At 64.0% G+C, this 366,382-nt stretch carries 345 protein-coding genes and 1 pseudogene; 169 read left to right on the forward strand and 177 right to left on the reverse strand.

The window, feature by feature from the left end:
• A pseudogene (gene glmM, locus QM672_RS02105) lies at nt 1–329 on the forward strand (phosphoglucosamine mutase); the annotation flags it as partial.
• A gap of 133 nt (nt 330–462) precedes the next feature.
• On the opposite strand, the gene QM672_RS02110 reads toward glmM, so the two are convergent.
• From QM672_RS02110 to QM672_RS02175, 14 genes are all read right to left on the reverse strand, one after another.
• On the reverse strand, nt 463–909 hold the full coding sequence (locus tag QM672_RS02110; RefSeq protein WP_311944595.1) for an NUDIX hydrolase: 447 nt from the start codon (nt 907–909) through the stop codon (nt 463–465).
• 14 nt (nt 910–923) lie between these two features.
• The gene (locus tag QM672_RS02115; RefSeq protein WP_367626735.1) at nt 924–2,033 is read right to left on the reverse strand and encodes an aminotransferase class I/II-fold pyridoxal phosphate-dependent enzyme; all 1,110 of its coding nucleotides are present in this window, start codon (nt 2,031–2,033) and stop codon (nt 924–926) included.
• Between the two features lie 15 nt (nt 2,034–2,048).
• Nucleotides 2,049–3,314, reverse strand: a complete 1,266-nt coding sequence (locus QM672_RS02120; protein WP_415080485.1) for a cysteine desulfurase-like protein — start codon at nt 3,312–3,314, stop codon at nt 2,049–2,051.
• Nucleotides 3,315–3,333: 19 nt separating this feature from the next.
• Nucleotides 3,334–4,143 carry an inositol monophosphatase family protein gene (locus QM672_RS02125; RefSeq protein ID WP_415080486.1) on the reverse strand — a complete coding sequence of 270 codons (810 nt, stop codon included), beginning with the start codon at nt 4,141–4,143 and terminating at the stop codon, nt 3,334–3,336.
• Nucleotides 4,130–4,861 (reverse strand): ABC transporter permease, encoded by a 732-nt coding sequence (locus QM672_RS02130; RefSeq protein ID WP_415080487.1) that lies wholly within the window; start codon nt 4,859–4,861, stop codon nt 4,130–4,132. Before QM672_RS02130 ends, QM672_RS02125 begins: the two co-directional genes overlap by 14 nt.
• Nucleotides 4,858–5,556, reverse strand: coding sequence for an ABC transporter permease (locus QM672_RS02135; protein WP_415080488.1), 699 nt, complete (start codon nt 5,554–5,556; stop codon nt 4,858–4,860). Before QM672_RS02135 ends, QM672_RS02130 begins: the two co-directional genes overlap by 4 nt.
• A 216-nt stretch (nt 5,557–5,772) precedes the next feature.
• Complete coding sequence (locus tag QM672_RS02140; RefSeq protein WP_311944605.1) at nt 5,773–6,570, reverse strand: transporter substrate-binding domain-containing protein; 798 nt, start codon at nt 6,568–6,570, stop codon at nt 5,773–5,775.
• 40 nt (nt 6,571–6,610) lie between these two features.
• Nucleotides 6,611–7,381: an ABC transporter ATP-binding protein gene (locus QM672_RS02145; RefSeq protein ID WP_367626739.1), complete on the reverse strand. Its 771-nt coding sequence runs from the start codon at nt 7,379–7,381 to the stop codon at nt 6,611–6,613.
• A gap of 217 nt (nt 7,382–7,598) precedes the next feature.
• Nucleotides 7,599–9,074 carry a PLP-dependent aminotransferase family protein gene (locus tag QM672_RS02150; protein WP_415080489.1) on the reverse strand — a complete coding sequence of 492 codons (1,476 nt, stop codon included), beginning with the start codon at nt 9,072–9,074 and terminating at the stop codon, nt 7,599–7,601.
• 154 nt (nt 9,075–9,228) lie between these two features.
• Nucleotides 9,229–9,945, reverse strand: a complete 717-nt coding sequence (locus QM672_RS02155; protein ID WP_415080490.1) for an SDR family oxidoreductase — start codon at nt 9,943–9,945, stop codon at nt 9,229–9,231.
• A gap of 211 nt (nt 9,946–10,156) precedes the next feature.
• Nucleotides 10,157–11,575, reverse strand: coding sequence for a GH1 family beta-glucosidase (locus QM672_RS02160; protein WP_415080491.1), 1,419 nt, complete (start codon nt 11,573–11,575; stop codon nt 10,157–10,159).
• Nucleotides 11,556–13,211 carry an amino acid ABC transporter permease gene (locus QM672_RS02165; protein WP_415080492.1) on the reverse strand — a complete coding sequence of 552 codons (1,656 nt, stop codon included), beginning with the start codon at nt 13,209–13,211 and terminating at the stop codon, nt 11,556–11,558. Before QM672_RS02165 ends, QM672_RS02160 begins: the two co-directional genes overlap by 20 nt.
• Nucleotides 13,212–13,544: 333 nt before the next feature.
• Nucleotides 13,545–14,297, reverse strand: a complete 753-nt coding sequence (locus QM672_RS02170; RefSeq protein WP_367626744.1) for a transporter substrate-binding domain-containing protein — start codon at nt 14,295–14,297, stop codon at nt 13,545–13,547.
• Nucleotides 14,298–14,333: 36 nt separating this feature from the next.
• Nucleotides 14,334–15,401, reverse strand: coding sequence for a LacI family DNA-binding transcriptional regulator (locus QM672_RS02175; RefSeq protein ID WP_367626745.1), 1,068 nt, complete (start codon nt 15,399–15,401; stop codon nt 14,334–14,336).
• 219 nt (nt 15,402–15,620) lie between these two features.
• On the opposite strand from QM672_RS02175, the gene fghA reads away from it, so the two are divergent.
• Nucleotides 15,621–16,457: an S-formylglutathione hydrolase gene (gene fghA / locus QM672_RS02180; RefSeq protein WP_415080723.1), complete on the forward strand. Its 837-nt coding sequence runs from the start codon at nt 15,621–15,623 to the stop codon at nt 16,455–16,457.
• 65 nt (nt 16,458–16,522) lie between these two features.
• Here the strand turns inward: fghA and QM672_RS02185 are convergent, their stop codons facing one another.
• The 5 genes from QM672_RS02185 to QM672_RS02205 form a co-directional block, all read right to left on the reverse strand.
• Nucleotides 16,523–17,770, reverse strand: a complete 1,248-nt coding sequence (locus QM672_RS02185; RefSeq protein ID WP_311944620.1) for a cyanate transporter — start codon at nt 17,768–17,770, stop codon at nt 16,523–16,525.
• Nucleotides 17,771–17,787: 17 nt separating this feature from the next.
• Nucleotides 17,788–18,468 (reverse strand): ankyrin repeat domain-containing protein, encoded by a 681-nt coding sequence (locus QM672_RS02190; RefSeq protein WP_415080493.1) that lies wholly within the window; start codon nt 18,466–18,468, stop codon nt 17,788–17,790.
• A gap of 157 nt (nt 18,469–18,625) precedes the next feature.
• Nucleotides 18,626–19,603 carry an ABC transporter substrate-binding protein gene (locus tag QM672_RS02195; protein ID WP_415080725.1) on the reverse strand — a complete coding sequence of 326 codons (978 nt, stop codon included), beginning with the start codon at nt 19,601–19,603 and terminating at the stop codon, nt 18,626–18,628.
• Nucleotides 19,604–19,698: 95 nt separating this feature from the next.
• The gene (locus QM672_RS02200) at nt 19,699–20,565 is read right to left on the reverse strand and encodes an ABC transporter permease (protein WP_415080494.1); all 867 of its coding nucleotides are present in this window, start codon (nt 20,563–20,565) and stop codon (nt 19,699–19,701) included.
• A gap of 16 nt (nt 20,566–20,581) precedes the next feature.
• A complete protein-coding gene (locus tag QM672_RS02205) occupies nt 20,582–21,334 on the reverse strand; it encodes an ABC transporter ATP-binding protein (RefSeq protein WP_311944627.1) in 753 nt (250 codons plus the stop codon).
• A gap of 192 nt (nt 21,335–21,526) precedes the next feature.
• Between QM672_RS02205 and QM672_RS02210 the strand changes: the two genes are divergently transcribed.
• Entirely contained in the window at nt 21,527–22,192 is a 666-nt protein-coding gene (locus tag QM672_RS02210) for a response regulator (protein ID WP_367626748.1), read from the forward strand.
• Complete coding sequence (locus tag QM672_RS02215; protein WP_311944629.1) at nt 22,179–23,552, forward strand: sensor histidine kinase; 1,374 nt, start codon at nt 22,179–22,181, stop codon at nt 23,550–23,552. Before QM672_RS02210 ends, QM672_RS02215 begins: the two co-directional genes overlap by 14 nt.
• An 18-nt stretch (nt 23,553–23,570) precedes the next feature.
• On the opposite strand, the gene QM672_RS02220 is transcribed toward QM672_RS02215, so the two are convergent.
• On the reverse strand, nt 23,571–24,401 hold the full coding sequence (locus tag QM672_RS02220) for a helix-turn-helix transcriptional regulator (RefSeq protein WP_367626749.1): 831 nt from the start codon (nt 24,399–24,401) through the stop codon (nt 23,571–23,573).
• A gap of 161 nt (nt 24,402–24,562) precedes the next feature.
• Here QM672_RS02220 and QM672_RS02225 point away from each other — a divergent pair, with 161 nt between their 5' ends.
• The 4 genes from QM672_RS02225 (at nt 24,563) to QM672_RS02240 (ending at nt 29,211) form a co-directional block, all read left to right on the forward strand.
• The gene (locus QM672_RS02225; RefSeq protein ID WP_311944632.1) at nt 24,563–26,068 is read left to right on the forward strand and encodes an amino acid permease; all 1,506 of its coding nucleotides are present in this window, start codon (nt 24,563–24,565) and stop codon (nt 26,066–26,068) included.
• 82 nt (nt 26,069–26,150) lie between these two features.
• The gene (locus tag QM672_RS02230; protein ID WP_415080495.1) at nt 26,151–26,918 is read left to right on the forward strand and encodes an SDR family NAD(P)-dependent oxidoreductase; all 768 of its coding nucleotides are present in this window, start codon (nt 26,151–26,153) and stop codon (nt 26,916–26,918) included.
• A 60-nt stretch (nt 26,919–26,978) separates the two neighbouring features.
• Nucleotides 26,979–27,506: a nucleoside deaminase gene (locus tag QM672_RS02235; RefSeq protein ID WP_415080496.1), complete on the forward strand. Its 528-nt coding sequence runs from the start codon at nt 26,979–26,981 to the stop codon at nt 27,504–27,506.
• A gap of 274 nt (nt 27,507–27,780) precedes the next feature.
• Nucleotides 27,781–29,211, forward strand: a complete 1,431-nt coding sequence (locus QM672_RS02240; protein ID WP_394315270.1) for a diguanylate cyclase domain-containing protein — start codon at nt 27,781–27,783, stop codon at nt 29,209–29,211.
• A gap of 18 nt (nt 29,212–29,229) precedes the next feature.
• Here the strand turns inward: QM672_RS02240 and QM672_RS02245 are convergent, their stop codons facing one another.
• On the reverse strand, nt 29,230–29,925 hold the full coding sequence (locus tag QM672_RS02245) for a GntR family transcriptional regulator (protein WP_415080497.1): 696 nt from the start codon (nt 29,923–29,925) through the stop codon (nt 29,230–29,232).
• Nucleotides 29,926–30,039: 114 nt separating this feature from the next.
• Between QM672_RS02245 and QM672_RS02250 the strand changes: the two genes are divergently transcribed.
• From QM672_RS02250 to QM672_RS02260, 3 genes are all read left to right on the forward strand, one after another.
• Nucleotides 30,040–31,407, forward strand: coding sequence for a glutamine synthetase family protein (locus QM672_RS02250; RefSeq protein ID WP_311944683.1), 1,368 nt, complete (start codon nt 30,040–30,042; stop codon nt 31,405–31,407).
• Nucleotides 31,408–31,498: 91 nt separating this feature from the next.
• Complete coding sequence (locus tag QM672_RS02255) at nt 31,499–32,818, forward strand: NAD(P)/FAD-dependent oxidoreductase (protein ID WP_415080498.1); 1,320 nt, start codon at nt 31,499–31,501, stop codon at nt 32,816–32,818.
• 278 nt (nt 32,819–33,096) lie between these two features.
• Nucleotides 33,097–34,521 (forward strand): aldehyde dehydrogenase family protein, encoded by a 1,425-nt coding sequence (locus tag QM672_RS02260; RefSeq protein ID WP_415080499.1) that lies wholly within the window; start codon nt 33,097–33,099, stop codon nt 34,519–34,521.
• An 89-nt stretch (nt 34,522–34,610) separates the two neighbouring features.
• Here QM672_RS02260 and QM672_RS02265 read toward each other — a convergent pair whose 3' ends face one another.
• The gene (locus QM672_RS02265) at nt 34,611–36,110 is read right to left on the reverse strand and encodes a CoA-acylating methylmalonate-semialdehyde dehydrogenase (protein WP_311944641.1); all 1,500 of its coding nucleotides are present in this window, start codon (nt 36,108–36,110) and stop codon (nt 34,611–34,613) included.
• Between the two features lie 224 nt (nt 36,111–36,334).
• Between QM672_RS02265 and QM672_RS02270 the strand changes: the two genes are divergently transcribed.
• A complete protein-coding gene (locus QM672_RS02270) occupies nt 36,335–37,222 on the forward strand; it encodes a LysR family transcriptional regulator (RefSeq protein WP_311944643.1) in 888 nt (295 codons plus the stop codon).
• Nucleotides 37,223–37,323: 101 nt separating this feature from the next.
• Here the strand turns inward: QM672_RS02270 and QM672_RS02275 are convergent, their stop codons facing one another.
• Nucleotides 37,324–38,562 (reverse strand): MFS transporter, encoded by a 1,239-nt coding sequence (locus QM672_RS02275; protein ID WP_415080500.1) that lies wholly within the window; start codon nt 38,560–38,562, stop codon nt 37,324–37,326.
• A gap of 244 nt (nt 38,563–38,806) precedes the next feature.
• Between QM672_RS02275 and QM672_RS02280 the strand changes: the two genes are divergently transcribed.
• The 4 genes from QM672_RS02280 to QM672_RS02295 all read left to right on the forward strand — a co-directional run bounded on the left by QM672_RS02280 (nt 38,807) and on the right by QM672_RS02295 (nt 45,043).
• Nucleotides 38,807–40,018, forward strand: coding sequence for an alpha-hydroxy acid oxidase (locus tag QM672_RS02280; protein WP_415080501.1), 1,212 nt, complete (start codon nt 38,807–38,809; stop codon nt 40,016–40,018).
• A gap of 140 nt (nt 40,019–40,158) precedes the next feature.
• Entirely contained in the window at nt 40,159–42,498 is a 2,340-nt protein-coding gene (locus tag QM672_RS02285) for a heavy metal translocating P-type ATPase (protein ID WP_415080502.1), read from the forward strand.
• Nucleotides 42,499–42,513: 15 nt separating this feature from the next.
• Nucleotides 42,514–44,025, forward strand: coding sequence for a multicopper oxidase family protein (locus tag QM672_RS02290; protein WP_415080503.1), 1,512 nt, complete (start codon nt 42,514–42,516; stop codon nt 44,023–44,025).
• Nucleotides 44,026–44,314: 289 nt separating this feature from the next.
• Nucleotides 44,315–45,043 (forward strand): FecR domain-containing protein, encoded by a 729-nt coding sequence (locus tag QM672_RS02295; RefSeq protein ID WP_394311665.1) that lies wholly within the window; start codon nt 44,315–44,317, stop codon nt 45,041–45,043.
• 115 nt (nt 45,044–45,158) lie between these two features.
• Here QM672_RS02295 and QM672_RS02300 read toward each other — a convergent pair whose 3' ends face one another.
• The 3 genes from QM672_RS02300 to QM672_RS02310 all read right to left on the reverse strand — a co-directional run bounded on the left by QM672_RS02300 (nt 45,159) and on the right by QM672_RS02310 (nt 47,924).
• Nucleotides 45,159–46,031, reverse strand: a complete 873-nt coding sequence (locus QM672_RS02300) for an NAD(P)-dependent oxidoreductase (RefSeq protein ID WP_415080504.1) — start codon at nt 46,029–46,031, stop codon at nt 45,159–45,161.
• Nucleotides 46,032–46,072: 41 nt separating this feature from the next.
• On the reverse strand, nt 46,073–46,792 hold the full coding sequence (locus QM672_RS02305) for a histidine phosphatase family protein (RefSeq protein ID WP_415080505.1): 720 nt from the start codon (nt 46,790–46,792) through the stop codon (nt 46,073–46,075).
• A 91-nt stretch (nt 46,793–46,883) separates the two neighbouring features.
• A complete protein-coding gene (locus tag QM672_RS02310) occupies nt 46,884–47,924 on the reverse strand; it encodes an aldo/keto reductase (protein ID WP_415080506.1) in 1,041 nt (346 codons plus the stop codon).
• Nucleotides 47,925–48,111: 187 nt separating this feature from the next.
• On the opposite strand from QM672_RS02310, the gene QM672_RS02315 reads away from it, so the two are divergent.
• The 3 genes from QM672_RS02315 (at nt 48,112) to QM672_RS02325 (ending at nt 51,809) form a co-directional block, all read left to right on the forward strand.
• The gene (locus QM672_RS02315) at nt 48,112–49,035 is read left to right on the forward strand and encodes a LysR family transcriptional regulator (protein WP_311944655.1); all 924 of its coding nucleotides are present in this window, start codon (nt 48,112–48,114) and stop codon (nt 49,033–49,035) included.
• Between the two features lie 193 nt (nt 49,036–49,228).
• Nucleotides 49,229–50,038, forward strand: a complete 810-nt coding sequence (locus tag QM672_RS02320; protein WP_394311670.1) for an SDR family NAD(P)-dependent oxidoreductase — start codon at nt 49,229–49,231, stop codon at nt 50,036–50,038.
• A 103-nt stretch (nt 50,039–50,141) separates the two neighbouring features.
• On the forward strand, nt 50,142–51,809 hold the full coding sequence (locus tag QM672_RS02325; RefSeq protein ID WP_415080507.1) for an OFA family MFS transporter: 1,668 nt from the start codon (nt 50,142–50,144) through the stop codon (nt 51,807–51,809).
• A gap of 210 nt (nt 51,810–52,019) precedes the next feature.
• Here QM672_RS02325 and QM672_RS02330 read toward each other — a convergent pair whose 3' ends face one another.
• The gene (locus tag QM672_RS02330; protein WP_415080508.1) at nt 52,020–52,895 is read right to left on the reverse strand and encodes an aldo/keto reductase family oxidoreductase; all 876 of its coding nucleotides are present in this window, start codon (nt 52,893–52,895) and stop codon (nt 52,020–52,022) included.
• A 92-nt stretch (nt 52,896–52,987) separates the two neighbouring features.
• Here QM672_RS02330 and QM672_RS02335 point away from each other — a divergent pair, with 92 nt between their 5' ends.
• Nucleotides 52,988–53,926: a LysR family transcriptional regulator gene (locus QM672_RS02335; protein WP_415080509.1), complete on the forward strand. Its 939-nt coding sequence runs from the start codon at nt 52,988–52,990 to the stop codon at nt 53,924–53,926.
• Nucleotides 53,927–53,945: 19 nt separating this feature from the next.
• Here QM672_RS02335 and QM672_RS02340 read toward each other — a convergent pair whose 3' ends face one another.
• Nucleotides 53,946–54,527 (reverse strand): TetR/AcrR family transcriptional regulator, encoded by a 582-nt coding sequence (locus QM672_RS02340; RefSeq protein ID WP_415080510.1) that lies wholly within the window; start codon nt 54,525–54,527, stop codon nt 53,946–53,948.
• Nucleotides 54,528–54,760: 233 nt separating this feature from the next.
• Between QM672_RS02340 and QM672_RS02345 the strand changes: the two genes are divergently transcribed.
• Genes QM672_RS02345 through QM672_RS02355 form a run of 3 tightly spaced genes read left to right on the forward strand, consistent with a single transcriptional unit; the run spans nt 54,761 to nt 60,035 of the window.
• Nucleotides 54,761–55,885, forward strand: a complete 1,125-nt coding sequence (locus QM672_RS02345) for an efflux RND transporter periplasmic adaptor subunit (RefSeq protein WP_415080511.1) — start codon at nt 54,761–54,763, stop codon at nt 55,883–55,885.
• Nucleotides 55,882–56,985 carry an efflux RND transporter periplasmic adaptor subunit gene (locus tag QM672_RS02350; RefSeq protein WP_415080512.1) on the forward strand — a complete coding sequence of 368 codons (1,104 nt, stop codon included), beginning with the start codon at nt 55,882–55,884 and terminating at the stop codon, nt 56,983–56,985. The genes QM672_RS02345 and QM672_RS02350 overlap by 4 nt, the downstream gene beginning before the upstream one ends.
• Nucleotides 56,982–60,035 carry an efflux RND transporter permease subunit gene (locus QM672_RS02355; RefSeq protein ID WP_415080513.1) on the forward strand — a complete coding sequence of 1,018 codons (3,054 nt, stop codon included), beginning with the start codon at nt 56,982–56,984 and terminating at the stop codon, nt 60,033–60,035. Before QM672_RS02350 ends, QM672_RS02355 begins: the two co-directional genes overlap by 4 nt.
• Here QM672_RS02355 and QM672_RS02360 read toward each other — a convergent pair.
• Nucleotides 60,004–60,558, reverse strand: a complete 555-nt coding sequence (locus QM672_RS02360; protein WP_394311684.1) for a GNAT family N-acetyltransferase — start codon at nt 60,556–60,558, stop codon at nt 60,004–60,006. The two genes, QM672_RS02355 and QM672_RS02360, sit on opposite strands and share 32 nt — an antisense overlap.
• 385 nt (nt 60,559–60,943) lie before the next feature.
• Nucleotides 60,944–61,381: an Lrp/AsnC family transcriptional regulator gene (locus QM672_RS02365; RefSeq protein WP_068294636.1), complete on the reverse strand. Its 438-nt coding sequence runs from the start codon at nt 61,379–61,381 to the stop codon at nt 60,944–60,946.
• Nucleotides 61,382–61,506: 125 nt separating this feature from the next.
• Between QM672_RS02365 and rocF the strand changes: the two genes are divergently transcribed.
• Nucleotides 61,507–62,442, forward strand: a complete 936-nt coding sequence (gene rocF / locus QM672_RS02370; protein WP_311944667.1) for an arginase — start codon at nt 61,507–61,509, stop codon at nt 62,440–62,442.
• Nucleotides 62,443–62,562: 120 nt separating this feature from the next.
• Nucleotides 62,563–62,976, forward strand: a complete 414-nt coding sequence (locus QM672_RS02375) for an ACT domain-containing protein (protein WP_367626308.1) — start codon at nt 62,563–62,565, stop codon at nt 62,974–62,976.
• 28 nt (nt 62,977–63,004) lie between these two features.
• On the opposite strand, the gene QM672_RS02380 is transcribed toward QM672_RS02375, so the two are convergent.
• The 4 genes from QM672_RS02380 to QM672_RS02395 form a co-directional block, all read right to left on the reverse strand.
• Nucleotides 63,005–63,217, reverse strand: a complete 213-nt coding sequence (locus tag QM672_RS02380) for a hypothetical protein (protein WP_311944669.1) — start codon at nt 63,215–63,217, stop codon at nt 63,005–63,007.
• Nucleotides 63,218–63,268: 51 nt separating this feature from the next.
• Nucleotides 63,269–63,700, reverse strand: coding sequence for an SRPBCC family protein (locus QM672_RS02385; RefSeq protein ID WP_394311690.1), 432 nt, complete (start codon nt 63,698–63,700; stop codon nt 63,269–63,271).
• The gene (locus tag QM672_RS02390; protein ID WP_367626306.1) at nt 63,697–64,023 is read right to left on the reverse strand and encodes an ArsR/SmtB family transcription factor; all 327 of its coding nucleotides are present in this window, start codon (nt 64,021–64,023) and stop codon (nt 63,697–63,699) included. Before QM672_RS02390 ends, QM672_RS02385 begins: the two co-directional genes overlap by 4 nt.
• Before the next feature lie 252 nt (nt 64,024–64,275).
• Entirely contained in the window at nt 64,276–64,641 is a 366-nt protein-coding gene (locus QM672_RS02395; RefSeq protein WP_415080514.1) for a Rap1a/Tai family immunity protein, read from the reverse strand.
• A gap of 315 nt (nt 64,642–64,956) precedes the next feature.
• Between QM672_RS02395 and QM672_RS02400 the strand changes: the two genes are divergently transcribed.
• From QM672_RS02400 to QM672_RS02410, 3 genes are all read left to right on the forward strand, one after another.
• Nucleotides 64,957–66,273 carry a peptidase S41 gene (locus QM672_RS02400; protein ID WP_415080515.1) on the forward strand — a complete coding sequence of 439 codons (1,317 nt, stop codon included), beginning with the start codon at nt 64,957–64,959 and terminating at the stop codon, nt 66,271–66,273.
• Between the two features lie 121 nt (nt 66,274–66,394).
• Nucleotides 66,395–66,871 (forward strand): peptide-methionine (R)-S-oxide reductase MsrB, encoded by a 477-nt coding sequence (gene msrB / locus QM672_RS02405; protein ID WP_415080516.1) that lies wholly within the window; start codon nt 66,395–66,397, stop codon nt 66,869–66,871.
• Between the two features lie 104 nt (nt 66,872–66,975).
• Entirely contained in the window at nt 66,976–67,485 is a 510-nt protein-coding gene (locus QM672_RS02410) for a hypothetical protein (protein WP_311944676.1), read from the forward strand.
• Here QM672_RS02410 and QM672_RS02415 read toward each other — a convergent pair.
• Nucleotides 67,457–67,924, reverse strand: coding sequence for a helix-turn-helix domain-containing protein (locus QM672_RS02415; protein WP_311944677.1), 468 nt, complete (start codon nt 67,922–67,924; stop codon nt 67,457–67,459). The two genes, QM672_RS02410 and QM672_RS02415, sit on opposite strands and share 29 nt — an antisense overlap.
• Nucleotides 67,925–68,045: 121 nt before the next feature.
• Between QM672_RS02415 and QM672_RS02420 the strand changes: the two genes are divergently transcribed.
• The 14 genes from QM672_RS02420 to rnhA all read left to right on the forward strand — a co-directional run bounded on the left by QM672_RS02420 (nt 68,046) and on the right by rnhA (nt 82,632).
• Nucleotides 68,046–69,089, forward strand: coding sequence for an LLM class flavin-dependent oxidoreductase (locus QM672_RS02420; protein WP_415080517.1), 1,044 nt, complete (start codon nt 68,046–68,048; stop codon nt 69,087–69,089).
• Between the two features lie 100 nt (nt 69,090–69,189).
• Nucleotides 69,190–70,761, forward strand: a complete 1,572-nt coding sequence (locus QM672_RS02425) for an FGGY-family carbohydrate kinase (RefSeq protein ID WP_394311700.1) — start codon at nt 69,190–69,192, stop codon at nt 70,759–70,761.
• Nucleotides 70,762–70,901: 140 nt separating this feature from the next.
• A complete protein-coding gene (locus tag QM672_RS02430) occupies nt 70,902–71,921 on the forward strand; it encodes a substrate-binding domain-containing protein (RefSeq protein ID WP_415080518.1) in 1,020 nt (339 codons plus the stop codon).
• A 177-nt stretch (nt 71,922–72,098) separates the two neighbouring features.
• The gene (locus tag QM672_RS02435; RefSeq protein WP_068291578.1) at nt 72,099–73,085 is read left to right on the forward strand and encodes an ABC transporter permease; all 987 of its coding nucleotides are present in this window, start codon (nt 72,099–72,101) and stop codon (nt 73,083–73,085) included.
• The gene (locus tag QM672_RS02440) at nt 73,085–73,882 is read left to right on the forward strand and encodes an ATP-binding cassette domain-containing protein (RefSeq protein WP_311944682.1); all 798 of its coding nucleotides are present in this window, start codon (nt 73,085–73,087) and stop codon (nt 73,880–73,882) included. Before QM672_RS02435 ends, QM672_RS02440 begins: the two co-directional genes overlap by 1 nt.
• A gap of 585 nt (nt 73,883–74,467) precedes the next feature.
• Nucleotides 74,468–74,788 carry a hypothetical protein gene (locus QM672_RS02445; RefSeq protein WP_311941435.1) on the forward strand — a complete coding sequence of 107 codons (321 nt, stop codon included), beginning with the start codon at nt 74,468–74,470 and terminating at the stop codon, nt 74,786–74,788.
• A gap of 85 nt (nt 74,789–74,873) precedes the next feature.
• The gene (locus QM672_RS02450) at nt 74,874–76,625 is read left to right on the forward strand and encodes an ABC transporter permease (RefSeq protein WP_415080519.1); all 1,752 of its coding nucleotides are present in this window, start codon (nt 74,874–74,876) and stop codon (nt 76,623–76,625) included.
• 18 nt (nt 76,626–76,643) lie between these two features.
• The gene (locus QM672_RS02455; protein WP_415080520.1) at nt 76,644–77,978 is read left to right on the forward strand and encodes an AAA-associated domain-containing protein; all 1,335 of its coding nucleotides are present in this window, start codon (nt 76,644–76,646) and stop codon (nt 77,976–77,978) included.
• A 99-nt stretch (nt 77,979–78,077) separates the two neighbouring features.
• Nucleotides 78,078–78,347: a hypothetical protein gene (locus tag QM672_RS02460; protein WP_311941430.1), complete on the forward strand. Its 270-nt coding sequence runs from the start codon at nt 78,078–78,080 to the stop codon at nt 78,345–78,347.
• Between the two features lie 75 nt (nt 78,348–78,422).
• Nucleotides 78,423–79,493: a sensor histidine kinase gene (locus QM672_RS02465; protein WP_311941427.1), complete on the forward strand. Its 1,071-nt coding sequence runs from the start codon at nt 78,423–78,425 to the stop codon at nt 79,491–79,493.
• 4 nt (nt 79,494–79,497) lie between these two features.
• Nucleotides 79,498–80,133: a response regulator transcription factor gene (locus tag QM672_RS02470; RefSeq protein WP_415080521.1), complete on the forward strand. Its 636-nt coding sequence runs from the start codon at nt 79,498–79,500 to the stop codon at nt 80,131–80,133.
• Between the two features lie 62 nt (nt 80,134–80,195).
• On the forward strand, nt 80,196–81,185 hold the full coding sequence (gene ispH, locus QM672_RS02475) for a 4-hydroxy-3-methylbut-2-enyl diphosphate reductase (protein ID WP_367626325.1): 990 nt from the start codon (nt 80,196–80,198) through the stop codon (nt 81,183–81,185).
• The gene (locus QM672_RS02480) at nt 81,185–82,150 is read left to right on the forward strand and encodes a homoserine kinase (RefSeq protein WP_367626294.1); all 966 of its coding nucleotides are present in this window, start codon (nt 81,185–81,187) and stop codon (nt 82,148–82,150) included. The genes ispH and QM672_RS02480 overlap by 1 nt, the downstream gene beginning before the upstream one ends.
• Entirely contained in the window at nt 82,147–82,632 is a 486-nt protein-coding gene (gene rnhA / locus QM672_RS02485; RefSeq protein WP_311941419.1) for a ribonuclease HI, read from the forward strand. The genes QM672_RS02480 and rnhA overlap by 4 nt, the downstream gene beginning before the upstream one ends.
• 56 nt (nt 82,633–82,688) lie before the next feature.
• On the opposite strand, the gene QM672_RS02490 is transcribed toward rnhA, so the two are convergent.
• From QM672_RS02490 to QM672_RS02500, 3 genes are all read right to left on the reverse strand, one after another.
• Nucleotides 82,689–83,237 (reverse strand): YcxB family protein, encoded by a 549-nt coding sequence (locus tag QM672_RS02490; protein WP_415080522.1) that lies wholly within the window; start codon nt 83,235–83,237, stop codon nt 82,689–82,691.
• A 194-nt stretch (nt 83,238–83,431) separates the two neighbouring features.
• Complete coding sequence (locus QM672_RS02495; protein WP_311941411.1) at nt 83,432–83,914, reverse strand: peroxiredoxin; 483 nt, start codon at nt 83,912–83,914, stop codon at nt 83,432–83,434.
• Nucleotides 83,915–84,010: 96 nt separating this feature from the next.
• Nucleotides 84,011–84,850, reverse strand: a complete 840-nt coding sequence (locus QM672_RS02500) for a protein-disulfide reductase DsbD domain-containing protein (RefSeq protein ID WP_415080523.1) — start codon at nt 84,848–84,850, stop codon at nt 84,011–84,013.
• A 172-nt stretch (nt 84,851–85,022) separates the two neighbouring features.
• On the opposite strand from QM672_RS02500, the gene QM672_RS02505 reads away from it, so the two are divergent.
• Entirely contained in the window at nt 85,023–85,634 is a 612-nt protein-coding gene (locus tag QM672_RS02505) for a YqgE/AlgH family protein (RefSeq protein WP_105862609.1), read from the forward strand.
• A gap of 84 nt (nt 85,635–85,718) precedes the next feature.
• Here the strand turns inward: QM672_RS02505 and QM672_RS02510 are convergent, their stop codons facing one another.
• Complete coding sequence (locus tag QM672_RS02510) at nt 85,719–86,339, reverse strand: transposase (protein WP_367626290.1); 621 nt, start codon at nt 86,337–86,339, stop codon at nt 85,719–85,721.
• Nucleotides 86,340–86,406: 67 nt separating this feature from the next.
• A complete protein-coding gene (locus QM672_RS02515; protein WP_415080727.1) occupies nt 86,407–89,289 on the reverse strand; it encodes an EAL domain-containing protein in 2,883 nt (960 codons plus the stop codon).
• 391 nt (nt 89,290–89,680) lie between these two features.
• On the opposite strand from QM672_RS02515, the gene galU reads away from it, so the two are divergent.
• Nucleotides 89,681–90,556 carry a UTP--glucose-1-phosphate uridylyltransferase GalU gene (gene galU, locus QM672_RS02520; protein WP_367626289.1) on the forward strand — a complete coding sequence of 292 codons (876 nt, stop codon included), beginning with the start codon at nt 89,681–89,683 and terminating at the stop codon, nt 90,554–90,556.
• 88 nt (nt 90,557–90,644) lie between these two features.
• Here galU and QM672_RS02525 read toward each other — a convergent pair whose 3' ends face one another.
• The 12 genes from QM672_RS02525 to coxB form a co-directional block, all read right to left on the reverse strand.
• A complete protein-coding gene (locus QM672_RS02525) occupies nt 90,645–91,037 on the reverse strand; it encodes a cupin domain-containing protein (protein ID WP_415080524.1) in 393 nt (130 codons plus the stop codon).
• 88 nt (nt 91,038–91,125) lie between these two features.
• Nucleotides 91,126–91,713 (reverse strand): GNAT family N-acetyltransferase, encoded by a 588-nt coding sequence (locus tag QM672_RS02530; protein ID WP_311941391.1) that lies wholly within the window; start codon nt 91,711–91,713, stop codon nt 91,126–91,128.
• An 8-nt stretch (nt 91,714–91,721) separates the two neighbouring features.
• Complete coding sequence (locus QM672_RS02535) at nt 91,722–92,975, reverse strand: M16 family metallopeptidase (protein ID WP_415080526.1); 1,254 nt, start codon at nt 92,973–92,975, stop codon at nt 91,722–91,724.
• On the reverse strand, nt 92,972–94,384 hold the full coding sequence (thrC, locus tag QM672_RS02540) for a threonine synthase (RefSeq protein ID WP_415080527.1): 1,413 nt from the start codon (nt 94,382–94,384) through the stop codon (nt 92,972–92,974). The genes QM672_RS02535 and thrC overlap by 4 nt, the downstream gene beginning before the upstream one ends.
• A gap of 251 nt (nt 94,385–94,635) precedes the next feature.
• On the reverse strand, nt 94,636–95,391 hold the full coding sequence (locus QM672_RS02545) for an SURF1 family protein (RefSeq protein ID WP_415080528.1): 756 nt from the start codon (nt 95,389–95,391) through the stop codon (nt 94,636–94,638).
• Complete coding sequence (locus QM672_RS02550) at nt 95,388–95,765, reverse strand: DUF983 domain-containing protein (protein WP_415080529.1); 378 nt, start codon at nt 95,763–95,765, stop codon at nt 95,388–95,390. The genes QM672_RS02545 and QM672_RS02550 overlap by 4 nt, the downstream gene beginning before the upstream one ends.
• A gap of 64 nt (nt 95,766–95,829) precedes the next feature.
• On the reverse strand, nt 95,830–96,666 hold the full coding sequence (locus QM672_RS02555; protein WP_311945272.1) for a cytochrome c oxidase subunit 3: 837 nt from the start codon (nt 96,664–96,666) through the stop codon (nt 95,830–95,832).
• A gap of 31 nt (nt 96,667–96,697) precedes the next feature.
• Nucleotides 96,698–97,318, reverse strand: a complete 621-nt coding sequence (locus QM672_RS02560; protein WP_415080530.1) for a cytochrome c oxidase assembly protein — start codon at nt 97,316–97,318, stop codon at nt 96,698–96,700.
• 1 nt (nt 97,319) lies between these two features.
• Entirely contained in the window at nt 97,320–97,565 is a 246-nt protein-coding gene (locus QM672_RS02565) for a hypothetical protein (protein WP_415080531.1), read from the reverse strand.
• Entirely contained in the window at nt 97,562–98,485 is a 924-nt protein-coding gene (cyoE, locus tag QM672_RS02570; protein WP_371260366.1) for a heme o synthase, read from the reverse strand. Before cyoE ends, QM672_RS02565 begins: the two co-directional genes overlap by 4 nt.
• A 200-nt stretch (nt 98,486–98,685) precedes the next feature.
• Nucleotides 98,686–100,332, reverse strand: coding sequence for a cytochrome c oxidase subunit I (gene ctaD / locus QM672_RS02575; RefSeq protein ID WP_311943313.1), 1,647 nt, complete (start codon nt 100,330–100,332; stop codon nt 98,686–98,688).
• Nucleotides 100,333–100,365: 33 nt separating this feature from the next.
• Entirely contained in the window at nt 100,366–101,232 is an 867-nt protein-coding gene (gene coxB, locus QM672_RS02580) for a cytochrome c oxidase subunit II (RefSeq protein ID WP_415080532.1), read from the reverse strand.
• Nucleotides 101,233–101,598: 366 nt separating this feature from the next.
• Here coxB and QM672_RS02585 point away from each other — a divergent pair, with 366 nt between their 5' ends.
• Nucleotides 101,599–102,141, forward strand: coding sequence for an invasion associated locus B family protein (locus QM672_RS02585; protein ID WP_311943311.1), 543 nt, complete (start codon nt 101,599–101,601; stop codon nt 102,139–102,141).
• 86 nt (nt 102,142–102,227) lie between these two features.
• Here the strand turns inward: QM672_RS02585 and QM672_RS02590 are convergent, their stop codons facing one another.
• Complete coding sequence (locus QM672_RS02590) at nt 102,228–103,868, reverse strand: acyl-CoA dehydrogenase family protein (protein ID WP_311943309.1); 1,641 nt, start codon at nt 103,866–103,868, stop codon at nt 102,228–102,230.
• Nucleotides 103,869–104,069: 201 nt separating this feature from the next.
• Between QM672_RS02590 and QM672_RS02595 the strand changes: the two genes are divergently transcribed.
• Nucleotides 104,070–105,473, forward strand: a complete 1,404-nt coding sequence (locus tag QM672_RS02595) for an MATE family efflux transporter (protein ID WP_415080533.1) — start codon at nt 104,070–104,072, stop codon at nt 105,471–105,473.
• 131 nt (nt 105,474–105,604) lie between these two features.
• On the forward strand, nt 105,605–106,291 hold the full coding sequence (locus tag QM672_RS02600) for a DUF937 domain-containing protein (RefSeq protein ID WP_311943305.1): 687 nt from the start codon (nt 105,605–105,607) through the stop codon (nt 106,289–106,291).
• A gap of 105 nt (nt 106,292–106,396) precedes the next feature.
• Here the strand turns inward: QM672_RS02600 and QM672_RS02605 are convergent, their stop codons facing one another.
• Complete coding sequence (locus QM672_RS02605; RefSeq protein ID WP_415080534.1) at nt 106,397–106,705, reverse strand: DUF1127 domain-containing protein; 309 nt, start codon at nt 106,703–106,705, stop codon at nt 106,397–106,399.
• A gap of 204 nt (nt 106,706–106,909) precedes the next feature.
• Here QM672_RS02605 and QM672_RS02610 point away from each other — a divergent pair, with 204 nt between their 5' ends.
• Nucleotides 106,910–107,788: a LysR substrate-binding domain-containing protein gene (locus QM672_RS02610; protein WP_311943301.1), complete on the forward strand. Its 879-nt coding sequence runs from the start codon at nt 106,910–106,912 to the stop codon at nt 107,786–107,788.
• Between the two features lie 67 nt (nt 107,789–107,855).
• Here the strand turns inward: QM672_RS02610 and QM672_RS02615 are convergent, their stop codons facing one another.
• From QM672_RS02615 to QM672_RS02655, 9 genes are all read right to left on the reverse strand, one after another.
• Complete coding sequence (locus tag QM672_RS02615) at nt 107,856–108,560, reverse strand: slipin family protein (protein WP_415080535.1); 705 nt, start codon at nt 108,558–108,560, stop codon at nt 107,856–107,858.
• Between the two features lie 9 nt (nt 108,561–108,569).
• Entirely contained in the window at nt 108,570–108,713 is a 144-nt protein-coding gene (locus QM672_RS02620; protein ID WP_415080536.1) for a hypothetical protein, read from the reverse strand.
• A 220-nt stretch (nt 108,714–108,933) separates the two neighbouring features.
• Nucleotides 108,934–109,359 carry a hypothetical protein gene (locus QM672_RS02625; protein WP_415080537.1) on the reverse strand — a complete coding sequence of 142 codons (426 nt, stop codon included), beginning with the start codon at nt 109,357–109,359 and terminating at the stop codon, nt 108,934–108,936.
• A gap of 16 nt (nt 109,360–109,375) precedes the next feature.
• Nucleotides 109,376–110,923 carry a cytochrome c gene (locus QM672_RS02630; RefSeq protein ID WP_415080538.1) on the reverse strand — a complete coding sequence of 516 codons (1,548 nt, stop codon included), beginning with the start codon at nt 110,921–110,923 and terminating at the stop codon, nt 109,376–109,378.
• Between the two features lie 44 nt (nt 110,924–110,967).
• Complete coding sequence (locus QM672_RS02635; protein WP_415080539.1) at nt 110,968–112,404, reverse strand: NADH:flavin oxidoreductase; 1,437 nt, start codon at nt 112,402–112,404, stop codon at nt 110,968–110,970.
• Nucleotides 112,401–113,300: a hypothetical protein gene (locus QM672_RS02640; protein ID WP_415080540.1), complete on the reverse strand. Its 900-nt coding sequence runs from the start codon at nt 113,298–113,300 to the stop codon at nt 112,401–112,403. Before QM672_RS02640 ends, QM672_RS02635 begins: the two co-directional genes overlap by 4 nt.
• 1 nt (nt 113,301) lies before the next feature.
• Nucleotides 113,302–115,134: a peroxidase family protein gene (locus QM672_RS02645; protein WP_311943289.1), complete on the reverse strand. Its 1,833-nt coding sequence runs from the start codon at nt 115,132–115,134 to the stop codon at nt 113,302–113,304.
• 263 nt (nt 115,135–115,397) lie between these two features.
• Nucleotides 115,398–116,615, reverse strand: coding sequence for an ROK family protein (locus tag QM672_RS02650; RefSeq protein WP_415080541.1), 1,218 nt, complete (start codon nt 116,613–116,615; stop codon nt 115,398–115,400).
• 235 nt (nt 116,616–116,850) lie between these two features.
• Nucleotides 116,851–117,774, reverse strand: a complete 924-nt coding sequence (locus tag QM672_RS02655; protein WP_415080542.1) for a DMT family transporter — start codon at nt 117,772–117,774, stop codon at nt 116,851–116,853.
• Nucleotides 117,775–118,052: 278 nt separating this feature from the next.
• Here QM672_RS02655 and QM672_RS02660 point away from each other — a divergent pair, with 278 nt between their 5' ends.
• Complete coding sequence (locus QM672_RS02660) at nt 118,053–119,873, forward strand: aromatic amino acid ammonia-lyase (RefSeq protein ID WP_415080543.1); 1,821 nt, start codon at nt 118,053–118,055, stop codon at nt 119,871–119,873.
• Nucleotides 119,874–120,095: 222 nt separating this feature from the next.
• Here QM672_RS02660 and QM672_RS02665 read toward each other — a convergent pair whose 3' ends face one another.
• On the reverse strand, nt 120,096–121,466 hold the full coding sequence (locus QM672_RS02665; protein ID WP_415080544.1) for a glutamate--cysteine ligase: 1,371 nt from the start codon (nt 121,464–121,466) through the stop codon (nt 120,096–120,098).
• Between the two features lie 146 nt (nt 121,467–121,612).
• Complete coding sequence (locus QM672_RS02670) at nt 121,613–122,350, reverse strand: 16S rRNA (uracil(1498)-N(3))-methyltransferase (RefSeq protein ID WP_311943278.1); 738 nt, start codon at nt 122,348–122,350, stop codon at nt 121,613–121,615.
• Between the two features lie 222 nt (nt 122,351–122,572).
• On the opposite strand from QM672_RS02670, the gene QM672_RS02675 reads away from it, so the two are divergent.
• Nucleotides 122,573–123,040 (forward strand): hypothetical protein, encoded by a 468-nt coding sequence (locus tag QM672_RS02675; RefSeq protein WP_311943275.1) that lies wholly within the window; start codon nt 122,573–122,575, stop codon nt 123,038–123,040.
• Nucleotides 123,041–123,055: 15 nt separating this feature from the next.
• Complete coding sequence (ubiA, locus tag QM672_RS02680; RefSeq protein ID WP_415080545.1) at nt 123,056–124,018, forward strand: 4-hydroxybenzoate octaprenyltransferase; 963 nt, start codon at nt 123,056–123,058, stop codon at nt 124,016–124,018.
• A gap of 8 nt (nt 124,019–124,026) precedes the next feature.
• On the opposite strand, the gene QM672_RS02685 is transcribed toward ubiA, so the two are convergent.
• On the reverse strand, nt 124,027–124,926 hold the full coding sequence (locus QM672_RS02685) for a LysR family transcriptional regulator (RefSeq protein ID WP_415080546.1): 900 nt from the start codon (nt 124,924–124,926) through the stop codon (nt 124,027–124,029).
• A 103-nt stretch (nt 124,927–125,029) separates the two neighbouring features.
• Between QM672_RS02685 and QM672_RS02690 the strand changes: the two genes are divergently transcribed.
• Nucleotides 125,030–126,019, forward strand: a complete 990-nt coding sequence (locus tag QM672_RS02690) for a zinc-dependent alcohol dehydrogenase family protein (protein WP_415080547.1) — start codon at nt 125,030–125,032, stop codon at nt 126,017–126,019.
• Nucleotides 126,020–126,086: 67 nt separating this feature from the next.
• On the opposite strand, the gene QM672_RS02695 is transcribed toward QM672_RS02690, so the two are convergent.
• Together QM672_RS02695 and QM672_RS02700 are read right to left on the reverse strand one after the other, a co-directional pair.
• Nucleotides 126,087–126,458 (reverse strand): bleomycin resistance protein, encoded by a 372-nt coding sequence (locus tag QM672_RS02695; RefSeq protein ID WP_311943268.1) that lies wholly within the window; start codon nt 126,456–126,458, stop codon nt 126,087–126,089.
• The gene (locus QM672_RS02700; RefSeq protein WP_415080548.1) at nt 126,455–127,282 is read right to left on the reverse strand and encodes a ChuX/HutX family heme-like substrate-binding protein; all 828 of its coding nucleotides are present in this window, start codon (nt 127,280–127,282) and stop codon (nt 126,455–126,457) included. The genes QM672_RS02695 and QM672_RS02700 overlap by 4 nt, the downstream gene beginning before the upstream one ends.
• A gap of 315 nt (nt 127,283–127,597) precedes the next feature.
• Here QM672_RS02700 and QM672_RS02705 point away from each other — a divergent pair, with 315 nt between their 5' ends.
• From QM672_RS02705 to QM672_RS02745, 9 genes are all read left to right on the forward strand, one after another.
• The gene (locus tag QM672_RS02705) at nt 127,598–129,727 is read left to right on the forward strand and encodes a TonB-dependent hemoglobin/transferrin/lactoferrin family receptor (RefSeq protein WP_311943264.1); all 2,130 of its coding nucleotides are present in this window, start codon (nt 127,598–127,600) and stop codon (nt 129,725–129,727) included.
• A 10-nt stretch (nt 129,728–129,737) separates the two neighbouring features.
• Nucleotides 129,738–130,622, forward strand: coding sequence for a heme/hemin ABC transporter substrate-binding protein (locus tag QM672_RS02710; protein ID WP_311943262.1), 885 nt, complete (start codon nt 129,738–129,740; stop codon nt 130,620–130,622).
• 73 nt (nt 130,623–130,695) lie between these two features.
• Nucleotides 130,696–131,682, forward strand: coding sequence for an iron ABC transporter permease (locus tag QM672_RS02715; protein ID WP_311943261.1), 987 nt, complete (start codon nt 130,696–130,698; stop codon nt 131,680–131,682).
• Entirely contained in the window at nt 131,679–132,509 is an 831-nt protein-coding gene (locus QM672_RS02720; protein ID WP_311943259.1) for an ATP-binding cassette domain-containing protein, read from the forward strand. Before QM672_RS02715 ends, QM672_RS02720 begins: the two co-directional genes overlap by 4 nt.
• Nucleotides 132,506–132,937: a hypothetical protein gene (locus QM672_RS02725; RefSeq protein ID WP_415080549.1), complete on the forward strand. Its 432-nt coding sequence runs from the start codon at nt 132,506–132,508 to the stop codon at nt 132,935–132,937. Before QM672_RS02720 ends, QM672_RS02725 begins: the two co-directional genes overlap by 4 nt.
• A 67-nt stretch (nt 132,938–133,004) precedes the next feature.
• Nucleotides 133,005–133,673 carry a MotA/TolQ/ExbB proton channel family protein gene (locus tag QM672_RS02730; RefSeq protein ID WP_394311761.1) on the forward strand — a complete coding sequence of 223 codons (669 nt, stop codon included), beginning with the start codon at nt 133,005–133,007 and terminating at the stop codon, nt 133,671–133,673.
• Nucleotides 133,670–134,131 (forward strand): ExbD/TolR family protein, encoded by a 462-nt coding sequence (locus QM672_RS02735; RefSeq protein ID WP_367626265.1) that lies wholly within the window; start codon nt 133,670–133,672, stop codon nt 134,129–134,131. The genes QM672_RS02730 and QM672_RS02735 overlap by 4 nt, the downstream gene beginning before the upstream one ends.
• Nucleotides 134,128–135,108, forward strand: a complete 981-nt coding sequence (locus tag QM672_RS02740; RefSeq protein ID WP_415080550.1) for a TonB family protein — start codon at nt 134,128–134,130, stop codon at nt 135,106–135,108. Before QM672_RS02735 ends, QM672_RS02740 begins: the two co-directional genes overlap by 4 nt.
• Nucleotides 135,109–135,126: 18 nt before the next feature.
• A complete protein-coding gene (locus QM672_RS02745) occupies nt 135,127–135,462 on the forward strand; it encodes an antibiotic biosynthesis monooxygenase family protein (protein ID WP_149251786.1) in 336 nt (111 codons plus the stop codon).
• Between the two features lie 264 nt (nt 135,463–135,726).
• Here QM672_RS02745 and QM672_RS02750 read toward each other — a convergent pair whose 3' ends face one another.
• A complete protein-coding gene (locus QM672_RS02750; protein WP_394311767.1) occupies nt 135,727–136,569 on the reverse strand; it encodes a helix-turn-helix domain-containing protein in 843 nt (280 codons plus the stop codon).
• Entirely contained in the window at nt 136,566–136,931 is a 366-nt protein-coding gene (locus QM672_RS02755) for a nuclear transport factor 2 family protein (RefSeq protein WP_415080551.1), read from the reverse strand. The genes QM672_RS02750 and QM672_RS02755 overlap by 4 nt, the downstream gene beginning before the upstream one ends.
• A 338-nt stretch (nt 136,932–137,269) precedes the next feature.
• Here QM672_RS02755 and QM672_RS02760 point away from each other — a divergent pair, with 338 nt between their 5' ends.
• The 6 genes from QM672_RS02760 to lpxK all read left to right on the forward strand — a co-directional run bounded on the left by QM672_RS02760 (nt 137,270) and on the right by lpxK (nt 142,068).
• Complete coding sequence (locus QM672_RS02760; protein ID WP_311943243.1) at nt 137,270–137,788, forward strand: GNAT family N-acetyltransferase; 519 nt, start codon at nt 137,270–137,272, stop codon at nt 137,786–137,788.
• A 77-nt stretch (nt 137,789–137,865) separates the two neighbouring features.
• Nucleotides 137,866–138,684, forward strand: coding sequence for a 3'(2'),5'-bisphosphate nucleotidase CysQ (locus QM672_RS02765; protein WP_415080552.1), 819 nt, complete (start codon nt 137,866–137,868; stop codon nt 138,682–138,684).
• A 118-nt stretch (nt 138,685–138,802) separates the two neighbouring features.
• On the forward strand, nt 138,803–139,045 hold the full coding sequence (locus QM672_RS02770; protein WP_367626259.1) for a DUF4170 domain-containing protein: 243 nt from the start codon (nt 138,803–138,805) through the stop codon (nt 139,043–139,045).
• Between the two features lie 28 nt (nt 139,046–139,073).
• Nucleotides 139,074–139,778, forward strand: a complete 705-nt coding sequence (locus tag QM672_RS02775) for a lysophospholipid acyltransferase family protein (RefSeq protein WP_311943238.1) — start codon at nt 139,074–139,076, stop codon at nt 139,776–139,778.
• Complete coding sequence (locus tag QM672_RS02780) at nt 139,775–141,055, forward strand: 3-deoxy-D-manno-octulosonic acid transferase (protein ID WP_415080553.1); 1,281 nt, start codon at nt 139,775–139,777, stop codon at nt 141,053–141,055. Before QM672_RS02775 ends, QM672_RS02780 begins: the two co-directional genes overlap by 4 nt.
• A complete protein-coding gene (gene lpxK, locus QM672_RS02785; RefSeq protein ID WP_415080554.1) occupies nt 141,052–142,068 on the forward strand; it encodes a tetraacyldisaccharide 4'-kinase in 1,017 nt (338 codons plus the stop codon). Before QM672_RS02780 ends, lpxK begins: the two co-directional genes overlap by 4 nt.
• Nucleotides 142,069–142,161: 93 nt before the next feature.
• Here lpxK and QM672_RS02790 read toward each other — a convergent pair whose 3' ends face one another.
• Both QM672_RS02790 and xseA read right to left on the reverse strand, forming a co-directional pair.
• Nucleotides 142,162–142,383, reverse strand: a complete 222-nt coding sequence (locus QM672_RS02790; RefSeq protein ID WP_105862435.1) for a DUF2093 domain-containing protein — start codon at nt 142,381–142,383, stop codon at nt 142,162–142,164.
• A 54-nt stretch (nt 142,384–142,437) separates the two neighbouring features.
• Nucleotides 142,438–144,015 (reverse strand): exodeoxyribonuclease VII large subunit, encoded by a 1,578-nt coding sequence (gene xseA / locus QM672_RS02795; protein ID WP_311943234.1) that lies wholly within the window; start codon nt 144,013–144,015, stop codon nt 142,438–142,440.
• Between the two features lie 196 nt (nt 144,016–144,211).
• On the opposite strand from xseA, the gene QM672_RS02800 reads away from it, so the two are divergent.
• Together QM672_RS02800 and QM672_RS02805 are read left to right on the forward strand one after the other, a co-directional pair.
• Nucleotides 144,212–145,231, forward strand: a complete 1,020-nt coding sequence (locus QM672_RS02800) for a zinc-dependent alcohol dehydrogenase family protein (protein ID WP_311943232.1) — start codon at nt 144,212–144,214, stop codon at nt 145,229–145,231.
• 134 nt (nt 145,232–145,365) lie between these two features.
• Nucleotides 145,366–146,529: a winged helix-turn-helix domain-containing protein gene (locus tag QM672_RS02805; RefSeq protein WP_415080555.1), complete on the forward strand. Its 1,164-nt coding sequence runs from the start codon at nt 145,366–145,368 to the stop codon at nt 146,527–146,529.
• Nucleotides 146,530–146,799: 270 nt separating this feature from the next.
• Here QM672_RS02805 and QM672_RS02810 read toward each other — a convergent pair whose 3' ends face one another.
• A complete protein-coding gene (locus QM672_RS02810) occupies nt 146,800–148,794 on the reverse strand; it encodes a M1 family metallopeptidase (RefSeq protein WP_415080556.1) in 1,995 nt (664 codons plus the stop codon).
• 264 nt (nt 148,795–149,058) lie between these two features.
• On the opposite strand from QM672_RS02810, the gene QM672_RS02815 reads away from it, so the two are divergent.
• Both QM672_RS02815 and QM672_RS02820 read left to right on the forward strand, forming a co-directional pair.
• Complete coding sequence (locus QM672_RS02815; RefSeq protein WP_415080557.1) at nt 149,059–150,084, forward strand: GlxA family transcriptional regulator; 1,026 nt, start codon at nt 149,059–149,061, stop codon at nt 150,082–150,084.
• 27 nt (nt 150,085–150,111) lie between these two features.
• Nucleotides 150,112–150,798, forward strand: coding sequence for an REP-associated tyrosine transposase (locus QM672_RS02820; protein WP_415080558.1), 687 nt, complete (start codon nt 150,112–150,114; stop codon nt 150,796–150,798).
• 114 nt (nt 150,799–150,912) lie between these two features.
• On the opposite strand, the gene QM672_RS02825 is transcribed toward QM672_RS02820, so the two are convergent.
• Nucleotides 150,913–151,389, reverse strand: a complete 477-nt coding sequence (locus tag QM672_RS02825) for an Lrp/AsnC family transcriptional regulator (RefSeq protein ID WP_311943222.1) — start codon at nt 151,387–151,389, stop codon at nt 150,913–150,915.
• Between the two features lie 164 nt (nt 151,390–151,553).
• On the opposite strand from QM672_RS02825, the gene putA reads away from it, so the two are divergent.
• Entirely contained in the window at nt 151,554–155,264 is a 3,711-nt protein-coding gene (putA, locus tag QM672_RS02830; protein WP_415080559.1) for a trifunctional transcriptional regulator/proline dehydrogenase/L-glutamate gamma-semialdehyde dehydrogenase, read from the forward strand.
• Between the two features lie 251 nt (nt 155,265–155,515).
• Nucleotides 155,516–156,322: a hypothetical protein gene (locus QM672_RS02835; protein ID WP_311943218.1), complete on the forward strand. Its 807-nt coding sequence runs from the start codon at nt 155,516–155,518 to the stop codon at nt 156,320–156,322.
• Between the two features lie 165 nt (nt 156,323–156,487).
• Here the strand turns inward: QM672_RS02835 and zwf are convergent, their stop codons facing one another.
• Nucleotides 156,488–157,864: a glucose-6-phosphate dehydrogenase gene (gene zwf / locus QM672_RS02840; protein WP_311943216.1), complete on the reverse strand. Its 1,377-nt coding sequence runs from the start codon at nt 157,862–157,864 to the stop codon at nt 156,488–156,490.
• Nucleotides 157,865–158,007: 143 nt separating this feature from the next.
• Nucleotides 158,008–158,607 carry a GNAT family N-acetyltransferase gene (locus tag QM672_RS02845; RefSeq protein ID WP_311943214.1) on the reverse strand — a complete coding sequence of 200 codons (600 nt, stop codon included), beginning with the start codon at nt 158,605–158,607 and terminating at the stop codon, nt 158,008–158,010.
• A 221-nt stretch (nt 158,608–158,828) separates the two neighbouring features.
• On the opposite strand from QM672_RS02845, the gene QM672_RS02850 reads away from it, so the two are divergent.
• The 4 genes from QM672_RS02850 (at nt 158,829) to QM672_RS02865 (ending at nt 163,364) form a co-directional block, all read left to right on the forward strand.
• On the forward strand, nt 158,829–160,175 hold the full coding sequence (locus QM672_RS02850; protein WP_394311794.1) for an extracellular solute-binding protein: 1,347 nt from the start codon (nt 158,829–158,831) through the stop codon (nt 160,173–160,175).
• Between the two features lie 222 nt (nt 160,176–160,397).
• The gene (locus tag QM672_RS02855; protein WP_311943209.1) at nt 160,398–161,276 is read left to right on the forward strand and encodes a carbohydrate ABC transporter permease; all 879 of its coding nucleotides are present in this window, start codon (nt 160,398–160,400) and stop codon (nt 161,274–161,276) included.
• Complete coding sequence (locus QM672_RS02860; protein ID WP_367627052.1) at nt 161,276–162,109, forward strand: carbohydrate ABC transporter permease; 834 nt, start codon at nt 161,276–161,278, stop codon at nt 162,107–162,109. The genes QM672_RS02855 and QM672_RS02860 overlap by 1 nt, the downstream gene beginning before the upstream one ends.
• 103 nt (nt 162,110–162,212) lie before the next feature.
• Entirely contained in the window at nt 162,213–163,364 is a 1,152-nt protein-coding gene (locus QM672_RS02865) for a Gfo/Idh/MocA family protein (protein ID WP_367627053.1), read from the forward strand.
• Between the two features lie 4 nt (nt 163,365–163,368).
• Here QM672_RS02865 and QM672_RS02870 read toward each other — a convergent pair whose 3' ends face one another.
• From QM672_RS02870 to QM672_RS02880, 3 genes are read right to left on the reverse strand one after another with little or no spacing between them, the layout of a single operon-like run.
• Nucleotides 163,369–164,067, reverse strand: a complete 699-nt coding sequence (locus tag QM672_RS02870) for a TPM domain-containing protein (RefSeq protein ID WP_415080560.1) — start codon at nt 164,065–164,067, stop codon at nt 163,369–163,371.
• A 1-nt stretch (nt 164,068) separates the two neighbouring features.
• Nucleotides 164,069–164,950, reverse strand: a complete 882-nt coding sequence (locus QM672_RS02875) for a TPM domain-containing protein (RefSeq protein ID WP_415080561.1) — start codon at nt 164,948–164,950, stop codon at nt 164,069–164,071.
• Nucleotides 164,951–164,963: 13 nt separating this feature from the next.
• Nucleotides 164,964–165,566: a LemA family protein gene (locus QM672_RS02880; protein ID WP_209431827.1), complete on the reverse strand. Its 603-nt coding sequence runs from the start codon at nt 165,564–165,566 to the stop codon at nt 164,964–164,966.
• A 186-nt stretch (nt 165,567–165,752) separates the two neighbouring features.
• Here QM672_RS02880 and QM672_RS02885 point away from each other — a divergent pair, with 186 nt between their 5' ends.
• Nucleotides 165,753–166,913, forward strand: a complete 1,161-nt coding sequence (locus QM672_RS02885) for a S8 family peptidase (protein WP_415080562.1) — start codon at nt 165,753–165,755, stop codon at nt 166,911–166,913.
• A gap of 100 nt (nt 166,914–167,013) precedes the next feature.
• Here QM672_RS02885 and ppdK read toward each other — a convergent pair whose 3' ends face one another.
• Nucleotides 167,014–169,680 (reverse strand): pyruvate, phosphate dikinase, encoded by a 2,667-nt coding sequence (gene ppdK, locus QM672_RS02890; RefSeq protein WP_415080563.1) that lies wholly within the window; start codon nt 169,678–169,680, stop codon nt 167,014–167,016.
• Nucleotides 169,681–170,051: 371 nt separating this feature from the next.
• Here ppdK and QM672_RS02895 point away from each other — a divergent pair, with 371 nt between their 5' ends.
• The 3 genes from QM672_RS02895 (at nt 170,052) to QM672_RS02905 (ending at nt 173,528) form a co-directional block, all read left to right on the forward strand.
• The gene (locus QM672_RS02895; protein WP_367627058.1) at nt 170,052–171,038 is read left to right on the forward strand and encodes an MDR family oxidoreductase; all 987 of its coding nucleotides are present in this window, start codon (nt 170,052–170,054) and stop codon (nt 171,036–171,038) included.
• Between the two features lie 216 nt (nt 171,039–171,254).
• On the forward strand, nt 171,255–172,121 hold the full coding sequence (locus QM672_RS02900; protein ID WP_415080564.1) for an EamA family transporter: 867 nt from the start codon (nt 171,255–171,257) through the stop codon (nt 172,119–172,121).
• 222 nt (nt 172,122–172,343) lie between these two features.
• Nucleotides 172,344–173,528, forward strand: a complete 1,185-nt coding sequence (locus QM672_RS02905) for an MFS transporter (RefSeq protein WP_311943188.1) — start codon at nt 172,344–172,346, stop codon at nt 173,526–173,528.
• 40 nt (nt 173,529–173,568) lie between these two features.
• On the opposite strand, the gene QM672_RS02910 is transcribed toward QM672_RS02905, so the two are convergent.
• From QM672_RS02910 to QM672_RS02920, 3 genes are all read right to left on the reverse strand, one after another.
• Entirely contained in the window at nt 173,569–174,486 is a 918-nt protein-coding gene (locus tag QM672_RS02910) for a LysR family transcriptional regulator (RefSeq protein ID WP_415080565.1), read from the reverse strand.
• 366 nt (nt 174,487–174,852) lie between these two features.
• Entirely contained in the window at nt 174,853–176,958 is a 2,106-nt protein-coding gene (gene glyS, locus QM672_RS02915) for a glycine--tRNA ligase subunit beta (RefSeq protein WP_415080566.1), read from the reverse strand.
• Between the two features lie 74 nt (nt 176,959–177,032).
• A complete protein-coding gene (locus QM672_RS02920; protein ID WP_311943182.1) occupies nt 177,033–177,956 on the reverse strand; it encodes a glycine--tRNA ligase subunit alpha in 924 nt (307 codons plus the stop codon).
• Between the two features lie 324 nt (nt 177,957–178,280).
• On the opposite strand from QM672_RS02920, the gene QM672_RS02925 reads away from it, so the two are divergent.
• The gene (locus QM672_RS02925; protein ID WP_311943179.1) at nt 178,281–178,688 is read left to right on the forward strand and encodes a hypothetical protein; all 408 of its coding nucleotides are present in this window, start codon (nt 178,281–178,283) and stop codon (nt 178,686–178,688) included.
• 101 nt (nt 178,689–178,789) lie between these two features.
• Here the strand turns inward: QM672_RS02925 and QM672_RS02930 are convergent, their stop codons facing one another.
• Nucleotides 178,790–178,963: a hypothetical protein gene (locus QM672_RS02930; RefSeq protein WP_156771628.1), complete on the reverse strand. Its 174-nt coding sequence runs from the start codon at nt 178,961–178,963 to the stop codon at nt 178,790–178,792.
• Nucleotides 178,964–178,993: 30 nt separating this feature from the next.
• Nucleotides 178,994–179,896 (reverse strand): S49 family peptidase, encoded by a 903-nt coding sequence (locus tag QM672_RS02935; RefSeq protein ID WP_415080567.1) that lies wholly within the window; start codon nt 179,894–179,896, stop codon nt 178,994–178,996.
• Nucleotides 179,897–180,197: 301 nt separating this feature from the next.
• Here QM672_RS02935 and QM672_RS02940 point away from each other — a divergent pair, with 301 nt between their 5' ends.
• Nucleotides 180,198–180,512: a hypothetical protein gene (locus QM672_RS02940; protein WP_311943175.1), complete on the forward strand. Its 315-nt coding sequence runs from the start codon at nt 180,198–180,200 to the stop codon at nt 180,510–180,512.
• Between the two features lie 78 nt (nt 180,513–180,590).
• Here the strand turns inward: QM672_RS02940 and QM672_RS02945 are convergent, their stop codons facing one another.
• The 7 genes from QM672_RS02945 to QM672_RS02975 all read right to left on the reverse strand — a co-directional run bounded on the left by QM672_RS02945 (nt 180,591) and on the right by QM672_RS02975 (nt 188,542).
• Entirely contained in the window at nt 180,591–181,535 is a 945-nt protein-coding gene (locus QM672_RS02945) for an amino acid ABC transporter substrate-binding protein (protein WP_311943173.1), read from the reverse strand.
• Between the two features lie 203 nt (nt 181,536–181,738).
• On the reverse strand, nt 181,739–183,025 hold the full coding sequence (locus QM672_RS02950) for a dicarboxylate/amino acid:cation symporter (RefSeq protein ID WP_376717754.1): 1,287 nt from the start codon (nt 183,023–183,025) through the stop codon (nt 181,739–181,741).
• A 523-nt stretch (nt 183,026–183,548) separates the two neighbouring features.
• Nucleotides 183,549–184,310 (reverse strand): SDR family NAD(P)-dependent oxidoreductase, encoded by a 762-nt coding sequence (locus QM672_RS02955; RefSeq protein WP_415080730.1) that lies wholly within the window; start codon nt 184,308–184,310, stop codon nt 183,549–183,551.
• A gap of 35 nt (nt 184,311–184,345) precedes the next feature.
• The gene (locus QM672_RS02960; RefSeq protein WP_311943168.1) at nt 184,346–185,149 is read right to left on the reverse strand and encodes an ABC transporter permease; all 804 of its coding nucleotides are present in this window, start codon (nt 185,147–185,149) and stop codon (nt 184,346–184,348) included.
• On the reverse strand, nt 185,149–186,012 hold the full coding sequence (locus QM672_RS02965; protein WP_394311820.1) for an ABC transporter permease: 864 nt from the start codon (nt 186,010–186,012) through the stop codon (nt 185,149–185,151). The genes QM672_RS02960 and QM672_RS02965 overlap by 1 nt, the downstream gene beginning before the upstream one ends.
• Before the next feature lie 229 nt (nt 186,013–186,241).
• Nucleotides 186,242–187,405 carry a spermidine/putrescine ABC transporter substrate-binding protein gene (locus QM672_RS02970; protein ID WP_311943164.1) on the reverse strand — a complete coding sequence of 388 codons (1,164 nt, stop codon included), beginning with the start codon at nt 187,403–187,405 and terminating at the stop codon, nt 186,242–186,244.
• Nucleotides 187,406–187,453: 48 nt separating this feature from the next.
• Complete coding sequence (locus tag QM672_RS02975) at nt 187,454–188,542, reverse strand: ABC transporter ATP-binding protein (protein ID WP_311943162.1); 1,089 nt, start codon at nt 188,540–188,542, stop codon at nt 187,454–187,456.
• Between the two features lie 217 nt (nt 188,543–188,759).
• Between QM672_RS02975 and QM672_RS02980 the strand changes: the two genes are divergently transcribed.
• Nucleotides 188,760–189,518: a helix-turn-helix transcriptional regulator gene (locus QM672_RS02980; protein WP_367627065.1), complete on the forward strand. Its 759-nt coding sequence runs from the start codon at nt 188,760–188,762 to the stop codon at nt 189,516–189,518.
• Between the two features lie 164 nt (nt 189,519–189,682).
• Here QM672_RS02980 and QM672_RS02985 read toward each other — a convergent pair whose 3' ends face one another.
• Both QM672_RS02985 and QM672_RS02990 read right to left on the reverse strand, forming a co-directional pair.
• Nucleotides 189,683–190,459 carry a tRNA1(Val) (adenine(37)-N6)-methyltransferase gene (locus QM672_RS02985; protein WP_415080568.1) on the reverse strand — a complete coding sequence of 259 codons (777 nt, stop codon included), beginning with the start codon at nt 190,457–190,459 and terminating at the stop codon, nt 189,683–189,685.
• The gene (locus tag QM672_RS02990) at nt 190,456–190,680 is read right to left on the reverse strand and encodes a DUF2007 domain-containing protein (RefSeq protein ID WP_311943155.1); all 225 of its coding nucleotides are present in this window, start codon (nt 190,678–190,680) and stop codon (nt 190,456–190,458) included. Before QM672_RS02990 ends, QM672_RS02985 begins: the two co-directional genes overlap by 4 nt.
• Before the next feature lie 114 nt (nt 190,681–190,794).
• On the opposite strand from QM672_RS02990, the gene QM672_RS02995 reads away from it, so the two are divergent.
• Together QM672_RS02995 and QM672_RS03000 are read left to right on the forward strand one after the other, a co-directional pair.
• Nucleotides 190,795–191,811 carry a polyprenyl synthetase family protein gene (locus tag QM672_RS02995; protein WP_311943153.1) on the forward strand — a complete coding sequence of 339 codons (1,017 nt, stop codon included), beginning with the start codon at nt 190,795–190,797 and terminating at the stop codon, nt 191,809–191,811.
• 184 nt (nt 191,812–191,995) lie between these two features.
• Entirely contained in the window at nt 191,996–192,574 is a 579-nt protein-coding gene (locus tag QM672_RS03000; protein ID WP_311943150.1) for a DUF1993 domain-containing protein, read from the forward strand.
• Nucleotides 192,575–192,614: 40 nt separating this feature from the next.
• Here the strand turns inward: QM672_RS03000 and QM672_RS03005 are convergent, their stop codons facing one another.
• On the reverse strand, nt 192,615–193,097 hold the full coding sequence (locus QM672_RS03005; protein WP_367626634.1) for a MarR family winged helix-turn-helix transcriptional regulator: 483 nt from the start codon (nt 193,095–193,097) through the stop codon (nt 192,615–192,617).
• A gap of 107 nt (nt 193,098–193,204) precedes the next feature.
• On the opposite strand from QM672_RS03005, the gene QM672_RS03010 reads away from it, so the two are divergent.
• Nucleotides 193,205–193,618 carry a VOC family protein gene (locus QM672_RS03010; RefSeq protein ID WP_367626633.1) on the forward strand — a complete coding sequence of 138 codons (414 nt, stop codon included), beginning with the start codon at nt 193,205–193,207 and terminating at the stop codon, nt 193,616–193,618.
• A 72-nt stretch (nt 193,619–193,690) separates the two neighbouring features.
• On the opposite strand, the gene QM672_RS03015 is transcribed toward QM672_RS03010, so the two are convergent.
• Nucleotides 193,691–195,142, reverse strand: coding sequence for an MFS transporter (locus tag QM672_RS03015; RefSeq protein ID WP_415080569.1), 1,452 nt, complete (start codon nt 195,140–195,142; stop codon nt 193,691–193,693).
• A 140-nt stretch (nt 195,143–195,282) separates the two neighbouring features.
• Between QM672_RS03015 and QM672_RS03020 the strand changes: the two genes are divergently transcribed.
• Nucleotides 195,283–196,185, forward strand: a complete 903-nt coding sequence (locus tag QM672_RS03020; protein WP_367626631.1) for a LysR family transcriptional regulator — start codon at nt 195,283–195,285, stop codon at nt 196,183–196,185.
• Nucleotides 196,186–196,232: 47 nt separating this feature from the next.
• Here the strand turns inward: QM672_RS03020 and QM672_RS03025 are convergent, their stop codons facing one another.
• The 6 genes from QM672_RS03025 to hisD all read right to left on the reverse strand — a co-directional run bounded on the left by QM672_RS03025 (nt 196,233) and on the right by hisD (nt 202,954).
• Nucleotides 196,233–196,679 carry an NUDIX hydrolase gene (locus tag QM672_RS03025; RefSeq protein ID WP_311943140.1) on the reverse strand — a complete coding sequence of 149 codons (447 nt, stop codon included), beginning with the start codon at nt 196,677–196,679 and terminating at the stop codon, nt 196,233–196,235.
• Nucleotides 196,680–197,144: 465 nt separating this feature from the next.
• Nucleotides 197,145–197,972: an ABC transporter permease gene (locus QM672_RS03030; protein WP_415080570.1), complete on the reverse strand. Its 828-nt coding sequence runs from the start codon at nt 197,970–197,972 to the stop codon at nt 197,145–197,147.
• On the reverse strand, nt 197,969–199,144 hold the full coding sequence (locus tag QM672_RS03035; protein ID WP_415080571.1) for an ABC transporter permease: 1,176 nt from the start codon (nt 199,142–199,144) through the stop codon (nt 197,969–197,971). The genes QM672_RS03030 and QM672_RS03035 overlap by 4 nt, the downstream gene beginning before the upstream one ends.
• The gene (locus QM672_RS03040; RefSeq protein ID WP_415080572.1) at nt 199,141–200,205 is read right to left on the reverse strand and encodes an ABC transporter ATP-binding protein; all 1,065 of its coding nucleotides are present in this window, start codon (nt 200,203–200,205) and stop codon (nt 199,141–199,143) included. Before QM672_RS03040 ends, QM672_RS03035 begins: the two co-directional genes overlap by 4 nt.
• Before the next feature lie 229 nt (nt 200,206–200,434).
• The gene (locus tag QM672_RS03045) at nt 200,435–201,484 is read right to left on the reverse strand and encodes an ABC transporter substrate-binding protein (protein WP_149251732.1); all 1,050 of its coding nucleotides are present in this window, start codon (nt 201,482–201,484) and stop codon (nt 200,435–200,437) included.
• 168 nt (nt 201,485–201,652) lie between these two features.
• Nucleotides 201,653–202,954 (reverse strand): histidinol dehydrogenase, encoded by a 1,302-nt coding sequence (hisD, locus tag QM672_RS03050; protein WP_415080573.1) that lies wholly within the window; start codon nt 202,952–202,954, stop codon nt 201,653–201,655.
• 125 nt (nt 202,955–203,079) lie between these two features.
• Here hisD and QM672_RS03055 point away from each other — a divergent pair, with 125 nt between their 5' ends.
• The 5 genes from QM672_RS03055 (at nt 203,080) to QM672_RS03075 (ending at nt 209,527) form a co-directional block, all read left to right on the forward strand.
• Nucleotides 203,080–203,625, forward strand: a complete 546-nt coding sequence (locus QM672_RS03055) for a cupin domain-containing protein (protein ID WP_311943128.1) — start codon at nt 203,080–203,082, stop codon at nt 203,623–203,625.
• A gap of 358 nt (nt 203,626–203,983) precedes the next feature.
• Complete coding sequence (locus tag QM672_RS03060; RefSeq protein ID WP_415080574.1) at nt 203,984–205,051, forward strand: phosphotransferase; 1,068 nt, start codon at nt 203,984–203,986, stop codon at nt 205,049–205,051.
• Complete coding sequence (locus tag QM672_RS03065; protein ID WP_415080575.1) at nt 205,048–206,346, forward strand: aspartate aminotransferase family protein; 1,299 nt, start codon at nt 205,048–205,050, stop codon at nt 206,344–206,346. Before QM672_RS03060 ends, QM672_RS03065 begins: the two co-directional genes overlap by 4 nt.
• Before the next feature lie 480 nt (nt 206,347–206,826).
• Nucleotides 206,827–207,564 (forward strand): RNA polymerase sigma factor, encoded by a 738-nt coding sequence (locus QM672_RS03070; RefSeq protein WP_311942089.1) that lies wholly within the window; start codon nt 206,827–206,829, stop codon nt 207,562–207,564.
• Nucleotides 207,554–209,527 (forward strand): vWA domain-containing protein, encoded by a 1,974-nt coding sequence (locus tag QM672_RS03075; RefSeq protein WP_415080576.1) that lies wholly within the window; start codon nt 207,554–207,556, stop codon nt 209,525–209,527. Before QM672_RS03070 ends, QM672_RS03075 begins: the two co-directional genes overlap by 11 nt.
• Nucleotides 209,528–209,760: 233 nt before the next feature.
• Here QM672_RS03075 and QM672_RS03080 read toward each other — a convergent pair whose 3' ends face one another.
• The 11 genes from QM672_RS03080 to QM672_RS03130 all read right to left on the reverse strand — a co-directional run bounded on the left by QM672_RS03080 (nt 209,761) and on the right by QM672_RS03130 (nt 219,003).
• Nucleotides 209,761–210,261 (reverse strand): ATP F0F1 synthase subunit B, encoded by a 501-nt coding sequence (locus QM672_RS03080; protein ID WP_367626637.1) that lies wholly within the window; start codon nt 210,259–210,261, stop codon nt 209,761–209,763.
• Nucleotides 210,262–210,292: 31 nt separating this feature from the next.
• A complete protein-coding gene (locus tag QM672_RS03085; RefSeq protein WP_068291852.1) occupies nt 210,293–210,838 on the reverse strand; it encodes a F0F1 ATP synthase subunit B in 546 nt (181 codons plus the stop codon).
• Between the two features lie 159 nt (nt 210,839–210,997).
• Nucleotides 210,998–211,225: a F0F1 ATP synthase subunit C gene (locus tag QM672_RS03090; RefSeq protein WP_068291855.1), complete on the reverse strand. Its 228-nt coding sequence runs from the start codon at nt 211,223–211,225 to the stop codon at nt 210,998–211,000.
• A gap of 43 nt (nt 211,226–211,268) precedes the next feature.
• Nucleotides 211,269–212,003, reverse strand: coding sequence for a F0F1 ATP synthase subunit A (locus QM672_RS03095; protein WP_376717746.1), 735 nt, complete (start codon nt 212,001–212,003; stop codon nt 211,269–211,271).
• Between the two features lie 43 nt (nt 212,004–212,046).
• Nucleotides 212,047–212,415: an AtpZ/AtpI family protein gene (locus QM672_RS03100; RefSeq protein ID WP_311942103.1), complete on the reverse strand. Its 369-nt coding sequence runs from the start codon at nt 212,413–212,415 to the stop codon at nt 212,047–212,049.
• Nucleotides 212,416–212,707: 292 nt separating this feature from the next.
• Nucleotides 212,708–213,304: an ATP-dependent Clp protease proteolytic subunit gene (locus QM672_RS03105; protein WP_311942106.1), complete on the reverse strand. Its 597-nt coding sequence runs from the start codon at nt 213,302–213,304 to the stop codon at nt 212,708–212,710.
• 10 nt (nt 213,305–213,314) lie between these two features.
• Entirely contained in the window at nt 213,315–213,740 is a 426-nt protein-coding gene (locus QM672_RS03110) for an SRPBCC family protein (RefSeq protein WP_415080577.1), read from the reverse strand.
• Nucleotides 213,737–214,051: an ArsR/SmtB family transcription factor gene (locus QM672_RS03115; RefSeq protein WP_415080578.1), complete on the reverse strand. Its 315-nt coding sequence runs from the start codon at nt 214,049–214,051 to the stop codon at nt 213,737–213,739. Before QM672_RS03115 ends, QM672_RS03110 begins: the two co-directional genes overlap by 4 nt.
• A 158-nt stretch (nt 214,052–214,209) precedes the next feature.
• Nucleotides 214,210–217,668 (reverse strand): chromosome segregation SMC family protein, encoded by a 3,459-nt coding sequence (locus QM672_RS03120; protein WP_415080579.1) that lies wholly within the window; start codon nt 217,666–217,668, stop codon nt 214,210–214,212.
• 36 nt (nt 217,669–217,704) lie between these two features.
• Complete coding sequence (locus QM672_RS03125) at nt 217,705–218,367, reverse strand: DsbA family protein (RefSeq protein WP_311942118.1); 663 nt, start codon at nt 218,365–218,367, stop codon at nt 217,705–217,707.
• Between the two features lie 96 nt (nt 218,368–218,463).
• The gene (locus QM672_RS03130; protein WP_415080580.1) at nt 218,464–219,003 is read right to left on the reverse strand and encodes a DUF721 domain-containing protein; all 540 of its coding nucleotides are present in this window, start codon (nt 219,001–219,003) and stop codon (nt 218,464–218,466) included.
• Nucleotides 219,004–219,072: 69 nt separating this feature from the next.
• Between QM672_RS03130 and mutY the strand changes: the two genes are divergently transcribed.
• Nucleotides 219,073–220,152, forward strand: coding sequence for an A/G-specific adenine glycosylase (mutY, locus tag QM672_RS03135; protein ID WP_367626621.1), 1,080 nt, complete (start codon nt 219,073–219,075; stop codon nt 220,150–220,152).
• Nucleotides 220,153–220,203: 51 nt separating this feature from the next.
• On the opposite strand, the gene QM672_RS03140 is transcribed toward mutY, so the two are convergent.
• The gene (locus tag QM672_RS03140) at nt 220,204–220,881 is read right to left on the reverse strand and encodes an aspartate/glutamate racemase family protein (RefSeq protein WP_367626620.1); all 678 of its coding nucleotides are present in this window, start codon (nt 220,879–220,881) and stop codon (nt 220,204–220,206) included.
• A 2-nt stretch (nt 220,882–220,883) separates the two neighbouring features.
• Nucleotides 220,884–222,338, reverse strand: coding sequence for an MFS transporter (locus tag QM672_RS03145; protein ID WP_415080581.1), 1,455 nt, complete (start codon nt 222,336–222,338; stop codon nt 220,884–220,886).
• A 198-nt stretch (nt 222,339–222,536) separates the two neighbouring features.
• Here QM672_RS03145 and QM672_RS03150 point away from each other — a divergent pair, with 198 nt between their 5' ends.
• The 3 genes from QM672_RS03150 (at nt 222,537) to QM672_RS03160 (ending at nt 225,525) form a co-directional block, all read left to right on the forward strand.
• Entirely contained in the window at nt 222,537–223,379 is an 843-nt protein-coding gene (locus QM672_RS03150; RefSeq protein WP_367626636.1) for a MurR/RpiR family transcriptional regulator, read from the forward strand.
• Between the two features lie 305 nt (nt 223,380–223,684).
• Nucleotides 223,685–224,146: a DUF4126 family protein gene (locus tag QM672_RS03155; RefSeq protein ID WP_149251715.1), complete on the forward strand. Its 462-nt coding sequence runs from the start codon at nt 223,685–223,687 to the stop codon at nt 224,144–224,146.
• Nucleotides 224,143–225,525 carry an FAD-containing oxidoreductase gene (locus tag QM672_RS03160; protein ID WP_415080582.1) on the forward strand — a complete coding sequence of 461 codons (1,383 nt, stop codon included), beginning with the start codon at nt 224,143–224,145 and terminating at the stop codon, nt 225,523–225,525. Before QM672_RS03155 ends, QM672_RS03160 begins: the two co-directional genes overlap by 4 nt.
• Before the next feature lie 191 nt (nt 225,526–225,716).
• On the opposite strand, the gene QM672_RS03165 is transcribed toward QM672_RS03160, so the two are convergent.
• The gene (locus tag QM672_RS03165) at nt 225,717–226,604 is read right to left on the reverse strand and encodes a MurR/RpiR family transcriptional regulator (RefSeq protein ID WP_311942427.1); all 888 of its coding nucleotides are present in this window, start codon (nt 226,602–226,604) and stop codon (nt 225,717–225,719) included.
• A gap of 312 nt (nt 226,605–226,916) precedes the next feature.
• Between QM672_RS03165 and QM672_RS03170 the strand changes: the two genes are divergently transcribed.
• From QM672_RS03170 to QM672_RS03180, 3 genes are all read left to right on the forward strand, one after another.
• The gene (locus tag QM672_RS03170) at nt 226,917–227,735 is read left to right on the forward strand and encodes an ABC transporter ATP-binding protein (RefSeq protein WP_415080583.1); all 819 of its coding nucleotides are present in this window, start codon (nt 226,917–226,919) and stop codon (nt 227,733–227,735) included.
• Between the two features lie 10 nt (nt 227,736–227,745).
• Nucleotides 227,746–228,588 (forward strand): ABC transporter permease, encoded by an 843-nt coding sequence (locus QM672_RS03175; RefSeq protein WP_246683813.1) that lies wholly within the window; start codon nt 227,746–227,748, stop codon nt 228,586–228,588.
• A 120-nt stretch (nt 228,589–228,708) separates the two neighbouring features.
• Nucleotides 228,709–229,851, forward strand: coding sequence for an ABC transporter substrate-binding protein (locus tag QM672_RS03180; protein ID WP_415080733.1), 1,143 nt, complete (start codon nt 228,709–228,711; stop codon nt 229,849–229,851).
• An 818-nt stretch (nt 229,852–230,669) separates the two neighbouring features.
• Here QM672_RS03180 and QM672_RS03185 read toward each other — a convergent pair.
• Nucleotides 230,670–230,960, reverse strand: a complete 291-nt coding sequence (locus tag QM672_RS03185) for a hypothetical protein (protein ID WP_415080584.1) — start codon at nt 230,958–230,960, stop codon at nt 230,670–230,672.
• 543 nt (nt 230,961–231,503) lie between these two features.
• On the opposite strand from QM672_RS03185, the gene QM672_RS03190 reads away from it, so the two are divergent.
• Nucleotides 231,504–232,193, forward strand: coding sequence for a CatB-related O-acetyltransferase (locus QM672_RS03190; protein ID WP_415080585.1), 690 nt, complete (start codon nt 231,504–231,506; stop codon nt 232,191–232,193).
• Nucleotides 232,194–232,274: 81 nt separating this feature from the next.
• Here the strand turns inward: QM672_RS03190 and QM672_RS03195 are convergent, their stop codons facing one another.
• The 6 genes from QM672_RS03195 to QM672_RS03220 form a co-directional block, all read right to left on the reverse strand.
• On the reverse strand, nt 232,275–233,195 hold the full coding sequence (locus QM672_RS03195; RefSeq protein WP_415080586.1) for an NAD-dependent epimerase/dehydratase family protein: 921 nt from the start codon (nt 233,193–233,195) through the stop codon (nt 232,275–232,277).
• A gap of 23 nt (nt 233,196–233,218) precedes the next feature.
• Nucleotides 233,219–234,097 carry a glycosyltransferase family 2 protein gene (locus QM672_RS03200; RefSeq protein WP_415080587.1) on the reverse strand — a complete coding sequence of 293 codons (879 nt, stop codon included), beginning with the start codon at nt 234,095–234,097 and terminating at the stop codon, nt 233,219–233,221.
• Nucleotides 234,098–234,288: 191 nt separating this feature from the next.
• Nucleotides 234,289–234,963 (reverse strand): FkbM family methyltransferase, encoded by a 675-nt coding sequence (locus tag QM672_RS03205; RefSeq protein ID WP_415080588.1) that lies wholly within the window; start codon nt 234,961–234,963, stop codon nt 234,289–234,291.
• 29 nt (nt 234,964–234,992) lie between these two features.
• Nucleotides 234,993–236,018: a glycosyltransferase family 2 protein gene (locus QM672_RS03210; protein WP_415080589.1), complete on the reverse strand. Its 1,026-nt coding sequence runs from the start codon at nt 236,016–236,018 to the stop codon at nt 234,993–234,995.
• 270 nt (nt 236,019–236,288) lie between these two features.
• The gene (locus QM672_RS03215) at nt 236,289–237,005 is read right to left on the reverse strand and encodes a hypothetical protein (protein WP_415080590.1); all 717 of its coding nucleotides are present in this window, start codon (nt 237,003–237,005) and stop codon (nt 236,289–236,291) included.
• Nucleotides 237,006–237,278: 273 nt separating this feature from the next.
• Entirely contained in the window at nt 237,279–238,745 is a 1,467-nt protein-coding gene (locus QM672_RS03220) for an HlyD family type I secretion periplasmic adaptor subunit (RefSeq protein ID WP_415080591.1), read from the reverse strand.
• Between the two features lie 227 nt (nt 238,746–238,972).
• On the opposite strand from QM672_RS03220, the gene QM672_RS03225 reads away from it, so the two are divergent.
• Nucleotides 238,973–240,151, forward strand: coding sequence for an IS110 family transposase (locus QM672_RS03225; RefSeq protein WP_415080592.1), 1,179 nt, complete (start codon nt 238,973–238,975; stop codon nt 240,149–240,151).
• An 8-nt stretch (nt 240,152–240,159) separates the two neighbouring features.
• Here QM672_RS03225 and QM672_RS03230 read toward each other — a convergent pair whose 3' ends face one another.
• From QM672_RS03230 to QM672_RS03250, 5 genes are all read right to left on the reverse strand, one after another.
• On the reverse strand, nt 240,160–242,328 hold the full coding sequence (locus QM672_RS03230) for a type I secretion system permease/ATPase (RefSeq protein ID WP_415080593.1): 2,169 nt from the start codon (nt 242,326–242,328) through the stop codon (nt 240,160–240,162).
• 45 nt (nt 242,329–242,373) lie between these two features.
• The gene (locus QM672_RS03235) at nt 242,374–242,613 is read right to left on the reverse strand and encodes a hypothetical protein (RefSeq protein WP_415080594.1); all 240 of its coding nucleotides are present in this window, start codon (nt 242,611–242,613) and stop codon (nt 242,374–242,376) included.
• A gap of 272 nt (nt 242,614–242,885) precedes the next feature.
• Nucleotides 242,886–250,595, reverse strand: a complete 7,710-nt coding sequence (locus QM672_RS03240; RefSeq protein WP_415080595.1) for a hypothetical protein — start codon at nt 250,593–250,595, stop codon at nt 242,886–242,888.
• 1,521 nt (nt 250,596–252,116) lie between these two features.
• Nucleotides 252,117–252,335: a conjugal transfer protein TraD gene (locus QM672_RS03245; protein ID WP_415080596.1), complete on the reverse strand. Its 219-nt coding sequence runs from the start codon at nt 252,333–252,335 to the stop codon at nt 252,117–252,119.
• A 1-nt stretch (nt 252,336) separates the two neighbouring features.
• Nucleotides 252,337–252,663 carry a conjugal transfer protein TraD gene (locus QM672_RS03250; protein WP_415080735.1) on the reverse strand — a complete coding sequence of 109 codons (327 nt, stop codon included), beginning with the start codon at nt 252,661–252,663 and terminating at the stop codon, nt 252,337–252,339.
• 178 nt (nt 252,664–252,841) lie between these two features.
• Between QM672_RS03250 and traA the strand changes: the two genes are divergently transcribed.
• Together traA and QM672_RS03260 are read left to right on the forward strand one after the other, a co-directional pair.
• Nucleotides 252,842–255,925, forward strand: coding sequence for a Ti-type conjugative transfer relaxase TraA (gene traA / locus QM672_RS03255; RefSeq protein WP_415080597.1), 3,084 nt, complete (start codon nt 252,842–252,844; stop codon nt 255,923–255,925).
• Between the two features lie 129 nt (nt 255,926–256,054).
• On the forward strand, nt 256,055–256,264 hold the full coding sequence (locus QM672_RS03260; RefSeq protein ID WP_415080598.1) for a helix-turn-helix transcriptional regulator: 210 nt from the start codon (nt 256,055–256,057) through the stop codon (nt 256,262–256,264).
• A 126-nt stretch (nt 256,265–256,390) separates the two neighbouring features.
• Here QM672_RS03260 and QM672_RS03265 read toward each other — a convergent pair whose 3' ends face one another.
• Both QM672_RS03265 and QM672_RS03270 read right to left on the reverse strand, forming a co-directional pair.
• A complete protein-coding gene (locus tag QM672_RS03265; RefSeq protein ID WP_415080599.1) occupies nt 256,391–257,119 on the reverse strand; it encodes a hypothetical protein in 729 nt (242 codons plus the stop codon).
• 446 nt (nt 257,120–257,565) lie between these two features.
• Nucleotides 257,566–258,279: a hypothetical protein gene (locus QM672_RS03270; protein ID WP_415080600.1), complete on the reverse strand. Its 714-nt coding sequence runs from the start codon at nt 258,277–258,279 to the stop codon at nt 257,566–257,568.
• Nucleotides 258,280–258,415: 136 nt separating this feature from the next.
• Between QM672_RS03270 and QM672_RS03275 the strand changes: the two genes are divergently transcribed.
• The 5 genes from QM672_RS03275 to QM672_RS03295 all read left to right on the forward strand — a co-directional run bounded on the left by QM672_RS03275 (nt 258,416) and on the right by QM672_RS03295 (nt 264,071).
• The gene (locus QM672_RS03275; RefSeq protein WP_415080601.1) at nt 258,416–258,652 is read left to right on the forward strand and encodes a transcriptional regulator; all 237 of its coding nucleotides are present in this window, start codon (nt 258,416–258,418) and stop codon (nt 258,650–258,652) included.
• Between the two features lie 708 nt (nt 258,653–259,360).
• Entirely contained in the window at nt 259,361–259,600 is a 240-nt protein-coding gene (locus QM672_RS03280; RefSeq protein ID WP_415080602.1) for a hypothetical protein, read from the forward strand.
• An 11-nt stretch (nt 259,601–259,611) separates the two neighbouring features.
• A complete protein-coding gene (locus QM672_RS03285) occupies nt 259,612–261,300 on the forward strand; it encodes a recombinase family protein (protein WP_415080603.1) in 1,689 nt (562 codons plus the stop codon).
• Between the two features lie 189 nt (nt 261,301–261,489).
• A complete protein-coding gene (locus tag QM672_RS03290; protein WP_367626614.1) occupies nt 261,490–262,575 on the forward strand; it encodes a Gfo/Idh/MocA family protein in 1,086 nt (361 codons plus the stop codon).
• Nucleotides 262,576–262,640: 65 nt separating this feature from the next.
• Nucleotides 262,641–264,071 carry an amidase gene (locus QM672_RS03295; RefSeq protein ID WP_367626613.1) on the forward strand — a complete coding sequence of 477 codons (1,431 nt, stop codon included), beginning with the start codon at nt 262,641–262,643 and terminating at the stop codon, nt 264,069–264,071.
• A 146-nt stretch (nt 264,072–264,217) separates the two neighbouring features.
• On the opposite strand, the gene QM672_RS03300 is transcribed toward QM672_RS03295, so the two are convergent.
• On the reverse strand, nt 264,218–265,351 hold the full coding sequence (locus QM672_RS03300; protein WP_311942435.1) for a site-specific DNA-methyltransferase: 1,134 nt from the start codon (nt 265,349–265,351) through the stop codon (nt 264,218–264,220).
• A gap of 307 nt (nt 265,352–265,658) precedes the next feature.
• Between QM672_RS03300 and QM672_RS03305 the strand changes: the two genes are divergently transcribed.
• From QM672_RS03305 to QM672_RS03325, 5 genes are all read left to right on the forward strand, one after another.
• Nucleotides 265,659–266,639, forward strand: a complete 981-nt coding sequence (locus QM672_RS03305; protein ID WP_367626612.1) for an ABC transporter substrate-binding protein — start codon at nt 265,659–265,661, stop codon at nt 266,637–266,639.
• 353 nt (nt 266,640–266,992) lie between these two features.
• Nucleotides 266,993–268,564 (forward strand): sugar ABC transporter ATP-binding protein, encoded by a 1,572-nt coding sequence (locus tag QM672_RS03310; protein ID WP_415080604.1) that lies wholly within the window; start codon nt 266,993–266,995, stop codon nt 268,562–268,564.
• On the forward strand, nt 268,557–269,513 hold the full coding sequence (locus QM672_RS03315) for an ABC transporter permease (protein WP_415080605.1): 957 nt from the start codon (nt 268,557–268,559) through the stop codon (nt 269,511–269,513). The genes QM672_RS03310 and QM672_RS03315 overlap by 8 nt, the downstream gene beginning before the upstream one ends.
• Nucleotides 269,513–270,550 carry an ABC transporter permease gene (locus QM672_RS03320; RefSeq protein WP_415080606.1) on the forward strand — a complete coding sequence of 346 codons (1,038 nt, stop codon included), beginning with the start codon at nt 269,513–269,515 and terminating at the stop codon, nt 270,548–270,550. Before QM672_RS03315 ends, QM672_RS03320 begins: the two co-directional genes overlap by 1 nt.
• Before the next feature lie 9 nt (nt 270,551–270,559).
• Nucleotides 270,560–271,006, forward strand: coding sequence for an RbsD/FucU family protein (locus QM672_RS03325; protein WP_415080607.1), 447 nt, complete (start codon nt 270,560–270,562; stop codon nt 271,004–271,006).
• A 210-nt stretch (nt 271,007–271,216) separates the two neighbouring features.
• On the opposite strand, the gene QM672_RS03330 is transcribed toward QM672_RS03325, so the two are convergent.
• A complete protein-coding gene (locus QM672_RS03330) occupies nt 271,217–271,789 on the reverse strand; it encodes a ribonuclease HII (protein ID WP_068284723.1) in 573 nt (190 codons plus the stop codon).
• 186 nt (nt 271,790–271,975) lie between these two features.
• On the opposite strand from QM672_RS03330, the gene QM672_RS03335 reads away from it, so the two are divergent.
• Entirely contained in the window at nt 271,976–272,428 is a 453-nt protein-coding gene (locus QM672_RS03335; RefSeq protein WP_311942170.1) for a hypothetical protein, read from the forward strand.
• 58 nt (nt 272,429–272,486) lie between these two features.
• Here the strand turns inward: QM672_RS03335 and QM672_RS03340 are convergent, their stop codons facing one another.
• Nucleotides 272,487–273,611, reverse strand: coding sequence for a PA0069 family radical SAM protein (locus QM672_RS03340; protein ID WP_415080608.1), 1,125 nt, complete (start codon nt 273,609–273,611; stop codon nt 272,487–272,489).
• Between the two features lie 183 nt (nt 273,612–273,794).
• Here QM672_RS03340 and QM672_RS03345 point away from each other — a divergent pair, with 183 nt between their 5' ends.
• Nucleotides 273,795–274,310: a glycosyltransferase gene (locus QM672_RS03345; RefSeq protein WP_415080609.1), complete on the forward strand. Its 516-nt coding sequence runs from the start codon at nt 273,795–273,797 to the stop codon at nt 274,308–274,310.
• Nucleotides 274,311–274,408: 98 nt separating this feature from the next.
• Here QM672_RS03345 and QM672_RS03350 read toward each other — a convergent pair whose 3' ends face one another.
• From QM672_RS03350 to uxaC, 7 genes are all read right to left on the reverse strand, one after another.
• Entirely contained in the window at nt 274,409–275,488 is a 1,080-nt protein-coding gene (locus QM672_RS03350; RefSeq protein WP_415080610.1) for an ABC transporter ATP-binding protein, read from the reverse strand.
• Nucleotides 275,489–275,669: 181 nt separating this feature from the next.
• The gene (locus QM672_RS03355; RefSeq protein ID WP_415080612.1) at nt 275,670–276,737 is read right to left on the reverse strand and encodes a Gfo/Idh/MocA family protein; all 1,068 of its coding nucleotides are present in this window, start codon (nt 276,735–276,737) and stop codon (nt 275,670–275,672) included.
• Complete coding sequence (locus tag QM672_RS03360) at nt 276,737–277,747, reverse strand: Gfo/Idh/MocA family protein (RefSeq protein WP_415080614.1); 1,011 nt, start codon at nt 277,745–277,747, stop codon at nt 276,737–276,739. The genes QM672_RS03355 and QM672_RS03360 overlap by 1 nt, the downstream gene beginning before the upstream one ends.
• Before the next feature lie 120 nt (nt 277,748–277,867).
• Nucleotides 277,868–278,737, reverse strand: a complete 870-nt coding sequence (locus QM672_RS03365; RefSeq protein WP_415080616.1) for a carbohydrate ABC transporter permease — start codon at nt 278,735–278,737, stop codon at nt 277,868–277,870.
• Nucleotides 278,727–279,674 carry a carbohydrate ABC transporter permease gene (locus tag QM672_RS03370; protein WP_415080618.1) on the reverse strand — a complete coding sequence of 316 codons (948 nt, stop codon included), beginning with the start codon at nt 279,672–279,674 and terminating at the stop codon, nt 278,727–278,729. The genes QM672_RS03365 and QM672_RS03370 overlap by 11 nt, the downstream gene beginning before the upstream one ends.
• A 5-nt stretch (nt 279,675–279,679) precedes the next feature.
• Nucleotides 279,680–280,963 carry an ABC transporter substrate-binding protein gene (locus QM672_RS03375; RefSeq protein WP_415080620.1) on the reverse strand — a complete coding sequence of 428 codons (1,284 nt, stop codon included), beginning with the start codon at nt 280,961–280,963 and terminating at the stop codon, nt 279,680–279,682.
• A 128-nt stretch (nt 280,964–281,091) separates the two neighbouring features.
• Entirely contained in the window at nt 281,092–282,492 is a 1,401-nt protein-coding gene (uxaC, locus tag QM672_RS03380; RefSeq protein WP_415080622.1) for a glucuronate isomerase, read from the reverse strand.
• A 119-nt stretch (nt 282,493–282,611) separates the two neighbouring features.
• Between uxaC and QM672_RS03385 the strand changes: the two genes are divergently transcribed.
• Nucleotides 282,612–283,352 (forward strand): GntR family transcriptional regulator, encoded by a 741-nt coding sequence (locus QM672_RS03385; RefSeq protein WP_311942198.1) that lies wholly within the window; start codon nt 282,612–282,614, stop codon nt 283,350–283,352.
• Between the two features lie 70 nt (nt 283,353–283,422).
• Nucleotides 283,423–284,679 (forward strand): Gfo/Idh/MocA family protein, encoded by a 1,257-nt coding sequence (locus QM672_RS03390; RefSeq protein WP_376717749.1) that lies wholly within the window; start codon nt 283,423–283,425, stop codon nt 284,677–284,679.
• Nucleotides 284,680–284,968: 289 nt separating this feature from the next.
• Here the strand turns inward: QM672_RS03390 and QM672_RS03395 are convergent, their stop codons facing one another.
• Both QM672_RS03395 and QM672_RS03400 read right to left on the reverse strand, forming a co-directional pair.
• The gene (locus QM672_RS03395) at nt 284,969–285,871 is read right to left on the reverse strand and encodes a neutral zinc metallopeptidase (protein WP_367626599.1); all 903 of its coding nucleotides are present in this window, start codon (nt 285,869–285,871) and stop codon (nt 284,969–284,971) included.
• 237 nt (nt 285,872–286,108) lie between these two features.
• Complete coding sequence (locus tag QM672_RS03400; protein WP_415080625.1) at nt 286,109–286,945, reverse strand: uracil-DNA glycosylase family protein; 837 nt, start codon at nt 286,943–286,945, stop codon at nt 286,109–286,111.
• Nucleotides 286,946–287,091: 146 nt separating this feature from the next.
• Here QM672_RS03400 and QM672_RS03405 point away from each other — a divergent pair, with 146 nt between their 5' ends.
• From QM672_RS03405 to QM672_RS03415, 3 genes are all read left to right on the forward strand, one after another.
• Nucleotides 287,092–288,492, forward strand: coding sequence for a cell wall hydrolase (locus tag QM672_RS03405; RefSeq protein WP_311942210.1), 1,401 nt, complete (start codon nt 287,092–287,094; stop codon nt 288,490–288,492).
• 315 nt (nt 288,493–288,807) lie between these two features.
• The gene (locus QM672_RS03410; protein WP_415080627.1) at nt 288,808–291,588 is read left to right on the forward strand and encodes a DUF2339 domain-containing protein; all 2,781 of its coding nucleotides are present in this window, start codon (nt 288,808–288,810) and stop codon (nt 291,586–291,588) included.
• Between the two features lie 69 nt (nt 291,589–291,657).
• Nucleotides 291,658–292,131 (forward strand): hypothetical protein, encoded by a 474-nt coding sequence (locus QM672_RS03415; RefSeq protein WP_311942216.1) that lies wholly within the window; start codon nt 291,658–291,660, stop codon nt 292,129–292,131.
• A gap of 193 nt (nt 292,132–292,324) precedes the next feature.
• Here the strand turns inward: QM672_RS03415 and QM672_RS03420 are convergent, their stop codons facing one another.
• The 3 genes from QM672_RS03420 to QM672_RS03430 are packed head-to-tail and all read right to left on the reverse strand — an operon-like array spanning nt 292,325 to nt 294,068.
• The gene (locus tag QM672_RS03420; RefSeq protein ID WP_311942438.1) at nt 292,325–292,834 is read right to left on the reverse strand and encodes a tyrosine phosphatase family protein; all 510 of its coding nucleotides are present in this window, start codon (nt 292,832–292,834) and stop codon (nt 292,325–292,327) included.
• Nucleotides 292,835–292,839: 5 nt separating this feature from the next.
• Nucleotides 292,840–293,448, reverse strand: a complete 609-nt coding sequence (locus QM672_RS03425) for a hydrolase (protein WP_415080630.1) — start codon at nt 293,446–293,448, stop codon at nt 292,840–292,842.
• 2 nt (nt 293,449–293,450) lie between these two features.
• Nucleotides 293,451–294,068, reverse strand: a complete 618-nt coding sequence (locus QM672_RS03430) for a DNA-3-methyladenine glycosylase I (RefSeq protein WP_415080632.1) — start codon at nt 294,066–294,068, stop codon at nt 293,451–293,453.
• A gap of 179 nt (nt 294,069–294,247) precedes the next feature.
• Between QM672_RS03430 and QM672_RS03435 the strand changes: the two genes are divergently transcribed.
• A complete protein-coding gene (locus tag QM672_RS03435; RefSeq protein WP_415080634.1) occupies nt 294,248–295,258 on the forward strand; it encodes an LLM class flavin-dependent oxidoreductase in 1,011 nt (336 codons plus the stop codon).
• On the opposite strand, the gene QM672_RS03440 is transcribed toward QM672_RS03435, so the two are convergent.
• Nucleotides 295,240–295,830, reverse strand: coding sequence for a hypothetical protein (locus tag QM672_RS03440; RefSeq protein ID WP_367626595.1), 591 nt, complete (start codon nt 295,828–295,830; stop codon nt 295,240–295,242). The two genes, QM672_RS03435 and QM672_RS03440, sit on opposite strands and share 19 nt — an antisense overlap.
• 274 nt (nt 295,831–296,104) lie before the next feature.
• Between QM672_RS03440 and sigJ the strand changes: the two genes are divergently transcribed.
• Nucleotides 296,105–297,013, forward strand: coding sequence for an RNA polymerase sigma factor SigJ (gene sigJ, locus QM672_RS03445; protein WP_415080636.1), 909 nt, complete (start codon nt 296,105–296,107; stop codon nt 297,011–297,013).
• Nucleotides 297,010–297,603 carry a flavodoxin family protein gene (locus QM672_RS03450; protein ID WP_311942233.1) on the forward strand — a complete coding sequence of 198 codons (594 nt, stop codon included), beginning with the start codon at nt 297,010–297,012 and terminating at the stop codon, nt 297,601–297,603. Before sigJ ends, QM672_RS03450 begins: the two co-directional genes overlap by 4 nt.
• Before the next feature lie 14 nt (nt 297,604–297,617).
• On the opposite strand, the gene QM672_RS03455 is transcribed toward QM672_RS03450, so the two are convergent.
• On the reverse strand, nt 297,618–298,460 hold the full coding sequence (locus tag QM672_RS03455; RefSeq protein WP_311942236.1) for a folate-binding protein: 843 nt from the start codon (nt 298,458–298,460) through the stop codon (nt 297,618–297,620).
• A gap of 139 nt (nt 298,461–298,599) precedes the next feature.
• On the opposite strand from QM672_RS03455, the gene QM672_RS03460 reads away from it, so the two are divergent.
• The gene (locus QM672_RS03460) at nt 298,600–299,925 is read left to right on the forward strand and encodes a dihydroorotase (protein WP_415080639.1); all 1,326 of its coding nucleotides are present in this window, start codon (nt 298,600–298,602) and stop codon (nt 299,923–299,925) included.
• Nucleotides 299,926–300,047: 122 nt separating this feature from the next.
• Here the strand turns inward: QM672_RS03460 and QM672_RS03465 are convergent, their stop codons facing one another.
• Both QM672_RS03465 and QM672_RS03470 read right to left on the reverse strand, forming a co-directional pair.
• Nucleotides 300,048–301,418 (reverse strand): IS1182 family transposase, encoded by a 1,371-nt coding sequence (locus tag QM672_RS03465; protein ID WP_415080641.1) that lies wholly within the window; start codon nt 301,416–301,418, stop codon nt 300,048–300,050.
• Nucleotides 301,419–301,573: 155 nt separating this feature from the next.
• Nucleotides 301,574–303,112 (reverse strand): rhomboid family intramembrane serine protease, encoded by a 1,539-nt coding sequence (locus QM672_RS03470; protein ID WP_415080643.1) that lies wholly within the window; start codon nt 303,110–303,112, stop codon nt 301,574–301,576.
• A gap of 255 nt (nt 303,113–303,367) precedes the next feature.
• Between QM672_RS03470 and QM672_RS03475 the strand changes: the two genes are divergently transcribed.
• The 9 genes from QM672_RS03475 (at nt 303,368) to QM672_RS03515 (ending at nt 312,510) form a co-directional block, all read left to right on the forward strand.
• Nucleotides 303,368–303,616, forward strand: coding sequence for an exodeoxyribonuclease VII small subunit (locus QM672_RS03475; RefSeq protein ID WP_068284665.1), 249 nt, complete (start codon nt 303,368–303,370; stop codon nt 303,614–303,616).
• Between the two features lie 135 nt (nt 303,617–303,751).
• Nucleotides 303,752–305,671 (forward strand): 1-deoxy-D-xylulose-5-phosphate synthase, encoded by a 1,920-nt coding sequence (gene dxs, locus QM672_RS03480; protein WP_415080645.1) that lies wholly within the window; start codon nt 303,752–303,754, stop codon nt 305,669–305,671.
• The gene (locus tag QM672_RS03485) at nt 305,671–306,420 is read left to right on the forward strand and encodes a TlyA family RNA methyltransferase (RefSeq protein WP_367623408.1); all 750 of its coding nucleotides are present in this window, start codon (nt 305,671–305,673) and stop codon (nt 306,418–306,420) included. Before dxs ends, QM672_RS03485 begins: the two co-directional genes overlap by 1 nt.
• Before the next feature lie 73 nt (nt 306,421–306,493).
• The gene (locus tag QM672_RS03490; protein ID WP_415080648.1) at nt 306,494–307,720 is read left to right on the forward strand and encodes a class I SAM-dependent RNA methyltransferase; all 1,227 of its coding nucleotides are present in this window, start codon (nt 306,494–306,496) and stop codon (nt 307,718–307,720) included.
• A 108-nt stretch (nt 307,721–307,828) separates the two neighbouring features.
• Nucleotides 307,829–308,347, forward strand: a complete 519-nt coding sequence (locus QM672_RS03495; RefSeq protein ID WP_311942255.1) for a gluconokinase — start codon at nt 307,829–307,831, stop codon at nt 308,345–308,347.
• Between the two features lie 217 nt (nt 308,348–308,564).
• The gene (locus tag QM672_RS03500) at nt 308,565–309,983 is read left to right on the forward strand and encodes an FAD-binding oxidoreductase (protein WP_311942257.1); all 1,419 of its coding nucleotides are present in this window, start codon (nt 308,565–308,567) and stop codon (nt 309,981–309,983) included.
• A gap of 1 nt (nt 309,984) precedes the next feature.
• Entirely contained in the window at nt 309,985–310,590 is a 606-nt protein-coding gene (locus QM672_RS03505; protein WP_415080650.1) for an NAD(P)H-dependent oxidoreductase, read from the forward strand.
• Between the two features lie 14 nt (nt 310,591–310,604).
• Nucleotides 310,605–311,330 (forward strand): 3-keto-5-aminohexanoate cleavage protein, encoded by a 726-nt coding sequence (locus QM672_RS03510; RefSeq protein WP_415080652.1) that lies wholly within the window; start codon nt 310,605–310,607, stop codon nt 311,328–311,330.
• A 124-nt stretch (nt 311,331–311,454) separates the two neighbouring features.
• Entirely contained in the window at nt 311,455–312,510 is a 1,056-nt protein-coding gene (locus QM672_RS03515) for a D-alanyl-D-alanine carboxypeptidase family protein (protein WP_415080654.1), read from the forward strand.
• Nucleotides 312,511–312,521: 11 nt separating this feature from the next.
• Here the strand turns inward: QM672_RS03515 and QM672_RS03520 are convergent, their stop codons facing one another.
• Both QM672_RS03520 and QM672_RS03525 read right to left on the reverse strand, forming a co-directional pair.
• Complete coding sequence (locus QM672_RS03520; RefSeq protein WP_415080656.1) at nt 312,522–312,851, reverse strand: hypothetical protein; 330 nt, start codon at nt 312,849–312,851, stop codon at nt 312,522–312,524.
• A gap of 109 nt (nt 312,852–312,960) precedes the next feature.
• Nucleotides 312,961–313,590 carry an SOS response-associated peptidase gene (locus QM672_RS03525; RefSeq protein ID WP_415080658.1) on the reverse strand — a complete coding sequence of 210 codons (630 nt, stop codon included), beginning with the start codon at nt 313,588–313,590 and terminating at the stop codon, nt 312,961–312,963.
• On the opposite strand from QM672_RS03525, the gene QM672_RS03530 reads away from it, so the two are divergent.
• The 5 genes from QM672_RS03530 to QM672_RS03550 all read left to right on the forward strand — a co-directional run bounded on the left by QM672_RS03530 (nt 313,589) and on the right by QM672_RS03550 (nt 316,180).
• Nucleotides 313,589–314,074, forward strand: a complete 486-nt coding sequence (locus QM672_RS03530; RefSeq protein WP_415080660.1) for an NUDIX hydrolase — start codon at nt 313,589–313,591, stop codon at nt 314,072–314,074. The genes QM672_RS03525 and QM672_RS03530 overlap by 2 nt on opposite strands.
• On the forward strand, nt 314,071–314,496 hold the full coding sequence (locus tag QM672_RS03535) for a TIGR02301 family protein (RefSeq protein ID WP_311942275.1): 426 nt from the start codon (nt 314,071–314,073) through the stop codon (nt 314,494–314,496). The genes QM672_RS03530 and QM672_RS03535 overlap by 4 nt, the downstream gene beginning before the upstream one ends.
• A gap of 86 nt (nt 314,497–314,582) precedes the next feature.
• Nucleotides 314,583–314,843, forward strand: a complete 261-nt coding sequence (locus QM672_RS03540; RefSeq protein WP_068284643.1) for a hypothetical protein — start codon at nt 314,583–314,585, stop codon at nt 314,841–314,843.
• Between the two features lie 109 nt (nt 314,844–314,952).
• Nucleotides 314,953–315,591, forward strand: a complete 639-nt coding sequence (locus QM672_RS03545) for a hypothetical protein (protein WP_311942279.1) — start codon at nt 314,953–314,955, stop codon at nt 315,589–315,591.
• A 142-nt stretch (nt 315,592–315,733) separates the two neighbouring features.
• Complete coding sequence (locus QM672_RS03550; RefSeq protein ID WP_415080663.1) at nt 315,734–316,180, forward strand: hypothetical protein; 447 nt, start codon at nt 315,734–315,736, stop codon at nt 316,178–316,180.
• 50 nt (nt 316,181–316,230) lie between these two features.
• On the opposite strand, the gene QM672_RS03555 is transcribed toward QM672_RS03550, so the two are convergent.
• The 3 genes from QM672_RS03555 to QM672_RS03565 all read right to left on the reverse strand — a co-directional run bounded on the left by QM672_RS03555 (nt 316,231) and on the right by QM672_RS03565 (nt 319,930).
• Nucleotides 316,231–317,166, reverse strand: coding sequence for a histone deacetylase family protein (locus QM672_RS03555; protein WP_149251667.1), 936 nt, complete (start codon nt 317,164–317,166; stop codon nt 316,231–316,233).
• Between the two features lie 121 nt (nt 317,167–317,287).
• Nucleotides 317,288–318,151, reverse strand: coding sequence for an SDR family oxidoreductase (locus QM672_RS03560; protein WP_415080666.1), 864 nt, complete (start codon nt 318,149–318,151; stop codon nt 317,288–317,290).
• A gap of 12 nt (nt 318,152–318,163) precedes the next feature.
• Nucleotides 318,164–319,930, reverse strand: a complete 1,767-nt coding sequence (locus QM672_RS03565; protein WP_415080668.1) for an acyl-CoA dehydrogenase — start codon at nt 319,928–319,930, stop codon at nt 318,164–318,166.
• Nucleotides 319,931–320,037: 107 nt separating this feature from the next.
• Here QM672_RS03565 and QM672_RS03570 point away from each other — a divergent pair, with 107 nt between their 5' ends.
• Complete coding sequence (locus QM672_RS03570) at nt 320,038–321,009, forward strand: L-threonylcarbamoyladenylate synthase (protein WP_367623396.1); 972 nt, start codon at nt 320,038–320,040, stop codon at nt 321,007–321,009.
• A 458-nt stretch (nt 321,010–321,467) separates the two neighbouring features.
• The gene (locus tag QM672_RS03575) at nt 321,468–322,658 is read left to right on the forward strand and encodes a sulfotransferase domain-containing protein (protein WP_415080670.1); all 1,191 of its coding nucleotides are present in this window, start codon (nt 321,468–321,470) and stop codon (nt 322,656–322,658) included.
• 63 nt (nt 322,659–322,721) lie between these two features.
• On the opposite strand, the gene ald is transcribed toward QM672_RS03575, so the two are convergent.
• Nucleotides 322,722–323,840: an alanine dehydrogenase gene (gene ald, locus QM672_RS03580; protein WP_415080672.1), complete on the reverse strand. Its 1,119-nt coding sequence runs from the start codon at nt 323,838–323,840 to the stop codon at nt 322,722–322,724.
• A 160-nt stretch (nt 323,841–324,000) separates the two neighbouring features.
• Here ald and QM672_RS03585 point away from each other — a divergent pair, with 160 nt between their 5' ends.
• Nucleotides 324,001–324,474: an Lrp/AsnC family transcriptional regulator gene (locus QM672_RS03585; protein ID WP_068284623.1), complete on the forward strand. Its 474-nt coding sequence runs from the start codon at nt 324,001–324,003 to the stop codon at nt 324,472–324,474.
• A 15-nt stretch (nt 324,475–324,489) separates the two neighbouring features.
• Here the strand turns inward: QM672_RS03585 and ribB are convergent, their stop codons facing one another.
• From ribB to QM672_RS03615, 6 genes are all read right to left on the reverse strand, one after another.
• On the reverse strand, nt 324,490–325,785 hold the full coding sequence (gene ribB / locus QM672_RS03590) for a 3,4-dihydroxy-2-butanone-4-phosphate synthase (RefSeq protein ID WP_415080675.1): 1,296 nt from the start codon (nt 325,783–325,785) through the stop codon (nt 324,490–324,492).
• A gap of 80 nt (nt 325,786–325,865) precedes the next feature.
• Nucleotides 325,866–326,216 (reverse strand): hypothetical protein, encoded by a 351-nt coding sequence (locus QM672_RS03595; RefSeq protein WP_311942303.1) that lies wholly within the window; start codon nt 326,214–326,216, stop codon nt 325,866–325,868.
• Entirely contained in the window at nt 326,213–326,659 is a 447-nt protein-coding gene (locus QM672_RS03600; RefSeq protein ID WP_311942305.1) for a sigma factor-like helix-turn-helix DNA-binding protein, read from the reverse strand. Before QM672_RS03600 ends, QM672_RS03595 begins: the two co-directional genes overlap by 4 nt.
• 145 nt (nt 326,660–326,804) lie before the next feature.
• Complete coding sequence (locus QM672_RS03605; protein ID WP_367623394.1) at nt 326,805–327,785, reverse strand: nickel/cobalt transporter; 981 nt, start codon at nt 327,783–327,785, stop codon at nt 326,805–326,807.
• Nucleotides 327,782–328,429 carry a DUF1007 family protein gene (locus QM672_RS03610; protein ID WP_311942309.1) on the reverse strand — a complete coding sequence of 216 codons (648 nt, stop codon included), beginning with the start codon at nt 328,427–328,429 and terminating at the stop codon, nt 327,782–327,784. Before QM672_RS03610 ends, QM672_RS03605 begins: the two co-directional genes overlap by 4 nt.
• 318 nt (nt 328,430–328,747) lie before the next feature.
• Entirely contained in the window at nt 328,748–329,761 is a 1,014-nt protein-coding gene (locus tag QM672_RS03615) for a zinc-binding alcohol dehydrogenase family protein (RefSeq protein ID WP_415080678.1), read from the reverse strand.
• Between the two features lie 103 nt (nt 329,762–329,864).
• Here QM672_RS03615 and QM672_RS03620 point away from each other — a divergent pair, with 103 nt between their 5' ends.
• Nucleotides 329,865–330,239, forward strand: coding sequence for a winged helix-turn-helix transcriptional regulator (locus tag QM672_RS03620; protein ID WP_311942313.1), 375 nt, complete (start codon nt 329,865–329,867; stop codon nt 330,237–330,239).
• Nucleotides 330,240–330,263: 24 nt separating this feature from the next.
• Here the strand turns inward: QM672_RS03620 and QM672_RS03625 are convergent, their stop codons facing one another.
• The gene (locus QM672_RS03625; protein WP_415080680.1) at nt 330,264–330,968 is read right to left on the reverse strand and encodes a DUF1045 domain-containing protein; all 705 of its coding nucleotides are present in this window, start codon (nt 330,966–330,968) and stop codon (nt 330,264–330,266) included.
• Nucleotides 330,969–331,095: 127 nt separating this feature from the next.
• Nucleotides 331,096–332,682, reverse strand: a complete 1,587-nt coding sequence (locus QM672_RS03630; protein ID WP_415080682.1) for a gamma-glutamyltransferase family protein — start codon at nt 332,680–332,682, stop codon at nt 331,096–331,098.
• Between the two features lie 217 nt (nt 332,683–332,899).
• Here QM672_RS03630 and QM672_RS03635 point away from each other — a divergent pair, with 217 nt between their 5' ends.
• The gene (locus QM672_RS03635; protein ID WP_367623392.1) at nt 332,900–333,157 is read left to right on the forward strand and encodes a hypothetical protein; all 258 of its coding nucleotides are present in this window, start codon (nt 332,900–332,902) and stop codon (nt 333,155–333,157) included.
• A gap of 34 nt (nt 333,158–333,191) precedes the next feature.
• Complete coding sequence (locus tag QM672_RS03640) at nt 333,192–334,136, forward strand: alpha/beta hydrolase fold domain-containing protein (RefSeq protein WP_415080685.1); 945 nt, start codon at nt 333,192–333,194, stop codon at nt 334,134–334,136.
• Nucleotides 334,137–334,147: 11 nt separating this feature from the next.
• Here the strand turns inward: QM672_RS03640 and QM672_RS03645 are convergent, their stop codons facing one another.
• Together QM672_RS03645 and QM672_RS03650 are read right to left on the reverse strand one after the other, a co-directional pair.
• Entirely contained in the window at nt 334,148–335,494 is a 1,347-nt protein-coding gene (locus QM672_RS03645) for an MATE family efflux transporter (protein ID WP_415080687.1), read from the reverse strand.
• 74 nt (nt 335,495–335,568) lie between these two features.
• Nucleotides 335,569–335,994 (reverse strand): DUF1330 domain-containing protein, encoded by a 426-nt coding sequence (locus QM672_RS03650; RefSeq protein WP_311942327.1) that lies wholly within the window; start codon nt 335,992–335,994, stop codon nt 335,569–335,571.
• A gap of 203 nt (nt 335,995–336,197) precedes the next feature.
• On the opposite strand from QM672_RS03650, the gene QM672_RS03655 reads away from it, so the two are divergent.
• The gene (locus QM672_RS03655; RefSeq protein ID WP_311942329.1) at nt 336,198–336,533 is read left to right on the forward strand and encodes a GIY-YIG nuclease family protein; all 336 of its coding nucleotides are present in this window, start codon (nt 336,198–336,200) and stop codon (nt 336,531–336,533) included.
• A 194-nt stretch (nt 336,534–336,727) separates the two neighbouring features.
• Nucleotides 336,728–336,997 carry a hypothetical protein gene (locus tag QM672_RS03660; RefSeq protein WP_311942332.1) on the forward strand — a complete coding sequence of 90 codons (270 nt, stop codon included), beginning with the start codon at nt 336,728–336,730 and terminating at the stop codon, nt 336,995–336,997.
• A gap of 154 nt (nt 336,998–337,151) precedes the next feature.
• On the opposite strand, the gene QM672_RS03665 is transcribed toward QM672_RS03660, so the two are convergent.
• The gene (locus QM672_RS03665) at nt 337,152–338,852 is read right to left on the reverse strand and encodes a vWA domain-containing protein (RefSeq protein ID WP_415080690.1); all 1,701 of its coding nucleotides are present in this window, start codon (nt 338,850–338,852) and stop codon (nt 337,152–337,154) included.
• A gap of 366 nt (nt 338,853–339,218) precedes the next feature.
• Between QM672_RS03665 and QM672_RS03670 the strand changes: the two genes are divergently transcribed.
• From QM672_RS03670 to QM672_RS03685, 4 genes are all read left to right on the forward strand, one after another.
• A complete protein-coding gene (locus tag QM672_RS03670; RefSeq protein ID WP_311942338.1) occupies nt 339,219–339,521 on the forward strand; it encodes a hypothetical protein in 303 nt (100 codons plus the stop codon).
• Nucleotides 339,522–340,119: 598 nt separating this feature from the next.
• Nucleotides 340,120–340,707, forward strand: coding sequence for a L,D-transpeptidase (locus QM672_RS03675; RefSeq protein WP_311942341.1), 588 nt, complete (start codon nt 340,120–340,122; stop codon nt 340,705–340,707).
• A gap of 226 nt (nt 340,708–340,933) precedes the next feature.
• Nucleotides 340,934–341,809, forward strand: a complete 876-nt coding sequence (gene hchA, locus QM672_RS03680) for a glyoxalase III HchA (RefSeq protein WP_415080693.1) — start codon at nt 340,934–340,936, stop codon at nt 341,807–341,809.
• Nucleotides 341,810–341,847: 38 nt separating this feature from the next.
• Complete coding sequence (locus QM672_RS03685) at nt 341,848–342,552, forward strand: PA1136 family autoinducer-binding transcriptional regulator (RefSeq protein WP_415080695.1); 705 nt, start codon at nt 341,848–341,850, stop codon at nt 342,550–342,552.
• A gap of 116 nt (nt 342,553–342,668) precedes the next feature.
• On the opposite strand, the gene QM672_RS03690 is transcribed toward QM672_RS03685, so the two are convergent.
• The 3 genes from QM672_RS03690 to QM672_RS03700 all read right to left on the reverse strand — a co-directional run bounded on the left by QM672_RS03690 (nt 342,669) and on the right by QM672_RS03700 (nt 344,097).
• A complete protein-coding gene (locus QM672_RS03690) occupies nt 342,669–342,857 on the reverse strand; it encodes a hypothetical protein (protein WP_149251642.1) in 189 nt (62 codons plus the stop codon).
• Nucleotides 342,858–343,173: 316 nt separating this feature from the next.
• Entirely contained in the window at nt 343,174–343,392 is a 219-nt protein-coding gene (locus tag QM672_RS03695; RefSeq protein WP_068284582.1) for a hypothetical protein, read from the reverse strand.
• 204 nt (nt 343,393–343,596) lie between these two features.
• Entirely contained in the window at nt 343,597–344,097 is a 501-nt protein-coding gene (locus tag QM672_RS03700; RefSeq protein ID WP_311942356.1) for an RT0821/Lpp0805 family surface protein, read from the reverse strand.
• Nucleotides 344,098–344,118: 21 nt separating this feature from the next.
• Here QM672_RS03700 and pdxH point away from each other — a divergent pair, with 21 nt between their 5' ends.
• The 4 genes from pdxH (at nt 344,119) to QM672_RS03720 (ending at nt 347,429) form a co-directional block, all read left to right on the forward strand.
• Complete coding sequence (pdxH, locus tag QM672_RS03705) at nt 344,119–344,763, forward strand: pyridoxamine 5'-phosphate oxidase (protein ID WP_415080738.1); 645 nt, start codon at nt 344,119–344,121, stop codon at nt 344,761–344,763.
• 129 nt (nt 344,764–344,892) lie between these two features.
• Nucleotides 344,893–345,645, forward strand: coding sequence for an SDR family NAD(P)-dependent oxidoreductase (locus tag QM672_RS03710; protein WP_394311955.1), 753 nt, complete (start codon nt 344,893–344,895; stop codon nt 345,643–345,645).
• Nucleotides 345,646–345,793: 148 nt separating this feature from the next.
• Nucleotides 345,794–346,612, forward strand: coding sequence for an enoyl-ACP reductase FabI (gene fabI, locus QM672_RS03715; protein WP_068284574.1), 819 nt, complete (start codon nt 345,794–345,796; stop codon nt 346,610–346,612).
• A gap of 235 nt (nt 346,613–346,847) precedes the next feature.
• Complete coding sequence (locus tag QM672_RS03720) at nt 346,848–347,429, forward strand: histidine phosphatase family protein (RefSeq protein WP_311942366.1); 582 nt, start codon at nt 346,848–346,850, stop codon at nt 347,427–347,429.
• 123 nt (nt 347,430–347,552) lie between these two features.
• Here the strand turns inward: QM672_RS03720 and QM672_RS03725 are convergent, their stop codons facing one another.
• The gene (locus QM672_RS03725; protein WP_311942369.1) at nt 347,553–347,972 is read right to left on the reverse strand and encodes a hypothetical protein; all 420 of its coding nucleotides are present in this window, start codon (nt 347,970–347,972) and stop codon (nt 347,553–347,555) included.
• 169 nt (nt 347,973–348,141) lie between these two features.
• Here QM672_RS03725 and aroC point away from each other — a divergent pair, with 169 nt between their 5' ends.
• Nucleotides 348,142–349,257 (forward strand): chorismate synthase, encoded by a 1,116-nt coding sequence (aroC, locus tag QM672_RS03730; RefSeq protein WP_415080699.1) that lies wholly within the window; start codon nt 348,142–348,144, stop codon nt 349,255–349,257.
• A 32-nt stretch (nt 349,258–349,289) separates the two neighbouring features.
• On the opposite strand, the gene QM672_RS03735 is transcribed toward aroC, so the two are convergent.
• Nucleotides 349,290–350,219 carry a DnaJ C-terminal domain-containing protein gene (locus QM672_RS03735; protein ID WP_415080701.1) on the reverse strand — a complete coding sequence of 310 codons (930 nt, stop codon included), beginning with the start codon at nt 350,217–350,219 and terminating at the stop codon, nt 349,290–349,292.
• Nucleotides 350,220–350,502: 283 nt separating this feature from the next.
• On the opposite strand from QM672_RS03735, the gene QM672_RS03740 reads away from it, so the two are divergent.
• On the forward strand, nt 350,503–351,216 hold the full coding sequence (locus QM672_RS03740) for an HAD family hydrolase (protein ID WP_311942379.1): 714 nt from the start codon (nt 350,503–350,505) through the stop codon (nt 351,214–351,216).
• Complete coding sequence (locus QM672_RS03745; RefSeq protein WP_311942382.1) at nt 351,216–352,100, forward strand: DUF1499 domain-containing protein; 885 nt, start codon at nt 351,216–351,218, stop codon at nt 352,098–352,100. The genes QM672_RS03740 and QM672_RS03745 overlap by 1 nt, the downstream gene beginning before the upstream one ends.
• Here the strand turns inward: QM672_RS03745 and QM672_RS03750 are convergent.
• The gene (locus QM672_RS03750) at nt 352,085–352,993 is read right to left on the reverse strand and encodes an MBL fold metallo-hydrolase (protein WP_415080704.1); all 909 of its coding nucleotides are present in this window, start codon (nt 352,991–352,993) and stop codon (nt 352,085–352,087) included. The two genes, QM672_RS03745 and QM672_RS03750, sit on opposite strands and share 16 nt — an antisense overlap.
• A 162-nt stretch (nt 352,994–353,155) precedes the next feature.
• Between QM672_RS03750 and QM672_RS03755 the strand changes: the two genes are divergently transcribed.
• The 3 genes from QM672_RS03755 (at nt 353,156) to QM672_RS03765 (ending at nt 354,560) form a co-directional block, all read left to right on the forward strand.
• Entirely contained in the window at nt 353,156–353,368 is a 213-nt protein-coding gene (locus tag QM672_RS03755) for a cold-shock protein (protein WP_068284736.1), read from the forward strand.
• Nucleotides 353,369–353,458: 90 nt separating this feature from the next.
• Nucleotides 353,459–354,061: a glutathione S-transferase family protein gene (locus tag QM672_RS03760; RefSeq protein ID WP_311942446.1), complete on the forward strand. Its 603-nt coding sequence runs from the start codon at nt 353,459–353,461 to the stop codon at nt 354,059–354,061.
• Nucleotides 354,062–354,065: 4 nt separating this feature from the next.
• Nucleotides 354,066–354,560, forward strand: coding sequence for a GNAT family N-acetyltransferase (locus QM672_RS03765; RefSeq protein WP_415080706.1), 495 nt, complete (start codon nt 354,066–354,068; stop codon nt 354,558–354,560).
• A gap of 139 nt (nt 354,561–354,699) precedes the next feature.
• On the opposite strand, the gene QM672_RS03770 is transcribed toward QM672_RS03765, so the two are convergent.
• The gene (locus QM672_RS03770) at nt 354,700–355,395 is read right to left on the reverse strand and encodes a YafY family protein (protein WP_311942392.1); all 696 of its coding nucleotides are present in this window, start codon (nt 355,393–355,395) and stop codon (nt 354,700–354,702) included.
• Nucleotides 355,396–355,508: 113 nt separating this feature from the next.
• On the opposite strand from QM672_RS03770, the gene QM672_RS03775 reads away from it, so the two are divergent.
• The gene (locus QM672_RS03775; protein ID WP_311942395.1) at nt 355,509–356,405 is read left to right on the forward strand and encodes a DMT family transporter; all 897 of its coding nucleotides are present in this window, start codon (nt 355,509–355,511) and stop codon (nt 356,403–356,405) included.
• 66 nt (nt 356,406–356,471) lie between these two features.
• Here the strand turns inward: QM672_RS03775 and QM672_RS03780 are convergent, their stop codons facing one another.
• Entirely contained in the window at nt 356,472–357,107 is a 636-nt protein-coding gene (locus QM672_RS03780) for a porin family protein (RefSeq protein ID WP_311942398.1), read from the reverse strand.
• 277 nt (nt 357,108–357,384) lie between these two features.
• Complete coding sequence (locus QM672_RS03785) at nt 357,385–357,852, reverse strand: hypothetical protein (RefSeq protein WP_311942401.1); 468 nt, start codon at nt 357,850–357,852, stop codon at nt 357,385–357,387.
• A gap of 255 nt (nt 357,853–358,107) precedes the next feature.
• Here QM672_RS03785 and QM672_RS03790 point away from each other — a divergent pair, with 255 nt between their 5' ends.
• The 7 genes from QM672_RS03790 (at nt 358,108) to QM672_RS03820 (ending at nt 364,051) form a co-directional block, all read left to right on the forward strand.
• A complete protein-coding gene (locus QM672_RS03790; RefSeq protein ID WP_311942403.1) occupies nt 358,108–358,857 on the forward strand; it encodes an SDR family oxidoreductase in 750 nt (249 codons plus the stop codon).
• A gap of 102 nt (nt 358,858–358,959) precedes the next feature.
• Nucleotides 358,960–360,927: an excinuclease ABC subunit UvrC gene (gene uvrC, locus QM672_RS03795; protein WP_415080710.1), complete on the forward strand. Its 1,968-nt coding sequence runs from the start codon at nt 358,960–358,962 to the stop codon at nt 360,925–360,927.
• A gap of 41 nt (nt 360,928–360,968) precedes the next feature.
• A complete protein-coding gene (gene pgsA, locus QM672_RS03800) occupies nt 360,969–361,571 on the forward strand; it encodes a CDP-diacylglycerol--glycerol-3-phosphate 3-phosphatidyltransferase (protein ID WP_068284733.1) in 603 nt (200 codons plus the stop codon).
• A gap of 19 nt (nt 361,572–361,590) precedes the next feature.
• Nucleotides 361,591–361,842: a molybdopterin converting factor subunit 1 gene (moaD, locus tag QM672_RS03805; protein ID WP_311942409.1), complete on the forward strand. Its 252-nt coding sequence runs from the start codon at nt 361,591–361,593 to the stop codon at nt 361,840–361,842.
• A gap of 19 nt (nt 361,843–361,861) precedes the next feature.
• Nucleotides 361,862–362,323, forward strand: a complete 462-nt coding sequence (locus QM672_RS03810) for a molybdenum cofactor biosynthesis protein MoaE (RefSeq protein ID WP_415080713.1) — start codon at nt 361,862–361,864, stop codon at nt 362,321–362,323.
• 89 nt (nt 362,324–362,412) lie between these two features.
• A complete protein-coding gene (locus QM672_RS03815) occupies nt 362,413–363,561 on the forward strand; it encodes a hypothetical protein (protein ID WP_415080715.1) in 1,149 nt (382 codons plus the stop codon).
• 202 nt (nt 363,562–363,763) lie between these two features.
• Nucleotides 363,764–364,051, forward strand: coding sequence for a hypothetical protein (locus QM672_RS03820; protein ID WP_415080717.1), 288 nt, complete (start codon nt 363,764–363,766; stop codon nt 364,049–364,051).
• A gap of 114 nt (nt 364,052–364,165) precedes the next feature.
• Here the strand turns inward: QM672_RS03820 and QM672_RS03825 are convergent, their stop codons facing one another.
• Together QM672_RS03825 and ilvA are read right to left on the reverse strand one after the other, a co-directional pair.
• Nucleotides 364,166–364,345: a hypothetical protein gene (locus tag QM672_RS03825; protein ID WP_415080719.1), complete on the reverse strand. Its 180-nt coding sequence runs from the start codon at nt 364,343–364,345 to the stop codon at nt 364,166–364,168.
• Between the two features lie 241 nt (nt 364,346–364,586).
• Entirely contained in the window at nt 364,587–366,101 is a 1,515-nt protein-coding gene (gene ilvA / locus QM672_RS03830; protein ID WP_415080721.1) for a threonine ammonia-lyase, biosynthetic, read from the reverse strand.
• Between the last annotated feature and the right edge of the window lie 281 nt (nt 366,102–366,382).

Raw genomic sequence — 366,382 nt, forward strand, 5'->3', positions numbered from 1 at the left:
CCACCGGCGACGGCCTGGTCGCCGCCTTGCAGGTGCTGGCGGTGCTCAAGAAGGCCGATCGCCCGGTCAGCGAGGTCTGCCACCGCTTCGACCCGCTGCCGCAGATCCTCAAGAACGTGCGGATTCGTCGTCGCAAGGTGCTTGATGATCCCAAGGTCGCTGCCGTGATCGAGGGCGCGCGCAAGCAGCTCGGCGATGGCGGCCGCCTGGTCATCCGTCCCTCCGGTACCGAACCGGTCATTCGCGTCATGGCCGAGGCCGACGACCGTGCGAATGTCGAGACTGCCGTGGACGAGGTGATCGACGCCATCACCAAGGCCGCCGCCTGATTCTTTCGGGGGGCGGATCGGAAGATTCGCCCCCACGATTGCAATCAGGTCGCAGGGAGTGGCCATTAGACCTTGCGTCAACGCAAAGCTGGTTTGCTCGGCTGCGCAGGCACAGGGATGCTGGCTCGACCGTTCAGCGCGCGAATTTGCGTATGAGCGCGACCAGTTGGGGCTCGTCGATCAGCAGGGCGGCGTCCTCCGGTGAGAGCCATTTGCGCAAACGCTGGGTCTCCTCCGGCCAGCTTTCGAGTTCGTTTTCGACCTTCAGCGGATAGACGTCGACCTCCACCATGCCGAAATGGCTCTTGAAGCGCTTCCAATAGCGATATTGGCCGATCGGCTTGCGCTTGATCTTGCCGAGGATGCCGGCTTCCTCCAGAGCTTCGCGCTCGGCCCATTTCCAGGTCTTGGGGCCCTCGGCCCAGCCTTTGGGAATGATGAAGCGGCGGGTCTGACGCGAGGTGAGCACCAGCACCTCGATGCCGCCGCCCTTGCGCCGGCGAAAAGGCAGGGCGGCGACCTGCCGAAGCGGGGTGCCGCTTGTCAGCGCCTTTTGATTCTTGCCCCTCGGCTTCGCCATCGCCGCCCCCCCGCTCAGGCGCCGTGTTTGCGGATGGCGGCCGAGATCTGCGCCAGGCCCTGCTTCAGCTCGTCCTCGAGCGGATAGGCAAAGCCGATGCGCAGATGGTTGCGTGGCATTTCGAACCAGTGCCCGGGACCGACATAGGTGCCGAAGCTCTCCAGCAGATCCTTGTAGAAGGCGTCGAAGTCGAAGCCAGCCTGATGGCGGAAGCGAGGAAAGCAGACCACGCCGCCCTTGGGCCCCACCCATTGGAGCTTGGGGTCGCCCGCGATCCAGTCGCGCATGATGGCGAGGCGGTCGGCGATCAATCCGGCCTGTTCCTCGAGAAAAGGGCCGCGTTGTTCGAGCACGCTGCCGGCGATCCATTCGTCCACCACGCTGCCGCAGATGCCGATCTGTTCCTTGGCGGCGAGGAAGCGCTCCTGCAGCTCGGCGTCGCGCGTGATGATCCAGCCGACGCGGATGCCCGGCACGCCATAGGCCTTGGAGAGCGAGGAGACGCTGATGGCGGCCGGGCTCAGCGAGGCCGCCACCGGCAGGATCCCGCCATGGCTGAGGTCGCGATAGGTTTCGTCGACCAGCAGCTTGCAGCCGGCCTGCTCGACCAGGGCGATCAGCCCTTCGAGTTCGGCCCGGCCGAGCATGGTGCCGGTCGGATTATGCGGACAGGTCACGCTGACATAGCGGGTTTGCGGCTTGATCGCCTCGGCGACCTTGGCAAGGTCGAGCGCAAAGCCCTGGTCGAAATCGAGATCGACATAGGTGATCGCGCAGCCGATCGCACGGGGCGTCTCGATATTGGTGGCGTAATTGGGCCTGACCACGACGAGATGGTCGCTCGGCGACAGCAATGTCGTGGCGATGATGAACAGGGCGCCGGCCGCGCCCGCGGTGACGAGTACATCGTCGGGCGAGAGGCGTTCGGCCTGCGAGGCGATCAGGCGGCGCAGGCGCTCCTCACCGCGATGTTCGCCGTAGAACAGCGTGAGATCGGGAATATCGAGGCCGAAATCGGAGAGTTTCCTGTCGCGGACCGAGCTCTCTGAGAGGTTGTAGCGGATACGGTCATAGCCATACTCCTCCGGCGCCTCCTTCTCGATCACCATGCGGGCATATTTCATCGCTGTTTCTCCCGCTCAGGATTTCGCTGCGAAGCGGGTGAGTGCCTCGAGGGTGGCATCGACCTCGGCCATGCTGGTGTAGTGCGACAGGCCGAGACGAGCGACGCCGCCGCTCTCGCGCAGGCCGAGGGCACCCGACGCCTCATGCGCATAGAAATCGCCGGCCCAGCCGAAGATGTTCTGGGCAGCAAGGTGCTCCATGGTCGCCTGCGGTGTCCGGCTTTCCAGGCGGAAGCTGAAGGTCGGCACGCGCGCATCGAGCCGGTTGCGGCTGGCAATGCCGAAGAGCCTGAGCCCGGCGATGTCGGCGATGCCGGCCAGGAAGCGGTCCATCAGCCCGGCTTCATAGGCCGTGGCGGCCTGCAGCCCGGCCACGATGCGGCTGCGGAGCGGCTGGCTAGCCTCCACGCCGCCGAAAGCCTCGCCGAGCCAGGCCATATGCTCGATAGCGGCCTGCGTGCCGGCGAGTGCCTCGAAGGACGGCGTGCCCGGCGCAAGACGCCAGGGCATGTCGGTCGAGGCAGGACGGACCTTGAGGGGGACCAACCTGTCGCGCAGGTCGGCCCGGACATAGAGCACGCCGGCATGGGGGCCGAAGAACTTGTAGGCCGAGCAGGCGAGGAGGTCGCAGCCGATCGCCTTGACGTCGACCGGAATATGCGGGGTCGACTGCACCGCATCCACCATTGTCACCGCGCCCACCGCCTTGCCGGCGGCGACGATGCGGGCGACGTCATTGATGGTGCCGAACATGTTGCTGGCATGGTTGCAGGCCACCAGCCGGGTGCGTGGCCCGATCAGCCGGTCGAGCGCCTCATAGCGATATTCGTAGGTCTCCGGATCGAAATCGAGCCAGCGTACGGTGACGCCGCGTTCCTCGGCGGCGATCAGCCAGGGGCCGACATTGCCGTCATGGTCCATGCGAGTGAGGACGATCTCGTCGCCTTCCTGCCAGTCGCGCGCGATCATGCGCGAGAAATGGAAGAGCAGCGAGGTGCTGTTCAGCCCGTATACGATCTCGTCAGCCGCCGCGCCGAGCAGGGCTGCGGCTGCCTGATAGGCTCCGGCGAGGATATGATCGCTATCCTGCGAGGTGCGGAAGGGACCGCCTTCGTTGGCGCAGCTGTCGACCAGCACGCGCGTCATCGCCTCGACGACGCGACGCGGTACCTGCGAGCCACCGGGCGCGTCGAGATAGATGCGTGGCTTGCCGTCGTCGCGGAGTGAAAGCGCCGGGAAGGTCGCCCGAACGGCGTGGATATCCCAGGGACTTGTGGTCACGGTCAAATCCTTCCTGGCGTCAGCGGCTGGCGCGCAAAGCGGGAGCCCGCGTGGACAGGCAGGCGAGCACCTGCTCGTGCAAGGCCGGCGTGGCGCTGGCCGCAATGGCCTGGCGGCCGGAGCGGATGGTCAGTTCCTCACCCTGCCAGGTGCTGATGACGCCGCCGGCATTGCGGATGATCGGGACCAGCGCGCAATAGTCGAAGGCATCGAGCCCGCCATCGGTGCTGATGTCGAGCGCGCCATCGGCGACGCGGCCATAGGCATGGCAGCCGCCGCCATAGACGCACCAGCGTGTCTGGCTGCGCAGATCCTGGAACGCAGCCTGTTCGGCCGCGTCGAAGGGCTCGGGATTGCCATTGGCCAGGATCGCGTTTGCCAGTTCGGTGCAGGCGCGCGTGCGGATTGGCTTGCCGTTCAGCGTGCTGGGAATGCCGTCGGCGCCGATCCAACGTTCACGGGTGACGGGATTGTCGATCACGCCGAGCACCGGCACGCCGCGAAAAGCGAGGGCGACCAGGGTGCCGAAGGTCGGGATGCCGGTGATGAAGGCCTTGGTGCCGTCGATGGGGTCGATCACCCAGACCCATTCGGCATCGAGATCGGCCGGTTCGAATTCCTCGCCGAGAATGCCGTGTTGAGGGTATTGCTGCGCGATCCGGGCGCGCAGCGCGGTTTCGACCCGCCGATCGATCTCGGTGACGGGGCTGGCATCGTCCTTGGTAAGAAAATCGCGCTGATTGGCGAGGGCCTCGCGGATGATGGCGCCGCTGGCGTCGGCGAGGGTGCCGGCGAAGGTGGTGAAGGCTTCGAGATCAGGTCGCTGCATGGGAGCTTTCGGCAAGGTTGGGATGTGTCTGGACGAGGGGACGTCTATGCCGGCTCAGCCGATGCTCCAGGGCACGCAGGGCCGAGGTGAGGACATAGGTGATGACGAGGTAAATCAGCGCGGCGGTGATAAAGAGCTCATAGGGAGCGAAGGTGCGTGCCACGATGGTGTTGGCGACGCCGGTGAGCTCCATCACGGTGATGGTGCTGGCGAGCGAGGTCGACTTCAGCATGCTGACGACCTCGTTGCCATAGGCCGGCAAGGCCAGGCGGAAGGCATGGGGCAGGATGATGCTGCGATAGGCCAGCGCCGTCGACATACCGCAGGCCCGGGCTGCCTCGATCTCGCCCGCCGGCACGGCCTGGATGGCGCCGCGCAGGATATAGGCGGTATAGGCTGCGGTGTTCAGGCTGAAGGTGAGGATGGCGCAGACCGAGGCCTGGCGCAGATAGGGCCAAAGGGCGCTGTCGCGCACCACATCGAACTGGGCGAGGCCGTAATAGACCAGGAAGATCTGGACCAACAGCGGCGTGCCCCGGAAGAAATAGATGTAGCAATGCAGGATCAGGCGCACCACGCCATTGCCGTTGATGCGCAGGATTGCCACCGGAATGGCAATGAGCATGCCGCAGGCGAGCGAAGCGGCCAGGAGCTGCAACGTGATCGCCGTGCCTTTGAGCAAAGCGGGCAGGCTTTCGAGCATGAGGTCGAAGTTCATTGCGCGAGCTTCCTTTCGCCGCGCGCGGCCCAGCGCTCGAGGGCGTCCACCGCCGAGGTGTTGACGATCGTCAGGATGAGATAGGCGAAGGCGGCGATGACGTAGAAACGGAAGGGGTCCCCGGCCACCGAGGTCGCCATGGAGCTGACGCGCATGATCTCCTCCAGGCCAACGATCGAGATAAGCGAGGTGTCCTTGATCAGGGAGATCCAGTTGTTGCCGAGGCCCGGCAGGGCGTAGCGCCACATCAGGGGCAGGCGGATATGGATGAAGCTGGTCAGGGACGGCATGCCGAAGGCCTGGGCTGCCTCGACCTCGCCCTTGGGGATGGCGAGGAAGGCGCCGCGCAGCACCTCGGAGGCATAGCCGCCGAAGACCAGGCTGAGCGCGAAGACACCGGCCGGCAGCGCCGGGATCTCGACATAGGCGGCGTCGGGACGGATGGCCTTCATCAAGGCCGTCAGCGCAACGGTGCCGCCGAAATAGACGATCAGGATGATCAGGAGTTCGGGCGTGCCGCGCACGACCACGGCAAAGCCCCGGCCGAGGCCGCGCAGGAAGGCGTTGGAGGATAGTTGTGCCAGCGCCCCCAGCATGGCCCAGACGAAGCCGAGCAGCAGCGAGAGCACGGCGACCTCGATGGTCACCAGCAAGCCGAAGGCGATCTGCGTCCCCCAGCCCAAGAAGAAATCCATGGCCAACACGCTCCGACGGCGGGGTTGGAAGAGAAGCCAGCGCAGCTGACGGCGAGGCGTTTGCTTGTGGCTCGTGTCCCGTCATCCCCGGCGCCACCGGAGGTGGCGGGAAGGGGATCCAGGGGTCGTTGGTCGAGCCCTTCAGCCCCTGGATCCCCTTTCCCATGGCCTACGGCCATGCCGGGGATGACGGAACATATGCCTGCCAGCGCAGCCTTACTGGGTCGCCGCCGGCAGCACGCTGAACGACCAGTATTTGTCGTTGATGGCCTTGAAGGCCCCGTCGGCGAACATTGCCTTCAGGGCGCCGTCGACCTCGTCGCGCAGCTTGGCATCGTCCTTCCTCAGGCCGATGCCGACGCCGGGCCCGAAGAACTCCACGTCGTTGATCTCGGGGCCGACGAAGGCGTAGTCCTTGCCGCGCGGCTTATCGAGGAAGTCCTGGGCGAGCTTGATCGGCCCGGCAAACACCAGGTCGACGCGCTTGGAGGTGAGATCCAGCAACATGTTGTCGACGGTGTCGTAGAGCACGATGTCCGCGTCGGGGAACTTGTCGCGCATGTATTTCTCATAGGTCGAGGAGCGCTGGATGGCGATCGCCTTGCCCTTGATCCCATCCGGGTTGGCCTTGCCGTCCGCCGTCAGCGGGGCGAGGCTGGAGCCTTTGGCTGCGATGAAGCGGGCGGTGGAGGAGCGGTAGGGCAGGCTGAACTCGATGCTCTTCTTGCGCTCGGCGGTGATCGACATGCTGGCGGCCAGCAGGTCGAACTTGCCCGCCATCAGGGCTGGGATCAGCGAATCGAAGGGCTGGCACACGAAGCTGATGTCGGCGCCGATGCGCTTGCCGACTTCGCGGGCGACATCGACGTCGAAGCCCTGCAGGGTGCCGCTGGCATCCTTGAAGTTGAAGGGCGGGTAGGTGCATTCGCTGCCGACCCGAAGTTCCCGGGCCTGGGCCATGGTCGCCAGGCAGGCGAGGGCGCCGGCGGCCATGAGCATGGTGATCTTCTTCATGGAATTCCCCTCCATTGTTCTCGAAGTTCTGGATGTCTCGTCAGAGCACGCGCTGCAGAAATGCGCGGCAGCGCTCGGATTTCGGCGCACCGAACACCTCGGCCGGCGGGCCGCGCTCCTCGATCACGCCCTTGTGCAGGAAGACGACTTCGGCCGAGATCTCGCGGGCGAAGGCCATTTCATGGGTGACCACGATCATGGTACGGCCTTCCTCGGCCAAGGTGCGCATGACGCCGAGCACCTCGCCGACCAGTTCGGGATCGAGGGCCGAGGTCGGCTCGTCGAACAGCATCAGCCGCGGTTCCATGGCGAGGGCGCGCGCAATGGCGACGCGCTGCTGCTGGCCGCCGGAGATATGGGCCGGATAATGCGAGCGCTTCTCCCACAGGCCGACCTTGGCGAGATAGGCCTCGCCCCGCTCCAGAGCCTCGCGTTTGGACAGGCCGAGCACCTTGATCGGCGCGATGGTGACGTTCTCCAGCACCGTGAGCTGGCTCCAGAGATTGAAGTTCTGGAACACCATGCCCATGCGGCTGCGCAGGCGGTTGATCTGCCTGGCATTCAGCTTGGTGCGGTCGCCGCGCCGGTCGAGCGTGATCTCCTCGCCCTCCACGGCGATGGAGCCGGCGCTCGGGATTTCCAGGAGGTTCATGCAGCGCAGGAAGGTGCTCTTGCCCGAGCCGGAGGCACCGATCATCGAGATGACGTCATGCGTGCGGGCAGTGAGATCGACGCCGCTCAGCACCTCCAGCGTGCCGAAACTCTTGCGAATACCCGTCGCGCTGAGCACGACTTGTTCTTGATTCCCCATGGAATTTCCCGTGCTCCAGAACAGAACGCGTTCAAGTGCGAACGCTTGTTTGCTCTGGCTCTTTGGTTGGACGCGTCTTTGCGATTCTTGGTGACGCCTTCAAATCGCAAAACGCTATAGCGCGGTGGTGTTCGCACGAGAGTGGGCGACTTGCCGGCCGTGCCCAAGAGCCAATTTCCGGTGGCGATGCAGTCCAATTCCGCCGCGGGGCGCAGGCTCAGCCGAGCTCTTCGATGGTGCGGGCCAGGATTTCGGCATAGCGGCGAATGCGCTTGACCGGATTGTTGCCGAAGCCGAGCACGAAGCCATGCCGCTTCAGCGTGCTGCGGCAATAGCGCGAGAGGGGCGGGCAATCCATTTCGTGATCGAGCAGTCGCTTCGAGACGGCGCGATCGTCAAAGGGCCGGGGCGACCGGATGGTGAGATGGAGCCCCGCCTTGACGTCCGGAACGAGGAAGTCGCCGCCGAGATAGCTGCGCAGGCCGTCCGCGAGCGTCCCCGCTCTTTCGCGATAGATCGCCCGCATGCGCCGCAGATGCGAGGCCAGATGGCCCGAACGCATGAATTCGGCGACGAGAGCCTGATCCGGCAACGGCGCATAGAAGGAGAAGATGCGCTGGGCCAGCTTGAAGGCCTCGATCAGCTCCTGAGGGGCAACCAGATAGGCAAGCCTCAGGCCGGGTGCCAGCACCCGGTTGAAGGAGCTGGTATAGACCACGCGGCCGGAATTGCCGGCATGGAGCGGCGGGACGGGTGCGCCCGACCAGCGGATCTCGCTGTTGAAGTCATCCTCCAGGACCCAACCGTCTTCGGCCGCCGCCCAGTCGAGCAGGGCCTGGCGGCGAGCGGCGGACATGGTGCAGCCGAAGGGGAATTGTTCGACAGCCGAGACGATGGCAAGGCGTGCCGGTGACGCGGCATGGTCATGGGCTGCGATGTCGAAACCGTCGTCGTCGACGGGAACGGGCTCGACCCGCAGGCCGCAGGCCGTGAGGGTCGCCAGTTGGGTGACATGGCCGGGATCCTCCAGCAGCACGCGATCGCCCTGGTTCAGCAGCACGTGGGCGGTCATGGCGGCTGCCTGCACCGTGCTGGAGAAGATGATGACCTGCTCGGGGCGGCAGACGATGCCGCGTGTCTCCTCCAGATAGGCGGCGATCTGACGGCTAAGCGGCAGGGTGGCCCGGGCATAATCGTAGCCGGTGTGGGAGGCGGCATGGGCACGCCAGTGCTGCCCGGCAAGGCGGGCGAAAACCTCGTAGGGAAATTCGTTGAGAGCGGGAATGCCCGGGCTGAGGCCGAACCGCTCGATGCGCTCGGGCGGCACGTCGAGGGCGAGCAGGGCCTCGGCATGGATGGAGGGACGAGCAGGCCGCTCGTCGCCCCCCGGCATCGCGACGGGCGGACGTGGCAGGTGATCCTCCGGAAAGACCTGCTCCACGAAAGTGCCCGCGCCGAGCCGCTTCTGCAGATAGCCTTCCGTCGCCAGCTTCTCATAGGCGAGCACTACTGTGTTGCGGGAGATGGCGAGTTCATCCGACAGCATGCGGCTCGGCGGCAGCCGCGCGCCGCGCGGGATCCGTCCATCGGCGATCAGGCCGCGCAATTGGGCGAAGAGCTGCTGATAGAGGGGGATGGCGGAGCCACGCTCTAAGGCGATCAGGTTCCAGGCAGGATAGTTAAAGACTTCCATCGGCATCCCAGCGAGATGATCGTCCGGCCAGGTTGCATTGTTTCATAAAGGTGGCGGTGGACTGCCGTCGATATCAGGCCGTTCTGCTCCGCTATGCAAGTGATTACACACGTCCCGGCGACGTGGTTCATCCGATGAAAGACGGCTCGCCGTCCTACCAGGCGATGCTTTTTCCATCGAAAGCGCGGAAACTGCCGCTGTCGGCCAAGGCGGCCCGAGCGATCAGGTCGTGCAGGGCCGCAGCGCTGTTCGACACCGGGACTTCGGCCCCTGTGCCGCCCATATCGGTCCGCACCCAGCCGGGATGGAGCGCCAGCGCGGTGATCCGGTCGCTCCTGAGGTCGAGCGCGAGCTTGGCGGTTGCCATGTTGAGCGCCGCCTTGGAGCAGCGATAGGCATAGTCCCCATCGTCGTCGCCGATCATGCCTTCGGCGATCGAACCGGCGCGGCTCGAAATATTGGCGATGATCTTGCCGTGCCCGATGCGCAGATTGGGCAGCAGTGCCTGCGCGACAAGCAGGGGTGCGAGGGCATTGACGCGCATCACCTCGAGGAAGTCATCGGGATCGAGCGTGGCAAGGCCGCCGGTATCGCCGCGGATGGCGGCATTGTTGATCACCACGTCGAGCGGTATGCCGGCAAGGCCGGTAGCGAGTTCGGCGATCGAGGCCGGGCAGGCGACATCGACACGGCGCCATTCGAGCCTGTCTTCATTGGGGGGCAGCGTGTCGGCGCGGATGCAGGCGATCACCCGCCAGCCCGCCCCGGCATAGTGCCGAGCCAGGGCCAGGCCCAGGCCTCGCGAGGCGCCGGTGATCAGTAGCGTGCCGGGTGTCGATGCTCGTTCTGGTGTGTCGTTTGCGTTTCGCATCGAGCGATTTCAGGAAAGAGCGCGACCAGCCTTCTCCCCTTGCGGGAGAAGGTGGCCGAGCGTAGCGAGGTCGGATGAGGGGTGTCGGCGATTGCCCGGCAGATATTGTGCATCACCCCTCATCCGTCCCTTCGGGCCACCTTCTCCCGCAAGGGGAGAAGGCTGGTCGCGCCTCATTCGGCGAAGTCGAGACGCACGAATCCGACCATTCTTAAGCACGGGCAGTATTCCACACCGGCTTCGCAGCGCTTCGTGCCTCATTGGCGATCTGCGCGTAGACCTCACCCGAATATTTGATCCGCCGCTCCTGGGTTGCGAGATCGACATGGGTGATGCCGAAGGGGGTGGTGTAGCCATAGGCCCATTCGAAATTGTCCATCAGCGTCCAGGCGAAATAGCCCTCGACCGGCACGCCATCGGCGGCGGCCTTGGCCACCTGTTCGAGGTGGTCGACGTAGTAGAGCGCCCGCTGGTCGTCCCAGACGCGGCCGTCGGCGGTCACGGTCTCGGGTGCCGTCGCCACGCCGTTCTCGGAAATCAGGATGCGCCTGGGCTGGTAGTTGGCGTGGACGTAATGGAGGACGTCGTAGATGCAGCGCGGCCAGATCTCGTAGTCGACGGCGGAATAGACGCCCTCGGGCCGCACGCGCCTGTAGTTGAGCGGCGCGAGCTCGCCGCCCTCCGCGATCACCGAGCGGCGGTAAATGTTGACGCCGAGATAGTCGACCGGGGCGGCGATGATGGCATTGTCGCCGGGGCGGATGTCCGGCAGAAGCGGGCCGTAGAGCGCCAGCATGTCCTCGGGGTAGATGCCCTTGAACACGGCGTCGAGGAACCAGCGATTCTGGGCGCCGTCGAAACGCCGGGCGGCCGCGACATCGCGCGGGTCGGGGCTGGCCGGCTCGACCACGTTGAGGTCGAAGACGATGCCGACGGAGGCGTCGGGCACTTCGGCACGCACCGCCGGCACGGCAAGGCCATGGCCGAGCAAAGCGTGATGGCTGGCGGTCACGCCGCCCTTGGTGCCGTCATGAAGGCCCGGCGCGTCCTCGCCGGTGGCGTGGCCCGACCAGCAGAAGGTCCAGGGCTCGTTCAGCGTGGTCCATTGCTTGACGCGGTCGCCGAAGGCGCGGGCGATCATCGAGGCGTAGGTGGCGAAATGCTCGGCGGTCTCGCGGTTGTACCAGCCGCCGCGATCCTGCAGCATTTGCGGCAGGTCCCAGTGATAGAGGGTGAGGTAGGGCTCGATCCCGGCTTCCAGCAGACCGTCGATCAGCCGGTCGTAAAAGGCGATCCCCTTGGCGTTCGGCGTGCCCGTGCCCTCGGGCAGGACGCGCGTCCAGGCGATGGAGAAGCGATAGGCGTCGAGGCCAAGCCGCTTCATCACCGCGATGTCCTCGCGCCACAGATGATAGTGGTCGCAGGCGACCTCGCCGCTGCTGGCGTCGGTGATCACGCCGGGCTTGCGGCAGAAACGGTCCCAGATGCTCTCACTCTTGCCGTCGAGGTCGTGGGCGCCCTCGATCTGGTAGGCGGCCGTGGCGGCGCCGAAGACGAAGCCCTTGGGGAAGACGAGGCCGCGGGCACGGGCTTCGAGAGCCTTGCGGCTCTCAGCGATGCTTGATGTCATATTTTCTCTCGATGGTGTTGACCAGGCTCGCCGCGGCGAGGGTCAGGACGATGTAGAAGATGGCGGCGGAGTTGTAGGGCGCGAAGGGCAGGAAGCTCGCCGACTGGAACTCGCGCATGCGCTGGGTGATGTCGCGGATCGACAGGATGGAGAGCAGCGAGGTGTCCTTGAGGATGGCGATCAGCTCGTTGCCGAGCGGGGGAATGATGATGCGGAAGGCCTGCGGCAGCACCACCAGCCGCGCCGTCTTCCAGCGCGACAGGCCGATGCTGCGGGCCGCCTCGATCTGGCCCATCGGGATGGCGTTGATGCCGGAGCGGAAGATTTCCGCCAGATAGGCCGAATAGGCGAAGGCCATGGCGACGATGCCGCGCAGCAGATTGGGCGGGTCGAGCGCGCCCTGGGTGGCATCCTTGAGCGCGCCGCTGAGCGGCAGGCCGATATAGAGCACGATCACCAGCATCGGGATGCCGCGGATGGTGTCGACGATGAACTCCGAGCCGATGGCGAGCGGGTGGCGGAAATTGAGATGGCCGCCGAAGGTGAGCAGGCCGAGGATGATGGCGAGTACCGCGAAGGTGATGCCGGCCGAACGGTCACGGTCGTTCAGGAGCTCGGTCTGCCAGAGCACCGGCAGGCCGGCGGGTAAAGCTGCGGCCGGGATGAGCGCTGCCGACACGTCCTGTTTCCTGGCGATGGCGGCCAGGGCCTCGGGGGCGCCGGCGAAGCTGCGCACCGGCACCGGGGCGTTCGGCCCGCCGGGGAAGTCACCCTCGCGCACCGAGGCGATCAGGCTGGACGGCGTATTGCCGACGACCGCCACCTTGCCTTCGAGTGTGCCGGCCAGGACATAGCTGTCGCGCGGCTGCATCAGGAACCAACCCGCGGCCACGGCAAGCGCCAGAGTGAGGGCGACGAAGATCAGGCTGGCCCGCTCGCTGTAGCGCAATTGCAGCAGGCCGACCCAGACGAGGCCGAGCAGGGCGGCGAGGAGATAGGCGGCGACGGCGGCACGGATGGTGGTGGCGACGCCGGCCGCGAAGGCGACATGGGCGAAGAAGAACAGGCCGACGGCGCCGACGCCGTTGACGAGGCCGAGGATCCAGCGCCCGGCGCGCCGCAATGGTGTTTCGCGCTCCTCGCTCGGCCGCCCGCCCGCGAGGAACAGGCCGAGGCCGAGCAGCGTCAGGCCGAGATAGGCCGGCAGGAGCCAGGCTTCGACATGGCCCAGCATCAAATCGGCGTCCGGGGTAAGCTGCCGGGGCGTCACGCCCTTCACCACCAGGGCCGAGGTGAAGGGATCGACGGCGTTGGCCAGGACCGAGGCGAGATAGGGATGGCTGAAGCCGCCCACTGCGATCGCCAGCGCGGCCGTGAGATTGAGGCCAGCGGCGGTGAGGGCGAGCCGCGGCCGGTAGGCATGGGCCCGTGAGAAGAACAGCACGGCAAGGCCCATGGTGAAGGCGATGGCCAGGGCTGCGAAGCCCGGCACGAAGGCGGACGAACCGTTCTCGACGCCGAGGATCGCCCGCAACGAGCGCTGATAGTCGCGCGAGGTCGAGAACAGATAGATGATGAAGGGCAGGGCCGTCAGAATGATCAGATTGCTGGGGCGTATGCGTCTGAGAGTATCCATTCGGTCCTCACCCACCGGGGCGATCGTGGTTTCGATGATTCTTTGGGAGCGCGGACGAGGGTGCCTATGGGCGTTGGGAACAGGATTGGGCGAGATGACAGGCCCATCGTGGAAGCGTGACGCTTGTGCCCCCTCGCCCCGTTCTTACGGGGAGAGGATAGAGGTGAGGGGCTGCGCAAGTGTTTGTGAGGTCACACTGCCCCTCATCCTTACCTTCTCCCCGTAAGAACGGGCGAAGGGACGGCCGATGTCGCGCCCTTTTTCCTTATCCCAGTGCAACCGGTAGAAGGTCCGCGCTCCCAAGAGAACCCTATCGTCAGAGCGGTAGCGTCCCTACTTGGCGCCCCAATATTTGGCGATCAGCTTGTCGAGCGTGCCGTCGGCCTTGATCTGGCTGAGCCCCTCGTTGAAGGCCGCGACATTGTCGTCGCCCTTGCGGAAGACGAGGCCGAGCGGGTCGGATTCCAGGCCCTTGATGCCGACGACGAGATCGCCGGCGAATTCGCGGTCATAGGCCGGCGCGTTGGCGCCGTTGATGACGACGCCGTCGACATCCTTGTTCTTGAGGGCGATGACCGAGGCGCTGAAGCTGTCATAGGCCACGACATTGTCCTTGCCGACGATCTTCTCGGCGACCTGGGCATCGGTGGTGTTGGCCTGGGCCGAGAGCTTCTTGGCCTTGCCCTTGAAGCCGTCGAGCGAGATGTCCTGGTCGGCCACGCGCACCAGGATCGCCTGGCTGTTGACGATATAGGGATCGGAGAAATCCATCGCCTTCTTGCGTTCGTCGGTGATCGACACGCCCGAGGCGACCAGGTCGAAGCTGCCCTGGTCGAGGGCGGCGAAGATGCCGTCCCAGCCGGTGGTCACGAATTCGGCCTTGCAGTTGATCTTGGCGCAGATCGCATTGACCACGTCGACATCGAAGCCGACGATCTGGTTGGTGGCGGGATCGACGCTCTCCATCGGCGGCGAGGTGGTGTCGGAGCCGACCTTCAGGAGCTTGCCGCCGAGGTCGGCCGCCTGCGCCCCGCCGGCGAAGGCCGACAACAGCAGGGCAGCCGCGATCGCGTTCAGTTTTTTCATGGTTTCCTCCTCCATTGGTTTTGTTGGTTTTGTGGGTCAGCTCCCGCGGCCGCCGCGATCGTCCGGCTGGCGGACCACCAGCTCGGGCCTGAAAGTCTGCTTCAAGGCGAGAGGTGCGGCGCCGGCCATGCGCTCCAGCAGATATTGGCCGAGCAGCCGTCCGCAGATCTCGATGGGCTGGTAGAAGGTGGTCACGGGCGGCGTGAAATAGGCGCTGACATTGATGTCGTCATAGGCGATGACGTCGATGTCGGTGCCGACCCGGCGCCCGAGCCCGGCCAGGCCCGAGAGCACGCCGAGCGTGGTCGATTCGTTGACACAGACGAAGGCGGTCGGCGGGTCGGCGCGCCCGAGCAATTCGATCGCAGCCTTGCGGCCGAACGCCGTCGAAAGATCGCCCTCGACGATCAGATCCGCGGAAGCAGGCAGGCTCGCCTCGGCGAAGGCACGTGTGAAGCCGTCGATCCTGTCCATGGCGTAGGACAGGCGGGCTTGAGGATTGACCAGGGCGATGCGCCGGTGTCCACCGGCGATCAGCCTCGCCGTGGCGGCGTGAGAGGCCCATTCATTGTCGATGTCGACATAGGCATAGTCGAGCGTCTTCCGGCAGCGCCCGAGCGAGACGAAGGGAAAGTCACGGGCGACCAGGAGGTCGATGCGCGGGTCGTCGGCGAGAATCCCCGAGAAGATCAGGCCATCGGCGAGGCCCTGCTCGACGATGCGGCGGGCGACCTCGCAGCCATCGGCGGCATCGCGGATGACATGGACGGAGAGGCTGTAATCACTGCCTTCGAGGGCCTGGCTGATGCCGCTGAGGATCTGGGTATATTCGACGCCGTCCCACTCATAGTCGGGGGCGGCCGTCACCGGCATCAGTACGGCGGCCTGATAGGTCTTGCCGGTGCGCAGCGCCATGCCACGCGTATTGGCCTGGTAGCCGATCTCTTGCGCAGCCCTGAAAATGGCATCGCGCGTCTCGGGCGCGACCACGGCATGGCCGCGCAGCGCCTTCGAGATGGTGGCGATCGAATAGCCCGTCCTGTCAGCCAGCGTCTTGATGGTGGGCGGCGCGGGGCGCGGCGGTTGCGATGATTTTTCGGCCATCCTCCCCTCCAGATTTGACGATTGTTAGATTTTGATATCAGCCAATAAAAACGTTTTCAATAAAAATAAAAACGTTTTTATTTAAAGGTGTACACGCTGTGAGTGATCCACGCGGATGGCGCCGCGGCATTTAGCGCGGGGACTGCAACCGGTTCGAAACTCGACGGGCAAGGGACGAGGTGGCTATGGTCGGCTCGATTCTGAATGAAGGGCCTGTCGATGAAGACCATCTCCACCTCGCGATCCCATGGCGGGATCCAGGGCGTCTATTCCCATGCCCCGTCGAGCTGCGATTGCGAAATGACCTTCGCGGTCTTCGTGCCGCCCCAGGCCGCCGAGCGCGCCTGCCCGGTGCTCTGGTATCTGTCGGGCCTGACCTGCACGCATCAGAACGTGATGGACAAGGGCGAATATCGCCGCCTTGCCGCCGAGCTGGGCCTGATCGTGGTCTGCCCCGACACCAGCCCGCGCGGCGAAGGCGTGCCGGACGAGAAGGACAATTGGCAGTTCGGCTCCGGCGCCGGCTTCTATCTCGACGCCACGCAGGAGCCCTTTGCTCGCAATTACCGGATGTATTCCTATCTGACGCAGGAACTGCCGGCCCTGATCGGCGAGCATTTCCCGGCCGACATGGCGCGCCAGTCGATCTTCGGCCATTCGATGGGCGGCCATGGCGCGCTCACCATCGCGCTGAAGCATCCGCAGCGCTACAAGAGCTGCTCGGCCTTCGCACCGATCGTGCAGCCGAGCACGGCGGGCTGGTCCAGGCCGGCGCTGGAGAAGTATCTCGGCGCCGATGAAGCGACCTGGCGTCCCTATGACGCCACCGCGCTGATCGCCGACGGCCACCGTTTCGAGGCCTTCCTGGTCGACCAGGGCACGGCGGACGGCTTCCTCAAGGAAGGGCTGCGGCCCTGGCTCCTGGAAGAGGCCTGCAGCAAGGCCGGCATCGCGCTGACCCTGCGCATGCAGGAGGGTTACGACCACTCCTACAATTTCATCTCCACCTTCATGGACGATCATCTCGCCTGGCATGCCGAGCGGCTCGGCAAGTGAGGGACGGGGTGTAGCCAGCGCCATAGAACAGGCGCTTCCGTCATTCCTTTCGCAGTCGGGTGGCTTCAGCCGCCCGTCGACCGCAATGGATGGTCGGTGCCGATCCCAGGCCTATCATCCGCTCCCATGGCGGCAGCGTAGCCTGCCGGATCGAAACGCGTGGCGATGAGGGCGGCGATCGCCACCCAGGTGAGATGCATCAGCCACCCCTCGACGAAGCTGCCGCTCCAGCTGTGCAGAAAAGCCATAGCCAGGGGAGCGAGGCCGGCGATGAGGAAGCCTCCGCCCTGCATCAGGGCGGCGAGGGCGCCAGCTTCCTCGGGGCGCGGCAGATGGTCGAGTGCCGTCACCAGCGAAAGGGAGAAGCAACCGCCGAGCCCTGCGCCCCCCAGCGCGATCCAGAGCAAGGGCATGGTGCCGGGCAGGAAGGCAAGACCGCAGAAGCCTGCTGCCTGCATGGCGAGGGTGAGATAGAGCCAGGGACGCCGGTCGCGGCTGCGCGAGGCCAGGATCGGCAGAACCAGGGCGGCGACGGCCTGCGCCACGGCCATGATGGCGACCAGGCTACCGCTTTGCGCTATGCCCCAGCCGCGCCCCTGCATATAGGGGGCGAGCCAGGCAACCATGGAGGAATAGCCGCCATTGACCAGGCCGAAACAGGCCATCAACTGCCAGCTGCGCGGACGATGAAGCAGGCGCGACACCAGGGCCTTGTCGGGTCGGGCCGTCCTGCCATCCGCCAACACGCGCCAGGCCAAGAGCAGCGCTGCCGCCGTCGGCAACGCCAGCCACGCCAAGGCAAATCGCCAATCCTGTCCGCCATGGGCGAGGACCGGTGTCAGCTGGGCGCCCACGGCGCCGCCGCCCATGATCATCGCCGAATAGAGACCGGTGACGGCGGCCACCTTGTGCGGGAAGCCCTGCTTGATGATGCCCGGAAAGGCTGCCTGGATGAAGGCGACGCCCGCGCCGCACAGGGCCGCTGTCAGAATCAGGGAGAACCCGCCGGCAGACCAGAGCCTTAGCAGCGATCCCAGGAGGAGAAGGCAGAGCGCCCACAGCATGCCCCGTCTGGTGCCGATCCTGGCCTGCAGCCCGGGCACCAGGAAGGCGCCAAGACCCATCAGCAGCATGGGCAGCAGCGTGAGCATGGCGATGCCGCCATAGCCCAGGCCCGTATCGGCCTCGATGCGTGCGATCAGGGGACCCGGCCCGGTCAGGAAGGGACGCAGGTTGAGCCCGATCAGCACCACCAGGGACAGCAGGACCAAGGGCGAAGACGGGGCGGAGGATTGGGGGGGCGTTCGGGGCATGATCAATCAGGGGGCGATCAGCGCGCGCCGGCGGCTTCGAGCAACGAGGTGATCTCGCGATAGCGCCGCTGCCGGGCATGCTGCAACGGCGTGACGCCGTCCTTGTCGGCGAGATTGACGTTGGCTCCCGCGGCGATGAGAAGCCTCACGATCTCGACATGGCGCGGCCCGCCATCGCTGAGAATGATGGCTTCCAGCAGGGCGGTCCAGCCGAGCCTGTTGACGTGATCGACGTTCACGCCGGCCTCGATCAAAGCCCGTACCGTGTCGACATGCCCCCGTTCGGAGGCCGGGATCAGGGCGGTGCCGCCATAGCGATTGGTGCTCTTGAGATCGGCTCCATGGGACAGCGTCAGCCGCAGAATGTCGAGATATCCGCGTGCGCCGGCCAGCAGATAGGGGCTGTCCTCAATGGCGTCCTTGGCGTTGACGTCGGCACCGGCTTCGATGAGGTGGCGGGCGACCGCGACGTGATTGCCCTGGACCGCTGCCAGCAGGGCCGTGCGGCGGTTGCCGTCCCGCTCCTCCAGTGAAACGCCAGGAGCCAGGGCCTTGACCGCGGGCAGGTCACCACGTTCGGCCGCAGCGATGAGGGCGGATGGCGCGGCTTTTGCCGGGACGCCTTGCGATGCGATGGACATGAGAATGGTTCCCGCCACGATGATCAGGACATTGCGTTTGGACAAGGGTCTGCGCATAGCCGGCCTCCTACCGGGGCCATGCGTATCTCCCCGTCTGGTCATTTGGAAATTAAATGTCCCCATGGCGGCTATTTGAAATGCAAATGACAGACCTGGCATCAACCAGGCCTGTCATTTGTCGCCCGTACGAGTCACAAAGGCCGGCGGCTGGTCTTCAACTGCCGGAACGGCCGGCGAGCTGCGGCACGAACATGTCGCTCCACTGGGCGGGCTTGACCTTGATGGTACCGGCCCGGTGCATGAAGTCGGCGAACTGCATCACGCCCTGGGGCGTGGTGGAGAAGCGCGCATCCGGGTCCTCGAGCATCTGCTGGACCTCGGACACGTCGACCTTCACCTTCGAGCTCCGGGTGAAGATCTCCGCCGCCAGCTTCTTGTCCTTGGCGATCAACTGGTTGGCATCATCCATGGCATCGATGAAGGCCTGGGTCATCTTGGGATTGGCATCGACGAACTTCTTCGGCGCGAAGGTGACGTCGAGCGTGATGTTGCCCAGATAATCGACCGAGCTGAGCACACGGTGGATGCCCGGCGCCTTGGCCTCGATATATTGGAAGGGCGGCGAGGTGAAATGAGCCCGGATCTCCGTCTTGCCGCCGATCAGGGCGGTGACTGCCTCCGGATGTGGCAGGCTGACGGTGGCCGGATCGAGCTTGGCGTAGTTCTCCGGGCCGAACTCCTTGGCGGCGATCATCTGCAGAACCACGGCGGAGAGCGAGGTCTTGATGCCGGGCAGGGCGATCTTGTCCGCCGAGGTGAAGTCTTCCAGCTTCTTGATCTCCGGCTTGTTGGTGTTGAGCCAGAGCGAGGTCGAGCTCATGCCGGAGACGCCGACCACCTCGACATTCGGGATGCCCTTGGCTTTCGCCCACAAGGTGACGAAACCGGGCGCGCCGGTGCCGGCGAAGTCGAGCGTGCCTGCCATCATGGCGTCGTTGATGACATTGCCGCCGTCCAGCATCAGCCAGGTGACCTTGACGTCGCCGAGGCCGGCGGCCTTGGCGCGCTTTTCGAGCAATTGCTGGTCCTGCATCACGATCAGCGGCAGGTAGAGGATGCCGAAACCCTTGGAGATGCGGACCTCGCTCACCTCGGCTTGCGCACTGCCCGATGCCAGAGCCGGCGCGAGCATTGCAATGGCCAGGGCTGTCCTGAGCCAGCGTTTGAATGTCATGAAGAATCCTCCCTGATGGATGAGCCGTTCCGGCTTTGTCGGTTGGTGGTGGTTCAGTGCTGCATGCCCCAGCGCCGGATCGTCCTACGCTCGATGGCGGCGAAGATGACGTTCTCGACGAACAGGCCGATCAGGATCACGGTGAACAGGCCGGCGAAGACATTGGCCGTTTCGAGCTGGTTGCGGTTTTCGTAGATGAACCAGCCCAGTCCGCCGGAGCCGGAGGAGACGCCGAAGACGAGCTCGGCGGCAATCAGGGTGCGCCAGGCAAAGGCCCAGCCGACCTTGAGGCCGGTCAGGATGGCGGGGAAGGCGGCCGGGATCAGGATGAGACGCACCAGCCTCAGATTGCGCAGGCCATAATTGAGGCCGACCATGCGCAGCGTGTTGGAGACGGCGCGAAAGCCGGCATGGGTGTTGAGCGCGATGGCCCATAACACGGAGTGGACGAGCACGAAGATGATGCTGCCCGTGCCCAGGCCGAACCAGATCAGGGCCAGCGGCAGCAGCGCGATCGCGGGCAGCGGGTTGAACATGGAAGTCAGCGTTTCCAGAAGATCCGCCCCGATGCGCGAACCGATCGCCAGGGTGGTCAGCAGGGCGGCAAGTCCGATGCCGATGGCATAGCCGATGAGGAGCGTCTGCAGCGATACCAGCATGCGCTCGGGAATGATGCCGTTGGCGATATTGGCGAGGAAGGCCTGCGCCGTCTCGCCAAAGGTCGGAAACAGCAGGGGGTTGCCGAGCCAGCGCCCATAGGCTTCCCATGCTAGGGCCAGCACGGCGAGGATCAGGCCCTTGCGCACGAAGCCGAGCCGATAGAGCCGTTCGGCGATGCCGAGGGATTTGGCGACGACGGGAGCACTGCCCGAATGGACTTCCCGGATGATGTCGGGACGGAAGCTGAGAAGATCGGTCATGTCTGGGATCCCCGGCTCAATGCGCGGCAAAGAGCATGTCGTTGATGCGGGTTTCGAGCGCGGCCTGCGTGCCGGTACCCATCTCTTCGGGCGGCACGCTGTTGAGCTCGGCCTTGACCTCCCCGGGATGAGGCGAAAGCAGCAGGATGCGCGTGCCGATACGGATGGCTTCCTCGATGGAGTGGGTCACGAAAAGCACGGTGAAGCGGGTGTCGTCCCATAGCCGCAGCAATTCGTCCTGCATCTTGCGGCGCGTCAGGGCATCGAGGGCAGCAAAGGGCTCGTCCATCAGCAGCACGTCGGGCTCCATCGCCATGCCGCGGGCGATCGCCACGCGCTGCTTCATGCCGCCGGACAGCATATGCGGATAGGAATCGATGAACTTCGTCAGCCCGACCTTGTCGATATAGGAACGGGCGCGCTCGGCGGCCTCGGCAACCGGCACCCGCCGGCTCGACGTCAGGGCGAAGACGACGTTTTCGCGCACGGTCTTCCAGGGCAGGAGCTGGTCGAATTCCTGGAACACCATCATCCTGTCGGGACCGGGTTCGGTGACGTCGGTCCCTTTCAGGCTGATGCTGCCTTCGACGGGCGTCAGATAACCGCCGATCGCCTTGAGGATGGTGGATTTGCCGCAGCCTGACGGGCCCAGGAGCACGAAGCGGTCGGAGGGATAGACATCGAAGGAAACACGCCTGGTGGCGGTGACGAGGGCGTCCGGTGTCTTGTATTGCAGCGTCACGTCCTTCACCGACAAAAGTGGTGTCATGGCGCTGGGGCTCGGCGAAGCGGGCAAACTTTCCTCCCTTGGATGGCTTTCTTGCGCACTATTGGCGCTTGCGATAGGCCTAGCACTCGAAGCTGACTTGGAACTGACTCCAGGAAGACTTGGAACTGACTCCAGGAACCTGAATCTTGGAACCTGAATCTTGGGACCTGCCTCTGTCGCTGCGGAGCCGCCTTGCGCGTTTTGGTCGTCGAAGACACTGCCGATATTGCCGAGGCCGTGGTGGCGCGGCTGGAGGCGATGGGGCACGCCGTCGATTGGGAAGACAATGGCCGCACGGCCTCCGAGCTCTTGGAGGTCCAGGCCTATGACCTGGTGGTGCTCGACCTCAGCCTGCCGGGCGAGGACGGGCTCGAGCTCCTGAGGAAATTGCGGGCGCGGCGGGCCAAGATGCCGGTGCTGGTGATCACGGCCCGCTCGGCTGTCGATGCCCGGGTCGATACCCTGGATCTGGGTGCCGACGACTATCTGACCAAGCCCTTCGATTTTCGCGAGTTCGAGGCCAGGGCCCGCGCCTTGTTGCGCCGGAGCGCCGGCCTGCCCGACAATATGCTGCGCGTGGGCTCTCTCGCGATCGACCGGGCCGGGCGGGTCGCCAGCGTCGACGACAGGCCGCTCAACCTCACCCGGCGCGAATTGACGGTGCTTGAAATCCTGGCGATCCGGCCCGAGCGGATCGTGCCAAAGGAAGAACTCGTCGAACAGCTCTTCAATTTCGACCAGGATCCGAGCCCCAACGCGGTGGAGCAGTTCGTCGCCCGCCTGAGGCGCAAGCTGACGGGATCTCCGGTCGAGATCCAGACCCTGCGGGGATTGGGCTACCGGCTTGCAACGCGGTGATCTCCGCCTGTCGCTGCGCATCCGCATCATCGCCGTGCTTTCGGCGGTGTTGTCGGCGGGAGCCGTCGTGCTGGGGTTGGCCGCCTGGCAATATGCCTCGATCGCGGCCCAGCAGGCCTATGACCGGCTGCTGAGCGGGGCCACCATCCAGGTGGCCGAGAACGTCTATGTGCAGGGCGGGGTCGTGGCGCTCGATCCGCCGGTGGCGGCCTTTTCGACGCTCTCGGCCTATGACCTGGTCTACTACAAGGTCGTCGACCCGCGCGGCGTGATCGTGGCGGGTTACGAGGACCTGGCGTCGTCTGCCACCCCGGCTGCGATGCGCAGCGGCATCGTGCTGGAGGAGGGGCATTACCAGAACCAGTCGGTACGGATCGCCACCATCGCGCGCCGGATCGACGACAAGGACGCCGGACAGTGGGCCACGATCATCGTCGCACAGACTGTCAATGCCCGTACCGCTCTGGCACGTGACCTTACCCTGAAGGCGCTTGCCGTGATCGCAGCGATGAGCGTGCTGGCATTGCTGGCGGTAGGGTTCGCCGTTCGCTTCGGCCTGAAGCCGCTGGCTTTGATCGAACAGGAGATCGTGGAGAGGCGGCCCGACGATTTGCGTCCGATCCGGGCCGGGCGTCCCGCCGAGATCCGCAACCTCGTCCAGGCCATCGATGATTTCATGCGCCGGTTGTCCGAACGGATGGCGCTGATGCAGCGTTTCATCGCCGACGCGGCGCATCAGATCCGCACACCCCTGGCGGCGCTCGATGCTCAGGTCGAGCTGCTTTCGGGACCGCAGGATGCGAAGCGGCGGGCCGAACATTTGTCGCGCGTTCGAGAACGGACAACCGAGCTGGCCCGCCTGACCCGGCAGCTTCTCGACCACGCCATGGTCGTCCATCGCGCGGATGCGGCGCAGACCTCGCCGATCGATCTCAACGAACTCGCCAAGGCGACGCTTGCGAAATCCGTGCCCCTCTCACTGGCACGCGAGGTCGATATCGCCTTCGAACACGCTGTTCCGCCACCTGTCATCGAGGGCGATGCCATCAGCCTGCGCGAGGCGCTGGCCAATCTGATCGACAACGCCCTGGTCCATGGTGCGAGCAGTCGCCTCACCGTGGTGGTCGGCCAGGTGGGCGACCGGGCCTGGATCGAGGTGCGGGACGATGGCGAAGGCTTCCCTCAGGAAGAAGGGGGGAGCCTCGTCGCCCCCTTCCAGAAGGGTGAGCGATCCGCGGGGTCAGGGCTCGGTCTGGCGATTGCCGACGAGGTCGCACGCGCCCATGGCGGTGCCCTGGAATTCGCCGAGGAGGACGGGCTCACGGTGGTGCGCCTGTGCCTCTCGGTGTCGCGCAAATGACCGCAGGGCGGAGGCGGCCTATTTGTCCGCCAGCAGGTGGCGGATGAACTGGTTGAACAGCTCCGTTTGGCTGGAAATGCCGAGCTTGGCATAGATGTTCTTGCGGTGGATCTTGACCGTGCCCTCGGTAATGTCGAGCAGGCTGCCGATCGAGAGGCTGGAATGGCCGCGCAGCACCAGGCTGACGATGGTCTGCTCGCGCGGCGTCAGCAGCGCCGGCGCGAAGCTGAGAAAGGCCTGTTCGATGGCATGCTCGCGCGGAGCGGGTGCGGCTCCCGGGTCCCTTCCCTCTGCGAGGGCCTGCCACTGGCGACCCATGAGTGCGAGCACCATCGGCGCTGCCCGGGCGAGATCCGCCATTTCAGCGGTTGCGAACGGGGATGAACCGTTCTGGCGCAACAGCGAATAGGCGAGATAGAGATCCGGCCTGAGGGCGTGCAGGAAGACGATCTCCTCGGTGAGGGAGCCGCTTTCCATCGAGATGCAGGGGTGGACGTCCGGCGAATTGAAGTATTCGCCTTCGAAGAAATCATCCGGGGCGAGATCGTGCAGGCGATAGAGGCCTGACGGCGTGGTGTGCACGCAGGCGGTGTAGACGGCGTCGAGGAGATAGGTGCCGGCGAGATAATTGGCCATGATCTGCGAAGAAGACACCGCCTTCAGGCCGTCATGCAGCAGTGTCGGCCTGTCTTCGAGCGGATAGGCGAAGATGCAGCTCAGGTCGAAGGGAGCAATCTGCCCCAGGGCTGCGTCGAGGGCAGCTGCAAATTGCGGAGAACCCAGCAGGGCGACCAGGTCCGGCGTCGCATGATGCCAGCTGTCTGCGGCCGATCGTTCGCGGCTGTTCATGGCCGTCCCTTCATCCTCCGTTTCCTGCTTGCCTGTATGCCCGCTCCCGTCAGCGGCAGCCTCTATCTCTTTAGGGATATTTATCGCAACGCTGCTTTTCGGATCATCGGGATGTCGCAAAGAGGAGAATTTTACAAGCTCCTCGGCAAGAGGGGACTTCCATGACGATCGAGACGACCAGCCGCCCGACCGGCGGCGTAACCTATCAGAGTGTCGACGAGGCCTATTTCGAGCAACGCCAGCTCAAGCGCCATGCCGGACTGTTCACCCTGTGGATGATGGGCGTCGGCGCCGTCGTCGCCGGCGAATATTCGGGCTGGAACATCGGCCTTTCGCAAGGCGGCTTCGGCGGCATGCTGCTCGGCGCGCTGATCATCGGCTTCATGTATGTCTGCCTGTGCTCGTCGATCAGCGAGATGAGCGCGGCCCTGCCGCATACGGGCGGCGCCTATTCCTTCGCGCGCACCGCGCTCGGGCCCTGGGGCGGCTTCACCACGGGCCTGGCCGAGAACATCGAATTCGTGCTGGCCCCTGGCGCCAACATGTTCTTCATGGCCTCCTATCTCGCCGCCATTTTCGGCACGCCCGACAGCTGGCTGCCGCTGTGGTGGGTCGCCGGCTATATGGTGATGCTCGGCCTGTCCGTGCGTGGCCTGGAACTGTCGATGCGGGTGGTGGTCTGGATCACCGTCGCGGCCGTGCTGGTCCTGTTGTTCTTCTTCGTTGTGGCCCTTCCTCATGTGGATTTCGTCCGGCATGCGCTCAACATCGGCACGGACGGCAAGCTCGTGGCCGACGGCGCGGGCCCCTGGCTGCCCTTCGGCCTCACGGGCGTCATGCTGTCGCTGCCCTTCGGCGTCTACATGTTCCTGGCCGTCGAGCAATTGCCGCTCACCGCCGAGGAAGCCAAGAACCCCACGCGCGACATGCCGCGCGCCCTGATCCTGTCGATCCTGACGCTGATCGCGCTCGCCCTCGGCGTGCTGTTCTTCAGCGCCTCCATTCCGCCGGGCGCCCATGCCATGGGTTCGTCGGGTGAGCCGCTGCTCGATGGCTTCCGTACCATCTTCGGCGATGGCTGGGCCAAGCTGCTGGCGGGCGTGGCGGTGCTGGGGCTTGCCGCAAGCTTCTTCGCCGGCAGCTTCGCCTCGGGCCGCAACATCTATTCGCTGTCGCGCGCCGGCTATCTGCCGACCGTGCTGTCGGTGACCAATCCGCGCACCAAGACGCCGAACATCGCGTTGGCGACCGGCGCGGGCTTTGCCCTCATCGTGCTGCTGGCGATCTGGTTCCTGGGTGGCAAGGACAATGTTGCCTTCATGGCCGGCTTCCTGGTCAGCATGATCGTGTTCGCGGGTATGGTGTCCTACATCCTGCAGAGCATCGCCTTCCTGCGCCTGCGCCGGCTCTATCCCGATATCGCCAGGCCGTTCCGCAGCCCCTTCGGTGCCTTCGGGGCCTATGCCACCATCGGCATCTGCATCCTCACGCTCGGCTACCAGTTCTTCGATCCGCTCTATCGCTGGGCGGCGATCGCGGCGGCGGCCTGGTATCTGATCGGCCTCGGCTATTTCGGCTTCTACCGCCGCCATCGCCTGGTGCTGTCGCCGGAGGAGGAGTTCGCGGTGTCCGGCGGCACGCGCGGCCGCCCGCTCGGCGAGCATTGAGGCGCCGGCCGGAGCGAACGGATATCGGCCGGGTGTTCCGGTCGATTATGGATCGAATAGTCTAAATTTAAGCGAGGACATCATGGCCGCAAGGCTAGCAGGCAAGACCGCCATCATTTCGGGCGGGGCGACAGGCATGGGCGGGGCGGCTTCGAAGCTGTTCGCGGCCGAGGGGGCCAAGGTCGCCATCATCGACCGCAATGCCGCCGCGGCAGAGGAGACGGCGGCCGCAATCCGCGCGGCCGGAGGCGAGGCGGCGGCCTTCGTCGCCGACGTCTCGGAGGAGGCCGAAGTCGAGACGGCGGTCAGGGCGGTGCAGGAGTGCTTCGGTCCCGTCACCACCTTGTTCAATCATGCTGGCACCATCCTGATCAAACCCTTCCTCGAGATCTCGCTCACCGAGTGGGACTGGCTGCATGCGGTCAATGTCCGCTCGATGTTCCTGATGACCCGGGCGGTGCTGCCTCAGATGATCGCCCATGGCGGCGGTTCGATCGTCTGTACCTCCTCGATCTCTGCGGTGGCGGCGACGCCGATGGAAGTGCTCTACGACACCACCAAGGGCGCCTGCCACATGTTCGCCCGGGCCATCGCCGTGGAGTTCCGGGACCGCAACATCCGCTGCAATGCCGTCTGTCCGGGCTTCATCCGCACGCCGCATGGCCTGCGCGAGGTCGCCGAGCTGCAGGCACATGGCGTCGACGTCTCCGATGCCGCCATCGCGGCCCAGCAGGGGCGGATCGGCGAGCCCGAGGATGTCGCGCGGGCGGCGCTCTATCTCGCCAGCGACGAGTCGAGCTTCGTCAACGGCGCCCATCTGTTCGTGGACAACGGCTTCACCGCGATCTGAGCCTCTGCCTTCCGCTTTCCTCCGGCCGGCGAAGCACGATATCGTGGTGCCGGCCGGATCATGATGGGGGAGGGCGAGGTGAGCGCCAGCGACGAGACGCAAGCGGACGGCCTGTCCGCCCTGGACCTTGCGTTCCTGCGGCAGTCGATCGCCCTGTCCGACGAGTCCAGGCGGCGCGGCCGCCATCCCTTCGCCGCGCTGGTGGTCGACGGGAACGGCAATGTCGTCGCCTCGGCCGGCAACAATTCGATGCCGCCCGAGGGCGATCCGACCCAGCACGCCGAACTGGTGGCAGCCGCGGCGGCGGCCAAGGCGAGGACGCCGGAGGAACTCGCCGCCTCGACGCTCTACACCAGCGCCGAACCCTGCTGCATGTGCGCGGGCGCCGTCTATTGGACGGGCATCGGGCGGGTGGTCTATGCCCTCTCGGAACATCGCCTGCTCGAACTCACCGGCGCCCATCCCGAAAACCCCACCTTCTCGCTGCCCTGCCGCGAGGTTTTTGCGCGGGGACAGCGTCGGATCGACGTGGTCGGCCCCGCGCTGGAAGACGAGGCGGCCGTGCCTCACCTGGGTTTCTGGAGGTGAGGAGCGGGGGGCTTCGAGACATATGTCTGGCGTTGCTTTCCTACGACGATCATTGCCGCGCTCTGACGCCCATCTCGGCGAAATGCGCATAGCAGGGGGAGCAGCAGTCTTGCCTTGCTGCGCCATCCGGTATCTTGCAAGCTTCGAAGATCCAGCCGGTTGTGCAAGGCCTTGATTCGAAACGCGTCCGAAACCTCGAGGCGGTGAGAGCGAGTGCCTGACCGCGGGTGGCATGGCAGGATTTCTATCGAGCGTGTCAACAAAGAGCAGGGCGATGGTTCCAGACGATAGCGACAATATTTTCGATCTGGCACCCATGTCGCTCTGGCTGGAAGACTACACCACTCTGCGTGAGCAATTCGAGGCATGGCGCGCAGAGGGGGTGACGGATCTGCGAGCCTTTCTTTTGGCAGATCCCGCCAGGCTTGCGCATTGTTCGAGCCTCATTCATGTGCTCAAGGTCAACCGCAAGACCCTCTCGCTGTATGAAGCCGACAGTGTCGACCATCTCGTGGCCAATCTTGGCAGGGTGCTGCGTGACGACATGCTCGAGGCGCACATCGATGAGTTGAAGCAGCTTTGGGACGGCGCCACGGAGTTCCGCAGCAACACGGTCAACTATACGTTGGGCGGCAAGCGTCTCGACATTCAGCTGCGCGGCATCATCCTGCCAGGACATGAGCAGGTGTGGGACCGTGTGCTCCTGGCCATCGAGGACGTGACCGCCCTCGAGGATGCCCGCCGCCAGACGGCGAAACAGCAGCAATATGCTTCAGCCCTCTTCGAGCACTCGCCGGTTTCGCTCTGGGTCGAAGACTTCAGCCGCATCAAGCAGTTGATGGACGACCTGCGGGCGCGCGGCATCGTCGATTTTCGGGTTTTCACGGATGTTCACCCCGAATTCGTGCGCCAATGCATGAGCGAAATCCGGGTTCTCGACATCAACAAGGAGACACTGGCCCTCTTCCTTGCCGCCGACAAGCCGACACTCCTGCAAAACCTGCCGCGCGTGTTCCAATCCGATATGGAAGCCCATTTCCGCGAACAATTGATTGATTTGTGGAATGGCGTTTTCTTTCAGCGCCGGGAGGTGCTCAATCACGCACTCGATGGCACCGAACGCTATCTTCTCCTGCAATTGTCCCTTCTTCCGGGACATGAAGAGGACTGGTCGCAGGTGCAGGTCGCGCTGACCGACATTACGGCGCGCAAGAAGGCAGAAGCCTATCTCGAATATCTCGGCAAGCACGATGTCCTGACGAAATTGTTCAATCGCGCCTTCTATGTCGACGAGCTGAACCGGCTGGAGCGCAACAATTTTTCGCCCGTGTCGATCATCGCCATCGATCTCGATCGGCTCAAATCCGTGAACGACCAGTGGGGTCATGCGACCGGTGACGCCTTGTTGCGGCGCGTCGGCGAGATCTTGAACGAGGCCGTCAAAAAACCGGGGCACGCCGCTCGCATCGGCGGCGACGAGTTTGCCGTCGTCCTTCCCTATGTCGACGAGCGCGGTGCGACGGCCATGATGGAAAACATCGAGCGCCTCGTCGAGATCAACAATCAATATTATTCACAGATGGCCCTGAGCGTCTCGATGGGTGCTGCCACCAGCCAGGACGGAGAAAAGCTCGAATCCGTCGCCAGGCGAGCCGATCTCCTGATGTATGAGAACAAGCACCGGCATCATTCCGATCCAAGCTAGTGCATCGCCGGGCGTCCTTCAGGTCGCGGCCACGTCCAGCAGCGATGCGACGGCTGGGGCATCGAAGCCGCCGATGCCCTCGCCGATATCGGCGCCGACCGACTTGACCAGCGCCGCCGGGTCGCGTTGTCGCAAGGCCTGGATGATCTCCTGGTGGCGGTCGACCACGTAGAGTTCGGCGACATGTTCCATGGCGACGCCCTGGACCGGGCCGAGCTGCAGCCAGACGCTTTCGATCATCGGCAATACGATGCGATCGGGGCTGATGCTGTAGATGGTGCGGTGAAACTGCTGGTTGGCAAGCAGGGCACCGACCTTGTCCTGCCTGGCGATGGCCTGGTCGATGGCGAGATCCATCTCGACCAGCTGGTCGATCTGGCGCTCGGTAATATGCGCGACGGCCCGCCGCGCCGCATGCTGTTCCAGCACGACGCGCAGCGAGATCAACTCCTCGAAGAGCTCCGGCGTGACGGCCGGAACCTGGATCCGGCGATTTTCGAGCAGTTTGAGAGCGCCGATCGAGGTGAGCTGCCTGAGCGCCTCGCGCACGGGCGTGGAGCTGCTTTCGAGCGCGGCGGCGAGGCCGCGTATGGTCAGCGAGGTTCCGGGCCGGAAAGCTCCTACCATGATGGCCTGCCTGAGGCGCAGGAAGACATAATCATGCGTCGTCGTACCATCGACCCGGGCCAATGGCGGCAGTACCAACTTCTTCAATAATCTCGCCTCCCTGCGAACCTCACATATCTGCTTATCGCGAAGCCGGGCTTGATTCCAGTCGGATATGATGTCACATACTTAATAATGTGATCACAAAATGGAGCGCGCATGATGACGGCCGACAGCATCGATCGGGACACCCTGGCAGCTTTGCTGAAGGAAGACAGCCCGATCGAGAGCATCCAGGCCGTGGTCTGCGACCTCAACGGCATCATGCGCGGCAAGCGCGTACCGGTCAGCCAGGCCGAGAAGGTGCTGGGCGGCGGCATCCGCATGCCCTTGTCGATCGTCGGCGTCGACGTCTGGGGCGAGGACATCATCGACAGCGAGCATGTGTTCGCCTCGGGTGACATGGACGGCATCTGCGGGGCGACCGGACGCGGCATCCTGCCGGTGGCCTGGACCTCGCGGCCGAGCGCTCTGGTGCCGCTCTGGCTCTTCCTGGAGAGCGGCGAGCCCTTCCTCGCCGATCCGCGCCAGGCGCTCGCCGCCGTGGTGCGCGAATACCAGAAGCTCGGCCTGCGGCCGGTGGTGGCGACGGAGATGGAGTTCTATCTGATCGACCCGGAGCCCGACAGCGCCGTGCCGCCGATCTCGCCCTACACCGGCAAGCGGCTCGATTCGGACGCCATTCTCTCCATCGACGAACTTAACGATTTCGGCGAGTTCATCTCCGACGTCTATGCCGAATGCGAGCGCCAGAACGTGGCGGCGGATGCGGCGATCGCCGAGAACGGCATCGGCCAGTTCGAGATCAACCTCCTGCACAGCGACGATCCCCTCAAGGCGGCCGATGACGCCGTCTTCTTCAAGCGCATCGTCAAGGGTGTCGCGCGCAAGCACGGCCTTGCGGCCACCTTCATGGCCAAGCCTTACGGCACGCGCTCGGGCAATGGCATGCATGTGCATTTCAGCCTGCTCGATGCCGAAGGTCGCAACGTCTTCAACGACGGCAGTAAGGAAGGTTCGCCGATCCTGCGCCATGCCGTGGCCGGTTTGCTGCGCGGCATGGCCGAGACCACGCTGTTGTTCGCGCCGCATTTCAACTCCTATCGCCGCCTCAGGCCCGACACCCACGCTCCGACCACGATCGCCTGGGGCTATGAGAACCGCACCGCAGCCGTCCGTATTCCCGGCGGCAGCCCGGCTGCACGCCGTATCGAGCATCGGGTCGCCGGGGCGGATGCCAACCCCTATCTGGTGGTCGCGGCCATACTCGGCGCGGCCCTGATCGGCATCCGCAAGCAATGGACGCCGCCCGAGCCCATTATGGGGCGCGCCCATCTGCCGAGCGCATCGGCCAAGATCCCGTCCGAATGGGGACAGGCGGTCGATGCCTTCGAGGCCGGCGAGATCGCCGCCGAGATTTTCGACCCCGTGCTGCGCTCGATGCTGATCGCCTGCAAACGCCAGGAGATCGCCGGTTTCGCCGAACAGGTCACCGACTACGAATTCGCCGCCTATCTCGAAATCGTCTGAGCTGTCTTTCAATCCATCGCCTTCCGGCCGTGGCGCCGACCAGACCTCCGGTTTGGTGCGCGCGACGGCCGGTCCATGAGGTATGTCCGCCATGTCCACCGTCGAGTTCGCCACCGCCCATCCGCCATCATCCAGCGCCGGCCACGCGGCGACCTATTATGCCGCCACCGCCAAGGGCGCCTTCGAACGTCCCGTCCTCAACGAACATTTGACGGCCGATATCTGCGTGATCGGCGCCGGCTTTACCGGCATTTCCGCGGCACTGGAACTGGCCGAGCGCGGCTATAGCGTGGTCGTGCTGGAGGCCATGCGCATCGGCTTCGGCGCCTCCGGGCGCAATGGCGGCCAGATCGTCAACGGCTACAGCCGCGACCTCGATGTGATCGAGAAGCGCTATGGCGCCAAGGCGGCCAAGGCGCTCGGCGCCATGGCCGGCGAGGGCGCCGACATCATCCGCGGCCGCATCGCCCAATATGGCATCGATTGCGACCTCGTGCCCGGCGGCTTCTTCGCTGCCTTCACCGACAAGCAACTGCGCGAGCTCGACGAGCAGCAGCGCATCTGGGAGCGCCATGGCCATGGCGGCCTGGAGCGCATCGACAAGGCGGGCCTGTCCAAGATCGTCGCCTCGGAGCGCTATGTCGGCGGGCTGGTCGACCACAAGGGCGGCCATATCCATCCGCTCAGCCTGGTGCTGGGCGAAGCGGCGGCGGTCGAGCGGCATGGTGGACGGATCTTCGAGCGTTCGCCGGTGCTCTCGGTTGAGCAGGGGGCGAAACCGGTGGTGCGCACCCAGCACGGGGCGGTGACCTGCACCTATCTCCTTGTCTGCGGCAATGCCTATATCGGCGATCTTCTGCCCGACATCGGCGGCAAGATGATGCCGGTGTCCAGCCAGGTCATCGCCACCGAGCCGCTGGACGAGGCGGTAATCCGCGACCTGCTGCCGGCCAATTATTGCGTCGAGGACATGAACTATATCCTCGATTATTATCGCCGTACCGCCGACAACCGCCTGCTTTTCGGCGGCGGCATCGTCTATGGCGGCGGCGATCCCGCCAGCATCGAGGCCAAGATCCGGCCAAGCCTGGCCAGGACCTTCCCACAGCTCGCCAATATCCGCTTCGACTATGCCTGGAGCGGCAATTTCGCCTTGACCCTGACGCGCATCCCGCATGTCGGGCGGCTGTCGCCCTCGATCTATTTCTCGCATGGCGACAGCGGCCATGGTGTCACCACCACCCATCTTCTCGGCAAGATCCTGGGTGAGGCCGTCGCCGGCCAGGCCGAGCGCTTCGACGTCTGGAGCAGCCTGCCTTATTACCCCTTCCCGGGCGGCAAGACCTTCCGGGTGCCGCTGACCGTGCTCGGCGCCTGGTGGTATGGCTTGAGGGACAGGTTGGGTCTGTGACGGCAGACTCGGAAAGATGTTTCTTGTCATGCCCGGACTTGTCCCGGGCATCCAGAGATTGCCTTTCTCGGCGAGTATCTCCTGGATTGCCGGGTCGAAGCCCGGCAATGACAAAGGCAGGGATAGCTCGAATTCTGGTCACATGCTTTGGGACCTCAACCCGCTACCATCGCACCTGCGACATGATGGCTGTTCCAGTGGATCGGTGCGCTGGGGCAGTGTAAGTCCGACATATTCACGAGGGGCGGGAGACCGTCTCCGCAATCAGGGAGTGAGCGATGCTCGACAAGCGCAAGTTCTTCATCGACGGCAAGTGGGTGGATCCTGTCGTTCCCAACGATCTGCAGGTGCTGGATCCGGCCACCGAGCAGCCGGTCGCGGTGATCTCGATGGGCACGCCCGCCGATGTCGACAAGGCCGTCGCCGCCGCCAAGAAGGCCTTCGCCACCTATTCGCGCACCAGCGTCGAGGAGCGCCTGGCGCTGCTGGAAAAGCTGCTCGACGTCTACAAGCGCCGCTATGAGGAGATGGCCCAGACCATCACGCTCGAACTCGGTGCGCCGATCTCGATGAGCCGGGCCCAGCAGGCCGATGTCGGCGTCGGCCATCTGCAGGGCTTCATCGATGCGCTGCGTCATCTCAAGGCCCGCGATACCCTGCCCAATGGCGATGTGGTGCTGCGCGAGCCGATCGGTGTCTGCGGCCTGATCACCCCCTGGAACTGGCCGATCAACCAGATCGCGCTCAAGGTGGTGCCGGCGCTCGCCACCGGCAGCACCTGCGTGCTCAAGCCGAGCGAGTTCACCCCCCTCAACGCGCTGCTCTATGCCGAAATGGTCGAGGAAGCCGGATTCCCCGCCGGCGTGTTCAACCTGGTGAACGGCGATGGCCCCTCGGTCGGCGCTGCCCTCTCCAAGCACAAGGACATCGACATGATGTCCTTCACCGGCTCGACCCGCGCCGGCATCGCCGTCAGCAAGGATGCGGCCGAGACCGTCAAGCGCGTCACGCTGGAGCTCGGCGGCAAGTCGCCCAACATCATCTTCGAGGATGCCGACTTGGAGGATCGTGTCGCCGGCAGCGTGCTGGAATGCTTCAACAATTCCGGCCAGTCCTGCGATGCACCGACCCGCATGCTGGTGCAGCGTTCGGTCTATGACAAGGTCGTCGACATCGCAGAGCGCACCGGCAAGACGCAGGCCGTCGGCGATCCCAAGCAGGAAGGCGAGCATATCGGCCCGCTGGTCAGCGATATCCAGTTCGGCCGCGTGCAGGCTTTGATCGAGGCCGGCGTCGCCGAAGGCGCGCGCGTGCTGATCGGCGGTCCCGGCAAGCCGGAAGGCTATGAGAAGGGCTATTTCACCAAGCCCACCATCTTCGCCGATGTCGATCCCAACATGCGCATCGCCCGCGAGGAGATCTTCGGCCCGGTGCTGTCGATCATTCCCTTCGACACCGAGGAGCAGGCGATCGAGCTCGCCAACGACACCAATTACGGTCTTGCCGCCTATCTGCAGACCGGCGACGACAAGCGGGCCGAGCGGGTCGCGGCCAGGCTGCGCGCCGGCATGGTGCACATCAATGGCGGGCCGCATCGCTATGGCAGCCCGTTCGGCGGCTACAAGCAGTCCGGCAATGGCCGCGAGGGCGGCATCTTCGGCCTGGAGGATTTCCTCGAAGTGAAGACCGTGCATCGCCCCTGATGGGATTGTCAGAGGCGGGCTTCGGCCCGTAGCGCAACAAAACGCCGCCGGGATCGCTCTCCGGCGGCGTTCTTCGTTCGATGCGTCGATTACTTCATCGTCGGCATCACGAAGTCGGCCCCGGCGCGGATGCCGGTGGGCCAGCGGCTCGTGATGGTCTTGAGCTTGGTGTAGAACCGCACGCCCTCGGGGCCGTGCATGTGGTGGTCGCCGAACAGCGAGGCCTTCCAGCCGCCGAAGGAGTGGAACGCCATCGGCACCGGGATCGGCACGTTGATGCCGACCATACCGACCTGGATCTGGTGGGCGAATTCGCGGGCGGCGTCGCCGTCGCGGGTGAAGATCGCGGTGCCGTTGCCGAATTCATGCTCGTTGATCATGCGGGCGGCAGTGGCATAGTCGGGCGCGCGCGCCACCGCGAGCACCGGGCCGAAGATCTCTTCCTTGTAGATCGTCATGTCGGTGGTGACATGGTCGAAGATCGTGCCGCCGAGATAATAGCCGTTCTCGTAGCCCTGCATGCTGAAGCCGCGCCCGTCCACCACCAGCTTGGCGCCTTCGGCCACGCCGGTGTCGATATAGCCGCGCACCTTGTCGAGATGCTGCTTGGTCACCAGCGGTCCCATCTCGGCTTCCGGGTCGGTGCCGGGTCCGATCTTGAGGGCGCGCACCCGGGGTTCCAGCTTGGCGAGCAGCGCCTCGGCCGTGGCTTCGCCGATCGGCACCGCAACCGAGATCGCCATGCAGCGCTCGCCGGCCGAGCCATAGGCCGCGCCCATCAGGGCGTCGACGGCCTGGTCGATGTCGGCGTCGGGCATCACGATCATGTGGTTCTTGGCGCCGCCCAGCGCCTGGCAGCGCTTGCCGTTGTGCGAGGCGGTCTCGTAGATGTAGCGGGCGATCGGCGTGGAGCCGACGAAGCTGACGGCCGAAATATCGGGATCGGTGAGGATGGCGTCGACGGCCTCCTTGTCGCCATGGACCACGTTGAAGACGCCGTCCGGCAGGCCGGCTTCCTTGAGCCACTGCGCGAGCAGCAGCGAAGCGGAGGGATCGCGCTCGGAGGGCTTGAGGATGAAGCAGTTGCCGCAGGCCAGCGCCACCGGGAACATCCACATCGGCACCATGGCCGGGAAGTTGAATGGCGTGATGCCGGCGACCACGCCGAGTGGCTGGCGCAGGGAATGGCTATCGACGCGGGTGCCGACATTCTCCGTCACCTCGCCCTTGAGGAGCTGGGGCGCCGAGGTGGCGAATTCCACCACTTCCATGCCGCGCTGGATCTCGCCCTTGGCATCCGACAGCACCTTGCCATGCTCGGCCGTGATTACGGCGGCGAGTTCGTCGGTACGCTCCTCCAGGATGTGCAGGAACTTGTTGAGGATACGGGCGCGGCGCAGCGGCGTGGTGGCGGCCCAGCCGGGGGCGGCGGCCTTGGCGGCGGCAGAGGCCTCGCGCACTTCGGCGACGGAGGCGAGGGCGACCTCGGCCGCGGCTTCGCCGGTGGCGGGATTGTAGACCGCCGCCTTGCGGCCGCTGCGGCCGGCAACCAGCTTGCCGCCGATGAAATGGGAGATCTCGCGCGTCATCCTCTTCCTCCTGTCCTTCGCCTGCCGGTGGGCGGCGTTCGGCGAGATCTATGCAGTTGATCCGTTCGCACAGCAATGAGAGGGATTGCACTTCCGATGTGCAAAAATTAAAGTCATCAATAGACGATCTTCCCCGGGTGCACGGGCATCTTGCCCGTTCTTGGAAACGTGGCGGATGTCGGTCAGGCAGAACGGGCAAGATGCCCGTGCACCCGGAGTTCGCCATGAACTGGGACCACATCCGCATCTTTCTGGCGGTGGCGCGCAGCGGGCAATTGCTCGGCGCGGCGCGCCAGCTCGGGCTCAACCATGCCACCGTCGGCCGCCAGCTCACGGCGCTGGAGGAGACCTTCGGCGCCAGGCTCGTCGAACGCCAGACCCAGGGCTGCACGCTGACGGCGGCCGGCGAGGCCCTGCTCGTCGCGGCGGAGAAGGCCGAATCCGAATTCCTGCGCGTCGGCGCCCTGGTATCCGGCACCACGGCGGAGATCAGCGGCACGGTGCGTGTCGGCGCGCCGGACGGGCTCGGCAACTACTTCCTGTCGCACGAACTGGGCGCCCTGGCGGCCCGACACCCGGAACTGGTGGTGCAGCTGGTGCCGCTGCCGCGCACCTTCTCGCTGTCACGGCGCGAGGCCGACATCGTGGTGACGCTGGACCGCCCCGTGCAGGGGCGGCTGATGGTCAAGAAGCTGACCGACTATACGCTCAGCGTCTATGCCTCCCGGGGCTATCTCGAAGCGGCGCCCCCCATCGCCAGCGAGGAGGACCTTGCCGGCCATCTCTTCGTCACCCATGTCGACGACCTCGTCTACAGCCGGGCGCTGGATTATGCCGAGACGCTGGGCCGGCTGATGCGCCGGCGCTTCGAGTGCGGCAGCGTGGTCGCCCAGATGGAAGCTGTCAGGGCCGGCCACGGTATCGGCATCCTGCACGACTATGCGGCCCGGCAATATCCCGAGCTGATGCGCCTGCTACCGGGCAGGCGCTTCACCCGCAGCTATTGGCTGGTCTCCCATCCGGATACCCACAACACCCGCCGCGTCGCCGCTGTCGCCGACCACATCACCCTGCGGGTCCGAGCCGAACGGGCCCATTTCGCCCGGGATTGAGAAGATTTCCTGGGACCACCGGCATCTTGCCGGCTCTTGATTGCCCCACGCTCGCTGGATCGGAAGAGGCCGGCAGGATGCCGGTGGTCCCAGGGAAGCTTTCACGCTCGCACTGGAGTCGCCACGACTTGCGGCGTGTCGTTGATCGGGAAATGCAGCGCTGCCGCCATCAGGCTGGCAAGGGCGGTCGCCCACCACACCAGTGTGTAGGAGCCGGTGAGATCGAAAGTCAGGCCACCCAGCCAGGCGCCGAGAAACGAGCCGATCTGGTGGCTGAGAAAGCAGATGCCGAACAGGGTGCCGAGATGGCGCACGCCGAAGACCTTGGCGACGAGACCGCTGGTGAGGGGAACCGTGCCGAGCCAGGTCAGGCCCATCACGGCCGCAAACAGGGTGACGGAGCTGTCCGATTTCGGCGCCAGGAAGAAGGCGGCGATGGCGACGCCCCGGATCAGATAGAGCCAGCCGAGCACATGCTGCTGCCGGTAGCGCCCGCCGAGCCAGCCGCAGGCCCAGCTTCCCGCCATGTTGAACAGGCCGATCAAGGCGAGGGCCTTGGCCCCGGTGCCCGACGGCATGTGGCAGAGCGAAAGATAGCCCGGCAGATGGGTGGCGATGAAGGCGAGCTGGAAGCCGCAGGTGAAGAAGCCGAGAGTGAGAAGGCAATAGCCGCGATGGCCGAGAGCCTGTTCCAGCGCGGCTTTCAGCGGCAGGGCCGCCTCTTCCTTCTCGGCCGCGGCCAGCCTTGGTTGGCCATCCAGAAACAGGCCGAAAGGCGCCGCGGCCAGCATGACCAGCGCCAAGACGATGAGGGCGGTGGACAGGCCCGAATATTCCGAGACGATCTGGGCCAGGGGAACCATCGCGACCTGTCCGAACGAGCCGCCGGCGCTGGCAATGCCCATGGCCATGCTGCGTTTTTCGGGCGCGGTCTCGCGGCCGACCGCGGTCAGCACGACGCCGAAGGCCGTGCAGCTGATGCCGATGCCGACCAGCACGCCGAGACCGAGGACGAGCATGATCCCCGACGGCGCCATGGCGGCAATGCCGAGGCCGAGAGCGAAGGCAGCGGCTCCGAATGCCACCACGGGCGCTGCGCCATAGCGATCGGCCGCAGCCCCCGCAAAAGGTTGTGCTGCTCCCCAGACCAGATTGTGGATGGCGATGGCGAAAGCGATCAGGGTGACGGGAAGTCCCCGGTCAAGCGAGAAGGGCTCGACGAAAAGGCCGAAGGTCTGCCGGATGCCCATGGCCGCGCTCAGGATGACGGCGGCGGACAGAATGAGCAGGGTCTGGCGATTGAATGCGGGCCTGGCTTTGATCGGATCGGACAGCGCCATTTCCATCTCCTCGGGAGAGAGGCGATCGCATTCCTGACGCCGCCGCTTCATCCCGCTTCTTGGGGAATTCGATAGATGGCGGGGACGATTCACCCGAATGGCCGGCCTGTACACTCACTGTACGGTATACTTGACGCATCGGGCGATATGTCCTGCGGCCTTGATTGACGAAGCGGTCCTGCTTGCGCCAAGGGATAAGGGGCAACGACGCGCAAACCGGGTGGGCTGGAGAAGAGCAGGAAGAGTGCCGGACAATTCCAATTCCCGGACGGTTGTCACCGCCCGCCGCATCGAGGCGAACGTACCGCGGCCGCTGCGGCGCTTCCTGGCGCTTGCGGATTTCGAGCCGGCGGCCCGCCGTCATCTGCCGCGCCAGATCTATGGCTATTATGCCGGTGCTGCCGAGACGAATGCCGCGCATGCCGGCAACAGCCGGGCGCTGGCCGCCCTCGGGCTGGTGCCGCGCGTGCTCGTCGATACCAGGGCGCGTTCGACGCGCCATTCCCTGTTCGGCCAAGCCTATGCCCTGCCGGTCGGCATCGCCCCCATGGGGCTGTCGGGCCTCGCCACTTTCGAAGGAGACCTGGCGCTCGCCAGGGCCGCCGCAGCCGAGGATGCCCTGATGGTGGCCAGTGCCACTTCGCTGATCCCCTTGGAGAGGCTGGCCGAGGAGGGTGGGGCGCGCTGGTTCCAGACCTATCTGCCGGGCGAACCCGAACGCATCAGCCGCATGGTGGCACGCGTGGCGGCCGCAGGCTTTGAGACGCTGGTGCTCACCGCCGACGTGCCGGTGGCGGCCAATCGCGAGAACAATGCCCGTACCGGTTTCTCGACGCCCTTGAAACCGAGCCTGCGATTGTTCTGGGACGGCATCACCCATCCGTCCTGGTCGCTGGGGACCTTTGCCCGCACCCTGGCCGGCGGCATGCCGCGCTTCGAGAACATGGATGCCTTTCGCGGCCCGACCCTGCTGTCCCGCAATGCGGTGCGGGATATCGGCGCCCGTGACGGGCTCGACTGGAGCCATCTCGATTTCATCCGGCGGTCATGGCGCGGCAAGCTGGTAGTGAAGGGCATTCTCGCGCCCGAGGACGTCGCGACTGCGCGCGCGAGAGGCGTCGACGGCGTCTGGATCTCCAATCATGGCGGGCGCCAGCTCGATACGGCGGTCGCTCCGATGACGGTCCTGCGCGAGGCCGTTTCGGAGGCTGGCGAGATGGCGGTGCTGATCGATGGCGGCTTCCGCCGGGGCACGGATGTCCTCAAGGCGCTGGCGCTCGGGGCCGACTTCGTCTTCGTCGGGCGTCCTTTCCTGTTTGCCGCCGCCGTGGCCGGGGAAAGCGGAATCCGTCACGCTTTCGGCCTCCTGCAGGCGGAAATCGCCCGCAACATGGCCATGCTGGGCGTGAGCGGCCTCGACGAATTGCAACCGGTGCATGTGCGGGCGGTAGGCTGATCGCGGCGCATCACCGAAGCCGCAACAAATCGTCAGCTTTCCGAAAACTCTCTTGACCTTCCCATGATGTCAAGCCTTACGCCCTGTCCCGGAAGGCTGGGAGACCAGCGCGAATCGATTGAGAGGCATGGGACGGGCTGATGAACGACCATCACCATCATCACGGCCACCACCACGATCATGCCGGGGCACATTCCGGCGTGAAGGACCCGGTCTGCGGCATGGATGTCGATCCGGCGACCGCCAAGCATTCCATTCAGCATGAAGGGCACCCCTATTATTTCTGCTCGGCCGGCTGCAAGTCGAAATTCGAGGCGGAGCCGGGACGGTATCTCGGCGGGCGCAAGCCCGCGGTGTCCGCGCCTGAGGGCACGATCTACACCTGCCCGATGCATCCCGAGATCCGGCAGGAAGGACCGGGGTCCTGCCCGATCTGCGGCATGGCGCTCGAGCCGCTGCAGGTCACGGCCGAAGCCGGCCCCAATCCCGAGCTCGCCGAGATGACGCGCCGTTTCTGGGTCAGCCTGGTGCTGACCCTACCGGTCTTCATCCTGGAGATGGGGGCTCATCTCGTCCCGGCGCTGCATCATCTGGTGCCGCCGGCCCGATCAGCCTGGATCCAGCTCGTCCTGGCCAGCATCGTGGTGCTGTGGGGCGGCTGGCCTTTCTTCGTCCGCGGCTGGCAGTCCGTGCTGCGCCGCAGCCTCAACATGTTCACCCTGATCGCCATGGGCACCGGCATCGCCTGGGTCTACAGCCTGGTGGCGGTGCTCGCACCCGGCCTGTTCCCCGACGCCTTCCGTGGTGATGACGGCAGCGTGGCCGTCTATTTCGAGGCGGCCGCGGTGATCACCGTGTTGGTGCTGCTCGGCCAGGTGCTCGAACTCAGGGCCCGCGAACATACGTCGGGGGCGATCAGGGCCTTGCTCAACTTGGCTCCGAAGACGGCGACACGCATAGGGGAAGATGGTTCGGAGGAGGAGATCACGCTCGACAAGGTGGCGGTCGGCGACAGCCTGCGCATCCGTCCCGGCGAGAAGGTGCCGGTGGACGGCAGCGTGCTGGAGGGGCGCTCCTCACTCGACGAGGCGCTGGTGACCGGCGAATCCATGCCGGTGGCCAAGGCCGTCGGCGACAGCGTCATCGGCGGTACGCTCAACCAGACCGGCGCTTTGGTGATCCGCGCCGACAAGGTCGAGGGCGACACCATGCTGGCCCAGATCGTCCAGATGGTCTCGCAGGCGCAGCGCTCGCGGGCACCGATCCAGCGCCTGGCCGACCAGGTAGCCGGCTGGTTCGTGCCCCTGGTCATCCTGATCGCGGCGGTGGCCTTCATCGCCTGGGCGATCTTCGGGCCGGAGCCTCGCTTGGCCTATGGCCTTGTCGCCGCGGTCACCGTGCTGATCATCGCTTGCCCCTGTGCTCTCGGCCTGGCGACGCCGATGTCGATCATGGTCGGCGTCGGCAAGGGCGCGGGCCTCGGCGTGCTGGTCCGCAATGCCGAAGCGCTGGAGCGGCTGGAGAAGGTCGACACCCTGGCGGTCGACAAGACCGGCACGCTCACCGAAGGGCACCCGACCCTCACCGCCATCTGGCCCGCCGAAGGCTTTGGCGAGGACGACTTGCTGCGGCTGGCGGCCAGCGTGGAGCGGGCTTCCGAACATCCGCTGGCCCGGGCCGTGGTCGCGGCGGCGGAGGCGAAGGGCCTCGCCTTGTCTGCGGTTGTGGATTTCGACTCCCCCACGGGCAAGGGTGCGCGGGGGACCGTCGAGGGGCGGCTGGTTCTCCTCGGCAATGCGGCCTTCATGGCGCAGGAGGGCGTCGCGGTCGCCCTGGCTGCGGAAGCCGACCGGCTGCGCCAGGACGGGGCGACGGTGATCTTCGCCGCTGTCGACGGTCGCCTGGCCGGCCTGCTCGCCATTGCCGATCCGGTCAAGGAAACCACGCCGGCCGCCCTGGCGGCTTTGCGTGAAGAGGGCATCCATGTCGTGATGGTCACAGGGGACAACCGCGTTACCGCCGAGGCCATCGCCCGCCGGCTCGGCATCGATGCCGTCGAGGCCGAGGTCCTGCCCGAACGCAAGAGCGCGCTGGTCGAGGCCTTCAAGCGCGAGGGCAAGGTGGTGGCCATGGCCGGCGACGGCGTCAACGATGCGCCGGCCCTGGCGGCGGCCGATGTCGGCATCGCCATGGGCGCGGGCACGGATGTGGCGATCGAGAGCGCCGGGGTCACCCTGGTCAAGGGCGATCTCCTAGGCATCGTGCGGGCAAGGCGGTTATCGCAGGCCACCATGGCCAATATCCGCCAGAACCTCTTCCTCGCCTTCGTCTACAACGCCGCCGGTGTGCCCGTCGCGGCCGGGGTGCTCTACCCCGTCTTCGGCATCCTGCTGTCGCCCATCATCGCCGCGGCCGCCATGGCGCTCTCCTCCGTCAGCGTCATTGCCAATGCGTTGCGCCTGCGCACGCGCCAGCTTTGAGCAAGGATTATCGGTATGAACAGACGTGAATTTCTGCTCTCCGGCGTCGCCGCCCTGGTGATTTCAAGCCCTGCCGCGGCGCAAATGCAGGATCATTCCAAGCATGGCATGGATATGCCGGGCATGTCGCCAGGGGATGGCAAGACGGCGGTTCCCGCGGCCTTGCCTGTGTTGCCTGAAGGCGCCCCACTGCGCGACCTGCCCCGTCTCGCCAATCGGGCCAGCGGGCCTGGGCGTTTCGAGGCCGATCTCACGGCCAAGCCCGCCATCGCCCGCTTTGCCGAAGGGATCGAGACGCCCGTCCTCGCCTATGACGGCGAGACGCCCGGCCTCCTGATCGAAGTGACCGAGGGCGACAAGGTCGCCATCCGCTTCGCCAACCATATTCCGGGCGAAGAGACCACCATCCACTGGCACGGCATGCCGGTGCCGGCGGAGCAGGACGGCAATCCCATGGACCCGGTGGCCTCAGGCGCCGATCGGCTCTACGCCTTCGAGCTGCCGGAAGGCAGCGCCGGCAGCTACTGGTACCATCCCCATCCCCATGGCCGCACGGCCGAGCAGGTCTATCTCGGTCTCGCCGGGGCCTTTATCGTCAAGCCGCGCCAGGATCCCATCCCGGCCGCCTATGGCGATACGCCGCTGTTCTTTACCGATCTGAGGCTGGCAGCCGATGGCTCGATCCCCGCCAACACCATGGCGGACCTGATGAACGGGCGGGTGGGCGACCATGTCCTGGTCAACGGCCAGAAGAAGCCCGTCTTGACACTGCCTGCCGGCAGCCGGCGCCGCTTTCGCCTGTTCAACGCCAGCAATGGGCGCTTCCTGCGCCTGACCTTCGGCACGGCGCCGGTCACCCTGATCGGCAGTGACGGCGGCCTTCTCGAAGCGCCGGTGCCCGGGCTTCGGGTCATCGATCTCGCGCCCGCCGAACGGGCAGAGGTCGTCGTCGCCTTCGACGAGCCGGGGCAAGTAGTGCTGCGGACGGAGGATGTCGATCATGGCTGGATGGGGCCGGGACGTCCCGACACCGCTGCCGATCTGATGACCATCGAAGTTACGCAGGAACGGGCCGGGCCGGTCCCGCCTCTGCCCGCCAGGCTGCGCAGCATCGCCGATCTCGGCCCGCCCGTCGCTACGCGCCGCCTCGAATTCACCGAAACCATGTCGATGGGGGAGGGGGGCATGAAGATGGGCTTTCTTATCAACGGCGCCTCCTTCGACATGAACCGGGTCGATGTCGTCGCCAAGGCGGGGCAGACCGAATTGTGGGAGATCGCCAATCTGGCGGACATGGATCACCCCTTCCATCTTCACGGTACGCAGTTCCAGCCGGTGGAGACCGAGCGGGACGGCCGGGTGAGCAAGGCGCCCTATCGCGCCTGGAAGGATACGATCAATGTGGCGCGCGGCGAAACCGTGCGCCTGCTGGTGCGGCAGGAACAGCCGGGCCTGCGCATGTATCATTGCCATATCCTGGAACATGAGCAGCTGGGAATGATGGGCGTTGTCGAGGTGCGGGCCTGATCCTATCGCCCGCCTTGGCTGCAAAAGCCTAAGTCTTCTGCATGAGTTCGGGGGGCTTGTAGACGAAAGGGTTTCAGCTAGGATGAATGACTGGCCGCGGGTAAGGAACTCGAGGAACTTACTTTGCGGCCGGTACCGGAAGAAGCGTACACATCAAGAATAGAGCGGTATCATCGTCTGGGGACGTTCGTTGAAACGGACTGTCCCGGCAGGGAGGAGGCCGCCGGCTTGGCGGTGTCGGGTCCGGTTTTCCCCTGATCCACCACCCCCTCGTCTGGAAAGCCTCATCATGCCGATCCACCGCCGTTCACTCCTGGCTGGCCTGTTGCTTGCCGGAATACGGCCGGAGAGAGTCCTGGCTCGGGCAGCCGTGGAGGCGGGCTCGATCCTGGGCGCCAGCGGCGAAAGCACCGCGCAGGCCCGTGGCCGCACCCGTCTGCTCGCGGTCGGCGATCCCGTCTATCTCAACGATCTCCTGGCGACCGGCGAGAGCGCGCGGTTGTCGGCGCAGCTTGGCGAGGCCACCCGCTTGCTGCTGGGCGCCCGCACGAGGGTGCGCATCGATAAGTTCCTGATCGACCGGGGCGGCAAGCTGGTGCTCGAGCGCGGCGCCATTCTGTTCGACCGCCCGCATGATCGCCCGTCGGGGGAACTCGGCGTTACGACGCCGTTTGGCCTGATCGCCGCTCGCGGCACCCGGTTCTTCGCCGGGCCGAGCTGGGGCAAGTTCGGCGTCTATGTCGAGGATGGCATCGTCGACGTCGCTACCAGAGGGGGAACGGTGCGGCTCACCCCTGGTTTCGGCACCGAGCTTACCAGCATGCAGGTCCCGCCGGCCAGGCCCGCGGCCTGGAGCCGCCTGCGCATCGGCGAAGCCTGGGCCGCCGTGGTCGGGTCGCGCCACACTTTTGGTGGTGGTGACATCTCGCCTTCGGGTGGTGGGGACATGCCGTCGCCGGGCGGTGCCGGTAAGCCGTCGGATCACACATCGGGCGGCAGTCACCCCGCGCCGAAATAGTTCCGCCGCTTCACTGAAGCGGAACAGACCGGCGCGAGTGGTCGCGTGTTGGAGACGATCTGCTGGGCGACCGGCATCGATCATGGTAGCGCGGCGATGGGGCTTTCCGCCTTGTTCAGTGCGCGGTCCGAGCCTCGATGGCCCGGATGACCGCTGCCATGTCGGACGTACCGAGGCCGAGATCCTGTGTCTCGCCATAGAGGGTATGGCAGATGTCGAGCAGGGGTGAGGCAAGCCCAGCGCGGCGGGCTGCGTCGGCAACCAGGCGGTTGTTCTTCAACACATCGGCGATCGAGGCCTGGACCGCAAAATCACCCTCGACCAGTTTTTGCAGTTTGATGCGGGAGACCGGGCTCGCCATCGGGCCGGCATCGAGAATGGCCCGGAATTGCTGCATGTCGAGACCATGCTGCCCGGCAAAATGGGCGGCCTCGGCAAGGCCAGTCACCATGGTGATCAGGAACAGGTTGACGGCGAGTTTCATCGTCAAGGCGCCGGGAACGCTTCCGCAGTCGAAAGCCTGATGGCACATCGCAGCGATCAGGGGACGGATCTCGGCAAGCGCGCCCGCATCACCTGCCAGCATGGCCACGAGCTGTCCGGCTTCGGCCGGCTTGCGGGAGCCGGAAACCGCAGCTTCGACATAGTGGCCGCCGGCGGCGCGGATGTCCTGGTCGAGCCGGCGCGAATCTTCCGGCGAGATCGTGCCCATCTGCACGATGATATGGTCGGCGACCCGGTTTTCGAAATCCATCGAGCCGCGGCCGAGCACCGCATCGATCGCGGCCGTGTTCGCCAGCATCAGGATCACGATGTGCGCCGTGGCGAAGACCTCGCCGGGGCTGACGGCCACCGCGGCACCGGCAGCTTGCAAGCTGGCGTATTTGTCCGGGGAGCGGTTCCAGACCACCAGCGGCGTTCCCGCCTTTACGAGATTGAGCGCCATGGGTTCCCCCATGACGCCGAGACCGATGAAGCCGACAGGCATGATGACGCGTTTCTCGTCCTGAAATCTTCGGGGAAAGGATCCTATCCAGCGGTCCCGCGCCAATCTTGAACGATTGTGCGGGCTCGCAGTACGGGGCCACCCCGGTGCTCTGGGGCAGCGTGGCGGATGGATGAGCGTTGCTGCCTTCCCAGTGCCGGGGGAAGCTGATTCAGGACTCGATCCGCTTCCAACCCTGCAGCAGCCGTCGTGTCGCCACCTCGAAGCTGAAATAGTTGCCGCCGCCCGCCGCCCGCCGCCTGGTCGTGGCGGCGGTCGATCGGGGCGGACAGGAGGCGGCAGAGCAGGAGCGTGCCAACCCCGCCATGGGCGACGATGGCGATGTCGCCATGGCTGCGATCGGCCGCCAGGATGGCGTCGACGGCGGCGGCGATGCGGTTCTGGGCGTCGATGGCGCGCTCCCAGCCGCGAATGCTGAGCTCCGGATTGGCGAAGAAGGCGTCGGCGGTGGCCTCGAATTCGGGTGACGGCAGGAATCCGGTCGCCGAGCGGTCATTCTCATGCAGGGCCGGCACCACCTGTACGGGCAGACCGAGATGACCGGCCAGGATCTCGCCGCCGTCACGCGCCTTGCGTTCGTCACTGGAGTGGACGGCGGTAATGCGCGTGACGAAACCATGCCGGTTGAAGGCCTCGTGCCGGGCCCGGCCCCTGGCCGAGAGCCGCCATTGCGGCACTGGAATGGCCGGGTCGATCTCGACGTCCGCATGGGTGATGAAATGGGCGATCCTGGTGGCGGTCAAGCGTCGGTCTCCAGCGGTCGCGGCAACGAATCCTCGCGGTTCATCCCGTCCGAAGGGAAGGGCGATTGCCATCCCCTTCGGGCTGATCGCATCAGGCGCGGCCCTGGGGCTCGGGCAGCCGCATCGCCGCCTGGCGCTCGATCATCCAGCCGGGATATTCGCGGGGCAGGGCACTGACGGCATCGAGACGGGCGAGTTCGTCGGCGCTCAGCACCACATCGGTGGCGGCCAGGTTGTCGTCGAGCTGCTCGATGGACTTGGCGCCGATGATCACGGACATCACGAAAGGCCGATGCAGCACGAAGGCCAGCGCGATGCGGGCAACGGACACGTTGTGGGCCTGCGCGATCTCGCGCATCACATCGATGCAGGCGAAGGCTCGGTCCTTGTCGACGGGCGGAAAGTCGAAATTGGTCCGGCGCGCGCCGTCCGGGCCTTTGCCGTCGCGATCGATCTTGCCCGAGAGCAGGCCGCCGGCGAGCGGGCTCCACACCATCAGGCCGAGCTTTTCAGCCTCCAGCAGCGGCACGATCTCGCGTTCGAGGTCACGCCCGGCGACGGTGTAGTAGGCTTGCAGGGTGGAAGGCCGCGTCCAGCCATGCCGGTCGGCGAGGCCGAGGGCCTTCATGATCGTCCAGGCAGACCAGTTGGAGAGGCCGACATAGCGTATGTGCCCCTGCCTTACGAGATCGTCGAGGGCGCGCATGGTCTCCTCGATCGGCGTGAAGCGGTCGAGGCCATGGATCTGGTAGAGATCGATATAGTCGGTGCCGAGGCGTTTCAGGCTGGCCTTGACCGCATCCATGATGTGGCCGCGCGAGGCGCCCCTGTCGTTTGGCCCCGGGCCGACCGTGCCGAGCGCCTTGGTGGCGAGCACGATATCGGAGCGCTTGCGGCCGGAATTGACGATGGCGCGGCCGGTGATCTCCTCCGACAGGCCACCCGAATAGACATCGGCGGTGTCGATGAAATTGATGCCGGCATCGAGGGCGCGGGCGACGATGCCGTCGGCCAGGCTCTGGTCGAGCGTGCCGATCGTGTTCCAGAACTCGTTGCCGCCACCGAAGGTCATGGTGCCCAGGCAAAGCTCGGATACGAAGAGGCCGCTGCTGCCAAGTGTCTTGTAGCGCATGAGATGAAATCCATGAATCAAGGGGATGGAAGCTGCCGCTCTGGCGGCAGGCAAGGGGCGGGAGCCCGGCTCCCGGCCACGCTTCGAAGATAGACCCCTACCGGCGAGGCCATAAGCCGGCGCCGGCTCCACACGCTGTATAGCTGTGCTATACAGTCGAACCGTATTCCCTTCCAGCGACGCAGAGATGGCACGTAGCGACCCCTTCGACGGCTTGTCCGAATTCCTCGCCATCGTGCGCCGGGGTAGTTTCCGCGCGGCAGCCATCGAACTCGGCGTTACTGCCGGGGCGGTGAGCCAGGCGCTGCAGGGGCTGGAGCGCCGGCTCGGCCTGCCGCTCCTGCACCGCACCACGCGCAGCCTTGCCCTGACCGAGGAAGGCGAGCGCCTCCTGGCCCAGCTCGGGCCTGCGGCCGAGACCATCCTGGGCGCGCTGGACGATCTCGTGCAGTCGCGGGCCAAGCCCTCGGGCACGCTGCGCCTGCTGGTGCATCGCATGGCGCTGGTGCATGTCCTCGAACCGGTGCTGCCGCTGTTTCAGCAGCGTTGGCCGGAGGTGCATGTCGACGTGACAGTGGATTCCACCCATGCCGAGCTGGTCGAGGGTGGCTTCGATGCCGGCATTCGTGTTGGCGAGTTCATCGACAAGGACATGATCGCCGTGCGGGTGACGCCGCCCTTTCGCTGGATGGTGATGGCCTCCCCGGCCTATCTCGCCCGGCATGGCCGGCCGCAAGCGCCCGAAGACATCGCCCGGCACCAATGCCTGCGTTACCGGCGGCCGGATGTCGGCGATATCTATCGCTGGGAGTTCGAGCGGGACGGCCAGGCGCTCAGTATCGAGCCGCCCGGCGCCATCGTTGCCAATGATCCCTGGCTGCTGCGGACCCTGGCCGTACAAGGCATGGGGCTGCTCTATGGCTCGACCCTGCAAACGGCCGGTGAGCTCGCCCAGGGGCTGCTGGAAACGGTGCTGGAGGAATTTTCGCCGGCCGGCGACAGCCTTTTCGTCTATTTTCCCCGCACCAGCCGGAGCCAGCCCAAGCTGCGCGCCTTCGTAGAAGCCTGCGCCGAGCATCTGCGTCAATCCGGTGTTTCCGGCCTTCCGTAGCATCGGGTTTGGTGCCACAGATGAATGGTCGGACTTTTGAGTCGGCGTTGCATCGCCGCTTTGGGGAACGCGGCAATCCAAGAACGAGCAGGCTCGAACAAGAGGAACCTGCAAGATTTCAAATACTTGCAGGATTTCTCATTATTGCCCGTCCGCGGAGAACATTGAGAAATCCTGCTTAGGGGAAACGACCATGGGCGAACAGGGACATCCGGCGGAACAGGGCGGCGCGGTCAGCCTGACCGATTTTTACGGGCTGGAAGGCAAGGTCGCGGCCGTGACCGGCGGTGGCAGCGGCATCGGGCTGGCGGCGGCGCAGGCCCTGGCCGCGGCCGGGGCCGAGGTGGTCATTCTCGATCGGGCGCCGGTGGGCGAGGACGTGCTGGCAAGCGTCAGGGGCGCACACCGCGCCGAAGCGCTCGTCATGGACGTGACCGATGAGGCCGAGGTGACGGCGCGTTTCACTGAGATCGCCGCCCGCCACGGCCATATCGACATCCTCGTCAACAATGCCGGCCTCGCCATCCGCGATGCGGCCGTGGATCTCAGCCTGGAAGCGTGGGACAAGGTGGTGGCCGTCAACATGACCGGCGTCTTCCTGTGCGCGCGCACCGCGGCCCGCCATATGATCGCGGTCGGGCAGGGTGGGGCGATCATCAACACCGCCTCGATCATGGCCCTGTCGGGCGGCGGCGTCTATCCGAACATCTCCTACCAGACCACCAAGGGCGCCATCGTCAATCTCACCCGCGCCCTGGCGGTGGAATGGGCGCCGCATCGCATCCGTGTGAATGCGGTTGCTCCCACCTATGTTCGTACGCCCTTCATCGCGCCACTACTGGCCCAGCCCGAACTGATGCAGCGCATCGAGGCGATGACGCCGCTGCGCCGCATCGCCGAGCCGCATGAGGTCTCCCCGGCGATCCTCTTCCTCGCCGGTCCGGGCGCCGCCATGGTGACCGGCCATACGCTTCCGGTGGATGGAGGCTATCTGGCTCAGTAAAGCCGAGGCTCAGACGTTGCGTGATCCTCAGTTTCGTGGAAGTTTGCGCGCGAAGGCGGCGCTTTATCCGCGAAATTAAGAAGAAAATATTGAGGAAACACCAATGAATAGTAGCGCTTCTGCCGAGGCTGGGGATCTGGCGCCTGGTTTGTTGGATCGTGAACGCATCGTGGCGCGGCCGGGGTTCAATCGCTGGCTCGTACCCCCTGCGGCACTGGCCATCCATTTGTGCATCGGCATGGCCTACGGCTTCAGCGTCTTCTGGCTGCCTCTAGGACAGGCACTCGGCATCAGCAAGCCGGTGGCCTGTGCGGTCGATCCCGGTTTCTGGGGTGCTCTCGTCGGTCTGGGGCGGGCCCTGTTCACCACGAGTTGCGACTGGCGTGTCTCCGACCTCACCTTGACCTATACGCTCTTCTTCGTGCTGCTCGGCTCGGCCGCCGCCATCTGGGGCGGCTGGCTGGAGCGCGCCGGGCCGCGCAAGGCCGGTGTCGTGGCCGCCCTGTGCTGGTGCGGCGGACTGCTCATCTCGGCGGTCGGCGTCTATATCCACCAGCTCTGGCTGATCTGGCTGGGCTCGGGCGTGATCGGCGGCATCGGCCTGGGCCTCGGCTACATCTCTCCCGTCTCCACGCTGGTCAAATGGTTCCCGGACCGGCGCGGCATGGCCACCGGCATGGCGATCATGGGCTTCGGCGGCGGTGCGATGATCGGCTCCCCCCTGGCCGATATCCTGATGAATCATTTTAAGAGCGCGGACAGCGTCGGGGTCTGGCAGACCTTCGTGACATTGGCCGTGATCTATTTCGTCTTCATGATGGCGGGCGCCTTCGGCTATCGCGTGCCGCCGGCCGGCTGGCGCCCGGAAGGGTGGACGCCGCCCGAGAGCACCAAGGCGATGATCACCTCGGGCCATGTGCATCTGTCCAATGCCCACAAGACCCCGCAATTCTGGCTGATCTGGGCGGCGCTCTGCCTCAACGTCTCGGCCGGCATCGGCGTGCTCGGCATGGCCTCGCCGATGCTGCAGGAGATCTTTGCCGGCTCGCTGATCGGCAAGCCGGAGATCGCCTTCGGAGCGCTCGATGCGGGGCAGGCCAAATTGGTCGCCACCATCGCCGCGAGCTTCGTCGGCCTGCTCTCTCTGTTCAACATCTTCGGGCGTTTCTTCTGGGCCTCGCTGTCCGACAAGCTCGGCCGCAAGCTTACCTATGCCACCTTCTTCGGCCTCGGCATCGTGCTCTATGCCTCGGCACCCTGGGCTGCCCATGCCGGGCTGCTGGCGGTGTTCGTCGCCTTTTTCTGCGTGATCGTCTCGATGTATGGCGGCGGCTTTGCCACGGTTCCGGCCTATCTCGCGGACATGTTCGGCACCCAGTTCGTCGGTGCCATTCATGGCCGGCTGCTGACGGCGTGGTCGACGGCGGGGATCGTCGGGCCGGTGGTGATCAACTACATCCGTGACGCCCAGATCGCCGCTGGCGTGCCCCGGGCCCAGGTCTATGACCGCACCATGTACATCCTCGCCGGCATGCTCGCCGTCGGCTTCGTCATCAATCTCATGATCAAGCCGGTGGCGTCCCGCTGGTTCATGAGCGATGCCGAGGTCGCGGCCCTGCAAAAGCGCGGCGGGACGCAGGAAGAGAGATCCTCGGGCATCGGGCGGGGCGGGTTGAACGGGCCGGCTGCCCTGGCCTGGCTGGCCGTCGGCATTCCCATTCTCTGGGGCGTATGGATCACCTTCTCCAATGCGTTGAAGCTGTTCCACTAGAGCGAAATCCCCCCGTATCGAGAAAGAACGGGACGGAGAACCCAATGCAGTTCACTTAAGCGTTTCGAGGGGCTCGACCTTTGTCATTGCCGGGCTTGACCCGGCAATCCAGCTCCCCGACGGTTCGTCCGTGCGGCTTCTGGGTAGCCGGATCAAGGCCCGGCTATGACGAGACGGGGAACCGGTCTTCCGGTTGATTGCTTGCCCTCCTTAGGAACGGCTTGCCACAACGCGATCGAGAGCGGCGACCTCGTCTGCCGGCAGGTCGAGCTCTGCCGCTGCGAGGTTGGCGTGCAGATGCGCGACGGAAGACGTGCCTGGAATCAGCAGAATGTTGGGCCCGCGGCGATAGAGCCAGGCGAGCGCGACCTGCATGGGCGAGGCACCGAGGCGCCGGGCAACCTCCGACAGGGTCGAGGATTGCAGCGGCGTAAATCCGCCGAGCGGGAAATAGGGCACATAGGCGGTACCCTGGCGGGCGAGATCGTCGATCAGGGCGTCATCGGCCCGGTGGGCGAGATTATAGTGGTTCTGCACGCAGACGATCGGGCAGATGCGGCGTCCTTCGGCGATCTGCGTCGCGGTGACGTTGCTCAATCCGACATGCCGGATGAGGCCCTGCTCCCGAAGCTCGGCGAGAACGGTCAGCGGCGCTTCGATCGAACCCTCGGCCGGCCCGTGAACGTCGAACATGACGCGAAGATTGACGACGTCGAGGACATCAAGCCCGAGATTGCGCAGATTGTCGTGCACCGCCTGGGTGAGGGCCTCCTGCGAAAAGGCGGGAAGCCATGACGCGTCCTCGCCACGCCGGGCGCCCACCTTGGTGACGATGACGAGATCGTCGGCGTAGGGGTGCAAGGCCTCGCGGATCAGCCGGTTGGTGATGTGCGGGCCGTAGAAGTCGCTGGTATCGATATGGTTCACGCCGGATGCGACGGCTTCGCGTAGCACAGCCAGGGCCGCGTCCTGATCCTTGGGTGGACCGAACACGCCGGGACCGGCAAGCTGCATGGCGCCATAGCCGAGGCGCTTCACGGCACGGTCGCCGAGGTTGAAATTGGCGGACTGGTTGGTTGAGGTCATGGTCGATCTCCTGTTCGTCCGGTGTAGCTAGGGCCTGTCAATTGGCGCGACAATCGGCCATAATCCGGACAGGTTGTTCGGAGTTACGAACAGTGAAAGTCGATCTCAACGATCTCCATGCTTTCATGGCCGTCGCCCGGGCTGGGGGCTTCCGTGACGGCGCTCGTGCGAGCGGAGCCAGCCCGTCGGGCCTGAGCGAGGCGGTGAGCCGGCTGGAGACGAGGCTCGGCGTCAGGCTGCTGAACCGTACGACGCGCAGCGTCGCCGCCACCGAGGCGGGCGAGCGCCTGTTTGAGCGGCTTGGCCCGGTCATGAGCGAGATGGAGGCGGCGCTGGATGTCGTCAACGGTTTTCGCGACAGACCGGCGGGGACCCTCAGGCTCAATGTGCCCGTCAGCGCCGCCCGGCTGGTGCTGCCGGCGATCGTGCCCGGTTTCCTTGCCGCCTTTCCCGATATCCGGCTGGAGGTGATTGCCGAGGACAGCTTCGTCGATGTGCTGGCGGCGGGCTGCGATGCCGGCATCCGCTACGACGAGCGGCTGGAACAGGACATGATAGCCGTGCCCATCGGGCCGCGCATGCAGCGCTTTGCTGCTGGAGCGGCGCCCGCCTATCTCGATCGGCGGGGGCGGCCAGAGCACCCGCGCGATCTGCTTCACCATGCCTGCCTGCATGGCCGTTTCTCATCCGGGGCAATGCCGGCCTGGGAGTTCGAGCGCGACGGCGAGATCGTGACCGTCGACGCCACCGGGCCGCTCCTGGTGAGCGTCGGTACGGCGACGGATCTGGCGGTTGAGGCGGCAATTGCCGGCACGGGTATCATTTTTCTGTTCGAGGATTGGCTGCGCCCGTATTTTCAGAGCGGGGCTCTCGAACCTGTCCTTGAACCCTGGTGGCAACGCTTCTCCGGCCCTTTTCTATATTATCCCGGGCGACGTCTCGTTCCCGCACCGCTGCGGGCATTCATCGATTTCATCAAGACGTCCGGGCCACGCTCCCTGGCGGGCGCCGAGGACAGGCCTCTCCGGTGAGGGGAGTTGAGCAACGGCATCAGGCCCTCGCGGCAAAGGCGTCCAGTTTATCGAGCAGGGCGGCCAGTTCCTCGGCGCTCGGCTGGAAGGACTTCATGCCCATGCTGATGAGAATGCCATAGGAGGCGAACAGCACCAGGGTCGAGTCGATGCTGCCGGCCTTGTCATCCTTGCCCGCTCGCTCGACCAATGTGCTGAACATGGTGGCCAGCACGCCGGCCGCTTCCGGGATTTCGGCAGCAGTCACCAAGAACGCCGGCGACACACCGCCTTCCTCCAGGGCGACGCGACGGGCGAGCTGAGCCAGGGCCGAGGCGAAATTCACGGTCGCATCAGCGGTCTCGTCGATTTCCATCATCAGCGTTTCCATGTCCTGGCGCATGGCGGCGACGATCAAGGCGGTCTTGGTCGGGAAATGATGCAGCACGCCGCCCTTGCTGACGCCGGCCTCTGCCGCCACCAGATCGATGGTGAGGTTGTGAACGCCGATGCGTTCGATCACCGCGATGGTGGCGGTCAGGATTTGCCCGATGGTTTCCATGCTGCGCCGCTGCAACTTTCGCGCGCGCAGGGTCTGGGGTGGGGGAGCAGACTGGGGCATAATTCCTGAAAGGGTCTCCGTTCAATAAAAACCGTCTGGACGGTTTTGTTTTTAGTTGATATGGGAACGCTCGACAAGTGAAATGATCGTTCCCGACCGGGTGTCCCGGGAGGGGACCATGGCCTCTGGACGCCGCGGAGCGGGTGAGGACGATGCTACAATTGCAGGATCTCAGGCCTTCCCGTCGAAGCGGCTTCCTCGAACGACATTCGCATGAATCAGCGAGGACGACGATGATCTCAAACCTCGGCAATCCCGCATGGCCGCGCCGCGCCGTAAGGTTGCAGCGCGCCGTCCTGCTCGGAAGCCTGATTGCGATGACCTTGCCCGCCGCCGCCTGGAGCGGAGGGGCGCCGGCCCGCGTTGGCGTGGTGACCGCGCGGGTTGCCGATTACCGGCCGAGCGTCAGCCTGACCGGCGACGTGGAGGCCCAGGTGCAGAGCGACATATCGTTCCGCGTGAGCGGGCGCATCGTCGAAAGGCTGGTGGATGTCGGTGATCACGTCACGCCGGACCAGGTGCTGGCACGCGTCGACGGACAGGAGCAGCGCATCGCCCTCGACACCGCCAACGCCGCGCTCGCTTCAGCCCAGGCGCAGCTCCAGCAGAGCCAGGCTGCGTATCAGCGCCAGAAGACACTGATCACCTCGAATGCCACCTCGCAAAGCAGTCTCGACGCCGCGCAGGAGAATCTCAGCGTCGCCCAGGCTTCCGTGGCGGCCGCGACGGCACAGGTCGAGCAGGCCAAGGAACAGCTCGGCTATGCGGATCTGCGCGCCGGTGTCGCCGGCACGGTGACGACACGCAATGCCGAGGCGGGGCAGGTCGTCCAGGCCGGCCAGACCGTGGTCAGCATCGCTCAGGACGGACCGCGCGACGCGGTCTTCGACGTCTACGAGGCCCTGATCGACAAGCCGCCGGGTTCACCGGAGATCGGTATCACGCTGGTGGCGGATCCCAGCGTGAAGACGACCGGCCATGTGCGGGAGATCTCGCCCATCGTCGATGCCCGCAAGGGCACGATCCGGGTGAAGATCGGCCTCAAGGAAACGCCACCGGCCATGTCGCTCGGCACGGCCGTGCGCGGCGAGGCCAGCCTTGCTGCCCAGAAGCGTTTCGTGCTGCCGTCCTCGGCTCTGTTCGAGTGGCAGGGCAAACCGGCTGTCTGGACCGTCGCTGCCGACACCCATGCGGTCGAACCGCGGGTTGTCACGCTCGATCGTTACACCACGCAGGACATCGTGCTGTCGGCCGGACTCGAAGATGGCGAGAGCGTCGTCGTGCGCGGCGGTCAATTGCTGCGGCCCGGCCAGGTCGTCGAAGTCGTCGTCGAAACCGTCGAGGAGCAGGCGCGATGAGCTTTTCCCGTCTCATGCCGATGACCTCGGCGGCCCTAGTGGCCCTGGCCGGGGGTGCCCTGGTACTGGCTGGCGACGCCTTGGCGCAGGACCGCATCGCCCGGCCGGTGCTGACCTTCACGGTGCGCAGCATCGACACGGCCAGCTTCGGCCCCTTCGTCGGCAGCGTCGACGCCCGCTACCAGACCGATCTCGGCTTCCAGGTCGGCGGGCGTATCATCGCCCGCGAAGTGAATGTCGGCGACAGGGTCAAACAGGGTGACAGGCTGGCGGCCGTCGATGCCACGCTGCTGCGCCTCGCCGTGCAGTCGGCCGAGGCCGATCTCGCCAATGCCAAGGCCCAGCTCGCCAATGCCGTGCTGACCGAAAACCGCAGCCGCGCCTTGGTGGTCACCGAGACGGCTTCGCGCGCGCAGGTCGATACGGCCGTGGCCGCGCGGGAGACGGCGGACGCCAAGGTCTCCCAGGCCGAGGCCTCGCTGCGGCAGGCCCGCAACGTGCTCAGCTATGCCGAGCTCGTCGCTCCCTATGACGGCGTGATCACCGCCGTGAATTCCGACGTCGGCAAGGTGGTGTCGGCCGGTGACATCATCGTCACCCTGGCTCGGCCCGACGTGCGCGAGGCCGTGGTCGACGTGCCAGATTATCTGGCCGACGAACTCAAGGCCTATCCCCGCTTCGACGTCGTTCTGGCCGGCGAGCCCAGCATCCGCACCACGGCCACGCTGCGCCAGCTCGCGCCTGCCTCCGATGCGGTGACGCGCACGCGCCGGGCTCGCCTGGCCCTGCAGGATCCACCCAATGGCTTCCGGCTCGGCTCGACCATTTCCGTGTCCGCCACGCGAAAGGTCGCGCCCCATGTCGCCGTTCCCGTCTCGGCCTTGGCCGGACCGAGCGACAAGCCGTCCGTCTGGGTGGTGGATGCGGCCAAGGCCGTGGTCGTGGCCCGGCCGGTGACCCTGGTCTCCACCAAGGCCGGCTATGCCGTGGTTGATGGCCTCAAGGACGGGGACATCGTGGTGGAAGCCGGGGTTGGCAGCCTGCAACCCGGCCAGGCCGTCGATCTCCAGCGCAGCCAGACTCTCGAGGAACAGAAATGAGCGGCTTCAACCTGTCGGACTGGGCGCTCAAGCACCGCTCCTTCATCTGGTATCTGATGATCGCCTCGGTGATCGCCGGCGCTCTCTCCTATGTGAGGCTCGGCCGCGAGGAGGATCCGTCCTTCGACATCAAGACCATGGTCGTCCAGGTGAACTGGCCGGGCGCCACGCTCGACGAGACCCTCAACCAGGTCACCGACCGGGTCGAGAAGGAGCTCCAGCAGATCGGCGCGCTCGACTATACGCGCAGCTATACGCGGCCGGGCACGGCCACCATCATGGTCAACCTCAAGGACACCACCAACGGCCGGGCCCTGAGCGATGCCTTCTACCAGGTGCGCAAGCATGTGAACGACATCTGGTACACCCTGCCGAGCGGTGTGCAGGGGCCCTTCTTCAATGACGAGTTCGGCGACGTCTACGGCAATGTCTATGCCTTCACGGCCGACGGCATCGATTTCCGCCAGCTGCGCGACTATGTCGAGGAAGTACGCAATCGTGCGCTCGCCGTACCCAATGCCGGCAAGACCCAGATCCTCGGCGCCCAGGACGAGGTGATCTATCTCGATTTCGACACGGCGCGCCTTGCCAGCCTCGGGCTCGACCGCCAGGCGGTGATCGCCTCGCTGCAGGCGCAGAACTCCGTCTCGGCCGCCGGCGTGATCCAGGCCGGGCGAGATCGCGTCAGCGTGCGGGTCGATGGCGGCTTCAAGTCGGAACAGGACCTCAGGGCAATCAATCTGCGCGTCAATGACCGCTTCTTCCGGCTGAGCGATGTCGCCACCATCACGCGCGGCTATGTCGATCCGCCGACTTCGCTCTTCCGTTTCGACGGCAAGCCCGCCATCGGCCTGGCGGTCGCCATGGCGCCGAACGGCAACGTTCTCCAGTTTGGCGAGGACCTGAAGGAGGCCATGACCGAAGTCACCGGCACCCTGCCGATCGGCGTCGGCGTGCATCTGGTCTCCGACCAGCCGGCGGTGGTCGAGGAGGCGATTTCCGGCTTCACCCGCGCCCTGATGGAGGCGGTGATCATCGTGATGGCGGTGAGCTTCGTCAGCCTCGGCCTGCGTGCCGGGCTGGTGGTGGCGATCTCCATCCCGCTTGTGCTGGCCATCGTCTTCCTGGTGATGGAATATACCGGCATCTCCCTGCAGCGCATCTCGCTGGGCGCGCTGATCATCGCCCTCGGCCTGCTGGTCGACGACGCGATGATCACGGTGGAGATGATGATCAGCCGGCTGGAGGCGGGCGACAGCCTGGGCAGGGCAGCGACCTTCGCCTACACCTCGACGGCCTTTCCGATGCTGACGGGCACGCTGGTGACGGTGGCCGGCTTCATCCCGATCGGCCTCAATTCGAGTTCGGCGGGCCAATATACTTTCACCCTGTTCGTGGTGATCGCCGTCGCCCTGCTGGTATCCTGGATCGTCGCGGTGCTGTTCGCGCCCCTGCTGGGCGTGACCGTGCTGCCTGCGACCATGAAGAAGCATGACGAAAAGCCGAGCCGGCTGGCTTCCGCCTTCAAGAGCACGCTGCTCGCCGCCATGCGCTGGCGCTGGGCGACCATTGCCGTCTGCCTTGGCCTGCTCGCTGCCTCCGTGGTGGCCATGGGCCATGTCCAGCAGCAATTCTTCCCTTCGTCCGATCGGCCGGAACTGCTGGTCGACATGACGCTGCCGCAGAACAGCGCCATCGGTGAGACCAAGGTGCAGATGGACCGTTTCGAGCAGGCGTTCGTCGGGGATGACGACGTGGTGCGCTGGAGCTCCTATATCGGGCAGGGCGCCGTGCGCTTCTACTTGCCGCTCGACCAGCAGCTCTCCAACCCCTTCTTCGGCCAGGCCGTGGTGGTCACCAAGAATATCGAGGCCCGCAACCGCGTGCAGAAGAAGCTGGAGGCGCTGGCCCGCGACAAGTTCGTCGGCATCGACGTGCTCGTCCATCCGCTCGAGCTGGGTCCGCCGGTCGGCCGCCCCGTGCAGTATCGCGTCAGCGGCGCCGATCTCCAGAAGGTGCGCGAGCAGGCGATCAAGCTTGCCGGCATCATCGCTGCCGACCCCAATCTGGGCACGATCACCTTCGACTGGAACGAGCCGGCGCGCGTGCTCAAGGTCGAGGTCGACCAGAACAAGGCGCGCCTGCTCGGCGTCACCTCGCAGGATATCGCCTCCATCCTCGATGGCACGCTGGCGGGAACCGCCTTCACCCAGGTGCGTGACAACATCTATCTGGTCAACGTGGTCGGCCGTGCCACTGCGGATCAGCGCAACTCCGTGGAGACGCTGGAGAACCTGCAGATCCCGCTCTCGGGCGGGACAGTGGTGCCGCTGCGCGCGGTGGCGAATATCGGCTACGGCATGGAGCAGCCGATCGTCTGGCGCCGCTCGCGCCTGCCCACCATCACGGTGCAGGCCGCGCTGGTCGGCAATGTCCAGCCGGCGACGGTGGTCGACAGGCTGGCGCCGAAGGTGGCCGAATTCAAGGCCGGGCTGCCCGACCACTACAAGCTCGAAGTGGGTGGGGCGGTGGAGGAATCCGCCAAGGGCCAGGGGCCGATCATCGCCATCGTGCCGATCATGCTCCTGACCATGGTGACCATCCTGATGGTACAGCTCCAGAGCTTCCAGAAGCTGTTCCTGGTGATCAGCGTGGCGCCGCTCGGCCTGATCGGCGTGGTGCTCGGCCTCCTGCCCTTCAATCAGCCCATGGGCTTCGTCGCCATCCTCGGCATTCTCTCGCTGATCGGCATCATCATCCGCAACTCCGTGATCCTGGTGAAGCAGATCGAGGATCATGAGGAGGCGGGCATGGATCGCTGGACCGCCGTGGTGGACGCGACCGTCCACCGCATGCGTCCGATCATGCTGACGGCGGCCGCCGCCAGCCTCGGCATGATCCCGATCGCCCGCGAGGTGTTCTGGGGCCCGATGGCCTATGCCATGATCGGCGGCATCCTGGTGGCAACCGTACTGACGCTGCTGTTCCTGCCGGCCCTCTATGTGGCCTGGTACCGGATCAAGGAGCCGACGACACCGGCTGCCGCCTGACGAGCGCCTCCAGATCGTCCCAGGCATAGACGAGGTTGTGCGAGCGCCAGAGCGGGCCCGGATCGGTGTAGGATCCGGCCGGCCTGCCGCCTTGCGCCTCGTAGAAGGCAATCGCGGGTCCATTGCCGGCGACGACGCCGATGGCAGCGCTCCGGCGGCCCTGTTCGACCAGCCGCGCCGCCATCGTTTCGAGCAGGGCCCGTCCGATACCCCGGCGCTTATGCTGTGGATCGACATAGAGATGCTTGATCTCGCTGCGTCCGTCGAAGATCGCCTGCGAGGGCGTGCCGGCCGCGGCAAAGCCGACCAGCCCGGCCCCGCTTTCGGCCAGCAGCACGATCTGGTCGGCGGCAGGGGAGGACAGCCGCTTGTGCCAGCTTGCGAAGCGATGCTCCTCGTCCAGTGCGACGAAGGCCTTGGAAGGCGCCAGCGCATGATAGGTGTGGCGCCAGACCGCGACATGCAGGTCGGCCACCGCCTTGGCGTCGTCGAGACGGGCAGATCGGATGTTGACTGCGCTCATTCCATCGCTCCCAAAGCTGGCAGTTACCCGTTCCGGAAACACTCTTGGGGCATGAAACGCGGCTCAAGCGCCGACGTTCCAAGACCATACGCTGCAAACGCTTAGGCCAGCATCATTGCTGGCCGGTCCCGCCATGTAGATGGCCGGCGTGGATGAGCCGAGACCCTGATGATGGCAGGACCCGCGCTCCCTACTGAAACACGCATGGGGTCCCGATGGAAGGGTGCTGCTGGGCGCCGCATCCGTCCGGATGACGAGGATGCGGGAGCAGGAAACGGCGGCTCCTAGAGCAAAACGCGTTCAGGCGTGAACGCTTGTTTGCTCTAACTCCTTGTTCCGACGCGTCTTTGCGATTCTGGATGATTCCACCAAATCGCAAAACGCTTTAGAGTCTCGCCTGCGTGCTGCGCGGCGTGGCGAGCAGCAGGTGGGTTTCGGAAGCAGTAACGCCCTGGATCAGGCGGATGCGGCGCAGGACAGCGTCGAGATCGCTGAGATTAAGGGTGGCGAACTCCACCACGATGTCCCAGCGGCCATTGGTGGTGTGCACTGCGCTGACCTCGGGAAAGCCGCCGAGGACGTCGATGACCCGGTCCGCGGCCCGTCCTTCCACCTCGATCATCACGATGCCGCGCACCGGCATGGCGATCGCGTCGGCCTTGAGGATCACGGTGTAGCCGATGATGTCGCCCTGGGCTTCCATGCGCTCGATGCGTGCCCGCACCGTGGCGCGCGACAGGCCTAGCTCGCCGGCGAGATCGGAAATGCTGCGCCGGCCATTGTGGCGCAGCAGGGTGAGGAGCTGGCGGTCGATGTCATCCATGCGTTTGCCGAACTGATCATAAGTTTATAGCAATTCGATAAGGGATATTGAGCTCTTTGCCAAATTGCATCGTTCATACCGCCAAGCCTGGGCGATAGACTGCCGCCGGATTTCAAGAGGCTCGCATGACTTCGAAACATTGTATCTTGCTGGGTGTGCCGCTGCAGGAAGGCACGGGACGGCTTGGCTGCGATATGGGCCCCGGCGGCTTCCGGGCCGCAGGCCTGGCTGGCGCCTTGCAGGAACTCGGCCACAGCGTCGAGGATCGCGGCAACCTTGCTCCCGCACCCCAGCGCCCGCTCGGTCACCCCAACCAGGCCATAAAGCATCTGCCTGAAGTGGTGGCCTGGACCGAAGCCCTCGCCGAGGCTTCCTATCGTCTCGGTGCCGAGGGCATGCCGATCATCCTCGGCGGCGATCATGGCCTGGCTGCCGGCACGCTCAGTGGTTTCAGCCGGCGAGCCGCCGAAACGGGCCGGCCCTTCTTCGTGCTCTGGCTCGATGCCCATCCCGATTTTCACACGCTGGACTCGACGGTAAGTGGCAATCTGCATGGCTGCCCGGTGGCCTATGCCACCGGCCGGCCCGGCTTCGAGGGCTATTTCCCGCCGCTGGCCGCGCCAGTGAATCCCGAGAACATCTGCATGATCGGCATTCGCAGCGTCGATCCGGCCGAGCGCACGGCCCTGACCGCCGCAGGCGTCACCGTGCATGACATGCGCGCCATCGACGAGCATGGCGTCGGCCCGCTGCTGCAGGCCTTTCTCAAGCGCGTGGCGGAGGCGAACGGCGTGCTGCATGTCAGCCTCGACGTCGACTTCCTCGATCCCGGCATTGCGCCGGGCGTCGGCACCACGGTGCCGGGCGGTGCGACCTTCCGCGAGGCGCATCTGATCATGGAGATGCTGCATGACAGCGGCCTCGCCACCAGCCTCGATCTCGTCGAGCTCAACCCCTTCCTCGACGAGCGCGGCCGCACGGCCCTGCTCATGGTCGATCTCGTTGCCAGCCTGATGGGGCGGCGGGTGATGGATCGGCCGACGCGCGCGGGCACGGCCTAAACGGCCTAAACGGCCTAACCTGTCATTGCATCTGGGAAGCCAGACCTGCAATCGTGGCGTTGGGAAGAGGGATCTGCCGCCGCCATGTCAGCGCAGCGGCGGATGATCGGAGGAGGCGGCATGCCACAGAGCGTTCGTGACACCAGGGCCATGATTGCGGGCATGACGCCGCGCCTCAAGGAAGGGGCCTTCGTCTTCTGCACCACAACCTCGCCGGCCGTGATCGAGGCTGCTGCCGGGCAGGCGCTGTCCTTCTTCCGGGAAGAGGAAGGCGTCACCTTGATCCTGCCGGTGGAGGTTGCCGCCACCTTCGGCTTCGATACCGCCCTGGCGATGAAGCGCATCAAGTTGGAGGTCTTCTCCGCGCTAGACGGCGTCGGGCTGACGGCCGCCGTGGCGTCCGCCCTGGCGGCGGTTGGGATTCCCTGCAACATGGTCGCGGCCTTTCACCACGACCACGCCTTCGTTCCCGCCGGGATGGCCGAGCGCGCCGTCGCCGTCCTCGAGGCCGCACAGCGGCAGGCTGCAAGCTGAGGCGCCAGCTTATGCGCCGCCCAGGCGTTCAGTCCCGAACGCGCCTTGCTCTGTTGGCATAGGGCAGCACGAACATATAGAGGCCGCTGAACAGCAGCAGGAAGAGCGGCAGCAGGGGCGCATAGACCACCAAGGCCGGTGGTTCACCCAGTGCCATGGCAACGAAATTGGCAATCACGGTCACCGTGAAGGCGATGGACAGCCAGCGATGGGTCTGCCGGATCAGGGCGTTGAAGTTCAATGCAGCCTCCCTTGTGAGTATCGAGTCGTTATGCCGCAGTGGGGCCGGAGCTTAATTCAGCTCCGCCACGACCTTTTCCAGATTGGCGAGGAATTGCTGCCATCCGGCCTTGGCGCCGCCATAGGCCTGCCGCTGGGTCGGCCGGAAGCCTGCCTGCTCCATGCGCAGATGCGTGCCGGTGCTGCTGGGCGTGAGCGTGAAGGTCACCACGCTCTTCAGATCGTAGGCGGGATCCTCATGGCTGAAATTCCAGCTATAGGACAAGGTCCGGTGCGGCTCGACGGTGAGGACCTCGCAGTCGAGCACGCCGCCCCATTCGCCGCGCAGATTGAAGCGGTGGCCGACCACCGGATCGAAATCGTTCTTCATCAGCCACTCCTCGATCAGATGAGGCTGGGTGAGGGCGCGCCAGAGCTTTTCGGGCGGATGCCGAATCTCGCGTTCGACGACGACGGTACGGGTTTCGCTCTCGCTGTTGGTCATTGGTCCATCCTGTTCAGCAAATCTTCGAGATCGTCGAACCGGGCTTCCCAGAATTGCGTCATCTGGCTTGCCCAGTCGATCAGAGGGCCGAGGGCGCCGAGTTGTGCGCAATAATGGGTCTGCCGGCCCTCATGGCGGTCGCGGACCAGCCCGGCCTGTTTCAGCATGGCCAGATGCTTCGAGACAGCCGGCTGCGAGACCCGGGCATGGGTCGTGAGAGCCCCGACCGTCTGCTCTCCCTTGCGGCACAGGCGCTCGAAGATCGCTCGCCGGGTCGGATCGGCAAGCGTTCTGAACAGCAGGTCGGGGGAGAGGGGTGTCAAAATCAATAACTCCTAAGTTATGGGTTTGATCCATAGCTCAGTAGTTATGAATTTGTCAACTCTGCAGCAAAGGGCGCAACCGTCGTCAGTCCGCGACATGGCTCTAACGGGGTCACACAGGACATTATCCGGAAAAGCGGATCGGCTTTTCGCGAAGAAGATGCGGTCAAAACGGCGGGGAAGCGGGGAGTGCAGATTGCCGCTGCCGCCGGAGATGTCGCCCGGCGGTGCGCTATCCCGGCGCCGCAAGCGTCAGGAGCAGGGCCACTTCTCCTGCAGGGCCGTGGTGGCGAGGACCACGAAGGGCTCCTTGAGCCGGTCTGGATGGGCGTCGAGGAAGGCAGAGACGACGGTTGCCGTCTGCGCGACCGAGACGTCGACCGGCTTGCAGATACGGCTGTTCGACGTCAGCAGGCGGCCCATCGAGGCAAGATCCTCGATCTCGATCGCGCAACCCAGGGAAGGAAGTACGAGTTCACTCGGTGTCGGCCCGGTATTGGCCGCCAGGCTGCGGCAGGCGGCGCGATAATAGTCGCCGCTGTTCGGCAGGGTTTCGGCCGTTACGGGTATGCAAAAGCCGGTCAAGCAAAGGGCTGAAAGCAGGAATTTTCTCACCATGGGGAAATCCTCGATGTGCCAGCTTGTCCTGGCAAACTGGCATTTGCGGGGCGGCATGGTCAATCCGAACCCACCACGCGGTATGGTCTGGCCCGGCGCGTACCGTGGCAACTGCCGGCGCTGGGACACTCTTCACGGTGCGAAGATCGCAGAGATCATTCGCGAATTCCATAGTAAAACAATACAAAAGGAATTCCTCCGATCGTATAGACTTGTGTTCTCCGACCACGCACGCAAGTGCGCTTGTCCGCTGGGGAAGCCATGTTCATTTCAAGCACCAAACGATTTCTCGCCTTTTTGGTCGTGGCGACGCCTATGTTTGCGCCGATGGCGAGCCATGCCGGCGATATCGAGCTGCAGCCGCAGCAGTTGCGGGAAGATCTTGCCTTCCTGAAGGAGCGTTGGGCACCGCTCGACAAGAGTTTCAGCGACGAGCAGCGGCAGGCCTTCAACCGCCGGATCGAGGAAATCGCGGCCGCGGCTGACAAGCTCACGCCGGAAGATTTTGCCCTGGACGTCATGGGAGCTGTCGCACTTGCCGGCAATGGGCACACTAACGCCAATGTCGCTGCCTATCTCGGCGCTGACCTGCCAGTCCGCGCCTGGTGGTTCGCCGACGGGCTGTTCGTCGTCAAGACCCATCCGGCCTATGCCCATCTGCTCGGTGCCCGCATCGACAGGATCGGTGCGCTGCCGGCGGAGCAAGCCTTGCAGCAGGTCGAGCCTTACCTGGCCGGCGTGCGCCAGCGCAGGCGCTTCCTTGCTCCAGGCTACCTGGTCAATCCACGGATCCTGAAGAAGATCGGTGCGGCGGATAGCGCCTCCGCCATCCCCTTCACGGTGCGGTTGGCGGATGGCAGCACGCAAACGCCGCGCCTCGAACCCGTCGCGGCGGATCCGGGTGACGAGCGCAGATCCGGACTGAATCGGGGCTATTCCGTCCTGATCCCGGATCCGAGGGATCTGCCGGAGCGCTGGCCGCATATTCTCGATGGCAAGGGCGATCCTTCGCCGCTCTACAGCAAGCGTGGCGACGTCAAGGCCTTCATGATGACGCCTTCAAACAACACGCTCTATATCCGCAACGATACCGTCGCGAGCATCGACGATACGCCGCTCGTCCAGAAGCTCTCCGCCATCGTCAGGGACGAGATCCTCGCGCACAAACCCAAGCATGTCATCGTCGACCTGCGCCTGAACAATGGCGGCGATTTCTTCAATACGATCCTGTTCGCCCAGGCCCTGCCACGTCTCCTGCCCGAGGATGGGCATATATTCGTGCTGGTGAGCCGGGCGACCTTTTCCGCCGGCATCGTCACCGCTGCCATGATCAAGGGGGCCGGAGGCGACAAGGTGGTGTTCATCGGCGAGCCCATGGGCGATGCAGGCCAGTTCTGGGCTGAGGGCCGGAAGATGACGCTGCCCCATTCGAAGATCGCGGTGCGGTACAGCGACCAGTTCGAGGATTACGAGAAGGGGTGCACGGATACGCGCAATTGCTATTGGGCGACGGTGGCGTTCGGTCCGCGCGGCATCTCGCTGGCGCCCGACATTGCCGTCGACGTCACTTTTGCCGACTATGCCGCCGGGCGCGATCCCGTGCTCGCCAAGGCGCTCGAGCTCGCACGATGAGCCCTGGCGGTTTTCGGGCGATTGGCCGCGTCGGAGCGAGAAGCGGATCGGTAACAAGGCGGGCTCGGTTGTCGTAGGATGGAGGAGAGGCCAAGCCACCATCCTGCGAGGAGACCTGCCCATGCCGACACGCCGCGATTTCCTGGGCCTGGTCCTGCTGGGAGGTGCGAGCTTCGCCTTCGCGCAAGCGGCCGCGGCGGGGCCTGCTCGCCTCACGCTCAGCGAGGCGGAATGGCGCCGGCGTCTGACGCCAGCCCGGTTTGCCATTCTGCGGGGAGCCGGCACCGAACCGGCCTTCACCAGTTCTTTGCTGCATGAGCAGCGGGCGGGGCGCTTCACCTGCGCGGGCTGTGGCACGGCCCTGTTCTCCTCCCGGACCAAATATGACAGCGGCACAGGCTGGCCGAGCTTCTGGGCGCCGATCGGCCGGTCGGTGCGCACCAGCCGGGATGCCAGCCTCGGCATGATCAGGACGGCGGTTGCCTGCGCCCGTTGCGAGGGGCATCTCGGCCATGTCTTCGACGATGGCCCCAAGCCGACGGGGCAGCGCTACTGCATCAATGGATTGGCCCTGGCCTTCACGCCAGGCACGGCATGATAAAGGCCGTTTGAAGCACAGCCGTAATTTGTTCGTGAATTGTTCTTGTTTCCGGCGAGCGGCTGGGTATGATCAGGCATTCCTTCCTTCGGAGAGATTGCGCAATGCCCATCTTCAGCCGCGCTGGCCTGGCCCTGATCGCATTGATGGCCCTGCAAACCGGCCCTGTCCTGGCCGAGACGACGGCCTGCAAGCCGTTCAAATGGCCGCTGACGCGCGAGCAGGGCTGGTTCCAGGCTTCGCCGCCGACTTTGGCTTCGGGCGGGACACTGGCCAAGGTCGACGGGGCCGCCGACCTGCAGCTCAGCCCGGTGGCGGACCTCAAATTTCCCGTCACGACCGGGCGCAAGCCGGCGACAGGCACCTTTGGGGCGCTGCTGGCCCTGCCGCCGATCGAAAAGGCCGGCCTCTATCAGGTCACGCTCTCGGATGAGGGCTGGATCGATGTCGTCCAGGCCGGTGCAACGGTGAAATATTCGGCGGCGACCGGCCAGAAGGCCTGCGCCGGTTTGCGCAAAAGCGTGCGCTTCAACCTGGCGCCGGGGCCGGTTTCGCTACAGATCAGCGGCGTGAAGGCGCAGTCCATCAAGCTCGCCGTGGCGCCGGCCGAATAGAAGCCGACGCCTGCTGCCCATCCCGTATGGTCGCCCGCTGGACCGGACAGGTCCGGTCGAATGCCGACCGTGCCTCGAGGATGGCGGCGCGGTTGGCGAAGGCCCATTGGCCGAGGGCGTTCACCGGCATGCGCAGCGAATGGCCAAGTTCGGTGAGCTCATAGTCGACGCGCGGCGGAATGCTGGGCGTCACGCTGCGGCTGATGAGGCCGTCGCGTTCCAGCCCTCGCAGCGTGAGCGTCAGCATGCGCTGCGAGATGCCGTCGATCCGGCGCTTGATCTCGCTGAAACGCAAAGGCCCCTGGCTCAGTGCCATCACGATCAGGATGCTCCATTTGTCACCGATACGGGACAGGATCTCGGTGACCGGCCGGCAGCTCTCGGTCAGGTTGTCCTTGTCCTCGTTCAGGCCGGTTACACCCATGTCACCTACGGCCATGAATGTGCCTCCTTGTGCCTCACATGCCTGTACCATATTTAGCCTCAGTTACGTTTTGTAACCAGAAAATTTCAACCTGGAAAACTCCGGGGCGCTTCGTTCCCGGTGAGGCGCGACACCTATGGAACTCGGCCTGTACACCTTCGCGGAAACCACCGCGGATCCCGCCACCGGCACCGTCATCAGTGCTCAGGAGCGCATTGCCAATCTGATGGAGGAGGTCGAGCTTGCCGACCAGATCGGCCTCGACGTCTTCGGCATCGGCGAGCATCACCGTCCCGACTTCGCCGCTTCCACCCCTGCGGTACTGCTGGCGGCGGCGGCCATGCGCACCAAGCGCATCCGCCTTACCAGCGCCGTCACCGTGCTGAGTTCGGACGATCCGGTGCGCGTGTTCCAGGAATTCTCGACCGTGGATCTGTTGTCGGGCGGGCGGGCCGAGATCCTGGCGGGGCGGGGCTCCTTCATCGAGTCCTTCCCGCTGTTCGGCTACGACCTCAAGGATTACGACAGCCTGTTCGCCGAGAAGCTGGACCTGCTCTTGAAGATCCGCGAGCAGACCACGCTGAGCTGGCAGGGCGAGCATCGTGCGTCGCTCGATCGCCAGAGCATCTATCCGCGTCCGGTTCAGCAGCCTCTGCCGGTCTGGGTCGGCGTTGGCGGCAATCCCCAATCGGTGATCCGCGCCGGCACGCTCGGTCTGCCGATGGCGCTTGCCATCATCGGCGGGGAGCCGGCGCGCTTCAAGCCGCTGGTCGATCTCTATCGCGAGGCGGCGCGCCGGGCCGGGCATGATCCGGCCAGGCTTCCGGTCAGCATCAATTCGCATGGCTATATCGGCGAGGACGGCGACAGAGCGGCGGATGAGATCTTCCCCTATTATGTCGATGTCATGGGCCGCATCGGCCGCGAACGCGGCTGGCTGCCGCTGAGCCGGGCGCAGTTCGAAGCCTCACGCGCCCCGCAAGGGTCCGATTTCGTCGGCGATCCCAGTGCCGTGATCGACAAGATCCTGGCCGAGCATGAATTGTTCCGGCACCAGCGCTTCCTGATCAAGTTCTCCATGGGCAGTATTCCCCATGCCAAGATGATGAAATCGATCGAGCTCTTCGGCACCGTGGTTGCCCCGGCTGTCCGGAAGGCGCTGGCTCCCGTGCCGGCATGAGGCGGTATAAAGCAACACTTTTGCCTGAAAATAGACAAAAGTGTTGCTTTGCTGGCAATGGCGCCTAAGCTGAGCCTGCACAAGTGGGAAAGGCGCAGCCATGACACGTCGCTATCTGATCGGCCTCGACTATGGCACGGAATCGGCGCGTGGCGTGCTCGTCGATGTCGAGAGCGGCAAGCAGGTCGCCAGCCACGCGGTGCCCTATCGCCATGGCGTGATGACCCGCCTGCCCGAGGGACCGGCCTTGCCGCCGCTCTGGGCGCTCCAGAACGCCGACGATTATATCGAGGCGGCTCAGGCCATCCTGTCGGCCCTCGGCCGGGACAGGCAAGTTGAAGGCATCGGCCTCGGCTTCACCGCCAGTTCGCCGCTGCCGGCCACGGCGGAGGGCGTGCCGCTCTCGCGCCTCCACCCGCAGGAGCCGCACGCCTATGTGAAATTGTGGAAGCATGGCGCCGCCCAGGCGCAGGCCGAGGCCATTAATGCGCGGGGCGGGGCCTTCCTCGATAATTTCGGCGGCAAGCTCTCGGCCGAGTGGCTGTTGGCCAAGGCGGCGCAACTGGCGCAGGAGGCACCGCGACTGTGGCAGGAGACGGGGCGTTTCATCGAGGCGGGTGACTGGCTCGTCTGGCAATTGACCGGGCGTGAGACACGCAGCCTCGGCTTTGCCGCCTACAAGGCGCAATATGCCGATGGGGCGGGCTATCCCGATGGCATCGTCGAGGGTCTGGCCGACCGCCTGAGGCCGCCCCGGCGCGCCGGCAGCTCGGCGGGGGGCCTGTCGGCCGCCTGGCGTGAGCGTACCGGCATTCGCGGGCAGGCGGCCGTTGCCGTGGCGGTGATCGATTCCCATGTCGTGCTGCCGGCCGTCGGCGGCGTCAGCGATGGCTGCCTCGTCGGGGCTCTCGGCACCTCCGCCGTCTATCTGATGCTCGGCCGCGAATTCCGGCCCTTGCCCCAGGGCATCGAGGGCGTGGCGTTCGATGGCTCGATGCGTGACCTATGGTGCTATGAATCGGGCCAGGCCGGCTTTGGCGATACGCTCGCCTGGTTCGTCAAGACCTTCCCGCGCGCTGCGGATGCGGCTGAAAATTTCAGGCTCTACAATGAAGAGGCGGCTGGTCTTGCACCGGGCGCCAACCATCTCCTGGCACTCGACTGGTGGAGCGGCAACCGCGTGCCTCTGGCCGATTCCGGCCTGAGCGGCCTGCTCCTCGGCTTGACCACGGGCACGACGGCGGCCGGCATCTACAGGGCTCTGCTGGAGTCGCTCGCCTATGGTGCGCGCAGCATCCAGGATCTCTTCATCGCCGGAGGCTTTCCCATCGACCGCCTGATCCTGTCGAGCGGCCTTGCCCGTAACAATCCCCTGCTGGTGCAGATCATGGCCGATGTCTTCGCGCGCGCGGTCGAGGTGCCCGAAATCGACAATCCCACCGCGGTGGGTGCCGCCATCCATGGCGCCATCGCGGCCGGGGTCGTCGCCGATTATCCCGATGGCGGCGCGAGGTTCGGCGCCCGGGCGTTCAGGACCTATCGGCCGGACGCCCGGGCCGCATCCACCTATGCCGATCTCTATCGCAGCTACGCCGCCCTGGCAGGTGATGCTTCGCTGCGAACGGCCATGCATGCGCTCAACCGGATCGGTAATATCCAACAGCTCCCTTAGCGGCGCCGCCGTTATGCCTGAAAACAGGCAAAATATATTTGCAATCATTCAGCGATGATGCATTAATCCGCTTCCTGCGATGGAAAGGCCATCGTCGAGAAGAGAGCGCCAAGCTCCATTCAAAAATCTGGGAGGATTTCATGTCAGCGCTCCGCCTGAGCCGCATCTTCACGTCCACTGCCCTCGCCACCACGGCCGCCCTCGGCTTTGCCGTGTTTTCGTCCCTCGCCGTGGCCGACAAGGCCCAGGCGGCAGGCGAAGTGATCGTCGGCCTGGTCACCAAGACCGAGGTCAATCCCTATTTCGTCAAGCTGCGCCAGGCCGCCGAGGCCGAAGCCAAGAAGAAGGGCCTCAAGCTGATCGCCCGCTTCGGCAAGTTCGACGGCGACAATGAAGGCCAGGTCGCGGCGATCGAGGACCTGATCTCTGCCGGCGCCAAGGGCATCCTGGTGACGCCCAACAATTCGACCGGCATGCTCGGCATCATCAAGAAGGCACGCGACTCCGGCATCCTGGTGATCGCGCTCGACACGGCGACCGATCCGGCCGATGCGGTCGACGCTACCTACGCCACCGACAATTTCGAGGCCGGCGTCAAGCAGGGCACCTATGCCAAGAAGGCCATGGGCGACAAGAAGCCGGTGCTCGCCATGCTCGACGGCACGCCGGGCGGCACGGTCGATACCTTCCGCCACAACGGCTACCTGCAGGGCTTCGGCATCAAGGAGGGCGACTCGGTCATCGCCGGCTCCGCCATCACCAATGGCGCGCAGGACAAGGGCCAGACCGGCATGGAGAACCTCCTGTCGAAGAATGGCGACATCAATGTCGTCTACACCATCAACGAGCCGGCCGCGGCCGGCGGCTATGCGGCACTGAAATCCTTCGGCAAGGCCAAGGCGGTGATGCTGACCTCGATCGACGGCAGCTGCCAGGGCGTGAAGGACGTCAAGTCCGGCAAGGTCGCCGCCACCGTGATGCAGTTCCCTTACAAGATGGCAGTCGCCGGCGTCGATGCGGTCGCCGAATATGCCAAGACCGGCAAGAAGCCGACCGGCTTCATCAACACCGGCTCGGAGCTGATCACCGACAAGCCGATGGCGGGTCTCGACTCCAAGGACACCGCCTGGGGCCTCAAGAATTGCTGGGGCGGCGAATAAGCCCAACCCTACCCAAAACGTGATCGGAAAATCGCAGGAAGCTCGACTTTTTGTCATCACCGGGCTTGTCCCGGTGATCCGGAGAGCCACAATCTCGCTGGGTTGCGGTATCTGGATGCCCGGGACTAGCCCGGGCATGACAAAGGCCGAGCTTTTCTCGATATCGTCGAGGATCGTATGAGCACGACCACGGTTCCCGCACCTGAAGAGAAGCGCAGCCTGCTGGCGCGCATCTTCGCGGTGCCTTCGGCAGGGCCCTTCCTGGTATTGGCGCTGTTCTGCGTCATCTTTGCCAGCATCAACGAGCGTTTCCTTGCCCTGCAGAACATCTCGCTGATCCTGCAGCAGACCGTGGTGGTCGGCACGCTGGCGATCGGCCAGACCCTGATCATCCTGACCGCGGGCATCGACCTCGCCGTCGGGGCGATCTGCGTGCTCGGCACCATCATCGCCGGCAAGATGGCGGCACTCGGCTATGATCCCGTGCTGTCCATGGGCGTGGCGATCGTGCTCTGCACCCTGTCGGGCACCGTGGCCGGCGGCCTGATCAGCGGGCTGAAGCTGCCGCCCTTCATCGTCACGCTCGGCACGCTCGGCATCATCACGGCTGCCCTGCGCCTGATCTCCGCCGGCGGTGCCTTTCCGGTCGATGACGAATTCCTGAGCTGGACCGGCAATGGCGAACTCATCGGCGGCTTCGTGGTCACCTATGGCGTCCTCGCCATGCTGCTGCTCTATGCCTTGGTCTGGTATCTGCTGAACCAGACCAAATGGGGCCGTCACGTCTATGCCATCGGCAACAATCCCGAGGCGGCGCGGCTGGTCGGCATTCCCGTCAGGCGGCATCTGCTTTCGGTCTACGTGCTCGCCGGCCTGCTCTATGGCATCGCCGCCTGGCTGGCGCTCGGCCGCATTCCCAATGCCGATCCCAATTCGCTGCAGACGGCCAATCTCGACTCGATCACCGCCGTGGTGATCGGCGGTACCTCGCTGTTCGGCGGCCGCGGTGGCCTCGTCGGCACGCTGATCGGCGCGCTGATCGTGGGCGTGCTGCGCAACGGTCTGACGCTCGCCGGCATCGATCCGCTCTGGCAGGACTTGATCACGGGCATATTGGTGATCGTGGCGGTGGCCTTCGACCAGCTTTCGCGCGGGAGGCGCTGATGACCGCATCCGCTTCTTCCGAGGTCATCCTCGAGGCCCGCAACGTCATCAAGCGCTATGGCCATGTCACGGCGTTGGACGGGGTGGATTTCGAGCTGCGCAAAGGTGAGATTCTCGCTGTCGTTGGCGACAACGGCGCTGGCAAGAGCTCCCTGATCAAGGCACTGACCGGAGCCCTCAAGCCGGACAGCGGCGAAATCCTGCTCGATGGCCAGCCCGTGCATTTCAAGGGGCCGCTCGATGCCCGCCATCGCGGCATAGAGACCGTCTACCAGGATCTGGCGGTGGCACCCGCCCTCGACATTTCCTCGAACCTCTTCCTGGGGCGTGAATTGCGCATGCCCGGCGTGTTCGGGACAGTGTTTCGGCGCCTCGACAAGGCACGCATGCGCGAGGAAGCGCGCAAGGCCATGGCGGAACTGAAATTCCGGCTGCCGTCGATCCACAACGCGGTGGAGGCTCTCTCGGGCGGCCAGCGCCAGGGCGTGGCGGTGGCGAGAGCCGCCTTGTTCGCCAAGAAGCTGGCGATCATGGACGAGCCGACGGCGGCGCTCGGCGTGCGCGAGACCGGCCAGGTGCTGGAACTGATCCGCACCATCCGTGACCGTGGCCTGCCCGTCGTGCTGATCAGCCACAACATGCCCAATGTGTTCGAACTCGCCGACCGTATCCACATCATGCGACTGGGCCGCCGGGCCGCCGTGGTAAGTCCCAAGACCCATTCGATGGCCGACGTGGTGGCCATCATGACCGGCGCGGCCAAGGTCGAGGATTTCGAAAAGCGCGGTCAGGGGTGATGCCATCAAAGAGGTGCTTCCGGATCGTACGTCGTGGTCGGAACTTGTCGCCTGTCTTGGCCTGAGACGGGGCGGAGCGAGGAACGATTTGTCTTCTCCACTGCGCGGTTATCCGCTGCACACATCTCAGTATTGCCAGTACAAGGCGCCGGCATCCGTTCCCAACTTCGGGGACGGATGCCGGCGCCTTTTCTTACCAACGTGGCATGTGTGCCGGCGTGGATGAGACTATTGGATAAGCTGCCTGTCGAGCGTTGCCGCCCCGCCCAGTCAGCGCCGACGTCCCCATACCAAGGTATGGTCTTCACACACCAAGGCACGGTTGACCCCGCTTTGGGGCAATGACAGAAGGGCTCTGTATCCGCGGTGCCCGACACCTTGGATAACACCCGAACAATCAGCTGTGGAAGCACATGGACAACGATCGCAGTAGCCGTCCGGCTTCGGCTCCCAGCCGTCGCCGGAGGGGTGCGCCATCGATCTGGAACGCCGGCGGTCTCGCGCGCCGGGCTATGACCGGCCGGCCTTAAGTCCGCGCCGTCTTGCCTCGCGGGTCTGGCCAAAGGCGGCCCGACGAGGTGAAACATGAACAACGTCATTCCGTTCCGCGGCCGTGTCACGGCCGTCACGCCGCCTGTTCGCGGCGTCGTCATCCTTGCCTTCCGGGCCAAGGCCCGTACAACCGCGCCCGACGCATCGCTCACGCCATCGGATGCCTCTTTCCGGTCTGATCGGATGGAACGACAACCCGGCACGATCCGCGGTTGTCTCCGGGCAGCCTGGCACCTGAACCCGGACACGGGTCGGCTCGAATGCCGCTGGCGCCTGTCCGACGCCGGTGAAGAGACGGACGCTTTCTACCCCCCTTGTTCGAAATGCGCCGGAACGGCCGTCGGCTCGCGCTGAGTGTCTCTCGGTGCGGGCCCTGCAAGAGCTCGCCTTTTTCCCAGCATCCTGCCTTTTCCGACCTTGCCCTCCCACGAGGTTCGCCATGGTTTTCCTGCCCCATGACCGTTCCGGTCAGCGCTCCGTCGCGGCTTTCGCCCGCGGGCGCCTCCTGCCCAATCTCTACGATCTGATTGCCTGCGGGCTAGTGATCGCGCTCATTGCCCTGGTGCTGCATGGCGCTGTTGCGATGCGGACACCGCTCGACGCCCTCTCAGGGGCCCCGGTCTCGCTCGATCCGGCCCGCCTGCCGGAATATGCGCTTCGCACCACGCTGCGCATGTTTGCCGCCATCATCGCCTCGCTGGTCTTTACCTTCGTGGTGGCCACGCTCGCGGCCAAGAGCCGGCGGGCCGAGCTGATCATCATCCCGGCCCTCGACATCCTGCAGTCGGTTCCGGTGCTCGGCTTCCTGACCTTCACCGTCACCTTCTTCATGGGCCTGTTTCCCGGCAGCCAGCTCGGAGCGGAATGCGCCTCGATCTTCGCGATCTTCACCAGCCAGGCCTGGAACATGGCCTTTTCCTTCTACCAGTCCCTGCGCACGGTGCCTGGAGACCTGGACGAGGTCAGCCGCGGCTTCAGGCTGTCCGGCTGGCAGCGCTTCTGGCGCCTGGAGGCGCCGTTCGCGGCGCCGGGTCTGATCTGGAACACCATGATGTCCATGTCCGGCGGCTGGTTCTTCGTGGTCGCCTCCGAGGCGATCACGGTGGGCAATACCACCGTGCAGCTTCCCGGCATCGGCTCCTTCCTGGCGCTCGCCATCGACCAGAAGAACTTCGTCGCGGTCGGCTGGGCCGTGGCGGCGATGGGCATCCTGATCGTGCTCTACGATCAGCTCCTGTTCCGGCCGGTGGTCGCCTGGGCCGACAAGTTCCGCGTCGAGCAGACGGCCAGCCAGCAAAGGCCGCGCTCCTGGGTCTACGACCTCATCCGCCATACCAGGCTGATGAAGCGGCTGATCGCGCCGCTGGCCTGGATCTGGCAGCGCCTGATGCTGGTGCGCATCGGACGATCGGGCAAGGCATCCTTTCGGCCCGGACGGGCGACCTCGCCTTTGATCGATCGCCTCTGGCTTGGCCTGGTGCTCGCTGTCACGGCCTGGGGGATCTTCTTGGCGATCGCCTATATGCGCCAGAGCCTGTCCTGGAGCGACGCGTTCGAAGCGCTGGGCGGCGGCCTCGCGACGCTATTGCGCGTCATCGTCCTCATCGCGGTGGCAAGCCTGATCTGGGTGCCGATCGGCGTGCTGATCGGCCTGCGCCCGGCCCTGGCCGAGCGGGTTCAGCCCCTGGCCCAGTTTCTGGCCGCCTTCCCGGCGAACGTGCTGTTTCCCTTTGCCGTCATCGCCATCGTCGCGACGGGGGCAAGTCCCGACATCTGGCTGTCGCCCCTGATGGTGCTGGGGACGCAGTGGTACATCCTGTTCAACGTCATTGCCGGTGCCGGCGCCTTTCCCACCGATCTCAGGGAAGCGGCCTCGATCTACCAGATCCGGTCCTGGACCTGGTGGCGCCGGGTGATCCTGCCGGGGATCTTTCCCTATTACGTGACCGGCGCCCTCACGGCCTCGGGCGGCTCCTGGAACGCCAGCATCGTCGCCGAACTCGTGAGCTGGGGAAATACCAGGCTCGAGGCCCACGGCCTCGGCTCCTACATCGCCAGGGCGACGGAGGCGGGAGACTTTCCGCGCGTCGTGCTCGGCATCGCCGTGATGTCGCTCTTCGTCACCTTGTTCAACCGCCTGCTGTGGCGCCCGCTCTATGTGTTCGCGGAACGCCGCCTGCGCCTCGACTGATCGCCTGGAGATCTCGCCATGAACGCTCCCGTCACCATGAATGCCCCCGTCACCATCAAGGATGCCCCGCTGGTGTCCGTCCTCGGCGTGCGCCAGACCTATGACAAGGGTGGGTCGAGCCCGCTGGTCGTGCTCGACAGGGTCGATCTCACGCTGCGGGCCGGCGAAATCGTCGGCCTGCTCGGCCGCTCCGGCTCCGGCAAGTCGACTCTGCTCCGCGCGATCGCCGGCCTGATCCGGCCCAGCGAAGGCAGTGTCTCCTTCCAGGGCGAGCCCGTCAGCGGCACCCGCGGCGGCATTTCGCTGGTGTTCCAGAGCTTTGCCCTGTTTCCCTGGCTCACCGTGCAGCAGAATGTCGAGCTCGGGCTCGAGGCGCAGGGTGTCCTGCCGGCAGAACGCCGCAAGCGGGCCCTGGCCGCGATCGACCTCATCGGGCTCGACGGCTATGAGAACGCCTATCCCAAGGAACTGTCGGGCGGCATGCGCCAGCGCGTCGGCCTGGCCCGCGCTCTGGTGGTGCATCCCAAGCTCCTCTTGATGGATGAACCCTTCTCGGCCCTCGACGTGCTCACCGCCGAGACCCTGCGCACGGACCTGCTCGATCTGTGGTGCGAAGGCCGCATGCCGATCGAGGCGATCCTGATGGTCACCCACAATATCGAGGAGGCGGTGCTGATGTGCGACCGCATCCTGATCTTCGGCTCCAATCCGGGCCGGGTGATCGGAGAAGTCCGCGTCGACCTGCCACAGCCGCGCAACCGGCTCGATCCGGCCTTCCGGGCCCTGGTGGAGGACATCTACGCCCGCATGACCGCACGTCCTGGTTCGGCTCCGGCGCGGGACGGCCTCTTCCCCGGCACGGGCATCGCCATGGTGCTGCCCAAGGTTTCCTCCAACGAACTCGCCGGCCTGATCGAGGCGGTGGCGGCGGCTCCCTATCACGGCAAGGCCGACCTGCCGCCCTTGGCTGCCGGCCTGCATCTCGAGATCGACGAACTCTTCCCGGTAGCCGAGACCCTGCAGCTGCTGCGTTTTGCCGAGCTGGAGGGCGGCGACATCCGCCTTACCGCGGCGGGGAAGCGCTTCGCCGAAAGCGAGGTGGACGAGCGCAAACGCCAGTTTGCACAGCAATTGGCGACCTATGTGCCGCTGGCGGCCCATATTCGCCGCATCCTCGACGAAAGGCCGAGCCATCAGGCGCCGGCCCGCCGCTTTCGCGACGAGCTCGAGGACCACATGTCGGAGGACTATGCGGCCGGTACCGTGCGGTCCGTGATCAGCCTCGCCCGCTACGCCGAATATTTCGCCTATGACGAGGCGGCGGATCTCTTCACGCTGGAGAACCCGAGCTGAACGCCTCGAGCGCTTGGTGATCGTCGATATCGTGGTCGTGCTCCCGCCACCGGCGCCGGCGGGAGCCTTGCCATCCTTCATGGCGAAGGCAGGTGAAACATGCTCCGGGACAATCAAGAACTCGCGCGGACCATCATCGCGCTGCAGAAGGCGGGCGGCCGGGTCGAAAACAGGGCATCGTTGCTCGCCATCGGCCTCGTCCTGTCGGGCGCCGACGGCCTGTCCTGGCTCACGCGCCGCCTTTTCCTTCGCAGGCAATTGCTGCCGCCGGAGACGCAAGGCTTGCTTCGCATGGCCGCAGGCCTCAACAAGGTGGGCGTGGTGCTGTTGCGCCGACATCTGCGGCGGTATTCCCGCCATCGCGCCTGAGGGACGCGCTCGCAGGCTTGGCGTGGATGGCGGCAAGGATGTGGGACAGCCCTTCCATGACGGGGAACGCAGTTGGTGAAACGCGAACGCCTGGGATCGACCATCGACATGCCGCTGCTGTGGCTCGCCATGGCCGGGCTGGCCTTGCTCATTTTCGTGGCGGACACCGTCACCGATCTGGAAATCGCCGTTGCCGTGCTGCATGTCGTCGTGGTGCTGATCTCGGTGTGGACGGGGCGGCCGCGGACCGTGCTGATCGTCGGATTGGCCTGCAGCCTCCTGACCGTGCTCAGCTTCTTCATGACGGTGAGGGGCGATACCGAGGCGGGTATCGCCAACAGCTCCCTCAGCCTGGTGGCTATCGGCGCGACCACCTATCTTGCCATCCGGATCGAGCTTGCCGATCTCGCCGTGCGCCGTGCCGAGGCCGACCTTGCCCGTATCTCGCGCATCACCATGCTGGGCGAGCTCACCGCCTCCATTGCTCATGAGGTCAGTCAGCCCCTGGCCGCCATCGGTGCCAGCAGCAATGCCGCGCTGCGCTGGCTTTCCGCCTCGCCCCCCAATCAGGACGAGGCTCGGCATGCCCTCAATCGGATCGTGGAAGCCGCCGAACGGGCTGGCGAGGTGGTGGAGCGGGTGCGCCGCCTGGTACGCCGCGCCCCGCCCTCGCGCGAACCCGTCGACATGGTCGAAGTGATCGACGAGACATTGGCCCTGATGCGGGGCAAGCTGCGTGCGAATGCCATCCTGCTGCGGACCGAATTGCTGCATGGCCTGCTGCCGGTGATGGGCGATCGGGTTCAATTGCAGCAGGTCCTGCTCAACCTCGTCGCCAATGCCGTCGAGGCGGCGGTGGAAACGAAACAGGGAAACCGGGAGATAACGGTCAACACCTCAGCCGACGACAGGGAGGTCACCATTGCCGTCACCGATACCGGCCCTGGCCTGTCGCCACAGGCGATAGAGCATGTCTTCGATCCCTTTTTTACCACCAAGGAGGACGGTATGGGCATTGGATTGGCCATCAGCCGTTCCATCGTCGAGGCGCATGGCGGGAGTATAGAGGCCCGGGCCGCTATGCCGCACGGCAGCATTTTTCGCTTCACGCTGCCGCTGGCGCGAGAGCGCGGACGCAAGGATTAGACCCATGTCGGAAGAAATCGCGACCGTCTATGTGGTGGATGACGATCCCATGGTCAGGGATGGGCTGGACAGCTTGCTGAGATCGGTCGGCTATCGCGTCCGCTGCTTCGCCTCGCCCCGCGAGTTCATGCAGTGTCGGCGCTCGGAGGGAGCGTCCTGCCTGGTGCTCGACGTGCGCATGCCGGGACAGAGCGGGCTCGACTTCCAGACCGAACTGGCCGGCGCAGGAGATGCCATTCCGATCGTCTTCCTCACCGGTCATGGCGACGTGCCGATGTCGGTGCGGGCCATCAAGGCCGGAGCCATGGAATTCCTGCTCAAACCCTTCCGCGAGCAGGATCTTCTCGATGCCGTGGCGGCGTGCCTGGAAAAAAGCCGCGCGGAGAGTGTCGAGACGGCCCTGGGGGAGGATCTGCGCAACCGCTACGCCGCCCTGTCACCGCGCCAGCAGGAGGTGATGGCGCTGGTGGTGCAGGGGCTTCTCAACAAACAGACGGCCGCCGAACTGGAACTGAGCGAGATCACCGTGAAGATCCATCGCGGCCAGGTCATGCGCAAGATGCAGGCCAATACGCTGGCCGATCTCATCCGCATGGCGGACCGCCTCGGGCTGCCCGCCAAGCCGGCAGGGCGGGGATAGCGACGGCGATGTCGCCAAAGCGCTTGACGGGCCTTGCGGCTCAGCCCCATATCCGGGCCGAGATGATTGCTGAAAAACCCGCCCTCACCATTCTGCTCTGCTCGCCCCGCGGTTTCTGCGCCGGGGTGGTGCGGGCGATCGACGCCGTCGAGCAGGCCTTGAAGATCTATGGCCCGCCGGTCTATGTGCGCCATGAGATCGTGCACAACAAATATGTGGTCGAGAATCTCAAGTCGAAGGGCGCGATCTTCGTCGAGGAGCTCGACGAGGTGCCCGAGACGCGTGCGCCGGTGATCTTTTCGGCCCATGGCGTCGCCAAATCGGTGCCGTCAGCCGCCGCAAGCCGCAATCTGTTTGCCATCGACGCCACCTGCCCGCTGGTGACCAAGGTGCATCGCGAGGCCGAGATCCACCACAAGCGCGGGCGCGAGATCGTGCTGGTCGGGCATCGGGGTCATCCCGAGGTCATCGGCACGATGGGGCAGCTGCCGGACGGCGCCGTCAGCCTGATCGAGACGGTTGCCGATGTCGCGGCTTTCACGCCGTCCAATCCGGATGCGCTTGCCTATGTGACGCAAACCACGTTGTCGGTCGACGATACGCGCGACATCGTTGAGGCGCTGAAGGTCCGTTTCCCCTCGATCGTCGGGCCCCACAAGGAAGACATCTGCTACGCCACCACCAATCGCCAGGAAGCGGTCAAGGCGGTGGCGCCGCGGGTGGAGGCCTTCATCGTGGTCGGTGCGCCGAACTCCTCCAATTCGCAGCGCCTGCGCGAAGTGGCCGAGCGCTCGGGCTGCCTCATCTCGGAACTGGTGCAGCGCGCCTCCGATATCGACTGGAACCGGTTCGGTGCATTGAAGTCCCTGGGTGTCGCCGCCGGCGCCTCTGCACCGGAAATCCTGGTCGAGGAAATCCTCGACGCCTTTGCGGAGCGCTATGCCATCACCGTGGAGACGGTCTCGACCGCCGATGAAAGCGTGTTCTTCCCGCTGCCGAAGGATCTGAGGGAGAACGACATGCGCAAAATTGCAGAAGATGTTGCCCGCTGATGGCTGTTTACACCGAAGTCAATGACGAGGATCTCGCCTGTTTCGTCGCCGAATACGATATCGGTGGGGTACTGGCCTGCAAGGGCATCGCCGAGGGCGTCGAGAACACCAATTACATCCTGCGCACCGAAAAGGGCGCCTATATCCTCACCCTCTATGAAAAGCGGGTGAGGCGGGATGACCTGCCCTTCTTCATGGCCCTGATGGAGCATCTTTCCGCAAGCGGCGTGACCTGCCCGACCCCGATCCGGCGGCGGAACGGCAAGGTGCTGGGGGAACTCGCCGGGCGGCCTGCCGCGCTGATCAGCTTCCTGGAAGGCGTCTGGATCAAGAAACCGAATGTCGAGCATTGCGGTGCCGTCGGCCGCGCGCTCGCCGCCATGCACAATGCCACGCTGGGCTTTCCGATGGAGCGGCCCAACGCCTTGTCTCTCGCCGGCTGGGAGACGCTCTACAGTCAGGCGGATGGCCGGGCCGACAGCGTGCAGGCCGGGCTCGATGCCGCCATCGCCGAGGAACTCGCCTTTCATCGCGCCCATTGGCCGCAAGGCTTGCCGACGGGCGTCATCCACGCCGACCTCTTCCCCGACAATGTCTTCTTCCTGAACGGGCGGCTTTCGGGCCTGATCGACTTCTATTTCGCCTGCACCGACATTCTCGCCTATGACGTCGCGATCTGCCTGAATGCCTGGTGCTTCGAGCCCGACCACGCCTACAACGCCACCAAGGGCAGGGCGCTCCTGGCCGGCTATCGCGCCGTCAGGCCGCTCTCGGACGCCGAGATGGCAGCCATGCCGGTGCTGGCCCGGGGCTCGGCGCTGCGCTTCATGCTGACGCGCCTGGTCGACTGGCTCAACGTGCCGCCCGGCGCCCTGGTGAAGCCGAAGGATCCGCTGGAATATTGGAAGAAGCTGCGCTTCCACCAGCGCGTCGCCAGCCCGGCCGAATACGGGTTCGACCTATGACGGTCCAAGGGACGGCAAAGCGGGTGACGCTCTATACCGATGGCGCCTGCTCGGGCAATCCCGGCCCCGGCGGTTGGGGTGCCATCCTGATGTTCGGCGAGCATCGCAAGACCTTGTGCGGCGGTGCTCTGGAGACCACCAACAACCGCATGGAACTGCAGGCGGCGATCGAGGGGCTGGAAGCTTTGACGCGCGGCTGTGCTGTCGACCTGCATACGGACAGCCAATATGTCAAGAACGGCATCACCGGCTGGATCCATGGCTGGAAGCGCAATGGCTGGCGCACCGCCGACAAGAAGCCGGTGAAGAACGAGGACCTTTGGCGCCGCCTCGACGCGGCGCTGGAGCGCCATGACGTCGAGTTCCATTGGGTGAAGGGCCATGCCGGCCACCCGCTCAACGAGGAGGCCGACCGGCTGGCGCGCGAGGGCATGGCGCCCTATCAGCAGGAAAAGCGGGACAGGGCGGCGGCGCTGTCGTGAGATGCTGGGGACTACGTGCGCGCTCAAGACGCAAGGGTGTACCCGTTTTCCAAGCTCTATGGTCGCAGCCCTTGCCGATTTCCTAGGACATTAACAAGGCACTGACGAAAATCATTCAGTTGAGTTTCATTGGAAAATATTCTTTTTGGAATCACGGTTCTCATATTAGGTGACATGAAGAATACCGTCACTTTCTTGTTATCCATCCATCCGATGTAATCACTCCAGTATGTGATCCATGATCCACGATCGGAAGTTGTTTTAATACCGTCTTCGGACCATGACATCGAACAGGTAGATTTTAAATCCTTTCTATATTTGTATTCTTTATCTACAGCAATTGGTATAAATATTAGGTAGTTTAAAATTGGCCACAAAAAAGCGATTAACGCTAATGTAACGCATAGAACTTGACTGGATGTTAGTCCAAATGACCATTTGACATCGGGAAGTTGGGTGGCAAAAAGGGCGGTGAGCCAAATCGCTAATATTAAGTTAGACTTAAACCAAAATCTTCTAAGGTGATATCTATAAATCAACCTCGCGAAAGATTTAAACTCATCTTTGGTGACGTCTAATTCAACAGATCTCTGGATATCGCTCATTGATAACCCATGCCATATGGAGCGAATCTAACACTCCTCAGAATGTATGGTAGCAGAGCGTTGATCTGATTCACCTCTCTGGAATTTGTTGCCAAACTCCCGGGATAGCCCGTTTGGACGCCGACCGTTCTTGCTCATGGCATGATCAAGCCAGGTCGTATGAAAGGGGCTGGTCCGAAGACCAGCCCTCCTAATCAGAGCGCCTTGAGCAGCGTGTCGGCGCCGGAAATGTCGAGCTTGCCGCCATCGTCGAGGTTGAGGACCTTCACGACGCCATCTTCCACCAGCATGGCATAGCGCTGCGAGCGCACGCCCAGGCCCGCGGCGACGCGATCGAGCTCCATGCCGATCGCCTTGGCGAAATCGCCGCTGCCATCGGCGAGGAATTCGATCTTGCCCAGGCCGCCCGTGGCCTTGGCCCAGGCCTGCATGACGAAGGCGTCGTTGACGGCCGTCACGGCCACCGTGTCCACGCCCTTGGCCTTGAAGGCATCGTAATGTTCCAGATAGCCCGGCAGATGGTTGCGGTGGCAGGTGGGGGTGAAGGCGCCGGGAACGGCGAACAGCACCACCTTCTTGCCGCCGAAGACGTCGGCCGTGCTCTTGGGTTCGGGCATGTCCTGCGTCACCGCGCGGAACGTCACATCGGGGAGTTTGTCGCCGGGCTTGATCGTCACTGATATCTCCATTGGTGACGCCATGGCGAACGCTGCCCTGTCACCCCTTGCGCCTGCGCGCGATCGGGATGGCCGGTCAGTAGCCATGACGAGAGTCTACGGCAACCGATATAGGCTTTCGACGCCGGCCTCGCCAGTCGAGAGCGTGAAGCGCAGTTCGTTTCCGGCGAGGGTCGCGCCTTTGGGCAGTCCCTCGAGCGGCAGCACGAAGCTCTGGGGATTGGCCTTGTCCGCCTTGTCGGCCGGCTCCGGCATCGGCAGGTACCACTTCATCGGCCCTTCGACGAACAGGGCGGAGGCGGAGGGGGTGCTGACATCGATGGTCAGGCGAGCCGGATTGGTCGCGGTGTCCAGGCGGATCTGCTTGATGGCGAGGGGAGCCGTGGCGCCGATCTCTTGCGATACCGGTACTTTCTTCAGGGCCTGTGCGATCTCGGCGCTGCCTTCCCCTCCCGTCACCGCGCCCGGGGAGAGGACGACGTCGGCGCTGCCCTTGGCCGGGACGCAGATCGTCTTGCAGGCGGCATAGTCGAGGCCGAGTGCCAGCTTGACGGGCTTGGACGGATCGATCGCGCTGATCTTGAGGGGCAGCACGACCTGATCGTGATAGACGGCCGACGATGCGCCCTCCTGGTCGTAGCGGCTCGGCGCCGGCCAGAGCACCGTCACTTCGCGCAGATTCTCCGACTTGGACCAGTCGAAAGTCGGAGGAATGCCGGCATCGCCCGGATTGCGCCAATAGGTCTTCCAGCCCGGCGCGAGCTGGATCTCCAGGCCTGCCAGGCCTTCCGGATGTGCCTGGCCGGCAAGCAGCTGGATGACGGCGTGCGGGTCCGCCTGATTTGGATCGGACTGGCTGGGGGAGCCGGCCAGGGCCGGCAGGGCACACAAGGCGAGGCACCCGGCGAGTATGGCAAGGACAGGACGGCTGGACATTCGGATAGCTTGCGGCTCCAAACAAGGGTCTCGGCAGACGGATAACTGCGAATGGTCAATAGCGCCATGCACGAAGGCGTGACACTCTTGTGAAGCCTACCGTCGGCGCTTCGCCAAGGTTGGCCAAATTTATGCCTTAACAAAGCCGATACGATGCGGCACGATCATGTCCATGACAGGGTACATTCCATTTGGCAGCGATTCATCCGGCGGTTTCCTGGACGGCAAGATGCTCGTGGCTACGCCGTCCATGCAGGATGAGCGCTTCGCGCGCACGGTGATCTATATCTGTGCGCATTCGTCCGACGGTGCCATGGGCATCGTAGTCAACCAGCCGGCCAAGAATATCCGCTTTCCCGACCTCCTCAAGCAGCTCGGCGTCATTGACGGCGTCTCGGACATGCGTCAACCGAGGGGCGCGCCGATCCGCATCGTCAATGGCGGCCCGGTCGAATCCGGCAGGGGATTCGTGCTCCATACCAACGATGTCTTCATCGACAATTCGACCATGCCGATCGAAGACAATATCTGCCTGACCGCGACGCTCGACATTCTGCGCAGCATCGCCATCGGCGAGGGGCCGGAACAGGCCTTGTTGGCGCTGGGCTATGCCGGCTGGGGCGCCGGGCAGCTCGAGCGCGAGATCCAGGCCAATGGCTGGCTGCATTGCGATGCCGATCCGGGGCTGCTGTTCGACGACCAGGTCGACACCAAATATACGCGGGCGCTGCGCAAGCTTGGCATCGAGCCCGGCCTGTTCTCGCGGGATGCGGGGCACGCGTAGGCGAGGAGCGCGGACATCCTGTCCGCTCTTGATCCTCAATCGGTTCCACTAAATCTGTGATTGCCGAACGTCTTTGGTCGTGCCTCACAACTCGACTTCATTACTTCCCCTTATGCACGCTGCACTCGAATGAGGCCAGTCCTCGGCCCGGGCACACAAACCGGCGCTTACCGCATTGGTCTCGATGTAGTAAAGCGCGCGTTGAAAGTGGCCCTCATCTCTGATCCGACGATCAAAATATTCAGGAAACCACAGCATTCCCTGCCGTCCTAAGGCGCGATTGATCTGAAGTGCCGTAAAAGATTTCCACGAGTGAATGATGGCCGATAGCGCATGCGGTACAAGCGGTGTGGCGAGTACATGAACGTGGTTGGGCATGATGCTCCAGGCGTGGAGACGATATCGTACCCCATCGAAATGAAGCAGAGCTGCTTGCACGATCGAGCCGGCATCGGGCTGCGCGAGCAAAGCTTCCCCATGGCCCTTGTCAAGCGCTTCCTCATAGCGCCGGCGCTGCTCGGTTGAATCGAGTTCGGGGTCGGACTCCTTCAGATCCCGCGCCCAACGGCTCAGCAGCTCGCTAGGCAGGGAATCCGCGAGACGGAAGGTGATGCTTTGTGGATGCTCGCCAGCTTCCCAATGCGGGAGATATCCTCGGGAATGCCACTCCACTTGTGGCCGCAGCGGGTGTTTCTTCTCCACCATGGCGGTTCCCTCGAAACGTCCTGCAAGGGGCAGGTTTCAAGAGCGGACAGGATGTCCGCGCTCCAGGTCACGCCCGCAGCCGCACCGGGCCGGCGATCAGCCTGCGGGCTTCCTCCGCCGTGACGGGATCGCCGAAGGCCTCGCCCTGGGCGAACTGGCAGCCGAGCTCACCGAGTTCGGCGGCATCGCTATCGGCCTCGGCACCGTCGGCGATGATCTCCATGCCGAGGTCGCCCGCCATGGCGATGATCGAGCGCAGGATCACCGGCCGGCCGCGCTCGCCTTCCTTGACGAAGCTCGGATCGATCTTGAGCATGTCGAAGGGGAAGCGTTGGAGGTAGGACAGGCTGGAATAGCCGGTGCCGAAGCCGTCCATGGCCAGGCCGACGCCGAGATCGCTGAGCTGGGCCAGGATCTGCGCGGCATATTCGGGATTTTCCATCACCAGGCTCTCGGAGACCTCGAGCTTGAGCGAACCGCGCTCGATGCCGGCCCGCGCCATCACCGCCTTGATGTCCTGGACGAGGTCCTGGCGCAGCAATTGCCGGCTGGAGATGTTGACCATGCCGAACAAGGGCGGCTCGACCTCGACGAGGCGCTGCCAGATCGACAGCTGGCGGGCGGTGCGGTCGAGCACGAACAGGCCGACATCGACGATCAGCCCCGTCTCCTCGGCCATGGCGTTGAATTCGCCCGGCGGCAGGCGACCGAGCTTGGGATGCTCCCAGCGCACGATCGCCTCGAAGCCGGCAATGGTGCGATCCTGCAGGCGTACCACCGGCTGGAACAGCACCTTGAGCTCGTCGCGTTCGATCGCCCTTCTGAGGTCGGCCTCCAGGGAGGAGCGGTCCGGCCGCTCGACCCGCATGGCCGACCGGAAGATCTCGATGCGATCGCCGCCGATCTTCTTGGCGTTGTACATGGCGATCTCGGCGTCCTTGATCAGTTCGTCCGCCTTGACCGGGGCCTGGGGATCGTACATCGCCACGCCGACCGAGGCGGTGAGGAAGATCTCGCGGTCGGCCACGGCGATGGGGGCGCGCAGCGAGCGACGGATCGACTCGGCGAAGGCCGAGATCCGTTCCGGATCGGGTTCCGACAGCAGAAGCACGCCGAACTGATCGCCGAAGATGCGACAGACGCTGTCGCGGGGCTTCATCAGGCGCGAGAGGCGGCGCGACACCGTCAGCAGGATCGAATCGCCGACGGAATGGCCGACGGCGTCGTTGACCTGCTTGTAGCGGTCGAGATCGAGGATCAGTACCGTCGGCTTGGTGGTGCCGTCCTGCTTGGCCTGGACCAACGCCGCTTCCAGCCGATCGGTGAACAGCTCCCGGTTGGGCAGGCCGGTCAGATTGTCCCTGACGGCATCGTGCAGCAGGCGCTCCTCGGCCGTCTTCTGTTCGGTGACATCGGAGACGGTGCCGACGCAGCGTACCACTTCGCCGTCCGAGCCCACCACGGGCCGGGCCTTGAGGTTGAGCCACATATAATGGCCGTCGGCGGCCCGGATGCGGAAATCCAGGCTGACGCGGCCGCGGCGCTGGTCGATCACCGCGTCGAGAGCAGTACGGAAGCGGTCGCGGTCGAAGATATGGACGAGCTCGAGCCATTCGGCGGCAGGCCCGTCGAGGGCGCCGGGGGCAACGCCGAGCAACTGGTCGGCCTCGGGGCTGACATAGATGCGATCGGCCGGCACGTCCCAGTCCCAGACCACGTCGCCGGAGCCGGTGAGGGCGAGGGCCTTGCGTTCGGTATCGGTCATCAGGCCGGGTGCGAAGGCACTGCCGGCAAAGGCGTGTTGCATCACCGTGAAGCCGATCAGCATCACCACCAGCACCAGGCCGCCGGTGAGGGCCGGCTGCACCAGGTCGTTGGTGAGATGGCCCATGATGGTCAATCCCGCCGCCGCCACCCAGCCGAGCAGCAACGTCCAGGTGGGTATCAGCATCACGGCCCGGTCATAGCCGTAGAAGGCCAGCAGCAGGATGATCAAGAGGCCGACGACGGCCAGAGTGGCGATGGAAATGCGGGCGACGCCGGCGGCGACGGGGGCGTTGATCACCGCAAGGCCGACGAGGGCGGCAAGGGCGGTGAGCCAGAGCGCCGAGACCACGGAATAGCGCACATGCCAGCGGTTGAGATTGAGATAGGCGAACAGGAAGACCAGGAGCGTCGCCGAGAACACCGCTTCCGCGCCCGCGCGCCACACCCTGTCTCCATCCGGGGGAATGGCGAGGAATTTGTGCAGGAAGCCGAAATCGATGGCGAGATAGGCCAGCACCGCCCAGGCCAGCGCCGCGGCGGCTGGAAACATCGCCGTGCCCTTCACCACGAAGGCGATGGTGAGAAACAAAGCGAGCAGGCCGGCAATGCCGAGCACGATACCCTTGTAGAGGGTAAGCGAGTTGACCTTGTCCTTGTAGGCGTCGGGATCCCACAGGAAGAGCTGGGGCAGCTTGGAGGTGCGCAATTCGGCCACGAAGGTCACGCGCGAGCCCGGATCGAGCGTCACCCGGAAGACATCGGCGTCGTCATCCTCCTGCCGCTCGGGCTGGAAGCCCTGGCTGGGCGTGATTTCCGCGATGCGGGAGGCACCGAGATCCGGCCAGACCAGGCCGGAACCGACCAGGCGGAAATGCGGTGCCACCACGATGCGGTCGATCTGCTCGTCGGTGGTGTTGGCGAGGGCGAACACGATCCAGTGCGGATTGGTTCCCGGCTGCTTCGAACGCACTTCGATGCGGCGCACGATGCCGTCGGCGCCCGGGGCGGTCTGGATCTGGATGCGGTCGCCCTGGCTGGAATAGCTTTCGACAGCGGGCAGGAGATCGATGGCGTCGACCTCGCCGTTGACGTCCACCGGCTCCAGGGCATGCGCAACGCCGCCGACCATTGCCATGACGAGCATCATGACCATGGAGGCTGCGACGACGCGAATGAACTGCAACATACGATCTCCAGCCAGGCTTCCCGGCGCCCCCTTGCGACGGTCCTGGTTCATCTCACTTCGAAGGGCCTGCCCACCTGCCACTCAATTGTGTCGAGAAGCAGTAGCCAGCAATGCGAAATTGGGCAAGCTGCCCCGGTCGGATTCCTGTTGGCGGAATAGAGATTGAGTGCCCGCAGCTCCGTCCAGCGTCATCATCGTGCAAGCCGAGCCGGTGTAGGCCGGGTGTTACCGGCGATTTCGCCGTGACCTCATTTTTGACGTTCAAAGCTGGCAAGGCTGAGATTGCTGCAGGGCCAGACTCTGAGTAGGCTTGCATAAACCGTTCCTTCATCCGAGGGGGCAATAAGAACAACCAACCTTCCCCAAGGGCACCGATCAAAGGATTCCTATGACGCGCATTCGCAAAGCTGTATTTCCCGTCGCCGGCCTCGGCACGCGCTTTCTGCCTGCCACGAAGTCGGTGCCCAAGGAGATGCTCACCGTGGTGGACAAGCCTGTCATCCAGCACGTGGTGGACGAAGCCCGCGAAGCCGGCATCGAGCACTTCATCTTCGTGACCGGCCGCAACAAGGGCGTGATCGAGGATCATTTCGATATCGCTTATGAACTCGACGCCACGCTCAAGGAGCGCGGCAAGATGGAAGCCTATGAGGAATTGCAGCGTTCGCTGCCGGCAGCGGGCCAGACCAGCTTCACGCGCCAGCAGGCCCCGCTCGGCCTCGGCCATGCCGTCTGGTGCGCGCGGGAGATCGTCGGGCGCGAGCCTTTCGCCCTGCTGCTGCCCGACATGCTGCATCACGGCAAGGGCAAGGGGTGCCTTGCGGAGATGGTCGATGCCTATGACAAGGTCGGCGGCAACCACATCGCCGTGTTCGAGGCGCCGGAAGACCAGACCCATCAATATGGCATCGTCGGCAAGGGCGAAAGCGTCGGCGGCAATGCCTTCGAGATCACCCAGATGGTCGAAAAGCCCAAGAAGGGCACGGCGCCCTCCAATCTGGCGGTCTCCGGCCGCTACATCCTGCAGCCGGAGATCTTCGATCTCCTGGAAAAGCAGGAACGCGGCGCGGGCGGCGAGATCCAGCTCACCGATTCCATGCTCAAGCTCGCCCAGGGGCAGAAATTCTACGGCTCGGTGTTCAAGGGCCGCATCTACGACACCGGCATGAAGATCGGCTTCCTGACCGCCAATGTCGCCTATGCGCTGGAACGCGAGGGCCTCGGTGACGAACTGAGGGCCGAGTTGAAGGCCCTGCTGGGCTGACAAGGTTCTGGATGAAATGGCCCGGGAAACCGGGCCATTTTTCTGGGCGCGGACATGGCAATGCGCCTTCGGGCCGCGACGTTCGGGCTCAACCGGGAAACTCGTAGACCACGTCGGAAAAGCGTCCGGTCGGGAAGACATAGAAGAGCCGGAGCTCGGCGTCGCCTTCGTTGCGCAGCGCGTGCCAGGCATTGCCGGGAATGAAGATAGCCGCTCCCTTGCCGACGGGGCTTTCCGCGCCATCGACCGTGAGCACGCCGCTGCCTTCCAGGATGAGATAGAGCTCTGCTTCGGCATGGCGGTGCGGCGGATTGGTGCCGCCGGGCGGCAGGACGGCGATTCCAGCACTGAGGCTGTCGGTCGGCGTGATATCCGCGCTGATCAAGGTGTGCCAGGCCACGCTCCCCTTGGTGGGATCCTCCCAGGCTTCCCGTGGCCGCTCCTCTGCCCGGGTGATGACAAGTTGAGTTTCCCCAATCATGGTGCCCTCCGCGCGGTGATGCTGTGAATTTACGTTCCTGCCCTCCGGGAGCGCCTGGTGAAGCCAACGCTTCTCACCCTGGAAAGCCTCAACGGATCTCGTCGCTGGAGAGAATGGCGTAGAGCAGATGGTCGCGCCAGGCGCCGGCGATGCACAGATAGGAGCGGGCATAGCCCTCTCGGATGAAGCCGACACGCTCCAGGAGCCGGATCGAAGGGCCGTTCTCCGGCAGGCAGGCGGCTTCCACCCGGCGCAGGCGCAGCGTGCCGAAGGCATAGGGCAGCAAAGCCCGCACGGCGTCGCTCATCAGGCCCTGGCCGGCATGAGCCTGACCCATCCAATAGCCGAGCGAACCGGTCTGCGCCACGCCGCGGCGGATCTGGCCGAGCGTGAGGCCGCCGACCAGCGCGCCGTTATCGGAGCGGAAGACGAAGAAGGGATAGGCGGCGTCGGCCCTCGCATCCTGGCCATAGCGCTTGATCCGGGCCCGAAAGGCCGGGCGTGTCAGATCATTGGGTGGCCAGGTCGGCTCCCAGGGGCGCAGGAATTCCCGGCTTGCGCCACGCAGGGCAGCCCAGGCCTCGAAATCGCGCATTTCCGGGGCGCGCAGCTCGACCTTCTCGCCACGGACCGGCGGTACGACGTCGGCGAAGGAGAAGGGGCGCAGGAAGGACATTCACCGCCTCATGCCGCCAGATGGGTGCGGATCTTGTCGAGACGGGGCAGTTTTTTGACCGGTCCGAGGGCGGCCAGGGTCGGCGGCGACGCCAGCACGGCCGCGCCGGCCTGGCGCACGTCCTCGGCGGTGACCGCATCGATCTTGGCAATCAATTCGGCCGGCGGTAGGGGGCGGCCCCAGATCAGCATGTGGCGCGCCATCTGCTCGGCACGCATGGCCGAGGATTCGAGCGCCATCAGAAGGCCCGCCTTCATCTGCGCCTTGGCGCGGGCGATTTCGGCCTCTGTGGGGGACGAGGCGGCGGCAGCCACGGTATCCAGGATCACCGGGACGAGATCGTGCAGCTCGTCGGCGCCGGCGGATATGCCGAAAATGCCGGTATCGGCATAGCCCCACTGAAAGGCATAGACTGAATAGCATAGGCCGCGTTTTTCGCGCACCTCCTGGAACAGGCGCGAGGACATGCCGCCGCCGACCAGATTGGTGAAGATGCCGAGAGCCGGGCTGAGGGCATCCTTGTAGGAACGGCCGGCAAAGCCGATCAGCACATTGGCCTGCTCGTGATCGGTCTCCATCACGTCTTCGCCGCCACGATAGACGGCCGAAGCCGGTTCGGGGCCGCTGCCCCCTGGCAGATGGGCGAAAAGGCGGCCTGCCTCCTCGACGACGCGATCATGCTCGACTGCGCCGGCGGCAGCGACCACCATGCGTCCGGCCCGGTAATGGGTGTCGAGATAGCTCTGGATCGCCTTGCGGTCGAACGACATCACCGTCTCGGGCGTGCCGAGAATGGGGCGGCCGAGGGGCTGATGCGGAAAGGCGGCCTGGTTGAACATGTCGAAGACCAGATCGTCCGGCGTGTCCTCGACGGCGCTGATCTCCTGCAGGATGACATTCTTCTCCCGCGTCAGTTCATCGGTATCGAAGACGGACTGGGTGAGGATGTCGGCCAGGATGTCGAAGCCCAGGCCGACATCTTCCTTCAGCACGCGGGCATAATAGGCCGTCTGCTCGCCCGATGTCGCGGCATTGAGTTCACCGCCGGCGCTTTCGATCTCCTCGGCGATGCGCTTGGCGTCACGGGTCCGCGTGCCCTTGAACGCCATATGCTCGAGCAGATGGGCAAGGCCGTGCTCCTTCTCGCCCTCCGAACGGGCGCCGGCGCCGGCAAAGACACCGAGCGAAGCGGTTTCCAGATGGCTCATCGCGTCGGTGACGACGGTCAGCCCGGAAGGGAGGCGGGTAACCTCGACGCTCATGCCGCAGCACCCTGGGCCGCGCGGGAATGCTTGCGGACGAAGGCCTCCAAGACCCCGAGGTCATTGGGAAGGACGGTAAAACGCTCGGGCCGCTCATAGAGATCGGCGAGGGCATCCGGCAGCTTGGGTTCGATGCCGGAGGCATCCTTGACCGCAGCGGGGAACTTGGCGGGATGAGCCGTGCCGAGCACGACCATCGGCACGCGGCGATCGGGTTCGGCCTTCCACGCCGCCATCACGCCGACGGCCGTGTGGGGGTCCAGGAGATAGCCGGCATTGCGCCAGATCATGCCGATCGTCTTGGCGACTTCCTTCTCGTCGGCGCGCTCGGCGTCGAACTCCGACCGAATGGCCTCATAGGCGCCCTCGTCGATCTCGAAGGCACCGGATTGGGCGAGATTGCCCATCAGGCGGCGGATCTGACCGGCATCGCGGCGATAGGCGTCGAAGAGCAGGCGTTCGAAATTGGAGGAGACCTGGATGTCCATCGAGGGAGAAGACGTCTCCTTCACGCCGCGCGCCTCATAGACGCCGGTCGCGATGGTGCGCGCCAGGATGTCATTGACATTGGTGGCGATCAGGAGCCGCTCGATCGGCAGGCCCATGCGCTTGGCGACATAGCCAGCGAAAATATCGCCGAAATTGCCCGTGGGCACCGAGAACGACACTTTGCGATGCGGCGCGCCCAGGGCCACCGCGGCGGTGAAGTAATAGACGATCTGGGCGACGATACGGGCCCAGTTGATGGAATTGACGCCCGACAGGCCGATCTCGTCGCGGAATTCGAGATGGTTGAACATCGCCTTCAGCTGGGCCTGGCAATCGTCGAAATTGCCCTCCAGCGCCACGGCATGCACGTTGGGGGCGTCCACCGTGGTCATTTGCCGGCGCTGCACCTCGGAGACGCGGCCGTGGGGATAGAGGATGACGATATCGACCTGTTCGAGGCCGCGGAAGGCCTCGATGGCGGCACTGCCGGTATCGCCCGAGGTGGCGCCGACGATGGTGGCCCGCTTGTTGCGGGCCTTCAGGGCGTGGTCCATCAACCGGGCGAGCAATTGCATCGCCACGTCCTTGAAGGCAAGCGTCGGGCCGTGGAACAGCTCCTGCACGAACAGATTGTCGCCGATCTGCACCAGCGGCACGACGGCTGGATGGCCGAAGCCGGCATAGGCCTCCTGGATCATGTGGCGCAGGGCCGCCGGCTCGATCTCGCCGTCGACGAAGGGCGCGATCACCGCCTCGGCCACCTGCCAATAAGGTTTGCCTGCAAAGGAAGCGATCTGGGCGTGGGACAGAACCGGCCAATGCTGCGGCACATAGAGGCCGCCGTCGCGGGCAAGGCCGGCGAGGAGGGCATCGCAAAAGCCGAGGACGGGAGCTTCGCCCCGCGTGGAGACATAGTGCACGGTTCTATCCTTTCGGTGCCGGAAGCGCCGCCAATGCCGGCCGCGCCGTCCCGGAACACAGTCTTCATCCTGTAATCCGCCCGGGCCCGACGGGCAAGGCGCGTATCGCCGCCTCCCATGCAGTTTCCCGTTGATCGGACCACAGGCCCGATCAACGGGAAACTGCAAGATATCAAATATTTGCAGAATTTCCCGGCGAGACCCGTTCGCGGCCCTCGCCGGGAAATTCTGCTTGCCCAGCGGCGCCGTCCTTATCCCGCCGGTTTGCGCCTCAGGCGCAGGACGAAGGCGATGTAGACCCCAACCAGACCGAGGGCGAGACCGAACCAGGTCAGCGCATATTGCAGGTGGTTGTTGGGGAAAGTGAGGATGGTCTCGCCGCCCTGGGGCAGGCCGCCGGGGGTACTGGCATCGGCATCGATGAAGAAGGGCGCGACCCGCGTCAGCCCTTCGGCCTTGGCGATGCCCGCAATGTCGCGCGTGAACCAGTTGCCGGTGGCAGGATCGTCTGCCGGCGTGAAGAGATTGCGGTCTTCCGTCCAGCGGGCGAGGCCGGTGATGGTGACGGGACCGGCGATCTGCCCGGCCTGGCGGCTGGCGGGATCCTTGGCGTTCTCGGGCACGAAGCCGCGATTGACCAGGATGGTGGAACCGTCGGGACGGATGAGCGGTGTCAGCACCCAGTAGCCCACGCCGCGAAACTGCCCTTTGGCATCGGGCAGGTTGGTGAAGGAGCGGATCTCCTTGGCATGGTCGAAGGTTCCCGAGACCTGCCAATGCCGGTATTCGAGGCCATCCCGCGTCAGGCGCGGCCAATCGGCTTCGGGGGGCGGAGCAACGGGAGCCGCGGTGGTGCGGTCGGCAATCTCCTTGAGCAGGCCGAGCTTCCATTGCAGACGTTCGAGCTGCCAGATACCGAGCCCGACCAGGAAGGCGCCCATCACCAGCATCGAGATCGTCAGCGCCACCAGCGAGCGCGGACGCGAGGAGACCACGGCCGTCGTCATTCTTCCAGCCGGCCTTCGGCCGCCTTGTTGGTGTATTGCAGGGCGACCAGCACGCCCTTCATCCAGCGCAGCAGGCCGAGGCAGACGGCGAGGGAGAGCGGCAGCCACAGGACGATGTGGACCCAGACCGGAGGCGAGAAGGTGAATTCGACATAGACGGCCGCACCCAGCAGGATGAAGCCGGCGACCAGGATGACCAGCACGGCCGGCCCGTCGCCCGAATCGGCAAAGCTGTAGTCCAGGTCGCAGGCGCTGCATTTCGGCTTGAGGCTGATGAAGCCATCGAAGAGCTTGCCCTGGCCGCAACGCGGGCATCTGCCGCGCGAGCCGGTCTGGAAGGGCGAAAGCGGCGCATAATGGTGATCTTGCGGCATCTCGGGCCTCAAAAAGGAAACGGCCGGGTGATCCCGGCCGCCTCGTTGATCGTATGAAGGCGGCTCAGCCGTGCACGCCGCCGGGACCGTAACCCCAGATGTAGATGCAGGCGAACAAGAACAGCCAGACCACGTCGACGAAGTGCCAGTACCAGGCGGCGAACTCGAAGCCGAGGTGATGGCGCTGGGTGAACTGGCCCAGATTGGCGCGCAGCAGGCAGACCGCCAGGAAGATGGTGCCGACGATCACATGGAAGCCGTGGAAGCCCGTCGCCATGAAGAAGGTCGAGCCGTAGATGTGGCCCGAGAAGGAGAACGGCGCGTGGGCATACTCGTAGGCCTGGCACAGCGTGAAGATCAGGCCGAGGACGACCGTGAGGATCAGGCCGTTCTTCAGGCCCTTCTGGTCGCCCTCGAGCAGGGCGTGATGGGCCCAGGTCACCGTGGTGCCGGAGGTGAGCAGGATCAGCGTGTTCAGGAGCGGCAAATGCCAGGGATCGAGGGTCTCGATGCCCTTGGGCGGCCAGACGCCTCCCGTCAGGGTGGTACGAGCGACCTCGGCGGCATCGCCCGGGAAGAGGGCGACGTCGAAATAGGCCCAGAACCAGGCGACGAAGAACATCACTTCCGACGCGATGAACAGCATCATGCCGTAGCGGTGATGCAGCTGCACCACCGGGGTGTGATCGCCCTCGGAAGCTTCCTTGATGACGTCCCACCACCACATCAGCATGGTGTAGAGCACGCCGATCAGGCCGACGCCGAACACCAGCGGGCCGTAGGAATATTTGTGCATCCAGGTGATCAGGCCGATGGCCAGGATGAAAGCCGCCATCGAGCCGACGAACGGCCACGGGCTCGGATTGACGAGGTGGTAATCATGGTTCTTGGTCTGAGCCATGGCTTTCTCCAGATGCCGGTCGCCCGGGAACTTATAACTGCGGTTTGCTCGACGTGTCGGTTTTCGGTTCGGCCGCCGCGAGCGGAGTCACGGGAGGCTTGGCCGGATAGTAGGTATAGGAAAGCGTGATCGTGTGCACGCCGGCAAGATAGTCGACCTTGTCGATCGCGGGATCGACGAAGAAGACCACCGGCAATTCCTGGCTCTCGCCCGGCCCCAGCTTCTGGTTGGTGAAGCAGAAGCACTGGATTTTCGAGAAATACGCACCGGTTTCCTGCGGCGTCACATTGTAGGCGGCCGCGGCATAGGTGGTTTCCTGGGAGAGGTTGGTGATCTTGTAATAGACCGTCTTCACCTCGCCGGCCTTGACCGTCACCGAGCGCTGCTCGGGCTCGAACTTCCAGGGCAGGGCCGGGTTGATGTTCGAATCGAAGCGCACCTCGAAGCTGCGGTCGAGGACTTGGCCCGGGGCGGCCTCGGCAACGCGCGTGGTTCCCGCGAAACCGGTGACCTGGCAGAACAGCGTATAGAGCGGCACGGCGGCATAGGCCGCACCGACCATCGATGCCACGAACGCGATGCAGGACACCGCGATCACGCTATTGCCGACCTTGGGGCGCGAAGAGGAGGGCTTGTCGGGCGTTCCAGCCATTCTAGAACCCCTTGTCGAGCACGCCGGGGCCCTTGACGAAGCTCACGGCATAGACGAGCAGCACGAAGGCGATGAGGGCGGCGGCGATCGCGATGGAACGCCAGTGCAGCTTACGCGCCTGGTCGGCTGGCAGCCTGGCGACCCAGCTGTCCTTGGGCGGGCGCTGATAGGCGAGGGGACGGAACAGGATGATCAGCAGCAGGATGATCAGGGCCGGTCCGATGAACCAAAAATGATGCGCCATCATGCCAGGACCCTCATCACCAGCGCCTCGCCGAGCAGGCAGGCGAACAACACGAACAGATAGAGGATCGAGTAGCCGAACATGCGCTTGGCCGGTCCCATGTCGCCGGGCTTGCGCCAGATGTCGATGGCAAGCCAGAGCATGCCGAGCCCACCCAGGCCCGCAACCACGCCATAGCTCCAATGCGCATAGCCGAGCAGCCAGGGCAGCATGCCGATCGGAGCCAGCAGCACGGTGTAGATCAGGATCTGGCGGCGGGTCTCGTGGTCTCCCGCCACCACGGGCAGCATCGGCACGCCGGCCTTTTCGTAGTCGCCCGACTTGAACAGCGCCAGCGCCCAGAAATGGGGCGGCGTCCACATGAAGATCAGGGCGAAGAGCACGAGGCTTTCCACGGTTACCGTGCCGGTCACCGCCGCATAGGCGACGACCGGGGGCAGGGCGCCCGCCGCACCGCCGATCACGATGTTCTGCACCGTCCAGCGCTTCAGCCACATCGTGTAAACAACGACATAGAAGAAGATGGTGAAGGCGAGCAGGCCCGCGGCGAGGAAGTTGGTGAAGACGCCCAGCGCCAGCACCGATAGGCCGGACAGGATGATGCCGAAGGCGAGCGCCTCGCCCGGGCTGACCCGGCCGGCCGGAACCGGACGGTTGCGCGTACGCGACATCACGGCATCGATGTCGGCGTCGTACCACATGTTGAGGGCGCCCGAGGCGCCGGCGCCGACCGCGATGGCGATCAGGGCGGCGAGGCCGATGACCGGATGGATCGGGCCGGGCGCCACGACCATGCCGGTGAGGGCGGTGAACACCACGAGCGACATCACGCGCGGCTTGAGCAAAGCCAGGAAATCGCCAACCGACGCGATGCTGATCACGGGAACAGCATCGTCAGCCTCGCCTTGGATGGGCATGCCGATATCGGTCAAAGAACGTTCCTTTTCGTCGAGCCGGCCAGACAGGAGATGCTTGGTCTGAGAGCATTTGGCCGGAGGCCCTTGCGGGCCGGTTTTCTTCTCGAGCCTTCGGGGAAAGGCTCGAGAAGAAAACCTGTTTGCTGGAGGCGGGAGGGCGGCCGTCGAAACGGCCGCCCTCCCGAAAGCTCATGCGTTCGAGGGGCTCAGCGGATGCGGGGCAGCGTCTCGAACTGGTGGAAGGGCGGCGGCGAGGACAGCGTCCATTCCAGGGTGGTGGCGCCTTCGCCCCAGGGATTGGCGGCCGCCTGCTCCTTGCGGACGAAGACCGCATAGAAGTTGATGGCCAGGAACCAGATCACGCCGCCGAAGAAGATGAAGGCACCGAGCGAGGAGACCAGGTTCCAGCCTGCGAAGGCCGGGTTGTAGTCGACGAGGTGGCGGGGCATGCCGGCGAGGCCGAGGAAGTGCTGCGGCATGAACAGCATGTTGGCGCCGACGAAGGCGATCCAGAAATGCACCTGGCCCATCCAGTCGGGGATGACGTAGCCGAACATTTTCGGGAACCAGTAGTACCAGCCCGCGAAGATGGAGAAAACCGCGCCCAGCGACAGCACGTAGTGGAAATGCGCCACCACGTAATAGGTGTTGTGCAGCGAGCGGTCGACACCGGCATTGGCCAGCATCACGCCGGTGACGCCGCCGACGGTGAACAGGAAGATGAAGCCCGTCGCCCACACCATGGGCGCCTTGAAGTCGATGGAGCCGCCCCACATCGTGGCGATCCAGGAGAAGATCTTCACGCCGGTCGGCACCGCGATCACCATGGTGGCGAACACGAAATAGGCCTGGGTGTCGACGTCGAGGCCGACGGTGTACATGTGGTGGGCCCACACGACGAAGCCGACGACGCCGATGGCGACCATGGCATAGGCCATGCCGAGATAGCCGAAGATGGGCTTGCGCGAGAAGGTCGAGATGATGTGGCTGACGATGCCGAAGCCCGGCAGGATCATGATGTAGACTTCGGGGTGACCGAAGAACCAGAACAGATGCATCCACAGGATCGGGTCGCCGCCATTGGCCGGATCGAAGAAGGCGGTGCCGAAGTTACGATCCGTCAGCAGCATGGTGATGGCGCCGGCGAGGACGGGCAGCGACAGCAGCAGCAGGAAGGCGGTAACCAGCACGCCCCAGGCGAACAGCGGCATCTTGTGCAGCGTCATGCCGGGTGCGCGCATGTTGAAGATGGTGGTGATGAAGTTGATGGCGCCCAGGATCGAGGAAGCGCCGGCCAGATGCAGCGACAGGATGGCGAAATCCATCGCCGGTCCGGGCGTGCCCTTGATCGAGGACATCGGCGGATAGGCCGTCCAGCCCGTGCCGACACCGAGGTCGTCGGCGCCGGGGCCGCCGGGCACGAACATCGAGATGATCAGGAGGCCGAAGGCCGGGATCAGCAGCCAGAACGAGATGTTGTTCATGCGCGGGAAGGCCATGTCCGGCGCGCCGATCATCAGCGGCACGAACCAGTTGCCGAAGCCGCCGATCATCGCGGGCATGACCATGAAGAAGATCATGATCAGGCCGTGCGCGGTCACGAACGCATTGAACGTGTAGGGGTTGGTGAAGAATTGCTGGCCCGGGAACATCAGTTCCGCGCGCATCGCCACCGACAGCAGGCCGCCGATGATACCCGCGACGAGCGCGAAGATCAGGTAGAGCGTGCCGATGTCCTTGTGGTTGGTCGAATAGACATAACGGCGCCAGCCGGTCGGATGATCATGCGCGTCATGGGCATGCGGATCTTGGGCATGATCCCCATGCGCCGATGCGTTGTGGGCAGTGGCCATCACATTCAATCCTTTAGTCGAGCCGTCAGGCCATTACTTTACTACGACGGAGGTCGCGGCTGCGACCTTGTCCAGGGCGGCGCCGTTCATTGCAGTCTTCTTGCTGGCCACCCACTTCTGGAACTCTTCCTCGCTCACCACGCGGAAGGCGATTGGCATGAAGGCATGGTCGCGGCCGCACAGGCGCGAGCACTGGCCATAATACATGCCTTCGCGGGTGGCCTTGAACCAGGTCTGGTTCAGGCGGCCGGGAATGGCGTCGATCTTGATGCCGAAGGAGTTCACCGAGAAGGAGTGAATCACGTCGTTGGAGGTGACCTGCACCACCACCGTCTTGTTCACGGGCACGACGACCTCGTTGTCGACCTTGAGCAGGCGCAGCGGATCGCTCATGGGCAGGTCGCGCACCATGGTGGAGGAGAAGGAAATGTCGCCATTGTCGGGATATTCGTAATCCCAGTACCACTGGCTGCCGGTCGCCTTGATGGTCAGGTCGGCCTTCGGAATCACTTCCTCCATGTAGAGGAGCTTGAACGAGGGCAGGGCGATGCACACCAGCACCAGAATCGGCAGCACCGTCCATGCCACTTCCAGGATGGTGTTGTGCGTGACCTTGGAGGGGACCGGATTGGCCTTCTTGTTGAAGCGGACGATCACGTAGAGTAGCAGGACCATCACGAAGAGGGTGATCGGTACGATGAACCACATCACATAGGTATGGAACCAGTTGATATATTCCATGACCGGCGTGGCGGGTTCCTGCAGGCCCATCTGCCAGGGCTGCGGCTCGCCGAGGCCGCCCTTGGCGGCCTCTTCGGCACCGGCCGTGCCGATCATGAGGCCCCACAGCAGCGATGACAGTGCCACCCCGCCCATTTTCTTCCTAGCCTGGAAAGCCATCCGCCTTCTCTCCAATTCCCCGCCGACACGACGCAGCCGATACGGCACGTGGTACGCCTCTTGGCTCGTTACCGGTCGGGAGCGCCAATCGCGCAAAACTCTCTGGCGCGCAGATTTCACGGATTGGAACTCATGTAAAGCACACGGTCACTCAAAAACCACAATCCACAGCGCATCGCAATGGTTCGACGTCCACGGTTTGTGCGGCAATTGGGCGCGAAAGCGCCATGATGTGCCGTCAACCTGGGTGGAGCACCGTTGCGGCGCCGTGCTTGACAGTCAGGGCCTGTCTGCTACCCGTCGCGACTGAAATCCAAACCGGGCCTGCGGGCCCTGATTCGGCGAGGATGTAACTTGTTGGCACACATGCTGAAACATGCTCTTGCGACCACGCTGCGGCGGGTAGCCGGCCTTTCCTTCGCGGGCCTGCTGGCCGGTGCCGTGCTTGGCGGTCCTGCCGCGGCGCAGCAGACCGATCAGCTCGGCGTGCTGCGCTCGACCCACGACAATTGGCAGGTGCGCTGCGATACCCCGCCGGGAGCCCAGCAGGAACAATGCGCGCTGGTGCAGGCCGTCACCGCATCCGATCGCCCCAATGTGGCCCTCTCGGTGCTGGTGCTGCGCACCGCGGACCAGAAGAGCCGCCTGCTGCGGGTGATCGCGCCGCTCGGCGTGCTCCTGCCGTCTGGCCTTGGCCTCAAGATCGACGGCAAGGATGTCGGCCGCGCCGCCTTCGTGCGCTGCCTGCCGACGGGGTGCCTGGCCGACGTGGTGCTCGACGATTCCCAGATTGGCATGCTGCGTACCGGTAAGGAAGCCACCTTCATCATCTTCCAGACACCGGAAGAGGGCATCGGCATTCCGTTGACCCTGAAGGGCTTTGGCGAAGGTTTCGACAAGCTGAAATGAGGCATTGGAGGGTCGATCTCCGAATCGACCTTTCGTGGATCTCGACGGTGCCGGGTCGATCCGGAGATTGACCCTCCAAGGGTGCCTTATACTGTCGCCCGATCCAGAATCGGCCGCAGGTTCAGGCCGGCAGGGAGGGCGCCGTAGCAGCCACGCATGCCGCCAGCGAGGCGGCCGGCGATGAAGGCCTCGGCCATCGGTGCAGGGCCGTGGCGGAGCAGAAGCGAGGCTTCCAGCGCCAAAGCGAGATCTTCCACCAGACGGCGGGCCAGGCCTTCCTGCAAGCCGCCAGCACGCATGGATTTCTGGATGGCTGCGACGAAGGCATCGTAGCGCGGATCCAAACCCCGTGCCGCCTCCAATTCGCTGCGCAATGCCTCGACGGTCGCGGGCTCCTTGGCGAGCGCCCGCAGCACGTCGAGCGCGTTGACATTGCCGGAGCCCTCCCAGATCGCGTTGACAGGCGCCTCGCGATAGAAACGGGCGAGCGGTCCCTCCTCGACGAAGCCGTTGCCGCCGAGACATTCCAGTGCCTCGTAGCTGAGATTGGGCAGGCGCTTGGTCACCCAGAATTTGGCGATGGCCGCCCCGATCCGCGCAAAGGCAGCTTCCTCAGGCGTATCGGCATCGAAGGCCCGGGCGACTCGCATGACCAGCATGGTGGCCGCTTCCGCCTCGACCACCAGGTCGGCGAGGACGGGCTGCATCAGGGGCTGCTCGATCAGGAGCTTGCCGAAAGCCCGGCGATGGGTGGCGTGGTGTACGGCCTGTACCGCGCATTGGCGCATCATGCCGGCACAGACCAGGGCCGCGTCGAGCCGGGTCTGGTTGACCATGGCCATGATGGTGGCGACGCCGCGTCCTTCCTCGCCGACGCGCCAGGCCAGGGCACCGGCATAATCGATCTCGGCCGAAGCGTTGGAGCGATTGCCGAGCTTGTCCTTGAGGCGCTGGATGAAGATGGGATTGCGGGTGCCGTCCGGCCGCCAGCGCGGCACGAAAAAGCAACTGAGCCCACCGGGCGCCTGCGCCAGGGTGAGGAAGCCATCCGACATCGGGGCCGAACAGAACCATTTGTGCCCGGTGAGTTCGTAAAAGTCTTCACCGAGGGGGGCTGCGCGGGTGGTGTTGGCCCGGACATCGGAGCCACCCTGCTTTTCCGTCATCGCCATGCCGATGGTCGCCGCTCCCTTGTCGGCTACCGGCCGGGCCGAGCCGTCATAGGCATTGGCTCGGACGAGTGGGCCCCATTGTGCAAAGAGAGTCGGCGCCTGGCGCAATACGGCCAGGCTGGCGCCGGTCATGGTGATCGGGCAGCACACGCCGGGTTCGATCTGGGTCAGCATATATTCCAGGACGGCATGGGCGACGAAGCCGCCGGAACGCCCCGAGGCCGGCAGGGAATGGATGCCGGCCTCCAGGCCGCGTGCCATCAGGGCATGATAGGCGGGGTGGAACTCGACATGATCGATGCGCTGGCCGAAGCGGTCGAAACTATGCAGTTCGGGCGTGTGGCGGCCGGCGGCCTCGCCGAGCGCGATCGCTTCGGCGCTGCCGATCGAGGCCCCGAAGGCGCTCGCGGCGTCCCGTGCCCAGCTGGCGCCTTCGCGCTCCAGGGCAGCCTGCAGCCCGGGGTCGCTGTCGAACAGGTTGTAGTCCAGCAAAGGCGGGACCTGGTTGGTCACCTGATGGGTCGGCAGGTCGGCGATCGGCTCTTGCGCAATCATGGCGTGGCTTCCTGACTGCGGGCCAAACTATCGCGTGGGAGCACCTCTGGCGAGGGGGGAAGGGAGGGCAGGGGTTTTCCGCCGCAGGATATCGGCCTATATCGATGCCCTTCGCCCACCATGGGCAACGGGGCGTGCGGATCGTCCGGCCTTCTTCCGAATGCCGCAACGAGGTCCGCATTCCCAGGAATTGGACTGAAAATGCGCCATCCCCAAGCCGACGACGATGCCGCGCCCGCCGAGGTGTCGGTGCAGCCGGCCGCCCTGTCGCCGACGGCGAAATTCGTGACCGGCTCGATCATGCGCCATGTCGTGGTGATGACCACGACGGGTTCGATCGGGCTGATGTCCGTCTTCGCCGTCGACCTCATCAACCTGTGGTACATCGCCCATCTCGGCGACACCGCGGCGACGGCCGCGGTTGGCTACGGCGCGGCGGTGCTCTTCCTGGCGACCTCGATCTGCATCGGCGTGATGATCTCGGCGGGTGCTCTGTGCTCACGCGCATTGGGGGCCCGCAATCGCGAGCTGGCGCGACGCTACGGGGCTTCCATCCTGGTGTGGATGATCCTGATCAACGCGCTGGTGGCGGCAGTTGCCTTTCCGCTGATTCCCTGGCTGCTTACGCAGCTGGGCGCGACCGGCCGCACGCTGGAGCTGGCGACCATCTTCCTGCAGATCAGTGTGCCGAGCGGCGTGCTCATGGGCAGCGGCATGGCGCTTTCCGGCGTGCTTCGTGCCGTCGGGGATGCCAGGCGCTCGATGTATGTCACGCTGTCGGGGGCGATCGCCGCTGCGATCCTCGATCCGATCTTCATCCTGTGGTTCGGCCTCGGTGTCGAGGGGGCGGCGATCGTCATCGTGATCTCGCGGCTGGTTACCGTTGGAGTTGGCTGGTATGGCGCTTCCCGCGTGCATGATCTGGTGGGCCGGCTGTCGCTGCGCGAGGCACTCGCCGATACCGGGCCGATCATGGCGATCGCGGGGCCGGCCATGCTCGCCAATCTCGCGACCCCCGTGGCCAATGGCTACATGACGGCGGTGCTGGCCCCCTTCGGCGACGGCGCCGTGGCGGGCAATGCCGTGATGGGGCGCCTGATCGCCTTCTGCTTCGGGGGCATCTTCTCGCTCTCAGGCGTCGTAGGACCGATTCTCGGGCAGAACTACGGTGCCGGTCGACTCGACCGCGTGCGCCGTGCCCTGACCGATGCCTTCACCTTCACCACGATCTATGCGCTGGTCGTGTGGGCGGTGCTGGCGGCGGCGCACCAGCTGGTGATCCGCCTGTTCAACATCGTCGATCCGCAGGCTGCCCAGCTCATCACCTTTTTCTGCCTGTTCGCGGCGGGATCGTGGGTCTTCCACGGGCTGCTCTTCGTTGCCAACGCTTCCTTCAACAATCTCGGCTTTCCGATTGCCGCGACCCTGTCAAATTGGGGCAAGGCCACGCTCGGTACCATTCCCTTTGCCATGGTTGGCGCAAAATATTGGGGAGCGGAGGGGGCATTGGCCGGACAGGGGCTTGGCGCCGTGATCTTCGGCGTGTTTGGTATATGGTGGGCTTACCGCTCGCTGCGGTGGCTTAAGGTCCCTGGACAGACCTAGAGCAAAGCGCGTTTGGACCGAAACGCTCATTTGCTCTAACTCTTTGGTTCGACGCGTCTTTGCGATTCTGGGCGTAACCGCCAAATCGCAAAACGCTTTAGGGCCGCGGCGGCGGTGGCATGGGAAGCGGCATGAACACACTTTTCGATCTATTGAACACCGCGCAGAACGGGCAGGCGATCGACAATCTGGCCCGCCATTTCGAGCTCAGCCAGAAGCAGGCTTTGGCGGCGGCCGAGGCGCTGATGCCGGCCTTTTCGCTCGGCCTGAAGCGAGAGGTGGAGAAGGCGAAGACGGCTTCCGAACCGCCGGATTTCTTCGGCTTGTCGGGAGTGCCGCAGGTCGACAGCTTCCAGGATGCGGCCCTGGCCTTCACACAGCAGGCGACCCAGCAGGGCCAGCGCGTGATGGCAGCCCTGTTCGGCACGTCCGAGATGACGAAGGCTCTGTCCCAGCTCGCAGCCTTGCAGAGCGGCGTCGCCGCCCCGGTGATCGCCGCGATGCTGCCGTCGGTGGCGTCCATCCTGGTCAGCGGCCTGGCGCGGGCAGGGGCGCCGGCGCCCAGCAATCCGTGGGGCGACATGGTCGAAGCCATGATGCGGGCTTTCCAGCCGTCTCAGCCCAAGCCGGCTCCCTGGTTCGACAACAGCGCATTGGCAGCGTTATGGGCGCCGTTCCTGATGCCGAGCCCGGCCCCGGTTCCCAGAAATGACGCGGCGGCGGTAATGGATCAGATGCTCGAAGCGGGAAGCCGGATCCAGAAAGCGCAGGCTGATGCGATGCAGTCGCTCCTGGAGAGCTGGTTCGGCAAGAAGTAGCCCACGAAAAAGCCCGCTTCAGGCGAAGCGGGCTGAGGTGCGGAAGTCACGCTTCCGGGGCGTTCTGCCGCAGGGGAAGCGGCCAGAAGTCGTGCCGGTCGGGCATCAGGCGTGCAGACCAACGAAATTGTCATGCTTGGCGGCCTTGGCCGAGCAGCGCCAGTCCATTTGCGCCGCGACGAGCTGGGCCGACGGATCGCGCCAGAGCGGCTGCGACAGGGCGCCTTCGACGTCGGTCGGCGTCAGGCCGAGATCGCGCAGCATCGCTGCATCCGCAGCGGCCAACTGGTTGATTTCCTGGCGGTTGTGAAGCGCGACGGCGAGACTGGCGATCTTGCCGAATACAGCGCGCACCATCTCGGTGAGGGTCGAGACGAGAGAGGAAGACTGGCTGTTGACGACGACGCTGTTCATCGGATTCTCCATCGGGCGGCCGGTGATGCAGCGCTCCCGGATGGAACGCTCCACTCATCACCAATACTGAACGGTAACACTATGAAACATCGGCATTGATCAATCCAACGAATGTTTCTAATGTTCAGCATAAGCGATTGTTATCGTGCTCCTTGATGGCGCGTGGAGGCACGCACCTCAGGCAATAGCGAGGCGAGGGTAGCCATGGCAGTGCTGTTGGATATCGATCAGCTCAGGACCTTCATTGCCATCGCCGAAACGGGCAGCTTCACCCGCGCCGCGGACATCGTCTTCAAGACCCAATCCGCCGTCTCCATGCAGATGAAGAGGCTGGAGGAGCGCATCGGCAAACCGATCTTCGAGCGGGACGGTCGCGCCTCCAGGCTGACGGAAGACGGGGACAAGCTGCTCGACTATGCCAGGCGCATCGTCAAGCTCAACATGGACGCGGTCTGCGCCTTCTCCCAGAACGAGCTGACCGGGCGCGTGCGCATCGGCATTCCCGACGATTACGCCGACCGCTACCTGCCCGAGATCATGGCGCGCTTCTCGCAGGCCAACCCCAGGGTCGAGGTGACCATCGTCTGCGAACCGACGCCCATGCTGATCGAACGTATCAACACCAATGATCTCGACCTCGCCATCATCACCCATGTCGAGCACAAGGGAGCAGCCGAATTCGTGCGGCACGAGCGCCTGCTCTGGGTGACCTCGAGCCGGCATCAGGTCCATACCGAGACACCGCTGCCGCTTGCGCTCGGCCGTCCGAGCTGCGGCTGGCGGCAGGCGGCGCAGGAGAAGCTCGAAACCATCAATCGCAGCTATCGCGTACTTTATTCGAGCTGGAATTCGACCGCGGTCGGCGCCATGGTCCTTGCCGGCCTGGCGGTCTCGGTGCTGCCCGAGAGCGCGTTGAAGCCGGGCATGCGTGTCCTCGGTCCCACCGACGGCTTCCCGCCGCTGCCCTCCTGCAAGATCGGGCTGGTGCGCAATTGGCGCGAGCAGACTTCGCTGACCGATGCGCTCGCCAGCCTGATCATCCAGAGCCTCGACAATCTGGCGCAGAACGAAGCGGCGGAATAAAGCTGCCGGTTTGGATGAGGCGAGGAGCCATCGATCCGACAGCCTCTTTCCCGGATCGGCGGTGTGCTCAAGCCGCGCTTTTCAGCGGGCTCGGCGAGCCCTGGTTCGCCAGGACCAGGGCCGAGGCGGGATTGAGGCTGTCCACCATCGTGGTCGGGATCAGGATGGTGGCGCCCCGCTCCTTGGTCGTTTCGTAGATGATGTTCATGGCCCTGAGCTGCAAGGCGGCCGGATGGCTGGCATAGGTCTCGGCCGCCTCCACGAATTTGCTGGCGACTTCGGCTTCCGCCGAGCCGAGGATGACGCGTGCCTCTCTTTCCCGCTCGGCCTGGGCCTGGCGTGACATCGCATCCTGCAGGGCCACGGGGATGGCGACGTCGCGGATCTCCACCGACATCACGGTGATTCCCCATTCGGCGGTCTTGCCGCCGATGACATCGCGCAGGCGCTCGTCGGCCGCCTTGCGATCGGACAACAGGGAGGACAGCATCGAGGCGCCGATCATTTCGCGTAGCGAGGTCTGGGCGACGCGGTCGATCGCCTCTCGGTAATGGGTGATCGCCAGCGCCGCTTTCTCGGCATCATGCACATGCCAGAAGATGATGGCATCGACATTGACGGGCACGGTGTCGCGGGTCAGGGCCTGCTCGGCGTTGAAGGCGGTGGTCTGGATGCGTTCGTCGATCACGGCGACGACATTGTCGATGACCGGAATGATCGCAAACAGGCCGGGTCCGTAGACGCCCTGCAGATTGCCGGCGCGCAGCACCACGAATTTCTGCTAGGTATTGGCCATCTTGAGGGAGGCCGCGACGATGAGGGCGAGCAGGAACAGGACACCGGCAAGCCAGTACTGACCGAGATAGGCCGAGCCTGCGCCGGCGAGGGTGAGAATGCTCGTGGCGAACAGGGTGATGGGGTTCATGGCGATACTCCCGGAGCGGGCGTGGAGGCGTCATCGCCTCCTGGCGCCAGTTCCTGGTTCCGCCGCATCCTGCGGGTCCTGGTGACCCCGTCGGGAGCAAAGCGCTACGGCGGAGCAATCCCGAGCATGGCGGGCCGGGGCCGCAGTCCCATCCTGCATATGGCCATCGCCGCCGCGCAGTTAAAGAGGAGCGCCGGCAGCGCCCGGAACCCGGCTGGGATCAGGGATGCGTCATCAACTGGTTGGTGAGCAGGCGCCGGTAGAGCAAAGCGAGCACCACGGCGAAAAAGCCGTCGAACAGGGCGAACCACAGGAAGCCGCCGCCGCAGAAGAGCCAGATCAAGGCCATCCACAGGCGGCCGCCGATGCCGATCACATTGGGCATCCGAGCAATCAAGGGCTGGTGCCAGCCGGGAACATAGAGCGCGGTGACGAGCAGCAGCGTGGCGCCCCAGCCGCGTTCCCAACCCACCGGAACGGCTTCCGGCAGGCCCACCATCTGCGAAACCCAGCCGGGGCAGAAAATGCAGGCGAGCCCGATCAGCACATGCACGGCCATGTTGAAGCCGAGCACGAGCCGGTAGCTGCGCAGGGCCCTGGCGGCCTGCGCCATGGTCCATCCGAGGGTGAGGGTCTGATCGGTCATGGCGGGGTTCTCCCGGTCAGAAGGTGAGCAGATAGGAAAGTAGATCCGATTTGGCGGATGCCGGCAGATCCGTGCCGTAGAGATGGCCATCCTTGCCGTTGCCGGTCTGGGTGGTGTCGAAGCAAAAGCCGGTTGCCGGCGGCGGGCCCTTGGGATCGCAGGGCGGCGAGAGGAAGCCGCCATTGACGCCATCGATCACGTCGCTGCCGCGCAGATAGGCTGCTGGCCGCTGGGCAGGCGGGGCGAGCAGATCCTTCAGCGTGGGAACGGCACCATTGTGCAGATAGGGGCCGCGCAGCCACAGGCCATCGAGCGGGAGATTGGCGTAGCCGTCGGTCTTTTCGAAGGATCTGAAGGCATAGGGTGTACCGGCGAACAGTTCCGTGAGCTGCCTTTGCCGGAAGGCCGGCGTGTAGCTGTCGAGGCGCGCTCTGTCGGTGCCGAGCCGCGCGATGGGATCGACCTTGCCGATCGCGTCGCCCTGGAACTGATAGCCCGCCGGATCCTGCTCGCCATGGCAGGAGCTGCAGGCGCTCCTGTAGACGGTGCGGCCCCGCTCGACGGCTCCGGCATCGGGCCGGTTGGGAGAGGCCGGCGGCTTGAGCGTGAGCAGCCAGTCGGCAACGCGCTTGATGGCGGCATGATCGACCGTCTCGGGGGTGACGCCGGCACCGAGCGCAGCCGAAAGATTGCGTTCGGCCAGCGAGGTGTTGTTGCCGTCCCAATGCAGATGCATGCCCTCGCGCGGTCCCTGCTCGAAAACGGCAGGGAAGTCGGCGGCGCCGATGACCTCGGCCGGCGTCAGTGTCGAGGCGGGAATCTTCATCTGCACCGCCTTGTAGGGATTGAAGGTGTCGACCCGGCCCGGACCCCAGTCGGGCTGGCGCGAGAGCAGCGATTCGAGCCGGGCATGCCGCGCGATCAGGCCTTCGCGCAGGGGAGGCAGCACGAGATAGCGCCAGGCGACTTTCTCGACCACGCCGAAGCGATGGCCGGCGGCTTCGGCCGCGGGAATCAGCGTGTCCGGCGCCATACGCTCGTCGGCGGCCGTCGACAGGACGAAGCGTACGAAACGTTCGAACTGCAGATTGTTGGAGGGCATTGCCGGTACGGTGGTGCGGGGCCCGTTCGCGCTCAGGCGATAGGTGCCGGTGTGGCAGACGGCACAGTTGAGCCAGACCATGTCGACGCCGCGCACCGTCCGGCGCGAGACCCCGATGGGCAGGTCGCGCTGTCGCCCCAGGTTGTCCTTTTCATAGAGGAAGCCGAAGGCGCTGTAGTCGTCGCGTTGTTCGAAGGCATCCGGGAACAGCCTGGGCAGGGCCTGCCAGACCCGGTAGGGAATGCCGCTTTCCGTCTCCGAGCCGATCGAGCCATATTTGAAATGCTCGATCACGTCGCCATAGCGCGGTGTGTCGTTGCGCGTGAAGAGGATGGCCGCCGTCAGGGCGAGATAGACAGCCGCCACCAGGGCGGCGATGAGCACGAGCCGCACCGGCCGCCATCTATGGCGGCGTTGCGCCAGTTGGCGCTCGACTTCGGTGACGAAATAGGGTTCCGGCATCGTGCTTTTCCTTGAATGTGGTCGAGCGGCAGCCTCCGATCGGCTCATGAAACGGGGTGAGGGGGGGTGCGTTTTCGTGTGGCTCTGGGGGGATTGGCCACCGCGGGAGCAGGGCTCGAACCGGATGGATCCGCGCCGGGAATGACCAGGTCGGGCTTCGTCGCATAGATCGAGTAGAGGGCGGCCAGCATGGCGTCGCGGTCGGGAAAGCGCTGTTCCTCGTAGCAACCCAACGGGTTCTTGGCCGCGTTGACCAGGCATTTGTTGCAATAGGTGCAGGGATTGGCCGGGCGATCGTGCCCAGCCTGCCATTGCCGGGGCAGATCGTTGTTGGCGATGAGGGAGCGGGCAATCGCTACGCCGTCGCACTGGCCCGAGGCGAGCGCCTGACGGACCACCGAGGCCGTCTGGAAACCGCCGGTGACCAGCACCGGGATGGTGAGGGCCTGCTTGAACTGGCGGGCTTCCTCCAGGCTGATGCCCTCGATGCCATGGCCCTTCTTCATGCGGAACCAGAGCCAGCGGAAGATCGGCCGCAGGGCCGGGTAGCGGAACAGCAGAAAATTGCGCAGGCCGTAGAGACCGGAGGCGATCATGGCGTCGTAGACCACGGCCAGGGTCTCCAGCGAAAGGTCGCCCGGCGGATTGAGGGGATGGGGGAAGAGCGAGCCGGTGGAGACGTGAATGGCGTCGACCCCTGCTGCCTGGCAGTAGCGCGCCACCTCGATGGTCTCGTCGATGGTGTTGCCCTTCTTTTCCCAGGGAATGACGTTGTTGCGATCGACCGCGGAGAGCTTGACCTGCAGATGGAAGTCCCGGCCGACATGGCAGCGGATCGAGCGGATGACCTCCAGGAGGAAGCGCGCCCGGTTGGGCAGGGAGCCGCCGTAATGGTCGGTGCGGTCATTGATGCCGGAGGAGAGGAACTGGGTGAAGAGATAGCCGTTGGCTGCGTGCAGCTCGACGCCGTCGCAGCCCGCCTCGCGGGCTCGCCAAGCCGCACGTCCGAATTTCTCGACCAGGATGCCGATCTCGCCCGACGTCATCGCCTGGGTCGGAAAGCCGTGCAGGGTCTCGCGCGCATTGGTGGGGCTGGGCACCGGGCGATGCTGGTTGGTGACGCCAGGCACGTCCATCTGCCGGCCCGAATGGCTGAGCTGCATGATGAAGCGGCAGTCATGGGCGTGGACCGCCTCGGCAATCCGAGCCCACAGCGGAATGAAGGCATCGCGATGGTTGGTGGCGTAATTGGCCGCGATCCGCCCCTCGATCGCCACCGGCACGAAGGAGGTGATGATGGCGCCGACACCGCCCCGAGCGAACTTGCTCTCCCAGTTGAGGCGGGTCTGGGTAGGCGAGCCGTCTTCATTGTCCCAGCGTCCGGAAATACTGGAGCGTAAGATGCGGTTCTTGACCGTGAGATTGCGGAAACGGAGCGGCGTGAAGATTGGATCCTCGCCGATTGACTCGGATGGTCTCATGGCTCGTCGTCCTGCATGCAGGCTGCCGTCCAGATCCCGGCGAGCAGCCGGAACACGAAGCCGGAGGCCGGGCAGGCGCTCCAGGAGGCGGATTGGAAGGCGGTGGCGGGATCGAGCGTGCGCCCGGCGGCATGGGCGAGCTTGAACCTCACCAGGGCGCCGGGTTCCAGCGAGCCACCGGGGATATCGGCCACGCCCTTGGCCTGGCGCAACACCGAGTCGGGTGCGGCGAGCGAGGCGATCGCCGCCGCCCTGCCGTCGAGGGCGAAGCGGCGGCCGGGATCGTCGTGATGGCCGCGCAGCCGGTCGAGGCTCGCGACCAGATTGTGCACGGCGATGCCGACGGCATGGATGGCAACCGGATCGCGCCCGACCGCGCCGGCCAGGATGTTCCTGTCGGCCTGCAGGGTGCCGAACAGCGCCTGCTGCAGCCAGAGCAAGGGATTGGCGGTGCGGGCGGCGGCATCGAAGCGCACGGCCGCGTCCCACAGGCGTTGGGCTTCCGCTTCCTGCGGCGTGAAGGCCGGGTCGAATTGGCGGGCGATCACGGCCTGCAGCGCCGGCCCGACCTGTTCGCGCGGGCCGGTGCCCCTGACATAGGCGACCAGCGGGTGCTTGCCGGACAGTTCGGGCAGGGCCGCGTCGTGCAATCGGGCGGCGAGGGCGGCCTGGGCCGCGCGGCGCTCTCCGTCATGGCGCGCCCGCATGGTCGGAAACGGGATGCCGTCGATGGCAAATATCCGTGCCAGCCGGCCGGCCAGCATCCGGTTGAACAAGGGTCCGGCCTTGCCGAAGGCGCGGTCGAGACGGGGATCGCGGTCGATCGCAGCGATGGTGGCGGCGTCCTCGACTTCGAGGAGATCGATCAGCAAGGGGATGCGGATGCGCCGGGCCATCTCACCTGCTCGCCTTGGTCCAGGGGAAGAAGACATTGCGGGTGACGGCGAAAGCCGGCGCGAGTTCGGGGAGATGGCGCTCCAGCACGCTACGCAGCGAATTGTCCTGGACCCAGCGGAAACCGGCCGGCGTATAGATCTCCGGGCGAAAATCCTCGGTGAAGAAGCGATCGCTCTTGAAGCGACGCGAGGCCATCAGGATGAAGATGCGGAAAACGGTGTCGGAAAAGCCGAATCCCGGTGGGGAGCCGTTCGAAGCGTTGCTTTCCGCCAAGGTACCGACCAGGAGATCGACCTGCTCGACCGAGCCGTAGACATCGCTGAGTTCCTGGCGCCAGCGAGGGTCGTTGGTGAGTTCCTCGAAGCTGCGCGGTGCCGGCGCGCCGATCAGGCGGCGGAATTCGCAATAGCGCGGCACACCTCGTTCACGGTCGCGCAAGATGTCGACGGCCGCCAGGTCGATGAACAGATGATCGTCCACACGCTTGTCGAGCCGGCGGAGTGCATTGGGGTAGTTATGGAGCACCAGCGCGCCGGGATGGGCGGTGGCGAGGGAATAGAACACATTGAGGAAGCCGGCCTTTTGGTAGACGGCGCGTGTCTTGTCGGCGAAGACATCGGCGAGCCCGCATTCGAACAGGGCGTCGTCGTCTTCGTGCCGGCGAAAGGAAAAATCGTCCGGCAGCAGCGAATGCAGCCGGTAGGAGGCGGCGAACTCCTCGGTCATGGCATAGGGCACGCCACCATGGTCCTTGGGCGAACCCGGAATGCCCGAGAGGATCTCACCGTCACCGATGCGGCCATGGCTGTTCTTGAAGGTCTCGCCGAGCAGCCCGAAATAATTGCCGCGCATGGCGAAACGGCCCGCTGGCGAATTCATCAGCGCCGGCGTCCATTCGACAGTATGGATCTTGGCGAGCAAAGCCGCGTTGACCAGCCGTGCTTTCTGGAACAGCCATTCGCCGGTCTCTCCGGGATGGTCGATGCGCAGACGGTCGACGATGGCGTTGTGCTCGCGTGCGAACAGGGTGTGCAGGGCGGAAAGGCCGACCCACCAATTGCCGTTGACCCCTGCAAGCTCCAATCCCTGCTGTTTGGCCTTGGTATCGACAGGCAGGTGACCCTCTTCGTCGAGATGGATCTTGCCGTCGGGGCGAACGGCATTCGTTGCCGGGTCGGTGCGGATCTGAAGCTGGCGCTCGAGGCAGGAGCCATAGATCTGCGAGGCGTCCCACCAATGGCTTTCGACATTGGTGTAGGTGGGCGGCCGTCCCGGCTGGTCGGCCGATGGGACATCCGACCTGGTGCGCCTTACTTTCATCGAAGGCGTTGGCCAGCCATCGCCCTCCGGTACGGGAAAATGATGGGGATTTTCCTGGAGATTGGGCCCATGGCTCAGCCAGTCATGCACCATGAACTGGATCCAGGCCGCCGCCAGCACATTCAGATGCGGGACCGGCGCAAAAGCCTCCCGCGCAAGCAATCTGGAGCTGACCAGGCGTGGATTGGGCTCATACAGGGTTGGTGCCACCTCGCCATAGGTCTTGTCCAGCGGGACGTTGCGGCCAAAACGCGTACCGGCCCGCCCCATCCAGGGCTGGGCGAGATCGTTGTAGCTGCCGTCGGGCGTGCGGAAATGCTGAATGTCGAAACCGTTGGCGAGGGCGGGTTGCGCCGGTGCGGTTTCCGTATCGAACAGGTTGTTCCGCCGCAGGATGCCACGAAGCCCGAGAAGGATGGCATCGCTCAAAGGGAAGGGCCAGAGATACCATATCTTCAGGCGGCTGGTCACACGTGCCAGCAATATCAGCGTGTTATCGACGATTGCGCTCATCGCTGCCTCCCCTGCGGTCGCAATGATGAGTAGGAAGCGTTGGCTTGTCGACTTCGAAATCCTGATCGACAGAACCGGAATCACGGTATTGTCACGGTATTTGATGCAATGAATTCTTCAGAATCGAGAGTATGGTGGGTTATTATACCTCGAAGGCGAGGGCCTTCGGGAAAGCGCATTTGTTTTGTCTGATTTTTTGTGAATTTACATTGGCGTTGAGGTAGGGGGCTATCGCTTGCGCTGTTCGAGAGGCCGTCGCGGTTTCAGGCGGCGCGCGGGCGCTGATGCCGAAGGATTGTGCGCTCGATCGTTTCGGGGCGCGTCTGCATTTCGATGACGAGCAGGGCCGCCCCGAGCAGCAGTCCGGTGCGCAGATCGGACTGGGCCGGCGCGATGGAGAGGTTGCGCGTGGCCAGTGGCAGCGAGCGCTGATAGACCAGCTCGCGGATGCCCGACATCAAATCCTCACCGGCCAGGGCGAGCGTACCGCCGATCACGATCACGCTGGGATTGAGCACGCTGACGACGTCCGACGTCACCTCGCCGAGCACGCGGCCGGCTTCGCGTACCAGCCGCACGGCTTCCGGCTCGCCTGCCTGGGTCAGCGCAATGATGTCGCGGGCGGCCGAGGCCTCGATGCCATGGCCCCTCAGATCGCGCGCGATGGCCCAGCCGGCGGCCCGCGCCTCGACACAGCCGAGCTTGCCGCAGCGGCAGAGCGGGGCGGGAGCGTGGGTGAGCTGAATATGGCCGATATCGCCGGCCGCACCCTGGGCGCCGCGATAGAGCCGGCCGTCGGTGATGATGCCGCTGCCAATGCCGGTTCCTGCCTTGATGTAGAGGAACTGGCCGACATCGGGCCAGAAACGGCGATATTCGGCCAGGGTCATCAGGTTGACGTCGTTCTCCACCACGACCGGCGCGTCGAAATGCCGGTGCATCCAGCCCCGGATGTCGAAATCGTCCCAGCCCGTCATGACGGAAGGACCCACCACGCGGCCGCCCTCATGGTCGACCGGCGCCGGCAGGCCGAGACCGATCCCGAGAACCTCGTCGCTGTCGCGTCCGATCTGCGCCAGCAGTACCTGGAATTGCTCGACGATCCAGCCCAGGACCGGTACCGGGCCGCGGCGAATGTCGACGCTTCCCACCGCTTCGGCCAGGATGCGCGGTTCGAGATCGGTGACGGCCAGGCGCACATGGCTCTCGCCGATATCGGCGCACAGCGTCACACCGAAGGCGGTGTTCAGCCGGATGAGGCGCGCCGGCCGCCCGCCGCTCGGCATTGCATCCGGTGCCTCCTCGATCAGCCCGGCGGCGAACAGGGCGGCGAGGCGTTCGGTCACGGTGGAGCGCGACAGGCCCGAGGCCTCGATCAGGGCGGACCGCGAACGCGCTTTTCCAGCGGCGATCAGCCAGAGGATTGCGCCGGCTCCGGCCGCCGAGCCCGCTTCCTGCCCCGACCTGATACTGTCTTTCACCGCCACTCCTCGCTGCCGGCCCTGTTTCCTGCGGCCGGCAAGCTTATGACTAGAATCAGTCATAAGCCAGAGCTGGAGCGCCAAGCTGAAAAGGAAGGCGTGGGATTTGGAGTGTCAGCCTCCTGCTGACATATCTGTCGACGGATACGGTGGTTTCTGGATGTCAGCCCCGCTCCATCAAGCGATGGAGCTGTGAAGCTGGCGCTCCAATCTCCGTTCAAGTCAAAGCGCCTGGTCAGCGGCGACCGGTCAGCATCAGGAGATTGCCGGCCAGCACGACCGCCAGGCCTGCTATAGCGAGCGCGCTCCAGACATAGCCCTCGAAGATCGTCGAAATGGCCAGGGCGACCACCGGGAACAGCACGGTGGAATAGCCGGCCCGGCTGGCGCCGATGCGCGACAGCAGGGTGAGGTAGGCCGCAAAGGCCAGGACCGAAGAGAGCAGAGCCGACCAGAGCAGCGCGCCGAGATAGGGCAGGTTGGGCTCGATGATGAAGGCCTGCCCGCGCGCGAGGCTGAAGGCGAACAGGAAAAGCGAGCCGTAGACCATGCCCCAGGTGGTGGCGGAGGTAAGGGAAATGGCGCGGTTCTTCAGGCTGAGAGTCAGCATGTTGCCGAAGCAGAAGCTGAGGGTGCCGACCACGCACAGGATGAGGCCGGTAAGGGCGGTGCCCGAAAGATGGTCGCCGGCAAGCTGCGGCGCGAACATCAGGCCGACTCCGGCAAAACCCATCAAGGCGGCGGCAACCGAGCGCAGGCTGGGTTTCTGGCCGAAAATCAGGGCACTCAGCACGATGTTGAACACCGAAGCCAATGAAAAGACCACGGCGAGCAGGCCGGAGGGCGTCGACAGGCCGCCATAGTAGAAGCACAGGAAATTGGTGGAAAAGAGCAGCAGGCCGAGCCCGGCGAAGCTGAGATGGTCCTTCCAGGCAAAGGATAGCGGAGCGCCCGACAGCACGACCCAGCCCAGCATCATCACCGCGGCGAGCAGGAAGCGCCACAGCAGCGACACTTCCGGCGCGACCACGCCGAGCTGCATGTGCAGCGCGATCCAGGACGTGCCCCAAACGAAAACGACCCCGGCATAGAGGCCGAGATCGGTAGCTCCGAGAGGCGCTGCCTCGCTCGGTCCTGCCTTCAAAGTCGTGCTGGTCATGCCTTGGATTATCGGGGGATTTGCCGGGCTGGTCCAATCAAGCTCGCGAATGGAAATCATCGCGCCGGTTGATGGTTGCGCGGGATGGATGCTTCAATCCGTCCGTGATCATCGCGCTCCGAACAAGCCCCCTCCCCGGCGATGGGAGCTGCGCGGCATGGATTCTTCGTTTCGCTCGATTGACAAAACTCAGTAAGAATTTTTTACTTATATGAATATTTTTTTCTAATAGGTGAAGTATCGAATAGGATTTCCGTTAACTGATAGGAGAAATGTGTATGTCGAGGCGTGATACGTATCCAATCCGCATATTTCTGACTGTCGTGGCCGTTACTTTCCTGTTTTCTTCGGCGCCACCAGCGAGAGCGTTTGAAGACACCGGCAAATACCAGCCGATCAGCGAAACCGAGGCCGAAAGGACGATCACGCTGACGGGGCGCGACCTCACCTACCAGCAGGTTGTCGAGATCGCCCGCAACGGCGCCAGGGTCGAGCTCAGCCCCGAAGCGCGACAGCGCTCGGCCGATGCCTATGGCCTTCTGCTGCAGGGCGCCGCCGAGAACGTCACGATCTATTGGTTCAATCGCGGCGCCGGGGATCAGCGGGAGACGGTGATCTTCTCCGGTGATCCGACCACCCCGGAGAACACCAAGCTTTTGAAGGACCAGCAACTCGCGCGGTTCAAGGACGGTGTCAGGGACGGTTATGGGCCGGAGATCCGGGAAGAGGCCCTGGTGCGTGCCATCATGGCCATTCGCGCCAATACGATGTCATACGAGGCCGCCAGTCCGCCCCTGACGCAGATCCTCGTCGACATGCTGAACAAGCGCGTCACGCCCGTCGTGCAGTCGCGCGGCACGCTCGGCGAGGGCGATCTGAACACCCTGGGCAATATCGGCGCCGCGATGGTCGGGGAGGGGGATGCCTATTACCGCGGCGTCCGGATGCCCGCCTCCCAGGCTCTCGCCCAGGCCGGCATCAAGCCCCTCGAACCTTTTGCCGCGGATGAAGCAGCATTGATCAGCACGAATGCCTATGCGCAGGCACAGGCGGTTCTGCTGCTTGAGGACTCCCGCAGGCTGCTGGAATGGACCGATCTCGTCTATGCGATGGACCTGCTTGGCATGAATTCCAGCGTCACGCCGATTTCCGCTCCGGTCCAGTCGATGCGCCCTTATGGCTGGCTCACCTGGAACGCCGCCCGCATCATGGACATGATCAAGGGCAGCTATCTGTTCGACGAGGACGCCGCCCGTATCATCCAGGATCCGGAGAGCATGCGGGCCTCGAGCCAGCGGCAGGGCTCGGCCTGGCAGGCCTGGGCGGATCTCAGGGATTCCGTCAGCCTTTCCATCAATTCATCGGATCACAACCCGGCGACCATACCGGGGCTCACCCCGGAAAGTTCCTGGGAACTGAGCACGCCGCAATTCATGAAGTACCACGTCAAGGGCGGCAAACTCAGCGGCGGCAAGTCGGGCTACATCTTCTCCAACGCGAACTGGGATCCCTACCCGCTCGCCAATCAGGTCGAAGCGTTCACCCTCGCCCTGACGAATATGGGCGTGGTGATCGCCCAGCGGATCGAACGGTTCAAGAACCCGTTCTTCACCGTGGTCAAGCCGGCCGATGTCCTGAACGCCGAAACGCGGAAGAACGCGCCGACATTCGGTGGTTACCTGCCGACCGACCTGTGGCAGGAGCTTGCCGAGATGGGCACGCCCGTCACGCCGGCCGGCCAGGCCATCGTCTCGACGGTCGAAGACCTCCAGGCGCAGACCAGGATCAAGACCGAACGTGCCCGCAAGGCCGTCGACCTCTCTTTCGAACTGCTCGCGCATGACCTGCTGACCGCGAGTTACTGGATGGAGATCCGCAAGATCCAGAATCCATCCCGCAATTTCGGCAAGGCACCTTCCGAAGCGCTCGCGGCGCTGCGTCAGGTCGTGCCGTGGCAGCAATCCGCACAGGATCGTCCGAAACGCCCGATCGGCATGGTGGTCTATGATTTCATGCAGGCCAACCCGGCATCGAAATTCTATGCCGGCGGACCGAAGCCACCGCAAGGCCGGCCATTGCCGAAGGCGGGGCCGCAATAGCCGACAGGCGACGGGTGCCGCTCCGCGGCGGCACTCGCTGTATCAGATCGCGAACAGCCTGACCTGTCATTCCCTTCCCACCGCCTTTGGCGGTGCCGGGAATGACGGCACTTCCGTTTGCATAGAGGTCAAATTGCGTGACTTGGTGGCAATTCGCGGCGCTGCGAATCACGGTCCTGGCGGAGTGCGGCGTTTTGCCCGAACGTGCTTTGCCCGGCTGGTTCAGTAAGCTTTCTCGTCGAAGATCGGATCGATCTTTCCGCCCCATTCGCCGTGATAGCGGGCCAGCATTTCGTCGGCGGCGGTCACGCCGCTTTCGACGACGTCGTCAAGGCCGTCGAGGAAGTGCTCTTCGTTGCGGCCTTCCCAATCCTCGATGTTGCGGGCCTTGAGGCCCTGGCGCGCAATGGCGAGGGCGCGCAGGGCGATGTCGCGCACGCTTTCATTGCGGAACGGCGTTTTCAGGGCCTGCCGGCTGACGCTGTCGCGCAGGGCCTGGCGCTCGGCCTCGCTCCAGTCCTTGACCAGGTCCCAGGCCGCGTCGAGCGTGTCGTTGTTGTAGAGCAGGCCGACCCAGAAGGCCGAGAGTGCGGCAAGCTTGCCGGTTGGCCCGGCATCGGCGCCGCGCATTTCCAGATAGCGCTTCAGCCGCACTTCCGGGAACAGCGTGCCGAGATGGTTGGCCCAGTCCGACATGGTGGCGCGGACGCCCGGCAGTTGTGGCAGGGTGCCGGCCAGGAGGTCGCGGAACGAGGCGCCGGCCACGTCATGATAGACGTCGCCGCGCTTGACGAAATAAAGCGGCACGTCGAGGGCATAGTCGACATAGCGCTCGAAGCCCATGCCGTCCTCGAAGGCGAAGGGCAGCATGCCGGTGCGGTCGAGATCGGTGTGGCGCCACACTTCCGAGCGCAGCGACAGGAAGCCGTTGGGCCTGCCCTGCAGGAAGGGTGAATTGGCAAAGATGGCGGTGGCGATCGGCTGCAAGGCGAGCGAGACGCGCAGCTTCTTGACCATGTCGGCTTCTGAGGAGAAGTCGAGATTCACCTGCACCGTCGAGGTCCGGTACATCATGTCGAGACCCATCACGCCGACCTTGGGCATGTAGTTCGTCATGATCTCGTAGCGGCGCTTGGGCATGCGCGGTGTCTCTTCCCGCGTCCATACCGGCGACATGCCGAGGCCCAGGAAGCGGATGCCGAGCGGGCCGCCGATCTCGCGCACCTGGGCGAGATGGGCGTGGATTTCCGAACAGGTCTGATGGATCGAGTTCAGGGGCGCGCCGGAGAGTTCGAACTGGCCGCCGGGTTCCAGTGAAATGGCACCGCCGCCGGTGATGTCGAGCATGCCGATGATATGCTCGCCTTCCATGATCGGTTCCCAGCCGAGCATGGCCTGCAGGCCCTCGAGCAGCGCACGGATACCGTTGGGGCCTTCATAGGGAACCGGCTGGTGCGTGCCGGCCCGGAAGGGAAACTTCTCGTGTTCCGTACCGATGCGGAACTGGGACGGAGGTTTAACGCCCTTTTCGATCCAGGCGACGAGTTCGTCGCGCGAGCCAATGGGAGTTGAATCGATTACGTCGCGGGCCATGCGGGCAGAACCTTACAAAACGGCCCGGACCATAGACAGTGCCATCCGGGAAAACAATCAGGCGCCGACACAAGATCGCGTCAAAAGTGTGAGGGGAAAAGGAGAAGGCAAGTCCCGCCCCCTCCTGCCGCGGCCGGTGCCATGTCTCAGCGCCAGTCTCCACGAGCGGCCTGCACCAGAGCAAGGGCCGCCACCGCCGCCGTGTCGGCGCGCAGGATGCGGGGGCCGAGCGAGAGGCGGGTATGGGACGATATCCGGCCGATCGCACTGCGCTCGATATCGTCGAAGCCGCCTTCCGGGCCGATCAGCACGGCCAGCGGCCCCCTGGGAACGCTGGCGAGCGCCTCGAGCGGGCTGGCGATCGCGGCGCTCTCGTCGCAGAAGATCAGGTGCACGCCGGGATCCCAGACCTCGGCAAGGCGCATGAGGTTCTGTTCAGGCCTGATCTCGGGCACGGAAATCACGCCGCATTGCTCGGCCGCCTCGATGGCGTTCGCCCGCATGCGCTCGAGATTGACCCGGGAGACCTGGGTGCGACGCGTGATCACCGGCTCGATGGTGCCGACGCCCATCTCCACCGCCTTCTGCACCATGTAGTCGAGCCTTGCATGCTTGAGCGGCGCGAACAGCCAGCGCAGCGTCGGCATCGGGGTCTGGGGCCGGGTCTGTTCCTCGACTTCCAGGCCGATGCGCTTGCCTTCATGGGCGACCGCGGCAGCGAATTCGCCGTCCGCGCCGTTGAAGACCAGGATGCGGGCGCCCGCCTTCAGGCGCAGGACATTGCCCAGATAGTTCTGCTGCGTCTTGTCGAGCGCGACGGGCTGTCCTTCGCCGAGCGGCGCATCGACGAAAAGCCGGACGGAAAGAAAATCATAGGCGGCCATGTACCGGGTCTTTTTTCTCTAGAGCAAAGCGCGTCCGCGCATGAACGCTCGTTTGCTGCAATTCTTTGTTTCGAAGCGTCTTTGCGGTTACTGCCATCACGTTCGAATTACAAAACACACCACAAAAACAGGGGGCGGACGTGCCATCAAGCTGCCCCGAACTTGCGAGATCAATAGTTCCTCTGTATCGAGAGTGTCACCACCAATCTTGCGGATGTCCTCATGTTGCGTCTCGTTTCGATTTCCCTCGTCGCCGGCACCTTGCTGGCTGCAGCGCCCGTCGCAGCGCAGGAGTCGGCGCCGATCGGCAATCAGTTCTGCAACAAGGACCTGCAGCCGATGATCGATCGCCGGACGAAGATCGCGACCGCTTTGCAGGCGATCAACAAGCGCGGCCGGCCCAAGACCTTCGAGCAGGCCAAGAAGACATTCAACGAGTTCTGCGGCAGCCTCTCCTCCTATATCGAGAATGACAAGAAGATGTTGGACTACATGCAGTCCAACAAGGAATTCTGCTCGATCACGGACGAGAACATCAAGCAGATCACGGCCGACCTGACCCAGACTCAGAAGACCAAGGCCAAGATCTGCTCCCATCCGCCGCGCCAGCAGGCCGCTCCGCAGCCCGGTCGTGGCGGCGGGGGGGGGCCCGCTGCGCCCAAGCCGCCCGTCAATCTGCGCCTGCAGTAAGGGGAGAGCGCCGGCATGGGGCCGCTTCCCGCCGAGGCTGGTCCAACCGGGCTGGCGAACAAGGTGGCCGACGCCCCTACCGGCAATTGGGTCGACCGCTATGCGCCGGCTGCCTGGCGGCCTTTTCTGCGCCTGTCGCGCGCCGATCGTCCGATTGGCGGCTGGCTCCTGATGTGGCCCTGCTGGTGGTCGGCGGCACTTGCAGCCCTCCACCACGGCACCGTTGCCCAGACGCTCTGGCATCTTGCCCTGTTCCTGATCGGCGCTTTCATCATGCGCGGTGCCGGCTGCACGCTCAACGACCTCGTGGATCGCGACATCGATGACAAGGTCGAGCGTACGCGCTCGCGGCCGATCCCGTCCGGGCAGGTCACCGCCCTTGCTGCCGCGGCCTGGCTGGCAGCCCAGGCCCTGGCCGGCCTTGGCATCTTGCTGCAGTTCAACCTTTTCGCCGTGCTGCTGGGCATTTCCTCACTGGCGGTGGTGGCTGTCTATCCCTTCATGAAGCGGATCACCTCCTGGCCGCAGGCCGTTCTCGGTCTTGCCTTTTCCTGGGGTGCGCTGATGGGCTGGGCGGGCGCTGCGGCAGGGCTGGCTCTGCCGGCGCTGTTGCTGTTCGCCGGATCGGTGCTGTGGGTGATCGCCTATGACACCATCTATGCCTGCCAGGACAAGGAGGACGATGCGATCGTCGGCGTACGCTCGACGGCGCTGCTGTTCGGCGACAAGGCCCGCGGTGCGGTCGGTGTCTTCTACGCCGGCGCCGTGGTGCTGATCGGGCTGGCCCTGGCAGCCAACGGCGCCGGCCTGCTGTCCTATCTCGGCCTCATCGGTTTTGCGTTTCATCTCGCCCAGCAGGTCGTGCGCTTCGATCATCGCGACGGTACGCTGTGCCTGAACCTGTTTCGCTCCAACCGCGATGCCGGTGCCATCCTGTTTGCCGGCCTGATGGCGGATTGCCTCTGGAACTGGCTCTGAAGCGGCCGTCAAGCCATCATCGCCGGCAGGGCCGCAGCCAGGGCATCGACCGTCACGCGCACCTTCCGCGGCAGATGCGGCGTTTCCAGCCATAGCGCATAGGCATCGTAGAGATAGTCCGGCTGATCCGGCAGGAGCTTGACCAGTATCCCGGCCTCGAGGCGCTCGCGGACCAGCCAGGAGGGCAGCCAGGCCAACCCCATGCCGGCCGCCGCCGTGTCGGCGATGGCGGCGAGATCGTCCAGCCGCAACCAGCCGTTCGGCATGAATTCCCGCGGCTGTCCCTGCGCCGCCGGGAAAAGCCAGGGGCGGATCCGGCCTGAGCGGCGATAGATGACGCAGGCATGACCGGCGAGGTCCTCGACCTGTAGGGGCGTGCCATGATCGGTGAGGTAGGAGGGGGCGGCACACAGGATCATGCGCTGGCGCGCGACACGGCGCGCGATGATGCCGGCCCTGTCGTCGAGCATGCCGGTGCGGATCGCCAGATCGCAACCGTTCTCGGCAAGGTCGATGATGGGATCGCCCAGCGACAGATCGAATTCGAGGGCAGGATGCCGTTGCGCGAGTTCCAGCAGGACCGGCATGACGCAGTGGCGGCCGAACAGGGCTGGCATGGCCACCCGCAATCTGCCCCGTGGTTCGGACAACTGGTCCGCCGCGAGCGCGTCCGCGGCCTCGGCCTCCGCGAGCACGATGCGGCAACGCTCGTAATAGGCCCGGCCGAAATCGGTCAGACTATGGCGGCGGGTGGTCCGGTTGAGCAGGCGGACGCCGAGGCGCTCTTCCAGGAAGCGGACATGCTTGCCCACCATCGGCCCCGACAGATCGAGGGCGGCCGCCGCCGCGGCGAAGGAGCCGAGATCGACGGCCCTGACGAAGACGGCCATGCTTTCGAGGCGATCCATTATTCAAAACCAATGGTTTCTTCTGCTCTGCCAGAACCATCATTTATCGCGAAAACTCGTTGACGCATAGCTTATTCAGTTCAATTGATTAGGAGTTGCGTCGATGTCTCGCGTCATTCGCTTCCATCGGCATGGCGGCCCGGAGGTCCTGCTCATCGAGGAGGCAGAGCTTCCTTTGCCGGGTCGGGGCGAGATCCGTATCCAGGTCAAGGCACTGGGGCTCAACCGGGCGGAAGCCTTGCTGCGCAAGGGCAGCTATATCGAGACGCCGGGCCTGCCGTCGGGACTTGGCCTGGAGGCAGCGGGCGTGGTCGAAAGCATGGGTGCCGGTGTCGACGGTTTCTCGCTCGGCGATGCCGTCAGCATCATACCGCCGCAATCGATGGTACGCTGGCCGGCCTATGGCGAGTTGGCAACCTTTCCTGCCGACCTCCTCGTCAAGCATCCGTCGTCACTCGGCTGGGTCGATGCCGCAGCGCTCTGGATGCCATATCTCACCGCCTATGGGGCCTTGATCGACATTGCCGGGCTCCGGCCGGGGGAGTTCGTGGCGATCACGGCTGCCTCGAGCAGCGTGGGGCTGGCGGCGATCCAGATCGCCAACCATGTCGGCGCCCGGCCGATTGCGATCACGCGGACTTCCGCCAAACGGCAAGCCTTGCTGGCTCAGGGGGCCGGCGACGTCCTTGCGGCCGAGGAGGAAGATCTCGAAGCGCGCCTGAAGGCGATCGCCGGGCCGCAAGGGGTGAGGGTGATGTTCGATGCGATCGGCGGTCCGCTCTTCGTACCGCTCACGGCCGCCATGGCGCGCGGCGGCATGCTGATCGAATATGGCGGCCTGAGCAACGAACCGACGCCTTTTCCGCTGTTCACGGTGTTGAGCAAGAGCCTGACGCTGCGTGGCTATCTCGTCCACGAGATCACGGGCGATCCCGCGCGCCTGGGAGCTGCCAAGGGCTTCATCCTCGATGGGGTGCAGAAAGGTGCGCTTCGCCCCGTGATCGCCAGGACCTTCGCCTTCGACGAGATCGTCGAGGCTCATCGCTTCCTGGAGAGCAACCTGCAGCTCGGCAAGGTCGTGGTGACATTGTGAGCGATTTGCCCCGGTTCCGGTCGGAACGTGGTTCTGTCCGGAACCGGGATGCTGATTTCCGAAGTGTTCAGTGCTCCTGCAGCTGTTCGGCGAAGCGGATCAGATTGCCGTGGCAATCCGTGATCGAGAATTCGCGCGTCCCCCAGGGTTTGGCCTCGAGATGACCCTTGCGGTGCACGATGTTGAGCGCGTTGAAATGCTCGTAGAGTGTCGCGATGCCGGTGACTTCCAGCCAGCAGCTGGTCGCCTGCGGTACCCGGCGGTTGCCTGTCAGCCAGAAGCTGAGGCGCACGCCGTCTCGATGCAGGAGCAGGAAGGAAATGTCGCTGTGCAGCACCTCGAAGCCGAGCTTCTGGTAGAACTGCGTGGTCTCCTCGAAGCTGAGCGAGGCAAGGGTTGGGATGGCGCCGGTGAGGCGTGCGGTCACGGCCTGGTTCATGAGGTCGCCACCTTTTCCAGGATGCCGCGCCAGGCTGCCTGTTGAACGGCAGTGGCACCATCGTCGGCGTGCAGCCGTGCGGCCTCGCCGCCCGAGGCAAGGTGCAGCACCAGGCTCGGCCTGTCGCCGGGCTCGACGCTGCCGCCCGACAAGGGCTTCTCGTTGAGGTGCCAGTCGAAGCCGGGGTCGAGCACGTTCAGCCAGGGTCCCATCCTGACGATCCTCACCAGCGGCCCGCGATGGCTCTGCCTGACGCCGTGATTGGCGACTTCCAGCCTGACCGGAATGGCTTCGGCGGCTACGGCCTCCAGCACGGTCTGCAGGTCGACGGGCTTGCCGGCCGGGGCGGCATCGGCTGCCGCCGCGGCAGGCCGGGAGAAGGAGATGGGCTGCACGTCTTCAGGCCAGGCAAGGTCGGCCAGGAGACGCTCGAAAGCGGCATGATCGGCCCTGTCACGGGCGTAGATCTTCCAGAGCGCGCCGCCTGCCGCATCGAACAACTGGATGCTGCGCAACGGTCCCTTGGGGTTGGCATCCTCTACATAGAAGGCATGCGCAACCGTTGATGGTATTAAGGTAAGGTCAAATCCTGCGCCGGTGAAACGAATCTCGCCATCGGATTCGACGCCAGCAGGAAAGGTCACATCCTTTTCGTGCACGGCCGACTCGTTGCGGATGAGTGACATGACGGTACCCAGGTGCGGCAAGGCAGCGCAGAGCGCGTCGATCCGGACGGCCAGGCGTTTCACACCTTCGTCGATCCGGGTCTCCAGCAGGGCGGCTTCCGAAACCCCCAATTGCGCCGCGGCATCGCGAATGCGCAATCCGGACTGACTTTCCCGGAGAGACTGCCACCGTTGTTTTAACTCGCTCATTTCCCTTCTTTCCTTCGGTTCTGATCGGCGCAAAATAGAAAAATTCAAAACTGGACGTCAGAAGGAATTATGCAGTTTAGAATAAAGAAAAACTGCGCAAATTATGCTAATAAAATCAAGCATTAATTCCTTGACACGTCCTGTTTGCTGCCGCAAATCGCTCAAAATTGTATGAAACGGCGTCTGCTTCTACAAGATAAATTATCTGCAGCGCAGTTTTGAATAATTATACGTTGCGGAGCCGAGATGGTCAGGTCGAATTACATGCGCAGTCGCAGCCTTGCGACAGTAGCTGCTCTTGCCTTGCTGGCGGGAAGCGTGACGCTGGCGCGCGCCCAGCAGGCTCCTGCCGGCCAGGCTGCCGCGGCCGACGAGCCGGTGGTGCTCGATACCGTAACGGTAACGGCGACCAAGACTTCGGAGAAGCTGATCGACACGCTGGGTGGTGTCAGCCAGATCACCCAGGCAGAGATCGACCGGGCCCAGCCCGCTTCGGTTTCGGATCTGTTGAAGACGGTGCCGGGCGTCGCCACGCAGGTGAGTTCGAACGACCCGATGCAGTCGATCAACATTCGCGGCCTGCAGGATTTTGGCCGCGTCAACGTGCTGGTCGACGGTGCGCGGCAGGACTACCAAATCTCCGGCCATGGCGCGAATGGCAGCTTCTATCTCGAGCCGGAGTTCATCGACAATATCGACATCGTGCGCGGGCCGATCTCCAATCTCTACGGCTCGGGCGCTATCGGCGGCGTGGCCTCCTTCACCACCCGCGGCATCGATTCCATCCTGACTCCGGACCAGAACTGGGGCGTGGAGCAGAAGGTCGGCGTGTCCTCCAATGGTCTTGGCGCCTTCACCTCGACCTCGGCAGGCATGCGCTTCGGCACGGTCGCCGACATCTATGGCCAGTTCATCTATCGCGGCGCCGGCGACTATCGCGACGGCGCCGGCGATCGCGTTCGTGACAGCAACAGAGACAATTTTGGTGGCTTGCTGAAGTTCAATTATCACCCTGGTGATGGGCAGACGATCAGCTTGAGTGCCCTAAGTCAGAAGTTTGATTTTACAAACAATGGTACAAGTAGAGAAGGATCACGCTTTCGGAACGACGTGAATACGTCGACTCTCACGGCAGGGTATAAATTCGAAAGCCCGGACAATCCCTGGATTAATTTCAACGCGAAAGTCTATTACTCGGAAACCGAGAACGAGCAGACTTTGATACGCCCGGACGAAACCTATGCGGGCCTTGGTGCGAAGCCGGGTGATAAAATCAACGACCGCATCGGAACTGTTGGTTTCGACATATACAATACCTCGCGCTTTTCGACAGGCGTGATTGATCATACCCTGACCTATGGCGGAGATGCTGCATTCGACAAGGTCAAGGTTCACGATCAGGCGGGCGGCTATGTCTCAGCATTCACGCCGTCTGGCGACAGGCGACTGCTCGGCGCTTATATTCAAGATGAAATGCGTTATAGCGACTGGCTGCGTGTGCAGGCTGGCTTACGTTACGACGACTACAAGTTGGAAGGCGGGAGATACAATTCGAGTGGCTCGCATTGGTCACCGAAACTTACTATCGGTGTAACACCGATCAAGGGCATCGAGCTCTATGGTACTTATGCGGAAGGTTATCGCGCACCATCTCTTTCGGAGACGTTGATTTCCGGAGTGCACCCGTTCCCAGCCTTCTTTATTTTGCCAAACCCCAATCTGCGGCCGGAAGTCGGGCGGAATATCGAGGCGGGTGCCAATATAAAGTATGACAATGTCTTTCGCGGGGGTGACAATTTCCGAGCCAAGATCACGGGCTTCGTGAACAATGTCGACAACTACATCGATACCGCAAATGTCGGAAATGCCTATTTCGTTCCCGGTGTTCCTGGCGCTCCTCCTGGAATTTGCTCGACTGTCCCTCCATTCGGACCCCCATATTTTTGTTTCCCAATTCGGTCGCTGCAATATGTGAACATCGCTAAGGCGCGCCTGATGGGTGTCGAACTGGAGGCGGCATATGATTGGGGCGGCGGCTTCGTCTCGATTGCGGGCTCGCATACCAATGGCAAGAACACGTCCACCGACCTGCCGCTCAACACCGTGGCGCCCAACAAGGTCAGCGGCACCGTGGGCCTGCGCTTTCTGGATGACCGCCTGACGATCGGTTCACGCGTCACCCTGGTCGGAGCGACGTCCCGCAAGGTGGACGAGCCCAGCGGGGGCTATGGCCTGGTCGACGTCTTCGCCAGCTACAGATACAGCGACAATGTCAGCGCCAGCCTGGCGGTCGATAACATCTTCGACCGCCGCTACAAGGCGTTCCTCAATTCCGATTACTCCACCGGCCTGGCGGCGAAGTTCGCGCTCACCGTCAAGCTCGCAGGCAAGTGAGGGGGCGGTGATGGGAAATTCCGAACTCAATCGTCGTGGTATCCTAGGTGGAGCCCTGGCCGGTGCGTTCGCCTTGCTGGCCCTGCCGTCCGTCGCGCGCGCCGAAGGCATCCAGCGCGTGGTCTGTGCCGGCGCGGATGTCACCGAGATCGTGGCCAGGCTGGCCGGCGTCTCGGTCATCCAGGGCGTCGATTCCACATCCAAGGCCCCGGCCGAGGTGACCAAGCTGCCATCCATCGGCTATCTCAGGCAGATCTCGGTGGAAGGCATCCTCTCCCTCAAGCCGGACCTCCTGATCGCCAATCGCGATCTGGGACCGCCGACGGCGGTGGAGCAGTTGCGCAGCACGGGACTGCGCATCGAGATCGTCTCCTTCCCCCTGAACGGGGAGGGCATGGCGGCCAAGATCAAGCATGTCGGCGCCTTGCTCGGCCGCGAGAAGGATGCCGAGGCGCTGGCTGCGACGGTAAGTGCCACCATGGTTGATGTCGCCAAGCGCCTTGACGGCATCACCAGCCATCCCAAGATCGGCTTCATCCGCTCCATCGACGGCGGCACGCCGATGGCGGGCGGCAAGATGGGGCTGGTCGATGCCACTTACGCCCTGGCCGGCGGCGCCAATGCCTTCGGCGATTTCCCCTTGTTCAAGCCAGTGTCGCGCGAGGTGCTCGCTGCCACGCCGCCGGATTTCGTCCTGGCCGACAGCGCGGTCGTTGCCAATACGGGCGGGGCGACGGCCTTTCTCGATCAATTGGGACTGACCTCGGCCTTTGCCGGCAAGCCCGACCGGCTGGTCGAGACCGACCTTTCCACGCTGTTCAGTTTCGGACCGTCGGCGGCCACGCAGATCCAGTCGCTGGCGCGGCGCCTGCATCCGGATCGGTTCTCGGGGTAGGATGATGAGTCTGGTGCAAGTCACACCGCGAAGCCTTGCCCAAGGCCTCTCGCCGCACCGGCGGGAGGCTTTGGTGCAGGCTGGCCTCGCGCTGCTGCTGGCGGCGGTCCTGGCCATGGGCCTCAGCTTCGGCGGCGTGCGCATTCCGGTCTCGACCTGGTTCTCGACGGCGACGGGTAGCTGGGATCTCTATTCGGGTATCCTGGTCAACATTCGCCTGCCGCGCGTGCTGCTGGGCATGCTGGTCGGAGCCGGCCTTGCCATGTCCGGGGCCGGTATGCAGGCCCTGTTCCGCAACCCCCTGGCCGATCCCGGGCTGACGGGGGCGGCGTCCGGCGGCATCCTCGCCGTGGTCGCCGGCATCGTCTTGCTGGAGCATGTCGGTGGCACCGGCGGCCTCGGCAGCTATGCGCTGCCCGCCGCGGCAGCGGCGGCCTGTGGCCTGTCCACGGTGATCACCTATCGCATCGCGCGCGATCGCGACGGCCATGTCAGCATCGCCAATCTCCTGCTGGCGGGCATCGGCATCAACGCTTTGGCCATGGCCCTGATCGGCCTGTTCATCACCATCGCCGACGACGCCCAGCTCCGCTCGATCCAGTTCTGGATGATGGGTTCGCTTTCGGGTGCCAACTGGATCGCCGTGCTGGCGGCGGGCGTGGCGCTCGCAATTGCGGCCGTGCTGCTCGCACAACAGGCGCGTGGGCTCGACGCCTTCACGCTCGGCGAAAGCGAGGCCTTTCTTTCGGGCGTCGACACCGTCCATCTCAAGCGCATGGTGATCGCGGCGACAGCCCTGGCGATCGGCGCGGCCGTCGCCTTTACCGGCCTGATCGGTTTCGTCGGCCTGATCGCACCCCATTGCGTGCGCCTGCTGGGCGGGCAACGCTACCGCTTCGTACTGCCGGCCTCGGCCCTGCTGGGAGCTGCACTGGTGGTGGCGGCCGATACGGTGGCCCGGGTCGCGATCACGCCGGCTGAGCTGCCGATCGGTCTCGTCACCAGCCTGATCGGCGGGCCGGTCTTCATCGCCATTCTGAAGAAGGCCCAGCGCGCATGAGCCTTCAATTCGGCAATCTTCAAGTCCGCGATCTCCAAGTCCGCGATCTCAAGGTCGAGCGCAATGGCCGCCCGGTGCTGCACGACATCTCGTTCGCAGCGGTATCAGGCCGCGTTCTCATCGTGATGGGGCCGAACGGTGCCGGCAAGACGACCTTGCTCGCCGCGATCGGCGGAGCCATCAAACCGGCCAGCGGCGGGGTCGACTTCGGCGGGGTCCCGCTCACGGGCCTGCGCCCGGCTGCGATGGCGGCTCAACGTGCCTATATGGCGCAGCATTTCGATTGTCCCTTTGCCTACAGCGTCGAGGACATCGTGGCCCTGGGCCGGCTTTGCCATGCCGGTACGCCGCGCGCCGCGCGGGACAAGGCAGCGATTGCGGCAGCGCTTGCCAGCGCCGATCTCGCAGCCCTGGCCCGCCGACCCGTTACCATGCTCTCGGGCGGCGAACGCCAGCGCGTGGCCTTCGCCAAGGCCGCGGCGCAGATCTTCGACCGCAGCCAGGCAGGCGAGCCGCATCTCGTCATCCTGGACGAGCCGGTGTCCAGCCTCGATCCCGAACACCAGCACCGCCTGCTCGGCCAGGCCCGGCAACTGGCCAAGCAGGGCGCGACCGTGGTGGTCACCCTGCACGACCTGACGCTGGCCTCGATCTATGGTGACGATGCGCTGGTGCTCGATCGCGGCCGCATTGCGGCGCAGGGCGCCATGGCTGAAACCCTTACCCCTTCCCTCATCGAGCGTGTCTTCAAGGTGCGTGTGGGTACCGCCATCCAGGATGGCGGCCCCAGCATCATGCACGCCGTTCCACAGGACCAAGCCGCATGACGAAATTGTCCCGCTTCGCTGCCGTACTGGCACCCGCGACGATGCTTTTCCTGGCACCCCTGCCGGCCCTGGCTGCCGATGTGTCGATCGACCTCAACAAGCTCGAGACCCAGAACGGTAATTGCCGGCTGACCATGGTGCTGGTGAACGGACGCGCGGAAGCGGCGCAGAGCCTGCGTGCCGATCTGGTGATGTTTGGAGCGGACGGCGTGGTCGCCAAGCGGCTGGCCGTCGATCTCGCCCCGATCCCGGCCAACAAGACCATCGTCAAGGCTTTCGACGTCGCCGGGCTCGCCTGCGAGGGCATCGGCAGCATCCTGCTCAACGACGTGCCGAGCTGCCAGTTCACCAATGGCAAGGCAGGGGCTCCTTCCTGCCTCGAGGCGGTCAGTGTCAGTTCGAAGGCCGGACCTAAATTTTTCAAGTGAGGCCGAATTCTTCAATTGAGGCTTGGTTCAAACAGGCGTCGAAACAAAGAGTGAGAGCGAGAGTGCCATGACCGAAACCGCCACGCATTTTTCCTTCGTGAATATGCTGCTCAACGCCGATCCGGTGGTGAAGGCCGTCATGCTGATCCTTGTGATCTCCTCGGTCTTGTCCTGGGGCCTGAGCTTCGAGACGGTGAGGCGGCAGGCGAAGCTGCGTCGGCTGCTGAAAGCCGCAACGGCCAAGGGCCTCGGCGCGGCGCCGGCCGTAGGGCAGGCCTTGCATGCGCAGGGCGAGCAATCGGCCGGGCTTGCCGTGCCCGGCGAAACCGGCGGCGAATATCGAGCCCGGATCGAGCGAGCCATGCGCGAGGCGGCCGGCGGGCTGGTCGGCGCCAGCGATGCCGGTCTGTCGATCCTCGCCACCATTGCCGCCGTGACGCCCTTCATCGGGCTGTTCGGCACGGTGTGGGGCGTGATGAACTCCTTCTCCGCCATTGCCGGCGCCAACGACACCTCGCTGGCCACCGTTGCTCCGGGCATTGCCGAAGCGCTGTTCACCACGGCGCTCGGCCTGGTTGCGGCCATTCCCGCTCTGATCGCCTATAATCGATTGTCGCAAGGCATGGCCGGCCTCGGCCGCTTGTTCGAGCAGGTCCTGCGCCGCGAAGCGGAAACCATGGCGGCCCGCCGCGGAACGTCCGCCAAGGCCATTGGCTTCAGGGAGGCGGCAGAATGAGCTTCTCCCTCCACGAGCCCGAAGGCGGCGAAGCGTCTGGCTATGGGTCTTGGGCGCCCAAGGCCGTTTCAGACATCAATGTGACGCCCTTCGTCGACGTGATGCTGGTGCTGCTCATCGTCTTCATGGTGACGGCGCCCATGCTGGCGGCCGGCGTCAAGGTCGATCTGCCCAAGGCGAGCGGCGTGGCGGCGATGTCGCCCACCAAGGAGCCGCTGGTGGTTTCCATCAAGGCGGATGGCTCGCTCTATATCGGGCAGGACGCCCGCAGCGGCGAGGCTTTCGATGCCGATATCCGTGCCCGTCTCGCCGCCGATCCCAAGGTGATGGCGCATATCCGCGCCGACGCCAGCGTGCCCTATGAGAAGGTGCTGGATCTGATGGCCGATCTCAGCCGCAACGGCGTGAGCCAACTTGCCTTCATCGGCAAGGCCGACAAGGCGGCTGCCCAGCCATGACGTCGGCCGACATCTTCAGGGATTGGCGGGTCGGCATGATCGCGGGAGCGGCGCTCCTGCATCTGACGGCGTTCGCCGGTGCCTGGGTGATGGTGCCGCATGACGGCGTGGAAACGCGCTTGAATCGCCCGATCGAGGCATCGCTGATGCCAGCGCCTTCGAATGATGCCGTAAACGAGGTAAGTTCGCCGCTGTCGCAGGAGGTCGTCTCGCCGGTAGCCGAGAGCGAGGCGCTGACCGAGGATACCGTCACCGAGATATCGCCCGATGCGGTCGCCGCCGAGCCCGCGGCGCCTCACGAGCAAAGCGCGGAATCCCCGCCCGTACAGGTGGCCGAAGAGGCTCTCCCGACGCCTGTCGAGCCGGACAGGATGGCAGCGCTGGTGCCTGACGTCGTCACCACAACGTCGACGCAGCCCAGCGCGACCGTTGCAACCGTTCCCGACACTGTGCGGAGCGAGACGGTGACGGAGCCGAAAAAGCCGATGATCGAGAAGCCCATTCCGGAAAAGCCCAAGAAAAAGGTTGAGAAGCCTAAAGAGCAACCCTTGAAGACGAAGGCGGTCGAAACGCCGGTCAAGGATAAGCCGGAGGTCAAGCGATTGGCCAAGCTCGATACGACCACGCAGACTCGCCATGCGCAGAAAGGCGGAGAGGGGGCGATGTCGGACATCGGTGTCGCCGACAGTGCCCGAACCAATGGTGCTGCGGTGAAAAAATACAATGCCATTCTTGTCGCGGCCGTGAATAGTCGCGTGAGGGCCATGGGCGGAATCGCGTGCCAAGGTGGCAGGCGTGCCAATGTTGGCTTCAATGTCTCCGCATCGGGTAGCGTTGGCAGCGTACGTCTCAGCAGCCCGTCGGGGGACTCTGCACTGGACAGAGCCGCGCTGGCGGCCGTCCGCGGAATATCGCCGCCGCCTCCACCGGGAGGCGCCGTTTCGCGCATCGTCCCCGTTCAATGTCCAAGATCCTAACAACGAAAGGAACCACCCATGTTCATCGCCATGAACCGCTTCCAGGTGAAGAAGGAATCCACCGCGGATTTCGAGACCGTCTGGCGCGATCGTGAAGTGCATATCGACAAGCTGCCCGGCTTCGTCTCCTTCCACCTGCTGCGCGGGCCGGAGCGGGAGGACCATGTCCTGTATTCCTCGCATGTGGTCTGGCGGTCCAAGGCCGATTTCGAGGCCTGGACTCAGTCGGAGGCTTTCCGCCTGTCGCATCGTAATGCCGGCAAGGGCCCGGCGCTGACGCTCGGCCACCCCGTCTTCGAAGGTTTCGAGGTCTTGCAGACTTTGGATGCGCCGACTGAGAGCAAGGCGGCCTGATCATCACGCATTTCCCCCCGCTACGAGGGGAATGACGGGCGGGTTTCGGCCTCGTCCTCCCGGGAGAAGGCGACCTCCAGCTTCCGGGGAGACCAGGGCAGGAACCCGCCCGTTTTCTATGCACTGCCTTGTGAGAGATGCTCGTCTGGCATCGCAGGCATCTCAGTGACATGCTTGCATGTCGCGATTGCCTGCTCTTCTTCTCAAACGGTCGAAGTGCTCTAAAGGCAGGCAGGGATGTGATCCCAGAAGTAGCGATTCCTCTCACAGCACCGTCCGCTTGAGGATCTCCGCCGTCTCGGCGTTGGCGGGGTAGAAACATTCCAGCGCCAGCTCCGACAGGGTGATGTCGACGGGCGTGCCGAACACGGTGGTGGTGGAGAAGAAGCACATCAGGCCCTGCGGTGTCCTGAGCTCGAAGGGCACGACGATGCCGCCGAGATCGGCGCGGGGCTTGCTGCGCGAAGCCGGAACCGGATAGGCGGAAAGTTCCTCGAGGAGACGAGCGAGGATCTCGTCGCCGCTGACGGCGATCTGCTGGCGCAGGCGCTCGAGCAGATGATCGCGCCATTCGGGCAGATTGGCGGTGTGGGGCGCGAGACCGCCGGGATGCAGGCCGAGGCGCAGCACATTGACCGGCGGCTCCAGCAGGCTCTTGTCGGCAACTCCGACCAACAAGGGTGCGATCGCCTTGTTGGCGGCGACCAGCGTCCAATGGCGGTCGACCGCAAGGGCGGGGTAGGGCTCATGCCCGCCGATCACCAGGTCGATCGCCTCGCGGGCCGGGGCGAGGGCCGGATCATCCAGCCCGCGCTCTTGATAGACCGGTGCGTAACCGGCCGCGAGCAGCAGGGCATTGCGCTCGCGCAGCGGCACTTCCAGCCTCTCGGCCAGATGCAGCACCATCTCGCGGCTTGGCTTGGAACGGCCGCTTTCCATGAAGCTGAGATGGCGCTGGGAGATTTCCGCCTCCAGCGCGAAATCGAGCTGGCTCATGCGGCGATGCTGGCGCCAGGCGCGCAGATGGTCGCCGACTCCCCGGGGGGCCCTCGCCTGCGGCGAGCCGCCCGGTCGGCGGGCGACCTGGATGCTGCCACGGGCGCTCATGCCGCTGCCGGGACCTGGTCGAGGAAGCCATTCACTTCGCGCAGCCGCCCCTGGTCGAGCCGGGCGAAGTCGGTGCCTTTGATCGGCCCATCGGCGCCTTCCGGACCGAGCTGCCAGGAGAAGCGGATCTGATCGCCATGGCCGTCCGCCTCGCCGATCAGGGAGAAGAGAAAATCGGGGAAGCGCTGCTGCACGGCTGCGATCAGGCCATCGATCTCGTCATGGCCCTGGCCGCGCATCAGCGGGTCGACATAGAGGGCGTCATGCGTCCAGGAGGCATCCAGCAGGGCGCGCCGGCGCCCAGGATCGGTCTCGTTCCAGGTGGCGATATAGATACGGGCAATGGTGGCGGGATCGGTCATCGACATGTTCCTATTGGCAGGCCTGATTGCTTCAGGCCCGCTCAGCATGGCCGGGAGAAGGGGGCGTCTCAATTACGCGCCAGGTAATCAAGGCGGTCTTTCTGGACGAATCTTTCCGAAGGCACATTATCGTCGTTGTCGACATGTCCTGGCCTTCCGGTCGCGCCTGTTTACAAGGTTGCAGGAAACACGGAGTGTCAGCCTCTGGCTGACATCTTGTTTCCTTTCTTCAAGATGTCAGCCAGAGGCTGACACTCCAAATCCGCTTTCATGAAAACCGCAAGCGGCGACAGGGATGTTTCGGTCGGCAGGCCGCAATTTCGTGAGCGGAGAACACTGTGTCCCTCGATCCACCGCCCGCCGGCCTTGTCAGCGAACGTCTTCTGCTCAGGTCCTTCACACCCGATGACGCCGACGAGATCTTTGCCTGCATCACGCCGAGCCTGACGCGTTTCATGGCATGGGAGCCTTTGCCGTCACGCGAGGCCTTTGCCTCGATCTGGCGCAATTGGGAGACCTTGGCCGAGGTGGGCAGCGATCACATTTTCGTCGTCCGCCGGCGGGATGGACTGTTTCTCGGCCTGGCAGGGCTGCATCGGGCCGCGAGCAAGACGCCGGAACTCGGTATCTGGATCCGGGAAGACGAACATGGGCGCGGCTATGGCCGTGAGGCTGTCGCTGCGATTGCCGACTGGGCGTCCGAGGACCCGGCCGTGCGATATTTCGAATATCCCGTCGCAGAGGCGAATCTGGCAAGCCGCCGGATTGCCGAGGGCCTGGGTGGAATCCCGGCGGCCGAGCGGCGTGACAGGAAATATACCGCCGTGATTTATCACGTGCCGCGGCGACGCCGCTGACACGCCTTGCGTGGCCAACCGCTCAGAACCCATGGTTCTCGCTTGCACGTACTGGCCGGCTCGCCTAAATCCGAGCCATGATCGAGAAGGATGGGGCAGGGCGTATGGCCCGGGGGTTGAGTGCGGGCGAGGCGTTGCCTCTGCTGATCGAGGCTGTGAGGGAAGCGGGCGAGATCGGGCTCGGCTTTGCGCGCGAAGGGGCCCGTGTCTTCGACAAGGCCGACAAGTCGCCGGTCACCGAGGCCGATCTTGCCATCGATGCTCATCTGGCCAAGCGGCTGCGCCACGTCTCCAGCGCGGTCGGCTGGCTGTCGGAGGAAGCCGTCGACACCGCCGAGCGGCTGGACAAGCAGCAGGTCTGGGTGGTCGACCCCATCGACGGCACGCGCGGCTTCATCGCCGGCAACGGCGAATGGGTGATCTCGGCCGCGCTGGTCGAGGCCGGGCGTCCGCTGGCGGGCGTGCTCTTGCGTCCCAGCAATGGCGATCTCTATACGGGCGGTCGCGGCCTGGGCGCCTTCAAGAACGGCGTTGCGCTCAATGCCAGCCAAGGGGCTCTCGCTGCCATCCGCACGCTGGCGGGCCCCAAGCCGATGTTCGATCTGGCCCAACGCGCCTTGCCGCGGGTCGAGCGGGCCTCGTCGATGTCGTCCTTGGCCCTGCGCATCGCCATGGTGGCGGAGGGTAGCGTCGACGGCGCTTTCGCTTCGGGATCCTCGCATGATTGGGACATTGCCGCAGCCGATATCATTCTCAGCGAGGCCGGCGGGCTTCTCACTACCGTGGCCGGCAGGGACATCGTCTATAACCGCCCCGACCCCGTGCACCGGCCGCTCGTGATGGCTGGGCGGGAGCGTCAGGGCGCCCTGGTTGCCCTGTTCGAGGGCATGAACTGAGTTTTAGAGCAAAATGACTTTTCCCTGAATTGTCATTTTGATCTAACTATTTGTTTTAACGCGTTTTCTTGATCTAAGAGTCTGTCAGATTTTCCGGAAAACGCTATAGGAGCATGGGATGAGCGAACCTCAGAAACAATTGCTGCATCTGGTCTTCGGCGGCGAGCTGAGCTCGATCGAAGGCGTGGAGTTCAAGGACCTTCAGGGCCTCGACATCGTCGGCATCTACCCGAATTATGCCAGCGCCCAGGCGGCCTGGAAGGCCAAGGCCCAGGCGAGCGTCGACAATGCCCAGATGCGCTATTTCATCGTGCATCTGCATCGCCTGCTCGATCCGACGACCGACACGACCAAGCGCTGATAACCATGGTCGATGATAGGCCCCTGGAATGATCAAGAATATCGGCCGATCCCGCTTCGTGCAGAAGGCCATCGGCGAGGGCCTCGCCGCATGGCTGAAGCTCGTGCACGGCACCAGCCGCTTTGCCGACAGTCCGGCCGATCTCTACGGGCCCATTCGCGACCAATATCCCTATATCGTGGCGATGTGGCACGGGCAGCATTTCCTGGTGCCCTTCATGCGCCGCGAGGGGCATGAGTTCCGCATCCTGATCTCGCGCCATGGCGACGGCGAGATCAACGCGGTTGCGGTGACGCGTCTGGGGCTCGGCCTGGTGCGCGGCTCGGGTGGCAGGCCCCAGCGCCAGCACCACAAGGGCGGTCCCGCGGCCCTGCGCGAGCTGGTGGCCACCCTGAAGGACGGCCAGTCGGTGGGCGTGACGGCGGACGTGCCGCGCACCGGCGGCGTGGCCGGGCTCGGCATCGTCACGCTTGCGCGCCTGTCGGGACGGCCGATCGTGCCGGTCGCCGTGGCGACCTCGAACATGATCCAGCTCTCGACCTGGGACAAGGCCGTGATCAACATGCCGTTTTCGCGCGGCGCCTTCGTGGTCGGTGATCTCGTGCATGTGCCCGAGGATGCCGACAAGGCGCTGATGGAGGCGAAGCGCCTGGAGGTCGAGAACGCCCTCGATGCGGCGCATCGCACCGCCTATGCCATGGTCGGGCGAACCTTCGTGAAGGCAGGTACGTGAGCACAGCGCTTCCCCTCAGCCTCAGGGCCTACCGGCTGGCGACGAGCTGCTTTCGTCCGTTCGCCGGCCTGTTGCTGGACAAGCGCCAGCGCCGCGGCAAGGAAGATGCTTCGCGCCGGTCCGAACGCCTTGGCATTGCCGGCCGGCCTCGGCCCGAGGGGCGGCTGGCCTGGCTGCATGGTGCCAGTGTCGGGGAAGCCATTACCCTGTTGCCGCTGGCTGCGCGCCTGGCGGCGGAAGGCTATCGTATCCTGATGACGACCGGCACCGTCACCTCGGCGGCCCTGATGGCGGAGCGCCTGCCGCCCGGGGCGATCCATCAGTTCGTGCCGCTCGATATTCCCGCCTATGTCAGGCGTTTCCTCGAGCACTGGCGGCCTGATCTCGTCTGTTTCCTGGAATCGGAACTCTGGCCGGGGATGATCGCCGAGATCAAGGCGGCGGGCATTCCCCTGGCGCTGGTCAATGGGCGGATGTCGCCGCGTTCCTTCGCGCGCTGGTGCCGCGTGCCGCGCACCAGCGCCGCGCTGCTCGGGCGCTTCGACCTCATTGCCGCACAGAGCGAGGATGACGGACGGCGCTTTGCCTCGCTCGGGGCACCGCGCGTCGTGGTCACCGGCAATCTCAAATTCGACGCACCGCTGCCGCCCGCCGATCCCGGCGTGCTCGAAGGTTTGCGGCAGGCGGTGGCGGGTCGCCCGCTCTGGCTCGCGGCGGTGACGCATGAGGGGGAGGAGGCTCTGGCGGGTGAGGTGCATGCCGCACAGAAGGACCGTTTTCCCGGCCTGTTGACGCTGATCGTGCCGCGGCATCCCGAACGTGGCGAGGCGATCGCCGCAGCCTTGCGGGAAAAGGGATTGAACGTCGCCCTGCGCTCGCGGGGCACTGCCCTGGAAGTGCGGCACGATGTCTATGTCGCAGACACGGTTGGGGAAATGGGCGTGTTCTATCGCCTAGCCCGCATCGTCTTCATGGGCAAGTCGCTGCTCGGCAAGGGCGGGCAGAATCCGATCGAACCGGTCAAGCTCGGCGCAGCCGTGCTGCATGGGCCCCATGTCCAGAACTTCGTCGAGGCTTATGGCGCGCTCGATGGCATGGGGGGGGCCGTGGTCGTGCACGGCTCGGCTGAGCTGTCCGGTGCCGTTGCGCGGCTGCTGGCCGAGCCGGCTGAGGTCGAGCGCGTCGCAGCCGGCGGCGCCAAGGCAATCGCGACGCTGACCGGGGCGCTGGAGCGGACGCTCATTGCCCTGCTACCGCTCGGGGCGGGGCGGCCATGAGCATGCGCATGAGCCTGAAGGCGCCGGCCTTCTGGTACCGACCGCGGGGCTGGCTGGCCCGCCTGCTCATGCCGCTGTCCCGTTTCTATGGCGGAAAGGTCGCGGCGCGTATGCGCCAGCCAGGCAGCCGGGCCGGCGTTCCCGTGGTCTGCACCGGCAATTTCACGCTTGGCGGCGCCGGCAAGACGCCGCTGGCGCTGGCGGTTGCCGATATCCTGATCGCGGCGGGCCAGCGCCCGGCCTTCCTCACCCGTGGCTATGGCGGCAGCGAGAAGGGGCCGCTGGTGGTCAAGCCCGACGCTGCCGCCGACAAGGTTGGCGACGAGGCTCTGCTGCTGGCGCGCAAGGCGCTGACGGTGAAGTCGATCGACCGGCCGGCCGGTGCGGCGCTGGCCATCGAGCAGGGGGCCAGCATCATCATCATGGATGATGGCTTCCAGAACCCCTCTCTCACCAAGGATTGCTCGATCATCGCCGTCGATGGCGAGACGGGCATCGGCAACGGCCTGGCCTTTCCGGCCGGCCCCTTGCGGGCCGATATCCATGACCAGATCGGCTTTGCTTCGGCGGTGGTGGTGATCGGGCCCGGCGATGCGGGAACGGCCGTCTATGATTTCGCCCGCGGCTCGAGTGTCGCCGTCTTCCGGGCCCGCATCGGCCTCGATCCGCAAGCCCCGTCTCTGCGCGGCAAGCGGGTGCTGGCCTTTGCCGGCATCGGTCGTCCCGAGAAGTTCTTCAAGACCCTGGCCGATATGGGGGCCATCATCGCCGCGACGGAGGTCTTCGCCGACCACCATGCCTTCAGTGAGGAGGAGGCGGCCAGGATCGCGGCGCGGGCACAGGCCGCGAAGCTCGTTCCGGTGACGACGACCAAGGATATGACCCGCCTCACAGGAGGCCCTGCGCGCATCGGCCTCGCCTCGATCAGCCAGACCGTGCCGATCCAGCTTTCCTTCGACGACGAGGAAGCAATGCACGATTTCCTGGTGAAGCGCTTCCGCCTGGCGGGGTGAGGACGCCTTGGAGCGCGGACATCCTGTCCGCTCTTGCTTGACTGCAAGCGCGCTGTTTCCAAGAGCGGACGAGACGTCCGCGCACCCGGATTCTCAGATCTCGCCGAGCCCTTTCAGCCGCTCCAGCACGGCCTCGCGGCTGGCATAGGCTTCCTGGCGGTCGACGTTCCAATAGCGCAACTCATCGATCGGGATATGCGTGCCGGTCACGGCGCAGCGCACGTAATTGCCCGGCTTGAGGATGCGGAAATCGGAATCGAGGTACTGGACCTGTGCTTCGCCGGGCAAAGTCATGCGGCTTTCGTGACGGTTCATGGAGGCGCTGGCCTATGTGTTGCTGATCTTGTCGAAACTATAACAGAGCCAATTCTAATCGTCGAACAGGCTCGGTTGCGGACCGGCCTGTCCGCTCTTCGGCTTGGCTTTCGCCACGCCTGGGGCCGGCGGGGGCGCACCCTTGCCCACGATGAAATGGCCATCGGCGAATTGCAGGTCGAGGCTCGCTGCGGCCTGGGCTGCCGCGACATTGCGTATGGGGCTGCCTTGCTCGTCGCGCACCAGGGCAAAGCCGCGCTGCAGCACGCCCTGGTAGGAATAGGCTTCCAAGAGCACGGCGAAGCGGTCGAGCCTTTCGCGCTGGGCCGATGTGCGCGCGGCCGCGGCCTGCAGCAGGCGGCCGGCGAGGCTCGACAGGCGCTCGCGCCCGGCCTCGCTGCGGCGGGACAGCAAGAGCGGGGTGAGCTGGCCGGCTCGGCCGGCAAAGGCCTCGCGCTTGCGGGCGAGGGCGATGCGCGCCGAAGCCTCCAGGCGTTCGGCGATGGCGTGGAAGCGGTCGCGGCTGCGGTCGAGCCGGTTGGCGGGGCTCTGCGTCAGCAGCCGGCGGGTGAGGGCATCGTAGCGCTGGTGGTGGCGGCGGGTGTTGAGCGTGAGCGCGTGCACCAGGCGGCCGGCGGCAAGGTCGAGTTTCTGGCGCGGAGTCGCGAGCAGGGCCTCGCCACTGGGCAGGGCCCGGCCGAGATTGCGCAGGTCCTGGCGCCGGCGCTCGATCATGCGTAGCGCATGGCCGGTGAGGCGGGCGCCGAGATCGTGCAGATTGGCGAAGAGGTCGGCCCTGACCGGGACGGCCATTTCGGCGGCACCGGTCGGCGTCGGGGCCCGGCGGTCGGCGACATGGTCGATCAGCGTCCAGTCGGTCTCATGGCCGACCGCCGAGATCAGCGGGATCGAGCACGCCGCGGCGGCGCGCACCACGACTTCCTCGTTGAACGACCACAGATCCTCCAGGCTGCCGCCGCCGCGCGCCACGATCAGCACGTCCGGGCGCGGGATCGGGCCGCCGGCCGGCAGGGCATCGAAGCCGGCGATGGCATTGGCGATCTCGGCGGCGGATGTCTCGCCCTGCACCCGCACCGGCCAGACGATGACCCGGCGCGGAAAGCGGTCGGTGATGCGATGCAGGATGTCGCGGATCACGGCGCCGGTCGGCGAGGTGACCACGCCGATTACCCGCGGCAGGAAGGGCAGGGGACGCTTGCGGCCCTCGTCGAACAGGCCTTCGGCCGCGAGCTTGCGGCGGCGCTCCTCCAGGAGCGCCATCAGCGCACCGAGGCCGGCCGGTTCGAGCCGGTCGATGATGATCTGGTAGGAGGACTTGCCGGGGAAGGTGGTCAGCCGGCCATGGGCGATCACCTCCATGCCCTCCTCGGGGCGCTGGCGCAGCCGGGCGAGATTGCCCTTCCAGATCACCGCATCGATCTTGGCGCCTTCGTCCTTGAGGGCGAAATAGGCGTGTCCCGACGCCACCGGGCCGCGATAGCCCGAGATCTCGCCCCGCACGCGCACATAGCCGAAGGCATCCTCCACGGTGCGCTTGAGGGCGCCGGAGAGCTCGGAGACGGACCATTCAGGGGCGTTGGAGGGCTGAGAATCAGGAGAATTGTCGGGCATGGCGGCCATCTTACATGGAGCGCGGACATCTTGTCCGCTCTTCGCTCTGAACGCTGGCGGTTCAAGAGCGGACATCGCGACATAAGCATGTCGCTGGGATGTCCGCGCTCCAAGGAAATGCCGGCGGGTACTATCCCGCGGCCCCGAATCCGGCCTAGAATTGTATGAACAATCAAAACAACAGGCGGAGGCAACGATGAAGGCAGTGCGGCTCGATGCGGTGGGAGAGCTTTTTCTGAAGGAGGTGGAAAGGCCGAAGCCCGGGCCGGGCGACCTGCTGGTGCGGGTCGAGGCCTCCGGCATTTGCGGCACGGACCGCCATCTGCTCAAGGGCGAGTTTCCCTCCAAGCCGCCGGTGACCCTGGGGCATGAATTCTGCGGCATCATCGAGGAAGTCGGCCCCGGCGTGCAGGGTTTTCGCACCGGCATGCGGGTGACCGGCGATCCCAACATCGTGTGCGGGCGCTGCGTGCACTGCCAGAACGGGCGGATCAATCTGTGCCGCAATCTCACCGCCATCGGCATTCACCGCGACGGCGGCCTGGCCGACTATGTTATCGTGCCGCAGCAGCAGGCTTATGAACTGCCGCTGTCCCTGAAGGCCAGCCATGGCGCCTTCTGCGAGCCGATTGCCTGCTGCCTGCACGGCATCGACATTGCCGATATCCAGCCGGGCTCCTCGGTGATCGTGCTCGGCGGCGGCGTGATCGGGCTGATCACGGTGCAACTGGCCAGGCTCGCCGGCGCGTCACGCGTGGTGCTGTCCACGCGCCAGGCGGTGAAGCGCGAGCTGGCCGAGCGCGTGGGCGCCACCGCCAGCATCGATCCCACCCGGGGCGATTTCATCGCCAACGTGACCGGCCCCGACGGCCTGCTACCCGGCGGAGCCGACGTGGTGATCGAATGCGCCGGCGTGGCCGAAACGGTGGAGCAATCCTTCCGGCTCGCCCGTCCCGGCGGCACCGTGGTGATCCTCGGCGTGATGGCGCAGGGCGAGAAGGTGGCGGTCGAGCCCTTCGACATCCTGTTCCGCGAGCTGAAGGTGTTCGGCTCCTTCATCAACCCCTTCACCCATCGGCGGGCGGCCGAGCTGGTGGCCAGCGGAGCCCTCAAGCTCGACGAGCTGATCTCGCGCGAGGTCAGGCTGGAGGAGGTGCCCGCCATCATTGCCAGGCCGGCCGGGCCGGGCGAGGTCAAGATCCTCTTCGTGCCCTGACAAGCCGCCGGACCGTAAACGTTTCGTGAACAAAATACTGGCGCGGGGCTGGCGACTCGGCCGGGAAGACCTATCTTGCAGGGCATGAAGGCTGGGAGCGTGCTCCCAGCCGCCCCGTATCCTGGCGAGATTGCATGCCCCGTAAACTGCCTTCCATCGACAAGACGCAGGCCCGGCGCATCTGGCTGAGGGCCCAGCGCCTCGACAGCCTGGCTCCCTTCGGCGACGGGCCGCAGGCGACTCCTGCGGCGACCGCGCATCTGGGCTATGTGCAGATCGACACCATCAACGTGATCGAGCGCAGCCACCATCACATCTTGTGGACGCGCATTCCCGACTATCGCCGCGACCATCTCGTCCAGGCGCAAAGCGCCGACAAGTCGGTGTTCGAATATTGGACGCATGCGCTGTCCTATATTCCCACCCAGGACCTGCGCTACTTCCTGCCCGACATGAAGGCCTATCTCGACCGGCCCAATGGCTGGTTCGAGAGCGTGTCGAAGGCCGATCTGCGCAAGGTCCTCAGCCTGATCCGCAAGGGTGGGGCTCTCTCCATTCGCGACATCGACGACGACGTGCTGGTGGAGAAGACCCATCCCTGGGCCAGCCGCAAGCCTTCGAAGAAGGCGCTGCAGCTGGCCTTCTATACCGGCGTGCTGACCATCAGCGCCCGCGTGGGCATGCTCAAGACCTATGAGCTGATGGAGCGCCATTTCGGCTGGGCTGAGCAGCGGGACCTCAAGCCCAAGCCGGCCACCGAGCGCCAGCGGCTCGACTACATCATCGACCGGGCGCTGCGCGCGCAGGGGCTGATCAGCCTCGATTCCATCTGCCATCTCGATGCCGGCCGCAAGGGTGCGGTGCGCGAGCGCCTCGAAAGCCGGGTGCGGCGCAAAGACCTGGTGGCCGTGGAGGTCGAGGGGGCCGGCAAGACCGAGCATTGGGCCAGCCCCGAAACGCTCGACGCCGTCGCCGCGGCGCCGCCGGCCGAGCTCGTGCATATCCTCTCGCCCTTCGACCCCCTGGTGATCCAGCGCAAGCGGTTAAAACTCTTCTTCGACTATGATCACCGCTTCGAGGCCTATGTGCCGAAGGAAAAACGGGTTTTCGGCTATTTCGCTCTGCCGGTGCTGGTGGGCGAAGAGGTGGTAGCGGCCATCGATCTCAAGACGGACCGCGCCGCCGGCAAGGTGCTGATCCAGCAATGGAACTGGGTGGGCGAGGGCGATGCCGCCGCCCACAAGCCCGCGATCGAGGAAGCGCTGGGACGGTTCGAGGCCTTCCAGCTGGCGGAGTGATGCCGGCACGTTATCGATGCTGATGGGCAGCATCCACTGTTGCCTAAAAGACATGTCATCCCGGGCGGGGTCGAAGACCCCGGGAAGGGGATCCAGGAGTTACAGGACGAAACTCATAGCCCCTGGATCCCCTTCCCACGGCCTTCGGCCGCGCCGGGGATGACGGGAGCACTTGTTTTCCAATTCTGGTCAGATCAACGAGTACTCGGACCGGATGCTCGTTCGTTCTGGTTTGCCGTGCCCTTTCACGGGCACGGCGTTACTGGTCGGCTATTTTGCGTCGGCGCGCAGCTTGTCGTTGCCGCGGTTCCCGTCGGGGATCTTGTGGTCGGGATCGAGGGTGGCCTGCACCACCTTCTTGCCGGGCTCCACGATGACGGTGGTCGAGGCTTGCCTGATCCAGCTTTCGGCGGGCAGACGATAGTCGCGATGGCTGCCGTCGGCGAAGTCGACCCGCAAGGTCACCGGCATGACCAGCTTGTCGTGGCTGCCGACGGTGATGGCCGTGCCCTTGGGCGCCTTGTCCTTGTTGTCCTTGTCCTTGTCGTCGGTCGCCGGCCCGATCTTGTCGATGGCGAGGTCGAGCGTCCAATTGTGGTCGTACCAGCCGCGCCACCACCAGGAGAGGTCCTCGCCGGTGCTGCTTTCCATCGCCCGGAAGAAATCGTCCGGCTTGGGATGCTTGAAGGCCCAGGCCGCGGTGAACTGGCGGAAGGCCGCGTCGAAGCGCTCCGGCCCGAGGATCTGCTCGCGCAGCAGCACGAGGCCGAGCGCGGATTTGAAATAGGTCACCGGGTGGCGGTATTTCTCGATCACGGTGTCGGCCCGCGAGAGGATCGGCGGCGCGTCGCGGTCCTTCAATACCTCGATGATCTCGTCGACGGGATTGCCACCGCCCGGCGCATATTCGACATCGCGTTTGGGCGCATATTCGCCATGGTTGAAATCGTCCGACTCATAGACGTCGATGAAGGTGTTGAAGCCTTCGTCCATCCAGGCGTCGCGCCGCTCGTCGAAACCGACGACCATCGGAAACCAGGTGTGGCCGATCTCATGGGCGGTAACCCAGAACAGGTCCTTGGTCTTGTCGCCAATGCCGTCGAAAAGCAGGCCGGGATATTCCATGCCGGCGAGATCGTCGGGGCCGGCGATATTGACAGCGACCGGCCAGGGATAGGGATACCAGCGGGCCGAAAAGCGTTCGACCGCGTCCTTGAGATATTCGGTCGAACGGCCCCAGCGCTCGCTGCCCTGGCTTTCAGCCGGGTAGAAGGACATGGCGAGCGCCGACTTGCCGCCCGGTAGGTTGATGCGCGCCGCGTCCCAGGCAAAGGCGACCGAGGCTGCGAAAACCACGTCGCGGCTGTTCTGCATGCGATAGTGCCAGGTCAGCGTGCCGTCCTTCTTCGGGCGTGACTTGGGATCATCGATTTCCGGGACGCTGCGGATGGTCACGGTCTTGTCGCTGGCGCGGGCCTTCTTGAGCCGACTTTGCTGCTCGGATGTCAGCACCTCCTGCGGGTTTGCCAATTCACCCGAGCCCGCCACCAGCATGGTGCTCGGTGCCGTTACCCAATAGTCGAAATTGCCATAGTCGAGATAAAACTCCTGGGCTAGGTAGGGCAGCGTGTCCCAGCCGCGGATGTCGTCATAGACGGCCATGCGCGGATACCATTGCGCGATCTCGTAGACGGGCCCGGCCTTGGCCTTGCCCCAGCCCATGCGCCCGCCCCATTCGCCGGGAATGGCGAAGTGATAGCGGATGTGGAGCTTGACCTGCCCGCCCTTGGCGGCCAGCGGCATCGGCAGGGCGATGCGCAGGCGTGTGTCGCTGACGGTATAGGAAACGGGTGCTGCCTTGCCGCCGCCGATCGCGACGCTGTCGAGCACGAAGCCGTCCGTGGTGCCCTCGCGCGCCTTGCCGTTGGCGTAACCGCTGCGGCTGTCGGTCTTGTAGATGTTCTGGTCGAGTTGCAGCCAGAGCTCGGTCAGCCGGTCGGGGCTGTTGTTGGTATAGGTGATGACCTCATCGCCGCTGATGGCAGGCTGATCAGGCTGGAGCGTGGCATGGATCTGATAATCGGCCTTGTTCTGCCAATATTGAGGACCGGGCAGGCCATTGGCCGAGCGATAGGCGTTGACGGCCTGCGCCGGCGGGCGCGGCGCAAAGGTTTCCCGGGGCTGATACTGTGCCAGGGCCGGCGTCGCAGCCAGACAAAGGAATGCAATCGGAAAAAGATGCGCGGGCCGCCGCCTATGATGCAAGAATCGTTGGTATATTTCTGCCGTATTCATGGAAATACCTGCTGTCGATGGACTGTCCCCTCCATCCCAATCGGATATCCCCGCTCACTTCTTAGAGCATGAACGCTGTCCTCGCCATGATTTGTACGACCGATGCAACAAATTGATGCCGGCGGCGGGACGACTGCCCGGTCCCGACATCTTGCCGGGTGTCGTCGACATGAATAGGATGGGTGCGTCGATCGGATGTTACATGTGCGACGTCCCGGCACAGGGAGGCGCGGCGTGAGCGAAGCGGGGACAAGGAAGCCGGCTCGGTCCGAAAAGCAGGCGCCGCGGCTGTCCGTCGGCTTCATCCTGGCGCGTCACTTCACCCTGAACGCCTTTGCCAATTTCGTCGACGTGCTGCGCCTGGCGGCAGATGAAGGCGACCGCAGCCGGCCGATCCGCTTCGAATGGAGCGTGCTGTCCGACACCATGAGCCCGATCGCCTCCAGCAGCGGCGTGGTGGTCGCGCCCAGCGAGAGGCTGGGGGACCCCGGCAAGTTCGACTATATCGTGGTGGTGGGCGGGTTGATCGACGAGGTCCCGAAACTCAGCCCCGCCTATTCGCGCTATCTCCAGCGGGCGGCGGCGGCCAGGGTGCCGCTCGTCGGCGTGTGCACCGGCGCCTTCATCCTGCACCATGCCGGGCTGATGGAGGGCTATCGCTGCTGCGTGAGCTGGTTCCACCACACCGATTTCCTGGAGCAGTTCGACGGTCTCCAGCCGGTGTCCGACCAGATCTTCATCGTCGATCGCGACCGCCTCACCTGTCCGGGCGGCGCCAGCGCGGCCCATCTGGCGGCCTTCCTGGTCGAGCGGCATTTGGGCAAGGCCGCCGCGACCAAGAGCCTGCACATCATGATGATCAACGGGGCGGAGGTCGGCGAGGCGCCGCAGCCGAGCCCGACGCTCGATTTCAACACCTCCGATCCCTTCGTCAGGAAGGCGCTGCTGCTGGTGCAGCAAAGCCTGGATGCGCCGCTCTCCGTCGGCCAGATCGCCCGGCATCTGGGCATCACCAAGCGCCGGCTCGAGCGCCATTTCGAGAGCGCGCTCGCCACCTCGCCGCGCGCGGCCTTCATGGAGATGCGGCTGTCGCTCGCCCGGCATATGGTCGAGACCTCCAACAAATCCTTCGCCAAGATCGCCATGGAGTGCGGCTTCTCGGATTCCGCCCATTTCAGCCGGCGGTTCCGTCAGCGCTTCACGACAACGCCGAGCGAATTCCGCAAGGAATGGCAAATTAATTCGGGGACAGTTTACTAATTTAACGCGACCGATCATGATCGGCGCATGGCCCGTATCGCCCGTCTGGTCGTTCCCGGTTTTGCCCATCATGTCACGCAGCGGGGCAATCGCCGCGAGCGGGTGTTCTTCTGCGACGAGGATTACCGGGCCTATCTCGATCTCCTGAAGATCTATGCCCCGAAATCGGGCACGCGGCTGATCGCCTGGTGCCTGATGCCCAATCACGTTCATCTGCTCGCCATTCCCACCGAACCGGACGGGCTCAGGGCCATGCTGGGCGAGACGCATCGGCGTTACACCGCGCGCATCAACACGCGCCAGCAATGGACCGGGCATCTGTGGCAGGGACGCTTCGGTTCCGTGGTCATGGACGAGACGCACCTGGCCCATGCGGTCCGCTATGTCTGCCTCAACCCCGTCCGCGCGCGCCTGGTCGAGCGGGCGCAGGACTGGCCCTGGTCGAGCGCGCGGGTCCATCTCGACGGCCGCGACGACGGGCTGACCGATCTCGGCCCCGTGCGCGAACGTTTCCCCGATATCGCCGGCCTCCTGCAGGCCGGGGAGGACGAGAGGGCGGCGAACGCCCTGCGTCTGGCGGAGACGTCGGGCCGGCCGCTCGGCGGCGGCGCCTGGATCGAACAGCTGGAGGCCGTGACCGGCCGTGTCCTCAGGCCGCAGAAGCGGGGCAGGAAGAGCAAGCTGGACGAAGGGGACCGGTCGACATCGCGGTGAAATGAACGGAAAATCGGAGACAGTTTACTAATGACGTAGCTTCGCTTGATCCGTACGTGGACTCATCGTTGAAATTAGTAAACTGTCCCTGAATTAATTTAATTTGCTCCTCGCTCACGGCACCAGGTCAGTGTCCTTGACCGATTCCATCACCACGAAGGTCGAGGTGTTGGCGACATGGGGCAGGCTCGAGATGCGTTCGCCGAGCACCTGGCGATAGCGGCGGATATTGGCGGTGCGCACCTTGAGGAGATAGTCGTAGGAGCTTGCGATCATATGGCATTCCTCGACTTCCGGGATCTTGAACACCGCCGCGTTGAAGGCCTTCAGCGCGGCCTCGCGCGTGTCCGAAAGCTTCACTTCCGTATAGGCGATATGGTCGAGGCCCATCTTGCTGGAGTCGAGAATGGCGCGGAAGCCGCGGATGTAACCCTCGTCGACAAGGCGCTTCAGCCGCTGATGGCACGGTGTCTTGGAAAGCCCAATCTTTTCAGACAGTTCGGTGATGGAGATGCGGCCGTTTTCGACCAGCGCATCGATGATCTTGCGGTCGTAACCGTCCAGATTTCCTGTTTCTGTCGTTTTTGCCATCCAAAAGTCCTGGATATCGATGAATCAAAAGTGATATTGTCTACAAAGGCGCATAATCTTGGCAAAAATGCAAGAATGGGGCGTGCTATGTGATCGCCACGACGCGAGGTATCATCGCCGATCCGGCCCAATGGCACCTGACGTTTCCCCAGAGCGAGACAGCCATGACGACATCTGCCGCACTCAGCCAAGGTTCCTTGCAAAATCCCCAGCCTGCCCCCAGGCCCTTCGCCGATTTTGCGCCGCCGATCCGGCCGCAGACGCCGCTGCGCCAGGCCATCACGGCGGCCTATCGCCGTTCCGAGGAGGAATGCGTGGCGGCGCTCCTGGAGCAGGCCAACCTGCCGGCGGGTGTCAAGGAGGCGATCAGCGCCACCGGCCGCAAGCTGATCGAGGCGCTGCGTTCCAAGCGCCGGGGCGGCGGTGTTGAGGCGCTGGTGCATGAATATTCGCTCTCCAGCCAGGAAGGCGTGGCGCTGATGTGCCTCGCCGAGGCCTTGCTGCGCATTCCCGACATGGCGACGCGAGACGCCCTGATCCGCGACAAGATCGCCGATGGCGATTGGCGCTCCCATGTCGGCGGCGGGCGCTCGCTCTTCGTCAACGCCGCGACCTGGGGCCTGGTGGTTACAGGCAAACTCTCGAACACCGTCAATGACCGCGGCCTGTCGGCGGCGCTGACCCGGCTGATCGCCCGTTGCGGCGAGCCGGTGATCCGCCGCGGCGTCGACATGGCGATGCGCATGATGGGCGAGCAGTTCGTCACCGGCGAGACCATCGCGGAAGCGCTGAAACGCGCCCGGCCGCTGGAGGAGAGGGGCTTTCGCTATTCCTACGACATGCTGGGCGAGGCGGCGACCACCGCTGCCGATGCGACGCGCTACTACAAGGACTATGAGACCGCCATCCACGCCATCGGCCGCGCTTCGGCAGGCCGCGGCATCTATGACGGGCCCGGCATCTCCATCAAGCTCTCGGCGCTGCATCCGCGCTATGTGCGCGCCCAGGCCGAGCGGGTGATGGCGGAATTGCTGCCCAAGGTGAAGGCGCTGGCCGCCATCGCTAAGCAATACGACATCGGCCTCAACATCGACGCCGAGGAGGCCGACCGGCTCGAACTCTCGCTCGACCTCCTGGAGAGCCTGTGCGAGGACCCCGATCTCAAGGGCTGGGACGGCATCGGCTTCGTGGTCCAGGCCTATGGCAAGCGTTGCCCGTTCGTGCTCGATTTCATCATCGACCTGGCGCGCCGCACCGGGCACCGCATCATGGTGCGCCTGGTCAAGGGCGCCTATTGGGATGCCGAGATCAAGCGGGCGCAGGTCGACGGCCTGCCCGACTTTCCGGTCTTCACCCGCAAGGTGCACACCGACGTTTCCTATATCGCCTGCGCGCGCAAGCTGCTGGAGGCCACCGACGCCGTCTTCCCGCAATTTGCCACGCACAATGCCCAGTCGCTCGCCACCATCTATCAACTCGCCGGCGCCGACTTCAAAACTGGCCAATACGAGTTCCAATGCCTGCACGGCATGGGCGAGCCGCTCTATGACGAGGTGGTCGGGGCGCACAAGCTGCGCCGGCCGGCCCGCATTTATGCCCCCGTCGGCACGCATGAGACGCTGCTTGCCTATCTCGTGCGCCGTCTCCTGGAAAACGGGGCGAATTCCTCTTTCGTCAATCGCATCGGCGACCCCAATGTTTCGGTCGACGAACTGATCGCCGATCCGGCCGAGGTGATCAGCGCGATGGCGGTGGTCGGGGCGCGCCACGACCAGATTTCCCTGCCCGCCCAGCTCTATGACGAGCGTGCCAATTCCGCCGGGCTCGACCTTTCCAACGAGACGACGCTTGCCGAGATCGGCGCAATCCTCAAGGAGAGCGCCGGCCGGGCCTGGACGTCCGTGCCGCAGCTTGCTGGCGCTCGCAGTGCCGGAGAAAGCCGGCCCGTGCTCAATCCCGGCGACCATGAGGATGTCGTCGGTGAGGTGACCGAGGCCACCGAGGCCGATGTCGCCACGGCGATGGCGAACGCGCAAAAGGCGATGCAGGGCTGGTCCCGCTGGACACCGGGCGAGCGCGCGACCGCATTGGAGCGCGCCGCCGACATCATGCAGAGCGAGATGCCGGTGCTGCTCGGCCTGATCATGCGCGAGGCGGGCAAGTCGATGCCGAACGCCATCGCCGAGGTGCGCGAGGCCATCGACTTCCTGCGCTATTACGCCGACCAGGCCCGCCTTACGCTGGGCGTCGCCCACAAGCCGCTCGGGCCGGTCGTCTGTATCAGCCCGTGGAATTTCCCGCTGGCGATCTTCTCCGGCCAGGTTGCCGCCGCTTTGGTGGCGGGCAATGCCGTGCTCGCCAAGCCGGCGGAGGAAACGCCATTGATCGCCGCCCAGGCCGTGCGCATCCTGCACGAGGCCGGTGTCCCGGCCGATGCCCTGCAGCTCCTGCCGGGCGACGGCCGGGTCGGCGCGGCACTCGTCGCCGCGCCGGAGACCTCTGGCGTGATGTTCACCGGCTCGACCGAGGTGGCGCGCCTGATCCAGGCCCAGCTCGCCACGCGCCTCGGCTCCCATGGCAAGCCGATCCCGCTGATCGCCGAGACCGGCGGCCAGAACGCCATGATCGTCGATTCATCGGCCCTGGCCGAGCAGGTGGTCGCGGATGTGATCGCCTCTGCCTTCGATAGCGCCGGGCAGCGCTGTTCGGCCCTGCGCGTGCTCTGCCTGCAGGAGGATGTCGCCGACCGCACCCTCACCATGCTCAAGGGCGCGCTGAAGGAGCTCAGCATCGGTTCAACCGACAGCCTGAAGGTCGATATCGGCCCCGTCATCACCGCCGAGGCCAAGGCCACCATCGAGGGCCATGTCGAGGCCATGCGCGGCCGCGGCCGCAAGGTGGAGCAGGTGGCGCTGGGCGAAGCGACGCAGGCCGGTACCTTCGTGGCGCCCACCATCATCGAGATCAACGAGCTGGCCGATCTCACGCGCGAGGTCTTCGGGCCGGTACTGCATGTGGTGCGCTACAAGCGCGACGATCTGGAACGCCTGATCGATGCGATCAACGCGACCGGCTATGGCCTGACCTTCGGCCTGCACACCCGCCTCGACGAGACCATCGCCCATGTCACCAGCCTGGTGAAAACAGGCAATGTCTACATCAACCGCAACACCATCGGCGCGGTCGTCGGCGTGCAGCCCTTCGGCGGGCGCGGCCTGTCGGGCACCGGTCCCAAGGCGGGCGGGCCCCTCTATCTCGGGCGCCTGGTCGACACCCCGCCAATCCCCCCGCGGCACAGCTCGGTCCATACCGATCCGGTGCTGACCGACTTCGCCAAATGGCTGGGACAGCGCGGCATGAACAATCTGGCCCAGGATGCGCGCGAAATCGGCGGCGACTCCGCCCTCGGCCTGGAGATCGAGCTGACCGGCCCGGTCGGCGAGCGCAACCTCTACGCCCTGCATCCGCGCGGCCAGATCCTGCTGGTGCCGCAGACCGAGATCGGCCTGCACCGGCAGCTCACGGCGGCGCTCGCGACCGGCAACAGCGTGGTGATCGATATGGCTTCCGGGCTGCAACCCGTGCTCAAGACCCTGCCGGCCAGCGTGGCGGTGCGGGTGAGCTGGAGCAAGGACTGGAGGAAGTCGGGCCCGTTCGCCGGTGCCCTGGTCGAGGGAAACCCGGATGAGATCCAGGAGGCGAGCAAGGCCATCGCCGCCTTGCCGGGGCCGCTCGTCCTGGTGCAAGCGGCCTCCTCGCAGGAACTCGCGGCGAAGGCGGACGCCTATTGCCTCAACTGGCTCCTGGAGGAAGTTTCCACCTCGATCAACACCACGGCCGCCGGCGGCAATGCCAGCCTGATGACGATTGGGTAGGGGACAGGCAGATGCTCGCCTTACCGTGCCCGAACGAACATCGCCTTGTTCCCCCGGAAACCTCTATCCCCAGCCGAGCTTGAAACTTCGCTCCATGGCGATTGTCTTGTCGCCGCGCGCCGATATCTTGGCGCCTGCGCCGATCCCATGAATCGGCAGCAGTGGAGACGACAATGACGGATGGACGGCGGGCTGTGGCGAATACCGGGAAAGGCCGGACTTTCCTCGCGGCATCTTTGGCGAGCGCGTTGATGCTGGGCGCCCCGGCGGCCATGGCTGCGGCGATGGGCATGGGGGACGAGCCGCCCTCCACCAGCAGCGAGGTCAAGGGCGTGGCATTCCGCCTTCTGACCACCCTGCCGCGTGCCCCCCGGGCGGTGGAAGGAGCAGACGAGTGCAGCCAGCTGGTTGTCAAGCCTGCCTCTGAAGCCGGCCGTGTCGTGGCGGAGCGCGGCTGGGCCGTGACGGGCGAGGCCAAGCTGGGGACCTCCCTGCGCGCCGTCAGCTTCGCCGGTGGGTTCGAGCCGGGCACCAGCGGTACCTGCCTGGTCAATGACGGCAATGTCGGTGTCTTCGACGGCGGCAAGCTGGTTGCCCTGCTCTATGCCGAAAAAGGCTCCAAGCAGTCGCTGGGCCGCGTCCAGGCTCTCGAAGGGGGCGGGGTGCGTGTCATCGACGGCGATTATCTCGCCACACCGATCGGCGATATCCGCTCGATCGACGACTACAAGTTCGAGTTCAACCCGGTGGCGGCCAGTGACGGCGTCTGCGGCGGCCGTGCCAAGGTGCCCAACATCAACAACATGCCGATCGACAAGGCGCGCGCCGCGCTGAAGGCGAATGGCTGGGAGCCGGTGCCTTCAAGCGAGCAGGATCGCACCGACAGCCGCGTCGCCGAACTCGTCAAGCTCGGCGTGATCGAGGCGGAGGCCTGCTCGGGCACCGGCCTCGGCTATTGCAGCTACAATTATCGCGGCGAGGCGGGCACCCTGTCGGTCACCACGGCGGGTGACAACGACTACCCCTCGGTGTCGGACTATGACGTGAAGTGCAATTGAGGCTTCGGCCGGCGCAAGCAGATTTGAACTCACGCGACCATTGTCATTGCCGGGCTTGACCCGGCAATCCAGCTCTTTTCTCGCCATTGCGCAGGGCACTGCGGTGGATGCCCGGGTCAAGCCCGGGCATGACAAAGCTCAGCGCCGCCCTTCATGGACGGGTCCTCACACCGTCGGGTCGACCCAGCCGAAGGGCGGTTCGAAGCCGGCCATGGTCGACGGGCCCCAGGTACCGGGTTGGTAGGGGGTAACGGGCACGACATTGCCGATGACGGGATCGAAGATGCGCCAGGCGATTTCGGCGGCATCCTGCCGGGTGAACAGGGCGTTGTCGCCCTCCATGGCGTCGCCGATCAGTCGCTCATAGGGGGCGAGGTCACCGGTGCCGTCATCGACGGCGACGAGTTCGACCGGCTCGCCCACCAGGTTCTCGCCGGGCGCCTTGATACGCGAGCCGAGTCCGATGGTGATCTGCGGATTGATGCGGAAGCGAAGCTCGTTGGAGGGCCCTTGCAACCGTTCGGCGAACACGTCGTGCGGCGGCTTCCTGAAGCGGACCACCACCTCGGTGCAGCGCACCGGCAGGTTCTTGCCGGCGCGGATATAGAAGGGCACGTCGGCCCAGCGCCAGCTGTCGACGAACATCCTCACCGCCGCGAAGGTCTCCACGGTGGAATTCGGTGCCACGCCGGGCTCGTCGTGATAGCCGACGAACTGGCCGCGCACCACGTCCTGCGGCGTCAGCGTGCGGATCGCCTTGAAGATCTTGACCTTCTCCTCGATCAGATCGTCCTCGAGCCGGCCGGCCGGCGGCTCCATGGCGAGCAGGATCAGCACGTTGACGAGATGGTTCTGGATCACGTCTCTGATGGTACCGACCTCGTCATAGAACTTGCCGCGGCCCTGCACGCCGAAGTTCTCGGCCATGGTGATCTGGATGCTCTCGACGAAATTGCGGTTCCAGACCGGCTCGAGGAAGGCGTTGGCGAAGCGGAAATAGAGCAGGTTCTGGATGGCTTCCTTGCCGACATAGTGGTCGATGCGGAAGATGGCGCTCTCGTCGAAGAAGCGATGCAGGACGGCGTTGAGTTCCTTGGCGGAAGCCTCGTCATGCCCGAAGGGCTTTTCCACCATCAGCCTGGCATTGGCGGCACAGCCCGATTGCTGCAGGCCTTCAGCCACCGTTTCGAACAGGCTCGGCGGGATCGCCAGATAGTGCAGGGGGCGGCTGGCCTGGCCTAGGGCCGCCTTCAGCTTGGCGAAAGTCTCGGGGCTGCGGTAATCGCCGCTGACATAGCCGAGAAGATCGGAAAACCTGGCGAATACGCTCTCGTCGAAGGCATCGCCATAGGCCTTCACCGTGCTCTCGCGGGCCCGGGCGCGCAGCTTCTCCACGTCCCAGGGATCGAAGGCGACGCCGATCACCGGGACGGAGAGGGCGTTGCGTCGGACCATGGCATACAGGGCAGGAAAGATCTGCTTGAAGGCGAGATCACCCGTGGCGCCGAAGAGAACGAAAGCGTCGGAATGCGGTGCCGGCATGATGTCTTCCCGAATTGAACTGCCACCCAGCGAAACTACCAGTTGGTAAAACGGAAGAGGCCTGATGGGAAGTCGGAAAGACGTTACGTCAGCGCAGCAGGCGACGGACACCGGCAGGATGGACCTTTTGTCCGCCAGCGCCCCTATAGCCGCATGCCCATATAGATGCTTGCCGGTCGTGCGATCTCCCGAAAACCCAGTTTCTCGTAGAAGCCGATCACCTTGGCGTTGCCGGCGCTGACGCCGAGATGCAGGCCCGGCACGCCTTTGGCTCTGAGAGCCGCGAGTTCGGTCTCGACCAGGCGGCGGCCCCAGCCGCTGCTTTGGAACGGCGGCAGCAGATTGATGTGGAGATGGGCCGGATAGTCGGCGATCATGGCAGGATCCTTCCGCTCGGGGCGGCGGATCAGCGACAGGGCTCGTTCGTCACTGGCCTTGCTGGGCGTCAGGTCAGCAACCTCGAGGCGCACCTGCGGCCACCATTCGCTGTCCAGTCGGTCGGCGAAGGCGGTGGTGTCTGGCGCGGCCACGACATAGCCCACGGCTCTGCTACCGGCGTCGAGGACGAAGGCGAAATCGGGTGCCAGGGCCTGGTAGGGTACGGCCCAAATGAAGCCCGGCAGGCGCGGCTCGGAATAGAGATGGCCGGCATCGGAGCCGTTGTCGGCCGTGCGCAGGCAGATTTCAAAAAGGGCGGGGCGGTCGGCCTCGGTGGCGGGGCGGATGACGGCGGTGTCGGCCAAGGAGGAACTCCGTGCGGAACCGGCGGGGAGGGGAGGTATGGGAAGAGGCTCCTGGCCGGCCATTCAGCCACTATCGTCTTACCAATACGCAATTGCAACTTGCCAACGGCCTGCTTCCCCGTGATGGTAGCGCCAACCAAGAATGGGGCGCGGCCGTTCGTACATCCAATTCGGACAGGCGACCAGCGTCCAGCATAGCGCAACGCAGAGGGGGACCACCGATGTTGCGGACTGGGACGTCTTCTTTGAGAACCAATGCTCTATTGCGCCGGCTTCTGCCGCCGCTGGCAGTTGCCGCCCTGTGGTGGGGAGGCACCATTCAGGGCGCCGGTGCGCAGACTCTGACGGTCTGGGACGACAATGCGCTGCCTTCCCAGGCCAAGGTCATCACCGATATCAACGCCAAGTTCGAGGCGGCGCATCCGGGTGTGAAGATCGCCCGCACGGCGCGAACCTTCGATGATCTCGCCATGACCCTGAAACTGACGCTCTCCACGGGCGAGGGGCCCGCGGTGACCAAGGCCAATCAAGGCGCCCAGGAGATGGGCGCCATGGTCAAGCAGAAGCTGCTGCTGCCTATCGATGACTACATCAAGAAATATGGCTGGGACAAGAAACAGTCGGACAGCGTGCTGGCGCGCGACCGCTGGTCCGAGAAGGGTGAGTTCGGCACCGGCCCGACCTATGGCATTTCGGCCCTCGGCGAGTTGGTGGGCCTCTATTACAACGCCAAGGTGCTGAAGGAGGCCGGTATCGACAAGCCACCGGCCACGCTGGACGAACTGGCCAAGGACGTCGAGACCTTGAAGGCCAAAGGGGCCGTGCCCTTCACCATCGGCCTGACCAAGGGCCACATGTCGCTCCATATGTACGCTGCCTTGTCGCAGGCCATGATCGGCGCTGCCGATCGCAAGGGGCTCGATGACCTCGTCTATGGCCGGGGCGGCAGCTGGAATACGCCGAGCTATATCGCCGCTGCCAAGCAGATCCAGGATTGGGCCAATGGCGGCGCCTTCAACGATGGCTATCAGGGCATTGCCGATGACGATGCCGTGCAGCTCTTCGTGGGCGGGCAGGGCGCCTTCCAGGTCACCGGGACCTGGCGTTTGGGCGACATGCAGGCCAATCCCGACATCCATTTCATGGCGCTGCCGCCCGCGGCCGGCGTGAAGGACCCGCTGGTGGTCGGCGGGGTGGAGCTTGCCTGGGCCATCACGGCGCTCGCCAAGGACAAGGCGACGCAGGATCTTGCCGGCGACTATATCAACTATCTCCTGTCCGACGATGCCGCGGCGGCCTGGGCGGCGGCGGGCTACCTGCCTGTCGCGGCGCTGGAGAAACCCGACAAGGTGCAGATCCCGGCCCTGCTCGGCGAGACCATCAAGGTGTGGAACACGGTCAACGCCGCCAATGCCCTCGGCCATTATCCGGATTGGGCCAGCCCTACCATGCTGAAGACGCTCTCCGATGGCCTGACTCGGGTGATTGCCAAGGAGGATACACCCGAAGTGTTCGTCGCTGCGGTCGACAAGGACTATCAGGGCTATATTGCGAGCCTGAAGAAATAGGGAACGGAAGGCATCTTCACGCATTGGCCTTGCCGGATGAGGCGCGGCAAACCTTCTCCCCTTGCGGGAGAAGGTGGCCTCGCGAAGCGAGGTCGGATGAGGGGTGCAAAAGCGTACTTTCCAAAGGTTGCGTATCTCTCCTCATCCGCCCCTTCGGGGCACCTTCTCCCGCAAGGGGAGAAGGCTTCTCGTCCATCTTAGGATCGGATCCGAGACAGCCTCATGCTCGATGCCTCCAAATACCGCAATCTTCTCTATGTGTTGCCGTCGCTCCTGATCTATGGCGCTTTCGTTCTGGTGCCGATCCTCAGCTCCATCGTCCTTGGTTTTACGGCCTGGGACGGTATCAGCGCGCCACGTTTCGTCGGCTTGGAAAACTATATTGCGCTGTTTTCCGACCCGGTGTTCACCATCGCGCTCAAGAACAATCTCCTGCTGCTGGTCTTCTACGTGGCCTTGCCTTTGCTGCTGGGCCTGGTGATGGCGGCCATCGTCACTTCGATCCGAAGCAGTGAGCAACTCGTTCTCCGCACGCTCTATTTCATGCCTTATGTGATGCCCACGGCCGTACTCGGCATTATCTGGCGCTGGCTCTACAATCCCGCCTTCGGACCGCTCAACCAGGTCCTGAAGGCGATCGGCCTCAAATCGCTTGCTCTGCCCTGGCTCGGCAGCTTCACCTTTGCCCTGCCGGCCGTCGGCTTCGTCGCCACCTGGTATTATGCAGGGTTCTGCATGGCCATCTTCATGGCGGGCCTCGCGCGTATCGAGCCCTCGCTCTACGATGCCGCCAAGGTCGACGGCGCCACGCCGATCCAGTCCTTCCGCCACATCAGCGTGCCTTCGCTGCTGCCGGAAATGCGCATCGTGCTGCTCCTGACCGTGATCGCCTCGATCAAGAGCTTCGATCTCGTCTTCACCATGACGCGTGGCGGCCCCGCCAATGCAACCCTGGTGCCCAACCTCTACATGTATCAGCTCGGTTTCGATCTCGGGCGCTACGGCTATGCCTCGGCGGTGGCGGTGATCGGGGCGATTCTGATCTTTGTGGTGAATGCCGTCATCCATCGCTTCATGCCAGAGCGGGGAGGGGATCGCTGATGGCCGCCTCACCACGCCGCGCCGCCTCCATGCTGCCGCTACGGGCCTTGCTCTGGCTGTTTGCCCTGCTGACGGTCTCGCCTTTTGCGCTGCTGCTGCTGACTTCGCTCAAAAGCCAGAAGGACCTTCTGGCCGGCGCTTTCGTCCTGCCCCAGCAGCCGCATTTCGAGAATTTCGTGCGGGCCTGGGTAGACGGGCATTTCGGCACCTATTTCCTCAATTCCGTGCTGGTGGTGGTGCCCGTGGTCGCCATTGCCGTCATGCTCGGCATTCTCTCGGGCTTTGCCTTCGCCTTCCTCACATTGCCGCTCAAGCGCACGCTCTTCGTGATGCTGACGATCGGCATGATGGTGCCGACCGAGGCCTTCATCATTCCCTTGTTCTACGAGTTCCACTGGCTCGGCTTGCTCAATACCTATTGGGCGCTGATCCTGCCGCAGATCGGCATGTCGATCCCTTTCGCGACCCTGTTCATGGCGAGCACCATGCGGCAATTGCCGACCGAGCTCGTCGACGCCGCGGTGATCGACGGCGCGACGCGATTGCAGGTGCTGCGCCATGTCATCCTGCCCTTGATGAAGCCGGCGATGTCGACGCTCGCACTTTTCCTGTTCATCTGGACCTGGAACGAATTCCTGATCCCGTTGATCCTGGTCAACAACGATGCCGTGCGCACGCTGCCGATCGGCATGCTGTTCTTCCAGGGCAAATATATCGTCGACATCCCGACCCTGACGGCGGGCGCGGTGATCATCGTGGCGCCGATCATCGTGGTCTATCTGATCTTCCAGCGAAATTTCATCCAGGGCCTCACGGCCGGAGCGGTCAAGTGAGGTGCCTCCAGGCTGTGGGGGAACGTCCGTTGCCACCAAGGATGTGTTCAATCGTCCGCGGAAGCCCTGTAGGAATTGTCTGAACAGTCATGGAGCGGAAACGATGAAGGTCGGCATTATCGGGCTCGGTTATCGCATGGGCTATCTCGCCCGCATCTTCAGCCTGATGGTGCCGGGCTTCACCGTGGTCGGCTATGTCGACCCGGCGCCGGCGGGCCTCGGCTACATGAAGGAGCATGGCATCGAGGCGGGACGCGTCCATGACAGCCCCGAGGCCTTGCTCACCGCCGAAAAACTCGACCTCCTGATGGTCGGCTCGCCCAATGCAATGCATCTCGGCCATATCCAGGCGGGACTCGAGCATGGCGTGAAAGTCTTTGCCGAAAAGCCGGTGGTGACCTCGCAGGAGGACACCTTCAAGCTGCTTGAACTCCTGCGCATCCATGGCACCGACAGCGTGATGGTCGGCCTGGTGCTGCGCTATGCCTCGCTCTACCGCGATCTCACCCGCATGCGGGACGAGGGGATCCTGGGCGACATCGTCTCGATCGAGGCGTCCGAGCATCTGGCACCCTATCACGGCGCCTTCTTCATGCGCGACTGGCGGCGCTACCAGCATTATTCTGGCGGCTTCATGCTGGAAAAATGCTGCCACGACATCGATCTCTACCAGGGCCTGGTCGGCTCGCGTCCGGTCCGGGTGGCGAGCTTCGGCGGCCGCCGCACCTTCCTGCCAGGCAATGCCCCCACGGCCGTCGGCATCAACGACATGGAGGTCTATCACCGCAAGCCGAGCGGCTGGCTGAGCACGGACAAGGTGTTCGATTCCGATGCCGACATCATCGATTTCCAGGTGGCGATCGTTGAGTTCGAGAACGGCGTTGCCCTCAATTTCCACACCAATATCAACGTGCCCGACCAGTTCCGGCGTTTCTGCGTGATCGGCTCCAAGGGCATGGCGGAAGGCGATTTCGTGCGCAACTACTTCCGGGTGCACGATGCGCGCACCTCGCAGAAACTGATCGACAAGAGCTATGAGGTGACCGAGCTTTCCGCTCATTACGGCGCCGACGAGCAGATGGCCGCCGATATCGGCAAGCATCTGATCGACGGCGCGCCGCTGCCGGTCTCGGTGGTGGACGCGCTCGCGGCGGGCCTGACCGCCATCAAGATGGACGAGGCTCGCGCCAGCCGCGCCGTGCTCGACCTCACCGACAGCTGGCGCCGCTTCGATGAGGCGCTGACGGGCGCGTAGCGCCCTATAGCTCCACCACGCGGTTCGGCAACTGGTTCCGCGGTTGGCTCTCGGGCGGAAAATGCTGCGCCAGCAGGTTTCCGCATTGGCCGATGGCGGTGACCAGGCCCTCGGCGAGACGCCCGGCCGCAGCAGCCTCGGTCAGGCCGGCGATGGTGTCGTCCCAGACCTGCTGCTCGACCTTGGCGTCGATACCATCATCGGCGATGAGCACGGCCTGCCGCTCGGCCATGGCGATGAACAGCAGAAGGCCGGTGCGATCGGCTGTCTGCTGCAGGCCCTGGGCCAGGAACTGGCTGCGGGCTGCAAGCATCACCTTGTGCCGGCGCATGGGCGGCGGTGCGAACCAGAGCCGCACACGCTGTGGCCAACTCAGGGCCGTCACCACCGCAAAAACGGCGATCTGGATCAGGCTGACAGTGAGCAATCCCCTTCTGAGGGAGGACGCCATGTCGGCCTGGCTGAAATTGCCGCTGCTCCAGTCCGCGCCGAACAGTGAGACGTGCAGCAGCCCGGGCGCCAGCAGGCCGATCAGCACCGGCGTGAGCAACACCGCGACCGCGCCCAAGGTCACCGGAATCCAGCGATAGCTCGCCACGGCATGGCTGACGACGCAGTAGATCTCGCCCGACGTTTTCGCTTCCGCCGCGCTTATGGCCGCTGCGATGTGCCGATGATCGTCCTGCGTCAGCACCCGGGTCATCTCACCAGCTCCCACTCGAACCGCCGCCGCCGAAGGAACCGCCTCCGCCGGAAAAGCCGCCGCCGGACGATCCTCCCCCACCGCCCCAACTCGAGCCACCACCCCAGCCCGACGAGGTCGGGATGAAGACGGGACCGGAGCCGCGCCGCCTGGCGCCCGGTCCTCGCGGGCCGCCGCGCGAGGAATCGATCCAGCCCGAGGCGATCACGAAGATGAAGAACAGGATGAAGAGAATCACGAAGACGGTCTGCGGGTCGAAACCCTCGTCGCTGCGGGCGCCATCCCTGGCGCGCTGCTTCCATTCGCTCTCATTGTTGAGCAGCACGTCCTCGATGGCGGCGACACCGGCCTTGATGCCGGCTGGCATGTCCCCAGCCTTGAATTTGGGCAGGATCGCCTGCTGGATCACCACGCTGGAGAGTGCGTCGGTCAGGGTGCCTTCCAGCCCGTAGCCGACTTCGATGCGTACCTTGCGCTCGTTGGGGGCGACGATCAGCAGCACGCCATTGCTGAGCTTGCCTTGGCCGATGCCCCAATGACGGCCGAGCTGATAACCGTAATCGGCGATCTCCAGGCCTTCCAGGCTCTTAAGGGTGACGACGACGAGCTGGTCGCTCGATTTGTCCTCCAGAGCCTTCAGGGACTGGTCGAGGCTGGTGCGTTCGCCGGCCGGAATGATGCCTGCCTGGTCGACCACGCGATCCGTCAGTGCGGGAAAGTCGATCGCGAAGGCGGAGGAGAGGAAGAAAAGCAGCAAGGCGAGCGCAGCAAACAGCGATGTGCCGATCTTCTCGGCTCCACCGAGAGATGGAGCGAGACCGGCTTGTCCTGCAACGCATGTCGGTCTGACGACCGGCACAACGAAGAACGCGCGATCGCTCATGCCGATCCCGGCCTCAGTTGAAGTTGACCTTCGGGGCCGCCTGGTTTTCCGGCGCCGCGCTGAAGGTCTCCATCGGCTTGGTGCCGCTATAGAAGATCGCCTTGTAGATGCTTTGGGGGAAAGTGCGCAGGTCTGTGTTGAAGACCCGGACCGCCTCGATATAGTCCTTGCGCGCCACGGCAATGCGGTTCTCGGTGCCTTCGAGCTGCGACTGCAGCGACAGGAAGTTCTGGTTCGACTTCAGGTCCGGATAGGCTTCGCGCAAGGCGATCAGACGGCCGAGGGCGCCGGACAGGCCCTGCTGGGCTTCCTGGAACTGCTTGAATTTCTCGGGATCGGTGATGGTGCTGGCGTCGATCTTCACGCTGGTTGCCTTGGCGCGGGCTTCGACCACCTCGGTCAGGACCTTTTCTTCCTGCTTGGCATAGCCCTTCACGGTTTCCACCAGGTTGGGCACCAGGTCGGCGCGGCGCTGATACTGGTTCTGCACCTCGCTCCAGGCAGCCTTGGCCTTCTCCTCGTCGGTCGGAATGGTGTTGATGCCGCCGCTGACCACCAGGCCGACGACCACCACGATAACGGCAAGGATCGCAAGAATTCGTGCCAATCCCGACATGCAAGGCCCCCTTTGTCGCGCCGGCGATGAGCCGGCCATCATGTCCTTATATCCACGCGGCCGGCGGGGGCAAAGCATCCCGAAGAACAGCCCACAGCCCCGTATGTCGTTGTCACGGCGCGATAACGCCCGCCATTGCATGACAACAGGCGGAACGTTCGGCACGACGGCAGGCAGGGGGAGGTCATGAGATCCTATGTCATTCTGCGTCGACCCAAGGCGGCTCCGCCCGGTCGGATGGGGCTGGAGAGGCTCGAGCCCAAGCCGCCGGAAATCACGGTCGAGAACCTGCCGGACCATGCCCTGCGCGAGCTGGAGGCCGATCCCGACACCTCCTATGCCGAGAACATGCCGACGGCGCTGATAGAACCCCTCGACAGCCCTGCGCCGGCGGCGGCCGAGGCTGGCGCAAGCTGGGGGATTGCGGCCGTCGGCGCCGATACCAGCCCGTTTAGCGGCGCCGGGGTCACGGTTGCCGTGCTCGATACCGGCATCGAGGCGGCCCACCCGGCCTTTGCCGGCGTGGCGCTGGTCGAGAAGGATTTCACCGGCATCGGCAATGGCGACGTCAAGGGCCATGGCACCCATTGCGCCGGCACCATTTTCGGCCGCGACGTCGGCGGCCGGCGTATCGGCATCGCGCGCGGTGTCGGCAAGGCCCTGATCGGCAAGGTGCTCCGCGATGACGGCAAGGGTGATTCCGGCATGATCTTCGAAGCCCTGCAATGGGCGTTGACGGAGAAGGCCGACATCGTCTCGATGTCGCTCGGCTTCGATTTCCCGGGGCTGGTGAAGCGCCTGATTTCGGAGGGCTGGGACATCGAGCCGGCCACCTCGATGGCATTGGTGGGCTATCGCAGCAATCTGCGCATGCTCGACACTATCATGGCGATGCTCAAGGCCCATGGCGCCCTCGGCACCTCGCCGCTGGTGGTGGCGGCGGCGGGCAATGAGAGCAAGCGGGCCGCGGCGATACCTTATCGCATCGCCGCATCCCTGCCGGCTGCGGCCGATGGCGTGATTGCGGTGGCCGCGATCGGGCGGGACGCCGACACCTACAAGGTGGCGGCCTTTTCCAACATGCTGGCCGCGGTGGCGGCGCCCGGGGTCGACATCACCTCGGCCTGGCCAGGTGGCGGCCTTCACACCATCAGCGGCACCAGCATGGCCTGCCCGCATGTCTCGGGCGTGGCTGCCTTGTGGTGGCAGGCGCTCGAGCAGAAGGGCATCAGCGGCAGCGCCGCCAGCGTCGGCGCCCGCATTCTCGCCAGCGCCCGCAGGACCGTGTTCGCCGCTGATGTCCCCGAGGTCGATATTGGCCAGGGCATGGTTACGGCACCGGAATGAGATGTTCGGAAGTCGATTGTGATAGTCGGGCTTGACCCGGCTATCACAAAGGTCGTGCGAACTCGAAGACGCCTAAGTGAACCGCATTCGAGGTCAAGGCCTACTTTTTAGCCTCGAGTGCGGCCTGTGCGGCGGCCAGCCTGGCGATCGGCACGCGGAAGGGCGAGCAGGAGACGTAGTCGAGCCCGCTGCGCTCGCAAAAAGCGATCGAGGCCGGGTCACCGCCATGCTCGCCGCAAATGCCGAGCTTGAGATTGGCCCGCTGCTTGCGGCCACGCTCGACGCCGATCTCCACCAGCGCGCCGACGCCTTCCTGGTCGATCGAGACGAAGGGGTCGGTAGCGAAGATGCCCTTCTGCACATAGGTACCGAGGAAGGAGGCCGCGTCGTCGCGCGAGATGCCGATGGTGGTCTGGGTGAGGTCGTTGGTGCCGAAGGAGAAGAATTCGGCGCTTTCGGCGATCTCGCCGGCGCGAATGGCGGCGCGCGGCAGCTCGATCATCGTGCCGACCTGATAGACCAGCTTGACGCCCTTCTCCTTTTCCACCGCCTGCGCCATGGCATCGATGCGGGCCTTGACGAGGTCGAGTTCGGCCCGGGTCGCCACCAGCGGCACCATGATCTCGGGTGTCACCGGCTGGCCGGTGGAAGCGGCGGCCTCGACGGCCGCCTCGAAGATGGCGCGCGCCTGCATCTCGGCGATCTCCGGGAAGGCGATCGCCAGGCGGCAGCCGCGGAAGCCGAGCATCGGGTTGAACTCGTGCAATTCCTGGGCGCGGGCCCTGAGCTTGGCGGCCGAGGCTCCCATCGCGGTCGCGACTTCGGCGATTTCCTCCTCCGAATGGGGCAGGAACTCGTGCAGCGGCGGGTCGAGCAGGCGGATGGTGACCGGCAGGCCCGACATGATCTCGAAGAGCTGGCGGAAATCCTCGCGCTGCATCGGCAGGAGCTTGGCAAGAGCCGCGCGCCGGCCCTTCTCGTCGTCGGACAGGATCATCTCGCGCATGGCGACGATGCGGCCCTCGTCGAAGAACATGTGTTCGGTACGGCACAGGCCGATGCCTTCGGCCCCGAAACTGCGGGCCTGGCGGGCATCGGCCGGGGTCTCGGCATTGGTGCGCACCTTCATGCGCCGGACACCGTCGGCCCAGGTCATCAGCTCGGCGAACTCGCCGGAGAGCTCAGGCTGCACCATGGCGATCTTGCCGGCCAGCACCTGTCCGGTCGAGCCGTCGATGGTGATGACGTCGCCCTTCTTGTAAGTCTTGCCGCCGGCCAGCAGCGTGCCGGCGGCGGTGTCGACGCGGATGCTGCCCGCGCCGGAGACGCAGGGCTTGCCCCAGCCGCGCGCCACCACGGCGGCGTGCGAGGTCATGCCGCCGAGGCGGGTGAGGATGCCCGAGGCGGCCAGCATGCCCTTGATGTCCTCCGGGCTGGTTTCCTGGCGCACCAGGATGACGGTCTTGCCGGCTGCCTTGCCGGCTTCGGCCTCCTCGGAGGTGAAGACGATCTCGCCCGAAGCGGCGCCGGGGGAGGCCGGCAGGCCGCGGGCGATCTCGACGCGCTCGGCCTTGGGATCGATGGTGGGGTGGAGGAGCTGGTCGAGGGCGCCGGGATCGATGCGGCCGACCGCTTCTTCCTCGCTGATCAGGCCTTCCTTGGCCATCTCGACCGCGATGCGCAGCGAGGCCTTGGCCGTGCGCTTGCCCGAGCGCGTCTGCAGCATCCACAGCTTGTTGTCCTCGACCGTGAACTCGATGTCCTGCATGTCGCGGTAGTGCTTCTCCAGCACCTTGGTGATGCCGACGAATTCGGCGAAGGCTGATGGCATCGCCTCTTCCATTGAGGGCTTCGTCGAGGCGCCGGCCTGGGCCGCCGCCTTGGAGATCGGCTGCGGCGTGCGGATGCCGGCCACCACGTCCTCGCCCTGGGCGTTGATCAGGAACTCGCCATAGAGCGCGTGCTCGCCGGTGGAGGGGTTGCGGGTGAAGGCGACGCCGGTGGCGGAGGTATCGCCGCGATTGCCGAACACCATGGCCTGCACATTGACGGCCGTGCCCCATTCGGCGGGAATGGCGTGCAGCGAGCGATAGGTGATGGCGCGGGCGTTCATCCAGGAGGCGAACACGGCGCCGATCGCGCCCCAGAGCTGCTCCTGCGGATCCTCCGGGAAGGGCTTGCCGAGCTCTTCGAGTACCAGGGCCTTGTACTGGCCGACCAGCGTCTTCCAGTCGGCCGCCTGGAGGTCGGTGTCGAGCACATAGCCCTTGCGTTCCTTGTAGGTGTCGAGGATCTCCTCGAAATGGCCGTGGTCGACGCCGAGCACCACATCGGAGAACATGGTGATGAAGCGCCGGTAGGAGTCCCAGGCGAAGCGCTCATTGTTGGAGGCGGTAGCTACCGCAGCGACCGTGGTGTCGTTGAGGCCGAGATTGAGCACGGTATCCATCATGCCCGGCATCGAGGCGCGCGCACCCGAGCGCACCGAGACCAGCAGCGGGTTCCTGGCATCGCCGAAAGCCTTGCCGGTGATGCGGCCGATCTCGGCCAGGGCCGCTTCGACTTGGGTCCGCAGCTCCGGTGGGTAGCTGCGGTCATTGGCGTAGTAATAGGTGCAGACTTCGGTGGTGACGGTGAAGCCGGGCGGCACCGGCAAGCCCAGATTCGACATCTCTGCCAGGTTGGCGCCCTTGCCGCCCAGCAGGTTCTTCATGCCCTGTTCGCCTTCGGCCTTGCCGTCGCCGAACCCATACACCCACTTCGTCATTGCACTTCCTCAGTGATTTCGGATTGGCCGATTGTGCCGGCACGTATTTGGCGCAGAGCCTTTCCACAGCCGGCCGATAAATTCAATTCTTCAAACGTCTAAATCGATAGGTTGGGCGGATAACAAAATGTGTCAGAGTGTAATAATTGCGCCTGATCCCGCTTTTGTCTGAAGAACTGGCATGTTTGGGGCGCAATATGTCGGATTAATCCGGTCGAACGCTCGATGATGGCTTTGCCTGTCGCTTGTTTGCCGGACGAGCGCGGCGGTTCGCCGGACATGCGGCCATTTTTCCGCTTGCCATAACCGGCCCGGGCCTTGAAAACGCCAGGATACGATCTGGACACCAGACAGCAATTGCAGGAGCGTGCATGTCGACTTTCAAGGCTCTCGTCGTCACCAAGCCGGATACCGGCTATGCCTGCAACTTCGCCGAATTCGACGAGCGCGATCTGATGGACGGCGATGTCACGGTCCGCGTCACCCACTCGACCGTCAACTACAAGGACGGTCTTGCCGTCACCGGCAAGGGGCCGGTGGTGCGGCGTTTTCCGATGATCCCGGGGGTCGACTTCGCCGGCGAGGTGATCGCCTCCTCCTCGAAGGACTGGGATCCCGGCGACCATGTCATCCTCAATGGCTGGGGCGTGGGCGAGACCCATCTCGGCGGCTATGCCGAGCGAGCCCGCGTCAAGGGCGAATGGCTGGTTAGGGTGCCCTATGGCATGACCCATGCGCAGGCGATGGCGATCGGCACGGCCGGTTATACCGCCATGCTCAGCCTGATGGCGCTCGAGGCCCATGCCATCACCCCCTCGCGCGGACCGGTGCTGGTGACCGGGGCGGCCGGCGGCGTCGGCTCGACCGCGGTCGCCTTGCTCGCCCGGGCGGGCTACACGGTGATCGCCTCCACGGGACGCCCGGAGGAGGCCGATTATCTCAAGAATCTCGGCGCCTCCGAGGTGATCGACCGCGCAGAGCTGACCGGGCCGGTGCGCCCTCTCGGCAAGGAACGCTTTGCCGGTGCCGTCGACACGGTCGGCTCGCTCACCCTGGCCAATGTGATCTCGCAGATCAAATATGGCGGCGCCGTCGCCGCCTGCGGCCTGGCCGGCGGGGCCGACCTGCCCTCCAGCGTGATGCCCTTCATCCTGCGGGGGGTCTCGCTGCTCGGCATCGATTCGGTGCAATGCCCCCAGGTGGTCCGCCAGGAAGCCTGGCGGCGTCTGGCCAACGAACTCGACCGCGACAAGCTCGACGCCATGACCACTTCGATCCCCTTCGACGAAGTCCGCGAGACCGCCGCCAACATCCTGGAAGGCAAGGTCAGGGGGCGCGTCGTGGTGGAGATCGGCTGAGGCGCGGCAAGGACCGTTTGCGCGACCTTTGTCATTGCCGGGCTTGACCCGGCAATCCAACCGCGACTGCCGAGCCCCTGGATGCCCGGGTCAAGCCCGGGCATGACAAAGGTTGCGTTTTGCCCCCAAGCACTCTCCGCAATGGGCAAGCCAATCAGACGCGTCATTTACGAGGCACCAGCCTCGACGCTCATTCTCCCTCATGCCAAGGCCGCCATGCGCAAGGATCTCTTTGTGGGCATCGTGCTCGTCCTCATCGGGGCCTCCTGCTATGGCCTGCAGTCGACCTGCGTGAAGCTCGCCTATGGCCAGGGCTATTCGCCGGGCGAGGTTATCGGCACGCAATTCGTCATCGGCGCCGTCGTCCTCGGGCTGATCAAGCTGGCCAGCCGGATGCGGCCGGCCAGGCCCGGCAGCCTGCCGGTGCGCTGGCCCGACCGGCTCAAATTGATCGCCGGCGGTGCCAGCATCGGCTTCACCGGCTCCTTCTATTATCTGTCGGTGGCCTATACCTCGGTCTCGGCGGCGATCGTGCTGCTGATGCAGAGCGTGTGGATGGGCGTGGCGCTCGATGCGGTGCTGAGCCGGTCCTGGCCGTCGCCGACCAAGCTGGTCTCGTCCCTGCTGGTGCTGCTCGGCACCGTATTGGCGACCAATCTCCTCGGCGATGCCGCCCATTTGAGCGTGCTCGGCGTCAGTTTCGGCCTGCTCGCTGCCGTGAGTTACACCGCGGTGATCTGGTGCTCCAACCACGTGGCCGTGCATGTCGACGTGATCAGCCGAAGCTTCCTGATGGTGTTCGGCGGTGCGGTCGTCGCCGTGCTGATTGCCCTGCCGCAGCTGACGGTGCGCTTCGATCCGAGCATCATCTGGGGCTGGGGCCTCGTCATCGCCCTGTTCGGCACGGTGCTGCCGCCCTTCCTGTTCAACAAGGGCATTCCGGCCACCGGGGTGGGCCTGGCGGCGATGCTGTCCTCGGTGGAACTGCCGGTGGCGGTCGTCATGGCCGGGCTGATACTGCACGAGGCCTTCCTGCCCTCGCAATGGGCCGGCTCGGCATCATCCTCGGCGCGATCGGACTAGCCAATGTCGGCGCAGGGCGGGCCGCGGCGTAGGACGAAACCGGTGTGCGAGTCTTCGGACCGGCAATCCTGGCAACGCGGCGTTCCGTCCTGAGGCAGGCGCCGGTCTGGAGGCCGGCACGCACGGCAATTCCAAATCCGCGATTTTCGTGCTATCCAGCCGCTTCGGAGGGATAACCGAAGCGCTGCCTCGAAACCCGATCTCACATATCGGGAAGACCAGATGGATCGGCGCGTCCTGCTCCTCGCACTTGCCACTTTCGTCACCGGCACCGCCGAGAACATCGTCATCGGCATTCTGCCCGACATTGCCGGCAGCCTCGATGTTTCTCTCGGCCTGGCCGGCCAGCTTACCACGGCCTTTTCAATCACTTTTGCGCTGGCGGCGCCTGCCGCACTGCTGCTGACCGCGCGTTTCCAGCACAAGGCAGCCTTCCTCGCTGCCCTGGCCGCCTTCGCTCTTTGCAATCTCCTTGCAGCCGCCGGCCCCGGCTACGGCGCGCTGTTTGCCGCCCGTGTCGGCATGGCGGCGGCGAGTGCCACCATCGCGCTGCTGGCGACCATGCTGGCCACCGAACTCGTCGACGAGAGCATGAAGGGCCGGGCGATCGGCGTGATCTTCATGGGGGTGAGCGGCTCGCTGGTGCTCGGCGTGCCGATCGGCATGCTGGTCTGCTCGCTTGCGGGCTGGCGCAGCGTGTTCCTGGTGCTTGCCGCCCTGGCCGTCATCGTCCTGGTGGTCTGCCGCTCGAAGCTGCCCGATGTCGGTGCCCGCCGGCAGGGGCCGCCCGACTACCTTGCCCATTTGCGGTCTCGTCCGCTGATCTGTGCCCAGCTCGTCTCGATCCTGATGATATCAGGCCATTTCGTGCTGTTTGCCTATCTCGCCCCCTATCTAGGTGCCGTTCTCGGCATTGTCGGCATGGGTACCGTGCTGGCCTTCATCGCCTTCGGCATTGCCGGCGTCTCGGGCGGCTATCTCGGCGGTCTCGCCGCCGACAAGCTCACGCCGCGCCGGGCGATCATGCTGGTGCCGATGGGCTACCTCACGGCCCTGATGTTGATTCCGCTGGTGACGGGCACGAGCCTGTCCTTCTTCCCGGTGATGATGGCTTGGGCCTGCCTGAGCTGGATGATTTCGCCGGCAGTGCAGAGCTTCCTGATCGCGATGGGGCATGACACCGCGGAGGCTGGGGTGAGTCTCAATCTTTCCGCCATGCATGTCGGTGTCGGCCTCGGCACGGCGCTCGGCGGCGTCGCGGTGGAGCGGGTGCCGATCGCCTATCTGCCGGGCATCGGTGCGGCTCTGGCCGCCATGGCCCTGATCGCGGCAGCGCTGGCCCATCGTGGCACTGCCAGGCCAGCGGAGATGGCCGCGCAGAGGGAAGCAGGCGATCGCCTTGCTTGAAGGGTAGAGCGGCGATCGAGCCTGGGGAGACGGAGCGCGCTCAGACCTCTGCCGTTCCCTCCAGCACGGGCCTGAGCTTCGTCAGTGCTTCCCAGCCATGGTCCATGAAGGCGCGAACCTTGGCGGAGTGCTTGAGATCGGGATGGGTCAACAACCACAAGCCGGCGCCGACGCCCGGCAGCGGCTCGGAAAGGCGCGGCAGCGGCAGGGCGTCGCCGATATAGCAGGGCAGCAAGCCGACCCCGAACCCTGACCGCAGGGCCTCGGCGACGCCGAGAATGGTGTTGAGGCGCATCACGATGCGCTCGTTCGGCACTTCGCGCTCCACCCAGCGTGCCGGCGGAATGTTGGAAAGACCTTCGCCGGTGGCGATCCAGCGCTCGGCGAAGAGGTCGGCGAGCTCGGCACCCTTCAGCCGCTCCGGGCCGTAAATGGCCCAGGCAATGGTGCAGACCCGCCGCCCCACCAGCGTGTCCGGCGGCGCCGAGGTGGCACGGATCGCCACGTCCGCATCCCGCTTGGACAAGTTCAGCGGCAGGTTGGAGACGACGACGTCGAGGCGGATGTCGGGAAAGCTGGTCAGGAAACTGGTGAAGACCGGCATGGCGAGATGCGCCATGATGCTGTCATTGGTGGTGACGCGCAATTCCCCGGACGGCTTGACATCCCGGCCCGCCACACGGCGCTCGAAGCCGCTGATGTCGTCGGCCATGCGGCCGGCGAGGGCCACCATCTCCTCCCCCGCCGCCGTGAGGGCGTAACCGCTGCGCCCTCGTTCGAACAAGCGGGCGCCGAGCAATTCCTCGACGGCATTGATGCGGCGGAAGACAGTGGAATGGTTGACGCCAAGGGCCGTCGCCGCGCCCACCAGGGATTTGGTCTCCGCCACGGCGCGGACATAGCGGTAGTCATCCCAATTGGGGGAGGGACGCTGTAGGGTAGAGTCAGAAACGGTCATGCAGGCGTCCCCGGCGACAAGAAACGCAGATCCGGTGAAAGCTTTCTAGTGTTAGCACCGGCGAGCAATGGTGCAAGATCGTCTTGTGGAGACGAGCTCGGCCTGTGTTTTCATAGCAAGCATATCCGTCATCGCGAGCGCAGCGAAACAATCCAGCCTTCGCAAGATCGCTGGCCTATAGCCCCTGGATTGCTTCGCTGTGCTCGCGATGACGGGTCGATGAGGCTTGTTGGGGCCGAGTAGGAGAGCAAAGTGCGTTTAGGCGAAAACGCGTGTTTGCTCTCCCTCGTTGGTTCCAAGCCAATCCTGCGGATTGGCTGGAGCGTCTTTGCGATTCTCGGCGATTCCGCCAGATCGCAAAACGCTTCAGCCCTCGATGCGTGAGAAATCGGCGACGCTGCGGGTTGCTGTGCGGATCTCTTCCAGCAACTTCAGGCGGTTGAGGCGCAGGGCAGCATCGTCGGCGTTGACGAGGATCTTGTCGAAGAAAGCGTCGACGGGCCGGCGCAGCTGCGAAAGGGCCGTCATGGCGCCTTCATAGTCCTCGGCGGCAATGGCAGCCGATGCTGCCTGCCGGGCCGCCTGCAAGGCGGCCTGCAGCGCCTTTTCCTCCGGCTCGGTGAGGCGAGAGGCATCCGCGCCGCCGGCATAGGCACCGGCGCCGTCCTTCTTCTCCTCGATGCGCAGGATATTGGCGGCGCGCTTGGCTCCCGCCAGCAGGGCCTTGCCGTCCTCGCTGCCGAGGAAGCGGCCGAGTGCCTCGACCCGCCGGACGATGAGCAGGAGATCGTCCTGCCCGCCGAGACCGAAGACCGCGTCGACGAGATCGTGGCGCGCGCCCTGCTCGCGCAACTGCACCTTCAGGCGGTCGGCGAAGAAGGCCAGGAGATCGTCGGCGATGTCGTTGCTCTTGGCGAAGGGAGCCTTGGCGACGGTCGTGAGGAGGGGCAGGCGCAGCCTGTTGTCGAGCACCAGGCGGATGACACCGAGGGCGGCCCGGCGCAGGGCATAGGGATCCTTGCTGCCGGTCGGCTTCTCGTCGATGGTCCAGAAGCCGATCAGCGTGTCGAGCTTGTCGGCGAGCGCCACGGCGACCGCGACCGGATCACTCGGCGCGCCGTCGCCGGCGCCCTTGGGACGGTAATGATCCTCGATCGCGGCGGCGATGGCGGCGTCCTCGCCCTGGGCGGTGGCGTAATAGCGGCCCATCAGCCCCTGCAGTTCGGGAAACTCGCCGACCATTTCGGTGGCAAGATCCGCCTTGGCGAGCCTAGCCGCCCGCTCGGCCTTGGCGGGGTCGGCACCCACGACAGGCGCGAGCGCCTTGGCCAAAGCAGCGATGCGCTCGATGCGCTGGCCCTGCGTGCCGAGCTTCTCGTGGAACACCACATTCGAGGCGATGATCTTGGCGAGGCGCTGGTCGAGCGGCTTGCCTTCAGCTTCATAACCGGGCAGGGGCTTCTGGTCGGTTTCCCAGAAGAACTTGGCGTCGGAGAGGCGCGCGCGGATGACGCGCTCATTGCCGGCGACGATGGCCGCTCCGCCGTCGACAGCCTCGATATTGGCGATCAGGATGAAACGGTTGGCGAGGCGCCCCGTCTTGGGATCGCGCACCACGAAGCATTTCTGGTTGGCGCGGATGGTGGCCTGGATCGCTTCGTCCGGTACCGAGAGGAAGCTCTCCTCGAACGAACCCATCAGCACCACCGGCCATTCCACCAGGCCGGCGGCCTCATGCAGCACCGCGTCGTCCTCGACCAGTTCCAGCCCCTGGGCGAAAGCGAGGTTGCGGGCATCGGTAAGGATGATGTCGCGCCGGCGGGCCGGATCGAGCACCACCTTGGCGGCCTCCAGCTTGGCGACATAGTCTTCGAAGCGCCTGACCTGGATGGTCCCCGGCGCCATGAAGCGATGGCCCTTGGTGGTATCGCCGACGGCGACGCCCTCGATCTCGAAGCGTACTACTTCCGGGTCCTCGGTCTCTGGGCCGAAGGTGCAGAGGATCGAATGCAGCGGACGCACCCAGCGCAGGCTGCCCGAACCCCAGCGCATGGATTTGGGCCAGGGGAAGCTGCGCACCACTTCCGGCACGATCTCGGCGATGAGGTCGGGTAGGGCCCGTCCGGCCTTTTCCACCACCGCCACGTAGAACTCGCCCTTCTTGGGATCGCTCTCGATGCGGGCCTGGTCGAGCGAGGCGAGGCCGGCGGCCTTTAGGAAGCCCTGGATAGCGCCGTCGGGGGCGCCGACACGAGGGCCCTTGCGCTCTTCGCGCGTATCGGGCTGGCGGGCCGGCAGGCCATGCACGGTCAGGGCCAGGCGGCGCGGCGTGGCATAGGCCGAGGCGCCCTCATAGACGACGCCGCGCTCGACGAGCGCATCCGTCGCCATTTTCTTGAGGTCCTCGGCCGCCTTGGCCTGCATGCGGGCGGGGATTTCCTCGGAGAAGAGTTCGAGCAGGAGGTCGGGCATGGGATTGGTTTCGAAAGCTGGTGACCTGGAAGGCCGGAAAGGGAAGGGATGGGGAGCGCGGAGAGGGTCTACGATCAGGCCCCGCCGGCTTCGGTCTTGACCCAAGCCTCGCCGCAGGCCTTGGCGAGGTCGCGTACGCGCAGGATGTAGCTCTGGCGCTCGGTCACCGAGATAGCGCCGCGCGCGTCGAGCAGATTGAAGCGGTGGCTCGCCTTGATGCACTGGTCATAGGCGGGCAAAGCGAGCTGATGCCGATTGCCCTTGTCGCCGGCGGCAAGCAGGGCCTTGCACTCCTTTTCGGCATCGATGAAGTGCTGCTTGAGCATCTCGATGTCGGCATGCTCGAAATTATGGCGCGAATATTCCTGCTCGGCCTGCAGGAAGACATCGCCATAGGTGACCTTCTCGGCGCCGTCGCGGCCGTTATAGTTGAGATCATAGACGTTCTCGACGCCCTGGACATACATGGCCAGGCGCTCGAGGCCATAGGTCAGCTCCCCGGAGACAGGATTGCATTCCTGCCCGGCGACCTGCTGGAAATAGGTGAACTGCGACACTTCCATGCCGTCGCACCAGCACTCCCAGCCCAGGCCCCAGGCGCCGAGCGTGGGGCTCTCCCAGTCGTCCTCGACGAAGCGAACGTCATGGACCAGGGGATCGAGCCCGATGGCGGCCAGCGAGCCGAGATACAGGTCCTGCAGCTCCGGCGGCGAAGGCTTCAGGATGACCTGGAACTGGTAATAATGCTGCAGGCGGTTGGGGTTCTCGCCATAACGCCCATCCTTGGGGCGGCGCGAAGGCTGCACATAGGCCGCTTTCCAGGCCTTGGGGCCGAGCGAGCGCAGGGTGGTGGCGGGGTGGAAGGTACCGGCGCCCACTTCCATGTCGTAGGGCTGCAGCACGACACAGCCGTGATCGGCCCAATAGCGCTGAAGGGTCAGGATCAGGCCCTGGAAGGAGCGTTCAGGGCGCATATGGGCGGGGGTAGCGTCGGCCATGACGGTTCTCGAACTAGAGCATTTTCTCCAGAAAGCCGGCCGGCTTCTCAACTGAGAAGATGCGTCAAAACAAAAGAGACCGAGAAAATTGCGGTTCAGGGAAATCGCACTTTTCTTCAGCTGAGCCGTGCCGGAGAAACTGTTTCCGCCGGTACAGACCAGGGCCCGACCCTTAGAGCAAGATCGACACTGGGGAAACCTGTTTGTGCGGCGCGCGGCCTTGTGCCTGTCCGCACAGATGCCGGGAAGCACTCATGAGACAAGGGACGCAACGGGACACCACAACCGATCCCGTCCAAACCAAAGCTCAGGAGAGTAAGTATTATGTCCAGGCAATCCCTTCTTCGTACAGGACTTATCGCGGCCTTGATCTTCGGCTCGGTAGCCGGCTCGATCTCCACGTCCTTCGCCGCTACGACCGGCCCGGGTGCCGGCGGCAATGGCGGTGGCCGAGGCGCCAGCTCGGGTGCGTCCGGCGGCGGCGGTGGCGGTAATGGCGGCGGGACCTCGCCGGAGGCCCGTGTGATCATCACGAACCCGCCGCCCTGCCGCACCCATGCCTGCAATCCGCCGCGGCCCCGCCCGGCCGTGGCTCCCGTCAAGGTCAAGTTCGTCGATCAGCAGCGCTGCACCAATGTCTGGCGCCAGGTGGTGCTGGACGACGGCTCCATCATGGAGGACCGCAGCGTGCCGATGCGCAAGCATTGCCGGATCATTCGCAACTTCGATTGATCCAAGCCCCGCCAAAAAAGCAGAAGCAGGTTCGCGAGAACCTGCTTCTTTGCATTTGGCGGATCTGCATGAGGACCCGCAACCGGAACGGCCGCGCCGCTTTATTCGGGGCGATAGACGCCGCTACGCGGGTCGCGGCGCAGGTTGATGGCTTCCTGTCGCACGGGCTGGGGTTTGTAGAGTTCGTTGTTCACTCGCTCCCATTCGCGCTTGACCAGGCGCGCGAGAACCACGGTCCCGACAAGGCTGGCGACGGCTAGAACGACAGGATGCATGGCAGGTCCTCTTCATTCATCATTCCGTAACTATAAACCGAAACGGGCACGAATTGCACGCCCTTCGAGTGCGGCAAGAATGCCTTCGGTTAATTGCTCGCTTTCAGCAGCCGAGAAATGGGCGCCAAGGCCGAAGCGCCGGGCAAGCAGGCCACGCGGTTCCGACACGGTCTTGAAGCGTACCTTCTCGCCATAGCGCGCGCGCATGGTGGACCTCACATCGCCCATGGCATCGGCAAGGCCGAGCTCGATGGCCCGCGGCGCGAGCCAGAACTCACCCGAGAACAGCAGCTCCTCCTCGCCCTTGAGCTTGCCGGCGCGGCGTTCCCGGACCAGGGCGATGAACATGTCATGGATGTCACGCTGCAGCGCCGCCAGCCTTTCGACATCCTCGGGCTTTTCGGGCCGGAAGGGATCCAGCATCGTCTTGGAGCGCCCGGCCGTGTGAACGCGGCGCTCGACCCCGATCTTCTCGATCAGCTTGTCGAAGCCGAAGGAGGCGGAGACCACACCGATGGAGCCCAGGATCGAGGCGGGGTCGGCAACGATCTCGTCGGCGGCGCAGGCGATCATGTAGCCCCCGGAGGCCGCTACGTCCTCGACGAAGGCAAAGACCGGCAGCTTTTTCTCGGCGGCGAGGGCGCGGATACGGCGCATGATCAGATGCGATTGCGCCGGCGAGCCACCGGGTGAATTGATCACCAGCGCGACCGCCTTGGCGCCTTTCACGGCGAAGGCACTGTCGATGAGCTTGTCGAGCTTGGTCATGTTCAGGCTGCTCGAGAACCGCGAGCCGGTACCGATGGTGCCGGAAAGCGGAAGGACGGCAACCACGGGCGCCGGGTGACGCCATTTCTCGGGCAGCAATTGTCGGATCCGGCCGATACTTCGCTTCAATGGATTGGTCGATCGCGGGATATCAGGTGTCGTCAACGCAGCTTCGCCTCTTCCTGTGCAGCAGGGGCGGCAGTCCTCACGAGAAGGTGATGAACGCCTTTGCCGCATATAGGCATGAAATCCCGGCGGTACGATAGGTTGCCGCGCCGGCTGAATGCAGGATGAACGGGTCGATCAAGTCGCATTCAGCCAATGCCGGGATAGTGGAAGCGGGAAGGGACGAACGATAATCGCCGCTCCCCCCGGAACCTTCACGGTTTCGGCAGTTAGTATCATAGTAAGCCGGCCCGTCGGGGTCGGGTCGAGCTTTCGCCGATTTGAATCGCAGGAGGAACGAATGTTTCGCAAACTCGCTCTGGCAGCCGCTCTGGCTTTCGGCATGGGGGGCGCTGCAATGACCGCGCAGTCGGCCCAGGCTGCGGTGATCCATCCCGCAGCCAATGCTGGCGTGATCCAGGCCATTGAACAGTCGGCCCCGTCACCGGATGCCGCGCAGAAGGTCTATCACCGCGGCCGCCCGCATTATTATCGCCCGCACTATTACCGCCCGCATTGGCGTCCGCGTCCGGCACGTTACTGTCGCTGGCAGCGTGTACGCGTCCACACCTATTACGGCTGGCGCTGGGTGAACCGTCGCGTCTGCTGGCGCTGATGAAAATCGTCTCCGCTGCCTGACGATCGACACCCCCGAACTTGGTTCGGGGGTGTTTTTCATCGGGGCCTCGGTCGATCAGAACGCATCGATGCCGAGCGCCCGCCAGGCTTCGGTCAATTGCAGGGAGATCGGCAGATTGAGATTCTCCCCGGTCGGCGTCGGCTGGAGGAACCATCTGCGATAGGTCCTCACCAGTCTGCCCTGCTCGGCCATGGTCGCAAAGGCGCGTTTGACGGCCTCGGCCATCAGGGGATCGTCCTTGCGGAACATGATGCCATAGGCGTCATAGGTGATGAAATCGCCGACCACGGCCAAGGTCTTCTGGGCATGGTTGCGCGCGATGAAACCATAGAGCAGCACGTCGTCTGTGGCGAAGGCATCGGCCTTTCCGGCCGCCAGCATGTCGTAGGACTGCTGATGATCGGGCGCCGAAGCGATGGTCATGCCAAGATGATATTTGTCGTTGAGCTGCCTCAGCGCCGCTTCGTTTGTGGTGCCCGCCGTCACCACCAGGGTCTTGCCCTGCAGATCCTTGTAGGAGCGGATGCCCGAGCCGCGCTTGACCAGCAGCTTGGTGCCCGCGACATAGGTGACGGGCGAGAAGGAAACCTGCTTCTCGCGCTCGCGATTGGCCGTGGTCGAACCGCATTCGAGGTCGACCTCGCCCGAGGTCACCGCCGCGATGCGGGTGTCCGAGGTGACGAGCCTGTAGTCGATGCGAACCGGCTTGTCATGCAGCTCGCGCGAGATCTCGTCGACCACGCCCTTGCAAAACTCGATGGCGTAGCCTTGCGGTTCGGCCTGTTCCGGCCGTTTGAAGGAGAAAGGGAAGGAGGCGTCGCGATAGCCGATGATGATGGCGCCGGTCTGGTTCGCCTTCAGCAACGTGCCGGATAGCTCCAGCGGAAAGTAATCCTGCTTCGGTGCGGCCGTCAGGTCCTGCCCGATCATGTCCTCGGCCTTGGCGGGGACATTTGCCGCCAGAATGACGATGGCCGCTAGCGCCAAGAGTTTATGCAAGACTCTCTCCTGAAAAATCCGGACAGCGGGTGGATTGGCACCGCCACGCTGCAGCAAAATGGCTTTTCCGTGAGGTGCCATTTCCCCTAACTCTTTGTTTTGGCGCATTTTCCTGGTCGAAAAGCCTGTCGACTCTTCTCAAAAATGCTCTCGGATGCTCGACGACGGCAGGCGGCGGCACGAGCCGTGCCGCCGCCATTGGCTCAGGCGGGTGCCGCTGCGGGCGCCACTTCCGGCGCGTTGATGTCGTCCTTTTCCGGACCGAGGCCGCCCTCGAACTTGGCGACTGCCGACGCCGCCAGCGAGTTGCCGATCACATTGGTGGCGCTGCGGCCCATGTCGAGGAACTGGTCGATGCCGATGATCAGATAGAGCCCCGCATCCGGGATGTTGAACTGGTGCAGCGTCGCCAGGATCACCACCAGCGATGCCTTGGGCACGCCGGCCACGCCCTTGGACGTCAGCATCAGCGTGCCGGCGATGGCAAGCTGGGTGCCGAGCGAGAGTTCCATGCCATAGGCCTGGGCGACGAACAGGGTCGCGAAGGTCGTATAGGCCATGGTGCCGTCGAGGTTGAAGGAATAGCCGAGTGGCAGCACGAAGCTGGCGATGCGCTTGGGGACGCCGAACCGCTCGAGCTGGTCGAGGATCTTGGGATAGGCGGCTTCCGAACTCGCCGTCGAGAAGGCGAGCAGGAAGGGCTCGCGCATGCGCCTGATCAGATTGCCCATGCGGGCACCGAGCAGGAAATAGCCGATGGCGATCAGGAACCCCCACAGGATGAGCAGCGTCAGGTAGAAGCCGCCGAGGAACTTGACGAAGTTCAAGAGCACGCTTGGGCCGGACGTGGTGATGACGGAGGCCACGGCCGCGCAGACGGCCAACGGCGCCAGCGTCATCACATAACCAGTGATGGTCAGCATCATGTGGGCGACGTCATCGGCAAGGTGGACGAGAGGCTTGCCGCGCTCGCCCAGGGCCATGATGGCAACGCCCGCAAACAGCGAGAACACAACGATCTGCAGGATCTCGCCTTCGGCCATCGCCTTGAAGATCGAGGTCGGAACCAGATGTTCGATGAAATTCTTGAAGCTGAAGGAGGCGGTCGCGATATTGGCGGTATTGCCGCTCTGGTCGGCGATCACGATGCCGTGGCCGGGCTGGATGAGATTGGCCATCACCAGGCCGAGCAGCAGCGACACGATCGACGCCGAGATGAACCAGCCCATGGTCTTGGCGCCAACCCGTCCCAAGGTGGCTGCGTCGCCCATGTGGCCGATGCCGACGATCAGGGTCGAAAGCACCAGCGGGCCAATGATCATCTTGATCAGCTTCAGGAAGATCGTGCTGACGAGGGACATGTAGTCGGCGATCGTGGCCGCGGTTTTCTTGTCGGGGAAGGAGTAGAAACAGGCGATACCGATTGCGATGCCCAGCACGAGACCGACCATCACGTAGATGAAGTTCCTATTCAAGTTGACCCCCCTCATTTGACCTAACGGTTGCATCTGGCGGGATGCAGACAAGTGAGATTCCCCTGGGCAAATCATCAGACAAACGACGCTGGAGAGACGCGTATGCCAAAAGTTTGCAACAGATTTGTCATGTTATTGACATAGTTGCACTCCAGCCGGCGGCCCGAGTCAAGCCTTTTCAAAGCGCTTTTGCAGATGTCGACCGACACATTTCCTGCCGAATATTGACAGGGTGTTTTGCTCGAAAAACAGGAGCGTTCATTTTGGTCAACGCGAGGCAGCACCATACCGTCCGCGTGGAAAGGCGCGCGGGAGGCGAGCAGAGCCGATTTGTATATCAGGAATCCTAAAGGCCACCCCGTCATTGCTCCGCTTCATTCGCAATGACGGAACGAGTAAATCAGACGTCATCCGCGTTGGCCCAAGCTTGCGGCGACGGCCCATGCCAAGTCTTTGACACTTCCTACGATGTCTTTGACACGTCCTACGATCGCGGGAAGGCCATGCTTCGACCCGACGTCATCTCCGAGGCTTGGTATCAGCCGATACTCTCGCCGCCGTCGACGACCAGAGCCTGGCCGGTCATGAAGGCGGAACGATCCGAGACCAGGAAGAGAATGGCCTCGGCGATCTCTTCCGCCGTGGCCCAGCGGCCCATCGGGATCTTTTCGCGAACATAGGCCTCGATGGCGGCACGGCCGCCCATCTGGGCAATGAAGGGCTCGTTGAAGGGGGTGTCGACCCAGCCGGGGCACAGGGCGTTCACCCGGACCTTGTGCCGGGCATAGTCGAGTGCCATCTGGCGCGTCATGGCCACCACGGCATGCTTGGAGGTGGCATAGGCGATCATTTCCCGGTCGTAGAACACGCCGGAATTGGAAGCCGTGTTGAGGATGACGCCGCCGCCCGCCGCGATCATCGCCGGCATGGCCAGGCGGGCTGCCAGGAAATGGGCACGCACATTGATGCGCCAGGACGCATCGAATCCATCCAAGCTGACCTCGGTCAGCGGCCCGCCGACCTGGATGCCGGCATGATTGTGCAGGATGTCGATGCGGCCGTGACGGTCGAGCGTGCCGCCGATGAGGCGCTCGACGGCCGCGTCATCCGCCACGTCGGTGGCGACAACATCGGCACGGCCGCCTCGTACGCGGATCATGCTGGCGGTCGCCTCGCCGGCGTCCTTGTCCCGATCGGCAACAATGAGGATGGCGCCCTCGCGCGCCATGGCAAGGGCGCCGGCCTGGCCGATGCCGGAGCCGGAGCCGGTGACGATGGCGATGCGGTTTTCGAGGATCATGGTCATTCACTCAGCAATTGGTGGCGCGAGGGCCGTTATCGGCGCTTGCGCAGCAGGAACTGGGCCAGCAGCACCATCAGCACCGAGGCGACCAGCACGAGCGTGGCGATGGCGTTGATCTCGGGGGTTACGCCGCGGCGGATCGAAGCGAACACATAGATCGGCAGGGTGGTCTGGGGGCCCGCCACGAAGAAGGCCACGATGAAGTCGTCGAAGGAGAAGGTGAAGGACAGCAGGAATCCCGCCAGGATGGCCGGGAAGATCTGCGGCAGCACGATGGAGCGGAAGGTGGTGAAGGGCGTGGCGTAGAGATCGCTCGAAGCCTCCACCAGGTCTCGGCTCAGGCTGCCGAGCCGGGCCCGCACGATCATGGTGACCAGCGCCATTGCGAACAGGCCATGGGCGGCGATGATCGAACCATAGCCGAGGCCGAGCCGGGGCGGGGTCTCGCCCGGCCAGATCGCCGCAAGCAGCGGGTTGGCGAAGGCGAAGACCTGCACCAGCGCCACCAGCGTGGCGATGCCGATGACCACGCCGGGCACCACGATGGCCGCGCCGAAAAGGGCGTCGAAGACGAGGCGGGTCCGTGCTCCCACGCGCGACAGGCCAAGGGCAGCGGCAGTGCCGAACACCGCGGCCAGCAGGGCGCTGCTGGAGGCGACGATCAGGCTGTTGCGCAGGGCTTCGGTGAGGAAGGGGTTGGCGAGCGCGGTGCCGTACCATTTGGTCGAAAAACCGACGATCTCGCTGGCATTGCGGCCGGCGTTGAAGGAGAACAGCACCAAAAGCCCGATGGGCAGATAGAGGAAGGCGAAGACGGCGGTGACGAAGGCTCTCATCAGATCAGGTCCACCTGCCGGGCGCCCGAGACGCGTGCGGTGATACGGTTGGCGATCATGAGCACCACGACCGAGGCGACCACCAGTGTCACGGCGATGGCCGAGCCGAACGGCCAGTTGCGCGATTGCAGGAAGAGGTCGACCAAGGCGTTGCCGATGAAGAACACCTTGCCGCCGCCGAGCAAGGTCGGGATCAGATATTCGCCGAGCAGCAGGATCATCACCAGGCTGAAGCCGGTCATCACCCCGGGCAGGGACAGCGGCAGCGTGACGCCGAAAAAGGTCGAAAAGGGTGTGGCGCCGAGGTCGGCCGAGGCTTCGAGCAGACGGCGATCGAGCCGTTCGAGGCTGACATAGATCGGCAGGATCATCAGCGGCAGGTAGCCATAGACGATGCCGATCAGGACCGAGCCCGGCGTATTGAGCAGCCTGACATCGGGAATGCCGACGAGGTCGAGCAGGGCCGGGATGCCGCGCGAGCCCAGGATGTACATCCAGGCATAGGAGCGCATCAAAAGGCTGGTCCAGAACGGGATGACCACCAGTGCCAGCAGGATCAGCCGCCAGCGCGGCGGTGCCTTGACGGCCAGATAGTAAGCGACGGGATAGGCCACCAGCAGGCAGGCGAAGGCGCCGGCGGGCGCCAGGATCGCGGTGTTCCAGAAGGCGGTGGAGCGTGCGCCGAGATTGGCATATTGCGCGAAGGAGAGTGCGGCCTGGTAGCCGCCTTCCGGCGCCCTTTCGCCGACGCTGAAGACGAGCACGGCGATGAAGGGCAGTACCAGGAAGACCACGAGCCAGGCACTCGCCGGTGCGAGCAGCAGGGTCGTCACGAGTGTGCGGCGGGCGCGTGAGGAGACCACTGGATCGTTTCCGAGGGAAGGATGGAACTGCACTGGCGGAATAGGTTCTCAGCGTGAGGGATGCAGTCATTCCCGGCCGAGCCGCTCGCGAGCGAAGCGAGAGAGGGTGAGAGGAAGGGAATCCAGGGGCAAACACGGCGCCCCTGGCCCCTGGATTCCCTTCCCGCCACCTGCGGTGGCGCCGGGAATGACGGAGCGACCTTACCTCCAGCCATCCTGAGGCGGCCGGTCAGGCCGATTTGAAGCGGGCCATCAGCTCGGCACGTCCCGGATCGGTCAGTGTCGCCGCCGCCCCGAATTCCAGCGGCTTCAGCAGTTCGGCGGCCGGATAGAGAATGGGATTGGAGAGGAAGTCCTTGGGAAGCAGGGCGTTGACGCGCGAATCCGTGCAGGGCGCGCCATTGGCGATGTGCTCCTTCACGGCATTTTCAGGCGTCATCAGATAGTTGAGCAGGGCATAGCCGGCCGGCTTGTTGGGGGCGTCCTTGGGAATGGCGTAGAAATCGGTCCAGATCTCGCCGCCCTCCTTGCCGAGGATGTATTTGATGTGGGGCAGGTCGCGGTTGAGCTGGGCCCCGTCATTGGTCCAGCACATCGTCATCCAGGCATCGTTGGCGCGCATGGGCGGCTGGTAGTCGGAGGACACCGCATAGAGATGCGGCTTGGCCTTGATCAGCAGTTCCTCGGCCTTGGCAAGCTCGTCCTGCTTGAGCGAGTTGAAGGAATAGCCGAAATATTTCAGGGCATTGCCGATGGTGGTGAGCTGGTAGTCATGCACCATGGTGCGGTTGGAACCCTCGGCCATGGCGGTGTCCCAGAAATCCTTCCAGCTTGCCAGCGGCTTGGTGAGCTTCTGGGTATTCACCGCAAAGCCTGTGGTGCCCCAATTCTTCGGCACGGCATAGACCGTGCCGTCGACGGTGCCTTCGGCCGTGAAGCGGGCATCCTCGGTCGAGGCGCTGTAGGCCGGCAGCTTGGCAAGGTCGATGGCGTCGATGAGGCTGAGCTTCTTGTAGGTGGAAATGGTGTAGTTGGTCGGCACGAACAGGCTCCAGCCGGTGGCGCCGGCCTGGAGCTTGGCCAGCATCTCCTCGTTGGAGCCGAAGACATTGACCTCGACGGCGACGCCCGTCGCCTTGGTGAAATTCACGAAGGTCTGCGGGTCGTGATAATTGGGCCAGGTGGCGATCGACATCTTGTCGCCGAGTTCGCCGGCCGCGTAGGCGGGGGCGGGCAGCAGGCCGTTCTCGCGGCCGAGCACGGCCATCGCCAAGCCGAGGCCGGTGGCGCCGAGGAAATGGCGACGGCTGATCGAGCCTTTGCGATAGCGCAGGAGTTGGTCGACAAAGCCCTGGGCCGAGATTGGCAGGTCGTCGCGATAGGATTTCGACATGGCTCATTTCCCTCTGGTAGCGTCGCTTTTTGCGGCTTTTCAGGTCGTTCAGGCGGCGAAGGCGAGTGGAGCACCCGGTGCGAAACCGACCGAGACGCTATCGCCCGGCCCCTTGAGGCCGGGACCGTGTGCCAGGTGGTCGGCCGCGACCAGGATGGTTCCGACATCCCGGATCTCGATGGCGTATTCGGCGGTCGAACCGAGAAAGATGCGGTTGTGCACGGTACCCTGCAGCCTCGGTCCGTCACCGGTCTCCAGCCGCATAGCTTCGGGGCGGATGCTCACGCGGGCCGCCTGGCCGGGTCGTAGTGGCATGTGGGTCCGGGCCTGAAGCGTAGTGCCGTCGGCCAGCACGATGCTGGCCGCCTTGCCCTCTGCTGCGGTGACCTTGCCGTCGAGGAAATTGGACTTTCCGACGAAATCGGCGACGAAGAGATCGGCCGGATCGTCATAGATCTGGCTGGGAGCCCCGGTCTGGACGACACGGCCCTTGTTCATCACGCAGACGAGGTCGCTCATCGACAGCGCCTCTTCCTGGTCGTGGGTGACCAGCACGAAGGTGATGCCGAGGGACCGCTGCAAATTCTGCAGTTCGAGCTGCATCTCGGTGCGCAGCTTCTTGTCGAGCGCGGCGAGTGGCTCGTCGAGCAGCAGCACGGCAGGCTTGTTGACCAGGGCACGCGCCAGGGCGACGCGCTGCTGCTGGCCGCCGGAGAGCTCGTGGATGCGCCGGCGGCCATAGCCGGAGAGACGCACCATGGCGAGCGCCTCGTCGACGCGCCGGGCGATCTCCGAACCGGCCAGGCGCGGGCGGGCCTGGCGCAGGCCATAGGCGATGTTGTCGCCGACGCTCAGATGCGGAAACAGGGCATATTGCTGGAAGACCATGTTGACCGGGCGGCGAAAAGGGGGCGTGCCGGCCATGTCCTGGCCGCGGATCAACACCTGCCCGCTGCTCGGCTGCTCGAAGCCGCCGATCATACGCAGGCAGGTGGTCTTGCCGCAGCCCGAGGGGCCGAGCAACGCGACAAAGGCACCGTTGGGGATGGCAAGGTCGATGCCATGAACCGCGATGACCTCACCGTAGCGCTTGGCGACGGCGCGAAATTCGATATCGGGCGAGGTCGTGTCGTTCATCCGCGCTTGTCCCCTCGATCGGTGCCGAGCCGTTTCGTTCTGGCCGGTTCGTTCTTGCTTTTCGGCCCTCGGCGAAGAGAAAGCTAGCAGAGCCGATTTCCTCTCGTATATACCTATCCGGGGGTATATGCTGCATGTTTGTTCATCACAGGGGGTAGAAATCGGCAGCTCCAGGCATAATTTGGCGGCATCCACGGCGCTGGCGGAGGCGATAAAAGTGGCGGGCCACGCTGGGCCGGGCGAGTTCGAGCGTGCCCTGCTGGCCTGGCTCGGCCTGCATGCGCGCTTCGATCACAGCGTGGTGTTCGCCTATCGCGGTTCGGCGCGGCCGCCGATGCTGTACGAGACCTTCTCGCCTGCCGAGAGCCATGTCTTCGTCGCCCTCTACCAGGACGGCGCCTATCTGCTCGATCCCTTCCACCGGGCTGCGATCGGGGGATGCGAGGGCTTCCGTCGCATGCGCGAGCTGGCGCCCGACCGTTTCTACACCAGCGAGTATTTCCGCTCCTATTACAGCCAGACCGGGCTGGCGGAGGAGGTCGGCTTCTTCGTGCAGCTTCCCGAACAGACCTCGGTGGTCTGGTCCCTGATGCGCCTGGCCGCCTCCGGCCCGTTCGGCACGGCGGAGGTGCGCGGCCTGCGCGACCTGGCCCCGATCGTCCTCGCGCTCTGTGCCCAGCATTGGCGCGACCTGCCGGAGTTCGGCGAGGCCGGCAGCCGGGTGACGACCTTGCCGCTGCCGGGCAGCGATCTCGACCGGGCTCGGCTCTGGGCCAGCCAGTCGCTGACGGCGCGGGAGGGAGAAATCGTCAATCTGGTGCTGCAGGGGCATTCGTCGGATTCGATCAGCCGCCTGCTTCATATCTCGACGGGCACGGTGAAGGTCCATCGCCGCAACATCCGCCACAAGCTCGGCATCCATTCCCAGGCCGGCCTGTTCGCCCGTTTCCTCTCGCTTCTGAACGAGACGGGGTAGGTCCGATGCGGCTCATCTCAGAAGGAAACACTGCGAATTGTCATAGCCGGGCTTGACCCGGCTATCCAGAAGCTCGGGGCTGGATTGCCGGGTCGAGCCCGGCAATGACAAAGGTCGTGCAAATCCGAAGAGCTTAGTGAACTGCATTGGGGTTATGCCCGCTGCTAGGCTTGCCATTCGATCGAGGCTTCGCCGCGATGCAGGGCGTCCGCCTCGGCGGTGAAGCCGCCGTCCTCATCATGCAGGATCAGCGGCGGCAGCAGGAGGAAGGGCGCACGCGAGCCCTTGATTGCACGGATGAGCAGGCGGGCGGCCGGCAGGCCGACGCGCGGCTGCACGGGCTTGACCCGGATGTCGCCGAAGCGGCGGTCGAGGCTTGCCAGAAGCCGGGGCAGGGCGTCGGCCCGGTGGATGAGGGTGAGGCTGCCCTTGGCGCGCAGGAGGACGAGGGCACAGAGGATCCAGGCCTCCTCGTCGGCCTGGCCGTGCACATGCGCGCCGGCACGATAGGCGTCGGGCGCCGGGCGAATCGTGCCCGGAAGATGGAAAGGCGGATTCATGATGACGTGGTCGGCCGTGCCGGGCAGCAGGAGCCCCTCCTTCGACGGCCTTTGCGTGACGTCGGCCTCGAGTGTGGTTACGCGTTCTGCAAGGCCGTTGCGTGCTGCATTCTCGACCGCCAGTGCTGCGATGGCCGGATCGATCTCGACCAGGACGAGGCGGCATTGCGGGCAACGGACGGCAAGGCCGAGGCCGGCGGCGCCGATCCCCGCGCCGAGGTCGTAGACGGTTTCTCCTGCAGAGGGCGAGAGGCAGGCCGAAAGCAGGGCCGCGTCGGTTCCGACACGATGACCGCTGGCGGGTTGGGCGATTTCGAGCCGGCCGCCCAGAAAGGCCGAGAGCGTGGTCCCGGCCGCGGTCCCAGTCGTAGGCTTGGTCACGGCGTGCGCAGCTCCTTGCCGAGGCCGGCTTCGGTCAGCCGCTGGCGTGCCAGCACGCTCTGGTCGGTATCGACCAGGATGCGGCGCTGGATCATGCCGAGCGAGCCTTCCAGTACGCTCATATGGGTGTCGAGCACGAGATGGACGACGCCCGCCTCGGTCAGCAAGGCCTCGATATAGGAGATCAGCACGGGATCATTGGTACGAACGATTTCTTCCATGCCGCAATCGTTGCGATTATCGCAACAATTGCAACGAGCTTGTTGGCGCGACAACAGCAAGCTTGTATGCGGGGCTGCGCATTTCTATGGTGCCGGCAAAACGGAGTGCATGTATTGGGCGTCGTTGTCGCATTCGAGGACAAATCCGGGTCGCAAGGCTCGCTTCAGCCGATCGTCGACCTGACCAAGGCGGATATGGCCCGGGTCAACACCACCATCCTGTCGCGGACGGGATCGGAGGTGACGATGATTCCGGAAGTCGCCAACCATCTGATTTCCTCCGGAGGCAAGCGCCTGCGCCCGATTCTGACCCTGGCGACTGCGCAGCTCGCGCGCTACCAGGGCGACGGCCATGTCAAGCTTGCGGCCTCGGTGGAGTTCATGCATACGGCCACGCTCTTGCACGACGACGTCGTCGACGAAAGCGACATGCGGCGTGGCAAGCCGGCCGCCCGCATGCTGTGGGGCAATGAGGCGAGCGTTCTGGTTGGCGATTTCCTGCTCGGCCAGGCTTTCAAGATGATGGTGGAGGTCGGCTCGCTCAAGGCGCTCGATATCCTCTCGACCGCTGCGACCGTCATCGCCGAAGGCGAAGTGGCCCAGCTCGCCGCCGCCAAGAACACGGCGACCACCGAGGACGAGTATCTGGCGGTGATTCGCGGCAAGACCGCGGAGCTCTTTGCGGCCGCCTGCGAAGTCGGCCCGGTTCTGGCCGAGCGCCCCAAGGACGAGCAGGCCGCCTGCCGCTCCTTCGGCATGAATCTCGGCATCGCCTTCCAGCTCGTCGACGATGCGTTGGATTATGGTGGTTCGGACGCCAAGCTCGGCAAGAATGTCGGAGACGACTTCCGCGAGGGCAAGATCACCCTGCCGGTGGTGCTGGCCTTCCGGCGCGGCAACGAAGCGGAGCGCGATTTCTGGCGCCGGACGCTGGAGCGCGGCGAGATCGCGGAGGCCGACCTCGAGCATGCCATCGGCCTGATGCGCCGCCACAAGACGCTGGAAGACACCATCGAGCGCGCCCGCCACTACGGCGCCATGGCCAAGGACGCCCTGGCGCTTTTCGCCGACAGCCCGATGAAATCAGCCCTGGTCGATGTGGTGGAGTTCTGTATCGGCCGCGCTCACTGAGCCCGGTCGGCCGCTTTCCGGCCGGATGCGGAACTCTCCACGCGTAATGCGGACGGTTCGAGGCCGTCCAAAGCGTTTTGCGATTTGGCGGAACCACCAAGAATCGCAAAGACGCGTCGAAACAATGAGTTAGAGAAAAGCAGCGGTTACGTATAAACGCGCTTTGCTCTAAGGAAGCAAGCCCATGGCTGATCTCTTCGACGTTTCCGTACCGGTTTTCCTGCGCTATCTCACCAATCTCGACGCGATCCTCGACAAGACGGCCGAGCATCTGCAGCTCCAGGGCACGGAGCAGGCGGAGGTCCTCAATCTCGCTTTGCAACCGAACATGTTCCCCTTGAAGTGGCAGGTTCGCATCGCGCTCGGCTTCTCCATCCGGGCCATCAATCCGGTGCTGCAGCAGCCGATCATGCTCGATGACGGCCCGATCGAATCGATCGAAGATATCCGCCTCCTGCTGGGAAACACCATTGCCCGGCTGAGGAACGTCTCACGGCGCGATTTTGCCGGCGGGGAAGCGAGGCTGGTGCGGGAAAAGGCCGGCCAGGCCGTGTTCGAGGCCAAGGCCGTGGACTTCGTCACCCAATATGCCCTGCCGAACTTCTTCTTTCATCTCGGCATGGCCTATTCGCTGCTCCGCCTCGCCGGCTGCCCGATCGGCAAGGGCGATTTCGACGGCTTTCATCAATATGAAGCAGGCGTCAATCTGGTGCGGGAGGTGCAGCCGGAACCCAGGCCGCTGATCCAGCGGCTGCCTGGTTGAAGCGTAGGTGCTTGGCTTCGAAGGGAGCGCGAGCCCTTCGTCAAAGTGCGGTGATCAGCTTTCTGAGCAGGCTATCGAGGGTTTCCTGCTCGGCCTGCGTCAGCACCGACAGCAGCCGCTGCTCATTGGCAACATGGCGCGCAATGGTCTCATCGATCACGATCTTGCCGGCCTCGGTAAGGGCGATCAGCTTGCCGCGACGGTCATTGGGATCGGGACGCCTCTCGACCAGGCCGGCGCGCTCCAGCCGGTCGAGGCGATTGGTCATGCCACCCGAGGAGATCATCGCCGCTTCGTAGAGGCGGGTCGGCGACAGCATGTAGGGCTCGCCCGAACGCCTCAGCGTGGCCAGCACGTCGAACTCGCCCGGCTGCAGGCCTGCGGTGGCGAAGAGCGGGTTCATATGGTCGCGCAGCACCCGTTCGGAGGCATCGGACAGGCGGCCGAATACCGCCATCGGTAAGGAGGGAAGGTCGGGTCGCTCGCGAGCCCATTGTTCGACGGCTGTGTCGGCGCGGTCCATCGGCAGGTTCTCTTAGCACAAAGTATCTTGACATTAAGATACTTTGTGCTTACTAACATCACAGCGAGACAATAAATCAACTCGCCCATTCGGTGAAGGAGGAAGTGATGGCCAAGATGATTTTCTTGAATCTGCCGGTGCGCGATCTTGCCGCCGCGACCGCATTCTATGTCGCCCTGGGCGGCGAGGTGAACCCGCAATTTTCCGACGAGCAGACCAAATCGGTGATGCTCTCCGACGCGATCGTGGTGATGCTGCTCACCCACGAACGCTATGGACAGTTCACCCAGCGCCCGATCGGCGATGCGCGCCAGTGGAGCCAGGCGCTGATCGCCCTCAATGTCGATACGCGCGATGCGGTGGACGCGACGCTGGCCCGCACCACGCAAGCGGGCGGAAAGGCCGACCCCAACCCGGCGCAGGATCACGGCTTCATGGTCAGCCGCAGTGTCGAGGATCCCGACGGCAATGTCTGGGAAATCGTGTGGATGGATCCCGCGGCGATGGCGCCGCAGGGCTGAGGAGCGAATTCATCACCCTCCCCTCCAGGGGAGGGTGAAACTTGCGCTTGGGCTTCACCTGCATCCAGCAATTTAGGGTGCGTCCTGGGTATGTGCGGCGCGGCCCGCCAGGATGCGCGTTCCCGCAGCCAGGATGATCGCCACCACGATCAGGAGCGCGGCGGTGCCGAATGTTGCCTGCATGCCGAAGGCGACGGCCTCCGGCGGGGCCTTGGCGATATCACCCGTTCCCGCGGCGAAACGGAAGATGGCGCCCATGGCCGAAGCCCCCGTTATCAGGCCCAGATTGCGCGACAAATTGACGAGGCCTGATGTCACGCCTCGCCGGTCCGCTGGGATACTGGCCATGGCGGCGGTGTTGTTGGCGGCCTGGAAAAGCTGGTAGCCCGGCGTGAGGATGACGATGCCGGCAATATAGCCCGCGACGCCGAATGCCGGGCCCATTGTAGACAGGACGATGGCTCCGACCGCCATCTCGGTCAGGCCGATGAGGATCAGGCGAGGCGCACCCAGGCGATCGACGATGCGTCCGGCAAAGACCCCGCTCAGGATGGAAAGGACGGGGCCGATCGCCATCACCGCGCCGATTTCAGCCTCGTCGAGAGCGTAGACGCCGGACAGGTAGAATGGCCCGACGACGAAGGTCGTCATCATTACCGTGGCGACCAGGGCGCTCGTCGCCAAATTGGCGCTCAGCCCCTCGCTGCGGAAGGCGGCCAATTGGATCAGGGGTGAGCTGATACGTGCCTCGACCAGCAGGAAAAGGGCGCCGCCGATGACGGTTGCCAGCAGTAGGCTCGCACCGGTCCAGGCGGGAGCGCTGCGCCCCGTGGTCATGGCCAGGGCGTAGGCAGCGAGCGTTGCGGCGAGCAGGAATGTGCCGAGGCTGTCGAATCTGTTGCGGGCATCCCGGGATTTGCCGCCATCCTCGCGCAGGAAGCGACGAGAAAGATAGAGGGCCAGGAGGCCCAAAGGGATATTGAGAAGAAAGATGCTCCGCCAGCCGAAGGCGGAAATCATGAGGCCTCCGAGCGATGGCCCCAGGGCGGTGCCGACGGCCGACATCGTGCCGAGCAGCCCCATGGCACTGCCGGTCCTTTCCCTCGGAACGGCTTCGCCGATAATAGCCATGCCGAGAGCCGCCATGATGGCGGCGCCGAGGCCCTGTGCAGCGCGCGCCGCGACCAGCAGCCCGAAGGTCGGCGCTACCGCGCAGCAAGCCGAAGCCAATGTAAACAGCAAGAGACCCGACAGCAGCAGCCTTCGCCGCCCGACGATGTCCCCCAATCGCCCGACGCTGACGACCAGGGTGGTCATCGCCAGCAGATAGGCCAGCACGATCCACTGCACCTGCTCGAATGAGGCCGAGAACGCCGCGGCCAAAGTCGGCAAGGCGACATTGGCGATGCTGGTGCCCAGGGAGGACAGCAGGATGCAGAGGCTGAGGCAGGCGAGGGCCCCGTGGAACGGAGGCGTGGGTTTTTCATGCACCCGTCCATCATCTCTCGTCGCTGATTTCGGCATGGATTGCGTCTTCCGTCGGTTCGAAGGGGGAACCGCTGAAAGATAGGCCTGTGCCTGATATGGCGGAATGCGCATCATTTGCACTTCATTGGTGCATCGAACGCCATGCCATAATTACCCTTGGATGCTATGATCGGTCCATGACGCTGCCCGATTTCAATCTTCTCATCACGCTCGACGTCCTGCTGGCGGAAGGCAGTGTCGCTCGAGCGGCCCGTCGTCTCAGGCTCAGCCCCTCGGCGATGAGCCGAGCCCTGGCCCGATTGCGGGACACGACCGGCGATCCGCTGCTCGTTCGCGCCGGCCGCGGCCTCGTACCGACACCGCGGGCTTTGGAACTGCGCGAAAACGTCGGCCAACTCGTCCAGGCGGTCGAAAGCGTCCTTCGTCCGGTGGAAGCGCTCGACCTGAAAAAGCTCACGAGAACCTTCACCCTGCGCAACAGGGAAGGTTTCGTCGAGAATTTCGGACCTGATCTCATCGCTTATGCCCGCGAACAGGCGCCGGGGGTCACGCTGCGCTTCGTGCCGAAAGCCGACAAGGACAGCACGCCTCTGCGCGACGGCAGTGTGGATCTGGAGACGGGTGTGATCGGCGACTCGATGGGGCCGGAAGTGCGCGCGCAGGCCCTGTTTCGCGATCGTTTCGTCGGTGTCGTCAGGATGGGCCATCCTCTGAGCGGGGCTCCGATCACGCCGGCCCGCTATGCACAGGCAAGCCATGTCCTGATCTCACGCCGAGCCCTCTATAGGGGGCCGGCCGATGGCAGGCTCGAAGCCCTCGGTCTCGAGCCGAACATCGCGACGATCGTCAGCAGCTTTTCCGAAGCGCTGGCCCTGGCCCGCTCGACCGACCTGGTCGCCACGGTGCCCGAACGTTCGACCGGCCGCCTGCGCGCCGGCCTGTTCTGCTTCCCGCTGCCGTTTCCCCTGGCGGAGATCACGATCTCTCTGCTCTGGCACCCGCGGCTCGATGCCGATCCGGCCCATCGCTGGTTGAGGGACTGCGTCCGGAAGGTCTGCACCGAGCAACTGGCCGGCTAGGTAGGCGCGTTTCTTCCGGGATCGCAGGCATCCCAGTGAACGGTGTTTTATGGCGCCATCGCCGGCTTCAGGCCGGACAGCAGCTTGGCGAGGCCGGGGTCGTCCACGATGATGGAAGCGTCGCCCAGACCCATCCATTGCACACGGCGCTGGGTCTGTTCCTTCCAGGCCGGCAACATGCCGGTGACGCGCAAGGGATAGACATTCACCTTGATCAGTTCGAAGCGATCGGTCAGGCGCTTCCAATAGACGAAGGAGCCGAGCGCCTTCTTGCGTGGCTTGCCGGTTACACCGGCCTCCTGCTCGGCCTCGATGCGGGCGGCGACATGATCCTTGCGGCCCTTGATCGGCCAGCCCTTCGGCACGGTCCAGCGATGGGTGGTACGGGTGGTCACCAGGCAGACCTCGATGCGGCCGTCCTTTTCGCGCAGCGGCAAGGCCGCAACCTGGCGGCGCGTCGGATTGGGCAGGATGTCGATGGCGATACTCGGCATGGTACTCTCACGCTCTTGATTGGAGCAAAGGCTCCTACGCGACTGACTTGCCGATATCCTCGCTCAAATACCGCTATGCCGGCGTGACATGGCGCACGTGGTGGGCAAGTCTCCAGACTCGCCTTTTTCAAGGTGTTTGACGCGATCGAGTCAGGTCTGATCGTCGAGGTCGCGCTGCCCCTCACCTTACCTCTCCCCGTAAGGACGGGGCGAGGGGGCTTTGACGTCGAATCATATTCGGGAAATCTTTCATCTCGCACGACGGTTGGGCGAGATGAATGCTCCGAGAACCAGTCACAACGCTTGCGCCTCCTCGCCCCGTCCTTACGGGGAGAGGTAAGGTGAGGGGCGGCGCCATCCAGCGTATTTATGGACTATTTTACAAACCTCTCTCGGTTCGTTCCAAACACCTTGAAAGGGGTGGTCATCAGACCCGCCCCCCGCGGATTGGATCGCAGCCTGGCATCACTCCTCGGCCGGCAGCACCTGCTTGCGCTTGCCGATGAGAGCCAGGATCGCGGCGCCCTTCACGGCAAGGGCCAGGACCAGCGTGATCACGATGATCAGGAAGGCGGCCGCCGCGATGGCCGGGCTGATGTTCTCCCTGAGCGAGGAGAACATCTGCCGTGCCAGCGTGGTCTGGTTGGGGCCGGCGACGAAGAGGGTGATCACCACCTCGTCGAGCGAGGTGGCGAAGGCGAAGGCCGCACCGGTGAGGATGCCGGGCAAGGCGAGCGGGAAGGTCACGGCCCGGAACACCGTGCCGGGTGAAGCGCCGAGGCTCGCCGCCGCCCGTTCCAGAGCCGGATCGATGCTGGCGAGCGAGCCGGAGACGTTGACCAGCACGAAGGGCACGCACAAGACGGCATGGGCGATGATCACGCCGGCATAGGAGGAGGCGAGGCCGAGCCTTGCATAGAGGATCTGCATGCCGACGCCGAGCACTACCGCCGGCACCACCATGGGCAGCAGGAAGATCGAGCGCAGAATGCCCGAGAACGGCACCAGATTGCGCCTGAGGCCGAGGGCAGCGAGCGTGCCGACCACGGTGGACAGCACCGTCGCGCCGGTGCCCACGATCATCGAGTTGACGATCGAGCGCTGCCAGGCGTCGCTGGTGGCGAGCGTGTCGAACCAGCGCGTCGAGGGCCCCGTCATCGGGTAGGTCAGGAAGACACTGTCGGTGAAGGCCAGCGGCAGGATCGCCGCCAGCGGGACGACCAGGAACGCCACGATCAAGGCGCCGAAGGCAAGGCGCAGGGCGTTGAAGGAGCTCTTGCCCAATCCCGTCATGTCTGCACCATCGGCGTGCGCGAGAGCCGTCCATAGACCAGATAGAGCACTGTGGTCGGCACCAGAAGGAAGATGCCGAGCGCCCCGGCCATGCCCCAATTGGCGGTGCCGGTGGCATAGAAGGCGATCACCGAGGAGATCATCTGTTCGTTCGGGCCGCCGACCAAGGCCGGGGTGATGTAGTAGCCGAGCGCCACCATGAAGACGAGGAGCGAGCCCGAGAGCACCCCCGGCATCGCCAGCGGCAGCAGGACGTGCCGCATGGCCCGCAGTGGCGGGGCGCCGAGCGAGGCGGCGGCCGGCATCAGGTTGCGCGGGATGGCGACGAGGCTGGCATAGATCGGCAGCACCATGAAGGGCAGCAGCACATGCGTCATGGCGATGAGGATGCCGGTGCGGTTGTAGATCAGCGGCAGCGAGGCATCGATCAGGCCGAGGGCCTTCAGCGTCTGGTTGATCAGCCCGTTCTCCTGCAGCAGGATCATCCAGGCGGCGGTACGCACCAGGAGCGAGGTCCACAGCGGCAGCAGCACCGCAAGCAGCAGGAGATTGCGCTTCCAGCCGGAGACGCTGGCGGCCAGCATGGCGAAGGGCAGGCCGATGGCGACGCAGAGCAGCGTGACCTGCAGGGCGATCATGAAGGTCCGCAGCATGATCATGCGGTTCACGGCCATATCCGGCGGCACATTGGCGATACTGCCGTCATCGGCCCGCTTGAGATCGACGGCGGCCAGCAGGTTGGCGTCCGTATAGGCCGGCATCGAGCGCCTCAGCGCCAGCCAGAAGGCGGGCTGGTTCCAGCGGGGATCGATGGTGGCGAGGGCAGGCGGGCTGTTCTCGGGCGCGTTGCGGATGGCGGTCGCGGTCTTGGGCAGCAGCGTGCGGAAGCCTGCCTGCTGGCTGTTGAGGGCGCGCACGGCATCGCCGAACTGCTCCTGGGGGATGACCGTCCTCAGATCCTTGGCGAGCGCGGCCTGGACCTCGGGCGGCGGCAGGCCTTCGCCCTGCCAGCCGGCGATCGCCTCGGCCGTCTGCGGGAAGGCGTGCCGAACGGTGCCACCCTGCACGGAGGTGACGATCATCATGCCGAGCGGCCAGAGGAAGAAGATGCCGAGGAAGGCGATGAGGGGCAGCACCAGGAGAGCGGCCTTGAGCCGCGGGGCCGCCGTCATGGCAGGACCAGCGTGCAGTCGTCGGGCGCGAAACCGACATGGGCATCGGAGCCGATGGGGCGGCTCGCCTCGCGCCGGTCGGCCTTGGCCACCAGGCGTCGCTCGCCGCTCTTGAGATGCAGGCGGACGTGATCGCCGTGATAGACGTCGTCCTCGACGCGAACAGGCAGCGTATTGGCCAGGGCCGGCGCGTCGCTCAGATGCAGCCTTTCGGGCCGCACGGAGACCAGCACCGGTGCACTCGGCTTGGGCGAGAGTTCTGTGCGGCAGGAGACAGTCGGCCCCAGGGCCAACTCGACGGTGGCGAGGCCGTCCGAGCAGGACTTCAGGGTGCCGTCGAGCAGGTTGGTCTCGCCGATGAACTCGGCGACGAAGCGCGTGCGCGGGCGGTCATAGAGGCCGGAGGGCGTGTCGAGCTGCTCGATCTTGCCGAGATTGAGCACGGCGACCCGGTCCGACATGGTCAGGGCCTCGCCCTGGTCATGCGTGACGAAGATCACGGTGAGGCCAAGTTTGCGGTGGAGCTCGCGGATCTCGAGCTGCATGTGCTCACGCAACTGCTTGTCGAGAGCGCTGAGCGGCTCGTCCATCAGCACGACCTTGGGCTCGTAGACGAGGGCGCGCGAGAGGGCGATGCGCTGCTGCTGGCCGCCCGAAAGCTGGGAAGGCCTGCGGTCCTTGAGATGGCCGAGGCGGACCAGGTCGAGCGCCCTGGTCACCCGGGCGTCGCGCTCGGCCCGGCCGATCCCGCGCATCTTGAGCGGGAAGGCGACGTTCTCGGCAATGGTCATGTGCGGAAACAGGGCGTAGTTCTGGAAGACCACGCCCATGTTGCGCTTGTAGGAGGGCAGGGTCTCCACCCGCGTGCCGTCGACGAGCAGGGCGCCGCTGCTGGGTGCCTCGAAGCCGGCCAGCATCATCAGGAGGGTGGTCTTGCCGGACCCGGAAGGGCCGAGCAGGCTGACGAATTCGCCCTGGCCGACATGGAAGTCGAGATTGTCGACCACCTTCATCGTGCCGAAGGATTTGCTGACACCGTCGAAGTGAATGAACGAGTCCATCGGATCCGAAAAGCTCCTTCCAGGTGCGGGCCTTGGGACGTTGGAATGAGCGATGCCCGGGCGGACATCGAGACACAACCCAGCCGGCATTAACGCAGCCTTGTCATGCCCGGGCTCGACCCGGGCATCCAGTGCCTCGCCTCAACCTTGAAAGCGATCCTGGATTGCCGGGTCAAGCCCCGGCAATGACAAAGGTCGGTATTTGGGGCGGGAGAATGCCGTCGGACGGCTATTGCCCCAGCCAGGCGTTGAAGCGCTTGGTCAGGTCCTCGATGTTGTCGTTCCAGAATTCGGTGTCGATGGAAACCGAATCCGTCATGTTGGCCGGCGAGGTCGGCAGGTCGACGGCAAGGTCGGCAGGCACCGCGGCGGCGGCAGCCTTGCTCGGCAGGCCGTAGGCGATGTCCTGCGGCAGCTTGGACTGGTTCTCCGGCAGGCTGGCGAAGGCGATGAAATCCATCGCCGCATCCTTGTTCGGGCTGCCCTTGAGGATGACCCAGCTGTCGACGGCATAGATCGAGCCCGGCCACACGCCCTTGAAATGCGTGCCTTCGGTCTTGTTGATGCCGGTGATGCGGCCATTATAGGCCGAGGTCATCACCACCTGGCCCGACTTCAGGAGCTGGAGCGGCTGGGCCCCCGATTCCCACCAGACCATGTCGCCCTTGATCTCGCCGAGCTTCTTGAAGGCGCGGTCGACACCTTCGGGCGTGCGCAGCACGGTGTAGACGTCCTTGGGGGCGACACCATCGGCCATCAGCGCGAATTCGAGGGCATATTTCGGGCCGCGGCGTAGCGCGCGCTTGCCCGGGAACTTCTTGGTGTCCCAGAAATCGGCCCAGGATTTCGGCGCTTCCTTCAGCTTGTCGCTGTCATAGGCGAGCTGGGTCGACCAGACGATGGCGCCCACGCCGCAATCGCTGACGGCGCTGTCGATGAACTTGTCCTTGCCGCCCAGTTTGTTCCAGTCGAGCGGCTCGTAGATGCCGTCTGCACAGCCGATCGCCAGTTCCTCGGCCTCGACCTGCACGGCGTCCCAATTGGGCGTGCCGGCCTTGACCTTGGCCTGCAGCACGCCGATGCCGCCGTCCCAGGCCTCATCGAGCACCGGCTTGCCGGTCTTCTCGGAGAAGGGCTTGAAATAGATCTTGCGCTGGGCGTCCTGGTAGTTCCCGCCCCAGGATACCACGGTCAGGTCGCGCGCCGAGGCGCTGGCGACGCCGGCAAGGGCGGTACCCAAGGCAATGCCGGAGGCAAGAAGGAGGTGTCTGAAGCGCATAGCGGTCTTCCCCACTGGTTCGGTCTCTGGTTTGCGTCGCGGTGTCTCTTTCCTTTGGGAAAGGACCCGTCTCTTCCGTTGCACGCGGCTCGCCGCCGCATGGGATTGTCGCATCGGAACCTGCGAGGCCGCCAATGGCAATGGCGGCGCCCGCGTCCGGTGAAAAAATTAGACGCCGATCTCCGCAAACAGCTGCTTGGGAGAAAGGCGCAGGGCTGCCGCCCGGCGATGGCCTTCCAGCCCCTCGCTGGCGCTCTGCCGGATGGCCGGCGGGGCGACGGCGGCGATGCCGCGATCGTCCAGCCACTGATGGGTACAGGTCTTGAGGTAGGATCCGACCCACAGGCCTCCTGTGTAGCGCCCCGCGCCCATGGTGGGCAAGGTGTGGTTGGTGCCGCAGCACTTGTCCGAATAGACCACGCTGGCCGAGACGCCGATGAACAGCGAACCGTAATTGCGCAGCCTGGCCGCGGTGGCGTGGGCATCGCGCGTATGGACCTGCAGGTGCTCGGCGGCGATGAAGTCCGAATAGGCCAGCATGGCCGCCTCGTCCTCGCACACGACGATCTCGCCATAGTCGCGCCAGGCCGGGCCGGCGACATTGGCGGTGGGCAGATTGGCGAGTTGGCGCTCGACCTCGGCCAGGGTCGCTTCGGCCAAAGCCCTGTCGGTGGTGATCAGGCCGACGCGGGTGCGCACGTCGTGCTCGGCCTGCGCCAGGAGATCGACGGCGATGGTGACCGCGTCCCCCGTGTCGTCGGCCACCACGAAGATCTCGCTGGGGCCGGCGAGCTGGTCGATGCCGACCAGGCCGAAGACCTGGCGCTTGGCCTCGTTGACGAAGGCATTGCCGGGCCCGAAGATCTTGTCGACGGCCGGGATACTTTCGGTGCCATAGGCCATGGCGGCGATGGCCTGGGCACCGCCGAGCCGGAAGATGCGGTCGGCGCCGGAGAGGTGGCAGCCGGCGATCATGGCCTGGTGGGCGCCGGGCGGCAGGCAGGCGATCACCTCGTCGCAGCCGGCGACCTTGGCGGGCACGATGGTCATCACCGGCGCCGACAGCAGCGGATAGCGCCCGCCCGGCACATAAGCGCCGACGCGGGCGATCGGGATGATGCGGTGGCCGAGATGCAGGCCGGGCAGGGCCTCGATCTCCAGGGGCAGCAGCGTGGCGCGCTGGGCTTCAGCAAAAGCGCGCACCCGCTCGATGGCGAATTCGGTATCGGCGCGGATCTGCGGATCGAGGGCATCCACGGCCGCCTGGCGCTCGGCGGCGCTCACCTCGAAGTGCTCGACATCAATTTTGTCGAATTCGCGTGAATAGTCGCGCAGCGCCGCATCGCCGCGCTTGCGCACCTCGTCGATGACCTGCTTCACGGTCGCTTCCACGGGGCCATTGTCGGTCAGGGCGCTGCGTCCCGGTGCCTTGATGGAGGTGATGCGGGCTTGAATGGCGGGGTCGAGCATTGCTGGCCTTTTCGATCGAATGAGATGCCGAAAGACTTGCCGCCGCAAGCGCTCGGTGCAATTGCCCCGGACGGGTCTGTTCAATATATTCACCATGTGAATGGTGCGAAGCCAGGAGAGCAACGATGAAGATCGGAGACAAGCTGCGCGAATTGCGCCACCGGCGCAAGCTCAGCGTCAGGGAGGTCGCCCTGCGCTCGGGCGTGTCGCATTCCTCGGTCTCGCTGATCGAGCGGGACCTGATCAGTCCTTCGCTCGACACGCTGCGCGCGGTGCTCGACGCGCTCGGCACCACGCTGCCGGGCTTCTTCATCGACCTCAAATCCGCGCTGCCGCAGAGCCCCTTCTACCGGGCTGGTGACCTGACCGAGATCGGGCAGCCGGATGCGATCTCCCATCGCGTCATCGGCCTCGATTATCCCAACAAGTCCATGCTGCTGCTGCACGAGACCTACGCGCCCGGTGCCGATTCAGGCGAAGCCTATGCCCATTCGGCGCAGGAAGGCGGCATGGTGCTGAGCGGCGCCATCGAGATCACCGTCGACGGCAAGGTCGAGGTGCTCCACCCCGGTGACGGCTACTACTTCGACAGCCGCCTGCCGCACCGTTTCCGCAACATCGCGGACGGACGCAGCGAGATCGTCAGCGCGATCACGCCGCCGACCTATTAGGGCCCACCCTTTTCAAGATGTTTCGGGCAGGCCGGGAAGGGTTGATGGAGTAGTGCATAAATACGTAGGACAATGCTGCCCCTCACCTTACCTCTCCCCGTAAGAACGGGGCAGGGGGCTTTGACGTCGAGTTATAGGCAGGAAGCTTTTCATCTCGCGCGACGGTTGGGCGAGATGAAAACTCGAGAATCAAGCACAACGCTTGTGCCTCCTCGCCCCGTTCTTACGGGGAGAGGTAAGGTGAGGGGCAGCGCGACGTCGACGACAGGTGCTTTGGTCGATTTACCGACCATTGCGCTGGCTCTCCCGCCAGCCGGGGGTTGCGTTGCCGCCTGAGGGATGGGAGAGGGAGGGTCCCATGGCGCTTCAGCAGACATCGACCGTTCTCTCCACGCCGGCTCCGCCTGTTTCCAAGACGCGTGCCGAGGCCATCATCCGCGATCACTACGGCCTCGACGTCGAGGCCTTTCCGCTGATCGGGGAGCGGGACAGCAATTTCCGCCTTCATGCGCACGACGGGCGCGAGTTTCTCCTCAAGATCGTCAATCCGGCCGAAGACGTGTCGGTGACCGATTTCCAGACGGAGGCTCTGCTGCACATCGCGCGAGGCGACGCCGACCTGCCGGTACCGCGGGTGGTGCGCACGCAAGCGGGCGAAGCCTATTTCTGGCTGCGCGAACCGGACCAGCAGCCGCGCCTGGTGCGCGTGCTGACCTATCTACCCGGCACGCCGCTGGCCAAGCTCGAACGCGGCCCCACGCTTCGTCGCAATCTCGGTGCGGGCCTGGCCCGGCTCGATCGCGCCCTCGATGGCTTCGAGCATGCCGGCAGTCCGACCGATCTGTTGTGGGACCTCACCCACGCCCCCAGCCTGCGGCCGCTGGTCGTGCATATCGAGGATGAGGATCGCCGTGGCCTCGTCATCGCCGTGCTGGATCGGCTGGAGACCCATACATTGCCCCTGACCGCTGGGCTCCGCACTCAGGTGATCCACAACGACTTCAACCCCTCCAATATCCTGGTCGGGCCGGGGAGTGACGGCGCGTTGGACCAACTCGCCGGCATCATCGATTTCGGCGACATGGTGCGGGCCCCGCTGATCAACGAGGTGGGCGTGTCGGCCTCCTATCACATCGGAGAGGGCGCAGGGTTCCTGGAGCCGGTCAAGGAGTTCGTCGCCGGCTACAACCGCGTCCTGCCCCTCGCGGACGAGGAGATCGCCTGCCTGTTCGACCTCATCCAGGGACGCATGACGTTGACGGCCATCATTACGGCGTGGCGCTGCACGCTGGAGCCCGAGAACCGCGACTACATCCTGCGCAATGCCGGCCGGGCCTGGGCGGGATTGGCGGCTGCGCGCTCGCTCTCGCCAGCCCAGGCGGCGGACGAATTCCACCTTTATTTGAGCAAGGATCGCCTCCCATGACGATGGTCAATGCCTTCGATCCCAGCAACACGGCCGGCTTCGCCGCCGAGGAGGCAGCCCTGATCGAGCGTCGGCGGCGCGTGCTCGGCCCGGCCTATCGGCTGTTCTATGCCCATCCGGTGCATGTGGTCAGGGGCGAGGGGGTCTGGCTCTACGGGCCAGATGACACCGCCTATCTCGACGCCTACAACAATGTCGCCAGCGTCGGCCATTGCCACCCGCATGTGGTGGCGGCGCTGGCGCGCCAGGCCGGGGTGCTCAACACCCATACGCGCTACGTCACCGACGGCATCCTCGATTATGCCGAGCGGCTGGTCGCGACCATGCCGGCCGAGATCGCCAACATCATGTTCACCTGCACCGGCAGCGAGGCCAACGACCTGGCCCTGCGCGTCGCCAAGGCCGTGACCGGCGGCACGGGCGTCATCGTCACCGAGAACGCCTATCATGGCGTAACCGACGTGCTCGCCCACATGTCGCCCTCGCTGGGCGCGGGGGCCCCGATCGCCGAGACGGTGCGGGTGGTGCCCGCACCCACCTCCGCCGATACAAGCGGCGAAGCCTTTGCGCAAGGCGTGAAGGCGGCGATCGCCGACATGGGGGCGAACGGCATCCGCCCTTCGGCGCTGCTGGTCGACACCATCTTCTCCAGCGACGGCGTCTTCGCCGACCCGCCGGGCTTCCTGCGCCCGGCGGTGGAGGCCATCCGTGCCGCCGGCGGCCTGTTCATCGCCGACGAGGTCCAGCCCGGCTTTGGCCGCACCGGTGCCGGCATGTGGGGCTTTGCCCGGCATGGCCTGGTTCCCGATCTCGTCACCATGGGCAAGCCGATGGGCGATGGCCATCCGATGGCGGCCATGGCCGCGAGGCCCGAGCATCTGGAGGCTTTCGGCCGCGAGGTGCGCTATTTCAACACCTTCGGCGGCAATCCGGTCTCCTGCGCTGTGGGCATGGCGGTGCTCGACGTCATCGAGGACGAAGGCTTGATCGCCAATGCTCGCGATGTCGGCGCGGCGCTCAAGGGTGGCCTGGAGGATCTCGGCAGGCACGATGGCCGTATCGGCGAGGTGCGTGGTGCCGGCCTGTTCATCGGCGCCGACATCGTCGATGCCAAGGGCGCCCCGGATGCGGCCGCGGCTGCCGCCATCGTCAATGGCCTGCGTGAGCGCCAGGTGCTGATCTCGGCCACCGGCCGGCAGGGGCACAGCCTGAAGATCCGCCCGCCCATGGTGTTCTCGCATGAGAATGCGGCCCTGCTGATCGAGCGATTGAAGGCGACGCTGGCGGACCTGTAGGGACCCAGCAAGATATGGCCCCTTCTCCCCTTGCGGGTGTCGTCAACTCCCTTGAGTTGACTAGAGTCCCGGCAGGGGGATGAGGGGAGAGACTTCTCCCTGCATAGTATTCTGCAACACCCCTCATCCGGCTGCCGCCACCTTCTCCCGCAAGGCGAGAAGGGGCTTGTTTCTGCCAGTGTGGCGTACGGGCCAGGGTCTATGGAAGGCCCGGCCTTGACATCGAAGCCGTGAGAGAAGCCCCTGTTGCCCAGAGCCCCCGTGCGTTCGCGCACGGTCCCTTCCCGGCGCCCCTGGTCCAATACCCTGTCGCGAGCCGGCGGGGTGGGAGGCCGTAGAAAAATCTTTTCTCAACCCGCCAAGGAAATCGCCTCGTCCTGCGTCTGATGGAACGGTCAACAACTGGCCGGGAGATTGGAATGCGATCATATCATCTTGACGGGGCCGGCTCGTCCGGTGCCGGCGGCGGGGGAGAGTGCCATGACGGCCCTGGCAGCAAGCTTTGATGCAAGGAACCTTGGCCTCTCGCCGCCAAGGCCGCAGGCGTGGCCGCCGCGGCTGGCCTGGCTTTGGCTGCCGACATTGGCATCGGAGCCACCCGAAAGCCTGGGTGCGGTGCGTACGAGCGAGGGCACGGCGGATGGCGCCGATGACGGCGACGCCGGTCTGGTCGCCCGGGCCTGCAGGGGCGACAGCCGTGCCTTCGAGAAACTGATCCGGCGCCACCACGCCATGATCCATCGGGTGGCCTGGCGCCAGACGGGCTTCATCGAGGAAGCCGAGGACATCGTGCAGACCGTGCTGATGCAATTGGTGGAAAAGCTGGCGAGCTATCGCGGCCAGGCGCGCTTCACCACCTGGCTGATCGGCATCACCATCAATGCCTGCCACGATCATCGCCGGCGCAAATCGAGCTTCGGACGCATGAGGCAAGCGCTGTCGAGCTTCGTGTCCGTTGGCGGAGCGGCGAGCGATGACGGCGATCTCGTCCGGCAAAGCTGGCTGAAAAGCGCGCTGGCCGGCCTGTCGCCGGAACTGCGTGCCACTGTGGTGCTGGTGGCGGGGGAAGGGCTCAGCCATCGCGAAGCCGCCGCCGAGCTCGGCATATCCGAAAATACCGTGTCCTGGCGCATGCACCAAGTGCGCAAGCAGCTCGCTGAAGCAGCCGGACACGAAGCGGCGGCCACGGGCCGCAAGGAGATCCGCGATGAGCGTTGATCACGAAGATCGCAAGATCGAACTGCCCGATGCCATCGCCTCCGAGACGGCGCGCGAGAAGGCGATATCGCAGGCCATGGTGGCCTTCGAGGCCAGCCGGCCCAGGCAGGGCGCCGCGCCAAAGTGGTGGCAGGGCCTCGGCCTGGCGTGGGTTGGCGCACGCCCCAGCTTGCGCATGGCGTTGGTGACGGGAGCGGCTCTGCTCGTGATGGTGCCGATCGGCACGTATATGCTGAAGCGGCAGGAGGCACTGCTGCGTCAGGGCGGCACCGACATCGAGGCAATCACCCAGGTCCAGGTCGAAAGACTGCGTAGGCCGGACGACAACCAGAACGTGGCTCAGCAGGCACCGGCAACACCGACTGAATCGGCGCAGGACAAGACTGTGCTGGCCAGGCCCGTGGCGGCGCCGCCGCCCAGTCCCAGCGCTGCGCGCGACACACGGATGATGCCGGGGATGATCGGTGGCTATTCGGCAGAAAACCGCTATGAGGCTTCCGACACTTTCGGCCCCAGGGCCTCGCAGGAAATTGGCCGCGACAAATTCTCCAACGCGCCGCAGAACGCCTTCAAGGCTGTGTCTCAGGATCCGGTCTCGACCTTCTCGCTGGACGTCGACACCGCGTCCTATTCCTATGTACGGGCTGCGCTCAACCAGAACCTGCTGCCCCGGCCCGAAGCGGTGCGCGTCGAGGAGATGATCAATTATTTCCCCTATGACTATGCCGCCCCTGCCAGTGCCGAGGAGCCGTTCTCGACGGCCGCCACGATGATGCCCAATCCCTGGCAGCCAGGGCACAAGCTCCTGCGCATCGGCATCAAGGGCTACAGCCTCCAGGCCCAAGAACGGCCGGCTGCCAATCTTGTCTTCCTGATCGATACCTCCGGCTCGATGAACGAAGCGAGCAAGCTGCCTTTGCTGGTCAAGTCGCTCGGCATGCTGGTCGATACGCTGCGGCCGGAGGACAAGGTCTCGATCGTCACCTATGCCGGTTCGGCCGGCGTGGTGCTGCCGCCGACCAAGGCGTCCGACAAGGCCTCCATCCTCGCTGCCCTCGACAGGCTGCAGGCCGGCGGCTCGACGGCCGGCGGGGAGGGGATTCGCCTCGCTTATCAGCAGGCCGAGGCGAATTTCGACCCCAAGGCGGTCAACCGCGTGCTGCTCGCCACCGATGGCGATTTCAATGTCGGCATCACCGATCCCGGCGAACTGCGCGGCTTCGTCGAGCGCGAGCGCGGCAAGGGTATCTTCCTGTCCGTGCTCGGCTTCGGCATGGGCAATCTCAACGACCAGATGATGCAGGAACTGGCGCAGAACGGGAACGGCGTTGCCGCCTATATCGACACGCTGAACGAGGCCCGCAAGGTGCTGGTCGAGGAGGCGACGTCGAGCCTGTTTCCCATCGCCAAGGATGTGAAGATCCAGGTCGAGTTCAATCCGACGGCGGTGAGCGATTATCGCCTGATCGGCTACGAGACCCGCATGCTCAAGACCGAGGAGTTCAACAACGACAAGGTCGATGCCGGCGATGTCGGCTCGGGGGCGGGCGTGACGGCGATCTACGATGTCGTGCCGGCTGGTGCGACGCGCACGGTCGACGGCAGCCGTTATCAGGCAGCCCAGCCGGTCCTGCCGTCGGACAAGGCCGACGAATATGCCTTCGTGAAGATCCGCTACAAGCTGCCGAAATCCGAGACGAGCCGGTTGATCACCACCCCGGTGACGCATGCCGGAGAAGCCGTCACGCTGGCGCAGGCATCCAGCGATGCGCGCTTTGCCGTGGCCGTGGCGGGTTTCGGCGAATGGCTGCGTGGCGGCAAATATGCCGGCACGCTCAAGCCCGACGACATCATCGCGCTCGCAGCCGGTGCTAAGGGCGACGACCCCTATGGCTATCGCGCCGAGTTCGTCAATCTGGTGCGGGCGGCCAAGACGGCGAAGGGCTTGCCGCAGCAGCCGTAATGTGGTCACCGCCCATCAAGATAAAATACCTTCTCCCCTTGCGGGAGAAGGTGGCGGCAGCCGGATGAGGGGTGGACGCGCCATACTCGGTATGCGCAGCAAAACCCCTCATCCCCCTACCGGGACCTTCTCCCGCAAGGGGAGAAGGGATCCGATTTTGCGCGCTTTCCGCAAAAGAAAAAGCCGCCCGGCCTTTCGGCGGGCGGCTTTTCAAGATGTTGTGCCAGTCCTGCTCAGTTGAGCTTGGCGCGCACTTCGTTGAGGGCAGCCGACATCAGATTGCCGGCGCTGGCAGCGGGCTGGTCGGCAAGGATCGTGGTGGCAGCCTTGACGGCGGCATCCGCGGCGGCAGCCTTGACCTCGGCAACGGCCGACGACTCGGCTTGCGCGATCTTCTGATCGGCCAGCTTGGTGCGGCGGGCGACGAAGTCTTCGATCTTGGCGATTTGCTCGGCCTTGAAACGCTCGGCCTCGGCCTTGGCAGCTTCGATCATCGCAGCAGCTTCGGCTTCCGCTTCCTTCTGCTTCTTCTGATAGTCGGCCAGCAGCTTCTGGGCTTCCTCGCGCAGGGAGCGGGCCTGCTCGAGTTCGGCACGCACGGCGTTGCCGCGGGCGTCGAGGCCCTTGCCGATCTGCCCGAAGGCACCGAGCTTCCAGGCGATGGCCAGGAAGATCAGCGTGGCGATGAGGATGTAGAACTCCGGCCCGGCAGGGTTGAAGAGTTCGTGGATCATCTCGGCGAAATATTCGATCACGCCCGCCTCCTTACTTGGCCATGGCGGCGTCGACGGCGGACTGAACCGTCTGCGGCTCGGGCGCCTTGCCGAGCAGTTGCTCGACGATGGCGTTGGTGGCGTCGACGGCGATGCCGTTGACGTTGCCGAGCGCAGCCTGCTTGGTCGCCAGGATCTTGGCCTCCGCTGCCGCCAGCTTGGCCGAGAGATCGGCTTCGAGCGACTTGCGGGTGGTATCCGTTTCGGCGGTCACGGCAGCACGTGTTTCGGCTGCAATGCTCTGCGCCTTGGCGCGGGCCTTGATCAGCGCGGTCTGATAGGAGGCCACGGCCTCGTCACTGTCCGCCTTGGCCTTCTGCGCAGCCGCAAGGTCCGCCGCGATCTTAGCCGACCGCTCGGAGAGGATGCCGGCGATGCGCGGCAGCGCGATCTTCGACATCAGGATGTAGAGAAGCCCGAAAGCGATGACCAGCCACACGAGCTGTGAGGCAAAGGACGAGCTGTCGAAGGGCGGGAATGCGCCCTTGGCCCCATGTGCATCGCCGGGAACCTCGGTTCCTGCGTGACTTTCAGCCATGAAACACCTTCAACGGATGTGCACTCACGTCTTTGCAGGCCAAGCTACAAACAGATGGAGCCACAAACAGGGGATTGCTGCATTCCAGCCAATCAAACGATGAACGGCCTCGCGATTTCTGATCGCGAAAGCCGTCCCGTTCGGCGTGGCTGGCGCGGATCAGACTGCGAAGAGGAGCAGCAGAGCGACGAGCAGCGAGAAGATGCCGAGAGCTTCGGTCAGAGCGAAGCCGAGGAGCAGCGTGCCGCGCTGGCCGTCGGCAGCCGACGGGTTGCGCAGGGCGCCCGAGAGGAACTGGCCGAACAGGTTGCCGAGGCCGATACCAGCGCCGGCCATGCCGATGCAAGCGAGACCAGCGCCGATATACTTAGCTGCGACGGGATCCATGGAGAACTCCTGTTGGTGTAGGTTTTGTTGGATTTAGACGGGATCAATGGCCGGGGTGAAGGGCGTCATTGAGGTAGATGCAGGTCAGCGTGGCGAAGACATAGGCTTGCAGCACGGCAACCAGCACTTCGAGCGCCACCAGGGCGATCACGAGAAGCAGGGGCAGGGGCGATAGGATCGCCGTCGCCACGCCGGCACTGGCGAGCATGACGATGAAACCGGCGAAGATCTTGAGCGCGATATGGCCGGCCAGCATGTTGGCGAAGAGACGGACGGAGAGGCTGATCGGGCGCGAGACGAAGGAGATGATCTCGATCGCCACCAACAGCGGCAGCAGCACGGCCGGTACGCCGGAGGGCACGAACAGCTTCAGGAAATGGGCGCCGTTCTTGTAGAAACCGTAGAGGATCACCGTTGATATCACCAGAGCCGCCAGCGCAAAGGTGACGATGATGTGGCTGGTGACGGTGAAGAAGCCGGGAATCAGGCCGAGCACGTTGCAGAACAGCACGAACATGAACAGCGAGAACACCAACGGCATGAAGCGCATGCCCTCGTTCCCGGCTGAGGAACGCACGGTGCCGGCCACGAATTCGTAGAAGGTCTCGGCGAGGGACTGCCAACGGCCCGGCACGGTGGCGCGGGAAGAAGTCGTCGCGATCATCACCAGCGCGATGAGGATCACCGCCAGGAACATGAAGAGAGCCGAATTGGTGAACGCGATGCTGCCGATATGGAAGAGCGGCTTGATCTCGAACTGCGTAATCGGACTATGCATCGCCAGCGAGGCCCTGTCTTCTAGTGTGGCGCGAGGCGCCGGTTCATTCCTGTTTGTCGGGCGTTTTGCCCAACATATTCGAGGCACGCAACAAGTTCCGGACACCTGCCGCAAAGCCCAGCATCAAAAAGATGATGAGCCCCCACGGCGAAGTACCGGCAAACCGGTCCACGACCCATCCAAGCAGACCACCGGCGACGATGCCACCGACGAACTCGGACGAGAGGCGCATGGCCTTGCCGATCGCAGAAGGATCGCCCTCCTGCTTGCGCACCTTGGCCGCTTCGGCTGCTTCCCCGGCCTTGATGGAACCGAGGCGCTCGTCGAGACGGCGCAAGCGTTCGTTTAATTCACGATCGCGGGATTCGTCTTTGCCGGATTTGCCGGCCTGGTCCGCTTCGTCGCTCGCCATTGCGGCAACATGCTCCCTGGCCGGCCAAAACAGAGCCGGACGCCCCCCTTGAAAACGGCGGGACCATACCCACGCCCCCTTGCGGTGTCAAGGCGAGGTGAAATTATGCCAAGTCTTTGAGAACAAATAAAAAATGGGGAGAATGGCATCGGCTGCCGGCTTTTCTTCACGGGACAAGCCATGGTTGCGACGTCACATTTGGCCATGTCGGCATGCGCAAGCCCGCCTTGAAGCCGCCGCGACGCCGCCACAGATGGGCGGCGGGGCGGAAATCGGCACGAGAATCAGGCCCTCATGCCACCTCCAGGCGTTCCGGCGCAACGTGATCCACGAGGCCCCAGGCCTGGGCTTCGTCCGCCGACATGAAATTGTCGCGGTCCATGGCCGCCTCGACCTCCGCGACGGTGCGGCCGCAATGCTGGGCATACAGGCCGTTGAGGCGGGCTCTCGACTTGATGATGTTGTTGGCGTGGATGAGCATGTCGCTGGCCTGGCCCTGATAGCCGCCGGAGGGCTGGTGCACCATGATCGAGGCGTTGGGCAGGGCGAAGCGGCGGCCGGCCGTGCCGGCCATCAGGATGAAGGAGCCGAGGGAGAAAGCCGATCCCATGCACAATGTCGAGACCGGGCTCTTGATGAACTGCATGGTGTCATAGATGGCAAAGCCTGAAGTCACCGATCCGCCCGGGGAGTTGATGTAGAGCGAGATCTCCTTCCTGGAGTTCTCCGCCTCCAGGAACAGGAGCTGGGCGCAGACCAGGGCGGAGACGCCGTCATCGACGGGGCCGTTGATGAAGATGATGCGCTCGCGCAAGAGGCGGGAGAAGATGTCGAAGGCGCGTTCGCCGCGGGTGGACTGCTCCACCACCATGGGGACGAGAGAATTCATCACGGGTTCCTCAAGCCGCCTTTAACAGCATGGTCGGCTGGTTGAGATTGGCGGCGACGGGCCGCAGGACGAAGCTGTCCTGGGTAATGCGCAGCAGCGTGGAACCCTCACCATGCGGCGCGAGCTCGAAGGTGACGACGCTGTCGAGGATGCGCTCCTGCATCTTTTCGCTCCAGGCATAGCGCAGCATTTGCTGGGCCTCGGCGGCGAGCAGACGGCAATCGACCAGTTCCGGCTCGCTGGAATCCCGCCGTGGCGAATGGGCGGCATCGGTGCCGTTCTCGGCCGGCCTCAGCCAGGCGGCGACATAGTCGGGAATGGTGAGAGCACGCCAGACCTTGGCAGGCGGGGCTTCCAGCACGCTCTCGAAGTGGAGGTCGTCCGGCGCCGCCTTGTCTTCCATACTCTTGGTCGTCGCGTCGCGCAGGATCGTCATTGGTCCATCTCCTTCAGCACGGCCTTGAGTCTGTCGATGCGCCCGGGCCAGAAGCTGGCATAGCGGTCGACCCATTCGGCCAGAGGGGCGAGGGCCTGGGGGGCAGCACGGTAATGCACCATGCGCCCCTCGCGCCGCTCGGCCACCAGGCCAGCCTCGCGCAGCACGGCCAGGTGCTGCGAGATTGCCGGCTGGGAAATATCGAAGCCGGCCTTGATCTGTGAAACACTCATCTCGCCGCCGGCGAGCCGTTCATAGACGGCACGGCGCGTAGGGTCAGCGAGGGCACGGAAGAGATTCGTCTGCATCATGCAAAACACATAAGCATTTACTTATGGATTCGGCAAGGGAAGATCGTGGTGCAGATCACCAGACGCCGGATCATCATGTTATTTTCTGGAATTGCCTGCTCTTGGAAACGCGATGCCGTGGGCCGAGAAGCAGGCAGGGATGCCTGCGATCCCAGGGACTACACTGCTTCCAAAAACTTCTCGGCTTCGCTCAGATTGACCGAAACGAGCTGGCTGACGCCGCGCTCGGCCATGGTGACGCCGAACAGGCGATTCTGGCGCGACATGGTGATCGGGTTGTGAGTGATGGTGACGAAACGCGTCTCGGTCTCGCGAATCATCGCATCGAGGAGATCGCAGAAGCGCTCCACATTGGCGTCATCGAGCGGCGCGTCGACTTCGTCGAGCACGCAGATCGGCGCCGGATTGGTGAGGAACACCGCAAAGATCAGTGCCATCGCCGTGAGGGCCTGCTCGCCGCCCGAGAGCAGGGACAGGGTCTGCGGCTTCTTGCCCGGCGGGCGGGCCAGCATTTCCAGGCCGGCTTCCAACGGATCGTCCGACTCGGTGAGCTGCAGTTCCGCCGTGCCGCCGCCGAACAGGGTCTGGAACAGGCGCTGGAAGTGACCGTTGACCACGTCGAAGGCGGCGAGCAGCCTCTCGCGCCCTTCGCGGTTGAGGCCGGCGATCGCCTGGCGCAGGCGCTTGATCGCCTCGACCAGATCGTCCCGCTCGCTGACGAGGCCGTCGAGCTGGGTCTGCACGTCCTTCTGCTCGTCCTCGGCCCTGAGATTGACCGCGCCGAGGCGCTCACGCTCGCGCTTGGCATCCTCCAAAGTGCGCTCGACCGCACGCCGGTCGGGAATGGGTGCGTCGGCTGCGAGATTGGCGAGCTTCAGGAGGCCCGTCGGAGCAACGTTCAGCGCTTCCTCGATCTCGGCCACGATCTGGGACCGGCGCGCGCGCAGGGCGTCCAGCTTCTCCTCCGAGCGCACCTGCTCCTCGCGGGCCTGGCTCAAGGCAACCAGCGCTTCGCGGCCCTGGCGATCGGTCTGGGCCAGGCGGGTCTCGGCCTCGGCCAGGCGATCGGCGGCAATCTTGCGTGCCTCTTCCGCGGCTTCGGTCTCCGCGATCAGGCCCCGCCGCCGTGCCGCGAAGACGACCGGTGCGTCGTCAAACTCCGCCCGTTCGATTTCCAGCTCCGTCAGGCGGCTGGTCAGCGTCTCGATCTGGGCCGCGCCATTCTCCTGGCGGTCTTTCCAAGACTGGCTTTCCTGGCCGATAGCGGCAAGGCGCCTTGCGCGCAATTCGTCCTCGCGCGCCAGCGTTTGGGCCTGGGCGCGTGTCTCGGCGACCTCGGCACGGCCTTCCGCCACGGCCTGGCGCAATTCCTGCAAGCGGGCATTGAGGGCGCTGCCGTCGGGCAGCGCCGACAAAGTCCGTCTTGTCTGCTCGCAGGCCTCGCGCGCTTCGGCAAGGTCGCTGCCGAGGCGGCTGCCGGCCTCGTCCAGAGCCGAGAGCCGGCTGGCGAGTTGAGCAGCCTGACGCTCGGCCGCGACGGCGCGCTCACGCAGCTGGTCGGCTTCGTGGCTGAGATTGCGCCATGCGTCGCGCGTGGTGCGCTCGCGCTCGGCGGCCTGCCGCGAGGCGGCCTGCGCCATCTCGGCTTCGCGGCGGCGGGGCGCGACGGCATCCCGGGCCTCCTGGGCCTGCTCTTCCAGTTCGGCCAGACGGTTGCGCTCGGCCAGGCGTCGGGCGGCGGGAGAGGGGGCTTCCGCCGCGGCCACGAAGCCATCCCAGCGCCATAGATCGCCCTCGCGGCTCACCAGCCTCTGCCCTGGGGCGAGCAGGGCCTTGAGGCGGGGACCGTCGGCCCTGTCGACGATGCCGATCTGGGCCAGGCGGCGCGCCAGGCCGTCGGGGCCCTGGACGAAGCTCGCCAGCGCCTCGGTACCGGCGGGCAAGGGCGGATCGCCGTCGGCGACGGCGGCACCCGACCAATGGGCCGGTGCGTCGAGATCGGTGGGGGCGTCGATATCCTCGCCGAGTGCGGCGCCGAGCGCGATCTCATAGCCCTTGGCAACCTGGAGGGCGTCGGCGATCGGGGGGTATTTCGCGCCGGCCGGCGTCAGCACCAGCTTGGCCAGGGTCCGTGCCTCGGTTTCCAGGCGGTTGGCCGTGCGTTCGGCTTCCTGGAGAGGCCCGCGTGTTGCGGCTTCGGCGTCCCGCGCCTCGGTATGGGCAGCCTCGGCTTCCATGGCGGCCTGCTCGGCCTGGCTGCGCCGCTCCTGCAGCTCGGCCAGCTGTTGCTGGAGCTGCCCGGCGATGGCGGCGGCATTGGAGCCGGTGCGAAGGGCTTCGCCCTCACGCTGGATCTCGGCGAGCTGGCGTTCCAGACGGACCATACGCTCCCTGGCCTCGCGCTCGCTGCGTTCGGCCTGGACGCGCGAGGCCTGGAGTTCGGCCAGGGCGCTCTGGGCCTCGCCCATCGCCCTTTCCTCGCCGGCCAAGGCGGCTTCGGCGTCCCGCAACAGGCCGGCGGCCTCGGAGGCCCGTTCCTTGCTGCCATCCTGCTCGGCCCTCAGGGCGGACTCCTCGGCCGTCAGACGCTGCAGCATGGTGCCGGCATCCGATATCATCGACTTCTCGCGCGTGATGTCGGCGCCGGCCTGGCGGATACGGTGGTCGAGCTCGATGCGCCGCTCGCCGGCCCGCCGCTCCTCCTGGTCCAGCTGCTCGCGCGCCAGCACCAGGCGATGCAGGGCGGTGCCGGCAGCATGTTCGGCCTCACGCAAAGGCGGCATCTCATGGGCGGCGATGGCGGCGAGGCGGGCGGTCTCGGCCTGTGCGCGCGTGCGCTCGGCCACGGTGCGGGTATCGAGGTCGAGGCGTTTCTCAGCCTCGATCACCAGCCGCCCCGCTTCCTCGAAGGCGATGTGGAAGATGAGGGCTTCGGCCTGCCGGATCTCGTTGGAGAGGCCGCGATAGCGAAAAGCCTGGCGGGACTGGCGCTTGAGGCTGTCGAGCTGGGTTTCGATCTGGGTCAGCACGTCCTCGAGCCGTTCCAGATTGCTTTCTGCCGCCTTCAATCGCAGCTCCGCCTCATGGCGGCGCGTATGCAGGCCGGAGATGCCGGCCGCCTCCTCGAGGATGCGGCGGCGCGATTGCGGCTTGGCGGCGATGAGTTCGGCAATCTGTCCCTGGCGCACCATGGCGGGCGAGCGCGCGCCGGTGGAGGCGTCGGCGAAGATGAGCTGCACGTCTCGGGCGCGCACTTCGCGGCCGTTGATGCGGTAATTGGAGCCGCGATCACGCTCGATGCGGCGGGAGATTTCCAGGATATCGGCGTCGTTGAAGGCAGCCGGGGCGGTGCGGTCCTTGTTCTCGACCGTCAGCATCACCTCGGCCATGTTGCGGGGCGGCCGGTTCCCCGAGCCGCCGAAGATGACATCGTCCATCTCGGCGGCACGCAGGTTCTTGTGGCTGCTCTCGCCCATCACCCAGCGCAGGGCTTCGACCAGGTTCGACTTGCCGCAGCCGTTCGGCCCGACCACGCCGGTCAAACCGGGTTCGATCAGGAAATCCGTCGGTTCGACGAAGGACTTGAAGCCGAGAAGCCTGAGCTTGGTTAGTTTCATCCATCACCCCGCAGTCCGGCGGGGCCGGGACTGCTTTCAGGATTTGAGGAACGGATCGACGACCTGGGAGAACTCGTCGATCGTGATCTCGCCGCCCTTCCTGATACCGTTGATGAAGAAGGTCGGCGTGCCATCGATACCGAAAGCCGAAGAACCACGCTCCTTCACGGCATTTACGCCAGCATAGAGCGTCTGGTCTTTCAAGCAGGCCTGGAACTGTTCCTGTGTAAAACCGGACTGCTTGGCGATGCCGAACAGGGCCGGAAGCACCTGCTTGGCGTCGTTGACGAACGCCCAGCTCTCCTGCTGCGAGAACAGCACGTCGAGCATGGTGTAATATTTCTCAGGCGGTGCGTCCTTGGCAATGCAGCGTGCCAGCATGAAGGCGGCCGTGGCACGCGGATCGAGCGGGAATTCGCGCATCGTCCACAGCACCTTGCCGGTATCGATGTATTTTTGCTTGATGGCCGGGAACACGTCCTTGGCAAAGCGCGCGCAATGGGGGCAGGTCATCGAGGCATATTCATAGACCTTGACCGGCGCATCCGGCTTGCCGAGCGCGATATCGGGGATGGGGCCGGGCACGGCCAGTTCGAGCAGGCTGACCTTGTCGTCGGCCGCGAGGGCGGGCAGGGCCGCAAGCGCCGGACTCGCCGCAAGGGCTGCGATCAGGGTACGGCGGGAAAGCATCGGGCTCATCGGCGACTCATGTCCTTTGTCATTGCGCGCGTCGGCGCACTCTATGTGTGCGGTACTTGAGCCTTGCAATTATGGCAACAGGCAGACCGACCACCTTCACGTAGGTGTGACCGGCTTGACTGTAGCCGGCTTGGTGCGGCGGGGCGAACCGCGAACCTGCCGCCCCAGCCGTTCCAGCGCCTCGCGCAGGCCAGGGTTCTCGATGCCGCTGAGATCGTCGGCCAATTGGCGCGAGGCCTCGGGGGGCAGGTCGGGAATCCCGGGCCTCTGCCTCGGTGCCGGATGGTCCACCGGCCCCTGCTTGAGGCGCAGCTTGCCGACGCAGCGCCAGCCGAAGACGGCATTGATGCGCTCGACGATCTGGCCGGCCGACATCTCGACCTCCAGCGCGAAGGCGCTCTCGACCCGCAGGATCAGGGTCGCGGCAGCAGGCGCCGCATCGGAGGCTTCGCCCTTGGGGCGAGGCGGCCACTGCATCTTCACAGGCAAGGAATGGGCCGAAAGGCGGGCGCCGACAATATCCGGCCAGTGCCCGATGATATCGGCCGTGGCGAAGCCGCGTGCCTTGAGGGCGTCGGCCAGGGCCGGGCCGACGAGATCGGCGAAGGGGCGAGCCGACCTTCGCTTGATGGACACCCGCTGTTGAGATGCCTGTTGTGAAGAGTTGGGCTTGTTGATCATGGCCGATCTGTGGAATGAGGGGCCATGCTTAATAGTGTCGCTCCCGAGGTCAAGTCCCCAGAAGGCCTGCACGCAGATGCCCTGCTCGCCTGGTATGACAGGCATCGCAGGAGGCTGCCCTGGCGGGCGCTGCCCGGCGAGAAGCCGGATCCCTACCGCGTCTGGCTCTCCGAGATTATGCTGCAGCAGACCACGGTGAAGACCGTCGGCCCCTATTTCCAGGCTTTTCTGACACGCTGGCCCACGGTCGACGCCATGGCCGAGAGCGATGAGGAGGATATCCTCAAGGCCTGGGCCGGGCTCGGCTATTATTCGCGAGCCCGCAACCTGCATGCCTGCGCCCGTTTCGTCAGTGCGAGGCTGGACGGTCGTTTTCCCGACACGGTCGAGGGCCTGAGGCAGCTGCCGGGGATCGGGGCCTATACGGCGGCGGCCGTGGCCGCGATCGCCTTCGACCGGCGCGCGGCCGTGGTCGACGGCAATGTTGAGCGGGTGGTGACCCGGCTCGAAGCGCTGGAGACGCCCCTGCCGCAGGCCAAGCCTCGGATCGCCGAAATCGTCGACGGCATGACGCCGGCCGACAGGCCCGGCGATTTCGCGCAAGGCATGATGGATCTCGGGGCGACGATCTGCACCCCGAAACGCCCGGCTTGCGGCCTGTGCCCCTATCTGCCCTTCTGCCGGGCACGCCGGGAAGGCACGCAGGAGACATTTCCGCGCAAGGCCCCCAAGGCCAGGCGTCCGTTGCGCAGGGGCGCGGCGTTCTGGATCGTCAGGCCGGACGGCTGGGTGTTGGTGCGCAAGCGCCCCGACAAGGGTCTGCTCGGCGGCATGACGGAGATTCCCTCCAGCGTGTGGAGCGAAGACTTCGATTCAGGCACTGCCGTCAACTACGCGCCGCTGAAGGCGAAATGGCGCAAGCTCCCGGGCGAGGTGAGCCATGGCTTCACTCATTTCGAGCTCGCCGTCAGCGTCTATGCCGCCGATGCCCTGCTGAGCACCAAGGCGCCCGCCGATTGCCGCTGGGTTCGCCTCGATGAGCTCGACGGCGAAGCCCTGCCCACCGTGATGCGCAAGATCGTGGCACTGGCGCGGGGGAGTTAAATACGCGCGAGCGGGATACCGTTCGCGCGTCTTCCTTGCTACGGGCGTTGGTCAATTCCGGTGCCCGTTACCGTTCTCGATCGCGGCGATCATCAGATCCACCGCCGAGCCGATGGGCGCGATGATGGGGATGTCGAATTGCGTGCGCAGATATTCTGCTGCCTCGCCCAGCGGCCCGCCGCCGATGATCACAGCTTCCGCGCCGTCCTCGATGCACTGCCTCACCGCGGCTGCCAGCTCGCAGCGCAGGCGTTCCGCATCATCGGCAAGCTTGACCGGATCGCCCGGCGTGCAGCGTATGCCCGTATAGAGGTGTTGAAGCCCCAGGCTTGCGGCACGCGCCGCTATGGCTTCGGCCAGATCCGGTGTGACGGTGGCGACGCCGAATTTGCGTCCGCCCTGCGAGGCGTCGATCATGGATGCCTCGCAGATGCCCATGACCGGCACCTGCAGGTTTTCCTTGAGGTGGACGACGCCGGGGTCGCCATAGGCACTGACGATGATGCCGATGCAGCCCGCATCCTGCGCCCGGCCGATCTCGATGACCTGGCTTGCCGAGGCGGTAAGCTGGGTTTCGTTGACGATCATCGAGGGGCTGCGGGTTGCCGTGGCGGCTTCCAGCCGAAGCCGCCCATCCGCTTTGCGGCGGGCAATGGCCAGCATCATCCCCGTGGTCGCTTCCGAGCTGTTGGGATTGATCAATAGGACATGAGGGGACGATGCTTGCATTGTCAGGCCTGTTCTCTGGCGATTTTGGTAAAATCGACGGTCGGGGTTTCGGATTCGGCCGGTTGGGTCAGGTCTTCCATGGAACGGCCATAGGTCTCGGGCCCGAGCTGAATGCAGAAGGCGAAGACCGCATACATCGAGGCAGCGAGGCCGAAGACCCCGAGCATGCCGAGATTGTCGAAGAGGAAGCCCGCCAGGGTCGGCACGACCGAGCCTGCGGCCGAGCCGCTCGCCAGGATCAGCGCCACGCCGAAGCCGCGAATGCGGGTTGGATAGAGTTCGGGCGCATAGATCCAGATCGAGGTGTTGAGCAGCAGCACGAAGAACTGGAAGAGCGCGCCGAAGAACAGCACCAGATAGAGACTGTTCCCCAGACAGACGATGGCCAGGGCTGCCGCGCAGGCACAGACGGAGCCGATGCTCAAGACCCTCTTACGCGGGAAGTAATAACCGAACATCGAAGCGGTGATCGCCCCCAGCACGCTGCCGCTCTGGATGATCATGCTGAAGAGCAGGCTGCCGGAGAGCGTGTGGCCCATCGACATGAAGATCATCGGCATGAGGGTGAGCACGGAAAGCTGTGCCCCGTAGCTCATCAGGATCGCGATCGCCACGGGAATGGTGCGTCCGAGATAGGGTGCCTGGAACAGCTCCCGCCAGCTGCTTTTCGCAGGCTGGTCGCTGCCGTCTTCGGGTTTCGACAGATAGGCCTTGATCCGCAATTCCTTCGGGCGCAGCGAGCCTGAGGCCAGGATGGAGAGCACCTTGTTGGCTTCGTCGATCTTGCCCTGCGAGGCCAGGAAACGCGGTGTTTCCGGCACGTAGCGGCGGAAGAACACGACGAGGAAGGCCGGGATCGCCAGCACACCGAAAAGCCAGCGCCAGGCGTCGTCCCGCGCGAACAGGGTGAAGACCACGAGCCCGAAGGCGGGGGCGAGGAAGTTCCCGAAGCCGCCGGCGCCGACATTGACCAGGCCTGCCGCGGTGCCGCGGAATTTCGGCGAGCAGAACTCGGCAAGCATGGTGACGGCCGTGGAGATCTCGCCGCCGACTCCGAAACCGACGATGGCGCGCGCGATGCAGAGCACGCCGAAGCTCGGTGCAAGCGCGCAAAGCGCAGACCCGAGCGTGAACAACAGCAGATTGATGGTCAGCATGACGCGGCGGCCGTAGCGATCGCCGAGGATGCCGGAGAGGAGGCGACCCGCAGCCGCACTCGCGAAGGTAATGGTGTTCAGGAAACCGATGTCGGCGCCGGTGAGGCCCCATTGCGCCTTCAGCATCGGCGCGATCAGCCCGATGGTGTTCTGCTCGAAGGCGTCGAACAGACATCCGATCAGGATGAGTGCGAGAATCTGCTTGTGGGCCGTGGTGACGCCGATCGTCCCCAACGCCTGTTCCATCTGCTTTTGTACCGGCGACGATGCGCCGGATGGGATCATCTGTTCCCCTGCCATGGCGATTTAATCCTCTGGATGACGTTTTGAAATTATTTTTTCATAGTTAAACTCAAAGAAAATATTTTTGCAATTGGTATTTTTGTTTCTTGTTCAGGGCGCCGATTTGTAAGGATTTTGGGCGATGTGATTGTACAAGCGGTCAAAATCTCTTACTGCTCAGAGCGCCCTGAAAATGAGATTTCAGCTGTCTTGGCCATGCAGTCTACCGAGAGATCATTCCTGACCCGCGTGCGGGACGTCCTCGACGAGCTTCCGCCGGCCGAACGGCGGCTTGGGGAATTCGTATGTGATTTTCCCGGTGAACTGGCGAGCTACTCGGCATCGGAACTGGCGACCTTGGCCCATGTCTCCAATGCCACCGTGACGCGGTTCGTGCGCCGCCTGGGCTATGAGACCTACGAGGAATCGCGTCGCCACGTCCGCCAGGAGAGGCAGACCGGATCGCGGCTGTTTCTTTCCAGTGCGGCTGATGCTGTTGCCGGCCAGTCGCTTTCCAGCCATGTCGGCCAGGCCATCGCCAATCTGGAGCAGACCTTTCTGTCGATCCGCGAAGCCCAGATCGATGCGGTGGTGGATGCCATGCTCGGCGCGCGCAGGACCTGGGTCGTGGGTTTTCGCTCCAGCCAGCCCTTTGCCGCCTATCTGCAATGGCAGATGCTGCAGGTCATCGACAATATCGTCGCCATCCCCGGCCCGGGCCATACACTCGGCGAATATCTGGCGAGCATTGCAGCGGACGACGTGGTGGTGGTTTTCGCCTTGCGCCGCCGCATTGCCAAGCTGGACGATATCCTGGCCGCCATCGAGAGGAGGGGCGCCAAACTGCTCTACATCACCGATGAGGGCGCGCCTCTGCGCTCCTCGGCACAATGGCATTTTCATTGCCAGACCCTGGCGCCCGGCCCCTTGTTCAACCACACGTCGGTGATGGCGCTGTGCCATCTCATCACCACCCGCGCCATCGAGAAAGCCGGTGCCGCCGGGCGCAGGCGCCTGCGCGACATCGAAACCTTCGGGGATGCGCTCGAGGAACTCTAGCTGTGTCAGGAGGACCGGTGCCCAGAGCAGTGCAGTTGCCTTGGGAAAGACGCTCCGATTTGTCACAGCCGGGCTTGACCCGGCTATCCGGAAGCCATGTGCGCAAGCGGCCAAGACGCCGGATTACCGGGTCAAGCCCGGCAATGACAAAGCTCGCGCCAACTCAAAGATCCGTAGGTCAATTGCAGGGGTTCTAGGGGCGATATTGGAACCTGTTGCCGAGAAGGTCTCCTCTCCCGCGAATGGCTATTGCCTTTATACCATCCTACCTCCAGCATGAGGGCTCATCGGCACAGGGGGGCTGCATGTCGTTGCTCGGCGCGTTTCTGATCGGCGTGGTCGCGGGGCTGCGCACCTTCACCGCTCCTGCCGCCGTGAGCTGGGCGGCCTATCTGGGCTGGCTGCCGCTGGACGGCACGCCGCTGGCCTTCCTCGGCCATCCCGTCACAGCCTATGTCTTCACGGCGTTGGCCCTGCTGGAGTTCGTCGGCGACCAATTGCCCTCGACGCCCAGCCGCACGGTGCCGATGCAGTTCGGCGCCCGCCTCGTCAGCGGTGCCTTCAGCGGGGCTGCGATCGGATTGGCCGGCGGTTCCTGGCTGGTCGGGCTCGTCGCCGGCGTGGTCGGTGCCATCGTCGGCACGCTGGGCGGCCATGAGTTCCGCCGGCGCCTAGCACTTGCCTTTGGGCGCGACCTGCCGGCCGCCCTTGTCGAGGACGCCGTGGCGGTCCTCGGGGCGCTTCTGATCGTCAGGGCGCTGGTATGAGCACCGCGTTCGACGCCATCATCATCGGGGCCGGCCAGGCCGGACCGTCCCTGGCTGGCCGCTTCAGTTCGGCGGGGCAGCGTGTCGCCGTGGTCGAGCGCAAGCATGTCGGTGGAACCTGCGTCAATACCGGCTGCATGCCGACGAAGACCCTGGTGGCCAGCGCCTATGCCGCCCATCTCGCGCGCCGCGCCGACGATTATGGCGTGGTGCTGGGCGGCGGCGTCGGCATCGACATGAAGAAGGTCTGGGCCCGCAAGCAGGCGGTGACCATGAACGCGCGCACCGGGCTGGAGGACTGGCTCGGCGGCATGCCGGGCTGCAGGCTGATCCGGGGCCATGCCCGCTTCACCGGCCCTCATGAGATCGAGGTCGATGGCGAGCGGCTGAACGCGCCGAAAATCTTCCTTAATGTCGGCGGGCGGGCTCTGGTGCCCGACATGCCGGGGCTCGATGGCATCGATTATCTCACCAACACCTCGATCGTGGAGCTCGATACGCTGCCCGACCATCTCATCGTGATCGGCGGGAGCTATATCGCGCTCGAATTCGCGCAGATGTATCGCCGCTTCGGCTCTGAGGTCACGGTGATCGAGCGAGGACCACGCCTGACTTCGCGGGAGGACCCCGATATTTCCGATGCCATCCGCGACATCCTGGCCAAGGAAGGCATCGATATCCGCCTCGGGGCGACACAACTCGCCTTTGCTTGCGATGGCGGCGGGGTTGCCGTCACCGTGGCGGGGGAGGGGCAAAGTCCCATGCGGATATCGGGCTCGCATGTGCTTGTCGCCGTCGGCCGGGTTCCCAATACCGACGATCTCGGCCTGGACAAGGCCGGCGTGCACACCGATGAGCGCGGCTATGTCATCGTCGATGATGAGCTGCGCAGCAACGTCGAGGGCATCTGGGCGCTCGGCGATTGCAACGGCAAGGGCGCCTTCACCCATACCTCCTACAATGACTACGAGATCGTCGCCGCCAATCTGTTCGATGCCGATCCGCGCCGGGTCAGCGACCGCATCACCGCCTATGCCCTCTATATCGATCCGCCGCTCGGACGCATCGGGCAGACCGAGGAGGAGGTGCGCCGGTCCGGACGGAAGGCCCTGATCGGCAAGCGGCCGATGACGCGGGTCGGCCGGGCGGTCGAGAAGGGCGAGACGCAGGGCTTCATGAAGGTGATCGTCGATGCCGACAGCTATGCCATTCTCGGAGCGGCCATCCTCGGTGTCGGCGGTGACGAGGTCGTCCACGGCCTGCTCGACGGCATGTATGCCAAGGCGCCCTACACCACCATCCAGCGCGCCGTGCATATCCATCCGACCGTTTCGGAGCTCGTGCCGACCATGATCGGCGAGATGCAGCCGCTGGTGTAAGAGGGGAGCGTCATCCCGGACGCATCCACACAAGCTTTTGCTTGTGTGTGGCAGCACGTAGTGATGCGGTGCAGTCAGACCAAACCAAAGGTTTGGTCCGGGGACCGCTATGTGAAGCTGGTTCTGCATACGGTCCCGTGTCTGCGTCCCAGCATTTCATGCTGCGCCGCGCACGGGATGACCAAGCTCACCTAATCCCCCAGAGGTTCCATCTCCTTGCCGGCACGGCGGATCTGCACATTATATTTGATACGGCGCAGCGTCTCGCGGGCCGAGCCGCCGAGCTTGTAGCCGGTCGCTGTCGCCATCAGGTCGATCAGCGTCAGGAAGGCAAAGCGCAGGGCCGTGGGCTTGAGCGTGTCGGGGAATTCGGGCACGGCCACGGTCAGCCTCACGTCGCAGGCGCGGGCGAGATCGGTGTCGGGCGCGGTGACACAGATGGCGGTGGCCCGGTACTGGCGGGCGATCTCCACCGCCTCGACGACTTCGCGCGTGCGCCCGGTCGCCGAGATCGCGATCACCACGTCCCTCGGCTTCAGGGTCGAGGCCGTCATGCGCATGACATAGGGGTCGCAATGGGCCGATACCGCGACGCCATAGCGAAACAGGCGATATTGGGTTTCCTGCGCCAAGGCGGAGGCGCTGCCGCCCAGGCCGAAGACGGCGATCTGGCGGGCACCGGCGATCAGGTCGGCCGCCTTCTGCAGTTCAGCGGGATCGAGCTGGCGCTCGGTTTCCTGGATGGCACGATGGGCCTCACCGAATACGGCATTCCAGTACGGCAGTTCCGGGGCCTGGTAGCCGGCATTGGTGCCCGGCTTGCCGAGATAGAGCCCGCCAACCACTAGGCTCTGCGCCAGGCGCAGCTTGAAGTCCCTGACGCCCTCGCAGCCGATGGCGCGGCAGAAGCGAGTGACGGTGGGTTCGCTCACTCCGGCTCGCCTGGCAAGCTCGCCATTGGAGGCGGCGACGGCGGCCTCGACATCTTCGAGCACCACATCTGCGACGCGCCGCTCGGCCGGGCGGAGCTCGCGATAACCGTCCTTCACCAGGGAAATGATGTCCGGGATATGGGTCATGCGCTCGGAAGCGGCGCTGCCCGGCTCACTCGCCTTGCCGTGCCGGGACGCTCGCTTCCTGTCCTGGCTCATCAGGCGTTTCTCCCTGGGATTAAAGTGTGCACCGTCGCGGGACAGCGTGATCCATGTAGGAAAGTAACACAACCTTCATGTTGCAATAACACAAGATAATTCCGATAGATAGAAGGTATTTCGGTGCGCTGGTCCTGCAATGGTCCTACCATATGCTTGACACTAAAGTAGGATAGTTACACAGTGCCGACTGCGATGAGATGGCCCTTGAGGGCCACGGCGCATTCTCCGAGGGATGGAATGAAAACGGGGCTGGCATCACACCCGAAGCTTGCCGTGCGGGAGGCGAGCAAGGTCTATCACACCGCTTCGGGCAATCTCGTTGCGCTGGACCGCTGCAGCATCGACATTCAGGCCAACCAGATCGTCTCCATCGTCGGTCCCTCGGGCTGCGGCAAGACCACCTTGCTGTGGTCGATGTCGGGTCTTCACCGCCTCTCCAGCGGCGAGATCAGGCTGGACGGGAAAGCGATCACCGGCCCGCATCCCGATATCGGCCTCGTCTTCCAGGACGCCAACCTGCTGCCCTGGCGCAACCTCGACGCCAATATCGCCTTTCCCTTCGAGATCAAGGGCACCCGTCCCGACCGGGCCTGGATCGAGCATCTCCTGCAACGCGTCGGCCTTGCCGGCTTCGGAGGCAAGTTTCCGCGCGAGCTTTCCGGCGGCATGCAGCAACGGGCCTCCATCGTGCGTGCTCTAGCGCTCAAGCCTTCGGTCTTGCTGATGGACGAGCCCTTTGGTGCCCTCGACAGCTTCACGCGGGAGGAGATGAACAGGCTGGTGGAAGAGATCTGGCTGGATAGGCCGACAACCATCGTCTTCATCACCCACAGCATCGAGGAGGCCATCTTCCTCTCGGACCGGGTGATCGTGATGAGCGCCAGGCCCGGGCGGGTGGCAAGGGAATATCAGGTGCCCTTCGCGCGCCCGCGCTCCCTGGAGATCATGGCCACCAAGGAGGTCTTCGACCTGCAGAACGCCATCAAGCTGGACATCGTCGGCGGCCGCGCCAGCCAGACGCAGGCGCCGCTGCGCAGCGCCGTGGCCGCAAGCTGAGGATATCGCCGTGAGTGACGCCGTTCCCCAATTTTCCAAGGCGAAGTCCGGCGATGGCCGGGATGTCAGCCTCACCAATCTGTCGGCCTTTTCCTCCGGCCCCGGCATCAAGTCCGGCTTCGAGATTGCCGCGATCATCGCGGTCGCGGTGATCCTGATCGGCGGCGCGGAGGTGGCGCTCCGGCTGTTCAAGGTGCCGCTCTATATCATGCCGCCGCCGAGCGCGATCGCCACGGCGCTGTTTACCGAGTTTCCGCTGATCCTGCCGCATCTGGGCTATACGCTGGTGGAATTGGGTGGCGGCTTTGCCATCGGTGCCTGCATCGGCCTGATCCTTGCCGCTTTGATCACCCAATTTCCTTTCGCCGAGAAGATCATCGCGCCCTATATCCTGCTGCTGGTCACCACGCCGATGCTGGCCTTGGTGCCGCTGCTCATTCTGCGCTTCGGCTTCGGCTATACGCCGAGGATCATCGCGGTGGCGCTTGCCGCCGGCCCGATGGTGATGATCAACGCGGCGACCGGCTTCCGGCGGGTCGACAATGCCAAGATCGCGCTTGCCCGTTCCTATGGCGCCTCGACGCTGCAGATCTTCTGGAAGATCCGCGCACCGATGGCCCTGCCGATGATCCTGGTCGGCCTGATGATCGGCGCCATCTTCGGCCTGCTGACGGCTGTTGGCGCCGAGATGGTCGGTGGCGGCTTCGGGCTCGGCAACCGTCTGACCACCTATTCCTCCATGATCCAGATGCCGCAATTCTTCGCGGTGGTGCTGGTGCTCTCCATCCTCGGCATCCTGATCTACGTGCTGTTCTTCCTGATCGGCAAGAAATGGGCGAGTTGGGAAGCCTGAGCAGGAAAGCGGGCGATGGCAAAGCGTTAGAACGAACAAACCACACACCATTCGAACTGCCGGAAACAGGCGGGATGCAACCGGAGGAAAGCCGTGACGAAGAACGAGATCGTATCGACAATGCCGGGCATCAACCGGCGCTATTTCCTGCAGGTGGGTGCCGGCGGCCTGGTGACGGCGACGGCCCTCGGCGCCTCCGGCCTGCTGGCGCCGGCCCGTGCCGCAGCCTATGAGAAGTTCACCTGGATCTCGCCGCGCGGCACGCTGGAAGTGCTCGACGACTATCCCTATTGGGCGGCGAAGAAGGCCGGCTATTTCGGCGATCTTGCCACCGACATGCAGCCTGGCCCCTCCGACGGTACGGCGACGGTGAAATTCGTCGATGTCGGCCAGGCCGACATGGGGTTCCCGTCTCCGGGCGTATTCTCCTTCGCCATCCAGAACGGCATGAAGCTGAAATCCGTGTTCCATATGGGTGCGCGCGACACCTTCAGCTTTGCCTTCCGCAAGGGCGAGGGCACCAAGGATCTCAAGACGCTGGAAGGCAAGACCATCCTGCTCGGCTCGGCCGCCTGGCAGGCGATCACCGATCCGCTGCTCGCAGCCCAGGGCGTCGACGTCAAGAAGGTGAAATATGTCGAGGCTGGCTGGCCGACCTGGGGCACGGCACTGGCCGGCGGGCAGGGCGATGCCGCCCTGTCCTGGGAAGGGCTCAGGGCGGAATGGATCGCCAAGGGGCTCAGCTTCGACTACTGGCTCGGCGTCCAGCATTCGAAATTCCCGGCCAATACCTTCGTGGTGCGCAGCGCCGATCTCGAAGATCCCGACCGCAAGGCCTTCCTGGAGAAATATCTGCGCGGCTGGGCCATGGGCCTGGAATTCGGCTACCAGAACCCGCGCGCGGCGGTGGAGGCGGTGTTCGAGCAGTTCCCGACGCTCGCCAGCAATCTCGGCCCGGAACTCGGCACCACCTCGATCCTGCAGCAGGTCAACGTCTTCCGCGGCGACATGGACAAGCGCGGCGGCTGGGGCTGGCACGACATGGCGAGCTGGCAGGGTTTCTTCGACCAGATCCACAAGATCGGCCAGATCACCGCACCGGTGAAGGCGGAGGACGTGCTCACCAACGACCTGATCAAGCCGGCCAATGATTTCGACAAGGCCAAGGTCAAGGCCGACGCCGATGGCGCCAAGCTTTCGGACGGCTTTGCCAAGGTCGACGTCGAGAAGATCAAGGCGAACCTGTTCAACGGGGCGCTGTAGGGGGAATGTGGTTCACATAGGGAGGTAACGCTGCGATTTGTCATAGCCGGGCAGGTATTAACCGAGGCCGACATTTGTTGAGCATAGAGATTTGAAACCTGCTTCCGTGATCAATCTTATCATTAATCAAAACTGCCTCGATCCAATCAGCGCACCAATTGTTGGCGTTCGAGGGCGGGATAGAAGGCCGTTGGTAGGTCATGCTGAACATAGTTTTGGCTGGCGTGCGCTGCTTCCCTAAGATGGGCGATAAACTCCTCGATGGATGCTAGGCGCGCCGGATGTCGAAGTTGGTGAGTACGCCTAAAGAAACGCCAGCGTTGACTACCGAACCAATCGGCAGCGTCTACAAAAGCCCATCTCCAGAAATAAATACCACCACTGGTTCTGCGATCCCCAATTGCCCTGGTAGAAGGGCACCGTCGAGAATACGAACCGGCGCATGCGCCGGTGGCTACCGAAGGAGGTCGATCCTCTGTCCCACGATGAGCAGCATCTTCGCCAATTGTGCCACCTCAACTCTATGCTCCGCAAATGCCCGAGCTTCCAAACCCCGGCCGAGATCTTCCGCCGAAAGCCGATGGCAGCCCGGCGATGAAGGGGCTATCCTGCACCTATCCCCCAGCAGCAGTTCGACGAGAACTCACAAACCCCATTAGAAAGGTCGCACACCTCCCCGTTACACACGTCACTTTTTCCCCGGCGTTGTGCCTGGCCAGTTGCGTGCGATGACGGTGTTGCCGATGAGCAGAATGGAAGCCGACTGAGTTCACGTCTTGCGACAGCTTCAGAGCGCGCCGCCAACCGAAGGAATCCCACTAAATTTGCGAGGACCAGTTGTAACTTTCTTTTTGAAACTCTGCCAACTGATTATAATCGTCGCTTTTCCAGTTCACATCAAGATCTGCCGGAATCATGCCGTTCAACCCGGCATCTAGCTCTGCGGCTCGAGAAAGAACCATATTCGCCGCAGTAACAATTGCTAGTTCCAGATTCAATTTTTGAATCTCTAAAGGAGCCCTTGCATCATACGCGCTCTCAAAGGCCGCCAATATTCTATCCAATGCACCATTTTTCGATGCTTGAACCTTTTCAGCTTTTGAAACCATGGACGACTCTATGTAAAAATAACCCCTCGAGCATACAGCCGGTTTGGCTAGGTCTCGTGTAGCAAAGTTGTTAGCAGGACCCAACTTTGATCGCAAGAATGTCGTTCAAGTCGCCGTCATCTATGTGGCACAGATGTTCGAGGCGGCCATCCGTTAGGCCGCGCATCATCGTTCCACGAACCGCCGGCCACTCGTACTGCTCACCGATGACCATATCGATTATGGGCGAAAGGACCTGAAGGCGACCAAATCCAGAGGAACCCGTTAGGGTTCCGGTAGGCGTGGCCCACCCCAGGCCAAAAGACATCACCGTCCCACAAATCGCTCACGAGACTCCCGAATCAAGCGTTTGGATGGTGCCGTGACCGCTCACACTGATTATTAAGCTAGGTCGGCTTACTGAGCTTACTGGCGCGAGGAAGCCGTTGAGGAAACCGGCAGAGTTGGTGTAGGCAACAGGAGTTCCGGCGATCTCACCCTCGATCGTCGCATAAGGGGGCCTCACCTGGCCGAGAAAAGACAACGAAGGAACGAAAGTCAGCCGTGGTAATTCCCTCCAAAGCGACAACCCTGACCTACGCCCCCGACGACATCGTCATTCGTTCCGCCCTGCATCGGCGAGTGCTGCAAATCGGCCTGCCCCGTTTTGCCTTGCGCAAAGTCGCCAAATGGTCGCGCCACCGTTACGGCGCACGGGACGATTTTATGCGAGCAGCGGTCAAGCAACGCTTCGGTATCCGCGTCGGCAAGTACAGCTACGGATACCGCCCGCTCTGCACCAAGCAATCCAAGATTGGCGAAATCGGTGCTTTTTGCTCGATCGCTACCGAGATCAAGGTCTCCGGCGGCAACCATCCTCTCGATCTCGTCTCGACCAGCCCCGCCACCTATCTCGAAGGCTGGGGCATCGTCGACGAAACGATCGACCGCCATTCCCCGAAGAGTGGCCCGATCGTGATCGGACACGATGTCTGGATCGGTATGGGGGTAACCCTGATGACCGGCATCACCATCGGGCATGGTGCGGTGATCGCCGGCGGCGCTGTTGTCACCAAGGACGTGCCGCCCTACGCCATCATGGGCGGCGTGCCCGCCAAGCTGATCCGCTATCGCTTCGATGACGACACCATCGAAAAATTGCTGGCCAGTGCCTGGTGGTCCTGGCCGGACGAGGCGATTAGGGCCAAGGCGTCGCTGCTGCGGGATCCGGCCGCGTTCGTGGCGCAGCTTTGACTAATTAAAGGGCATCGATCCTCGCCATGCCAGCGCTCAATTTGAATTGTTAGGCAATATCGAACCCAGTAGATATGGCGTTCAGCTTGGCATCACAGACTCGGATGCTAAGCGGTTACGCCACCACTCAACGGTCTCAGACAGTCGTTCACGGATGGACTTGATTGGTCGGAAGCCCACCTCATCGCGAAGCCGTATAATGTCGGCCACAATTCTAGCTGGCTCGTTCGGGCGATCCGGCAACGCACCAAACCGTAACTCGCCAATACCCCCCATAGCCGCGTGAATTTCGTGGGCCAGCTCCCTGAGCTGCAATGCTTGACCGGACGCGATGTTCACCTCACCCCGCACATTAGATAGCGCAAGTGCGGCAAAAGCCTCTCCGGCATCGCGTACATCTGTAAAGTCTCTGACTTGCTGGCCTGATGACATCAATGCTGGTCGTCCAGCCAAGAGGCTAGTTATAATCGACGACACCAATCTGTTCGGATGCTCGTTAGGACCGAAGAGAAAAAACAACCGCCCCCAGGCGAATTCAAATCCGCTTACACTCGCGAACTCGTCGGCAATTCGACGCGTCGCATCTTTGGATACAGCATAGAGCGTGTTCGGATTAATTGCGGTCGTAGCCTCGCTACACACTAAATTCGACGACAGGTCGTATTCCATGCATGTTCCTGCACAGACCATACGGCGGACACCCATTTTTTGGGCGGAAGCGACGAGTCGAATAGTGGCTGCCGCCCAATCAAGGTTCTCAGCGGCATGCCAGAACTTTCCATGCTCCACATTCCAGGCCAGATGAAGAAGAACCTCAGGTTTTGCTATATCAAGGGCAGTATCTATCGTCTCCTTTTCAAATAGATTGCCCACAATAACCTGACAGCCAGGGATCGTTACAGAGCTGCGCGATGTCACAAATACCTCGTGCCCCGCCGCAACGAGGGCAGCCGCAGCCCACCTCCCTACAAAACCCGTCCCACCAGTAACAAGTAAGCGCATGACTATGCTTCTTAGCTTCCAACTTAGAATTCGCTGCCATAGGCAGCTCCGCCCGATTGGCGGAGTATCTTCCTCTTGATCACCTTGCGCAGCTTATAAACTCTGCGATCGACATAAAGCGGCAGAACCGCGCGCAGCATACCCTTCTGTATCCGGGAATATGGCGACCGGCTGATGTATCTTTGGCATTGGGCAGCAAACAACCTACGAAGCGACATCATTTCGGCTACTGCAGGTTTCACGCCCTTCTTTGGCGAATACGTCTTTGCAACAAGCCTTTGAACAAAAATTGCCTCAGGGACGATTGCAACTGCCATTTTCAGAAGGGATGGAAACAAAATGAGATGATCGAGAGCCCATGGATGTGGAAAAGCAGCCCAGCACTCCTGAAAATCTGCAAGAAGCGGATCGCGACGCCACAGGCCATAGAACCAGCCAGCGTGAGAGTTGAACATCAGTTGAACAATAGCTGGGACAGCGGACTTGTGAGCAAATGTTCTAGGCACACTGATGCGTGTCTTCTCGTTGCGTGAGATGGTGTGCGTTGTGGGCACCGCCACGTTAGCGCCAGGGCTCGCCACGAGAGCATTGTAAAGTTTTTCGATATAGTCAGGCGAGCACAAATCGTCGTGCGCTCGCCACATCACAAATTCTGTTTCACAATCTTGTAATACACTCAAGAAATTAGGCATTGCCCGAATGTTCTGAGGATGCCGAATATACTTTACTCGAACATCCTTTTCAGCGAATTCTTGAGCAATTTCTCGTGTATTATCTTGTGACGCATTATCATAAACGCGGATCTCAATATCCACCAGCGTCTGCGTAACCAAGCACTCTAGGCACTCCCGGAGTTGGTCTCCGCCATTGTAAACGGGAACACCAACAATCACCTTCGGCATAGCGCATCCTGTCCTGCTGCCGAGCCATGTCGCACCGACCACGCGTGAAGAAGGCCGTTTTCCCCAATGAGTCAAGTGCGCCTCCTCGCTCAGACAACACACTTAACATTCGCAAAAGCCCCCCTTCTAGCCAGTGTAGAGCTGTAAGCCGCTTGCGGCCGCGCCAAGCCATGGCAGCGCAGCAACGGGGATTATCGCCAATCTAGATTAATATTTCTGATACCTAATTCGGAAATCCGCCGACGAAGGTCATCCGTTTTTTGCTCTAAGACTTTTGAAAATCGCTCATGAGTTTCTACAATAATTAAATCAATATTTTTATATATGCCACTATCTATAATAGATTCTAAAACTTCGACTTCATATCCTTCAATATCCAATTTCAATATTCGAACCTTCTCCTCAAGGGATTGAATATACTGCACTAAATCGACAATCTCTATATTCTCAATCGACGCATCGCCGTGGATGTCCCTTTTCACCAGAGAAGAAGAGATTGTATTGTCTAAATTGCCGGCGAAAGCATGAGATGTCTGATACAACGTCGCTCGTCCAGCCTGCCCCCCGACAGCTTTTGGCTCGATTCTCAGTCGAAGATTAGAGCCAAGGCGGCTTATTAGAGCAATCAAAGCAACCGGATCTGGTTCAAACGCTATAACCCGCATACCCTTCGAAAGAAAATACTCAGACACTTCACCTACATTTGCGCCGCAATCGATAACCAACGACCCCTGGGGAATTGATCGCACAGTTTTTCTGAGAATATAGGTTGCCCCCTTAAATTTATTCTTTTGACTAACTCGGTATCTTCGATAAACATGCCACTTAAGCCAACTAGAAAAATACGACTCTTTGAATTCAAGCATGGCACCTCCTTGTTACCAGGAACAATCGATCATACACCAAAGAGCCTAGGTATGCGTTGGCTCACTCGATTTGCCGCCCTTCTGAGACTAACTACGAATGACCGAAAAGTATTGGTTGATTTGGGTTGAAGAGGATCCTTACTGCCAACGATATATAGTTTAGGTGTTCCAAATGCATGAGGGTCATCGACAATATTGGGCTCAAACACCTCGTGCTCCTTTCTTACAAATAAATCGTACATATAGCCTACATTTTTTGGAGGAAGCCCGAGGTTTTCACAAATGGCAGAAAAGTCCTCTGCATTCCCGCTCCAGAGAACCTCAATGAGCTTCTGCCTCCCTCCGGCCGCTTCGGTAATGCGCCTCCAATGCTCGAATGTCCTACGGTGACGGGTGATGTTATCAAGTTTTGCCTCGAATTTTTCTCGTGAGCGAACGGGAAAGTGCGCGCACGCGAGGCCAAGGAATTTTCCTCTCATTCCCACGAGTATCCGGCCGGTCTTGGAGTAAACGCGATGCTGCCCAGTCTCAACGACAATATCGTGATGCCAGCGAAAAATTACCTTCCCAACTTTTGTGCTACTTTGAGTCCCAACCAGAGGTTCCATTTGCATGAACTCAGGTATAGACATATTTTGAAATTGTATAGGATGAACATGTATCCAATCAAGTTGAACGAAATCAACGTTGAAATCATCCAAGTCGACAGTTACATCACCTGGAATATATACAAAATCATCCGCATCTATCGGTATGATCCACTTCGCCTTGAATATCCCTGCGGCGAAGTCGGAAAGGGCTGTTTGGGTATTAGATTGGTTGTTAAACGACATATTCTCCCGAAAGTCGTCCACAAGGAAGAGCCGAACATCCGGGTGATCGTCCCGGAATCTATATATTTCATCCTTAGTTCGGTCTTTAGAATCATTGTCGGCGATAACAAACTGTTTTACGCCGTAGCTATATAGATTTTCGAGACAAAAATAGATTATGTCTTCTTCATTCTTTACCCGCCCCACGCAGGCAATTTCCTCCGGATTAGCAAATGATGCCAAGATACCCCCCTCTATCTTTTGTCCGCAACCTGGAAATTTCCAGTACTAACTATAACTAATTCCCCTACCTTCAATTTCCTGGATTTAAGCTGTGATTTTCGAATCGTACAGATCGGATACGCCGCGGCACATTGACAGCAGTTTTGGTTACAACGTGCGGAACCCTGATTAGAGCGAATTCAGTCGGTGCGAGGAAGATTTCCCCAACGAAATCATCGAAGCTAAAGGCGAAACCGTCTTAAAGCGAAGGAACTGAGATTTTTGCGCCCTCTAAGGACGTTCAAATGCTGGTTGTCTGGGTTTACGATGCGGCTCAATCACGAAGACCCAGATATCCGAGTCATGTTTGCGATGTTGCGGCTTCAGGACTTCCGTAACGCAATAGCGACCGCCAGAAAACTGGAGAATTGTGAAAGGAAGAATCTCTGGATCTATGCCAAGAGGATCAAGGGCCGTAACAGCCCGTTCAGCATGGGAGGTCGTATGTTCGATGAACAACGCTCCGCCGGGCACGAGTTGCTCAATCCACGTGTCGAATGCTTTCTTGGGATCATAAGCATGATCATGCGAGTTCGTGTAAACAAAATCGAATTGGCCAATCCACTCGTGTTTCGAGTCGTGAAAGTCCCATTGGGTTAGGCCAAATTGCGGTGCCGTATCAGAGATGTCGGTCCCGACTATTTCAGCACTGAGATATTTTCGAAACCAGCCGAGTTCGGTCCCATTCCTCGACCCATGACAAAGTCCGCGGCGTATGACGTTACCATCCTTCACGAGATAATCGCATATTAGGTGGATCGTCGTTTCGTCGGCCCAAACATTGGACAACTTGGCCTTGTTGCCTTCAATCTGGATCGCCTTATATTCGTCGTAGCTATTGTACGAGAGCAATCTGTATCCTGCCGAGCTCCTTTCGATCGCGTGACTTTCTATGGTGTATCCATGTTTTTTCAAATATCGCGATGCGACCTTTTCCAGAATTTTCAATTTCGACAGGCCCCCAGAGCTCAGCTGATGATCGATCTCACTGCAAGTGATTCTAGCGGCGTAAGTTTCAATTTTCTAGACGATCAGAAGCAGCTAACCCGCCTGCTCGTTATCTCGATGCCAAATGTGACAATCTGAAACTTGTTTTATCCAATGAATCAGCAGCGGATGCCAGGGCTAGGCACTTCCGAAGTATTTGAAATTTCATACGATTCTTTGTTTTGCCATCCTTTGCAACTCTCCTCGAAGGTACGAAACGAGAAATCGCTGCCGTCACCTCTCCTTCAAGGCCTCACTCGCGACCTCGACTAGGGGCGAGAAGACATATTCGAGGATCCTGCGGCTATCGGTCTTGATCTCGACGGTGGCTGCCATGCCGGGCGTGAGCGTAACGCGATGGCCATCGGCATCCATCATCTCGCGGTCGGGGGTGAGCGTAACCGGGAAGACCAGATTCTGCGTGCGCTCGGCTCCAGCAAAGGTTGACTTGGCGATCTGCGCGGCCGGATTGCCCTCAAGCTGCGCGGCATCGGGTTCGGGAATGGCATCGGTCGCCACCCTGGCGACCTTGGCGTTGATGGTGCCATAGCGGGTGAAGGGGAAGGACTGGATCTTCACCACCGCTTCCTGCCCGGGCCTGACGAAGCCGATATCGGTGTTGAGCACATAGACCTGAAGCTGAAGCTTGGAGTCATCCGGCACGATGCGCATCACTTCCTGGCCGGGAACGACGACCTGGCCGATAGTACCGATGACGGAGGCCTGCACCGTTCCCGAGATCGGAGCGAGAATGGTCTTGCGTTCGCGCTGGGCCGTGGCTTTCGCGAGCTTCTGGGTCAGGTCGTCGATCTGCCGCTCGGCGTCCCCGAGCTTGACGGCATTGTCGGAGACGAAGGTTTCGACCGTCTTGTCGATCTCGCGCGCCAGCACCTCGGCGCCGGATTCAGCCTCAGCCAGTTCGCCTTGGTGAATGGCCAGTTGCGTGATCTGATACTTCAAGGTCTCGGTAGCATCAATGACACTGGCCTTGGTCACCGCCTGCTTGGCTTCGGCCGTCGAGCGCATGGTGACACGCTCCTGAAGGGTGGCAATAAGGGACTGCTGGGTCTCGACGGTCTGCAGGCTGCGATCCCGCGCGATCAGCTTGGCCTGGCGCTGGGCTTGGAGCGAGGCGAGGCTTGAACCGAGCTGGCTGAGATCGGAGTTGAGGATGTGCTGCTCGCGGCCGCGGAGCAACTCTGGAATGTCATCGGCCCAGGGGATGGAGGGAGGCGGCGTCAGCTTGCGCTGGTGCGCGGCATCGATGGCCACGCGCCGCCGCGCTGCTTCGGCTTGGAAGGAGGCCAAGCTGCGGGTGAGCCCTGCCTCTTCCGCCAATTCCTCGGTGGCGTCGAGTTCGAGAACCACATCGCCCTGCTTGACATGGGCACCGTCAACGGGCGGCAGGGTTTTGACCTTGCCCGCCTCCAGCGGTTGGATGATCTTGACCTTGCCTGTCGGTTCGAACTTGCCCTGCGCCACCGCGATGATGTCGATGCGCCCAAAATAGGACCAGAGCAGGGAGACCACCACGAAGGCGCAGATGATCACGATCAGGGCCATTCGCACCGGCGAAGGCGGCGTCTCCAGGATCTCCAGGGCCGGAGCCAGGAACTCCTGGTCCGAACGGCGTGGCTTGAGGCGCTTGGGCGGCCTGGGGATGGGCTGGCCGGCATTGGGCGGCGGAGACTGCGCGTTCATTCGGCCTCACCCTCTTGTTGTGCGTAGCTTGAGGGGCCACTTTGGCATCGCACGGGCGGTGCGATTATGGCTGTCATTCTGGCTGTCCTCGATGGCTCCGGCTGCTGGGCCGGTCGCACCGCCACATCCGTTCGACCGCTGATTACTCGGTGCCCCAGATGGCTATGTAAGGCAGTGCCGGCGCGACGGGTGGTGCTCGATGATGAAGCACGGCGCGAGGAGAGGAGATGCGGTATTTTGCGGGTATCGATATAGCTAAGGAACTTCACTGGATTTGCGTGGTCGACGAGAATGCCCTCGTCCTGATCGATCGGGCGCTTCCCAACACCCAGGAAGCCGTCGACACGCTTTGCAGTGATCTGCGTGGGCTGAAGGGCGAACTCGTCGTGGGCCTCGATGTCATGGGCTCGGTCGCCTCCTTCCTGGAAGCTGCCCTTGTGGCGGCAGGCTTCCATCTGGTCCATGTGCCTGGCATCGCGGTCAATCGTGCACGTGTCAGCTTCGCTGGCGGCGAGACCAAATCCGATCCCAGGGATGCTCGGGTCATTGCAGAGCAGACGCGCATACGGCGAGATTTGCGTACTGTCGCCTTTGACGACGAGACCACGATCGCCATTCGCGTCCTCATTGGCCGGCGCCGCGACCTCACCCAGGACCAAACCAAACGTATCTCTCGCCTGCGACGCCTGGTGGGCGCCGTGCATCCCGGACTTGAAAAGTCTCTGGACTTCAGGAGCTGGGGTGCGCTGCATCTGCTTAGCCGCTTTGTCACACCTAGCGAGATCCGTCGTGCCGGAGTAGACGGCTTGATGGCGCATATCCAACAGCGCCCGAAGCTGCGCCGGAATCTGGTGGAGATAGCGCTCAAAGCAGCTACGGCTCAGCATACCTTCGTGCCGGGCGAGACAGCGATGGCTGACATGGCGCGTGAACTGGCCAGCGAAGCAATCGCTGTCAAACTGCGCCTTGCCCGGCTCGACCAACAATTGGAAGAACGGCTCACCGTCCACCCTGATGCCGCCCTCATCCGCAGCCTGCCCGGAATGGGGGCTATCCTCACAGCCGAGTTCATCGCTGCGGCGGGCAACATCGTGCGCTTCAAATCCGCGGACGCTATGGCCGCTGCCGCAGGGCTTGCGCCGGTGCTGCGCCAATCCGGAAAAAGCCGCACTTGGCGACGAACCTTCGGTGGCGACAAGGACCTCAAGCGCGTCTTCTTCCAGGGCGCTTTCTGCGCCTGCACAACCGGCGACCCGATCTCCCGAGCTTTCTATCAGCGCAAGCGGCGCGAAGGTAAACACCATACCCAGGCTATCATCGCTCTCGCTCGTAGACGCGTGAATGTGCTTTGGACCATGCTCAAGACAAGAACCGGCTTCGATCCCAAACGTGCTGTTGCTGCTTGACAGGCGCATTACTCAGCTGCCTCCATCCTGTCGTTCTGCAAAGCCCACAGCCGGGCATAGACGCCGTCGGGCCTGGCCAGCAGCTCGGCATGGCTGCCGATCTCGACGATGCGGCCATCCGCCATGCCGACGATGCGGTTGCAGGGCCTGACGGCGGCGAGGCGATGGGCGATGATGATGACGGTGCGCCCCTGGACGATCTGGCGCATATTGGTCTGGATCACCCGCTCGCTCTCATAGTCGAGCGCCGAGGTCGCCTCGTCGAAGATCAGGATCGGCGGATTGGTGGCAAGGGCCCTTGCAATGGCGATGCGCTGACGCTGGCCGCCGGAGAGATTGGCGCCGCGCTCCTCGATGATGGTGTCATAGCCGGCCGGCAGCTTGGCGATGAACTCGTCGGCGCCGGCAAGCCTGGCGATGGCGATGACATTGGCGCGCGGCAGAGCCGGATTGGCGAAGGCGATGTTGTCGTGGATGGAGCGGTTGAACAGGAGGTTCTCCTGCAGCACCACGCCGATCTGGCTGCGCAGCCATGCCGGATCGACCTGGGAGAGATCGGCGCCATCGAGCAGCACCTGGCCTTCCTCGGGCGTATAGAGGCGCTGGATCAGCTTGGTCAGGGTCGACTTGCCCGAACCCGAGGCGCCGACGATCCCGATGACCTCCCCAGGCTGGACGGCCAGCGAGACGGACTTCAACACTTCGGGTGAGCCGGGCCGGTAGCGGAAGGTGACATTCCTCATCTCGATCAGGCCACGGGGCGGCGGCAATACCAGGCTGGTCTGGGGCGAGCGTTCCGTTGGGGTGTTGAGGATGTCGCCGAGCCGATCCATCGAGATCTTGACCTGCTGGAAGTCCTGCCAGATCTGGGACAGGCGCAGCACCGGCTGCGTCACCTGGCCGGCGATCATGTTGAAGGCGACGAGAGCTCCGACAGAGAGCTCGCCATCGATCACCGCCTTGGCCCCGAACAGCAGCAGCAAGGCGGTGGAGAATTTGGAGACATATTGGATAGCATTCTGGCCACCGGCCGCCAGCATGGTCGCGTCGAAGGACGTCCTGACATAGGCGGCCAGGCGCTCCGACCATTGGGCATGCATCACCGGCTCGACCGCGCCGGCCTTCACCGTCTGGATGCCGACCACCGCCTCGACCAGGAATTGCTGGGAGATGGCGCCGCGGTTGAACTTCTCCTCGATCATCTTGCGCAGGGAAGGTCGCACCGCCACGGCGATCAGGATGTAGAGTGGGATCGAGCCGATGACGATGAGAGTGAGCTTCCCGGAATAGGCCCAGAGCACCGCGATGAAGACGATGGTGAAGACGAGGTCGATGGCCGAGAACAGTCCTTGCCCGGTGAGAAAGTTGCGGATGGTCTCCAGCTCACGCACCCTTGCCACCGTCTGGCCGGCCGAGCGTGTCTCGAAGTACCCCAGAGGCAGGCGCAGGAGATGGCCGAACAGTTTTTGGCCGAGCTCGACGTCGATGCGGTTCGTGGTGTGGGAGAGAGCATAGCTGCGTAAGTACTGCAGCACCACGTCGAACAGGCCGATGATGGCGATGCCGGCGACCAGCACGAACAGGGTGGAATAGCCCTTGTGGGAGAGGACCTTGTCGACCACGACCTGGAAGAACAAGGGTGTCACCAAAGCGAAGATCTGCACGAAGAGCGAGGCCAGCAGCACATGGGCGAGCGGCTTCCTGTAGCGCCAGAGCGAAGGCAGGAACCAGCCAAGGCCGAAGGAGCGTGGATCCGAGCCCGCCCCGCGCAACCGCCGGCCGATCAGAACAACCTGGCCGCCGATCTCGGTAAGCACGGCCTCGAGGGGTAGTTCGCGGTCGATGCGGGTGATGGGATCGACCAGGCGGAACTTGCCACTGGGGTTCTTGCCGCCGAAGACCTGGAAGGAGCCATCGGTCACCCGCACGATCGCCGGCACCGGGATGGTCTCCAGGCGCTTGGGCGTGAGCCGACCCACGATACGCGCCTTGAGGCCGATCATCGTGGCCGCGCGCACCAGATCGCGTTCGCCGGCCATGCGCCCGGTCAAAGCGAGTTCTCCGGCCAGATGCTTGGGGTCGGCGGCGATGCGGAAGAAGGCGGCAATGCCGCACAGAGCCCTCAAGCCGGAATCGAGCGGCTCGGTTGGGGAAGCAGAGGCGGAAGCTTGGTCCATGAAGACTCGGAGAGAAACAACGGAAAACGCCGCAGGCCGGCGCGCCTATCGGGAGGACGAACCCCAGCCGCCATGGGTAGGCTCGCTGCCACTGCCAGAGGCCAGAAACCGGCTCTGGAAGGGATCGTGGTGCGGACCGATCGTGGCCGAGCCCGACTGGGTCCAGGAGGCCAGCGTGTTGATCCAGCCATCGAAGACGCTCTGCAGGGCGTCCGATGCCGGTGTCGAGGCAGGCTGGGCATGCGCTTCGCCAAACCAAGGTGAGGTGCCAGAGCTGCCGCGCACGGGTTCGTAGACGAAATGGCTGTGGTCGCCACCGACTACCGCACTACGCCCATAGGCGGCAGCATGCCAAACGGAGGAAGGTTCTTCGTTGGGAGAGGATTGGCCGGCTTGGGAAGACGCTTCACGAAAAGCGGACCAAAAGCGCTGACTGAAATCGCGAGACATGAGCAATGATCTGAAGTGGGGGAAGAAGCGCGGGAAGGAGACCACCCTTCCCGCTTCAGCGACACGATTGATGGGGCTGGCGTGGCGAGCCCAATCGAGAACACTTCTCAAGTGAAGTGGAAGTTGCTCTGCTGCAGGCTCGACACCGTCGTGTTCTTCAAGGTGATCACGTCGTTGGCGTCCGCCGTGATGATAGTGTCCGCACCCGACTGCGTGGTGTGCGAGAGCAACGCAGCCCAGTCTGCAAAGACGTTGTGGTCAATGTTGATCTGGTCGGCGCCGGTGCCAGAAGCCGTAAAGTCGCTAATCGTATCGTTGCCAAAAGCTGGCTTGAACACAAAGGTATCGACACCAACACCGCCAGTCAGTGTGTCAGCTCCTGCGCCACCTTCGAGGGTGTCAACCCCATCCCCGCCGTCGAGGATGTCGTTGCCACCGCCGCCACTCAGGATGTCGTTACCGGCAAGGCCCGAGAGCGTATTTGCCGCTTCATTGCCTACCAGCTTGTTGGCGAGCGTGTTGCCGGTGCCCGCCACACCCCCGTCAAGGAGGGTAAGGTTCTCGATAGCTGTTCCGAGTGTATAGCTCGTTAGCGATGTGCGGACTTCATCCGTGCCGCCGGCATAATAAAAGACATTGCCGGTCGGGCTGACCCAAGTCTCTGTAGTATACTCTACAATGGTATCTCCTACATCATCGACATAGAAGACGTCGTCGCCAAGACCACCGGCCATCTTGTCTGCACCGAGGCCGCCATCGATGATATCGTTACCCTGATATCCGCTGAGGACGTCGTTTCCGGCACCGCCATAAATTGTGTCGTCTGCGTTCGAGGCGAGGATGTTGTCGTCGAACGCGGAGCCTTTGATGATTTCAATACCGGCGTAAGTATCCCCCACTGCATCGCCCGTAGCCGGTTTATTCCAATTGGCGGTGGGGCCTCCGTAATAAGTCAAGAGAGCCATTGAAACGCCACTTTGGGAACCCTCGAAGGTAAGTGTGTCTATTCCTCCGCCGCCGTCGATGCTATCTGCGCCAGCACCACTGACCAGAATGTCATTGCCATAGCCGCCTTTGAGGACATCGTCACCGGCGGCGCCGTCGAGAACATCATTCCCGGCACCAGCGGTAAGCGTATCGTTTCCAACACCACCCGTGAGCGTGTCGTCATAGAGCTGGCCGTTGGCACTAACCTTCCTCACAAGGGTTTGCTTTAATGTACCGTCCGGATTGTAGTCGGTAACCGTCTCGGTAATCGAGCCGTCCGCATGAGTCACCGCCATGTCGATATGATCGATCGTGCCATTATTATCCGAGTCTTCACGCAACGTTGTCGTCAAGCCGTCGGCGCTGATGGTCTCAGTACCTTTAGCCGAAACAGCGCCAGCAGGATCGACGTCTTGTATTGTACCAACCTGCGAACCATCGATCTGGGTTTGCCAGGTTTCGGTGTGCTCATAGGTGCCGTTGCCACCATAATCGGCTTGGACAGCCTTCGAGAGCCCATCGGCGCTCACTGTTGTGATGGTGCTCGAGGCAACGGTTTTGTCTGAAGTGGCACGCACCGAGCTCCACAAAACTTTGCCAGGCAAGGGCGCTACCGCCTTTGCTGCGTCATTGTTGGTGGTGGTAATGATCACCGATCCGTCAATCTTGCTGACCGCAGTCACAGTCTGGTCTACCGAACTGTTACCGTCGACATCGACAGTTGTCGTATGCGTCTTGCCATCAGCGCTGATTTTGATCGTGGTTGATTTCACCAGATCGGGCGTGATGGCTGCTCCCCAACCCGTGTTGGTCTTGGTGCTTGTGCGATAGTCTTTGATGGTCTCGCTATAGGAGCCATCGGCGTTATAGACCTTGGTGTCGGCGCGGGTGCGATCATTGACACCATCCGCGTTGAAATCCCAGCTCATATTAGTGGTCAGGCCATCCCAACTCGTCGTCGCCGTCATCTGGTCGATCTTGGCGCCAGTTGAGGAGAAGTCCGTGATGGCGTCGGTTGAGCCACCGTCGACCGACTTGGTCACAACTTCGGTCTGGTCGACGATGCCATCGCCATTGGCGTCCCGGCTGGTGGTCGTCGTCAACCCATCGGTGCTGATCTGCCTGGTGATCTTGTCCTTCAAGCTGCCATCGGCGTTGAAGTCCCGGTACGTAGAGGTCAATGGCGCATCGATCGCCGTCATGGTCGTTGTGGTGCTGCTCTGAGTAAAGGCACCAATACCATTGGGATCTTGTTGCAAAGTGACGGTCCTGCCATCCGCACTCGTCGTCTTCACAGTCTTCGAGAGCAGGGAGCCGTCGGCCTTGAGGCTGGTAATGGTCTCGGTTGTCGAGCCATCGGCATTGACCGTGGTGACATCCGTCTGCGTCTGGCTCGGGTTGGTCGCCGTGCCAAAATACCATTGCTTGGAAATACTCAAACCATTGCCGCTCGTCGTCGCGACATAGCGTCCGGTCTGTACACCGGCCTTCGTCTCGGTGACCGTTTCCGTCTTCGAGCCGTCGGCATTCAGCACCGTCTGATCGGTTTCGGTCGCACCAAAGGTCCCCGAGCCAGTCAGGTCGTACTGCCTGGTCACTGTCAGGCCATCGGCGCTCGTGGTGATGACCGCCTTGTCTTTGGTGGTCACGGTATAGGTCGGCGAAGCCGAGGTCGCGACCCCGCCGGAAAGCGAGGCGTCGGTGATCGTCTCCACCGTTGAGCCATCGGCATTGATGACCATCACGTCGGTAGTCTGGCTTTCGGCCAGGCCATCGCCATTGGCATCATACTGGATCGTCTTAGTCAGGCCGTTGGCGCTGTCGGTCTCATAGCGGCCACGGGTGCCGCCATAGCTACGCCCTGATGCCGACTTGACCGTGCCGTCCATGGAAGAGGTCTGTATCGAGCCGTCGGCGTTAACGTGAGCGACGATGGTCTGATCGACCGTGGCGTCGCCATTAATATCCTTGGTCACTGTCGTCGTCAGTTGATCGGCGCTGACCGTGGTCGTCATCTTGTCGTGCAGGGAGTTGTTGGCATTGACGTCGGACACCACGGTCGTGACCGAGCCGTCGGCATTCAGCGTCTTCACGCTGGTATTGGTGCGCTCGAAGCTGCCATCGCCATTGTCGTCCATCTGCGTTGTGACGGTGAGGCCATTGGCACTGGTGGTCGTGACAGTCTTGTTCTTCAGCGTGGACGTGCCCGCATAGTCCGAGACAGTCGTCGTCCTGGAGCCATCGGCATTGATCGTCGTGACCGAAGTCTGTTCGGAATCGATCACACCGGCCAGGCTGGTGATCACGGTCTTCGACAGGCCATTGGCGCTGGTGATCGTCGTCACATCCGACAGCACCGTCGAACCGTCCGCGGTATAGGTCCACACATCATCCTGGACGCTGCCGTCCGCCTTGATGGATTTGTACTCGTGCGTGCGCGTGTCGCTGCCGACATAGGGGATGGCCCAGCTTTCGACACGGTCGCCGGCTGCACTGGTGTCGGTGACGACCTGGCCCACCACGGCGCCATTGGCATTCATGGTGTTGACCGTGCGCTGGCGCGAACCGTCGGCATTGAGCGTTGTGACATCGCTAATAGTCTGATCGATCGTGCCATCACCATTGAAATCACTGGTAGTGGTCTTCGACAGACCGTTGCCCGAAACGGTCGTGACGGACCGGTTGAGAAGCGTCGTGCCGGCACCGTTGTAGTTCAAGACCGTCTCGGTGCGTGAGCCGTTGGCGTTGATCACGGTGACGTCAGTGGTCTTGGCATCGAAACTGCCGTCACCATTGGCGTCAATCTGCGTGGTCACCGACAGGCCGTTGCCACTGGTGGTGACCACCTGCTTACTCTGCAAAGCACCGCTACCGCTGTAGTTGGCTATGGTCTCGGCCTTCGAGCCGTCCGTATTCAATACGATCGCATCACTGGTTGAGCCGTCATAAACGCCGTCGCCCGTGAGGTCGCTTTGGATCGTCGTGCTTAGGCCATTGGCACTCACCGTCGTTAGCGTCTTGTCGACCAGACTGCCGTTGGCCGCGAACTCTGAAAGCGTCCTGGTTGTCGAGCCGTCGGTATTGGTGGTGCTGACTTGCGTCTGGTCAATATGGCCATCGCCATTGTTGTCAACATTGATTGTCGAGGTCATTCGGTCTGCGCTGTCGGTGGTCACGCTCTTCGACAGCAGTGCACCGGAATTGCTGACCACCGTCAGGGTTTCGGTGCGGCTACCGTCGGCATTGAGCACGATGGCATCCCTCGTGGTTCGCTCGAAGACGTCGACAAAGCCTGGTCTGCCGTCGAGATCCTGATATTTGATCTGTGTCAGGCCATTGGCCGTGGTGTTGATGATCGACTTGCCGACCAACGTGCCGTTGGCACTGGTATCCGTAACCGTCTCGGTGCTGGAGCCGTCCGCGTTTTTGACGGTGACATCTGTCTCGACGGTGTCATAGGTGCCGTCGCCGTTAAGGTCCGTCTTGGCGGTCTTGGACAGGCCACTGGCGGAAGTCGTGGTCAGAGCGTGATTGATCAACGTGCCGTTGGCGGCGAAGTTGGATACAGTCTTGGTGGTCGAGCCGTCCGCTGCCACCAGGATCGAGGTGGTCTGGTCCGTGTTGCCATCGCCATTAGCATCGATCGTGGTGGTGATGGTCTTCCTGTCGGCGCTGGTGGCCGTCACGGATTTGCTGATCAGCGTACCACTGCCGCTCTTGTCCGAGACCGTCTCGGTCCTCGCGCCATCGGCGGCGATAACGGTAATGTCGGTGCTCACACGATCGACAGTGCCATCGCCGTTGATGTCCTTGGACACGGTCTTCGACAGGCCATCGGCGCTGATCGTCGTCGTGGTCTGATCACGCACCGAACCATCGGCGTTCTTGTCCGTCACTGCGGTCGACACCGACTTGTCGGCATTCACAGTGATGGTAGAAGCGGTGACGAGATCGAAGGTGCCCGAGCCGCTGTTGTCGACCTGCACTGTCTTGGTACGACCATCGGCGCTGGTCGTAGTCACGCTCTTGGAGAGCAAGGTAGCATTGGCGCCGGTCATGCTGACCGTCTCGACGCGGCTGCCGTCGGCATTGATGACAGTCACGTCCGTCTTGATCTGATCGAAAGTGCCCAAGCCAGAATGATCCGACTTCGTCGTCTTGGTCAGGCCATCCGCGCTTGTGGTCACCTGGGTCTGATTGATCACCGATCCATTGGCGGCCAGGTTCTTGGTGGTCGTCGAGGTCGAATGATCCGCATTGGTGACGAAGATTTGCGACTGGTCCCAGATGCCGTCACCGCTCTGGTCGACTTGCGTCGTCACCGTCTTGGTGTCGGCGCTGGTGGTCGTGGCAGTGCGGTCCTTCAACGATCCATCGGCATTGAAATCACTGATCGTCTCTGTGGACGAACCATCGCCGTTCGTGACCAAATTGTCGGTCTGCGATCGGTCGAAGACACCGTCGCCGTTGACGTCATATTTGGTGGTCTTGTTCGCGCCATTGGCGCTCACCGTCACCACATTCTCGAAGGCTTCCGAACCGTCGGCGTTGTAGCCGAGAATGTCGGTGGTGACGGATCCGTCCGCGTTGGTGGTCTGAGTCTGGCGGATCACATAGCCAATAGTGTCGGTGGCGAGAGACGCGTCTCCAACCTGCCCGGTGCTGCCATCAGACTTGGTGTAGGTCGTCGTGCCCGTGATCACCGACCCATCGTTGAAGGTCTGACCACTGCCGGTCGGCGTCAGGTCGATCGAAGTGATGCCAAGTGAATCCAAGGTGACCAACTGGCCATTGACCATGACCTTGAAATTCGACCAATTGGCATCGCCGGCATCGAGCTTGCCATTGTGGTTGGTGTCGAAGACGTCCTTGAGGGCCTGAAGGTCAGAACTTGCGGACGGATCCCAATCGGTGAAGACATACTCATTTTTCTGGCTGATCTTGCCATCGCCATCAAGGTCGAGCACCAGCACGCCATTGCCGGCGCTGGCCCAGGCCGTGCGATGAAGGTAACCGTCGCCATTCAGATCGATGAATTGGGTCGACGACGACAAGGAAGTCACACCGAGACCTTTGCCATCCAGATTGAGAATGACCGGCTCGCCGCTGCCTTGACTTCCCGCGCTGCCACGGCCGCTCGTACGGGACCCGTCGCCATCTTGCCGATCGCCGGGGTTGCCGGAGGGCCCTTGGTTTCCGCCACCTGTGGAACTGCTACTGCCACCATGGCTGCTGCCGCTTCCCACTCCACTCGAACTGCCGGATGAATTGGTTGGTCCCGAGAAGCCGAGAGCGCGGGCCAGGCCGCCTCCGTCAGTAGCAGCTGGGTTGGAGCCCGCGGGATTAAAGCGATCCAGCCCAGTGTTTCGGTCCGGAGCAAGCCAAGGATTGAAAGAGGCCGCCTGATTGGCAGCGACAGCCTGATCATAGGTGTTGTGATAAAAACCAGCGGCATCACGAAAGCCGGCATCGGTGGCTGAACTATACGGACCACCGTTGGGAGCTCCGACTGCCGGCGCACGATCGGAAATAGTGTTTGCAACCGGCTGCCCAGAACCGATCCCTGACAAGACAGCGCCAATCCCGCCGATCGAGCCGCTAATAACACCGCCAATGGCTCCAATAGCGCCGCCAATAGGACCGCCAATCTCGTTGGCAATCCCCGTTGTGATGCCAGAGATATCGTTGGCAGCGACACCAAATGCGCCTCCAACACCTCCCGCCACTCCTTGGACCGCCCACCCAACGCTCTTGAAAGCAACAACGGCTGCAACCACAGCGCCGGTGACCGCATCTTGAACGGCACCGACAACATTGAAGCGAGAAAGATCTATTGCAACAGCGACTGTGGTAACAGCCACATCCTCAACCAATGCAGCGGTACCTAGGGCGATCGGCGCCACTCCATTTACAACTCCTGCGGCGAGATCGCCAACGATTGTGGAATCGTTGTGAACTTTATAACCTTCTGCAATGTAAGTATGTAGGCCTTTTACTTCGAAATTGTACTTGCGCCAACCGCGTTTTATCTCAGGAGCAAGCGCAACGCCGCCACAAGATGAATAAACGAGTTCTTCCGCCTCTTCATAGAGATGCCGTGTTTCCTCAGAATAAACGATTCGCTCAGCCGTTACTCTTTCCAATACGCCGTCAGCGCGAACGATCTGACCACCGCGCGCGACAAGACAGCCAATCTCTTCAAAATCACCCGCTTCATTGAAGAATAGATGCCCTGCCGTAACAATCATGTTATTCGAGAGCTTTAACCATTCCGTTGTCACTCCCCGGAATACACGCACGACCTCCGCCGACGCCAATGGAGCATCAAGCGCGCGTATCTGAGGATCGAACGCCGCGACTTTCATGCCAACCTGGATATTCTCAATCTCTATTGAATCTTCGTCTGGTAAAAAAATCTTAGTCCCACAAGGAAAACACTGCGGACCAAAAAACATTATCGCATGGCCGATATTTGCCGTCGGACTATCAAAGTATGGATAAAGATGTGACAGATTTTTATTGATTTTTGCTACTACTTCTGGATGATTATTCAAGTAACCATAGGTAAATGTTCCAATAAATCCACCAACAATACCCCCGGCGATAGAGCCATATATTCCTCCAATGCGGCCATATCGAGCGCCGACTACTGTCCCCGTCCAGGCGCCGCCGATGATGCTGCCAAAATTTCCAGAAATAGACTGACCAATATTTGGCCCTACGCCATCGACGGGCTGAAGGCCGCTGCCAGTCCCCGTGCCGACGCCGCCAGAAACCGCACCAATTGCACCACCAACCACCGCCTTGCCGACAGTATCATAAACGCCCATGGCTCTGTTCCCACCTAGTTTGTTGTTAGATTTGTTAGATCGCCAAAATTTTTGAAATACTTATTCAATATTATCTTAAATAATTAAATATTAATATAATTATTACTGAAATAAAAGATCCTACTAAGCAAGCATATAAATAAATATAGTTTTTTGTAACAACTGAAAACAGAATGCCTGAAATTAATCCACCCAATATATAAGATATAATGTTAACCACAGCGGCATTTCCTAACATTTCATTGCCGATATAAGGCGTAAATTCGGACATATATGACTTTATCTTCACCTCATTTTTGTCTCTCGTCTTTTTCTACAAAGATAAACTAAGCACGTTGTCACGGCTCCTGAACGTCGACAGGCAGACCTTCTCTTACAATTTTGTAATCTTACAATTCATTTGTGATCGCAAGTCAAAAACAAAAATTACCAGATTATTTTTGAATTTTTAATGTTGGAGGTATCATTGTGAAGCAATATACGGTGTTTGGCTGACAGAGGGTCTCCGGAATTCATTGAGGATGGCGTATCTGCGATCAAGCACGCCGCCCCGTGAATCGAACGTGACAACCTTCATACATGATTGTATCTATGCGATTGGCATAGATTGCCCTCTAGATAAAAGAATACGCGTACTTCCGGAAAAATAGCGGGCATTCGGCTGAACGTAGATCGAAAATCTACAATACAATTTGGTGTAATTTCGGACAAATATAGTATATAATGCTTCGGGTAGCGTTTTAATATTTACTATTGAAATAATAATCTATTGAATTTATGTATAATTACTCAAAAATTCGTCAGAGGTAGGTGCTGACACTGGTGCTCACACATTCACCGTCAGATCCGACCACACCACCTGCCACCTCACCGGCAAGTCCCAAATAAGAGCCGGTGGTCTCATGAGCCCAATCTCGCATACCGATGGAGAAGATGTGCCCCGGCTGCGGAACCCAGACAAGGTTTATACAGTGCCCAGAGTAATTGTGGGATTGAGCCTGCCCGAGACGTTACTTAAGCGGCTCGACCAAGCCGTGGCGGCTGCCTGTTCCAGGATGCACCAATCCCGCTCCTGCTATGTAACGGAGGTCCTAAAGGCGCACTTCGGGGCCGGAACTGAGAAACAACGAGACGCTTCCTACCCGATCAGTAGATGCAGCCCTCACAGGTTTGCGGACATGAGGGGCGACTTCGCAGCGCTTCGATGCGGACGAGTGCCTACCAAAGGGAATATCGGGAAGAGCCAGTGTTTTTCCTTCCTATTGCACCTGCGGGCATCTGGCTGCCGCATCCGGCAGATGGCGAAACCGCGTCGAGGGCATCCTGTTCTGCAAGGGCCGACATCACGACGATGGCGAATTCTTGCGCGCGACCGCTGCTGTCTGATCGCGCTTCACGCCTCGCCACCGGTCCGGCTGTTCGGGCATCAGCTCAATAACGCCATGAGGGTTTCCACCTGGCAGACAAGCCGTTCGCCTGTCGGGAGATGCTGTCCCGCCAAGGTGATGTTGCCACGTGTATTCAATCCTGTTCGAACGTCTGCTTTCCCTTCGCGGTCCACAGTACTCGTGCCTGTTCGCCCTGATCGCTTTTGAGCTTGTCCGCCATCCACAGCAACACGCCGTAGATCATGGCACGATCATCGTTGGTCAGCTCGACGATCCTAGCTTTGACGACGAGCCCGCCCAGCTCGATCAGCGTCCGCGTTCTGGCTCGCCGCTTCATTTGCGATGTCGTCATGTCATGCCGCGCCCGTGCTGCCTGAACCCGGTTGCGTTCCGCTCGATTGCGCCGAAGTGCTGCTCGTGTTGCGAGCAGTCGCCGATGTAGGTCGCCGTGCTCGCCCCCGAAGAAACGTTGCCCCACGTCTGGCCCACGCTTCCCTCTTGCCGGCTTCCGTCGTCTCGGTCAGAGGGAGCAGCGCGCCGGCGAGTTCTTCGGCGGTCAGCGCGTCGGCGCGGGTGGCAATCACCAGCTCGCCAAGCTGCTGGACTTTGCTGTTCTTGAGTTCCTTCGCCTTGTCTTCCAGGGCTTTCAGTTCGGCATCGAAGTCTCGCGGTTTGCGCAATGTCATCTCCATCGTCTCGGCAAGTTGTCGATGTCCTGAGGATAGTCGAGCCGCTGCCGCAAGGCTGTAGGGTTGCCGAGACTGGCTGGGACGAGATAGTCGCTCCCAAGATTTTTTCGAGGGAGGGCGCGCTTATACGTCGTTCCGACGTTCGCTCGACTGTGCCACATCCTGATGGGTGGCGATTTATCATCTGCACGTCAAAGTCATCGGCCGCAAGGCCGGCTCCAGTGCGGTGGCGTCCGCCGCCTACCGCTCGGCCTCGCGCCTGCGCGACCAGCGCCTTGACCGTAGCCACGACTTCTCAGCCAAGCGCGGCGTCGTACATTCCGAGGTCATGCTGCCGGCGAACGCGCCCGAGGCCTGGAGCGATCGCGAGCGGCTGTGGAACGATGTCGAAGCGTTCGAGGTCCGCAAGGATGCCCAGCTTGCCCGCGAGGTCGAGTTTGCCCTGCCGCGCGAACTGAGCCAGGCGCAGGGCATCGAACTCGCCCGTGATTTCGTGCAGGCCGAATTCATCGACCGTGGCATGATCGCCGATCTCAATGTGCATTGGGATGCGGGCGAAGATGGCATGCCCAAACCCCATGCCCATGTCATGCTGACCATGCGCTCGGTGGAGGTCGACGAGGATGAGATTTCATTCGGCCAGAAGGTGCGGGACTGGAACCGCACCGAGATGGTTGAGCATTGGCGCGAGCGATGGGCGGAGTTCGCCAATGAGCGCTTGGCCGAACTCGATATCGACGTCCGCATCGACCATCGCAGCCTGGAAGCGCAGGGCATCGCGTTGGAGCCGCAAAGCCAGATTGGCGCGCCCGCGCAGCGCATCGAGCGCGAGGGCCCTGAGGGCCTGGGCATCGATGATCCTGGAGGCTCTGCCGATCGGGCCGAACTGCACCGCGAAATCGCACGCGGCAATGGCGAGCGCATCATCGCCGATCCATCTCTGGCGTTGGACGCCATTACCCATCAGCAATCGACCTTCACCCAGCGCGACATGGCGATGTTCGTGCATCGCCACAGCGATGGGATCGATCAGTTCAATGAAGTGATGGGCGCGATGCGCAGCGCGCCGGATCTGGTCGAGCTCGGCCAGGACGGGCGCGGCGAGGATCGCTTCACCACCCGCGCCATGATCGAGGCCGAACAGCGCCTGCACCGCGCCGCCGAATTGATGGCGGAACGCGAACGCCATCGGGTTGACGATGCCGGTCGCGATGGAGCGTTGGCACTCGCAGCAGAACGTGGCCTGGTTCTGTCGGGTGAGCAAGCCGATGCGCTGGCGCATATCACCGATGGGCGAGATCTCTCCCTTGTCGTGGGCTATGCCGGCACCGGTAAGAGTGCGATGCTGGGCGTGGCACGGCAGGCCTGGGCAGCAGCGGGCTATGAAGTCCGAGGCGTCGCCTTGTCCGGCATCGCGGCGGAGAACCTCGAAAGCGGATCGGGTATTGCCTCACGCACCATCGCCAGCATGGAACATGGCTGGGGCCAGGGTCGGGATATGCTCACCTCGCGCGATGTGCTGGTGATTGATGAGGCCGGCATGGTCGGTACGCGCCAGTTGGAACGGGTGCTCTCCCATGCGGCCGAAGCCGGCGCCAAGGTGGTGTTGGTCGGTGATCCGCAACAGTTGCAAGCTATCGAGGCGGGCGCGGCGTTTCGCTCGATCCATGATCGTCATGGTGGCGCCGAGATCGGCGAAGTGCGCCGCCAGCGCGAGGACTGGCAGCGGGAGGCAACGCGCGATCTGGCAACCGGCAGAACCGGCGACGCGATTGGCGCTTATGAGGCACATGGCATGGTGCACTCCGCCCCGACGCGAGAGCAGGCGCGCGAGGAGTTGATCGAGCGCTGGGACCGCGACCGTCAGGCCTTGCCCGATGCCAGCCGCATCATTCTCACCCACACCAATGTCGAGGTGCGTTCCCTCAACGAGGCCGCGCGCGAACGGATGCATATTGCCAGCGATCTCGGCGCTGATGTGCAGGTGACGGTCGAGCGCGGCGAGCGCAGTTTCGCCAGCGGCGACCGTGTGATGTTTCTGCGCAACGAACGCAGCCTCGGGGTGAAGAACGGCACGCTCGGCACCATCGACGAGGTCAGCAAGAACTCCATGTCGGTGCACACCGACGACGGCCGATCCGTTGTGTTCGATCTCAAGGATTACAATCGCATCGACCATGGCTATGCCGCCACCATCCACAAGGCCCAGGGCATGACGGTGGACCGCACCCATGTGCTGGCAACACCAGGCTTGGACGCCCATGGCAGCTACGTTGCCCTGTCGCGTCACCGCGACGGCATGGAGCTGCATTACGGCAATGACGACTTCGCCGACCGGGACCGGCTTGTCCGCACCTTGTCGCGCGACCGATCCAAGGATATGGCGTCCGACTACGAACGCACCGATCCAGCACAGAGCTCCGCCGATCCGGCGAAGGACTATGCCGAGCGGCGCGGCATCAGTTTCCCTGAGCATGTCGCCGAGATCGTGCGCAAAGTCGTGCCGGAAAAACTGCGCGACAGGATCGACGGCCTCCTTGACGGATTGCGCTCGCCCACAGAGGAGACGCGTGGCGGCAAGGCCATGCAGCAGCCGGAAAGGGAAAAGGAGCGGGCCGATGCGCAGACCGTGCAGCGCGAGGCCGATGCGCCGGAACGCAAGGCGGTGGAAGATCCGGAAATGGCATTGCGTCGGGCGAAAACGCAGGCACTGGTACGCCATGCCCGTGCCTTCGAGGCGATCCTCAACACCGGCGACGCGGACGGCACAGTACACCCAACCCCGGAACTGAAACGAGACCTCAGCGACGCCCGCAAGGCCTTTGAGGAAATCCGTCCCCATGGCTGGCGCGATGCCGAAGCCATCTATGTCAAGGATCCATCGCTGATCAGCGAGGCGGCGGATGGCAGAAGGCTCAATCGAATGATCCGTGCCATCACGCTCGAAACCGAACTGCGTGTGGAACGGGACAACCTCTCCCAGCGCGCTGACCGTTTTGTGGAGGACTGGCGCAAGCTCGACCGGGCCAGCGAGCGCCGGTATGCGGCAGGCGACTATTCCGGCTACAGGGCTGCACAGAAGGAAATGGGCAACATGGCGATGAGCCTCGAACGTGATGCGCAGATGGATAGCCTACTCCGGGTCCGCAAGCGGGAGCTCGGCATCAACATGGACTTCGACCCGGGAATGAGTCTGGGTGAGCAGCTTGCCCTCAGCCATGGCCTTGGCAGAGGCCGGGGCATCGGACTGTGACCTTTCCTATTCGCCGTCGTTTCTACGCCGCGTCGCTACGCCGGCTAAACATCTCTTGCGCAACGACAAATTCACGTTCTGTCTGGTCCCGGCAGAGATCAGGGGCAGCCAGCAGGAGGCAGCGCGACCATGCACGAACCACAGCGTATCATCCGGTTGAAGACCGTCCAGGCCCGCACCGGGCTCTCCCGCTCCACCATCTATCGAAAGATGGCGGAAGGCACTTTCCCAGGCCAACTTAGGATCAGCACCAACGGCGCTGGCTGGCATGAAGCCGAGATCAACCGGTGGGTCGCCGATCCCGTTTCCTGGCGGCCGAAAGTTGAGACGTTCAGATAACGGGCAAGGTGGCGTACAGACCATGGAACCCCGGCCTTTTTCATCGAATAGCTCCCCGAACGAATTCCTGACACTCCCGCCAGCTTGACGTATGGCTCGCCGCATACCCAATCTATTTCGTTCTCCTTACACAAAAGGGGACATCAGGATCGACGCGCTGCCAACAACCATGGCCAAGCCATCGGCTCTGTTCTCGGGAAAATAGACAGCCATCAATTTGGCAAAGCCGATAGCAAATCCCGCTATTGCGATCGATACAAATCCAATCGGCGCAGAAAAAATCCACAAAACACCAAAGTATACAGCAAATAATGCAATTATTATCACGCTTATGATCGCACCATCAGCAACGGGATGGCCCAAAAGTGGTGTAGAAATTCCCAGAATATTTAAAACATGATCGATCGGCGCTACAAATGAACGCATGAGCGTTAGATCTGTCGAATAGTCTAAAACACCGAGAAAAAGAGGGCAGAGAACGACATATGCAATCATTCGTACTTGCCTCAGCAGGGCTTGCTTGAAGGCAAGAAGATACACCATCGATACCCAGGCCAAGAAGCTTAAGATAAAGGCTGCATTCAGGAAGTAGCGGACGGCGGAGTCAAGAGCGAAGAAACGGGCGGAGAGAACGAAACTGACCAGTGATACCAACGCCAACCACTTATAGACGCCTTTTAACCATAACATTGCCTCGCGAAACGATGTGGATTGGAGCCTATCATTCAGTGAGGCGTAGTTGTTTTCAAAGGATTCGAACGCGGCTGCTATTTTTGGATGCTGCCTTATGGCCGAGCCAGCTAACTGCAATCCACTAAGAAAGGACAGAACGGCAAGGATCAATTTGAAAAGCATAGTGACCTCTTCGAAAGTGCGCTGCGGATGGGGCTCAAGTCATCGGCAAGATCGAAGTAATATCCCCTTAAAGTCGTACTATGGAAAGCAAAATGAGGTCACAATGGGCCGTAGCGAGCTCCTATAGGAAAGTGCGTTCGGCCCCAGCAGGCCATTGGCCCTTGTTCAGCATGTCAAAGGCACAGTCTGTGACCGAGATTCGGAACGCATGTATAGTGCTGGTTTGGTGCAGTTTCTTGGGGACAGTGACAATGGTCTTATCGTCCGTGGCTCTACCTGCCTGCTTCGTCCCGGCGCCAGATCCCGAAGGAGAGAACGGCCGAGACGATGAGGGCGCGGATCGGTGCGGAATGCTACAACTGTTCTGCATACCGCTCTTAGCCTTCGACTTGTCGCGAGACATCGGTTTCGCCAAGGATCGCTGACGTGCCGCTAGATATAACCGCTCAGCAGCCCTCGCGGTGCGAGCCGGGAAAAAAGGCCTCGCGTTCACTTCCGGGCATGGCGGCGTTTGGCTCCATCGCCTGAGCGATCCGTATCAGATCACAGAGCGCCGAGCGGATCTGCGGCTGAGGAAACTCTGTGTCGTCAATCCGGACAGCGCCCTCGTGCAGGATCATGTCGAGCTTACCAGCAATACCAGCAAGCGAGGTGGCCGATGTAGCGGTCAAGGCCTCAACGAGAATTCGCTCTTGCTCGCCCGCCTCCTCCTCTGCCTGCTTGGTGGCCGAATAGCCAATCTGTGTATCGACCACGTCCCAGCGAGCTTGATGGACGGCCAGTTCCGCCTCAGCTTTCGCACGCAGGCTGGCCATATTCGGGTCCGAGCCACAGATATCCTCGATCGTATCCGGCTCGAAGATGGCCAGCGTCTCGCCGCTCCCCGGCAGCTGAAGCGTGGTCTGCGGGAAACCGATTTCTCGTACAAGTTTTGTCTCAAGCCGCTGCTGCTTGTGGCAAAGCGCTTCGGTTTTGAGCGCAGCAGTTTTCCACTCCTGCCACGCCAACAGCGCCGGATCGGCGCTGCTGTCACCGGCCAGGATTTCGGCGGACTGCGCCTTGCCCTGGCATGGCCATACCAGCGCGGCCATTGTCGTCCCAGCCAGCAGGCGCCGCCGGGTGACGAAAGACAAACTCGTGCTATGGTCGGAATCAGCCATGATCCGAGCTCCCTTAAAGCTTGGGTTGTGGTCAGGCTGGATGCGTGTGTCCGCACGCATTCAGCCGCTTTGCGAGCGTAACCTTACACTTTGAGAAGACAATGTTCAACAAGAATCACCATTTTATGGTGATTAAATGACCCCATTACAATGCAAGATGGCCCGCACAGCACTCGGATGGGGGGTAATCGATCTGGCGCGAGAAGCACATGTTTCGACGCAGACCATTGTGCGTTTCGAACGTGGCGATCAGTTAAAGAGTCAGACCGTCGGCAATCTGCGAAGCACCATGGAGGCCGCTGGCGTCGAGTTCATTCCAGAGAACGGCGGCGGTGTCGGCGTGCGTTTGAAGAAACCCTCCTCGACTGAATGAACGTCGAATGGCGTGTGCTCGTCGCAACGTTCCAAAAGTGCGCTGGCACGCCCTTCGGGCCAGGCTCTATGCCGCAGCGGCTTTCGCCGCCGCTCTACGGAACCCCGTGCCGGGTTTCCGCGCCCAGGGCGTTACGATCCTTCGTGCAGCCGGCCTTTGGCCGGAAGTGCCGCGCATACGCGCGAAATTCCTTGCATTAGAGGGGACCGAGGGCTTCGCCCTTCTCTTCCCCAAATAGGCTTCCACCCACCTTCCTGCACTCCGCTAGCGCTGCGTTCCGTGCAGGCGGGCCCCTGCGAAGCCTATTTTCCCCTTCCAACCCACCGCTCACGCGGCCCCGGGAAGCAGGACGAGGGTCCTGCTTCGCCGATCCAAGGGAAGGACACAAAGATGAGGAAATCGAACAAGGCTGAAAAGCAGACGCACGCTGAGACGAAGCCCACGTTGAGACGGCTTCGAAGGTAGCGATAAACGCCCCCAAGAAGCGCAAGCGAATCACGGACGCCCGTTCAAGCAAGCCGTATGAATGGGGTTGCGAGACCAGTTTCAGGTGGGCCAGTATGGACAAGCACCGATTTTGGGATTGACGACCCGTCCGATGTGCCGCCGGCTCTTCGCCATGGCCCTACGACGATTTTTTCCGCCTTCACGGCCTGAACTTCATCCCGCTTCATGCCTGTTTGCCTTCATTTGCGAACAGGAAACGGCATGGGGGACGAGAGCGACACCGAACCAAGGCCGGAACGGTTCACGCCGGCCAATGACAATAGCAGTCCGCACAGCGATCCGGACGCAGAGACCTGGCGCAGGATCGATGACGTTGCCCTGAGGCTGGCCCGCATCATCGGTCGTCGCATGGCACGTGAGGATTTCGAGCGACACAATGCCGCCAATGACAGCAGCCCCATCCCATCCGAGGGAACGGAGGACGGGGCCGACAGGGATTGAAAGGACGTTTCATGACCGGCCCATCGCCCCGCGTTGCGCTCTATGCCCGCTACTCCTCCGACAACCAGCGAGACGCGTCGATCGAAGACCAGTTGCGCCAGTGCCGCGAACGCGCCGCCCGTGAAGGCTGGACCGTCGTGGAAACCTATTCCGACCGCGCCATCTCCGGGGCCTCCCTCATCCGCTCCGGCATCCAGTCGCTTCTGGCCGATGCCCAGGCCGGTTGTTTCGACATGGTGCTGTCCGAGGCCCTCGACCGCCTCAGCCGCGATCAGGAGGACGTGGCCGGCATCTTCAAGCGCCTGCGCTTTGCGGGTGCCTCCATCTTCACCTTGTCGGAAGGCGAGATCAACGAGCTTCATGTCGGCCTCAAGGGCACCATGAATGCCCTGTTCCTCAAGGACCTCGCCCTCAAGACCCATCGCGGTATCCGTGGCCGGGTCGAGGCTGGCAAGATCGGTGGCGGCAACGCTTATGGCTATCGTGTCGTCCATCAGCTCGATGAACGCGGCGAACCGATCCGGGGCGAGCGCGCCATCATCGAGGAGCAGGCCGAAATCGTCCGCCGTATCTTCCGGGACTATGTCGCCGGCAAGGGACCGCGACGCATCGCAGCCGATTTGAACCGCGAGGGCATTGCCGGCCCGACTGGCAAGCGTTGGTCCGATACCACCATCCGGGGCAACCGGGTCATCAGTTCTGGTATCCTCAATTGCGAACTCTATATCGGCGTCATTCGCTGGAACCGGCAGCGCAAACTCAAGAACCCCGACACCGGACGCGCCACCTTCCGGCTCAACCCGGAAAGCGAGTGGATCCGTTCCGAGGCTCCCGAACTCCGCATCGTGCCACAGGAACTCTGGAACGCCGCCAAGGCCCGGCAGGACGACTTGACCTCCCTCTATCACAACCAGATCGAAGCAAGCCGCGCTGGCACGCAGCGGCTGTTGGCGAAGAATGGAGGTCTCAACGCCACGCATCGCCCGCGCACGCTCCTGTCCGGCTTGTTGTTCTGCGGCAGGTGCGGCGGCTCCTATGGCCGGCGCGGAGGAGACCGCTATGCCTGCACCAACCGTATGCTCGGCAACGGCTGCGACAATCCCCGTAGCGTGGAACGCAAAGCGCTGGAAACACGTGTGCTGACCGGCCTGCGCGAGCGCATGATGACGCCCGAGATCGCTGCCGAGGCCATGCGTGCCTATGCCGAGGAAACCAACCGGCTCAACCGCCAGCGCCGAAACTCTGCGGAGTCGACCCGCCGGGAGCTTACCGACATAGAGAAGGCCATCGCCGAGATCGTGCGTGTCATCGAGCAAGGCGGCTGGCACAAGGCCTTGTCCAATCGCCTGACCGAACTGGAGACCAGACAGGACGCCCTGACGTCCGCTCTCACGCAACTCCCGATCGATATGCCTGACATCCTTCCGAACGTCTCCGAAGCCTATCGACGCCGAATCGAGCGGCTGACCGAGGCCCTGTCCCATCCCGATGACGCCCGCGAAGCCGCCGAGGCCATTCGCGAGGTCATCGACCGCATCGTCATCATGCCCGGCAAGAGGCGTGGCGAATGCAACCTGACTTTGCAGGGCGATCTTGCCACCATCCTCGAATGGACCGAACGCACTGGAAAACCAGGTTACAAGCCCGCGACCGACACCACCCCGTCCCGATTGTCGGTATCGGTCAAAACACGGGCTTGACCCGGCTATCCAGGATCCCGCGAAGGGGCTGGATTGCCGGGTCAAGCCCGGCAATGACAAAGGTGGCGCAAGCTCCAGGACGCTCAAGTGAACTGCATCGGTCCTTTAGGGGTCGCTTTGCAAAGCTTTGAAATCCGGCGCGGATCCCGGTCTGCGTCGGACCATGTGATTGGCATTGGGGGAGGGCGCATGTCCGACAAGGTCAGGATTCTCGTGGTGGGGCTCGGCAATATGGGGGCCTCCCATGCCAGCGCCTATCATCGCAATGATGGCTTCGAGATCGTCGGCATCATGAGCCGTTCGATCAAGTCGAAGCCCGTGCCGGCCGAACTCGAAGACTATCCGCTGTTCGAGGATTACGAGACCGCGCTGAGGGAGACCCGGCCCGATGCGGTCTCCATCAATTCGTGGCCGAACACCCATGCCGACTACGCGCTGAAGGCGATCGAGGCCGGCTGCCATGTCTTCATGGAAAAGCCGATCGCCACGACGATCGAGGATGCGGAGAAGGTGGTCGCCGCCGCCCGCGCCAAGAACCGCAAGCTGGTGCTCGGCTATATCCTGCGCGTGCATCCGTCCTGGGTGAAGTTCATCGAAATGGGCCGGACCTTGGGCAAGCCCTTGGTGATGCGCCTCAATCTCAACCAGCAGAGCAGCGGTCCGGCCTGGCACTGGCACAAGAACCTGATCGATTCCCTGATCCCGATCGTCGATTGCGGCGTGCATTATGTCGATGTGATGTGCCAGCTCACCGGCGCCAGGCCGCTGCGCGTGCACGGCATCGGTGCCAAGCTCTGGCAGGAGGCGGCCCAGCAGAATTACGGCCACCTGCACGTCACCTTCGATGATGGCTCGGTCGGCTGGTATGAGGCCGGCTGGGGCCCGATGATGAGCGAGATCGCCTATTTCGTGAAGGATGTGATCGGGCCGGAAGGGGCGGTCTCCATCGTCGCCGGGCAGACCGAGAGCGCCAAGCAGGGTGAGGAACTTTCCGATTCCGCCGACATCGATCGCCACACCAAGACCGATGCCATCAAGATCCACTACGCCAAGGTCGACGCCGACAAGAACTTCGCCAAGCCGGACGAGATCTTCAGCATGGAGGACGAGCCGGGTCACCAGGAATTGTGCGACCGCGAGCAAGCTTATTTCCTCAAGGCCATCCGCGAGGATCTCGATCTCACCGAATCCATGGCGGCGGCGGTGAACAGCCTGCGCATCGTGCTGGCTGCCGAGCAGAGCATCCGGGAAAAGCGGGCGATCGAGCTGAGCTGACCGGCCCGGCGCGCGCGATTAGTGCGCGCCGTCCCTTCGATTTTCATCACCAAGGATTGATTGTCATGACGTCATTGCTGGAGACCTATGTCGAATCCGATGCGCTCGGCCTGGCCGCGCTCGTGCACAGAGGCGAGGTGTCGCCTGTCGAAGTGGCGGAAACCGCCATCACCGTGATCGAGCAGGTCAATCCGAAGCTCAACGCCGTCATCCACCGGCTCTACGACATCGGACGGGCAATGGCCGCCAAGGTCGACCGCAAGGCGGCTTTTGCCGGCGTTCCCTTCCTCGCCAAGGAACTCGCCAGTTCCTGGGAGGGCGCACCGCTCACCAATTCGTCGCGCTACCTGAAGGATCTGGTGGCCGAGAGCGATTCGGTATCGGTGCAGCGCATCAAGGCGGCCGGCCTGGTGCTGCTCGGCAAGTCGAATGCGCCCGAGAATGGCTGGTCGATCTCGACCGAGCCCAAGCTCTACGGCGCCACCATCAATCCCTGGAAGGAAGGCATCACCGCCGGCGGGTCGAGCGGCGGTACGGCGGCGGCCGTGGCCTCGCGCATGGTGCCGATCGGCGAGGCGAGCGATGGCGCCGGCTCCATCCGCGTTCCCGCCTCCTGCTGCGGTATCGTCGGCCTGAAGCCCTCGCGCGGCCGGGTAACCCTCGCTCCGGCGGGAGACTTCTGGTACGGCGGCGCCTATTTCCTCTGCCATTCGCGCAGCGTGCGCGATACGGCCGCCTATCTCGATGCCGTTGCCGGCGCCCTGCCGGGCGATCCCTATACGCCGCCGAGGCCGGCGCAGAGCTGGCTGGAACTGTCGAAGCGCGCGCCTGCGCGGTTGCGCATCGGCTACACCGTCACGCCGGCCAATGGCACGCCGATCGATCCCCAGGTGAAGGCGGCGGTGCTGGCGACGGCGAAGGTGCTGGAAGGTCTCGGCCATGTCGTCGAGGAACACGACATGGCCTTGGACGGCAATGACGCCTGGAAGACCTATACCCATATGTCTCCGGTCGAGACGGCCGCGATGTTCGACGGACTGGCCGGCGTGATCGGGCGTCCCGTCACCCGGGACGATGTCGAGCCGGTGACCTGGGCGGTGATCGAGCGCGGCCGGTCGATCAGCGGCGTGGAACATGCCCGCGATGTCTGGAAGCTGCGCGAACTCAGCCGCGCCATCGCCGAGGACCTTGCGCCCTACGACATCTTCATCACGCCGACCCTGACGCAATTGCCGCGTCCGATGGGTTATTACGACATGTCGATGACCGATCTCGACCAGTACAATGCCAGATGGACGGATGCGGTCTTCGCCTTCCCGTTCAATCTTTCCGGCCTGCCCGCGATCTCGCTGCCGCTGGGCTCGACGCCGGACAGCATTCCGATCGGTGTGCAACTGGTCGGGCGTTATGGCGACGAAGCGAGCGTGCTGGCGGTGTCGACGCAGCTGGAGCAGGCCATGCCCTGGAAAGACAGGCGCCCGGCTATCAGTGCGTGAGGTGATAGATGCCTTCTCCCCTTGTGGGAGAAGGTCCCGGCAGGGGGATGAGGGGTGTTGGCGCATAGGTCGGTGAGGCAGAGTTGCTCCCCTCATCCGTCATTGCATTCGTAATGCCACCTTCTCCCGCAAGGGGAGAAGGAAGCTCACCCGGCTGCCGCTAGTTCCTTGCGCAGAATGGCGCGCAGCTCGTCGATCAGCACCGGCTTGCCGCCGTCGTCATAATGCCAATAGGTCCAGCCATTGCAGGCGGGCAGGCCCTGGGCGAGGGCGCCGATCTTGTGGATCGATCCGACGATGTCGCCGAGCATGATCGAGCCGTCGACCCGCACGCGAGCCTGATGGCGGCCATTGGCATCGGTCAGGATGGCGCCGGGCTGCAGGAGCTGGCGTTCGATCACGTTGGCGAAGGGAATGCGCGGTTCGGAGCGTTTCTCGGCCGGTGCCAGCATGGCGGCATCGTCGACAGGCGCGGCGAGGGCGATGCGTTCGCGGGCATGGGCGATATAGGCCTGGTCGCGTTCGATGCCGACGAAGTGGCGGCCGAGCTTCTTGGCGACGGCGCCGGTGGTGCCCGAGCCGAAGAAGGGGTCGAGCACGACGTCGCCCGGCTTGGAGGCGGCGAGCAGGATGCGCCCCAGCAACGCCTCCGGCTTCTGGGTCGGATGGGCCTTGCGCCCCTCGTCGTCCTTGAGCCGTTCGGAGCCGGTGCACAGCGGAATCAGCCAGTCGGAGCGCATCTGCACATCCTCGTTGCCGGCCTTCAGCGCCTCGTAATTGAAGGTGTAGCGTGAGCGCTGGTCGCGCGAGGCCCAGATCAGGGTCTCATGCGCATTGGTGAAGCGCTTGCCGCGGAAATTCGGCATCGGGTTGGATTTGCGCCAGACGATGTCGTTGAGGATCCAGAAATCGAGATCCTGCAGGCTGGCGCCGACCCGGAAGATGTTGTGGTAGGAGCCGATCACCCACAGCGTGGCATCCGGCTTCATCACGCGCTTGACGGCGGCGAGCCAGGCCCTGGTGAAGTCGTCATACTCGCGCAGGGAGGCGAACTTGTCCCAGTCGTCATCGACGGCATCGACCATGGAATTGTCGGGCCGCTGAAGATCGCCGCCCAACTGAAGGTTATAGGGCGGATCGGCAAAGACGAGATCCACGCTTGCGGCTGGCAGGCGCTGCAACGCGGCAATACAATCGCCTTCGATGATGGTATCGAGCGGTAGAACCGCGCCCGCCACAAGCGACGAACGCGATTCTACACGCTTCAACCCAGGGCTCATCCGAAGCGCTTGGGCGGCTCCGGTACGCGAGATACTCATGGGGTACTCATACGCAACGCTTACTGACAACACGTTGGATCCTGGGCTGGTTTGGTAAATTCCGCGTTGCCGCCGCGATAAAAATTTCGTGCCGGAACGGGACGCTTGTGTCGTGGCCGAGCTTGCTTGTGATTGTCCGGGTTCTGCTCAAATTGATGACTTGACGCGGTTCAAATTGTCCGACCATTCTAGCCGCCGACCCTGGCACGGAAACTGCGCTGCCATCGGTCCGGGCCCGTCGGAACAAGGGCCCAAACGGGAGAGAAAAATGATCACGCGTCGTTCCTTGCTGCAGATCGCGGCCGGCAGTGCTGCGTTCACCGGCCTCGGGCTGGTGCCGGCCTATGCCGACCTGCCCAAGCTGAAGAAGAAGGATACTTACAAAGTCGGCTTTGCGCAGACGGAGAGCAACAATCCCTGGCGCCTTGCCCAGACCGCCAGCATGAAGGACGAGGCCCAGAAGCGGGGCTGGCAGCTCGTCTACACCGATGCCGCCGGCTCGGCCGCCAAGCAGGTTGCCGACGTACGCTCGATGATCGCCCAGAAGGTCGACGTCATCCTGCTGTCGCCGCGCGAGGAAAAGCCGCTGGTGCCGGCGGTGATGGAAGCCAAGAAGGCGGGCATCCCGCTCTTCCTCATCGATCGCGGCGTCGATGTGAATCTCGCCAAGGGCGGCAAGGATTATGTCGCCTTCATCGGCTCGGACTTCATCAAGGAAGGCGAGATGGCTGGCGAATATCTGGCCAAGGCCGTCAATGGCAAGGCCAAGATCATCGAATTGCAGGGCACGGTCGGCTCTTCTCCGGCCAATGACCGCAAGACGGGCTTCGAGAAGGCGATCAAGGCCTATCCCGACATAAAGATCATCGCCTCCCAGTCGGGTGACTTCGCTCGCGACAAGGGGCGCCAGGTCTTCGAGACGCTCTACCAGGCCCATCCCGACGCCACCGCCCTCTATTCGCATAATGACGAGATGACCATGGGCGCCATCGCCGCCATGGAGGCTGCCGGCAAGGTGCCGGGCAAGGACCTGATCCTCGCCTCGATCGACGGTACACGCGATGCGGCCCAGGCCGTTTCGGATGGCAAGATCCTCGTCCTGATCGAATGCAATCCGAAATTCGGTCCGGCCGCCTTCGATGCCATCGTCAAATATGCCGCCGGTGAAGCCGTAGCGCCGCGTCTCGTCAATACCGACCGGCTGTTCAACAAGGACAACATCGCTGCTTATCTGCCGGAATCCTATTGATCCGGTTGTTGTAAGGCACTGACCCCTGTCGCTGCCGGGCTTGGCTCCTTGCGGCTCGTCCACTTGGAGTTGGCGCGACCTTTGTCATTGCCGGGCCTGACCCGGCAATCCAGTCCCTGTTGCCCGATCGGCTGCGTGGCTTCTGGATAGCCGGGTCAAGCCCGGCTATGACAAAAGGGAGCGTTTCCTCCTTGAGTGGGCCGCATTGGGTCTCGATCGGCAATCCAGCTCTTCTTTTACGATGGAGAGCCTGGATGTCCGGATCGAGCCCGGACATGACAAAGATTGAGCCTATGCTCGATTGTTTACAATGATAGAGGCGGGTTTTGCCGCCATTATGAGCCGGAGACCGAATGGCAGCATCGTCTGCGCTTCTTTCCATGGAAGCCATCACCAAGAGCTTTGGCGGTGTCAAAGTCCTGCATGGCGCGACCCTCGAGATTGCTCCTGCCGAGGTCATGGCCTTGGTCGGCCAGAACGGGGCCGGCAAGTCGACCATGATCAAGATCCTCAACGGTGCTCATTCGCATGATGGCGGCACGATCACCTTTGGAGGGGCGCCCTGGCAGGCGAGCTCTCCGCAGCAGGCCCAGCGCCTGGGGGTGAGCACCATCTTCCAGGAACTCAACCTGATCGGCTATCGCTCGGTTGCCGAGAACATCTATCTCGGTCGCGAGCCCAAGCGTGCGGGCCTGTTTATCGACTGGAAGGCGATGAATGCCGGCGCGCGGGAACTGCTGGCCCGTTTTGACGTCAATATCGACGTTACCCAACCCTTGGGGGGATTCCCCACCGCCATCCAGCAGATGGTGGCGATCGCTCGCGCGGTATCCTTCAAGGCCCGCCTGGTGATCATGGACGAGCCGACCTCCTCCCTCGACGAGGCCGAAGTGGCGGTGCTGCTGCGCACCATCCGGCAATTGAAGAGCGATGGGGTCTCGGTGCTGTTCGTCACGCACAAGCTCGACGAGCTCTATGCGGTCTGCGACCGGGTGACCATCATGCGGGATGGGCGCACGGTCGCCGTTTCGGCCATGCAGGAGATGCCCAAGCTCACTCTGGTCACCACCATGCTTGGCAGAGCCCTGGCCGAGGTAATGGCCGGCCCCACCGCCGCTGAGCGCGACGAAGCGCCGTCACGCCGGGAGGAATTGCTCGGCGTGCGTTCGCTTGCGGTCGGTCGGCGGGTGAGCGACGCCACGCTTTCGATCGACAAGGGCGAGATTGTCGGACTGGCCGGCCTGCTCGGTTCGGGGCGGACCGAGACCGCTCGCGCCATCTTTGCCGCCGATCGCCGGGCCAAGGGAGAGATCGCCTTCGGCGGCGCCAGGACGGATTTCCGTTCGCCCGCCGAGGCCATCAAGGCCGGCATGGGTTTCTGCTCGGAGGATCGCAAGGTCGAGGGCATCATTCCCGACATGTCGGTTGCCGACAATCTCACTCTTGCGCTGATGCCTGCCCTCTCTCGCTCCGGCCGCTTCGACCTGGCCGAGCAGAGGCGGATCGTCGAGCGCTTCATCAAGGAAATCGGCATCAAATGCTCGAGCCCGGATCAGAAGATCCGCGAATTGTCCGGCGGCAACCAGCAAAAGGTCCTGCTCGCTCGCTGGCTGTGCATGAATCCCAAACTTCTCATTCTGGATGAACCCACCCGCGGCATCGATGTCGGTGCCAAGGCGGAAATTCTCAACCTGATCCGGCGCTTTTCCGCCGAGGGCCTCGGCGTGCTGGTGATTTCGTCCGAACTTGAGGAAATCATCGAGGCAGCGACCCGCGTCTTCGTGCTGCGCGACGGCTTGAGCGTGGCGGAACTGCGTCCGCCCGATATCAGCGAGGACAGCATCATGGCCGCCATGGCCCACGGCGCCAGCCCTGTCGCCGAAGAGACTGGAACGCCAGCCCACGGAAAACCCGGCCATGCGTGACGTTCCTGCGTTCCTGCAGCGCTACGGTGTCTTCATCGCGCTGCTGCTTCTGATCGGCTTCAATTTCGCCGTCACCCCCAATTTTGCTACCACCCAGACCTTGCTGCTCAACCTCACCCAGGTCTGCACCATCGTGATCGTCGGCATCGGCATGACGCTGGTGATCGCGACCGGCGGCATCGACCTGTCGGTCGGCTCGCTGATGGCGATCGCCGGTGCGCTGTCGCCGATGATCTTCACCGGCAAGCTCGTGGATTTTCCCAGCCTCTATGTCGCGATCGCCTTCGGTATCGTCATTCCGGTGCTGGTGGCCGGCCTGTTCGGCCTGTTCAATGGCTGGCTGATCACGCGCTACAACATCCAGCCGATCATCGCGACGCTGATCCTGTTCATCGCGGGCAGGGGGCTTGCCCAGGTCTCCACCAATGGCGACCTGCAGGTCTTCAAGGTCCCTGAATTCCAGGCGATCGCGCTCGGCAAGGTCCTGGGATTGCCGTTCCAGGTCTGGATCATGGCTGTTCTGGTGATCGCGGCCGCCTATGTGCTCAAGGGCACCATCTTCGGCCGCCAGGTCCTGGCGGTCGGCGGCAATGAATCGGCGGCCCGGCTCGCCGGCGTGCCGGCCGCCCGGGTCAAGGTGCTGGTCTATTTCATCTGCGGGCTGTGCGCCGGCATTGCGGGTCTCATCGAGATCGCCATGAACTCGGCGGCCGATGCCAATCTGATCGGCATGGGCAAGGAACTCGATGCCATCGCTGCGGTGGCCGTGGGTGGCACGCTGCTTTCGGGCGGCAGGGCCACCATCGTCGGCACCCTGTTCGGAGCCCTGATCATCCAGCTGGTGCGCTATACCTTGCTTGCCAACGGCGTGCCGGATGCGGCGGCCCTCATTGCCAAGGCGGTGCTGATCGTGCTCGCCGTCTGGCTCCAGCGGCAGGGAACGGCGTGATGAAGAAATTCCAGTTCACGCCGGTGATCGGCGTCCTGCTCGCCCTCCTGCTGCTCGCGGCCTTCGGTGCCTGGCGCTATGACGGTTTCCTCGGCACCTACAACATCCAGACCGTGCTGCGTTACAACTCGATGTTCATGCTGGTGGCCCTCGGCATGTGTTTCGTGATCATGACCGGCGGCATCGATTTGTCGGTCGGCACCACCGCCGCGCTGGCGAGCGTCGTGTCCGCCTATCTCAGCTCCTATGGCTTGCTTGCCGGTGTGGCTGGCGGGCTTGCGGCGGGGGCGATTGTCGGCCTCATCAATGCGCTGATCATCACCCGCCTGAAGATCCTGCCTTTCATCGCGACGCTGGCCACCATGCTGGCGGCACAGGGTACGGCCTTGCTGCTGGCCAACAACCAGTCGGTGTCGGCTTCCTACGATACCGCCTTCACCGTGCTCGGACAGGGCGATCTGCTCAGCTTCATCAGGCCCGAATGGGTGGACGCCGAAAATGCCGGCATCGCTGCGAATATTCTCGGCTTCGTCCTCAGTTTCCCGACGCCGGCCTGGATCGCCTTGGCGGCCTATATCGTGGGTGCGGTGACCCTCAACTCCACCTCCTTCGGCCGGCACGTGCTGGCGGTCGGTGGCGGCACGGAAGCCTCCCGCCTGATGGGTTTGCCGGTCAATCGTACCATCTTCGCTGTTTATGTGATCTCCGGCGTGACGGCCGGCATGGCGGGCGTGATCCTGGCCTCGCAATTCGGGGCGGGGCAGCCGATCGAAGGCATTGGCTGGGAGCTGATCGCCATCGCCTCGGTGGTGGTGGGCGGCACGCTGCTGACGGGCGGCAAGGGCTCCATTGGCGGCACACTGGCCGGCGCCTTGCTGCTCGGCCTGATCTACACCATCCTCAATTTCGAGAACGGCATGGGCTGGATCTCGCTCTCGGCCTATTGGCAGTCGGTGGTGCGCGGCGCCTTCCTGCTGGTCGTCGTCATCCTGCAGGCCAAACTCATGCAGACCAAGCCTGCGCAGATCGCAAAATAGGAAAGTATCATGCTCAAGAACATCGATCCGTTGCTGAATGCCGATGTGCTCTATGCCCTCCGGGCCATGGGCCATGGCGATACGCTGGTGATCTGCGACACCAATTTCCCGGCCGACTCGGTTGCCCGCGAAACGGTGCTGGGCGATCTCCTGCGTATCGACGGCGTAACGGCGGCGCGGGCGGTCGAGGCCGTGCTTTCGGTCGTGCCGCTCGACACCTTCGTCGACGACTCGGCCCGCCGCATGGAGATCGTCGGCTCGCCTGACGAGATCCCGGCGGTCCAGCAGGAGGTGCAGGCGGCCATTGACAGCGCGGAAGGCAAGTCCTGGCCGATGACCTCGATCGAGCGCATGGAATTCTACGAACACGCCAAGAAAGCCTATTGCGTCATCGCCACCGGCGAGCGCCGCTTCTATGGCTGCTTCATCTTCCGCAAGGGCGTGATCGCACCGTAGGAGGTGTTGCACCCCTCATCCCCCTGCCGGGACCTCTAGTCAACTCAAGGGAGTTGACGGCACCCGCAAGGGAAGAAGGAGCCTTTGTGGGACAGGCCGCGCGATGTTGAAGCGGCCGGATGTGGCAAAAGCGAGCCCGATGAAATCCCTTCTCCCCTTGCGGGAGAAGGTGGCGGCAGCCGGATGAGGGGCGCGCGCTGTCCCTCCTCTTCAAACCCGATAAGCCTTGAGCCTGCCGAATGTCAGGCGGTGGTGCGGGCAGGGGCCATGCGTGTCGATGGCGGCGGTATGTTCGGCTGTGCCGTAGCCCATATGGCGCTCGAAGCCATAGAGCGGATAGGTGACCGCCAGCTTGATCATCAGGCGGTCGCGGGTGACCTTGGCGATGATCGAGGCAGCGGAAATAGCCGGCACCAGGGCATCGCCGTCGATGATGGCGCGGGCCGGAAGCTGCAGGCCGTGCGGCACGTCCTTGCCGTCGATCTCCACCGACGAAGGGCGCAGGGACAGGCCCCTGACGGCTCGCCGCATGGCGTCGAGCGTGGCGCCGCGGATGTTGAGCCGGTCGATCAAAGCCGGGCTCGAAAAGGCAACCGACACCGAAAGCGCCGACGCCATGATCTCCTGATAGAGCTCCTCGCGTCGTGCCGCCGTGATGACCTTGGAATCGGCCAGGCCGACGGGCACTCTGTCAGGATCAAGGATGACGGCGGCTGCCGAAACCGGGCCGGCCAGCGGTCCCCGGCCAGCCTCGTCGACGCCAGCGAGAAGAAGTTTTGTCATGAACTGGCGTTAGAAGATTCCTGCCGACAGGTCCAGCGCGGAGGATGGGTCGAAGCTGTACCGATACAAATCGTGACTTGCTTTGTATCTCTGCCGTGTCAAGTTGAGCCGCAATATTTCACGGCATGTTGCCGACGACGGTAGCTGGCGTCTGGGCAGATAGCGTTTGTTGCAGGGCGAGGTGGAATGCAAAAGAACGTGACCGATATCGAGGCAGTTGCGCCTTCTCAGGACCATCAACCCAAGAGCGAAGTGGCATCAACTCCGGCTCCGGCCAAGGCCGGCCTGGCCTCCGACAATGTTTTCGATCGTCTGGTGCATGACGAAGAGGATGTCGTCGGCCTCCTCGCGTTCTCCCTTTCCATGCAGAACAAGCGTGACTGGCTGGTGGCGTTCAAGAAGGAAGTCGGTCGTGACCCGACACCCCAGGAACTCGCCGCCTATGACATCGGCGAGCGGATCGATCGTCGCCTGGCGACCTATCGCAAGCTCGCCGAGCACGCCTTGGCCGGCAATTCCTTCTGGGCCTCGGCCACCCTGACACCAGTGAGCGAATTGCCCGGCCCCACCGTGAGCGAGCCTTCTTCTGCCCCGGCCAAGCCGCAACGCTCGTCCTGGTTCGGCAACAGCAAGGGATGATTGCCGCCCGCTGTCGAGATGGCGGGCAACGCGACCGATGGACGAAAGATTGGCCTGATCAGAACAGCGCCAATTGTTCGCCCATCCGCACCGGGCGGGTGAACAGGTCGGTGCGCAGTTTCAGCCGCCTGGCGTTGATGCCGAGCCGCGCGGCTGCCAGTTCGAAGCGCCGGCCGATCATCCAGGCATAGGGCCCGGTGCCGGACATGCGCAGGCCCCAGCGTGAATCATAGTCCTTGCCGTCGCGGCTCGAGCGCATCAGCGAGAAGACATGGTTCATGGCATCGGGGCGATGCTCGTTGAGCCAATCGCGCATCAGGCCCGAAATTTCCAGCGGCAGGCGCAGCATGACGTAACCCGCCTCGCGGGCACCAGCCGCACGGGCCGCCTCGAGGATGCGCTCGATCTCGGCATCGTTGATCTTGGGGATGATCGGCGCCACCATCACCGTCACGGGAATGCCGGCATCGGCCAATTGGCGCATGGCCTTCAGCCGCAGGGACGGCGTGGCCGCGCGCGGTTCGAGCGAGCGGGACAGCTTGGCGTCGAGGGTGGTTACCGACAAAGCGACCTTGACGAGGCCACGCCGGGCAAGACGCGCGAGAATGTCGATGTCGCGCGTGATCAGGCCTGATTTGGTGACGATGCCGACCGGATGGCTGGTTCTATCGAGAACCTCCAGGATGGAACGAGTGATGCCGCGCTGGCGCTCGATCGGCTGATAGGGATCGGTATTGGTGCCCATCGCGATGGTGCGCGGCTGGTAGTTCTTCGCCGCCAGCTCCTTTTCCAAGAGGGACGCGGCATTCGGCTTGGCGAACAGCTTGGTCTCGAAGTCGAGCCCCGGCGAGAGGCCCATATGCGCGTGCGTCGGCCGGGCGAAGCAATAGACGCAACCATGTTCGCAACCGCGATAGGGGTTGATCGAACGGTCGAAGGAAATGTCCGGCGAGTCGTTGAAGGTGATGATCTTGCGGGCCTGCTCCTCCTGGATTTCGGTGCGCAGGGTCGGCAATTCCTCGATCGAGTTCCAGCCGTCATCCTCGATGAAGCGCGACAGCCCCTCGAAGCGCCCACTGGCATTGGAGCCGGCGCCGCGTCCCCGCCGCCGCTCGATGTCGACAACGGTCGTGCCCACCGGCACCGCGTCGGTAAGAGAGACCTTGCTTATCGGCACGCCCATGGCCGCCTCCGCGAATCAAATTTCTCTGTTCTCATTAGAACAAAAAGAGAACATTTGGGCAAGCGAAACCAAAATGCCAATCATTTGAGCAGGATCGTGCCTTCGCGCCCCTCACGTCGGGCGGTGGTGCATGATATGCGGACCTTTGAAAAAAGTGACCGTTCCAGTCGGACCAGACTTGCCATGATCAGTGTTGTCATCGCCGCAAACGGCCAGGAAGTCGCGCTGGCGGAAACGCTGGCTGCTCTTGTCCCGGCGGCGGCGGATGGCTTTGTGCGCGAGGTGGTGGTGGTAGCGGAATCCGGGCCGTCGCAGGGCACGCGGCTGGTCGCCGACGCGGTCGGTTGTGTCATCGTCGAGGGCGATGCCAGGACCGGGCTGGAGGCTGCCCGCAGCGACTGGGTGCTAGTGATGGCGCCGGGCGTCCGGCTGGAAAGCGATTGGTTCCGCGAAGCCGGCGTGATGATGCAGCGATTGCAAAGAGCGAACGACCGGCCGGTTGCGATGCTGTTTCGTGGCGCTGTCGACGATTATGGCTGGCGCGCAAGGCTCAGCGAAATCGTGCTCAAGCTGTCGCGTAGCCGCAGACGGAAGCAGGCCATGCTGGCGCCGCGCAAGGCGCTGCTGGCGGGCGGGCGCTTGGGGACTCATGCCTTGCGCGCGCGTGCTTTTACGGGTGGAGTGGGGACGGTGCGGTGAGGCAGGCGCTCCTGGGACCGCCGGCTTCCAGCCGGCTCTTGGAACCGTCGCACGTGCGGAAAGGAAGAGCCGGCCGGAAGCCGGCGGTCCCAGGGAACCTATCGCTGCAGCGAAGCTCCCCCGCTGTCGAAGACATGGCAGAGGGCGGGGTCGGCGCGTAGCGGCACGGTTTCGCCATGGCGGACCCGCAACTGGCCGGGGGCCGAAATGGTCAGGTTCTCGCCGCCCGTGGTGGTCGCATAGAGCACCGTCTCGCCACCGAGATGCTCGACCAGATGGACCTTGACCTCGCCGAGCGGCTCGCCGGCCTCGCCGCCGACCAGGATATGCTCGGGGCGAACGCCGAAAGTGACGGGCGCCGCTGCCGCCGCGCCTGGCAGCGGCGCGCCGAGGCGAACCGATTGCCCGGCGACTTCGATCGCATCGCCGGTCCCAGTCAGGCGGCCGGCCAGGAAGTTCATCTTGGGCGAGCCGATGAAGCCGGCCACGAACTGGTTGGCCGGTGCGTTGTAGAGGTCGAGCGGTGCACCGACCTGCATCACCACGCCGTCGCGCAGCACCACGATCTTGTCGGCCATGGTCATCGCCTCGACCTGGTCGTGGGTCACGTAGATCATGGTGTTGCCGAGGTCCTGGTGCAGCTTGGCGATCTCCACGCGCATCTGCACGCGCAGTTCCGCGTCGAGATTGGAGAGCGGCTCGTCGAACAGGAAGATGCGCGGTTCGCGCACGATGGCCCGCCCGATGGCGACGCGCTGGCGCTGCCCGCCGGACAGGGCCTTGGGGCGGCGCTGCAGATAATCCTCGATCTTGAGGATCCTGGCGGCATGGCGCACCCGCGTCTCGATCTCGGCCCGCTTGCAGCCGGCGGTTTCCAGGCCGAAGGCGAGGTTCTTGTACACCGTCATGTGGGGGTAGAGAGCATAGGACTGGAACACCATGGCGATGCCCCGGCGCGAGGCCGGCACATTGTTCATGCGCTCGCCGTCGATGAGGAGGTCGCCGCCCGAGATCGGCTCGAGCCCGGCGATCATGCGCAGGAGGGTGGACTTGCCGCAACCGGACGGGCCGACGAACACCGTGAACTCGCCCGGTTCGATGACGAGGTCGACGCCATGAATCACGTCCAGCGAACCATAGCGCTTCACCACCTTGTCGAGCCTGATGCTGGTCGCCATGCCGTCCTCCCTACAAGCCATTCGCACTTGATTGAACCCAAGGGACTGTCATCCCCGGCGGGGTCGTAGACCCCGGGAAGGGGATCCAGGGACTATTAGGTGTGTCCAACGGCCCCTGGATCCCCTTCCCACGGCCGTTGGCCGTGCCGGGGATGACACGTCCTCATTTGCGGGCGGTTCTCTAAGGCCGCCAACCGCGATATTTGGGGTGATCCGGCCCGATCGGCAGCTTGACGTCGCTGCCGGTCTGGGCCGAGTGATAGAAGGCAGTCGCCAGTTCCAGCGCCCGGCGCGCATCATCGACCGTGACCGGCACCGGTCCGCGGCTATGCAGCGCCTCATGGAAAGCGTCCATCTGCCCGAGGAAGCGGCGGCCGACCGGGGGCAGGTCGGCGACGAGATCCTTGATATCGGCGGCTACGGCCTCGTTCGCCGGCAGGATGGTCCAGGGTTCGTCGCCTGGCGAATAGGCCTCGCCGCCGCTTTCGAAGGTGACGTTTTCGAAACATAGGCGCAGCCGCGAAATCTCGTTCTGCGAGCCCAAAGTGGCGCTGGCGGCCACCAGCGCGCCATTTTCCATTTCCCAGGACGAGGAAACGCAATCTTCCACCTCGATGGCATTGACCCGCGTGGTCGCGCGGGCAAACAACCGGCGCACCGGGCCCATCAGATAGGTCATCATGTCATGCTGGTGGATGGCATGGGTCATCAGCACGCCGCCGAGCTCGGTGTCCCACTTGCCGCGCCAATAGACGGCATAATAGTCGGGCGTGCGCCTCCAATGGGTTTCGACGGTGCCGAGATAGGGCTTGCCGGCCAGTCCCGACTCGATGATGCGCCTGGCCTTCTGTACCCCCTCGCCGAAGCGGTACTGGAAGATCGGCATCAGGATCTGGCCGCTCTGGGCCTGGGCATTGGCCAGGAGGTCAGCCTCGTGCAGCGAGCCCACCAGCGGCTTTTCGCAGACGACATGCTTGCCCGCCGCGAGGGCCCGGCTGACCAGATCGAAATGGGTGGCTGGCGGCGTGGCGATGTCGATCACGTCGATATCGTCGCGCTTGAGAAGTTCGTCGAAATGCAGCGTGCGGCTCTCGGCGGAGAATTCGTCGGCCACTGCATCGAGGCGCTCCTGGTTGCGATCGCAGACGGCGGCGAGACGCCAGCGCTCGGGGCGTGGCTCATAGGCCTCGGCGATATGCGAGCGGCCGATGTTCAGCCCGACCACGGCGACGGATTTGATCTCGCCCATCACGCGGCCTCCTCGGCTCGTTGCTGGGCCTTGAGGGCGAGTTCCATCGCTTTGAAGCAACGGGCCTGCGGCATGGCTGTCTCGGTGCGTTCGAAGACATCGGCGATGAACTGCCGGCCGAAGGGAAGTTCGACCGCCGAACAATCGATATGCTGCATGCCCTTCCGGTCAGTCAGGAAGAGATGGTCTCCACCGGGACGGCCGGCGACGTCGACATATTTGCGCAGCTCGATGGTGCCTTGCGTGCCGGTGATGAAGAGTCGTCCATCGCCCCATACCGGCAGGCCGTCAGGCGTGAACCAATCGACGCGGATATAGCCGGTGACGCCCTCAGGCGTGCGCAGGTGGACATCGCCGACATCTTGCAGGCCGGGCTTGTCGGCATTGGCGCGATTGCCGACGGAGGCCGAGAGAATGTCGGCGTCCTCCGCACCGGTGAAGAACAGGAATTGCTCGAACTGGTGGGCGCCGATATCGACGAGGATGCCGCCATAGCGTTCGCGCTCGAAGAACCAGCCCGGCCGCTGCGGCTTGCGCAGGCGATGCGGGCCGAGCCCGGCCATGGTCACGATGTCGCCGATGGCGCCCGAGGCCACCAGTTCGCCGGCCTTCACGGTGGCGGGCACCTCGAAATGTTCCGAATAGAGGATGGAGAGGATGCGCCTGGTCTCGGCCTGAACCAGGCGCACGCTTTCGAGCTGGTCGATGCTCGTCATGCCCGGCTTGTCGAGCAGCACGTCCTTGCCGTGGCGCATGGCTTTGATTGCCACATCGGCGCGGTCGCCTGGAATGGCGGCGCTGACGATGACGTCGATCGCAGGATCCTCATAGAGCTTCGCCGCCTCGGCGACGCGCAGTATCTCGGGATAGGTCGCGGCAAAAGCGGCCGCGAGATTGTCCTCGGCTGCGTGAAAGCCGGTACAAACTGCGCCGGCGCGCCTGAGCGCCGCGATCTGGCCGTGGATATGGTCGTGATTGATGCCGATGATGGCAAATTTCAAAGGTCTCATATCAATTATCCGCTCGGGCGTTTTACTTGCAGATTAAATCACCAGAATCGCAAAATGCGCCTGTTCCCAGTGTGTTAAGTCGAACGAAGGTTTTGGCTTGAACGCATTTTGCTCCCGATGTCAGCGTTTCATGCCGGTGGTGGCGATGCCCTCGATCAGAAGGCGCTGGAAGAACAGGAAGACCAGGAAGATCGGGATCAGGGAGAGCACCGACATGGCGAAGAGGGCGCCCCAGTCGGAGGTGCCGCTGGCATCGACCAGGGACCTGAGGCCGAGCTGCACGGTGTAGGTGTGGATGTCACCCAGATAGATCAGCGGCCCGAAGAAGTCCTCCCAGGTCCAGATGAAGGAGAAGATGGCGGCGGTGGCGAGCACGGGGACGGAAAGCGGCAGCACGATCTTCCAATAGATGCGCCAGGCGCTGCAGCCATCCATCATCGCGGCTTCGTCGAGCTCGCGCGGCAGGCCGCGGAAGAACTGCACCATCAGGAAGATGAAGAAGGCGTCGACGGCCAGGAATTTGGGCACCACCAGCGGCAGCCAGGTGTTGACCCAGCCCATGCTCAGGAACAGCACATATTGGGGAATAAGGGTGACGTGGTAGGGCAGCATCAGCGTGCCCAGCATCAGGGCGAACCAGAAATTCCGGCCGGAGAACTGCAGCCGCGCGAAGGCATAGGCCGTCAGCGAGGCTGCCATGACGTTGCCGATGGTCGCCAACACGGAAATCGCCAGCGAGTTGAGGAAGAACGTACCGAAGCTCACCTGCAGGCCGAACCAGCCGGTCTGATAGGCCCGGATCGAGACCTGGGAAGGGATCAGCGAGGTCTGGCCGCCGAAAATGTCGTCGGCCGGCCGCACCGAGCCCGCCAGCATCCAGAGCAGGGGATAGAGCATCACGAAGGAGGTGCCGATCAGGGCGGCGTGGATCAGGGCGGAACGCAGGATCGAGCGCTCCGGTGCGTGCACGGCGGCGGCATCAGTCGTCATAATGCACCCAATAGCGCGCGGTGAGGAAGGAGAAGGCGGTGAAGAAGGCGATGATCAGCACCAGGATCCAGGCCAGCGCCGAGGCATAGCCCATGCGGAAATAGCCAAAAGCCTCCTGGTAGAGATAGAGCGTGTAGAACAGGGTCGAGTTGATCGGGCCCCCATTGCCTTCGGAGATGATGAAGGCGGGCGTGAAGGCCTTGAAGGCCTCGATGGTCTGGATGACGAAATTGAAGAACACCACCGGGGTGAGCAGCGGCAAGGTGATCTTGAAGAACTGCCGGGCCTTGGAGGCGCCGTCCAGGCTTGCGGCCTCGTACATGTCCTGCGGAATTTGGCGCAGGCCCGCCAGGAAGATGATCATGGGCGAGCCGAACTGCCAGACCGAGAGCGCCACCAGCGTGTAGAGCGAATAGCGTGGATTGGAGATCCAGCTCGGCCCATCGATGCCGACGAGCGCAAGCAGCGAATTGACGAGGCCGTCGGCGGCGAAGAGCTGGCGCCAGAGCACCGCGATCGCCACGGAGGCGCCGAGCAGCGAGGGTAGGTAGAAGATGGCGCGATAGAACGGCAATCCGCGAATGCCGCGATTGAAGGCCATGGCCAGGGCCAAGGCGAAGATCAGCTTGAGCGGCACCGACAGGAGGACGTAGGTGAAGGTCACCTTCATCGCCGCCGCGAATTTCGGATCGGCGGTGGCGATGCGCACATAATTGGCGGTGCCGGCAAATTGAGGGCTTTGCAGCAGGTCGTAATTGGTGAAGGACAGATAGAGCGAGGCTAAGGCCGGCCCCAGCGTCAGGCCGAGAAAGCCGAGCAGCCAAGGGGCGAGGAACAAATAGCCGGCGGCGTTGCGGCGCAGGGCCTGCCGCAACCGGCTTTCGGAGATCTCGCTCGGACGGGCTAGAGTGGTCGAGGCCAGGGTCGTCGGGGCCATGGCGGTCAGCCCCGCTTCAGGATTGACTCGGCTTCCGTGACGAATTGTTCGCCCCCTTGCTCGGCTGTCGTGCCGAAGGCGACCTCCTGGCTGATGCGCAGCAGCACGAAGGAGATCTCGCCGGCGCCCTTGGGCGGGGCGGGGGGAAGGGGGCCGACATAGGGGTCGAGCTTGCCGACATAATCGACCATCTGCCTGCTGACCTCGTCGAGCGAGGCGGCCGCGAGGTCGCGCATGGCGGGCGAGGCAGGCACGCCCCGTTCCACGCCGAGGATCTTGACGCCGGCCGGATCATGTACTGTGAAGTTGGCCAGCTTGACGGCAAGCTCCGGCGCCTTGGTATCCGAGGAGACCGACCACATCTGCGAGGGCTTGAGATAGTGGCCGGGCTTGCCGCCGGTCGTGACGGGATAGGCCGTGATCGAGAGCTTGGCCTTGCTGAGCTGCTGGGCGCCGATGAACTGGTTGGAATGCAGGAAACTGGCAGCGGCATAGCCGAGGGCCAGCGGCGAAGTCTCCAGCGTCAGCTTGTCGAGAGCCTGGATGTCGGCGGTGACACAACCGCCGGAATCCCGCAGGGCGCCCCACAGCTTGAACCAGTCGGCCGCGTCCTTGGCATCGAAGGCAAGCGCGCCCTTGTCGTCATAGAGAGCCTTGCCCCGCTGCCGCAACCAGAGCTCGAAGGCCGGCTCGAGGCCGCTGGCATCGACGGAAGCGTAGAACTTCTTGCGCTTGTTGGCCTTGCCGAAGGCCTCGCATTTGCTGGCGAATTCTTCCCAGCTCGTCCCGAATTTCGGCGGCTCCACGCCCGTCTGCTGCCAGGCGGCCCCGTCAAGGGCCATGGCGGAAGAATTGACGCCGAGATTGATGCCGTAAAGCTTGCCGTCGACGCTGCAGGATCCCAGATTGGTCTTGCCGAAATCGGTGATGTCGAGAAGATTGCCCAGATATTGATCGAGCGGCACGATCGCGCCGCGGCGGGCATATTCGAACATATAGCGGTAATCCATCTGCACCAGGTCCGGCGCATTGCGTCCGGCGACCCGCGTGGCGAGACGGGGCCAGTAGTCGCTCCATCCGGTGAATTCGGTCTTGGTGTCGATACCGGCATTGGCGGCCCGGAAGGCGTCCACCGCCTTGTTGGTGCGATCGGCCCGCTCCTGCGAGCCCCACCAGAATACCCTCAGTTGCTTGTCCTGGGCCCGGACCGGGCTGCCCAGCATGATGGAGGCGGCAAATCCGCATCCGGCTCCCAGCATGGCACGACGACTGACGAGATGGGCACTCATGGCTTCCCCCTTTTCCGGTCCGTTTGGGTGGTCGAAGGCCGGTTTTTCTGCGTTCCTGTCTTTGTACTCGTGCGTTTCGATATCGATATGACGTTACGTGACATTACGCGCCGCCACGGCATGCAATGTCAGAGTTTGTAGGCGCGCTTGGCGAGGTTATAGGCAAGGTCCACGGCGATCTCGGCGGCCTCGTCCTCCTCCAGGCGATGATCGGCGACCAGCCGGGCGAGGAAGGCACAGTCGACGCGGCGAGCCATGTCGTGGCGAGCCGGGATCGACAGATAGGCCCTGGTATCGTCGTTGAAGCCGACCGTGTTGTAGAAGCCTGCCGTCTCGGTCGCGAGTTCACGGAACCGGCGCATGCCCTCCGGGCTGTCGAGGAACCACCAGGGCGGCCCGAGCCGAAGCACCGGATAATGGCCGGCGAGGGGCGCGAGTTCCCGACTGAAGGCCGTTTCGTCCAGGGTGAAGAGCACGATGGTGAGACCGGGCTCGTTGCCGACGGCGTCCAGGAGAGGCTTCAGCGCCTCGACATAGCTGGTTTGCCTCGGAATATCGGCACCGACATCGGGACCGAAACGGGTGAACAGCGCCGGATTGTGGTTGCGGTGGGAGCCCGGGTGGATCTGCATGGTGAGCCCGTCCGTGAGGCTCATCCGTGCCATTTCGGTGAGCATCTGCGCCCGGAACAACTCGGCATCGGCGGCCGAGGCTGGGCCGGCAAGCAGACGAGCGAACAGTGCCATAGCATCGGCCCTGTCGAGATCGGCCGTGCGGGCGCTGGGATGGCCGTGATCGGTCGAGGTCGCCCCCAGCGACTTGAAGAAGGCGCGGCGTTCGCGATGCGCCATCAGATAGCCGTCCCATGTGGCTGGCTGTCCGGTGAGATCGAGGAGATGGCGAACCTGGCTGCGGAAATCGGCGCGGTCGGCGTCGACGACGGCATCGGGGCGATAGGCCGGCAGGACACGTCCCTTCCAGCCGGAGGCACGAATGGCCTGATGGGCCTTCAAGGCGTCGGTGGCGCTGTCCGTGGTAGAGATCGCCTCGATATTGAAGCGGTCATAGAGCGCGCGCGGGCGGAATTCCGGCCGTTGCAGCGCGGTCGCGATCTCATCGTAAAGGCGGTCGGCATTGCCGGGTGCCAGGCGCTCGGTGATGCCGAAGCCGCTCTCCAGCGAATGCTCGAACCACAAGCGGCTCGGCGTGCCCCGGAACAGGTACCAATGGTCGGCGAACAGCCGCCAGATCTTGCGGCCATCGGCTTCGACATCAGTCCCATCGCGGCTGGGAATGCCGAGCGCTTCCAGCCGCACGCCCTGCGAATAGAGCATGCGGGTGATGTAGTGGTCCGGCTTGACGAATAGCGTGGCAGGGTCGGGGAAGGCCGCATCCTCGGCATACCAATTGGGGTCGGTATGACCATGCGGGGAGAGGATCGGCAGGCCTGCCACCTGCCCATAGAGGCGGCGCGCAATGGCCCTGGCGTCCGGTTCGATCGGCAAAAGCCTGTCTGGATGAAGTGCCATGCGGGGCTCGGCCCTGTTCTGGTTGGCGTCTCCTCTTGACGTTGGCTTTAACACTAAGATACTAGTGTGTCAAAATCTGATCATCGCGATGCCGCGAGAGGTCGCATCAGGCCGGGGCCATGGAGAGCCAGGACACGAGCCATTCGCTGGAAATCCTGACGGCGCGAGGCAAGGCGGCGCAGTCCGGCGTTCGCCCGAGGCGGCCGCGCGTTACCACGGCGACCCTGATCTATGATGATCTGCGCGAGGCGATCCTCGGCATGCGCCTGGTGCCCGGCACGCCTTTGCAGGAAAAGGCGCTGACCCAGCGTTTCGGCGTGAGCAAGACGCCGGTGCGCGAGGCCCTGATCCGCCTGGCAGAGGACGGCCTGGTCGATATCTTCCCGCAATCGGGAACCTTCGTCTCGCGGGTGCCGGTGGCCGCTATTCCGGAGGCGGTGGTGATCCGCCAGTCCCTGGAGGACACGGCGGTGCGGCGCCTGATCGAGATCGCCACGCAAGCCGATATCGCCACGATCGACGCCATCCTGGCGCGTCAGCGCCTGCTGGCCGATCTCAGCGACAAAGATGCCTTTCACGAGGCGGACGAAGCCTTTCATCAGGCCATTGCCCAGATCGCCGGCTATCCCAGCATTCCGCGCCTGCTGCGCCAGATCAAGGTCCAGATGGACCGGGCACGGCGGCTGACCCTGCCGGTGGCGGGCCGGATGCATCAGGTCATCGCCGAGCACAGCTTCATCCGCGATGCCATCGCCCGCCGCGACGTCGAGGTGGCCAGCAGGGCCATGAAGGCCCATCTGAGCGCCGTGGTTCCCGATATCGACAGGCTGCGTTTGCAATATCCCGATTATTTCGTCTGAGCGCTCCGGAGAAGGATCCCGTTCCCGGGCGCCGTCAACAGCCAGAACCGCATGAGGAAACGCTATGACGATGCAAGCGACGAGACATGAGGAAGGGGCCGAGCGGCATCGGGTGGCCCTGGTCGGCACCGGCCATCGCGGCGCGGGTATGTGGGGCAAGGAATTGCTGCAAGGCTGGCGCGACCGGGCCGAGTTCGTGGCGATCTGCGACGTCAACGAGATGCGGGCCACGGCCGCGCGCACCGCGATCGGCACCAATGCACCCGTCTACACCGACGTCGACGAGATGCTGGCGAGCGTGAAGCCGGAGATCGTCATCGTCTGCAGCCGTGACGACACCCATGACGAGATCATCGTCAAGGCGCTCGAGGCGGGCTGCCGGGTGATCACCGAAAAGCCGATGACCACCACGCCGGAAAAGTGCCGCCGCATCCTCGAAGCCGAGGCACGCACCGGCCGCCCCGTCGACGTGACCTTCAACTATCGTTTCGCGCCCACGGCCGCCCGCATCAAGCAATTGCTGCGCGAGGAGACCATCGGCACCGTCACCTCGGTCGATTTCCACTGGTATCTCGACACCCAGCATGGCGCCGACTATTTCCGCCGCTGGCACGCCAAGGAGGCTCATTCGGGCAGCCTGTTCGTGCACAAGGCCACCCATCATTTCGATCTGCTCAACTGGTATCTGGACTCGGTGCCGCGCGAGGTCTCCGCCTTCGGCACCCAGCGCAATTACGGTCGCAACGGGCCGTTCCGCGGCGAGCGTTGCCAGACCTGCGTCCATGCCCAGGATTGCGACTTCTATTTCGACATGAGCGGGGATCCCTGGCTGACCATGCTCTACGAGGATCCGTCGGCCGAGGACGGCTATGTGCGCGACGGCTGCGTCTATCGCGAGGACATCGACATCGCCGATACCATGACGGCGATGCTGCGCTTCGAGAACGAGGTGATCGTGTCCTATTCCCTCAACACCTTCATGCCGATCGAGGGCTATCACCTGGCCTTCAACGGCACCAGGGGGCGCATCGAGGTTCGCCAATATGAGCGCCAGGCCTTCGCGACGCCCGACCATGACGAGATCGTGCTGATGCGCAATTTCGGCGATGTCGAGCGTATCAGGGTGCCGCATGCCGGTGGCGGGCATTTCGGGGGCGACGACCGCCTGCGCGACATGCTGCTGCGCCCGGGCATGGCCGATCCGCTCGGCCAGCGCGCCGGCGCGCTGGCCGGTGCGATGTCGATGCTGTGCGGGGCGGCGGCGCTGGCCAGCATGAAGTCGGGACGCCCGGTCAGGCTGGCTGAGCTCGGAGGCCTGCCAGCCTGAACGGGAGGACGGGTCCTCGTTTTCTGACCTGAATCTTTGCATACCGCCTGAAATCGAATGAGTTTACGGGGGCGGTGCTGCCCCTCACCGTACCTCTCCCCGTAAGAACGGGGCGAGGAGGCGCAAGTGTTGCGATTGATCTTCGGAGCTCTCATCTCGCCCCACCGTTGGGCGAGATGAGAGGTTTTCGGCATAAACTCGACGTCAAAGTCCCCTCGCCCCGTTCTTACGGGGAGAGGTACGGTGAGGGGCTGCGCGACCTCAATAACAAGGGAGTGAAGTATTCCCCTCAGATGGCGCCGGAGGTGTCGCAGGAGCGGATCTGGCCGCTCTTCAGGCCGGTAACGAACCAGCGCTGGCGCTGGGCAGCCGTGCCATGGGTGAAGCTGTCGGGCACGACATAGCCCTGCATCTTCTTCTGCAGCATGTCGTCGCCGATGGCCTGGGCCGTCTGCAGCGCGCCTTCGATGTCGCCCTGTTCGATGAACTTGAAATCCTGCTGGGTACGGTTGGCCCAGACGCCGGCCAGGCAATCGGCCTGCAGTTCCTGGCGCACCGAAGCGCCGCCGGCCCCGGCCCCGCCTTCGCGCAGGAGGCCGAGTTCGTCCTGCACGTGGTGGCCGACTTCATGCGCGATCACATAGGCCTGCGCGAAGGCGCAGGCGCCCTGGCCGGCCGGGCAGGCGTTGAAGCGGTTGCGCATCTCGTCGAAGAATTCCGTGTCGAGATAGACCTTCTTGTCATTCGGGCAATAGAACGGGCCCATGGCCGATTGCGCCGTGCCGCAGGCCGAACGCGTTACGCCGCTGAACAGCACCAGCTGGGTCGGCTGGTAGCTCTTGCCCCGGACCTGTTCCTGGAACAGCTTGGTCCAGGTATCTTCGGTCGAGCCCAGAATCTTGCGCACGAAGGTTCCCGAAGCGTCGTTGGCGCCGCCTGCCTGGCTGGAGGGGCGTGGCTGCTGCTGTTCCTGGACCTGCGGCTCGCCTCCGCCGCTGAGGCCCTGCAGGGCATTGAAGGCCGCTTCGGGGCCGACGAGGAAATAGAGCGCGGCCACGATCACCAGGCCGCCCAGGCCGATGCCGCCCCGTCCACCCGGGAAGCCTCCGCCGCCGCCACCGCCGCCGAAACCACCGCCTTCGCCGCGACGATCGTCGACATTGTCGGATGCGCGCATATCGTCGAGTTTCATCGCCCTGTCTCCTGCTCCCCGGATGCCGGCCTTTCACCGATGTCGGGCCGGCACGGTGATTTGTGCTGTGCAAGCCATACCCAATAAATATGTCTTCGCAAAGCCTGTTACAGGGGTTCTAGGTGGTGCTTACGTAAGGAAATATAGTTTTCCCAAAATGTGCCCTCTTGTTTGGTACAAGCAGCGGTAAACGACAGCACTCTCCCGGCGAAAAAAGGAGCCAAAGGGGCGTTTGCCTCAGGGCGCATCCTGCTCCAGGGCGGTGCGGATGGCGCGGAAGTCGCGCCAGGCCAGGCGCTTCTGCACCGGCTGGCGCAGCAGATAGGCCGGATGCAGCGTGGCGATCGCCCGGATGCGCTGGCCGCCGAGATCATAGTCGAGCCAGCGCCCGCGCAGTTTCAGGATACCGTCGGTGACGCCGAGCAACGCCTGGGCGCTGCGGGCACCGAGGCAGACCAGGACCTTGGGGGCGACCAGCTCGATCTGCCTTTCGATGAAGGGACGGCAGATCGTGGTTTCCTGCGGGGTGGGATCGCGATTGCCGGGCGGACGCCAGGGCACGACATTGGCGATATAGGCCTTGGTGCGGTCGAGCCCTATGGCAGTCAGCATGCGGTCGAGCAACTGGCCGGAGCGGCCGACGAAGGGTTTGCCCTGGATGTCCTCGTCTCGTCCGGGTGCTTCGCCCACGAACATCACCTTGGCGTCGGGAGCACCGTCGGCAAAGACGAGACGGTTGGCCGTGGCCTTGAGGGCGCAGCCGTCGAAGCGCTCGAGCAGGTCCCGCAATTCGTCCAGCGTGCGGGCACTGCGCGCCTGTTCGCGGGCCGCCAGTTCCACCGCGTCCGGAGAGGTGGTGAGCAGGGTCGGTGCCGGGGAGGCCATGCGGGGCTGCGCCGTGGCAGCAGGAGGCCTGCGCGCCGGATCGGGATTGGGCGCGGAACGCATGGGGGAGGAGGCGGGGGTAGCCTGGGCGCTCTCGGCAAAGCGATCGAGCGGCTCGTCCCCGATCGCCACGTCCACGCCCATATCGGCATACCATTGCAGCAACGCGACGATCTGTTCGGGAGGCATGGACGCGGACATCATGGCGAAAGGATAGAGCAAAGCTTCCAGAGTTGGAACAGGCTGGCAGCCTCTGTTAACTCCCCATCAAGGTTAATGCATCATCAATGGGCTCATCGGCGACGCCGTGTTGGTTGAACCTGTGAGTCTCGTCCATGCTGCTGCGCCGGCCCGTCATCATCGCCCTTCTGCTCTGCGCCGGAGCCACCAGCACGATGATGTATCGCCGCTCGACAGCCGTGCAGGCGAGCCCGGCCGTTGCCGCCAGCATGCATGGCGCCTTGCAGGGCGGCGTGGGTGTGCTCGGCGCCCGGCGTGCCTCGGTGATGCGAGCCGGCCTGTTCGCGATGCCGCAGCTCAGCCTTGCCGATATCGGCTCGGCGCCGCAGGCGGCCTTCGGAGACGGCTTCACGCTGCGCGCCATGCCGGCCAGCCTGACACTGACGCCGAGCCGAAGCGATTTCATGCCGCTTCCCGACGATGTCGGTCCACCCAGCGCGCCGATCCGTGACGCCACCAAGAAGGGCATGACGATCTGGCCCGAGGTGATCCGGACCGCCAAGGGCGACCGCCGGCCGGACCGGGGTGCCGGAGAGAACGTCGCCTATATGGTATCGGGCGATCCGCATGTGCTGATGCCCAAGACAGGTGCAAGGCCGATGGGGCGTCTGTCGCGCAAGCTCCAGCCGCCCGAGACCGCCGAGGGCCTGCAGCAATTCCAGCCGTCCCGGCTCAGCGCCATCGTGGTCACCAAGCTTGCCGAACGGCTCTCGATCGCCGACGCCGAGCTCGGCGGGCACGACGGCGCCGTCCCTCTCGATCATTCGCTGGCGCCGGCCGGCGGCATGTCGCCGGCGGCGAGCCGTCCCGATCTTGCCAGTTTGACCAGCAGCACCACCCGTGCCGACGAAGCGCTGCCTGTCGAGCTCGCCATGGCCGAGCCGGGTGCCCTCCAGCCGGTGGTGGCCCAATCTTCCATGACCTTGGCGAACGTACAGCCGGTGATGACGCCCGACGATGCCCAGACCCTGCCTGAGATCGGCAGCGACGAAGGCTTGACCGATGCGCAGAAGAAATCGCGCATCGCCGGCCTGCCAGGGCTGGACGACGGCAAGGCCCGCCCGCTCGACCTGCCGCCGGCCGCGTTCACCAAGGCACAGATGTGTCTGGCGACGGCGATCTATTTCGAGGCACGCGGCGAGAGCCGCGAGGGGCAGGTGGCCGTGGCCCAGGTCATCATCAACCGCCTGCGCTCACCCTTCTATCCCAAGAATGTCTGCGACGTGGTCTATCAGGGCGCCAGCAACAAGCGCTATGGCGGCTGCCAGTTCTCCTTCGCCTGCGATCTCGTCGCCGACAAGGTGACCGAGAAGGAGCCCTGGGAACAGGCCCTGGTCCTTGCCGAGCGGGTGATGAACGCCAAGGACTGGATCCCCGAAGTCGGCAACGCCACGCATTATCACGCCAACTATGTCCGTCCGCGCTGGGTGCGCGACATGCGGGAGAAGGACAAGATCGGCAAGCATATCTTCTATCGCGTCAAATGGTGGGCGTGACCGGCAACTCTCCTGGAGAGGACGTCCACAGGTCCTGTATCCGGCGGGATACCCGAGAGCCGAATTCTCGCGTATGGCTGGCATCGAAGTTGCGTTTGTTGATGGCATGTTTATCGCATCGTCGATGCGAGCGTCGTGAAGCAAACCCAAGATCATCGATGCGGCAATTGTTGCTGCTGCATTGGCGCGCTACGCTTGCAGTGACGGCAAAGACCTTGTCCGTGATCAAGCAACCTCGATTGCCGGGCCGATCGTCGGCGATCACATCCTGACTCCGCGCGGAGCCCGCGCTGTAATGACCTGCCACGGGTGAGCATGTCCGAAGAAAGTGCCTTCCTCCTCATCGGCCTCCTGGTGCTCGCCTTTCCGGTGCTGGCGATCGTTGCCTTTGTGATGACGCTTGGCCTCAGGCGCAGGGTGCAGGAACTGGAGGAAAGGGTTCGCCAGCTGGCGGGCCAGCGCCCGGTGCCGGGCGACGCCGTCAGGGCCGCTACGCCGGCCTCTCCGGCGCCGACCGAGGGGAAAAGGGCCGCTGAACCCGTACGGGAAGCGGCTGCGTCGGTTCCCGCTGTCGCGCCTGTCGACAAACCGTCGACTGTCGAACTGGCGCCGGCTCGGCCGGAGCCGGCGGCTTCCGCACAGACTGCAGGCCGCGCGGCGCCGGACAGGCCCAAGGTCAGCCTCGAGGAGAAGCTCGGCACGCGCTGGGCCGTCTGGGTCGGAGGGCTGGCGCTTGCGCTCGGCGGTGCCTTCCTGGTGCGGTATGCCATCGAGGAGGAGCTTCTCGGTCCCGGTGCGCGCATCCTGGCCGGTCTTGCCTTCTCCCTGGCGCTGATCGCTGGCGGCGAATATCTGAGGCGCCGGCCCGTGGCGCCCGCCGCGAAACAGGCGGCCTACATTCCCGGCGTGGTTACGGCCGCGGGCACGGTCGCCCTGTTCGCAACCGTCTATGCCGCCTATGCGCTCTATGACTTCCTCAGCCCGGCGCAGGCCTTCGTCCTGCTCGGCCTGGTCGGCATCGCCACCATGTATGCGGCGGCGCTGCATGGTCCCTGGCTCGCCGGCCTCGGCCTTGTCGGCGCCTATGGCGCGCCCCTGCTGGTGTCCTCGAACCAGCCCAATCCCTGGGCTCTCGCCCTCTATGTCGTGGTGGTGACGGCAGCCGCCTTCATGCTGGCCCGTATTCGGCTCTGGCGCTGGCTCGCCATCGCCGCTGGTATCGCTGCCTTCTGCTATGGCTTCGTCCTGGGAAGCATCATGGGCGAGGACACCGGCGCCATGGTGTTCTACATCCTCGCTTTGTCCGCCTTGGTCGGCGCGGTGCTGATCTACGAGCCCCATCACGGCAAGACCTATCAGCGTTTCGATCCCATTGGCCTCGGCGCGGTCGCGGGCCTTGCGGTCCTGGCCGTCTCCTTTGCCGGCGCGGATGTGTTCGGGCATGCCTCGCTTGCCACCTTGCTGATCGTGATGGCACTGGCGCTGGCGGCTGCGCTCGCTTTCGACGCGCTGGCCCCGGCGGCCGTAATCGCAGGCCTGGCAGGGCTTGCCTGCCTGTGGATCTGGCCGATCGGTGGGCAGATTGCCGCCGAACCATTGGTGGTGGTGCCAGGCCACCTCTATCTGCCCTTCCTGATGCCGGACGCGCTCCAGGCCTATCTTGAGATCGCGATCATTCCGGCTGCCGTGCTGTTGCTGGCCACCACGATCAGCCTGATGCGCCATCCAAGGCCGCAACGGCCGGCATTGGCGCTGGCACTGGCGGGGACGGCAACCCCGATCTTCGCCCTGGCGATCGCCTATCTGCGCATCGAGAGTCTTCGTGCCAGCCTGCCCTTCGGGGCCGTGGCGGCCGGGCTTGCGCTGCTGTTTGCCGCGACGACCGAGCGTTTCCTGAGGCTCGAGGGGCAGGCGGCGCAGGATGAGGCATCGGGGGCGGGTTCCTCCCTCCATGCCGTCGCGAGCGCTTCGGCAGTGGCGCTGACGCTCACCTTCCTGATCACCGATTCCCCGCTCACCCTGGCTTTCGGCCTGTCGGCGCTCGGTGCGGCCTGGGTCTCGACCCTGCGGCCGCTGCCGGCCCTGCGCTGGTGCGCGGCCGGATTCGTCCTGCTGGTGCTGGCGCGCATGGGTGGAGCCTGGACCCTGGCCGGTGCCAGCCTCGAACGCTTCCCGGATTGGCCGGATATCGTGCTGCGTTATGCCGTACCGGCCGCGGCGTTCTACTATGGCGGCATTCTCCTGCGCCGGCGCAAGGCGGACATTCCCGCCGCCATCCTCGATCTCGGCGCTATCCTGCTCGCCTGCGTGGCGGTGGTCTTTGCCATCCGCCTCGGCCTGCGCGGCGCCGAGGAAGCCGCCCATCCCGGCATGTCCCTCGCCGAGGCCGGGCTCTACACGGCGCTCGCCTTTGCCGCATCGATGGCGCTGGTCTATCGCTCCGGGGCGACCACCAGCGTGGTGTATCGAGCGGCGGCACCGATCAGCGTCATCATCGCGCTTTGCCTGACGGTCTCGGGGCCATTGATCACCGCCAATCCTGCCGTCAGTGGCGAGATGATTGGCGGCGGCGTCCTCTTCAACACCTTGCTGCCCGGCTATGCCCTGCCGGCGCTGCTGGCGGGAGCGGCGGCGCTGTTCTGGCACTGGTATGGCCGCGCCGTCGGCCAGGGTGAAAACAAGAATTTGGGCATGGAGAATGCGCCCTTCGCCCTGCTATGCGGGGTCTGTGCCTTCGTACTGGGCTTTGTCTATGTCACGCTCGAGGTGCGCAAGATCTTCGCCGATGGCGTGCCCGATTTCGACACGATCTCTTCGGCCGAGAATTGGGGGTACACCATCGCCTGGCTGCTCTACGGCCTGATGCTGCTCGCCCTCGGCATCTGGGCGAAGGCGCGCGCAATCCGTCTGGGTTCGGCCATCGTGATCATGCTCGCGGTTGCCAAGGCCTTCCTGTTCGACATGTCGGAGCTGGAAGGGATCTGGCGTGCCTTGTCCTTCATGGGGCTCGGCGTCGCCCTGATCGGCATCGGCCTCGTCTATCAGCGCCTGTTGTTCGGACCCAAACTCGGATCCGGGCAGGAACCGCGGCAGTAGCAGTGGATGGCTGGTATCGAACCATGTCCCGACAATGTCTTGCAGCGTCTCAAGCCGGGAATCGTCTTGTTGAACTTTGCCGCAAGCCAGTTCGCCCGACAGCACCAAAACCATGGCAGGCTGGCCGACGACATCTGGCTGGACCGGACGCAAGGCAATCCGCCACCCGAGGAGGTTGCTCGGTTCGAGGCCGCATATGAGGCAAGACGCGCGGCCTGGACGGCGGATCCCGCCTTCCTTTCGGCCATCGGGCGGCTGCAGGGTGTTGGCGTGGACTGGGCGTTCAGCCATGAAAGCGATGTCAGCGGCGAGTTCTCCCTGCTGCGCCTGTACATCGCCGCCGACGATCTCGGCGCTCTGGAAGCGCTGGCCGCCGAGAATGCCGGCTATGTCACGCCCGAGGCGAAAGCCTCGGCCGCCGAACGCTTCCGCATCTTCATGCTGCGCAACTATCATCCCGACTGGCGGCGCAACCGCCAGCTCTATGCCGATGTGGGTGGCTCGCCCTATGCGGCTCCTGCTACCTGGTCGCGCGAAACCTGAAAGCAGAGGCCTTCCGTCCCGCAGGCCGCGCATTCGGTGTCATCGGCCCGTCATCGGCCTGCGCCATGGTCGCGGCCATCGAGCTGTCCGTTCCTCGACGGCAATGCGATGTTTGACCTTCCCCTGGCCTGGCCCCCGCGCCGGGCCTCTTTTTTGGGTGGGCTGCCGAGCGGTGCTTTCCTGTCGATACGCCCTACAACTGCAAGGCGAAAGGCACGCCTTCGAAGCAATCCTCGCCACGGCCGATGGCGTCGATCGCAGCCAGCATGCGGCCATTGCGGCCGAGCCGCATATCCGCCAGCGCCACGATGCGGCGGTTCGGGGTGGCGGTGGGCGACAGCCGGCGGATGGTCTGCGCCAGCTCATGCTCGTCGAGTGACGGGTTGAGGGCGCAGGCGACCGTGAAGGCCGCTGCCGTCGAACGGCTGACCCCGGCATAGCAATGCACCACCAGCGGCGTCGCCTGGTCCCAGGCCCGGGCAAAGGCGAGAAGCTGGGAGAGGTGGTCCTCGCCAGGCAGGATCTGCCCCTCTTCCGCGAGCTCGACGATATCGTTCATGCTCAGGAAAAGGTGGCGGTCCTCCTCGATCGTGACGGGGCGGATCACCTTGGTGCCGGCATTGATCAGGGTCAGGATCTGGCGGGCGCCCGTGGCGGCAACGGTGGCTTCGAGGCGGGAGAGCGAACAGACATTGATTTGCATGGCGGTCACCGGAAGATCTGAGCAAAACGCTCGAGGAAGGCTTGCTGGGCCTCGGCCGCCGGCAGGGGCACCAGCCGCGTCTGGTCCATCGGCCGGGGCAGGGGGCGCGGATCGCCGAAGATACGGCAGGATTCCTCGATGCCGAAGCCGGCAAGCTGGGTCGCCTCGAGGAAGGCGGCCACGGTGTCGGCCTTCTTGGTCAGCGCCTTGATTGCCGGCGGGGGAGCGGTCGGCAGGCCGAAGCGCAGATGGATGGCCCCGAGCAGGCGGGCCTCCACGCTCTTGTAGCTCTCGCCGATCACCGCCTTGAACGGCGAGATCATGTCGCCGATCACATATTCGGGCGCGTCGTGCAGCAGCACCATCAGCCTGACCGCATCGGACTGGGCAGGCTCCATCGCATCGAGCACGTCGAGCACGAGCACGCTGTGCTGGGCCACCGAGAAGATGGCGTCGCCGCTGGTCTGGCCGTTCCAGCGCGCGACCCGGGCCAGGCCATGGGCGATATCCTCGATCTCGATGTCGAGCGGGGAGGGATCGAGCAAATCGAGCCGCCGGCCCGACAGCATGCGTTGCCAGGCCCGATGGGGAGTCGCTTTCTTCACGCGTGCCATGGTCAGCCCGGATGTCCCGCCTTGCCGAGCTCGGCGCATTCGGCATAGCGGAAGCAGTCGACGAGATGGTCGTTGACCATGCCGACCGCCTGCATGAAGGCATAGACGATGGTGGGGCCGACGAATTTGAAACCGCGTGCCTTGAGGTCCTTGGAGATCTTCTGAGACAGCGGCGTCTCAGCCTGGACATCGGCCGTGGTGCGCAGGGTGTTCTGCAGGGGGCGGCCGTCGAGGAAGTCCCATAGATAGTGCGAGAAGCCCTGGCGTTCCTCGATTTCCAGCCAGAGGCGGGCGCCGATGATGGTGCCTTCCACCTTGGCGCGATTGCGCACGATGCCGGGATCGGCCATCAGGGCTTCGACCTTTTCCGGCCCGTAAAGCGCGATCTTGGCCGGCTCGAAATCGTCGAACACCTCGCGGAAGCGCGCGCGTTTGCGTAGGATGGTGATCCAGGACAGCCCCGCCTGGAAGCCGTCGAGGATGAGCTTTTCATAGAGGGCGCGGCCGTCATATTCCGGCACGCCCCATTCCTCGTCGTGATAGGCGACATAGAAGGGATCGAGCCCGGGCCAGGGGCAGCGCTGTTTGCCGTCCGCATGAAGAATGACTGTGCGTTCCATGCCGCCTTCTTGCCATGGCGAAAGCCGACTCGGGAAGAGGGAAGAACATTTCGTGATCGGGTTGGGGCCGGAAAAGCCTTCTCCCGCAAGGGGAGAAGGCCCTCCGAGCCTTTCCTTGCCAGGGCGGCAATGCCACCTATATTAGTTCGATCGCCATCGAATTTTGTCGTGCCCTTTTCATGATCCCGATTTCAGTCCTCGATCTTTCGCCCATCGCCATCGGCAGCAATGCCGGGCAGGCCCTCCACAATTCGCTGGACCTTGCCCGCCATGTCGAGCGGCTCGGCTATAACAGGCTGTGGCTGGCCGAACATCACAACATGCCGGGCATTGCCAGTGCCGCCACGGCGGTGGCGCTCGCCCATGTCGCCTCCGGCACTTCCACCATCCGCCTGGGAGCCGGCGGCATCATGCTGCCCAACCATGCGCCCTTGATGGTGGCCGAGGCCTTCGGCACGCTGGCGGCCCTGCATCCTGGCCGTATCGATCTCGGGGTGGGCAGGGCTCCTGGTACCGACCAGATCACCGCCCAGGCGCTGCGCCGCAATCTCAACGCCGAGATCGACGCCTTTCCGCGCGATGTCATCGAGCTGATGAACTATTTCAAGCCGGCGAGCCCGGATCAGCGCGTGCAAGCCGTTCCAGGCGCGGGGTTGGCGGTGCCGGTCTGGATCCTCGGCTCCAGCCTGTTCGGGGCGCAGCTTGCCGCCATGCTCGGCCTGCCTTTCGCCTTCGCCTCGCACTTCGCGGCGGCCGATCTCGAAGGGGCGATCGCCATCTATCGCGGACGTTTCGAACCTTCCGAATATCTCGACAAACCCCATGTCATGCTGGGCATGAACGTGGTCGCCGCCGACACCGACGAGGAGGCCCACTTCCTGCAGAGCTCGCGGCTGCAGGCCTTCGTCAGCCTGCGCACCGGGCGGCCGGGCCTGATCCAGCCGCCGGTGGAGAATTACGAGGAGACCCTCGATGCTATCGGCCGTGCGACACTGCAGCACATGAACCATGCCTCGGTGGTGGGTTCGGCGGCGACCGTCAAGGCGGGTATCGAGGCATTCGTCGAGCGTACCGGCGCCGACGAGATCATTGCCACCAACATGATCTTCGACCATGAGAAGACCAAGCGTTCCTATGAGATCCTCGCCGGTGAGCTGATTGCCGCGCCGGCTCAGGTGAGCGTGTCATAGAGGCCGAGCGCCCAGACGATTTCGCCGAGCAGCGCCAGGATGGCGAAGACGAGCTGAAAACGCTGGTTGGATATCAAGATCGCGGCGGCGCAGCCGGTGATGTACAGGGCGAAACGTACCCAATATTCGGGGCCGAGGGCCGCAGTATAGTCTCTTCCCTTGATGAAAGTGTCGATGATGTCGAGGAAGAAGGTGCCGATCAGAATGCCGAAAAACCATTTTCGGCGGGACATGAAATAGTCCTCGAATCCCTTGTACTCATACATGGTGTCCGGAAAGAGCATCGTGCACATGAAGAAGAACACGCTCGCATAGAAGGCGACGAAGCCATAGAGCGGGAAGCTCCACTGCACGTTGACCAGATGGAATTCCCACCACCAGAACGAGATGATCTGCATCAGCATGAAGAAAGTCCATACCAGATGGACGCCGTAGATCTTGTGCTGGCGCGGATGCTGGACGAAGCGGGCAAGGCCGGTGAGCAGTCGGCCCATGCTGAGGCCGACGATGATGCTGATCACCGTGCGGACATGGCTGAGAACGGTGGGGTCGAAGGCGTGGGGCTGGTTCACGGAGGCATCCTCGCGCTTGAGGGCGGCAGCATGCCATTGCAACCACGACGCCCGGCACACTCACGAAGAGTCCCGCGCTCGGGCGGGTATGAAACTACTTTCCCAGCATTGCCCGGAATCACCACGGGAGCAAGACAGGCAGGGCAGGGGGTTGGGGAAGACCGCTTGGCGGCGTGTAAATACGGTGCCGACCGAGATTTAGTTTGGGCCGGAGTCACATTCTTGGGTCGCCATCTCGTCTTGAGGGCAGGACCATCAAACGGGAGAGGACGGCGTGCTCGACCTGCCCATTCAGGACACCAACCTGTTCAACGCATTCCGGCCTCGTCTCAAGAGCCTGGCCTACAAGATGCTCGGCTCGATCGCGGATGCCGAGGATGTCCTTCAGGATGCGTTCATTCGCTGGCTGCAGGCTGATCGCAGCCTCGTACGGGAGCCTGAAGCCTATCTCAGGCAGGTGGTGACCCGCCTGTGCCTGGACGAGCTGAAATCGGCGCGAGCACGGCGGGAGGCCTATGTCGGCTCCTGGCTGCCGGAGCCCCTGCTGCAGGAGGAGCCTTCCGAGGACATCACCCTGCCGCTTCTGCTGGTGCTGGAACGTTTGTCGCCGTGCGAGCGAGCCGCCTTCCTGCTGCATGACGTCTTCGGGGTCGCCTTCGACGAGATTGCGCTGACGATCGGCCGGGATGCCGCCGCCTGCCGGCAGATGGCGCGGCGGGCCCGCCTTCGCATCCGGTCGGAAAGACCTCGGTTTCTTCCGCAGGGGGCAAGAGGGCAGGAAATTGCTGCCGCTTTCTTCACCGCCTCGCGCACCGGCGACATAGACGGGCTTCGGGCTCTGCTCGCTCGGGATGTGACGGTCCAGGCGGATGGTGGCGGCAAGGTTGCCGCTCCTCCGCGCCCGATCGTCGGCATCGATGCCGCATTGAAGCTGATGGCTGCTTTGGCGAGGCTGTTCTCCGCCCAGATGTCGCAACTCCTGCGCTATGCCAGCGTCAATGGCTTGCCGGGGTTCGTGACCATCGAACGGGGATGCGAGCTCCAGACCACGGCCCTGGATGTCCGGAGAGATCGGATTGCTGCGATCTATGTCTGTCGCAATCCGGAAAAACTCGGCCACCTCGTGATCGACCGCACCGTCGCGAACCAGATCCGGCCTGCATCGAAAGGGACCTGCCAGTGACAAAAGCCACCATTGCCATCGTCTATCACAGCGGCTACGGCCATACCGCCCGGCAGGCACATGCGGTCGAGCAGGGGGCGACACAATTGCCCGACGTCGCCACGCTGCTGCTGACGGCGCAGGAAGCGCCGGAACATTGGCACAGGCTGGCATTGGCCGAGGCGATCATCTTCGGGGCGCCCACCTATGTCGGCGGGCCATCCGCCGTGTTCAAGGCCTTTCAGGAAGCCAGTTCGAATGCGGTGATGTCGAAAGGCCTCGGCTGGAACAACAAGATCGCGGCGGGCTTCACCAATTCGGGCTCACGGTCGGGCGACAAGCTCGCAACCTTGATGCAGATGGCCCTGTTTGCCGCCCAGCACGGCATGCATTGGGTCAATCTGGCCCTGCCGCCGGGCAATTGCTCCTCGGTGGGTAGGGAAACCGACCTCAATCGCTTCGGCTTCTTCCTCGGCGCTGCCGCCCAGTCCAACACCGATGAGGGGCCGGAGGTGGCACCACCCGAAGCGGATCTCGCCACAGCCCGATATCTCGGCCGGCGCGTTGCCGAGACGACCCTGCAATTCGTGCGGGGGCGCAATCCCGGTTGAGGCGGGTGCCAGGGTCAGGCCGTTGCCTTGTGCGCGCTGCTCGATGCGACCCACCAGGATGGCTTGTCGATCGTCAGGCCAAGACCTTCAGCCATCAGGCTTGCGCCGGCAGCCAGCCCTTCCTCCACCCTGTCGAGCCGGAGCAGGGCCAGTCCCCTCTTGCCAACCGAGGAGCCGAGCGTGCCCGCCGGCCGGTCGCCGATACGGATTTCCGTGCCGGCGGCCGGCAGGGTGGCGCTGGCTGTCACAGGCACGATGCGAGTGCGCGCAGTGCCGCGATGCTGCATGCGGCTGACGACTTCCTGGCCGACGAAGCAGCCCTTCTTGAAGTCGACGCCGGCGAGCATGTCCATCAGCACTTCGTGCGGGAAGGCCTCGCCGAGGCGAAAATCCTTGCCGCCTTCGGGAATGCCGAACTCGATGCGGCGGTCGTGATAGGCCGTGGTTGCATCGTCTGCCGTGGCTGCGACAGGTGCGAGAATGCGAAGCCCGAGTTCGGGCCGCCTGGGATCCGGGAAGATCAGAGCACCCTCGATGTCGACATTTTCGGGGGGCAAGGCAGCGTAGACTCCCCAAGCCGGCAAGGCCTCGACCGTCACCTTGGCGCGCAGCCGATAGAAATTGAGCCTCTTGGCGAAATCGGGGGCCAGGGCGGCGTCCGCATCGAGGTAGAGCCCGTCCTCGCCGATCGTGGCCAGGAAATCGAACAGGATCTTGCCCTGCGGCGTCAGCAAGGCACCCCATCGTCCCTGGCCGGGCTCGAGATGGGCGATATCGCAGGTGACGAGATTGGCGAACCAGGATCGCGCATCCTCGCCGCTGAGGCGGAGTATGGCGCGGTCGAGCAGATGGATCATGGCAAGGCAATCCCGTTTCAGCCCCTCCTATATGGCAATCCCTGTGCGCGGCGTGAAGAGGCGGCGGATTGGCGGTTGAAAGCTGGCGCTGCCTGGGGGAAAAGCGCAGGGTTTCAGCTTCGTCATCGAGGAGAGCGCCATGCCCCAGACCTTCGACCGCATCTTCCGCAATGGCGAGATCGTCAACCAGGATGGCCGGCATCATGGCGATGTTGGGGTCAGGGACGGGCGTATCGCGGCGCTGGGGGATTTGTCGCGGGCCAGTGCCGGCGAGGTGATCGACTGCACCGGCCTCACCATCCTGCCCGGCGTGATCGACAGCCAGGTCCATTTCCGCGAGCCGGGGCCGACGCATAAGGAAGATCTTGAATCGGGCTCGCGCGCGGCGGTCATGGGCGGCGTCACCGCTGTATTCGAAATGCCGAACACCGATCCCTTGACCGTGACGCCGGAGGCTTTGGCCGACAAGGTCAGGCGCGGCACGCACCGCATGCATTGTGATTTCGCCTTCTGGGTCGGCGGCACCCGTGAGAATGCCGCTGACGTCGCGGAGCTGGAGCGTCTGCCGGGCGCGGCCGGCATCAAGGTGTTCATGGGCTCTTCCACCGGCTCGCTGCTGGTGGAGGACGATGAGGGCGTGCGCGAGATCCTCAAGCGCACACGCCGGCGCGCTGCCTTCCATTCGGAGGACGAATATCGCCTGCGCGAGCGGCGCGACCTGCGCGTCAAGGGAGATGCCTCCTCCCACCCGGTCTGGCGCGACGTCGAGGCCGCGCTCAACTGCACGCGGCGGCTCGTCGCCATCGCCGAGGAGACGGGCGCGCCCATCCATGTCCTGCATATCTCGACGGCGGACGAGATTCCCTTCCTCGGCGCGCACAAGCGGCTGGTGACCTGCGAAGCCACGCCGCATCATCTCACTCTGGCTGGGCCCGAGGCCTATGAGAAGCTGGGCACGCTGGTGCAGATGAACCCGCCGGTGCGTGACGTCGGTCACCGCGACGGCATCTGGCAGGGCATCCACCAGGGCATCGTCGATGTCCTCGGTTCGGACCACGCGCCCCATACGCTGGAGGAGAAGGCCAAGCCCTATCCCGATTCGCCCTCCGGCATGACCGGTGTGCAGACGCTGGTGCCCGTCATGCTCAACCATGTGAACCGCGGGCGACTATCGCTGGAGCGTTTCGTCGACCTGACCAGCCATGGTCCCTGCCGGATCTTCGGCATGGCCGGCAAGGGCCGCATTGCCGTCGGCTATGACGCAGACCTCACCATCGTCGACCTCAAGCGCAAGGAAACCATCCGCAACGAGTGGATCGCTTCCAAATGCGGCTGGACGCCCTATGACGGCGTCGAGGTCACCGGCTGGCCGGTCGGTACCATCCTGCGCGGCGCGAGGGTGATGTGGGAGGGCTCGCTGGACGAACATTCGCGTGGCGAGGCCGCACGCTTCTGGACGGCGTGAGGCTGGGAGCGCGGACTTCCAGTCCGCTCAGACCGCTGACAAACCCCGCCATTTTTGGCGGGGTTATTTTATGTGCCTGCTGCAAAGGTTTGAGTTATCGACTTTTTTGAGAAAGAGCCCTTTCAGGCTGGTGCTGACCTGTAAGCGGGAGCCAGCAGAGTGGCGATGCGCTTGATGTTCTGGGCGACAGCGGCCAGGAGGCATTGGCAGGCCACGCGTGTGAGACTTCGGAAGCGGGCATAGCGGTGGCCGTGCAACTGTTTGGCATCGGCGAAGGAACGCTCCACCGTCTCCTTTCGTCGTTTGTAGATCAGCTTGCCATAGGGCGTGAGGCGGTTTGCATCGGTGCGCTCGCGCGCTTCGTGCCAGACGTGCCGGGTGATGACGCGTCGGTTGTCGGCGTAGCGGGTGCATGAAGCCAGCAACGGGCAGGTGCGGCAGATGGCCGGATCGGAAGCGTACTGGCGATAGCCGTCGCGGTCTGTGGTGGCATAGGCCAGCAACTGCCCCTGCGGGCAACGATAGCCGTCCCGTTCCTCCTCATAGATGAACTGGCTCTTGCGCATCATGCCAGGCTTGGGCGGGTTGGGGGTACGATAGCCGGTCACACCCAGGATGGCTCGATCCTCCAATCCCTTGGCGATGCCAGCACTGGCATAGCCCGCATCCAGCCCTACCGCCTTCACCGGCAAGGCAAAGCGCTCGCGCTGGCGGTCGAGCCGGCCCAGATAGACGATGCTGTCATGCACATTGCCGGGTGAGGCAAAGGTATCGGTGATGATGCCGACCTTGCCGTCCACCGTGCGGTGATCGAGATAGAAGAAGCCTTTGGGCTTGCCATCGCGCACCATGTAGCCGCTGTCCGGATCCACCCGCGAGACCTTGGTCTGCTTCACCTCGGGCTCACGTTCGCGCACCGGCAGGGGGGCCTGGCCATGCGCCGCCCGCTCCGCCTCGACAGCCGCGTCCAGGGCTTGCCAGTAATCGGCTCGTGACTTGGCAACCTGGGCTAGGTCGAACTTCTTGGCGTTGGCATTCGCCTTCAGATGGGTGGAGTCCGTGTACAGCACCTTGCCATCCACAAGCCCATGTCCGATCGCCTGCTCCACGATGGCATCGAAGATGGCCTGAGCCACATCCGTGTCGTTGTAGCGCCGGCGCCGGTTCTGCGACAACGTCGAGGCGTCGAACACCGGCGCCATCAGCTTGAGCCCCAGAAACCAGCGATAGGCCACGTTCACTTCGATCTCGCGCACCAACTGGCGCTCCGAGCGGATGCCGAACAGGTAGCCGATGAACAACGCCTTGAACATCAAGGTCGGGTCCAGCGGAGGACGGCCATTGTCCGCACAGTAAAGCCCCGACACGCGATCATGGATGAAGGAAAAGTCGATCACCGCGTCGATCTTGCGCAGCAGATGATCCTTGGGAACAAGCGCATCGAGCGTAACCATCTCGATCGCCGTCTGCTCGGGGCCGGGTTTCTTCAACATGACCCACTGAATCAAAAACTGCTGACTAACGCTACTGGTTTGTCAGCAGTCTGCGCGGACTTCCAGTCCGCTCTTTCTCTCATCCAGGCGCAACAGTTCCAGGAGTGGACATCGCGACATGCTCCTGCATGTCGCTGTGATGTCCGCGCTCCATTCTACCGCCTGCTGGCGTGCGCCGTGCCAAATATCCAGGCCAGGGCAATGCCGGCGATGAAACCGATGCCGTGCGCGGTGAAACTGATCTGAGGCAGTGAAAGGTCGATCGCCGCCTGGATCAGCAGCACGATGACGATCAGGCTGAGATTGTGCCGGTCGGCGATATGGCGGGTCGCCAGGAAATCGGACAGGCGTCGCAGGGCAATGGCTCCGATCAGGGCGAAGATGGCGCCGGAAGCCCCGACCAGGACATCCGGCTGGGTGAAGCCCGCCTCGGTGAGGGCGAGCACCCCGGCCATGGAGACCAGGCCGCCGATCAGATAGATCAGGCCCATGCGCAGGCTTCCGACCGTGGCTTCGACCATGCGCCCGAGCAGGAAGAGCCCGATCATGTTGCTGATCAGGTGTTCGGGGCCGGCATGCAGGAACATGGCGCTGAGCAGGCGCCACCATTCATGATCCCGGACCACCGCGTCGGGCCATAACCCTCCGAGCCGGAACAGGTTTTCGGCATCGGTGGTGTCGCCATTCCACAGCTCGATGCCGAAGGCGGCGCAATTGGCCAGGATCAGCAGATAGGTCACGGGGGCGGCGCGCCAGCCCGTGCGGCGCAGGGGGGCGTTGCGCCGGATATGCGCCTCCAAATCGTCGAGGAAGGCGGTTGCCTGTGGCGAGAGCTGGCCTTCGGCTAGGCTCGCCGGCTTGTCCAGGCGAGCGACGATCGCCTCATGCTGGGCGGGCGTCAGGGAAGCGGCAGCAAAGCCGCGCAGTAGGGGCTCGGCGAGTTCGCCCCGTGCCGCCGCCTGGAGGGCGGTCGCCTGCCAGAATGCCTTCACGGAGACCGGCATGGCGTGAAACGAGGCGAGCATCGAATCCGTGGCCTGGACGCGCCCGCAGAAGGCGAGGAGCATCAGGGTCGACAATTGCCCGGCGCCCAGCAGGCCGCGATAACGCATGGCTGTCGCCACCATGGCTTCCAGCTGGCCGGTCTCCCCGAGGGCCCGGATCGGGAAGGCGACCGCATCTGCGCCTGCCGGCATGGGGTTGCGGGCAAGATAGTCGACGATGCCCTGCCAGTTCTGGCGTTGCCGCAGCAATTGCAGGTCGAGGATCACTTCCTGATCCGGCTTGCCGGTCTGGCGCAGCGCTTCGAGGGCATCGATACGTTCTTCGCGCGTCGATTCGGAAAGAGCCTTGAACAGACTGGCCGTGAAGCGGACTTGGCTGGTGGGCTGGACGAAGCTGGCCAGGCGGGCGAGCAGGGCGGCACGTTCGTTGCGGCCGGCCAGCAATTCGCGATTGGCCCGGTTCAGCAGCGGCCCCGGCGCAATGATCGCCAGCAAGGCGAGAGCCGCCAGGAAACCGTAATAATCGGGCAGAAACCTGTATCCCGCGACAGCGATGGCGATCACGACCGCGTGCCCCGCCAGGTAGATCGCGATGCCCGGAAAGCGGTAGGCTCGGGTGACGAACACCTGGGCGATGGCCACGGCTGACAGGGAACCGGCGGAGAGCGCGAGGAAGGTCTGCAAATCCATGCGCCGCTTTTGCCGGAAGCGGCGCTGAGCCGCAACCTGTCACTCTCCCCCGCCTTATGCACGGTTGGGTCATGCGGCTTGCATGGCTTTTTCTTTCAATGCAGCGAGGTTCGGGGCTATAGAGGGGAAAATCGAGAGCGTTTTGCGATTTGGCGGAATCGCCAAGAATCGCAAAGACGCGTCGAACCAAAGAGTTAGAGCAAACAAGCGTTTCCCTCTAAACGCCCTTTGCTCTAGAGATCCGACAGGTTGATAATGGCCGACAAGCCGTCCGATATCGCAACGCTCAGCTTCGAAAAGGCGCTTGCCGAGCTCGAGCAAATCGTGCGCAGCCTCGAAGGCGGCAATGTGCCGCTGGAGGAATCGATCACGCTGTTCGGGCGTGGCGAGCAGCTCAAGGCTCATTGCGACAAGCTTTTGAAGGTTGCAGAGGCCAAGGTCGACAAGATCCGGCTCGATGCCGAGGGCAAGCCCGCCGGGCTCGAGCCTCTACCTGAAGCCTGACAGGCGACGGCCTGCAAGGCGCCCAGCACTCCACCAGAACGGCCGTCATCGCAAAGGCGCGTCGGAACAAAGAGTTAGAGCAAAATGATGTTTCCACTTATGCGTGCTTTGCTCTAGTCTCCCCGGGTGAACAATTTGGCAAACACTTCCGCAACCCCGCTGCTCGACACCATCCATCTGCCGGCCGATCTGCGCCGCCTGCCCGAGGACAAGCTCCAGCAGGTGGCGGACGAGCTGCGCCGGGAGACCATTGACGCCGTTTCGGTGACGGGCGGGCATCTCGGTGCCGGGCTCGGCGTGGTCGAGCTGACGGTCGCCATCCATGCCGTGTTCGATACGCCGCGCGATCGCCTGATCTGGGATGTCGGCCACCAGGCCTATCCGCACAAGATCCTCACCGGGCGGCGCGATCGCATCCGTACCCTGCGCCAGGCGGACGGCCTCAGCGGCTTCACCAAGCGTAGCGAGAGCGAATACGATCCCTTCGGCGCCGCGCATTCCTCGACCTCGATCTCGGCGGGCCTGGGTATGGCTGCGGCGCGCGATCTCGATGGCCGCAACAACAACGTGATCTGCGTGATCGGCGACGGCTCGATGTCGGCCGGCATGGCCTATGAGGCGATGAACAATGCCGGGGCGCTGGGCTCGCGCCTCGTCGTCATCCTCAACGACAACGACATGTCGATCGCCCCGCCCGTGGGGGCGATGTCGGCCTATCTGGCCCGGCTGGTTTCCGGCGGCACCTACAAGAATTTGCGCGATTTCGGCAAGATGCTGGCCAGGAAGCTGCCGAAATTCTTCTACGACAAGGCCAAGCGCACCGAGGAATATGCCCGCGGCTTCTGGACCGGCGGCACGCTGTTCGAGGAACTCGGCTTCTACTATATCGGGCCGATCGACGGGCATAATCTTGACCACCTCCTGCCGGTGCTCAAGAATGTGCGCGACCAGGCCGATGGGCCCGTGCTGATCCATGTCGTCACCCAGAAAGGCAAGGGCTATGGCCCGGCCGAGAATGCGCCCGACAAATATCATGGCGTGGTGAAGTTCGACGTCATCACCGGGGCGCAGGTGAAGGCCAAGGCCAATGCGCCCTCCTATACTCGCGTCTTTGCCGAAAGCCTGATCAAGGAAGCCCACAAGGACGACAAGGTCGTGGCGATCACCGCCGCCATGCCGTCCGGCACCGGGCTCGACTTGTTCGAGCAGGCCTTCCCGCAACGGCTTTACGATGTCGGCATCGCCGAGCAGCACGCCGTCACCTTCGCGGCGGGCCTTGCCAGCGAGGGCTACAAGCCGTTCTGTGCGATCTATTCCACCTTCCTGCAGCGCGGCTACGACCAGGTCGTCCACGACGTTGCCATCCAGAACCTGCCCGTGCGCTTCCCGATCGATCGTGCCGGTCTCGTTGGGGCCGACGGCGCCACCCACGCCGGTTCCTTCGATGTCGCCTTTCTTGGCTGCCTGCCCAACATGGTGGTGATGGCGGCCGCCGACGAAGCCGAGTTGGTGCATATGGTCGCAACCGCGGCCGCCTATGACGGCGGCCCTATCGCCTTCCGCTACCCGCGCGGCGAGGGGGTTGGCGTCGAGATGCCTGAAGTCGGCATGCCCCTGCCGATCGGCAAGGGGCGCGTCCTGCGCGAGGGCAGCAATATTGCCCTGCTTTCCTTCGGCACGCGCCTGGCCGAGTGCCTCAAGGCTGCAGAAGATCTGGCGGCGCTCGGCCTGTCGGCGACCGTTGCGGATGCCCGGTTTGCCAAGCCGCTCGACGAGGAGTTGGTCCTCAGGCTCGCTCGCGAGCACGAGGTGCTGCTGACCATCGAGGAAGGCTCCGTGGGGGGCTTCGGCAGCTTCGTGGCCCAGTGCCTGGCCGAGGCAGGCGTTTTCGACAGCGGCCTGAAATTCCGCTCCCTGGTGCTGCCCGACATCTTCCTCGACCAGAACAAGCCGGAGGCGATGTATGCGCAGGCCGGGCTCGATGCCGCCGGCATCGTCACCAAGGTCCTGTCGGTGCTCGGGCGCGATGTCGTAACCGGCGCCAAGCGCGCCTGATGCGCAAGCGCGCGGACGTGCTGTTGGTCGAGCGCGGTCATTTCGACAGCCGCGCTAAGGCACAGGCCGCGATCTCCGCCGGCCTCGTGACGGCCGATGGCAAGCCGGTGCGCAAGGCGTCGGAGAGCCTGGCAGCAGAGGCTGTGATCGAAGCGCAGGCGGCCTTTCCCTTCGTGTCGCGCGGCGGGCTCAAGCTCGAACATGCCCTCGATATGTTTTCGGTGCCCGTAGAGGGGCGCGTCGCGCTCGACATCGGCGCCTCCACCGGCGGCTTCAGTGACGTGCTGCTGCGGCGGGGGGCGGCACGGGTTTATGCCGTCGATGTCGGTCATGATCAGCTTCACGCCAGCCTGCGCGGGAATGACAGGTTGATCTCGCTGGAAGGGCAGGATGCACGCAAGCTCGATCGCGGCCTGGTGCCCGACCCCGTCGACCTCGTCGTCGCCGACGTCAGCTTCATCTCACTGGCGCTGGTTCTGCCGGCGGCGCTCGCATTGGCCGCGCCGGGTGCGGATCTCGCCGTTCTGGTCAAGCCGCAGTTCGAAGCGGGTCGCGAGCGGGTGGGCAAGGGCGGCGTGGTGAAGGACGAGGCCGTGCACGCCGAGGTCTGCGATCGTATCGCCGGCACCGTCTCGTCACTTGGCTGGAAGGTGCGCGGGGTCGTGCCGTCTCCCATCGAAGGCGGGGATGGCAACAAGGAGTTTCTGCTGTCTGCCCATAGGGTTAGTGTAGCCGGGCTCATAGATTGAATCAGAGGACTTGCGCGCCTGGATTGAGATTTTGATTCATCTCTTTCAGGCATCGCTTGATGAAGTTGAGATCGTGAATCAGCACGTTGAGACATCGCTGGAACTCAAGATCGAAAGGCTGGGGCATCGCGGTGACGGCATCGCGCCGGGCCCGGTCTTCGTGCCCTATGCCTTGCCGGGCGAGACGGTCCTGGCCGAGGTGGCCGGAGAGCGGGGGCGGCTGGTCGCCCTGCAGGAACCGAGCCCGGATCGCATCGAACCCTTCTGCCCCCATTTCACGCATTGCGGCGGCTGTGCCGTCCAGCATTTGTCGGTGCCGGCGTACCAGGCCTGGAAGCGGGACCTGGTGGTCGATGCACTGAAGCAGGCCGGCATCGAAGCGCCGGTCGAGCCGCTTGTCGATGCCCATGGCCGCGGCCGGCGCCGGGCAACCCTGCATGCCCGCAAGGGCAAGGTCGGCTTTGCCGAGGCCCGCTCGCATGCCATCGTCGAACTCGACGCCTGCCCGATCCTGGTGCCGGAATTGAACCGCGGCCTGGAGGCGGCGCGGGCGCTCGAAAAGCAATTGCGCGGTCTCGGCAAGCCGCTTGACCTGGTGCTGACAGCCACGATCACCGGCCTCGACTGCGACATTCGCGGCGCCGGTCGCGTCGACGACAAGATGCGGTTGAGGCTCAGCGACCTTGCCCGGCAGTTCGACCTGGCCCGGCTTTCCAACCATGGCGACGTGGTGATCGAACGCCGGGCGCCGGTAGTGCGGTTCGGGACGGTGGAGGTTTCGCCGCCGCCGGGCGCCTTCCTGCAGGCGACGGCCGAGGCAGATGCCGCCCTTACGGCCCTGGTGCGCGGGGGCCTTGCCGGTGCCAAGCGCATTGCCGATCTCTTCTCCGGCTGCGGCACCTTCGCCTTGGCGCTGGCGGACGCCATGCATGTGCAGGCTTTCGATTCGGACAAGCCGGCAATATCGGCGCTCGACCGGGCCGCTCGGCGAGCCCAGGGACTGAAGCCTGTCGGCGCCACCGTGCGCGATCTCTTTCACCGTCCCTTGCTGGCCGAGGAACTCAAGCCCTTCGATGCCGTGGTGTTCGATCCACCGCGCGCCGGCGCGGAGGCGCAGGCCAAACGCCTTGCCGCTGCCAAGCTACGCCGTATCGTCGGTGTCTCCTGCAACCCGACGACCTTTGCCCGCGATGCTGCACTGTTGATTGCCGGGGGCTACCGGCTCGTCAGGGTGACGCCGGTCGATCAGTTCCGCCACTCCGGCCATGTCGAACTGGTCGGCGTGTTCGAGCGAAGATAGCGTTTTGCAATTGGATGGAATCGTCAGGAGCCGCAAAATGCTCCTGGCACCCGCGAGTTGATCTAGAGAATGATCTCAACCAGACCGCATTCTGCTCCAGGAAATGTCATGACTTCAGAGCCGCCTCTTCCCACTGCCCTCATCGTCATGGGTGTTTCCGGTGCTGGAAAGAGCAGCATCGGCGAGCGGCTCGGGCTCCGGCTTGGCTGGACGTTCCGCGATGGTGATTCCTTCCACCCGCCGGCCAATGTCGCCAAGATGCATGCCGGCATCCCGTTGACGGACGAGGATCGCTGGCCCTGGCTTGCGGCCATCGCCGCCTGGATCGCCGAACTGAGAGGGGCGGGGCAACACGGCGTCGTCGCCTGCTCGGCACTCAAGCGCGGCTATCGCGATGCCCTGCGGAATGGGCATGTGGATGTCCGCTTCGTCTTTCTCGAAGGTAGCGCCGAAGTGATCGCGGCCCGATTGGCCAAGCGCAAGGACCATTTCATGCCGCCGAGTCTGCTCGCCAGCCAGTTCGCCACGCTGGAACCCCCGGGAGCCGACGAGGCGCCGATCCGTGTTTCGATCGAGGCGGAACCCGACGCGATCGTCGCCAATGCGCTCCGCCAGCTTGCCCGTTAAAGCGTTTTGCGATTTCTTGGAAGCACCAAGAATCGCAAAGACGCGTTGAAACAAAGAGTTAGAGCAAAGCAGCGGTTATGCATAAACGCGCTTTGCTCTAGGATAAGGCAGGTTCAAGTATGACCGCGCCTTGCTCCGACTCCTTCATTTTGGCGCGTCTTTGCGATTCCGGTTGCGTTCGGCAATCGCAAAACGCCGTAGCCAGGATACCCATTCCATGTCCGCCCTGCTTTCTCCTGAACTTCTTGCCCGCTTCGCTGCTCTGGTCGGCGAGCGCTACGCCATTGCCGATGCGGATGCCCAGCAGCCTTTCCTGAAGGAATGGCGCGACCGCTATCACGGCAAGACGCCGTTGGTGCTGCTGCCAGGGACGGTGGACGAGGTTGCGGCGATCCTCAAGCTGGCCGACGAGACTGATACCCCGATCGTGCCGCAGGGCGGCAATACCGGCCTGGTCGGCGGCCAGGTTCCGCATGCGGAAGGCAATGAGCTGCTGATCTCGCTCAAGCGGCTGGACAAGGTTCGTGCCGTCGACCCCGACAGCAATACCATCGATGTCGAGGCCGGCGTGACGCTGCAGCGCGTGCAGGAGGCGGCGGAGGCGGCCGGGCGTTTCTTCCCGCTCACTTTGCCCTCGGAGGGGAGCTGCACCATCGGCGGCAATATCGGCACCAATGCCGGCGGCACCGGCGTGATCGCCTATGGCAATACGCGCGATCTGGTGATGGGCCTGGAGGTCGTGCTGCCGGGCGGGCGGATCTGGCACGGCATGCGCCATCTGCGCAAGGACAACACTGGCTACGATCTGAAGAACCTCTTCATCGGCGCCGAAGGCACGCTCGGCATCGTCACCGCGGCGGTGCTGAAACTGTTTCCCAGGCCTCGCTCCGTCGGCACGGCCTTCATCGGCGTCGACAATCCGGCGGCGGCGCTGGCGCTCTTGAACGTTGCCCGGGAAAACGGCGGCGGCACCGTGACGGCTTTCGAATTGATGCCGCGCATCGGCATCGATTTCGTCATCCGCCATGTTGCCGATGCGCGCGACCCCATCGAGGGCAGCTATCCCTGGTATGTGCTGCTGGAGGTGTCAACCTCCGCGGAAGGCGGCGTGAACGAGGCGCTGGAGGCGATGCTGATGACGGCTTATGAGCGCGGTTATGCCCGCGACGCCGTGATCGCGGCCTCGCTCGACCAAGCCGCCGATTTCTGGCGCCTGCGCGAATTGCTGTCGGAAAGCCAGCGCTTCGAGGGCGGCTCGATCAAGCACGACGTCTCGGTGCCGATCCGCCTGGTTCCGGCCTTCCTCGACAAGGCCATCGCGGCCGTGGAGGCCTTCATTCCGGGTGCTCGTCCCTTGCCCTTCGGCCATCTCGGCGACGGCAATATCCACTTCAACATTTCCCAGCCGGTGGGCGGCGACAAGCAGGCTTTCCTGGATAAGTGGGAAAAGACCAACGAGATCGTCCACGCCATCGTCGCCGAGTTTCATGGTTCCATCTCGGCCGAGCACGGCATCGGCCAAGCCAAGCGCAAGCTGCTGCCCGGGGTCAAGGACCCGGTAGAGCTCGAGATGATGCGCGCCATCAAGGCGACGCTCGATCCCAAGGGCATCATGAATCCCGGCAAGGTGCTCTGACATGCGGGCGATGGTCGTCATCGGCCATCCCGCGCCGGCGAGCTTCAACCATGCCTTGGCCGAGGCGGTGCGACGGACCTGGCTGGAGGCTGGCTGCGACGTTGCCTATCACGACCTGACCGCCGAGGGCTTCGATCCGCTGCTGACCGCCGACGAGGCTCGCGGCCGCCCGAGCGAGGATGCCCTGGTGCGGGCCCATATCGCCGAGCTGCAGTCCTGCGATCTCATGGCGGTCATCCATCCCAATTGCTGGGGCGCGCCGCCCGCGATCATGAAGGGCTGGATCGATCGGGTCTTCGCGCCGGGCGCCGCCTACGGTTTTGCCAAGGGGGACGATCGGGGCGACGTGCCGCAGGGGCTCCTGCGGGCGCGCGCCGCGCTGGTGCTCAACACCGGCAATACGCCTCTGGAGCGCGAGCAGGCCGATTTCGGCGATCCGCTCGATCGCATGTGGCGGGAGGGCATTTTGCGCTATTGTGGCGTCCACCATGTACGGCGTGCGCTCTATGGCGTGGTCACCACCAGCACCGCGGCCGAGCGGGCCGGCTGGCTCACGGATGCGAAGGCCTTGGCGCTGCAGGTGCGGGATCTCGCCGCGGAGACGTGATCAGGGAGAGGACGATGCTGCAAGCTTGCCTGAACGGCAGCAGGAGCCGCGATTTCCACCCGGCACTGCCCTGCACGCCGGCCGAATTGGCGCGCGATGCCAAGGCGGCCGTCGCTGCCGGTGCCGAGGAACTGCATGTCCATCCCCGCGGGCGGAATGGCGAGCAGAGCCTGGAGCCGGCCGATATCGCCGCGGCCTTGCAGGCTATCCGCATGAGCGTGCCGGACGTGCCTGTCGGCATCTCGACCCTATGGACCATCCCGCCGATCGGTCGGGCGCGCCAGGCGCCAATCCGCGAATGGCAGGTTCTGCCGGATTATGTTTCGGTCAATCTCGGCGAGGAGGACGCGCCGGAGATCATGGCGCTGATGATCCAGCGCCGCATCGGCATCGAAGCGGGCCTGGCCACGGTCGCCGACGCCTTGCGCCTGGTGGCGCTGCCTTCCGCGGAGCGCTGCCTGCGCGTGCTCGTGGAGATCGAGGAACAGGAAGCGGCGGCAGGATTGCATGTCGCCCACGAGATCCTCGCTGTCCTCAGCCACGCCAATCTCGGCCTGCCGGTCCAGCTGCACGGCAGCGACCTGACCCAATGGCCGATGCATGACGAAGCCGTCCGCCGGGGTCTCGACCGCCGCATCGGCCTCGAGGATGGCGCTGATCTGCCCGATGGGAACAGGGCCGCCGACAATGCCGAACTGCTGCGCACCGCGGTGGTGCTCGCGGCGCGGGCGGGTGGCTGACCGCCGGGCGGTTCGTTCCAGCGCCGATCGGCCGTTGTGCATGTCGCAAAAAGGTCGGAAGCGAACGTCATAGAAACGCTTGATTGATTGGGCTGCTTCGGCGGCCGAAAGGGATACGGATAGAATGTTTTGGAAGAGTCTTGGATGCCTGGCGCTGGTTTTGGCGCTTCACGGCCCTGCGCGCGCGTCAGATGCGACGCCCATTCTCGTCGTCGATGTCGCGAATGATCAGGTGCTCCATGCCGAGGAGGCAGGGCGTCCCTGGTTTCCAGCCTCGACAACCAAGTTGATGACGGCCTTCGTCACCTTCGAGGCCATTCGCGCCGGGCGTGTGTCGCTGGAGACGCCGGTGGTGCTTTCCAAACATGCTGCGAGCCAGAAGTTCCTCGACTCGGGGCTGCATGTCGGCAGCACCATGACCATGGAGGACGCTCTTTTCGCCATGATTTCGGGCTCCACCAACGATGTCGCCATGGCCATCGCCGAAACGGTTGCCGGCTCGGAGGAGGCCTTCGTCAAGTCGATGAATGACGCCGCCAGGCGATTGGGAATGACAGGAAGCCGATTTGTGAACCCGAACGGATTGTTCGACCGCCGGCAGAAGTCGACGGCGCGCGACATGGCGCTGCTGGGCATCGCCATTGACAGGCAGTTCCCGCAATATCGTCGCTTCTTCGAGACATCGGCTGTCGTCATCGACGGAAAGACCGTGGAATCGCACAACGAGTTGCTGACCCGTTTTGACGGCGCCAGAGGCCTGAAGACGGGCTATCTCTGCGCGTCGGGCAACAATGTGGTCGCTCTCGCCGAAAGAGGCGGGAGGCAGGTCATGGTGGTCGTGATGGGCGCGACGACCGAGCGCGAACGCAACGAACGGGCGGCGATGTATCTGACCCAGGCGTTTACCGGCGAGCTTTCGCCCGACAACACCACGCTCTCCGCCCTTGCCAACGACACCAAGCGCAGCCCCCCGGACATGCGGGCAAAGCAATGCGGCGAGCAAACGCGGGACTATGAGCGAATGCGCGATGCAGCTTATCCCATGGGGCTGCCTGGGCAGACCAGCTATCTCGCGCAGGCCGAGGCCGCCAAGAAGGTACGCCAGATCACGACTTGGCTGACCCCCAGCCCCGCCAAGCCCGAAAAGACCTCGACCTCCGCCAAGCCGAAGCGCGGATGATGCGGCGAGGTTCAGTCCTCGCCGCCATCGGCAGGCCGCGTCACGCAGCCGCGCTGGCGGTGCACGCCGCTGCCGCTTGCGTCGGGAGCCTCGATGCTGGCGCCGACGCTGCGTGAGCAATAGGTCGACCCTCGCTCATCGGCGCTGTAGGTCGCGCTGCCAACCCCAACGCCTGCACTGCAGCTGGCGAGGGCTGCTGCGGCTGTAAGCGCGAGGGTTGCGGATAGAGCAAAGCGTGATTTTCTCGAATCGCTCTTTTTCTCTAACTTATTGTTTTGACGCGTTTTCTTAATCGAAAAGTCTATCAACTTTTCTGGAAAACGCTTTAGGGTCTTCATCATCGTCTTTCCTTCGGGAATCGAATCTCGTCGAACAGGAAAACGTCCTCTCTCACAAGATTTCGCTAAGAATTTGAACACGCGCCATATTCGGCTTCGGCATGGCGAGGGGTCAAAGACCGTGCCTCAGATCCGGTGCATCCGGCGCCAGTTCGAGCCTATCGGCGGCCGGCGGCCGCAGCAGGGCGGCTGCTTCTCCAGGCTTGGTCAGCGGATCGAGCCAGAAGGCCATGGCGTCGGCCTCGATCAGCACCGGGCTGCGGTCGCCGAGCGCCGCCAGCGTGCCGCTGGCATCGGTGGTGAGAAGGCCGACCGTGTCGATCTCGCTGCCGTCATGGCCCGACCAGGTCTCCCAGATGGCGGCCAGGGCCATGAGGCCGCCGCCGGGCCGGCGCAGCAAATAGGGCAGTTTCGTGCGCCCCTGCTTTTGCCATTGGTAGAAACCGTCCGCCGGTATCAGGCACCGCCGCCGCGCAAAGGCGTTGCGGAAGGAAGGCTTCTCCTGCACCGTCTCCGAGCGGATGTTGATCAGCAGCGGATAGCCGGCCGTGTCCTTGATGAAGGCCGGGATGAAGCCCCATCGCATGAGAGTGAAGTGCCGGGCCGAGAAGTCGGCATGCACGACGGCAACAGGCTGGCTCGGTGCGATATTGGTACGCGGCGGGAAATCCGGCTCCTCGACATAGCCGAACCAGTCCCGCACCTCTCGTGGCGAATGGGTGAGCGCAAAACGGCCGGTCATGACCTCGAAAGGGGTTGCGGGGCAGGGCGCCGCCGCCAATAGTGGCGCCATGACGGAAGCGCCGCGATCCTATCCCGCCAGACCGATTCTTGCAGCCAGCATCGCTCTCTTCCGCGACGGCAGGGTGTTGCTGGGCGAGCGGGCGCGAGCACCGGGACAGGGTTTGTTCTCGCTGCCGGGTGGTGTGGTGGAACTGGGTGAAAACCTGGAAGCGGCGGTAAGGCGGGAAGTCCATGAGGAGACCGGGCTGGAGATCGAGATCGCCGGCTTCGTCCGCCATCACGAGGTGATCGCCCGTGATGAAGCGGGGATCGTGCAACGTCATTTCGTGGTCGCGGTCTTCGTGGGGCGTTCGGAGCAGGGGGAGCCGCGGCTCAGCGAGGAAACCTTGAGCTTTCGCTGGGCCGATGCCGTCACCCTCGACGGCCTGCCGCTGACCGACGGACTGGCTGATATCGTTGCCGCTGCCAGGAGGATGCTGTGAGCGGCCGCCAGGTCCTGCCAGCCGCCTTGCTGGCATTCGGAACGATCGTGGCAGCGGCCTACGCTCAGACGCCGCCGCCCAAGCCGGTGCAGCCACCGCCGGCGCCAACGGCTCCGCAGATCGCCCCCTATGAGCCGCAATTGCTGCGGCTCGCCGAACTGATGGGAGCCTTGCACTACCTGCGCGGCCTGTGCGGCTTTGCGGATGCGCCGGCCTGGCGGGACAAGATGAACGCGCTGGCCGAGGCACAGGGCTTCGACGAGGCCGCCAAGGCACGCTTCGCCGGTGCCTTCAATCGCGGCTATCGCAGTTTCAGCGAGAGCTATCGCAGCTGCAACGAAGCTGCCGGGACGGTGATCCGTCTCTATCTCGATGAGAGCGGCAGCATCATCAAGGCACTGGAAGCGCGTTACGGCCGTTAACGATTAATTTGGAAGTGTCTATTCCTGGGACACCAGCATGCTATGGTCCGGTTCGCCCGCAGCCATCGCTGCGGCAGGATTTTGTCATGTATGATCGCGTTACCCATCTGAAACAGCAATTCGCCGCAGACGATGCCCGGCGGGCAGCGCTCGACTATCTGCTGCAGGCCTGGGAAGAGGCCATTCTTGATGGCATCGACGGCGATTGCGTGGCCAATGCGGCTCTTTTTGCGGCCTTCAAGGAATTGGTCGCGACCTATGGCGAGGAACCCGTCGCCCGCTTTGCCGAGCGCCTGCCCGAGCGGGTGCGCAATGGCGAGTTCACGGTCAAGGGAACCCATCAATAGAATGTGACGGACGGCAGGCGTCCGGGAAGGCTCGCATTCGGACGCGGCTGTGGCTAGGCTGGCGCCGAGCGAATACCGTGATTCGCCTGATCCCGGATTGATGCCGCCCATGCGCCTGATAACCCTTGCCGCTCTCGCAGCCACCCTGCTCGGCGCCGTGCCGTCGCAGGCGGCCAACGATACGACCAAGAATGCGCCGGGCTCGTCACCGCCCGTCAGCACTCAGACCCCCACGGTGACGGTCACCACGCCCGCAAATGACGACAGCGCAGCCTCCCAGGCCACGCCCCAGGTCTTCTATGGTGACGCCGACCTGCCGGCACCGGTGAGGGAACTGCGGCAGAAACTGCTGACGGCGATCAAGACGGGCGAACTTGAATCACTGCGCCCGATCTTTGCCGCCAATGGCGGCAATCCGGATCTGCCCGGTGGCGAGAGCGACGATCCGATCGCGACGCTGAAGCTTCTGGCCGGCGATCCGAAGGGCCGGGAGATCCTCGCCATCATGGACGACGTGCTCGAGGCGGGCTATGTCCATGTCGATGTCGGCACGCCGCAGGAGGCCTATGTCTGGCCCTATTTCGCGCGCTATCCCCTCAACAAGCTGACCGGCCCGCAGATGGTCGAGCTGTTTCGCCTGATCACGGCCGGCGATTTCCAGGACATGCAGGACAAGGGCGTCTATTCCTTCTACCGCCTCGGCATCAGCCCGCAGGGCAAGTGGCAGTTCTTCGAGGACGGGGATTGATATCCCCCACAACATCATGTTGCCGCCGGTAAGAAGAACGCGGATCGCAGCTTTTGCGACTGCAATCGCGGCGATGGCTGTGTGGGCACCGACGGCCCTTGCTGGTGCCGGCAATAGCTGCCACGGCAGGATACCAGACGAAGTGACGTTTCGCGTCAAACGCGACCCGGTCGATAAAGCCTACCCTTTCAGCCCTTATGTCCATCTGCAAAATCCGGACAAGAGCATTGCCGGCATGGAGGATGCGGAGCAGATCGTTCTGCCTTGCCGGAATATCATCGTGATCGCCGACTATCCGTTGCGCTCGGCATTCAGCTTTCCCTTAAAGTCGGCCGATGATGCAGGCTTTACGCGTGCCGAACTCGCAAGGCAGATCGGCGCCATCTACCGGCATATCTATGCCGAGGAAGAAAAGACGACGCGTCAACCGATCATTCCGCCGGATCAGCGCCAGGGACTGGCCAATCGCAACGGCACAGACGGTACTTACGGCATTTGGGGACACGATCTCGGCGATCTCGATCTCAGCGCGGTGACACCGGAGCTGCGCGATGGCGTCGTCTATGTTCGGCTGGAAATCGATTCGTAATCCCGTGTCGGTGGTAGGCCGCAGCGATTTCGTCAGATCGCCTACAAGGCTCAAGCCTGCATCAAGGTGGCGACATGCACGGCGCTGGAGCGGGCGAGGGCGGTCAGATCATAGCCGCCTTCGAGCACGGAGACGATGCGCCCGCCTGCGGTCCTGGCTGCGAGATCGATCAGCACCGAGGTCGCCCAGGCATAATCCTCCTCGACGAAATTGAGCCCGCCAAGCGGATCGCGCTCATGGGCATCGAAACCGGCTGAAATCAGGATGAGATCCGGCGCGAAGTCCTGCAGGCGCGGCAGGATTACGTTCTGCATGGCCTCGCGGAATTCGCTGCCGCCCTGGCCGGGCCTGAGCGGGGCATTGACGATGGTGCCGGCCTCGCCGGTTTCGCTGGGCGCGCCCGTGCCCGGATAGAGCGGCATCTGGTGGGTGGAGGCATAAAGCACGCTGGGGTCGTTCCAGAAGATCGCCTGGGTGCCGTTGCCGTGATGCACGTCGAAATCCACGATCGCCACTCGCTCGGCGTCATGCGCCTTCTGGGCGTGGCGGGCGGCGATGGCGACATTGTTGAAGAGACAAAAGCCCATTGCCCGTTGCGGCTCGGCATGATGGCCGGGCGGGCGCGAGGCGCTGAAGGCGTTCTTGGCCTTGCCGGTCATGACATGGTCGACCGCCAGCGTCGCACCGCCGGCGCCGCGTAGCGCTGCCTCGAAGCTGCCCGACGACATCGAGGTGTCGCCGTCGAGCTGCGCCAAGCCCTCATCGTCATGCGGGCTCAGGCGCTGCAAGGTTTCGACATAGGCGCGCGGATGGCAGGCCTCGATCATGTCGATCGAGGCCTCCGGCGCCTGGACGCGCTCCAGCCCGTCAAACAGGGGAGTAGCCAGCACGGCTTCCACCGCCAGGATGCGGTCGACCCGCTCGGGATGCCCTCGCGGCGTCTCGTGGCGGGCATAGGCCGGGTGCGTGACCAACAGCGTCGTCATGCCGGATATCTCCCTGCGACCTATGGCGTCTTGCGATGTGCCGACATCGGCAAGAACCACAAGGACGCGTCGAAATGAAGGACTAGAGCAAACAGGCGTTTCCGTCTAAACGCGCTTTGCTCTAGTGCATGGCCTCCCCGATTACCACGCCGGGGGGCGGTACGGAATCGTCGGGCACGAAGAAGTCGGGCGCCAGGGTTTCGCCCGGGACCGCGCGATAGGCTTCGAAATCGGTGACGCCCTCGCCATGGAGAAAAGTGTCGTCGATCAGGAAGTTGCCGGTGAAGCTGACCGGCTTGTGGAAGATGCGATAGGCGGCGTCAGCCAGGATGTCTGGCTTGCGCGAGCGGCGCATCAGGGCGTCGCCGCCGAGGATGTTCTTGATCGCGGCAGTGGCGATGGTGGTGCGGGGCCACAAGGCGTTGACGCCGATACGCCCGCGCGTCTCGCCGGCAAGGCCGAGCACCACCAGGCTCATGCCGTATTTGGCGATGGAATAGGCGGTATGGGGCGCGAACCACTTCTCCTTCATGTCGAGAGGCGGTGACAGCATCAGGATATGCGGCTGCTCGGCCTTTTCGATATAGGGCAGGGCGGTCTTCGAGACCAGGAAGGTGCCCCGCGCGTTGATCTGGTTCATCAGATCGTAGCGCTTCATGTCGGTATCGGCGGCCTTGGTCATCTGGATGGCCGAGGCGTTGTTGACCACGATGTCGATGCCGCCGAACTGCGCCGCCGTCTTGGCGAAGGCGTCCTTGACACTGTCCTCGTCACGCACGTCCACCACCAGCGGCAGGGCCTTGCCGCCCGCCTTTTCGATCTCTTCGGCGGCCGTATAGATGGTGCCTTCGAGCTTGGGGTGGGGGGTTTCGGTCTTGGCCGCAATGGCGATGTTGGCGCCATCCCTGGCTGCCTTCAAGGCGATGGCGAGCCCGATGCCACGCGAGGCGCCAGTGATGAACAGGGTTTTGTTGGCAAGCGACATTCAGGAGTCCTGTCAGAGAACGGTTTCGAGTCCGGCGGCAACGTAGCCGCTAACCGCGCTTTCTGCGAGCCCCTCGGCCTGCGGCGAAATCTGCGTGGCATAGAAATGTGCGGTGTCGATGCGCAGGCGGTTGGCGGGCTCGTGGGGATCGATGGCGGCGGCGGCCAGCGCTTCCTTCACCATCACGGCGCCGCCGGCGGCGATGGCGAAGACGCGCAGATAGGGCGTGGCGCCGGCCAGGACGTCTTCGGGCTGCTCGCGGGGCGCCAGCATATAGGCCGTGGCGCGCTCCAGGGCATCGACGGAGCGCCCTAACGAGGGCGCGAGCGCGGCGAAGCGCTCGCTGGCCGCGACGGCCGCGACGGTTTCCCGTAGTTCGGCGATGAACGCCCTGACAACGTCCCCGCCTTCGAGCGGTAGCTTGCGGGTGACGAGGTCGATCGCCTGGATGCCGTTGGTGCCCTCATAGATCGCGGCGATGCGGGCATCGCGGAAATGCTGGGCGGCGCCGGTTTCCTCAATATAACCCATGCCGCCATGGATCTGGACGCCGAGCGAGGCGACTTCGTTGCCGATATCGGTGGAGAAAGCCTTGGCCACAGGGGTGAGCAGGGCCGCGCGGTTGGCAGCTTGTCTACGCCTGTCGACATCGGTCTCGTGATGGGAGCGATCGATTGCCGCGGCAAGCAGGTAGGAGATGCCGCGGGCTGCCACGGTCTTCGCCCGCATCTCCAGCAGCATGCGCCTTATATCGGGATGTTCGATGATCGGGCTCATGCCGCCATTCTGCCAGAGCGGGCTCTTGCCCTGGCGGCGCTCGCGCGCATAGGCGAGCGCCTGCTGATAGGCCCGCTCGGCAATGGCGACCCCCTGCAGACCGACGGCGAGGCGGGCATTGTTCATCATGGTGAACATGCAGGCCAGGCCCTTATGCTCCTCGCCGACCAGATAGCCGATGGCGCCGCCCTCGTCGCCGAACACCATCATGCAGGTCGGTGAGCCATGGATGCCGAGCTTGTGCTCGAGGCCGGAGCAGAAGGCATCGTTGCGCCGGCCCGGATTGCCCTCGGCATCGGGCAGATATTTCGGCACCAGGAACAGCGAGATGCCGCGCGTGCCCGCCGGCGCGTCGGGAAGGCGGGCAAGTACCAGATGCACGATGTTGGGCGTCAGGTCGTGGTCGCCATAGGTGATGAAGATCTTCTGCCCGAAGATGCGGTAGCTGCCGTCGTCCCGCCGTTCGGCTCGGCTGCGCAAGGCGGCGAGGTCGGAGCCGGCCTGCGGCTCGGTCAGGTTCATCGTGCCCGTCCACTCGCCGCTGACCAGCTTGGCGAGATAGGTCTCGCGCAGATCCGGCGTGGCATGGGCGACGAGCGCCTCGACCGCGCCCATGGTGAGCACAGGCCCGATGCCGAAGGCCATCGAGGCCGAGTTCCACATTTCCAGGCAGGCGGCATTGAGCAGCAGGGGCAGGCCCTGGCCCCCGAATTCGACCGGCCCCGCCAGGCCGTTCCAGCCGCCGCCGCTCCAGTCGGCATAGGCCTCGCGCCAACCGGGAGCGGTCACCACGCCCTGCTGCTCGAGCCGGGCGCCGACCCGGTCGCCCTCGCGATTGAGCGGAGCAATGCGATCGGTCGCGAAATGGCCGGCTTCCTCCAGGATGGTGTCGACGAGATCCGGCGTTGCCTCGGGGAACAGCCCCTCGCTCTGCAGCGCATCGACATCAGCGACGTGACGAAGCGAGAAGGCAATGTCGGCGACAGGCGCTTGATAGGTCATTGTTGGTTCTTGAACTCCATTGCGCGCCTTCGACCTTGACGGAATGCGTGGCTACGGGCAATGGCGCATCACGCATCGATCAACAAAAGAGCGGACGGCGAGCCCGGATGACACATCGAAACACTCTGCATCTCGGGGCGGACCCATCTTCCCTGGCGACGGCGGGACGCATCCTGGTGGAGGGGGGGCTGGTCTCCTTTCCCACCGAAACGGTCTATGGCCTGGGCGCCGATGCCACCAATGGCCGGGCGGTCGCAGGCATCTACGAGGCCAAGGGCCGTCCGCGCTTCAATCCGTTGATCGCCCATCTCGCTTCTTTCGAGCTCGCCCGTGGCCAGGGCGTCTTCTCGCCGGCGGCCGAGCGCCTGGCGCTGGCGTTCTGGCCGGGACCATTGACTCTGGTGGTGCCGAAGGCGCCGAGCTGCACGGTCAGCGAGATCGCGACCGCTGGGCTCGACAGCGTCGCTTTGCGCGTGCCCGACCACCCCGTGGCCCATGCCGTGCTCGAGGCGGTCGGCCGCCCCGTCGCCGCACCCTCGGCCAATCGCTCCGGCCATGTCAGCGCCACCACGGCCGCCCATGTCGCGGCCGATCTCGATGGCCGCATCGATGCCATCGTGGATGGCGGCGCCACCCAGGTCGGTGTCGAATCGACCATCCTGTCGTGCCTCGGCGATCGCGTGGCGATGCTGCGTCCCGGCGGCCTGTCGCGGGACATGATCGAGGACGTGCTCGGCTTTGCGCTCGCCGAGGGGCCGGAGGGCGCCGGCGACGAGCCGGTGGCGCCTGGCATGCTGGCGTCCCACTATGCGCCTCGGGCCCATGTCAGGCTCGATGCCGAGGAAGCCGGACCGGACGAGGCTTGGCTCGGCTTTGGCCCGGGTGGGGATGGGCGGGCTCGCATCGCTGCCAATCTCAGTCCTAGCGGCGATCTGACCGAGGCCGCCGCCAATCTGTTCGGCATGCTGCGCCTGCTCGACCGGGCCGACATTCATGCCATAGCCGTCGCTCCCATTCCCGGCGACGGACTGGGAGAAGCCATACGCGACAGGCTCGCTCGCGCTGCCGCCGAACGATAGGGCAACTGGCCGGCGACTCGCCCGGCTGAACGGGTGGTGCTGACGTCACCGAGATGAAGGTGTCGTGACACCGTGTCATGTCGCCGATTAAGTGGCTCCGTCCTTCGCGGTCTTGCTTCCTGGTCGCCGCAGGTGAAGGGTGCAGTCCTCGAGGAATAAATTTTTGTTGATCGGATAAGTGCGGGTTAGGCAGTTGGTGTCAGGCGCCGACAGCGAATTCAGCATATCCCCACATCTTGGTTCGACCTTCGTGGCTTTTGGCCCGACGTGATCCATCCGAGTTCATTTTTGTAATGATTCCAGAATGATAGATATTGCGGTTTTGTCGGGGGCGGTCAGTAAGACGCGTAACCGTTGAATGGTTTGTCGAGCCTGGAACTTTGGACGAGAGCCGGCGTTCTCTTATCGCCCGTCTGCCGAATGCTGGCCTCAGTGGAAAAACAGAGACTAACCGTAGGTTGAACCAGCCGGGAAAGTATGTTTCCTGTGGTATCACGCTGGGTAGTTGCTGGGGGGCGCTGAGTAGCAAAGACAATTACCCGATCATGGAGATCAATTGTTCGAGCGAAGGAGACGCGATGTCGCACCATGTTCTTGTGGCCTGCATGCCGAAATCGGCTTCGACATTCATAAGCAGTGCCATAGCAAACGCGGTGAACCTTAATTCAATCAATTTGATTCCAAGTTACGGACGCCGCGAGCAGGAACTTTGTGAAATCTGCCTGGCCCAAAACGCCAAGCTCGACTATGTCGCGCAGCACCATATCAAGCATAGCACCTGGACCGAGGAGCTGTGCAGCGACTACGATGTCTCCATCATCGTCCTGATCCGCAGCCTTTTCGATGTCGTAGTCAGCATCCGGGACCATGTGCATCGCGAGAGCCCGGTCAATCCCTTCTTCTATCTCGACAAGCAGCATTTGAGCCGGGACCGAGCCGAGCTCGAGCACATGATCGCCATGCTGGCGATGCCCTGGTATATCAATTTCTACATGGGGTGGCGCAGCTCGAAGGCCGCGCGGATCTTCATGTATGAGGATTTCATTGCCGATCCGGACAAGGCGATAGGCGAGATGCTGACGTTTGCCGGTATCCCGGCAACTACGGCGCAAATTGCCGCCGGCCTGGAGGCTGCGAAATCCAAGGGCAGCCGCATCAATGTCGGCAAGGCCGGTCGCGGCATGGACCTCAAGCCGGAGACGGTCATGATGATCATGGACATGATGGCGGCCTATCCTGAAATTCAGGATGACCCCTATGTCCAGATGATGAAGACACAGGCTGCGCGTATCCTTGCCGCGGGGACCGACCAGGTTGCCGCGCCGTCGCCGCTTCCGGCTGCCGCCGGGGCGACACTCCGTCCTTCCTTTGCGATGCGGGCGAGGCGCTATTTCAGGCGCAAGATGAGGCTGCTGGGCAAAAGACGAAACCCGCTCATAGCGGCGGGATTGCTGGCCATCGCCGGTCTTTATTACGCTTTCCTGTACAATCTGATTCCGAATTCGCTGATGGGCGGGCGTATCGATGATCTCATCGTGCCGGCCGCCTGTGTTTTCGTCGCTGCCAAGCTCTTGACGAGGACCAAGGTCAGGCCGGTTCCGGTGCCATTCAGGGCAACCGATGCGGCAGCCTCGGTGTCATCGCACTGATTTTGGCCCGGGAAGGTCGCGCCCGGGGGGCATCCCTGCCGATGCCCCCGGTCGCCGTCATGGTCAGGCCTGCAGAAGGCTTTCTGCGCTGACATAAGCCAGATTATGCGCTTCCGCGACCGGGTGGCAGGTGATCTTGCCATCCACGACGTTGAGGCCGTTGCGCAGATGCGCGTCGTCGCGCAGCGCCTGCTTCCAGCCCTTGTCCGCCAACGCCACTGCGAAGGGCAGGGTGACGTTGTTGAGCGCGAAGGTCGAGGTGCGCGCCACCGCGCCCGGCATGTTGGCGACGCAGTAATGCACTACGCCATCCACCACATAGGTCGGGTTTGAATGGGTGGTTGCCTTCGAGGTCTCGATGCAGCCACCCTGGTCGATCGCCACGTCGACAATCACTGCGCCAGGCTTCATGCTGCGCACCATGTCGCGGCTGACGAGCTTGGGAGCCGCCGCGCCGGGAACCAGTACCGTGCCGATCAGGAGGTCCGCCCGCTTCACCAGTTCCTCGATGGCCGAGCGGGTCGAGAACACGGTGGAGATCGACGTGCCGAACTGGGCGGCAAGCCGCTTGAGAGCCTCGGCCGAGCGGTCGACCACGGTGACTTTCGCCCCCATGCCGACGGCAATCGTCGCCGCATGCGTGCCCGAGACGCCGCCGCCGAGAATGACGACCTCGGCTGCCGGAACGCCGGGAACACCGCCCAGCAGGATGCCGCGCCCGCCCTGGGCTTTCTCCAGGCTGTGGGCGCCGACCTGCGGTGCCAGGCGACCGGCGACTTCCGACATCGGCGTCAGCAGGGGCAGGGCGCCGGTGACCGAGGTCACGGTCTCATAGGCAATGCAGACGGCGCCGGAGGCGACGAGGTCATGCGTCTGTTCGGCATCGGGAGCCAGGTGGAGATAGGTGAACAGGATCTGGTCCTGGCGCAGCTTCCGGCGCTCGACCGCCAGCGGTTCCTTCACCTTGACGATCATCTCCGCCTTGGCGAAGAGGATGTCGGGGTTGTCGACGATCTCGGCACCGGCGCCGATATAATCGGCATCCGAGAGGCCGGCGCCGACGCCGGCATTGGTTTCCACCCAGACCTTGTGGCCGTGATGCACCAGTTCCGCAACGGAAGATGGGATCAGGCCGACGCGAAATTCATTGTCCTTGATTTCCTTGGGGACGCCGATCAGCATTGTTTTCGCCTTGTATGGTGATGAAGCCAGCCCTTGTCGTCGGGCTTTAGGCTAGAAAGGCATGTTGGCGCGGAAATCGCGCAATTTCTCGCGGAAAAGTCTGGTGTTCAGGGCGTTCTGTCGCATAGTATGCGACAAATTGATCCAATGATCGCTGTTTATGCCAAGATCCGAGATCTCGCTCGATATCCGCGACCGTGCCATTCTCAGGCTGTTGCAAGCCGATGGGCGCCTGACCAATGTCGACTTGGCAGAGAAGGTCAATTTGTCGCCCTCCGCCTGCTTGAGAAGGGTCAAGCTTCTTGAAGAGCGCGGACTGATTTCGCGCTATGTCATGCTGCTCGATGAGAAGGAAGCTGGCCTGCCGGGGGTGGCCTTCGTGCTCGTCACGCTGGACCAGCAGGGACGCGGTGCGCTCGATGCCTTCGAGGCGGCGATCCAGCGCCATCCCGAAGTGACGGAATGCTGCCTCTTGGCCGGTGCCGCCGACTATATGGTGCGGGTCGCCTATGCCGATGCCGCCGATTTCGAGCGCATCCACACCGAGATCCTGACCCAGCTTCCCGGTGTGGTCCGCGTGCAATCGACACTGGCTTTGCGCAGCGTCAAGAAGACGACTGCGCTGCCGGTGTGAAGAGAGGGGCGGTCTTCAGACCGTCTCCGTGCCCTTGATCTCGATGCCGAAGCCCGAGAGGCCGATATAGGTGCGCGGCTTGGTCGAGAGCAGCTTGATCGACGAGACATCGAGGTCGCGCAGGATCTGGGCGCCGAGCCCGACCTCGCGCCACTGCTCGTTGCGCGCGGCTTCCGAGCCGTGGTCCGAGCCGTGCGTCACCATGGGGACGCCCGCAGTACCGTCGCGCAGATAGACGATCACGCCCCGGCCTACTTCCTTGAACTTGGTGAGGGAACTGCCGAGCGTCTTGGCGCCGCCGAACACATCCGTCACCACGTCGGCGCGGTGCAGGCGGGTCGGTACGTTCTCGCCGTCCCCGATCTTGCCATAGACGAAAGCGAGTTGCTGCACCTCGTCATAGGGCGTGGTGTAGGCGTAGGCGGTGAGCGGTCCGATCTCGCTTTCCACGGTGAAGGTCGCCACCCGCTCGACCAGCTTTTCGCGGGCCTGGCGGAAGGCGATGAGATCGGCGATCGAGACCACATGCAGGCCATGGGTTTCGGCGAAGGCCGCGACTTCGGGGCCACGCTTGACGGTGCCGTCATCATTGGCGAGTTCGCAGATCGCGGCGACCTGGGGCAGGCCGGCGAGCTTGCACAGGTCGGTGGCTGCTTCGGTGTGGCCGGAGCGCATCAGCACGCCGCCTTCCTTGGAGATCAGCGGGAAGATGTGGCCGGGGCGCACGAAATCCGTGGCGCCCATATTGGGATTGGCGAGCGCCCGCACCGTGTTGGCGCGCTGTTCGGCCGAGATGCCGGTGGTCAGGCCGTGCTTGACGTCGACAGTGACGGTGAAGGCCGTGCCGAGCGGGGCGTCGTTCTGCGATACCATGGGATCGAGGCGCAGGCGCTTGGCCTCTTCCAGCGTCAAGGGGGCGCAGACGATGCCGCAGCAATGGCGGATGATGAAGGCCATCTTCTCGGTGGTGAGATGACTCGCGGCGATGATCAGGTCGCCTTCGTTCTCGCGGTCGTCGTCGTCGACCACCACCACGATCTCGCCACGGGCAAAGGCCTCGATGGCGGCCTGAATCTTCTGATGGGACACGACAGTCTCCTTGAGGGTGTCTCGAACCGGGGCAAGGCCCAGAAAATCATTGGGAGTGACGCTGCCACCGGTTGCTTCGGCAATGCGCGCGGCGGTCTCGCGGGAAATCCACGCCGTCTCGTCATTGCACAGGGCGGTGATGCTCGCAGGCGACAGCGCCACCGTCTTGGCGAAGGCACTGCGGGGGGTGGCGGTCTGTTTGAGCCAGGCGTCGAGTTTCATGGTGCCAAGGTAGGCACGAAGAATTTTAATTTCAACCGAAATGTGGAATGAATTTCAGTATTACTGAAAAATCAATATTATCAGATCCCGATCAAGGCCCGCAAGGTCGGCGTGGCGAGGTCGAGAGCCAGGCCGACGGCGACTCCGGCTGCGAAAATGCCGACATAGGTCCAAAGCGTGCTGTCACGATGCCAGGCAACCGGCTTGTCGTGACGCAGTTTCAGCATCATCGAAAGGGGCAGGGGCTCCCGCACGATGGGGGCGAGGGCGGCATGCAAGGCTTCGCTCTGGCGCTGCCAGGTGGCGGCACGCTCGCTGCCCTGGGGGTCGGTTTCCAGCGCTTCGCGCGTTTCGCGCTCGACCCGCGCGGAGAGCCGGCCATCGACCAGGGCGTTGAAGATCCGGTCGGGAATGCGGGTCGGTTCGGTCATTTCACGATCCGCAGCACGGCATGGCGCTGGCCGTCCACCTGGCGCGAAAAGGCCTCGCGAGCCCGGGTGAGGCGGGCGATGAAGGCTTCTTCGCGCACCGCCAGCACGGCCGCCGCCGTCTCATAATCCAGGCCTTCGATGATGATCAGCGCCAGGACCTCGCGATCGGTCAGGGGCAGGCGGTCGAAGGCGCGCAGGATGTCGGGATGGCTGGAGCAGCCGGCCTTCATCGGCGGCCGCTGTGCCTTGAGCTGGTTTTCCCGGTCGTCGAGGTCGCGGCGGCGGGCGATCAGCGCCGTGAGCAGGCGGGGATAGTCGAGACGCTTGCCTTCATGCGCGGACAGGATCTCCAGGACCAGCGCATCCGCCCCATCGGAATCATGGCTGAGCGCCCGGGCAAAGCGCCTCAGGCGCTGGACGACGGCTTCTATCTGCTGGCCCATCGGTCGATCCTCCGGCCGCCCCCCGGCTGGCCGCTTCTCCCTGCGGATTGAGCCGGAAATTCGCGCTGGGCGCGCCTCTCGGCACGCCTTGCCGCATCATACTGCGCAGCTTTTTGGGGGCCAAGCATTTTGGCGATGACGGAGCCTATGCAGAGGGTAAATTTATCACGCCGGCCAGCAGGATGAGCCCGAGCGCAAAGACCATGAAGGCAAGGCCCATTTCGAGCGTGCGCACCGTGACGGCGGCGGCAAAGCTCTGCGGGGCGGCAAGGCGCACGGCCAGGCTCTTGGCCATCACCGCGACGGTGGCGATGACGGCGATGGTGAGGGCGGTACCCAGGCCCATGGCGAAGGTCGCGATGATGCCCGAGCCGTAGATTCCCTGCCGCCAGGCGAACACCAGCACGATGATGGCACCCGTGCAGGGCCTGAGGCCGGCGGCCAGGATGGCTCGCATATTGTTGCGCTTGGCGGTGTCGCTGTCGGTCGGCAAGGCGAGATGCCCGCAATTGGCGTCATGGACGTGGATGCTGGCGCCGGGCAGGCCGAAACGAGCGGCGATCAGTCCCCAGAGCGCGCGACCCTTGCGCCAGAACAGCCAGGCGCCGACCGCCATCACCATGAAGTTGGAGAGACGCTCCAGCATCAGGGTGGAGGCATCCATGGTCTGGGCGGTAACGTTGAGGATGGCGGCCAGCACCGACACCATGGCGATGGCGGACAGCGCTTGCACCAGGGCGAAGGCGCCGGACAGCGCGATGCCACGCTTCACCGCCTCGTCATTGGCGAACAGATAGGAGGAAATCACCGCCTTGCCATGGCCGGGGCCGGCCGCGTGGAAGACGCCATAGCCGAAACTGAGGGTGATCAGCGCCAGGCTGGCCGTGCCGTTCTGCTTGGATTCCTTCAAGGCATCGACGAGCAATTGGTAGTAGCGCGCCGTCTCGGTGAGGATCCAGGCCAGGAAGGGACTGGCGGGACCGGTGATCGATTGTTCGGGCCGGCTGATACCAAAGGGCGTGCTTTTCTGGGCCAGCGCTTCGCCGGCCATCAGCATAAGCAGGACCAGGACGGCTGGTGCCGCCTGCGCGACCCGCTTGGCAAAACGGCCTGTCCCCGCAATCACGGGCAGTTCACCTGGATGTTGTTGGCGAATTTGGCACCGAAATCCTTGTTCTGGTCCAGTGCGCTGAAATAGGCCTCGTCGAGCTGCAGGGCGGCGGCCTTCTGGTCCTCGCTCGGCGGCTTGGGCCTGATGACGTTGAGTGCGCAACCCTGTGGGGAACCGTCGAGTTTGGCAGGGGTCTCGTCATCAAGGGTGAACGCGACATAATAGGTCGGGTCGTAGATCTGGATTGCCAAGGCCTTCTGCCCCTGTGTCTGCGGGGAGGACAGGGGCAGGAAGAAATGCAGGGTCAGGACGCCGTTGGTAAAGTCGAGATAAGGATCGACCGGATCCTTGAACAAAAGCTCCTTGCCGCCGAGCTTGGCAAAGGTGAAGTAGCCGAAATCCTTGAGGTTCTCGACATTGGTCTGGGCCAGAGGAGCGAGAGCCTCGCGGGTGTAGCCACCATTCGCGCTCTGCTGCAGCCCCTGCGTGGCATAAGAAGAAAAGGCCTCGTCGAAGGTCCAGTGCTGCTTGACGCCGGTTACTCGCCCCTTGTCGTCGTAGACGATCTCGCTGGCCGAATTGACGAAGACATGCGGATGGGCCGCAGCCCGTCCAATGAGACAACCGAGCAGCACGGTGGCGAGAAGAAGCGAACGCATGAACGATCCGGTTTGCAGAGGGCGGGAGCTGTAGCGATTCACCACTCGGAGGGTTGTAACCCGCCGAGTGGGGCGGAAGCATGGCGCTCCCTAGAGCAAAGCGCGTTCAGGCGTGAATGCTTTTTTGCTCTGACTCTTTGGTTCGACGCGTCTTTGCGATGCTTGGTGATTCAACCAAATCGCAAAACGCCACAGCCTTTGGTCCGGGAGCGCGCTGTTTGATAACAGCTTCCGGCTTCGGAACCTGTCAACGCGGCCGGGTTGTCCCGAACTCTTCACGGGCGCGGGAACTCAGCGCCCGCGCGCCGCTCGCATTTCTCAGAAGCCCTCCAGCACGATCTTGCCCTTGGCGCGCCCGCTTTCGATCAGGGCGTGGGCCTGCTTCAAATTTTCGGCATTGATCGGACGCAGCACCTGGCTGAGCGTGGTGCGGATCCTGCCTCCGTCGATCAGTGCGGCGACCTCGTTCAGCAGTTTGCCCTGCTCGTCCATGTCCGGCGTCTGGAAGATCGGGCGGGTGAACATCAGTTCCCAATGGATCGAGGCCGCCTTGCGCTTGAAGCCCATGATGTTCAAGGCTTCGGGATCGTCGATGAGCCCGAACCGGCCCTGCGGGGCGATCAGTTCGACGATCTCGTCGAGGTGGCGGTGGGTCTCGGTGGTGGAAAAGACAAAGGCGGGTGCTCCGATTCCGAGCGCCGCAATCTGTTCGGCGATCGGCTTGCTGTGGTCGACGACGTGATGGGCGCCCAACTCGCGTACCCAGTCCTGTGTCTCCGGGCGCGAGGCAGTGGCGATGACCGTCACATCGGTCAGCGCGCGGACGAGCTGGATGGCAATCGACCCGACCCCGCCGGCGCCGCCGACGATCACGATGGCATTGGCCGCTCCGGGCACGGGGCGGCGAATGTCGAGCCGGTCGAACAGCATCTCCCAGGCCGTGATCGCCGTCAGAGGCAGGGCCGCAGCCTCTGCATTCGACAGGCTTTTGGGTTTGTGGCCCACGATGCGCTCGTCGACCAGATGAAACTGGCTGTTGGCGCCGGGCCGGGTGATCGAGCCGGCATAGAACACTTCGTCGCCGGGCTTGAAGGCGGTAACCGCCTCGCCGATTTCGGCCACCCTGCCGACCGCGTCCCAACCCAGCACCTTCCACTCACCGGCTTCAGGCGAGGCCCTGCGGCGCACCTTGGTATCGACCGGGTTGACGGAGATTGCCGCGACCTCGACCAGAATGTCGTGGCCGGTTGCCTTGGGCCGGGGCAGCTCGAAGTCCTCGAGCGCCGTGGTGCTGTCGATGGCGCCGGCTGTCCTGTATCCGATTGCTTTCATGGCTCGTTCCTCGTCGCTGATTGCTATGGGCGGAACTTGTGCTTATGATTGCTTATCGTCAATATGCACAAAAAACGCCTATAGTATCACAAAGGATACTGTCATGGCCAAAGCGCGCCATTCGCGGTTCGATTGCACGCCGGGCTGTTCGGTCGAGGCAGCCATCGGCCTGATCGACGGCAAGTGGAAGTCGATCATCCTGTTCCATCTGCTCGCCGGCACGCTGCGCTTCAGCGAGATCCGCCGCCACATCGCCAATGTCACGCCGCGCATGCTGACCAACCAGTTGCGTGAACTGGAGGAGGACGCGCTGATCGAGCGCAAGGTCTATGCGCAGGTACCGCCCAAAGTGGAATACAGCCTCTCCCCCCTCGGCCGCAGCATGGAGCCGGTCCTGCTGGCGCTGAAGGCCTGGGGGGATGCCCATATCGGCTTGTACGGCAAGCCGCATGCCGCCGAAAAGGCAGACGCGGCCTGATCCATCCCAGGAAAGCCGCCGCCGTCAGCCCTGGAGCGTGGCGACGTCGATCACCTGGAAACGCCCGCCATCCTCTTGGCGAAACAGGCCGAGGCGGTCGATGCGCAAATGCGGAGCGACCTCGAGCTCCTGGGCTCGGGCGTCCAGGTGTTCGCCGATGGCCGCGGCATTCTCGATGGCGCCCGACAGCGTCATGTGAAAGCGGAATTCTTCGAGCACATGGGGGTAGCCATGGGCATGGAGATAGCCACGCTGGCGCTCGCTCAGGCGGTCCGGGTTGCGGCGCGCGATTTCGGAGGGCGTGAGCGGCGCACGCAGCCTGTCGAAATGCCTGACGATGCTGCTCTCGAGGACGGCCAGCTCGGCCGGCGGCTCGGCGGGCACCATGGCGAGAAAGGCGCGGCCGTCGCGCGAGGACGGAATCGGCAGAATGGCCCAGGCGCCGAGATCGACCGGCCGATGGGTCTTGGCGAAGGCAACGAAGTCCGATGCAAGAGCCGTTTCGTCCACGCCCTCGGCCGCGCGGAAGGGAGCCTTCAAGGTGGCATGGAAGCCATAGAGCCGGGGATCGGCGGTCATCTCATGCCAGGCGGACGCCGAGGCAAGGGCAGGGTGCCATTGCGGCACGTCCCGGCCGGTAAAGGCATCGTAGCCCAGGACTTCGCTGCCGAAGCGCCAGAGCGCCGAATCTGCAGCGGGCACATAATAGATCGCGTAGCGTGTCGCCATTCTCGAACATCCATAAACCTGCTCTGCAGCATCGAACTTGATCCCGAAGGTGAGATCGATGCCATAATTTGTTGTTTCCAAAGTCCCTTTTATTAAAGGGCCGATATCCCCCCCTCGGCTCGATGGGCTAGAGCCCGAGGGCCCCGCCATCGGCGCGCGGGTCGTGCACCGCCTCGATGCGTCCGTCCCTGATGTGACGGACGAGCGCGCCAGCATGGCCGAAGTTGTCTGCATAGGGCTGGCCGATGTCGATGGGATGACCAGCGCGGTCGAGCGCGTTGAGGAGGCTTTCGTCGAATCTGTCTTCCAGCTGGAGCACGGATTTCCTGGTCTTCCCGTCGCGAGCGAGGACGAAACGCGGGGCATCGACGGCAGTCGCAAGGTCCTCGCCGAGGCGATAGCGTGAGAACAATTGCGCCAGGATCTGCGGCTGGGCATCGCCGCCCATGGTTCCGAAAGGCATCACCCGTCCGTCGGCAAACAGGGCCATGGCCGGGGCAAGCGTATGGAAGGGCAGGCGCCCCGGGGCCAAGGCGCGCGGCGAGCGGGCGTCGAGCGAAAAGGCAAGGCCACGATTCTGCATCAGCAGGCCGGTCTTCGGCAGGACCAGGCCCGAACCGTAGTCCCAATAGATCGATTGGATGTAGCTGACGGCAAGGCCTTCCTTGTCGATCGCGCCCATCCAGACGGTGTCGCCCTTCGCACCCTGCGGGGAGGAGGGAGCGGCGCGCGCCATCGAGATCGCCGCGGCTTCGCGCTCCAGGAAGGCCGGGATGAGGAAGGCGCCCGGATCTGCGCTCATCGAGGCAGGATCGGCAATCTCGCGATCGGCGATGGCCGAGGCCCGTTTGGCCGCCTCGATCAGGCCATGGAGGTGTTCGAAGCCGCCTGCTCGCTTGAGGCCGAGGCGTTCGGCGAGGCCGAGGATGATCAGGGTGGACAGGCCCTGCGTCGGCGGCGGCAAACTAGAGAGTGTGACCCCCGGCAGGGCGAGGCTCAGCGGCTCGCGCAGCCGTGCTTCATAGCGTCGGAAATCCTCCCGCGTGACGAGGGCACCGGCGCGGTCGAGATCGGCGGCGATCTCGCGGGCCGCGTCGCCACGATAGAAATCGTCGAGCCCGGCATGGGCGAGTTGCTCCAGCAGACCCGCGAGAGCCGGCTGCAGGAGGCGGTCGCCGGCCTTGAGGGCTTCGCCTGATGGCATGAAATGGGCTGCGAAGCCTGGCACGGCCTTGAGTTCATCGATCTCTGCCGCTTCGACGCGGGCCTGCGAGGCCGAGACGGTAATGCCGTCGCGGGCATGGCGGATGGCGTCTTCCAGCAATAGGGCCACAGGTAGCCGTCCCCCGAAAGCCCTGGCCATCTCGGCGGCGATCTGCCAGCCGGCGATTGCGCCGGGAACCGTGAGGCTGGAGAGGACGCCGCGAGACGGCACTTCGTCATAGCCGAGATCGCGCAGGGCCGAGATGGTGGCCCGGCTGCCGGCGGGGCCGCAAGCCTGGATCGCCCGGACGCGGCGGCTCTTGTCGGCCACCAGCCAGAAACCGTCACCACCCATGCCGTTCATATGCGGATAGGTGACGGCGATGGTGGCCGCCATGGCGATCATCGCCTCGATGGCATTGCCGCCCTGGATCAGGATGCGCTGGCCGGTTTCGCTGGCCGGATGATGGGGCGTGGCGACGGCAGCGTGACCGAAAACGGGGGGTTCCATGGGCAGGGGACTTTCCAAGCGAAGGCTTACATGGACGATTTGTCATCTCATGCACCCCGAGATCCGTCGGGAATCCAAAGGCGCCTGAAAACAATGCGTTAGCGCAGGAGTGCCAATTCGCTCCAGCGTGCTTCGTTCCAGAAGGGGCGTAGCAAAGCGCGGCGCGATGGTATAGAGGCATGGGACGACATTCACGGAAGCCGCCAGGGAGCCGCCTTTGCCCAGCTCTGACAAATCCATCAATTGGACCAGCCTGATCACCATTTGCTCGGTTGCCGTTCTGATCGGCACCGAGTTGCTCGGTGCGGCCTGGGCTTCCGGCTGGGCGCTGGCGGGATTTTTCCAGCTCGGCCCCACGGTCGAGGTCATCCTGCAAGGCGTGTTCGGCCTGATAGCCCTCTATGCCATTTTCGTCTTCCTGAGGCAGGCCAGCCGGGTCGAGCCGATTTTCAAGCGTGAAGGCGCCAGCTCCTAAGGCGCAAGGCCCTGAACCGCTATCCAGCGGCGGGATGGCGAAAGCCGTCGAAGGCAGCCTCGCCGCGCGCTCGCTGCATGGCCTGTTTCGCCTGCTGAGGGTGAAGGATTGGGCGAGGCCGCCGGTTCTGAAGGCCTTGATCCGCCTGAGCCGCCATACCGGTCCTGCACTGCCTCCCGCCCGTTTGCGCAATCTCTGCGAGATCCGGCAGGACATGGCGCATGGTGACCGCGTATTCCACCTCGGTCCACGGGATGGCGGGCAGGCGCCCTTCCATCTGCTCTACTTGCATGGCGGCGCCTATTCGTTTGCGATCAGCTTCCTGCATTGGCGTTTTCTCGAAGATCTGATCCGCCGTACCGGCTGCAGTGTCACGGTGCCTTTCTATCCTCTGGCTCCGGAAAACGATCCTCGCGACGTGCTGGCGAGCGTGCTGGCGCATTACACGGATCTGTGTGCCCGCATCGCCCCGGAGCGCATGGCGGTGATGGGCGATTCGGCTGGAGGCGGGTTGGCCCTCGCGCTGGCCCAGGCCCTGGTCTCGGCCGGTCGGCCCCAGCCGGGCCAGATCGTCCTGCTCTCGCCCTGGCTCGACCTCACCATGGAGGATCCCGCGACGCTGGCTCATAGGCCACATGACCCGGTGATCACGCCCGAGGCAGCCCGTGTGGCGGCGCGCCTTTATGCCGGTGACCTGCCGCTGGACGATCCCGGTATCAGTCCGCTTTATGGCGAGATGCGGGGGCTCGCGCCAGTCGCCGTCATGACCGGCACGGCCGATCTCCTCAATCCCGAGGCCCACAGGCTGGTGCAGCGTCTGGAGGCGGCGGGACAGCCCATCGACCTCCTCGAGCAGGCTGGCATGGTGCATGCCTGGATGCTGCTGCCGCTGCCGGAGGCCGTACGCGCGCGGGGGCAGATCGGCGATCTGCTCAATGCGCGCTTCCGGCCGGAGGGCAAGGTGACCCATCCGGCCTGATTTCCGGCCGCTCAGGTCAAGAGCCGCGCCGGTCTCTTCGACCAGACGAGGCGGTAGTAACAGGCCTGAAACAGCAGATTCGCGGCGAACCCGGCCGCATAGCCGATCCAGATACCGGACAGGCCGAGCTTTGCATCGAGCAGGCAGGCCAGCGGTACCTCGACCAGGGCGATGGCGGCCATGAACAGCACCATCGGCACCAGGACCGTACCATCTGCCCGCATGACCCCGCTTAGCACCGCCGACCAGCCGGCGAGCACCACACTCCACAGCACGATGCGCAGCAGACCTGCGGCGGCAAGAGCCGTGGCGGAATCGGTGATGAACAGGCCGATAGCCACCGGGGCAAGCAGATAGGCGCCTACCACGAAGGCGCCCGTGGTAACCAGGTTCAGACGCAGTCCCGTTGCCAGGATAGGCCCGACGGCGCCTGGCTTGCCCGCGCCGATGCTGTGGGAAGCCAGGACCGTCGCCGTGATGCCCAGCGACATCACCGGAAACTGCACCCAGCTCATGATCTGATTGATCGCGCCGTAGCTGGCCGTTGCGCCGATGCCGTGCCGATTCACCAGGCCAAGCAGCACCAGTTCCGCCACTGCCAGGCTCATCATCTGGCCGGCGGTCGGCAAGCCGATGCGCAGGATGGCCGGAACGAACGAAACATCGAAGGCAGGTGACAGCGATGGCGCCAGTGGATGTCGGCGGCGGCGCCAGTGCCAGGCAAGCCAGAGCAGCGACAACGCATAGGCGCCGATGGTGGAGACGGCGGCGCTCGCGATGCCGAGACGAGGCAGTCCCGCCCAGCCCTCGATCAAGGCTGGCGTGGCGACAAGAGACAGTGCGGTTGCGAGGAGGAGCACGAAGAGCGGCGAGACGGTATCGCCGACGCCTCTGCTCATCGAGGTGACGAGCCAGAGCAGGAAGATCATGGGGCAACCCACTGTGATCAGGCGCGCATAGTCGATGGCCGCCGGCAGGATCGTCATGGGCGTGCCGAGGGCCTGCAGCAGGCCGGGAACGGCGAAGTGGCCGAACAGGGCGATCGGCAGGCTGAGGGCGAGCACCATCACGATGGCGGTGGCGGCGATACGGCGAACGCGCGGGCGATCGCCTGCCCCCCAGGCCTGGCCGATCAGCACGGCGGCGCCGCTGCTCAGGCCGATCACCAGCGAGAGCGCCAGGAACAGGATCGGAAAGAAGGCCGATACCGCGGCAATGGCCGGCAGGCCGAGCAACTGGCCGATCCAGATGCCGTCGAGCGTGCCGGAGGCGGCCTGGAGGACATTGGTCAGCATCATGGGCAGGAGGATGCCGAGATAGAGGCGCCATAGGGGGCGGGAGGTGGGAGACGATGACATGGCGGATACCGGGCAAGCGCATGCAATCCGGGCGGCGGACCGCCAGGTGCATGCGGGAAATCGACGGGTGAAAATCAGGCAGGAATCGGTAGTTCCGTCAGCGGCAACAGGCGTGAATCGACCAGCGCGGCGGTGCGGTGCCCGAGCCCGGCGAGATAGTCCCGGTCTTCGGCAAAGGCGAGGAAGCTCTGCACCGAGGCCTGCCGGATCAGCATGACCAGGTCCCAGCGTTCGGTTTCGGGGCCGATCAGGAACGCACCACCGTTCCCGAGAAACTGAACTTCGCCGCCACTTCGGGACAGGAAGGGCAGGGTGTGGACGATATATCGCCGGAAGGCTTCCTCGCCGGTGATCGGCGCGGCGGGGGCGAGATCCGGCGAGGCCGAATAGTCGGCAACCTCACGAAAACGCAGGAGATTGAGCATGGTGATGGGGCCGGAAAGGCCCCGCGTCACGAAGGCTCGTCCGGCCTCCTGCGTAGGAGAGAGAAAGGGCGGCATGATTTTTCCTCGGCATCCTGCGGAGTCCAGCCTGGGCAGGCACTTGTCTGCCGCCGAACGGGTGGACTGTGAATGGCGGCCATTATACCCGGGTAAAATTATGCAGTCAATATACCCGGGTAATATTGCCTCACATGCCGATCTGGTTTATGGCTGCCTTCCAACGTGCAACGCCAACCCGGTTCGGCCGAAGGAGGCCGCCCATGAAACGCGAAGATCGCAAGGCGGCCGTCGACGCCTATAGGAAGCGCAAGGTCGCGGGCGGCATCTATGCCGTTCGCTGTGCGGAGACGGGGGAATGCTGGGTTGGCCGGGCGCCGGACCTCTCCAAGATCCGCAACCGGCTCTGGTTCACCCTGGGCCAGGGTGTCAGCCTGAATCAGGCCTTGCAGGCCGCCTGGAACCGACACGGAGAACAGGCCTTCACCCTCGAGATCGTCGAAGAACTCGAGGATGAAGAGGTCGCCTTCATACGCGACCGGGCCCTGAAGGAACGGCTCGATCACTGGATCGTGGTGCTGACGGCAAAGCCGATCTGATGCCGTCATTGTCCGGTGATGGAGGCGTCTTCGTCGGTACGCCGTGCTCGAGCGCTTGGCGATGCTGAAGGCAGTCGGTCCGGATCCGGTCGGGCACCCAACCCATTCTTGTAATGGTCATGAACGACGTGGCGCTTCTCATTTGACGCCGGAACAGCGCATGATGCAGATCGCGATTACCGGGGGCCTTTCGCATGTCCGATCTTCCAAGCGACGATCAGCTTCGCATCACGCTTGCGCGAACGCTCGGCCTCGTCTTCGAGGATTGGAGCATGCCCGATCCGACACGCATGGAACTGGATGTCGAGCAGGCGATTCGACAGGCGGTCCGGCGAGCCTGGCCGGACTTGACCGTCACCGCGGTGGTGGCCGGACTTCGGCACGAAGGCGAAGTCGATAGCATCGATCTCCTGATGGCCGACACCCGCAGCGGCATCAAGAGACGATATCTGGTGTTTCCCTGACATGCGTCGCGTTCGGGGCAGGGCGCTTGCAGGCTCCAACAGTGCCGATGCCTGTTGAGGCACCCTTGCATCTGCTATCGAATTCATTCGCAAGTCGCTGCCGATGGCCGCACCTCGTCCCGTAAAGGGGCGAGGACGGGCACCGAAATCGGGATCATTGCGGCAGGGCCAGCTTCACCTCATTGCGTATGCCGGCCTTGATGTCGACGTCCTGGACGACGCTGACATCGCCCTTCCAGGCGCTGATCTTGTATTTGCCGGCAGGCAGGACGTAGTTCGCCGGCAGGGTGTAGAGCCGGGTAATTTCTTTCGCCTCGCCATAGATATCGGTTTCGGGACTGGTGATGCGCACCGAGTCCGCACCCGGCGCGTCGAGGGCGGCAAGGCCTGCATCGAGGGGGAAGGAAGCCGTGACCGTCTCGCCCGCCTTGATCTCCAGGGGGAAGACGCGATCCACCCCGTCGATCTGGACATGAACGCGATAGGTACCGGCAGCAATGTCGAAAACGGGTTCGCCGTCATAGGCATCGGCCAGGAACGACTCACCATCGACCGGCGTGGCGCCGGCGAGGATCTCCACATGGGGATCTTTCGCGACGGGGCCTCCGGAAACGAAGACAATCTTGCCCTTGAGCTTGCCCACGCCGGCGATGACCTCGACGGGGACCGTTTCGGCCGGTGCGACCTCGACGTCACGGGATTGAATGGACGTGCCGAGCTTGAGGGTGACGCTGTATTCGCCCGCCGGCAGGATGACGGACGTCTCGGCATCATAGGCGGTGAACAGGTCGTCGGTGCTGCCCTTGGCCTTGACGGTCCAGGTCGCGTTTTCCAGGGCCGTTTCAGTCGCGGTCCGCTTGGCGCGCAGCCCAAGGCGGCCGGCATTCAACGCCATGTCGACGCGGTTCATCTCGCCGGCCTTGATGGTGATGGGAGCCTTCACGCTGGCCTGTCCCGCCGTGAGCGTCAGAATGTAGTCACCTGGGGCGACCTGCTCGTGGATGTTGGCGTTGTAGCTCGTCATCACCGTTTCAGGCGCCACGCCTTCCGGCGCCGGGCGGGCGAGTTCCCACTGCACATTGTCGGTGAGCGGGTCGTCGCCGGCCGCCAGTCTCGCATAGCCGGTCAGGTTCCAGTCAGGCTTGGGTTCCGCCTTCGGCTCGGCCTTGGGTTGCGGAGCCGGCGCAGGCGGCGGCGGATTGCCTTGCGCCGTGTGAACGGCCTGTTGGATGGCCTTGGTGAGTTCGCCGGCATCCTCTGCCTGCAGGGCGATGCCGCCGGTCGCCTCCGCCATGCAGCGTAGTTCCCGGTTGGCCTCGGGATCCTTGATGTCGAAACCGACAGTGTCGACGACGAGGTCGATATCGGCCTTCTTCAAGGCAGCGGCGACCTCGCAGGGGTCGGCATTGCAGGTCTCGACGCCGTCGGAGACGAGAATGATGGTCGACCGGCCCTCCTGCCCCTTCATCGCTTCGGCGGCGGCTCGCACGGCGTCGGTCATCGGCGTACGGCCCTTGGGCGACAGGCCCCCGACCATGGCCATGAAGGCCTGCTCGTCGACGGGGCCGACCGGTTTGAGCGTCTCGATGTCCTTGCAGTCGCCCTTGCGGCGGTGGCCATAGACCATCAGGCCGAGCTGATCCTCCGAAGGCCAGCCTTTCAGGATGGTGCCGACGGTTTGGCGGGCCGCTTCGATCTTGGTGATGGCGCCTACCTTGCCCCACATCGAACCCGAGGCATCGAGCACCAGCATGACGCGAGCTCCTTCTTCTGCCCTCGCGCTCGCCGCCATCGGCGACAGGGCGCCCGCCAGGCCGAGGAAGCCCAGAAGGAGGAAGCAAAAGCCTTTCTGCATGGAAAACTCCAATGGATCTGCCGATCGGAAGCCCGTCCGGCCATGCTCGCCGGTTGCCGGTTCGAACACAAGCGAAGGTTGCGTGCCCTGGCAGGGCGCAGAATGTGTCGCCGTCGTCCGTTACCTCTGTGCGCTTTCGCATAGGGGGGACGCGAGGTGATGGTGTTCATTCGGCATTGACGGCGCCACCTCCCGCGCACCGCTTGAATGCCCTTCTCCCGCTTTTTGGACAGGCGGCATGCTGATACCGCCCCGCAGCGATGTGCGAAAACGCACAGCGCGAAGGGGCCGTTTCCAATTAACCATTGCTGTATCAGCTGGGCCGGAAATCAGCACGAGCCCACGCAAAATCGTCGGGGACTATCGATGTTGACCTCAAACGCACGCCTGGACTGGAACGACGACATCGACATGTCGGCGCCAGACATCACCGAGCTGCATCGCGCTTATATGCTGTCGATCCGGCAGCACCAGCGTCTACTGGGCGAGCTTTGCGCGACGCTGTCCAGTCTCGGTGTCGCCATCGACAATTCTCCTCTCGACTCGCAGATGCGGGATGCCCTTTCCGCCGGTGTCGGCCGTCATGTCGACCTGGCCCGCGGGATCATCGCTGGAATCGACAGCGCATTGAGCTTCTCGGCGCCGACGCGTCCGTCGACCGCTCATTGACGAATAGTCGCTGCAGCGGCAGCCGGCTGTGCCGAAAGGCACAGGGGTGCAGCGGCCGGGAAACCGGGTTGCCGTGGACGTAACTCTACTCTCCATAGCAGTACCTTGAGCGGGCAGGCCTTGCAGGAGGTTTGTCCGCTCCTTTCAGCTTGGATTTCCCGTAGAGAGCGAACCTTACGCTTGGTTGCTTCAGGAAGCCGGCGCAGCTCTTCCAAGGAAGAGGCACGATGCGTGTCCTCACCTCGCCTGCGTTACAGTAAGGCAGGGGCGGCTTCGTCGGGGTAGAGCACGTTCTTTTTCGATCTCTCTCCTGCCCAAACTGTTTGTTTCTGCGTATCTTTGTCATTTCCTGGGGTTCCGCTAGGTTGCAAAACGCTCCAGGGGCGGGTTTCCGAGTGGGTCACGGGGGCGGCGTATGATATCGGCAACACTTCTTGTTTTTTAATCAAACCGCATTGACACCCACTGGCTGTTTCATTTTTGTACTGCTGATGTGTTGATGTTTCCGGCTCTCGTCTGCCTAGTACCGCCGGACTTAACCGAACAGTAACCATAATGATGTCGGTACTAGCTACGCGCTGACGTATTCGGGGGTACTATGAAACTGGTCCATTTCGCCGTGCTCGCGGCCATGTCGCTGAGTCTGGGCGCCTGCCAATATACCAAGACGGCCGATCCCGTGCTCTCGGAGCGGGACGCTCAGTTCATGGCGATGATTCCCACCGGCGATGTGGACAAGATGTTTGCCCGCTACATGGTCGACAATCCCACCGGCGAGCCGCCGGGCGTGGTGGTGGTCGAGACCAAGCAGCATCTGCTCTATTATACGCTGCCCGACGGCAAGGCGATGCGCTATGGCGTGGCCCTCGGCAGCGAGGCTTTCGGCTGGACGGGCGAGGCCGTCATCGACCACAAGGCGGAATGGCCGACCTGGAATCCGCCGGCCGAGATGATTGCGCGCTGGCCGCATGTCAAGCGCACCGAGGGTGGCTGGACCAATCCTCTCGGCGCCCGCGCGCTCTACCTCTTCCAGGGCGGCAAGGATACGCTCTATCGCATCCATGGCACCAACGAACCCGAGAAGATCGGCCGCAGCGTATCGTCCGGCTGCATCCGCATGCGCAACATCGACGTGATCGATCTTTATAACCGCGTTCCCGCCGGCACGAAGGTGATCGTGCGCTGAGATTTGCGGTTTCGGGCATCCCGGCGCGTCCGGGCTGGCCTGCCCGGCATTCGTTCGACATGAAGCCCCGGATCTTTCCGGGGCTTTTTGTTTGCCCGGCCGGCGCTGCATGGTTGCCGAATGAGGGGCGGTCTTTCTGGCCAGGTTGAGGGAAATCCCTCATCCGAGGCGCGTGGCATGGAGACTATCCTCGGTGGACGGTTCATATCAGCCCGGAGAGACCAACATGACCGACCGCTCGGAAGACAGACGTCCTACCCCCGATCGTGCCGAGGAGAATGCCTTCTTTCCTTCGCCCTATTCACTGAGCCAGTTCACGTCCGCCAAATCCGGCCTGGGGGATGCACACTACCCCGACGCCTATCGCGGAGGGCGCTGGAAAATCCTGATGATCGCGGCGGACGAGCGCTATCTCCTCATGCGCAACGGCACGATGTTCTCGACCGGCAACCACCCCGTCGAGATGCTGCTGCCGATGTACCACATGGACCAGGCCGGTTTCGAAATCGAGATCGCCACCCTGTCGGGAAACCCGGTCAAGCTGGAGCTCTGGGCCTTTCCGAAGGAGGACGATGCAGTCCAGGGCATCTATCGCAAATATCTCGACAGGCTGAAGCAGCCACTGAAGCTGTCCGACGTCATCGAGGGCCGGCTCGGCAATGCCTCGGATTATATCGGCGTCTTCATCCCCGGGGGACATGGCGCCTTGATCGGCCTGCCGCAAAGCCGCGACGTCAAGGCGGTGCTCGAATGGGCCCTGCGCAAGGACAAGCACATCATCTCGCTCTGTCATGGCCCTGCGGCCTTGCTGGCCGCCTCGATCGGCGAAGCCAAGGCAGACTCCCCCTTCAAGGGCTACAAGATTTGCGTGTTCCCCGATTCGATCGACGCGAAGACGCCCGATATCGGCTACATGCCCGGACCCATGCCTTGGTTCATCGGCGAGAAGCTGCGGGAAGCCGGTGTGGAAATCCTGAATGACGACATCACCGGCCGAACGCACCAGGATCGCAAGCTCATTACCGGCGACAGTCCTTTCGCATCGAACAATCTTGGCAAGGCAGCAGCCCGCGCTCTGATCACGGAGGCAGCCGCGCTATAGTCGCCCGGATGACGGCGCATGAAGATACGGATCAAGACATGGATCAGCTCCACGGCACGGTCTTCGCCATCGAGAGAAGCGACGACCTTGCATCGATCCAGCGCCGCGTCCGTGCTGCCGCTTTGCCGTTCGGATTTGATCGTTTCGTGCTGTTTTCTGCAGCCCCGGTGCGCGACGACCTGATCGAGAAGATCTATTGGGCGGAGGGGGATTGGTTTGGCGACGGGACTGTCGTGGATGCGAAGACCTATGTCCGCCGCTGCCCGGTGACGCGCCATATCCTGTCCACGGACGAAGCCTTTTTCTGGACCAAGACGGTTTCGGGCCGCGGCGAGAAATATCGCGTGGTCCGCACGCCTAGGGGGGCAGGGGTGCATGGGCTGCAGATTCCCGTCTTCGGCCCCGCCGGTCTCGAGGGCGCCGTGACCTATGGCGGTGAGCGGATCGACAGCTCTGCGCGGGCTCGCATCGCCCTGACGATCATCGGCGTCACGGCTTTCCGCTCGGCGCGGCGCCTCATCGAAGGTGGTGGCGACGACACGGCCGCCAACCTTACGCCGCGGGAGCGCGAAGTCCTGCGCTGGACGGCAGCGGGCCGGCGACAGGCGGACATTGCTGCGACACTCGGCTTGTCGGAGCGGACGGTTGAAAATCATCTGCGCCGGGCACGCCTGCGCCTGGGAGCAGCGACGACTGCGCAGGCGGTCCGAACGGCGATTCGACAAGGCGAAATCGAGGACTAAGCGAGTCGTTTCGGAAAACGCGCTTTGCTTCCGCATGTCTTACCGGACGTCACCGAGGCTTGCCCCAGGACGCGCGAACCGTCGCCGGATATACCGACCTGCAATATTGCCAAGTCTTACGACTGGGCCATCTGCTGAAGGCGAGTATAGGCCGCCTCCGCGCTCATCTGGCGCTGGTCCTTTTCCTTGCGCGCCGCGCCCACGGCGGCGGCCAGAGCCGGGATGGCGATCTTGCCATAACGATCCTCGAGCTTTTCCCGCTTCTCTTGCGCGGGCTGCTGGAGACGCGATCCCTCGATGTCCATAATCTGGTCCTCAACCAAGATACACGACAAGTACGTGCACGGATTTACGCAGTTACGACAACAACTTATCCCATAATTGACAGCGAAGGCGTGGGAATTATGACGGAACGGCGACATGATTAGCCCAATTGCGACATTGACGTTATTTTGCTGCAGCATGTTGCAAGAACGTCACAAGTAAATGAGCCGCATGGCCATAAAGAAAGCCGCGCTTTGCGGCGCGGCTGCGATGCATTCATAAGTTCAATGTTACCGATATGCCGCGCGCATGTCGTTGCAGCCGCGTCGCATATCGATAAATGCAGGATGCTTCCGCTCAGGCGGCGAGATCGTCGTCTTCGTCGCGCAGGCAGGCCGGCATTTCATGCTTGGGCTTTTCGGGTTTGGCCACGACCCGGGCCACCTGCGCCGCGGCAGCGGCGACGGCCGAAATACCGATGGCGCGATAGAGATGCTGCAACTGCTCGCGCGGGGACCCTTGCTGGGGCGCGAGCCCTTCGCCCGGTCGGGCGGCGGAAAGAGGGGAGGTCGTCATAATTAACTCCATACGCAACGACACGCTCTACTTGCATTCACCCTGGAGGTGCTTTGAAGCGAGGTGAGGGCCGGACTGTGAATATTTGGCGGCGAAGCTATCATGGTTAACGTGAAGGCTCCGTGATACTTCGCACGGCATGGTGGGCAGTATAGACCCCGCCACCTGAATGTTCGATTAACCGGGCCTCCGGCACCGGCAAATTCATGCCCTCGGCAGGGCCCAGGGCTGGACGCTGACGATCGACCAGGCCGTACCGCTCTTGCGGCAGCCCTTGCCCTGGTACCATTGCGCCGGGTTCGATCCCCGGACCAACCCCCCGGTCTGGTCCGACTGCGCCGCCACAAAGCTGCGGCAGGTGAGCTTGTTCTCGACATAGGTCTCGGCCACCGGGGTCACCGAACCATGGGCGCCGGTCGTCATATTCGACCATTGGATCGACGCGCCCGGATTCTGGGGGTCCATGGCAGCCTGCAGCGCAGCTTTGGCTTGCTGCCAGTCGGCATCGGTCATGCTGGCATTGAGGCGGATGTCCTGGGCGGGAATCGAGCCGGTCGTGGTCTGATCTTCGGCCGAACCGAAGATCGGGCCGAGAGGCGTCGAAATGGCGCAGCCTGTCAAAATGACACTGGCGATCAGCGCTGACAGTGGGCCGCGGACGCGGTACGCGTTATAAGCGCCCTTGAAGACGAACAGGCTGAACACAGTGGAGCCACCCCAATGACCATGACGTTAGGTAATCTTGGCACGGGCGAGTTAACGCCGGGTGACTCGGCTGGCTTCCTCGGCGCGTCCGAACCGTTTTTGCTGTTTGCGCAATGGCTCGCGGAGGCGGAGAAATCCGAGCCCAACGACCCCAACGCCATGGCGCTCGCCACGGTAGATCCCGATGGCTTGCCGGACGTTCGCATGGTGTTGCTCAAGGGCCTCGATGACAAGGGATTCGTATTCTTCACCAACACCCAGAGCACCAAGGGCCAGGAACTGGCCGGCACGCCCAAGGCCGCCCTGCTGTTTCACTGGAAGAGCCTGCGCCGGCAGGTGAGGGTGCGCGGGCCGGTGGAGCGTGTCACGGATGCGGAGGCCGACGCCTATTTTGCCACGCGCCCGCGCGGGAGCCGAATCGGCGCCTGGGCCTCGCAGCAGTCGCGGCCGCTCGAGGGGCGTTTCGCCCTCGAAAAGGCGGTGGCGACCTACACGGCCAAATTCGCCATCGGCGAGATCCCACGTCCTCCGCACTGGACCGGTTTTCGCATCCTGCCGGTGCAGATCGAGTTCTGGCACGACAGGCCGTTCCGGCTGCATGACCGCCTGGTTTTCCGGCGTGCCGAAAGCCAGGGCGGCTGGAGCCGCGAACAGCTTTATCCCTGAGGACAGCGGCGCTGCAATTCGGGATGCCATTCGCGGCGATCCGCCGCCCTATTTCATTTGGGCGTCGTGATATCTATGTCTTCTGGCATGGCTCTTGGGAGCCGCCCCCCTTTTCGATCGGTTACATCAATGACAAGCAGTTCCTCCCAGCATCCGCAGCGCGCGATGATCCTCACCGGCGCCTCCCGGGGGATCGGGCATGCCACCGTCAAGCGCTTTTCAGCGGCAGGCTGGCGGGTCATCACCTGCTCCCGCCATGCTTTTCCGGAGGAATGCCCGTGGGAGGCGGGCCCCGAGGATCACATCCAGGTCGACCTGGCCGATCCGGCCAATACCGAGGAAGCGATCCAGGAGATCAAGCGCCGTCTCGACGGCAGCGGCCTGCATGCACTGGTCAACAATGCGGCGATTTCGCCGAAGGGCAAGGGTGGCTCGCGCCTGAGCAGCATCGAGACCGGGCTTTCGGATTGGCAATGGGTATTCCAGGTCAATTTCTTCGCACCGATCATGCTGGCGCGCGGGCTGATCCAGGAGCTCGAGCAGGTCAAGGGCTCGGTGGTGAACGTCACCTCGATAGCGGGCGCGCGCGTTCACCCCTTTGCCGGGGCCGCCTATTCGACCTCCAAGGCTGCCTTGGCCGCCCTGACCCGCGAAATGGCCTCGGACTTCGCGCCGCGGGGCATCCGGGTCAATGCGATCGCGCCCGGTGAGATCGATACCTCGATCCTGTCGCCCGGCACCGAAAAGATCGTCGCGCAGATCCCGATGCGCCGCCTCGGCACGCCGGACGAGGTGGCCAAGACCATCTACTTCCTGTGCACGGACCAGAGTTCCTATGTGAACGGGGCCGAGATCGCCATCAATGGCGGCCAGCACGTCTGACGGCGGTGTTCCGGGGGCGGGAAGGTTGCCCACAATGCTCCCGGCATGACAGGGATGGTCTATTCCTCAACAAATAGGTCTATCGCCCCTTCCCCCCTGCGCAGCCTTCCGTTATTCATGCCGTTCCTTTCGAATAGGCAGTTGCGGAATGACAGCAAGTGGATTGATGGCCGGCAAGCGCGGCCTCATCATGGGTGTGGCGAATAATCGATCGATCGCCTGGGGTATCGCCAAGGCGTGCAGGCAGCATGGCGCCGAGCTCGCCTTCACCTATCAGGGGGACGCCCTCAAGAAGCGCGTTGAGCCCCTGGCTGCCGAACTTGATGCCCTGGTCGTCGGCCATTGCGACGTCACCGACGGCGCCAGCATCGATGCGGTGTTCGCCGAAGTTGCCGCCAAATGGGGCAAGCTCGACTTCATCGTCCATGCGATCGCCTTTTCGGACAAGGATCAGCTCGACGGCCGTTATCTCGAGACGACCGAAGAGAATTTCACCAAGACGATGCTGATCTCCTGCTATTCGCTCACCTCGGTCGCCCAGCGCGCCGAGAAGCTGATGACGGATGGCGGCTCGATCCTGACGCTGACCTATTACGGCGCCGAGAAGTGGATGCCGCACTACAACGTCATGGGTGTGGCCAAGGCCGCGCTCGAGGCGAGCGTGCGCTACCTCGCCGCCGATCTCGGCGAGAAGGCGATTCGCGTGAACGCCATCTCAGCCGGCCCGATCAAGACCCTTGCCGCTTCCGGCATCGGCGATTTCCGCTACATCCTGAAGTGGAACGAATACAACGCGCCGCTGCGCCGCACCGTCACTATCGAGGAAGTGGGCGAAGCGGGGGCCTATCTGCTCTCCGACATGTCGCGCGGCGTTACCGGCGAAGTGCACCATGTCGACGCCGGCTACCACGTGGTCGGCATGAAGAATCCGACCTCGCCCGACATCACGCTTGCCGGCAAGGACTGAGCGGCAAGGGCAGGCTTTGGAGCACCGATCCAGCGATTCTGCGGGAGCGGGCAGCACGAAAACGAGACGGGCGTTCGCCGGTTGGCGTCATGCCCGTCCAAGAAGGATCTGCAAGATATCAAACACTTGCAGAGCGTCTGGGTGTCAACCGTAAGTGGGCGACCTTGAGAAGCTCTGCTTGGGGAGGCAGGACGGCCTCCCGTCAGGTTCATGCGTCCAAAGCAGGAGTAAGCCCGTGGCGCCAACACTTTACTTCATGCGCCACGGCGAGACCGACTGGAACGCTGAAGCGCGCCTGCAAGGCCAGCAGGACATTCCCCTCAACGAAGCCGGACGCAAGCAGGCTGCCGAGGCTGGCCACAGGCTTGCCGAGATTCTGCCTGAGCCGGACGGCTTGCCCTGGCTGGTCAGCCCGCTGGGACGCACGCGCGAGACGGCGGAACTGGCGCGCAAGGCGATCGGCCTGCCGCCGCAGCGCTACACGACCGATGATCGCCTCAAGGAGCTGACCTTCGGCGATTGGGAAGGCCGAACCTGGGCCGAATTGCGGTCGGTGGACCGCAACATGGTGAAGGCGCGTACGGCCGACAAATGGGCCTATGTCCCGCCGCGCGGCGAAAGCTACGCCATGCTGCACGACCGCATCGCGCTCTGGCTCAAGACGGTGACGCAGGATCAGGTGGTTGTCAGCCATGGTGGCGTTGCCCGCGTGCTGATGGTGCTGCTGGCCGGCAAAGCCAGCGCTCAGGCGGCCGAAGAACCGATCTGGCAGGGCAAGCTGCTGGTCTTCCGCAACAAATCGGCCGAATGGGCTTAAGGCATTTTCGCGGCTGACCAGAACCGCCGAAGCAGATAAGCGTTTCGGCGGTTCTGGGCATCAGGCCCGGCGAGGCCTGCCGGCCTCGTCGAGCAGGGTCGCTTGCAGCGGCAGTGGATCGGGTCAGGTAACCGGGCCACCCTTGCGCTTGCAGCTTGCGCGGAACTTTTTACGGGGCGCGCCCTTCAGTCCCTGCTTGTCGGCGGCATCGGAGCAGGCCTTGGAAATGGCCGCCTTTTTGCTGGCATCGACCGTCGGCTTCTTGGCCATCGGGGTCGTCGGCGTGGCACTCGGCGCCATCTGTTCGGTCGGTGCAGCCGTCGCCGGTGGCGTGGCTTCAGGCGTGGTCTGTGCGGATGCTGCGCCGACACCCAAGGAAAGCGCCAGTGCAATTGCCGGAAGCAGGCCAAGATGGCGGACGTTCATGGTATTTCCTCCAGTATATTCGATTTCGGGTAGCGATTTCGATATCCAGCCCGACTCAGGCATGGAACCATGACATGGCCGAATTTTGACCTTCGTTTGAGAATTCAGCGGCGGCATCTGATCGAATCCTATTTCGATCCTGGATTATGCCTTGCTTATTCTGATCAGCTGCCCTGGCAATGAAGGAGTTTGTCGGACACCTTCGACCCTACAGGGACACGGTCGAAATTGAGTTTTGGCGCGAATGCTGTAGAAGGCGGCCATCATCCGTTCCCTGCGAGTTCCCATGTCCTTCAACAGCTTCGGCCATCTCTTCCGCGTTACCACCTATGGCGAGAGTCACGGCGTGGCGCTGGGCTGCGTGATCGATGGCTGTCCGCCGCGCCTGCCGATCAGCGAGGCAATGATCCAGGGCTTCCTCGACCGCCGCAAGCCGGGCCAGAGCCGCTTCACAACCCAGCGTCGCGAACCCGATGCCGTACGCATCCTTTCCGGCGTGATGGCGGACGAAGCGGGTGGGCAATTGCTGACCACGGGGACGCCGATCCATTTGATGATCGAGAATGTCGATCAGCGTTCGAAGGATTACGGGGAGATCAAGGACAAGTATCGCCCCGGCCACGCCGACTATGCCTATGACGTCAAATACGGCATTCGCGACTATCGCGGCGGCGGGCGATCCTCGGCACGCGAGACCGCAGCCCGCGTGGCGGCCGGAGCGGTGGCCCGGCAGGTCCTGCCCGGCGTGACCGTTCGCGGAGCACTCGTGCAGATGGGGCCGCACAAGATTGACCGCAGCCGCTGGGATTGGGAGGCGGTGGACACCAATCCCTTCTTCTGTCCGGATCCGGTCGCGGCTGTCTTCTTCGAGGAGTATCTCGACGGCATACGAAAGGCGGGTTCGTCGATCGGCGCGGTGATTGAGGTGGTGGCCGAAGGGGTGCAGCCCGGCCTCGGCGCTCCGATCTACGGCAAGCTCGATTCGGATCTGGCGGCGGCGATGATGAGCATCAATGCGGTCAAGGGCGTGGAGATCGGGGATGGCTTTGCCGCTGCCGAACTCGGGGGCGAGGCGAACGCCGACGAGATGCGCATGGGCAATGACGGCAGGCCGCTGTTCCTCTCCAACCATGCCGGCGGCATTCTCGGCGGCATCTCCACCGGCCAGCCCGTGGTGGTGCGCTTCGCCGTGAAGCCGACCTCTTCCATCCTGCAGGAGCGACGCACGGTGGATCGTTATGGCCACGACACCGATATCGTTACCAAGGGACGCCATGACCCCTGTGTCGGCATCCGGGCGGTGCCGGTGGGCGAGGCGATGATGGCCTGCGTGCTGGCGGACCATCTTCTGCGCCATCGCGGCCAGGTCGGCACGCCGGTTGCCTGGCCCTTCGAGAAATAACGGCGGGCGGGTTTGAAGACCCGCTCCCCAATTCAGCGCCCGATATCGTAGCCCTTGTCGCGCAGCTTCACGAGGGCCGCCTCGAGTTCGGGATCCATCGTGCCGGGCATGATGATCCTGGGCTGGACGATGAGATCGCCCGGACCGTCCTTGGCCTGCACGCCCTTGCCCTTGAGGCGGAAGGAGCGCAGCCCCGTGGTGCCGGCAGGCAAAGTGAGATCGACCGAGCCGTCCAGCGTCGGCACGCGTACCTTGGCGCCGAGAGCGGCCTCGTAGAGGGTCACGTTGACGTCGACGCGAACATTCCTGCCTTCGGCACGAAACGTCTCGTGCGGTGCCACGGCCACCGTAATCAGCGCATCGCCTGGCTCGCCGCCGAACGGGCTGGGCTCGCCCTGGCCCCTCAGGCGAATGGTCTTGCCTGGAGCGATGCCGGCCGGAATGGAGGCATCCACCATGCGGCCCGGCCCGAGCTCGACCCGTGTCTTGCCGCCCAACGCCCAGACCGTGAAGGGAATCTGGCCGGTGACCTGGATATCCTCGCCGCGGGGCGCCGAGCCGCGCGAACCGCCGCCGCGCTGGGCGCGTCCGCCGAACATCTCGCTGAGGATGTCGTCGAAACCGCCCGCAAAACCGCCGCCACCACTGCCGCCCCGACCACCGCCGAAATTGAACTCGAAGCCACCGGTGTCGCGCCCGAAGCCGCCGGGACCACCCGCAGCCTCGAAGCCCTGGAAGCGGGGCTTGCCCTCGGCGTCGATCTCGCCACGATCGAACTGGGCCCGCTTCTTTTCGTCGCCGACGATTTCATAGGCGCTGTTGACCTCGGCGAACTTCGCCGCGGCCTTGGCATCCTTGTTCTGATCGGGGTGGTACTGCTTGGCGAGTTTCCGGAAGGCCTTCTTGATCTCAGCCAAGCTTGCCGTCTTGGAAACGCCAAGGACGCTATAGGGGTCACGCATGTTTCAAAATCTCTCCCGCCGGCCCCCTGATGGGCAGCCCGCCACCGTGGCACAAGGCCCACGTGCGCCCAAGACATGGGATTTAATACGGGATTCCGCAATATGCTTGCACTGCGAAATCTCCGAAAAGGCGGTGAGTTCCAGCAATGACGGCTCAGGGGTCGTTTTTGACGCTTGATGGACGATCTCTTGTTCCAGCCTCCTGTTTTCGCGCGAATTCGGTATGCCGCGCTTGCCAAATTCCTTATGGAGGGCGGGAAAGGGCTGTAGACTGGGATTCGCCATGCCGATACGCGCCATACTCTTCGACAAGGACGGAACCCTGGTCGACTTCCATCTCACCTGGAGCGCTGCGGCCTATGCCGCCATGCAGCGCCTGAGCGGTGGCGACCCCGAGAAGATGGCTCGGCTGGTCGAGATCAACGATTACGACCTGACGAGCCACCGCATCCTGCCGCATTCGGTGCTGGTGGCCGAATCTTCGGCCGATTATGGGGTCGCCTGGGCTGAAGTGCTCGGGGAGGTCGCCGATACCGCCTTCTTCGAACAGATGGACCGCATCTTCATCGAGGAGGGCCTGAAACATGTCACGCCCATCGGTGATCCGCCCTGGCTCCTGTCCACCCTGAAGAGCCGAGGCTATCTGCTGGGCATCTGCACCAACGATTCCGAGGCGGGTGCCCGTGCGCACTGCGAGAAGCTCGGCCTGATGCCCTGGCTCGACGCCGTGCTCGGCTATGATTCGGGCCATGGCCGCAAGCCGGAGCCGGGTCCGGTGCTCGGCTTTGCCCAGGCGTTCGGGGTGAAGCCTCAGGAAATCGCCCTGGTCGGCGACTCCACCCATGACCTTCATGCCGTCAAGGCGGCCGGCGGCACGGCTATCGCCGTGCTCAGCGGTTTTGCCAAGCGGGAAGAACTCGCGCCGCATGCCGATCACGTCATCGACAGCGTGATGGACCTGCCCGATCTCCTGCAGTCGCTGGCGGGCGCGCCCTGATGCTGCGACGCCCGGCGCCTCCGCCGACCGGCTGGGCCCGTACCGCGCAGAGCTTGGCGGTCTTCGCCTTCGAGGTGGTGCTGATCTCCCTGGTGCTGCTGCGCTTCCATCTCGCCCCGCTCAAGGCCGGTTTTGCCGCCCTGTGCGCGGGACTGCTGGCAGCCTGCGCCGCCTTGCTCTGCGCCGTGGTCGCCTTCCAGGTGATCTGGCGCAAGGGCGAGCGAGGTTTCGGCAGAGCCTTCAGTGCCTTCCTGCTTGCCATCCTGGTGCTCGGGCCCGCAGCGATCGCCACCAGCCTTGCCCTCAGCGTGCCCGGAATCGTCGATGTCAGCACCGATCCCGAGGATCCTCCGCCCCTGGCCCATGCTACCCGCACACGCACGGCGGACGCCAATTCCACCGCCTATGCGGCGGGGCTGGCGGCGTATCAGCGCGAGGCCTTGCCGCAGGTCCAGTCGATTCTCCTCGACGTGCCGCCGGACGATATCCGCAAGATCGCGCTTCGCCTGATGCGGGAGAGGCGCTGGCAGGTCGTGGGTGATCTGCGCTTCGGCGAGATGGCCGCGCGTATCCGCCTGCCGGACAGCATCCGCGAGGATGGCGATCCCGTGGACGCCGACGCGATGGGAGGCCCGACCGCGGGTTCGGCCTCCACGCAGAGGCGCTTTGGCGATCGTATCGAGGCGGTCGCCTCATCCACCATTCTGGGTACTGTCGACGACATTGCGCTGCGCATCCGGAGCGAGGGCGGCAAGACGCGCATCGACATGCGCTCGGCTGCTCGCTACGGCTCCTATGATTTCGGAGCCAACGCCAAGCATGTGCAGAGTTTCATGGCCGAGTTGCGCGATCGGGCGCTGACGCCGGATCAGGCGAGCCAGTAGCGGCCCGCCATGGAAGGGGCCCCCTCGGTGGCGACCTTGCCGCGCTGGACCAGGTCTTCGAGATGGGCGAAGAGGTTGAGGGCCGCCGCTCCCTGCAACCCGGCCGGCAGCCCCGCATAGACCCTGGCGGTCAAGGGCGTGATCGGCGCAGGGCCTTCGCCGAGGGCCTGCAGGATCGAAGCCTCGCGCATGCGGCGATGCTGGATCATCGCTCGCACGAAGCGCTGGGGCTGTTCGACCGGGCCGCCATGGCCAGGGAAATAGCGTGCCTCCGGCCTGCCGAGAAGTTTCTCCAGCGAGGCCATGTAGTCTCCCATCGAGCCGTCGGGTGGGGCGACGATGCTGGTGGACCAGGCCATGACATGGTCGCCCGACAACAGCACCTTGTCCGCTTCCAGCGAAAAGGCGAGATGGTTGGCGCAGTGGCCGGGCGTCGCCAGTGCCGTCAACGGCCAGTCCGGCGGACCGAAACGATCGCCTTCGGCCAGGACAATGTCGGGCTGGAAGGCGAGGTCGCCGGCGGCATCGAGCAGATTGATCTCGCCGTCATGCAGGGGGCGGGCGCTGCGATGCGGGCCGGCGCCGTAGGTGGGCGCGCCGGTGGCCGATACCAGCGCCGACACGCCCGGCGAGTGGTCGCGGTGGGTGTGAGTGACGGCAATCGCCACCACTTCCTCGTCGTGCACGGCTGCCAGCAGGGCAGCGGCGTGACCAGGATCGTCCGGTCCGGGGTCGATGATCGCGACCTTGCCGCGTCCGACGATATAGGAACAGGTACCGGTAAAGGTGAAGGCACCGCCATTGGGAGCCAGGATGCGGCGGACACCCGGCGACAATTCCTCGAGGATGCCCGGCGGCGGCGCCTCGCGGTTGTAAGGTATGTCTTCGCCCATAGGAATTTCCAGTATCGGTAAAATTTGTCCGGTGCGGCAAGGGCCTATCGGTCCGGCCGCCGATATCGCCTCTTGCGTACAAACGTCCTTTGGATGAAACTCATTGCGTACTGGTGTGGAATGGATCTGGTCATCCGGCCAGATCGGGACTGGGAGCGTAAGATGGCGCAGAGCGGCACCGTCAAGTTCTTCAACACCCAAAAAGGCTATGGCTTCATAACGCCTGACGATGGTGGACGCGACATCTTTGTTCACATCACCGCAGTCGAAAGTTCCGGTCTGGGTACATTGTCTGAAGGCCAGAAGATCTCCTTCGATGTCGAGCCCGACAAGAAGGGCAAGGGACCGAAGGCCGTCAATCTGGTGAAAGCCTGATCGGTATTTCCGCGCTTGCGGCTGAAATGCGGTAATGGATGGATGAGCGCTTGCAGGCGCTCATGATTCCAGCAGCTGGATTTCGGCTTCATCATGCAATTGCGCTCCTCGCCTCCTTCGCCCTTCGGTCGGAAGGTCAAGATCGCCGCCCACTATCTCGGCCTGTTCGATCGCATCACCGTGGTCCCGGCGGATACCAATGATCCGCAGGATAGCCTGCGCGAGCAGAACCCGCTCGGCAAGATCCCGGTGTTGATCCTGGATGACGGGACCATCCTCTACGACAGCCGGGTCATTCTCGACTATCTCGACCACCTCGCAGGAGGCGGGCGGATCATGCCGCAGGGCCCGGAACGCTATGAGGTGCTGACCCGTCAGGCCCTGGCGGACGGCATCATGGATGCCTCCCTGCTCCAGGTCTATGAAGCGAGGATACGTCCCGAGGACCAGCGCAGTGCCAAATGGCTCGATATCCAGGCCGGCAAGGTCGCGCGCGGCCTGGCTCAATTCGAGGCACGGGCAGGGGCCTTCGACCCGGCACTGGACGCGGGAAGCATCGCACTGGCCTGCGCGCTCGGCTATCTCGATTTGCGCTTTGCCGGAACCTGGCGGCAGCATCATCCCAAGCTGCAAGCCTGGTTGGCCGCCTTCGAGGCGGAAATCCCGGCTTTCGGCCTGACGCGTCCGCAGTGAGGCGATGGGCCTGAATGGTGGCCCCTATCGCTTCCGCCCGGCAGCCGTGGGCGACCTGCCCTTGCTGGCGGCCTGGCTGCGCGAGCCCGAAGTGGCCTGCTGGTGGCAGGATGCGGACAAGCAGCTGGAATTGCTCAGGGAGGACCTCGCCGATCCGCGCATGGTAATGCGGATCGTCAGCTTCGAAGCGCGACCCTTTGCCTATGTCCAGGACTATGAAGTCCACGCTTGGGAACAGCCGCATCTGGCCGCTTTTCCGGTCGGCACACGCGGCATCGATACGTTCATCGGGGATCCCGCCATGCTCGGTCGTGGCCACGGCCCGGCCTATCTGCGCCTGTTGGCACAGCATTTGCGGGCAGAGGGGGCGCCGATGGTCGTCGTCGATCCCGACCCTGCCAATCGGCGAGCACAGGCGGCCTATGCCAAAGCGGGCTTTCAGGCGCGAGACCTGGTGGCAACCGAGGATGGCCCGGCTAGGTTGATGGTGTTCGTCTGAAAGCCTGATCGGATGCCAAAGCGTTTTGCGATTTGGTGGAATCACCAAGAATCGCAAAGAAGCTCTGGCCAATCCTCAGGATTGGCTTGGGTACAAGGAGTTAGAGCAAATAAGCGTTCACGCTCGAACGCGCCTTGCTCTAGCGCTGTGGCGCCTCTTCACGCTGGCGTGCTTCCCAGGCAGTGCGCAAAACCGCGCTTTCGCCCTCGAAACGCTCCTCCATGACCTCGCAATGGCGAATGCGGTCGGCCCTGAAGCTGCGGAAATCCCGGCGCAGCTCGCACCAGGCTACGACATGCATCACCTCGACATAGTAGACCATGGCGATCGGGCGGACGATCCGCCGGCTTTCCCGTCCCTCGACGTCGGCATAGTGCAGCAGCAATTTGCGTTCGTCGCGAATGGCCAGGCGAATGGCGGCAAGGTCGATGCTGATCGGCTCGGGATGGATCCATTGCGGCACGAAGAGGCTGGTCTTGTCGATCGGCTCGCGGTTGGCAACCGGCAGGACGGTGGCGATCTTGGCGCGGATCGAGCCTGCTGCCGCTTTGAGCGCACGGTCGTCGGTGCGCTCCAGCAGTCCGAGCGCGACCACGAGGGCCTCGACTTCCTCGATCGACAGCATCAGCGGCGGCAGGTCGTAGCCGGAGCGCATGACATAGCCGATGCCGGCTTCGCCATAGATGGGCACCGACAGGGCCTGGAGCGAGGCGATGTCGCGATAGATGGTACGTTTGGCGACTTCGAGCTGCGCCGCGATCGCCTCGGCGGTTACCGGCTTCTTGGCGACGCGCAGCAACTGGATGATCTCGAACAGGCGTGTGGTGCGGCGCATGGGCAACAAGCCATTGATTGCGGTCTGTGCAGAGACTGCTGACAGATTCTTGGCAGCAGGGTTCTGCTTCAATCGGCATCTGTCAATCGGCATCAGCCGTATCGGAGATTGCCATGTCCATCGAAGGGAGCATGCCGGCCGCATTCACCCCGCGCCATCTCGGTGTGGCGCTGGTGACGGCCTCCGCCATCCTGTGGAGTTCGGCCGGCTATTTCACCCGAGCGGTACCCCTCGACATTGCCGCCCTGCTGTTCTGGCGTGGCCTGTTCGGTGCAGCCACCAGCCTCGCCTTCATCCTGGCGCTGGAAGGCCGCAACACCTGGCGCAGCTTCAGGGCGATGGGATGGGTCGGCCTGGGCTTCTGCCTGCTGTCCAGCCTGGGCATGGCCTGTTTCGTGGCATCGCTGCGACTCACCAGCGTCGCCCATGTCTCGATCATCTACGCGACGGTGCCCTTCGTGGCGGCGGGCCTGGCCTGGCTGGTGATGCGCGAACGGGCTTCAGCGGCGGTGCTGGTCGCCAGCCTGTTCGCGGTCGTAGGTGTGGCGCTGACCGTGGCCGGCGGCGGCGGGCAGGGGAGCCTGATCGGCGATGCCCTCGCACTGGCAATGACGGTGCTGGTGGCCGCCTTCGTGGTGATGCGGCGGCGCTTTCCCGATGTGCCACTGGTGCCGGCTGCCTGCCTGTCGGCGCTGGTGCCGGCCCTCATCAGCGCGCCTCTGATGTCGAGCTGGCCGGCGAATGCTGATGAAGTTGTCTTGCTGGTGGCATTCGGCGTGAGCAATATGGGCCTGGCTCTGGTCTGCTTTACCATCGGCGCGAAGTTCATTCCGGCAGCCCAGACGGCGCTGATCGGCGCCTTGGAGACGCCCCTTGCGCCCCTGTGGGTCTGGCTTGCTTTCGGAGAAGCGCCGGGAACGGCGGCCCTGGCCGGCGGCGGTGTGGTTCTCCTTGCCGTGGTGGGCAGCATGATCTGGGAAGGCCGGATATCGACCATCAAGGCCGGCTGACGATCATCGAACGAAAAAGGCCCGGCGTTGTGCCGGGCCTTTTCGGAGCGCTGTCTTCTGAACGGATCAGAAGTGATAGTTCACGCCCAGCTTGATGTCGCTGCCGCCATAGCCGGCCTTGACGATACCGCTGCGGATGTCGAAGTCATCCTTGCCGTAGCTGGTATAGTTGTATTCAGCCCGGACCGACACTTCCGGGGTCACGCGATATTCGGCACCGAAGCCGGCGGTCCAGCCGACCTGCCACTGCGAATCCTTGGCGCCGAAGCGGTTGATCTCGACATCGCCGAAGGCAAGGCCCGCCTTGATATAGGGCAGGAAGTCACCCATGGCGTAGCCGATGCGGGGCGTGATCGAGCCGTTGAAGCCGTAGGTGCCCTTGTGGCCGTCATATTTGTCGGTGATGTCGGCGTAGTTCAGCGAGCCTTCGAGGCCGATCACGATCGGATCGTACTGCATGTTGTAGCCGGCCTGGACACCGCCGGTGAAGCCGCTGGCCTCGTTCAGGCGGACGCCGCGATCGGCATCGAAGTCACCGGAAAAGCCGTAGCCGAGATTGATACCGGCATAGAAGCCCGTCCAGGTCACATTGGAGGCCGGTGCCTGATAGGCCGGAGCGGGCTCCTGATAGGGCGGAATGTCGGCCGCGAAGGCGGACCCGGTGATCAGCGTCAATGCTGTGGCGAGAAGAAGCTTTTTCATCGTGAACTCCTGGAACTCATACACGCGATGACGCCGGTATCCCCAACCCATCGAACAATCATGCGACCGTGTTACGTGAAGACTATTAAGAGAAAGTTGCCTGATGGGTTTATTAAGTAGATTTAACAAGGCGACATTATGGCAATAACTTAAATTATATTTGAAATGATTTGTTAACTATAATGTATGTTCTAAAGATTGCCTTAGGGTAATTCAAAATTTATTATAGTTAATGAGAATTTAATTTCATGAATTCTGGTGTTGTCGGAATGATTTTTCATTCCCATCCGGCGGCATAGGGCGCGGGCGCATTGGCAAAATCGGAATGAACCGTGCCCAAATCATAGTTGAACGCCGTCGCGCGGGCCGACCAGCGATTATTCTGGGCGCCGCCGCAGGCCAGATCATCACCCCGGCCGGAGGTGAGGCCGGGCAGAAGACAGAGGCCTGCCGGGCGTGCAGTGCGCATGGGCGAGCGATTCTTGCCACTCTCTCCCGAGGGATTGGCCGGGATGGAGCCGACGATGTCGACATCGTCATAGCCAGCCGTCGGGCGGGCCGGCTTGGCAGCGGCCTGCGGAGCGACGCCCGCCAGCACCGGCGCCTTGGTTACGGCAATGAAGCGACCGGTCCACACCAGCGACAGGGCGGAGGGCGCCCCAGGCACAGCCTCGCCGGCCTGCGCTGCTCCAATGAGGGGCTGCCAGGCCAGGATCGCGCAAGTGAGGAAAGTGACCTTCAGCATCGTGTCCCAGTGTTGCCTGTTCCAGTGCCAAAGCGTCTTGCGATTGAAGGGAGCTACCACGAATCACAAAGACGCGTCGAACCAAAGAGCTGGAGCAAAAAACGTTCAGCCATGGGCGTGCCTTGCTCCAGTGCTGGCATGGGCCAGTCCGTCACTTGAACACTGTCCAGTGGTTGATCGACGTTAACGCTGGGCAGCAATCTGCCTGCATCGTAAACGCAGTATGAAGACAAGCCTGCGGAAGGAATGGAGAAAATGGTGGAAAAGGCTCGTGCGCAACGCGCTTTGGTGACCGGCGCCGCCAAGCGTATCGGTCGGAGCATCGCGCTTGGGCTGGCCCAGGCCGGATATGATGTCGCGCTCCATTGCAATCGTTCGCGCGCGGAAGCGGAGGATGCGGCGGCGCAAATTGCGGCCATGGGACGCAGGACCTGTATCGTCGTGGGTGATCTGGCCGCGGGTGACAAGGTAAGTGCAATCGTCGAGGAGGCGCGCGCCGGCATCGGCGTCCTCGATCTGCTGGTGAATTCGGCCTCGATGTTCGAGCCCGACGGCATCGGCAGTCTCCAGGCGCAGATCTGGAACCGGCAATTCGCCGTCAACGCCCAGGCCCCGATCTTTCTCGCCCAGGCCTTTGCGGCCCAGGTCGACCCGCTTGCCTACGACCCCTCCATCGTCAATCTGATCGACCAGCGCGTGCTGCATCCCCGGCCGGACTATGTGTCCTATTATCTCAGCAAATCCGTGCTGCATGTCGCCACGCAGACCCTGGCCCAGGCCCTGGCGCCGCATATCCGAGTCAACGGCATCGGACCCGGCCCAACCCTGCAGGCCGCCTCGCAGACACCCGAGGAATTCGCGGCCGAGGCGGCCGGCACGCCGCTCGGCCATGGCAGTGCCGTGGAGGATATCGTGGAGGCCGTGCTCTATCTGGCCCGTGCGCGTAGCGTCAGCGGCCAGATGATCGCCGTCGATGGCGGCCAGCATCTGGCCTGGACTGAGTAAATCCGGGCGGAACAGCCCGCGGCAGGCCGAGGATGGTAGCAATTTCACCGGTGTTTTGCGTGCCCTCTCGCCAGCGCGCTTCCCGCGTCCTATTTATCAGCCATGATCGACTCGCCTGCTCCCGCCGAAACCGAGGAAGCCTCCTCCTCCGTCGACCTTGCCTTCGACGAGAAAGCCGTGCCGTCTTCGCTGCGGGCGGGAACCGCGGTCATCCATGCCTTCTGGAAGACGTTGCCCAATGCGCCGGGGGTCTATCGCATGATCGATGCGGAAGGCACGGTGCTCTATGTCGGCAAGGCGCATTCGCTCAAGAAGCGGGTGGCGAGCTATGCCCGTGGCATTGCGCCGACGGCGCGTATCGCCCGCATGATCGCCGAGACGGCGGCGATGGAGTTCGTCACCACCCAGACGGAAACCGAAGCCCTGCTGCTTGAGATCAACCTAATCAAGAGCCTGAAGCCGCGTTTCAACGTGCTGCTGCGCGACGACAAGTCCTTTCCCTATATCCTGCTGACGGGTGACCATCCTGCACCCCAACTGACCAAGCATCGCGGCGCGCGCACGCGCAAGGGTGATTATTTCGGCCCCTTCGCCAGCGTCCTGGCCGTCAACCGCACGATGAATGCCCTGGAGCGTGCCTTTCTCATCCGATCCTGTACGGATTCGGTGTTCTCCACCCGCACGCGCCCCTGTTTGCTGCACCAGATCAAGCGCTGCTCGGCTCCCTGTACCGGCGAGATCTCCATCGAGGATTATGCCGGCCTGGTCAGCGAGGCGCGCGCCTTCCTGACCGGCAAGTCCAAGGCCATCAAGGAAGCGATGGCGCATGAAATGGAGCAAGCCGCCGAGACCCTGGAGTTCGAGCGCGCCGCCCGTTATCGCGACAGGCTCGCGGCACTTTCGGCCATCCAGTCGACGCAGGGCATCAATCCGCGTTCGATCGAGGAAGCGGACGTCTTTGCCGTGCACGAGCAGGCCGGCCAGTTCTGCATCGAGGTCTTCTTCTTCCGCACCGGCCAGAACTGGGGCAACCGGGCCTATTTTCCCAAGGCCGACCGTACGCTCAGCGAGGCCGAAGTGCTCGATGCCTTTCTCGGCCAGTTCTACGACGACAAGCCGGTGCCCAAGCTCGTGCTGCTTTCGCATGAGGTCGAGGGCGGGGAGATCCTGCGTGAGGCGCTGTCGCTGCGGGCCGGCCATCGTATCGAGATCGCGACGCCGAAGCGGGGAGAGAAGCGCGATCTCGTCGAACATGCCCTCACCAATGCCCGCGAGGCCCTCGGGCGGCGCCTGGCCGAATCCTCCTCGCAGCTCAAACTGCTGGAAGGTGTCGCCGAGGCCTTCAGCCTCGAGGAGGCGCCGCGCCGCATCGAGGTCTATGACAACTCCCACATCATGGGCACCAACGCCGTTGGCGGCATGATCGTGGCTGGACGCGAAGGCTTCGCCAAGACGCATTATCGCAAGTTCAACATCAAATCGACGGAGATCACGCCGGGCGACGATTACGGCATGATGCGCGAAGTGCTGGAACGACGCTTTTCCCGCCTGATCAAGGAGACACCCAAGGACGAGCCGGGCGAGGCGGCGGAGCCGGACGATGTCGTGATGCCGACCTGGCCCGACCTCGTGCTCATCGACGGCGGTGCCGGCCAGTTGCAGGTGGCTCGCGAGGTTTTCGCCGACCTCGGTGTCGAGGATGTCGCGCTGGTCGGCGTCGCCAAGGGTGTCGATCGCGATGCCGGCCGGGAGACCTTCATCGTCGAGGGCAAGCCCCCCTTCAAGCTCGCCCCGCGCGATCCCGTGCTCTATTTCGTGCAGCGCCTGCGTGACGAAGCCCACCGCTTCGCCATCGGTGCCCATCGCCAGAAGCGCTCCAAATCGCTGAAGGAAGGAGGGCTCCAGGAAATCGGCGGCATCGGCCCGCAGCGCAAACGTGCGCTGCTGCGGCATTTCGGCACTCTCAAGGCGATCGAACGGGCTTCGATGGCCGATCTCGAAGGCTGTCCGGGCATCGATCAGGCGACCGCCCGCAAGGTCTACGACTTCTTCCACGACAAGGCATCTTAAACCCGGTTGACGGCGCGGCCCGCGCCATGTTCCTTCAAGCCATGACATCACCTGCGCCCACCAAGCGGACCTCACCGCTCTCCCTGCCGAACATCCTCACCTATGGCCGGATCGCGGCGGTGCCGGTGGTCGTGGCCTGCCTGTTCTGGCCGGAGGTCATCTGGGTACGCTGGGTCGCCTTCGGGGCGTTCGCGCTGGCGGCGGTGACGGACTATTTCGATGGCTATCTTGCCAGGGCCTGGGGGCAGCAATCTTCGCTCGGACGCATGCTCGATCCGATCGCCGACAAGCTCTTGGTATCGTCCTGCCTGCTCATGCTGGCGGCGACGGGAACCATTACCACCGACAATTTGTCCGTGTGGGCGGCGATCGTCATCCTGTGCCGCGAGATCCTGGTTTCCGGCTTGAGGGAGTTCCTGGCCGAATTGCGGGTTTCCGTGCCGGTAACGCGGCTGGCCAAATGGAAGACCACCGTCCAGCTCCTGGCGATCGGTTTCCTGCTGGCGGGGCCCGCCGGCGATGCCGTCCTGCCGGGCTGTACCATCATCGGCCTGGTGCTGCTGTGGGTTTCGGCTGTGGTGACGCTCTATACGGGGTATGATTACTTCCGCAGCGGCGTGCAGCATCTCCTCGAAGATGCGTAATAAGGCTGGAGGACGCGCGATGAAGCTGATCTATTTCGCCTGGCTGCGCGAGCGCATCGGCGTGCCGGAAGAGGAAGTCGACCTGCCGGCCGAGGTCAGGACGGTCGAGGATCTGATGCAGTTCCTGTCCGAGCGCAGCGAAGCCCATGCCCACGCCTTCGAGAACCGCAAGATCGTGCGGGCGGCGATCGATCGGCGCCATGTCAAGCCGGCCGCACCGATTGCCGGTGCGGGTGAGGTTGCCTTCTTCCCGCCCATGACGGGCGGCTGAGCCGGCGGGAGCTGATACGGTGAGCGTTCGTCTGCAGCGCGAGGATTTCGACGTTTCGGCCGAGGTTGCCGCCTTGTCCCGCGGGCGGACCGATATCGGTGCCGTGGTCAATTTCATCGGCATCTGCCGGGCGGGGCCGGACGACGACCGTATCAGCGCCATGACGCTCGATCATTATCCCGAGATGGCCCAGGCCGAGCTCGAGCGGATCGAGGCGGAAGCGCGCGAGCGCTGGCCCCTGCAGGGCGTTGCCATCATCCATCGCCATGGCAGGCTGGTGCCGGGCGACAATATCGTGCTGGTGGTGACGGCCTCGATGCATCGCCAGGCTGCCTTCGAGGCTGCTTCCTTCCTGATGGACTATCTCAAGACCCGCGCCCCCTTCTGGAAGAAGGAAGAGCGTGCCTCCGGCACCGGCTGGGTCGCCGCCAAGGACGAGGACGACGCAGCCGTGGCGCGCTGGGCAACGAAGAAGCCTTGATGCGGTTCCCCTGATGCGTTCCCTTGGCGACAGACTTGGCCGCTTCCGGCGTGCCATTGCCGCCGTTGCGATGGACAGGAGAGATTTTCATGCCGGATGGATTGAGAAAGCTCGCGGGCGCCGCAGCGGTGGCGACCTTGCTATGCGGCGTCGCAGGAGCGGCCTCGGCCGATTCGGAACTGCGGCGTGCCCTGTCCCACGTTCCTGCCAAGGTCGCGATGGATCGCAACGGCATTGCCGCCAGCTTTGTCGGTCTGTCGGAATTACGCAAGCTCTATGCAGGGGATCCCGCCGCGATGCGGCTGCGGGTAAATTTGGGCGGCAGCGACACGGCAAAGGCATTCTTTTACAGCGACGAAGCGTCCTGGAAAGATAGTACCGGCTTGAAGCACGACGACATTGCCAGCTTTACTGAATATGGCACACCGCCACGGGCCGTCGTCATCTGGCGCTTCACGGAGCCCGCCATATCCGCTCCTTTCGTGGAGGGGCTCGCCAAGCGCGGCTTCAGCCAGGTCAACGGCATATGGCGCAATGGTGAGCCGATGAAGCTCGATTTCACCAAACGCAGCGTCACCAATCCTTTTTTCGGTCCTCTGGGGCGGGCATCGATGTTGGCGCCCTTCGCCAGTGGCGTGGCGCAATCGCCCGACCCCGGGGCTGCTGCCGAGGCAGGCGCCGTTTCAGTTAAGACCAGCCTCGCCGGTCTGGCGCCGGTTGAGGCCGCCCTCGATGCCATCGAGAAGGTGGCCGCCCAAGGCTCGGTCCTGCAGGCGATCGTGCTCACCCCGGCGATCTGGATGCAGGGGGACGATGTGCTGGACATGATGGCGACCTCACCCACGGTCGACAAGAAAGCGCTGGCGGACAAGATGGCTGAGCGGGCGAAGAGGCCGCCCACGCCCGTGTCCCTCGGTGTGGTGATCGCCGATGTCGAGACGAAGGAGCCGGCAGGCAGTGGCGTGGTGATCGCGCTGCCCTATGGCGATTGCGACACCGCCAGGGAGGGGGCGAGGATCTTTGCCGACAAGTGGAAGAATGCCGCCGGCCGGGATGGCCAGACCGGCGCCCAGCGGACCGGTCGGGAACCCGCGGTGACGGTGCATCAGGGAAAGGAGGCCTGTGTGGCCTTGCTCTCGCTGATGGGAGCGCCCGATGCCGAACGCGGCAATTCCGTTCTACGCTATATCACCGGCGCGATCTGGCAGCGCGATTTCAAGGCACTTCAGGGCGGATAGACTCGCAGGAAACAATGCAGCGAGCTCTCCACCGAGACGGCGAAGCGCTGCAGAAGCGAAATACACAGATTTTACTTTGTGTAAGGCCTCCTGAAGCGTTGCTCGATTCGCGGATTAATTGAAACGAAACCAGAATCTGTACAAATTGTCGCAGGCGGTCATCTTTCCAGCAACCAGCCGCCACTGAAAGTGGAAGTCGACAATGGAACAGATTCTTATCAACCTGGTAGCGGGCGCGCTCGGCGGCGCCGGCTCCGGCAAGGCTCTGCCGCAATTCGACATGGGCAATATCGGCAACATCATCGCCGGCCTGGTCGGCGGCGGCGTGCTCGGCCAGATCATCACCGCCGTTTGGCCGTCCGTGGCGGCCTCCATGCAGTCGGGGAATTTCGACATCGGCTCGATCGTCACCAACGTCATCGGTGGCGGTGCCGGTGGCGCGATCCTTCAGGTCATCGTCGGCGTGATCAAGAATTCGATGAGCAAATAGTCGCTGCGACCGGGCGGTACGACAGCTGCGTCATCGTGAGCATGATGAAGCGGTCTGGTTTCCCACGGCGGGGGACCGGACTGCTTCACGTCATCCGTGATGATCGATGCGTTCTCAGCGGGCCAGCGCCGAGGCGATATGGCTGGCATCCGCGTTCAGTGCGCTGCCGAGCAGCCAGACACCGATAATCAGGGCGAGACCGGCAAGCAGACCGGTGACGACATCGATCGTCACTCCAGCTATGTCGCCTTCTTCAAATCCGTCCTTCGCTGTAAACAATCCCGCCAAACGCATCGTACTGACTCCAACTCACCTTTCATTGTAACGCGGCGCAGTTAACGCCTCGTCTCTACTTGTAAGACTTATTGCGACTTTTCGGTGTTTATGTAGTGTCGAAATGCACGCCGTGGGCATGTTATTCGGCATTGCTGCTATGGGCGTGGAGCATAGCGGCGGCAGGCTCCGCCAGGAGCCTTAACCATTTGTTATTGCTTAATTTTTCGTGAAGGGTGGTGCGTGCCTGGCAGCAGGCCGTTCAGCCGCGCAGGAAGAGGCGATAGGCGTCGTTGGCGCTCTCGTCCTCATAGGGGTAGCCGAGCTCTCCCAAACGTTCGAAAAGGCGCGGCCGATCAGCCTCGGGAACCTGGATTCCAACCAACACGCGGCCATAATCGGCGCCGTGATTGCGGTAGTGGAACAGGGTGATGTTCCAGTCGAAGCCGACACCGTCGAGAAAGCGGAGCAGGGCGCCGGGACGTTCGGGAAACTCGAAGCGCAGCACCAATTCGTCCGTGAGACCGGGCGCCCGTCCTCCCACCATGTAGCGCACATGCAGCTTGGCGGTCTCGTCGGCGCTGATGTCGACGACGCCATAGCCGAGCCGCTCGAGCTGACCGACGATCTCGCTCTTCTGGCGCTTGGCATCGGCCAGCTTCAGGCCGACGAAGACATGGGCCTGGCTGCCGCCGGCATAGCGATAGTTGAACTCGGTGACGATGCGGTTGCCCAGCACGTCGATGAAGCGGCGATAGCTGCCCGTCTCCTCTGGGATGGTGACGGCGAGCAGGATCTCGCGAGCCTCGCCCACCTCGGCGCGTTCGGCGACATGCCGCAGGCGGTCGAAATTGAGGTTGGCGCCGCTGTTGACGGCGATCAGCGCGCCGCTTCTCTCAGGATTTGCCTGGGCATAGGCCTTCAGGCCTGCCAACGACAGGGCGCCGGCCGGTTCGGACAGCACCCGCATGTCCTCGAAAATGTCCTTGATTGCGGCGCACATGGCGTCGGTGTCGGCGACCAGGACGTCGTCCAGCAGTTCCCGGCAGATCCGGAAGGTCTCTTCACCTGCCTGGCGTACCGCGACACCGTCGGCGAACAGGCCGACACGATCAAGCACCACCCGCTCGTCGGCCTCGATGGCCGCCTTCATCGAGGCGGCGTCGACGGGCTCGACACCGATCACCTTCGTCTCCGGACGCAGGAACTTGACGTAGGAGGCGATGCCGGCGGCCAGGCCGCCGCCGCCGATCGGCACGAAAACCGCCTCGATCGGGTCGGGATGCTGGTGCAGGATCTCGACGCCCACGGTGCCCTGGCCGGCGATGACGTCACCATCGTCATAGGGATGCACGAAGGTGAGGCCGTGCTCGCGTTCGAGTTCCCTGGCATGGGCGTAGGCTTCGTCGAAGACGTCGCCCTTGAGCACGACCTTGCCGCCCCAATAGCGCACGGCGTCGACCTTGATGCGCGGGGTGGTGATCGGCATGACGATGGTGGCGGCGATGCCGAGTTTCGTTGCCGAAAGGGCGACGCCCTGGGCGTGGTTGCCGGCCGAAGCGCAGATCACGCCGGCGGCCTTGGCCTCCTGCGACAGGCGTGCGATGCGGTTATAGGCGCCACGGATCTTGAAGGAGAAGATCGGCTGGAGATCCTCGCGCTTGAGCAGGATTTCCGCATTCAGGCGCTGGCTGAGCCGCACCATCGGGTCCAGGGGCGTTCTCTGGGCCACGTCATAGACACGGGCATCGAGGATTCGGCGGACATATTCGATCACAACGCACCTGACTGTCGAAAGAGGGGAGCTGTTGAGCGCTCCCATGTAGAAAAGCCTGTCTGCTTCCATCTTTGAGGCGTTCGCATGGCGCTGTCACGTTTGATTTGCGCGCGCTGGCGGAGATAATGTCGCGCCCTTGCCCTCCTGAGACCTCATCATGGCCTGCCTGATCCGTCTGTTCTTCCTTGCCGCTGTCGTTCTGGCAGGCGCGTTGCCGGCCGGCGCAGCCCAGAAGGCGGCTCTGGTGATCGGCAACAGCGCCTATCGCTCGGTGACGCCTT

The organism is Labrys sp. (in: a-proteobacteria) (assembly GCF_047605565.1).
Lineage (GTDB): Bacteria > Pseudomonadota > Alphaproteobacteria > Rhizobiales > Labraceae > Labrys > Labrys neptuniae.

Excerpts from the sequence above, each read along its gene's own strand:
- hisD (WP_415080573.1), bottom strand. The coding sequence starts at position 202,954 with ATGCTCGACCCCGCCATTCAAGCCCGCATCACCTCCATCAAGGCACCG.
- QM672_RS02310 (WP_415080506.1), bottom strand. The coding sequence starts at position 47,924 with ATGCGCTACAAGACACTTGGCAGCAGCGGCCTCTTCGTATCCGAGCTT.
- QM672_RS02320 (WP_394311670.1), top strand. The coding sequence starts at position 49,229 with ATGGGCGAACAGGGACATCCGGCGGAACAGGGCGGCGCGGTCAGCCTG.
- QM672_RS03625 (WP_415080680.1), bottom strand. The coding sequence starts at position 330,968 with ATGGCGACACGCTACGCGATCTATTATGTGCCCGCTGCAGATTCGGCG.
- QM672_RS03330 (WP_068284723.1), bottom strand. The coding sequence starts at position 271,789 with ATGACAAAACTTCTTCTCGCTGGCGTCGACGAGGCTGGCCGGGGACCG.
- QM672_RS03345 (WP_415080609.1), top strand. The coding sequence starts at position 273,795 with ATGATCAGTGTTGTCATCGCCGCAAACGGCCAGGAAGTCGCGCTGGCG.
- zwf (WP_311943216.1), bottom strand. The coding sequence starts at position 157,864 with ATGCCGGCACCGCATTCCGACGCTTTCGTTCTCTTCGGCGCCACGGGT.
- pgsA (WP_068284733.1), top strand. The coding sequence starts at position 360,969 with ATGACATCACCTGCGCCCACCAAGCGGACCTCACCGCTCTCCCTGCCG.
- QM672_RS03460 (WP_415080639.1), top strand. The coding sequence starts at position 298,600 with ATGCCCCAGACCTTCGACCGCATCTTCCGCAATGGCGAGATCGTCAAC.
- QM672_RS02740 (WP_415080550.1), top strand. The coding sequence starts at position 134,128 with ATGACGTCGGCCGACATCTTCAGGGATTGGCGGGTCGGCATGATCGCG.
- ubiA (WP_415080545.1), top strand. The coding sequence starts at position 123,056 with ATGGGGCCGCTTCCCGCCGAGGCTGGTCCAACCGGGCTGGCGAACAAG.
- QM672_RS03010 (WP_367626633.1), top strand. The coding sequence starts at position 193,205 with ATGGCCAAGATGATTTTCTTGAATCTGCCGGTGCGCGATCTTGCCGCC.
- xseA (WP_311943234.1), bottom strand. The coding sequence starts at position 144,015 with ATGCCCGACAATTCTCCTGATTCTCAGCCCTCCAACGCCCCTGAATGG.
- QM672_RS03570 (WP_367623396.1), top strand. The coding sequence starts at position 320,038 with ATGACACATCGAAACACTCTGCATCTCGGGGCGGACCCATCTTCCCTG.
- QM672_RS03515 (WP_415080654.1), top strand. The coding sequence starts at position 311,455 with ATGTTTTGGAAGAGTCTTGGATGCCTGGCGCTGGTTTTGGCGCTTCAC.
- QM672_RS03505 (WP_415080650.1), top strand. The coding sequence starts at position 309,985 with ATGCGGGCGATGGTCGTCATCGGCCATCCCGCGCCGGCGAGCTTCAAC.
- QM672_RS02535 (WP_415080526.1), bottom strand. The coding sequence starts at position 92,975 with ATGAGCGTCGAGGTTACCCGCCTCCCTTCCGGGCTGACCGTCGTCACC.
- QM672_RS03520 (WP_415080656.1), bottom strand. The coding sequence starts at position 312,851 with ATGATGAAGACCCTAAAGCGTTTTCCAGAAAAGTTGATAGACTTTTCG.
- QM672_RS03630 (WP_415080682.1), bottom strand. The coding sequence starts at position 332,682 with ATGGAACCCCCCGTTTTCGGTCACGCTGCCGTCGCCACGCCCCATCAT.
- QM672_RS03080 (WP_367626637.1), bottom strand. The coding sequence starts at position 210,261 with ATGATCCACGAACTCTTCAACCCTGCCGGGCCGGAGTTCTACATCCTC.
- QM672_RS03430 (WP_415080632.1), bottom strand. The coding sequence starts at position 294,068 with ATGGAACGCACAGTCATTCTTCATGCGGACGGCAAACAGCGCTGCCCC.
- QM672_RS02725 (WP_415080549.1), top strand. The coding sequence starts at position 132,506 with ATGACGAAATTGTCCCGCTTCGCTGCCGTACTGGCACCCGCGACGATG.
- QM672_RS03560 (WP_415080666.1), bottom strand. The coding sequence starts at position 318,151 with ATGTCGCTTGCCAACAAAACCCTGTTCATCACTGGCGCCTCGCGTGGC.
- QM672_RS03375 (WP_415080620.1), bottom strand. The coding sequence starts at position 280,963 with ATGAGTGCCCATCTCGTCAGTCGTCGTGCCATGCTGGGAGCCGGATGC.
- QM672_RS02490 (WP_415080522.1), bottom strand. The coding sequence starts at position 83,237 with ATGAGCGATATCCAGAGATCTGTTGAATTAGACGTCACCAAAGATGAG.
- QM672_RS03350 (WP_415080610.1), bottom strand. The coding sequence starts at position 275,488 with ATGGCGACCAGCATCAGGCTCGACAAGGTGGTGAAGCGCTATGGTTCG.
- QM672_RS02870 (WP_415080560.1), bottom strand. The coding sequence starts at position 164,067 with ATGACCCGGGTGCTGACGCAGGACGATCATCGGCACATCGCAGCGGCC.
- QM672_RS03110 (WP_415080577.1), bottom strand. The coding sequence starts at position 213,740 with ATGACGATCCTGCGCGACGCGACGACCAAGAGTATGGAAGACAAGGCG.
- QM672_RS03420 (WP_311942438.1), bottom strand. The coding sequence starts at position 292,834 with ATGCAAATCAATGTCTGTTCGCTCTCCCGCCTCGAAGCCACCGTTGCC.
- QM672_RS02875 (WP_415080561.1), bottom strand. The coding sequence starts at position 164,950 with ATGAGCGATCGCGCGTTCTTCGTTGTGCCGGTCGTCAGACCGACATGC.
- QM672_RS02185 (WP_311944620.1), bottom strand. The coding sequence starts at position 17,770 with ATGCCCCGAACGCCCCCCCAATCCTCCGCCCCGTCTTCGCCCTTGGTC.
- QM672_RS02510 (WP_367626290.1), bottom strand. The coding sequence starts at position 86,339 with ATGGTGGAGAAGAAACACCCGCTGCGGCCACAAGTGGAGTGGCATTCC.
- QM672_RS03320 (WP_415080606.1), top strand. The coding sequence starts at position 269,513 with ATGAAGAAATTCCAGTTCACGCCGGTGATCGGCGTCCTGCTCGCCCTC.
- QM672_RS03695 (WP_068284582.1), bottom strand. The coding sequence starts at position 343,392 with ATGACGACCTCCCCTCTTTCCGCCGCCCGACCGGGCGAAGGGCTCGCG.
- QM672_RS02415 (WP_311944677.1), bottom strand. The coding sequence starts at position 67,924 with ATGGCCGTAGGTGACATGGGTGTAACCGGCCTGAACGAGGACAAGGAC.
- QM672_RS02705 (WP_311943264.1), top strand. The coding sequence starts at position 127,598 with ATGCGCAGTCGCAGCCTTGCGACAGTAGCTGCTCTTGCCTTGCTGGCG.
- QM672_RS02640 (WP_415080540.1), bottom strand. The coding sequence starts at position 113,300 with ATGGCCCGGCGCATCCGCATCCCCTTGCTGATCGATCTCCTCGAAGTC.
- QM672_RS02330 (WP_415080508.1), bottom strand. The coding sequence starts at position 52,895 with ATGACCTCAACCAACCAGTCCGCCAATTTCAACCTCGGCGACCGTGCC.
- QM672_RS02295 (WP_394311665.1), top strand. The coding sequence starts at position 44,315 with ATGCCGATCCACCGCCGTTCACTCCTGGCTGGCCTGTTGCTTGCCGGA.
- QM672_RS03100 (WP_311942103.1), bottom strand. The coding sequence starts at position 212,415 with ATGGCGAGCGACGAAGCGGACCAGGCCGGCAAATCCGGCAAAGACGAA.
- ppdK (WP_415080563.1), bottom strand. The coding sequence starts at position 169,680 with ATGACGAAGTGGGTGTATGGGTTCGGCGACGGCAAGGCCGAAGGCGAA.
- QM672_RS02400 (WP_415080515.1), top strand. The coding sequence starts at position 64,957 with ATGTTTGCGCCGATGGCGAGCCATGCCGGCGATATCGAGCTGCAGCCG.
- QM672_RS02665 (WP_415080544.1), bottom strand. The coding sequence starts at position 121,466 with ATGGCCCGCGACGTAATCGATTCAACTCCCATTGGCTCGCGCGACGAA.
- QM672_RS03310 (WP_415080604.1), top strand. The coding sequence starts at position 266,993 with ATGGCAGCATCGTCTGCGCTTCTTTCCATGGAAGCCATCACCAAGAGC.
- QM672_RS03770 (WP_311942392.1), bottom strand. The coding sequence starts at position 355,395 with ATGCGCCGCACCACACGCCTGTTCGAGATCATCCAGTTGCTGCGCGTC.
- QM672_RS02745 (WP_149251786.1), top strand. The coding sequence starts at position 135,127 with ATGTTCATCGCCATGAACCGCTTCCAGGTGAAGAAGGAATCCACCGCG.
- QM672_RS02270 (WP_311944643.1), top strand. The coding sequence starts at position 36,335 with ATGAACTGGGACCACATCCGCATCTTTCTGGCGGTGGCGCGCAGCGGG.
- QM672_RS02910 (WP_415080565.1), bottom strand. The coding sequence starts at position 174,486 with ATGACCGTTTCTGACTCTACCCTACAGCGTCCCTCCCCCAATTGGGAT.
- QM672_RS02250 (WP_311944683.1), top strand. The coding sequence starts at position 30,040 with ATGACGGCCGACAGCATCGATCGGGACACCCTGGCAGCTTTGCTGAAG.
- QM672_RS02460 (WP_311941430.1), top strand. The coding sequence starts at position 78,078 with ATGCTCCGGGACAATCAAGAACTCGCGCGGACCATCATCGCGCTGCAG.
- QM672_RS03400 (WP_415080625.1), bottom strand. The coding sequence starts at position 286,945 with ATGCCTCCCGAACAGATCGTCGCGTTGCTGCAATGGTATGCCGATATG.
- QM672_RS03385 (WP_311942198.1), top strand. The coding sequence starts at position 282,612 with ATGGAGAGCCAGGACACGAGCCATTCGCTGGAAATCCTGACGGCGCGA.
- QM672_RS03045 (WP_149251732.1), bottom strand. The coding sequence starts at position 201,484 with ATGCGCTTCAGACACCTCCTTCTTGCCTCCGGCATTGCCTTGGGTACC.
- QM672_RS03015 (WP_415080569.1), bottom strand. The coding sequence starts at position 195,142 with ATGCCGAAATCAGCGACGAGAGATGATGGACGGGTGCATGAAAAACCC.
- QM672_RS02420 (WP_415080517.1), top strand. The coding sequence starts at position 68,046 with ATGGAACTCGGCCTGTACACCTTCGCGGAAACCACCGCGGATCCCGCC.
- QM672_RS03820 (WP_415080717.1), top strand. The coding sequence starts at position 363,764 with ATGGAACAGATTCTTATCAACCTGGTAGCGGGCGCGCTCGGCGGCGCC.
- QM672_RS03315 (WP_415080605.1), top strand. The coding sequence starts at position 268,557 with ATGCGTGACGTTCCTGCGTTCCTGCAGCGCTACGGTGTCTTCATCGCG.
- ispH (WP_367626325.1), top strand. The coding sequence starts at position 80,196 with ATGATTGCTGAAAAACCCGCCCTCACCATTCTGCTCTGCTCGCCCCGC.
- QM672_RS02345 (WP_415080511.1), top strand. The coding sequence starts at position 54,761 with ATGATCTCAAACCTCGGCAATCCCGCATGGCCGCGCCGCGCCGTAAGG.
- mutY (WP_367626621.1), top strand. The coding sequence starts at position 219,073 with ATGCTTAATAGTGTCGCTCCCGAGGTCAAGTCCCCAGAAGGCCTGCAC.
- QM672_RS03075 (WP_415080576.1), top strand. The coding sequence starts at position 207,554 with ATGAGCGTTGATCACGAAGATCGCAAGATCGAACTGCCCGATGCCATC.
- QM672_RS02555 (WP_311945272.1), bottom strand. The coding sequence starts at position 96,666 with ATGGCTCAGACCAAGAACCATGATTACCACCTCGTCAATCCGAGCCCG.
- QM672_RS02145 (WP_367626739.1), bottom strand. The coding sequence starts at position 7,381 with ATGGGGAATCAAGAACAAGTCGTGCTCAGCGCGACGGGTATTCGCAAG.
- QM672_RS02645 (WP_311943289.1), bottom strand. The coding sequence starts at position 115,134 with ATGAGCGCAATCGTCGATAACACGCTGATATTGCTGGCACGTGTGACC.
- QM672_RS02770 (WP_367626259.1), top strand. The coding sequence starts at position 138,803 with ATGAGCGAACCTCAGAAACAATTGCTGCATCTGGTCTTCGGCGGCGAG.
- QM672_RS02630 (WP_415080538.1), bottom strand. The coding sequence starts at position 110,923 with ATGCCGGAACCCTATTTCGTCACCGAAGTCGAGCGCCAACTGGCGCAA.
- QM672_RS02425 (WP_394311700.1), top strand. The coding sequence starts at position 69,190 with ATGACACGTCGCTATCTGATCGGCCTCGACTATGGCACGGAATCGGCG.
- QM672_RS02450 (WP_415080519.1), top strand. The coding sequence starts at position 74,874 with ATGGTTTTCCTGCCCCATGACCGTTCCGGTCAGCGCTCCGTCGCGGCT.
- QM672_RS02880 (WP_209431827.1), bottom strand. The coding sequence starts at position 165,566 with ATGTCGGGATTGGCACGAATTCTTGCGATCCTTGCCGTTATCGTGGTG.
- QM672_RS03290 (WP_367626614.1), top strand. The coding sequence starts at position 261,490 with ATGTCCGACAAGGTCAGGATTCTCGTGGTGGGGCTCGGCAATATGGGG.
- QM672_RS03405 (WP_311942210.1), top strand. The coding sequence starts at position 287,092 with ATGCTGCTGCGCCGGCCCGTCATCATCGCCCTTCTGCTCTGCGCCGGA.
- QM672_RS03035 (WP_415080571.1), bottom strand. The coding sequence starts at position 199,144 with ATGACGGCGGCCCCGCGGCTCAAGGCCGCTCTCCTGGTGCTGCCCCTC.
- QM672_RS02585 (WP_311943311.1), top strand. The coding sequence starts at position 101,599 with ATGCTGAAACATGCTCTTGCGACCACGCTGCGGCGGGTAGCCGGCCTT.
- QM672_RS03755 (WP_068284736.1), top strand. The coding sequence starts at position 353,156 with ATGGCGCAGAGCGGCACCGTCAAGTTCTTCAACACCCAAAAAGGCTAT.
- QM672_RS03280 (WP_415080602.1), top strand. The coding sequence starts at position 259,361 with ATGGGGGACGAGAGCGACACCGAACCAAGGCCGGAACGGTTCACGCCG.
- QM672_RS02190 (WP_415080493.1), bottom strand. The coding sequence starts at position 18,468 with ATGCGCAGACCCTTGTCCAAACGCAATGTCCTGATCATCGTGGCGGGA.
- QM672_RS02925 (WP_311943179.1), top strand. The coding sequence starts at position 178,281 with ATGTCCAGGCAATCCCTTCTTCGTACAGGACTTATCGCGGCCTTGATC.
- QM672_RS02765 (WP_415080552.1), top strand. The coding sequence starts at position 137,866 with ATGATCGAGAAGGATGGGGCAGGGCGTATGGCCCGGGGGTTGAGTGCG.
- QM672_RS03055 (WP_311943128.1), top strand. The coding sequence starts at position 203,080 with ATGAAGATCGGAGACAAGCTGCGCGAATTGCGCCACCGGCGCAAGCTC.
- rocF (WP_311944667.1), top strand. The coding sequence starts at position 61,507 with ATGACTTCGAAACATTGTATCTTGCTGGGTGTGCCGCTGCAGGAAGGC.
- QM672_RS03650 (WP_311942327.1), bottom strand. The coding sequence starts at position 335,994 with ATGCCGCCCTTTCTCTCTCCTACGCAGGAGGCCGGACGAGCCTTCGTG.
- QM672_RS02365 (WP_068294636.1), bottom strand. The coding sequence starts at position 61,381 with ATGGATGACATCGACCGCCAGCTCCTCACCCTGCTGCGCCACAATGGC.
- QM672_RS02240 (WP_394315270.1), top strand. The coding sequence starts at position 27,781 with ATGGTTCCAGACGATAGCGACAATATTTTCGATCTGGCACCCATGTCG.
- QM672_RS02165 (WP_415080492.1), bottom strand. The coding sequence starts at position 13,211 with ATGGATACTCTCAGACGCATACGCCCCAGCAATCTGATCATTCTGACG.
- QM672_RS02660 (WP_415080543.1), top strand. The coding sequence starts at position 118,053 with ATGTCGAGGCGTGATACGTATCCAATCCGCATATTTCTGACTGTCGTG.
- QM672_RS02260 (WP_415080499.1), top strand. The coding sequence starts at position 33,097 with ATGCTCGACAAGCGCAAGTTCTTCATCGACGGCAAGTGGGTGGATCCT.
- QM672_RS03665 (WP_415080690.1), bottom strand. The coding sequence starts at position 338,852 with ATGCAGAAAGGCTTTTGCTTCCTCCTTCTGGGCTTCCTCGGCCTGGCG.
- fghA (WP_415080723.1), top strand. The coding sequence starts at position 15,621 with ATGAAGACCATCTCCACCTCGCGATCCCATGGCGGGATCCAGGGCGTC.
- QM672_RS03555 (WP_149251667.1), bottom strand. The coding sequence starts at position 317,166 with ATGACGACGCTGTTGGTCACGCACCCGGCCTATGCCCGCCACGAGACG.
- QM672_RS03655 (WP_311942329.1), top strand. The coding sequence starts at position 336,198 with ATGAAACGCGAAGATCGCAAGGCGGCCGTCGACGCCTATAGGAAGCGC.
- QM672_RS02905 (WP_311943188.1), top strand. The coding sequence starts at position 172,344 with ATGGATCGGCGCGTCCTGCTCCTCGCACTTGCCACTTTCGTCACCGGC.
- QM672_RS02610 (WP_311943301.1), top strand. The coding sequence starts at position 106,910 with ATGGCAGTGCTGTTGGATATCGATCAGCTCAGGACCTTCATTGCCATC.
- QM672_RS02125 (WP_415080486.1), bottom strand. The coding sequence starts at position 4,143 with ATGCAGCGACCTGATCTCGAAGCCTTCACCACCTTCGCCGGCACCCTC.
- QM672_RS03070 (WP_311942089.1), top strand. The coding sequence starts at position 206,827 with ATGACGGCCCTGGCAGCAAGCTTTGATGCAAGGAACCTTGGCCTCTCG.
- QM672_RS02200 (WP_415080494.1), bottom strand. The coding sequence starts at position 20,565 with ATGACCGATCTTCTCAGCTTCCGTCCCGACATCATCCGGGAAGTCCAT.
- QM672_RS03485 (WP_367623408.1), top strand. The coding sequence starts at position 305,671 with ATGCGCAAGCGCGCGGACGTGCTGTTGGTCGAGCGCGGTCATTTCGAC.
- QM672_RS02755 (WP_415080551.1), bottom strand. The coding sequence starts at position 136,931 with ATGACCGATCCCGCCACCATTGCCCGTATCTATATCGCCACCTGGAAC.
- QM672_RS02325 (WP_415080507.1), top strand. The coding sequence starts at position 50,142 with ATGAATAGTAGCGCTTCTGCCGAGGCTGGGGATCTGGCGCCTGGTTTG.
- uxaC (WP_415080622.1), bottom strand. The coding sequence starts at position 282,492 with ATGGCACTTCATCCAGACAGGCTTTTGCCGATCGAACCGGACGCCAGG.
- QM672_RS02675 (WP_311943275.1), top strand. The coding sequence starts at position 122,573 with ATGTTGCGTCTCGTTTCGATTTCCCTCGTCGCCGGCACCTTGCTGGCT.
- lpxK (WP_415080554.1), top strand. The coding sequence starts at position 141,052 with ATGAGCATGCGCATGAGCCTGAAGGCGCCGGCCTTCTGGTACCGACCG.
- QM672_RS03180 (WP_415080733.1), top strand. The coding sequence starts at position 228,709 with ATGCCGGGCATCAACCGGCGCTATTTCCTGCAGGTGGGTGCCGGCGGC.
- QM672_RS02265 (WP_311944641.1), bottom strand. The coding sequence starts at position 36,110 with ATGACGCGCGAGATCTCCCATTTCATCGGCGGCAAGCTGGTTGCCGGC.
- fabI (WP_068284574.1), top strand. The coding sequence starts at position 345,794 with ATGACAGCAAGTGGATTGATGGCCGGCAAGCGCGGCCTCATCATGGGT.
- QM672_RS02110 (WP_311944595.1), bottom strand. The coding sequence starts at position 909 with ATGGCGAAGCCGAGGGGCAAGAATCAAAAGGCGCTGACAAGCGGCACC.
- QM672_RS03640 (WP_415080685.1), top strand. The coding sequence starts at position 333,192 with ATGGCGAAAGCCGTCGAAGGCAGCCTCGCCGCGCGCTCGCTGCATGGC.
- QM672_RS03355 (WP_415080612.1), bottom strand. The coding sequence starts at position 276,737 with ATGGGCGAGATCAAATCCGTCGCCGTGGTCGGGCTGAACATCGGCCGC.
- QM672_RS02605 (WP_415080534.1), bottom strand. The coding sequence starts at position 106,705 with ATGAACAGCGTCGTCGTCAACAGCCAGTCTTCCTCTCTCGTCTCGACC.
- QM672_RS03225 (WP_415080592.1), top strand. The coding sequence starts at position 238,973 with ATGCGGTATTTTGCGGGTATCGATATAGCTAAGGAACTTCACTGGATT.
- QM672_RS02255 (WP_415080498.1), top strand. The coding sequence starts at position 31,499 with ATGTCCACCGTCGAGTTCGCCACCGCCCATCCGCCATCATCCAGCGCC.
- QM672_RS03005 (WP_367626634.1), bottom strand. The coding sequence starts at position 193,097 with ATGGACCGCGCCGACACAGCCGTCGAACAATGGGCTCGCGAGCGACCC.
- QM672_RS03120 (WP_415080579.1), bottom strand. The coding sequence starts at position 217,668 with ATGAAACTAACCAAGCTCAGGCTTCTCGGCTTCAAGTCCTTCGTCGAA.
- QM672_RS03270 (WP_415080600.1), bottom strand. The coding sequence starts at position 258,279 with ATGGCTGATTCCGACCATAGCACGAGTTTGTCTTTCGTCACCCGGCGG.
- QM672_RS03115 (WP_415080578.1), bottom strand. The coding sequence starts at position 214,051 with ATGATGCAGACGAATCTCTTCCGTGCCCTCGCTGACCCTACGCGCCGT.
- hchA (WP_415080693.1), top strand. The coding sequence starts at position 340,934 with ATGACCGACCGCTCGGAAGACAGACGTCCTACCCCCGATCGTGCCGAG.
- QM672_RS03185 (WP_415080584.1), bottom strand. The coding sequence starts at position 230,960 with ATGGTTTCAAAAGCTGAAAAGGTTCAAGCATCGAAAAATGGTGCATTG.
- QM672_RS03670 (WP_311942338.1), top strand. The coding sequence starts at position 339,219 with ATGTTGACCTCAAACGCACGCCTGGACTGGAACGACGACATCGACATG.
- QM672_RS02480 (WP_367626294.1), top strand. The coding sequence starts at position 81,185 with ATGGCTGTTTACACCGAAGTCAATGACGAGGATCTCGCCTGTTTCGTC.
- QM672_RS03660 (WP_311942332.1), top strand. The coding sequence starts at position 336,728 with ATGTCCGATCTTCCAAGCGACGATCAGCTTCGCATCACGCTTGCGCGA.
- QM672_RS02355 (WP_415080513.1), top strand. The coding sequence starts at position 56,982 with ATGAGCGGCTTCAACCTGTCGGACTGGGCGCTCAAGCACCGCTCCTTC.
- QM672_RS02940 (WP_311943175.1), top strand. The coding sequence starts at position 180,198 with ATGTTTCGCAAACTCGCTCTGGCAGCCGCTCTGGCTTTCGGCATGGGG.
- QM672_RS03495 (WP_311942255.1), top strand. The coding sequence starts at position 307,829 with ATGACTTCAGAGCCGCCTCTTCCCACTGCCCTCATCGTCATGGGTGTT.
- QM672_RS02350 (WP_415080512.1), top strand. The coding sequence starts at position 55,882 with ATGAGCTTTTCCCGTCTCATGCCGATGACCTCGGCGGCCCTAGTGGCC.
- QM672_RS03040 (WP_415080572.1), bottom strand. The coding sequence starts at position 200,205 with ATGGACTCGTTCATTCACTTCGACGGTGTCAGCAAATCCTTCGGCACG.
- QM672_RS03160 (WP_415080582.1), top strand. The coding sequence starts at position 224,143 with ATGAGCACCGCGTTCGACGCCATCATCATCGGGGCCGGCCAGGCCGGA.
- QM672_RS02560 (WP_415080530.1), bottom strand. The coding sequence starts at position 97,318 with ATGGCTGGAACGCCCGACAAGCCCTCCTCTTCGCGCCCCAAGGTCGGC.
- QM672_RS02225 (WP_311944632.1), top strand. The coding sequence starts at position 24,563 with ATGACGATCGAGACGACCAGCCGCCCGACCGGCGGCGTAACCTATCAG.
- QM672_RS03585 (WP_068284623.1), top strand. The coding sequence starts at position 324,001 with ATGCCAAGATCCGAGATCTCGCTCGATATCCGCGACCGTGCCATTCTC.
- QM672_RS03025 (WP_311943140.1), bottom strand. The coding sequence starts at position 196,679 with ATGCCGAGTATCGCCATCGACATCCTGCCCAATCCGACGCGCCGCCAG.
- QM672_RS03745 (WP_311942382.1), top strand. The coding sequence starts at position 351,216 with ATGCTGCGACGCCCGGCGCCTCCGCCGACCGGCTGGGCCCGTACCGCG.
- QM672_RS03085 (WP_068291852.1), bottom strand. The coding sequence starts at position 210,838 with ATGGCTGAAAGTCACGCAGGAACCGAGGTTCCCGGCGATGCACATGGG.
- QM672_RS02195 (WP_415080725.1), bottom strand. The coding sequence starts at position 19,603 with ATGCTCGCGCCGGCTCTGGCATCGGGCAGTGCGCAAGCCGAGGTGAGC.
- QM672_RS03470 (WP_415080643.1), bottom strand. The coding sequence starts at position 303,112 with ATGGATTTGCAGACCTTCCTCGCGCTCTCCGCCGGTTCCCTGTCAGCC.
- QM672_RS03540 (WP_068284643.1), top strand. The coding sequence starts at position 314,583 with ATGTATGATCGCGTTACCCATCTGAAACAGCAATTCGCCGCAGACGAT.
- QM672_RS02720 (WP_311943259.1), top strand. The coding sequence starts at position 131,679 with ATGAGCCTTCAATTCGGCAATCTTCAAGTCCGCGATCTCCAAGTCCGC.
- QM672_RS03260 (WP_415080598.1), top strand. The coding sequence starts at position 256,055 with ATGCACGAACCACAGCGTATCATCCGGTTGAAGACCGTCCAGGCCCGC.
- QM672_RS02430 (WP_415080518.1), top strand. The coding sequence starts at position 70,902 with ATGTCAGCGCTCCGCCTGAGCCGCATCTTCACGTCCACTGCCCTCGCC.
- QM672_RS02360 (WP_394311684.1), bottom strand. The coding sequence starts at position 60,558 with ATGAGCGCAGTCAACATCCGATCTGCCCGTCTCGACGACGCCAAGGCG.
- QM672_RS02835 (WP_311943218.1), top strand. The coding sequence starts at position 155,516 with ATGCTGGGCGCCCCGGCGGCCATGGCTGCGGCGATGGGCATGGGGGAC.
- QM672_RS02300 (WP_415080504.1), bottom strand. The coding sequence starts at position 46,031 with ATGCCTGTCGGCTTCATCGGTCTCGGCGTCATGGGGGAACCCATGGCG.
- QM672_RS02895 (WP_367627058.1), top strand. The coding sequence starts at position 170,052 with ATGTCGACTTTCAAGGCTCTCGTCGTCACCAAGCCGGATACCGGCTAT.
- QM672_RS02435 (WP_068291578.1), top strand. The coding sequence starts at position 72,099 with ATGAGCACGACCACGGTTCCCGCACCTGAAGAGAAGCGCAGCCTGCTG.
- QM672_RS03410 (WP_415080627.1), top strand. The coding sequence starts at position 288,808 with ATGTCCGAAGAAAGTGCCTTCCTCCTCATCGGCCTCCTGGTGCTCGCC.
- QM672_RS02150 (WP_415080489.1), bottom strand. The coding sequence starts at position 9,074 with ATGGAAGTCTTTAACTATCCTGCCTGGAACCTGATCGCCTTAGAGCGT.
- QM672_RS03395 (WP_367626599.1), bottom strand. The coding sequence starts at position 285,871 with ATGAAACTCGACGATATGCGCGCATCCGACAATGTCGACGATCGTCGC.
- QM672_RS03300 (WP_311942435.1), bottom strand. The coding sequence starts at position 265,351 with ATGAGCCCTGGGTTGAAGCGTGTAGAATCGCGTTCGTCGCTTGTGGCG.
- galU (WP_367626289.1), top strand. The coding sequence starts at position 89,681 with ATGACGCGCATTCGCAAAGCTGTATTTCCCGTCGCCGGCCTCGGCACG.
- QM672_RS03265 (WP_415080599.1), bottom strand. The coding sequence starts at position 257,119 with ATGCTTTTCAAATTGATCCTTGCCGTTCTGTCCTTTCTTAGTGGATTG.
- QM672_RS03340 (WP_415080608.1), bottom strand. The coding sequence starts at position 273,611 with ATGGGCGTGCCGATAAGCAAGGTCTCTCTTACCGACGCGGTGCCGGTG.
- QM672_RS02470 (WP_415080521.1), top strand. The coding sequence starts at position 79,498 with ATGTCGGAAGAAATCGCGACCGTCTATGTGGTGGATGACGATCCCATG.
- QM672_RS03740 (WP_311942379.1), top strand. The coding sequence starts at position 350,503 with ATGCCGATACGCGCCATACTCTTCGACAAGGACGGAACCCTGGTCGAC.
- QM672_RS02315 (WP_311944655.1), top strand. The coding sequence starts at position 48,112 with ATGGCACGTAGCGACCCCTTCGACGGCTTGTCCGAATTCCTCGCCATC.
- QM672_RS02550 (WP_415080529.1), bottom strand. The coding sequence starts at position 95,765 with ATGCCGCAAGATCACCATTATGCGCCGCTTTCGCCCTTCCAGACCGGC.
- QM672_RS02160 (WP_415080491.1), bottom strand. The coding sequence starts at position 11,575 with ATGACATCAAGCATCGCTGAGAGCCGCAAGGCTCTCGAAGCCCGTGCC.
- QM672_RS03285 (WP_415080603.1), top strand. The coding sequence starts at position 259,612 with ATGACCGGCCCATCGCCCCGCGTTGCGCTCTATGCCCGCTACTCCTCC.
- QM672_RS02445 (WP_311941435.1), top strand. The coding sequence starts at position 74,468 with ATGAACAACGTCATTCCGTTCCGCGGCCGTGTCACGGCCGTCACGCCG.
- glyS (WP_415080566.1), bottom strand. The coding sequence starts at position 176,958 with ATGCCCGACCTCCTGCTCGAACTCTTCTCCGAGGAAATCCCCGCCCGC.
- QM672_RS02730 (WP_394311761.1), top strand. The coding sequence starts at position 133,005 with ATGACCGAAACCGCCACGCATTTTTCCTTCGTGAATATGCTGCTCAAC.
- QM672_RS02595 (WP_415080533.1), top strand. The coding sequence starts at position 104,070 with ATGCGCCATCCCCAAGCCGACGACGATGCCGCGCCCGCCGAGGTGTCG.
- QM672_RS03510 (WP_415080652.1), top strand. The coding sequence starts at position 310,605 with ATGCTGCAAGCTTGCCTGAACGGCAGCAGGAGCCGCGATTTCCACCCG.
- msrB (WP_415080516.1), top strand. The coding sequence starts at position 66,395 with ATGCCGACACGCCGCGATTTCCTGGGCCTGGTCCTGCTGGGAGGTGCG.
- QM672_RS02955 (WP_415080730.1), bottom strand. The coding sequence starts at position 184,310 with ATGATCCTCGAAAACCGCATCGCCATCGTCACCGGCTCCGGCTCCGGC.
- QM672_RS02735 (WP_367626265.1), top strand. The coding sequence starts at position 133,670 with ATGAGCTTCTCCCTCCACGAGCCCGAAGGCGGCGAAGCGTCTGGCTAT.
- QM672_RS02525 (WP_415080524.1), bottom strand. The coding sequence starts at position 91,037 with ATGATTGGGGAAACTCAACTTGTCATCACCCGGGCAGAGGAGCGGCCA.
- ald (WP_415080672.1), bottom strand. The coding sequence starts at position 323,840 with ATGCTGATCGGCGTCCCCAAGGAAATCAAGGACAATGAATTTCGCGTC.
- QM672_RS03020 (WP_367626631.1), top strand. The coding sequence starts at position 195,283 with ATGACGCTGCCCGATTTCAATCTTCTCATCACGCTCGACGTCCTGCTG.
- aroC (WP_415080699.1), top strand. The coding sequence starts at position 348,142 with ATGTCCTTCAACAGCTTCGGCCATCTCTTCCGCGTTACCACCTATGGC.
- QM672_RS02690 (WP_415080547.1), top strand. The coding sequence starts at position 125,030 with ATGTCTCGCGTCATTCGCTTCCATCGGCATGGCGGCCCGGAGGTCCTG.
- QM672_RS02930 (WP_156771628.1), bottom strand. The coding sequence starts at position 178,963 with ATGCATCCTGTCGTTCTAGCCGTCGCCAGCCTTGTCGGGACCGTGGTT.
- QM672_RS02990 (WP_311943155.1), bottom strand. The coding sequence starts at position 190,680 with ATGGAAGAAATCGTTCGTACCAATGATCCCGTGCTGATCTCCTATATC.
- QM672_RS03690 (WP_149251642.1), bottom strand. The coding sequence starts at position 342,857 with ATGGACATCGAGGGATCGCGTCTCCAGCAGCCCGCGCAAGAGAAGCGG.
- QM672_RS03360 (WP_415080614.1), bottom strand. The coding sequence starts at position 277,747 with ATGAGACCTTTGAAATTTGCCATCATCGGCATCAATCACGACCATATC.
- ctaD (WP_311943313.1), bottom strand. The coding sequence starts at position 100,332 with ATGGCCACTGCCCACAACGCATCGGCGCATGGGGATCATGCCCAAGAT.
- QM672_RS02635 (WP_415080539.1), bottom strand. The coding sequence starts at position 112,404 with ATGAGACCATCCGAGTCAATCGGCGAGGATCCAATCTTCACGCCGCTC.
- QM672_RS02140 (WP_311944605.1), bottom strand. The coding sequence starts at position 6,570 with ATGAAGAAGATCACCATGCTCATGGCCGCCGGCGCCCTCGCCTGCCTG.
- QM672_RS03245 (WP_415080596.1), bottom strand. The coding sequence starts at position 252,335 with ATGACGACATCGCAAATGAAGCGGCGAGCCAGAACGCGGACGCTGATC.
- QM672_RS02825 (WP_311943222.1), bottom strand. The coding sequence starts at position 151,389 with ATGGCAAAAACGACAGAAACAGGAAATCTGGACGGTTACGACCGCAAG.
- QM672_RS02505 (WP_105862609.1), top strand. The coding sequence starts at position 85,023 with ATGACAGGGTACATTCCATTTGGCAGCGATTCATCCGGCGGTTTCCTG.
- QM672_RS03195 (WP_415080586.1), bottom strand. The coding sequence starts at position 233,195 with ATGCGCTTACTTGTTACTGGTGGGACGGGTTTTGTAGGGAGGTGGGCT.
- QM672_RS02230 (WP_415080495.1), top strand. The coding sequence starts at position 26,151 with ATGGCCGCAAGGCTAGCAGGCAAGACCGCCATCATTTCGGGCGGGGCG.
- QM672_RS03615 (WP_415080678.1), bottom strand. The coding sequence starts at position 329,761 with ATGAAAGCAATCGGATACAGGACAGCCGGCGCCATCGACAGCACCACG.
- QM672_RS03525 (WP_415080658.1), bottom strand. The coding sequence starts at position 313,590 with ATGACCGGCCGTTTTGCGCTCACCCATTCGCCACGAGAGGTGCGGGAC.
- QM672_RS02850 (WP_394311794.1), top strand. The coding sequence starts at position 158,829 with ATGTTGCGGACTGGGACGTCTTCTTTGAGAACCAATGCTCTATTGCGC.
- putA (WP_415080559.1), top strand. The coding sequence starts at position 151,554 with ATGACGACATCTGCCGCACTCAGCCAAGGTTCCTTGCAAAATCCCCAG.
- ribB (WP_415080675.1), bottom strand. The coding sequence starts at position 325,785 with ATGAAACTCGACGCCTGGCTCAAACAGACCGCCACCCCCCGCAGTGCC.
- pdxH (WP_415080738.1), top strand. The coding sequence starts at position 344,119 with ATGACGTTAGGTAATCTTGGCACGGGCGAGTTAACGCCGGGTGACTCG.
- QM672_RS03775 (WP_311942395.1), top strand. The coding sequence starts at position 355,509 with ATGTCCATCGAAGGGAGCATGCCGGCCGCATTCACCCCGCGCCATCTC.
- QM672_RS03545 (WP_311942279.1), top strand. The coding sequence starts at position 314,953 with ATGCGCCTGATAACCCTTGCCGCTCTCGCAGCCACCCTGCTCGGCGCC.
- QM672_RS02290 (WP_415080503.1), top strand. The coding sequence starts at position 42,514 with ATGAACAGACGTGAATTTCTGCTCTCCGGCGTCGCCGCCCTGGTGATT.
- QM672_RS03530 (WP_415080660.1), top strand. The coding sequence starts at position 313,589 with ATGACCTCGAAAGGGGTTGCGGGGCAGGGCGCCGCCGCCAATAGTGGC.
- QM672_RS03815 (WP_415080715.1), top strand. The coding sequence starts at position 362,413 with ATGCCGGATGGATTGAGAAAGCTCGCGGGCGCCGCAGCGGTGGCGACC.
- QM672_RS02865 (WP_367627053.1), top strand. The coding sequence starts at position 162,213 with ATGAAGGTCGGCATTATCGGGCTCGGTTATCGCATGGGCTATCTCGCC.
- QM672_RS03275 (WP_415080601.1), top strand. The coding sequence starts at position 258,416 with ATGACCCCATTACAATGCAAGATGGCCCGCACAGCACTCGGATGGGGG.
- rnhA (WP_311941419.1), top strand. The coding sequence starts at position 82,147 with ATGACGGTCCAAGGGACGGCAAAGCGGGTGACGCTCTATACCGATGGC.
- QM672_RS03145 (WP_415080581.1), bottom strand. The coding sequence starts at position 222,338 with ATGGCAGGGGAACAGATGATCCCATCCGGCGCATCGTCGCCGGTACAA.
- QM672_RS03465 (WP_415080641.1), bottom strand. The coding sequence starts at position 301,418 with ATGTTGAAGAAACCCGGCCCCGAGCAGACGGCGATCGAGATGGTTACG.
- QM672_RS02800 (WP_311943232.1), top strand. The coding sequence starts at position 144,212 with ATGAAGGCAGTGCGGCTCGATGCGGTGGGAGAGCTTTTTCTGAAGGAG.
- QM672_RS02685 (WP_415080546.1), bottom strand. The coding sequence starts at position 124,926 with ATGGATCGCCTCGAAAGCATGGCCGTCTTCGTCAGGGCCGTCGATCTC.
- QM672_RS02710 (WP_311943262.1), top strand. The coding sequence starts at position 129,738 with ATGGGAAATTCCGAACTCAATCGTCGTGGTATCCTAGGTGGAGCCCTG.
- QM672_RS02440 (WP_311944682.1), top strand. The coding sequence starts at position 73,085 with ATGACCGCATCCGCTTCTTCCGAGGTCATCCTCGAGGCCCGCAACGTC.
- QM672_RS03095 (WP_376717746.1), bottom strand. The coding sequence starts at position 212,003 with ATGCATAGTCCGATTACGCAGTTCGAGATCAAGCCGCTCTTCCATATC.
- QM672_RS02620 (WP_415080536.1), bottom strand. The coding sequence starts at position 108,713 with ATGAACCCCATCACCCTGTTCGCCACGAGCATTCTCACCCTCGCCGGC.
- QM672_RS03150 (WP_367626636.1), top strand. The coding sequence starts at position 222,537 with ATGCAGTCTACCGAGAGATCATTCCTGACCCGCGTGCGGGACGTCCTC.
- QM672_RS02670 (WP_311943278.1), bottom strand. The coding sequence starts at position 122,350 with ATGGCCGCCTATGATTTTCTTTCCGTCCGGCTTTTCGTCGATGCGCCG.
- QM672_RS03335 (WP_311942170.1), top strand. The coding sequence starts at position 271,976 with ATGCAAAAGAACGTGACCGATATCGAGGCAGTTGCGCCTTCTCAGGAC.
- QM672_RS02285 (WP_415080502.1), top strand. The coding sequence starts at position 40,159 with ATGAACGACCATCACCATCATCACGGCCACCACCACGATCATGCCGGG.
- QM672_RS03125 (WP_311942118.1), bottom strand. The coding sequence starts at position 218,367 with ATGAGCCCGATGCTTTCCCGCCGTACCCTGATCGCAGCCCTTGCGGCG.
- QM672_RS03230 (WP_415080593.1), bottom strand. The coding sequence starts at position 242,328 with ATGGACCAAGCTTCCGCCTCTGCTTCCCCAACCGAGCCGCTCGATTCC.
- QM672_RS03780 (WP_311942398.1), bottom strand. The coding sequence starts at position 357,107 with ATGAAAAAGCTTCTTCTCGCCACAGCATTGACGCTGATCACCGGGTCC.
- QM672_RS03325 (WP_415080607.1), top strand. The coding sequence starts at position 270,560 with ATGCTCAAGAACATCGATCCGTTGCTGAATGCCGATGTGCTCTATGCC.
- QM672_RS03675 (WP_311942341.1), top strand. The coding sequence starts at position 340,120 with ATGAAACTGGTCCATTTCGCCGTGCTCGCGGCCATGTCGCTGAGTCTG.
- QM672_RS03205 (WP_415080588.1), bottom strand. The coding sequence starts at position 234,963 with ATGCTTGAATTCAAAGAGTCGTATTTTTCTAGTTGGCTTAAGTGGCAT.
- QM672_RS02820 (WP_415080558.1), top strand. The coding sequence starts at position 150,112 with ATGGCCCGTATCGCCCGTCTGGTCGTTCCCGGTTTTGCCCATCATGTC.
- QM672_RS02775 (WP_311943238.1), top strand. The coding sequence starts at position 139,074 with ATGATCAAGAATATCGGCCGATCCCGCTTCGTGCAGAAGGCCATCGGC.
- QM672_RS02885 (WP_415080562.1), top strand. The coding sequence starts at position 165,753 with ATGAGATCCTATGTCATTCTGCGTCGACCCAAGGCGGCTCCGCCCGGT.
- QM672_RS03155 (WP_149251715.1), top strand. The coding sequence starts at position 223,685 with ATGTCGTTGCTCGGCGCGTTTCTGATCGGCGTGGTCGCGGGGCTGCGC.
- QM672_RS02625 (WP_415080537.1), bottom strand. The coding sequence starts at position 109,359 with ATGACCGATCAGACCCTCACCCTCGGATGGACCATGGCGCAGGCCGCC.
- QM672_RS03060 (WP_415080574.1), top strand. The coding sequence starts at position 203,984 with ATGGCGCTTCAGCAGACATCGACCGTTCTCTCCACGCCGGCTCCGCCT.
- QM672_RS03685 (WP_415080695.1), top strand. The coding sequence starts at position 341,848 with ATGGATCAGCTCCACGGCACGGTCTTCGCCATCGAGAGAAGCGACGAC.
- QM672_RS03565 (WP_415080668.1), bottom strand. The coding sequence starts at position 319,930 with ATGACCTATCAAGCGCCTGTCGCCGACATTGCCTTCTCGCTTCGTCAC.
- QM672_RS02975 (WP_311943162.1), bottom strand. The coding sequence starts at position 188,542 with ATGAACGACACGACCTCGCCCGATATCGAATTTCGCGCCGTCGCCAAG.
- QM672_RS02950 (WP_376717754.1), bottom strand. The coding sequence starts at position 183,025 with ATGAGGGGGGTCAACTTGAATAGGAACTTCATCTACGTGATGGTCGGT.
- QM672_RS03725 (WP_311942369.1), bottom strand. The coding sequence starts at position 347,972 with ATGCCGCCGCTGAATTCTCAAACGAAGGTCAAAATTCGGCCATGTCAT.
- QM672_RS02920 (WP_311943182.1), bottom strand. The coding sequence starts at position 177,956 with ATGGCCGACGCTACCCCCGCCCATATGCGCCCTGAACGCTCCTTCCAG.
- QM672_RS02175 (WP_367626745.1), bottom strand. The coding sequence starts at position 15,401 with ATGGCCGAAAAATCATCGCAACCGCCGCGCCCCGCGCCGCCCACCATC.
- QM672_RS03305 (WP_367626612.1), top strand. The coding sequence starts at position 265,659 with ATGATCACGCGTCGTTCCTTGCTGCAGATCGCGGCCGGCAGTGCTGCG.
- QM672_RS03370 (WP_415080618.1), bottom strand. The coding sequence starts at position 279,674 with ATGGCCCCGACGACCCTGGCCTCGACCACTCTAGCCCGTCCGAGCGAG.
- QM672_RS02500 (WP_415080523.1), bottom strand. The coding sequence starts at position 84,850 with ATGTCCAGCCGTCCTGTCCTTGCCATACTCGCCGGGTGCCTCGCCTTG.
- QM672_RS03090 (WP_068291855.1), bottom strand. The coding sequence starts at position 211,225 with ATGGATCCCGTCGCAGCTAAGTATATCGGCGCTGGTCTCGCTTGCATC.
- QM672_RS03065 (WP_415080575.1), top strand. The coding sequence starts at position 205,048 with ATGACGATGGTCAATGCCTTCGATCCCAGCAACACGGCCGGCTTCGCC.
- QM672_RS03105 (WP_311942106.1), bottom strand. The coding sequence starts at position 213,304 with ATGAATTCTCTCGTCCCCATGGTGGTGGAGCAGTCCACCCGCGGCGAA.
- QM672_RS02970 (WP_311943164.1), bottom strand. The coding sequence starts at position 187,405 with ATGTCGAAATCCTATCGCGACGACCTGCCAATCTCGGCCCAGGGCTTT.
- QM672_RS03645 (WP_415080687.1), bottom strand. The coding sequence starts at position 335,494 with ATGTCATCGTCTCCCACCTCCCGCCCCCTATGGCGCCTCTATCTCGGC.
- QM672_RS03030 (WP_415080570.1), bottom strand. The coding sequence starts at position 197,972 with ATGACGGGATTGGGCAAGAGCTCCTTCAACGCCCTGCGCCTTGCCTTC.
- QM672_RS02235 (WP_415080496.1), top strand. The coding sequence starts at position 26,979 with ATGATGGGGGAGGGCGAGGTGAGCGCCAGCGACGAGACGCAAGCGGAC.
- QM672_RS02395 (WP_415080514.1), bottom strand. The coding sequence starts at position 64,641 with ATGGTGAGAAAATTCCTGCTTTCAGCCCTTTGCTTGACCGGCTTTTGC.
- QM672_RS02340 (WP_415080510.1), bottom strand. The coding sequence starts at position 54,527 with ATGCCCCAGTCTGCTCCCCCACCCCAGACCCTGCGCGCGCGAAAGTTG.
- QM672_RS02960 (WP_311943168.1), bottom strand. The coding sequence starts at position 185,149 with ATGAGAGCCTTCGTCACCGCCGTCTTCGCCTTCCTCTATCTGCCCATC.
- QM672_RS03735 (WP_415080701.1), bottom strand. The coding sequence starts at position 350,219 with ATGCGTGACCCCTATAGCGTCCTTGGCGTTTCCAAGACGGCAAGCTTG.
- QM672_RS02155 (WP_415080490.1), bottom strand. The coding sequence starts at position 9,945 with ATGCGAAACGCAAACGACACACCAGAACGAGCATCGACACCCGGCACG.
- QM672_RS02135 (WP_415080488.1), bottom strand. The coding sequence starts at position 5,556 with ATGGATTTCTTCTTGGGCTGGGGGACGCAGATCGCCTTCGGCTTGCTG.
- QM672_RS03165 (WP_311942427.1), bottom strand. The coding sequence starts at position 226,604 with ATGACCCATATCCCGGACATCATTTCCCTGGTGAAGGACGGTTATCGC.
- QM672_RS03170 (WP_415080583.1), top strand. The coding sequence starts at position 226,917 with ATGAAAACGGGGCTGGCATCACACCCGAAGCTTGCCGTGCGGGAGGCG.
- QM672_RS02590 (WP_311943309.1), bottom strand. The coding sequence starts at position 103,868 with ATGATTGCGCAAGAGCCGATCGCCGACCTGCCGACCCATCAGGTGACC.
- QM672_RS03455 (WP_311942236.1), bottom strand. The coding sequence starts at position 298,460 with ATGATCCATCTGCTCGACCGCGCCATACTCCGCCTCAGCGGCGAGGAT.
- QM672_RS02375 (WP_367626308.1), top strand. The coding sequence starts at position 62,563 with ATGCCACAGAGCGTTCGTGACACCAGGGCCATGATTGCGGGCATGACG.
- QM672_RS03435 (WP_415080634.1), top strand. The coding sequence starts at position 294,248 with ATGATCCCGATTTCAGTCCTCGATCTTTCGCCCATCGCCATCGGCAGC.
- QM672_RS02900 (WP_415080564.1), top strand. The coding sequence starts at position 171,255 with ATGCGCAAGGATCTCTTTGTGGGCATCGTGCTCGTCCTCATCGGGGCC.
- QM672_RS03600 (WP_311942305.1), bottom strand. The coding sequence starts at position 326,659 with ATGGGCCAGCAGATAGAAGCCGTCGTCCAGCGCCTGAGGCGCTTTGCC.
- QM672_RS03140 (WP_367626620.1), bottom strand. The coding sequence starts at position 220,881 with ATGCAAGCATCGTCCCCTCATGTCCTATTGATCAATCCCAACAGCTCG.
- moaD (WP_311942409.1), top strand. The coding sequence starts at position 361,591 with ATGAAGCTGATCTATTTCGCCTGGCTGCGCGAGCGCATCGGCGTGCCG.
- QM672_RS02655 (WP_415080542.1), bottom strand. The coding sequence starts at position 117,774 with ATGACCAGCACGACTTTGAAGGCAGGACCGAGCGAGGCAGCGCCTCTC.
- QM672_RS03790 (WP_311942403.1), top strand. The coding sequence starts at position 358,108 with ATGGTGGAAAAGGCTCGTGCGCAACGCGCTTTGGTGACCGGCGCCGCC.
- QM672_RS03295 (WP_367626613.1), top strand. The coding sequence starts at position 262,641 with ATGACGTCATTGCTGGAGACCTATGTCGAATCCGATGCGCTCGGCCTG.
- QM672_RS02545 (WP_415080528.1), bottom strand. The coding sequence starts at position 95,391 with ATGACGACGGCCGTGGTCTCCTCGCGTCCGCGCTCGCTGGTGGCGCTG.
- QM672_RS03785 (WP_311942401.1), bottom strand. The coding sequence starts at position 357,852 with ATGCTGAAGGTCACTTTCCTCACTTGCGCGATCCTGGCCTGGCAGCCC.
- QM672_RS02130 (WP_415080487.1), bottom strand. The coding sequence starts at position 4,861 with ATGAACTTCGACCTCATGCTCGAAAGCCTGCCCGCTTTGCTCAAAGGC.
- QM672_RS03425 (WP_415080630.1), bottom strand. The coding sequence starts at position 293,448 with ATGGCACGCGTGAAGAAAGCGACTCCCCATCGGGCCTGGCAACGCATG.
- QM672_RS02170 (WP_367626744.1), bottom strand. The coding sequence starts at position 14,297 with ATGAAAAAACTGAACGCGATCGCGGCTGCCCTGCTGTTGTCGGCCTTC.
- QM672_RS03610 (WP_311942309.1), bottom strand. The coding sequence starts at position 328,429 with ATGCGTTCGCTTCTTCTCGCCACCGTGCTGCTCGGTTGTCTCATTGGA.
- QM672_RS03000 (WP_311943150.1), top strand. The coding sequence starts at position 191,996 with ATGGCTGATCTCTTCGACGTTTCCGTACCGGTTTTCCTGCGCTATCTC.
- QM672_RS02385 (WP_394311690.1), bottom strand. The coding sequence starts at position 63,700 with ATGACCAACAGCGAGAGCGAAACCCGTACCGTCGTCGTCGAACGCGAG.
- QM672_RS02750 (WP_394311767.1), bottom strand. The coding sequence starts at position 136,569 with ATGAGCGCCCGTGGCAGCATCCAGGTCGCCCGCCGACCGGGCGGCTCG.
- QM672_RS03240 (WP_415080595.1), bottom strand. The coding sequence starts at position 250,595 with ATGGGCGTTTATGATACTGTCGGCAAGGCGGTGGTTGGTGGTGCAATT.
- QM672_RS02790 (WP_105862435.1), bottom strand. The coding sequence starts at position 142,383 with ATGAACCGTCACGAAAGCCGCATGACTTTGCCCGGCGAAGCACAGGTC.
- QM672_RS02455 (WP_415080520.1), top strand. The coding sequence starts at position 76,644 with ATGAACGCTCCCGTCACCATGAATGCCCCCGTCACCATCAAGGATGCC.
- QM672_RS02205 (WP_311944627.1), bottom strand. The coding sequence starts at position 21,334 with ATGACACCACTTTTGTCGGTGAAGGACGTGACGCTGCAATACAAGACA.
- QM672_RS03390 (WP_376717749.1), top strand. The coding sequence starts at position 283,423 with ATGCAAGCGACGAGACATGAGGAAGGGGCCGAGCGGCATCGGGTGGCC.
- QM672_RS03365 (WP_415080616.1), bottom strand. The coding sequence starts at position 278,737 with ATGACGACTGATGCCGCCGCCGTGCACGCACCGGAGCGCTCGATCCTG.
- QM672_RS02565 (WP_415080531.1), bottom strand. The coding sequence starts at position 97,565 with ATGATGGCGCATCATTTTTGGTTCATCGGACCGGCCCTGATCATCCTG.
- QM672_RS02805 (WP_415080555.1), top strand. The coding sequence starts at position 145,366 with ATGCCCCGTAAACTGCCTTCCATCGACAAGACGCAGGCCCGGCGCATC.
- QM672_RS03475 (WP_068284665.1), top strand. The coding sequence starts at position 303,368 with ATGGCCGACAAGCCGTCCGATATCGCAACGCTCAGCTTCGAAAAGGCG.
- coxB (WP_415080532.1), bottom strand. The coding sequence starts at position 101,232 with ATGGCTTTCCAGGCTAGGAAGAAAATGGGCGGGGTGGCACTGTCATCG.
- QM672_RS03825 (WP_415080719.1), bottom strand. The coding sequence starts at position 364,345 with ATGCGTTTGGCGGGATTGTTTACAGCGAAGGACGGATTTGAAGAAGGC.
- QM672_RS03750 (WP_415080704.1), bottom strand. The coding sequence starts at position 352,993 with ATGGGCGAAGACATACCTTACAACCGCGAGGCGCCGCCGCCGGGCATC.
- QM672_RS02410 (WP_311944676.1), top strand. The coding sequence starts at position 66,976 with ATGCCCATCTTCAGCCGCGCTGGCCTGGCCCTGATCGCATTGATGGCC.
- QM672_RS03220 (WP_415080591.1), bottom strand. The coding sequence starts at position 238,745 with ATGAACGCGCAGTCTCCGCCGCCCAATGCCGGCCAGCCCATCCCCAGG.
- QM672_RS03765 (WP_415080706.1), top strand. The coding sequence starts at position 354,066 with ATGGGCCTGAATGGTGGCCCCTATCGCTTCCGCCCGGCAGCCGTGGGC.
- QM672_RS02855 (WP_311943209.1), top strand. The coding sequence starts at position 160,398 with ATGCTCGATGCCTCCAAATACCGCAATCTTCTCTATGTGTTGCCGTCG.
- QM672_RS02695 (WP_311943268.1), bottom strand. The coding sequence starts at position 126,458 with ATGAACCAGGCCGTGACCGCACGCCTCACCGGCGCCATCCCAACCCTT.
- QM672_RS03200 (WP_415080587.1), bottom strand. The coding sequence starts at position 234,097 with ATGCCGAAGGTGATTGTTGGTGTTCCCGTTTACAATGGCGGAGACCAA.
- QM672_RS02600 (WP_311943305.1), top strand. The coding sequence starts at position 105,605 with ATGAACACACTTTTCGATCTATTGAACACCGCGCAGAACGGGCAGGCG.
- QM672_RS03710 (WP_394311955.1), top strand. The coding sequence starts at position 344,893 with ATGACAAGCAGTTCCTCCCAGCATCCGCAGCGCGCGATGATCCTCACC.
- QM672_RS02275 (WP_415080500.1), bottom strand. The coding sequence starts at position 38,562 with ATGGCGCTGTCCGATCCGATCAAAGCCAGGCCCGCATTCAATCGCCAG.
- QM672_RS02530 (WP_311941391.1), bottom strand. The coding sequence starts at position 91,713 with ATGTCCTTCCTGCGCCCCTTCTCCTTCGCCGACGTCGTACCGCCGGTC.
- uvrC (WP_415080710.1), top strand. The coding sequence starts at position 358,960 with ATGATCGACTCGCCTGCTCCCGCCGAAACCGAGGAAGCCTCCTCCTCC.
- QM672_RS02115 (WP_367626735.1), bottom strand. The coding sequence starts at position 2,033 with ATGAAATATGCCCGCATGGTGATCGAGAAGGAGGCGCCGGAGGAGTAT.
- QM672_RS02220 (WP_367626749.1), bottom strand. The coding sequence starts at position 24,401 with ATGAACAGCCGCGAACGATCGGCCGCAGACAGCTGGCATCATGCGACG.
- QM672_RS03500 (WP_311942257.1), top strand. The coding sequence starts at position 308,565 with ATGTCCGCCCTGCTTTCTCCTGAACTTCTTGCCCGCTTCGCTGCTCTG.
- QM672_RS02860 (WP_367627052.1), top strand. The coding sequence starts at position 161,276 with ATGGCCGCCTCACCACGCCGCGCCGCCTCCATGCTGCCGCTACGGGCC.
- QM672_RS03620 (WP_311942313.1), top strand. The coding sequence starts at position 329,865 with ATGGCCAAAGCGCGCCATTCGCGGTTCGATTGCACGCCGGGCTGTTCG.
- QM672_RS03595 (WP_311942303.1), bottom strand. The coding sequence starts at position 326,216 with ATGACCGAACCGACCCGCATTCCCGACCGGATCTTCAACGCCCTGGTC.